Raw genomic sequence first — 461,373 nt, forward strand, 5'->3', positions numbered from 1 at the left:
TTTGCCGCTGACTATTCGCAAATCGAACTGCGCGTGTTGGCCCATATCGCCGAAGATGACAATTTAATTGAAGCGTTTCGCCAAGATTTGGACATTCATACGAAAACGGCTATGGACATTTTTCACGTCAAGGAAGAGGACGTCACCCCCAACATGCGCCGGCAAGCGAAGGCCGTCAACTTTGGCATCGTCTATGGGATCAGCGATTACGGATTGGCGCAAAACTTAAACATTACGCGCAAAGAGGCCGCCGAGTTTATCGAACGCTATTTTGCCAGCTTCCCGGGCGTCAAGCGGTATATGGAAACGATCGTGCAAGAGGCGAAACAGAAAGGATATGTCACCACGCTTTTGCATCGGCGCCGCTATTTGCCGGACATCACGAGCCGCAACTTCAACGTCCGCAGCTTTGCCGAGCGGACGGCGATGAATACGCCGATCCAAGGCAGCGCCGCTGACATCATTAAAAAGGCGATGATCGATTTGAGCGCGCGCCTGAAGGAAGAGCGGCTGCAGGCGCGCCTGTTGCTGCAAGTGCACGACGAGCTCATTTTGGAGGCGCCTAGTGACGAAATAGAGCGGCTGTGCCGAATCGTGCCGGAAGTGATGGAGCAAGCCGTCACGCTCCGCGTGCCACTGAAAGTCGATTATCATTACGGACCGACATGGTATGATGCGAAATAACGCCCGGTCTTAAAGGCGCCGATGCCGGAAGCCGCACGGGCGGATCGACAACAGAGGAAAGGAGGGATTTCCTATGCCTGAACTGCCTGAAGTGGAAACGATCCGGCGCACGCTCTTGCCGCTCGTTTCCGGCAAAACGATCGCGGCGGTGCGCGTGTTTTGGCCGAAGATCATTCGCCATCCGCACGACCCGCAAGCGTTTGCCGACCGGCTGGCTGGCCAGACGGTGCGCGGCATTGAGCGGCGCGGAAAGTTTTTGAAGTTTTTGCTTGATGAGGATGTGCTCATCTCCCATTTGCGCATGGAAGGCCGCTATACGGTCGCTAGCGCCCACGATCCGCTCGCGCCGCACACGCATGTCGTATTTTCCTTCACCGATGGCAGCGAACTCCGTTACCGCGATGTGCGTAAGTTCGGCACGATGCACGTTTACCGCAAAGAAGAAGCCGACCGCCGTCCTCCGCTTGACCAGTTGGGGCCGGAGCCGCTCTCACCGGCATTTTCCCCGGCGGTGTTGGCCCAACAAGCCGCGAAAACGAAGCGGACGGTCAAGGCGCTGCTGCTCGATCAAACGGTTGTGGCCGGATTTGGCAACATTTATGTCGATGAAGCGCTGTTTCGGGCCGGCATTCTTCCGGACCGCCCGGCCGCTTCCTTGACGGACGAAGACATTCGCCGGCTCCATGAGCACATGGTCGCGACCATCGGTGAGGCGGTGATGAGAGGAGGAAGCACGGTGCGCACGTATGTCAACACGCAAGGGAAAGAAGGGACTTTCCAACATCATCTGTCCGTCTATGGGCGCAAAGGGGAGCCGTGCAAACAATGCGGAACGTTGATTGAAAAAACGGTCGTCGCTGGCCGCGGGACGCACTATTGCCCGCGCTGCCAGCGGTAGGCGACCGATGGGAAAGGAGACAAGCGATGGTACTCACGATCGGGCTGACTGGGGGAATCGCCAGCGGCAAAAGCACGGTCAGCGCCATGATGCGCCAACTCGGGCTTCCGGTCATTGACGCGGACGAAGCGGCGCGTGCGGTCGTACGGCCGGAAGAAGACGCCTATCGGCAAATCGTTGCCGCCTTCGGTCCGGGCATTTTGCAAAAAAATGGGGACATTGATCGCGCGAAACTGGGGGCGATCGTCTTCAGCGATGAAGCCGAGCGGACGAAACTCAACGCCATCGTTCATCCCGCCGTGCGCCGCCGTATGCTGGCGGAAAAGGAGGAGCTCGTTCGCGCCGGGGCGAAAACGATCGTGCTTGATATTCCGCTGCTATTTGAAAGCGGATTGACCGATTGGGTAGATAAAGTGCTGGTCGTTTTCGTTGATGAAGAGACGCAGCTTCGCCGGCTGATGGCGCGAAACGGATTTACGAAAGAGGAAGCGCTCGCCCGCATTCGCGCCCAATGGCCGCTGGCGGAAAAAGTAAAGCGAGCCGATGCGGTTCTGGACAATAACGGAACGATCGAGGAGACGCGCCGGCAGCTGCTGGCCGTTTTGGAAACATGGGGCGCCTTGGAAAAATAGGCGTCTTTTTTATTGCTTTTTTGTTATTTTGTTCTCCACGATCTTGAAAAATATGATATACTATTTATAGGAATTTAAACAAATAGTATAACATATATGAGAGGGGAACAAAGCGAATGAAGGCGAAAGTGGCGATTAACGGATTCGGGCGAATCGGACGGATGGTGTTCCGCCGCGCCATCGGCTGTTCAGACCTTGATATCGTGGCGGTGAACGCCAGCTACCCGCCGGAAACGTTAGCCCATTTAGTGAAATACGATTCCAACCATGGCCAATTCCAAGGTGAGGTAGTCGCTTTGGAAGACGGGCTGTTGGTCAATGGCAAAAAAGTAAAGCTGTTGAACTCGCGCGACCCGAAATGGTTGCCATGGAACGAGATGGATATTGATATCGTCATTGAGGCGACCGGCAAATTCAATGATCGTGAAAAAGCTAGCCTTCACCTAGAAGCGGGGGCGAAGCGCGTCATTTTAACAGCGCCTGGGAAAAACGAAGATGTGACAATCGTTGTCGGTGTCAATGAACACGTGCTCGATATTGACCGCCATTTCATCATTTCTAACGCATCGTGCACGACCAACTGCTTGGCGCCGGTCGTCAAAGTGCTTGATGAAGCCTTTGGCATTGAAAACGGGCTGATGACAACCGTTCACGCGTATACGAACGACCAAAAAAACATCGACAATCCGCACAAAGACTTGCGCCGCGCTCGTTCGTGCGCGCAATCGATCATCCCGACGACAACCGGAGCGGCAAAAGCGCTTGGACTGGTGCTGCCGCATTTAAAAGGGAAGCTCCATGGCATGGCGCTCCGCGTTCCGACGCCGAACGTTTCCCTCGTTGACTTAGTGGTCGATGTGAAGCGCGAGGTGACCGCCGATGAGGTGAACGAAGCGTTCATCCGCGCCGCTCGTGGGCCGCTGAAAGGAATTTTGGACTTTACGATGGAGCCGCTTGTCTCGATTGATTTCAATACGAATCCTCATTCGGCGATCATCGATGGCTTATCGACGATGGTGATGGAAGGACGGAAAGTGAAAGTGCTCGCTTGGTATGACAATGAGTGGGGCTATTCCTGCCGCGTTGTCGATCTTGCTCAACTTGTCGCGGCAAAAATGAAGGAGAGTCTCCAAGTCAACGCGTGACACCGTCTTCGCTCGCTGCCAAGAAGGGCGGAAAGCGCCCGTCTGTTTTGCGGCGCGGTATTGACCAGGGCGCCGAACAGGCGCGGGCGCTTTTTCTTTTCGGCAGGCAAAAAAAATAAAAAAGTCTGTTGCAAAACCCCCCTAAACAAAGTATACTATGTCTCGTGAACTTCTTAACGGCAAAGGTAATGTGACTACTTAAAGGGTTAGGACCTCTTAGGACTAACTTTCCCCCGTGGTAGTTATACATGCCATTTTGCAGCTGTTCTTCTATTTTTTTCTTTGAGAAAATTGGTTAAAAGGGGGATTTTTGCATGGACACGATGGGTCGTCACGTTATCTCGGAACTTTGGGGATGCGACTTTGACAAACTGAATGATATGGACTTTATCGAGAAAACGTTCGTTGACGCCGCGTTGAAATCGGGAGCGGAAATTCGCGAAGTAGCGTTCCACAAATTCGCTCCACAAGGGGTAAGTGGAGTCGTCATTATCTCGGAATCGCATTTGACGATTCATACGTTTCCCGAACACGGCTATGCGAGCATTGATGTGTATACATGCGGCCATCTCGATCCGACGATTGCCGCCGACTATATCGCTGAAAAGCTCGGTGCGCAAACGCGGGAGACGATCGAACTTCCGCGCGGCATGCGCCCGATTGAAGTGAAAAAAGCGCAAGCGCTGTAACGGACAGCACGAACGGCAGAAAAGGAGCGTACACAGAACGCTCCTTTTTCTATTTTTCACCGTGCTGCGGCAGCGAAAAACATGGTATGATGAAAGCAAATTAAGGACTAGGGAGCGTGGCAGATAAGCATGTGGAACAAATGGAAATACGCCTTGACGAACCATTGCGAAACGAGGGAGAATCATGAAGACGTCGAGCTAAGAAGCCATTATTACAAAGCGGCGAACCGCGCTGTCATGGCCGCCGTCAAAGAGCTGCTCGCCTCGCTGCCCGGGGCTGAACTTCTTTCCGTTTCCGAAGAGCGCGGCGAAATTTGTGCGCAAACGAAGCGCGGAAAAAAGCTGTTTATCGTCGCGACAGTCATCTCGGTGCGCCCGTTTGAAACGGCGGTCGACTTTTCCGTGACAACAGACACGCGCCTATTGCCGTTTGACTTTGGCCGCAGCCGATCGGTGATTCTTGAGCTATACCGGAAGCTCGATGCGCGCTTGCCGTATATCGGATCGGGATTGAACGGCTAACTATGGCTTGTCTGCTTGCCGCCATTCCGGTATGATAGATAATAAGAAAAGCAACGGAGTGAATGTTATGCGATGTCCGTCATGCCATCATCAAGGTACGCGCGTGCTCGACTCGCGCCCGGCCGAGGAAGGGCGTTCGATCCGGCGCCGGCGCGAATGCGAACAGTGTCATTACCGGTTTACAACGTTTGAACGAATTGAAGAGCCGCCGCTAATTGTCGTCAAAAAAGGCGGAACGCGCGAAGAGTTCAGCCGCGAGAAAATTTTGCGCGGCTTGATCAAAGCGTGCGAAAAGCGGCCGGTGGCGCTCGAGGAGCTGGAAAAGGTGACGCAGGAAATCGAGCGCGAGCTGCGCCAACAAGGAGTGTCGGAAGTCAAAAGCGAAACAATCGGGGAAATGGTGATGGAGCGGCTGTCGCGCATCGATGAGGTCGCCTATGTCCGCTTCGCTTCCGTCTATCGGCAGTTCAAGGATATTAACGTGTTTATCGAAGAACTGAAAGAGCTGATCAAAAAAGAACAGCGGTAAAAAGGGCTTTGGCGTTGGACGGCAAGCCCTTTTTTCAACGCCTTTTCCCTGCCGAAAGGGGGAGGACGGGTTGAAACGAATCACGCAAGATGGAAGGTTGAGATGATGCGGCATCATTGGAAAGAACTGATTGCAGTTGACCGGTATGTCGTGCAAAGCCGCGGAGCGCTGCACGAGCTGGACCGCCAAGTGTTGACGCTGTTGTACCAGCCGCTCATCGGCCATCGCGCGCTAGCTTTGTATATGACGCTTTGGGGGGACTGGGAGCTGCTTGGCGGGCAGGAGGCGACCCATCGCCGCCTCATGGAGCTTATGCAATGCAGCCTTCCGGACATCTACGGCGAACGGTTGAAGCTGGAGGGAATCGGGTTGCTGAATACGTATGTCCGCACTTTCGGTGACGATGAGCCGAAGCTGTTTCTTTACGAGCTGCGCCCGCCGATGACACCGGAACAGTTTTTTCGCGATGAGATGTTGAGCACCTTTTTGCAGCGTCAAGTTGGCCGCCATTTGTTCGCCCAGTTGAGCGACTTTTTCGCCCGGCCGATGGCGGATGTCGCTCGGTTCACCCCGGTAACGCGCTCATTTTCCGACGTGTTTGCCGCCGTTCCTGCCGAGCGGATGGTGTCTCGTTTCAGCGAAGAACAGCGGCCACTGAATGAAGGAAAGGCGCATGTCGGGCGCGAGGAGGCATCGTACGCCCTCGATGACGAGGTGTTTGATTTTGAGTTGTTTTTCGCCGGGTTGTCGAAACAGCTCGTACCGCGCCGCGCGATGACAGCAAAAGTGAAAGAGGCGATTAAAAAGCTGGCGTTTTTGTATGGCATTCCGCCGCTTGAGATGCAAAAGCTTGTTCTTGGCGTCATTGATCCGTCGTATCATATTGACATCGACGCCTTGCGGCAGGCGGCGCGCGAATGGTATGAGCTGGAGCATGGCGGCGTTTCCCCGCGCCTGGTGGAACGGGTGCAGCCGCTTGCTTATCGAACGATGGAAAACGCCAACCCGCGCACGAAAGAAGAACAGCTGATGAAACAGCTCGAAACGATTTCCCCGCGCCAGCTGCTGAAAGAAATCGCCGGCGGCGCCGAGCCGTCGCTGGCCGATTTGCAGCTGATCGAAGACATTATGTTCCAACAGCAGCTGCTTCCCGGCGTCGTCAATGTGCTCATTTATTATGTCATGTTGCGGACGAATATGAAATTGTCAAAAAAATACGTAGAAAAGATCGCCAGCCATTGGGCGCGCAAAAAGGTGAAGACGGTGAAAGAAGCGATGGAGCTGGCGAAAGAGGAAGCGAAAACGTATCAAAGCTGGGCGAATGAAAAAGAAAAAGGGACGAAAACGGTGCGGAAAGTGGTGCGCACCGAAATGGTTCCGGACTGGCTGAAGATGGATTACAGCGAGCCGGAAGACGATGATTTCGATGTCGAACAGGCGCGCAAGGAGATTGAGGAGCGGCTGAAAAAATATCGGGACGGATCGTAGGTGGAAAGGCGATGGAACGAGTCAATCAATTATTGCAGCGGCTGCTTGGCAATCAACGCTTTAAGCAGCGCTACGAACAAATGAAGCGCTATATTTTGTCGCATCCGGACGTGCAGCCGTTTTTGCAGGCGCACGAACCGCAGCTGTCTGCGGAAGCGGTCGACCGCAGCCTCATGAAGCTGTACGAGTTTATCGAGCAGAACGGGCATTGCCGCCAATGCCCGGGGTTGGAGCGATGTCCAAACATGTTGCCAGGGTATCAGCCGAATTTGGTGATCAGCAGCGGCCGAATAGAGATTGAGTATGACCGCTGCCCGAAAAAGGTGCAGCATGATGAACGGAAGCGCCAAGAGTCGCTTATCCAAAGCATGTTTATGCCGCGTGAAATTTTGCGCGCGTCGCTCTCCGATGTCGACCTCAGCGATGACGGCCGGATCAAAGCGATTGGATTTGCCGAGCGGTTTGTGGCCGAATACGAGCCGGGAAAAAAAATGAAAGGTCTGTATTTACATGGGTCGTTCGGCGTCGGCAAAACGTACTTGCTTGCGGCGATCGCCAATGAGCTTGCCAAACGAAACATCGCGTCGCTCATCGTCTATGTGCCGGAGCTGTTTCGCGAGATGAAGCATTCGCTGCAAGACCAGACGATGAACGAAAAGCTCGATTACGTGAAAAAAGTGCCGATTTTGATGCTCGATGACCTTGGCGCTGAGGCGATGTCGAGCTGGGTGCGCGATGACGTGCTCGGGCCGATTTTGCAATACCGGATGTTTGAAAACTTGCCGACCTTTTTTACGTCGAATTTTAATTTGCAGCAGCTGGCCCATCATTTGACTTATTCCCAGCGCGGTGAAGAGGAAAAGGTGAAGGCGGCGCGCATCATGGAACGAATTCGCTACTTGGCGTACCCGATTGAACTGACCGGACCAAACCGTCGCGAGCAAAACGGCTAACGCACGCACCGCATTCTCGCGCCCCTTGCCCGCTCTTTGCCATCGGCTCCTGAAAACAGGACGCCGATGTTTTGTCTGGCCGCGCCTAGAAGGCTGGTGAAAAACCACTGTCAACTCCCGATCGGCGGCATTTTCATTCAGAAGAGAAAGCGGATTCTGCAAGGTTTTTCTAATTGAGAAATGAGTGGAATCCGTCGTTTTTGCACTAAATCACCCGCCCCCTAGGCGAAACGCCGCTACGCTTTGCGTTTTTTTAGTCTAAACGTCCGGTTGTCCCCATATATATAAACCAAGCATTCCTTTAGGCTGAGGGGGGACAGCGGGTGATCGAAATCCATTTTGACGAGGCAAGCGAGGCGGAAAAACTGTTTTGGCTGCTGAACGAACGAAAACCGGCCGATGCTCCGCTGTTTCATGCCGCGTATGACGGAAAGAAAACGGTGGCGGTTTACATACAAGGCGAGGAAGCGCGTGCGCTGGACACGCAAATCATCCCCGCGATGACGGCGTTTGTGCGCGAACATATGGAAGATCGGTTCATGCTAGCGATGATTTCCGATTGGTTTTATTTTCGCGACCCGGAAGAACAGCAGCAAATTTTGGCGCTCGCCCATTCGTTTTTGGACGGCGAGCGGCGCGATTACCGAAGAGGGCCGGCGTTTGCCGCTTCGCGAACGGCGCTTTTGGTTGAAGCGTTCCGCGCCTTTTTGCGCGACGAGCTGTCGTTTTCGTTTTCCTCGTTTGCGATGTTTCGGTTGAAACCGTATATGGAGCGGTTGCAGCATTATGTCGAACTGGCGATCGATGAATATAAGCTTGAACAAGAATACCAAACCTTTGTGCAGACGTTGCGCGATTGCGTCGCTGCAAGGAAACCGGCATGGCCGCGGCTGTATTTGCTGCATGATCCGCCTCGCTTTTTGTTCTATGACAGCGAGCGGCGGGAGCTGTCCGCGGAAGAAGTGAGGCAAATGATCGACCGCCATCTTGTCGTCAGCCAGCCGATGTACATCGATTCATCGGTGCTGGCGCCGCTCGTTTCGCTCGCCCCGTCGAAAATTGAACTGTACACGGATGACCCCGATGACGGCATGGTGCAGACGATCCAAAACGTGTTTGAAGAGCGGCTTCGTCTCCACAGCCGCGCCGACTTTTCCCGGTTGTTTGCCGCCAATGCCGGGCATGGGGGAGAATGTTGATTTTCTCGACCGTTTTCGCTATAATGTCGTCATAGATAAGAGGAAAACAAAGCGATGACGAGGACATGGGCGCATTTTTACGGTTTCCAGAGAGGGAAGGCAGCGGCTGGAACCTTCCTAACACGAAAAGTGCGCTTACCCCCTCAGAGCTGCGGCAGCGAACGCTACGCCCAGTAGTTGCCGCCGGCGGACGGCCGTTATCGGTGTTGAGCCATGGCGTTGGTTTGCCATGGGAAGAAGGGTGGAACCACGACGAAAACTCGTCCCTTTTTGAGGGAGGAGTTTTTTTATTTTGATACCAATGCAAAGGAGTGAACTTCATGCCAGACGTCATTCGCATTACGTTCCCCGACGGAGCGCAAAAGGAGTTTCCAAGCGGAACGTCAACCGAAGACATCGCCGCCTCGATCAGCCCGGGGCTGAAGAAAAAAGCGATCGCCGGAAAATGGAACGGCCGATTCGTCGATTTGCGCACGCCGCTTCACGAAGACGGCGAGCTCGTCATTATTACCCAAGACATGCCGGAGGCGCTTGACATTTTGCGCCATAGCACCGCCCATTTAATGGCGCAGGCCATCAAGCGGCTGTACGACAACGTTAAGCTCGGCGTCGGCCCGGTCATTGAAAACGGCTTTTACTACGATATCGATATGGAGCATAAGTTGACGCCAGATGACCTTCCAAAAATCGAAGCCGAAATGCGCAACATTGTCAAAGAAAATCTCGACATCGTCCGCAAAGAAGTGAGCCGCGATGAGGCCATTCGCCTGTATGAGGAAATCGGCGACGACTTGAAGCTCGAGTTGATCCGCGACATTCCGGAAGGCGAGACGATTTCCATTTACGAGCAAGGCGAGTTTTTCGACCTTTGCCGCGGGGTGCACGTGCCGTCGACCGGCAAAATCAAAGAGTTTAAGCTGCTTAGCATCTCGGGCGCCTATTGGCGCGGCGACAGCAGCAACAAAATGCTGCAGCGCATCTATGGCACGGCCTTTTTCAAAAAAGAAGAGTTGGATCATTATTTGCACTTGCTTGAAGAGGCGAAAGAGCGCGACCATCGCAAACTCGGCAAAGAGCTCGAGCTGTTTACGACATCGCAAAAAGTCGGACAAGGGCTGCCGCTTTGGCTGCCGAAAGGGGCGACGATCCGCCGCATCATTGAACGGTACATCGTCGATAAAGAAGTGGCGCTCGGGTACGACCATGTCTACACGCCGGTGCTTGGCAGCGTCGAGCTGTACAAAACATCAGGCCATTGGGACCATTACAAAGAAAACATGTTCCCGCCGATGGAAATGGATAACGAACAGCTTGTGCTGCGGCCGATGAACTGCCCGCATCACATGATGATTTACAAAAGCAAGCTGCACAGCTATCGCGAGCTGCCGATCCGCATCGCTGAGCTCGGCACGATGCACCGCTACGAAATGTCCGGAGCGCTCACCGGGCTGCAGCGCGTCCGCGGCATGACGCTCAATGACGCCCACATTTTCGTGCGCCCGGATCAAATCAAAGACGAGTTTAAGCGCGTCGTCAACTTGATTTTGGAAGTATACAAAGACTTTGGGCTCGACGAATATTCGCTCCGTTTGTCATACCGCGATCCGCATGACAAGGAAAAATATTACGACGACGATGAAATGTGGGAAAAGGCGCAGCGCATGTTGCGCGAGGCGATGGACGAGCTTGGGCTCGACTACTATGAGGCCGAGGGGGAAGCGGCGTTTTACGGGCCGAAGCTCGATGTGCAAGTGCGCACGGCGCTCGGCAAAGACGAAACGCTCTCAACGGTACAGCTTGACTTCCTCTTGCCGGAGCGCTTTGATTTGACGTACATCGGCGAAGACGGCAAGCCGCATCGCCCGGTCGTCATTCACCGCGGCGTCGTTTCGACGATGGAGCGGTTTGTCGCCTTCTTGATCGAAGAATACAAAGGCGCGTTCCCGACGTGGCTCGCCCCGGTGCAGGTGAAAGTGATTCCGGTGTCGCCGGAAGCCCATCTCGATTATGCATATGAAGTAAAACAAGCGCTGCAGGCGAACGGCTTCCGCGTCGAAGTCGACGAGCGCGACGAAAAAATCGGCTATAAAATCCGCGAAGCGCAAATGCAAAAAATCCCATACATGCTCGTCGTCGGCGACAAAGAAGCGGCCGAGCGGGCGGTTAACGTCCGCCGCTACGGCGAAAAAGAAAGCCGGACGGTCGCGCTAGATGAATTTATCGCTAGCCTAGAAGAAGAAGTGCGGCAAAAACGAGCGAAAGAACGATGAGCCAACAATGGCCCGCAGGCGGCCTGCCCGCTTGTCGGGCCGCGTTTGTTTCATAGAAAAGGTCCATGGACAGCGTGATCTGCCCTCCAACCGGGGGATGAACATCCGCGTCAGGCCGGCATTTTCACGGAAAGACGGCCCCGTTGCATCGAAAACAAGGAAGAAAAGGACAGCAAAACGTTTTTATAAAAAATTATCATTTTTCTCTTGTCAACAAAAAGATGTTCGGTTATAATGAAGGACGTTGTGTTTATCAAGAACCGCTCCTTGACATGCCATCGCCAAGGTGGTATAGTGTATAAAGTGGAATGATTGCTTGTTTGTAACGAAAGCAGAAGCGCCCGCTTCTCACCTGACCGGCGCCTGGGCGGCTGTTGGCAGGTTGTTACGGTTCGCCAATGGTTTCTTCGAACGTCGTGCGCGGGTGCTTTATGCATCCGCGCTTTTTCGTTAGGAGCGGGATTCTGCCGGCAAACAAGCCAGTCGGAAAAAACCTTGGAGGTGGCTCATTATTAGCAAAGATTTTATCATCAACGAACAAATTCGTGCCCGGGAAGTGCGCTTGATCGACCAAAACGGCGAACAGCTCGGCATCAAGTCGAAGCAGGAAGCGCTTGAGATCGCGGCAAGACGCAACTTGGACTTGGTGCTTGTCGCGCCAAACGCCAAACCGCCCGTTTGCCGGATCATGGATTACGGCAAATTCCGCTTCGAGCAGCAAAAGAAAGAAAAAGAAGCGCGCAAAAAGCAAAAAGTCATCAATGTGAAAGAAGTGCGCCTCAGCCCGACGATCGAGGAGCACGATTTCAACACAAAGCTGCGCAACGCGCGCAAGTTTCTCGAAAAAGGCGATAAGGTGAAGGCGACGATCCGCTTCAAAGGGCGGGCCATCACCCATAAAGAAATCGGGCAGCGCGTCCTTGACCGCTTCTCCGAAGCGTGCGCCGACATTGCGGTCGTCGAAACGGCGCCGAAAATGGACGGGCGCAACATGTTTTTAGTGCTGGCACCGAAAAACGACAACAAGTAAGGAGGAACTACGATGCCAAAAATGAAAACTCACCGCGGCTCGGCGAAACGGTTCAAAAAAACGGCGAGCGGCAAATTAAAACGCGGTCATGCGTATACGAGCCACTTGTTTGCCAATAAAACGAAAAAACAAAAACGCCAGCTGCGCAAAGCGACGCTCGTCTCGCCTGGCGACTTCAAGCGCATCCGCCAAATGCTCGACAACTTGAAATAATGACCGACTATAGGAGGGAACGATTATGCCACGCGTAAAAGGTGGACCAGTGACGCGCAGACGTCGCAAAAAAGTATTAAAGCTTGCCAAAGGATATTTCGGCGCGAAACACGCGTTATATCGAGTCGCGAACCAGCAAGTGATGAAATCGCTCATGTATGCGTATCGCGACCGCCGTCAACGGAAGCGCGACTTCCGCAAATTGTGGATCGCCCGCATCAACGCGGCCGCCCGCCAAAACGGCTTGTCTTACAGCCGTCTCATGCACGGCTTGAAACTGGCTGGCGTTGAAGTCAACCGGAAAATGCTCGCCGACTTGGCAGTCAATGACCAAGCGGCGTTTGCCCAGCTCGCTGACTTGGCGAAGGCAAATTTGAATAAGTAACAACGATGGCCATCCTCGACTAGGATGGCCGTTTTTATTGAAAATGGAGTAAAGGAGGGACCATATGATACAATATGCCATAGCCGTCAATCTTCTCGCTTTTTTTTGCCATGGGGCTTGACAAATATAAGGCGAGACGCCATCGGTTCCGCATCGCTGAGCAGACGCTTTGGCTGCTGGCGTGGGTGGGCGGCGCTTTCGGAGCCATGATGGGCATGTATACGTTTCGCCACAAAACGCGCCATCGCCGATTTCGATACGGCTTGCCGCTGTTGGCGGCGGCAGAATTGATAGTGTATTGGCAGTGGATCGAATAGAAAGGGGAGGAGAGAATGAACTGGACCTTGCTTTACGACATGCAGCGGACGTTGGATGAACGGATTGAAGCGGAGCACGGTCTCGTGCAGGAAAACTTGTTCAGCCGAAAGATGCTCGCCTTTCTCGTTGAACTCGGCGAGCTGGCGAACGAGACGCGCTGTTTTAAGTTTTGGAGCGTGAAGCCGCCAGCGCCGATGGAGCGGGTGCTCGAGGAGTATGTGGATGGTTTGCATTTTCTATTATCGCTCGGACTGGAATGCGGATTTTTCTATGAAAAGAGAGAGATCCCGGCGGCTGAGCGGCTGCCTGTCGAACAGTTTCTCACCGTGTTTCGCCACGCTGATCGGTTTGGGGAGACGAAAGCGCCGGAAGATTATGATGTGCTGTTCACGGAATATTGGCGTCTCGGCGTGACGCTCGGTTTTTCGTCCGAGGCGGTGGCCGCCGCGTATCGCCGGAAAAACGAAGTGAATCACCAACGGCAAAATGAACGATATTAATTGATTTTTTCGAAGGGCGAATGATTGAACATTGCCAACCGTTAGAAGTATAATAAAAAAGTGGACAAAACCGGAAAGGGGTGCCAAGATGGCGAAATTGGACGAAACGTTGACGATGTTGAAAGCGCTGACCGATGCCAAAGGCGTGCCCGGCAACGAACGGGAAGCGCGCGAGGTGATGAAAACGTACATAGCTCCTTATGCCGATGACGTGACCACCGATGGGCTCGGCAGCTTGATCGCTAAAAAAGAAGGGAAATCCGGCGGACCGAAAGTGATGATCGCCGGCCATTTGGACGAAGTCGGCTTCATGGTGACGCAAATCGATGACAAAGGGTTCATCCGCTTTCAGACGCTCGGCGGCTGGTGGAGCCAAGTGATGCTCGCCCAACGCGTGACGATTGTGACGAAAAAAGGCGACATCACCGGCGTCATCGGTTCGAAGCCGCCGCACATTTTGCCGCCGGAAGCGCGCAAAAAACCGGTCGACATCAAAGACATGTTCATCGACATCGGCGCGACGAGCCGCGAGGAAGCCATGGAATGGGGCGTCCGCCCGGGCGATATGATCGTGCCGTATTTTGAATTCACGGTATTGAACAATGAAAAAATGCTGCTGGCCAAAGCGTGGGATAACCGGATCGGCTGTGCGGTCGCCATCGATGTGCTCAAACAGCTGAAGGGCGTCGACCATCCGAACACGGTATACGGCGTTGGCACGGTGCAGGAAGAAGTCGGCTTGCGCGGCGCGCGCACGGCGGCCCAATTCATTCAGCCGGACATCGCCTTTGCGGTTGACGTCGGCGTGGCTGGCGACACGCCGGGGGTGTCGGAAAAAGAAGCGATGGGCAAACTCGGCGCCGGTCCGCACATCGTCTTGTACGATGCGACGATGGTGTCGCACCGCGGGTTGCGCGAATTTGTCATCGAGGTGGCCGAAGAGCTCGACATTCCGTATCATTTTGACGCCATGCCGGGCGGCGGCACGGACGCGGGGGCGATCCACTTAACCGGCAGCGGTGTTCCGTCGCTGACGATCGCCATCCCGACGCGCTACATCCATTCACACGCCGCCATTTTGCACCGCGACGACTACGAAAACACGGTCAAGCTGCTTGTCGAAGTGATCAAACGGCTTGATGCCGACAAAGTGAAGCAACTGACGTTTGACTAATGGAAACACCGGCCGCTTGGGCCGGTGTTTTTTGATATTGCGGCGGGGCAGACGGGAGGGCGCTGATGGACGCAGCCGGCCCCAGAAGGCCGGTGAATAAATAGGGTATAGTTCCCTCATGTCGGAAAAACATCATCAATCCCCCGCTTTTTTACCTTGTTCCATCGTAACATATTGACAAAAAACATAAATTTCTATTATGAATATTATGACGATTGAACTTGTTTGTTGTGAAATTATATTTACCCTTTTTACGCGAGATTGAGGTGAAATTCAAGGAGAATTTTTGTTGTATCAAGTCGACTGGGTGGAAAGGATGGTTAGACATGTCTACATGGAGCAGAATCGAATCAGGAATTAAACAAGGATTAAAGGATGTAGCGGCTTTGTATGGAATTAATTGGAGTGGTGCTGCTAATACTGCTAGTAAGGTAGGTCCGGCTACAGTAGGTGCCCGTAATGGTTGGAGAGAAACAGAAGAAGAGGTGAAAACTAAGATATCCAAGGCTGAAACGCGATTAGCAGCTGGGAGAATTGAAAAGGCAGCAACGCAAATGATGATCAAAGGTGCAGCTAAAGGGGCTATCAAAGCGATAGGGATATGGGGATTCATACCTGATATCGTTATCTTTGCCAATGGTTTTAGAAAAGGGTACTCAGTTGCAGGCAACTAGGGGGATTTATAATGGAGGCTTACGAAATAAACGGAATTTTCCTCGTGATCTTAATCTATTGGCAACTATTTTATGCTGTTAAGAAAAAGGATACTAGCCGTATTATTTATGTAGTTGCTCCTATATTACTAATGTTTATCTTTATTTACACAACTCTTTTTGAATTTATTCATCCTTATCTACGTATTGGGATTGTTGTTATTGTATACATGTTGCTTATTTTAGTTGGTTTTAGAAATACAAAGAGGAAAATGAAAGATGAGATCGAAATAAAATTTGGAAAAAATGATACGTAACTTGTCCTGCTAGTCGAACCCTAGCACTCGACTAGCATGATGAGGACTAATAGATTTTTGCGAACAATGCCTCGCGCTGTTCGCGTTTATTATTTTTGGGTAATTTTCTAATAAATTCTTGTGCATATGTTGTCATATATCAGTGAAAGCACAATAGGAGATGATGTATAACATTTTTTGTCAAGCATTTGGCGATGATGTATAAAATTTTGTGTAAAGCATTTTGCTAGCCCAAAAGAAAAAGGTAGGGGATTCTCTGATTGGACCAAAAATCGTAGAGAAAGAAGAACCTTGCCTATGTCTCTTTCCACGCAGAAGACTGAACGTTCAGTCCCCTGTGTGGAGGAAACTCGTTCCCTCCCTATTCATTCCAAATCCATTTCCGAGAACCCCTACTCCATTACATCACACAAAAGGGTTGACGGTATCCATTACTGCTGCCAAGATCAAACTTTCATGCTCACCGCTTTGGATGTATAGCGATGCGAGACCGAAGCATCGCCGTAGAACCAAATGGCCACAAGCGGCGGAAACGTGATGGTCAGCAGCAAAGCAACGAGCAGAACGGTAAAGGAGAGCGGGCTTAGCTTTTTGCCTAGTTCCCCTTTATGCTTTTTCTCAAATTGCTTGATGTCCTCATTTTTGGAAAGGGAAGCGGAATCCAGCAGCTTTTGGCTATCAGCGTCGTAATAGAAAATTTGTTTGGTATCAAAAACGAACAGGTTGTCTCGGATCTCGCTCCCTTGAGCGAGCACGACTTTCACGGTTTTTGTCGTTTTCGTGTCGTTTTCGGTTACTTCCGTTGATGTGGTCATGCTGTCGAGGATTTGGACAGAACCATTTTTGTAGTAAGTCAGCGTGTCTTTAAACTGCTTGTTTACCGCTTCCGTCAGAGCGGATGAACCGGCACCGGATACGCGAAGCGGAACGAAAAGCAAAAGCATGAAAAGAACAATGGTTGTCCACCTTTTCAAAATAATCTCCCCTTTCTGTATTCTTTTGTCTATTTTATCATAACTTCTTGTCGTCATTCCAGTTATTTATTTAGTTGGTAAATAGGGGGAGGAAACGATTTCTGTCATCATTCATGAGGAACTTGATGTGTGAGACGTTCCGACACGAAAAAAGCAGGCGGTTATTGTTTCACCGCCTGCTCGAGTGTCGTGAGCATCATGTCTTTTTGCTGCTCGGTGGCATGCGTCCAAATGGCTTCAAACAGGACACCAAGGCCGGGCAAATATTTTTCCTCACCGCGTTGGATTGCGTCTTCAATCGTGTTTTCAAGCTGGTCTTTCGAATTGTTGGCGACATTGTGCATAATGGCTTTCCGCAAGTTCAAATCCATCTGTCTCACCTCGTTATTCGTATAGTACATCGTTATCGTTTGCCACTGGCGGCGGATTTATGCATCGGCGGTCGAAGTCGTTGCGCTTGCCAGACTATGGTATAATGAAGGCAACGATCTTGGAAACGAGGGAAGAGACGATGGCGGCTCAAACGAGATACGGATTCGAGCGAGCGGTGTTTCGCCAGCTGATTCATCTGTTTCAGCGCTACGCCGATGCCGTTGAAGAAGTGATTTTGTTTGGTTCAAGGGCGAGAGGCGATGATAAGAAAACGTCGGATATTGATATAGCCATCAAATTTAGAAAATCAAACGAGTTGTTGCACCGCTTGCAATCAGATTTGGATGAATTGCCCATCATTTATCGAATCGATCTGATTGATTATGATGAGATCGGCAACGAGCGGTTAAAAACAGCGATTGACAAGGAAGGGAAGACGATTTTCCAAACGAATGAGCGGGGAAAGGTGATGGTTACAATGAGCCGGCTGATGGATCGATATTACGATTTCGAACGGGCGCTCGCCAAACTCCGGCAAAGCGCCGCAAGAGACGCGCAAACGGATGACCTTGTTGTCGATGCGACCATTCAACGGTTTGAATTCACGTACGAACTGGCGTGGAAATGGATGAAACTTTATTTGGAGTACCAAGGATACTCCGAAGTGACGAGCCCAAGAAAAACGATTCGCGAGGCGTTTCGGGAAGGGTTGATTGAAGACGGAGAGACATGGCTTCGCATGCTGGAAGACCGCAACCGGACGTCCCATACGTATGATGAAGAAACGGCGATGGACATTTATGAACGCATTCGCACCGACTATATCCCGCTGTTTGACCGCTTGCTTGCCGAAATGAAACAACGGCTTGACTCGGAGACATGAGCGGCTGGCGTGCGGAACGGAACGCGTCTAGTTTGGTGAAGGAACTTGGCTTTGGGCGTGAAAGATGACAATTGTACACCGTTTGCTATAATCAGAAAGAAGAAACTTGACGCATGAGGTGACGACACAAATGGAAAAAGCGACATTCGCCGGCGGCTGCTTTTGGTGCATGGTGACGCCGTTTGAAGAACTCGACGGCATTTACGGCATCGTCTCCGGCTATACGGGCGGGCATGTCGAAAACCCGACGTATGAGCAAGTGAAAACGGGGACGACCGGCCATTACGAGGCGGTGCAAATCACGTTTGACCCGGACGTGTTCCCATATGAGCGGCTTTTGGAGCTGTATTGGTGCCAAATCGATCCGACCGATGACGGCGGCCAGTTTCACGACCGCGGCCCGCAATACCGGACGGCGATTTTTTACCATAACGAAAGACAGCGCCAGCTCGCTGAGCAGTCGAAGCGGGCGTTGGAAGAAAGCGGGCGGTTCTCGAAGCCGATCGTGACGAAAATTTTGCCGGCCACGACGTTTTATCCGGCGGAAGAGTACCATCAAAACTACCATAAGAAAAATCCGGACCATTACAAGCAAGACCGGGCCGCTTCCGGCCGCGACGAATTTATCGCCAAACATTGGGGGGCGAAGCGGTGAAGCGGATCGAATCGCCAAAAAACGCGCGCGTGAAGCAATGGAAAAAGTTGCTGACGAAAAAAGGGCGCGACGAAACCGGGTGGTTTTTGCTCGAAGGATTCCATCTCATCGAAGAGGCGCTAAAAAGCCAAGCGCCGCTTGTTGAGCTGATTGTGGACGAGCGGGCCGCCATTCCGCCGGGATGGAACGTCAGCGATGTGCCGGTGGTGATCGTAACGGAAGCGGTGATGAAGGCGATCAGCAGCACGGAAACACCGCAAGGGATCATGGCTGTCTGCCGGCAAGCCGCGGCCGAGCTTGGCGATGTGAACACGGCGCTGCTCATTGACGCCGTGCAAGACCCCGGCAATCTCGGCACGATGATTCGCACGGCTGATGCGGCCGGCATTGATGCGGTCATTTTAGGGGAAGGATGCGCCGATTTGTACAACCCGAAAGTCGTCCGTGCGACGCAAGGATCGCTGTTTCACCTTCCGGTTGTCAAAGGCGATCTGGCGCAGTGGATCGCGCGTTTCCAAAAGCAAGGCATTTCGGTATACGGCACCGCCTTGGAGAACGCCGCCGATTACCGCACCGTTCGTCCGTCGTCTTCGTTCGCCTTGCTTGTCGGCAACGAAGGAAGCGGCGTCCGGCGCGAGCTGCTCGAGATGACGACAGAAAACGTCTGCATCCCGCTTTACGGCCAGGCGGAGTCGCTCAACGTCGCGGTGGCGGCCGGAATTTTGCTTTATTCTTTGCGGGCGGTGCGGTAAAATAAAATTTGAAAATCAATCGGAAAAGGGAGCGGAGGCGTATGGATGACGAACTTCGGGCGCTGTTGAACGCGGTGCTTGAGCGCCTTGACGTTCAAGGGGCCTACATCGAACAAATGCGCATCGATATCGTCAAGCTGCAAGGAAGCGTGAAGCAACTTGAAGACAAAGTCGATCGCCTGCAACGTGATGTGGACGCCATGAAAAAAGACATGGACGCCATGAAAAAAGACATGGATGCCATGAAAAAAGACATGGTAGGGGTTAAAAAAGATGTTGCCGCGCTCAAGGAAGGGCAAGTGCGGCAGGAAAAAATTATGGAGCGCCTTGCGATCCGCTCGATTGAACAGGAAGCGGAAATCGATGAGCTGCGCAAAGAAATCTCGGCCTGACCTTGCCTTTGCCTGCCCATTTGCGTATAATGAATAGCGACATTTCCCATACCGATAACAACGATGACGGAGAAAAGTAGCTTGCTGCTCGCCATCCAGGGAGAAAACGCCATAGACTGGGAGCGTTTTTATGGCCGACGCAAGTGAAGTTCACCTCCCGAGTTGACACCGGGACCATCCCAACGCGGGATGTAAAGGTGGTCCGGCTTTTGGCCGTTATGGCAAGGAAGCGAACAGCGCGTCTTCATTGGTGCTGTTAACAAGGGTGGTACCGCGAGCAACAACTCGTCCCTTACTGGGGCGGGTTTTTTTATTTGAAACGAGGAGGGATAGGCGTGAAAGAACGGTTGCATGAACTCGAGCGAGAAGCGCTTGCCAAAATTGACCAAGCTGGCGATTTAAAAGCGCTCAATGAGGTGCGCGTCGCCTACTTAGGCAAAAAAGGGCCGATTACCGAAGTGCTGCGCGGCATGGGGGCGCTGCCGCCGGAGGAACGCCCGAAACTCGGCGCGCTGGCCAACGAAGTGAGAGAGGCGATTCAACAGGCGCTTGAGGCGAAACAAACGAAACTGGAAGAAGAAGAAATCGAACGAAAACTGGCGGCCGAAGCGATCGATGTGACGCTGCCGGGCCGGCCGGTGCGGCTTGGCAATGCGCATCCGCTGACGCGTGTGATCGAGGAAATCGAAGACTTGTTTATCGGCATGGGCTACACGATCGCTGAAGGGCCGGAAGTCGAGACCGACTACTACAACTTTGAAGCCCTCAATTTGCCAAAAGGCCACCCGGCCCGTGACATGCAAGATTCGTTTTACATCACCGAAGAGATTTTGCTTCGCACCCATACATCGCCGATGCAAGCGCGGACGATGGAGAAGCACCGCGGGCGCGGCCCGGTGAAAATCATTTGCCCGGGCAAAGTGTACCGCCGCGACACCGACGATGCGACCCATTCGCACCAGTTTACACAAATTGAAGGTTTGGTGGTGGACCGCCACATCCGGATGAGCGACTTGAAAGGGACGCTGCGCGAATTCGCCCGCAAGCTGTTCGGGGAAGGGCGCGACATCCGCTTCCGGCCGAGCTTTTTCCCGTTTACGGAGCCGTCGGTCGAAGTCGATGTGTCCTGCTTCCGCTGCGAAGGGCACGGCTGCAGCGTCTGCAAAGGCACGGGCTGGATCGAAATTTTAGGCGCCGGCATGGTGCATCCGAACGTGCTTGAGATGGCTGGCTTTGATTCGAAAACGTACACCGGCTTTGCGTTCGGCATGGGGCCGGAGCGGATCGCGATGCTGAAGTATGGCATTGATGACATCCGTCATTTTTATCAAAACGATCTACGTTTCTTGCGGCAATTTTTGCGTGTATAGCAGAAAAAGGAGGGGTTCTAAATGCTCGTGTCTTACCGTTGGCTAAGCGAGTATGTCGATTTGACCGGCATCACTGCCAAAGAGCTCGCGGAGCGCATCACCAAAAGCGGCATCGAAGTCGAGCGGGTCGAAGCGCTTGACCGGGGAATGAAAGGAATCGTCATCGGTCACGTGCTCGAATGTGAGCCGCATCCGAACGCCGACAAACTGCGAAAGTGTCTTGTCGATTTTGGCGAAGGAGAGCCGGTGCAAATCATTTGCGGCGCCCCGAACGTCGCCAAAGGGCAAAACGTCGCTGTCGCCAAAGTCGGGGCGGTGCTGCCGGGCCATTTTAAAATCAAACGGGCGAAGCTGCGCGGCGAAGAGTCAAACGGCATGATTTGTTCGCTCCAAGAGCTCGGTATCGAAACGAAAGTCGTGCCGAAAGCATACGCCGACGGCATTTTCGTCTTCCCGAGCGACGCGCCGGTCGGCGCCGATGCGCTGGAATGGCTCGGCTTGCACGATGAAGTGCTCGAACTCTCGTTAACGCCCAACCGCGCTGACTGCTTAAGCATGATCGGCGTCGCCTATGAAGTGGCCGCCATTCTCGGCCGCGCGGTGAAGCTGCCGGAAGCGGTGGTCAAAGAAAACGATGAAATGATCCGTGACTACATTTCCGTCCGCGTCGAGGCGCCGGAAGACAATCCGCTGTACGCCGGGCGGATCGTGAAAAACGTCCGGATCGGCCCGTCGCCGCTTTGGATGCAGGCGCGCTTGATGGCCGCCGGCATTCGCCCGCACAACAACGTCGTCGACATTACGAACTATATTTTGCTTGAGTACGGCCAGCCGCTGCACGCGTTTGACTACGACCGCCTCGGTTCGAAGGAGATTGTCGTCCGCCGTGCGAACGAAGGCGAAACGATCGTGACGCTTGACGATGTCGAACGGAAGCTGACCGACAATCATCTCGTCATCACGAACGGCCGCGAGCCGGTCGCCTTAGCCGGCGTAATGGGCGGGGCCAATTCGGAAGTGCGTGACGACACGAAAACGGTGTTCATTGAGGCGGCGTATTTTGCGAGCCCGGTCATCCGCCAGGCGGTGAAAGACCACGGGCTGCGTAGCGAGGCGAGCACCCGCTTTGAAAAAGGGATCGATCCGGCGCGGACGAAAGAAGCGCTTGAACGCGCCGCGGCGTTGATGGCCGAATACGCCGGCGGTGAGGTCGTCGGCGGCATCGTCGAAGCCAGCACATGGAAAGAAGAGCCGGTGGTCGTGACGGTCACGCTTGAACGGATCAACGGCGTCCTCGGCACGGCGATGTCGAAAGAGGAAGTGGCCGCGATTTTGGCGAACTTGCAATTTCCGTTCACCGAAGACAACGGAACGTTCACCGTTCATGTCCCATCGCGCCGCCGTGACATTGCCATCGAAGAAGATATCATCGAGGAAGTCGCCCGCTTGTACGGCTACGACCATTTGCCGGCGACGTTGCCGGTGGCCGAGGCGAAACCGGGCGGGCTCACGCCGTACCAGGCGAAGCGCCGCCGCGTCCGTCGCTATTTGGAAGGAGCCGGCTTGTTCCAAGCGATCACGTATTCATTGACGAGCCCGGACAAAGCGGCGCGTTTTGCTTTGGAGACGGCCGAACCAATCCGCTTGGCGCTGCCGATGAGCGAGGAGCGGAGCGTTTTGCGGCAAAGCTTGATTCCGCATCTGCTTGAAGCGGTGAGCTACAACCGCGCCCGCCAAGTCGAGAACGTCGCCTTGTACGAAATCGGCTCTGTCTATTTGTCGCGCGGGGAAAACGTTCAGCCAGCGGAAAACGAGCGGCTCGCCGGCGTCATCACCGGCTTATGGCATGCTCACCTTTGGCAAGGGGAGAAAAAAGCGGCCGATTTCTATGTTACAAAAGGCGTGCTTGACGGCTTGTTCGACCTGCTTGGGCTGTCTGATCGCATCAGCTACCGCCCGGCGAAGCGCGCCGATTTGCATCCGGGGCGGACGGCCGAGATCGCGCTTGACGGAACGGTGATCGGCTTTGTCGGCCAGCTCCATCCGGCGGTGCAAAAAGAGTACGATTTGAAAGAAACGTACGTCTTTGAACTCGCCTTGTCCGAGCTGTTGAACGCGGAAAGCGAAGCGATCCGCTACGAGCTGATTCCGCGCTTCCCGTCGGTTGTGCGCGACATCGCTTTAGTTGTCGATGACAACATCGAAGCCGGCGCCCTCAAACAAGCGATCGAAGAAGCCGGGAAGCCGCTGCTGAAAGACGTCGCCCTCTTTGACGTCTACCAAGGTGACCGTCTGCCGGCCGGGAAAAAATCGCTCGCCTTCTCGCTCCGCTACTATGATCCGGAGCGGACGCTCACCGATGAAGAAGTCACGACCGTTCATGAGCGAGTGCTTGCCGCGGTCGAAGAGCAGTTTGGCGCGGTGTTGCGCGGGTGATAGGAAAAACTGGCCCAAAAAGCGAATTTGCTTTTCGGGCCAGTTTTGTTTTGACGTGTATGCCAGCAAACGTCAGGAAAAGAGAGGGGAGGCTCATCACCTAGCGAATCCAACGCCGCTGTTCATGTTGCCGTTCTTCATCGCATCTGGACATTGGGAAGACGAGCTTTGGATAGTCAAAAAACAGCGTATCGGTCAAAAAAGGGCTAAATCGACGACACGGGGCGGCCGTTCGGTCAGCTGCGCTCGGCGATGATGCGCCCGGTTTGCGACACATCGTATCCGCCAAGCGCCTCGAGTTCGGTGCGGAACGAATCGGAGCGAAGCACGTTCAAGACAGCGGCGATGAGCGGCTCGTTCTCGGCGGTCCGCAGCATGACAACATCATATTGCTCATTCACGAGCGGAATAAACTCAACGCCGCCCATCCGTGCCACTTTTTCCGTGCCGATGCCAACATCCGCCAAGCCCGCCGCCACTGCGGAAGCCACGCTTACGTGGCTCGTTTCTTCCCGTTCATACCCGTGGACAGCGGAAGGAGATAGCCCATGCCGGCGCAGCTGTTCATCTAGAAGCACACGCGCCCCCGCTCCTTTTTCTCGGTTGACGATCGTGACATCGTTCCTTCCCAAGTCGCTCCACGTTTGAATGCCGCGCGGATTTCCTCTTTGCACGTAAAATCCAATGAGCCGGCGCATTACGTTCACCATGATGTACGCATGCCCAGTCAGCAGTTTTTCGACATACGGGCGGTTGTACTCGCCTGTTTCCCCGTCAAATAAATGCACGCTGACGATGTCCCCTTGCCCTTTGTACAGCGCGATTAACCCGTTGAGGCTGCTCGTATAGGTGCGAAGCGATCGATAACGGCCGCTTTTGTCGAGATGAGCCCCAAGCAAATCGAGCGCTACATCTTGGCCGCTGATAATGACAGGGCGAAGAGCGGTTTCGGTCGGACGCAAGACGGCAGGGGGAGTGGCGGCTACCTCCCCTTTTTGCCCGGCGATGTACCGCTCGAGATCGTCCGCGGTGACCCGCATTTGCCGCCCGACACGAAAGGCAGGCAATTTCCCTTTTTTTACTAAGTCGTACACCGTTAGTTTGGACACCTTTAGTAAGGAAGCGATTTCTTCAATCGTGTAGGACCGCGGTTCCGTCATTCGACAATCCCCCTTTCTTTTATTGTAGCGTAAAGAGAGGGAAGTGAAAAAAGTTTTCTTTTATAACTAGTTATCATTAATAATAATTAGATATAATTAGATATAATAGTTCTGGAAGGTTGATGAAAGATGAGGGGGATGAAACCAACAGCCGTTCTAGTAAGGAAAATAAAGTGGATTTTGCAAGGTTTCTCAATTTTGGCGAAAGGCCAGGTTTACGCTGATTTTTTGCTGAAATCACTGATCTTTCTAGAAGGCTGGTAAAAAACGGTTGTTTCTGTTGAGCAATGGGGGATCGTTTGAAAGGCGCTCCTGATGCGACGAGGCTTTTCTATTGGAAGAATGGACCTGACAAGCGGCTTGCTCCCTTAAATCACCAGCCTCCTAGAAGACTGGTGAAAAACGGTTGTTCCATTTGGACGATGGGGGGAGCTTGCGAAAGATGCTCCCGATGCGACAGAGCTTTTCTATTTGAGAAACAAGGCTGATAGGCGGTCTGTTTCCTTCCATCACCAACCTTCTAGGCGAAGATAAGGGGGATGCAAATGCGAAACATGGCATGGCTCATGGCGGTGTTTTTGTTGTTCGGTTTGTATGGCTGCGGCGGCGATCGAAAAGAACGCGCCGAGCGAATGGAATCAGCGGACCAAACAGAGCTGATTGTTTCGGCCGCGGCCAGTCTGCAAGAAGCGCTGGGAGAAGCGAAAACGGCGTTTGAACGAAAGCACCCGAACATCCGCATTCACTATAATTTTGGCGCATCGGGCGCTTTGCAAAAACAAATTTCTGAAGGGGCGCCGGTCGATCTCTTTTTTTCCGCCGCGGTCGAGCCGTTTGTGAAGCTGAAACAAGAAGGGCTGATCGATTCCGAGCACGAAAAAACGGTGCTCGCCAACGAGCTGGTGCTCATCGTTCCAAAACAAGGAGAAGAAGCGATTCGGTCGCTCGGTGACCTGATCCGCGCCAAACGGGTGGCGATTGGCATTCCGGAGTCGGTGCCGGCCGGCATGTACGCGAAACAAACGCTAGAGCAGGCTGGGCTGTGGAAGCAAGTCAAACCGAAGCTCGTCTACGCGAAAGACGTGCGCCAAGTGCTGACCTACGTGGAAACCGGCAACGTCGACGCCGGCTTTGTGTATCGGACGGATGCGCTCGTGTCCGACAACGTCAACATCGCCGCCGCGGTGCCAAGCCGTATGCACGGTCCGATCGTCTACCCGCTCGGTGTGGTCAAAACGAGCAAACATCTCAAGGAGGCACGGGAGTTTTACTCTTATTTGACGAGTGAACAGGCGCTCCACACTTTCGAACAACACGGGTTCCGCCGCGCCCGGTAGAAAGCGCGGGAAAGCCTACTGTTTCCCTCCATCGATCGGGAAGGTGGGAAAAGCAGCACCGACGCTACAAGGGTCTATGTGAGAAATGATGCGGGGAAGCAACATGCTGGCTTTCCTCCTCATCTTTCTAGAAGGTTGGTGAAAAACTGCTGTTTGCCTTAATCGGCGATGGAACGCGTGAGCATAGAGGCTGATGCAGCAAATTTTTTCTACTTGAGAAACGATCCGAAGAAGCGGTTGCGCGAGTAAATCACCAGCCTTCTAGGTCGGTCTTCACAGCGAACCAAGACATATGGTACAATGAAGAAAAACTGAACTTCATAGGCGATGGAGTTCGCCATAACCGCCGGTTTCCGGCTGATGACTCCTGCTGCGAATGGAAGCGGCAGGAGTCTGTTCATTTTTCGGAAGGAGGGGGTCTGATTGGTCTATCTCGCCGTCGGCATCGCCGGCATGATCGGCGCGCTTGTCCGTTATGGGCTCGGTTTGCTTGTTCCCGCCGCCCATGGCTTTCCGTTTGCGACGCTTTTCATCAACTGGACAGGCTCGTTTTTGCTCAGCTGGCTCACGGTCACATTCACCCGCCGCCCGGCGTGGCCACCATGGCTGCAAACGGCGGTGACGAGCGGTTTTGTCGGCTCGTATACGACGTTTTCTACCCTTAGCGTCGAGTGTATCGAATTGCTGGAACAAGGGCGATGGGGCATGGCCGCTGGTTATATCGCCGCCAGTTTGTTCGGCGGTCTAACCGCGGCATGGGCGGGCTCCGCTGCCGCCCAGCCAAAGCGAAAGGGGGAAATGGCCCGATGATGGCACCGCTATGGGTGATGATCGGCGGTTTTTTTGGCGCCATCTGCCGTTACGCCGTCAGCCGCTGGGGCGCCCGGCGCTCGCCGCGCTTCCCGCTCGGCACGCTCATTGTGAACTTGCTTGGCTCGTTTTTGCTCGGCTGGCTGGCTGGAAGCGGCGCCGCCGATGCTGAAAAGCTACTGATCGGCACCGGTTTTATGGGCGCGTTCACGACGTTTTCCACGTTCAAATGGGAAAGCGTGCAAATGATGCAGCAACGCCAATGGGCGAAGGTGATCGGTTATGTGGCGGTCACTTACTCGTGCGGGATCCTGCTGGCATGGGTTGGCTGGCAGCTAGGGCGATAAGGCAGAAACATCAGCTTAAAGCTTTTTTCCATTGCTTACCGTTTGATTGGTAGCAAGGACAATGAGACAGGAACGTCAGCTTGAAGCCTTTTTCCGCCGCGCTTGCCGTTTGGCTGGCACTAGGGCGAATGAGGCAGCCCTGTCGATCGATGAGCCACCAGAGGAAAAGCGGCGCGGTCTTGTTCTTCGGTTCGGGCCGGCGCGGAAGATAGGGGCAAACGCAACGGCGCATGGGTGAAGAAGCGCGGTTGGGTGGATCCAAAAATCTTCCCCGCCCGGTTCACAAGCAAGGAACGAGCGGGGAAACGAGCGAAAGGGAGACGGCGTTATCTTCTAGTTTTCGCAAACAATACTTGTTCGAGAACGTCATGAATACGCGTATTTTCATAAACGCCGACAAACCGTTCCGCTCCCGGCCCCATGGCAGTCAGCGGCACATCGGCGGCGGTGTGGCCGGTGGTCGTCCAGTCCAAGGCGAACGTTTGTGAAGAATGAGCGATGGAAAAGGGACCGTCTTCGCCAGAAATCGTTTTGCCGTCTCCTGACTCATCGGTGCCGCCTGGCGTTTCCACCGTCAAGCCGCCGCATTCATGGTCGGCGAGCACGAGGACGAGCGTATCCCGATGGCGCTTGGCGTACTGTTTCGCCACGGCGACCGCTTCGTCAAGCTGCTGGCCGGCTTTGATCATGAGCGGTCCGTTGTTTTCATGGCTCATTTCATCAATGGCTTCTTCTTCAACAACGAGGAAAAAGCCTTTTTTATTTTGCGACAGCACGTCAAGCGCTTTTTTTGTCATATCGGGCAGCGGCACGGCAGGATTGTACACATCCCCTTCTCCTTCGGGGCGTTGTTGGAACATCTCCTCGTTGGCAAACAGCCCAAGCAGCTTGTGGCCCGCTGCCTGTTTCAGCTCATCGGCGGTGCGGACGTACGTATAGCCGAGCTGCTTGGCGCGCTCCACTAAGTTTCCTTGCGTCCCTTTGCTTTCTTCTTCGGGATCTTCAGCGGGATGGTCGGGATAATAACCGGGCTGTCCGGCCGGATACCAGTAGTCTTCGCCGCCGCCCAATATGACGTCCACTTTCGTTTGTTCGATGTACTGTTTGGCAATATCGCTTTGCGCCGAGCGCTTGGCGGTATGGGCGCCGAACGCCGCTGGGGTGGCGTCTGTCACTTGGGAGGTCGTGACGAGCCCGGTCGCTTTTCCGGCTTTTTTCGCTTGTTCGAGAATCGTTTCCACCGGTTTTCCTTGCAAATCAACCGCGATGGCGCCGTTGTACGTTTTGACGCCCGTCGCTATCGCTGTCGCTGCCGCGGCGGAATCGGTGATGAACGATTTCGGATCGGCGGAGTTCGTATGGATGAGCCCGCTGTACGGCATGTTGTCCATTTCCAATTCTCCTGTGATCCCTTTCGTGGCCAAGCGGATTGCGTCGCGATGGGCGGTGCCCATGCCGTCGCCGACAAAAAGGATGACATTTTTCACTGTCGGTGACCCGGCTGGCTTGTCCAGCTGATCCGGTGCCGCCCATGTTTGTTGTCCGGCGGCATACAGCGTCAGCCCGGCGCTCAGTCCGGCCATAAGCAAAGCCGTGCGGCGTTTCATTCGGAACATCGTTCTCCTCTCCCTTTTCAGATGATTTTGTCAGTTTGATTGTACAAGCGGCATATGAAATGGGGATGAATTCCATGTAACGGTTTTGTAAAGAATGGTTCCCAACGTTCCCCTTCTCTTTGAGGCTGTGGAGTGAATCGTCGATATGGCTTTACCATCTTATTTCTCAAGTAGAAAAACCTTGTTGCATCGGTGCTGTTTTTCACTCATTTTCCCATTAGTGAAGGGAATCAGCGGTTTTTATCGCCCTCTTTCATTGACTTTTTTTCTTTAGCCTGATACATTAATTAATAGTTCAATTGTTGAACCAAATGGACGATCCGAGATGGATACAACGACTGGGGGTGAAGAAGTGGCAAGGCGAAACATCGACGAGTGGATCGACCGTTATTTGTCCGTCTCGTTTCTCGTGATGAAGCGCGGAGCGGCGCTCGTCAAAGACAGCCTTTGCGAAGAGATGACGCACGACCAATATTATTTGCTTCGCTATATTCGCCGGCGGGGGACGTGCACGTCAACCGAGCTGGCGGCGATGTTCGGCGTGAACAAAAGCGCGGTGACGGCGATGACGAACCGCCTCGTCGACAAAGGCTGGCTGCGCCGTGATCGTGATGAAAGCGACCGACGTGTTGTGGCCTTATCGTTGACGCCGCAAGGAGAGGAATGGGTGGCGGAGATGGACCGCGGCGTCTATCGGCTCGTGGAAGAAGTGATCGCCCGCTTCCCGGAAGAAGAAATTGAAACGTTCATCCGCACGTATGAAAAACTGGCCCGCGTGCTGCAGGAGGTGGAAGAAGCGAAATGAGAGCGATCATCAAAGGAAAATGGTTCGTGTTCATCGGCTGGATCATCATCGCGGCGGTGCTCATGATGACCGCGCCGAACATGGGCGAGCTTGTTCGGGAGAAAGGGCAGCTGAGCGTGCCGGACGGCTATTCGTCGTCATTGGCGGCGAAATGGATCAAAGAGGCGAACGAACAGGAAAACAAAGAACATGAGCGCTCCGCCGTGCTCGTCTTTTATCAGAAAGACGGATTGACGGCACAAGACAAACGGGAAATCGAACAGGCGGTTCAAGCGCTGGAAAAGAAAAAAAGCGAGCTGCATATTACCGAAATCGTTTCGCCGCTGGCCAACAAGGAGCTGGAAAAAAAGCTCGTGTCCAAAGACGGGACGACGATGCTCATTTCGATCAGCATCGACCCGGCCGGGCGGACGGCGAAACAGTTAACGGACGCGCTCTATCAGGCTGTGGACGGCGTCAAGGTCGAGCACTATTTCACCGGTGGGTGGATGATCGATGAAGATGTGGTGACCAGCTCGCTTGAAGGCGTGAAGAAGACGGAAGGAATTACCGTTGTCTTTATTTTGATCGTGCTGTTGGCCGTATTCCGTTCGCCGGTCGCGTCGTTGATTCCGTTGTTGACGGTCGGAGCGACGTACGTCGTTTCTCAGTCGATCGTCGCGTTTTTGGTCGATGAGGTCAACTTTCCGCTGTCGACGTTTACGCAAACATTTTTGGTGGCCGTGTTGTTCGGAATCGGAACGGATTACTGCATTTTGCTTTTAAGCCGATTTAAGGAAGAACTAGCGAAACACGGTGACCGCACGGAAGCGGTCATCGCCACGTACCGGACGGCGGGAAAAACAGTGGCGGCGAGCGGATTGGCGGTCATGATCGGTTTTGCCGCGATCGGACTGTCGACATTTCAGTTGTACCAATCGGCAGCCGCCGTCGCCGTCGGGGTGGCGGTGCTGCTTATGGCGCTTATGACGCTCGTGCCGTTTTTCATGGCGGTGCTTGGCGAGAAGCTGTTTTGGCCGGTTCGCGGAAAGCTTGAGCACGGACAAAGCCGGCTTTGGCTGGCGGCTGGACGGTTTGCGTTCGCCCGTCCGCTGCTCGCGCTCGCTATCGTCGCAGCGGTAACGGTGCCGGTGCTCGTGACGTACGATGGCAAACTGTCGTTTGATTCAATGGAAGAGATCGGCGACCATTATCGCTCGGTCAAAGCGTTTGACATTATTGCCGACCACTTTCATCCCGGAGACGCCATGCCGACACAAATTGTGTTGAAAAGCAAAGAGCCGCTTGATTCCGAAGAAGGGATGGCGCTCATCGAAAAAATCAGCCGCGAAGTCGAAACCGTCGACGGCGTGGCGAGCGTCCGCTCGGTGACGCGGCCCACAGGCGAACCGATCAAAGAGCTATTTGTCACCGAGCAGGCGAAACAGCTGAAAAACGGCCTTGGCGCCGGCAAAGACGGCATCGAGAAAATCGGTGCCGGGCTCGAGACGGCAAGCGATCGGCTCTCCGCTTCCGCGCCGCAGCTGAAGCAAGCGTCATCCGGCATCGGCCAGCTCGTCTCGGGAACGGAGCGGCTTGAGAACGGCCTGCGCCAGCTGCAAAGCGGCTTGAGCCAAATTGAACAAGGCGTGCGCCGCGGAGCGATCGGGGCCGGCGAGTTGAAAAACGGCTTGGCGACTTTGCGCGCCAATGCGAAAAAACTGCAAGACGGCGCCACGCAGCTGCTTAGCGGCTACAAACAAGCCGAACAAGGCTTGGCGGCGATCAGCAGCCAATACAAGCAAATTGAAACAGGCTTAAAGGCGGTCGCTGATCAGCTCGCCGCCGTGCAAACGCTGCTTGCGCAAGTCGAGCAGTCGCACCCGGAGCTCGGTGAAGACGCACAATATCAACAAGCGAAAATGACCGTCGCCTCCTTAGTCGGCCAGACGAACGAAATGGCTAAAGGTTTGGCGAAGTTGAACGGGGTTCTTGACCAAACGCGCACCGGCCTAGCGAAAGCGAATGAGTCGTTTGCCCAACTGACGGCCGGGCAAGCCGCGATTAACGGCGGTTTGGATCGAATCATCGCCGGGCTTGGCGAGCTTGAAGCCGGCTTGACGAAAGCGGCCAACGGTCAACAACAAGCCGTTGATCAACTGCCGCGCTTCGCGTCCGGCCTCGAGCAAGTCAACGGCGGCCAGCGGCAGCTGCTTGAGCACTTCTCGGCCCTTGGCGGCCAGCTCGGCCAGCTTGTCAACGGCTTGGACCAAAGCGCGTCCGGTTTGCAGAAGGTGGCTAGCGGTCTGGGAACGGCGGAAACGTATTTGACCGATTTGTCATCGGCGCCGGCGAAGGACATGGCCGGCTGGCATATGCCGAAAGCGGCGCTTGAAAGCAAAGAATTTGCGCAGGCGAAAGACGCGTATATGTCAAAAGATCGGCGCATCGTCACATTTGATGTCATTTTCAAAGAAAATCCGTATTCTATATCGGCGCTCGGCCGCATCGATGACATTCGCGCTGCTGCCGAACGGGCAGTGAAAGAAGCAAAACTGGACGGGGTGCGCATCGCCGTCGGCGGCGTCACAAGCACGTATGCCGATTTGCGGGCGATTTCGAACGCCGACTATCGGCACACAGCGGTGCTCATGCTGGCGGGGATCGCCATCGTGCTGGCTGCCCTGCTCCGGTCGTTGATCATGCCGCTCTACTTAATTTTGTCGCTTGTGTTGACGTATTACACGTCGATGGCCGTCACCGAGCTCATCTTCGTCAACGGCCTTGGCTACGCCGGTTTGAACTGGGCGGTGTCGTTTTTCGCCTTCGTCCTGCTTATGGCGCTCGGCATCGACTACAGCATCTTCCTGATGGACCGGTTCAACGAATACCGCGACCGGCCGGTGAGAGAAGCGATGCTGTCAGCGATGGGCCATATGGGGACGGTCATCATCTCGGCCGCCGTCATTTTGGGCGGGACGTTTGCCGCGATGTATCCGTCCGGCGTTCTGTCGCTCTTGCAAATCGCGACGATTGTATTGACAGGGCTTTTGCTTTACGCTCTTGTCGTCCTCCCGCTGTTTGTCCCGGTCATGGTCCGCACGTTCGGCCGCGCCAACTGGTGGCCGTTTGGACAGCCGATGAGCGAGGCGGATGGGCTTGAACAGCAGAAAATTAGTTAAAATGACCGGCTGCTGCCGCTCCCAAATGATTCGGGGAGCGGCTTTCTTTTTTCGCGGGCGGAACAGCAGCGGTTTTTCCTCGCCGTGAGCGAACGAGCGAAACGACACGGTTTTTCGATTGGACACAGGATGCGGTGAAACGGCATGTTCCTTGCCATCGCTGCGCTCTTAGGCACATGGTTTGCGCCATCATGACGACATTTCTATTTCATAAGCATATTTTTTTCGTTTTCGCTCAATGTAAAGTATGATGAGAAGCAGAGAACATTCCAGACTGGAAAGGGGGAAGGCGGGCATGACGAAACGAGTGCTTATGGTGGTGACGAACCATACGACGATCACGGACGACCACAAAACCGGGCTTTGGCTTGAAGAGTTTGCCGTGCCGTATTTGGTGTTTAAAGAAAAAGGGTATGACGTGAAAGTGGCGAGCATCAAAGGCGGCGACGTGCCGTTGGATCCGCGCAGCATCAATGTGAAAGACTCGTCTTGGGCCGAGGCGGAAGCGGCGCTGAAAAACACGGCACGTTTAAGCAAAGATGACGCGAACGGATTTGACGCCATTTTTCTCCCCGGGGGACACGGGACGATGTTTGATTTCCCGGACAACGAAACGCTGCAATACGTGTTGCAGCAATTCGCCGAAGACGGCCGGATCATCGCCGCTGTCTGCCATGGGCCGTCAGGGTTGGTGAACGCGACATACAAAGACGGGACGCCGATCGTGAAAGGGAAAACGGTCACGTCGTTTACCGATGAGGAAGAACGCGAGGTCGAACTTGATGTGCATATGCCGTTTTTGCTTGAGTCGACCTTGCGCCTGCGCGGGGCGAATTTCGTCCGCGGCGAGAAATGGACCGATTTCTCGGTGCGCGACGGCAACTTGATCACCGGGCAAAACCCGCAATCGAGCCGGAGCACGGCGGAAAAAGTCGTCGCGGCGCTCGAAGAACGAGCATGAGGAAGCGAATGACAGACAGTTGAACGAGCAAGGACGGCCGTCGATTGGAAAGTCGCTGCCTCTCTTTATGTGCCGCATCCGGTCGTTGGTCATCGGTAAAGTAAAAGCTGCCATAAAAACTGTGATGAATCGGTTTTTATGGCAGCTTTTTTTTGTGTGTGAAAATCCATGTGGGGGCAATTAAAAAATTTCATTGACAAACGTTTCAAAATCATGAATCCTTCTAAATAAGAACTTGCTTTACTGTAGATGAGCAAATTCGCTAACATAAATTGACAACTAAAAAAGGGAGACATGAACCCGATTCCTTGGTTAGAATCGCTGTGCTACCAACTGCCCACAAGGAGGTTCATGTCTCATAAATCGATGAGCACATCATCAAGGAATCCACCCATTTTTCATGATGTTGGGGTGGCGCTTTACTTCTTGAAACCGGTCATCAGGCGCACCCTATTTTGTTGTCACGATGAACGACTCATATTAGTGAGTCGAGTTGTCTGCTGAATTGGGAAGGTGAAAAGATGGATCGTTCTTCTCCCTTATCAAAACAAAATATAGTTTTATGGTTGCCCATCCAACCAAACCACCAATGGAATTTAATATAAAATCGTCTACGTCCGCTACTTTGTTTGGAACTCCAGTTAAACAATTAATGAGTAATTGGGTCAATTCAATGCCTAAACTTACGGAAATGACAACAGTCAACGTTCGAAAAAAGCCTGTGCTGCGTTTTTTCAATAGTCCTATTAAAATCGGCAACGGGAGAAGGAGAACAATATTCCCCACCACTTGCAAAAAGTTGCCATGCTTCCACGTAGAGATAATGGTTTGAAACGGGATCAACTGATAATAGTATTTCCAAGGCATGTCCGGATCGCTTGTTTGATCAAAGCTGATCGTGATTGGGAGTAAGGTTAATTTGACAACAGACAAAGAATAAAATATCGTAGCTGCGACAAAAAAGAGTTGTTTCACGGTGATATTCGCTTTCCTTTTTTTCAAAATGAAGCAAGTGATACCACATAATATGACAAAAACGATCATAAATAGCGGGGGATGTAAGTCAACTGAGAATCCAATCGTTTTCATGCATGTCACCAATCCCAGTTTATGAATTTACCAACTGTAATCAATTTTTACTTTTCCCTCAAATAAGCTCCCGGTGAAGTTTCTGAATCTGATATAATATTTACCGGAACCTGAGCCCGATTGATAAAGGGTGACGCTATCCACTTCTGTTGATGAAACCGTGCCGCTATCAATATCAGAATCTCCAAAAAATCCTTCTTTCTTCAGATATAAAGTCATGTTTGTTCCCTTTAATCCTTTTGATGGATATGTTGTCACAACAAACTTTGGTGTCGCACTTGCATCAAACGTGCGGCTGTTAAGCCCTCCGGTCAAACTGTACGTCGATTCGTACGTACCGCTTGCTGCAAAAGCTGTTAATACCGAGGAGAATAAAACAACAGCTAAAAAATGAAAGTTAATATTTTCCTAAACATCTTAAAGCCTACTTTTTAAGAAAAATTTATAATAATAGGGTATAGTAACTTTTTTTTTTTGTCAAGCCGGAAAGGACGGGAAACAGCGGCGTTTCGTTGCTGCGGGTCTGTACGATGGAGCCAACGCTGTCGTTTCCCATGGGAGTGATGGACACCCCTACCGGCGCTTGGCGATGGCAAGCGCCTTTTTTGTGTTGGCGAAATGAAGCTTGGCGCACGTCTCGAGCATCTCTTCTCCTCGCAGGCGGATGATTCGGGCGGCGGCTTCATCAACGATGGCACCGGCCCCTTTCGGAAGCGGGACGCCGATGGTGCGGGATAATCGCGCCATCTCTTCTAAAAACACATAGCGGGCGATGATCGAAGCCGCGGCGACCGCCACGTGGACACTTTCCGCCTTTGGAAGGCAATGCACCCGCTCGCAGACGATGCGCGTTTCATCCGCGAGGTAGCGGAAATACGAGTCGCGTTCTAAAAATTGGTCGATGATGATCGCTTCCGGTTCGATCGGCGCGATGGCGTCAACGAGTTTCGCGAGCGTCCGGTTGTGAAGGAGCGCCTTCATTTTCGTCTGCGGCATGCCCGTTTGCTGCCAGCGGTTGTATGCGGCGTTGTCGAGCACGGTGACGGCATGCGGCGTTGTTTTCATAATGGCGGGGGCGATCCGTTTGATCGCCTCGTCGCTCAGCTGCTTCGAATCTTTGACGCCAAGCGCGGCCATTTGGTCGAGATGAGCGCGGTCGACGTAGGCGGCGGCGACGACGATCGGGCCGAAATAGTCGCCGGTGCCGACTTCATCCGAACCGATGGCCGAAAGCTTCGCGAGCCTATGTTCCGATGGGGGCGAGGTGCTCTCTCTCTCCTGTCGTTTGGCTAGGTGAGCTCCCTGCTCCCCCATCCATTTCGCCGCTTCTTGTTCCGCCGCTTTCCCTTGAAACAGCACTTTCCCCGAGCGGTAGGCGGTGATCGTGACATCTGCGCGCTTGACGGCGAACAACGCTCCGGGTGGAAGCCGGTCGGACAAGGCGTCTTGGTAGTGGGAGCGCAAGGCGGCAAGCAGCTGTTGGTCGGCTTGAATGACATAGTTTGACAACGTTCCCTCTCTCCTTTCTCCTCTTCTGGGTCCCTTTGTGTCGCATCTTTCCATTATACCAGCGTTCGTGATATGATAAACAGTAGGATTTGGCGAAATGGGGGAGAAAGCTTGACAGAACAGCCAAAAACGCGGGTGAGCGTCCGCATTTACGGTCAAAACTACACGATCGTCGGCACGGAAAGTCCGGCCCATATCCGGCTTGTGGCGGCGCTCGTTGACGATAAAATGCAGGAGTTCAGTGAGAAACATCCGATGCTTGATGTGCCGAAACTGGCCGTGTTGACAGCTGTCAACATCGCCAGCGAATATTTGAAGCTGAAGGAAGAGTATCAGCGACTTGTCGAAAAGATGAACATGGAAAAGGGCGGGAAGCCGGATGATTGATGTCATCGTGCTGTTTGTCCTGTTGCTCGGAGCGATGATTGGCTTAAAGCGCGGCTTTATTCTCCAATTCATTCATATGGCCGGGTTTTTCATCGCTTTTTACCTCGCCTACCGCTATTATGAGCGGTTTGTGCCGACCTTGCGCCTTTGGATTCCGTATCCGACGTTTGGCGACCCGGAGACGGTGAAGCTGTTGTTTCAGAGCGCGCATTTGGATGATGCGTATTATCGGGCGATTTCTTTTGCACTTTTATTTTTTGTGGTGAAAATTGTTCTTCAGATCATCGGCTCGATGCTCGATTTCGTCGCTCAGCTGCCGCTGTTGCGCAGCGTCAACCGCTTGGCCGGGGCGGCGCTCGGATTTGCGGAGGTGTATTTGCTTGTCTTTTTGCTTTTGTATATCGGCGCGCTCGTGCCGATTGACAGCGTCCAAGAGCAGCTGCAGCGTTCGCTCATGGCAACCGCGATTGTGAAACATACGCCGGTGTTGTCGGAGATGCTTGACCATTGGTGGATTCATGGCCGCGTCTGACCGAGCGCGGCCGCGGTGTTTTGGGAAAGGGAGGGACGGGGATGAGCGTCCATAAAAAAGAGGTCATCCGCTTGCTTGAGACGATTGCGTTGTATATGGAGATTAAAGGGGAAAACCCGTTTAAGGTGACGGCGTTTCGCAAAGCGGCGAACGCCTTGGAAACGGACGAGCGAAGCCTGACGGAAATCGACGATTTCACCGTCATTCCCGGCATCGGCAAAAGCACGGCGGCGATCATCACCGAGTTTGTCGAAACCGGTTCATCGTCGGTGCTCGAAGAATTGAAGCGCGACATTCCGGAAACGCTGCTCGCCTTGCTTACAATCCCGGGGCTTGGCGGTAAAAAAATCGCCAAGCTGCATCAAGAGCTGGGCATTGTCGATATGGACGGATTGAAGGAAGCGTGCCTCGCGGGAAAAGTGCGGGCGCTTCCTGGTTTCGGCGCGAAAACAGAGGAAAAGCTGCTGATGGCCATCGAAGAGGCGGGCAAGCGCCCCGAGCGGCTGCCGCTGGCCCGGGTGTTGCCGATTTCGGCCGATATCGAGCGCCGGCTTGCCGAAATGGATGGGGTGATCCGTTTTTCACGGGCCGGCAGTTTGCGGCGCTGGAACGAAACGGTGAAAGATTTGGACTATGTCATTGCCACCGCCCGCCCAATGGAGGTGCGCGAGGCGCTGCTTCGGCTGCCGCACATCCGCGAGGTGATCGCCGCTGGGGAGACGAAAGTGTCGCTTCTGTTTCGGTATGAGGATGAGATCGCCGCGGACTTTCGGCTGGTCAGCGAAGCGCAATTTGCGACCGCGCTTCACCATTTCACTGGATCGAAGGACCATAATGTGCGGATGCGCCAGCTCGCCAAAGAACGCGGGGAAAAAATCAGCGAATACGGCGTCGAAGACCAAGCGACAGGCAAGGTGAAAACGTTCCCGAGTGAAGCGGCGTTTTACGCCCATTTCGGGCTGCCGTATATTCCGCCTGAACTGCGTGAAGACGGCACGGAGGTGGAGCGGTTTTTGGCTGATTGGCCGCTTGTGCGCCTGGAAGACATGCAAGGCGATTTGCATATGCATTCGGCATGGAGCGACGGGGCGTGTTCGCTCGAGGAGTTGGCCGAGGCGTGCCGTCGCCGCGGCTACCGGTATATCGCCATTACCGACCATTCGCGCTATTTGAAAGTCGCCAACGGTTTGACGCCGGAGCGGCTGCGGCGCCAGCGCGAGGAAATTGAGCGGCTGAACGCGCGTTATTCGGATTTGACGATTTTGGCCGGCGTCGAAATGGATATTTTGCCGGATGGAACGCTCGATTATGATGATGATGTGCTCGAGGAGCTTGATTTTGTCATCGCCGCCATTCATTCCGGGTTCAAACAGCCGCGCGAGACGATCATGAAGCGGTTGGAAGCGGCGCTTTTCCACCCGTATGTCGATGTCATCGCTCACCCGACCGGCAGGCTGATCGGCCAGCGCGCCGGCTATGATGTCGATATCGAGCGGCTGATCGAGCTGGCGGCGGAGACAAAGACGATCCTTGAGCTGAACGCCAATCCAAACCGGCTTGATTTGTCGGCGGATTACGTGAAAAAAGCGGAGGAAGCAGGGGCGTACATCGCCATCAACACGGACGCCCACCATTTGGACATGCTTGACGATATGGCGGTCGGGGTGGCCGCGGCCCGGAAAGGCTGGATCAAGAAAGACACGGTCGTCAACACATGGCCGCTTGAGAAGCTGCAACAGTTTTTGCGCGGCAAACGAAAGAAATGAATCAGCTGGGGGTTAGATACGTGCAACAAAAAGTGCTTCACACCCTAGAATTCGATAAAGTGAAAGCGCAGTTGGCCGAGCATGCGTCCTCGCCGCTCGGTTTGGAAAAAATCGATGCGCTCATACCGTCATCTGACTGGAAGGAAGTGTCCGCTTGGCTCGAGGAAACGGATGAAGCCGCGGCGGTCTTGCGGCTGGCCGGCTATGCGCCGCTCGACGGGGTGGTCGACGTTCGTCCGCATTTGAAGCGGGCGGCGATCGGCGGCACGCTCAGCCCACAAGAGCTGCTGGAAGTAGCGGCGACAGCGGCCGCAAGCCGGCAAATGAAGCGGCTGATCACCGATCTGCAAGAGGAGCACGGCGGCCTGGAGCGCCTGGCTTCGTATGCCGCTGAGCTTGCCGAGGCGTCGGAACTCGAGCATGACGTTCGCCGCTCGATCGACGACCATGGCGAAGTATTGGATGCGGCGAGCGACCGCCTTCGCTCGCTGCGCGGGCAAATTCGGTCAGCGGAAGCGCGCATCCGCGAGAAACTCGAGAGCATCATCCGCTCGCCAGCGGCGCAAAAGCGGCTGTCGGACGCCATTATTACGATCCGCAACGACCGGTACGTCATCCCGGTGAAACAAGAGTATCGGAGCGCTTACGGCGGCATCGTCCATGACCAGTCGGCGTCCGGGGCGACGCTGTTTATCGAGCCGCAGGCGGTCGTCGAGTTAAACAACGCGCTGCGCGAGGCGCGGATGAAAGAAAAGCAGGAAATCGAGCGCATTTTGCGCGAACTTTCGGCCAAAGTCGCCGCACAGGCCGAGCCGCTTGCGCGGGCGGTCGAAGCGCTCGCGGCGCTTGATTTTGCGTTCGCCAAGGTGAAGTACGCCCGCCGGATTCAGGCGACCAAACCAGCCGTCAACAACCGCGGCTACCTTCGCTTTTTGCAGGCGCGCCATCCGCTGCTTGATCAAGAGAAGGCGGTGCCGAATGACATTGAGCTGGGCGGCGATTATACGACGATCGTCATCACCGGACCGAACACCGGCGGGAAAACGGTGACGTTAAAAACGATCGGCTTGTTGACAGTCATGGCGCAAGCGGGGCTGTTCATCCCGGCGGCCGACGGATCGGAAGCGGCGGTGTTCCGTTCGGTTTTCGCTGATATTGGCGATGAGCAGTCGATTGAACAAAGCTTGAGTACGTTCTCGTCCCATATGGTCAATATTGTCGACATTTTGCGCCATGTCGATGGCGAAAGCCTCGTGTTGTTTGACGAGCTTGGGGCCGGCACCGACCCGCAGGAAGGAGCGGCGCTGGCGATCGCCATTTTGGATGAAGTGCACGGCCGCGGGGCGCGGACGGTGGCGACGACGCATTATCCCGAGCTGAAAGCGTACGGCTACAACCGCGCGGGCGTGGTCAACGCGAGCGTCGAATTTGACACCGAAACGCTCCGCCCGACGTATAAACTGTTGATCGGCATTCCCGGACGCAGCAACGCCTTTGACATTTCACGCCGCTTAGGGTTGGATGAGCGGGTGATCGAGCGGGCGAAAGCGCAAGTGAGCGCGGAAAGCCATAGCGTGGAAAACATGATCGCCTCGCTGGAGAAAAGCAAAAAGCAAGCCGAGGAAGACGAAGCGCGGGCGCTCGCGGCGCTTGAGGAAGCCGAGCGGATGCGCGCTGAGTGGGAGCAAACGCTCGCGGCGCTGGAAGAGGAAAAAGAAGAGCGGCTTGCGGAAGCGGCAAAGCAGGCAACTGACATTATCCGCGCCGCCGAGCGCGAGGCCGAGCGGATCATCCACGAACTGCGCCGTTTGCAAAAAGAAAAGCGGGCGGAAGTAAACGAGCAGGAGCTCGCCGCGGCGAAACAGCGGCTCGCTGCTGCGGTGCCAAAAGCAAAGAAGCGGAACACGGCGAAAAAGGCCGTCTCACGCCATGTGTTCCAGCCGGGCGATGAAGTGAGAGTCACGAGCCTCAACCAAAAAGGGTATTTGATCGAAAAAGTGTCGGACGACGAATGGCAAGTGCAGCTTGGCATTTTGAAAATGAAAATTCATGAGCGCGATTTGGAGTATATCGGCAGCGCGCCGGCGAACGAAGTGACACCGATCGCGACGGTGAAAGGCAAGGACGCCCATGTGAGCCTCGAGCTGGACTTGCGCGGCGAACGGTACGAAGACGCACTCATTCGGCTTGAGAAATACTTGGATGATGCCGTGCTCGCCGGCTACCCGCGCGTGTCGATCATCCACGGCAAAGGGACGGGCGCTCTCCGGCAAGGAGTGCAGCAGTTTTTAAAACAACACCGAGCGGTGAAACGCTTCCGGTTCGGAGAGGCGAATGAAGGCGGCACCGGGGTGACGATCGTGGAACTGAAATGATGGGGGCGATGGCAATGGCGTCGTTTTGGGAGCACGACATGGTGAAAACGGCGGCCAATTTCAGCGTCGCCGTGTTGTGCCTCGTCATCTTTTTAGCGGTGTTTGAATTGGTCACGAAATATAAAAATTGGGAAGAAATCCGCAAAGGCAATGTGGCGGTGGCGATGGCGACGGGCGGAAAAATCTTTGGCATCGCCAACATTTTTCGCTATGCCCTTGAGCGCCATGAATCGCTGTTGTCGATGATCGGCTGGGGAATGTATGGGTTTTTGCTTTTGCTGGCTGCGTATTTTATTTACGAGTTTTTGACGCCAAAGTTTAACATCGATGAGGAGATCGCCAACGACAATCGGGCGGTCGGCCTGATTTCGATGGTCATTTCGATCGGATTGTCGTTTGTGATCGGCGAAGGCATTCAGTAAAGGGGAACGACGCGATGGAGCAAGTCGTGAAAGGATTGTTGATTGCGGTCGGGCTGCTGCTGGTCGCCGGCATTGTGTATATGGCGGTCCGCAACCGCTCGGTCGATGTGTTGGCGAAAATATTGTTTGTCGTTTGCGCTTGTTTTTTGCTGATGGGGTTGGCGTATTGGTTTTGGTGACACCGGATTTGATTCCGGTGTTCTTTTTTTGGCTCTTCACCAAAAGTTGTACTTGATTTTTTTAGCACCTCCCTTGCTGATGCATCCAAGAAAGACGAGGAAACCAATCATGTTTTGCAGACACTTGTGCAGAGAAGTGTATCGTCTGTTAAGTCCAAGTTGTGGTGATGAGTCTCTTTTTTGATGAAAAATTACGAATCGAACGATAAAATAGAAATAAGGGGGGATGAGGATGGAAAAACGATGGCTTGCGCATTACCCACCGGAAATTCCGCACACATTGGAATATCCGGCGAAAACGCTTCCGGATTCTTTGCGCGAGACCGCAGAACAGTTTGGTGATGGGGTGGCGATTGATTTTTTAGGAAAGACGATAACGTTCCGCGAATTATGGAAACGCGTTCAAGCGTTTGCCCGTTCGCTGCAGGCGCTCGGAGTGAAAAAAGGAGACCGCGTCGCCATCATGTTACCGAACTGCCCGCAGGCGGTCATCAGCTACTACGGAGCGCTCTTGGCGGGGGGCATCGTCGTGCAGACGAATCCGCTTTACACTGAACACGAGCTCGAGTACCAGCTGAACGACAGCGGCGCGTCTGTGCTCGTGACGCTCGACTTGCTTTACCCAAAGGCGGAAGCGCTGCGAGGGAAAACGCCGGTGAAACACTGGGTCGTCACGAGAATGCAAGACTATTTGCCGACGGTCAAAAAATGGCTGTATCCGCTCGTGCAACGGAAACAGAAGATGCCGTCCGTTCAGATTGAGGAGAACGATGCGGTTCATTGGTTCCGTTCGCTTGTCGGGCAGAACGAGGGAGCGCCGCTTCCAGTCGCCATCGATCCTCAGGAAGACATCGCTTTGTTGCAATACACCGGGGGAACGACGGGACGTCCGAAAGCGGCGATGCTCACACATCGCAACTTGATTGCCAATACGTTGATGTGCGCCCATTGGGTGTACAAATGTGAAAAAGGAAAAGAGACCGTGCTTGGCGTGCTGCCGTTTTTCCACGTATACGGCATGACGACGATCATGAATTTGTCCGTGATGATGGCAAGCAAAATGGTGCTGCTCCCGCGCTTTGATGTGAAACAAACGCTGAAAACGATCGAGCGCACTCGGCCGACGATGTTTCCAGGTGCGCCGACGATGTATATCGCGCTGCTGAATGATCCGGATTTGCCGAAGTATGACTTGTCTTCCATCAATGTGTGCATCAGCGGCTCGGCCCCATTGCCGGTCGAGGTGCAGGAGCAGTTCGAGCGGGCGACCGGCGGGAAGCTTATTGAAGGCTACGGTCTCACAGAAGCGTCCCCTGTCACTCATGGCAATTTTGTCTGGGACGGGGAGCGGGTGAAAGGAAGTATCGGCGTTCCTTGGCCGGATACCGAAGCGAAAATCATTTCCTTGGAAACGGGCGAGGAAGTGCCGCCGGGAGAGATTGGCGAGCTGGTCGTGCGCGGGCCGCAAGTGATGAAAGGTTATTGGAATCAGCCGGAAGAAACCGCGCAAGTGCTGCGCGATGGATGGCTGTATACGGGCGACATCGGCTATATGGATGAGCGCGGTTATTTTTACATCGTGGACCGGAAAAAAGACATCATCATCGCAAGCGGTTACAACATTTACCCGCGCGAAGTCGAAGAGGCGCTGTATCAACATCCGAAAGTGCAGGAAGCGGCGGTGATCGGCGTGCCTGATCCGTACCGGGGCGAGACAGTGAAAGCGTTTGTCGTCTTCAAAGCCGGGGAGACGTGCAGCGAACAAGAACTTGATGCGTTTATGCGCGCGCGGCTCGCCGCTTACAAAGTGCCGCGTTTGTATGAGTTTCGCAGCGAGCTGCCGAAAACAGCGGTCGGAAAAATTTTGCGCCGGACGCTCGTGGAAGAAGAGAAAAAGAAGCTTGACAAATCGTCAGAACGATCCGTAAAATAAAAACATGAATGATGATTCATTCACTCGATGATTGGCGATCAAGAAAAGGAGAATCTAAGGTTGCGCAGAGAAAAACCGAAATTTAAGCAAATCATTGATGCGGCCGTCGTCGTCATCGCCGAGCACGGCTACCATCAGGCGCAAGTGTCAAAAATCGCCAAGCAGGCCGGTGTCGCCGACGGCACGATCTATTTGTATTTCAAAAACAAAGAAGATATTTTAATCTCGTTATTCGAGGAAAAAATGGGCTCGTTTATTGAGAAAATTGAACAAGAGACAGAAGGAATTTCAAGCTCATTGGAGAAATTGTACGTATTGGTAAAAACCCATTTTTCGGTTTTTGCCGCCGATCCGCACATGGCGGTCGTAACGCAGCTTGAGCTGCGGCAGTCAAACAAAGAGCTGCGCCATCGCATCAACGAGGTGCTGAAAGGCTATTTGCGGCTCATTGATCGAATCATCGTCGAAGGAATGGAAAAAGGGGAATTTCGCCGCGACTTGGACGTCCGTCTCACTCGGCAAATGATTTTCGGCACCCTTGACGAGACGGTGACGACGTGGGTGATGAACGAACAAAAATACGATTTGGCGGCGCTCGCCGACCCGGTATATGAGCTGCTCATCAAAGGGTGCGCTGCCGGGCGCTGACGGAGACGCAGAAAGGGGAGAGGTTTTATGGACTCATTTCGTCTGACGAAAGAGGGGTTCGTTGCGGTCGTGACGTTTTCGCGTCCGCCGGCGAATGCCCTTTCATCCGCTGTCTTGAAAGAGTTTTCATCCTTGCTCGATGAACTTGAGATCGACCAAGAGGTCAGGGTCGTCCTGCTGCACGGCGAGGGGCGGTTTTTCTCGGCTGGCGCCGACATTAAAGAGTTTACGGCGATCGCTTCCGCCGAGCAGGCGTCGGCGTTGTCGCGCGACGGCCAGCTGGTGATGGAGCGGATCGAACGTTTCCCGAAACCGGTGATCGCGGCGATTCATGGGGCGGCGTTAGGCGGGGGACTGGAGCTGGCGATGAGCTGCCATATTCGCCTTGTCGCCGAAAACGCCAAGCTCGGTTTGCCGGAGCTGCAGCTCGGACTCATTCCTGGGTTTGCCGGCACACAGCGGCTCGTGCGCTTCGTTGGCTTCGGCAAGGCGGCGGAAATGATGTGGACGAGCGAGCCGATCACCGGGAGCGAAGCGGTCGAATGGGGGCTGGCCAACAAGGCGGTGCCGGAAGAGCGGCTTCTTGACGAGGCAAAAGCGTTGGCGAAAAAGATCGCCGAAAAAAGCCCGATTTCCGTCCGCGCGGTCATTGAATTGCTCAACGCCGCGAAGGAAAAGCCGTTCGCTGAAGCGGTGCGCGACGAGGCGGAATGGTTTGGCCGCGTGTTTGTATCCGAGGATGCGAAAGAAGGCGTGCAGGCGTTTTTGGAAAAACGTCCGCCCGTCTTTCAAGGTAAATAATCGCCATCGATGTCTGAATGTTGGCAACTGAAACAATGTTGGATCAAACTGAGGAGGGAAAACGACATGAACATTTTTGTCCTCATGAAACGCACCTTTGACACAGAGGAAAAAATCTCGATCGCTAACGGCAAGATCAATGAGGAAGGCGCTGAGTTCATCATCAACCCGTACGATGAGTACGCCATCGAAGAGGCCATTCAAGTGCGCGACCAACACGGCGGAGAAGTAACCGTTGTCACGGTCGGCAATGAAGAGGCGGAAAAAGAGCTGCGCACGGCGCTCGCCATGGGCTGCGATAAAGCGGTGCTCATCAACATTGACGATGATGTGGAGGAACAAGACCAACACACGGTCGCGAAAGTGCTTGCCGAATATTTGAAGGACAAAAACCCCGACCTTATTTTGGCCGGCAACGTCGCCATTGACGGCGGTTCGGGGCAAGTCGGGCCGCGCGTCGCGGAATTGCTCGGCATTCCGTATGTAACGACGATCACAAAGCTGGAGATTGCCGACGGCGGCAAAGTGACCGTTGTGCGTGATGTCGAAGGGGATGAGGAAATCATCGAAACGTCGCTGCCGCTCCTTGTCACGGCGCAACAAGGGCTGAACGAACCGCGCTATCCGTCGCTGCCGGGGATTATGAAGGCAAAGAAAAAACCGCTTGACGAGCTGGAGCTTGACGATTTGGATCTTGACGAAGACGACGTCGAAGCGAAAACGAAGACGATCGAAGTGTTCTTGCCGCCGAAGCGCGAGGCAGGGAAAATTTTGCAAGGTGAGCTAGCCGACCAAGTAAAAGAGCTTGTCCACTTGCTTCGTTCCGAAGCAAAAGTCGTGTAAGAACGGCCGAATGGTTCCTAGCGGCGAAGCGCGAGGCAAGGAACAATTTGGCTAGGCGCAATCGCCGATCAAGGGAAGGAACTCGTTCAGCTGCTCCGTTCTGAAGCGAAAGCGGTATAAGCGAGAACTGCTGCCGGCGTTTGGCTGAAAAACAACGGGGAATCAAAGAATAGGGGGACTGAAAGAATGGCACGCAAAGTGTTGACATTGGCGGAAGTACGCGACGGATCGCTGCGGAACGTTTCGTTTGAAGCGATCGCAGCAGCCAAAACGATCGCTGAAGGTGGGGAAGTCGTCTCGGTGCTCGTCGGCGATCAAGTCGCAGCGCATGCGAACGAACTCATTTACCGCGGTGCGGATCGCGTCGTTGTCGTTGAACATCCGAATTTGACATTTTATACATCCGACGGGTATTCGCAGGCAGTAAAAGCCGTGATTGACAAAGAACAGCCGGAAGGCATCGTCTTCGGCCATACGGCGCTCGGCAAAGACTTATCGCCGAAATTGGCCATCAAGCTCGACGCCGGCCTCGTTTCCGACGTCATTGCGGTCGAAGAAGCGGGCGGCAACATTGTCTTTACGCGCCCGATCTACTCCGGCAAAGCGTTTGAAAAGAAAATCGTCACAAGCGGCATCCTTTTTGCGACGGTGCGCCCGAACAACATCGCGCCGCTCGAGCGCGATGAGTCGCGCACAGGCAGCGTGGAAACGCTCGCCGTGGAGATTAAAGACTTACGCGCGATCATCAAAGAAGTCGTCCGCAAAACGGCCGAAGGCGTCGACTTGACGGAAGCGAAAGTGATCGTCGCCGGCGGCCGCGGGGTGAAAAGCGCCGAAGGCTTCCAGCCGCTCAAAGAGCTGGCCGAAGTGCTGGGCGGCGCGGTTGGCGCATCGCGCGGGGCGTGCGATGCCGGCTATTGCGACTATTCGCTGCAGATCGGGCAAACGGGGAAAGTCGTCACGCCGGATCTGTACATCGCTTGCGGCATTTCCGGAGCCATCCAACACTTGGCGGGCATGTCGAACTCAAAAGTGATCGTGGCGATTAACAAAGACCCGGAAGCGAACATTTTCAAAGTCGCCGATTACGGCATTGTCGGCGATTTGTTCGAAGTCGTTCCGCTTCTCACGGAAGAATTCAAAAAACTGAAAGTGCATTCGTAATCGCTGAAACGGGCGGCGTGCGCCGCCCGTTTTTCTTGGATAAATTCCGGTGCGGAGCGAATATTAGAAACGAAAGCAAAACATTCGCACCGCTGTCGATTTCCATGGTATACTTTGCTTGCAGCATTTTCGAACAGGGAGGGAAATCCGCATGGCCATTGTCAATGCGACAGATCAAACGTTCGCCGCGGAAACGAAAGACGGCGTCACGCTCGTCGACTTCTGGGCGCCATGGTGCGGTCCGTGCCGCATGATCGCCCCGGTGCTTGAGGAACTCGACCAAGAAATGGGCGACAAAGTGAAAATCGTCAAAGTGAATGTCGACGAAAATCAAGAAACGGCCGCAAAATTCGGCGTCATGAGCATTCCGACGCTGCTTGTGTTCAAAAACGGCGAGCTCGTCGATAAAGCGATCGGCTATCAACCGAAAGAGGCATTAGCAGAGCTTGTTGGTAAATATGTATCATGACCGAGAAACAGGAAAATCCAGAGGGGAAGAAACCTCTGGATTTTTTCTTTTTTCAGAAAAAAATGATTGACAGACGGGGATGATTTTTTTATAGTAATAACCAATAAATCCTATTGGATATGTAGGTTTTTATTGGTATTATCCGTAGTTTTCGCATCGATTTAGTTTGTTTAGGAGGTGAGAATCGTTTACGAAATTACGAAATCTAGAAACGAGGGGGAACGATGATGAACAAATGGAAAATGGGGAAATGGCTCGTGCCCATGGCGGTTTTGTTAGGGATGGTCTCGGGATGCGGAGGACATAGCGAATCCGCCAATGCCCAGAAACCATCTCCCACCAAGAAGGAGGAGGGAGAAGTCATCCGCATCGGCTATCAAAAATACGGCACGCTCAATATGTTGAAAGCGCGCGGCGACTTGGAACAACGATTAAAACAGCTCGGTTATACGGTGCAATGGTCATTATTTCCGGGCGGGCCGCAATTGTTGGAGGCGATGAATGCCGGCAGCCTTGATTTCGGCCATACCGGTGAGGCGCCACCCGTGTTCGCCCAAGCGGCTGGGACGCCGTTGCTGTATGTGGCAACGACTCCGCCGAGCCCAAAGGCGGAAGCGATTTTGGTTCGGCGTGATTCCTCGATTCGGACGGTGGCCGATTTGAAAGGGAAAAAAGTGGCGTTAAACAAAGGGTCGAACGTCCATTATCTGCTTGTCCAGGCGCTCAGCAAGGCTGGATTGACGCTTTCTGACATTCGTCCCGTTTATTTGCCGCCCGCCGATGCCCGTGCCGCCTTTGAGCAAGGAAGCGTTGACGCTTGGGTGATTTGGGATCCGTTTTATGCCGCCGCTGAACAAACAGGGAAGGTTCGCGTGCTCGCTGACGGCCAAGGGTTGGTGGCGAACCGTGAGTTTTTCTTCGCTTCGCGTTCGTTTGCGCAAAAGCATGCCGATGTCGTGCATGTCATCTTAGAGGAGCTGAAGAAAGTCGGCCAGTGGGCCAACCGCGATCCGAAAGGAGTGGCAACGTTTTTGGCGCCGGAACTCGGCATTGATGAAGCGGCGCTTGAAATCGCATCCAAACGCCGCACGTATGGCTTGGAACCAATCACAAACGAGGTCATCGCCCAACAGCAAACGATTGCAGATCAATTTTACCAGCTAGGGTTGTTGCCAAAGAAAATCGACGTAAACGAAGCGGTTTGGCGTGAAGCCAAATGAAGCGGAGACGGAATGGGAAGAGAAAACGGGGGTGATTCGTGACAAAAAAGTCATCGGTCAGCTTCGTTGGCAGCGTCATCTGTCAGAACGCAGGGCGGCAGCTCGGATGAGAAACCACACTAGGAAGTCGGGGGGAACGCGATGAAATCGTCGAGATGGACAGAATGGACTTGGGGGAAGGCGGTGCCGTGGGTGTTGCCCGTTGCTCTGCTTGTGGCATGGCAAACGGCTGTAGAAACCGGTTGGTTGTCTTCGCGGGTGCTGCCGGCGCCGACCGCCGTCATGGCGGCCGCTTGGCACCTCGGGTCGAGCGGGGAGCTATGGCAGCATTTATCCATCAGTTTTGGGCGAGCGGTGGCTGGATTCGCGATCGGCGGGTCTATCGGGTTTCTTCTTGGCCTAGTCAACGGGGTGTTTCGCCCGGCGGAGCGTTTGTTGGACACATCGATCCAAATGATTCGCAATATTCCGCATTTGGCGATGATTCCGCTCGTCATTTTATGGTTTGGCATCGGTGAAGAGGCGAAAGTGTTTCTCGTCGCGCTTGGCGTTCTTTTTCCGATTTATGTCAACACGTGGCATGGCATTCGCAATGTGGATGCGGGCTTGCTGGAAATGGGGCGGGTCTATGGATTGGGGCCGTGGGCGTTGTTTTGGCGCATCTGGCTGCCGGGCGCGTTGCCAGCGATTTTGGTTGGCGTGCGTTATGCGCTCGGCATCATGTGGTTGACCTTAATCGTAGCGGAAACGATCGCTGCCGACCGCGGCATCGGGTATTTGGCCATGAATGCGCGCGAGTTTATGCAAACCGATGTCGTCGTCTTCAGTATTTTGCTTTACGCGCTGTTTGGCAAGCTCGCCGACAGCATCGCCCGTTTTTTGGAAAGCCGTTTGCTTCGCTGGAATGTGAACTATCAACATCGGCCGTAGGGTGCAAGTCTGCGAGGAAAGGGGAAGGCAAAAATGGGGGCAGGGCAAGGAGCAGAACTGGTCTTTGTTCAAGTGGCCAAGCGATTTGGGGCTCAATCGGTGTTAAGCGGCATCGATTTGACGGTGAAACGGGGGGAGTTTATCGCCATCATCGGACGAAGCGGCTGCGGTAAAAGCACGTTATTGCGCTTGGCTGCCGGCTTGGAGGAGCCCACATCGGGAATCATTCAACTCGATGGTGAGCCGCTCCAAGGAATCAATACGAAAGCCCGGGTCATGTTTCAAGATGCTCGTCTGTTGCCATGGCGGCGCGTCATCGACAACGTCGGTCTCGGTTTGAAAGGGAATTGGCGGGAACAGGCGGCCAAGGCGCTTGAACAAGTCGGGTTAGCAGAGCGCGCCAACGAGTGGCCGTCGGTGCTGTCCGGCGGCCAACGGCAACGGGTGGCGCTCGCCCGTGCGCTGATCAGTCAGCCGCAAGTATTGTTGCTCGATGAACCGCTTGGTGCGCTCGATGCCTTGACGAGAATTGACATGCAACGGCTGATCGAGCGGCTATGGCAGGAACAACATTTCACCGCTTTGTTGGTCACGCACGATGTCGATGAAGCAGTGATGTTGGCGGACCGCGTGGTGCTGATTGAAAACGGAACGTGCGCGTTTGATTGGCCGGTGCGCCTGCCGCGGCCGCGGCAGCGCGGCGATGCGGCGTTTGCGGATTTGGTGGAGGCGATTTTGCGCCGCATTTTGGGTCCTGAATCCGAACGGGGCGCGATCGCTGCCAGTTCGTTCGGTGAAAAAAGGAGGGCGTTATAGATGAAAAAGCGGCCGATCAATTTTAGAAAGCCGGATTGGTTTCGAAACGAGTCAATGTAAACGAGGCGGTTGTGGTTGTCAAGGAAGAGCGAAGACAAAATGACGCATGCATTCATCGATCCAAGCCGTTTCATGGACCAAAGTTAGGGGCTTGAACGATGAGCGGGAAACGTCCTGCTCAGACAATGAGGAAAAAGAATGGGGGAAGGCCAATGACAACGGTGACCATCCTTTCGGGAAGCCCATCACGTGTTTCCAAAACGAACCGGGTAGCGGAATGGGTGAAAGAGCAGCTGCAACGGCTTGGTCACACCGTGTATCTCGTTCGTTTGCGCGATCTGCCTGCTGAAGATTTGCTGTATGCGAACGACTCAAGTGAGCCGATCGCCCAAACCCATGAGTGGATCCGGCAGTCGAAAGCGATCATTGTGTTAAGCCCTGTGTATAAAGGGAGTTATACTGGCATTTTAAAAGCATATTTGGATTTGCTGCCGGAAAAAGCGTTGAAAGAAAAACTCGTCGTGCCGATTGTCACCGGAGGAACCATTGCTCATTTGTTGGCGCTCGAATATGCGCTTAAACCGATTTTCTCCATTTTGGGAGCGCGAACCATTTTGCATGGCGTCTTTATTTTAGATTGGACGTTGGGTCATGATGATGAAGGTCGGATCGTGCTTTCCGATGACTTGCTATCGCGCATGCAGGAAGTGATTCAGGCGGTTTCTCAATTGAACGAAGATCGAGCCGTTTCATAAAGGAGGCGATTTACGATGGAATTGCTTTGGTTTATTCCTTCTCACGGGGATGGGCGGTATTTAGGGACGACAAAAGGGGGCCGTTCTCCGGAATACAGCTACTTTAAACAAGTGGCTCAAGCGGCTGACCGCTTAGGATATACGGGGGTGCTCATTCCGACCGGCAAATCGTGCGAAGATCCGTGGCTGCTTGCTTCGGCATTGGCGGCCGAAACGGAACGATTGCGCTTTCTTGTCGCTGTTCGTCCCGGACTGATGACGCCGACGTTGGCGGCCCGCATGACGTCGACGTTGGATCGCCTTTCGAACGGGCGGCTCCTCGTCAACGTGGTCGCCGGGGGCGATCCGGTTGAACTGGCGGGCGATGGCTTGTTTTTATCCCATGATGAACGCTACGAGGCAACAGATGAGTTTTTGACTGTTTGGCGTCGATTGCTCGCGGGAGAGGAAGTGACGTTGACGGGAAAGCATGTGTCGGTCCAAGGAGCGAAGCTGTTGTTTCCAGCGGTGCAAAAACCGTATCCGCGCGTCTTTTTTGGCGGATCGTCACAGGCGGGGCAACGGGTGGCGGCCCGCCATGCGGATGTATATTTGACTTGGGGAGAGCCGCCGGAACAAGTGAAAGAGAAAATCGAACAAGTCAAAGCACTTGCCCGCCAAGCGGGAAGAGACATCGAATTTGGCATTCGCCTTCATGTAATCGTGCGCGAAACGGAAACGGAAGCATGGGAAGCGGCGGAGCGATTGATTCGCTACGTGGATGAGCGGACGATTGAAGAAGCGCAGCAGGTCTTTGCCCGCTACGATTCGGTCGGGCAGCAACGGATGCGGCAACTGCACAGCGGCAGAAAAGAAGCGTTGGAGATCAGTCCGAATCTTTGGGCGGGTATTGGACTTGTGCGCGGCGGAGCCGGCACCGCTCTTGTCGGCGATCCGGAAACCGTGGCCGCGCGCCTTCGCGAGTATGAGCAGCTGGGCATCCGCTACTTCATTTTATCCGGCTACCCGCATCTGGAAGAGGCGTATCGGGTGGCGGAGCTGTTATTCCCATTGTTGCCTGTGAATATTCCGTCTTCATCAATTCGCGGTGAGGTCGTGGGCAATGAATTTTTCCCTCATGTGATTAAAGTGTGACCGATCGAGAAAGAGAGGACCTGGGAAGAAGGGGGTCCTCTCTTTTTCAATTTATATTGACATTGAAATTCATTTTCTCTTATAATTTTGCTGCATTGATATTGATTATCATTTTTATAAACGAACGGGGGATACATCATGACATTGAAGGGGAAGTGGATGGCCGTATTCGCCGTAGCAACGTTGGCACTTGGTGCATGCGGTCAAAGTGAACAGACGGCGGGGACAGAAAAAGAAAACAAAACGGCCGCCGAGAAACAAGAAAAGCCGAACACGGAGACGAAAGCAGAGGAGGAAAACGAACAGGCGGAAGTGGATTACGCCGGTGCGTTCAGCGCAGCGTTGGCCGAGCTTGAGAAAGCGAAGCAAGGCGGGGCGGTTGACTTCGGCAAGGTGGAGAGCATCTACAAAGAAACGCTGCAGCCGCTTGTGCAAAAACGCGACGCCGAATTTGAGGATGCGGTTGACGAACATATTACCACCGCCCTAGCCGCCGGCAAGGACGGGTCGCTTGAGCCGTTGGTCGTCAAGCAAATTTTTGACAAGTTGATGCAAAAAGCGTTTTACACGACGATCAAACACGAGTTTACCGAGGCAGAGGAGCATTGGGCTGACAAAGAAGAAGTGAAAGAAGAGATCGAGGAAGCAAAAGCGTTTTATGCGATTTTGCAGCCGACCGTGGAAAAACGCGATGCGGCGTATGGAACGAAGCTCGCTGACGCCATCAACGGCGCGTTTGCGCAAATGGAGCAAGCCGTCCAAAACGATGATGCCCTCTCATTTGCCCTCGGCAAGCAAGTGGTGGACAAAACGTTGATGAAAACATTCTACTTAGCGAGCGGAGCGCTCCCGCACGGCTATGCGGCGAAGGCGGCGGCTGCGGCCAAGGAAAACGCCGAGGAAGCCAAAGTGGAACAGGCGGAAGGCTGGGCGTTTTATCAGTCCGTCTACCCGTATATGAAACGGCATGCGGCCGAGGAAGCCGATTATATTTTGAAACAGTTCGACTTGCAGACGGACGTCAAAACGCTCGACCCGAAAGCGGTAAACCACGCGTTCGTGCGCGGCTGGGCGAAAGTGGCGCTTCACGAATATGAAGAAAGCAAAGAAAATTGGGGGCAGGACAAATCGGTGATTACCGCTTTGGAAGGCGCGCTCTTTATTCACATGATCGAGCAGGATATCAAAACGCTGCTCGGCGACAAGGCGTACGCCGATTTGAACGATCAAGCGACACGCTACTTAGAAGCGGCGAAGGCGAAAAACAAGGCGGAGGCCGACAAATGGCTGCCTCCAATCGAGGCTGCGCTTCAGCAAGTGATCCAGAAAGCGAACTAAACGATCAGCAAGCTTCGGTTTTCTCCTGTTTCCCAAACGCGAACAAACTGATCGGCAAGGGTGTCCGGCGCGGCGCCCCTTTTTTTGCAGGCGTCCATCCCGGGCGAAGGCCGCGCTGGCTAAACTGCTGCTTCACCGCGCCAAAGGCGGAATGGTTTTGAGGATGGTGTCATGGCGAATGGGGAAACGCTCAAGCCAAGGTAGGAAACGGAAACATTTGGTTTTTGTCGGTTCGCCACGACGTTCCCCGGCGGTTTATGGTAAGATGCTAATGGACAATGGAAAAGGATGAGGTGAAGGTAATGAAAGTGGTGGTGACCGGGGGTGCGGGGTTTATTGGCAGCCATTTGGCCGCTCGGCTGCATGAGCAAGGTTATGAAGTGGCGGCGATCGATTGTTTTCATCCGTACTATCCTGCCGAACGGAAGGAGCGGCAGTTTCACGCGCTCACCGGCGGCCGGGTGCCGCTGGCTCGCTTCGACTTGCTTGATGGGGAAGCGACAAAGCGCTGGTTCAGCCAGTTTCGTCCCGATGTCGTCTTTCATTTGGCGGCGCTGCCGGGCGTGCCGTATTCGTTGGCGCATCCGCTCGCTTACATCGATTATGACATTAAGGCGACGGTGAACGTTTTGACGGCGGCTGGAGAGGCGGGGGCGGGCCATGTGTTGTTCGCCTCGTCGTCATCGGTGTACGGCGACCGCGGCAATGTCCCGCTCAAGGAAGAAATGGCGGACGGCCGTGTCGTCTCGCCGTATGCAGCCGCGAAATACGGGGCGGAGTCGTTTTGTCATGCGTACGCGCATTTGTACGGATACCGAATGACGATGTTCCGCTATTTTACGGTGTATGGCCCGTGGGGGCGGCCCGATATGGCGATCGGCACGTTTTTGCGCCGGTTGTTGGCAGGCGAGGAGATTGTCGTATATGGCCAAGGGACGGCGCGCGATTATACGTACATCGATGATATCGTCGCCGGCATGATCGCGGCGCTTCAGCGCGGCGGCGGACGAAGCGAAGTGTTCAACTTGGGGGCGGGGGCGCCCGTTACGATGGAGCAGCTGCTCGCTGAGCTGCGGAAGCACTTTCCCGATCTGAAAATCGTGCAGGCGCCGGAGCGGAAAGGGGATGTGAAAGCGACGTGGGCCGACATTACGAAGGCGAAGCAGGCGTTTGGCTATGAGCCCAACGTGCCGTTTGCCGAAGGGTTGGCGCGGACGGTGGCGTGGGCGCGCGAACATGAACGGTAAGCGGGCGGCCCGTTTGGCGCGCGCCATGGTTGGCGCGGCGCTCATCGCGCTGTTTGCCTGGCTGACGCATCGTTATTTTGATGGGCGCCTTTTGCTTGCTCCTCTCGCTGAACTGGCTCGCCAGCCCGTTCGCTTCGCCGCTGTGCTGCTTGTGTATGGCGCTTCGTTTTGGCTGCGGGCGTGGGCGTGGAAGCAATATGTCGGGAAGCCGCTCGCGCTGTCGGTCTATGGGCGCGCCGTGCTCCTCAGTTTGTTTGTCAATCATGTCGCCCCGGTGAAAATCGGCGATGCCGCCCGTGTCGTCGTGCTCGCCCGCCAGCCCGGCGTTTCGTTCGGCGAGGCGGTGGAATCGGTGGCGGTGATGCGGTTCCTTGATATGGCGATGCTGGGCGGATGGACGGTCATTGGGACGTATGCGTATCGCCATCACATTCCCCAGGTTCCGCTCTTGGCCGCGGCCGTTGCCGCCGCGGTCGTGCTGGCCGCGGTCGTGCTTCGCCGCCCGCTCCGCCTCGAGCGGTTATGGCGGCGCTGGCGGACGGTGTTTCAGGGCCGTCGCGGAGCGGGGATCGTCGCGGCGGTGGCAGCGAGCTGGCTGTGCGAGGCGGCGGTCATTGGCGCGGTCGCTGAGACCGTGGGCCTTTCGCTTTCCTTTTGGCAGGCGGTATGGGTCAACAGCGCGACCGTTTCCGGCCAAATCGTCCAAGTGGCTCCCGGCGGGCTCGGAACGTATGAGGCGGTAATGGCGTTTGCGCTGACGACGTTGGGGGCCTCAGGAGAACGCGCCTATGCGGCGGCCGTTGTTACCCATGCGGTGAAATTTCTATTTTCCTACGCGGCTGGGGCCGTTGTGCTCGCGTTTTGGCGGTCCGACTGGCAGGTGGTGCAGGGCGTGTGGAAAAAGGGAAGGGAGAAGCGATGAAAGAAGCATCACGATTCGAAAAAATTGCGGCGCGCTGCTGGAATTTGTTGAATGAAGGCAAGCCGTTCACGCCGATTTTCGCTGTCGGGGTGATGGTCATCAGTCATGCCGCCGACCTGATTCATGGCCATGCCTCGGCTTGGCTGCTCGGCCTGGCGGCGGCGCTGCCGCTGTTTGTTGTCTACTACGTTTACGATTATCCGCTGTTTTTGCGCAATTATTTATGGATTCCGTATATCGTCTTTCTCATCGTCTGGTCGTTTGCCGATGTGGCCTTATTGCTGCTTTCGGCCGCGCTCTATTTTTTCTTTACCGTCTTTTTTTGGGGGACGCTGTATTACCATTTGCGCATCGGCACGTCATGGTGGAATTTCACCCGCTTTTGGAAACTGGTGTTGAAAAACAGCGATTCGACGAGCGGCAACGCCCAAGAGCAGCTGCCGAAATTGTTCCTTTTGCTGTCGGTGTGGGAATATGCGGCGTCTTTGGCCGAGCGCGGTGCCGATTGGTTGTCGCTGTGCGGGCCGTTTTGGCTGTTTGCCGCTGCGGTGTGGCTGTTTTCATCGATTTTGCACCGTCATTTGTTTGACTGGCAGCCGGAGATCATTCCGACTTACACGAGCAACGTGCCGAGTCCCACCGGGCCGGTCAGTGACAAAGTGTACGTCATCGTGATTGACGGGATGCGCAAAGACCGGTTTGAAGCGGCGAACGCCCCGTTTTTGAAACGGCTGCGCGCGCAAGGAACGGAATTTGCGCAAATGGAAACCGTCTATCCGGCGCGCACCGTCGTCTGCTTCACCTCGATGCTGACGGGGACGTATCCGTTTGAGCACGGCATCCGGTCCAATATGGTATGGAAGCTTGGGGCGAAAGTGGAGACGATTTTCGATTCGCTTCGGAAAATCGGAAAAACCGGCCGCTTGCTCGGCATCGCCCATTTGGTCGATTCGTTCGGCGACGATGTCGAAACGGTGACGGCCGTCATGCCGAACGACCTAGCCGATCGTTATATTATCGAGCGGGCGAAGCGCATCGTTGAGGAACAAAATCCGGACTTGCTCGTCGTGCAATTGATCGCCACCGATCAGACCGGCCATAGCCGCGGTGTCTTGTATGATGAGTATATCGAAAAAATTGAAGAAGCGGACGCCTTGATCGCTGAGTTTGTCAGCTGGCTTGCGGAACGGGGCGAGCTCGAGCGCGCGACATTGATCGTCTGCGCCGACCATGGCCAAGCGGATGGCATCGGCGGCCACGGTCACCTCGATGAAGGGGAGCGGTATGTGCCGTTTTTTCTATACGGTCCGGCGATTGAGCGAGGAAAACGAATCGATGAGAAAAGAAGCCTCGTTTCGCTGGCGCCGACGATCGCTTATTTGCTTGGGGCGCCGTATCCGAGCCATAGCCGCGGCCCGGTGTTAATTGAGGCGATCCGAAAGGAGGAGCGCGATGAAGAAGCAGCGCGTCATCGTCTTTTTGCCGGCGCACAATGAAGAAGAAGCGATTGGCGACGTCATCCGCCGCATTCCGCGTCATTTTCACCCCGATATAGAGGTCAGCGTCTTGGTCATTGATGATGGATCGACGGACCGAACGGCCGAAGTAGCGAAAGAAGCCGGGGCCGATATCATTTGCCGCTTGCCGGAAAACCGCGGCCTCGGTGCGGCGGTGCGGCGGGGGCTTGAAGAGTGTGTCCGCCTCGGCGCCGATATCGGCGTGATGATCGACGCGGACAACGAATATCCGCCGGAACAAATCCCCGACCTGTTGGCGCCGATTGTTGCCGGCGAGGCCGATTATACGATCGGCTCGCGCTTTCTTGGCACGATTCGCGGCATGAAATGGCATCGCCGCCTCGGGAATTATTTGTTCACTTGGCTGCAGTCGCTGCTGCTCAGACAGCGGCTCTATGACGGACAGTCGGGGATGCGCGCCTTTTCGCGCCAAGCGATGGAGGAGGCGGAAATCATCCACGATTACAACTACGCCCAAGTGCTGACGCTCAACTTGGTGCGCAAAGGATTTCGTTTGCAAGAAGTGCCGATCCGCTATCAAGTGCGGACGACCGGCCGCTCGTTCATCAAGTTCACCGCCTATATGACCGCGGTCATCCCGGCCGTATGGAAGGAAATGCGCCGCCCGGTCGCCAAAGTCGCCGGCGACCGCGAGGCGCACGATCGCTCCTCGGAGCGGGCCCGGCATTGTTCGTGAGGCCGCCGTCTCCGGCGGTCGCATTTTTGATGTCCCTGTATTGACAGAAAGGATGATAATGATTATCATTAGTCTTGATGGGAGGAACGAAAAAGTGAAAAGGCCGCGTTTCTTTTTTTACATAGCAATGATAGTTATTTTCAATCTCATCCCGCTCAACGTGTTCGCTTATTCATACGGGGATCCGAACAAAGAGGCGGTCGCTGAAGCTTACAAGCAGATGAAGGAAAAGCTGAATGAGGAGCCGCCGAATTTTGCCGCGGCTAAAGAAATTTTTGAAACGGTAAAAGAAGAGATCGACATGCATATGGGGCCGGAGCCGGCCAAAGCGGTGCTTAAAGCCCTCGAAGCCAAAGACCGCCAAGCGGTGACAGAAAATATGGAAAAAATTTTAGTGCTCAATATCGCCCGCCGCTTAGACAATATTGAGAAAAACTTTGACCAGTATGATACGAGCAAGCGGCTGTTGGCGAAGGCGTTTGCCACGTATGAGGCGCTGTCGCCGATCATTCAAGGAAAAGACGCGGCGCTTGACAAACAGCTGCGCACCGAGTTTGACAACGCATTGCAGTCGCTTGGCAACCCGGGGCTGTTCGGCGTCGGCGAGAAAAAATCCGATATCAACGCTTTTAAGAAAAGCAAAGAGACGATTTTAACAACGCTGCAAAAGCAATTCGGTTTGAAAAGCTTAGAAGTTGGCCATTTTTCGGAAAGCGCCACCGAAAAACCGGATGAAGTGAAAAAAAAGGAATGGACCGATTTGTCAAACTCGAAAAACTGGGTCCCTCTTATCGTTATCGTTGCCATTATCATTGGCGCTGGTTGGATTTACGTACGACGGCGGAAACGGATTTAGTCTACATGTGAAGGGGAGACGGGGGCATGGAAGTTCAAGCGCTGCTCATTACGTTTCGTGAAGCGCTCGAGGCGCTGCTGATCGTCGGAATTATTACGTCGTATTTGAAACGGGTGAACCATCGCGAGTATACGAAATACGTGTGGCTTGGCGCCGCCTTGGCGGTGGCCGCCAGCGTCGGTGTCGCTATGTTGTTTCAGCTTGTCTTTACCGGGTTTGCCGCCATGGGCAGCGAAACGTACTTGAAAATCGGCATCATGATCATTTCGACGCTGCTGTTGACGCAAATGGTGTTTTGGATGGCTGAGCATAGCCGCGACATGAAAAAAAGTGTCGAAGGGAAAATGGATCGGTTCATCACCGCCGGCAATGTCGCCGGCATGGTCATTCACTCGTTTTTAGTCGTCTTGCGCGAAGGCGTGGAAACCGTCTTCTTCTTCGCCGCCATCACGCACGGCAACATCGGTGCGGCGCTGCAAGGCTGGGGAGCGGCGACAGGCATCGCCGTCGCCGCGTTGGTCAGCTACTTCTTCTTTAAGGGAACGATGCGCATCCCGCTCAAGACATTCTTTAAAGTGACCGGCGCTTTTATCGTCTTGATCGCCGCCGGCTTGCTCGTGCAAGCCATTTCCATGATGCAAGACATCGGTCTGATCGGCAGCGTCATGCCGCACGTGTACGATTTGACTTGGCTGCTTCCGGAACACCCGATCGATTATGAGCACTATGTGCGCGACCACGGCGTCGCTCCCATTTTCTCCGGTGAAGTCGGTGTCTTTTTCAAAGCGTTGTTTGGCTACTCGTCGATGCCGTCGCTCGAGGAAGTGATCGCTTATATCGGCTACTTTGTCGTCGTTTTCTTGCTCGTGACGAGCCGCCGCGGTCAAAAGAGCGCTGTGGTCGAGAAACCGGCGATTGCCGCTTTGGAGGAAAAAGCAAAAAACGTCATGTAACGTACAAGGCAGCTGCGCCTTGTATTTTTTCTTTGGAGGGAAGCTCGTGAAACGACTGTTGCCCGACCGGTTTTGGCTTTGTTTTGGCATCGGACTGGTCGCCGTTTTGGCCGGCGCCGCGTTGTATTGGGCCAGCCCGTATGCGGCCACATGGGATGAAGTCGATTTTGCCCTGGCGCTTCAGCGCTATGACTTATTGGCCATGCAGCCGCATTTTCCCGGCTATCCGTATTTCATTTTCGGCGGCATGGTCGTTCACGCGGTCATCGCCAATCCGGCTAAGGCGCTGTCCGTGTTGAATGTTCTCGTTCTCTTGTCCGCCGTTTTTCCGCTTGTGTGGCTGCTGCGCCGGCAGATGGCGCTGCCGGCGGCGCTGCTCGCCGCTTTGGCCGTGCTCTCTTCAAGCTATGGGCTCCTCGCCGCCGCCCGGCCGATGTCCGACGGTGCGGCGCTCGGCGTGCTCTGGTGGTACATGTGGGCGATGGAGCGGGCGCACCGACAGACGACATGGAAGGCGCAGCTGTTGCCGGCCGCCTTGTTCAGCGTGCTGATGGGAGTGCGCCTGTCGTATGCCCCATTCGGCGCCGCGCTGTTGTTCCTTTGGCATGAAGACTGGAACAGGCACCGCCGCTTGGGCCGGGTGGCGGCTTCCGTTTTGGCGGCCGCGTTGTTTCAGCTGATTTGGGTGGCGGCGGTGGCGCGCACGGAAGGCGGCCTTTTCCCGTTTTTCAAGCTCGGCTGGGCGTTTGTCCACGGCCATTTCAGTGAGTGGGGCGGAACGGCGGCGGTGAGCCCGCTTCCGTTTTCCGAGCGGGTGCGCCGTTTTTTGCTCGATAACTTTCTTTGGACCGGCATCGGCTGCCAAAACGCTTGGCTGCTCGCCGCCTATACGGCAATCGGCGCCATCGCTTGGCGCGCCGGTCGGTTTCGGCTGCCGCGCGCGCTCGTCGTTTCCGCCCTGCTGTATGCCGTCTGGGCGTTATTGGCGCAAAACATCGAAAAGCCGCGCCACCTTCTTCCGTTGATCCATTTTACCCTGTTGTATGTGTGGGGCCGCTTGTTGGCCGCGCCGCGGAGGTGGGGATTAGCGTTGGCGGCCGCGGTCGTGCTTTTGCAGGCGGCCGTCGGCATCGGGCAGCTGCGCGAGCAAATGGCGACGCCGCCGGCTGTATACCAGTTGGCGGACGAGTTGCGTGACAAACGGCAATCGTTTGTGGTATATACGTGGGAAGAAACGCGCGTGTTCGACTATTTGCATGTGCCGTTTCCGCATAAAGAGGTGTTCCATTTTTCCTTCTTTTTGCAAGACAAAGAAAACTATCGCCATGCTACAATTTATATGACCAATCATGTTGTTGACGGGTTTCGCGCCCAAGGCGTCGATGTTTCCCGCCATGTGCGCCAAGTGAAAACGTATCGTTCCAGTCCGCTTGCCGATCCGGTGTACGGAACGATTACGCTGTACGAATGGATGGAGCAGTGAGGTGGTGGCCATGAACGAGCGGCTGAAAGAAAAACTGGCGGTGCTGCCGGAGCAGCCGGGCTGCTATTTAATGAAAGACAAATACGGAACGGTCATTTACGTCGGCAAGGCGAAGTCGCTAAAAGCGCGCGTCCGCTCGTATTTTACCGGGACGCACGACGGCAAAACGCAGCGGCTCGTCGAGGACATCGCCGATTTTGAATACATCGTCACTTCGTCAAACGCCGAGGCGCTCATTTTGGAAATGAACTTGATCAAAAAGCATGATCCGAAATACAACGTCATGCTAAAAGATGATAAAAGCTATCCGTTTATTAAAATTACCGCGGAAACACATCCGCGCCTCTTGATCACCCGTAAAGTGAAAAAAGACGGCGGCAAATATTTCGGCCCGTACCCGAACGTGCAGGCGGCGAACGAGACGAAAAAGCTGCTCGACCGTTTGTATCCGCTCCGCAAATGTTCGACGCTGCCGGCGCGCCCGTGTTTGTATTACCATATGGACCAATGTCTCGCCCCGTGTGTCCATCCGGTGTCAGACGAGCAAAACAAGGCGATCGTCGAGCGAATCGTCCGCTTTTTAAACGGCGGCCATGAAGAAGTGAAGCGGGAGCTGAGCCAGAAAATGCACGAGGCGGCGGAGGCGCTCGAGTTTGAGCGGGCGAAAGAATACCGCGACCAAATCGCGGCGATTGAGATGACGATGGAAAAGCAAAAAATGATGCTCAACGATTTTATCGACCGCGATGTGTTCGGCTATGCCTATGACAAAGGCTGGATGTGCGTGCAAGTGTTTTTCCTCCGCCAAGGGAAGCTGATCGAGCGCGATGTGTCGATCTTTCCGCTCTATCAGGATCCGGATGAGGAGATGCTGACGTTTTTAGGTCAGTTTTACGCGAAAGCGCACCATTTGAAGCCAAAGGAAGTCGTCTTGCCGGCCGCCATCGACGGCGAACTCGCCCGCGCGCTGCTTGGCGTCCATGTCGTCCAGCCGAAAAGAGGAAAGAAAAAAGAGCTTGTCGAGCTGGCAAGCAAAAACGCGGCCATTGCGCTGAAAGAAAAATTTTATTTCATCGAGCGGGACGAAGAACGGACGATCAAAGCCATCGAGCGTCTCGGCGAGCGGCTCGGCATTCCGGCGCCGCGCCGCATCGAGGCGTTCGATAACTCAAACATCTACGGGGCCGATCCGGTCTCGGCGCTCGTTGTCTTCTTGGACGGCAAACCGGCGAAAAAAGAGTACCGCAAATATAAGGTGAAAACGGTCGCGGGGCCGAACGACTACGAGTCGATGCGCGAAGTCGTGCGCCGCCGCTATACGCGCGTGCTGAAAGAGGGGCTGCCGCTTCCCGATTTGATCATTATCGACGGCGGCAAAGGCCACTTGTCGGCGGTGCGCGATGTGCTCGAAAACGAGCTCGGCCTCGATGTGGCGCTCGCCGGGCTGGCGAAGGACGACAAACATCGCACATCGGAGCTTTGGGCCGGCGACCCGCCCGCCGTTGTGCCGCTTGACCGGCAAAGCCAAGAGTTTTATTTGCTGCAGCGCATTCAAGATGAAGTGCACCGGTTTGCGATCACCTTCCACCGAAAGACGCGGCAGAAGACGATGTTCCATTCGGTGCTCGATGACATCCCCGGTGTCGGCGCCAAACGGAAAAAAGCGTTATTAAACTATTTTGGCTCGGTGAAAAAGATGAAAGAAGCGTCGATTGAAGAGTTGCAGCAGGCGAACATTCCGCGGGCGGTGGCGGAGAAAATTTACGAGAAGCTGCATGAATAGCCGAAAACGTTTGAAGGGAAGACGAGTGAAGCGGGGAGAAACGGGAATAGACGAAAAGGGCGTTTTGATGAGACGCCCTTTTCGCCTTTATTCGTCTCCCGTCGCTTGCGCTTCTTGTTCATCGATTCGCTGCTTTCGGTCCCATTTGACGAAAATGCGCGCCTTGCCTTCCCGTTTTGGCGGCAATTCGATCGCTTCGGTGACCAATCGCGTTTGCCGCTCGATCTGCTGGGCGAGAAACCCGGCTTCGAGCTGGCACGCGCAGCGCTCATAAACGGAACAGCGGGCGGCGATGATGGCGCCGGACAGCTCGACGGACAGACCGTCGTTTTGTTCTTTGACGATCGATAGTGTTCCCCACCCGGCCCGTTCAAAAAATGTTTTGACCTCATCGAGCGTGTCGAGCGGGTAGCGCCGCGCCAGCTGTTTGCCGGCCCAATACAGCAGCGAGTCGGCGTCTTTGCCAAGCAGGTCGGGAAGAAGCGCATGGCGGAGCAGCTCAGCGCCAAACGCGGAATCGGAAATCGATCCAAATGTTTCATACAGCTTCTCTAATGACGGCAGTTTCATTGCAGCCCCCTCTTTCTATCCATTTCCTCATTATAGCGGAATTGCCGTCGATGTGCATCATCTTTCCGGGAGGGCACAACTATGAGAATGTTTGAACATTTTGTGGCGGTGTTTTCTTGACGCTCGTACGTTGTGGGAGTACAATGAATGTGACAAAGCGAATGAGGGAATGGAAGTTGTTTCCGTTTCCACGCTGCGAGCGAGAAGGGCATATTTTTCATCAACTGAAGGGGGTTTCCATATGGCAGGGAATCGGGAGTTTTACTACCGCCGGCTCCATTCGTTGCTCGGGGTCATTCCCGTTGGCGTCTTTTTAGTGCAGCATTTGGTCGTCAACCATTTTGCAACGCGTGGGCCGGAAGCGTTTAACCGGGCGGCGGCGTTTATGGAAAACTTGCCGTTCCGCTATTTTCTTGAAATTTTCGTCATTTTCCTTCCGCTATTGTTTCATGCGGTATACGGCATTTACATCGCGTTTACGGCCAAGTTCAATACGAGCCAGTACGGCTATTTCCGCAACTGGATGTTCATGCTTCAGCGGATCACCGGCATTATCACATTGATTTTTGTCGTCTGGCATGTGTATGAAACGCGCGTACAAGCCGCGTTTGGTGCCGAAGTGAATTACGAGATGATGGCGAATATTGTAAATAATCCGTTCATGCTTTGGTTTTATATTATCGGAATTTTATCAACCGTGTTTCATTTCGCCAACGGCTTATGGTCGTTCTGCGTCAGTTGGGGCTTGACAGTGACCCCTCGTTCGCAGCAAGTGTTCACGTACATTACGATGCTCATTTTTGTCGCCCTTTCGATTGTCGGCATTCGCGCCATTTTGGCGTTCGCGTAAAAACAGCTTGGCTGGATGGGAAAAGCGGATTTGACGCGGACATTTTCGTTGGGAATCGCTGCGTGGGCTCGTGACGGATCGCGCCCTCGCCGTTCGCCGAACGATCGCTTGGTCGATGGCGGGACGGCAAGGAAAAACGTGCGGCATAAAGCAGAAGCAGCAATCTATTAGGGAGTGAGTAGCTATGAAAAAAGGGAAAATCATCGTTGTCGGCGGCGGCTTGGCCGGTTTGATGGCCACGATTAAAATCGCCGAAGCAGGGGTGCCTGTCGAGTTGTTTTCGCTCGTTCCGGTGAAGCGTTCTCACTCCGTCTGTGCCCAAGGCGGCATTAACGGAGCGGTCAACACAAAAGGGGAAGGCGACTCGCCGTGGGAACATTTTGACGATACCGTCTACGGCGGTGACTTTTTGGCCAACCAACCTCCGGTCAAAGCGATGTGCGAGGCGGCGCCGGGGATCATTTACATGCTCGACCGGATGGGCGTCATGTTCAACCGGACGCCGGAAGGATTGCTTGATTTCCGCCGCTTTGGGGGAACACAGCATCACCGCACCGCTTACGCCGGCGCGACGACCGGCCAGCAAATTTTGTACGCGCTTGATGAGCAAGTGCGCCGTCATGAAGTGGCTGGGCTCGTCACGAAGTACGAGCACTGGGAGTTTTTAGGCGTCGTTTTGGATGAGGAGCAAATTTGCCGCGGCATCGTCGCTCAAGACTTGCGATCGATGGAAATTAAAGCGTTTCCTGCCGATGCCGTCATTTTGGCGACCGGCGGCCCGGGGATCATTTTCGGGAAATCGACGAACTCGGTCATCAACACCGGTTCCGCGGCTTCGATCGCCTATCAGCAAGGCGTTTACTACGCGAACGGCGAGTTTATTCAAATCCATCCGACCGCCATTCCAGGCGATGATAAGCTTCGCCTCATGAGCGAATCGGCGCGCGGGGAAGGCGGCCGCGTCTGGACGTACAAGGACGGCAAACCATGGTATTTTCTTGAAGAAAAATACCCGGCTTACGGAAACTTGGTGCCGCGTGACATCGCTGCCCGGGAAATTTTCCATGTGTGCGTCGACTTGAAGCTCGGCATCAACGGCGAGAACATGGTGTATTTGGATTTGTCGCACAAGGATCCAAAAGAGCTGGATATTAAGCTCGGCGGCATTATCGAAATTTACGAGAAGTTCATGGGCGAAGACCCGCGCAAAGTGCCGATGAAAGTGTTCCCGGCCGTTCACTATTCGATGGGCGGCTTATGGGTCGATTTTGATCAAATGACGAACATCAAAGGGCTGTTTGCCGCCGGCGAGTGCGACTACTCCATTCACGGCGCCAACCGCCTCGGGGCGAACTCGCTCTTATCGGCCATCTACGGCGGAATGGTCGCCGGTCCGAACGCGGTTCGCTACATCCGCGGCCTTGAGAAATCGGCGGATGCCATGCCGTCGACGCTGTATGACAGCTATGTAAAACGGGAGCAAGAAAAGTGGGAAGCCATTTTGGCGATGGACGGCACGGAAAACGCCTACGTGCTGCATAAAGAGCTCGGCGAGTGGATGACGGCGAACGTGACGATCGTCCGCTACAACGACCGGCTGCTGAAGACGGATGAGAAAATTCAAGAGCTGATGGAGCGTTACAAAAACATCAGCGTCACCGACACGTCAAGATGGAGCAACCAAGGGGCGACGTTTATCCGTCAGCTGCACAACATGCTGCAGCTCGCCCGCGTCATTACGCTTGGCGCTTACCACCGGAACGAAAGCCGCGGCGCGCATTACAAACCGGAGTTTCCAGAGCGCAATGACGAAGAGTGGCTGAAAACGACGATGGCTCGCTACACGCCAGACGGTCCGGCGTTCCACTACGAAGATGTCGACGTCTCGTTGATTAAACCGCGCAAGCGCGACTATAGCAAAAAGAAAGAGGAAGTGAAGTAAGATGAGCGAGAACAAAACGGTTCGATTCATCATCACGCGCCAAGATCGTCCGGATTCCGCGCCGTATGAAGAAGAATTCGTCATTCCGTACCGCCCGAACATGAACGTCATTTCCGCGCTCATGGAAATTCGGCGCAACCCGGTCAACGCCAAAGGGGAAAAAACGACGCCGGTCGCCTGGGAAATGAACTGTTTGGAAGAGGTGTGCGGAGCCTGTTCGATGGTGATTAACGGCAAGCCGCGCCAAGCGTGCGCCGCGCTCATTGACAAGCTCGAGCAGCCGATCCGCCTCGAGCCGATGCGCACGTTTCCGGTCATTCGCGATTTGGTCATCGACCGGAGCCGGATGTTTGACGCCTTAAAACGCGTCAAAGCGTGGATACCGATCGACGGAACGTATGACCTTGGCCCGGGGCCGCGCATGCCGGAGCGGAAGCGGCAATGGGCGTACGAGCTGTCGAAATGCATGACGTGCGGCGTCTGCCTCGAAGCGTGCCCGAACGTCAACAGCAAGTCGAACTTTATCGGCCCGGCCCCGCTGTCGCAAGTGCGGCTGTTTAACGCCCATCCGACCGGGGCGATGCATAAGGCGGAGCGATTGCGGGCGATCATGGGCGACGGCGGGCTGGCGAACTGCGGCAACTCGCAAAACTGCGTGCAGTCGTGCCCGAAAGGCATTCCGCTGACCACGTCGATCGCCGCCTTAAACCGGGATACAACGATTCAAATGTTCCGCGACTTCTTTGGCAGCGACGAAGTCTAACTGCACGACCTCCCCTTCTTGTTCGGCAGGAAGGGGAGGTCGTATTTTTTTCCTATTTTTCTATTAGATAAACAAATTTTCGTCACCGCCGTTCTTGTTCTCACATACGATATGGCGAGGAAATACCCATCCGGCAGTTCGGGCCCATTGAGAGCAAGGAGGGTTACCAGCGTTGAAGGACAAATCGTTTCAAGCGAAGCCGCTCTTGACAAAAAGAGAAAAAGAAGTGTTTGAATTGCTCGTGCAAGACAAGACGACCAAGGAAATCGCCCAAGAGCTGTTTATCAGCGAGAAAACGGTTCGCAACCATATTTCGAACGCGATGCAAAAGCTTGGGGTCAAGGGGCGCTCACAAGCGGTCATCGAATTGCTTCGAATGGGCGAACTTGAATTATAAACGATGCCGGCTTTCCATGAAGGACAGCCGGCTGTTATGTTCGATTGCGGCCGGACGAGGCTCGATGCCAAGCCGGCCTTTCTGTGCGGCGATGGCCGCATTTTTCTATTTGCTTCTATGATGCGGTGGTGTAAAATAAAAAACAAAGGAGAGCCGTTGGCGCAAGCCGCCGTTCGGGGCTGGGCCGCGAAAATGATCAAGGGGAGATTGTATGCCGTCAGCGATGAATGAAAAAACGGTTGCCGAGTTGGAGAAATTGCTTCGCTATATCGCCGCCAATTTAAAGCAGCGCGGCCGCGAAATTTTAACGAACTACCCGATCACCCCACCGCAGTTTGTCGCCCTCCAGTGGCTGCTTGAAGAAGGGGACTTGACGGTCGGCGAGTTATCGAACAAAATGTATTTGGCGTGCAGCACGACGACGGATTTGATTGACCGCATGGAGCGAAACGGCCTTGTCGCCCGGGTTCGCGATGAACACGACCGCCGCGTCGTCCGCATTCATCTGTTGGAAAAAGGAGAGCGGATCATCGAAGAGGTGATTGAAAAACGCCAGCGCGATTTGGCGCGAGTGCTAGAACGTTTTTCAGACGACGAAATAACTATGTTTGAACACTGTTTGCGCAAATTGCATCAAGAAATGACGAAAGAATGAGGCGATCACTTGGAACGAGCAATTGGTGTCATCGATTCAGGAGTCGGCGGCTTGACGGTCGCCAAAGAAATTATGCGGCAGCTGCCAAAAGAGCAAATTATCTATCTTGGCGATACCGCCCGTTGTCCGTACGGACCGCGTCCGGTGGAAGACATCCGGCGGTTTACGTGGCAAATGATCGATTACTTGCAGCAATATCCGTTGAAAATGCTGGTTATCGCCTGCAACACGGCGACGGCGGTCGCGCTTGACGAAGTGCGGATGAAGCTTGATATCCCGGTGCTTGGCGTCGTTCATCCCGGAGCCCGCGCCGCTTTGAAGGCGACCAAAAGCGGGCATATCGGCGTGATCGGCACGGTCGCCACCATTCGCAGCCGGGCGTACGAGACGGCGCTCCAGTCGATCAACCCGCGCGTTCACGTCGAGAGTTTGGCCTGTCCAAAGTTTGTTCCGCTTGTCGAAAGCGGCGACTTTGAAGGGGAGGAGGCGATGGCAATCGTCGCTGAATCGCTTGCTCCGCTCCGCCCGCTGCCGATGGATGTGCTCATTTTAGGATGCACTCATTATCCGTTGCTTGCTCCGCTCATTCGCGCGTATATGGGGAAAACGGTAAAGCTCATCTGCTCGGGCGGCGAAACGGCCCGCGAGGTGAGCGCGATTTTGCACCATAGCCATCTCCTCTATACCGGCGAGCGTGAACCGGAGCATTTGTTTTTCACGACGGGGCCGAAAGAGCTGTTCGAAAAAATTTCCGGCAAATGGTTTGGAAAACCGATCGGCACCGTCGGGGCGATCCGGCTTTAGCGAAGAAAAATCCTTCAGCGTGTTGCGCTGGAGGATTTTTTTATTCTATTTTGCCAAACGGCTCGTATACATAGTAGTACAAACTACGAGTAGGAGGGAACGTCAATGAAACGGACGACTCACATATGGGTGGCGCCGATGCTTGCTTCCGTGTTATTGCTCGGCGGCTGCGGGTTGTTCGGCAAGGATGGGGCGGTGAAGGAAATCGATCCGCCGCAACACACAAGCTATGTCAAAGACGGCCAAGCGCTGCAAGAAGCGGGCAAAACCAAAACCAAGTCCAACGAACAAGCGAAAGCAACGGAGACGGTGAAACGAGAGTTGTATCTCATTGACAAAAACGGCTTCGTTGTGCCGCAAACGGTCGAGCTGCCGAAAACGCAGGCTGTCGCCAAGCAAGTGCTTGAATACTTGGTTGAAGACGGTCCGGTCTCGCAAGTGCTGCCAAACGGCTTTCGCGCGGTCATTCCGGCCGGCACCACCGTGCTTGGGACAAAATTAGAGAAAGATGGAACATTGATCGCCGACTTTTCGCCGGAATTCAAAAACTATAAACCGGAAGATGAAAAGCGGATTTTGCAAGCCATTACGTGGACGTTGACGCAATTCGACAACATTAAGCGCGTCAAAATTCGCATCAACGGCTATGACCAAGAAGTGATGCCGGTCAATAAAACGCCGATCCAAGGCGGTGTGAGCCGGGCCGATGGCATCAATATCGAAGCCAACGGCGTGCCGGATATTACAAACACGCATCCCGTCACCGTTTATTTTGTCGCCCAACAAGGGGGCAACACGTACTACGTGCCGGTGACGCGACGCGTATCGAATCGGGAAAAAGACGACATTGCCGCCGCTGTCAACGAGCTCATTCAAGGACCGGACGAAGGGAGCGAACTGGTCGGCGTCTTCCAGCCGGACGCCAAGTTGGTTGACGCCCCAAAGTATGAAGACGGCAAAGTGACGCTTAACTTCAACGAGGCGATTTATGGAAGCAACAAGAAAAACGTCATTTCCGATGTCGTCTTGAATTCGCTCGTGTTATCACTCACCGAGCAAAAAGGGATCGAAAGCGTCGCCATTACGGTCAACGGCAAGGCGAATCTCGTCACCGAAGACGGCAAACCGCTGACCAAGCCGGTGGCTCGGCCGCAAACCGTCAATACGGCTGCCTTTTAGCCGCGCTGGAGCGGCAGGTTGGAAAGGAATGGGCGATTATGGTATAACAAAGAGGGGGAACGGATTCCGCCTCTTTCTTTTTTTGCTGGAAAAACGTTGCGGCTTGGCGCCGCCATGGAACGGAAAAAGGAGGTCGCGCCGATGAGAATCGATGGACGAAGCAGCCGTGAGCTGCGGCCGGTGCATATACATCCACACTATTTGAAACACGCCGAAGGGTCTGTGCTGATCGAAGTAGGCGATACGAAAGTCATTTGTACGGCGACGCTAGAGGAAAAGGTGCCGCCGTTCATGCGCGGCGGCGGAAAAGGATGGATTACGGCCGAATATGGCATGCTGCCGCGGGCGACGGAACAGCGGAACGCGCGGGAAGCGAGCAAAGGGAAAGTGGCGGGGCGGACGATGGAAATTCAGCGCCTGATCGGCCGGGCGCTCCGCTCCGTCGTCGATTTGCAACAGCTCGGCGAGCGAACCGTCTGGATCGATTGCGACGTCATTCAGGCGGACGGCGGAACGCGGACCGCGTCGATTACCGGCGCCTACGTCGCGCTTGTGTTGGCGTTGGCCCGGCTGGTCGAAGACGGGAAGCTTGAATCGCTTCCGGTTCGCGATTTTCTTGCGGCGACGTCCGTGGGCATTGATCCCGAACTTGGGGTCATTCTTGACTTGAATTACAGCGAGGACGCCCGCGCGAAAGTCGATATGAACGTCGTGATGACGGGAGCTGGCCAATTTGTCGAAATTCAAGGCACGGGAGAGGAAGCGGCGTTTTCGCGCGCCGAGCTCGATGAACTGCTGGAAACGGCGCAAGCCGGCATCGAACGGCTGATCGCCGTTCAGCGGCAGGCGTTGGGAGAGTGGGCGGCACGCGTCGGGGAGAAACGAATAACGGAACAGGAGGGGGCGGAATGACCGAAATCGTCATCGCCACGAAAAATGCCGGTAAAGTACGGGAGTTTGCCGCCTTGTTCGAAAAGCGGGGCATCGAAGTGAAATCGCTCCTTGATTTCCCGGATGTTCCCGATGTCGAAGAAACGGGAAGCACGTTTGCTGAGAACGCCAAAATCAAGGCGGAAGCGGCCGCGGATCGCTTGCGGCGGCCGGTGATCGCCGACGATTCGGGACTGGCGGTCGATGCGCTCGGCGGTCGGCCGGGCGTCTATTCGGCCCGCTACGCGGGGGAAGAGAAAAACGATGCTCGCAATATCGCCAAATTGCTCAGTGAACTCGAAGGGGTGCCGATGGAAAAGCGCACCGCCCGCTTTCATTGCGCGCTCGCCGTCGCGATCCCCGGGCGGCCGACCGCTGTTGTTGAGGCGACGTGCGACGGCTATATCACCGAGGCGCCGCGCGGGGAAGGCGGCTTTGGCTACGATCCGGTGTTTTACGTGCCTGAACGGGGGAAAACAATGGCGGAACTCGCGCCGGACGAAAAAAACGTGATTAGCCACCGGGCGAAAGCGCTGGCCAAGCTGGAAGAGCAGTGGGACGACATCATCGGGGAGAAGGGGGAAAGCGAATGAAGGCGATCATTGTCAGCGACAGTCATGGACTGACGGACGAACTGGCGCAAATCGCCGCCCGCCATCGCCACGAAGCGGATTTGTTCATCCATTGCGGCGATTCCGAACTAGCGGCCGAAGCGGAAGAAATCGCCCCGTTTGCCGTCGTGCGCGGCAATTGCGACTGGGCGGCGTTTCCGAATGAGCGCATGGTGGAGGCGGCCGGTATCCGTTTTTTGATCACCCACGGCCATTTATACGGCGTGAAAACATCGTTGTCGCGCTTAAGCGATCGAGCCGAGGAAGCAGGGGCGGACGTCATCTGCTTCGGGCATTCGCATCTCGCCGGGGTGGAGAAGATGGGCGGCCGCCTGTTCATCAATCCCGGCAGCATTGCGCTGCCGCGGGGAAGAACGGAAAAGACATATGCGGTGCTTTCGATCGACGGTGGACGGGCTCACGTGCAGTTTTATGATGTCAGCGGGCGGCCGATCGCGGAAATGGAACGAACCGTTTCGCTTGAACGGACATGACGCGACCGATAGTCGAAAAATGTCGTTTCAAGAAGCTTCGCGAACAGACGTGACGGAGCCGTCTGGTCTGCTTTTCACCGCTATTTTCGCAAGCGGTTAAAGCCGGTCGCCCGCTCCTTGGCCGCTATTTTTCCAAGTGGTTAAAGCCAGCCGCTCCTTGGCCGCTATTTTTCCAAGTGGTTAAAGCCGTCTGGTCTGCTTTTCGCCGCTATTTTTGCAGGCGCTGAAAGCCGTCTGCTTCGTTCATGACCGGCTTTTTCGCGGCGTAAGCAGAGCGGGGTTTTTCGAAACACACGGAGCTTGCAAGATCGCGCGTTTTCATTGAGAGGTTTCGCAACACGGGATGAGGAGCGGCGCTGAACTACGCCGTTCCGCGGGGAAAGAGAGGTTCGAGTGGCGGACCTCTCTTTTTTTGCGCGCCGAGCGCGGTTGAGCAGAGAAGGAGAAAAAATTTTTCAATCGACAAACCCTTGATTCTATCACAATGTAAGCGCATACAAATAGTTCGACCAATCGAAATTTTCAAAAAACGTTATTGACGGCCGCGAGGTTTGGCATTATTATAATTTTCAAACAAGGGAAACGACACCATAGGACGATCGGGCCGTTGCGAGCGAACGGCGGACTGATCAAGGAAGAGGGGAACCGAAGTGGGAGAACAATGGATCTTTTTAAACGGCGAATTTGTCACAAAAGAAAACGCCAAAATTTCGGTCTATGATCATGGGTTTTTGTACGGCGACGGGGTGTTTGAAGGCATCCGCGTCTACAGCGGCAACGTCTTTCGTCTCGAAGAGCATATCGATCGGCTATACCATTCGGCGAAATCGATTTTGCTTGACATCCCTTATACAAAGGACGAAATGATTGGCCACGTGCTCGAAACGATCCGCCGCAACGGCTGTCAAGATGCGTACATTCGCTTAGTCGTCTCGCGCGGGATCGGCGACTTAGGCTTGGATCCGTACAAGTGCAAAATGCCGCAGGTCGTCATTATCGTCGAGCCGCTCGCGCTTTTCCCGGAGCATTTATATGAAACGGGAATCGAAGTGGTGACGGTGGCGACGCGCCGCAACCGCTCCGATGTGCTGAGCCCGAAAGTCAAATCGCTCAACTATTTAAACAACGTGCTAGTCAAAATTGAGGCTCATCTGGCGAATGTGAGCGAAGCGCTCATTTTAAACGATCAAGGCTATGTCGCCGAAGGTTCGGGGGACAACGTATTCATCATCAAAAACGGCGTCATTTACACGCCGCCTGGGTATGTCGGGGCGCTTGAAGGCATCACGCGCCAAGCGATCATCGAAATCGCCGCGGATCTCGGCTATACGGTGAAAGAGGAGCCGTTTACCCGCCATGATGTGTATGTCGCGGATGAAGTGTTTTTGACCGGGACGGCGGCCGAAGTCATTTCCGTCATTAAAGTCGACGGCCGGACGATCGGCGATGGCACACCGGGGCCGCACACCAAGCGGCTGTTGGAAGAATTCCGCCGCCGCGTTGTTGCCGAAGGAATTAAAGCGTATCCGACCAACGCCAACGTCGGCTGAGATGACAATTGCATAGGGAAAAGCGTTGACGAGGACAAGTAATCAGCGGGGTCAACATCCACAGAGAGCCGGGGGGAGCTGGGAACCGGTGATGTTGCCGCTTGATGAACTCACCTCTGAGCGCCAGCCTGAACGCCGGACGGTGAGTAAGGCTGGACGAGTGGAGACGCGCGCTTCACTCGTTACCAAAACGAGCAACCAAGCGGTCTTGGTTGCTCCTGAGGCGGCCATCATGGCCGTGAAGAAGGGTGGTACCGCGGAAAGGAAACCTTTTCGCCCCTTTGGCTGGTTGAAGTCAGCCTTGGCGGGTGAAAAGGTTTTTTCTTATGGAGGACAAACGATGGGGGAGGAACGAGAATGACGAGAATGAACGTCGAGGAACAGGAAAAAGCGAAGACGAAAATGAAGCTGAACGGGTCATTGATGTTGATTGAGGCGCTGAAAGCGGAGGGAGTCGAAGTCATTTTCGGCTATCCGGGCGGGGCGGTGCTCCCGCTCTATGATGAGCTGTATAAGGCCGGCGTGTTTCACGTGTTGACCCGTCATGAACAAGGGGCGATTCATGCGGCGGAAGGATACGCGCGCATTTCGGGGAAACCGGGGGTCGTCATCGCCACTTCCGGACCGGGGGCGACCAACCTCGTCACCGGACTGACCGACGCGATGATGGATTCGTTGCCGCTCGTCGTCTTTACCGGGCAAGTGGCGACGAGCGTCATCGGCTCGGACGCGTTTCAAGAGGCGGACGTCGTCGGCATCACGATGCCAATCACCAAGCACAACTATCAAGTGCGCGACATCAGCGAGCTGCCTAGGATCATTAAAGAGGCGTTTCACATTGCGACGACCGGGCGGCCGGGACCGGTGTTGATCGACATTCCAAAAGACATTACGACGGCCGAAGGGGAGTTTGATTATGATCAAGACGTTCATTTGCCGGGCTACCAGCCGACGACACAGCCGAACCATTGGCAAATTCGCCGGCTCGTCGAGGCGGTCAGCCAATCAAAGCGGCCGGTCATTTTAGCCGGCGCCGGCGTCCTGCACGCCAACGCGGCCGATGAGCTGCGCCAGTATGCGGAACAGCAGCGGATTCCGGTCGTTCATACGCTCCTTGGTCTCGGCGGCTTCCCGGCCGATCATCCGCTTTTCCTCGGCATGGCCGGCATGCATGGGACGTATACGGCGAATATGGCGCTGTACGAATGCGATTTGCTCATCAACATCGGCGCCCGCTTCGATGACCGCGTTACCGGTAATTTAAACGATTTTGCGCCAAAGGCGACAGTCGCCCATATTGATATCGACCCGGCGGAGATCGGCAAAAACGTGCCGACGAAAATTCCGATCGTCAGCGATGCGAAAGCCGCCTTGCAAGAGCTGATCGCCCAGCAAGGCAAGCCGGCGGATACGGCGGCGTGGCTTGTCCAGCTTGATGAATGGAAGCGGCGCTTTCCGCTTTATTACGAACCGGAAGCCGGGACGATCAAACCGCAAAAACTGATCGAGATGATCTATGAAATGACAAACGGCGAGGCGATCGTGACAACGGACGTCGGCCAGCATCAAATGTGGGCGGCGCAATATTACAAGTTCAACCGGCCGCATCGGTGGGTGACGTCCGGGGGGCTCGGCACGATGGGGTTCGGTCTTCCGGCGGCGATCGGCGCCCAGCTCGCCGACCGGAGCGCCACGGTCGTGTCGATCGTCGGCGACGGCGGCTTCCAAATGACGTTCCAAGAGCTGTCGGTCATTCAAGAGTTGCAGCTGCCGATCAAAATCGTCATCGTCAACAATCAAGCGCTCGGCATGGTGCGGCAATGGCAGGAGCTGTTTTATGACCAACGGTACTCCCATTCGCTCATTCCGAACCAGCCGGATTTCGTCAAGCTTGCTGAAGCGTACGGCATGCTGGGGCTGCGGGCGAAGACCGAGGCGGAAGCGGCCGACGTGTTAAAACAGGCGTTTGCCATCAACGGTCCGGTGCTGCTTGACTTCCATGTCCGCGCCGACGAGAACGTCTATCCGATGGTCGCGCCCGGCAAAGGGCTTCATCAAATGGTGGGGGTGAAAGCATGCGAAGAATCATCACAATGACCGTCAACAATCGCCCCGGCGTCTTAAACCGCATCACCGGGCTGTTTACGAAGCGGCATTACAACATCGAGAGCATCACGGTCGGCCATACGGAAATCGAGGGGATTTCGCGGATGACATTTGTCGTCAATGTCGATGACGAACGGACCGCGGAACAAATCATCAAGCAGCTGAACAAGCAGATCGACGTGTTGAAAGTCAATGACATCACCGACCAAGCGATCGTCGCCCGCGAGCTGGCGCTCATTAAAGTGTCGGCTCCGCCTTCGGTCCGCCAGGAAATTTACACGCTCATCGAGCCGTTTCGCGCCTCGATCGTCGACGTCAGCAAAGACAGCCTCGTCATTCAAGTGACCGGCGAGCCGGACAAAGTCGAAGCGCTGATTGAATTGCTCCGCCCCTATGGCATCAAAGAAGTGGCGCGCACGGGAACGACCGCGTTCACCCGCGGGGCGCAAAAAACGGCGGCGCATCAGAAAACGGCGTTCATTATTTAAATCTTGTTCGCCAACGCCAGCGCTTGTTCTTTCAACGCGCAGCCAAAAACGGTGTTCATGATTTAACAGCTATCATAACAAAACCGTGCTGATCGCTTCACGGAACCGCCAAACAAGCGGCGGTCAAGCGTAGGGAGTCAAACTACAAAACAAAGGAGAGGGTAATCATGGCAAAAGTCTACTATAACGGAGATGCAAACGAACAATACCTGCAAGGGAAAACGGTCGCGATCATCGGTTACGGCTCGCAAGGCCACGCGCATGCGCAAAACTTGCGCGACAGCGGCGTCCGCGTCATCGTCGGACTGCGGAAAGGAAAATCATGGGAGCAGGCAGAACAAGACGGATTTGAGGTGTATTCAGTCCGCGAAGCGGCGAAACAGGCGGATCTCGTCATGGTGCTGCTGCCGGATGAGAAGCAGCCGGCCGTGTACAAAGAGGAAATCGAGCCGGTGCTCGAGCCGGGCAACGCGCTTGTCTTCGCGCACGGCTTTAACATCCATTTCAGCCAAATCGTCCCGCCGAATCATGTTGACGTCTTCTTGGTTGCGCCGAAAGGCCCAGGCCATCTCGTGCGGCGCACGTATGCCGAAGGAGCGGGCGTGCCGGCGCTCATCGCCGTCTATCAAGATGTGACCGGACACGCCAAAGAAACGGCGCTCGCCTACGCGAAAGCGATTGGCGCCGCTCGGGCGGGAGTGCTGGAGACGACGTTCAAAGAAGAAACGGAAACGGACTTGTTCGGGGAACAGGCGGTGCTTTGCGGCGGGTTGACCGCGCTCATTAAAGCGGGGTTTGAGACGCTTGTGGAAGCCGGGTATCAACCGGAAGTCGCGTATTTTGAATGTTTGCACGAAATGAAGCTGATCGTTGACCTCTTGTATGAGGGTGGGCTGTCGTGGATGCGGTATTCGATTTCCGATACGGCGCAATGGGGGGATTTCATCACGGGACCGCGCATTATTAATGATGCGGTGAAAGCGGAAATGAAAAAAGTGCTCGATGACATTCAAACCGGCAAATTCGCGAAGAGCTGGATTTTGGAAAACCAAGCGAACCGTCCGGAGTTCAACGCCATCAACCGGCGCGAAAACGAGCATTTGATCGAAATCGTCGGACGCGAACTGCGAAGCATGATGCCGTTTGTGAAAGCAAAACAAGTGGAGGCGGTGGGGTCAGGTGCGAAACATTAAGTTTTTTGACACCACATTGCGTGACGGGGAACAATCGGCTGGCGTGAATTTAAATTTGCAAGAAAAATTGGAAATTGCCCGCCAGCTTGAACGGCTGCGGGTGGACATCATCGAGGCGGGCTTTCCCGCCTCATCGAAAGGCGATTTTGCGGCGGTCAAACAAATCGCGGAAACGGTGAGAACGTGCTCGGTCACCGGGCTGTCGCGCTCGGTCCGAAGCGACATCGATGCAGCGTGGGAGGCGTTAAAAGGCGGCGCCGAACCGCGGCTGCACCTATTCATCGCCACCTCGCCGATCCATATGGTGCATAAATTGCGGATGACGCCGGAACAAGTGATCGAGGCGGCGGTGGAAGCGGTGAAATACGCCAAACGCTTTTTCCCGATCGTCCAATGGTCGGCGGAAGACGCGTGCCGAAGCGAACGGCCGTTTTTAGCGAAAATCGTCGCCGAGGTCATTAAAGCGGGCGCCTCGGTCATCAACATTCCCGATACGGTCGGCTATATTACGCCGAAAGAATACGGGGAGATTTTTCTCTATTTACAAAACAATGTTCCGAATATTGAAAAAGTATCACTCTCCGCTCATTGTCATGATGACTTGGGCATGGCGGTCGTGAATTCGCTGGCGGCCATTGAACACGGGGCGACGCAAGTCGAGTGTACGATCAACGGCATCGGCGAACGGGCCGGCAATGCGGCGCTCGAGGAAATCGCCGTCGCTCTTCACATCCGCAAAGACTACTATCAGGTGGAAACGCGCCTCAATTTGCAGGAAATTAAGCGCACAAGCAATCTTGTCAGCAAGCTGACCGGCGTGGTCGTTCCGCCGAACAAAGCGGTCGTCGGCAAAAACGCGTTTGCGCATGAATCGGGCATCCATCAAGACGGCGTCTTAAAAGAAAAAACGACATACGAAATTATTTCGCCGGAGCTCGTCGGCGTGCCGTCGAACTCGATGGTGCTCGGCAAACATTCCGGCCGCCATGCGCTCCGCAACCGCGTCGAGGAGCTCGGCTACACGTTGTCCGAAGAGGAAATCAATCAGTTGTTTGTCCGCTTTAAAGAGCTCGCTGACAAAAAGAAAGACATTACCGATGACGATTTGGTCGCCCTCATTTTCGAGGAAAAGTTCGACCACTTCAATGAATTTTATCAATTGTCTTCCATTCAAGTGCAATACGGAACGAATCAGATTCCGACAGCGGTCGTTGTGCTGAAAGACGGGAAAGGAAACGAAATCCAAGAGGCGGCGACCGGCGCCGGCAGCGTCGAGGCGCTGTACAACACGTTGGAGCGCTGTTTCCAAACGGTGGTGACGCTGCTAGATTACCGGATCGAATCGGTTGGCGGCGGCCGCGACGCGTTGGCGCAAGTGTTCGTCAAAGTGCGCGTCAACGATGTGGAAACGAGCGGGCGCGGCACCGCGCAAGACGTGCTGGAAGCTTCGGCGAAAGCGTACATTCACGCGATGAACCGCGCGGTGATGATCGAAGCGATGCGAGGAGAAAACGAGAAAGTCGCCACAACGTGAAACAGGAGGGGTTCATAATGGGAAACTATCGGATTGCCGTCTTGCCGGGCGATGGCATCGGCCAAGAAGTGACGGCCGGGGCGGTCGAAGTGTTGAAAGCGGTCGGAGTTCGCTTTGGCCATGAATTTACGTTCGAATATGGATGGATCGGCGGGGCGGCGATCGATGAAGCAGGGACGCCGCTCCCTGAGGAAACGCTTCGCCTTTGCCGGGAAAGCGACGCGGTGCTGCTTGGGGCGGTCGGCGGTCCGAAATGGGATGGCAACCCTCCGCATCTGCGCCCGGAAAAAGGATTGCTCGCCATTCGCAAGCAGCTTGACTTGTATGCCAACTTGCGGCCGGTCGTTTGTTATGATTGCTTGGCTTCCGCTTCGCCGTTAAAACCCGACCTCGTCCAAGGAGTCGATTTCGTCATCGTCCGCGAGCTGACCGGCGGCATCTACTTCGGCCAACCGAGCGGCCGCGTCGTCGAAAACGGCGAAGAAAAAGCGGTTGACACGCTCTTATATAAAAAGGAAGAGATCGAACGGATCGTGCGCATGGCGTTTACCTTAGCGCGCGGCCGGAAGAAAAAAGTGACGTCGGTCGACAAGGCGAACGTCCTGTCCTCAAGCCGGTTATGGCGGGAAGTGGCCGAGGAGGTGGCCGAACAATTCCCGGACGTTGAGCTTGAGCATATGTTGGTCGACAATGCGGCGATGCAGATCATCCGCGCGCCGAAGCAGTTTGATGTGATCGTCACGGAAAACATGTTTGGCGATATTTTAAGCGATGAGGCTTCGATGCTGTCCGGTTCGCTCGGCATGTTGCCGTCCGCCAGCTTATCCGCTTCCGGGCCGAGCTTGTATGAACCGGTGCACGGGTCGGCGCCGGATATCGCTGGCATGAACAAAGCCAATCCGATCGCCGCGATTTTGTCCGCTGCGATGATGCTGCGCTTGTCGTTCGGGCTGGCCACCGAGGCGGAAGCGATCGAACAGGCGGTCCATCAGGCGCTCGCGGCGGGCTTGCGCACCGCCGACTTGGCGCCAAGCGGCGGCCGTGTCGTAGCGACGGACGAAATGGTCGAGGAGATCAAAACAGCGGTACTCGACTATACCGCGATCGCGCAAATTATGACCGTTTACGCCTAAGACGTGCGAGGTGAGAGCCAATGAAGCCGAAAACGATCATTGATAAAATTTGGGAAGCCCACGTCGTCTACCGTGAGGAGGGCAAACCGGATTTATTGTACATTGATTTGCATTTAGTCCATGAAGTGACCTCGCCGCAAGCGTTTGAAGGATTGCGGCAAAAAGGGCGGACGGTGCGGCGTCCGGACTTGACGTTTGCGACGATGGACCATAACGTGCCGACCGTGAATCGATTGGTGATTACCGACGAAGTGGCGCGCAACCAAATTGCCGCCTTGGAGCGCAACTGCCGCGAATTCGGGATTCCGCTCGCCGATTTGCACAGCGACGAGCAAGGGATCGTTCACGTCATCGGCCCCGAGCTCGGCTTGACTCAGCCGGGAAAAACGATCGTCTGCGGCGACAGCCACACTTCGACGCACGGGGCGTTTGGCGCCTTGGCGTTTGGTATCGGCACGAGCGAAGTCGAACACGTGCTGGCGACGCAAACGCTTTGGCAGCATAAGCCGAAAACGCTGCAAATCCGCATCAACGGCCGCCTTGGCAAAGGGGTGACGGCGAAAGACGTCATTTTGGCCATCATCGGCCGCTATGGCGTCGGCGTCGGCACCGGCTATATTATCGAATTCACTGGCGAAGCGATCCGGCGCATGTCGATGGAAGAGCGGATGACGATTTGCAACATGTCGATCGAAGCGGGGGCCCGGGCTGGACTCATCAGCCCGGATGAAACGACGTTTGCCTATTTGCGCGGCCGCAAATATGCGCCAAAAGGCGAGGAGTTTGACAAGGCCGTGGAGCGATGGCGGGCGCTGGCCACCGATGAAGGGGCGGAATACGACCGGACGATTGACATCGATGCCTCGACGATCGCCCCGATGGTGACGTGGGGCACGAATCCGGCGATGAGCACAGCGGTCGACGGTGTTGTGCCGCATCCCGAGCAATTTGAAAGCCAAACAGAGCAAAACGCGGTGCGGCGGGCGCTGGAGTATATGGGGCTCAAACCGGGCACGCCGATTACGGATATTCCGGTGCAGCACGTCTTCATCGGTTCATGTACGAACTCGCGCCTTAGCGATTTGCGCGCGGCGGCGAGCATCGTCAAAGGCAAAAAAGTAGCCCTAGGCGTACGGGCGCTCGTGGTGCCCGGATCGCAGCAAGTAAAAAAACAAGCTGAAGCGGAAGGGTTGGCGCAAATTTTCCTTGACGCCGGTTTTGAATGGCGCGACTCCGGCTGCAGCGCCTGTTTGGGCATGAACCCGGACATCATCCCGGAAGGCGAACATTGCGCGTCCACGTCAAACCGCAACTTTGAAGGGCGGCAAGGAAAAGGAGCGCGCACGCATCTCGTCAGCCCGGCGATGGCCGCTGCCGCCGCCATCTACGGACATTTTGTCGATGTGCGCCAGCTAGAGGCCGAACCGGTCCGCTGACCGTTCGCTGGCGGGGAGCGCACGAGGGACGATGGCCGACGGCTCGGTTGGGGGTGACTTGACAGTTGGTCCGCCGCCCTAGTGTTCGTTCGCCCCTCGCCGCCAAAGAGGCGGCGGTTGAACGCGAACATGAGTGGACAGGGCCCGCTCGTTATTTGCGGATCAATCCCGCGACGGCTCCGTTGAACGCGAACATGAGCGGACAGGACCGATCCCGCTATCTTGCCGGGAAACCGGCGGCGCACCATCCGCTGAAAGCGAACGTCAGCGGACGAGACCGATAGGGACGAACAGGAGGGAAGAAGCGATGAAGCCGTTTACGATCCACCGCGGAAAATTGGCCGGCATCGACCGGGCGAACATCGACACGGACCAAATCATTCCAAAACAATTTTTAAAACGAATTGAGCGCACCGGATTTGGCCAGTTTTTATTTTACGACTGGCGCTATTTGAGCGACGGCACGCCCAATCCAGCGTTTGAGCTCAACCGGCCGGAAAACGCGGGGGCGACGATTCTTGTGGCCGGGGAAAACTTCGGCTGCGGCTCGTCGCGCGAACATGCCCCGTGGGCGCTGCAAGACTACGGATTTCGCGTCATCATTGCCCCATCGTTTGCCGATATTTTTTACAACAATTGCTTGAAAAACGGATTGCTGCCGATCCGCCTCGCCCCGGAAGATGTTCGCTACTTGTTGAAACAAAGCGAGCGCGCTGATTACGAATTGACCGTGTCGCTTGAGGAGCAGCGAGTGGTTGACGACGAAGGGTTTTCGCGCTCGTTTGCCATCGATCCGTACCGAAAACAGCTGCTTCTAAAAGGGTGGGACGAAATTGACTTAACGTTTCTGTATGAGCCGTATATTGCCGCTTACGAAGAAACGCACCATCCGCGGCCATGAGCGCCTAGCGCCCAACTCGGCGGGAACCGCTCCCACCGGGTTGGGCGTTTTTCCCGTTGTTCGTCATGCCGCTCGCTTCGCCATCAGCCTCCGCGGCGGCCGCTGCGCTTGTGCCGCCGCCGGAAACTTGCTACACTGATAGTAAATGTCAGTGAGGAGCGGGCGAAGATGGACAAACCGAAAGGAAAAATCATTTTGTTTCCACAGACGAAAGAACGGCTCGTGGAAAAGGCGTTTGCCGCCCTAGAGGCCAAGCGGTACAACGAGGCGCTCCGTTTTTTGCGCGCTGCCGAAGAGCTTGGCGATGCGAGCGTTCCTGTTCGGCTCGCCTTGGCGGTTTGTTGCTATGAGCTCGGGGAGTACGATGAGGCGCAATGGCGCTTGGCTGCGTTGCTTGATGAACAGCCGGGCAACAGTGAGCTGCTGCAAATGTATGTGGCGGTTTTGTTGCAGACGAACCGATACCGCGAGGCGGAGGACGCGATCCGCACCGCCTTGCACCGCTTTCCGCTTTCCGCACCGGTGCGCGAACAGCTTCACCACCTGCTTCGGTTTAGCGAAAAAATGAACGCTCGTGCGCTTCCGTCCGCAGAATGGAAACGGGTGACACGGCTGCTCGAGTCCGGCGACATTGCCGAACAGCTGCACATCATCAAGCAGCTGGAAAAAGAAGATATCACCCCGGTTCTTCCGCTGCTCAAGCAATATTTGGGCGCGGCCGAGAAAAGCCCGATGGCCAAAACGATGCTCCTTCGCTTGTTGACAGAAAAGCGAATTCATGAACCGGTGACAGTGGAAAAATTAGGCCGCCGCCTGGAGGTCGTTCCCGCCGCATTGGACGAACAGACGGAGACGGCGTTCGCGTCCGCGCTGCTCAGCCGGCTTGAACAACAGCTCGCTCCGGAAAGTCCGAGCTTGTATGAGACAGCGGCGGAAATTTGGCTTCGCTACGCGTACATCCTCTATCCGTTTCCTCCGGAGCCGGAAGACGCCGACTTGTGGCTCGCCGCCCTTCATTTTCTGGCGCGCCGGTTTCAAGGCTTTGATGCCGATGCGGCAGCGTTGGCCGCCCGCTATGGCGTCGAAGCGGAAGAAATGGCGAAGCTTTGCAGACAGCTGCACGAAATAGAGAAACTTTCCTTTCTGTAACGGTCGGTTCAATGTTGAAACATGGCGTTCGTATGTTATAATATAATGGCTGTGCTATGTATCTGTTTTCGCATAACAAGGCTACATACGGTGACAACATAAGAGGATAATGGGCAAACGAATTGCACCATGATCCCAAGCAACGATTTGAGGTGGAGGGAACAGTATGTCTGTCAAATGGGAAAAGCTTGAAGGCCATGAAGGGGTGCTGACCGTCGAGGTCGATGCCGAGCAAGTAAACAAAGGCTTGGACGCCGCGTTTAAAAAAGTGGTGAAAAATATTACGCTTCCGGGCTTCCGCAAAGGAAAAGTGCCGCGCGTTCTGTTCGAAAAGCGGTTTGGCGTCGAGGCGCTTTACCAAGACGCGCTCGACATTTTGCTTCCGGAAGCGTATGCGAAAGCGGTCGAAGAAGCGGGCATTGAACCGGTATCCTTGCCGGAAATCGACATCGAGCAAATGGAAAAAGGCAAAAGTTTGATTTTTAAAGCGAAAGTGACCGTCAAACCGGAAGTGAAGCTCGGTCAATACAAAGGGCTTGAAATCGAAACCATCGATGCAACGGTCACGGATGAAGATGTCGACAATGAGCTGAAACGTCTGCAAGAAAACTATGCCGAACTGGTCGTCAAAGAAGACGGGACGGTGGAAAACGGCGATACGGTTGTGATCGACTTTGAAGGATTTGTCGACGGCGAGCCGTTTGAAGGCGGCAAGGCGGAAAACTATTCCTTAGAAATCGGCTCAGGCACGTTCATTCCTGGATTTGAAGAGCAGCTCATCGGCATGAAAGCAGGCGAGGAAAAAGAAATTCAAGTGACGTTCCCGGAAGAGTATCATGCGGAACAGCTGGCCGGCAAACCGGCAACGTTCAAAGTGAACGTGCACGAAGTGAAAGCGAAACAGCTGCCGGCGTTGGATGATGAGTTCGCCAAAGACGTCGATGACGAAGTGGAAACGCTCGACGAACTGAAGGCGAAAATCCGCGCCCGGCTCGAAGAAGCGAAAAAGAATGAAGCGGAAACCGCGCTGCGCAACGCGGTTGTCGAAAAAGCGGCAGCCAATGCCGAAATCGATGTTCCCGAAGTCATGATCAAAAACGAAACGGACCGAATGCTTCGCGAATTTGATCAGCGCCTGCAAATGCAAGGGCTGAACTTGCAGCTGTATTATCAATTCTCCGGCCAAGACGAGGCGGCGCTGCGGGAACAAATGAAAGAAGACGCTGAAAAACGGGTGCGCGCGGCGCTGACGCTTGAGGCGATCGCCAAGGCGGAAAACATCGACGTGACCGACGAAGAGGTGAACGAAGAGCTCAACAAAATGGCGGAAGCGTACAACTTAAGCGTTGACAAGTTAAAAGAGCTGCTCGGTAGTCTCGATGGCGTCAAAGAAGACTTAAAATGGCGGAAAACGGTCGATTTTCTTGTGGAGCACAGCAAGGTTGCGGCATAATAATAGTGGTAAGCAAAGAACAAGGCGCGAGACGTTCGTGCCTTGTTCTTTATCTCCTGCATAGCGTCTGAACGGCAATTTTCAAACTTTTCTAACGGATTGCAGTTTTTTCATTCGCTTTTTCGCAAACACTTATGGTAAAATAGCGGATACATACGCTTTGAACATCAAAGAGCAGCGGAAATAGATACATACGCAGGCGCGATTTCGTTAGCAAGGGGTGAATGACATGTTTAAATTTAATGATGAAAAAGGGCAGTTAAAATGCTCGTTTTGCGGCAAAACGCAAGACCAAGTGCGCAAGCTGGTCGCCGGTCCGGGCGTTTACATTTGCGACGAGTGCATCGAGCTATGCACGGAAATCGTCGAAGAGGAGCTCGGCAACGAGGAAGAATTTGAGTTTAAAGATGTGCCAAAACCGCTGGAAATCCGGGAAATTTTAGATGAATACGTCATCGGGCAAGACGAAGCGAAAAAATCGCTCGCCGTCGCCGTCTACAACCATTACAAACGCATCAATTCCGGCAGCAAAATCGACGATGTCGAGCTGTCGAAAAGCAACATTTTGATGATCGGGCCGACCGGGAGCGGGAAAACGCTGTTGGCACAAACGTTGGCGCGCATTTTGAACGTGCCGTTTGCCATCGCCGACGCGACGTCGCTCACGGAAGCGGGCTACGTCGGCGAGGACGTCGAAAACATTTTGTTAAAGCTCATCCAAGCGGCTGACTACGACGTCGAACGGGCCGAAAAAGGCATTATTTACATCGATGAAATCGATAAAATCGCCCGCAAATCGGAAAACCCTTCCATCACCCGCGACGTTTCGGGCGAAGGGGTGCAGCAGGCGCTGTTGAAAATTTTAGAAGGCACGATCGCCAGCGTTCCGCCGCAGGGCGGCCGGAAACATCCGCATCAAGAGTTCATCCAAATCGACACGACGAACATTTTGTTCATTTGCGGCGGGGCGTTTGACGGCATCGAGCCGATCATTAAGCGCCGTCTCGGCAAAAAAGTGATCGGGTTTGGCGCGGAAATGAACCAAGCTGACGTCGATGAGAAAAACTTGTTGTCGAAAGTGTTGCCGGAAGACTTGCTCAAGTTTGGGCTCATTCCGGAGTTCATCGGCCGCCTGCCGGTCATTACGACGCTCGAGCCGCTCGATGAACAAGCGCTGATTGACATTTTGACGAAACCGAAAAACGCCATTGTCAAGCAATACCAAAAAATGCTGGAACTTGATGGCGTAGAGCTCGAGTTTGAGGAAGCGGCGCTCCGCGAAATCGCGAAAAAAGCGATTGAGCGGAAAACGGGGGCGCGCGGTCTGCGCTCGATCATCGAAGGGATTATGCTCGATGTGATGTTTGAGTTGCCGTCGCGCGAAGACGTGCAAAAATGCATCATCACCGTTGACACGGTGCGCGGCACGAAACCGCCGACGCTCATCCGCCATGACGGCACCGTCATCGAGCAAGAACGGAAAACATCCGCTTGATGGAGAAACCGCCTTTTTCCGGCGGTTTCTTTTTTTGCCTCCATGCCCTAGGCGCCGGCCGGCGCTTTTTTGTTTATTCCCGTCCGTTCCCGGAGATACTATCATACGACATACCATTAGAGGCAGGAGGATATCGGGGCATGGACTGGACGAACATCGTGCTTCTTATTCAGCTGTTTTTCGGGGTCATCATCGGCCTTTACTTTTGGAATTTGCTCAAAGGACAGCGTGTGCAAAAAGTTTCGATTGACAAAGAGTCGCGCAAAGAGATGGAACAGCTCCGCAAGCTGCGTTCGATTTCGCTCACCGAGCCGCTGGCGGAAAAAGTGCGGCCGAAACGTTTTGATGACATCGTCGGCCAAGAAGATGGCATCAAGGCGTTAAAGGCAGCTTTATGCGGGCCGAATCCGCAGCACGTCATCATTTACGGCCCCCCTGGCGTCGGCAAGACGGCCGCGGCTCGGCTCGTTTTGGAAGAAGCGAAAAAAAATCCGCTCTCCCCGTTTCAGAAAAATGCGGTGTTCGTGGAGCTTGACGCGACGACAGCGCGCTTTGACGAGCGCGGCATCGCCGACCCGCTCATCGGCTCGGTGCACGACCCGATCTATCAAGGAGCCGGGGCGATGGGGCAAGCCGGCATCCCCCAGCCAAAGCAAGGAGCGGTGACGAACGCCCACGGCGGCGTATTGTTCATCGACGAGATCGGCGAACTTCATCCGATTCAAATGAACAAGCTGCTCAAAGTGCTGGAAGACCGGAAAGTGTTTTTTGAGAGCGCCTATTACAGCAAAGAGAATCCGCAAATCCCAAGCCACATTCACGACATTTTTCAAAACGGGCTGCCGGCCGACTTCCGCCTCGTCGGGGCGACGACGCGCACGCCGAACGAAATTCCTCCGGCCATTCGCTCCCGCTGTTTGGAAGTGTTTTTCCGCGAACTCGATCAAGACGAGATCGCTCTGATCGCGAAAAAAGCGGCGGAAAAAATTCGCTTGAACGTGTCAGAAAGCGGCATTCGTCTTTTAGCCGCCTACGCCCGCAACGGCCGGGAAGCCGTCAACATGATGCAAATTGCCGCCGGGCTAGCGATCACCGAGAACCGCGACCACATTGTAGACAAAGACATTGAATGGGTGATCCAAGCGAGCCAAATGGCGCCGCGCTACGAAAAGAAAATTGCGTCCGCTCCGGCCGTCGGTGTGGTGAACGGCTTGGCGGTGTATGGCCCAAACACCGGCGCGCTTCTCGAGATTGAAGTGACCGCCTTGCCGGCAAAAGGAAAAGGATCGGTCAACGTCACCGGCATTGTCGAGGAAGAAAGCATCGGCAGCGCGGAAAAATCGGTGCGCCGCAAAAGTATGGCGCGCGGTTCGGCGGAAAACGTGATCACCGTGCTGCGGGCGATGGGCGTGCCGGCGGATCGTTACGACATTCACGTCAATTTTCCGGGCGGCGTGCCGGTTGACGGCCCTTCGGCTGGATTGGCGATCGCCGTTGGTATATATTCTGCCATTTACCAATTGCCGGTCGACCATACCGTCGCCATGACCGGAGAAATCAGCATTCGCGGCTTTGTGAAGCCGGTGGGCGGCGTCTTTGCCAAAGTGAAAGCGGCGAAACAGGCAGGAGCGAAGAAAGTGATCATTCCTCTAGAAAACCGGCAATCGTTGCTAGCGGAAATCGACGGCATCCACCTCATTGCCGTTCGCCGCTTGGAGGAAGCGCTCGTCCACGTGTTCGGTGAAGAGGCGCTCCGCCGCGGACCGGCGTTGCTGCCGGCGGCGCTCGACCGATCCGAGAAAAAGCTCGTTTGATGTCGCGAGGCGAAGGAAACGGACCGCGGGCGCGAAGGAAAGCGGGCCAGCGGCGGAAGGCCTGCTTCGCTCTTTCCTCCTGCCCGGCTTCGGCGCGAGCGGATCGCGGCCGAAGTCGGCTTTTCTTTGCCGGCAAAACGTTCATCAAATTTTACAAACCCGGTGTATATAGCTGACCTCGAAAACAAACCGAAGGAGCAAAACGTTCATCAAATTTTACAAACCCGGCCGTCGTACTATACAATAAACGAATAGAAGTGAGATGTGGAGGTGTTCGGCGTGAACGGAAAGAAAAAGGAGGCGGCCATTCCGCTTTTGCCGTTGCGGGGGTTGCTTGTGTTTCCGACGATGGTTCTTCATTTGGACGTCGGGCGCGAGAAGTCGGTGAAAGCGCTCGAGCAAGCGATGGTCGAGGACCATATGATTTTGCTGGCGTCGCAAAAAGACGTGGCCGTCGACGAACCGGACATGGATGATTTATATAAAATGGGGACGATCGCCCGCGTCAAGCAGCTGTTGAAACTGCCGAACGGCACGTTCCGCGTGCTCGTGGAAGGCGTCGCCCGGGCGTTGATCACCGAGGTGGTGAGCGAAGAGCCGTACTTTTCCGTCAAAGTCGAAAAGTTTGCCGATCGGGCGGCGAAAGATTTGGAGGATGAGGCGCTCAAACGGACGATGCTCGAATATTTTGAGCAATACATAAACTTGTCCAAGCGGCTGTCGGTCGACATTTACGCCTCGATCGCCGACATCGATGAACCGGGGCGGATGGCCGATATCATCGCTTCGCATTTGCCGCTGAAACTGGAGGAAAAACAGCGCATTTTGGAAACGATCGATGTCAAAGAGCGCCTCAATCGAATCATTCAAATTTTACACAATGAAAAAGAAGTGCTTCAGCTTGAGAAAAAAATCAGCGCCCGCGTCAAACAATCGATGGAGCGGACACAAAAAGAATATTATTTGCGCGAACAAATGAAGGCGATTCAAAAAGAGCTCGGGGAAAAAGAAGGGAAGACAGGCGAGGTCGAGGAGCTGAAAGAAAAAATCGAGGCGGCCGGCATGCCGGAGCATGTGAAAGAAACCGCGCTCAAAGAGCTGGACCGCTACGAAAAAATTCCGGCGACTTCGGCAGAGAGCGCGGTCATTCGCAACTATCTCGACTGGCTCATCGTCTTGCCGTGGTCGAAAGAGACCGAAGACATTCATGACATCAAACGAGCCGAGGCCATCTTGCATGAAGAGCACTACGGGCTCGAGCAAGTGAAAGAGCGGGTGCTCGAATTTTTATCGGTCAAACAGCTCACCCAGTCGCTCAAAGGCCCGATCCTTTGCCTCGCCGGGCCGCCGGGGGTCGGGAAAACGTCGCTCGCCCGTTCGATCGCCAAAGCGCTCGGCCGCCGTTTTGTGCGCGTTTCGCTTGGCGGCGTCCGCGACGAATCGGAAATTCGCGGCCATCGCCGCACCTACGTCGGGGCGATGCCGGGCCGCATCATTCAAGGAATGAAAAAAGCCGGCACGATCAATCCGGTCTTTTTGCTTGATGAAATCGACAAAATGTCAAGCGATTTTCGCGGCGATCCGTCAGCCGCCATGTTGGAAGTGCTCGATCCGGAGCAAAACCATACGTTCAGCGACCATTACATTGAAGAACCGTACGATCTATCGAAAGTCATGTTTATCGCCACCGCCAACCATTTGGCCACCATTCCGCAGCCGCTGTTGGACCGGATGGAAGTCATCCACATTCCTGGTTATACGGAAGTGGAAAAGCTGCACATCGCCAAGCGGCATTTGTTGCCGAAGCAGCTCGCTGCGCACGGCTTGAAAAAGGCGGCGCTCCAAATTCGTGACGAGGCCATGCTGACGATCATTCGTCATTACACGCGCGAAGCCGGCGTGCGGGAGCTGGAGCGGCAGCTGGCCGCCATTTGCCGGAAAGCGGCCCGTCTGATCGTTTCCGGGGCGAAAAAGCGGGTCGTGATCACGGAAACCAATATCGAGGAGTTTTTAGGGAAACGGAAATACCGCTACGGCCAGGCCGAAGCGAAAGACCAAGTCGGCGTGGCGACCGGGCTCGCCTACACGGCGTTTGGTGGCGATACGCTCGCGATTGAAGTGTCCTTGGCCAAAGGAAGCGGCAAGCTCGTGTTAACCGGGAAGCTCGGCGATGTGATGAAAGAGTCGGCGCAGGCGGCGTTCAGTTATGTGCGTTCGCGCGCCGAGGAGCTCGGCATTGATCCGGCGTTTCACGAAACGCACGATATCCATATCCATGTTCCGGAAGGCGCGGTGCCAAAAGACGGCCCGTCCGCCGGCATCACGATCGCGACGGCGCTCATTTCTGCCTTGACCGGCAAACCGGTGAACCGCTTCGTCGGCATGACCGGGGAAATCACGCTGCGCGGCCGCGTGCTTCCGATCGGCGGCCTGAAAGAGAAAACGTTAAGCGCCCATCGCGCCGGGCTGAAAACGGTCATTTTGCCGAAGGACAATGAAAAAGATTTAGCCGATATTCCCGACACCGTGAAGCGCGATCTCCATTTTGTGCTCGTCTCTCATCTTGATGAAGTGCTGCCGCACGCATTGGTGGGATGGAAGCCATGAACGTCACGAAAGCGGAACTCATTATCAGCGCGGTCAGACCGGAGCAATATCCGGACGGCGGGCGGCCGGAAGTGGCGCTCGCCGGCCGCTCGAACGTCGGCAAATCGTCGTTTATCAACAAAATGATCAACCGGAAAAACTTGGCGCGAACGTCCTCTAAGCCGGGAAAAACGCAAACGTTGAACTTTTACTTGATGAATGACTCGTTTTATTTTGTCGATGTCCCTGGCTACGGCTTTGCCCGCGTCTCGAAGCAGGAGCGGCAAAAATGGGGGAAAATGATGGAGACGTACTTTACGAAGCGCAAGGAGCTCCGGGCCGCCGTCCTTCTTGTCGATTTGCGCCATCCGCCGACGAAAGACGACATCATGATGTACGAGTTTTTGAAGCATTACGGGATCCCGGTGATCGTCGTCGCGACGAAAGCGGATAAAGTGCCGCGCGGCAAACAGCAAAAACACGCGAACATCGCGCGCGAGACGTTGCGGATGGCTGACGGCGACCCGCTTCTTTTGTTTTCCGCCGAGACCGGCCAAGGGAAAGAGGAGGTGTGGGCGGCGCTTTTGCCGTTTGTTTCCGGTTAGGCTTCGCCGCCCCGCTATTTTCGCCTTGCCCACAACAAATACACGCCGACGGCGACCAGCCCGAGCGGCCAAAACGATAAGAAGGAAGACAAGCCGGCTTGGACAAGGGAAAACAGCGGCTGGATGCGCCCGGAAAACGTCGCTATGGCGAAAAGAAGCAAAAACAGCGCACCGAAGCCAGCCCCGCTTTTTTGTTTGCGGCCGCTGGCGAAAAAAGCGATGGCCATGATCAAAAAAAAGACGTTGACGCCACGGGGCCACGATGGAAACGCGGCGGGGAGCATTAATTCGAGGCCGAAGCCTAGTAACAGGAAGCCGGGAAAAATAAACTGATGCTCGCGCGCCGAATACGCTTGACCGAGCAACGATGCGCCGCAAATGGCAAGCAATGCTGGCCAGCCTTGAAATAACCGCAACACTGGCGCCTCGAGCTGCCCGGCGAGAAAATACAGCCCGAGGCCGATGAACAAGATGCCGGAAAATGCTGTTTTGTTTTTCATCGCTGCGCCCCCGTTTCTTCTTTTTTTGCACCTGCTGAGAGCAGAAGAACTGTTTACAGTTTAGCATAGCTTGGCCGCCATGTTCACAATTTTTGCGAAAGCGGTTGATTCCATTATGGATCCAATCCGCTAGCTTGGCTACCATGTTCACAATTTTTTCAAACGGAACGATGGACAGTTGTGGTATAATGATGAAAGGAACGCATCTGTAAGGGGAGATGGCATCGTGCAAATTTTGGCTGTTAGCGTCAACTACAAGACCGCCCCTGTAGAAATTCGCGAAACGTTGGCGTTTAGCGAGGCAGAGCTCGGCGAAGCGATGGCGCAGCTCGCCAACCAAAAGAGCGTGCTTGAAAACGTCATCGTTTCGACGTGCAACCGGACGGAAATTTACGCGGTCGTTGATCAACTGCATACCGGCCGCTACTATATAAAATCGTTTTTAGCCGACTGGTTCGACATCGAAGTGGCGGCGATCGCCCCGTATTTGCGCACGTTGGAAGGGGAAGCGGCGATCCGGCATTTATTTCGCGTCGCCGCCGGACTCGATTCGATGGTGCTTGGGGAGACGCAAATTTTAGGACAAGTGAAGACGAGCTATTTGCTGGCTCAAGAGCGGGGCACGACCGGAACGATTTTCAACCACTTGTTTAAGCAGGCGGTGACGTTTGCCAAACGCGCTCATTCGGAAACCGGCATCGGCGCCCATGCTGTGTCGGTTAGCTATGCGGCGGTCGAGCTGGCCAAGAAAATTTTTGGCCGCCTTGCCCATCAGCATGTGCTCATTATCGGCGCTGGCAAAATGGGGACGTTGGCGGCGCAAAACTTGCACGGCAGCGGCGTCGGCAAAGTGACGGTCGTCAACCGAACGTTGGAAAAAGCGAAGCAGCTCGCCGAACAATTGGCCGGCGAGGCGAAGCCGCTCGGCGAACTGTCGTGTGCGCTCCTTGAAGCCGATATTGTCATCAGCTCCACAGGGGCCAAAGGCTATCTGTTGACCAAAGAGATGATGGCGCCGCTCGAGAAAATGCGCAAAGGCCGGCCGCTCTTGATGATCGACATCGCCGTGCCTCGCGATTTGGATCCGGCGTTGGCCGAGCTTGAGACGGTCTTTTTGTACGACATCGACGATTTGCAAGACGTCGTCGCGGCGAACGTGGCGGAGCGGCAGAAAGCGGCCGCCCGCATCGAAACGATGATCGAAGCGGAACTCGCGGCGTTTGGCCAATGGATGCAAACGCTTGGCGTCGTGCCCGTGATCGCCGCTTTGCGCGAGAAAGCGCTCGCCATTCAGGCAGAAACGATGAAAAGTTTAGAGCGGAAGCTGCCGCATTTGTCGGAGCGTGACTGGAAAGTGCTGAACAAGCATACGAAAAGCATCGTCAATCAGTTGTTGCGCGACCCGATTTTGCAGGCGAAGGAGCTCGCCGCCGGACCGAACGCCGACGAAGCGCTCCAGCTGTTTGCAAAAATTTTTAACATCGAGGACATGGTGAACGCCGAGCGCCATCACATGCAGCAGGCGAACGCCGAACGGCGCGATGAGCAGGGCGTTGATGCGGCCCGCGCTGCCCGTCCGTCATGGCAGCTGTAAGGTGGGATTTGTCGTGCCGCTTGTCTATGAATTGTCCATTTCGCTTTATATTGTATCGATTCTTCTATACTTTATCGATTTTTTGCAGCAAAACCGGAAGGCGAACGAAATCGCCTTCTGGTTGCTTTCTGTTGTATGGTTTTTGCAAACCTTGACGTTTGCCTTCCGCATCATCGAGACGAAGCGCTTTCCGATTTTGACGATGTCGGAAGGTCTTTATTTTTACGCTTGGCTGCTCATCACGCTGTCGCTCGTCATCAATCGGCTGCTGCGCGTTGATTTTATCGTGTTCTTTACCAATGTGCTCGCGTTTTTCATTTTGGCCATTCATACGTTTGCGCCGTCCTCGCAGTCGCCCGCGGTGGCGGAGCGGCTCGTTTCCGAACTGTTGATCATTCATATTACGCTCGCTCTTGGAGCTTACGCGGCGTTTACGTTGTCGTTTCTGTTTTCCGTGCTGTATATGCTGCAATACAGCTTGTTGAAAAAGAAAAAGTGGGGGGCGCGGCTTTGGCGGATGGCCGATTTGTCCCGGCTTGATTTTTGGTCGTATGTTTTAAATTTGCTCGGTTTGCCTATGTTGTTATTAGGATTGATCCTTGGCGTCATTTGGGCGTATATCCAAATCGACCATTTTCATTGGTATGACGCGAAGGTGCTCGGCTCGTTTGTCGTTCTGCTCGTTTATGCGATCTATTTTTACAAACGAGTGGTTCGGCAGATGCAAGGCAAGACGATCGCGCTATGGAACATCGGCTCGTTTTTGTTTTTGCTCGTTAACTTTTTCTTGTTTGGCAGTTTGTCAAAATTTCATTTTTGGTACTCATGATTGAGGAGGAACGAGATGCGGAACATTGTCGTTGGCTCGCGGCGCAGCAAGCTGGCGTTGACCCAGACGAATTGGGTCATCAACGAATTGAAGCGGATCGGGGCACCGTTTACGTTCGAGGTGAAAGAAATCGTCACGAAAGGGGACCGCGTGCTCGATGTCACCCTTTCCAAAGTGGGCGGCAAGGGGCTGTTTGTGAAAGAGATCGAGCATGAGTTGCTCGTCGGCGGCATTGATATGGCCGTCCACAGCATGAAAGATATGCCGGCGGTGCTGCCGGATCGGTTGGTCATCGGCGCGGTGCCGCGCCGCGAAGACGCGCGCGATGTGCTCGTCAGCAAAGGAAAGCGGACGTTGGCGGAGCTGCCGGCCGGAGCGGTGATCGGCACGAGCAGTCTGCGCCGTTCCGCTCAGCTGCTCGCCTACCGCCCGGATGTGACGATCAAATGGATTCGCGGCAACATCGATACGAGATTGGCGAAGTTGGAAAACGGCGAGTACGACGCCATCGTGCTGGCGGCCGCCGGTTTGGCGCGCATGGGCTGGAGCGATGAGGTCATCAGCGATTATTTGCCGCTCGATGTATGCGTGCCGGCGGTCGGTCAAGGGGCGCTCGCCGTCGAGTGCCGCGACGATGATCGCGAGCTGCGCGAGTGGTTGAGCCGTCTGAACGATGAAGAGACGGAGCGGGCGGTCAGAGCGGAGCGCGCCTTTTTGCAGCAGATGGAAGGGGGCTGTCAAGTGCCGATTGCCGGCTATGCCGAAACGGATGGCGGCATGGTGCGCCTGACCGCCTTGGTCGCCGCCCCGGACGGCAAAGAAGTGTATAAAGAAATCGTCGCCGGCGCCGATCCGGAAGCGGTCGGCCGGCAGGCGGCTGCCATCTTGAGCGAACAAGGGGCGAAGGAGCTGATCGAACGGGTGAAAAAGGGGCTGGAAGGTTGATGGGCGCGCTTGTCGGCAAGACCGTGCTGGTGACGCGTGCGAAGGACCAGGCGCCGCCGTTTTCCGCGAAGCTGCGGGAAGCCGGCGCCATCCCGGTCGAGATTCCGCTCATTGCCATCCGTGAGGCGGCGAGGCCGGATGCGCTGGCGGCGCTGGCCACGCGGCTTGGGGACTATGACTGGCTTGTGTTTACGAGCGCGAATGCGGTCCGCTGCTTTTTTCCCTATGTTTCGCCGTCGCAGCCGCTGCCGAACGTCGCCGCCGTCGGCCGGAAAACGGCGGCGGCGCTCGCGGAGTACGGGGTGGCGCCGGCGCTCGTGCCGGATGATTTCACCGCCGAGCGGCTCGCCGTGTTGCTCGCTGGACGCCTGTGCCCCGGAGCGCGGGTGCTGTTTGTCAAGGGGGATTTGGCGCGTCCTGTGCTGCCGGCCATGCTGCGGGAAGCCGGCGCGGTCGTCGAGGAGTTGACGGTGTATGAGACGGTGCCAGATGCGAGCGGACGAGAGCAGCTCTTGTCGCTGCTTCGCGCGCGCAAGGTCGATGTCGTGACATTGATGAGTCCATCAGCGGTCACCAGCCTCGTCCGCCTGCTCGGCCGCGAAGCCGCCTTCCTTCTTTCCGGCACGGCTGTCGCCTGCATCGGGCCGGTGACGAAAGACGCGGCAGAGCGGGAAGGAATCGCCGTCCAGATTTGTCCCACTGATTACACGGCCGATGGTATCATCAGAGCGATGGAACAATATTTTTCCATGGAGGGGACGCGCATGACATTACTGTTTGACCGCCATCGCCGTCTGCGGCAAACAGCCGCCATTCGGGCGATGGTGCGGGAGACGCATCTTCATGTTGATGATTTCATCTACCCACTGTTTGTCGTGGAAGGGAGCGGCATTCGCCGCGAAGTGTCGTCGATGCCGGGGGTGTACCATTTATCGCTCGATCGTCTGCCAGAAGAAATCGATGACATCGCCAAGCTTGGCATTCGGGCGGTGATGGTGTTTGGCGTGCCCAATGAAAAAGACGAGGTCGGTTCGCAGGCGTACTGTGAAACGGGAATCGTTCAGCGGGCGATTCGCCAAATCAAAGCGCAGCATCCGGAACTGGTCGTGATCGCCGATACGTGTTTGTGCGAGTATACGAGCCACGGCCATTGCGGCGTCGTGGAAAACGATCAAGTGCTGAACGACCCGTCGCTTGAGCTGCTCGTCAAGACGGCGGTCAGCCAAGCGCAGGCGGGCGCTGACATCATCGCCCCGTCGAACATGATGGACGGATTTGTCGCCGCCATTCGCCGCGGGCTTGACGAAGCCGGGTTTGTGAACGTGCCGATCATGTCGTACGCGATCAAATACGCGTCGGCGTTTTACGGCCCGTTCCGCGAAGCCGCGGACAGCGCGCCGCAATTCGGGGACCGGAAAACGTACCAAATGGATCCGGCCAACCGCCTCGAGGCGTTCCGGGAAGCGGAGTCGGATGTCAAAGAAGGCGCTGATTTCTTGATGGTGAAGCCGGCGCTCGCCTACATGGACATCATCCGCGACATTAAAAACCGGTTCCCGCTGCCGCTTGTCGCCTATAATGTGAGCGGCGAATATTCGATGATCAAAGCGGCGGCGCAAAACGGCTGGATTGACGAAAAGGCGGTCGTGATGGAAATGCTGACTGGAATGAAGCGGGCGGGCGCTGATCTGATCATTACGTATTTTGCGAAAGATGTAGCCCGTTGGCTGGCCGAATAGAAAGGGGGCGGAATCGTGCGCAGCTATGATCGTTCAAAAGCGGCTTATGAAGAAGCGGTGCGGCTGATGCCGGGCGGAGTGAACAGCCCGGTGCGCGCCTTCAAGTCGGTCGGCATGACCCCGATTTTTATGGCGCGCGGCCAAGGCTCGAAAATTTACGACGTTGACGGCAATGAATATATTGATTATGTGCTGTCGTGGGGACCGCTCATTTTAGGACATGCCCATCCGCACGTCGTTGAGGCGTTGAAGCGGGTGGCGGAGCAAGGAACGAGCTTCGGCGCCCCGACGCTGCTTGAAAATGAGCTCGCCAAGCTCGTCATCGAGCGGGTGCCGTCCGTCGAGGTCGTGCGCATGGTCAACTCCGGCACTGAGGCGACGATGAGCGCTTTGCGTTTGGCGCGCGGCTATACGAAACGCAACAAAATCCTTAAATTTGAAGGCAGCTATCATGGCCATGGCGATTCGCTGCTCATTAAAGCCGGCTCCGGCGTGGCGACGCTCGGTTTGCCGGACAGCCCGGGCGTGCCGGAAGCGGTCGCCCAGCATACGATCACGGTGCCGTACAACGATTTGGACAGCGTCCGCTATGCGTTTAGGCGGTTTGGCGAAGACATTGCGGCGGTGATCGTCGAGCCGGTCGCCGGCAACATGGGAGTCGTGCCGCCCGTTCCCGGCTTTTTGGAAGGGCTGCGCGAGGTGACGAAACAATACGGCGCTTTGTTGATTTTCGATGAGGTCATGACCGGATTCCGCGTCGACTACCATTGCGCGCAAGGGTATTACGGCGTGGAGCCGGATTTGACGTGCCTCGGCAAAGTGATCGGCGGCGGCCTGCCGGTTGGGGCGTACGGCGGCAAAGCGGAGATCATGGAGCTTGTCGCCCCGAGCGGGCCGGTCTATCAAGCGGGCACGCTGTCCGGCAATCCGCTCGCCATGACGGCCGGTTACGAAACGCTGCGACAATTGACGCCGGAAGTGTACGAAGAGCTTGGTCGCAAGGCGGCTCGCCTTGCTGACGGTCTTCATCAGGCGGCGGAAAAGTACGGCATTCCGCACACGATCAACCGCGCTGGATCGATGATTGGCTTTTTCTTCACAAACGAGCCGGTCATCAATTACGAGACGGCCAAAACGTCCGATTTGGAGCTGTTTGCCGCCTATTACCGGGAGATGGCGAACGAAGGCGTTTTCTTGCCGCCGTCGCAATTTGAAGGGCTGTTTTTGTCGACGGCGCATAGCGATGAAGACATTGAATATACGATCGCCGCTGCCGAACGGGTGTTTACCCGCCTGCGCGGCTAAACGAAACGAGGGTGTCCCAAAAGCGGGATACCCTCTTTCGTTGCTGCATAGACGTGCTGACTGCTTCTGCCGTGATCGGTGGTGCCGATCGTAAAGGCTCAGCCCGATTTTTTTATCATACTGTCCTTTTTTCGCTCATACAATGGATACTGTCATAGAAACCATTTGGCGAAGGGACGGAAGGAGGAGGCCCGGTTGGAGCAGTCGTATTTGCGTTTTTCGCTCGAAGAATCGGTCTGGTTTCAAAGCGGACAGGAAGTCGCCGAGTTTTTGTCCATTTCTCTCGATCCGGTCATTTCCGTTGAGGAGTATGATCAATATATCACGATTCGCGGCGCGCTTGAGTTAAGCGGGGAGTTCCGCTCAGCGCAGCCGAAACTAGCTGCTGCCGAGGAAGAGGACGCGTTTGACTTGGCGAGCTATCGGTTCATTCAGCACATCGCGGTGCGCGACGACGGCGTCAGCGAACTGTCGCACCGATTCCCTATTGATATCACGATTCCGAAAAACCGGATTCGCTCGCTTGATGACGTGTACGTGACGGTCGAATCGTTTGACTATGAGTTGGGCGACAATGGCCGGTTGGTGGTGACCGCCGATATTTCCATCAGCGGCATCAGCGACGCGCCGCTCGCTTCCGAGTTGCCGGCTGATGAGGAAGAAGAGCCGCTGTTTGCCCCGTTTGAATCAGTGGCCCGCAAAGAGGTGGATGATCCCGAACCGTCTGCATTCGCTTCTCCTTTTCGCTATGAAGCGGATGAATCATCGGCGCTTGCCGCTAGCCGCCATGAAGAAGTAGAAAATGAAACAGAGCCGTTTCTGCCGCTTGAGACGGAAACGAAGGCGGTCAGCGCGCCAGCGGATGACGAGACCGATTCCCTCTTGCCGTCCGCCGAGGCCAAAGTATCGATCGGGGCGGCGAAAAAAGAGAAGGAAGAAGGGACAGAGGAGACGAAAACGAAAAGCGAAAATGCGCTCTATTTGACAAAACTGTTTGCGAAAAGCGAGACGGAAGAGTTTACGAAAGTGAAAATTTGCATCGTCCAGCAAGGGGATTCGTTGGACAAGATTGCGGAACGATATGAGGTGACCGTTTCTCAGCTTTTGCGCGCCAACGATTTGGAAAGCCCGGATGACGTCCACGAAGGGCAGCTGCTCTATATTCCGGCCATGGCGGGAAGCCGTTCGTTCTCATGAACAGGGTGCTTTCCGCTTCTTTTGCCGTCAAGGGGGCATCACGATGGATGGACGGTTTGCCAGCCAGCGCGCTCTGCTTGCCCAATATGGGGTGACGCCGGAGCGCATCGAACAGCGGGGCAAAGTAGCGAAAGTGTACACGACAAACGGCGTTTTCGCTTTAAAGGCGCTCCATGACGAACGGGAGGCGGCAGCGGTTTGGCAGTCGCTTCGCTACTATGGCCGCCGTTGTCCGCCGGTGTACGGGACGCGCCAACAGTCACCGTTTGCGGTCGATGGAGGCCGCCTTTATTATTTGCAGGCTTGGCATGATCAAGGGGTGAAAGCGGACGACGAGGTTGTCCGCTCTTTCTTTCGCGGGTTGGCCGAGCTGCACCGCGCCACCATCCGCACGGTGGCGGTAAAAGAGGAAGAAATCGAAGCGTACCGCCAGCAAAAAAAGAACGAATGGCAACGAGCGCGAGCTTTATGGGAAGAGCGAGTCGAAACGTATGAATCGGCGTGGTACATGTCGCCGTTTCAGCTCCAATGCTGCACCTATTTTCATGAAGTGATGCGCGCGTATTCGTTCGCCGAGGAGCAGTTGGCTGCGTGGGAGGAGGCGCTCAAGGAAACGAAGCAATGGCGGACGGCTTGGGTGCACGGAAAAGCGCGCCTCTCCCACTACGTGGCGCCGTATTGGATCAGCTGGGAGCGGGCGCATTGGAATTCGCCGGTATACGATTTGATCGCCGCGTTTCGCACCCATGTTCAAACGTTTCCGCCGCTTGCGCGGGCGTGGTTTGATGGCATCGATGAATATGAAAAAGCGCTGCCACTATCCGCCGGGGAGCGGGCGTTTTTATACGGCCACTTGGCCGAGCCGCGCGGGTTTGTCCGCTGTTTGGAGCGATATGAAGCCACCCGGCGGACGGAACGGAACGAGCGGGCCTACGTCGCCGCCTTGCAGCGCTGTTATTTTGCCTTTAAAAACATGGAAGCGGTCGTCATGCATCTTGTCCAGCGCGATGCCGCACAGCAACAAAAAGAGATGAGTGACGCCGAAGCGCCGATCGATGAACACGGTCAAGGCTAAATCCATCCTCGAACAGAAATCCGGAAACGCCTATGAGGCCGGTGATTTAGGGAAAAATACTGCTGATCCCATCTGTTTCTCAATTAGAGAAACCTTGCACAATCAACTTTCTTTTCTGAATGAACATGCCGCCGATTCGTGTGTGACAGCGGTTTTTCACCAGCCTTCTATGGCCATGGAAGCCGAAAACGTTGGTGAAAAACCGTTCGTTGCCTTGAGCGATGATAAGTTGAATGTTTGTTTTACATCCCATTTTCTAAATCCATTCCAAACGGAACGCGACAGCCGCCAACACAAGAATGGCCAATAAAAGCACGTCAAACGTTGTCGGCAGCAAAATGGTGCGGATCGCCTGAAAAACGGCGAGCGGAATGATCACTTGGGCGCAGATGGCGCGCACTTGCCGCAGCCACGGCGGCCATGAGTACGGATTGAAACGCCGCATCGGTCGTCCCTCCTTCTCCGGTTTACTATACAATATGAGACGGGCGAACGTTTGTCACCAAATGGCTTTCTGTCGAATAAATCAATAAAAACTTGGCAAAGATGATGGACAATGGTAGTATAATAATCGAACGACGATGACGATAAAAGCGAAGACGGGGAGGAGTACAGCGGCCCGCGCCTGCAGAGAGGGAAATCAGAAGCTGCGAGATTTCCTAGGATGGCGGCTGCTGGAAGGTCGCCCTTGAGCTGCTTCGTTGAAAGGCGCTGCTGCCGAGTAGAGGAAGCCGGTTGATTGCCGTTATGCCAATGAAGCGCTTAAGCCCTAGAGGGCGGTGGTTGAAAAACGCCGTTTCAAGATGCCTTTTTCCCAAGCCGGAGATGCGGCTGTGGTATGGGAACGGCGCTCTGCTTCCATCCTCTAGATCGCTGGTGAGAACGGTTGTTTCTCTTGAGCAGTGGGGAGCGTGCGAAAGGCGGTCCTGATGCGACAGGGCTTTTCGATTTGAGAAACGAGGTTGGGAAGCGTCCGGCTCCCTTCCATCCCCAGCCTTCTAGGCTTAAGAAAAAAGGTGGTACCGCGAAAGCAGCTCCTTTCGTCCTTTTCGGATGAAAGGGGCTTTTTTGCTTGCCGATCGGATGATGCACTCCGTAGGCAACAGCTATTGTCGATCACATGAAGGAGGGAACAAAAGTGGCACAGCATGAAGTGTCAATGCCGCCCAAATACGACCATCGCGCCGTTGAGGCGGGGCGTTATGAATGGTGGCTGAAAGGCAAGTTTTTTGAAGCGACCGGCGATCCGGACAAACAACCGTTTACGATCGTCATTCCGCCGCCGAACGTCACCGGCAAACTGCATTTGGGGCATGCGTGGGATACGACGCTGCAAGACATCATTACCCGCATGAAGCGGATGCAAGGCTATGACGTTCTTTGGCTTCCAGGGATGGATCACGCCGGCATCGCCACCCAGGCGAAAGTGGAAGAGAAGCTGCGCCAGCAAGGATTGTCGCGCTACGATTTAGGCCGGGAAAAATTTTTGGAAGAAACGTGGAAATGGAAAGAAGAATACGCCGGCCATATTCGCAGCCAATGGGCAAAATTAGGGCTTGGCCTCGATTACACGCGCGAGCGGTTTACGCTGGATGAAGGGCTCTCCAAAGCGGTGCGCGAAGTGTTCGTCTCGCTTTACCGGAAAGGGCTCATTTACCGCGGCGAGTACATCATCAACTGGGACCCGGTGACGAAAACGGCGTTGTCGGACATTGAGGTGGTGTATAAAGAAGTAAAAGGCGCGCTCTATCATTTGCGCTATCCGCTCGCCGACGGCTCGGGCTACATTGAAGTGGCGACGACCCGTCCGGAAACGATGCTCGGCGACACGGCTGTGGCGGTTCATCCGGATGATGAGCGGTATAAGCACTTGATCGGCAAAATGGTGAAATTGCCGATCGTCGGCCGCGAAATTCCGATCATTGCCGATGAATATGTCGATATGGAATTCGGCTCCGGGGCGGTCAAAATTACGCCGGCGCACGACCCGAACGATTTTGAAATCGGCAACCGCCACAACTTGCCGCGCATTCTCGTCATGAACGAAGACGGCACGATGAATGAAAACGCCATGCAATACCAAGGGCTTGACCGGTTTGAATGCCGGAAGCAAATCGTCCGCGATTTGCAGGAGCAAGGCGTCCTCTTTAAAATCGAGGAACACGTCCACTCGGTCGGCCATAGCGAGCGGAGCGGCGCGGTCGTTGAACCGTATTTGTCAACGCAATGGTTCGTGAAAATGAAGCCGCTCGCTGAAGCCGCCATCAAGCTCCAGCAAACGGACGGAAAAGTGCAGTTCGTGCCGGAGCGGTTTGAAAAAACGTACTTGCACTGGCTGGAAAACATCCGCGACTGGTGCATTTCGCGCCAGCTTTGGTGGGGGCACCGGATTCCGGCGTGGTACCATAAAGAAACGGGTGACATTTACGTCGACCATGAGCCGCCGAAAGACATTGAAAACTGGGAGCAAGACCCCGACGTGCTTGATACGTGGTTCAGCTCGGCGCTTTGGCCGTTCTCGACAATGGGGTGGCCGGATACCGACTCGCCGGACTACAAGCGCTATTACCCGACCGATGTGCTTGTCACCGGCTATGACATCATTTTCTTCTGGGTATCGCGCATGATTTTCCAAGGGCTTGAGTTCACCGGAAAGCGGCCGTTTAAAGACGTGTTGATCCACGGTCTTGTCCGCGATGCCCAAGGACGAAAAATGAGCAAGTCGCTCGGCAACGGCGTCGATCCGATGGATGTGATCGACCAGTACGGCGCCGATGCGCTCCGCTATTTCTTGGCGACCGGCAGCTCGCCGGGCCAAGATTTGCGCTTCAGCACGGAAAAAGTCGAAGCGACGTGGAATTTTGCTAACAAAATTTGGAACGCCTCGCGCTTTGCCTTGATGAACATGGGCGGCATGACGTACGACGAGCTCGATTTGAGCGGCGAAAAAACGGTCGCCGACCATTGGATTTTAACGCGCTTAAACGAAACGATCGACACGGTGACAAAGCTCGCCGACAAATACGAGTTTGGCGAAGCCGGGCGCACGCTGTACAACTTTATTTGGGACGATTTGTGCGACTGGTACATTGAAATGGCGAAACTGCCGCTGTACGGTGATGATGAGGCGGCGAAAAAGACGACGCGTTCGGTGTTGGCGTATGTGCTTGACAACACGATGCGCCTGCTTCATCCGTTCATGCCGTTCATTACCGAGGAAATTTGGCAAAACTTGCCGCATGACGGCGAATCGATCACCGTTGCTCCGTGGCCGCAAGTGCGTCCCGAACTGTCGAACGAAGAAGCGGCTGAAGAAATGCGGCTGCTTGTGGACATCATCCGCGCGGTCCGAAACATTCGCGCTGAAGTGAACACGCCGCCGAGCAAGCCGATTGCGCTCTACATTAAGACAAAAGACGAGCACGTGCGGGAAGCGCTTTTGAAAAACCGCGCTTATTTGGAACGGTTCTGCAATCCGAGCGAGCTGGTCATCGACACCGATGTCCCGGCGCCGGAAAAAGCGATGACCGCCGTCGTCACCGGGGCGGAGCTTATTTTGCCGCTTGAAGGGCTGATCAATATTGAAGAAGAAATCAAGCGGCTTGAAAAAGAGCTTGACAAGTGGAACAACGAAGTCGAGCGCGTCGAAAAGAAACTGGCCAACGAAGGCTTTTTGGCGAAAGCGCCGGCCCATGTCGTCGAAGAAGAGCGGCGCAAGCGGCAAGATTACATCGAAAAACGCGAAGCGGTGAAAGCGCGCCTCGCTGAGCTGAAACGGTAGACAAACGATCTTGCGGTTGATTATGATGAAGACGAATCCGCCATCAGGCGGGTTCGTCTTTTTCGCTGGCGGAAGCCGTCCGGCCCATCGCCAGCCTTTCGATCTTGATCTTCTCAAGGGAGGAGTCGTGAAGATGATCCGCACATATGAGGAAGCCGTCGCTTGGATTCACGGGCGGCTGCGGCTTGGCATGAAGCCGGGGCTAAAACGGATGGAATGGATGATGGAAAAACTCGGCCACCCGGAGCGCCGCGTCCGCGCCGTCCATATCGGCGGAACGAACGGAAAAGGGTCGACGGTCGCTTATTTGCGCTCGATTTTGCAGGCGGCGGGGTATTCGGTCGGGACGTTCACTTCGCCGTATGTCGAGCAGTTCAACGAACGGATCAGCGTCAACGGCGAACCGATCGGAGATGAAGAAATCGTGGAGCTAGTGCGAGTCGTTCAGCCGCTCGCGGACGAGCTTGAACGGACGGAACTTGGCGGACCGACCGAATTTGAAGTGATTACCGCCATGATGCTCTATTACTTTGGCAAACAACACATTCAAGATATCGTGCTCATTGAAGTCGGACTCGGCGGCCGGCTCGATTCGACGAACGTCATTTATCCGCTCGTTTCCGTCATTACGAACGTCAGCTATGACCATATGAACATCTTAGGCGATACACTTGGGCAAATTGCCGCTGAGAAAGCGGGAATCATCAAATCCGGCGTGCCGCTCGTGACAGCGGTCAACGAGCCAGAGGCGTGGGAGGTGATCGTCAAGACGGCCGCGGAGCGGAAAGCGAAAACATATCGGCTCGGCGTTGATTTTACCGTCTCCGACCAGCAAACGACCGCGGAAGGGGAGCAATTTTCGCTTGTCACGCCGTTTTCTGAATACCGCGATGTGCGCATTCACATGCCCGGCGCCCATCAAGTCGAAAACGCGGCGGTGGCGGTGATGGCGGCCGAACTATTGCGGCTTGGCTATTCATTTTTGATCGACCCGGAGCATATCGCCGCTGGGCTGGCTTCAGCTGCTTGGCCCGGCCGCTTTGAGAAGGTGAGCGACAAACCGCTCGTCATTGTCGACGGCGCCCATAACGAAGCCGGCATCCGCGCGCTCGTGGACACGGTGCGCGCGCATTACCCGGACAAACGCATCCACGTCTTGTTTGCCGCGTTGGCGGACAAGCCGCTTGCGCCAATGATCCGGCTGCTTGACGAGCTGGCTGACACGATCACGTTTACGACGTTCGATTTTCCGCGCGCCGCTCAAGCAGAAGCATTAGCCGCTCTCTCTTCCCACCCGCAGAAGGACGCTGCCAATGATTGGACCGGCTGGATTCGCGCCCAGCAAGAACAGATGGGAGATGACGAGCTGTTAGTTGTCACCGGGTCGCTGTACTTTATTTCAGACGTAAAAAAACAGTTCCGATAAGAAAATTTTTCTATCGATAATGGTTGAACGATGGTATAATAGAAATATAGGAAAATTGTCGCGAAACGGGGAGAGGAGCATGGAGAAAAGGGGGATTTTGCGCGCGCTTTTCGCGCTCGGATGGGTGTTTTGGCTTATGTTTGTCGTAGGCGGGAAGGAGGCACCGGTGCAAGCGGCAACGCTTCCCTCGCTCCAATGGCAGTTCACTTCCTCGCAGCCGGAGTACGCCAAACCGCCTAACGGCGATGCCCAAGGCCGGCTCGATGTGACGCTCATTCCGCAAGGAGCGGTGTCAGGAGTGATTCGCCCGCCGATCGATGTCGTCTTTGTCATGGACGTATCCGGTTCCATGACCTTAACCAAGCTGCAAAGCGCCAAATCCGCTTTGCAAACAGCGGTCAGCTACTTTAAGGAGAATTCCAATGTCAATGACCGCTTCGCGTTCATTCCATTTTCCGATGGCGTGCGTTTTGACAGCCTTGTTCCGTTTGACGCCAATGCGAACGTCATCAACCAGCTTGACGCGATTTTGCAGAAAGGAAACAGCCTGACGGCCAATGGTGGAACGAACTATTCAGCCGCTTTGTCGCTCGCCCGGTCGTATTTTAATGATCCGGCGCGGAAAAAGTACATCATTTTCTTGACCGATGGAATGCCGACGGTGCTGAATACGACGAGCACGATCACCTATAAGGAGATCAAAAAAACGTTTTCCGGCTGGAAGTACGGGGACAAGGTGACCGCTTCGATCCCGGTGACGTACACCTTGTATAGCAACGGAAAAGATGCAAGCATTCAGTTTGTCGATCGTAACGGATATAAGCGGTTGTTTCTTAACAATGGCGCCGATTATGTAAACGGCTGGCTGTTTTCTTGGGACAATGACTATCCGTTTACGTATTCGACGTTGGAAGACAACATTCGCGATGATGCGGTCAATATAGCGAAAGACCTTGGCAAAAACAACATCACTCTCTATTCGATTGGCTTCGGCAGTGATGGCGATGTCGATATGGACTATTTGCGGACGCTTTCGATGATGACCGGAGGGGAAGCGCGGCAAGGGACGCCGCAAAACTTGAACGCTTTGTTCCAGCAGTTTTCCCGGCTGGCCAACACTCCCGCGCTCACTGGCACGGTCCGCATTCCGCTTTCGTCGCTCGGCGGCAACGTTTCGATTGCCGAGAACGGACAAGTGCGGCTCGATGAAAGCAAACAAAACGCCTATATTTCTTTTTCCATTCCGTATTCATCAGGACAAGGGACGCCAAATCCTATCACCGTGTCCATTCCGGTGGCGTTCAAGGCAACAGGGACGTACACGTTTCAAGCGGAATTAACGTATCGGGACGTCTACGGTCAGCTCCAGCCGGTGACAACGAAAACGGTAATGGTCACCGTCAAGGCGGAAGCCCCGCCATGGTTTGATGGAACGGTCAAGCTGCAGGGGCTGACGAAACCGATCGACCAACTCGTTAAGCAAGGGGCAACGGACGGCGATGACAACCGCTTCCGTGTTGCTTATTCATTGGCGTTGAAAGGATATGTCGGCAATGTCTCTGGGACGATCAGCAATGTCCGCATCATTCAAGAGCTTCCGGACGGAATCTCGGTCATCCCCGACGGAAAAGTAGCAACGTTTGTCAATAACGGAAAACGTTACGCGCAGTGGTCGTTCGGCGGGCAAACCTTTGACTACAGCCAGCTGAACAAGCTGACGCTGACCGCGCAATGGGTCATGCAAGCCGACTACGCCATGAGCGGCACCCAATTGCCGCCGGCGCTCGTAACGTTCACCGACAGCCGCTACGGCGAGCGGACTTCGACGCTCACGCCGCCGTCGGAACGAATCGGAATGAAGGTGCGTTTGGATGATTTTCCGAATGTTTATTATGAAGGGGATGAAAGCGGGCTGATCACCAAATGGCAAGGGGTCGACATCGTGGGAAGAACGAAGCATCCTAACTCCTATGGACTGCTGCAGCTGCCGGTCAAAGCGCTGCAATACGATCCGAGCGATGACGGGGTGCTACTTGTCACCTATAGCAACGGCCAGACGGTGCCCGTGTATATTAAGCCGCATCTAGCCGTCACGACGTCCGCCGGCGCTGTGGCAAACGGAGCGACAGCGTACGAAGCGCCGACGGTCAAGTTGACCGGACCCGTGGCCGGCGAAGGGGTGTCGTATCGCTATCAGATCGTTCGAAATGGGGTCCCGGATGCTTGGGTAGCGCTCCCTTCACCGTATGAAATCGCCATTTCGAACGACGGGGCGTATACGGTCACTGTCCAGTCGTCGGGAGGGTTGACGAGGGGAACAGGATTGGCGAGCGCGTCGTTTACGTATACGAAGCGGATCAAGGAACTGAACCTCGGCTATCAACCAACAATGGATGTCGGTGGCGAGCAAAGGATTTCGGTGACGATCGTGCCGAGCGATGCGAGTAACAAAACGTTAGTATGGTCGTCGAGCGATCCGGCGGTGGCTGTTGTGCAAAATGGACTAGTAACGGCGCTCAAGCCGGGAACGGTGGCCATCACGGTGCGCTCTACAGATGGAGGAAATGCATCAGCGACGGCATCGATTCAGGTCGTCGATCCGTATGTCGCCCTCGAAGGGATGGCATTTCAGACGCCCATTTACATGAATCGCGGCGAGCGGCTTGACGTGACGTCACGGCTCCGTTTTATCCCAGAAAATGCCACAGATAAGGCGCTTCGTTCTGTTATTTCGTCGGATCAGCGATTTGTCAAGATCGTTCAGGAAAACGGAAAATGGTATTTGCAAGCCGTTGATGTTGGGTATGCAGAGATCACGGCGACCGCGAAGGTGAAGGCAGCGGATGGACGGGATATTGAAGCGAAGGCCCTCGTTATCGTCCGCCCGCCTACAGGCAATAACGGCGACAACGGCGGCAACAGCGGCGGACGATGGTAACGACAAAAAGCGGCCCAACCAAAGATGAGATCCGCGTTTTAAAAAAAGAAGGCCCTCGAAAAGTCGGTTGAACGACTTTTCGAGCCGGCCTCTTTTTGTTACATAATTTCCGAAAGAAGTCCCGTCCATAGATGGGATTACGTGAGAAGCCCCCACTTCAAGCAGCCCGCAACGATGGGAAGCGAAGGGGAGTTCACCGGACTTCCAAGCGATCGACGACAAGTGATAAACGATTGACAAACGGGAGCCCCGTCCCTTGCTCAACGAGCACTTCCGGGCGATAGCGGACGACTAGCCGCGATAATGCCACATCGGGATTAGGAACGAAACCGGAAGGCTCCCCATTGCTTCCCTCGACCCGGCCACGGAACGCATTGACCACCAATCCATAAATGTCTGTATCGGGGGCGGGGTCGCCGTTTCCACGGGCGAACAGCCCTCCGTCGATATATAAGTACGAGCCGACGGCGTAAATGGTAGCGCTGCTGTCGGTGTAAAAATATCCTTTCAAGTTTGCTTCCCCTCTCGGGTTATCAAATTCATTGATGCGGGCCAAATCGAGCTTTCCTTTCGACAACAGCACGACCCCTTTGTCCGCCCGCTCGATGCGGCTTTGATAAATCTTCGTTTTTCCCGTCACATAAACGCTGGCATCGAGTTTAACGTTACCAGTGATCGTCAAGTCGCCGAAAACGATAAAGTTTCCGTGTATGTTGATAAAATCGTTTTGCGGACCATTGAGATTCAGAGGGCCGTTGACAATTAGCCATTGGTTGACCCCTTTGTCTGTTTGAATGTCCACATCCCCGATCAGGTTGATGCCCCCATTAACGTAAAGCGGTTTGTCTTTCTTTTGCTTGATGATTTCAAGCGGATCGTTTCCGTTCAATTCGTTGAACCTGTCTTTCAGTTTGTTGGCTAATTGGTGCAGCGCTTCGGTTTTGTCCGCGGCTTCTTGAACAGCTTCCACTTCTGCAATATATTCGGGCGATGATGGTGAGAAGCCGGCTGCCTGCAACAGTTTATCGGCGACGGTCAACTCAAAATCGACGTCCACAAAGTCTTCGTTGCTTGGCTGGAAGGACGGGGGCGGTTCCGTTGTTCCTGCCGGCCAGGACGACTCCCATTGATTCGTCATTTGAAAGCGGGCTTGCGTTTCGTCTACTTTCCAGCAGCTCTTCGTTTGCCCGCACGCTTGGAAAGCCCCGTTTAAATACCAAACCGAAGAGTTGGAGAACCGCGGCATTCCGCTGTCATAGGTTTCGATTTTCAGTTCGTTCGTTCGGCTGACGTACGTTGTGGCGTTGCTGGCATACCCGGTTTCGCCGGCGTAAACATCACCTTTTTCGATATAGACACCCCCGTTTAATACGACAGCGCGGTTGGAGCCGAGCGCGTATTTTAAAAAGCTCGGCGTGTTGGTGACAAAAACGCGCCGGACGACGGTCCGGGTTCGGTGTCCGTCATCGAACGATTTCTCTAATCTCAAGACGCGCAGAAACACTTGTTGTTTGTTGATTTGATACTGGTCGCTCTCATCTTTCACCATCACTCCGTAGCGTTCCAGCAAGCGTCCGGTCATCGTGTTTTTCCCGGGATTGGAGCGGTCAAGGCCGAGAAATTGATCCCATTCATTTGGCGAAAAAATGTGATGGCTCGTAAAAAAATTCGGATCGGACAATTCCGCTTTCAAATCGGCGACCGCCTCGTTCACTTCCGTTTTGGCCTTGTGGAGCGATTGCACATCATCAACGCGCACCGTCGCGAATCGGGCGTGTTGAAGGGAGACGGCAATGATCGTCAAGCCGAGCAAAAAAAAGACGGTGACGACCAAAAGGGTCGTAAGTAAACTGTAGCCTTGTTCAGTCCGGCGCATGCTTCGCCCTCCTAAAATCCGAATTCGGTTTTGACGGTGAACGGTTGAACCGGAAAGGCGGCGCTTTCCCCATCCCGCACCGTAAAGGTCATCGTCAGCACCCCGCTTCGGCAAATGTTTTTTTGCCAGCGCGCGCAGCGAAACGAAAAAAACGACGTATCGTCCAGCCGAAAAGCGGGAGAGGTGACCGCCGCGCCATCGATCATCAGCTTGCCGTCTTTGATCGCCACCGACTGATAGGCTGGCTGTTCGGTTTCTGCGCGCGAGACGAGCCCGACTTGGTTGTTTGTTTGGAATTGTTCGTTTTTGATGAACCGCAGTTCGCGCAGCGTTTGGTTTTCTTGGCTTCGCTCGGCTTCAAGGCCGTCGGGCGCGAACGCGTACAGGGCATTCATGAGACGGGCGGCCACATAGTCGGCTTCGCTGCGCAATTCGTTTTCGATGCCGATATGCTGGTAGGCGCGAACGCCGCCAAGAAAGACCGCATACACGGCGCCGACGATAAGCATCGAAATCGTTATTGCCGCCAGCACTTCAACAAGCGTCATCCCCTTTTCACCGTCAGCGAATCGTTTCATCGGCAATGGCTCCTTCCACCCATGTGATGTCACGGTTTCGTTCTCCGAAGCGAACGAGCGTGTACAACTTAGCCATATATTGGCCGGCTTGTGAAGACAGAACGGCGGTTCGTTCGCTTTTCACGTCCGCTTGAAGCTGTTCCGGCAAAGAGCGAAACTCCGGGGAGGCGAGAAACGCGTCCCACCCTTCACGGTCGGCGCGGACGATATATACGGTGACGGCGTACGGGACGTCATTGACGGTCGGAGCGAGCTGCACGGCGCAGGCTTGCTGCGGATCGAGCGTTCCTTGCTGCGAGTTGGCGAAAAACAAAGACCGCAAAGCGTTGTTGCTGCAGCTTGTCTTTTCTAGCTTGAGAATGGGTTGGGTTTGCAAGTAGGTTTGCAGCGAAGCAAAGTTCGTATTTTTTTCGAAATAGTTCGCCGTCCCACGCGCCAGATTGATGGCGACCGTTCGCCGTTCATTGCCGGCTGTATAGGTCATGGCGTTGGTGAAAAACGAAAACAGACCGATCACCACCACCGACAGCAAGGCGATCGACAACAACGTCTCAACGAGGGTGAATCCAGCGGAACATCGGCAAACGAATCGATTCTGATCCACTATGATCGCAACCTTTCTTTCTATAAAACCTTCTTTCAAAATATGTAACTTTATTATACAATAAGTAAGAGTCGAATGTTGCAGATTTTTTCCTAAAAAAAGGCCTTTTGTCATAGAAATGGGGGGGCGCGATGAAAGAGGCGCTGATGTATGCTGGTGCTTTTGTCGTAGCATTGTTGTTGATTTGGCTGCTTCCGCTTGGGTTTAGTCGTTTGGGCGGACTGATGGCGGTCGCTGTCGCGCTGCTCGCCGCCATTATGGCCGATATGGCGAGTTCCGTCATTCCGCTTTGGCAGACGGCCGCGTTGGTTCTCGTACTGTTGGCCGCGGCTTCGCTTTTGCTTGACCGCCGTTTGGGAGCGATTCTCTACCGGCGCAATGACTTTCGGGAAACAAGCTTTCAAGGCGAAAAGGACAAAGAGGCGAACGGGCACGGTGGTTCGCCTGACGGTTCCGTTTTCTCGGCCGCTCCGCTGGCGGCGGCCCACTTGCACCAACCGCGGCTTTCCGCCGAACCGGACGAATTGCCTCCCAAACTAGAGGAGAGGAAAACGGAGGGGGCCCCCTCTTCTCCCATCGATTCGTTTGGGGAGGCGGCCGAGGAAGGGGAGCCGTTCCTTGAGCCGCTTAAGGCCGTTGAGCCATCGAGCGGGGAAGCGGCGCCGGCTTCTCCCGCTGATGAGCCGTTGGAACAAGCGATGATATTGCGCCGGGAAGAGGGCGAAGCCGCCTTCGAACCGCTGCGGCCTGCCGAGGAGACGGCGGCGTCTTCGCGAGCGGATCGGTGGATAGAGGCGGCTGAAGAGGCCGTGCCGCTGTCCGAGTTCGCGGCTTCAGGCGTTGAGTCCGTTGAACCGCTGCGGCCTGCCGAGGAGACGGCGGCGTCTTCGCGAGCGGATCGGTGGATAGAGGCGGCTGAAGAGGCCGTGCCGCTGTCCGAGTTCGCGGCTTCAGGCGTTGAGTCCGTTGAACCGCTGCGGCCTGCCGAGGAGGCGGCGGCGTCTTCGCGAGCGGATCGGTGGATAGAGGCGGCTGAAGAGGCCGTGCCGCTGTCCGAGTTCACGGCTTCAGGCGTTGAGTCCGTCGAACCGCTGCGTCGCGTTGCCGATTGGCTTGACGAATGGCCGGGCGCGGTGACGCCGGAGCTTGAGGCCGCGGTGCTTCGGAAGCAGGAAAATGATCCTCACGAAGCTCTTCTTTTGAAAGTGGATATCGACGGCTGGGGAGACGAGGTCGGCCCGGATTTCGAAGAAGCTCGATCCGATTCGATGGCGTTGCTAGGTGATGTTCGCCATGACGGCGAAGAGCATCGGAAAGCAGGAGCGGCTGGCAGTGATGATGGCGCTACGGATGACCTTCTAGAGATCGGGGAGCAAGACGCGGACTGCGCCGCTGGGGGAGCGAGTGCGCTCGCTGACGGAAGCGCTGCGGTGCCGCTCGCTGCTGAAGCGGCTGCTGTCAGCGAGCATTCAGCCGCTGAGCCGTCTCCGCCAGCGACGATGGCCGGCGACGATCGTTCCGCTGAAGAAGAACGACCGGCTTTGACGGCCCTGCCGCGAATGGTTTCCGAAAAAGCGCAACTGGCGGCGGCTGAGTTGAGGTTGAGCCGCTCCCAGTTGACGAGCGAGGCGTATGAGCGGTGTCTGCACCAATGCCTGCAGGCTCCCCTCACTGACCGCGACTATTACGTATTCGCCCGCTTGCTGTTGGAACATTATGTGCTCGAGCGCCGGGCTGAGCCGCTAGCTGCTTGGCTCGATCAACTCGAGCAGCGCTTTTCGCCTTACCCGGCCATTGCCGCAGAACTAAGGCTCTGGCGGGAAATGGCTGCAACATTAGGAAGATCGTTGAGGTGAAGAAAATGAAAGCGAGTGCGCAAATCATCGGGCTGCCGATCATCAGCATCGCTGATGGGACACAAATCGGCGCCGTGAAAAACTTTGTCATCAATCCGGATAAAGGCTCGGTCGACTTTTTGACGGTCGAGCACGAAGACGTGCAAGTGAGCTTAAAAGCGATCCCGTTCAAAAAAATCGTCGGGATCGGAGAGTTCGCCGTCACGGTGGCCAGCGGCCATGATGTGATCGATTTATCGGAAATTCCGATCGCCAATCAGTTGGTCAACAAACAAATCCGCATCAAACAGACAAAAGCGATTACGCGCAAGGGGCAACTTCTTGGTGAGGTGCAAGAGTTTTTTCTAAACGAGGAAACCGGAGAGATTATCGGCGTGTCCGTTCGTCTGGAAAACGGCGAAGCGGTGCTGCCGTCCGCCCAAGTGCTCACGTACGGAAAAGAGATGCTGATCGTTGCCGATGATGCACAGACAGCGCTCCTTTCTGATGCGGCGCAGCTCATCGAGTTGGATGACAGCGAAAGCGGGATGAAGGAGAGCGACATTTCCGAACAAATGCAGGTCATGACAGAGACGGCCGAAAACGTGGAAGCGTTGGAATCGCTTCGCGAAAAACAAGTGGCGTTTCTTTCGGGAAAACGGCTGACCAAAGACATTTATGACATGAACGGCGAACTTTTATTCCAAGCGGGCACCGTGCTTTGCGAAGAGGACGTGCGCAAAGCGCAGGAAGCCGGCCCTAGCGTCATTGTCGACGTCTCGATGAACATTGAAGCCGAATGAAAAAGGGGGAGCTCGGAGTGAGAGCCGCTTCCATAGGGAAATTGTTTATCGTGATGGCGGTCTGCACAGTCTATTTTCTTTCATTTGTCCGTTTAGGCGTTTTGGCTTATGAATCGTTCGGCCCCGGCCAAGACCGTTATCGCCCGGGGACGTCGGTCGGTCCGATTTCGCTCGCCGGGATGACGCCGGCGGAAGCCCGGCGGGCGGTGGCCGATCGCGTGAACGACTGGCGGGCGACGGCTTCGATTCCGCTCCGCTATCAGGAAAAACAGGCGGAACTGTCGGCCGATCTCTTCACTTTTCGCTTGTCGGAAAGCACGCAAAACATTGTCAACGGGCGCTCTGTCCCGCTGCTTGCATTGGCCGATATGAGCGCTTGCCTCGAGGTCGTCGGCCGCCTTCTGCCGCCGGCGGCGCGAGACGCCTTGGATGTTCAGGAGCTGGAAAAGGATTTGGAAGCGGCGGCTTCCCAGCTGTCAGCGCCCAGCCAGCCGCTTGATTTGACCCGTTATCTCCCGGCTTCTGGAAAAGGGAAAACGGTGGTGAGCGAAGCGGCCGTTCCGATCCATGATGAAAGCCTTTCTCGTTTTCTTGCGTCCGAGCGCCGGCTTGCCGTCCGCGCCAATCAGCTCGTGTCGCTGCGCGCCATGATCGAACAAGCGGGCGGCGGATTGTCCGACCGCGCCGTCGAGGCGTTGGCATCGGCCGTGTATCGCGCCGTCCTTTCCACCAATTTTGTGCTGATGGAAAGATATGCAGGGAGCACGCTTCCGGACGGCATCACCCCGGGATTTGAAGCCAAGGTTGACAGCCAGCGCGATTTGCAATGGTTGAATTCAAATACGGTGGATTATACGCTCATTCTTCGCTATGACGGCCGTCAAGTGAAAGCGCTCATTCATGGCTGGCCGTTCGCCTACCAATATATCGTGCGCACGAGCCAACCGGAAGCGATCGCACCGCGCAAAATCATCCAGTATGATTCGCGGCTGGCTCCGGAGCAGTCCGTAGTCAAACAGACCGGGCGCTCAGGGTTGCTGGTAAAAGTGGAACGCGAGGTGCGTGACGGCGCCAAACTTGTCCGCCGGGAAACGGTGAGCGAAGACTTTTATCCGCCGGCTTACACGATTGAAGTTCGGGGGCTGAAAGTTCCGGAATCATCCGTCTCCGCGCCGGAAGAGGAAGAGCAGACGCCAGCGGAAGATGGTTCTAGAAATCAAAACAAGGATGAAGAAAGCGACCAAAAGCGGCCGCCGTCAGAAAACGGGCAACGGACGGACGGTGGCGACCAAGTGGATGAAGGTCGTTCAACCGATACGAAACAAAGCGGGGAAAGCGGGGGAAGCCGATGAACAAAAAACGCGAGCGAAAACGTCTCGGCGACTTGTTGGTGGAAGCGGGGTTAATTACGGAAGAACAGCTGGCGGAAGCGCTGCGGGAAAAAGCGCCAAAACAAAAGCTCGGCGATGCGCTGCTGCAGCGCGGCTATATCACCGAACAACAGCTCATTGAGGCGCTCGAGTTCCAGCTTGGCATTCCCCACGTCAGCTTGTACCGCTATCCGATTGATCCGAAAGCCACCAACCTAGTGCCGAAAGAGCTGGCCCGCCGCCATCTCATCATGCCCCTCAAAGTGGAAGACGATCGCTTGTTGGTGGCGATGGCCGATCCGCTCGATTTTTTTGCCATAGATGATCTGCGCTTGTCGACCGGCTTTCAAATCGAAACCGCGATCGCATCGAAGGACGACATTTTGCGTGCGATCAACAAATACTATGACATGGACGAGTCGTTTGATGACCTGCTTCCGGCTCCGCCGACCGAGGGGCGCGATGATGGAAAGGCGGCTGAAGACGATTCTCCGATCGTTCGTTTAGTGAACCAAATTTTGCAGCTTGCCGTCGAGCAGCGGGCAAGCGATATTCACATTGACCCGCAGGAGACAAAAGTGCTCATCCGCTATCGGATCGACGGCCTTCTCCGCACCGAGCGGGCGTTGCCGAAGCATATGCAAAGCATGCTGACGGCGAGGATTAAAATTTTGGCCCACATGGATATTACCGAACACCGCGTCCCTCAAGACGGGCGGATCAAAATGAACATCGATTTCCATCCTGTTGATCTGCGGGTATCGACGCTGCCGACCGTGTACGGGGAAAAAATCGTCATGCGCGTTCTTGACTTGGGCGCGGCGCTGAACGATATCGATAAGCTCGGGTTCAACGCCGTCAATTTGGACCGTTTCATCCGCCTCATCGAGCGGCCCAACGGCATCATTTTGATTACGGGCCCGACCGGCTCGGGAAAATCGTCGACGCTGTATGCGGCGCTCAATTATTTAAACAGCGAGCAGGTCAACATTATTACGATTGAAGATCCGGTTGAGTATCAAATTGAAGGCATCAATCAAATTCAAGTCAATCCGAACGTCGGTTTGACGTTCGCCCAAGGGCTTCGTTCAATTTTGCGCCAAGACCCGAACATCATCATGGTTGGCGAGATTCGCGACCGCGAAACCGCCGAAGTGGCGATTCGCGCCTCGCTCACCGGTCATTTGGTGTTAAGCACCCTTCATACGAACGATGCGTTAAGCACGATCACCCGGTTGATCGATATGGGCATTGAGCCGTTTTTAGTCGCGACCTCGCTCGCCGGGGTCGTAGCTCAGCGCTTAGTGCGCCGCGTCTGCCGCGATTGCCAAGAAGTGTATGAGCCGACGAAGCGAGAGCGGGACATTTTCGCCCGCCGCGGCATCGACGTTCAGCAGCTGGTCCGCGGCCGCGGCTGCCCGACGTGCAACATGACCGGCTACCGCGGCCGGCTCGCTGTCCACGAGCTGTTGGTCATTACTGACGAAATGCGCCGCATCATTTTAAACAATGAACCGTTCTCGAGACTGCGGGAGCTCGCCATCCAAAACAAAATGATTTTTCTGCTCGATGACGGGCTGCTGAAAGTGAAGCAAGGATTGACGACGCTTGAGGAAGTGCTCAAAGTGGCGATTTTGCATTGATGGGTGAGAGCAATGAAAGAAAAATTGGATACGTTGTTGCGCGCGGCGTTTGAGTACCGGGCGTCCGACGTGCATTTGACCGTCGGAGCGCCGCCGATTTTTCGCCTGAACGGCGAGCTGAGGCTCTACGGCCAAGAGCGGCTGCGCCCTGAGGAAACGGAAGGAATGGCGCGCGCCGTCATCCCTGAAGCGCTTTGGCAGCAGTTCCAACAAACCGGGGAGCTTGATTTTTCCTATGGGATCGCCGGCGTGTCCCGGTTCCGCTTGAACGTGTTTAAACAGCGGTCCTGTGTTTCCTTGGCCGTTCGCCTCATCCCGATGCGCATCCCGACGTTGGAGGAGCTTGGCATGCCAAGCGTGCTGAAGCGCATCGCGGAAAAGCCGCACGGGCTTGTGCTCGTCACCGGGCCGACCGGCAGTGGCAAGTCGACGACGTTGACCGCTATGATCGATTATATAAACAAAACGATGTCGAAGCATATTATTACGCTGGAGGATCCGATCGAATATTTACATAAACACGGGAAATCGATCATTGATCAACGCGAGGTCGGATTTGACACCGGCAGCTTTGCTTCCGGGCTGCGCGCCGCGCTTCGCCAAGACCCGGACGTCATTTTAGTCGGGGAGATGCGCGACTTGGAGACGATTCAAACTGCCATTACGGCCGCGGAAACGGGGCATTTGGTGTTGGGCACGCTCCATACGGCCAGCGCCCCGGCGGCGATCGAGCGGATGATTGACGTCTTTCCTTCGGCTCAGCAGGCGCAAATCCGCTTGCAGCTCGCTTCAGTGCTTGTCGCCATTATTGCGCAGCGCCTGTTTCCGAACCGAAGCCGAACCGGACGGGCGGCGGCGCTCGAAATTTTACTGAACAATGCCGCGGTCGCCAATCTCATCCGCAACGAGAAGGAACACCAAATCATCAACATTATGCAGACGAGCCGCAGTGTGGGCATGCAGACGATGGAAATGAGCGTCAAGGAACTGGTTGCGGCCGGGCGGATTGATGCGGCGGCAGTTGAAGTGTACTTAGCGGGGGAGCGTGAGAAAGATGGCGCAATTTAAGTACGAAGGGCGGGATAAGCAAGGAAGGAAAAAGTCGGGAGTGATCGCGGCTGCTTCCCGGAGCGAAGCCGCGCTCAAATTGCGGGAGAAAGGGGTTCGCCCGACGGTCATCGCCGAGGTGCCGCCGACGGTATGGAACAAGGAAATTTCCATCGGCCGCCCGGTCAAACTGCAGCATTTCGTCGTGTTTTTGCGCCAATTCGCCACCTTGGTGCGCGCCGGGGTGACGATCGTCGATTCGATTCGCATTTTATCGGAGCAAACGGAAAGCAAGGCGCTGGCGCGCGCGCTGCTCGACATGGAGCAGCATCTCCGGGAGGGAAATCCGCTGTCCGCGGCGGCGGCGAAGCATCCCCGCATTTTTCCGCCGCTGTTTGTCAATATGGCGCGGGCCGGCGAAGCGAGCGGGACGCTTGACGAAACGCTCGACCGGTTGGCCGACCATTTTGAAAAAGTGCATCGGACGAGGCAAAAAATCGTTTCCGCCCTCGCCTATCCGGTGGCCGTCGCCATCATCGCCACGGCGGTTGTCATTTTTTTGCTCGTCTCGGTCGTGCCGACGTTTGTTGACATGTTTGCTGATTTCCATGCCGAACTGCCGGCGATCACGAAGTTTGTGCTGAAAGCGAGCGCTTTTATGCAGCGCTATTGGTGGCTGGTGGCGCTGGGAGGGATCGGCGTTGGCGCGGCGTTCGCCGCTTTGCGTCGGCAAAAACGGACGAAATATTACTTGGATTATGTGGCCATGCGCCTTCCGATTTTTGGGAAGCTCATGCAAAAAGCGGCGCTCGCCCGCATGACGCGCACGCTCAGCTCGCTTGTCTCCAGCTCGGTGCCGATTTTAGAGGCGCTTTCCATCTCTGGACGCGTCGTCGAAAACGAAGTGATCGCCGCCGTGCTTGATGAGGCGCGCGCCGCCCTTGAGCGCGGCCGGTCGCTCGCTGAGCCGCTCCGCCGCCATTGGGCGTTTCCGCCGCTTGTCGCGCAAATGATCGCCATCGGCGAACAAACCGGTTCACTCGATGCCATGCTTGGCAAAGTCGCTGATTTTTACGAAGCGGAAGTCGACGCCGGCACCGACCGCCTGAAATCGCTTATCGAACCGCTGATGATCGTCCTGCTCGCCGGCGTCGTTGGGACGATCGTCACGTCGATCATCGTTCCAATGTACGATATCTTTAATCACATTCAACAATAATTCTTCTAAGAAAGTCTTCCTATTTTTGCAGTGATATTGTAGAATAATAGGGAAATCGTTCTAAATCACTCAATAGAAAGGGAGAGGAAAGGTATGTTCAAACGTCTTCTCAAAAATGAGCGCGGCTTGACGCTCATCGAACTGCTCGCCGTCATCGTCATTTTAGGGATCATCGCGGCGATCGCCATCCCAGCCATTGGCGCTATTATGGACAACTCGAAAAAAGACGCCCATATCGCCAATGCGAAGCAAGTTGCCAGCGCGGCGCGGCTCGCCGTTGCGGCCGACAAAAACACAAAAACGTCATATACATTGCAGGAGTTGTATGACGGCGGGTATTTAGAAAACATTCCGAAATCGCCGGGGAAGAAATCAACAGAAAAGTATAACCCGAGTGAGAGTAAAGTAGAAATTGTAAAGAAAACCGATACTAATAACAAAGTCACAGGTATTGAATATAAGGTAACACTCGTAGATGGCAAGGAAAATTTTACTTACATTAACGGCAGCAAAGATGTAAATGAATTGACGCGTGATGATGTAAAACTCGAGTAATTAAGAAGTTAGCTTGCCATGGAAATCATTCTTTTCATTGGTATCTTTTTTTACTCCCTCCTCCTCGCCTCGTTCTTCAACGTCGTCGGGCTGCGGGTGCCGGTGGGGGAGTCGATCGTCCGGCCGCGGTCGCGTTGTCCGGCGTGCGGGCGGACGCTGTCGGCGAGGGAGCTCATTCCGGTTGTGTCGTACGTTGTGCAGCGCGGGCGCTGCAACGGGTGCGGGGGGCGCATCTCCCCGCTTTACCCGCTGATGGAAGCAGCGACGGCCGCGCTGTTTACGGCCGCCCCGCTGTGGGTCGGCTGGGGCGGGCGGTTGATCGTGGCGTGGACGTTGATTAGCCTGCTTGCTATCATTGTCGTTTCGGATCTTCGCTACATGCTCATTCCCGACCGCGTGCTGGCGGTGTTTGCCGCTTTGTTTGCCGGGGAGCGGCTGTTGATCCCGTTTTTGCCGTGGGTTGATATGCTTCTTGGCGCGGCGGTCGGCTTTTTCCTTTTGTGGCTGATCGCCGTGCTGTCTAACGGCGGAATGGGGGGCGGAGATGTGAAACTGTTTGCGGTGCTAGGGTTGGTGCTCGGGTGGAAAATGGTGGTGCTTGCCTTTTTCTTGGCGACGTGCTACGGCACGGGGATGGGGCTTGTCGGCATGGCGTTCGGCCGGGTGCGGCGCGGCGTGCCGATGCCGTTTGCGCCGGCGATCGCCCTCGGCGCCTTGACGGCGTTTTTCTTTGGCGAGTCGATCGTGCGCGCGTACGTGAGGCTGATCATGTAAAGGACGGTAAGAAAGGAAGCGGACGAACGATGGCGTTATGGCGGAGAACTGCGAAACAGGCAAACATCGTGCTGAAAGATCACGTGATCCGGTATGTGGAAGCGAAACCCGCTCCGTCTCCTGAAGCGAAGCGATGGGGAGAGCGGGCGCTCCCTCCCGGCATCATCCGCGATGGGAAAATTGTCGATGGCGAAGCGTTGGCGATGATTTTGGATGAGTGCGTAGAGGAATGGAAACTGGACGGGCGGCGCATTCGCTTTGTCGTTCCCGATCCGTTCGTTTTGATTCGCACCCTTCCGCTTCCGCCCCGATTGCCCGAAGAGGAGATCCGCAGCTATTTGTTTATGGAGCTCGGGGAATCGATTCCGCTTCCGTTTGCCGATCCGGTGTTTGATTACTTGATCATCGATCGGACCGAAGAAGCGCTGAACGTGTTATTGTTTGCCGCTCCGGAAGAAGCGGTGATGGAATACGCGGCCGTCTTGGAAGACGTCGATTTGCGTCCGGTTGCGGCCGATGTGTCGCCGCTTTGCGCCTATCGCCCGTTTCATCACGTTGGACAAGCGGCCGCCTCTGACCATATTTTGCTTGTCCAGTTCGATGAATCGTCTGTCAATTTCAGCGTCTTTCATCGCCATTTGCCGCTGTTTATGCGCCACTTGCCGCTCGAAGCGTCCCAGGGGGAGTCAGCGCCTGGGCTTGTCGACCCGTTCATTGATGTGTATAAGGAAATGGAACGGATGATGAACTTTTATTCGTTTTCCATTCAGCAAGGCGAGCAGTCGATCACCCGTCTGTTTCTTGCCGGCGACCATCCGCGGCTTGACGATGTGTTCGCCGCGTTGGTGGAGCAGGTCGACGTCCCGGTGGAGCGGCTTCGCCCTTCGCTCGACCCGCTGCCGGACCGTTTTCATCTTGCCTGGGGATTGGCGCTGAAAGAAGGAAGGATCCACGATGATCGCTGAAATCAATTTATTGCCCCAAAGAGAAACGAAACAGCCGGTTCGTCTCGTTTTGCTCATCGGTTTGCTGCTTGTTTTCGCTGTCGCCGCGCTCTTCTATTGGTTCATCGAGCGGGCCGATCAGCGGCAGGCGGCGCTGGAGGCGGAACTGAAGCGGATCAAGGCGGAGCAGGCGGTGCTGGAGGCGAAGCGCCAACAGGAAAGCGAAGCGCAAGAGCGTCAAGAGCTGGCGAAGGCGGTGAAGTGGGCGGAGCGCTATCCGTTGAAATCGGTGCCACTGCTGCGGGCGCTCACGAAGCAGCTTCCGGAGCGGGGATTTGTCATGAACGTGGCGTATGCGGGGCAGACGAGCATGACGATGACGGTGCAGTTTGACACGCCGGAAGAGGCGGCGTATTACTTGAACCGCCTGCAGGCGCTTCCCCTCGTGCAAAGCGCCAAGCTCGCCAGCGTTACTGTCAGCGGCGAACAAGAGGAGCAGCGAGAACAACAAGTCGTCCCGAGATATATAGCCCAGTATGAACTGCAGCTTCGCCAAGCCGGCAAGGAGGGGAAACGATGATCAGCCGTTTGAACCGATGGCCGCTTCTTGCCGCCGGACTCGTTTTGGTGGTGGCGCTGCTGTCAGCAACAGGGTATGTGTGGCTCATCATGCCGCGGCACGCCGAGCTGGAACAATTAGAAATGACAGTGAAAAGTGAAAAACAGGTGCTCGCCGCTCTCGAAAAAGCGGTGGCTCCTTCGCCGGGGCAAACGGCGGAACGGATCGCCGCGCTGCAAAAAAAGGTTCCTGTCCATCCGTTGACTGACCAGCTGCTGCTTTTGTTTCAAAAAGCCGAATATCTCGCGGACAGCCGGCTGGTGAGCGTGCAATTTTCGGCTGAAGACACAGCCGCTTCGCAGCCAAACGGTAGCGGAACGAGCGAAGGAAACGAAGGAAAGCAATCGGTTTCCCCACCGAGCGGCATCCAGTCCATCACCGCCCAGCTGACGGTGCAATCGCCTTCCTATTACCAGCTCGAACGGTTTTTAGAAGTGCTTGAGAATGCCGACCGCATTTTGGCGGTGGAAGGGTTGACGCTGACCGGTCCGCCGGAGCTGACGTCTACGAGCGATCAGATCGAGCCGTTGACGTATTCGGTGACGATTCGTGCGTTTTATGCGCCAAAGCTTGAGAAATGGAAAAAGCTCGCTCCGATTTATGATGTTCCGCCGCCAAGCGGCAAGGACAATCCGCTGGCCGAAGTCGCCCCAGCGACGCGCCCATAGTTCGGCCGATCGTCCATGGAGGGAATGCCGATGCTCATTCGGATGAAGCGGGGGATGACGCTGATCGAATTGTTGGCCGTGCTCGTCATTGTCGGCATTGTGGCGACGATCGTTGCCGTTGCTGTGCTGACGGTGATCGAAAAGGCGCGCGAACGGTCGTTTGTGTCTGATGCATACAGTTTGTACGAGGCGGCGCGGCTGTATGTCGGGGCGGAAAAGGTCGAGTTTTTGCCGGCGCGCTCCTCTGCTGTGCTGTCTTACCGGGAACTGGTGGAACACGATTTGCTGGAACCGATCAAAGATCCGTTCACCGGCCGCATGCTGGCGCCGGAGGCGAACCCGTCATACGTGCTGGTGATAAAGCGCGGCGACGGCGGCATCGATTACGCCGTTTGCTTGAAAGGCGAGACGAAGCAGCTTTGTACGTATGAGGGCCGCGAGCAGCCGATTCCTGTCGAAGCGTTGGCAACGGAAGCGATTCGCGGCCGATGATGTCGGAAAATGAAGAGCAGAAACGGGGACAAGACGACAAATGTCTTGTTCTTTTTTTTTTCGCTTATGGTAAGATAGGCGAAAGAAATCGACGTGCGAAGAGGGACGGTGAAATGATGGACAAGCAGCGCCAAAGTATTACGGTGAGCATTAACGGACAGCCGCAGCCGTTTACCGTCGAACGGCAGGTCGAAGAACCCCCCCCACAGCCGCAGCATCGCCAGTCGGAACAGAGGCCAATGACAGAATCGCTCGAAGCTCGACGCCGCGTTCACGGACCGACTGCCGGTGGACAAGCTAAGGAAGAAAACGATCGATGGGATGGCCCGGTGATCGGTTCTGCTTTCCCTGCCGACAGGCTGGAGGCGGTCGCCCTTGAAGCCGATGAAGCGGTTCGCCCTGTTTCTGAGCGGCTTCCATCCAAAAAGGCGACTCGTCCGAGACGGCGGACGCCGTTATTTCTCAAGCCATTGCTCATCGCGGCGGCGCTTGCCGCTTTCGTTGGGATCGCTTTCGGCATGATGGTGCTGCGCATGATTCCGAAAGACAAACCAGAGCCGTCACCCGCCGCTAGGGCGATGGTGGAGCTGACGGCACCCGAACGAGCAACAGGCGCCACAAGAGGAGACAGTGCGCCGTTTTCCATCGCGGTCATGCAAGCGGGCGTTTATTCAAACGTCGCGGCCGCCAAACGGGCGGCGGAACCGATCCGAGCGGCGGGCGCGCCGGCTGTTGTGGTCGGGCAAAAACCGGCCGCTATTTATATCGCCGTCGGCACCGATAAGGAAACGTTGCGGGCGATCAACAACAACTATCGCGAAGCGGTGTCGAGCACGTACGTCAAAGAGCTGGTGTTTTCTGCGGATGCAAACACGCGCCGTTTAGAGGTTGTCCAAAAGGGGGAGGCTCTGTACAAACAGATGGCGTCCGTCTCCGCCGCTTTGCTTAGCGGCCGGAATGTCAGCGAGGATGATTGGCAGGCGTTGCAAACTGCGTATGATGCGTTCGAAAAAAGCAAAATGGATGACGGCAAAACAGCCACGGACTATATCGAAGCGCTGAAACAGGCGTATGTCGCTCTTGCCGCGTACAAAGAGCAACGCGATGAAGCGCTGTTGGTCAAGGCTCAGCAACAGTTGCTCGAGGCGCTTGCCGCTTATATCGAATGGGTGCCGCTAGGGAGCTAGAGGCCCCGTTTTTTTCTGTGGCTGTACCGAAAAAATACCGTCCGATGCAACTATCGAATTTCTCCTCTCCATGCCCCGTCTTTATCACCTGACAACGCGAAGGCTGGTGAAAAAACGCTGTCACACACCAATCATCGCATTTTCATTCAGAAAAGAAGGCTGTTTCTAAGAGGTTTTTCTAGTTGAGAAATAGGTGGAAGCAGCAGTATTTTGCACGAAATCACCGGCCTCCGAGAGAGAACATTGCCTTTCCCTGCAAAATTTGCTACGATACAAGTGAATCTTCCGAACCGAAACGAAGAAAGGAGAGTGCCCCATGCCTCCTCGGTTCGTACTTGCCTCCCGCTCCCCGCGCCGCAGGCAACTCCTCGAGCTGGCCGGCTGGCCGTTTGACGTCCAAGAAAGCCATGCCGATGAGACGATCCCTCCCGGAACGCCCCCTGACGAAGCCGTTCAACTTCTTGCTCGCCGAAAAGCGGAAGCGGTACGGAAGACTGCTCCTAGGGCGTATGTGCTCGGCGCTGATACGCTCGTTGTGTGTGACGGCCGTTTTTTAGGAAAGCCGCGCACGGCCGAAGAAGCGTTTCATATGCTGCGCCAATTGTCCGGGCGGACGCATGACGTATGGACCGGCGTCGCCATCGCCACCCCGGGCGGGGACATGGTCTCGTTTGCCGAAAAAACGGCGGTGACATTTTGGGAGCTGGAGGACGAGGACATCGCCGCCTACATTGCGACCGGAGAGCCGATGGACAAGGCGGGGGCGTATGGCATCCAAGGCCGCGCCGCCCTGTTTGTCAAACGAATCGAAGGCGATTATTTGACCGTCGTGGGCTTGCCGTTGTCGCGCACGGTCCGGGAACTGCGCCGGCTCGGCTGGCCGCCTCCCGAGGTGTAAACGGCCAGCCGCGCTGCGGTCGGCTGCTCCGGCGGCCCATGGTGGACAACGCGCGTCACAGCAAAGGAGTGGCCGCCTTCGTGGATGCATGACGGACAAAACGCGTCACGAAAAGGGCGCCTTCGTGGGTCGATGGCGGACAAAACGCGTCATGAAAAGGCCGCTTTCGTGGGCCGATGGCGGACAACGCGCGCCACGAAAAGCTTCTCCCCGCTCGTCGGGGAGCTTGACTATCATTAAAAAGGGGAGATACGATGGCATGGATGATCCGCGATGTGCCGAAAGCCAGTCGCCCGCGTGAACGGCTGCTGTCTTTCGGACCGGAAAGCTTATCCGATCATGAACTGTTAGCGATTTTGCTGCGCACAGGGACGAAGGATGAATCGGTCGTGCAGCTCGCCCAGCGCCTCCTGCGCCATTTCGAAGGGTTGCGTTTGCTCAAGGACGCGACAGCTGAAGAAATGACCAACATCAAAGGGATTGGCCCGACGAAAGCGGCGCAAATTTTGGCGGCGTTGGAGCTCGGGCGCCGCATCCATCAGCCAGGATACGCTGAACGTTATGTCATCCGCTGCCCGGAAGATGGAGCGAAGTATGTGATGGAAGACATGCGTTTTTTATCGCAGGAACATTTTGTTGCTATTTACCTCAACACGAAAAACCAAGTCATCTATCGCAAAACGGTGTTCATCGGCAGTTTAAACGCCTCCATCGTCCATCCGCGCGAAGTGTTTAAAGAGGCGATCAAGCGTTCCGCCGCCTCGGTCATTTGCGTGCACAACCACCCTTCCGGCGATCCGACGCCAAGCCGCGAAGACATCGATGTTACGAAACGGCTCGCGGAGTGCGGCCGCATCATCGGCATCGAGCTCCTCGATCATCTCATCATCGGCGATCAAAAATTCATCAGTTTAAAAGAAAAAGGATATGTCTAGCGGTTCTCATTTTTTGTCGAATCAGGTATAATATCAACTATGAGTTTTTCCCGAATCGGTTCGGGCGGTGTTGTACAAGTTATAAATGACTGACATCCGACCTATTTTTTCAATGAATAAGGATGCATTTCGTTTCGGAAAGGAAGATCGATGATATGTTTGGAATTGGAACGAAAGACCTTGGGATTGATTTAGGAACAGCGAACACGCTTGTTTATGTTAAAGGAAAAGGCATTGTTCTGCGCGAGCCGTCGGTTGTCGCCATTCAGCGCGACACGAAGCAAATCGTCGCCGTCGGCAATGAGGCGAAAAACATGATCGGGCGCACGCCGGGCAACATCGTGGCCCTTCGCCCGATGAAAGACGGCGTTATCGCCGATTATGAGACGACGGCGACAATGATGAAATACTATATTCGCAAAGCGATCAAAACGAAAGGACTGTTCGCAAGCAAGCCTTATGTCATGGTATGTGTGCCGTACGGCATCACCGCGGTGGAAGAGCGGGCGGTCATCGATGCGACCCGCCAAGCGGGAGCGCGCGATGCGTATACGATTGAAGAGCCGTTCGCCGCGGCCATCGGCGCCAACTTGCCGGTGTGGGAGCCAACCGGGAGCATGGTGGTCGATATCGGCGGCGGCACGACCGAAGTGGCGGTCATTTCGCTCGGCGGCATCGTGACGAGCCAGTCGATCCGCATCGCCGGCGATGAAATGGATGAGGCGATCATTCAGTACATTCGCAAAACGTACAATTTGATGATCGGTGAGCGGACTGCTGAAGCGATTAAAATGGAAATCGGTTCGGCTGGAAATCCGGAAGGCATTGGCAAAATGGAAATTCGCGGCCGCGACTTATTGACCGGGCTGCCGAAAACGATTGAGATCAGCGCCGAAGAAGTCGCCGAAGCGCTGCGCGACACCGTGTATGCGATCGTTGACTCGGTGAAAAACACGCTCGAAAAAACACCGCCGGAGCTGGCCGCTGACATTATGGATCGCGGCATCGTGCTGACGGGCGGCGGGGCTTTGTTGCGCAATTTGGACAAAGTCATCAGCAAAGAAACGGACATGCCGGTCATTGTGGCCGAAAATCCGCTCGATTGCGTAGCGATCGGCACCGGCAAGGCGCTCGACCACATCGACTTGTTTAAAAACAAGGCGAGAGACCATCGCTGACGGCAAGAAGGTGCTCATCTATGCCACAGTTTTTCGGAAATAAGCGCCTCGTTTTTTTGCTTGTCAGCATCGTCATCCTTGTCATGTTGATCGGCTTTTCGCTGCGCAGCCGTGAGCAGCTCACATGGCCGGAACAATTCGTCAAAGACGCGGTTGGCTTTGTCCAGCTTCTGTTCGGGAAGCCTGCACAGCTTGTGGCGGGCTTCCTTGAAAATGTCAACGATCTTCGCCATACATACGAGGAAAACGAGTTGCTGAAAGCGAGACTGGAGGAATATGCGGCGCTGGAGACGGAAGTCGAGGAGCTGCGTCAGGAAAACGGGCGGCTGCGCGCCTTGCTTGATAAAAAAGAAAGCTTGCGCGACTTTGTTCCGATTCAGGCGACGGTGATCGGACGCAATCCGGATCGGTGGCGAGAGACGATCATCGTGAACAAAGGAGCGCAGCACGGGGTGAAAAAAGATATGGCGGTCATTACCCCGGCCGGACTCGTCGGCAAGGTGCAGCACGCCTCGCAGTTTACCTCAACCGTGCAGCTGTTAAGCGCGCTTGACCAAAACAACCGCATTTCCGCCTATGTCCAAGGCAAGGAAAACGTGTTTGGCTTGATCGAAGGCTATGACGAGAAACGGCGCGAGCTGCTGCTTGGCGAAATTCCGATCGACGCCAAAGTGGAAAAAAAACAAAAAGTGTTGACGTCCGGACTCGGCGGCGTGTTTCCCAAAGGGCTGCCGATCGGCGAAGTAACGGAAATCAAACCAGGCCAGTACGGCTTGACGAAAATCGTCTATGTCAAACCGTTTGCCAATTTGTATGACATTGATGATGTCATCATTGTCAAGCGGACGATCGATGCGGCACTGCAAGAAGAGGAGGAAGCAAAATGAACAAGTGGCAGCTCCCTTTCCTTGCGGTGTTCTGTTTTGTCAGTGAAAGTATCGCCGTTGATGTCTGGCCGAAAGGGGACTGGTACATCCACTATTTTTTTGTTCCTCGGTTTTTTCTTATTTTCCTTGTGCTTACCGCGATGCATTTCGGCGGGACTCGGGCGATGGGATACGGGTTCATCTTCGGGTTTTTGTATGACTGCGTTTATACGGAGCTGCTCGGCGTTTACGCGTTTGCCTATACGCTCCTTGCGTATTTGGCGGGCAAAGCAACGAAATGGCTTCAACCTAACTGGCTCGTGTCGTTTTTGCTGTCGCTGCTCGCCATCGCGCTGCTTGACAGCTATGTGTACGGCATTCAGCTGCTGATCGGGCGGACGGACTGGCCGTTTGCTGTGTTCTGGGAGCGCCGTCTATGGCCGACGCTGCTGTTGAACACCGCCTTTCTGCTCATCGGTTTACCCGTGTTGGAACGGTGGCTGGCCAAAATTCGCCGGCTGGAGCAAGGGGAATAAAAAGAGGAAAAACGGTCCGGCTTGTAGAATTATTCGTTGGGGTGAACGTTGTGGCAAAACAGAAGCAGCAGTACGTGACGATGAAAGGAACGAAAGATGGGCTGACGCTGCATCTGGACGACCGCTGCTCGTACGAGGATTTATTGAAAGAAATCGAGGAGCGGCTCGTCAACCAAGCCGGCGGGATCGCGTCCAACAGCCCGCTTGTCTCCGTTCATCTGAACATGGGGAATCGCTATTTGACGCCTGAGCAGGAGGAGGAGGTGCGCGCGCTCATTCGCCGTTCCAAAAATTTGGTCGTCGAGTCGATCGAAAGCAATGTCGTGTCAAAAGCGGAAGCGAAGGAATGGCTGCGGAAGGCGGAGATTGTGACCGTTTCGCGCATCGTCCGCTCCGGGCAAGTTCTCCACGTTGAGGGGGATTTGCTGCTGATCGGTGACGTGAACCCTGGCGGAATGGTCATCGCCGGGGGCAATATTTTCATTCTCGGCGCCTTGCGCGGCATCGCCCACGCCGGCTATGGCGGAAACAAGGAGGCGGTCATCGCCGCTTCCGTGATGAAGCCGATGCAGCTTGGCATCGGCGATGTCATGAATCGGGCTCCCGATTATAAAACGGACGAAAGAAACGAAATGGAATGCGCTTATATCAATGAACAAAATCAAATTGTTGTCGACCGCCTGCAGCTGCTCATGCATTTGCGGCCGAATTTGACGCGCTTAGAAAGGAGAGTATGACCGTGGGAGAAGCGATCGTCATCACTTCCGGAAAGGGCGGCGTCGGCAAGACGACGACGACCGCGAATCTTGGGACGGCTCTTGCCATTCTCGGCAAGCGAGTGTGTCTGGTGGACACCGATATCGGGCTGCGCAATCTCGATGTCGTGCTTGGGCTTGAGAACCGCATCATTTATGACCTCGTCGACGTCGTCGAAGGACGCTGCACAGTGCAAAAAGCGCTAGTGAAGGACAAGCGGTTCGATAACCACTTGTATTTGCTGCCGGCGGCGCAAACGAGCGACAAATCAGCGGTCACCCCTGAGCAGATGAAGGAGCTCGTTGAACAGCTCAAGCAGGAGTACGACTATGTGCTGATCGACTGCCCGGCCGGCATTGAACAAGGCTACCGCAACGCTGTCGCCGGCGCCGATGAGGCGATCGTCGTTACGACTCCGGAAGTGTCGGCGGTCCGCGATGCCGACCGCATCATCGGGCTGCTCGAAGCTGAGGAGCATGTCAAACCGCCGCGCCTTATCATCAACCGCATTCGCAGCCACATGGTCAAAAACGGCGATATGCTCGATGTCGATGAAATCGTCATGCATCTGTCGATCGAACTGCTCGGCATTATCGCCGACGATGAAAACGTGATCAAGGCGTCCAACCGCGGCGAGCCGATCGTCCTTGACCCGAACAGCAAAGCGTCGATCGCCTACCGCAACATCGCCCGCCGCATTCTCGGCGAGTCGGTGCCGCTGCCGCCGCTGGAGGAAGAAGAAAAAGGACTGTTTTCCAAGATTCGCAAAATATTTAGCCTGAAATAGGGGAAACACCGGGCAATTCCAACGGGAGTTTGCCCTTTTTCTTTTGCCTCGCGGCGGAGCGGGCCGCTTTCGGTCTCGTTCAACCAAAATGCTTGTTCATATTCCAACAGGTTGTCTCATACATTTAGTACAAACGCCGTGAGAAAGGTGGAGGGGGGACGTATGGACCGACGCGTTCGGGAAATGAGAAAGCGGATCGAGAGGCGGCGGAAAGAACGCCAGTATGGGGCGAGGGGGCGAAAGGAGCCGGAATGGGACATAGCCGATGAGGAGCGGTACGGGCTGCCGGTCGTGACGTATGATCGCTACTCGTTTGAATCCGAGGGGCGGCCGATATTTCAGAAAGAGCGGTTTTTGCTGAAAACGCTCATCGCCGCCTCACTCGTGCTCGTGACGGCGATTTTGTTCAAGCATCCGTCCGCTGCGCTGGAGCCGGCGCGCCAGTTTGTCACGCGAACGATGGAGAAGGAGTTTCAGTTTGCCGCTGTTTCGTCGTGGTATGAAAAGACGTTTGGCGAGCCGCTCGCCTTTTTTGCGCCGAAACAGGAAACGAAGACGAAGGCGCCGCCCTCGTACGCCGTTCCGGCGTCCGGCCGCGTGCTGGAGAGCTTCGCGAAAAATGGCCAAGGAGTGATGATCGAAACGGAGCGACAGGCGAAAGTCGAAGCGATGAAAGAGGGGATTGTGACCTTTGCCGGCGTGAAAGAATCGACCGGAAAAACGGTCATTATTCAGCACGCCGATGGCAGTGAGACATGGTATGGGCATTTGGGCGCCATTGCTGTCAAATTGTACGATTTCGTGGAAACGGGACAGAAGGTCGGCACAGCCGGGGCAAGCAAGACCGATGGACAGAAAGGGCTGTTTTACTTTGCCATTAAGCAAGGCGATCAATTTATCGATCCGATCCAGGTGATTTCCTTTGAATAAGTATATCGAGCTGCTTGGCAAGCTGCACGTTCATCCGCTTTTCTGGCTGATCGCCGGCATGGCGGTGTTGACCGCTCATTTTAAGCAGCTTTGTCTTCTATTTTTCATCGTTCTCGTTCATGAGCTCGGCCATGCGGCGGCGGCGGTGTTTTTCTCGTGGCGGGTGAAGCGGATTTTGCTGCTGCCGTTCGGCGGGGTGGCGGAAGTGGAAGAACACGGGAACCGGCCGTTCCGCGAAGAGTGGATCGTCACGCTCGCCGGCCCGGCCCAGCATCTGTGGCTCATAGCGGCGGCGTTTTTTTTATGGAAGGCCGGCTGGATAGCCGATGAAGGATGGGAGTTGTTTTTCCGCTACAATCTGGCCGTGCTTGGCCTGAACTTGCTGCCGATTTGGCCGCTCGATGGCGGAAAGTTGTTGTTTTTGCTGTTGGCTTACTTCCGTCCGTTCAGCGCCGCCCATCGCCACATGGTGGCCGTCTCCGCTGTCTTGTTGGCCGTTTTTGCCGTTCTGCTGTTCGTCGTTGCGCCCCGCCAGCTTGATTTGTGGACCATCGCCGCCTTTTTGGCGCATGCCATCTGGCAGGAGCAAAAGCAGCATCCTTACGTCGTCATGCGTTTTTTGCTGGAGCGGTATTATGGAAAAAAAGGCGACTACGCAAGGCTGCGGACGATCACGGCTCCCGCCGATGAACGCATTTCGCACGTGTTGCACCGCTTTTATCGCGGCCAAAAGCACGCCATCGTCGTCGTCCGCAACGGCCGTGAGCGGACGACGCTGGATGAGAATGAGCTGCTGCACGCGTTTTTCTCCGAAAAACAGACCGATGCCCCGCTTGGCGCTCTCATTTATTCATAGCCGAAGCCGCCTGCTAGCTAGGGTGAAAAAGATCACGGTTGACGGACAGCGGTTTCTGTGCTACCATAAATAACGTTGTAGACATTTTGCCCCATCGTCAACGGGCAAAAGAGGGCGGCTGTCGCAAAAAGACGCACCCGCACTACAACCGCTCAGCGCGGGTCGTGAAGCGTTCCGGCACGGAACCGCCTTGACGCTGGCGAGTCTGAGTCGATGAAGGAGGTGCGAGGCATGTACGCAATCATTGAAACTGGCGGCAAACAATTGAAAGTCGAAGAAGGCCAAGAAGTTTACATCGAAAAATTGGATGCAAATGAAGGCGATACGGTGACGTTTGACAAAGTGCTGTTCATCGGCGGGGAAACGGTGAAAATCGGCAACCCGACGGTCGAAGGCGCAACGGTCACGGCGAAAGTGCAAAAGCACGGCCGACAAAAGAAAATCATCGTCTTCAAATATAAAGCGAAAAAGAACTATCGCCGCAAACAAGGCCACCGTCAGCCGTACACGAAAGTCGTCATCGAGAAAATTAACGCGTAACATGATTCGCGTCACGATTGAACGGGAAGCGGACGGCCGCATTCGCGCGTTCACGATGGACGGGCACGCCGAGTTTGCCGAACGCGGCCAAGATATCGTTTGCGCTGGCGCTTCGGCCGTTTCGTTCGGCACGATCAACGCCATCGAGGCGCTTGTTGGCGTAAGCCCGCACGTTTCCCTCGGCCAAGACGGCGGCTATCTTCGCTGTGAGCTTCCGAAGCTGGAAGAAGCAGCGGCGGCAGAGAAAGTGCAGTTATTGTTGGAAGCGATGGTCGTCTCGCTAAAGACGATCGAACGCGACTACGGGAAGTTCATCCGCGTGACATCTATCTAGCAGGAGGTGACTGCCATGCTGCGACTCGATTTGCAATTTTTTGCCTCGAAAAAAGGGGTCGGTTCGACGAAAAACGGCCGCGACTCGATCGCGAAACGCCTTGGCGCCAAGCGCGCTGACGGCCAATTCGTCACAGGCGGCTCGATTTTGTACCGCCAGCGCGGAACAAAAGTCCATCCGGGCTTGAACGTCGGCCGCGGCGGTGATGATACGCTGTACGCCAAAATCGACGGCATCGTCCGCTTCGAGCGGCTCGGCCGCGACCGCAAACGCGTCAGCGTCTATCCGGTCAGCCAAGAAGCGTAAGCAAGGCGAAAAAACTCTAACCGTTCGGTTAGGGTTTTTTCTTTTTGAAGCGAAAAAGCGCTCCCGCTCGATGTCAAAAAATGTTATAGTAAAAATACTGAGGTTCATCACCACAACGTGTACTTGACAAATGAGACTTCTTTTCGTGTCACCATGTATGAAAATGGTCGGTTTACTGTTTTTTCTTTACAGAAGGAAGTATGGGATGTTTGGAAACAGTCAAGTACAGCTCTTAGTAAAGAGCCAGTACCGATTCCTTTGCGGGGAGTGCTGGAACTTCGCGCCGGCTAAGGAGCGCGGGATAGATAGGGGAGCGTCGGATGGAGAAGCGATGGACTGTCATTGAAGTGTTGCGCCACGCCCGGCATGACTGGCTGAATAAAATTCAGCTCATTCAAGGGCATTTGGCGCTCAATAAGGTAGAGAGGGTCAAAGAAATCATTGAGGGCATTGTCGTTGAGATGCAGCAAGAGGCGCGGCTGACGAATTTGAAGGCCGAGCGCTTCGCGGAGCTGATCATGACGTACAATTGGGAGCCGCGCCCCGTTTCGCTCGAGTATGAGATTACGGGCGGCGAAGCCGATTTGTCGCCGTATGACGAGCGGTTGAGCGAATGGTGCGAGGCGTTTCTGCGCTTGCTTGAAGCCCAAGCTGATGCGGAAACGGAAAACCATGTATGCGTGTCGGTCGACTTGTCTGACGGGCGGACGGCTTTGTTTGTTGACTACCGCGGTACATGGCGGGACGGCGAAGCGATTCGCGCTTGGCTGGAACGTTGCGAGCCGGCGCCGCCGCTGCGGCTTGTGGCGTTTGCCATCGAGCCGGGGGAACTGACCGTGGAGCTGGAACTGATGTCCAGCTGGTGACATTTGAAAAGGGCGCTGCATCGCGCCATGAAAGTGGCTTGGGCGCGGCTATTGACAGCATGAAGCGGACGTTGTATACAATAATACATATTAGGGATACGCAAATGTTTGCGATGATGGAAGCGAAGCGGAGGAACAACGATGTTTGTCGATCAGGTGAAAATTTATGTGAAAGGCGGGGACGGCGGCAACGGCATGGTCGCGTTCCGCCGGGAAAAATACGTCCCGAAAGGCGGGCCGGCCGGCGGGGACGGCGGCAAAGGCGGCGATGTCGTATTGGTCGTTGATGAAGGGCTGCGCACGCTGATGGACTTCCGCTACCAGCGCCATTTTAAAGCGCCGCGCGGTGAGAACGGCATGTCGAAAAATCAGCACGGGAAAAATGCCGAAGACTTGCTCGTCAAAGTGCCGCCCGGCACGGTCGTCATCGACGCCGATACGAACGAAGTGCTTGCCGATTTGACCGAAGCGGGGCAGCGGTTTGTCGTGGCCAAAGGCGGGCGCGGTGGACGCGGCAACACCCGGTTTGCCACCGCCGCCAACCCGGCGCCGGAAATCGCGGAAAACGGCGAACCGGGCGAGGAGCGGAACGTCATTTTGGAATTAAAGCTGCTCGCCGATGTCGGGCTTGTCGGGTTTCCAAGCGTCGGCAAATCGACGCTGCTGTCGGTCGTCTCGGCGGCTCGGCCGAAAATCGCCGAGTATCATTTTACGACGCTCGCCCCGAATTTGGGCGTCGTCGAAACGGAAGACGGCCGCAGCTTTGTCATGGCCGATCTGCCCGGCTTGATCGAAGGCGCTCATCAAGGGGTCGGCTTAGGGCATCAGTTTTTGCGCCATATTGAGCGGACGCGCGTCATCGTTCACGTCATCGACATGGCGGCGGTCGAAGGGCGCGACCCGTACGATGACTACCTCGTCATCAATGAGGAGCTCAGGCAATACAACTTGCGCTTGACCGAGCGGCCGCAAATCGTCGCCGCCAACAAAATGGACATGCCGAACGCTGAAGAAAACTTGCGCCGTTTCAGAGAAAAAGTCGGCGCGGCGGTGCCGGTGTTTCCGATTTCTGCGGCGACAAGGCAAGGGGTGCGCGAGCTGCTGTTTGCCGTCGCCGACTTGCTGGAGGCGACGCCGGAATTTCCGCTGCATGAAACGAACGAGCCGGCCGTGCAGCGGGTCGTGTATAAATATGAAAAGGAAGAGGCGCCGTTTGTCATCACTCGTGACAGCGATGGGGCGTTTCGTTTGTCAGGCGAGAAAATCGAAAAGCTGTTTAAGATGACTGATTTTTCCCGCGAAGAATCGGTGCGCCGCTTCGCCCGTCAACTGCGGGCCATGGGTGTCGATGACGCGCTGCGCGAGCGCGGGGCGAAAGACGGAGACACCGTCCGCTTGCTCGATTACGAGTTCGAGTTCGTCGACGACTGGGATGAACGGTAAAAGCGGGGGAACGTGCGGTGGAGAAAAAGTTTTATTTAGTGCGCGAAGACGTTCTGCCGGAAGCGATGAAAAAAGTCGTGCAAGCCAAACAGCTGCTCGAGCGAAAAAAAGCCGCCTCGGTCGCCGAGGCGGCGCAGCTTGTGAACATCAGCCGCGGCGTCTTTTACAAATACCGCGACGCCATTTTTCCGTTTCAAGCCGTGACGAAAGAAAACATTGTCACCCTGTTCTTTCATTTGGAAGATCGCTCTGGGACGCTTTCCCAATTGCTTGGCGTCGTAGCGGCTGCCGGCTGCAACGTGCTGACGATCCACCAGACAATCCCGTTGCAAGGGCGGGCGAACGTGACGCTCTCCGTCAGCACGAACGAGATGAACGAGGAGATCGATGAACTGCTGGCGAAATTGCGGCAGCTTGAATTTGTCGAAAAAGTGGAAATTGTCGGTTCGGGAGTGTATTAAGGCAAAGGGAGAGGCAAATGGAGATGAAAATTGGCTATTTAGGACCGAAAGCGACATTTACGGAAGCGGCGGCGGCCGCGCTTTTTCCGTCATCGCCGCGGGCGCCGTATGATACGATTCCTGACTGCATCGACGCCGCGGCGGCCGGAGAAATTGAAGCGGCCGTTGTGCCGCTGGAAAACGCGTTGGAAGGGTCGGTCAATTTAACGCTCGACTATTTAATTCATGAACAGCCGTTGCCGATTATCGGCGAGGTCGTCGTGCCGATCGAGCAGCATTTGCTCGTTCACCCGTATTACGCCCCGCATTGGCGCGAAGTGAAAGAAGTGTATTCCCATCCGCACGCCATGGCGCAATGCCGCAAGTTTTTGCATACGGTGCTCAAAGAGGCGAAGCACGTGCACGTCACCTCGACGAGCGCGGCGGCGAGATGGGTGAGCGAGCACCCGCACTTGCCGGCGGCGGCGATCGCCAACCGGCTGGCGGCGGATGAATACGGTCTTGTCATCGCCCAAGAAAACATTCATGATTACGATTCCAATCATACGCGCTTTATCGTTGTCAGCCGGCGCAATGAACCGCTTTCGCTCCGGTCGCCGCTTTACGCCGGCGACAAGACGACCATCGTCGTCATGCTCCCGAAAGACCAGCCCGGCGCTCTTCATCAAGTATTGTCGGCGTTCGCCTGGCGGCGGCTCAATTTGACGAAAATCGAATCGCGCCCGGCGAAAACCGGGCTTGGCAACTATTTTTTTATCATTGACATCGATGCGCCGAAGGATGACGTTCTCATCCCGGGAGCGATGGCGGAAATCGAAGCGCTCGGTTGCACCGTGCAGCTGTTGGGCAGCTATCCGTATTACTTCGTTGGATAAAGGAGCAAAAGGGTGTCCTCGTTCGCGATGGGGACACCCGTTTTGTCGCTTTACGCTTCAATGAGAAAGCCAGCCTGTTTTAAGGCGCGGCAGGCGGCATCAAGCTTTTCGGTCGCATCGGCTTCGATCGTATGCAAATGCGTTCCATCGGTCAGTTGGAGCAAATAGGCCGATTTGGTCGCGTTAATTTTGGCGATGAATTGATCGACCTCGAAGCGGTTGCTGACCATGATGGACGCCGTCAAATCGCCGTACACCGGATGCTCGATTTTGACGTCCTTGACAGTCACTCCGCAATCGACAAGGAGGTATAGCTCTTCTTTCGTCTGTTCTGGCGTATGGAAGCAGGCGATCGTTCGCGTATACGTTTTGGCCGGCGCCGCCGGTTTTAAATACAAATAGCCTTGACTTGTGGCGATAATCGGCTCATTGCGCGCTTTAAGCAAGGAAATGTCTTGAACGATCACCTGACGGCTGACGTTGGTTTTGGCCGCCAATTCCGCCCCGGTGAGCGGCGTTGTGCTCTCTTTGAGCCATTGCAAAATAAGTTGGCGCCGCGCTTCCCCGAAAACTTTCTTCTCCTCTTTCACCCTTGGTTCGCCCCCTTTCCTGCTGAGACTAGCCGTTCCAAGACGGAAACGAAGCGGTCAATGTCCGCTTCCGTTGTGGCGGTGCCGAAGGAAACGCGAATGAACTGCCTTGCTTCTTCCGGTGTTTTTCCGACGGCTATCATCGTCCGCGATGGCGCTTGCAATCCTACTTGGCAGGCGCTGCCGGTCGAAATGGCAATCCCGGCGCGATTGCATTCCAACATGACGAACTGGCCTTCCAAGCCGTTGACCGATAACCCGACGATATGGGCGAGCCGAGCGTCACGATGGCCTTCGACCGCCACCGGCAGCCGTTTGGCGGCGATGGCGTCCAGAAGGCGGCTCCGCAGCTGTTCGAAACGGAGTTGCTCGCTTTCCATCCGCTCATAAAGGCGTTTCGCCGCTGTCAGGAACGCGGCGATGCCCGGCACATTGACCGTTCCCGGACGAAACCCTGATTCGTGCGTCGCCCCTGGGAAGACGGGCTTCCAGTGGCGGCGCGGGTCGATGTAGACAGCGCCGACGCCTTTGGGGCCGTACACTTTATGCGCGGAAATCGAGAGGCTGTCGATCGCCATCGCTTTGACATCTAGCTGTATTTTAGCAAAAGTTTGCACACAGTCGCTATGAAAAAGGACGCCGCGCGCCCGCAGGAGACGGCCGATGTCAGCGAGCGGCTGGATCGTGCCGATTTCCGAGTTGGCGTGCTGGATGGAAGCGAGGATGGTCTCTGGCGTCACGGCCCGCTCCAAATCGGTGAGGCGAATGCGCCCATAGCGGTCCACTGGCAAGTACGTCACCTTGTATCCTTCCGCTTCCAACTGCTTGAATAAATGGTGCAGCGAGGCGTGTTCGATCTCGGTCGTAATCAAATGGGTTCCCTTCCTGCGGTGGGCGGCGATGAGCGAACGGACGGCCAGCACATTCGCTTCCGTCCCGCCGCTAGTAAAGTACACCCCTTCCGCCTCGCCGTTGATCATAAGGGCGAGCTCGCGCCGGCATAACGTGAGCAGCTTCCTTGCGGTAGTGCCGACATCGTGGAGGCTGCTTTCATTGCCAAAATAAACGGTTGCCGCTTCCACATAAGCGGCGACGGCTTCCTTGCACATCGGCGTCGTTGCGGCATAATCCAAATAAATCATCGTTCTCCCGCCTTTTCTTTTTTGAACAAATATCTTGCCATTAGTTTAAATATGTGTAAATATAGATGTCAAGACAGTTAAAAAGAAAGGGGGCTGCAAGGTGAAAGAAGCCGGCATAATCATCGTTGGCAGCGGATTGGCGGCTTTAACCGCAGCCTACGGTTTACAACGGCAAAGAAATGTGACCATTTTCACAAAAAAAGGGCTGACCGACAGCAATTCATGGCGGGCGCAAGGGGGAGTGGCGGCGGCGCTGGCGGAAGCGGATGACTGGCACGCCCATCTCCGCGATACGATGGCGGCTGGCCGCTTTCATAATGATGAACGCATGGTCGAGCTCCTTGTCCGCGAGGGGCCGCAGCGGCTGCAAGCTTGGATCAGCGCCGGGCTGGAGTTTGACCGCGATGAATCTGGCCGGCTTTGTTTCGGTCTAGAGGGTGGGCATAGCCGCCGTCGCATTTTGCACGCCGGCGGCGATCGAACCGGGCGGGCGCTCGTGGAGTTTTTGCGGCGGCAAGTGGACGCGCGGATCGCAGAAGGTGAACAAGTCATTGACTTGGTGATCGAAAACGGCCGCTGCGTCGGCGTGAAAACAAAGCGAAGCGACGGTGTCGTTTCCGCTTGGGCGGCGGAAGCGGTCATTGTGGCGACCGGCGGCTGCGCCGGGTTGTACGCGTTGACGTCGAACGCTCCGACCGCGGTCGGGGACGGCATCGCGATGGCGTATCGGGCCGGCGCCGCGGTCGCGGACATGGAGTTCGTCCAGTTTCATCCGACGATGCTGGCGGTCGATGGAAAAGCGGTCGGGCTCATTTCTGAAGCGGTGCGCGGCGAAGGAGCGGTGCTGGAAACGGAAGATGGGCGCCGGCTGATGGAGGGCGTTCATCCGCTTGGCGATTTAGCCCCGCGCGATGTCGTCGCCCGCGCCATTGCGGCCGAGCTCGATCGGGGCGGCCGCGTGGTGCTGAACATTGCTGCTGTTTCCAATTTCCGCCGCCGCTTTCCGACGATTGCCGCGCTGTGCGATGCTCATGGCGTCCGCCTTGAAGACGGCCGTCTGCCGGTCGTTCCGGGCGCCCATTTTTTGATGGGCGGTATCGTGGTCAATGAGTGGGGACAGACGACGGTGCCGGGCTTGTACGCTGTTGGGGAAGCCGCCTGCACCGGCGTGCATGGCGCCAACCGTCTAGCGAGCAACTCGCTGTTGGAAGCGATCGTCTTTGGCAATCGGGTGGCGCAGGCCATCCGGCGCGGCATTGCTTGGCCTGAAGCGATGCGCCAAGCGGTGCGGCGGCCCGACTGCCGGCGTCCGTTTGCCCCGTCGCTACCGGAGCGGACGCGCCTTTGCGAGCGGCTGTCGACAGAGGTTGGCATCGTTCGCGATGGCGAGCGGCTGCGCGCCGCCGTAGGCTGGTTGGAACAGTTTTCGTTGTCCGATTGGTTAGATGGCGACATCGAACCGTTGACGGCCGAGCAGATTGAAACAGGGTATATGCTGATTGCCGGCTGGCTTGTGGCCTCATCCGCGCTGCGCCGCCGGGAAAGTCGCGGCATCCATTACCGGAGCGATGTGCCGTACGAAGACCGTGCTTGGCAGGGGCGGCGCCTCGTGCGGACCCGTGAGGAATGGGCGTGGCAAGCGGCCGGACGGTAGGCGAAAAAAGACAACGAAGGAAGGATGAACGATGAACCGATTGAAACTCGAACAGCTGCTGCGGCACTTTTTTCTTGAGGATATGGGCGATGGCGATTTGACGAGCGATCTTCTCTTTCCAGCCCATGAACGGGCCGCCGGCGTGTTTACAGCGAAAGCGGCCGGCGTGTTGGCCGGGGTTGACATCATTTCTGCCGGTTATCGGCTGCTCGATCCGCAAATTGACGTATCGGTGATCAAAAGAGACGGTGAACGGGTTTCCGCCGGCGAACCGATCGCCTCAGTTGCTGGACCGGTGCGGTCGCTGTTATCCGGGGAGCGGGTCATTTTAAATCTGCTCCAGCGCCTAAGCGGCATCGCGACGGTGACGCGGCAGGCGGTCGATCGCCTCGGGGATAGCCGCACCCGCATTTGTGACACAAGAAAAACAACGCCGGGGCTGCGCATGCTGGAAAAATACGCGGTCACTTGCGGCGGCGGCTACAACCACCGTTTCGGCTTGTATGACGGCGTGATGATTAAAGACAATCATATCGCGTTTTATGGGTCGATTGCCGCCGCGGTGAAAACGGTGCGGGAGCGGCTTGGCCATATGGTGAAAATCGAAGTGGAAACGGAGACGGAAGCGGAAGTGCTTGAGGCGGTCGCAGCGGGGGCGGATGTGATCATGTTTGACAATCGAACGCCTGAGGAAGTGAAAACGTTTGTTCCGCTCGTGCCAAAGCCGATCGTCACCGAAGCGTCCGGCGGCATTACACTCGCCAACGTCGCGGCGTATGGCGCAACCGGAGTCGATTATATTTCCCTCGGTTTTTTGACCCACTCCGCCGCGGCGCTCGATATTAGTTTTTCTTTGCAATAATGGGGGGAGAATGGATGAACGTACTTGAACAGTTGAAACGTATGGATGAAATGCCAAAAAAATACAAAATGATGGAAAAGGATGAGCTGGAAGCGCGCGCTCGCGCCGTCAAAGAACGTCTTGGTCGGCGCTTGTTCATTCCGGGCCATCATTATCAAAAAGATGAAGTGATTCAATTCGCCGATGCCACCGGTGATTCGCTTCAGCTTGCAAGGCTCGCGGCGAAAAACAGCGAGGCCGATTACATCGTGTTTTGCGGCGTCCATTTCATGGCGGAAACGGCCGATATGTTAACGAGCGCGGCGCAGGCGGTCATTTTGCCGGATTTGCGCGCCGGCTGTTCCATGGCCGACATGGCCGATCTGTTTCAAGTCGAGCGGGCTTGGGCAGCGCTAAACGAGCGCTTGGGCGAAACGATCGTTCCGCTTGTATACGTCAACTCGACGGCGGCCATTAAAGCGTTTGTCGGCCGGCATGGCGGGGCGACCGTCACCTCATCGAACGCCAAACGCATGATGGAGTGGGCGTTTTCCCAAAAAGAGAGGGTTTTCTTTTTGCCTGATCAACATTTGGGAAGAAATACGGCGTATGCGCTCGGAATCGGCCTAGATGAGATGGCGGTCTGGGACCCGCACGAAGAGACGCTGCAATGCACCGGCGCGCTTGAGCGCGTGAAGGTCATTCTTTGGAAAGGACATTGCTCGGTTCATGAAAATTTCACGGTCGAGCAAATCGCGTTCATTCGCCGCACGAAGCCGGACATGAAAATCATCGTTCACCCGGAGTGCCGCTTTGAAGTCGTTCAGCAGGCCGATGATGCCGGCTCCACGAAATACATTATTGACACGATCCGGAACGCTCCACCCGGAAGCCAATGGGCGATCGGCACGGAAATGAACTTGGTCAACCGGTTGAAACAAGAGCATCCGGACAAGGAAATCGTTTCCCTCAACCCCTATATGTGCCCGTGTTTGACGATGAACCGCATCGACTTGCCGCATTTCGTGTGGGCGCTCGAATCGCTCGAACAAGGAACGATCGTCAACCGGATCACCGTTCCTGAACATGTCGCTTTTGAGGCGAAAACAGCGCTGCAGCGGATGCTGGCGCTTGCCTAGGGGGCTGGTGAAAATCACCAGCTTCATTCGACTTGTCGGAAATTACAAGAAATAAAATGATGGTGTTGCAAGTTTTTTCAATTCGATAAACAATGTTGGATAGCAGTATTTCCCCTTAAATCACCGGCCTTCTAGAAGGTCGGTGAAAAACGGTTGTTTCTTTTGAGCAATGGGGGATCGTTTGAAAGGTAATCCTAATGCGACAAGGCTTTTCGATTTGAGAAACGGTCTTGATCAGCGGCTTGCCCCCTTAAATCACCGGTCTCCTAGAAGGCTGGTGATTTCGTGCAAAATATGCTGATTCGATCTCTTTTCAATTAGAGAAATTTTGGGAGATTTTTACAATAAGGCAACAGAAACAGCTGGTACGTTTATAGCAACGGGAGGGGCCCAGTCCGTTTGCGACGACGTACGAGGCATGGGGCGCGAAAATCAGCAAGAAAGAGGTGCCCGTCCGATTGCGACGAAGCATCTTTCGCTTTCCCTAGCTGAACGGGAGCTTTTCCGTTCGGCTAGGGATTTTTTTATCATAAATCGTTCATTCCGCTCATACATTGTGTTGAAAGACACTAGCCGGAAACAAGCAATGGTTCGAGCGAGCACCGACAGTCTCGGTTTAGGAGGGGAACGGAGTGAAAATCCATATTGTTCAGAAGGGAGACACCCTTTGGAAAATCGCTCAAAAATATGGAGTCGATTTTGAACAATTGAAAAAAATAAATGGCCACCTAAGCGATCCGAATCTCATCATGCCTGGCATGAAAATCAAAGTGCCAACGGCCGGCGTTCCGGTCAAAAAAGGGGCGAAGACGACGGCGTCGCCCAAAAAAATCGAGGTGAAAGAACACCCGTACACCGAAGCGAAACCGTTTGTTTCCATTGACCTTGAAGCGGAATTCGGCTCGGCCCCCAACGCCGCTATTGGAGAAGCGCCAGCCGCCAATCAAACGCCGGCCGCAGCGAACCCGACAAACAACATGTCAGTGGCGCCGAAACCGGCTAATGAAATGCCGACTGCACCAAAAGCGGCAAACGAAACGCCAGCTCCGGCGAAAGCGGCGAACAACACGCCGGCCGCGCCAAAAATGGCGAACAACACGCCGGCCGCGCCAAAAATGGTGAACGAACTGCCGACCGCGCCAAAAATGGCGAACGAACTGCCGACTGCCCCGAAAGCGGCGAACAACACGCCGGCCGCCCCGGTTGACAAAGCAAAACAAGCGGCCAACGAAGCGAACGCCGGAGCGAAAACAGGATCCAGCATGCCGATCGGCCAAGCACCGAATGCGAAGGCAAATCAAGCGGCGGCCGCTCCCGTTAATGAGCTCCCCAACGTTCCGGTGAACGAAGCGCCCGCGGCTGTCAACGAAGCGCCGGCGCCGAAGCAAGCGGACAAAGCGGCCAATCCCGCCGCGGCGGAACCGGTCGAGGAGAAAAAAGAAACAGCGAAAGCCGAGGCAAAAGCCTCTACGCCTCCGCTCGTGCACACCATTCCTCCGGTGACGCCGCCGCCTCCTCTTTCGTTTGCCCAGTCTTGGGCTGCGGCGCCCCCACTCCCGCCGAAGCCGAGCAACATTTTGCCGGACGTCATGAAAGAGGAGAACGGCGAGAGCCCGAACGAATGGAAGGCGGAAGAAAGCGATGAGGCGCCGCCGCTGCCCCATCTTCCTAACGCTCCGTTCGTTCCGCCGACGTTTGGAGCGAATCAAGGATACGTGTCGACAGTTCCGGTCTGGCCGGGAGCGGGATATTACACCCCGCCGCTGCCGACAGCGCCGCCTATTCCACATTCATCACCGGCCGCTGCCGACAGCCCGGAAAGCAGTTCGGCGCCGTTTCCTGGAATTCAAGAAAGCAGCGATGAATCGGCAGCTCTGCCGCCGGTCGGGCACGGCGCCCCTCCATTCCCCTCGCCGATCGGCGCCGGTTACGTTCATCCTGCCCCGATGGCGCCCGTTTATGGCGCACCGGCAACGTACGCGCCGCCGTCCGGCTATCCGCCATTGGGCTATATGCCCATTTATGCGCCGGCACCGTATTACGGAGGATACATTCCGTCCGCTCCGCATGGGTATGCGCTGCCGCCAACTGCGCCTGTGCTTCAGTGGCCTGGAGGTGGTTACCCGGCCAACCCGCCTGGATCGGCGCCGCCGTTTTGGCCTGCGGAGGCTGGCCCGCGTTTGTTTGGCGAGCCGCCGGATGAGGAGAGCGAACATGGCGATAACGAATAACGGAATGGAAAGAGACGCTGCCCGCCGTCTCTTTTTTCTTCTTGAGCGCCGCTTCCGTCTTGACATTCAGCAGGCGGTGGCATTGAAACCGCACGTGATCGCCATCGCCGCCCGGCAAGGGACGTGGGTGGCCAAAGCGTATCGTTCGTTTGCGGCCGCTTGGCGGCAAGCATGGCTGCTTTCGGCTTTGCGGCGCGCCGGGTTTTTGGCCGCTCCTGCTCTCGCGCCGATCGGCTGCGGAGGCGTGGTGGAAGCGGGCGGGAGCTATTGGCTGCTGATGGAGTACGTAAAGGACGGGCGCCCGCTTTCGCTCGCCGATGGACGCGCTGCCGCCGCCGGCCTCTCTCTTTTGCGGCGCTACCATGCGGCGACTGCGCTCATTGTTCGGACGGAGCGAGCGGCCGGCGCCCTGCCGCGCCTGCATCTGTATGAAAAATGGCGCCGCCGCTATGATGAGTTTTGCCGCCACTTGCCGCTCATTGAAACCATCATGGAAAAGGAAGACATTTTGTTTGTGCAGCGCTGGGCGCGCGATTGTTTGGCAACGTGCGCCGAGCATGCCGCTGAGTTGGCGGCAGAGCCGGTGGCGATCATTCACGGCGATGTCGCTCCGCATAATTTTTTGTGTTCTGCCGGCCATTTATGGCTCATTGACTATGATGCCGCCGCCATGGCTTCGCCCGGGCTGGATTATTGGCAATATGCCAACCGCTTGTTGCCGCACATCGGCTGGTCGTACTCAGCGCTCGCTCGTTTCGCTCCGCTCCGCCAATGGCTGGAAAAGCGCTGGTTTTTGCATGCCCTCCTTTTCCCGGCTGACATCTTTCGGGAGTGGCGGCCGGCCGTCGAACGCCGTCGCCGCTTGGCGATCGACAGGGAAAAGCGGGAGCGGTTTGTCCGCCGCCTGTGCGCTATGCTAAAATAAAACATGAGAAATGAAATCGATGGAAAAGGGGTCGAAGGTGAATGCAAGAAACGATTGACAAGCTTGTGCAATGGCTGCGGGAACAAGTCGCGGCGGCCGGTCTGAACGGGGCGGTCGTCGGCATCAGCGGCGGCATTGACTCGGCGGTCGTCGCCCATTTGATTCGGCGAGCCTTTCCGGACGATTCGCTCGGCTTGATCATGCCGTGCAAAAGCCATCCAAAAGACATGGAAGATGCGCTGAAAGTGGTGGAAAGCTGCGGAATTCGCCATTTGGTCATCGATTTGACCGAGGCGCATAAGGCGCTGTTCGGCGCCGTGGAAGCCGAACTGAAAGCCCGCGGGGAGTGGAATGAGGAGAAAGCGCGCCTCGGCGATGCGAACACGAGGGCGCGCCTGCGCATGACGACGTTGTACGCGGTCGCCAACAACTACGGTTATCTTGTCGTCGGCACGGACAACGCCGCCGAATGGCATACCGGCTACTTCACGAAATACGGGGATGGCGGGGTCGATTTAGTGCCGCTCATTCATTTCACCAAATGCGAAGTGCGAGAAATGGCTCGCGTGCTCGGCGTTCCCGAAGAAATCATCACAAAAGCACCGAGCGCCGGATTATGGGAAGGACAGACGGACGAAAGCGAGATGGGCACGACATATGAAATGATTGACAAATATTTGAAAGGAGAAGACATCCCAGAGCGGGACCGGAACATTATTGAACAGCTGCACGAACGTTCGCATCATAAACGGCAGCTCGCTATAGCGCCGCCGAAGTTTTAACGTCATTTCCGACAGACGTGTCCCATCTTAAAGAATGGGCAGGGCAAAGCCCAAAGAGTAGATGGGATGAATGGCGGCTGGCGGGAACGGACAGCGATAACGCATAGGCCGCCCATGATGGAAGAAACAGCGCTTTTCACGGAACGGGCCGCCATAACGCCTGCTCAAGATGCCGTTCGTTGATGGTCCGCCAATGTTCCGGTTGGCGGAAACTGACAGCGATAACGCCTCCCCTTTTTCCACAAGCTAAACGTAAGGCTGGTTTGTGGCCAGCCCGGGGCTTAGGAAACCAAGGGGGGTTTTCCATTGAGACAAGCGGTCAAATGGCTCGCTGCGCTGTCAGCGGCCGGCTTGCTCGCTTCATGCGCCAATGATCAGGAAGGAAATGAAGGCGCACAACGCTACAACGACAGCGCAAGGCCAATCGGCTATTACTCGACGGAACGGAGCGATGATTTCCGCTACGGCCGCTATGGCACGAACGCGCTCAACTATGACAACCGGTATCTATGGACGCGGCGCGGGCCGGCGACCGACTATTTGACGGATGGCGGCCGTCTTGGCGGACCGGCGGCGACCCGCTTTGACACGGGCGTGCCGGCTCTTCCGCCCGATGTCGATTTTGGCGATGGCGATTACAATTACCACGGGCATTTGCACTCGCTAAACGTCGACCCGCATCCGTCCTACTATCGAACGTATGACGGCCGCTTGGCCGAACAGCTCTCTCGCCGGGCCGCGGCGGTCAGCGGGGTGAAGGATGCTCGCGCGGTGGTGTACGGCGGCCAAGCATTGATCGCGATCACGACCGCCGACCGCCATCCGGAGCGCGTTGAACAGCGCGTCGCCCAAGCGGTTGCTCCGCATGCCGGCGGCAAGCGGGTGCGCGTCACGTCCAACCCAAGCATGTACCATCGCGTTCGTTCGATCGACAACACGATGCGCCACGGCGGTGCGGTGAACCGAGAGGAAATTGACCGCGACTTGCGCACCATTTTTATCGGCGATACGATTCAAGAACGGCCGGAAAATACGCGATAGTGCGAACGAGACGGGCAAGCTGAACGATCGAGAGGGTGTCCCAAAAGACTGGGACACCCTCTCTCATCGCTATATAGAAGCACTAGCTGCTTCCCTGCCACACGAGTTGGGTCTTTCTTGAGAAGGCCGATGAACAACCGCTGCTTCCCTTCATCAATGGGGAAACGCCTGAAAATTAGGATCCATGCAACAAGGTTTTTCTAGTTGAGAAATGAGATGGCAAAGCCGTATCCACGAGTAAATCACCGGCTTCTGAGGGGAGATCGCCTTTTGGGTCAGCTCCTTTTTGGCGCGGCTGTCCGCCTCCAGCCGGTGCAGCGCCGCTTTCCGCTGTGGGGTGCTAGGCCCGTCTGTCGGGCGCAACCATCCGCTTCAGACCGGTGCAGAGGCTAACGCTGGGGGCCGCGCGGGCGAGGACGGAACTCGGCTGGCGCTAGGGGAAATGGGATGTTGGACTTTTTGATAGTGTTGAGTAAACGATTGGTGGATGACGTTCACAAGGACTGCGAATATTTGTTTGCGACGTTTGCCGAGACCACCAAATGAAGCGCTCGACAACATTGATGGGAGCGATAAGCTCAAGAAATCGTCCATTTGCCAAAAAACGAGGCCTTCGTCACGGGCCGCCCACGCCATTCAAGGGTGTGACTGGCATTTCTCTCACAGCGATCATCAATGGGTCTGGGGGCATTCGCTTGTTTGGCAGATGGTGTATACCCGTCTCTATGATAAGGTGGCGGGAAGAAGCAAAATCGACCTAGCGATCGAGAGGCTTTCCTCGCTCAAGGGGAAGCGGGCTCAGCCGGTGTATGTGCTCATGGATTCATGGTATCCGTCCCAAGCGCTCATCGAAGCCTGCCTGAAACAAGGATTCCATGTCATCGCTATGCTCAAGACGAACCGGATTCTCTATCCGAAAGGCATCGCCCGCCGTCCAAGCAAAGGAGTTCGCCCGCTATATCGAGCCCAACGACACCCGCCTCGTCACGGTGGGGAACGAGCGTGATCGTGTCTACCGCTACGAAGGCGCGCTCAACGGTCTTGATGACGCGGTGGTACTGCTGGCTTGGAAGGCGGATGAACCGATGACGCCAGATCATCTCCATGTCGTCTTCGACACCGACCGGGAGCTAGGCGATGAAGAGATCTTGCGTTACGATGCCGAGCGCTGGACGATCGAATGCGTTTTCCAGCAGGCCAAAGACCAGCTAAAGCTTGATGGGTACCGCGTTCGCCACGTTCGGGCGGTGAAACGGTATGGGGGCGTGGTGCTGTTCGCCTGCGTATACAGCATCGCGGAATCTCAACCAGACCTCTCTTCCGGCCTAGAGCTTCTTCGGTCTCGGAAAGGGCACAGCGTCGTCGAGTTCATCGATGACGCCGCAAAGCAAGAGATTCCCATTGATGTGATCAAAAAACAGCTCCATGTCGCCTAAGGGGTCCCTGTTTGTCTCTTAGGGCATGGAAATGACTGTAGTGAAAAATGCTCATCTACAGTAAGAAAATTTAATATCTGCACTACAAAGGAATACCGCTTCAACAACTTACCCTCTTAATAAAAAATATATTCAAATTTCTCCTTATATTGTTAAACTATTTATTTAAAAAAACCGATAATAATAATGAATACTATTTTAGGAGGGAGGTATGAAATGAATTCATTTTTTAGAAAATCAGGTAAGGTATTGTTGCTGGTTTTCACTCTAATTTTCACTTTGGTGACGATTGGAGTGCAGAAAAGCTATGCGAATGAATTACTTAGAACCAAGCCAAACATGAATTCTATCATTGAACTCCAAAAAAGTCTGGAGTTTACCGAAGAATCATTAGCGGTAGACATTGATAAAGCGAAAATAGAAACAGAAATAAAAATCAACGAAGATGAAGCTATAAAAATCGAAAGCGATAATAAATTCAAACCTCAATCCCAATATGGTGTAGGTGGATTAATCTTAAATACGCAGGATTCCTTAACAGAAGAGGACCCGATGGATTTATTTTTCTTTAGTCCGACTTCCGATAAAATTTTAGTTTCTAGGATATTATCTGGGAACGAAGATTATATATTGCAACTTTATGTTGTAGATTATGAAAATGGACTAGCGTATCCAACGGAATTTACCACTTCACCGGGAAAACTAATGCTAATCAATATACCGGCAGGTGATTATGCTTTAGGTGTGTTATCAAAAGGAACTTTGGGAGCTTCATACACCATTCAAATGAATGCTTCCAATCCTGCTAATTTTGATGAAGCCTTATATATTTCACAAGATCTTACAAAATTCGTTGCAAAATATAGTGATGGTTCTTTGTATTCAAACGGCCAATATGTGTTGAATGTAAATGGAATTAACAACGAACATCTTAATTGGGAAAGAAAATATTATTTTTCATACAATGGGGGATATTCACAAAGAACACATTCCCTATCGGATATAAAAATATCTTCCATTTCAAGCCCGATTTCTTACTCTTCCAATTATGCAAGTTCTGATTTTGCAATTATGGTATATCTAGATGTGGGGACGCTTTTCACATACCATGAATCGCAATATCAATCTGGTCCAACCCTATACTACTACAGTTCATTTGTCGATACTTTAGGTAAAAATACACCACGTAGACTGGAATCTGACGATTTTAACTATGGCGATCACATCTTAATCGTCGATTTAACAACCGGGAAATCAATCGACTTCTTCAGTGTGTTGAATTTTTACTATGCAAGTGGTGTAGAACCATTACCTTCTATTGATTATTTAGAATAGGAGGGGATGACCCCCATGAAAATTGATCTTGGATATATCGGAGCGATGGTCGCTCGAAATGATGCCAGAATGCCATCCATATATGAAATCAAAAATCCATTAGCTGGAAAGCAAGTAGAAGTCATCAGAAATGGAGAGGCTTATAAAATCACCCTTTCGGATGAAATCAAACAGGTTCAAGGTCTGATGAGCATGACGGTAGAAGAGTTTTTTTTAAAAGATATTAACATACAAAACGCAGACCCTTCCGATATTTTTTCTTATCGGCCACAGGATCAATGGCTCGTTTTCAGTCAATATTTACATGAGTCCAAATACTTTGATTCACTAAGCGATGAAGAATTGAAGAAAGTGGAATCCATCTTACAACATATTACGGATGGAATGGATAGTTTAGCTAAATATGTAGGGATTAACCTTTTTGGAATAAAGAAGCAACAGCTTAACTCTTATGAAGCACATCTTGAACTTGCTTCTTCGACAGCTGCGCTTCAACACTTCAGTGATACGTTTTTAAGTGGCGACGTAAAAGCTGGATTTGATCAACTGATTCAAGATTATGTTCGTCACAATACGAAAAAATTGATGGATTATCAATCCGTAGAGGAAAGATTCTATGCAGCACGAGCCAAAATCAAACCGCTGAATGCTCCTCTGACATACGAACAATCACGTCATTTATCTATGACAAACAAACTAGGAAAAACCATTTATACACACGAAGAAATTGAATCGGTAATCAAAAATTATCAAGAAATGTTTAAGGACATTAAAAACGAAGAAGATTTGTCCTCTGTGCTATTAAAAGCGAAAGAACAACTTCTTGCATTTGTAACGAAAGGTATCTCACCAAAGGATGCGGATTACCAATTGGCAAAAGATTTTGTTACACAGCGTTCCGATGACACATTTAAACGAATCGAGAATTACTGGAAAATGATATGGCAAGGAAAACAAGAGTTACATACTGTAGATGAGTAAATTGGCTAACATAAATTTACAACCAAATAAAAAAAGAGATATGAACCCAACTCCTTGAGAAAAATAGATGTGCTCAAACCCATTCACACAAGGAGGTTCATGTCTTAGGAATCGATGAACACATCATCAAGGAATCCCACAAGTTTTTCATGACGCTGGGATTGGCGCTTGATTTCTCGAAGCCGGTCATCAAGCATCTGGTTCATCTTGTCGACGCCTTGTACCAAGGGATGTTCGGGGACATTGACGGATGTCCGGTACTGGAGTTTTCACCCGAATCATCGAACGACACTGAGCCACTTTTTCACGAAAAGCCCTTGGAACGAGGAAAAACGGCTTGAGAAGCTTCAAGAATGGATCCTTCGCCAGATCGAACGCCTGGCCAAACGGACGAATCAACCCCTGTTCCTTTCGATGGATGATCCCATTTGCCAAAAAACGAGGCCTTCGTCACGGGCCGCCCACGCCATTCAAGGGTGTGACTGGCATTTCTCTCACAGCGATCATCAATGGGTCTGGGGGCATTCGCTTGTTTGGCTGATGGTGCATACTTTCTCGCAAGCGTTTCCGTTCGCCTTTCGTCTGTATGACAAGACGGCGGGAAGAAGCAAAATCGACCTAGCGATCGAGATGCTTTCCTCGCTCAAGGGGAAGCGGGCTCAGCCGGTGTATGTGCTCATGGATTCGTGGTATCCGTCCCAAGCGCTCATCGAAGCCTGCCTGAAACAAGGATTCCATGTCATCGCCATGCTCAAGACGAACCGGATTCTCTATCCGAAAGGCATCGCCATTCAAGCGAAGGAGTTTGCCCGCTATATCGAGCCCAACGACACCCGCCTCGTCACGGTGGGGAACGAGCGTTACCGCGTGTATCGCTACGAGGGAGCGATCCATGGCCTCGATGACGCGGTGATGCGGCTGGCTTGGAAGGCGGATGAACCGATGACGCCGGATTATCTCCATGTCGCCTAAGGGGTCCCTGTTTGTCTCTTAGGGCATGGAAATGACTGTAATGAAAAATGCTCATCTACAGTCAAATTCTATAAACTGCGCGCGCAAATTTCATTTTATTTTTAGAGGAGGGCATAAAAAATGAGAAAGAAATTTTTTACTCCTATAGCTAGAGGATGGGGGCCAATGGCTATTGGAGCTGTTTTTTTCGTGCGTGCTTCCAGCTCTTGAATGCGACCTCTGAGTCGTTCATTTTCTTTGCTTAAGTGCTTGTTTTTCTGACGCAACTGTTCGTTTTCTTGGATGACTGATGAATGAACTGGTTTTGTTGTTGGATTTTGCCCATGAGGCTCTCCATTGTCAATACAGCTTGTTGTACCGTCCACATGCGATTCACCTCCGTCTATGAGTATTCACATCATAGACAAGAAATACAAACACTATTCAACTCACTTGATCATGTGCTGAATAGTTATCAAACATAAGTACCTTATTTCACGGTGCTTCTGTTTGCTTTATAAGGGAGAGATGAGCTGCTATGAAAAATGGATATTTTGTCAGCGAGTTAAAAAGGGCGTTTTTTTCACGAAACATGCTCATTAGTCAACTGCTCATATTCGCCTGCATATTTATAGGATCTTTTGAGTTTTTGTTTCATGAGTACCCAGGTGTAAACGCCATTTATTTATTTATGTACTCGTATAGTGAGGGAACGTCAGCTATATTAAGTTTATTGTTTCCCGTGTTAGTTTCTTTACCATTTGCTGCTTCTTATGTAACAGATGTTCGTACGGGGTTCATCCACTATATATCTTATCGAATGAGCCGGAAAAAATATTTGTTGATTCGCCTGCTGGTAAACGGACTAGCAAGTGGCTATGTGATGGCATCGAGTCTGCTTGTCTCATTTGTCATCTTTTTACTGATCAAAAAATTTGATGTGTCGGTTGTAGATACTCTAAATATAACGGTTTTGCGCCGAGTATACGAGCACTCACCGGTTTTATTTGTTTTGATCATGATTTTGAATAGTTTTGTTTGCGGGGTTGTTTTTTCAACCTTAGCCCTTGGTATATCGACATTAATTCGTAATCATTATTTAACCATTGTTTTTCCTTTTGCTTTTTATATCATTTCTGGAACGTTGTTAGCTCAAATCAACAAATTCTTGAATGCCGCTATGTTATTCGATTTGGAGTATGATTCTAATTTGAAGATTTCATACGTCGCACTTTACGATTTGATATTGTTGGGCATAGGAGTCGCATTATTTTTTATAGGAGCTGTCAAACATGCGGAGTCGTTTGAACATTAGCATTAGATGGCTTACTATTCTTTATAGTAGGAAGTTTGTTTATACGATTCTTTTGCTTCTCATGATCAGTAGTCTATTTCGTTTTTATTCTTTTTTGATGTACAAAGAGGAAAAAAATGTTTTTGATTTATTATTATTTTCATTGAATGATTTTTTTCATGTCTTCTTTCTTTTATCACTCATTTATTTAATTGGTATCTTCCCTTTCACCGCTTTTCGTTCGTTTGATCACTATGCAATGATTAAGTTGGGGAGCCGTGCGAAATGGTTTTACACTTCTGTGATCAGTATGGGCATCGCAACGTTATTGTTTGTTTTAGCGTCGGCTTTTATTTGCATTCTTGAATCATTATTGACATTGAAATTTGAAAACAGGTGGAGTGAGTATGGGGAGGCCGTATATCATTTCTTTTTACAATATAACAATATAAAGCCATTGACCTTAGTATTATTTAGTTTGCTCTTCCTTTATCTATTTCTTCTCACGTTGGGAATTACTTTTTTTGTTGCCACCTTGATCGTCCAAAATAATATCATTGGCTTTATCATCGCACTAGGTTTTAATGGGATGAGTATGGTTGTATATTTAAGTAAAATCGCTTTCTTTTACCGGTTTACCTTTGTTTATCATGTTTTATTAGGAAAAATGGATGGCTCAGTTTATAGTCACGTCATCGAGTCGATCATGTATTGGGGAACCATTTTGGCCCTATTACTTTGTATAGGAATGGTAAGGGGAAAACAGATGGATTTTCATCGGAGGCGATCATGAAATATTTACGTCTTTTAAAGTACTTTCTTCGCACTTTGTTGTATAAGAGAAATATGCTCATCATTCTTTTAACTTTTGTAGCTTTTCATTTTGTTTCATTCAATTTTTATAATTTACAAAATGCCAGTGCTGTCTCTATTTTAATCATATTTTACTATGGACCTTCTTATTTTCATTTCGATTTGTTCAGATGGTTGTTGCATCAAACTCCCATCTACATTTTCAGTGGTAATTTTTTGAATAAACAACTAAATGAAAACAATCTTTGGATACTTCCAAGAGTAGGTAATTTTTCTTTATGGCTAAATGGGGTGATTTCGGCTAATTTTCTATTTATCGTTATTTACTATTCAATAGGTTACTTCATTTCAATCCTATTATCATATGTGACAAATGGCGAAAAAAGCATACGTGCTGGTTTAAATGGTAGTTCTTTGTTGAAAACTTACCCTCCCTTAAAACTAATGTTCATTCAATTTGTTTTACTGATTTTGTTGACTTTTTTCGTTGTGTTAATTAGCCATGTCGTGTCAATATTGGCTAACAACGCAATAGTAGGTTTTAGCGTTTCGATTATGTTTATTTTCATATCGGTAGGTTTCCTCCAAAGTTCGCCATATGTAAATAAATGGCTGCCGTTTTCGCAGGGCGTTCTTGTCCGAAGAAACCTAGAGTTTTATTCGTTTGCTTGGTCATTGACGTACTATTTCTTCGCTATTTTTATAGCGATCCTACTCTTTCACTATATATGCTATAAGCGTATTGACAGTCTATTACATAATAAGAATACACTGTAAGGTGGGGATACGATGAAAAGCCACAATGACAGTGCAGTAAAAATTGAACATCTTAATAAAGAGATAAAGGGCCATACGATTTTAAACGATATTCATTTAGAAGTTGGCAGGGGGAAAGTTTGTGGAATCGTAGGGAGGAACGGATCGGGAAAAACGATGTTGTTTAAAGTGATCGCTGGACTCATAAGACCTACCTCAGGCGTTGTTGAAATATTTGGTGAACCGATAACCTCAGGTAAATTTCCTAAAAACATAGGGTTGTTGTTAGATAAAAACGGTTTGCTTCCTCATTATTCAGCTCTTGAGAATTTGAAACTATTGGCTTCCATTAATCAGCTGATTTCGTTGGAAGAAATCAAAAGAACTTTGGAAATGGTAGGATTAGATCCCGAAGATAAAAGACCCACCAAATATTATTCTTTAGGAATGAAGCAGCGACTGGGGATAGCGCAAGCGATTATGGAAAAACCAAATCTTCTTATTTTACTGTAGATGAGCAAATTTGCTAACATAAATTGACAGCTAAACAAAAAAGGAGACATGAACCCAGCTCCTTGAGTAAAATAGATGTGCTCAAACTACCCGCAAGGAGGTTCATGTCTCATGAATAGATTAGCACATCATCAAGGAATCCACAAGTTTTTCATGACGCTGGGATTGGCGCTTTATTTCTCGAAACCGGTCATCAAGCATCTCGTTCATATTGTGGATGCCTTGACTACCAAGGGATTTTCGGGAACATTGACCGATGTCCATCACTGGAGTTTTCATCCCAATCATCGAACCACGCTCAGCCATTTTTTCACGAAAAGCCCTTGGGATGAAGAGACGTTGCTTCGCAAACTCCAGCAATGGATCCTTCATCGCATCCAGCGAATCGCCAAACAGGAGAATCAACCCCTTTTTGTTTCGATTGATGATACGATTTGCCAAAAAACGAAGCCTTCGTCACGGGCTGCCCGCGCCATTCAAGGGTGTGATTGGCACTACTCGCACAAAGATCATCAATCCGTTTGGGGGCATTCGCTCGTTTGGCTGATGGTGCATACTTTCTCGCAAGCGTTCCCGTTCGCCTTTCGTCTGTATGACAAGACGGCGGGAAGAAGCAAGATCGACCTAGCGATCGAGATGCTTTCCTCGCTCAAGGGGAAACGGGCTCAGCCGGTGTATGTGCTCATGGATTCGTGGTATCCGTCCCAAGCGCTCATCGAAGCCTGCCTGAAACAAGGATTCCATGTCATCGCCATGCTCAAGACGAACCGGATTCTCTATCCGAAAGGTATCGCCATCCAAGCGAAGAAGTTCGCCCGCTATATCGAGCCCAACGACACCCGCCTCGTCACGGTGGGGAAGGAGCGTTACCGCGTGTATCGCTACGAGGGAGCGATCCATGGCCTCGATGACGCGGTGGTGCTGCTGGCTTGGAAGGCGGATGAACCGATGACGCCAGATCATCTCCATGTCGTCTTGAGCACCGACCGGGAGCTAGGCGATGAAGAGATCTTGCGTTATTATGCCCAGCGCTGGACGATCGAATGCTTTTTCCGGCAGGCCAAAGACCAGCTGAAGCTCGATGGGTACCGTGTTCGTCACATTCGGGCGGTGAAACGGTATTGGGCCGTGGTGCTGTTCGCCTGCGTATACAGCATCGCCGAATCTCAGCAAGACCTCTCTTCCGGCCTGGAGCTTCTTCGGTCTCGGAAAGGGCACAGCGTCGTCGAGTTCATCTACGATGCCGCGAAGCAAGATATTCCCATTGATGTGATCAAAAAACAGCTCCATGTCGCCTAAGGGGTCCCCTGTTTGTCTCTTAGGGCATGGAAATTATTGTAATGAAAAATGCTCATCTACAGTTATTTTAGATGAGCCGATGAATGGATTAGATGAGGAAGGCGTAGCGGACATAAGAAATTTAATCCAAAATTTAAAAAGGCAAAATGTAACGATTCTCTTATCAAGTCATAACTCTGAAGATATCAATCTTCTTTGCGATGAGGTTTATCAAATGGATAAGGGACGATTGCGCGCTTGGCATCGTTTCAAACAATCGTGAGTCGGGATTCACGCTGTATAAAAGTAGGGGCTGACCTAAAAAGCAATGGGGGGAGCGGGTGAAAGGCGATACGGAGTTTTTCTATTTGAGAAACGAGGTTGGTAAGCGGTCTGCTCCCTTCAATCACCAGTCTCCTAGATATGATATTGCCTTTCCCGTAAAAAAATGAATAAGCGTTCGTTCGCTGATTGCCGTGAAAGCTTCCAAGATGAAGAACTTCTCGCGCTGGGCTCGGCTGACATTTTCCTTGTTTTCTGGTATAGTAAGTATCGGAACATTCCGTTGTGATGAGAGGAGAAGCTATCGATGGCTGGACATTCGAAGTGGAAAAATATCCAACGGCGGAAAAATGCCCAAGATGCCAAGCGGGGCAAACTGTTTATGAAATTGGCCAAAGAAATTTACGTGGCCGCTAAAAACGGTGGGGGCGATCCAGCAGCCAATCCGAGCCTGCGCCTTGTGATCGAAAAGGCGAAGGCCGCCAACATGCCGAGCGAAAACATTGAACGGGCGATTAAAAAAGCGACCGGAAACCAAGAGCATACTCACTATGAAGAAATTCGCTACGAAGGGTATGGGCCGGGCGGCGTTGCCGTCATGGTCGTCTGCCTTACCGATAACAAGAACCGCACCGCCGCCAACGTGCGTGCCGCCTTTTCCAAAAACGGCGGGAACTTGGGGGAAACGGGCTGCGTTTCGTATTTGTTTGAACGCAAAGGCTTGCTCGTGATCGACCGCGGGGAGCACGATGTAGACGAAGACGAGCTGCTGCTGCTGGCGATTGAAGCAGGGGCCGAAGAGATGGAAACGACGGACGAGTCGTTTGAAGTCTATACGGCGCCCGAGTCGTTTGAGGCAGTGAAAGAACAGCTCGAACAGCAAGGATTCACGTTTGCGAGCGCCGAAATCACGATGATCCCGCAAACGTACACCGCCTTATCCGGCGATGAATTGAAAAAAATGCTGAAGCTGATCGATACGCTTGAAGACGATGACGATGTGCAAGACATATACCATAATTTGGATGAATCGGTGCTTGATGAAGCGTAACTCCGTCGGTGAAGAGGCCGGCGGATTTTTTTGTCCGTGTGGCATACACCCAAAAAGGATGAAACATAATAACGGGGAATAAGGAGGTGCTACGCTGGTGGAAGGAAATGTGACTTCGTTAACGAGTGCAGAAATTTCTAATCTTTGGAGCACGTATGTCCATGACAGCATTGTCGCTTGTTTGTTGACGCATTTTGCCGAAACGGTGACCGATGATGAAATTCGTCCGCTCCTTGATGAAATGTTGAACGTTGCCAACGGGCATTTGCGCGCCATTGAGCAGCTGTTTGCCGCCGAAGGCATCGCCAAGCCGGTCGGCTATCCGGTTGAGAAGCATGTTTATTCCGGCGCCCCGAAACTGTTTAGCGACATCTTCTACTTAGAGTACATGTATTATATGACGAAATTTGGCCTCGCTGCGCACAGCGGAGCAATCGCTTTATCGTCACGCCAAGATATCGCCGATTTGTTCCGCGCGTTTTTAAATGAAGCCGTGACGTTCAACGACCGCACCCGTCATGTTCTTTTGGAAAAAGGAGTGTACATTCGCCCGCCGTATATCGTGTATCCGAAACAGGCCGAGTTTATTGAAAAGCAGCGCTTTTTGACGGGCTGGTTCGGCCCGCGCCGCCCGCTGCTTGCCATTGAGGTGGCGCACTTGTTTACGACAGCGCGCAACAACGAACTCGGCAAAGCGACGCTGACCGGATTTGCCCAAGTGGCTGTTGACCCGGAAATCCGCAACTTTTTCCTGCGCGGAGTGCGCGTCTGTTCCGATATTATGAACACCGTTCATGACGTGTTGCGGGAAAGCAACGTGCCGGCGGTTATGTCTCCGGATGTGACGGTCACCGATTCCACGAAGCCGCCGTTTTCCGATCAGCTGATGATGGCGGTGATTAACGCGCTGTCCGCCATTGGCACGGCCGAATACGGAGCGGCGATGGCGGTGAGCTTAAGGCGCGATATTATCGCTTTGTATGCCAGCTTGATCGCCAAAGCGGGCGCGTTCACAGAAGATGGAGCCAACATGATGATCGAGCGCCGCTGGCTCGAATACCCGCCCCACTTTTTGGACCGCCAGCAGCTCGCTTTGCAAAAAAGCTGAGCGCGGCAGGAATAAAATGGATCCTGTCGGCGAAACTAATGATGCAAACGAATCATCATCTGGGAAGAGAGGAACAGGCGATGCGAGTTCTTTCCATCCTGCTGTTGACCGTCGCTCTTGTGCTGCCGGGCCAGCGGGCGTCCTCCGCCCCTGTCAGCATGACGATCGTCTTGCAGCAGCACTATTTGGACGGGGAAATCAGCGAGGAGAAAAAGACGGAGACGGTTGATTCATTGACGAACATCTGGAAAAAGTACCGCGATTGGCAGCTGGTTGATCTCGATGACCGGACGATCGTGTTTCGGAAAACGGTCAACGACATTTCTCCGCTCTTGAAAGCGAACGGCTATTTTGGCATCACTGACGATGGCACGTTATCCATTTTCAATGGCAGGCCGGGGCGGTCCAGCCCGATTATTCAGTCGTTTTTTCAGATTGATGTGAAAAAACTCGAAAGCCGCCAGCAGGAAAGGTTGCGGCAAGGAATTCGCGTCCTCTCCAAAGAACGGTATGAACAAGTGATTGAGCTGTATCGCCATTTTGCGGTTGCCCAATAAAGCGCTTCCCCCTCTCCCATCTTTGGCGCGCCATAGTTTTCCCTCAAGAGGATGGGGTTTGCGCCCGCTTTGTTTTCCCATTGTGCATCGATCCCGCCGTGCGAATAAGCATTGCGGGATTTCCTTTTGTCATCCGGTTGCCGCTGTTCCCTTTTGCGATCCTCTGTCGTATGATACAATGGAAAAGCAAGAGAAGGGGAGGAGCATCGCCTTGATCGAGTTTATCCGCGGGTATATCGATTATGTCTGTCCCGAGTATATCGTCATTGACCATCAGGGCATTGGCTATGAGGTGTTTACGCCGAACCCATTTGCTTTTCAGGAAAGCCGCGACAAGCTGGTGACGGTTTATACATACGAATACGTTCGCGAAGATGTGCGCGCCCTATACGGCTTTCTAACGCGCGAGGAACGCCGGTTGTTCGCCAAGCTTTTGCAAGTGTCGGGCATCGGTCCGAAGGGCGGTCTCGCCATTTTGGCGGCCGGGCGCCCGGACGAGGTGGTGCGGGCGATTGAAGAGGAAAATGAAGCCTTTTTGTGCAAGTTTCCGGGGGTCGGAAAAAAGACGGCCCGACAAATGATTTTGGATCTGAAAGGAAAGCTGGGGACGTTCCCGGCGTCTTCGGCCGCGCGCGCCTCTGCGTTGCGCTCCGAGGCGCTTGCCGAGGCGGTGGCCGCACTGAAGACGCTCGGCTATGCGGAGCGGGAAATTGAAAAGATCGTTCCAGCGCTCGGCCTTGAGCAGCTGTCGACAGAGGAGTACGTGAAACGAGCGTTGGCTATGTTGTTGAAATGAGTGCGGCAGCTGCCTCCAAAGGCGCTCTTGTTTGGGTGGAACGAAGCGCGACAGCGAGGCGGATGATCGAAAGGGAGGGATGACCGGTGGACGAACGGCTCGTATCCGGCGCGGTGTTAGGAGGGGAAGCAGCGTTCGAGCCGAGCCTGCGGCCGCAGTCGTTGCAGGAGTACATCGGCCAAAATCAAGTCAAGGAAAATTTAAAAGTGTTTATTGAGGCGGCCAAGCTGCGTCAGGAGACGCTTGACCATGTGTTGCTGTATGGGCCGCCGGGGCTTGGAAAAACGACGCTCGCTGCCGTGATCGCCAACGAAATGGGGGTTAAGCTGCGGGCGACGTCGGGGCCGGCGCTCGAGCGGCCTGGCGATTTGGCGGCGCTGCTCGCTTCCCTTGAGCCGGGTGATGTGTTGTTTATTGATGAAATTCACCGCTTGCCGCGCCCGGTAGAAGAAGTGCTCTATCCGGCCATGGAAGATTATTGCCTCGATATTACGATCGGCAAAGGGCCGGATGCGCGTTCGCTTCGCCTTGACTTGCCCCCGTTTACGCTCGTCGGGGCGACCACAAGGGCGGGGGCGCTATCGGCTCCGCTGCGCGACCGGTTTGGCGTCATCAGCCGCTTGGAATATTACCGCGTCGATGAGCTCGTGCAAATCGTTGAGCGAACGGCGGCGCTTTTGCATATGGCTGTCGCCCGTGAAGCCGCGTTTGAGCTCGCTCGCCGGGCGCGCGGCACGCCGCGCATCGCCAATCGCTTGCTTCGCCGCGTCCGCGATTTCGCCCAAGTGCGCGGGGAGGCGGAAATTTCGCTTCCGTTGGCCGTTGAAGCGCTTGAGCGGCTGCAAGTCGACCGGCTCGGGCTCGATCACATTGACCATAAGCTGTTGACGGCCATGATTGAAAAATTCGCCGGCGGTCCGGTTGGCCTCGAGACGATCGCCGCGGTGATTGGCGAAGAAGCGCAAACGATCGAAGAAGTGTATGAGCCGTATTTGCTGCAAATCGGCCTCTTGCAGCGGACGCCGCGCGGACGTGTGGTGACGCCGGCCGCCTACGCCCACTTAGGAATGGAGGTTCCGAAGCAGTGAACAGCTTGCCGAAGTTGATTATGACAATTGGCGCCGTGCTGATCATTGTCGGATTTGTTATGCAGTTTATCAAACTCGGCCGTTTGCCGGGGGATATTGTCATTCGCAAAGGGAATATGACGTTTTATTTTCCGATCGTGACGTCCTTATTGCTCAGTGTGGTGCTGTCGTTGCTTTTTTATGTGCTCGGACGATTTCGCTGAAGGAAGGGGAACATCATGAAAGTCGAGCTGTTTGATTTTCATTTGCCGGAAGAATTGATCGCGCAAACGCCGCTTCCAGATCGGGCGGCGTCGAGGCTGATGGTGCTTGATAAACGCACCGGCGCCATCCGTCATGAAACGTTTCGCAACATGATTTCGTACTTGAATCCGGGCGATTGTCTCGTCTTAAATGATACGCGCGTCATGCCGGCGCGTCTTTATGGGGAAAAAGCGGAAACGGGCGGAACGGTTGAAGTGCTGCTCTTAAAGCAGCTTGATGGCGACCGCTGGGAAACGCTCGTCAAGCCGGGCAAACGGGTCAAACCGGGAACGAAGCTCACTTTTGGCGGCGGAAAACTGGAGGCGGTTTGCCTCGATACGCTCGAACACGGAGGACGGGTGCTCGAGTTTTCATATGACGGCTTGTTTTATGAAGTGCTGGCGGAGCTCGGTGAAATGCCGCTGCCGCCCTATATTAAAGAAAAGCTTGACGATCCGGAGCGGTATCAGACGGTTTACGCCCGCGAAATCGGCTCGGCGGCGGCGCCGACCGCCGGCTTGCATTTTACCGAAGAGCTGCTTGATGCCATTCGCGAAAAAGGGGTGCAAATCGTCTTCATTACGCTTCATGTCGGCCTTGGCACGTTCCGGCCGGTGCAAGTGGACGACGTCGAAAAGCACGATATGCACGCCGAGTTTTACCAAATGAGCGAAGAAACAGCGGAGACGTTAAACCGCGTTCGGGAGCAGGGCGGCCGCATCATCGCCGTCGGCACGACGTCGACACGGACGCTCGAGACGATCGCCGGCAGGCACGCCGGCCGGTTTGTCGCGGAAAGCGGCTGGACCGACATTTTCATCTATCCGGGCTACGAGTTCAAAGGTATCGATGGGCTGGTGACGAACTTCCATCTGCCGAAATCGACGCTCATCATGCTCGTGAGCGCGCTCGCTGGGCGCGAACATATTTTGCACGCGTATGAAGTCGCGGTCCAAGAGCGGTACCGCTTTTTCAGCTTCGGCGATGCGATGCTCATCATTTGAGAAAGGAGAGCCACACGTTGACGACACCGATCCGCTTTGAACTGATCAAAACGTGCCGGCAGACGGGTGCACGCCTTGGCATGCTCCACACGCCGCACGGCTCGTTTGAAACGCCGATGTTTATGCCGGTCGGCACGCTGGCGACGGTTAAGACGCTGGCGCCGGAAGAGCTGAAGGAAATGGGAGCCGGCGTCATTTTAAGCAACACGTATCATCTTTGGCTGCGGCCGGGGCATGACATTGTGGCGGAAGCGGGCGGCCTCCACGCCTTTATGAACTGGGACCGCGGCATTTTGACGGACTCCGGCGGGTTCCAAGTGTTTAGTTTGAGTGAATTTCGCCGCATCGAAGAAGAGGGCGTCTATTTCCGCAACCATTTAAACGGCGACAAGCTGTTTTTATCGCCGGAAAAAGCGATGGAAATTCAAAATGCCTTAGGCGCTGACATCATCATGGCGTTTGACGAATGCCCGCCGTATCCGACGACATACGAGTATATGAAACAGTCGGTCGAACGGACGAGCCGTTGGGCGGAACGCTGCCTAAAGGCGCATCGCCGCCCGAACGAGCAAGGGCTGTTTGGCATCGTCCAAGGCGGTGAATATGAGGACTTGCGCCGGCAAAGCGCCCGCGATTTAGTGTCGCTCGATTTCCCTGGTTATGCGGTCGGCGGACTGTCGGTCGGCGAGCCGAAAGAGATCATGAATCGGGTGCTCGAGTTTACGACGCCGCTTCTGCCGGCGGACAAGCCTCGTTATTTAATGGGCGTCGGTTCACCCGATTCGCTCATCGACGGGGCGATCCGCGGCATCGATATGTTTGACTGCGTGCTGCCGACGCGCATCGGCCGCAACGGCACCGTGATGACGAGCGAAGGGCGGGTGGTGATCAAAAACGCCCAGTACGCCCGTGATTTCTCGCCGCTCGATCCGAACTGCGATTGCTACACGTGCCGGAACTATACGCGCGCGTACATCCGCCACCTTATCAAATGTGATGAAACATTTGGGATTCGCCTCACGTCTTACCATAACGTCTATTTTTTGATAAAATTGATGGAGCAGGTGAGACAAGCGATCCGCGAAGATCGGCTCGCCGATTTCCGCGAGGAATTTTTCGAACGCTACGGCTTCAATAAGCCGAATGCAAAAAACTTTTAGCCATCGGAAAGGAGGGAAACGGAATGAACGCAGCGATTGCCAATTTGTTGACGATCGTGCTGTTTCTTGTGATTTTCTACTTTTTGCTCATTCGCCCGCAGCAAAAACGGCAGCGCGCCATCCAGCAAATGCAGGCGAGTTTGAAAAAAGGCGATAAAATCGTTACGATTGGCGGCTTGCACGGCATCATCGACTCGGTCGATGAGGATAAAATCATCGTTCGCGCCGGCGACGGCACGCGGCTCACGTTTGACCGCACCGCGGTTCGGGAAGTCGTGGCGGAAAACAAGGCGTAAAAAAAGCCCCCTCCGTGCCGCCCTGCCATGAACACAGCGGCTGCTTCCACCGAAAGCAGCCGCTGTTTTTCGTTCACGCCCGCTCGCGGCGTGACGGTGACAAGTTGACGCCGACGATGCCGCCGAGAGCGGAGGCGACAAGGAAAGCGAGATGATACAGCCATTGTTCGCCGGTAAACGGTTTGTCGATGCCGAGGAACTGAAACAAAAAGACGATCGACGTAAAGCCTACGCTGGTCAGCCCGCCGGCGAGCCATCCTTTTTCTTGGCTTTTTCCCCCGGCGACGACGCCGCCGAGAAACATCGAGATCATCGAGGCGGCAAAAACGAGCCATGTCAGCGAGGATTCATGAATGTCGGTCCATTTAAGCAGCAGCGAAACGACAAAACTGATCAATGCCGCCAAAACGAAAATCGTGGCGATCCCATATACGAGCGCGCTGCCAAGCCGCGACAACCGCAACCCCTCCTTGGACAAAACGGTTTTACCACAATATATTCGCGGCCGGACATGTTTAGACGTTTATTTTCGTTTTGTTTTTCCCGCCAGCCATCCAAGACCCGGAAGGTAGATGAGCTCTTCGCGCCGGATGAGCTGAAAGGCGATCAGGAAGCCGCTATACAACAAGATGGTCGCGGCCATGGCCAGCAGCGTCCAAAACGACGGCGGCACCGAGGCGGGCGGATGATAGAAGAGCAGCCCGCCGGCAGCGCCGGCAGCGATGATGGCGATGCCGGCCTTTACATAGTCACGGGCGTCCACCACGAACGATGTCGCTTTGGCGACGGCGGCAAAATGAAGAAGGGTGACGAGCACCGTGCTCACCGAGGTGGCGAGCGCCGCTCCCATAATCCCTAAAGACGGCCGCGACGCCAAGACGAAGATGCACGCCAATTTCACCGCCGCCCCGATGAGGCTGTTCGTCATTGCCACATTGGCTAAATCAAGCCCTTGCAGCACCGCTTGGAGCGGGCCTTGGAAATAATAAAACAGGAAAAACGGCGCCATCACTTGAATAAAAATGGCTGCTTCGCCTGTTCCGTACATCCATCGCATGAGCGGCTCGGCAAAAAGGTAAAGAACGACCGCCGACAGTCCGCCGGTGACGAGCGACAGGCGCATCGCTTGGGCGATCCGATATTGGACGAGCAGCGGTTTGTTTTGGGCCACCGCTTCGCTAATAGCCGGAACGAGCGCGGTGGCGAGCGCATAGGTGATGAACGACGGCAAGGTGAGCAACGGCAAGGCATAGCCGACGAGCTGGCCGTATTGCTTGGTGGCGGCGGAGGCGGCGATGCCGGCGAGCGCCAAACTGTTGGCAACGACGATCGGTTCAAAAAACCAAGAAAGCGAGCCGATCAAGCGGCCGCCGGTTGTCGGCAGGGCGATCCGCATCAGGCGGATGAACGTGTCTTTGCCGGCATGAATGGAATGAAAAAACTTCGTCCGCAGGCGGATCGATTTTTTCAGCTGAAACAGGAACAATAAATACAATAAGGCTGCCAGTTCGCCGAGGACAGAAGCCGCCATGGCGCCGGCGGCAGCGTATTCAACGCCGTACGGCAACAGCGGTTTCGTGCATAAGGCGATCAAGCTGATGCGGACGATTTGTTCAATCAGGAGCGAGTAAGCGTACGGCTTCATTTGTTGGCGCCCTTGGAAATAGCCGCGCAGCACCGATGAAATAGCGACGATCGGCACGATCGGGGCGACGGCTAGGAGCGGATAATAGATGCGCGGGTCGGTGAACATCGTCCGCGAAAGCCACGGCGTTGCGGCAAGGAGCGCCGGCAGGAATAGGAGGCTCAGCACTCCGGTCGTCGCGAGCGAGACGACGAGAATTTTTTTGACCCGTTGCCGGTCGCCGGTCGCTTCCGCCTCGGCGATGAGCTTGGAGATGGCTACCGGCAGGCCCATTTGCGTCACCGTAATCGCCAACACAAGCGTCGGCACCGCCATCATGTACAGCCCGACTCCCTCGTCGCCAATCATCCGGGCGACGACGATTCGGTTCATGAAACCGAGCATTTTGGTGATCAAGCCGGCAATGATTAAAATCATAGTTCCTTGTAAAAATTTGGACATGTTTTCCCCCTGCCTTCTCAAATGCCTTTCTCTTTTATACAATATATGCAAGGCCTATGGCCAAGCATGACAAGGCTGATCGGCGACAATCACCGAGGGGGGATGGGAGATGGAGGAAAAACAACGGTGGCGGGAACAGCTCCTGCCGGCGCTCGAGTGCAAATATGAGGAGTTCCGGCTGCTCGGCTACAAGCACGTCACCATCGATGGGCTGTGGGAATGTTTATGGACGCGGAAATGGAAGGGCGAATTGGCAGATCAGAAGCTGCACGAGCTTGTCAGCGATATTTTGTCGCTTTCGCCGGGGGAGTATATGGCGTTTGTAACGAGGCAGTCCTATCAGCAGGCGGCGGGTGGCGATGAGTTGGAGCGCGTTCTGAAAGAGCTGTTATGAGCGGAGGTGGCCGCCTTTTGACCGGCGCTATACCCGGGGCGCCGTCGGTAAGGGCTGAACGTTGACAGCTCCTGCCGGCTGATTCATAATGAAAAGCGGAATCGATGTTGTGTGGATCGTGGCCGCCAGCTTCCGGGCGTGAAGACGAATCGAAGGAGGATGTTGAATGATTAAACGCAGCCGCATCGTCGCCTTTTTTCTGCTCCTGCTTTTGCTTGCTGGGGTGATGGGGCCGACGACGCAAGGAATTTTACATAACATTAAGCTAGGGCTGGATTTGCAAGGCGGTTTCGAAGTGCTCTATGAGGTGAAGCCAGCGAAAAAAGGCGATAAAATCGATCACGAAACATTGCAAAGCACGGTCAGCGCCCTGAACAAACGGATCAACGTCCTTGGCGTCAGCGAGCCGCGCGTGGACATTGAAGGGAATAACCGCATTCGCGTTCAGCTCGCCGGGGTGAAAGACCAAAATGAGGCGCGCGAAATTTTGTCCACGCAAGCGAAATTGACGTTCCGCGACGTCAATGACAACGTGTTGATGGACGGGAGCGACCTCGTCCAAGGCGGGGCGAAGCTGTCGTTTGACGAAAACGGCCGGCCGAGCGTCGCACTGAAATTGAAAGACGCCGACAAATTCCGGCAAGTGACGGAAAAAGTATACAAAATGGGGCCGCCCAACAACATTTTAGTCATTTGGCTTGATTTTAAAGAAGGGGTCGATTCTTACCGGAAAGAAGCGGGCAAAGCCGATCCGAAATTCATTTCCGCCGCGTCGGTCGATCAAGTGTTCAATCAAACCGATGTGTCGATCGTCGGCAATTTCACGGTGAAAGAAGCCCAACAGCTCGCCGACTTGCTTAATGCCGGGGCGCTGCCGGTCGAACTGCATGAAATTTACTCGACCTCCGTCGGCGCTCAGTTCGGAAAAAACGCCCTACAAAAAACGGTCATAGCCGGCATCATCGGCGTCGCGGCGATTTTTTTGTTCATGATTTGGTTTTACCGGCTTCCAGGGCTCATCGCTGTGATCACGCTGTCGGTGTACATTTATTTGATTTTGCTGCTGTTTGACTGGATGAACGGCGTTATGACGCTGCCGGGGATCGCCGCTCTCATTTTAGGGGTCGGGATGGCCGTTGACGCCAACATTATTACGTACGAGCGGATCAAGGAGGAGCTGAAGCTCGGCAAGTCGATGCTGTCAGCGTTTCGCGCCGGCAACCGCGGGTCGTTTGCGACCATTTTTGACGCCAACATTACGACGATCATCGCCGGCGCCGTCCTGTTCATTTACGGGACAAGCTCGGTCAAAGGATTTGCAACGATGCTTATCATCAGCATTGTCGCCAGCTTTGTCACCGCTGTTTACGGCACGCGGCTGCTGCTTGGGCTGTTGGTGTCAAGCCGCTGGCTCGATCGAAAGCCCGAGTGGTTTGGCGTGAAAAAGTCGGACATCTTAAACATCGCCGAGGTCAACGACGAAACGGAAGTGCCGACGAAATTCGACCGGTGGGATTTTGTCAAATATAGCAAAACCTTTTTCATTTTTTCCGGAGCTTTGACGATTGCCGGCGTCATTTCCCTTTTTGCTCTCGGGTTGAATCTCGGCATTGATTTCACAAGCGGTACGCGCATTGAGGTGACGAGCAACCAGCCGCTGGATGCGAAAGAGCTAGGCGACTATTTTGAGCGGCTTGGCCACAAGCCGGAGGATGTCGTGCTGTCCGGGACGGACGGAAAAACGGGCGTCGTCCGTTTAATCGGGGTGCTCGACAAAAAAGAAATTGCGACAATCAAAAACGAGCTCAACAAGACGTACGGCCACGAGCCGAATATCAGCACAGTTTCGCCGGTCGTCGGCAAGCAGTTGGCGCGCAACGCGCTCATTGCCGTGCTCATCTCGTCGATTGGCATCATTCTGTATGTGACGATCCGCTTCGAATGGCGGATGGCCTTAGCCGCCATCATCGCTTTGTTGCACGATGCGTTTTTCATCATCACCGTGTTCAGTTTGACGCGGCTTGAGGTCGATTTGACGTTTATCGCCGCGGTATTGACGATTATCGGCTATTCCATCAATGATACGATCGTCACCTTTGACCGCATCCGTGACTTGATGAAAAAACGGAAAGTAAAAACGGTTGACGATTTGAAACATATCGTTAACCGCGCCCTGCAGCAAACGTTTACCCGCTCGATCAACACGGTTTTGACGGTGTTGCTGACCGTTGTGGCGCTGCTGCTGTTCGGCAGTGAGGCGATTCGCAATTTTAACCTCGCTTTGCTTGTCGGGCTCGTGTGCGGCGTCTACTCTTCGCTTTGCATCGCTTCGCAGCTGTGGCTTGTTTGGAAAGGGAGCGCCCTCAAGAAAGGCAAAGGGGCGAGCAAAGCGGCTCCGGAAGCCGAGCCTCATCTGTAATGACTGCGCCGAAAAAAGCGACCGCGCTTTTTTCGGCGTTTTTTTGTCGCCAGAGGCGGAAAATGGGCAGACTAAAGCAAGAGGATTTCTACAACGTGAATCCAGCGCCCAACCGCGCCGGCGGAACATCGACAGACGAGAGCAAGAGGCGCCGGCCATGATGGTGGAACAGGGGGGACGATGACAACGAAAGGAAAAAGATGGGGGACTGGGTTGCGCAGGGGAGGGATTTTTTGATCCGAATTGATGAAAACAAGAGGCAAAGATGGGAGGTGTGTCCGTGGAACACGAACAGCGATTCAACAAAGCGAAAACGGCAGCGATGGTCGGCATCGTCGGCAATTTGATCCTCGCGGCCGTCAAGGCGGCGGCCGGCTTGTGGAGCCAAAGTCAAGCGCTGATCGCTGATGCTGCTCATTCGGCTTCCGATGTTGCTGGGTCGTTCGCCGTTTGGGTCGGGTTGCGGGCGGCGGCGCGTCCGCCGGATGAGGACCATCCATACGGACACGGAAAGGCCGAATCGATCGCCGCCATTATCGTGGCCGTGCTTCTTTTCCTCGTTGGACTGGAGATCGGGCGCTCTGCCTTCCTGTCGTTTTTCGCCCCCTTGGCGCCGCCGGGGATGGCGGCCGTCTACGTCCTGCTGGTGTCGATCGTCGCCAAAGAGGCGATGTTCCGTTACAAGTATCGGCTTGGGAAAACGTTAAACAGCGAAGCGTTGATCGTCAATGCGTATGAGCACCGCTCCGACGTGTTTTCTTCGCTGGCGGCGCTTTTCGGCGTCGGCGCCGCGATTGCCGGCGGGAGGTGGGGCATTGACTGGCTCGTGTATGCCGATCCATTGGCCGGACTGTTCGTCGCCTTGCTCGTATTGAAAATGGCTTGGGATCTCGGACGTCAATCGATTCATACGGCCATTGATCATGTGCTCCATGAAGAGGAGACCGCCGACTTGCGCGCGGCGGTGTTGTCTGTCCCTGATGTGCGGCAAATCAATGAGCTGTACGCGCGCGAGCATGGCCATGATGTGATCGTTGATTTAAAAATTGCCGTTGATCCGCAGCTGACCGTGGAAGAGGGGCACCGGATCGGAAAAAAAGTGAAAGAAAAACTGCTGACGTTTCCGCGCATCCGCAACGTGCTCGTTCATATCAATCCGTACGACCCGGAAAAAAAGTCGTAATGTCGTTGCCTGCTCTTTTCTCCTTTTTGTATAATAGGGAGAGTTGAGGTGGGGGACATGTTACAAGCGAAAACGCGTTGGGAGGTGGAGCGTCCCGACGAGCAGGCGGTGAGGCGCTTGGCGGAGGAAGCCGGCATCGAACCGCTGCTGGCGCGGCTTCTCGTTCGTCGCGGCGTGCGGACAGCAGCGGAAGCGGAGGCGTTTCTCCGTCCCGTTGGGCAGCCGTTTCACGATCCGTTCTTGCTCCATGGGATGGAGCGTGCCGTTCGCCGCCTAGAAAGAGCAATTCACCATGGTGAACGCGTGCTCGTCTATGGCGACTATGATGCGGACGGTGTTTGCAGCACATCGGTGATGGTGAGCGCTCTTCAAGAGGCAGGAGCAGCGGTGGAATTTTACATTCCCAACCGCTTTACCGAAGGATACGGCCCGAACTTGGCGGCGTTTCGCGCGGCAAAGGAGCGCGGCGTGTCCGTCATTGTGACAGTTGACAACGGAATTGCGGCGCTGAAGGAAGTGGCCGCCGCCCGCGAGTGGGGGCTTGATGTGATCGTGACCGATCACCACGAGCCAGGGCCCTCGCTCCCGGAAGCGTATGCGATCATTCACCCGAAGCATCCCGGAAGTACATATCCGTTCCATAGTTTGGCCGGCGTCGGCGTCGCGTTCAAGGTAGCCCATGCGCTGCTCGGACGGGTGCCGCGCCATTTGCTTGATTTGGTGGCCATCGGCACGATTGCTGATTTAGTGCCGCTTGTCGGGGAGAACCGGCTCTTGGCTGCGCAAGGACTGGCGGTATTGCGCGAGACAACCCGCATCGGTTTGCGCGCGCTGTTTCAGCAATGCCGCATCCAACCATCCCAGATCGATGAACAGACGGTCGGCTTCGCCATCGCGCCGCGTTTGAACGCGGTCGGGCGTCTGGGCGGCGCCGATCCGGCGGTGGCGCTGTTAATGACCGATGATGAAGACGAGGCCATGCAGCTGGCGGCGGAAATGGACGAGCGGAATCGCGAGCGCCAGCAGCTCGTCGCGCAAATCGCCGATGAGGCGGCAGACATCGTGCGCCGCCAATATCCGCCGGAGCAGCATCGCGTTTTGGTCGTGGCTGGCGAAGGCTGGAATCCCGGAGTGGTCGGCATCGTCGCTTCCAAGCTCGTCGAACAGTTTTACCGGCCGGCGGTGGTGCTCTCCATTGACCGCAACAAAGGCATCGCCAAAGGTTCGGCGCGCAGCATCCACGGATTTGACTTGTTTGCCAGTCTCTCCAAATGCCGCGATATGTTGCCGCATTTTGGCGGCCACCCGATGGCGGCGGGGATGACCTTGGCGTTGGACGACGTCGAGCGGTTGCGGCAGCGGCTGAACGCGATCGCGGCGGAGACGTTGGTCGAGGACGATTTTATCCCGCCGACGTTCATCGATGCGGTTTGCTCGGTCGAAGAGCTGACGCTGTCGGCCGCCCGCAGTTTCGAGCGGCTCGCCCCATTCGGTGTCGGCAATCCGCGACCGCTTTTGCTCATTGAAGAAGCCGCGGTGGAAACGATGCGGCGCGTCGGGGCGAACGGCGCCCATATGAAGGCGGTCTTTTCGCAACAGCAGGCGGCGATTGATGTCATCGGTTTCGGCCTCGGTCCCTTGTGCGAGGAGATCGCTCCGGGGACGTGCGTCTCGGCCGTGGGAGAGCTGTTGGTGAACGAGTGGAACGGGATGGCGAAGCCGCAGTTGTCGCTATGCGACGTGTCGGTCAACCGCTGGCAGCTGTTTGATGCCCGCGGCTGCCGGGACGTTCATTCGCTTCTTGAGCGGCTGCCAGAGGAGAAGCGGCTGCTGGTGGCCTTTCGGCGCCAGACGGAAACCCGCCCTGACTTGGCGCCGTTTTGCCGGGAGCTTCATTTCGTCATGACAGAGAAAGAGGCGGAGGCTTTGCCGATTGACGGCCGCTATGTCGTGCTGCTTGATTTGCCGCCGCGGCTTGATTTGTTGGGGGCGCTTTTAGGCGACGGGCAGCCGGCGCGCATTTATGCCGTGTTCGCGCAGCCGGAAGGGCAATTTTTCCGCACGTTTCCGACGCGCGACCATTTCAAGTGGTTTTATGCCTTTTTGCATAAGCATCGTTCGTTCCCGCTCGCCGAACGCGGCGGCGAATTGGCGCGCGCCCGCGGCTGGACGACAGAAACGGTCCATTTTATGGCCGAAGTCTTTTTGGAGCTGGGGTTTGTGCGCGAGCAAAACGGCGTTATCACGCTCGTTCGCCAGCCTGTAAAGCGCGATCTCACCGAATCCTCGGCGTACCGTCGGCGCCGGGACGAGCTGGAGGCGGAACATCAGTTATTATACTCCACTTACGAGCAGCTGAAACGCTGTTTGACGGAAATGATTCGTTCGCAAACGAATGAGGAGGCAAGCGCATCATGGATTTAAAACAATATATTACGATCGTTCCCGATTTTCCGAAACCGGGCATTTTGTTTAAAGACATTACGACGCTGATGGACAATGGGCCGGCGTACAAATACGCGACCGACCAAATCGTCCAATACGCACGTGAAAAGCAAATTGATATCGTCGTTGGGCCGGAAGCGCGCGGTTTTATCATCGGCTGTCCGGTCGCTTATGCGCTTGGCGTCGGATTTGCGCCGGTGCGCAAGGAAGGGAAGCTGCCGCGCGAAGTCATCCGCGTCGAGTATGGTCTCGAGTATGGAACCGATGTGCTGACGATGCATAAAGACGCGATCAAACCGGGACAGCGCGTGTTGATCACCGACGACTTGCTGGCGACAGGCGGGACGATGCGCGCGACGATCGAGCTCGTGGAACAGCTTGGCGGAGTGGTCGCCGGGTTGGCGTTTTTGATTGAGCTGACGGAGCTTGGCGGGCGACAAAAACTAGAAGGCTACGACATTTTGACGCTCATGCAGTTTTAGCGATTGATGGGGCCAGCCGAGCGGTTAGGCGCTCCCATCATCGCGCTTGCGGCGGGACGAAGAACGCGGAAAGTCCGGGGAGCGAAGCGGCGGAAAGCGGGGCGCAAGCAGCGCGAGGCCGCACAGTCGACATCGTTCGCATCTTCGGATATAATAGAGAAAAAAGGGGGGCACTCGCACGAGTGCTCTTTCTTATTAACCGTAACGTGGTGGGGGCAATGGATGTCCAGTGTTGGCAGTCTGAATTTTATTCAAAAGGTGATTCAACCCTATGGCCAATGAACAAGTGTTGACAGCGGAGCAAGTGTTTGAACGAGCGGGCTGTTATTTATCCGAACAAGATGTCGCCTTTTTAAAAAAGGCGTATGTATTTGCGAAGCACGCCCATCGCGACCAATTTCGGAAATCCGGCGAACCGTACATCATCCATCCGATTCAAGTCGCCGGCATTTTGGCGGACTTGAAAATGGACGCGACAACGATCGCCGCCGGGTTTTTGCACGATGTCATTGAAGACACCGAGGCGACGAAAGAAGACCTTGAGCGCGAGTTCGGCGCCGAGGTGGCGATGCTCGTTGACGGCGTGACGAAACTTGGCAAAATCAAATATAAGTCGCAAGAAGAGCAGCAGGCGGAAAACCATCGGAAAATGTTTTTGGCGATGGCCCAAGACATTCGGGTGATTTTGATCAAGCTCGCCGACCGCTTGCACAACATGCGGACGTTGAAGCATTTGCCAGCGGAAAAACAGCGGCGCATCGCCAATGAGACGCTCGAAATTTTCGCCCCGCTAGCGCATCGGCTCGGCATTTCAAAAATCAAATGGGAGCTTGAGGATACCGCGCTTCGCTATTTAAATCCGCAGCAGTATTACCGCATCGTCAATTTGATGAAGAAAAAGCGGGCCGAACGCGAGCAATATTTGGAGGAAGTCATCCAAGAAGTGCGGGAACGGCTGAACGAAGTGCACATTCCGTGCGAAATTTCCGGACGTCCGAAGCATATTTACAGCATCTACCGAAAAATGGTGATGCAAAACAAACAGTTTAACGAAATTTACGATTTGCTGGCTGTGCGCATTATCGTCAACAGCATCAAAGACTGCTATGCGGTCCTTGGCATCATCCATACGTGCTGGAAGCCGATGCCCGGACGCTTCAAAGACTACATCGCCATGCCGAAGCCGAACATGTACCAATCGCTCCATACGACGGTCATCGGTCCGAAAGGCGAGCCGCTTGAAGTGCAAATCCGCACGTTTGAAATGCACCAAATCGCCGAATTCGGGATTGCCGCTCACTGGGCGTACAAAGAAGGGAAGACGATCAAGCCGAATTCGTTTGAGGAGAAGCTTTCTTGGTTCCGGGAAATTTTAGAGTGGCAAAACGACGCCAGCAACGCCGAGGAATTTATGGAATCGCTCAAGATGGATCTGTTTTCCGACATGGTGTTCGTTTTCACGCCAAAGGGCGACGTCATCGAGCTGCCGGCCGGCTCGGTGCCGATCGATTTCGCTTACCGCATCCATTCGGAAATCGGCAACAAAACGATCGGCGCGAAAGTGAACGGCAAAATGGTGCCGCTCGATTACAAGCTGCAGACGGGTGACATCGTTGAAATTTTAACGTCGAAACATTCGTACGGACCGAGCCAAGACTGGCTGAAGCTGGCGAAAACGTCGCAGGCGCGCAACAAAATCCGCCAGTTTTTCAAAAAGCAGCGGCGCGAGGAAAATATTGAAAAAGGCAAAGAGATGGTCGAAAAGGAAGTGCGCGGCCTCGGCTTTGAGCCGAAAGAGGTAATGACGGCCGACAATATGAAGCGCGTCGCCGAGAAGTTCAACTTCTCAAACGAAGACGATATGTACGCGGCGGTCGGCTATCATGGGATCACGGCGGCGCAAATCGCCCACCGGCTGACGGAAAAATGGCGGAAGCAGCGCGATCTCGAGGAACAGCAGCGCAAGTTGGCCGAGGCGTTTTCCGAGGCGAAGCTGCCGGCCGGAAAAAAACGCGACTGCGGCATTCGCGTCCAAGGCGTCGACAATTTGCTCATTCGTCTGTCGCGCTGCTGCAATCCAGTGCCGGGCGATGAAATCATCGGCTTTATCACCCGCGGGCGCGGCATTTCCGTCCACCGCGCCGATTGCCCGAACGTCAAGACGGAAGAAGCGGCCGACCGGCTCATCACCGTCGAATGGGAAAGCGGAGCCGGCGGCGAGCGCGAGTACAACGTCGATATCGAAATCACCGGCTTTGACCGCCGCGGGCTGCTCAATGAAGTGCTGCAGGCGGTGAACGAGACGCGCACCGATATTTCTGCCGTTTCGGGCCGCTCGGATCATCGGCACAAAATCGCGACGATCCATATGACGATCGCCATTCACAACTTGGGCCACTTGCAAAAAGTCGTGGAGCGGATCAAGCAAATTCCCGACATTTATTCCGTCCAGCGCTTGATGAACAACTAGCGGCGGCGAAAAGGAGGAGAAGAAGTGAGAGCGGTCATCCAGCGAGCCAAAGAAGCCAACGTCACCGTCGATGGGCGGGTCGTTGGCGCCATCAAGGCAGGGCTTGTCGTGCTGCTTGGCGTCACGCACGGCGATACCGAGGCCGATGCGGCCTATTTGGCCGAGAAAATCGCCCATTTGCGCATTTTCGAAGACGAGGAAGGAAAAATGAACCGCTCGCTGCTTGATGTCGGCGGCGCCGTGTTGTCCGTGTCGCAGTTCACCCTTTATGGCGACTGTCGAAAAGGACGGCGTCCGAATTTTATGGCGGCGGCCAAGCCCGACCATGCTTTGCCGCTGTATGAAGCGTTCAACGCCTTTCTGCGCGAAAAAGGCGTCCATGTCGAAACAGGGATGTTCGGCGCCATGATGGGCGTGTCGCTCATCAACGACGGGCCGGTCACCTTGATCATCGACAGCGGTGAGAAACCGGGAAACGAATAATCGTTTTCCGGTTTCTTTTTTATTTTTCACAAGAAATGGGAATGATGAAAACAGGTTGATCCGAACGGAAAGGAGGGGGGCGATGCGGCAAACGAAGCGAGGGGAGCAGGCCCACCGAACGAGCGATGTGCTTTCGGCCGATTTTCATGAGTGGGTGCGGCTTGACGACCAGTGTAGTGCGTTTGAGCTGTCGTCCGAGCTTGGCGTCGCAGGCAAAGAGGTGCAAATGCTAAAAAAGCAGCGGTTTCGCCCGTGACAGCAGACGGAGCGGCAAGGCCCGTAAAGAGCTGGCGACGTTCGTTCCGTCTGCCGTAACGGACATTTCCGAATGCATATGTATTGACAAAGTAAGGGTCTCTATATGATAATAAATATCGGTTTAAAATTATTATAAATTAACAGTCACAGGAGGTAGATGAAGCAATGTCTTTAGTTGGGAAAAAAGTACAACCGTTCCGCGCTCAAGCGTATCACAACGGGGAGTTCATCGAGGTGACAGAACAAGACTTCATGGGCAAATGGAGCATCGTCTGCTTTTATCCGGCCGACTTTACGTTCGTTTGCCCGACGGAGCTCGAGGATTTGCAAGACCATTATGCGACATTCAAAGAATTGGGAGTAGAGGTGTACTCGGTGTCGACCGACACGCACTTTACTCACAAAGCATGGCATGACACCTCGCCGGCCATCAGCAAAATCGAATACATCATGATTGGCGATCCTTCGCACCAGCTGTCGCGCATGTTTGATGTGCTTGACGAAGAGCAAGGGTTGGCGCAACGCGGCACGTTCCTCATCGACCCGGACGGCGTCATTCAAGCGGTGGAAATCAACGCCGACGGCATCGGCCGCAAAGCGAGCACGCTGATTGATAAAATTAAAGCCGCCCAATATGTGCGCAACCATCCAGGTGAAGTTTGCCCGGCGAAATGGCAAGAGGGCGGTGAAACGCTGAAACCGAGCCTTGACCTTGTCGGCAAAATTTAAGGAGGCTTTTGACCATGCTCGATGCGGACATCAAGGCACAACTCGCTCAGTATTTGCAATTGCTTGAAAATGACATTGTCTTGACGGTTAGCGCGGGAGACGACAACGTTTCCCGCGATATGCTTGCTTTAGTCGATGAGTTGACGGCCATGTCGCCGAAAATCAAAGTGAAAAAAGCAAAGCTTGAACGCACGCCGAGCTTCAGCGTCAACCGGGTTGGCGAAAACACCGGCATCACGTTCGCCGGCGTCCCGCTCGGTCATGAGTTTACCTCGCTGGTGCTGGCCCTGCTTCAAGCGAGCGGCCGGCCGCCGAAAGTGAGCGAAGACGTCGTGCGCCGCATTCAACAAATCCGGGGCAAGCACCATTTTGAAACGTACGTGAGCTTAACGTGCCATAACTGCCCGGACGTTGTTCAAGCGCTCAACATCATGAGCGTCCTGAATCCCGACATTTCCCATACGATGATCGACGGGGCGGCGTTTAAGGACGAAGTGGAACAAAAAGGCATTATGGCCGTGCCGACCGTCTTTTTAAACGGTGAGATGTTTGCCAGCGGCCGCATGTCGATTGAAGACATTCTCGCCAAACTAGGAAGCGAGGCGGACGCCGCGTCGTTTGCCGATAAAGAGCCGTTTGACGTGCTCGTCGTCGGCGGCGGCCCGGCGGGGGCGACAGCTGCCATTTATGCGGCGCGCAAAGGCATTCGCACCGGCATCGTGGCGGATCGCTTTGGCGGGCAAATTTTGGATACGCTCGGCATCGAAAACTTCATCAGCGTCAAATATACGGAAGGGCCGAAGCTCGCGGCCAGCATCGAAGAGCATGTCAAACAGTACGATGTCGATATCATGATCCAGCGCGCCAAACGGCTTGCGAAAAAAGACTTGATTGAAGTGGAGTTGGAAAACGGCGCCGTTCTGAAAAGCAAAACGGTCATCATTTCCACCGGCGCCCGCTGGCGCAACCTTGGCGTGCCGGGCGAGGAAGAGTTCAAAAACAAAGGCGTCGCCTACTGCCCGCATTGCGACGGCCCGCTGTTTGAAGGCAAGCACGTGGCGGTCATCGGCGGCGGGAACTCCGGCGTGGAAGCGGCCATTGACTTGGCCGGCATCGCCAGCCACGTAACGCTGTTGGAGTTCGCTCCCGAACTGAAAGCGGACGCCGTTTTGCAAGACCGGCTGTACAGCTTGCCAAATGTGACGGTGATCAAAAACGCGCAAACGAAGGAAATCACTGGCACGGATAAGGTGAACGGTTTGACGTACGTCGACCGGGCGACAGGGGAAGAACACCATATCGAACTGCAAGGCGTGTTCGTGCAAATCGGCCTCGTGCCGAATACAGAGTGGCTGGAAGGAACGGTGGAACGGAACCGCTTCGGCGAAATCATCGTCGACAAGCGCGGCGCGACCAACGTCGAAGGCGTCTTTGCCGCAGGCGACTGCACGGACAGCGCCTACAAGCAAATCATTATTTCGATGGGCTCCGGAGCGACGGCGGCGTTAAGCGCGTTCGATTATTTGATTCGCCATTAAGGCGACCACGGCGTCCCGCCAAGGCGGGGCGCCTTCTTTTGCATCAACGGCCGGCCAAGCGGCGGGACGCTTTTTTTCAAGGCGGCTTGACAAACGGTCCGCTTTCTCCGTAATATAAAATTACGATTCAGATGGGCGATAGTGAACAACCGATGATGGAGAGAAGTAGGTAAGACCCACATGGCCAGAGAGGAAACGCCTTGGGCTGGAAGCGTTTCTCCATGATGGCTTAGCGAAAGACACTCCGTAGGTTTCCCTTTGAACGCGCGTGGCGTCAGTAAAAGGGAACGCGCGCCTGGCGTTAGCGGCGACAAGCGGAAGCTGAATGGCTTCAATTAGGGTGGCACCGCGGGAATGACGCTCTCGTCCCTATCAAGGGGATCAGGGCGTTTTTATTTTGAGCAAAAGGAGGATCCGCATGGCGTTTCAAATTCCAAGAGGAACGCAAGATATTTTGCCGGGAGACAGCGAAAAATGGCAGTACGTGGAGCAAGTCGCCCGCGAACTATGTTCCCGGTACGGATATCGGGAAATTCGGACGCCGATTTTCGAACATACTGAACTGTTTTTACGCGGCGTCGGCGATACGACCGATATCGTCCAAAAAGAGATGTATACGTTTGAGGACAAGGGAGGGCGTGCGCTCACGCTCCGCCCGGAAGGCACGGCGCCGGTCGTGCGGGCGTTCGTCGAGCATAAGCTGTACGGCAGCCCGAACCAGCCGCTGAAACTGTATTACAGCGGGCCGATGTTCCGCTACGAGCGGCCGGAAGCCGGGCGGTTCCGCCAATTCGTCCAGTTTGGCGTCGAAGCGCTTGGCAGCGGCGATCCGGCCATGGATGCCGAGGTCATGGCGCTGGCGATGCACATTTACGAAGCGCTTGGCTTAAAACGGATCCGGCTTGTCATCAACAGCTTGGGCGACCTCGACAGCCGCCGGGCACATCGCGAGGCGCTCGTGCGCCATTTTTCGGGGCGCATCGATGAACTGTGCGCCGATTGTCAGGCGCGGCTCGAGACGAATCCGCTCCGCATTCTCGACTGCAAAAAAGACCGCGATCATGAACTGATGGCGACGGCGCCGTCGATTTTGGATTACTTGAATGATGAATCACGCGCGTATTTTGAGAAGGTGAAACATTATTTGGCCATGCTTGGCCTTCCGTTTGTCATCGATGCGCGGTTGGTGCGCGGGCTTGACTATTACAACCATACGACATTTGAAATTATGAGCGAAGCGGAAGGGTTTGGCGCAGCCGCGACGCTGTGTGGCGGAGGGCGCTACAATGGGCTTGTCGAGGAAATCGGCGGGCCGGAAATGCCGGGGATCGGTTTTGCGCTAAGCATCGAACGGCTGCTCGCAGCGCTGGAGGCGGAGGGGGTGGAGCTTCCGACCGGCGAAGGGATCGATTGCTATGTGGCTGCGCTCGGCGAACGGGCGAAAGAGGAAGCGGTCCGCCTCGTCTATCAATTGCGCCGCGCCGGTTTGCGCGTCGATCAAGACTATGTCGGCCGAAAACTGAAGGCGCAGCTGAAAGCAGCCGACCGCCTCAAAGCGGCGTTTGTCGTCATGATTGGCGATGAAGAGCTCGACAAACAAATCGCGACCGTCAAGGAGATGGCGAGCGGCGAACAAACGAACGTGCCGTTCGGCGAACTGGCTTCATTTTTCACAGAACGGACGAGGAGAGAGGGGGAGTAAACGAATGAAACGGACATATTATTGCGGTGAAGTGCCGGAAACGGCGGTCGGTGAGCGCGTCGTGCTCAAAGGCTGGGTGCAAAAGCGCCGCGACTTAGGCGGGCTCATTTTCATCGATTTGCGCGACCGGACCGGCATCGTGCAAATCGTCGCCAGCCCGGATGTGTCGGCTGAAGCGCTGGCGGCCGCTGAGCGCGTGCGGAGCGAATATGTGCTGAGCGTGGAAGGGACGGTCGTCGCCCGCGCGCCGGAGACGGTCAACCCGAACATCGCGACCGGCCGCATCGAAGTGCAGGCGGAGCGCATCGACATTATCAATGAAGCGAAAACGCCGCCGTTTGCGATCACGGATGACACCGACGCGGCGGAAGACGTGCGTTTAAAATATCGCTACTTGGATTTGCGCCGCCCGGTCATGTTTCGAACGCTGGAGCTCCGGCATAAGGTCACGAAAGCGGTGCGCGACTTTTTGGACAGCGAGCGCTTTTTGGAAGTGGAGACGCCGATGTTGACGAAAAGCACGCCGGAAGGGGCGCGCGACTATTTAGTGCCGAGCCGCGTCCATCCAGGCGAATTTTACGCCTTGCCGCAGTCGCCGCAAATTTTTAAGCAGCTGCTGATGGTCGGCGGGTTTGAGCGCTACTATCAAATCGCGCGCTGCTTCCGCGACGAAGACTTGCGCGCCGACCGCCAGCCGGAGTTTACGCAGATTGACATCGAAATGTCGTTTATCGATCAAGAAGACATCATCGATGTCACCGAACGGATGATGGCGGCGGTCGTCAAAGCGGCGAAAGGAACCGACATTCCGCGCCCGTTTCCGCGCATCACGTATGATGAGGCGATGAACCGCTATGGCTCGGACAAGCCGGATATACGCTTTGGCCTCGAGCTCGTCGACGTATCGGACATCGTCCGCGATTCCGCGTTTCAAGTGTTTGCCCGCGCGGTCAAAGAGGGAGGGCAAGTGAAGGCGATCAACGCCAAAGGCGCGGCGCCCCGCTATTCGCGCAAGGAGATCGACGCGTTGGGCGAGTTTGTCGGCCGCTATGGAGCGAAAGGGCTGGCGTGGCTGAAAGCGGAAGGCGATGAGCTGAAAGGGCCGATCGCCAAGTTTTTCACCGAGGGAGAACAGGCTGCGCTTCGCCAAACGCTGGCGGTCGAAGACGGGGATTTGCTGTTGTTTGTCGCCGACCAAAAGGCGGTCGTGGCCGCGGCCCTCGGCGCGCTGCGGCTTCGGCTCGGCAAGGAGCTCGGCTTGATCGACGAAACGAAGCTCGCGTTTTTGTGGGTGACGGACTGGCCGCTGTTGGAATATGACGAAGAGGAAGGCCGCTATTACGCCGCCCACCATCCGTTTACGATGCCGGCACGCGACGACATTCCGCTGCTTGAAACCAACCCGGGCGCGGTTCGGGCGCAGGCGTATGACCTCGTCTTAAATGGCTATGAGCTTGGCGGTGGCTCGCTCCGCATCTTTGAGCGGGACGTGCAAGAAAAAATGTTCCGCGCCTTAGGGTTCAGCGAAGAAGAAGCGCGCCGTCAGTTCGGCTTCTTGCTTGAGGCGTTTGAGTACGGCACCCCGCCGCACGGCGGCATCGCGCTTGGCCTTGACCGGCTTGTGATGTTGCTTGCTGGGCGCACGAATTTGCGCGATACGATCGCCTTCCCGAAAACGGCGAGCGCCGGCTGCCTGCTCACGGAAGCGCCGAGCCCGGTCAGCGAAAAACAGCTGGACGAGCTGCATTTGGCGGTCGTGCTGCCTGACCAAGAATAGCTCGCCGAGAAAACATCAGCCGGCAAGGAAACATGAGCGGCAGGTGTTCACAAACACAAAAAAATATGATAAAATATAAGCAATCAACCACCCGTCCTAATGTGTTCGTCGCATCACCGATCGTTTTGACCGAACAGTCAATATCCGGGAGTCCGGGGTTTCCAAGCGGCGTGCACGCCCCTTCGTCACAGGGGAAGCGCAAACCTTGGAACAGGGCACCCACCTATGGGAGAGCGGGTTCAAAACGAAGGCAGCGACGGCACGATTGGGACTAGTGTACAGAAGAGCGATAAACACGATGGTGGGGCTGACTCAAACGTCCGCTTTTTGGCGGGCTCTCGGGTCAGCCTCGTTTGTTTTGCCAGCAAAAGACCCATTGCCACACAAGCGGGCTTCATGTACGATAAAAAACGGTGTATCACTCAATTTTTGCGCACATGGAGAGGAGAACGATGCTGCATCAATTTTCCCGCAATGAGTTAGCCATTGGCCCTGAGGGGCTGGAAAAATTAAAAAACGCCACCGTCGCCGTCCTTGGCATCGGCGGCGTCGGGTCGTTCGCCGTCGAGGCGCTCGCCCGTTCCGGAATCGGCCGCTTGGTGCTTGTTGATCGCGATAACGTCGATATCACCAACATCAACCGGCAAATCCATGCGTTGCTCTCGACCATTGGCCGTCCGAAAGTCGAGCTGATGAAAGAGCGCATCGCCGACATCAACCCGGCGTGCGAGGTCATCGCGCTGCAAATGTTTTATACGGAAGAGACGTATGAGCAGTTTTTTGCCTATGATCTCGATTTTGTCATCGATGCCTCCGACACGATTGTGTATAAAGTACATTTGATGAAACAATGCCTCAAGCGCGGCATTCCGATCATCTCCAGCATGGGGGCGGCGAACAAAATGGATCCGACCCGCTTTCGCATCGCCGATATTTCCAAGACACACACCGATCCGATCGCGAAAGTCATCCGCGCCAAACTGCGCAAAGAAGGGATTCGCCGCGGCATTCCGGTCGTCTTTTCTGACGAGAAGCCGGTGAAAATCCGCGAAGATATCCGCCAAGTTGTCGGCAATGACGCTTCACCGATCCGCAAGGCGAAAATGCCGCCGTCATCGAACGCTTTTGTGCCGTCCGTTGCCGGGCTCATCATGGCATCATATGTCATTCAGGAATTGTTGAAGGAAATTCCGATTGCCCGCGTCGGTGAGTGACGAGCCGGTCGCTGGACCAAGCGAGCGAGGCTCGCCGGTAGGAAGCCGGTCGCCTGTCGTCAAGCTAGGATGGTGTCGCGGAAGCGGGAAACGAACAAACACGGCGTTTGCTCGCTTTGCCATGTCGATGACCGGTACACCCGTCTATATTGCGACGAAAAAAGAGCTGACCGAAAAGGCGATCTCCCCTCAAGAAAGACAGAGCCTATCGTGTGGCGGGAAAACGGTTAGTGCTTATATAGCGATAAGACAAAAGGTCGTCTGCCTTTAAGATCGGCACAACCGATCGTGCGGCAGAAGCAGTTGGGGCTTATATAGCGATGAAAGAGGGTGTCCCGATCCTTTTGGGACACCCTCTTTGGCTAGTTACGAATGGGCGGCTCGTTCGTTTTGTTCTCTCGCTTCGGCCAAAAGCCATTGCGCGAACGGAAGGCGATCGCCTTCTTCGGCGGCGAGTTGGCGAGCGCGGGCCATAATTTTGACAAGCGCCTCGTAATCTTCTTGAACCGTCGTTTGTCGTGCTTCAAGGCGTTCAATTTTTTGCGCCAGCTGCTCATTGCGCGCCCGCCATTCGGCGTGCTCCCGCTTCAGCCGTTCGTTTTCCTGCTCCGCCGTTTCAAGCTGTTTGGCATCGTGTCGCAGCGCCTGCAAAAAAGAAATGCACTGATCGAGCGTCAGAGGGGCAGCCGGGAGAAAGGGGGATGACCCTTCCGCCTCTTGGCTGCTGCCTGCGGAAGGAAACGGGAACGGATCTTGTTCCTTCTGCCATTTTTTCATCATTTCCAACGCCCGTTTTCGCTCTTTTCGTTGCTTCTTCGCCTGTTCGATGGCCTCGAGATGTCGTTTCCGCACCTCGGCATTCCAGCGGAAGCCGCATGCCGCCGCAGTTCGGTGCAACTTTTTTCCGACGTCTGCAAAGGCCGCGAGTTGTGTTTTTCCCTCCCGTATGTATTGAAGCACCGTTTCGGCCAATAGCACGTCTTCTTCATGCGACCATGCATCTTGTCTCGTTTTCATGCTGTCCACCCCACAAATGTAATGTTGATATGATCCTAGTTTTTCCGTTCTTGTTTCACTTTAAACTTCTCCCTTTGGCACGGGGACAATGGGCGATGCCAAACAAAAGAGAAACTAGCGGTTCCGCCTTTCGACCTCAATCAATCAATCAAGGTCAGCACTCAATCAAAACTTAGTTTGAACCGTAGCGGTCCGCCTTTTGACACCGCACGGTTGTATTCGGGTGGACCGGCGCTGTACAATGAAACGAGGAGGGGAACGACATGCGGAACAGGTCAGAGCCACTCGCGCTGCGGATGCGACCGCGCACGATCGACGACATCGTCGGACAAGCGCATGTGATTGGGCCGGAGACGCCGTTGTACAAAATGGTAAAAAAAGGATATGTTCCTTCGCTATTGTTGTATGGGGAACCCGGGACGGGAAAAACCTCGCTCGCCTACGCCATCGCTCGCACGGCTGGGCGGGAGCTGGTCGCCATCAACGCGACCTCAGCCGGGAAAAAGGAGATTGAAGAGGCGGCCGAAGCGGCGCGCTGGTCCGGCAATGTCGTTTTGTTTATCGATGAAATTCACCGTTTGAACAAGGCGCAGCAGGATGTGCTGCTTCCACACCTTGAATCCGGGCTGATCACGTTAATCGGGGCGACGACCGAAAACCCGTTTCACGAGGTGAATCCGGCGATCCGTAGCCGGTGCGGACAAATTCAGCGATTAAAGCGGCTTGAGCCGGCCGACTTGCTTATCGTTTTAAAGCGGGCGCTTACCGATTCGGTGCGCGGGCTCGGAGCGCAGCCCGTCAAGATCGATGAGGCGCTGTTATGGCGAATTGCGGAAGCCGCGGGCGGCGATGCGCGCGCGGCGCTTTCGCTTCTTGAAGCGGCCGTGGCGGCGGCCGATGAACGCGATGACGGTTTGTATGTGGATGAGGCGATCGTTGCTTCGTGCACGGCCAATCGCGGCTTCACTCATGACAAATACGGCGACCATTACTATTCGCTGTTGTCGGCATTCCAAAAAAGCGTGCGCGGCAGCGATGTGGACGCTGCTCTCCATTATTTAGCGCGCCTGCTCGAAGGCGGGGATTTGGCCGCGGTCTGTCGCCGGCTGCTCGTCATCGCCTATGAAGACATCGGGCTTGCGAACCCGTTGATGGGGGTGAAAGTGCAGGCAGCTGTGGCGGCGGCGGAGCGGATCGGACTGCCGGAGGCGCGCATTCCGCTCGCGACCGTGACGATCGAGCTTTGCCTAAGCCCGAAATCCAACAGCGCCTACAAGGCGTTGGACGCGGCGCTCGCCGACGTGCGCGCCGGAAAGGTTGGCGAGATTCCCGACCATTTAAAAGACGCCCATTATCAAGGGGCAGCCGTGCTCGGACATGGCCAAGGCTATTTATATCCGCATGATTACCCGAACGGTTGGGTGGCGCAATCGTATTTGCCGGCAACGCTTGCCGGCGTCCGCTATTATGAGCCGAAAGAGCACGGCGACGAGAAACATTATGCGAAAGTGTACCGGCGACTGGAGCAATTGAAGCGGGAAAGCGCGATTGGGCCGTGAACGGAGCGCGTCATTTATGGTATAATAACACCGGCGATTGACTGGATAGGGAGGCGCATGTGCGATGGTCCATCCTTCGGTCCCATGGCTGCGATGGAGCATTTATTTTGCCGGTTTGCTCGTCATGTCATTCGGCATTGTGCTGACGATGAAAGCCGATGTTGGCTGTGCGCCATGGGATGTCCTTCATATTGGTTTAGAGCGAACATTTGGCCTGACGGTCGGGACGTGGTCGATCATCGTTGGGATGGTGGTGCTTGCGGCTTCGGCGCTGCTTGTCAAGCGGAGACCGCAGCTTGGCGCCTTCCTCAATATGATCACTGTCGGCGTTTTGATTGACGTGTGGATGATGATCCCACCGCTGAAAACGCCGCCACAACTGCTTGAACAATATGCGATGCTGCTAGTCGGCATCGTCGTGTCCGGCTACGGCATGGGGCTATATATTTCCGCCGACGTCGGCGCCGGTCCGCGCGACAGTTTGATGCTCGCCTTGACCGAGTTGACCGGATGGAACGTGGCATACATTCGCGTGATGATGGAAGCGCTCGTGTTGCTTGTCGGCTGGCTGCTTGGCGGTCCGGTGTCGTTTGGCACGTTTCTTTTTTGCGTCACAATCGGTTCGGTCGCCGGTTTGGCGCTGCCGCAATGCCGGAAAATGGCCGACCGCTTGTTGGGAGCCGCCAACGTTCGGGCGCAAGGGTTAAGTCGTTAGGGGGGATATGATGAAGATTTCAACCAAAGGCCGTTACGGATTGACGATTATGATTGAACTGGCGAAAAAGTACGGCGACCGTCCGATTTCGCTCCGCTCGATCGCCAAGGCGAACAATTTGTCCGAGCACTACTTGGAGCAACTAGTGACGCCGTTGCGCAACGCCGGGCTTGTCAAAAGCATCCGCGGGGCGTACGGCGGTTACGTATTGGCCGAGCATCCGGCCAAAATTACGGCCGGTGATATTTTGCGCGTGCTTGAGGGCCCGCTCACCCCGGTCGAGGAACTCGAAGAGGAGGAGCCGGCGAAGCGCGAGCTGTGGATCCGCATCCGCGATGCGGTCGAGGAAGTGCTCGACAGCACGACGCTTGAAGATTTAGCGGAGTATAGCGATGGGGATGAAGGGGCATACATGTTTTATATTTAACCATTGATCAAGCGGTCGCATGTCATCAACCACGAGCGGATGACATGGACGTGTTTTTACTATTTACACCTTCATGGCCAAGCCTCGCCGTTTGCCGCAGCGGGCGGTTCCCCCAACGGGCGGAATCCGCTCGGGCAAGGGACGGCCGCTGTGGGCGGAAGAGGTTCGGGCGACAAGAAAGGAGAATGACCGTTGGAACGGATTTACTTGGATCATGCCGCGACGTCTCCCATTCATCCAGATGTGGCGGCTGGCATGATTCAGTCGATGACCGAACAGTTCGGCAATCCGTCAAGCATCCATTATTTTGGCCGGCAGAGCCGCCGGGCGTTGGACGAAGCGAGATCAGCCATCGCCCGCAGCCTCGGGGCGAAAGAGACGGAAATCGTGTTTACAAGCGGCGGGACGGAAGCGGATAACTTTGCGCTCATCGGAACGGCGATGGCCAACCGTGAGCGAGGCCGCCATCTCATTACGACCGCTATTGAGCATCACGCTGTTTTGCGCGCTTGCGAACATTTACAAAAGCAAGGATTCGATGTGACGTACTTGCCGGTCGATGAACACGGGCGCGTGTCGGTCGAGGACGTGAAAGCCGCGCTCCGTGATGACACGATTCTCGTTTCGATCATGTTCGCCAACAACGAAGTCGGCACGATTCAGCCGATCCGTGAAATCGGCGCCCTGCTTCGCGACCACCCGGCGTATTTTCATACCGATGCCGTGCAGGCGTACGGGCTGATCCCGATCGATGTGAATGAGTACGGCATCGATTTGTTGTCGCTTTCGAGCCATAAAATCAACGGTCCGAAAGGCAGCGGCGCCTTGTATGTTCGCGGGACGGTCCGCATCACACCGCTTCTTTTCGGCGGCGAGCAGGAGCGGAAACGGCGCGCCGGCACAGAGAACGTCCCGGGCATTATCGGCTTGGCACGGGCGGTGGAAATCGCCGAGCGGACGAGGGAAGAGAAGCGGAAGCAATACGCGGCTTGGCGCGAAGCGATGTTGACGATTTTTCGTTCCTCCGGCCTTGATTTCATCGTCAACGGCAGCGAAGACGGCCTGCCGCATATTTTCAATGTTGCTTTCCCGGGAACGAACGTCGAATCGCTGCTCGTCAATTTGGATTTGGCGGGCATCGCCGCGTCCAGCGGGTCAGCGTGCACGGCGGGGTCGATCGATCCGTCCCACGTGCTTGTTGCCATGTGCGGAAACGAGTCGGAGCGCATCCGCTCGTCCGTGCGTTTTAGCTTCGGACTCGGCAATACAACGGAGCAAATTGAGCGGGCGGCGGAAGAAACGGTGAAAATTGTGAAGCGGCTCACAAAACGCTGAAGAGGGGGTGAAGCGCATGAACAAAGCGCCGCATGAAACGCGCGTTGTCGTCGGCATGTCCGGCGGGGTCGACTCGTCAGTCGCCGCGCTATTATTAAAAGAACAAGGATATGATGTGATCGGCATTTTTATGAAAAACTGGGATGACACCGATGAAAACGGCGTTTGCACGGCGACTGAGGATTACGAAGACGTTGTGCGCGTCTGCAACCAAATCGGCATCCCGTACTATGCAGTCAACTTTGAAAAGCAATATTGGGACAAAGTGTTTACGTATTTTTTGAACGAATACAAAGCGGGGCGCACCCCGAACCCGGATGTGATGTGCAATAAGGAGATTAAATTCAAAGCGTTTTTGGAACACGCCATGTCGATCGGCGCCGATTACGTCGCCACCGGCCATTACGCCCGCGTCGAGTTTCGCGATGGCGAATATAAAATGCTCCGTGGAGCTGACCCGAACAAAGACCAAACGTATTTTTTGAACCAGCTCGGCCAAGCCCAACTGTCAAACGTGATGTTTCCGATCGGCCACTTGCACAAAGCGGACGTGCGCCGGATCGCGAAAGAAGCCGGGCTGGCTACCGCTGGGAAAAAAGACAGCACCGGCATTTGTTTTATCGGCGAACGTGATTTCAAAGAATTTTTGAGCCATTATTTGCCGGCCCAGCCGGGAGTGATGAAAACGCTCGACGGCGAAGTGAAAGGGCGGCATGACGGGGTGATGTATTACACGATCGGCCAGCGCCACGGCCTTGGTATTGGCGGCAGCGGCGAACCGTGGTTTGTCGTCGGCAAAAATGTGCGCGAAAACGTGCTGTATGTCGCCCAAGGATTTGAAAACGACTATTTGTATTCGACCTCGCTAAAAGCGGTCGATGTCAACTGGGTGTCTGACCGCAAGCCGGAAGCGCCGTTCCGCTGCACGGCGAAGTTCCGCTATCGTCAGCCCGATGTCGGCGTGACGGTTCACCCGCTTTCAGACGGCAAGGCGGAAGTCGTGTTTGATGCGCCGGCGCGGGCGGTGACGCCGGGGCAGGCGGTCGTGTTCTACAACGGCGAGGAGTGCCTTGGCGGCGGCACGATCGATGAAGTGTTCCGCAACGGTGAAAAGCTTTGGTATGTCGGCTGACCGCTAAGCTGCCGCACCGGCGGTGAAAGCCCTAACCCGGCTTGGGGTTGGGGTGTTTTTGCAATTGCTCGAAAAAAACGAACGTATGTGCTAAACTATAGTCAGGAGGGATGAGCGGTGGCGGATTGGAATGAACAAGGGCTTGCGCATTTGCGCGCCGGGGAGTACGAAGAAGCGCTCCGCTGCTTTTCCAAAGCGGTGGACGATCGCCCGGACGACCCGACCGGCTACATCAACGTCGGCACCGTGCTGGCCGCCGCCGGCGAAGAGGAGAAAGCGCTCGCTTTCTTCCAGCAGGCGCTTTGTCGCGATGAACGGGCCGCGGCCGCTTACTATGGCATCGGCACGCTCCACTATCAGCGCGGGCGGTTTGCCGAGGCGAAAGACATGTTTGAACGGGCCCTCGGGCTGGGGCTCGATGACGCCGACACGCATTTTATGCTCGGCATGTCGCTATGGCGGCTCGAGATGCCGCGGCTCGCTCTTCCGTATTTGCAGCGGGCCGCCGAATTGAACGAAGGGGATGCCGAAGCGTTCTTTCAGCTCGGCCTTTGTTTGGCGGCGCTCGACTATGTTGACGAGGCGAAGCGTTGCTTTGAAAAAACGTTGGCGCTAAAGCCGCACCATGCCGACGCCTGCTACAATTTAGGGGTCATTTATGCGAACAAGGACGAGCCGGCTGCCGCCCGCGATTGGTTCGCCGCCGCGTTGGAGGCGAAGCCAGACCACGTGCTGGCGGGGTATGGAAAGAAAATGATGGAAAAGCGGCTTTCGCCGTAAAGGCAGGGGATCGCTGTTGCAAGAGCAGCAAACGCTGGCCATTGAGGGGTGCACCTTTATTAAAGGAACGTGCATATCCGTCATTTTCCATAACGAAGAAACGCTTTACACCGTTGTCCGCATTCGCGTTGAGGAAACGAACGAAGCGCCGGTTGAAGAGGAAGTGATCGTCACCGGCCATTTCCCGCGGATCAGCGAGGGAGACGTTTATGTGTTTTATGGTCAATTCCGCCATCATCCGCGCTTTGGCCGCCAGTATGCGGCGAGCCAGTTCCGCAAACAGCTTCCCAACACGAAAGAAGGAATCATTCAGTATTTATCAAGCGGTTTGTTTAAAGGGATCGGCAAAAAAACGGCTGCGGCCATCGCCGAAGCGCTCGGCGAGCAGGCGATTGCCGTGATTTTGCGCGATCCAGCGGCGCTCGAGCGCATTCCGAAACTGTCCAAACAAAAGGCCAAGCAGCTGTATGAAACGCTCCGCGCCCACGAAGGGCTTGAGCAGACGATGATCACCCTCGCTCAGCTCGGCTTCGGCCCCCAGCTGGCCATGAAAATTTACCAAGCGTACGGCGAGGAAGCGATCGAAATCATCCAAGCCAATCCGTACCAGCTCGTCGAAGACATTGAGGGGATCGGGTTCGGTCGCGCCGATGAGCTTGGGCGGCAGCTCGGCATTTCCGGAAGCCACCCGGCTCGGCTGCGCGCCGCTTCCTTGTTTGTCCTCGAGCAAGTTTGCCTGCAGGAAGGGCATGTGTACATGGCCGAGGAAGAGCTGGTCGGCCGCATTGCTGAACTGCTGGATGGCCGGCCGAGCGGGGCGGTCGACGGACAAGCCATTCAACGGACGCTGCTGATGTTGAGTGAAGAAGGAAAACTGGTCGTTGAGCAAGGCCGTTGTTATCTCCCGTCGCTTTACTTTGCCGAAAAAGGCATCGTTTCCAACGTCAAGCGGCTGCTCCGGCAAACGGCGGTGCCGTTTGCGGAATCGGAGTTTTTGCTGGCGCTCGGGGCGCTTGAAGAGCGGCTTGGCATGCAGTACGCGCCCCAGCAAAAAGAGGCGATTCAGCGGGCGCTTTCCTCCCCGTTGTTCATTTTAACCGGCGGTCCGGGCACGGGAAAAACAACGGTCATCAAAGGGATTGTCGAGCTGTTCGCCGCTCTTAACGGCTTATCGTTAGATCCGGCCCGCTACCAGCAAGGTGAGCCGTTCCCGGTCGTGCTCGCCGCTCCGACCGGACGGGCGGCCAAGCGGATGAGCGAGGCGACTGGCCTGCCGGCGGCGACGATTCATCGGCTGCTCGGTTGGAACGGAGTGGAAGGGTTCAGCCGCGATGAACATGAACCGCTTGCCGGCAAGCTGCTTGTCATCGATGAAATGTCGATGGTCGACACATGGCTGGCTAATCAGCTGTTCAAAGCGGTGCCAAACGGCATGCAAGTCGTGCTGGTCGGCGATGAAGACCAGCTGCCATCCGTCGGGCCCGGCCAAGTGCTGAAAGATTTGCTCGAGTCCGGCGTCGTTCCTTCGGTGCGGCTGACAGATGTGTACCGTCAGGCGGAAGGATCGTCGATCATCGAGCTCGCTCATGAGGTAAAGCGCGGCGCCGTGCCGCCCGATTTGACTGCGCCAAAGGCGGATCGCTCGTTCATTCGCTGCCGCGCCGGCCAAGTCGTGGATGTCGTCCGGCAAATCGCGGACAATGCGCGAAAAAAAGGCTTTTCGGTCAAAGATATTCAAGTGCTCGCCCCGATGTACCGAGGCCCGGCCGGCATTGATCGGCTCAACAAAGCGCTTCAAGAGCTCTTCAATCCGCCATCCGCCGGGAAGCGGGAACTGGCGGCCGGCGAGGTGGTGTACCGCGTCGGCGACAAGGTGCTTCAGCTCGTCAATCAGCCGGAAGACAACGTGTTTAACGGCGATATCGGCGAAGTCGTTGCCATTTTTTACGCGAAAGAGAACACCGACAAGCAAGACTTGCTCGTTGTCTCGTTTGACGGCGTGGAAGTGACCTACACCCGGCAAGAGCTGTCGCAAATCACCCATGCGTACTGCTGCTCTGTGCATAAAGCGCAAGGAAGCGAATTCCCTATCGTCATTTTGCCCGTCGTGAAAAGCTACTATCGGATGTTGAAGCGGAACTTGCTGTATACGGCGGTGACGAGAAGCAAACAATTTTTGATTTTATGCGGCGAAGAGGAAGCGTTTCGGGCCGGCGTCGCCAAGCAGAGCGACGGGGCGCGGCGGACGGCGCTGGCGGAAAAACTGACGGCGGCGATGGCGCCGGTTGTCGAGGTCGAACTGCCGCTTGAGGATGCGAACGTCGGAATGGAAAACGTTACGCCGTATGACTTTATGAGCGATGAGTCAAGCTAAAGGTGGCTGGAAAGGTGGGAGAGCGATGCGAACGTTTTCCGACATGAAAGGTCTTCCCATTTACGAACAAGCGACAGGGAAAAACGTCGGAACGATCGCGGATGTTTGGTTTACCAGCCACGGCACGGTGCAAGGGTTTGTTGCCGAACAGCGCGGCTTGTTTGGCCGCCGCCGCTATTTGCCGCTTGCGGCCGTGCGAGCGCTGCAAAACGATCGAATGCTCATCGACGACGCGCGAAGTTTCCAGCCCTTGCCTTCCTCTGACAGCGGCCACTCTCTTTACGGTGAACGAGGCATCGCCGGCAACATGGTTGTCGCCGCCGACGGGACGACGATCGGATTGTTAGATGACGTATATTTCGACGGGCAATGGGGCAGAATTGATGGATACGAGATCAGTGAGGGATTTTTTTCCGATTTGACAGAAGGAAAGAAGCGAATGCCGCTTGCCCCGTTCACGGCGAAAGAAGGGGTTGTGATGGTGGACACAACAAAGTAAGGAGAGTGGCTGTCGGTGCTCATTTGCCCGAACTGCAAACGGAAAAATTTAGGAAAAATCGGCGTCAACCAATATTATTGCTGGGATTGTTTCATCGAGCTTTCCGTCTCGAAAGGAGTCATCCATGTCCATCAAGTGGAGGAGGACGGGACGTTAAGCTCTCTTGATGATTTGTTCGACGATTATGAGCGCACGATTCAACTTTAGGGGGGACAGTCATGAACCGGACGATGACATCGCTGTTGGCTGTCGGGTTGGGTGTCGCCGCGTATCAGTTGGCCCAGCGCAACAACTGGATGAACGGGCGCACGATGCGAAAAATGCGCCGCCGCTTGATGCAGGCGATCCGCTGACGGCGTTGCCGCCCTCGCCTTGCGCGGGGGCGGTGCTTTGTGATTGTCAAATAGTGCCAAAGCGCTAAAGGCATATTCCCGCCCGCATCCCCTACACTAAACGGTAGGAGGTGTGGTGATGGGGGAGCAACAATGGCAGTCGTTCTTCCGCATCGGCAAATGGCTGTTGGTGACGGCGATCGTCTATTTAATCGTCCGGATGAAAAGCGTTTGGTGGCCGGTGATCGATTTTGTCGCCACGGTGTTGACGCCGTTTTTGCTGGCGGCGTTTATCACGTATTTGCTGCACCCGCTCGTTGAATATCTTCATGGCAAAGGGGTGCCGCGGGCGCTTGCCATTTTGCTCATTTATTTGCTGTTTTTTGGCTCGGTCGGCTACGGCTTGTACCGCGGCATTCCGGTTTTGATCGCCCAGCTGCGCGCGTTGGACGAACAGCTGCCCTCGCTGATGAATACATATCGCCAATGGGTGCGCCACATTCACGATGAAACATCGACATGGCCGATGGAAGTGCATACGCGGGTGGAAACGATGCTCGCTGAGCTGGAGCGGGCGGCCGCCTCGGCGGTCGAGATGGCGATTCGCGCCATGAAATCGCTGATCAGCTCGGCGGCGACGTTCGTGCTGATCCCGTTTATTGTGTTTTACATGCTCAAGGACGTTGAGGTGCTGAAAAAAGCCGTTTGGTATTTGACGCCAAAGCGGTGGCGCGAACCGGGGCTGGCGTTTTTACAAGACGTTGACGAGTCGCTCGGCGGTTACATCCGCGGCCAGCTCTTTGTCTGCGCGGCGATCGGTTCGGCCGCGGCGCTCGGATTGTGGCTTGCCGGCATGGACTATCCGCTTTTGCTTGGGCTCATCATCGGGATGACGAATATCATCCCGTATTTCGGGCCGCTGATCGGCGCCATTCCGGCCGCCATTTTAGCGGCGACCGTATCGCTCAAAATGGTCTTGGTGGTGCTGGTCATCATTTTCGCTTTGCAGTTTTTAGAAGGCAACGTGTTGTCGCCGCTGATCGTCGGCAAAAGCGTGCACATGCATCCGCTTGTCATTATGCTCGCGCTGTTTGCCGGCGGTGAGCTCGCCGGCGTGCTCGGCCTCATCCTCGCCGTTCCGACGGCGGCGGTGCTGAAAGTGGCCATCGTCCACTGGAAGGAGCGCTATGCCTTGCATTGACAAACGAGCGGTGCTTGTCTATAATTTTTCAATGTAAAAGCGAATACATAACGCGATGACGGATCGAGTATGTTGCAGTCCATCTTAACGCGCGGGCTCGCGCACAGAGAGGAATTTCCGCGGCTGAAAGAAATTCCAGATGAAGGGCAACAGAAGGCTAATCCGGAGCGCAGGCAAAACCTGACGCAAGGCTGCGTTACGGCCAAAGAGGTGATGGGCGTTTTTCGCCCATAAACAGGGTGGTACCGCGAGCACAACTCTCGTCCCTGCAGGGGATGGGAGTTTTTTTATATAAAAAGGCGAAAGGGGAGGATCATCATGAAAAAGCTGACATCTGCCGAAGTGCGGCGCATGTTTTTGCAGTTTTTCCAAGAAAAAGGCCACGCGGTTGAACCGAGCGCCTCGCTTATTCCGGTCGACGACCCATCGCTGTTATGGATCAACAGCGGCGTCGCGACGCTGAAAAAATACTTTGACGGCCGCATCATCCCGGACAACCCGCGCATTTGCAATGCGCAAAAATCGATCCGCACCAACGACATCGAAAACGTCGGGAAAACGGCGCGCCACCATACGTTTTTTGAAATGCTCGGCAACTTTTCGATCGGTGATTACTTCAAGCGGGAAGCGATCCACTGGGCGTGGGAGTTTTTAACGAGCGAAAAGTGGATTGGCTTTGATCCGGAACGGCTGTCCGTCACCGTCCATCCGGAGGACGAGGAAGCGTACAACATTTGGCATAACGAAATCGGACTGCCGGAAGAACGGATCATCCGTCTCGAAGGAAACTTCTGGGACATCGGCGAAGGCCCGAGCGGTCCGAACACGGAAATTTTTTACGACCGCGGCGAGGCGTTCGGCAACGATCCGAACGATCCGGAGCTGTACCCGGGCGGGGAAAACGACCGCTATTTGGAAGTATGGAACTTAGTGTTTTCCCAGTTCAACCATAACCCGGACGGCACGTACACGCCGCTGCCGAAGAAAAACATCGATACCGGCATGGGGTTGGAGCGGATGTGCTCGATTTTGCAGGACGTGCCGACGAACTTTGAAACCGACTTGTTCTTGCCGATCATCCGCGCTACCGAACGAATCGCCGGCGAGCGGTATGGCGACGATCCGGACAAAGACGTCGCCTTTAAGGTGATCGCCGACCATATTCGCGCCGTGACGTTTGCGATTGGCGACGGGGCGCTGCCGTCGAACGAAGGGCGCGGCTATGTATTGCGCCGCTTGCTCCGCCGCGCGGTGCGCTACGCGAAACAAATCGGCATTGACCGCCCGTTTATGTACGAGCTCGTGCCGGTTGTCGGCGAAATTATGCACGACTACTATCCGGAAGTGAAAGAAAAAGCCGATTTTATCGCTCGCGTCATCCGCACGGAAGAAGAGCGGTTCCACGAAACGCTTCATGAGGGGCTCGCCATCTTGGCGGAAGTGATCGAAAAGGCGAAAGCGCAAGGAAGCACCGTCCTTCCGGGGGAAGAGGCGTTTCGCTTGTATGATACGTACGGCTTCCCGCTCGAGCTGACGGAAGAGTACGCCGCCGAGGCAGGCATGACGGTCGATCACGCCGGTTTTGAGCGCGAGATGGAGCGCCAGCGCGAACGGGCCCGCGCCGCTCGCCAAGACGTCGATTCGATGCAAGTGCAAGGCGGCGTGCTCGGCGATTTGAAAGACGAAAGCCGGTTTGTCGGCTACGATGAGCTTGTTGCCTCGTCGACGGTCCTCGCCATCGTTAAAGACGGACGGCTTGTCGAGAAAGTGAAAGCCGGTGAAGAGGCGCAGATCATCGTCGATGTGACGCCGTTTTACGCCGAAAGCGGCGGTCAAGTCGCCGACCAAGGCGTATTTGAAAGCGAGACCGGGAGAGCGGTCGTCAAAGATGTGCAAAAAGCGCCGAACGGCCAGCACCTTCACTCGATTGTCGTCGAGCGCGGCGCGGTAAAAAAAGGAGCCCGCTATACGGCGCGCGTTGATGAGGCGAAGCGGGCGCGCATCGTGAAAAACCATACGGCGACCCATTTGCTCCATCAGGCGCTCAAAGACGTGCTCGGCCGCCATGTCAACCAAGCGGGGTCGCTCGTCGCTCCGGATCGGCTGCGCTTTGACTTCACCCATTTTGGCCAAGTGAAGCCGGACGAGCTCGAGCGCATCGAGGCGATCGTCAATGAACAAATTTGGAAGAGTACCCCAGTTGACATTTTCTATAAACCGCTTGAGGAAGCGAAAGCGATGGGCGCGATGGCGCTGTTTGGCGAAAAATACGGCGACATTGTCCGCGTCGTCAAGGTCGGCGACTACAGCCTCGAGCTGTGCGGCGGCTGCCATGTGCCGAATACAGCGGCCATCGGGCTGTTTAAAATCGTCTCTGAATCCGGCATCGGCGCCGGCACGCGCCGGATTGAAGCGGTGACCGGAGAGGCGGCGTACCGTTTGATGAACGAACAGCTCGCCATTTTGCAAGAGGCGGCGCAAAAATTGAAAACAAGCCCGAAAGAATTGAATGCCCGTCTTGACGGACTGTTTGCCGAACTGAAAGAGCTCGAGCGCGAAAACGAATCGCTTGCCGCTCGCCTTGCCCGTATGGAAGCGGAGCACCTCGCCCGCCAAGTCAAAGACGTCGGCGGCGTGCCGGTGCTGGCGGCGAAAGTGCAGGCGAACGACATGAACCAATTGCGGGCGATGGCCGACGATTTGAAGCAAAAACTCGGCACGGCAATCATCGTGTTGGCGGCGGTGCAAGGCGGCAAAGTCCAATTGATCGCTGCGGTGACCGATGACTTAGTGAAAAAAGGATATCACGCCGGCAAGCTCGTCAAAGAAGTGGCTTCCCGCTGCGGCGGCGGGGGTGGCGGACGCCCGGATATGGCGCAGGCCGGAGGAAAGGACGCGGACAAAGTCGGGGCAGCGCTTGATTACGTCGAAACGTGGGTCAAATCCATTTCCTAAATGGCGCGGATCGTGTACAATGGATGTAAGATGGAGGAATGGCCCGAATCAAGAGCGAGGTGGAGACGGTGAGCTCGTTTGATCAAACGATGCAGTTTCATTTTCCGGAAGAGCCGGCTGAAACGAACGTTCGCGAAGTGCTGCTGACGGTGTATGAGGCTTTGCAAGAAAAAGGCTACAACCCGATCAACCAAATTGTCGGCTACTTGTTGTCCGGCGATCCGGCTTACATCCCGCGCCATAACGACGCGCGCGCCCTCATCCGCAAAATCGAGCGCGACGAATTAATCGAGGAATTGGTGAAATTCTATTTACAGGGGCAACGAAAGGACTGACCGATGCGAACGTTAGGATTGGATCTCGGCACGAAAACGCTCGGCGTGGCGATCAGCGACGAGCTTGGCTGGACGGCTCAAGCCTTGGAGACGATCGCCATCGACGAAGAGCGCGGCGACTACGGCTTAAAGCGGCTGCGCGCCATCATCGCCGAATATGGCGTCGATGCGATCGTTGTCGGCTGGCCGAAAAACATGAACGGCACGCTCGGACCGCGCGCCGAAGCGAGCGAGCGGTTCGCCGCCAAGCTGCGCGAGGAGTTTTCTTTGCCGGTCGTGCTTTGGGACGAACGGCTGTCGACGATGGCCGCCGAACGGATGCTGATCGCTGCCGATGTGAGCCGGAAAAAACGGCGGAAAGTGATCGACAAAATGGCGGCGGCTGTCATTTTGCAATCGTACTTGGATAGGAAACGATGAAGGGGAGGCCAATCACAATGGAACATGGAGACCGCCATATTACCGTTGTCGACGAACAAGGCAACGAACAGCTCTGTGAAATTTTGTTTACGTTTGAATCCGACGATTTCGGGAAATCGTACGTGTTTTACTATCCGGTCAGCAAGGAAGCGGAAGATGAAAACGGCGAAACGGAAGTGCACGTGTCGGCGTTTATCCCTGCTGACGAAAATCAAGAAGGGGAACTGCTTCCGATTGAAACGGAAGAAGAGTGGGATATGATCGAAGAAGTGTGGAACACGTTTTGTGCTGAACAAGAAGATGAAGAGGAATGATCCGAAGCGGCTGCCTAAAGGCGGCCGCTTTTTTGTCGGAAAAAAGGGCGAGAGATGCAAAAACTTGTAGTATAATATGACCGATGGACGGGAAAGGAGGTGCGCTATGGGGGAAAAGCATTGGACAGGGAACGAGGGGCGGCGTGGGCGAAAACGGATGTTGATCGCAGGCAGCGTTTTGCTGGCGCTGGTTGTGTTGATCAGTGCCGGCAGCTTTCTATATATTCGCTTGGCGCTCAAACCGGTCGATCCTCATGATCACACTCCGGTTCATGTCTCGATTCCTGTCGGTTCATCGGCGACAGAAATCGCAGAGCGGCTCGAACAAAAACGGCTCATTCGAAGCGCTAGCGTGTTTCGGCTTTATGTCCGTTGGAAACGCGAGTCCGGGTTTCAAGCCGGAGAGTACGAACTGACGCGGGCCATGCCGATGACGCGCATCATAGCGCTGCTGCAAACGGGGAAATCGTTGAAAGTCGGCTTGAAATTGACGATCCCCGAAGGGTCGCAGCTTGTACAGATTGCCGATCTCATCGCCGCGCGAACGGGATACAAAAAAGAAGACGTCATGAAGCAGCTGAACGACCGCGCGTACATCGAGCAGTTAATGAAAAAGTATCCGCGTGTCATAACGAAAGACGTATTCCATCCGAACGTTCGTTATCCGCTGGAAGGTTATTTATTTCCAGCCACCTATGTATTCGCTGACAAAAAACCGCCGCTTTCTGAGATCATTGAAACGATGGTCGCCAAAACGGCAGCGGTGCTTGCTTCGTACGAAGAGGAAAGAGGGGAACGGAAGCTGTCGCCGCACCAGCTGCTGACGCTTTCCTCTCTGATCGAAGAGGAGGCGACAGAAAAAGCCGACCGCAAAAAAATCGCCAGCGTCTTTTACAATCGGCTGCGCCTAGGCATGCCGCTGCAAACCGATCCGACGGTTTTATACGCGCTTGGCAAACATAAAGCGCGCGTGTTTTACAACGATTTAAAAGTTGATTCGCCATACAATACGTACCTTCATAAAGGGCTGCCGCCAGGGCCGATCGCCAACGCGGGCGCAATGTCGATTGAAGCGGCGCTTGAGCCGGCGCAAACCGATTATTTGTATTTTTTAGCCACCCCCACAGGCGATGTCATTTTCACGAAAACGCTGGCCGAGCACAACCGGGAAAAGGCGAAGCATATTGGGAAACGATAGCGCAAAACGGAAGTTGCTGGCGGGTTAGGCGAAACGGTTTCGCTTTTCCGCCGAGTTATGGTAAGATAAAGAAAGTTGAACAGGGAGCGATAAGGGTCCGGTAGCGGCTCTTATTTGGAACGGATGGGCGCAGCACCTCGGGCCGCCGCTTGGCCCGGGGCGGGCGCTTTTCCGCTTGTTGATGGCAAGGAGCACAAGCCCGGCGATCGCTGCTTTATTTTCGCGACGGGGCGGGCGCTTTTCCGCTTGTTGATGGCAAGGAGGGTTCCGTTTGCTGACTGATGAGGTCGTTTCGTACTTGCAGCGGCTGCGGCCGGCGTTGGATGCGGATGTGGAACAGATCGAGCGCGAAGCCCGCGAACAGCGGGTGCCGATCATGGATTCGGTGAGCATCGAAACGATGTTGTTCGTGCTCAAGCTCGCGAAGCCGCGCCGCATTTTAGAAATCGGCACGGCGATCGGCTATTCGGCGATCCGGATGGCAAAAGTGCTGCCGGAGGCGCACATTGTAACGATAGAAAAAGACCGGGAGCGGTATGAGCGCGCCCGTTTTTATATGGAAAAGACCGATTGCGCCCAGCGAATTGAAGCGGTGTGGGGCGACGCCTTGGCGGTGACGGAGAAGGTGGCGTCGGCCGCGCCGTTTGACGCGTTGGTGATCGATGCCGCCAAAGGGCAATATGAGCGCTTCTTTACGCTCTATGAGCCGTTTCTCGCTGAAGGCGGCCTCGTCATTACCGACAACGTGCTGTTTAAAGGGCTTGTCGCCGCTGAAACGCCCGGGGGCAATAAGCGGCTTTGGAATCTCGCCCAAAAAATTCGCCGCTATAATGAGTGGTTGATGGCCCGGGGCGATTATGACACCGTCATCATTCCGGTCGGCGATGGGCTCGCGATATCGAAAAAAATGAGGTGAACGAGAAAATGAAAAAACCGGAATTGCTCGTCACGCCGACGAGCGTTTCCCATATTGATGAACTGGCGGAAGCCGGGGCGGACGCCATCATCATCGGTGAGCAGCGCTATGGCTTGCGGCTCGCCGGCGAGTTTTCCCGTTCGGATGTGGCCGCGGCTGTTGAAACGGCCCACCGGCGCGGCATGAACGTGTATGTGGCGATGAACGCCCTTTTTCATAACGACAAAGTGGACGAGCTTGCCGACTACGTGGCGTTTTTAGCTGAAGTCGGCGCCGATGCCATCGTCTTCGGCGATCCCGCGGTGCTTTTGACCGTCCGAGAAACGGCGCCTCACATGAAGCTTCACTGGAGTACGGAGACGACAGCGACGAACTGGTATGCGTGCAACTACTGGGGGCGAAAAGGGGCGAAACGCGCCGTCTTGGCGCGCGAGCTGAACATGGACGCCATTTTGGAAATCAAAGCCCATGCTGAAGTGGAAATTGAAGTGCAAGTGCACGGCATGACGTGCATGTACCAGTCGAAGCGTTCGCTGATTGGCAACTATTTTGCCTATCAAGGAAAAGTGATGGAAATCGAACGGAAAAAGTACGAAAAAGGGATGTTCCTGTACGACAAAGAGCGCGACTATAAATACCCGATTTTTGAAGACGAAAACGGCACGCACATTATGAGCCCGAACGATCTTTGCATCATTGACGAACTGGGCGATATGGTGGAAGCCGGCATCGACAGCTTCAAAATCGACGGCGTTCTGCACACCGCGGACTACATTACGGAAGTGACGAAGCTGTACCGCCGCGCCATCGACTTATGTACGGAAGACCGCGAGCGCTACGAGCGGGAAAAAGAGGAGCTGCTGGCGGCCGTTGAAGCGCTTCAGCCGCCGCACCGCCGCATCGACACCGGATTTTTCTTCAAGGAAACCATTTATTGAGAAAAGGAGGGACACGTCATGCTTGTAAAAAATGACCGCATCTCCGAGATCGTTGACGGCAAGCGCGTCATCGTGAAAAAGCCGGAGCTGCTGGCGCCGGCCGGCAACTTGGAAAAGCTGAAAATCGCCGTCCACTACGGGGCGGACGCCGTCTTTATCGGCGGTCAAGAGTACAGCTTGCGCGCCAACGCCGACAACTTTACGATCGAGGAGATTCGCGAAGGGGTGGAATTTGCCAACCGGTACGGGGCGAAGGTGTACGTCACCGCCAACATTTACGCCCATAATGAAAACATTCCCGGCCTTGACGACTATTTGCGGGCGTTAGAGGAGGCCGGCGTTTCCGGCATCATCGTCGCCGATCCGCTCATTATCGAAACGGCGCGCCGGGTGGCGCCGAGGCTTGAAGTGCATGTAAGCACCCAGCAGTCGCTCACCAACTGGAAAGCGGTCCAATTTTGGAAAGAGGAAGGGCTCGAGCGGGTCGTGCTCGCTCGCGAAGTGAGCGCCGAAGAAATTCGCCAAATCAAAGAGAACGTCGATATTGAAATTGAGGCGTTCATCCATGGAGCGATGTGTTCCGCCTATTCCGGCCGCTGCGTGTTGAGCAACCATATGACGGCGCGCGACTCCAACCGCGGCGGGTGCTGCCAGTCGTGCCGCTGGGATTACGATTTATACCAGCTGTCTGACGGCCGGGAAATCCCGCTGTTTTCCGAAGGCGACGCCCCGTTCGCCATGAGCGCGAAAGATTTGAACTTGATCCGCGCCATTCCGGCGATGATTGAACTTGGCGTCGACAGCTTGAAAATTGAAGGGCGGATGAAGTCGATCCATTACGTGGCGACAGTCGTCAGCGTCTATCGGAAAGTGATCGACGCGTACTGCGCCGATCCCGACCATTTCACGATTCGCGACGAGTGGGTGCGCGAGCTCGACAAATGCGCCAACCGCGAGACGGCGCCGTCGTTTTTTGCCGGCTTTCCCGACCATACGAACCATATGTATGGCACCCACAGCCGAAAACCGACGCACGAGTTCGCCGGCTTAGTGCTTGATTACGACCCGGAGACGGGCATCGCCACCATCCAGCAGCGCAACCATTTCCGGCCCGGCGACGAGGTCGAATTTTTCGGCCCGGAAATCGACAACTTTACCCAAGTGATTGAAACGATTTGGGATGAAGAGGGCAACGAACTCGATGCGGCGCGCCATCCGCTGCAAATCGTCAAGATGAAAGTGAAACGGCCACTCTTCCCGTACAACATGATGAGAAAGGAGAATTAAGATGGGGAAGAAGCCCGTTGTCATCGGCGTCGCCGGCGGTTCCGGCTCCGGGAAGACGAGCGTCGCCAGGGCGATTTATGATCATTTCGGCGACCGTTCGATCCTTGTCTTGGAGCAAGATTTTTATTACAAAGACCAAAGCCATCTCCCATTTGAAGAGCGGCTGAAGACGAACTACGACCATCCGCTGGCGTTTGACAACGACTTGTTGATTGAACATATTCATAAGCTGCTTTGCTACGAGCCGATCGACAAGCCGGTGTATGACTATACGCTTCACACCCGCTCCCGTGAGGTCATCCGCGTGGAGCCGAAAGAGGTCATCATCGTCGAAGGCATTCTTGTGCTAGAAGATGAGCGGCTTCGCGACTTAATGGATATTAAAGTGTACGTCGACACCGATCCGGACATCCGCATCATCCGCCGCCTCCTTCGCGATGTGAAAGAGCGCGGCCGCACGTTTGACTCGGTGATCGAACAATATTTGTCCGTCGTGCGGCCGATGCACAACCAGTTTGTCGAACCGACGAAGCGTTATGCCGATGTCATCATTCCGGAAGGCGGGCACAACACCGTCGCCATCGATTTAATGGTCGCAAAAATTCGCACGGTTCTTGAACAAAAAGCGTTTTTATAATAACATAACAGAGACAAAACAATATAGTATATAACAAGTAAGCGTACGAACAGCGATTTTTCTGTTCGTACGCTTTACATAATGCACAATATATAGAGGAGTGAGATGAATGGCGAACGAAAAGCAGTACCCGATGACGAAAGAGGGAAAAGAGAAACTGGAACAAGAGCTGGAGTATTTAAAAACGGTCAAGCGCAAAGAAGTGGTCGAACGCATTAAGATTGCGCGTGGGTTCGGGGATCTGTCGGAAAATTCAGAGTACGACGCAGCGAAAGACGAGCAGGCGTTTGTTGAGTCGCGCATTCAAATGCTTGAAAACATGATTCGCAACGCCGTCATTATCGAAGAAGATACGGAAAACCCGGATGTGGTCTCGCTTGGCAAATCAGTGACGTTTATCGAACTTCCGGACGGAGAAGAGGAGACGTACACGATCGTTGGTAGCGCGGAAGCGGATCCGTTCGAAGGGAAAATTTCCAACGACTCGCCGATCGCGAAGTCGCTTCTTGGTCGCCGCGTCGGCGATGAAGTGACGGTACAGACGCCGGGCGGGGAAATGATGGTGAAAATCGTCGCCGTCAACTAAGCGCGCTATGTTCGACCCGCAAAGCGGCCGCAGCGCGGAAAAATCGCCGTCCTAGGCACGTTTCAAATGAAAACACCTCGTCGAAACTGTTGATGAGGTGTTTTCTTTATGTGGAAGAAAAGGGCTATTGTCATGCTTGTCTTGATCGAAGCGGCGCTGTTTTTCATCGTGGGGCGGCTCGCGCAAATTCAGTTGATTGACACCGAATCGTTCGCGAATCATAATTTAATCGCCGAAAGCGTCGCCCAGCGCACACAGGAATTGGTCATCGATGACGGGCGCGGTTCATTTGTGGACCGAAACGGCAAGCCGCTGACGAAACGATCCGTACCGTCGCTTGTCTTATTTCCGTTTTTGAAGATGAGGCCATGGCCGATCGAACAAGTCGCCCGCGTGACCGGCGTTTCCGAAGAAGAAATCCGTCGCCAGCTCGAGCGGGCGGACGGCCCGTTCGTCTTAGAGAAAAACGGCGAACCTCTCGCCTTAAGCGCTGAACAAATGAGGCAAATGAACCGCTTGCGCATCCCGGGCGTCTTTGCCGTCCATAAACAATATCCGCTCGAGACGCTGTACGCTCCGCATTTGCTCGGCTTTACGCGGCCGGACCGCGAGCTGTTGCGCCAACGCTATCCGAAACGGCCGCTTCCGCCTGGGACGGAAGTCGGCATTCAAGGGTTGCAGAAGGCGTTTGACGAATTTTTGCTCGCCGACGCCGAGACGAAATTGCTGTATCACGTCGATGCGGAAGGGCGGCCGCTGTTCGGGCTCGATGTCAAGTACAGCGATCCGAGCAATTCGTTTTACCCGGTCACGGTAAAAACGACGCTAGACCGCGACGTGCAGCGCGAGATGGAGCAGATCGTCGACCGATTCGGATTGAAAAAAGGCGGCCTCGTCTTGCTTGACGTTGACACTAACAGCGTAGTGGCCATGGTCAGCCGCCCGAATATGGATCCGCGTGATCCGTACAAAAACGGCGGGGCGGAAAACCAAATGGTGCTGCCGCACATCCCCGGCTCTGTTTTTAAAACCGTCATCGCCGCCGCGGCGCTTGACGAGGGAATCGCTTCGCCGACGACCACGTTTGATTGCCGCAAAACGATTGCTGGCGAGGAAGACCGGGAGCACGACTACGGGACGCTCGATCTGACGGACAGCTTTGCCGTCAGCTGCAACAATGCCTTCGCCACGCTCGGCAAAGAGCTGATCCGGCATGATCCCGGCGCGTTGGAAACGTATGCCGAAAAACTGGGGCTGTATCCGACGGCCGGCTGGGAAGGGCCGGTTTACCATGAAGAACATTTCCGCCAGTTTCCCGAGGAACGGAAAGGAACGATTTGGCACGATGCACGCGACAAGCGGGTGCCGCTGGCGGTTGCGCAAACGGCGATCGGGCAAAAAGATGTGCGCGTTTCGCCGCTTGGGGTTGCCAACATGATGGCGACGATCGCCCGTGGCGGCAAGGCGTGGAAAGTGCGGGCCGTCGATCAAGTGCTGTACAAAAACGGAGCCCCGCTGTTCTCGTTTTCCGCCGAGCCGGCGACCGGGCTGGAACCGATTACCCCGGCAACGGTTCGGCAGCTGCAGCAGCTTTTGCGCGGCGTCGTTACGAATCAGAAAGGCACCGGCCGCCGTTTTCAGACGCTGCCGTATCCAGTTGCCGGCAAATCAGGAACAGCGGAGACAGGAAAAAGGGAAGGGGACGTCGAACTGATCAATAAATGGTTTGCCGGCTATTTTCCCGCCGACCGTCCGAAATACGCCCTCGCCGTTGTCGAACTGGACGTCCCGAGCGGGCGCGCGGCGACCAACGAAGTGTTTGCCGCCGCGGTTGAAGCGCTTTACGCCCATGACCGCGCGCAAAAGGAAAACGAATAACGAATCGATGTAGAGAGCGAATTTGGTTGACATCTACAGCGAGGAAAGGAGAGGGGAACATGGCGCAAACGGAAACGCGCTTTGCCGCCCGTGCCAAACGGCGCAAAATGAACCGTTGGCTCAACGGGGCGATTGCGGTGGTGTTGCTGCTGATTGTGATGGTCGCTTGGAATTTGCTTTTTGGCGGAAAAGCGGATCAGCAAGCGGCCGGCAAAACGAAGCGGACGGAAGTGGAAACGGGCGCGGCGGTTGTCTCGAACGAAGAAAAAAAGCCCGCAGCGGGAAGCGACACCGCTGGTGGGGAAACCGAGGAGACCGCCGAAACGAAGGAAGAGGAATCCACCAAGGTGACGGAAACCCCGGGACCTCCGGGGTCAAATATCGAAAAAGAGATCGTCAATCCGGCTTGGCAGCCCGTCGGCACGACGCAATCCGAGCCTCATAAAACCGTGTTTGACGAAAACTCGGTCGATTGGAAAGAAATGCTTGATGCCGTCAGCTATGCGACCGGCATCGCGCCGGAGGAGATGATCGTTTGGTTCATTGGCAACAATGGGCCGAACAAAGCGGTGGCGACGATCTCGACGAAGGGGCAAACCGCTCACTACAGAGTGTATATCGAATGGGTAACCAATGAAGGCTGGAAACCGACAAAGGTGCAAAAATTAAAGCAAAGGCCGTCATAATGCCGGCGAACGCGCGGCATGGATGGCGGCGGGAGCAAAAAGCAGGTGCCCAACCGCCGTCTGGGCACCTGTTATTTTTTCGCTTTAAAATGGACGACGGCGCTGTAAAACCGTTTTCCGTTCTCCATCACATGCATTTGATGGGCAACGTGATGGACGGAAAGCAGCAGCGCTTTATTATGCTCAATTTGTTCGTTAATCTTTTTCTCGAGCGTCCGCAAATCATCCGCCTCAAAAAATTCAATTTTGTCCTCGATCAGATCAAGGGAAATGTTGACCATCGCGCTCCCTCCTTTCCATTGCCAGTGTAGCAAATTTTCCCGCCGTCATCCACCGGGTGCCGGGGAACAATACGAATGATCAATCGGCATGATCGTTGAACAAAGAAAAAACTTATGCTACATTGAGAACAGGACCGCGCAAAAGACATACTATATTTATAGGAATTATAAACTTTTATGGAGCGTGACCGTATGGGTAGAGAATTTCTTGATTTATTCGAACAATGGGCTGAGTCGTACGACCAATCGGTGGAAGGCCATGATGAACAATATCGCGATGTGTTTGCCGGCTACGGCCGCATTTTGGACGCGGTCGCCGACAAAGCGGGCCAAGTAGTGCTCGAATTTGGCGTCGGCACCGGCAATTTGACGAAAAAGCTGCTCGAACGCGGCAAAACGGTGTACGGCATTGAGCCGTCAGCGCCGATGCGCAAAAAAGCGTTGGAAAAACTCGGCGGTCGGGCCGTCATTATGGACGGCGACTTTTTGCGTTTTCCGCTGCCGTCGGAGCCGATCGACACGGTGGCGAGCACGTATGCTTTTCATCATTTGACCGATGCGGAAAAAGGAGAGGCCATCGCCAAATATAGCCAACTGCTCCGCCCTGGTGGTAAAATAGTGTTTGCCGACACAGCGTTTCGTGATAAAGACGCGTTCCGCCGAGCGGTTGAAGCGGCGCGGGCGCGCGGGTTCCACGATTTGGCCGACGATCTGGAGCGCGAATATTATACGACGCTCGACGTATTGGCCGCGCTGTTTGCCACCCACGGCTTTTCCGCTTCCTTTACCCAGCAAAACGCGTTCGTCTGGCTGATGGAGGCGGTAAAACAAATCGACTGAGAAAGAGGGAGAACGATGAAAGCAGCGATTATTGGAGCAATGGAAGAAGAAGTAGCGATGCTGCGCGCGCGCATGGAAGGACGCGAGGATACAGCCATCGCCGGATGCGAATTTTCCGCTGGGCGCCTTAACGGAGTGGAGGCGGTGTTGTTGAAGTCCGGCATCGGCAAAGTGAATGCCGCCATGGGGACGACGCTGTTGCTTGACCGTTTCCGTCCCGATGTCGTCATCAACACCGGCTCCGCCGGAGGATTTTTGCCGTCATTGCGCGTCGGTGATCTCGTCATTTCGGAAGAGGTCGTGCACCATGACGTGGATGTGACCGCCTTTGGCTATGCGTATGGGCAAGTGCCCGGCTTGCCGGCGCGCTACCGGGCCGATGAGACGCTTGTTGAGGCGGCGAAACAAGCGGCAACCCAGCTTAAAGGCCTCCAAGCGGCCGTTGGCTTGATCGCCACCGGCGATTCGTTTATGAGCGATCCGAAGCGCGTCGAGTTTGTGCGCAGCCAGTTCCCGGAACTGTGCGCCGTTGAGATGGAGGCGGCGGCGATCGCCCAAGTGTGCGTGCAGTTTGGTGTGCCGTTTGTCGTGATCCGGGCGCTTTCCGACATCGCCGGTCAGGAATCGGACGTATCGTTTGAACAGTTTTTGGAGACGGCGGCGAAACACTCGGCTGAGCTTGTTTTATCGATGCTTTCCATTCTCAGCGCGAGAAGTTAAACGAGTGGAAGGAAACGGAGTGACACCGATGCAGGTAGCCAAAAGCATTCATGAATTGATCGGGCGCACACCGCTAGTGGAAATTACGCGCTTTCCGCTGCCGGAAGGCGTCCGCTTGTTTGCCAAGCTCGAGTACTTCAATCCGGGCGGAAGCATCAAAGACCGGCTCGGGCAGGAATTGTTACGCGAAGCGTTCGAATCAGGGAAGCTGAAAGAAGGCGGCACGATCATCGAGCCGACGGCTGGCAACACCGGCATCGGCTTGGCGCTGGCCGCGATCGACAAAAACATCAACGTCATCTTTTGTGTTCCAGAAAAATTTAGCATCGAAAAGCAGCTGCTGATGAAAGCGCTCGGGGCGCAAATTGTCCATACGCCGACCGAGGAAGGAATGGAAGGGGCGATCCGCAAAGCGGAAGAGCTCGCCCGCACGATTCCCGGCGCGTATTGCCCGCAGCAGTTTCGCAATCCGGCCAACCCCCGGACATACTACAAGACGCTCGGGCCGGAGCTGTGGGACGATTTGGACGGCCAGATTGACGTCTTTGTCGCCGGCGCCGGTTCCGGCGGCACGTTTATGGGAACGGCGACGTTTTTAAAAGAAAAAAACCCGGCCATTAAAACGGTGATCGTCGAACCGGAGGGCTCGATTTTAGGCGGCGGCGAACCGGGTCCGCATCGGACGGAGGGGATCGGCATGGAATTTTTGCCGCCGTTTCTGGATCCGGCGTATTTTGACGCCATCTACACGATCGCGGACGATGACGCGTTCCGTCGCGTGAGCGAACTAGCCAGACAGGAAGGGCTTTTGGTCGGCAGCTCGTCCGGCGCCGCCTTTCACGCCGCCTTGCTTGAGGCCGAGAAGGCGAAGCCGGGAACGAACATCGTCGTCATTTTCCCCGATAGCAGCGAGCGGTATTTAAGCAAAAACATTTACGAAGGTGGAGGATCGTGATGAGACGAAAAACGCTGCTCATCCATGGCGGCATTCTAGGTGACCCGCATACCGGAGCGGTGTCGGTGCCGATTTATCAAGTGAGCACGTACAAGCAGGAAGAGATCGGGAAGCATAAAGGATTCGAATATTCGCGCACCGGCAATCCGACGCGCGCGGCGCTTGAGAAACTGATTGCTGAGCTTGAAGGCGGCGTGGCCGGCTTTGCTTTCGCTTCCGGGATGGCGGCGATTACCGCCGTCATGATGTTGTTTGACAGCGGCGACCATATCGTGATCACCGATGACGTTTACGGCGGCACGTATCGGGTGATGGCGAACGTATTCAACCGGTTCGGACTTGATGCGACGTTTGTCGACACGAGCGATGTCGCCAACATCGAGGCGCACATCCGCCCGAATACGAAAGCCATTTACGTGGAAACGCCGACCAATCCGTTGTTAAAAATTACCGACTTGCAAGCGGCGGCCGCCATCGCCCGTGAGCATGGGCTGTTATTGATCGTCGATAACACGTTTTCGACACCGTATTTCCAAACGCCGCTTGAACTGGGCGCCGATATCGTCATTCATAGCGCGACGAAATATTTAGGCGGCCATAGCGATGTCGTCGCCGGCTTGGCGGTCGTCCGCACCGCCGAGCTCGCCGAGCGGCTTCATTACGTGCAAAATTCGACCGGCGGCATCCTTGGACCGCAAGATTCGTGGCTGCTTATGCGCGGGATCAAAACGCTCGGCGTGCGGATGGAAGAGCACGAACAAAACGCGCGGGCGATTGCGGCCTTTTTGGCCGAACATCCGGCGGTGGCGCGCGTGTATTACCCCGGGCTTCCGGAGCATCCGAACCATGAGTTGGCGAAAACACAAATGCGCGGGTTCGGCGGCATGATTTCCTTTGACGTCGGCAGCTTGGAGCGAGCGGAAACCGTCCTGTCGCGCGTTCGCTTCTTTACGCTCGCCGAAAGTTTAGGAGCGGTCGAAAGCTTAATTTCATTGCCGGCGAAAATGACTCACGCCTCGATTCCGAAAGAGCGGCGCGAACAGCTTGGCATTACCGACGGGCTCATCCGCCTGTCGATCGGATTGGAAGACGTCAACGATTTGCTTGACGATTTGGCGCAAGCGCTTGGCTGAAATTGCCGCTCCCCCTTTTTCGCCCGTTATGGTACAGTGAGGGCGAGAGGAGGAATCGGCAGTGACTGAACGACAACGGAACGAGCTGCGTGCGAAAGCGGGCGATTTCACGATGTACAGCTTAGTTTTGTTCGCGCTTGGCGCGTTTCTCTATTTAGGTACGATCATCCCGGGCGCGCTGGCGGCGGCGGACAAACCGTTCGCTTTGCTGGCTGTCGCCGGCTGTTTGGCCGCGGCATTGTATTGCTCGCGCCGCGCCGCCCGCTATCGCCATCAGCTCGAGGAACAAGACAATCCGTTTGAATCGTGAAAGGACTTGTTCAAAAGCCCGTCTACCGGGATCCGCGGCGGAAGCGTAAAGCGCGGAGAGGGGGCGGAAAGTTCCATGGGCAGCGCGATCTGCTCTCCATCTAGGGATGGAAATCCATGCTAGTTCATCATTTTCACAGAAATGTTTTTCCATCCACCCGGGGATGGAAATTCGCGCCAGTCCGGCATTTTCACAAAAAGCCGAACAACTTCGTCATTGAGAGACGAACCGAAAGCAGGGATGTTGTCTTATTTTTCAATAGAATGGTTTACAACGGAACTGATTTTGGATATAATTACCTTCGTAACGTCATTTCCGAAGGGAGGTCGAAGACGATGATCATGACGATGTGGACGACACCGCTCGATGCTTGCCAACTAAAGGCTATTCGACCTTCCGCTGACCGGGAATGACGCACCATGACCAAGAACAACAGCCATCGGGCCGCAGAAGGAGAGTAGTCTCGCTTTCTGCGGTTTTTTGCTTGGCAAGGCCGCAGAGGCGTTTTCCTTCTGCGGCTTTTTGTTTCGAAAGGGGGGAGGAAGATGACGATCCATTTGTTTTTTGTGACGATCACGATCGAGCGGAAGGCCCCGCGGCGGCGCAACATCGAACAAGAGCGGTTGCGGCGTGCCGCCGAAGAGGAGCTGCTTGACCGCAAATGTTCTGTCCATCACCGGCTGTTTTAAAAACGACAGAGGAAAGGGGAGATAATTCATGCTGATGGCACGAGGATGGTTGATGATGTGGCTTGAGCGGACGGGCGATTCGACTTGACTCGGCGAGGAGGGACGCGCATGCTGCGTGTGCTGTTGTTGACGGTCGAATTTCACCAATTGTTCAAACTGTGGCGCAAGCGTTCCTCGTTTCCTTTGGTAAAATAAAAACAAACGAGTCAAGGAGGGAACGGGGATGTTCACCATCGTCATGGCAGTGGTGATTACAGTGTCCATCGCGCTCGTCATCGCTGCGGAAGTGAGCGTCGAGGCGGAGGCTTAAGCGGACGGTTGGTTCGTTCAGCGCCTAGAGCGGTGTTCCACGAGTGCCGGCTTGTTTTAAGAGCCGGCGCTATTTTTTTGTCCAGACACGGACAACGTCGCTCCCGCATATACATCATCATAGACGGTTTCCGTCAATGACAGCAGGCAGGGGTGAGAGCATGTCCGGCATTGTTTCGGTGTTTGCGTTTTTGCTGAAAGAGCTGACGTTTCTTGTTTCGTATATTAAAAACAATGCATTTCCCCAGCCGTTAAGCGCTAAAGAAGAGGAAAACTATTTGGCACTGATGGCGAAAGGCGACGAACAAGCTCGCAACCGGCTCATCGAACATAACTTGCGCCTTGTCGCCCATATTGTGAAAAAGTTTGAAAATACCGGTGAAGAAGTGGATGATTTGATTTCGATTGGCACGATCGGCCTCATTAAAGCCATTGAGAGCTATTCGCCGGGAAAAGGGACGAAACTGGCAACGTACGCTGCCCGCTGCATCGAAAATGAAATCCTTATGCACTTGCGCTCGTTGAAAAAAACGCGCAAAGATGTCTCGCTGCATGAACCGATCGGCCAGGACAAGGAAGGAAACGAAATCAGCCTGCTTGATATTTTAAAGTCCGAAGGCCAAGATATTGCCGACGAAATTCAGCTGAACATGGAGATCGAACAGGTGAAAAAATATATCGAGGTGCTCGATGAGCGCGAAAAAGAAGTGATCATCAGCCGGTTTGGCCTCGGCCGCCAGCGCGAGAAAACGCAGCGGGAAATCGCCAAAGAGCTCGGCATCTCAAGAAGCTACGTTTCGCGCATCGAAAAGCGGGCCTTGATGAAAATGTTTCATGAGTTTTACCGTCAGGAAAAAGAAAAGCGACGGACATAGAGGGCTGGATATGGCTTTACCATTTCCTTTTTCAATTAGAAAAACCTTGTTACATCGTTCCCGATTTTCACACGTTCCCCACTGATAAGGGGAATCATCGGTTTTTCCCCAGCCGGATCGAGGGAAGCGCTGTTTCGTTCGGCAGCGCTTTTTTTATTTTAAGAAAATTATAAAATAACAATGAACCTTGGAGTAAAGCGAATTCATTCAATGATATTGACATTTTTTATTTTTAATAGTAAAATAATTTTGTCGCTTTTTGTCTAATTTTGTCTAAAGGAGGCGAAACAGATCGTGAAAAAAATCGGGTTGGCATGGCAGATTTTTATCGGCCTGATTCTCGGGATTGTCGTAGGGGCTCTGTTTTACGGAAACCCGAAAGTCGCGGTGTATTTGCAGCCAATTGGAGACATTTTTCTCCGTTTAATTAAGATGATCGTCATTCCGATCGTCGTGTCAAGCTTAATCGTCGGCGTCGCCAATGTCGGTGACGTGAAAAAACTCGGGAAGCTCGGTGTCAAAACGATCATTTACTTTGAAATCATCACGACGATCGCTATTGTTGTTGGGCTTTTAGCGGCGAATATTTTCCAGCCGGGCACCGGCGTCAATATGAAGTCGCTCGAGAAAACGGATATTCAGTCGTACATTGATACGACGAACGAAGTGCAGCACCATTCGATGGCGGAAACGTTTGTCAACATTGTGCCGAAAAACGTGTTTGAGGCGCTGTCAACAGGGAATATGCTGCCGATTATTTTCTTCTCCGTGATGTTTGGTTTGGGAGTGGCGGCGATCGGGGAAAAAGGGCAGCCGGTGCTACGCTTTTTCCAAGGCACCGCGGAAGCGATGTTTTATGTGACGAACCAAATCATGAAATTCGCGCCGTTTGGTGTGTTTGCTCTCATTGGGATGACGGTGTCCAAATTTGGTGTCGCGTCGCTGCAGCCGCTCAGCAAGCTTGTCATTCTCGTCTATGCAGTGATGGCGTTTTTCGTCGTTGTCGTGCTCGGCATCACCGCGAAATTGGTAGGAATCAATATTTTCCATATCATAAAAATTTTAAAAGACGAACTCGTGTTGGCGTACAGCACGTCCAGTTCGGAAACGGTATTGCCAAAAATCATGGAAAAAATGGAGAAGTTCGGCTGTCCGAAAGCGGTCACATCGTTTGTCATTCCAACCGGCTATTCCTTTAACCTTGATGGATCAACGCTGTATCAGGCGCTGGCGGCGATTTTTATCGCCCAGCTGTATGGCATCGATATGCCGCTGTCCCAGCAAATTTCGCTAGTGCTCGTGTTGATGGTGACGTCAAAAGGCATCGCTGGCGTTCCGGGCGTTTCGTTCGTCGTCTTATTGGCGACGCTCGGCACGGTCGGCATTCCGGTTGAAGGATTGGCGTTTATCGCTGGCATCGACCGCATTTTGGACATGGCGCGCACGGCCGTCAATGTCGTAGGCAACTCGCTGGCGGCAGTGGTCATGTCGAAATGGGAAGGGCAGTATGACGAAGAGAAAGGGAAACGATACATGGCGGAGCTACAGAAGCAAAGCGCTTAACCGAAAAGCGGCTGACGAGGCAGCCGCTTTTTCTTTTGATCGCTAGCCATGTGTAGTATAATAAAATAGATTGGAAGGCTCGGAAAACCGCATCCACGAGTCAATCACCGGCCCCCTAGATGGGGAAAACAACGCCATATCAAATTATGAGCCAAAAAAATATCGGCGCGCTTCCGGTTGAGATGGGGAAAACAACGCCATATCCCGTCTTTGGACAAATCGGGGTGGTGACACGAAAAGCGGACAATGCCATGTGAAGCAATACAGCCACTTCATAGCAAGGAGGGACAACGGTGCACGAAGCCATTCAATCGCTGTTTTCATTTTTGGTCGGTTTAGGCTATGCCGGTATCGCTCTGGCCTTGATGGTCGAGGTGATTCCTAGCGAGATCGTGCTCGCTTATGCCGGCTATTTGGTGGCTCGGGGCGAGATCACCTTTGCCGGGGCGGTGGCGGCTGGAACCTTCGGCGGCGCGGTGGCGCAGCTGTTTTTATATTGGATGGGGGTTTACGGCGGCAGGCCGTTTTTAGACCGATACGGGAAATATATTGGCATTCAGAAAAAACATTTGGATGTGGCAGAACGTTGGTTTGCGAAATTCGGCCCTGGCGTCATTTTCAGCGCCCGCTTCATACCGGTCGTCCGCCATGCGATTTCCATCCCCGCTGGCATCGCCCGAATGAAGTGGCTGCCGTTTCTCATTTACACGGTGCTGGCCATCGTTCCATGGTCCATCTTGTTTATTTGGCTCGGGGAGCAGCTGGGCCGCCGCTGGCGGCAGATTGATGAAATGGCGGCCCCGTACGTTCAGCCGGCGATCGCAGCGGCAGCGGTGGCAACAGTGATTTACATCGTTTGGAAATGGCGGCGCCGCGCTGCCGAATAAAAACCGAGCGCGTCAAATAGTTGCTCGTTTTGTATGCGGTCCGCTATAGTTATACATGAGCCCATCGCGTGGCTCAAATTTGATAAAAAATGAGGGAAGAACGTGAAACGTTGGCTTTTGATCGTGCTGCTGCTCGCTGTGGGGATATGGCTTGTGCCATACAGCGTACCGCTTCTGTTGGCGCTCGCTACGGCGCTGTTGCTCGAGCCGTCCATCCGCCGCTTGCAACAAACGTATCGGCTGAAGCGCGTTCATGCCGTTACGGCCATTTTTTCGCTGTTTATCGTCATCGTCGGTGTTTTGCTTTATGTCCTCATTGTCATTTTTGTCGAGCAGGTGATGGCGCTCTCGCAAAAGCTGCCTGCCTTCCTCAGCGAAGCGACGAAAGTGTTGGATCGTCTCATTCAAACATGGCAGTCGTATTCGAGCTCGATTCCGCGTGAAATCATTGAATCGTTAGAGCGCGGCGTCAATACGGTGCAACAAATGTTGCTGTCGTTTGCGAGCAGTTTGACGCAGTCGCTCGTTCATTATATTGCCGCAGTACCTGCGTTTTTGATTCATTTTTTGGTGTATATCGTCGCTTTGTTTCTCATTTGCCTCGATTTGCCGCGGCTGAAGCAAGGGGTGCGCCGCCATTTATCGGAGCGCACGGAACAGCGGCTGGGAATGATCGTCACCCAGCTCAGCAAAGCGGCGGTCGGTTTTATCAAAGCGCAGTTTCTGCTCAGCGTCATCACGTTTTTCCTCGCCTTGGCCGGCTTGGTGGTGCTAGGGATTGATTACGCCGCCCTTATGGCGCTCGTCATTGTGATTGTCGATATTTTGCCGATTTTGGGAACCGGGTCGGTATTGGTGCCGTGGGGGATCATCAGCATAGCGAACGGGGATAAAGCGCTCGGCATCGGTCTGATCGTGTTGTTTGTCGTCATTACGGTGGTGCGGCGGATCATCGAGCCAAAAGTGTTTTCGACCAATTTGGGCATTTCCCCGCTTGCGGCGTTAGTCAGCGTTTATCTCGGCTTTCAGCTGCTCGGCTTCATCGGGCTGTTTGTTGGGCCGGTCGTTGTCATTTTGGTCGAGGCGCTTGCCAAAGCTGGGGTTATTCGATGGACGATCAAACTTTGAGGAACGAAAAACGGGGTTGGCAACGGATCGTCTCAGCAACGGGGGCGGGAACGGCCGCCAAAAAAACGAGGGTGTCCAAGAAAGCGGGACACCCTCGTTCCTGTGTCAAGCGCTGTGCGCCTGCGATCTCGGTTTGCGCCACAGCGGGCGATTTGGGGCTGACCTCGAGGCCGGCGAAAAGGACGATGTCATAAAGCGGCCGCCTCTTGTGTGTCGAGAAAAGCAGCATTGGTAAAGGTCGTGAACTGCTCCCACTTAGCTTTGCTTGAAGTGGGAGACTTCTTTTCGGAATGATGTCAAATGGCAAAAGCGAGATGAGCCTTGCCGGTCAGCGAGCGGATGCCGATGACGGAGAAGTGTCAGAGCGCGGCAAAATCAAAATTTCCACGCGCCGGTTTTTCATCCGCCCGGCGGCCGTCGCGTTGGAAGCGATCGGTTTGTATTCGCCGTACCCTTTCGCGCTGAAGCGGCGCGGGTCCAACTGTTTGTTTTCGAGCAGCACTTTCATGAAGTTCACGGCGCGCATCACGCTCAGCTCCCAGTTGGAAGCGAATTGGGCGTTGTGGATCGGCACGTTGTCCGTGTGACCGCTGATAATGATATCGCGCGGCGGGTTCATGACGAGCAGCTTGGAGATTTCTGCCGCCAAACGCCGATCTTTAATGCGCACATCGGCGCTGCCGGAGTCAAACAAAATGTCGTCTAAGATCGTGATGGCGAGTCCTTCATCGTCCAGTGATGTCTGCAGCTTTCCCCCGAGTTCGTTTTGGCGGATGTAGGCATCGATTTTCGCTTTGATTTCCGCCAGTTCTTCTTTTTCCTGTCCGCTGACCGAACGCGAAGGGGAGGATGGTCGCTCTTGCCCTTTTTCATTTTGGTCGGGCGGTGCGATCGGCTGCACAGGGCTCTGAAAGTCGAGCACCCCGGTTCCGCCGGCGAAGGCGGTGTTGAACGAGCGAGCGATTTCCTGAAATTTTTTCTGATCGATTTGGCTGCTGGCGAACAAAACGATGAACAAGGCAAGCAGCAACGTCAACAAATCTGCGTACGGAATAAGCCATGATTCATTGATATGTTCCTCATGGCCGCCCTTTTTTTTCTTGTTAGCCATTGACGGCTTCCCCTTCGTTTTGCGGTTCGATCAAGTGCTCCCGTTCGCTCTCCGACAAATACGAAGCGAGCTTTTGTTCGATCGTCCGCGGGGCTTGTCCTTCCAAAATGGACAACACGCCCTCAATCATGATGTAGCGCACCTTCGCCTCTTCTTTCGATTTTCGCCGCAGCTTATTGGCAAACGGATGCCAAAGAACATAACCGGTAAAAATCCCGAGCATTGTCGCCACGAACGCCGCGCTGATGGCATGGCCCAGCTCGGCGATATTTTCTAAGTTGCCGAGCGCAGCGATCAAACCGATAACGGCGCCAAGCACTCCGAGCGTCGGCGCATACGTGCCCGCTTGGGTGAAAATAGCGGCGTTCGCTTCGTGGCGCTCTTCCATCGCCGCAACTTCTTCTGTCATGACGTCGCGGATGAATTCTTGCGTTTGGCCGTCAATCGCCATGCTGAGCCCGTTGCGCAAAAACGGGTCATCAACATCATCCAATTTGGCCTCAAGCGCCAGCAGCCCTTCGCGGCGGGCGATGTTGGCCCACTCGACAAAAAGCGGGATCAATTGCTCCACCGTCGGCGTGGACGATTCAGTAAAAATAATTTTCAATAGCTTCGGCACTTTTTTAATTTCGCGCGTTGGGAAGGCGATGGTAACGGCAGCGGCCGTTCCGACAAGAATGATGAGAATGGCGGCCGGATTGATTAACACAGCCGGCGACACACCCTTAAAATACATTCCTAATCCAATGCCGATGATCCCAAGAATGAGACCGATGATCGATGTTTTGTCCAACTGGATCCCCCCGTTTTTTCTCCAACGATCTATGCTATGGGCGTTTGATGAAGAAACCATATTTATCATATACTGAATAGAGAAGGTTGAAAAGGGAAAATGGTGTGACTTTGGGCATAAAAAAAGCCGCCCAGTCGATAGGCCATCGGCAAGGGGCAGCCATGACATGGTCAGATTTTTTTCAACTTAAACGTTCCAACCATTAAAAATGATAACATGAGCGCCAAAAACATGAACGACTGCGGCGGAACGTACGGGATGGCCAAATAGCCGAGCGTCATCAGCACACCGGCGGCTGTGATCGGCAGTCCGGAGAAATAGCCGTTGTTTTCCGTGATGTTAAAGCGGGCGAGCCGGAAGGCCCCGCAGGCGACATACAAAATCGTGAACACCGCCCCAGGCGCGCCGAATTCATGGAACAATCCTTGATACATCAATAAGGCTGGCGCGACGCCGAACGAAATGATGTCGCTCATCGAGTCGAGCTGTTTGCCGAGCTCGGATTCGATGTTCAGCCGGCGGGCGACCGCGCCGTCAAAACGGTCGACAAAGGCGGCCAAAAAAATGAGAAGCACGCTCATATGCAACTGACCTTTGAGCGTGGCGAGCACGGAAAAGCCGCCAAGCGATAAGTTCGTCAACGTCAAAATATTGGCCACGTTGGCTTTCAACTTTTTTAGCGTATAATCCAAATAATCCGATAAGAACAATTCTCCCCACTCCTTTTCCAGCCAAAAGCGCCAAAAGAAAATTCTACTACCATTATACTCGTTTTGACGGTAATATGGAAGGTAGTAACGACCTAGCAACGTTGTGTAACTGGAGGGAATCTGTTTGCGAAAATGGCTGTATCGTTTGTTCATTGAATTGACCAATCATTGGCTTTCTTCCAAGCTGCTTGCTTTGTTTGCCAAATCGCGCTTGAGTGCGCTGTTGATTCCATCCTATGCAAAAGTTTATCATATTAACCAAGAAGAGATGGAAAAAAGTTTAAAAAATTATAAGACGCTGCAGCAGCTGTTCATCCGCCGGCTGAAGGCGGGAACGAGGCCCATCGACGCCGATGAGCGGGCCGTGGTCAGCCCCGTGGACGCCGTGATTGAAGCGATGGGAATCATCGAACAACCGTGGGAAATGACCGTGAAAGGAAAACGGTATTCCATCGCGGAAATGCTCGGCGGTGAAGAAGCGGCGCAGCCGTACGTGAACGGGTTCTTTTTTATTCTGTATTTGAGCCCGAGCCATTATCACCGCATTCACAGCCCAATATCTGGCGTGATCGAAAAACAGTGGACGCTTGGCCGCAAGTCGTATCCGGTCAACCGGCTTGGCTTAAAATATGGAAGGCGGCCGCTCGAAAAAAATTACCGTCTTATTACGGAAGTCAAGGCTGATGGCAAGCGCTTGGCGATCGTGAAAATCGGCGCCATGTTTGTCAACAGCATCGAATTGACACATGAGGGCGACCAATTGATCAAAGGCGAAGAAATGGCGTACTTTTCGTTTGGGTCAACGGTCGTTTTGCTGTTTGAGCGCGGCAGCTTTACTCCTGATCCGAACGTTGCGGCGCCGATGCCGATCAAAGTCGGTGAACGGCTCGGCTACTGGTGCCAACAGCCGGATGGAAAGGGAAACGAAGGCTAGCGCGGCCGCCGGAACCTGTCTACCCTTTAGAGGGACGGTGATGGAGTGTAAAATGCTACTGATCCGACCTCACCGGCCTTCTAGGGAAAAACAAAAAAAGCCCGAAGGCCTTCAGTTAGGATGACAACTTGATTTTATGAGTCAACGACCGGCGCTGAATTTCCTTTTCGATGAGCTCGATGAATTCGGGGCTTAAATTGAGTTCTTTCGCCTTGAAGTACGACTCGATGAGCAATTCATCGGACAGATGCTTCATCGGGAAGCCTCCTTTTTTGATGGAATATAACGAGCCATCCATACATATACTGGTAGGTTACTTTCACTGTACCACGATTTGCAAAAGAGAACAACCGTTCTGTTATCCACAGACATCCGTGGATAACGTGTGGAAAAGGTGTTTATAACCTAGCTAGGGCCTTGTCACTAGCATGTGTATAATGTGGGCAACAGTTATCCACAATCTGCAGGGGCGCAAAATTTGTCGAAAATTTTTTCGCTTGGCCAGTTCAACTGATGACTGGCAAACTTTGTTTTGAAACGAAAGGGAAAATCGGCTATGATGGGAAAAGCAGAGCGAAAGGCAGGTGGACGATATGCTTCATTACTTTTTGCCTAGCCAGTTTGTCAAGCGGGTGATCGATATTGCTCCTGATGAGCTGAAGGAAAAAGGGGTGAAAGGGATCATCACCGACTTGGACAATACGCTCGTTGAATGGGATCGGCCGAGCGCCACCCCGGAGCTGGCCGCTTGGTTTGATGCCATGAAGCAAGCGGGCATTAAGGTCGTCATCGTATCCAATAATAATAAACGACGTGTCCAGTCGTTTGCCGAGCCGCTCGGCATTCCGTTCATTTTCGAAGCGCGCAAACCGTTGACGCGCGCGTTTTTACGGGCGCTGCACATGATGGGGCTGAACAAGGAGGAGGTCGTCGTCATCGGCGATCAGCTGTTGACCGATGTGCTCGGTGGTAATCGCCTTGGCTTGAACACGATTTTAGTCGTCCCAGTTTCGGAAACGGACGGTTGGTGGACGCGGTTCAATCGAAAAATGGAACGGAGAATTTTAAACACCATGCGGAAAAAAGGGATGATTTACTGGGAGGAATGATCGTGGAGCCACAACTGCGTTGCATCGGCTGCGGGGCCGCCATTCAGGTGGAAGATCCAAAAAAAGCGGGCTACGCCCCGAAAAGCGTGCTTGAAAAAGAGGCGGAAGAAATCGTTTGCCAACGTTGCTTTCGTCTGAAACATTATAATGAGGTGCAAGACGTGCCGCTTGATGACAGCGACTTTGTCAACATGCTGCACCGCATCGGGGAATCGAAGGCACTTGTCGTGTACATCGTCGACATTTTTGATTTCAACGGCAGCTGGATTCCGGGATTGCCGCGGTTTGCCGCTGACAATCCGATTTTGCTTGTCGGCAATAAGGCCGATTTATTGCCGCGTTCGGTTAACTATTTGAAACTGGTGCAATGGATGCGGCGGATGGCGGAAGAGCTCGGGCTGCGCCCGGTCGATGTCTGCCTCGTCAGCGCGGCGAAAGGGATCGGCATGGGGAAGGTAATGGAGGCGATGGAGCGCTTTCGCAAGGGCGGCGATGTCTATGTGGTCGGCTGCACGAATGTCGGCAAATCGACGTTCATCAACCGGGTGATCGAAGAAGCGACGGGCAAAGGAAATGTCATTACAACATCGTATTTCCCGGGAACGACGCTGGATATGATTGAGATTCCGCTTGAAGGCGGCTCATCGCTGTATGATACACCCGGGATCATCAACCATCATCAGATGGCGCATTTCGTGGATGCGCGCGATTTGAAAATCATCACACCAAAGCGGGAAATCCATCCGCGCGTGTACCAGCTCAATGAAGGGCAGACGCTCTTTTTCGGCGGTTTGGCCCGCCTCGATTACGTCAAAGGTGGGCGCCGCTCGTTCGTCTGCTATATGGCCAACGAGCTGACGATCCACCGGACGAAGCGGGAAAAGGCGGATTCCTTGTACGCCAGCCAGCTCGGCCAGTTGCTATCGCCGCCAAACAAGCGATACGCCGCCGACTTTCCGCCGCTTGTGCCCCGGACGCTGTCGGTGAAAGAGCGGAAGACGGATATTGTCTTTTCCGGGCTCGGCTGGGTGACGTGCAACGACCCCGGCGCTCAACTCGTCGTTTATGCGCCGAAAGGAGTCGACGTGTTGATTCGCCAGTCGCTGATTTGAGAGAAGCGGGAGGGGGAGAACGATGGAACACGTATACGGGCTGCTCGGTTTTCCGGTCGAGCATTCGCTGTCGCCGCTCATGCACAACGATGCGTTTGCCTGTCTGGGCATTCCGGCGCGCTATCATTTGTTTCCCGTCAAACCGGGGCAAGTCGGCGCGGCCATCGCCGGCGTGCGGGCGCTTGGCATCGCCGGGGTGAACGTGACGATTCCGCATAAAATGGCGGTCATGCCGTTTTTGGATGAAATCGATGACCACGCGCGCCGCATCGGGGCGGTCAACACGATCGTCAACCGGGACGGCCGGCTCGTCGGCTACAATACGGACGGGCCTGGTTATGTCCGCGCCTTGGAAGAGGAACTCGACGTTTCGTTTGCCGGAAAGCGGATTTTAGTGATCGGCGCGGGCGGCGGAGCGCGCGGCATTTATTTTTCGCTGCTTTCGACCGCGGCCGCGCGCATTGATATGGCCAACCGGACGCTCGAGAAAGCGGCGCAGCTTGTGGGGGAAGGGAAGGACGACCGCTCCGCTTTTTTCCCGCTCGCCGAGGCTGAAAAACGGCTGGCTGAATATGATATCGTGATCAATACAACGGCGGCCGGCATGCATCCGCAAGAGGAAGAACAGCCGCTTTCGCTCGAGCGGCTGCGGCCGGGAACGATCGTTTCCGACATCATTTACAACCCGTTGGAAACGAAGTGGTTAAAAGAAGCGCAAGCGCGCGGCGCCCGCACGCAAAACGGTGTTGGCATGCTCGTCTATCAAGGGGCGCTGGCGTTTGAAAAATGGACCGGCCAATGGCCGGATGTCAAGCGCATGAAACAGCTTGTCATCGAAGCGTTGAGGAGGTAACATATGTTAACTGGGAAACAAAAACGGTTTTTGCGCGCCCAAGCCCATCATTTGAAACCGATTTTTCAAGTCGGCAAAGGCGGGGTGACGGAAGCGATGACCGAACAAATCGCTGCCGCGCTCGAAGCGCGTGAACTGCTGAAAGTCAGCGTCTTGCAAAACTGTGAGGACGACCGCGACACCGTCGCCGAACAGCTAGCGGCGGGAACGGGGGCAGAAATCGTGCAAGTGATCGGCAACACGATCGTCTTGTATAAAGAGTCAACCGAACATAAGCGCATCGTCTTGCCTGAGTAACCGCCGGCATGGTTGAGGCGGGCGCATCAAGCGGTTGCCACGATGGGTTCACTTGTTTGATGGCAGAGGGCGGGATCGAGGCGGGCGCTTCGTTTCTCGCTAAGCGTTCCGGGCGGGGTGAGCCTGATTGGTCGTCCGCCTTTAGCAAGCAACATCCTAGGACACAGAGCGGCGGGAGGAAGGAAGATGAGGAAAATTGGGATTTTGGGCGGCACGTTCGATCCCCCCCATTGCGGGCATTTACTGATGGCCGATGAAGTGCTGGATGCTTTAGAGCTGTCACAAATTTGGTTTTTGCCCAACCGCATTCCTCCCCATAAGCAGCATGAGCAAGTGACAAGAAGTGAAGACCGGCTGCGCATGCTCGAGCTGGCGATCGCCGGACATCCGCGCTTTCGCATTGAAACGATCGAGCTTGAACGCGAAGGGCCGTCGTATACGTACGATACGCTCCGCCAGCTCACCGCGGCGCACCCAGACGATAAATTTTATTTTATCATCGGCGCCGATATGGTCGAATATTTGCCGAATTGGCACCGCATCGATGAGCTCGTCCAATTGGTGACGTTCGTCGGCGTCAAGCGGCCGGGATTTTCGCTAAAAACGCCGTATCCGGTCATCGAAGTGGAAGCGCCGCAGTTTGCCGTCTCGTCCTCGCTCATCCGCGAGCGAGTGCGGCGCGGGCAGACGATCCGCTACCTCGTGCCGGAAGCAGTAAGACTTTATATTGAGGAGAAGGGACTATATGGAACGGGAACAAGCGTTGCAAATCGTGAAACAGCAGCTGACCGAGACGCGCTACGAGCACACGCTTGGCGTTGTCGCGACCGCCGTTAAGCTCGCTAAACAATACGGCGCTGACGCGAAAAAGGCGGAACTGGCTGCGATTTTCCACGACTATGCGAAATTCCGCCCCGTCGAGGAAATGAAACAAATCATTTTGGCGCAAAATATGCCCAACGATTTGCTTGCGTATAACAGTGAATTATGGCATGCGCCCGTTGGCGCGTATTTGGTGCAGGCAGAAGTCGGCCTTGACGACCCGGAAGTGCTCGATGCCATCCGTTACCACACGTCTGGCCGCGCCGGCATGACGTTGCTGGAAAAAATTATTTATTTGGCCGACTACATTGAACCAGGGCGGCGCTTCCCGGGCGTCGATGACGTGCGGCGCTTGGCGGAAGAAGATCTTAACCGGGCGCTTTGGCAGGCGGTGAAAAACACGATCGCCTTTTTGCTTGAGAAGCGCCAGCTCATCTATCCGGACACGATTCACGCATACAATTCGCTCTTGCGCGAGGTGAAGGGGGAATGAAGCCGGTGAATGAACAAGAAGCATTGCAGCTTGTCGTCCGCGCCGCGGATGACAAAAAAGCGGAAAACATTGTTGTCTTAAATATGAAAGGCATTTCGCTTGTGGCTGATTATTTTGTCATCTGCCATGGCAATTCGGACAAACAAGTGCAGGCGATCGCCCACGAAATTCAAGACCAAGCCGAGGAACACGGTCTGGCGGTCAAACGGATCGAAGGATTTCACGAGGCAAAATGGGTGCTTGTTGATTTGGGGGATATCGTCGCTCACGTGTTTGCGAAAGAGGAGCGTGACTATTACGGCCTTGAGCGGCTTTGGGGGGACGCCCCGACGGAAGACGTCGCGGCCGTGTTGCAGCCATGACGTACGGACGGTTTGCCGATTGGTATGATGTGCTGATGGCTGACGCGCCGTACGGCGAGTGGCAGTCGTTTGTCGAGCGCTCCTTCGACCGCTACGCCCGACGGCCGGGGCGGCGGGTCATCGATATCGGCTGCGGGACAGGAGAGCTGGCCATCCGTCTTGCGAAGGACGGGTGGCAAGTCGCGGGTGTTGATTTGTCCGCGCAGATGCTCTCCATCGCCCAAGAGAAAGCGGAGGCAGCTGGCGTTCATGTGCCGCTGTTTGAACAAAACATGGCCGAACTCGACGGGTTTTCAGACCTTGACGGCGCGCTGGTGTTTTGCGACGCCCTCAATTACCTCATGAATGAGGAGGACGTCCAAACCACCTTCGCCGCCGTTTCCCGCGCCCTTGGCGCCGGCGGCTTGCTTTTGTTTGACGTCCATTCCGTTTATAAAATGGACGTTTTGTTTCGTGACGCCGTGTTTGCTGACCAAGGAGAGGACATCAGCTACATATGGACGTGCCATCCGCTCGATTGGCCGCACAGCGTCGGGCATGAACTGACGTTTTTCGTCCGCCGCGGCGATCGGTACGAACGTTTCGACGAATGGCATGAGCAGCGCACGTTCGAGCAAGCCGTTTACGAACAGTGGCTCGATGCCGCCGGCTTCGAGGTGCTTGAAGTGACCGCCGATTTCACCGATGCCCCGCCGACCGAGACGGCCGAGCGGCTGTTTTTCGTCGCGCGGAAGCGGTGAGGCACATGGTCTGCATGTAGAGAGAACGTGCCGCTCGTTCCCCTGTTATCAGCAAAAAACGGAATCACAAGTTCCCATTCTCCATTGATACCACGCATTGGCGAGATGTTCGCCATCCCTATGGATGGCTAAGATCTCGTCATTTTTTGCTGTTCACCCCCGCACTCGATAGATTGGACGCTGCTGAAACGTCAAAACAACATGTTTTTTCAGACCACCGTCCTCGTTGATATAGCATTTATTCAATTAATATATTTTTGGTATTTAATAAAAAAAATAGAAAATTACCCTTTCTTTCGTTTGGTTGTTGTGATATACTAGTTTCGAATCGGCCGGCCGTCAATTTTACTATTTTGAAAAAATCAGAGAATGACGGCTATGTCCCTAGCGGGGCGGTGATTTCGTACGAAATCGTGCCGTTCCATCTGTTTCTCAGTTAGAGAGCGAAATCAGTCTTCTTTTTTGGAAAAATGCGGTTCATTTGCTCTAGCCGTTTACCGGCCTCTTAGGAATAGGGTTCCCTTTATTGGCTGGTGCTAATATATTGCGGCGACTCAACTAGGTACTTTCGTGTTATGAGAGAAGGTGTCCCATTGATTTTTTCTTCGATCAAAAATCAGATCAAAGCCCATCCTATTACCACTTTTTTTATTGTATTAGGGTTGTCGTTGTCGGTGTTGATGATTTCGGTGGGGATTTCTAGCATGAATTATTCAAAGCTCCTTGAGCAAGAACAAGAACATTATCAGCCGCGGCACGCCGTCAGCGTAGGCATCACCTTTGCCGAAGAGCCGAATTGGCAGCGGGTGTTAGGATTATTTAAAAATATCCATGCCCAAACGGGGGTGATTTTGGAAGAGGTGACATTGTCACATGGCGATGCGATGATGGCGGTTACGCCAGAATATTGGACAAAAAAAGTGGTCGAGCGCTTTCCGCTAGTGGAAGGGCGATATTTTACCATCAACGAAATACAAGAAGGAAAAAAAGTGGCGCTTGTTGGAAAAGATAGAATGAAAGATGTTCGCGTTGAAGGCAGTGATCGATATTTGACAATGGGACATGACCGGTACAAGGTCATCGGAATCATTGGGGTCAAAGGAAAACGAACGAGGGTGATCGATTACCAAGTGGTTATTCCAATGACCTCTCTTCCTGTTGCTGCAATCAATAAACTGACCAGTGCGAAGCAGCTACATTTCACTATTCATAATCCAGTGAAGGATCCGTATGAGGATGAAAAAATGATTCGGCAGAATATGGAACGGTTGTTTCCTGCCGCACAAATGGATGTTTCTCCTTATACGAGTAACATCATGCTTCATGTTGATTTCGGCGAACAGCTCGCGTTGATGATCATGATCTATTTGTTAGCTATTGTCAATGCCGTTAACCTTACTTCATATTGGATTCAAGAAAGAACGTATGAAATTGGGATCAAAAAGGCATTTGGCTATAGCAATTATGATATTGTCTTCATGCTCTTTTGTGAGATGTGTCTCATTTCCGCTGTCTCTGTTTTGATCGGCTTTGCGTTGCAGCTGCTATGTAACCGCATGATTGAACAATGGATCGACTATCCGATTCATCTCTCCATCACTCATCTGTCGACAGCAGTTGTGTTTGTGGTGCTTTCAGCTGCACTCACAATCATTATTCCAGCAATGAAAGCGATTCGAGTACAACCTGTTGATGTGATGAATCGAAGATAAGGCGGTAGAACCATGAGATATGCGACGATAACGTTTTCATCCATCCGAAAGCGAAAACGATCGATGTTGTTGATGGCCCTTCAGCTTGTCGTCTCATTTTGGATGATAAACCATGCGCTCATTACGTTAGACACGCTCCACTATCAAGAAAAACAGCTTTTTTCTGTTTCTAACATGGATGAATATAAAACAGTGAAGTTGACGATGCCCGACGGAGACGATTCACAGTGGTTTGCCGAGCGGTTTCAGCAATTGGAAACATACATAAAAAGGTTGCCAGAGGTTGAAGGATACGGATCGTTCAACACGACAAGCATCGCGCCTGAAGATTTTGCTAGGAAGCAGGCATACGAGCAGCGCAATCGACAATTGTATGCCGGGACAAGAAGAGAAGAGGAGACGGAAAGTTCAAGCATCATTTATTTCGACTATGATATATACCGACTGTTCACCAAATTTCGTGTTAGCAAGGGAAGGACGTTAGAAAAAGCAGATTTTCAAAAAGAAAACAACGATGTGATTCCCGTTTTGGTCGGATACGATTACCGCGATGTTTTTCGCATTGGCGATCGTTTTAAAGCGGAAGCCGGCGCCGGGGAAAGCACCATGAAAGTGACGTATGAAGTGGTCGGGATTTTGGAAAAGGGAAGCCGGTGGCTGTCAGGGAATGATTATTTGATCAACCGTGCGGACAACTTGGATCATTTTTTTGTTGCTCCGTTTTTTCCCGAGCAAAGAGAGGGACGGCCGATCAGCGTGGCAGTACGGTTGCACAATACATTCCTTCAGCTTCGTTCGGAAAAGCAATTGCAAGCTGTAAGCGCAGCCCTCAGAAAGAAAGGAAATGAATTAGGAATTTCTCCTGTGTTGCGAACAGTCAGGCAAGATGTCGATGCTTATCAAGCAAATACCGGCAAAAGCTATGACTATGCTTTAGCCATAGGGGTATTTTTCCTTGTGGTGACCTTGATCGGTGTGATTTCTGTCACCATTTCAGCGATTCGGGCGCGCAAATATGAATTGGGTGTCATGATGGTAACAGGGGCTAGCAAGCGAGATATTTCGGTTATGGTGATCGTGGAACTGTTTTTCTTAGTAGGGATTTCGGCGGTCATCGGTGTGATTGTCAACTATTGGACTGAAGTCAACCATGATTTTTTCGGTGACAACATTCGGTTAGAGGCCTTTACATGGTCGTTGTATGGGAAAGTGGCGATTATCGCCATCGCCATTATTCTGCTCTCCGCCCTGATTCCATTATGGAACATTAAAAACCTAGAATTAAGAGAGTTAGTGGAAGGGAGGGAGTAACAATGGCTCTGATTGAACTGGAAAACATTTATAAAACCTATGGGGAAGACGAGTATACTACCGTCGCGTTAAAAGGCGTCGATTTAACGGTGGACAATGGCGAATTCATTTCGATCATGGGGCCTTCCGGATCAGGCAAATCCACGCTGTTAAATATTATTGGTTGTATGGACGTGCCGACGCAAGGAGTATACCGTCTTGATGGAGTGAACGTAACTACACTGCGCGATAAAGAGCTGAGCCGGATTCGAAACCAAAAAATCAGTTTTGTTTTTCAACACTTTGCGCTCATGCATCATTTCACCGTGTTTGAAAACGTCGCTCTCCCCCTATGGAAGCGGGAGCTAAGCAAAAAGGAGATAAAAGAAAAAGTCGATCATTATTTAGAGAAACTAGGCATTGCCCATTTAAAAAAGAAAAATGTTTCGAAGCTGTCAGGAGGGCAAAAGCAGCGCGTGGCTATTGCGCGAGCAATGGTGGCAGAAACCGATATCGTGCTTGCCGATGAACCAACTGGTGCTTTGGATCAAGAAAATGGCGCAAGATTGATGGAACTTTTTTGCCAAATGAACGAAGAAGGGAAATGCATTATTGTCATTACCCACGATGAAAAAGTGGCTTCGTATACGAAGCGAATCGTTCGAATTGTCGATGGACAAATTCACTCAGACACGAAAGGGGAAAGACAATGAGCAAAAGAGGAATTTGGTCTGTCATCGCGGTGGTTGTCATAGCGATGATCCTTGGTGGAGGATATTATGTTTTTTTCTACAAGCAAAATTTTGAATCATCCGCTGAAGGGACTTTTCTTCCAGAAGAGTACGAAGAACAATATTCGGTCTTTAAAACTACCATCGATGTGAATAAAACGAAATTTGATCAACTGCTGATCGAACAACGCATCGATTTGCGGGGAGGAAGTCTGAAGTACGAATTATACAACCCTAACGGCCAATTGATTGAGAAAGGAGAAGTAAAGGCGGGTGCTCCTTTTGAAAAAACACTGAAGGTGAAACCGATCAAAGGAGAATGGATGGCCAAGTACTACATTAATAAGGAAACCGATGGACATTACGTTTTGAAAATGAAAAGCAGCTAAACTTTCGTGATGGCTAGCGTCCACCGATCGTGCTTATGAAGGGAATGGAGACGGTGCGGTTAACTGTTTGATGTTTGCCCCTGTCAAGCTGATTGGCGGGCGCTTTTTTTATGCATATGGATAAAAAAGAAGAAATACATGGCCGCGTAGCCAATGTCATTGGAACGCCCAGCAATAAAAAATATTGGTTCATCACCACAATGTGTGTACTTGACAGACGGTGCACTTCTCTGAACAGGTGTAGGCAAAAAATGATTGGTTTCCCGTTCTTTCGTGGATGCATAAGTAAGATGTGGGATGAAAAAATCAAGTACAACTTTTGGTGAAGAGCCAAAATATTAGAAGTTTAGAAGGAAAATGACGATATTGGTCGAACTATACAAGCGGATACTTAGAAAATCGACGGAATTAATTGGGGGCTTTTTTATCAATTTTTTCATTAAAAAAATTGTGGAAAATACGGATGTTTTTTCTTATCCATTTTGATACAGTAAGGGTGAGTCGGCCGGCTTACTATGAAAATAAAGGGGAAAGAAGGATGACAAGAGGAAAAAAATTGAACAAATTCTCTTTAATAGTCTCATCTTTAGGTCTATCCTTGTTAATAGGTGCGAGCGTTCTAGCAGCATCTTCTATTGCCAGAATTGACTCTTCACATTTAGATGCTTCTGGCTCAAGTATTTCTGTCGGTGATGGAGTTCTGAATGAGGTTACGTACCAAAATAACAGTCATATTGACTTCTATGCTATAGTGTCGCGTGAAGTTATAGGATTTGATCCAGAAGTGTTTAATCGAAGAGTCTACGATTATGAAGAAGGCTCCGTATATAATTTAAAAGTAACTAATGGAAAGTATTATCCGCGCTCGAAATGGGCTGGCGAAAGCGGAGCGGCTTATGCGAATGGTTTAACATATATCGAAAATCAGTAGATGATAATGGGAAAGTAATATAAAGGTAATGTCAACCTTGTATTGCTTTCCTCATCTGATCGTTAAGAATGAGGTGTACTATATGAAGGTTTTCAATTCTATGAACGTCATGTGGATCCTTTTTCGGAGAAATCCGCTTTTTTGGATTTTGCTAGTTTGTTTTCTTGTGTATGTGTACTGCGGTTTTCATTTTTATTCTACGGGATATAACTTTTCTCCTGGGGAAGCATTAGTAAGGATGAGTTTTGCAGTACAAGGGGGAATGCTTGCTTTTTTATTTTTTGGGGTTTTATTGATTAGACTGGAAGAAAATAATCATTTGCACGATATATTTTCATCGATCCCAAATGCAATTTTTTCTAAGTTTATGGGGAAATTGCTCTTTTTTTTAATCCTTGTGTTATTGGTTTGTTTATTTGTATTTTCCATCTATGTCTTTTTGTTTTTGCCAAAGGGTATATCTTTTCTTTCTTTCTATTATGATGCGTTTCTTTATATTGTCCTATACTGGGGGATTTCCTTCTTTTTATCCGTGCTAATAGGAGCTTTGTTGGCATCTTGGTTTAAGGGAAAAATCATTTACCCTCTTATTCTTTTCGTTTGGGTGTTAATGGGGCCAGCAAATTCTTATTTTTTTGGTACAGCCGTATCCAAAACGATGTTCTCTGCTTTTCTTGCGTGGATCAATCTTGGAGAACCAAACCCTTATGCGTTATTTAACGATTTATATGGATTTGAACTTTCTCTTTACCATTGGATGAAACGATTATTTATGTTGCTATGTATCAGTTTTCTTTTTCTTTTCACCCATTTTTTAAGAAAACGAGGCAATATAGAAAAACGGTTTTCTATGTATGTTGCGGTATGTATAGGAAGTATAGGAGTTTTGATTTATTACTTTACTTTAGACAGACAAATCTATATTAGCAATTCTCTACTGGCAGGAACAAGGGAACATGTCGATGAAACGTACTATCGGGCTTTGTCTCATGAGAATTCTGTACAGCATCAAGTGATTGCGATTTCAAAGTATAATGTCCATATGAAGGTAAAACGGTTAGTAGAGATCGATGCCGCTATTACAATAGTGAACAATCAAAAACATCCGTTAGACTATATATCCTTGTCCTTGTACCATGGATTTAAGGTGATAGACGTTTCGAACAGCCATAAAAAATTGTCATTCCAGCAAAAAAACGATCTTTTAAACATTGAGCTGCCAAGCGAATTGCCACCTAAGCAAAGTTGTCAGCTTTCCATTTCTTATCAAGGATTGAGTTCGCCGTTGTTCTTCGCTAATTCACGCGCAGTATATTTGCCGTATTATTTTCCATGGCTGCCATCGAGCAATGTAGAACCTGCTTTTCAATATACGAAAATGGGGCTGATTAGAAATAATCATCAGTGGAACAATGATGCCGAAATTACATTAACTTATGACGGTCCTACTCCTTTATATACGAATATAAAAAAGGTTGGAAGTAAGAAATGGCATGGAAGATCTTCATTTGGATTATCGGTAGTGGTTGGTAAGATAGCGGAGATGAATAGGAAGAACGATGGCACGCGATTTGTGCAACCGATGACTTGGGAGAAGAATATGTACCAATATCCTGAATTTAAAGAGCGCACTAGTCATGTTATGGAAACCATTTCACGCAACTTTCATATTTCATATGAAGGGTTTCCAAAATTGGTTGTTTTTGTCCCCATTCTTTCGATTAATGATTTCGTTGCTGAGGAGTACATATGGTTTGCCTCCGATCATTTTATTTATGGGACATCATTGCAGTATCAGGCAACGATTCTTCCGCAAGATGAGGCCAGTTATACGTATATGCTCGTTCCTGCTCTTACTTGGAAATACAAAGGGATTCCGATAAAAGATATGGAGTATCTCCATTTATTCGATTCCGTTTATGCTTACGTCTATAATCAACAATACGGTATTCCAGATGACGGCAGTTTTTTGCCTCGTATGGACGCGATAAAATCGGAAAAGGATCAAATTAAAAGCAGTATCGTCCAGTGGATAAAGAGGGAAGAAAACGTGGAAATGAAAAATCGCTTTTGCCAAAAGTGGTTCCAGCTTATTGAAAGTGGAAGCCAGGATTGGAACGAATTAAAGGAGCTTATAGAGCAATATATCGTCATCAAGGAGGATTTATAAGTGTCTGTACTAGAAATTCGAAATGTGAAAAAACGGTATAAAAACAAGGTTGTATTAAATAATATTTCATTGAATATCAAGGGAACTTATGGTTTGCTCGGTCCTAACGGGGCTGGAAAAACAACCTTAATGAAGATCATAGCAACTTTGCTTCCTTTGGAAGAAGGGGCAATTACTTTCGACGATATTTCATGGGAAAACCCTCAAAAAGTGAAACCGTTAATTGGCTATTTGCCGCAGTATTTTTCCGCTTATAAAACGATGAAGGTTTATGAAGTGCTTGATCATTTTGCTGTTTTAAAAGGAATTATTAATAAAGAACGCCGAATATCGGAGCTTGATGCAGTGCTGGAAAATGTGAATCTTTATGAACAAAGAAACGAAAAAATGAAGGATTTGTCAGGTGGAATGATCAGAAGAGTTGGGATTGCCCAAGCTTTATTGGGCAATCCGAAAATTGTGATTGTAGATGAACCTACTGCTGGATTGGACATTCAAGAAAGGGTAAGGTTTCGCAATTTGCTTCGGAAAATCTCCGTCAACCGAACTATTATTATTTCTTCCCATATTGTCGAGGATTTAGAAACAACATGCGATTATGTTGCTATGATGAATAAGGGGACAATTCTGTTGGAAGGATCAAGACAGGAAGTGTTGAAAATAGTAGACGGACTCGTGTGGGAAAAAGACGTTAATTCACGCGACTTAGAGCAAATTCCCGAATCGAAAATTATTTCGGTGAAAGAAGCAGGGGATCGCTATATTATTAGAATGTTATCGCAGGAAAGCATAAAAGAGGCGAGACGTGTTCATCCGACATTGGAAGATGCTTACCTTTATATGATGAAGGGGGATAACCATTGAAAAAGATAAATTTTGTTTTTGAAATAAAATCAATGGGCTGGTCATTTTTTCTCCCTCTTATTGTCTTTCTGTTGTTAATGTACCAATTGGCTACATATCAAGGTTCTTCTTTATATATTTATAATACGATTGAATTTCTTGTTGCTCCTCTTGCGTGCTGGTGGATCATTCACTTATATGATGAATATTTTGAGGGAGGATTACATGAACTTCTTCCCAGCTATCCATTATCGAGGTGGTATCATGGGATATACCGTGTATTGCCGTTTATACTCATGTATTTATTGCTGTTGATAGGAAGTTTATGGATGGTGCATTCTGTAGTGGAAAATCAAGATTATGCCCCATTGCTTGTTTATATTGGAACACTAAGCTTGCTATTTGCGACAGTCGGTTTTTTGTTAGTTGCGATTTTTCGGAATGTCATGGTGTCGATCGTTATGATTGCTACTTATGTAGTAACGGAGTATTTAACGAATGGAGAAGTAATGCCATGGTATCATGCGATGGCTTTTGTCTCAAGCCCTTTTTCCTTTCGTGACGTAATGTCAAAAGCGATAGTCAATGGGGGGCTCGCTGGCTTCTTTTTATTATTGGGCCAGACCGTGCTGTCGATGGTTTTGACTAAACGATGAATGATATACATAAATGGGCGTATTAAGCCAAAAGATTCTTAAGCGTGAAAGTTGTTATAGCGGCGACATGCTATATACATGCTCATTGAAAAATGAACGGCTTCTTCTGCAACGAGCTTTCTCCCCGAGGGCTCAGCTTGTAGGTTGAGTCACAGGATCGTTGGAACAAAAGGATGCAGCGCTTATGGTGTGCAGGATAACGGAGAGGTTAACTCTTTATGTTGTATGTATATATAATAAGTTGAAATTCTGTTTTACATCCCGCTGATTACTCTTATATCGGCTTGTACTTAGATGAAACCCGCAACGAAAAATCGGAAATTTTTTATTGCAACTTATATAGTTGCACCCAGCCAAAAGGCTGGGTGAGGATTGAAACTTTGGTAAAAAGGTGCGTGCAACAGGAAACGGTTCTGTCGCGAACAAATGAACTGACAAATGGCCGCTAGTCTTAAGTGGAAATGTGAGGGGAGATTTTTTGTCGGATTAAAGAAGGAATTGTCTGTTTGTTGTCGAATGCGTTTTTATGACGAGAACTGTTGCCTCACCTTCTCCACGTCTTCTCGAAACTTCTCATGCGTTTTGGCCAGCACTTCTTCAAAAACGCCGTCGAGCCGCCGCTCGAGGACGGCGATGCCTTCCCCGGTGATTCCGCCTTTGACGCATACTTTTTCCTGCAAAGTTTGAAGCGTATACAAGTCCCGCCTCAGCAATTCCCCGAGGCCGATGATCATGTCGGTTGCCAGCATCGTTGCTTGCTCGGTCGAGATGGCGGTCTTCGCTGCTGCGGCTTCGATAAAGCGCCGCAGCAAATAGCTAAAAAACGCCGGGCCGCAGCTTGCGATGTCCGATGCGACGCGGGTGATGGCCTCATCGATGGAAACGGGCGAAGCGATGCGCCGAAAAAGAGCGTCGATCGTTTGCCGACAGGCGGCCGAACAGCGAGACCCGAAGGTGACAAGGATGCTGCCGGAGAGCGCGCGATTGGCGATGCTCGGAATGGCGCGCACCACTTGACAAGGAACGGCCGCTTCTAGCTGCTCGACGCTGATCGGACTGGTGATTGACACAAGGCAATGCTCCCTTGTCCAGTGCGGAGCCAGCTGTTGCAGCAGCGGATGGATGTCAAACGGTTTGACGCATAACATGACGATGCCGCATCGTTGGACGACTTCAGCCGCATCGGCAGCCACTGTGATGCCGGGGTGCGCCCGTTGTATCGCGAACGCTTTCGCAAGCGTACGGTTCGTGATGACGAGTTGATCCGCTTGAACGGCGCCGGAGTCGAGGAACGCTTCGATTAAGATGGTGCCCATATTCCCCGTGCCGATGACGCCGATGTTCATGTGTGGTCCCCCCTCCCGGTTGAGTTGACCGGAACTCTCTTTTCGATATGTATGACACCAGCGCTTCGTTTATGACTTTTTCCAAGGAAAGGATGGCGATGATGTGGGAGAACGTGTGGAAATTTGTGCGGGAGCTTGGGAAAAATCATTGGAAATGGGGAGCAGTTTTGTTGGTGGCTGCGGCTGCAGGGATGTGGGTGGTCCGTCATCCAGCGGATGAGCAGCCAACCGTGTCCTTGCCGGCTGCGGCTGAAACAGATGCCGCTCGTTCCGAAACCCAAACGGACGAAGCGCGCAAAACCGCTGTGGTCGATGTCAAAGGGGCGGTTGTGAAACCCGGGGTGTACGAGGTGGCGGCGGATGCCCGCGTCCGTGATGTCATCGCCTTAGCCGGCGGACTGACGGATGAGGCGGATGAAACGAAAGTCAATCTGGCGGCCAAAGTGCGCGATGAGATGATGATTTACGTGCCGGCCAAAGGCGAAGCGGCACCGAACCCGGTTGAGGCGGCTCCTGAAGCCGAGAGAAAAAACGGTCCGCAAGTGGCGATCAATACGGCGACCGAAGAGGAGCTGATGCAGCTGCCCGGCATCGGGCTGGCAAAGGCGAAAGCGATCATCGCTTATCGCGAAGAACACGGGCCGTTTCAGCGTCCAGAAGATTTGTTGAATGTGGCTGGAATTGGGGAAAAAACGTTGGAGAAATTGAAACCGTATTTGCTTGTCCCGTAAACGGTGCGGCACGTAGGCTAAGCTCACGGTTGCCGCCGGCGCCCGGCAAGGGGAAGGCTGCTTCACTTTCCGCGTTGGCGGGGTGAGGCGGAAACCGCCTGAATGATCGTCGGCATCGAACGGTTTCCCTTTCGGTGTTGGTGGGGTGAGGCGGAAACCGCTCGAATAATTGGCGGCATCGGACGGCTTTACTTTCGGCGTTGGTGGGGTGAGGAGGAAACCGCCTGAATGATCGTCGGCATCGGACGGTTTCCCTTTCGGCGTTGACGGGGTGGGGTTCGGCAAGTAGACTAAAACTATGAATAGGAGCGGAGGGACAACGAATGGAACGGATTACGTGGGATCAATATTTTATGGCGCAAAGCCATCTGCTGGCGCTGCGCAGCACGTGCACGCGGTTGGCGGTGGGGGCGACGATTGTGCGCGACAAGCGCATTATCGCCGGCGGATATAACGGTTCGATCGCCGGCGGCGCGCATTGCATCGATGAAGGGTGCTACGTCATTGACGGCCATTGTGTGCGGACGATTCACGCGGAAATGAATGCGATTTTGCAATGCGCCAAGTTTGGCGTCCCGACCGAGGGGGCGGAGATGTACGTCACCCACTTTCCGTGCCTGCAGTGCTGCAAAGCCATCATTCAAAGCGGCATTCGCGCCGTCTATTACGCCCAAGACTACAAAAACCATCCGTATGCTTTGGAACTGTTTGCCCAAGCTGGCGTCCGGCTCGTGCAAGTGCCGCTGAAGACCGATGTGTTCGCGTTGCTTTCCGGCGGTGAAGGCGAAGCATGAGAGGGCAAACCGTCTATCTCGCCGCGGCGGCGCTCTTGGCCGTGGCGGCCGCCTCACCGTCCCCCACAGCATGGTGTTTCCTCATCGTTTATCTCCTTCTTCTTTTCATCCGCCGGCCGCCTGTTTTTCTTCCCGCTTTTTTGACGGCTCTCTTCTTTTTTGCATATTTCCTGATCGTGGACCATGACAATGAAACGTCTTTGTCCGGCGGGCGCCGCACGTTGAACGTCCGTTTTACTGCGCCGCCCGCTTTTGACGGTGACCGGATGCAAGGATTGGTGGAGATCAACGGCGAGCGCGTGCAGCTTCGTTATGTGATGAGGACGAGGGCGGAAAAGGAAGCGCTGCAGGCCTACTTGACACCCGGCACGGTTTGCCGCATCTTGGGCACGCTTGAGCGGCCGCAGTCGGCGAGCAATCCGTACGCGTTTGACTACCGCCGGTATTTGCGTTTTCAGCGCGTTCATTGGCTGTTTCTTCCTGAGTCTGTCGATCGTTCCGTTTGTGCGCGCGCCCGTCCGACCGTCGCTGAACGGCTTCTTTCCTTGCGCGAGGCGGGCGTCCGCCGCATCGAAGCCCATCTTCCACCGGAAGCCGCCGGCATTGCGGCCGCCCTCATTTATGGCGAGCGCCGCCAGCTCGATGAAGAGGTGCTTGCTGGTTACCAGCAGCTCGGGCTGATTCATTTGCTGGCCATTTCCGGCGGTCATGTCACCTTGCTCGTCAGCGCGGCGTTCGCCCTTGCCATCCGGTTTATGACGCGCGAGGTGGCCGTGCTTGCCCTATTGGTCTTGCTTCCGGTGTACGCCGTGCTCGCCGGCGCCTCGCCGTCCGTGCTGCGCGCTTGTGCGACGGGGATGATCGTGCTCGCCGTCGCCTGGAAAAAAGGAGCGATTCACCCGCTTGATGCGTTAAGCTGGACGGCGCTCGTGCTGTTGGTTTTCGATCCGTACATGGTGTGGGATGTCGGTTTCCAGCTGTCGTTTGTCGTCACGTTCGCCCTTCTTGTTCATTTTCCAGCGCTGTCTGCTGTTCGTTCGCTGGGCGGGCGGCTGCTGCAAACCGCTCTTGTCGCCCAACTGGCGGCGCTGCCGCTCTTGCTTTATCACTTTTACGAAATTTCTGTTTGGAGTGTCGTTCTTAACGTCTTGTTTGTTCCTCTGTATTCATGGATCCTCTTGCCGCTGGCTTTGCTCGTGGCTGCTGTTCCGTTCGCTCCGTTCGTTTGGCTGTTTTGCCGCCTCGTTGTCTTCACCAATGCCATCGTTCGGTTCTTTTCCACCGATCATGGCCTGACGCTTGTGCTCGGCCGCCCGAGTCCATGGGGTTTGGCCTTGTGTGTCGCCGCAGTGGTCGCGGCGTTTCTCCTTTGGGAGCGCGGCCGGCTGCAAAGGGGATTGGCGGCGGTGGCGGCGGCGCTGGCCGTGCAGTTTGCCGCTCCGTATATGAATGCGAACGGGGAAGTGACCGTACTGGACGTCGGGCAGGGGGACTGTACGGTGATTGAACTTCCCGGTCGAAAAGCGGTCTATTTGCTTGACACGGGCGGAACGTTAGACATCGCGCGCGAGCCGTGGCGGAAGCGGGCGCGTCCGTTTTCCGTCGGCCGCGATGTGGTCGTGCCGTTTTTAAAGGCCAAAGGAATTCGAACGATCGACAAGCTGATTCTCACTCATGACGACGCCGACCATATCGGCGCGGCTCCCGATGTGCTGCGGGCCGTGCGGGTCAAAGAAATCGTGACGAGCCCACACGCGTTGCCGACCGTTCGTCAGATGGCGCGTCCGTTTTCGGTGCCGGTTGCGGCTGCCTCACGCGGGCAGCGATGGCAAGAGGGCGGAGCGGCCTTTGCGATTTTGCATCCGGAAGCGGGAAACCGTGAAGACAATAACGGTTCGCTTGTTTTGTTCGCCCGCCTTGGCGGCTTGACGTGGCTGTTTGCCGCTGACATTGAGAAGGAAGCGGAGCAAGATCTCGTCCGCGCTTACCCACACTTGCGCGCCGATGTGTTAAAAGTCGCCCATCACGGCAGCGCCACGTCGACGACCGAGCCGTTTTTGCGGACGGTAAAGCCGCGGGTGGCGCTGATTTCGGTCGGTCGTCACAACCGTTACGGCCATCCAGCTCGGGAGGTGCTTGTCCGGCTCAAGCAACAGGGAGCGATCATCTGGAGGACGGATCAAAACGGGGCCATTCGGTATGTATACAGCGAAAAAAGTGGAACCTTTCAACCGATGAAGCCATAAAATGAAGTGCGCAACGGGAAAGCGAACCGCATCCGGCGGTCGCCGATAGAGAAAAAAAGGATTGCTGGAGAAAGCAATCCCTTTACCGGCCGAAAAATTCGATCAGCGTCGCGATGATGAACATGGTCGCGAAAAAGCCAAACGATACGATGAATCCAACGGCGGAATCGACAGCATCATTCCGCTGGCTTTGCACTTCCTTTTCGAAGACGTTCATCGCTTTTTCCCTCCTCTTTGCAATCATTATTTAGTATAGACGAAAACGCGGAAAAAATCTACCATCGCCCGCCCCGTTTCCTTCCTTGACAACAGTTGTCACAAATACTTTCCAACGCCCGGGAAAACATAAAAATAACCCGCTGGACGATAAGGTCCTAGGACTTATCAGCCGGCGTTTATATAAAGGGGAACCGGTTTTTTCCGACCGCCGGTTCCCTTGTAAAATGGCGAAAAACGGTGTATCTTTCTAGCAGGGAATCCTGCGATAGAATGGAGAAGGGAACATGTTGGAACGCGTATGGGGAAACATTGAAAAACGACGGTTTTCTCCCCTTTATTTATTATATGGCAGCGAGCCGTTTTTATTAACAGAAACGTATGAGCGGATCGTGAAGGCGGCGCTTGATGAAGGGGAGCGAGAGTGGAACTTCGCCGTGTATGACTGCGAGGAAACGCCGGTCGAGATGGCGCTCGAGGAGGCGGAAACGGTGCCGTTTTTCGGCGAGCGTCGCGTGGTCGTCGTGAAGCATCCGTATTTTTTTACGTCGGAAAAAGAGAAGGAGATCGAGCATAATTTGGCGAAGCTGGAGGCGTACGTCAACGCGCCGGCTCCGTTTTCGATCGTTATCTTTTTTGCCCCGTACGACAAGCTCGATGAGCGAAAAAAAATCACCAAGCTTGCCAAAGAGCGCTGCGAAGTCGTCGTTGCTTCCTCGCTGGGCGAGGCGGAACTGCGCGCTTGGGTGCGGCGGCGCATCGAGAGCGAAGGCCCGTCGATCAGCGAAGAGGCCATCGATGTCCTTTTGCGGCGGGCGGGGACGCAGCTTTCCGTGCTGGCGAACGAAACGGAAAAGTTGGCGCTGTTCGCCGGACCGGGCGGGGTGGTGGAAGCTGCCGCGGTGGAGCGGCTCGTCGCCCGCGCGCCGGAGGAGAACGTGTTTGTTCTCGTCGAGCAGGTGGCGAAGCGCGATATTCCCGGCGCCTTGCGGACGCTTGTCGATTTGCTTGGCCATCAAGAGGAGCCGATCAAAATGTTGGCGCTGCTCGCTTCCCATTTCCGCTTGCTGTCGCAAGTGAAATGGCTCGCGCAAACGGGGTATGGGCAGACGCAAATCGCCTCCGCGCTTAACGTTCATCCGTTTCGCGTCAAGCTCGCCCTTGCTCAAGCGGCGCGGTTTTCCGAGCAAGAGCTTGTCGAAGCGATCAATGATCTGGCCGATGTCGATCATCAGGTGAAAAGCGGGGCGATGGATCGCCGGCTGGCGCTCGAGCTTTTGCTGATGCGATGGGGCGCCCGGCCGGAAGAGGAACGCAGCCGGCGATGAGAGCGGGCGAGAGCGTTATAAAAAAACGACCTGGCGCCAGGTCGTTTTTCATTAGGAAGCTTGGATGCTGTTTAATTTTTTCGCTAAGCGCGATTTTTGCCGGCTGGCGGCGTTTTTATGGATAAGGCCTTTGCTTGCGGCTTTGTCTAATTTTTTCGACGCGATAATGAACGCTTCGCGCGCTTTTTCCACGTCTTTCAGTTCGACGAGCGCCTCAAACTTTTTAATGGCGGTGCGCATCGCCGATTTCATCGAAGCGTTGTGTGCGCGGCGTTTTTCGCTCGTTTTTGCCCGTTTGATTGCCGATTTGATGTTAGCCACATCCATTCACCTCCGTTACGATGCGAATTTTTGCTGTGAACAGCAGGAAGAACAAATGTTATTCTATCAAACGCCTGTTGATTATGCAAGAGTGTGCAAGCAAAAATCCTTTACGAAATGTGAATGACGTTGCCTCATTGCGGTGACAATAAAAGAAAACGGCATGAGGAGGAACGCCATGGAACAGCCGCTCGATTTACGTCCGTATTCCGTGCGCACCGATTTGGCCATTGAAGCGCATGAGATTGCTGTGGAGGAGCGCCTGCAGCAAAAAAAAGAAAGCGGGGCCCCGATCGAAGGGGTCATCATCCGCGACCAAGAGATCGATGGCATCAAACTGTCACATGTGCATGTCACCGAGCAAGGAGCGGCTTCAATCGGAAAAAAGCCGGGCCATTATGTGACGATTGAAGCGCAAGGAATCCGCGAGCAAAACAAAGAGCTGCAGCAAAGCGTGCAGCGCGTATTCTCCGAGCAGCTCAGCGCCTTTTTGAAGCGGCTTCGCATTCCGGATGAGGCCAGCTGCCTGATCGTTGGGCTTGGCAACCAAAACGTCACCCCCGATGCGCTCGGGCCGCTGACGGTGGAAAACGTGCTGGTGACCCGCCATTTGTTCCAGTTGCAGCCGGAAAGCGTCGCCGAAGGGTTCCGGCCGGTCAGCGCCCTCGCCCCGGGAGTGATGGGGACAACGGGGATTGAAACGAGCGATATCATCGACGGGGTCGTCCAAAAAACGAAGCCGGATTTTGTCATTGTCATTGACGCCTTGGCCGCCCGTTCGATTGAGCGCGTCAACGCAACGATTCAAATTTCCGACACCGGCATTCATCCTGGTTCCGGAGTCGGCAACAAGCGCAAAGAGCTGAGCCGCGAGACGCTCGGCATCCCGGTCATTTCGATCGGCGTCCCGACCGTTGTCGATGCCGTCTCGATCACAAGCGACACGATTGACTTTATTTTGAAACATTTCGGCCGCGAAATGCGCCAAGGTCAGCGGCCTTCAAGCGCTCTCGCCCCGGCCGGCTGGACGTTCGGGCGCAAAAAGAAGCTGACGGAACAAGATATGCCGTCGCCGCAAGAACGGTCGACGTTTCTCGGCATGGTTGGCACGCTCGGCGATGAGGAAAAGCGGCGCTTGATTTATGAAGTGCTCGCCCCGCTCGGCCATAATTTGATGGTGACGCCAAAGGAAGTCGATTCGTTTATCAGCGATATGGCGAACGTATTGGCCGGCGGTTTGAACAGAGCGCTGCATCGGCAAGTGAATCAAGACAACGTCGGTTCTTACACGCAGTAGGAAAAAGCGGTTCTATCTTTCCCTGCTTGGCCATAGGTTAAAGTGAGGAGACAAGCCGGGAAAGGGTGGAAGTATGAAACGATGGCGCCCGCCACATGTGATGATCGCTGTTCCAGGAGCTAGCTTAAAAAAGTTGTTGATGCTCGTCGTTGTAGGATGCATGATGATGGTGATGCTCATCGGGGCGCTCACGTCGCTGCGGCCGGAATATCGTCCGTCATCCTCGTCCATTAACGATATGGCGGCCCATTTTCCACAAGAGGCGTTCGTCCGCTTGTTTGCGTTGGAAAACGGGTATTTTGCCCAACTGCTGCCGAAAGAGCGGCAGCGGACAAACTATTCGTCGCTGCTGTTTCGCCTAGCGACGAGCATCAATCCTGATGATCCGCGCAGTTTGCTAGGCAGCGAGCTGCCGGGCTTTGCACTGTATGACAGCAAAATTTTAATCGCCGGCGAAGGGACGGATTATACGAACATTCCGTATGAATCGGCGCCTCCGCTTGAGGTGATGCTGGCGGAACGGCAGGCATCGGTCGAAGAGCTTGAACAAGCCGAGCAGACGGAGGATGAAAAGCCGTTGCCGCCGCCAAGGCAGACGACTGAGGGCAGAAAAGTCGTTTACATTTATCACACTCATACGCGCGAGTCGTATTTGCCGGCTTTAAAAGGGGTGACCGACCCGAATTTGGCGTTTCACCGGAGCGTCAATGTCACGAAAGTCGGCGAGAAACTGATGGAAGAGTTGGAGAAGCGGGGCATCGGCGCGCAAGTGAACAAAACCGACATCGAAGCGGAGCTGCTGAAAAAAGGGATGAACTACAGCCAAGCCTATGACATGTCGCGGCAAACGGTCGTCGCGGCGATGAAACAAAACCGCGATTTGCAATATTTGATCGACATTCACCGCGATGCCCACCGGCGCAACTATACGACGACGACGATCAACGGCGCTACGTATGCCCGGGTGGCGTTTATTGTCGGCGGCGAGAACGCCGAATATGAGAAAAATTTGCAGCTGGCTACGGAATTGCACCATTTGATGCAAAAGAAATATCCGGGGCTGAGCCGCGGGGTGATCAAGAAGCAAGGGGCTGGCACCGATGGCAAATTCAATCAAGATTTATCGGGCAACGCGATATTGATTGAAATCGGTGGCGTTGACAATACGTTTGCCGAACTGTTCCGCTCGGCTGCTGCGTTTGCCGATGTGTTTAGCGAGTATTATTGGCAGGCCGAGAAAGTTCAAGCGCCGACCCCGCCCGAGAAAAAGTAAAGGGGTGTTGCTATGGCGAAATGGCTGATTCAATTTGGATTGATGCTGTTTCTATTGTTTTTTGGCGTGCTGTTTGGCATGCAGCAGGCGCACAACGGAATGGAGCGGATGCGCGGCTACGCGGATCCAGCATTTCCGTCCGTCGTTGAAATGAAGCGAAACGACAGCGGAGAGGTGGAGGCGGCGGTGTTTGGTGAGACCGTCACCGCGGCCGATTGGCAAAAAAAGCAGGAAACGATGCGCGAGTTGACATCGTTCAACGTTTTTTCCGAGCTTGGTCGTCGACTCGCTGACGCCGCCACCGCGCTCATGAACACGCTTCTTTCCCTCATCGGCCGGGTATTGGAGTAACTCGGCCGGTTGGTTGTATCATCCGTCAAGGCATTCGCTCAAGCTTGGCGGATTTTTTGTTGCCGTCACGGCGATGAGGCCTCATTTCCGGTGCGCCGCTGATCGGCGTGATGGCCCAAACGGAGAACGAAGCAAAAAAGCAAGGCTAGGGAGAAAGCATCTCAAGCGGTCCGCGCAGTTCACCATTGAATCTTCTTGACGCTGTTGCTATAATCAAAGCTAGTGCAGTTTTGCGAAGAAGCAGGAGTGAGAGACAATGAACCGGGAAGAACGGTTGAAGCGGCAAGAACGGATTCGCAATTTTTCGATTATCGCCCATATCGACCACGGAAAATCGACGCTGGCCGACCGCATTTTAGAGAAAACCGGCGCGCTGTCAGAGCGCGAACTGCGCGAGCAGACGCTCGATATGATGGATCTTGAGCGCGAACGCGGCATCACGATTAAATTGAACGCGGTGCAGTTGACATACAAAGCGAAAAATGGCGAAGAGTATATTTTCCATTTGATCGACACGCCGGGCCACGTCGATTTTACGTACGAAGTATCGCGCAGTTTGGCTGCTTGTGAAGGGGCGATTTTAGTCGTCGATGCGGCGCAAGGCATCGAAGCGCAGACGCTCGCCAACGTGTACTTGGCGATTGACAATAATTTGGAGATTTTGCCTGTGATCAATAAAATCGATTTGCCAAGCGCCGAACCGGAGCGGGTGCGCCAAGAAATTGAGGATGTGATCGGCCTTGACGCCTCTGATGCCGTGCTTGCGTCGGCCAAAGTCGGCATCGGCATCGAGGAGATTTTAGAAAAGATCGTCGCGAAAATTCCGGCTCCTTCGGGCGATCCGGATGCGCCGCTGAAGGCGCTCATCTTTGATTCGCTTTATGACCCGTATCGCGGCGTCGTCGCTTACGTCCGCATCGTTGACGGAACGGTGAAGCCAGGCCAGCGCATCAAAATGATGTCGACCGGCAAAGAATTTGAAGTGACGGAAGTCGGCGTGTTCACCCCGAAGCAAAAAGTTGTCAACGAATTGACGGTCGGTGATGTCGGCTATTTGACCGCCTCCATTAAAAACGTGAAAGACACGCGCGTCGGGGATACGATCACCGATGCCGAACGGCCGGCGGCCGAGCCGCTCCCCGGCTACCGGAAGCTCAACCCGATGGTGTTTTGCGGCATGTACCCGATCGATACGGCGCGCTACAACGATTTGCGCGAGGCGCTTGAGAAGCTGCAGCTCAACGATGCGGCGCTCCAGTTTGAGCCGGAGACGTCGCAGGCGCTTGGGTTTGGCTTCCGCTGCGGATTTCTCGGCTTGCTTCATATGGAAATCATCCAAGAGCGGCTCGAGCGCGAATTTCATATCGATTTGATCACGACCGCGCCGAGCGTCGTTTACAAGGTGCATTTGACCGATGGAACCGAAGTTAACGTCGACAACCCGACGAACATGCCCGATCCGCAAAAAATCGACCGCATTGAAGAGCCGTACGTGAAAGCGACGATCATGGTGCCGAACGACTACGTGGGGCCGGTCATGGAGCTGTGTCAAGGGAAGCGGGGCACGTTTGTCGATATGCAATATTTGGATGAAAAGCGCGTCATGCTCATTTACGATATTCCGCTTTCTGAAATTGTCTACGACTTTTTCGATGCCTTAAAATCGAACACGAAAGGGTACGCGTCGTTCGACTATGAGTTGATCGGCTATCGGCCGTCCAACCTCGTCAAGATGGATATTTTGCTTAACGGCGAAAAAATCGATGCGTTGTCGTTTATCGTCCATCGCGATTCCGCCTATGAGCGCGGCAAAGTGATCGTGGAAAAGCTGAAAGATTTGATTCCGCGCCAGCAGTTTGAAGTGCCGGTGCAAGCGGCGATCGGCAACAAAATCATCGCCCGTTCGACGATCAAGGCGCTGCGCAAAAACGTGCTCGCCAAATGTTACGGGGGCGACGTATCGCGGAAGCGGAAGCTGCTTGAGAAACAAAAAGAAGGAAAGAAGCGGATGAAACAAATCGGATCGGTCGAAGTGCCGCAGGAAGCGTTTATGGCCGTTTTGAAAATCGATGACCAGAAAAAATAAGCGGACAAGGCTGTCTCCTTGGGGGATAGCCTTGTTTCGTTCGCGCTGTTGGAAAGGAGGAGCACGATTGGCCATTTCCGCCTATTTTCACATCCCTTTTTGTGCCCATATTTGTCATTATTGCGACTTTAACAAAGTGTTCGCCGCCGGCCAACCGATCGACGATTACTTGCGGGCGATGGACAAGGAAATGGCGTGGACGGCCGCTGAGTTTGGCCGCCGGCTCCAAACGCTGTTTATCGGCGGCGGCACGCCGACGGTGCTTGAACCGGCGCAGCTCGGCCGCCTGTTTGAAAGCATTCACCGCCATTTTCAGTTTGACCGATCAACAGCCGAGTTCACCGTCGAAGCGAATCCGGACGGATTGACGAGCGAAAAGCTCGCCATTTTGCGCGCTGCCGGCGTCAATCGCCTCAGCATCGGAGTGCAGACGTTTGATCCCGAGCTGCTTTGTGCCATCGGCCGGACGCATCGGCGTGAAGATGTCGTTCGGGCGGTGGAGATGGCACGAGAAGCTGGGTTTGTCAATATTAGCGTCGATTTGATGTACGGATTGCCGGGACAAACGTTGGCGCTGTTTTTGGCCGACCTCGAGGCAGCGCTGTCGCTCGAAGTCGCTCATCTGTCCGTCTATTCTTTGATGGTTGAACCGAAAACGATGTTTTACAACGAGTGGCGGAAGGGGCGCCTTCGCCTTCCCGGCGAAGAAGCGGAAGCGGAAATGTACGAAGCGGCCATGGATCGCCTGCCGGCCGGCGGCTACCGGCAATACGAAATCAGCAACTATGCTTTGCCGGGGCGGGAAAGCCGGCACAACTTGACCTACTGGAACAACGAGGAGTACTACGGCATCGGCGCCGGGGCGCACAGCTATATCGACGGTGTGCGGCGTGAGAACATCGGCCCGGTTCGGCATTACATCGCCGCCATCGAGCGCGGCGAATGGCCGCATCGCGCTGTGCGCCGCCTCACCGTCCGCGAACAGATGGAAGAGGAACTTTTTTTAGGGCTGCGCAAGACGGAAGGGGTATCCAAGGCCCGCTTCCGGCAAAAGTTTGGGTGCGAGATGGACGATGTGTTTGGTGCCGCGATTCGCCGCGAGCTCGCATGCGGACGTCTTGAGGAGACGAACGGTCACCTCCGCCTGACCAAGCGCGGCCGCTTGCTCGGCAATGAGGTGTTCGCCGCGTTCCTCGGCGAGATGTAAACATTGACATTTGCTCGCTGATTTGCTACCCTAATAGTAGATTTAGCACTCAAATTGTTTGAGTGCTAACAGAGGTGAGACACTTGCTAACGGACCGCCAACTGTTGATTTTGCAGGTGATTATCGACGATTTCATTCGTTCAGGGCAGCCTGTCGGTTCGCGGACGTTATCGAAAAAGCATCAGATTGCGTTCAGCTCAGCGACGATCCGCAATGAGATGGCGGATTTGGAAGAGCTTGGTTACATCGAAAAAACGCACGTTTCGTCCGGCCGCGTGCCGTCGGAAAAAGGATACCGATACTATGTCGACCATCTGCTGCCGCCGCAGCGGCTGACGCGGGCGGACTTGCAAAAAATCCGCTCCGTGTTCGCTGAGCGCATCTGCGAGCTAGAGAAATTGATGCAAAAGTCGGCACAGATTTTGTCCGATTTGACGAATTATACATCGATCGCTCTTGGCCCGGCGTTTAAAGAAAGCAAGCTGAAGCGGATGCAAATCGTCCCGCTCAATGAACAGACGGCGGTGGCCATCATCGTGACGGACACCGGCCATGTCGAAAACCGGGTCGTGACGATTCCGTCATCCATGGATGCGGGCGATCTCGAAAAAATGATCAACATTTTCAACGAGCGCTTAAACGGCGTCCCGCTCGTCGATTTGAAAGAGAAAATGGAGACGGAAGTGGCCGACGTCCTGCGCCGGCACATCCGCAACTACGACAGCGTGCTGAACACGCTCGTTGAGACGATCGATGTTCCCGAAGACGAAAAAGTGTTTTTCGCCGGCAAGGCGAACATGCTCAACCAGCCGGAGTTCAGCGACATTCAAAAAGTGCGCCCGCTTCTGAACATCATTGAGCAAGAAAAAGACATTTACCGTCTGCTCCGCAAGCAAAACCAAAAAGGGGTGCGGGTGTCGATCGGACACGAAAACGAGCTGCGCGGCATGGAAAACTGCAGTTTGATTACGGCGACGTACACGGTCGGCGATGAGCCGCTTGGAGCGATTGCGATTTTAGGGCCGACGCGCATGGAATATTCGCGCGTCATCACGGTCTTAAACCGCGTCGCCTCCGATTTGTCGGCCGCGCTGACGAAATGGTATCAAAGCCAATAAGAATGGCCATATTGGATAACGGATGGATCGCGCATCCATCCTTTCCTTGTGGCCATTGATACATAAACAAGGAAGGGCCCGGGGGGACGGCAAACGGTTGATCAAGACGCTAGGAGCGACCATCGAGAGACGGATTCGCTTTTGCCTAACATCCGGCAAGGGGCCCGGGCAGGGAGGTGAAAATCGATGGAACAAGGAGAAAAACAAGCCATGGAACAAGCTACATACGCTGAACCGGAGCGGGAGAGAGCGGGTGAGGAAGAATCCGCCGCGCCGCTTGGCGGAGAATCGAACGCTGCTTTGCATGAGGAAGAAAGCGAACAAGCCGATCGGGAGGAAGCGGCGGAACCGATGGAAACGGCGCCAACAGCCGAAGAGCTGGCAGCGGCCAAGGCGCAGATCGCTGAATTGGAAGCGAAATTGGCCGAGATGGAAAACCGGTATCTCCGCCTGTACGCCGATTTCGAAAACTTCCGCCGTCGGACGCGCCAAGAGATGGAAGCGGCGGAAAAATACCGCGCGCAAAGTTTGGCCAATGATTTGCTTCCGGTTCTCGACAACTTTGAACGCGCCTTGAACATTGAGGCGGACAGCGAACAGGCGAAGTCGATTTTGCAAGGGATGGAAATGGTGTACCGGTCGCTTGTCGATGCCTTGAAGAAAGAAGGGGTTGAGGCGATCGAGGCGGTCGGCAAGCCGTTCGATCCCCATTGGCATCAAGCGGTCATGCAAGCGGAAGCCGAGGGGTATGAGCCGAACACGGTCGTGGAAGAGCTGCAAAAAGGCTACCGGCTGAAAGACCGCGTGCTGCGCCCCGCCATGGTCAAAGTGAGTCAGTAAACGGAAACGGAGGGTGATAGGCGATGAGCAAAATTATCGGTATCGACTTAGGAACGACGAACTCTTGCGTCGCCGTGTTGGAAGGCGGCGAAGCGAAAGTCATTCCGAACCCGGAAGGAAACCGCACGACCCCATCGGTCGTGGCGTTTAAAAACGGCGAGCGCCTCGTCGGCGAAGTCGCCAAACGGCAAGCGATCACGAACCCGAACACGATCATCTCGATCAAGCGCCATATGGGCACCGATTACAAAGTCGAAATTGAAGGAAAGCAATATACACCGCAAGAAATTTCAGCGATCATTTTGCAATACTTGAAATCGTACGCCGAAGACTATTTAGGTGAGCCGGTGACGCGCGCCGTCATCACCGTGCCGGCCTATTTCAACGATGCCCAACGCCAAGCGACGAAAGACGCTGGCCGCATCGCCGGCTTGCAAGTCGAACGCATCATCAACGAGCCGACGGCGGCGGCGCTCGCTTACGGTTTAGATAAAGAAGAAGACCAAACGATTCTCGTCTACGACTTGGGCGGCGGGACGTTTGACGTCTCGATTTTGGAGCTTGGCGACGGCGTGTTTGAAGTGAAGGCGACCGCCGGCGACAACCATTTGGGCGGCGACGACTTTGACCAAGTGATCATCGATTATTTGGTCAATCAGTTCAAGCAAGAGCACGGCATCGATTTGTCCAAAGACAAAATGGCGCTCCAGCGCTTAAAAGATGCGGCGGAAAAAGCGAAAAAAGAGCTGTCCGGCGTGACGCAGACGCAAATTTCGCTGCCGTTTATCAGCGCGAACGAAAACGGCCCGCTCCATCTTGAGACGACGCTCACCCGCGCCAAGTTTGAAGAATTGTCGGCCCACCTCGTCGAGCGGACGATGGGACCGGTCCGCCAAGCGTTGCAAGACGCCGGTTTGACGCCAGCCGACATCGACAAAATCATTTTGGTCGGCGGTTCGACGCGCATTCCGGCCGTGCAAGAAGCGATCAAGCGCGAACTCGGCAAAGAGCCGCACAAAGGCGTCAACCCGGATGAAGTCGTGGCGATCGGCGCGGCGATCCAAGGCGGCGTCATCGCCGGCGAGGTCAAAGATGTCGTCCTGCTTGACGTCACCCCGCTGTCGCTCGGCATTGAAACGATGGGCGGCGTGTTTACGAAATTGATCGAGCGGAATACGACGATTCCGACGAGCAAATCGCAAGTGTTTACAACCGCGGCCGACAACCAGACGACCGTTGACATTCACGTCTTGCAAGGGGAGCGTCCGATGGCGGCCGACAACAAAACGCTGGGCCGCTTCCAGCTGACCGGCATCCCGCCGGCGCCGCGCGGCGTGCCGCAAATTGAAGTCACGTTCGATATCGACGCCAACGGCATCGTTCACGTGCGCGCCAAAGATTTAGGAACGAACAAAGAGCAATCGATTACGATCAAATCGTCGTCCGGTTTGTCGGAAGAGGAAATTCAGCGCATGATTAAAGAAGCGGAAGAAAACGCCGAAGCCGACCGGAAGCGGAAAGAAGCGGCCGAGCTGCGCAACGAGGCCGACCAGCTCCTTTTCATGACTGACAAAACGTTAAAAGAAGTCGAAGGAAAAGTGAGCGCCGATGACATCAAGAAAGCCGAAGCGGCGAAGGAAGCGTTGAAGGCGGCGCTCGAGAAAAACGATCTCGATGACATTCGCAAGAAAAAAGAAGCGCTGCAAGAAGCGGTGCAGCAGCTGTCGATCAAACTGTATGAGCAGGCGGCGAAACAGGCGCAAACGGGCGCGGCCAACCAAGACAACGTCGTGGATGCGGAGTTTAAAGAAGTCAATGACGATAAATAAGGGAAAAAGAAAAAGTCAAAGTCAGGCCTGCCTTGGCTTTGACTTTTTTTCTAGCATTCACATATTGCCATAAAGCAAAGGAAAATGATAAAATAACCTTTATGTGAATGAATCGGGAGTGGATGATCAACGATGGCGAAGCGCGACTATTACGAGATTCTCGGCGTCAGCAAAAACGCGACGAAAGACGAGATCAAAAAAGCGTACCGGAAGCTTTCGAAACAGTATCATCCAGACATTAACAAAGCGCCGGACGCCGCCGAGAAGTTCAAGGAGATCAAAGAGGCGTACGAAGTGCTGAGCGATGATGAAAAGCGGGCCCGCTACGACCAATTCGGGCATGTCGATCCGAACGAAACGTTTGGCGGCGGATTTCAAGGCGGCTTTGATTTCGGCGGTTTTAGCGGCTTTGGCGGCTTTGAAGATATTTTTGAGACGTTTTTCGGCGCCGGTCCGCGCCGGCGGGCGAGCGGGCCGCGCCGGCGGGCGAGCGGGCCGCGCAAAGGAGCCGACCTCGAATATATGATGACGCTCACGTTTGAGGAAGCGGCGTTCGGAAAAGAAACGGAAATCGAAGTTCCCCGAGAAGAGGAGTGCGACACGTGCCGCGGCAGCGGGGCAAAACCGGGCACAAGCCCGCAATCGTGCCCGCACTGCCACGGCAGCGGGCAAGTGACAAGCGAACAAGCAACGCCGTTTGGCCGCATCGTCAACCGCCGGACGTGCCCGGTCTGCGCCGGCACGGGCCGCTACATTCCGGAAAAATGCCCAACGTGCGGGGGCACGGGGCGCGTGAAACGGCGGAAAAAAATTCACGTCAAAATTCCGGCCGGTGTCGACGACGGACAGCAGCTGCGCGTCGCCGGTCAAGGGGAACCGGGGATCAACGGCGGGCCGCCGGGGGATTTGTACATCGTCTTCCATGTCGAACCGCATGAGTTTTTTAAGCGCGACGGCGACGATATTTATTGCGAGGTGCCGCTGTCGTTCGCCCAAGCGGCGCTTGGCGATGAAATGGAAGTGCCGACGCTTCATGGCCCCGTTAAGCTGAAAATCCCAGCCGGCACGCAAACGGGCACGCGCTTTCGCTTGAAGGGAAAAGGGGTGCCGAACGTGCGCGGCTACGGCCAAGGCGACCAGCACGTCATCGTCCGCGTTGTGACGCCGACGCGGTTGACGGAAAAGCAAAAACAGCTGTTGCGCGAGTTTGATCGGCTCGGTGGAGAGACGATGCATGACGGGCCGCATACCCGTTTTTTTGAAAAAGTCAAAAAGGCGTTCAAAGGAGAAGCGTAAGCGCGATGAAATGGTCAGAAATCAGCATCCATACGACGCACGAAGCGGTCGAAGCGATTTCGAACATTTTGCATGAAGCCGGCGCCGGCGGCGTGGTCATTGAGGACTCGTACGACCTTGTCAAAGACCGCGACGATTGGTACGGAGAGATCGTCGAGCTCAATCCCGACGATTATCCGGAAGAAGGGGTCATCATTAAGGCATATTTGCCGGTCAACAGCTTTCTTGGCGAAACGGTGGAACAAATTAAGCAGGCGATTAACAATTTATGGCTATACGATATTGACCTTGGCAAAAATAAAATTACGTTGAGCGAAGTGAATGAGGAAGAATGGGCGACGGCGTGGAAAAAGCATTACCACCCGGTCAAAGTATCGGAAAAGTTTACGGTCGTGCCAACGTGGGAGACGTATGAACCGGCTTCCGACGACGAGCTGATCATCGAAATGGACCCGGGCATGGCGTTTGGCACCGGCACGCACCCGACGACGGTCATGTGCCTGCAGGCGCTTGAAAAATACGTGCGCCCTGGCGACGAGGTCATTGATGTTGGCACCGGCTCCGGCATTTTAAGCATCGCCGCGGCGATGCTCGGCGCCCGGTCGGTGCGGGCGCTCGATTTGGATCCGGTGGCGGTCGACAGCGCGCGGCTGAACGTGAAGCTCAATAAGGTGCAGCATATCGTAACGGTCTCACAAAACAATTTGCTTGACCATATCGAGGAACCGGCTGACGTGATCGTCGCCAACATTTTGGCGGAAATCATTTTGCGCTTTGCCGGCGACGCCTACCGGCTGTTGAAGCCGGGCGGCCGCTTGATCGTCTCGGGCATCATTCAGGCGAAAAAACAAGAGGTCCAAAACGAATTGCTCGCTTTAGGATTTGCGATCGCCGATACGAAGGTGATGGAAGATTGGGTGGCGTTGGTCGCCGCGAAACCGTAAGCAAACAGGAGGCGGCCTTCGACGAAACCGTTTTGTTGCGATCGTTGTTTCACGAAACCGTAAGCAAAGAAGGGATGTCGGTTGCAGCGCTATTTCGTTTCCGAACAGGCACGGCGCGGGGAAATCGTCGCGATCAGCGGCGATGACGCCCATCATATCGCTCGCGTCATGCGCATGAAACCGGGCGCGGCGATTGCCTGCGTGTTTCCGGACGGGCGCACGGCGGTTTGCCAAATTGAACAAATTGCCAATGAGCAAGTGCAAGCCCGTATTGTACAATGGAAAGAGGAGCGGCGTGAACTGCCGGTGCGCATTTATATCGCGCAAGGGCTGCCGAAAGGGGACAAATGGGAGCTTGTCATCCAAAAAGGGACGGAGCTCGGGGCGGCCGGTTTTTTGCCGTTTGCTGCCGCTCGTTCGCTCGTCAAATGGGAGGACAAAAAAGCGGAGAAAAAGGTGGAGCGGTGGAAAAAAATCGCCAAAGAGGCGGCTGAACAGGCCGAGCGAACCGTGGTGCCGGACGTGCGGGCGCCGCTTTCGTTGGCCGAGCTCGTTGCGTTTGGCGAAACGGTTGACGTTCGGCTGTTCGCTTATGAGGAGGAAGCGCGCCGAGGGCGGCACGCTTCGCTCCCGGCCCTTTTGACCGACCTAGCGCCCGGAGGCTCGCTTTTGGCCGTCTTTGGGCCGGAGGGAGGATTCAGCGCGGAAGAAGCGGAACGACTCGAACAGCACGGCTTTTTGCCGTGCAGCCTCGGGCCGCGCATTTTGCGGACGGAGACGGCGCCACTTTATTTGCTTGCCGCTGCTTCCTATGAGTGGGAGCTGCGAAGGTAGCCTGCGGATAAGCGATCCGCGGACGACCGAAATCCCCCCTGCGACCGAGCGGGGGAATAGAGTGAGGTGAATGCGATGCCAACAGTGGCTTTTCATACATTGGGCTGCAAAGTCAATCACTATGAAACGGAAGCGATCTGGCAGCTGTTTAAACAGGCCGGCTACGAACGGAAAGAGTTTGAAAGCCGCGCCGATGTTTATGTGATCAATACGTGCACGGTGACGAACACCGGCGACAAAAAAAGCCGTCAAGTCATCCGCCGCGCGGTGCGCCGCAATCCGGACGCCGTCGTTTGCGTGACCGGCTGCTACGCGCAAACATCGCCGGCTGAGGTGATGGCCATTCCGGGTGTTGATATTGTCATCGGCACGCAAGACCGCCATAAAATGTTAGAGTACATTGAGCAGTTTCAGCGCGAACGGCAGCCGATCAATGCCGTCCATAATATCATGAAAACGCGCGTCTTTGAGGAGATGGATGTGCCGGAATTCACCGACCGGACGCGGGCGTCGCTGAAAATCCAAGAAGGGTGCAACAACTTTTGCACGTTTTGCATCATTCCATGGGCGCGCGGCTTAATGCGCTCGCGCGACCCGCAGGAGATCATCCGTCAGGCGCGCCAGCTCGTCGCCGCCGGCTACAAAGAAATCGTGCTGACCGGCATTCACACCGGCGGTTATGGCACCGATCTGAAAGACTATAATTTTGCCGCCTTGTTGCGCGATTTGGACGAGCAAGTGCCGGGGCTGAAGCGGCTCCGCATTTCATCCATCGAGGCGAGCCAGCTGACCGATGAAGTCATCGAAGTTTTGCGGCGGTCGGACAAAATCGTCCGCCACTTGCACATCCCGCTCCAATCGGGGTCGAATACGGTGCTGAAGCGGATGCGCCGCAAATATACGGTGGAATTTTACGCCGAGCGGCTCACCCGGCTGCGCGACGTGTTTCCGGAACTGGCGGTGACCTCAGATGTCATCGTCGGCTTCCCTGGTGAAACGGAAGAGGAATTTATGGAGACGTACAACTTTATTCGCGAGCAGCGGTTTTCCGAGCTTCACGTTTTCCCGTATTCGAAGCGGACCGGCACGCCGGCGGCGCGCATGCCGGATCAAATTGATGAAGAGACGAAGCACGACCGCGTCCGCCGCTTGATCGCCCTTTCCGACCAGCTGGCGAAAGAATACGCCTCGCAGTTTGAAGGGCAAGTGCTTGAAGTCATCCCGGAAGAGCGCGACAAAGAAGAGCCGCACTTGTACGTTGGTTACACCGATAATTACTTGAAAGTCCGTTTTCCAGCGTCCGACGAGCTGATTGGCGAACTGGTGAAAGTGAAGATCACCAAAGCCGGCTACCCGTATAACGAAGGCGAGTTTGTCCGCGTTGTGCCGGATGAGGCCGTCCGATCGGTAAAATTAAGTTCCTAATCCCAATGGCCGATTTAGGCTAAGCGCGTCCGCCTCATACTTCCCAGCCTTTAGGCTGGGTTTTTGTTTTCGGTGAAAATAGCGAACTGACATGGATTTTCATCCTTGGGTGGAGGGCGGATCGTGCTGCTCATGGAACTTCTCTGCGAAAATCCCGTCAGCAAGCGGTCACTTTCATCCTTGGGTCGCTGTTACATCGCTCCCCATGAAAATGCCGAACTGACGCGGATTTTCATCCCCGGGTGAAGGGCGGATCGCCGTCCATGGATCTTTCCGTAAAAATCCCGTGCCCGCAGGCGGTGATGTTCATCTCTGAGCGGAGGGCGGACCGCTGCCCATGGATCTTTTTCCGTCCATTTCTCTCGAGCAGGCTAACAAGCTCGCCGGAAGATGAAATGGGAGACGATACGGATGGCGGCTAGTTTTTATGGTAACGACATGGTATGATGGTAGACGTCAGACCTTTCATTTTTTGCAGTAGCAGGAGAAAGGAGCGATGTTCCATGACAGAGAATATGGCCAAAATGATCGATCATACGCTGCTCAAGCCAGAGGCGACGGAAGAACAAATCATTCAACTATGCCGCGAAGCGAAACAATACGGCTTCGCCTCCGTCTGTGTCAACCCGGCGTGGGTGAAAGCGGCGGCGCGCGAGCTTTCCGGCACCGATGTCCGCGTTTGCACCGTCATCGGTTTTCCGCTGGGGGCGACAACGCCGGAAACAAAGGCGTTTGAAACGAATAACGCCATCGAAAACGGCGCCGGCGAGGTGGATATGGTGATCAACATCGGCGCGTTAAAAAGCGGCGATGATGAGCTTGTTGAGCGCGACATTCGCGCTGTCGTCGAGGCGGCGGCCGGAAAAGCGCTGGTGAAAGTGATTATCGAAACGGCTTTGCTGACCGATGAAGAAAAAGTGCGCGCCTGCCAATTGGCGGTGAAGGCGGGGGCCGATTACGTGAAAACGTCGACCGGATTCTCCGGCGGCGGCGCGACGGTCGAGGACGTGGCGCTCATGCGGCGGACGGTCGGTGACAAAGCGGGCGTCAAAGCGTCCGGCGGCGTGCGCGATCGGGAAACGGCCGAAGCGATGATCGCAGCCGGGGCGACGCGCATCGGGACGAGCTCCGGGGTGGCGATTGTCCGCGGGCAAACGGGCGGCGCCGGCTATTAAGCTCGACGGCCGCCTAGCGCTTCGTTCGAAGGAAACATCGCCGCCGTCCACCGATGTCTTCCACTAAGCTCAGCGGCTGCCGTGCAAACGGATCATGGCCCGCTCAATGGCGCCGACAAACGGCAACGCGGCGACGGAACAAACAACGTTAAACACGACGCTGACATGGGCGAGCTGCACGTCCGGGGCCGGGCTGAGCAAAGCGGCGAAGCGGGCGAGCGGAGCGGTGAAAAAGGCAAACACGGCGACGCCGGCGACGTTCAGCCACAGATGGGTGTAGGCGGTCAGCCGCGCCTCCTTGCCGGCCCCGATCGACGCCAGCAGGCCGGTGATGCACGTCCCGATGTTCGCGCCAAGCAAAATGGCAATGGCAGCTGGCAGCGTCAACAATTGTTCGTTTACAAACCCCATGGCGATGCCGATCGTCGCTGCACTGGAATGGACGAGCGCGGTCAAGGCGATGCCGACAAGCAAACCGGCGGCCGTCGAGCGGTTCGTCTCCTGAAGCCAGACGTTGACAAACGGATAGGCGGCCAGCGGCCTCGCCAAGCTTGAAAAACCGTCCATGGCAAACAGCAAGACGGCCAGACCGGCGACCGCCATGCCGATGCCGTAAAGGAACCGACGGCGGCCGAGAAAAACGAGCAGCGCGCCCCCCAAAAGAAGCGGAATGGCGCCCTCGCCGAGATCGAGCGTCATCAGCTCCGTCGTGAGCGTCGAACCGATGTTGCTGCCTAAGATGATGCCGATGGACTGCCGGAACGATAAGTAGCCGGTGGCGACCAAGCCGACGGTCATCACCATCACGGCCGAACTACTTTGCACAAGCGCGGTTGTCGCCAAGCCGGTGAGAAACGATTGCCAAGGTTTGGCCGTAAAGCGCATCAGCCATTCGTTCATTCGGTCGCCGGACAACGTGTAAAGCCCCGCCCGCATCATCAACATGCCGAGAAGAAAAATAGCGGTGTAAACGGCCAACAGCACAAAGAGTGAACCCATCGGCGCTCTCTCCCTTCATCCTATATGTATGGGCCTTGTCCGTCGGCAATGACCGCTTTTTCGGAAGACGAACGCCGCGCGCTTTTTGTATTGACCTTTTCGATCGGCATGTATTATAATTGACAAGTACAATATGCAATGGTTGGTGTTCGGAGGGAGGGAAGCAGGATGTCCAAAACGATCGTGCGCAAAAACGAGTCGATCGATGACGCTCTTCGTCGCTTTAAGCGTGCCGTTTCGAAAACAGGCACTTTGCAAGAAGTGAGAAAGCGTGAATTTTACGAAAAGCCAAGCGTCAGACGGAAGAAAAAATCTGAAGCGGCGAGAAAGCGCAAGCACTAAGAGCACGCATTAAAGAGGGTGTATAGTCGGTGAGTCTTCTCGATCGTTTGAATAACGATATGAAGCAGGCGATGAAAAGCAAGGAGAAAGAAAAGCTGTCCGTTCTCCGCATGCTGAAGGCGGCGCTGCAAAACGAAGCGATCAAGCTCGGCAAAAGCGCGCTGTCCGAGGACGAAGAGCTGACGGTTCTTTCCCGTGAACTGAAGCAGCGTAAAGACTCCCTCCACGAATTTGAAAACGCTGGCCGTTCAGATCTAGTCGAAAAGGCAAAAACCGAAATTGAAATCGTTCAGTCGTATATGCCGAAGCCGCTGACGGAAGAGGAGCTCCGCGAACTGATCGCAGAGACGATCAAAGAAGTCGGCGCTTCTTCGAAAGCGGATATGGGAAAAGTGATGAGCGCGATCATGCCGAAGGTGAAAGGGAAAGCAGATGGTTCGCTCGTCAATCAACTCGTGCGACAACAGTTGTCATAATGGGCGATGGGCCTTGCCGGACAGGCGGGCCCATCGTTTTTGAAAAGCGGTGCTAGAACCCCCTTTTGTCTCATACATATGAGATGAAAGGGGGTTCTTTTTTGATGGTGAAAAGGTGGCGCCAGCAGGTGAAGCGGTGGATGGCGGAAACGCTCGAGCTTCCCGCCGACATTATGATGGATTTGCCTCGCATTACGATGATTGGCCAAATCCATATTTACATTGAAAACCACCGCGGGCTGCTCGCCTTCAGCGATAAAGAGCTCCGCTTGTTGCTGCGAAACGGCCAGCTTATTGTCCGCGGCGAACAATTTGTCATTAAAACGATATTGCCGGAGGAAATTTTGTTGGAAGGAAAAATTAACCAAGTAACGTATATCGATAAATAGCGAGGAGGAACGGGGATGAAGAACGAATGGGTCGACACGCTTGCCGGCAGCGTGCGGGTCAAAGTGAGAGGAAAAGGGATCGAACGATTGATCAACGCCTGCGTCCGCCAAGGGATGGCTGTTTGGAACGTGAAAAAGCATAGCGCGGATACCGTGACGTTCTTCATTAGGCTCAGCGATGTAAAACAGCTGCGCCATATCGCCCGGAAAAGCGGATGCAAACTCTCGTTTGTCGGCCGAACCGGCTTGCCGTTTTTTTGGCGCCGGGTTTGGCGAAACAGCGGGTTTTGGCTTGGCCTGCTCGTTTTTCTAGCGGGGGTGTTTTTGCTGTCGAACGTCGTGTGGAACATCGACATCGAGGGGGCGACGCCGGAGACCGAGCATCAAATCATCCGCGAGCTGAAGCGGATGGGAGTGGAGCGCGGCGCATTCCAATTTTTGCTCGACGACCCGGAAACGCTACAAAAAAAGTTGACGGAACGAATTCGCGACATTACGTGGGTCGGGGTGGAATGGAAAGGGACATCGCTTCATTTTCAAGTGGTGGAAAAGGAAATTCCCGAACCGAAACAACCGCTTCCGCCGCGCCATTTGGTCGCGAAAAAAGAGGCGGTGGTGGTGGACTTATTCGTTGAAGAAGGACAACCGCTCGTTTCCGTCAACGATTACGTGCAAAAAGGGCAGCTGCTCGTCTCGGGCATCATCGGCGCCGAAGGGCGAACGAAATTTGTGCCGGCTAACGGGAAGGTGTTTGGCGAAACATGGTACAAGTCTACCGTTGTCCTGCCGCTGGAGACGACGTTTCATGTGTTGACGGGAAAAGCGATGGCGCGCCATTATATCGGGATCGGCCGACTGTCCATCCCGGTCTGGGGATGGGAGAAGCCGCCGTTTTCCCATATGGTTGTTGAAAGAGAAAAGCGGCCGTTTCGCTTTTGGAAATGGGACTTGCCTTTTTATTATGAACGTGTCATCATCCGCGAGGCGGAAGCGGTGAAGCGGAGCTACACGTGGGAAGAAGCGTTCGCGGAAGCAAGGCGCATCGCCCGCCGCGAACTGCGGGCCAAACTGCCGGAGGAGGCGGCCATCCGCGGCGAAAAAGTTTTGCATCAGGAGAAAGAGAATGGTAAAGTAAGGGTAGAATTGCATTATGAAGTCATTGAAAACATTGCTGTACCACAACCCATTGTTCAAGGAGATTGAGAATGTCAGAGCAGTTCGTTACGATCAGCCAACACGTGCGAAATCAACAGGAAGCGGCTGCGCTCTTTGGCGTCCATGATGCCCACTTGAAACGGATGGAAGAAGAGCTTGGCGTCTCCATTGTGACGCGCGGGGAAACGGTCAACGTTTCCGGCCCGCCCCAGCAAGTCCAGCTTGTCGATGAGCTTTTGCGCCATTTGCTCATCGTCATTCGCAAAGGGGTGGCGGTCGGGGAGCGCGATGTGATGTATGCGATCCAGCTGGCGAAAAAGGGGGCGCTTGACGGCCTCGTTCAGCTGTATGACCAAGAGATCGTGAAAAACGCCAAAGGAAAGCCGATCCGCGTCAAAACATTGGGGCAGCGCTATTATGTGGCTGCGATCGAACAGCACGATTTGACGTTCGGCATCGGCCCGGCTGGCACCGGGAAAACGTATTTGGCGGTCGTTATGGCCGTCAAGGCGCTGAAAGCCGGAAGCGTCAAGCGCATCATCCTCACCCGCCCGGCGGTCGAGGCGGGAGAAAGCCTTGGCTTTTTGCCCGGCGATTTGAAAGAGAAAGTCGATCCGTATTTGCGGCCGCTCTATGATGCGTTGCATGATGTGCTCGGCGTTGAGCAGACGCAGCGGCTCATTGAGCGAGGGACGATCGAAATCGCCCCGCTCGCCTACATGCGCGGGAGAACGTTGGACGATGCCTTCGTCATTCTAGATGAGGCGCAAAACACCACGCCGGCGCAAATGAAAATGTTTCTGACCCGGCTTGGCTTCGGATCGAAAATGGTGATTACAGGCGATATTTCCCAAGTCGACTTGCCGCGGGGAGTCGAATCAGGCCTCTCCGTCGCCAAGCGCCTTCTGGCTTCGATCAGCGGCATCGCCTTCGTATTTTTAGAACAGTCGGATGTCGTCCGCCATCCGCTCGTTGCCAAAATCATTGACGCTTATGGCGAGGCCGGCTTATAAAAAACTGCGCAACGGGCGGCCGCGCCTTTTTGAAAAGCGAGGGGAAAACCGGTGGGAAGGCTTCGTTTTTTTCTTGAGCGGACAAAAACGGTCCGTTTCGTCCGCTTCTGTCTGTTTTTGTTTTTGGCCGTTCTGTTGTTTGCTGTTTTGTACTGGCAAGTCAAGCCGCGCCAATATGAACTGCGCCTGTTTGACGTCGCCAAGGAAACGATTCGCTCCCCGGTGACGGTGGAAGATAAAGAGGCGACCGCCCAGCTGAAGGAAGAGGCGGCGGCGAAAGTAGCGGATGTTTACACGTTGAAAAAAGAATACGCTGAAAACCGGGTCGACCTTCTTTCCTCGCTGTTTGCGGCGATTGAGAGCGTGCAAAAGGAGGCCGAATCGGACCGCGCGGCGGGCGGGATGGCGGCCAAACTCGAGGAGCGGTTGCCGCCGGAATGGTTCGCCTATTTGTCGGCAGAGGAATGGCAGCGCCTGCTCAGCGCCGCGCCTTCAGAGCTGAAGACGGCGAAGGAGGCGGCGCTCACCGCCGTTCATGCGGCCATGAGCGAACGCATTTCACAAAACGATTTGGAGGCCGCCCGCGAACAGGCGGCCAACGAGATTGAATACGCCGCTCTGCCGCCGGCGCTTCGCGAACCGGTTGCCAAGCTTTGCCGGCGAGCGGTGATCCCGAACGTCGTCTACGATCGGACGGCGACCGAGGAGAAACGGCGTCAGGCGATGGATGAAGTGAAGCCGGTGAAAATTTTGCAAGGACAAGTGATCGTGGAAGAAGGGCAATTCATTACAAGCGATATTTATCGGCGGCTTGAGCTCGTCGGCTTGCTTGAAAGCGACCGTCCATCCTTTACGGCCGCCGGGTTGGGAATGTTTGTGCTCCTCTTGCTCGCCCCGCTCATGTACTATTTTCGCCACGAGCCGACGAATGAGAAGCTGTCGCTTTATACCGCCGTTTTGACGGGGATGATGGCGGCGATGGTTTTGATTCGCCTGTTGCCTTCCGGAAGCGCCGTCCCGGTCGGCTATTTGGTGCCGGCGGCGTTCGGCCCGATGTTGGTGCGCCTTTTGCTTGGCGAGCGGCTTTCGGTCATGACGGCCATCATCGGGGCGGTGTGCGGGAGCTTGCTGTTCAACGAAGAAATGGGAGCTGCCGGAACGATGTCCGTATCGTTGGCCGTGTATTTGCTCGCCGGCGGTTTGGCCGGAACGTTTGGCCTGCCGAAGGAGCTGGCGAAGGCGAACATTTGGCGGACCGGGGTGCTGGTCGCTTTCGTTCAAACGGTTTCGCTTTTATCGCTCCTGCTTTTGAAAAACGGCCGTTATTCGCTGACGGAAATCGGTTTGATGGCGCTGATGGCCGCGGCCTCAAGCGTGTTTTCCGTCATTTTGACGATCGGCCTTCTGCCGGTGCTGGAGGCGGCGTTCGGCATTTTGTCGCCGCTGCGGCTCATCGAGCTGTCGAACCCGAACCATCCGCTTTTGCGCAAATTGCTTACCGAAGCGCCGGGGACGTATCACCATAGCATCATGGTCGCCAATCTGGCCGAAGCGGCGTGCGAGGCGATCGGCGCCAACGGCCTGCTGGCGCGCGTCGCCTGCTACTACCATGACATCGGCAAGACGAAGCGGCCTCGGTATTTCATCGAAAATCAAATGGGCGGCAATCCACATGATCATTTGTCGCCGCAGCTGAGCAAAAATATTATTATCGCCCACGTCGCCGACGGCGTCGCCTTGCTCCGCAGGCACCGACTGCCAAAGGAAATCATCGACATCGCCGAACAGCATCACGGCACAACGCTGCTGAAATACTTTTACCATAAGGCGTGCGAGCAGAGCGAATGGGTTTCGGAAGCAGAGTTTCGTTATCCCGGACCGAAGCCGCAGACGAAAGAGGCGGCGGTCATCAACATCGCCGACAGCGTCGAAGCCGCGGTCCGTTCGCTCGCCAACCCATCGCCGGAAAAAATCGAGAAGGTGGTGCGCTCGATCATTGCTGACCGTCTGCAAGACAATCAGTTGAACGAATGCGACATCACCCTCAAAGAGTTGGAGCTTGTCGCCCGTTCGCTTTGCGAGACGCTAAACGGTGTGTTCCACTCGCGCATTGAATATCCGGAAGTACAGAAAGAAAAGGTGAAACATGCATGACGATTCACATTGATTTTATTGACGAAACGAATGAAATGACCCGCGAGCAGCTTGAGACGATCGAGCGGCTGCTCGCGGAGGCCGCCGCCGTGGAAAACGTGCCGGACGGGGCCGAAGTGTGCGTTTCATTCGTCGACAACGAGCGCATTCGCGTCATGAACCGCGATTACCGGGGAAAAGATGCGCCAACCGACGTGCTCTCGTTCGCCTTGGAAGAGGAAGGGGAAGGGGAGATTGGCATCACCGGCGCCGATTTGCCGCTGGCGCTTGGCGACATCGTCATTTCAGTGCCGAGGGCAAAGGAGCAGGCGGCCGAATACGGCCATTCGCTCATGCGTGAGCTCGGATTTTTGGCTGTCCACGGCTTTTTGCATCTGCTTGGCTATGATCATGAAACAGAAGAAGAGGAGCGCGTCATGTTTGCCAAGCAAGAAGAGATATTGACGCGGCTTGGATTGACGAGATAGCCATGCGCTTGCGGCGGGAGCGGGATCGTTTCGCGTGGGCGTGGGCGGGAATGAAGGTGGCGGTCAAAGAGGAGGCCCATCTGCGCTTCCACTTAGCGGCCGCCGTTGCCGCCTGTATTGCCGGTTGGGCCGTCGGATTGTCGCGCTGGGAATGGGTCGTGCTCGTGTTGGCGGCGGGCGCGGTCATCACGTTGGAGCTGGTCAATACGGCCATTGAACGCGTTGTTGATTTGGCGACGGACAAGTTCCATCCGCTCGCCAAAGCAGCGAAAGACATCGCCGCGGCCGCGGTGCTAGTCGCGTCCGGGTTCGCTGTCGTCATCGCGGTGCTCTTGTTTTGGCCGCATCTTCGTTGAGCGAAGGAAAGAGAAAATTCTAATTTTTCTGTTACATTTTGATTTCAAATGATGAAATTCAAACGTGTTTTTTGTAAAATAAAAGAAAGCAGCGTGGATTGCCCGCAGGAAAGGAAGAGTCACCCGTGAACATCGAATCGCTTATTGCTGAAGCGAAACAAGCGCGCGAACTCGCTTATGTCCCTTACTCCAAATTCAAAGTCGGCGCCGCGCTCTTGACCGAAAGCGGCGCCGTCTACCGCGGCTGCAATATTGAAAATGCCGCTTACAGCTTGTGCAACTGCGCCGAGCGAACGGCGCTGTTCAAAGCGTATTCGGAAGGGGAACGGGAATTTGTGGCGTTGGCGGTCATTGCCGACGCGCCCCGCCCAGTGCCGCCGTGCGGCGCCTGCCGCCAAGTGATCGCCGAACTTTGCCCGAGTGGGATGAACGTCATTTTAGCGAACTTAAAAGGCGATGTAAAAATTGTAACGGTCAGCGAATTGCTGCCGGAAGCTTTTGCAGCGGAGGATATGCATGAATAAAGAAGGATACAAATCAGGATTCGTCGCGATCATCGGAAGACCAAACGTAGGCAAATCGACGTTTTTAAACCGCGTCATCGGGCAAAAAATCGCCATTATGAGCGATAAGCCGCAGACGACGCGCAACAAAATCCAAGGCATTTACACGGATGATGACGCGCAAATCATCTTTATCGACACTCCTGGGGTGCACAAGCCGAAGCATAAACTCGGCGATTTTATGATGAAAGTGGCGCTCAACGCGCTGCGCGAGGTCGATGTCATCCTGTTCATGGTCAACGCCGAGGAAGGGTTTGGCCGCGGGGAGGCGTTCATTATCGAGCGCCTAAAGGAAGTCGACACCCCGGTGTTTTTAGTCATCAACAAAATCGACCGCGTCCATCCGGATGAATTGCTGCCGCTCATTGAGCAGTACCGCGGGTTGTACCCGTTTGCAGAAATTGTGCCGATTTCCGCGCTCGAAGGAAACAATGTCGAACGCTTGATTGAACAGATTAAACAGCGGCTGCCGGAAGGTCCGCAATATTATCCGCCCGATCAAATTACCGACCACCCCGAACAGTTTATCATCGCTGAGCTCATTCGCGAGAAAGCGCTTCATTTGACGCGCGAGGAGGTTCCGCATTCGATCGCCGTCGTCATCGAACGGATCGAGCGGCGCGAGGAGACGGGCGTGGTCTACATTGGCGCCGTCATCATTGTGGAGCGCGATTCGCAAAAGGGCATTATCATCGGCAAACAAGGCCGCATGCTGAAAGAAATCGGGCAGCGGGCGCGCGCCGACATTGAAGCGCTGCTTGGGTCGAGAGTGTTTTTGGAGCTGTGGGTGAAAGTGCAGAAAGACTGGCGCAACCGGCTGGCGCAGCTGCGTGACTTTGGATTTCGCGAAGAGGAGTATTGACGCTAGAAAAATTTACGCGACATAAACCGTTTTGGCCCGAGCCACCCTATAAACACAAGGCCAATACGCCATGCCTGCAGGCGGAAAGAGGTGTCATTCCATGCTTGAGTTTACGTGGAAGCTGTTTAGCCAAACAGGCAATATCGATACGTACCTTTTGTTTAAAGAACTAGAGCGGGAGCAAAAGCTGTACGGCGAAGAACAACATGCCGAACAGGAAGAAATCGATCAGCCGATCTCATAGCATCGTCATGGATGGAAGCGGTGGTGATGAGATGTACGAAACGTGCGAAGCGATCGTCATGCGGACGGTCGACTACGGGGAAACGAACAAAATTGTGACCTTGTTTACGCGAGAATGGGGAAAGGTGGCTGCCATGGCAAGGGGCGCAAAAAAGCCAAGCAGCCGCCTTTCTGCTGTAACGCAGCCGCTCTGTTACGGGCGCTACGTCGTGCGCCGCAGCCGCGGGGTCGGCGTTCTCCAGCAAGGGGAGCTGATCGATTCGATGCGGATGTTGCGCGAGGATTTGTTTGCCGCGGCATATGCCGCCTACCTTGTCGAGCTCACCGATAAAGGGACGGAAGAGCAAAAGAGCAACCCGCACTTGTTTGCCTTGCTGCTGCAGACGTTGCGCTATATGAGCGAAGGGCGCGATGCCGAGATTTTAACCTTCATTTATGAGATGAAGATGCTCTCCGTGCTTGGCGTGCCGCCGCTGCTCGACCGCTGCGCCCGCTGCGGGGCGACCGTCGGGCGCTTTTCCTTCTCGATCAAGGAGGCGGGCTTTCTTTGCCATCGCTGTGAAGCGGCGGATCCGCACCGGTTGCCGCTGTCTCCCGCTTCAGTCCGGCTGCTGCGCCTCTTTTCCCGCTTTGACCTCAGCCGACTGGGTGCCGTTTCCGTTAAAGCAAGCACAAGAGCGGAGCTGAAAGCGGTCTTGTCTGCCTATTACGAGGAGTATACGGGCCTCACGCTCAAAACGAAGCGTTTTTTGGCGCAGATCGACGAGCTGCGGGACAAGCTTGGCCCGAGCGGCGGGCAGGGGGAGCCATTTTCCTTGTAAACGGTTCGTGTAGTATAATATAAATGAGAATGATAGCGTGTGGGACCTTTGGGCAAGGTGGTGAGCGACGATCGAACTGAATAAACGCCAAGAGCAAATTTTGCAAATTGTCAAAGATTACGGGCCGATCACCGGCGAGAGCATTGCCGAAAAGCTGAATTTAACCCGGGCGACGCTGCGGCCGGATTTGGCCATTTTAACGATGGCCGGCTACTTGGAAGCCCGTCCGCGCGTCGGCTATTTTTACACAGGAAAAACAGGCACACAGCTGTTTGCCGATAAAATCAAAAAGATGAAGGTCGAAGACTATCAGTCGATTCCGGTCGTCGTCAATGAAAACGTCAGCGTCTACGACGCGATCGTCACAATGTTTCTCGAAGATGTCGGCACCTTGTTCGTCGTCGATGACGAGTCGCTTCTTGCCGGGGTGTTGTCGCGAAAAGATTTGTTGCGGGCAAGCCTCGGCAAGCAAGAACTGACGGCCATCCCTGTCAATATTATTATGACGCGGATGCCGAATATCGCCGTCTGTTACAAAGATGACTCGCTCATCGATGTAGCCGAACAGCTGATTGAAAAGCAAATCGATGCCATGCCGGTCGTGCGCAAGACGGAAAAGGGATATGAAGTGATCGGCCGCATTACAAAAACGAACATGACGAAAGCATTTGTCTCATTAGCCAAAGATGATGTGTGACGGAAAAAAGGAGGAGAACCATGAACCAGCGCCTCGTTTACGTCGTATCCGACTCCGGCGGGGAAACGGCCGAGCTTGTCGTCAAAGCGGCGGCGAGCCAGTTTTACGCCTCTTCCATCCAAGTGAAGCGCGTGCCGTATGTCGAGGATAAAACGACGCTCGCGGAAGTTGTCGCCTTGGCGAAAATGAACCGCGCCATTATCGCGTTTACGCTCGTCGTTCCGGAGATGCGCGAATTTTTGCTCGCCGAAGCGGCGCGCGAAGGGGTCGTCGCCTACGATATCATCGGTCCGCTCATTGAAAAGATGAGCGGTTTGTTCGGGTTGACGCCTAGGTACGAGCCGGGCCAGGTGCGCGTGCTTGATGAAGATTACTTCAAAAAAATCGAGGCGATCGAATTTGCGGTCAAATACGATGACGGCCGCGATCCGCGCGGCATTTTGCGCGCCGACATTGTGCTCATCGGCGTGTCGCGCACATCGAAAACGCCGCTGTCGCAATATTTGGCCCACAAGCGGCTGAAAGTGGCGAACGTGCCGATCGTTCCAGAGGTCGAGCCGCCGGAGCAGCTGTTTCAAGTCGGGGCGGACAAATGTTTCGGCTTGAAAATCAGCCCGGACAAACTGCTGTCCATCCGCCGCGAGCGGCTGAAATCGCTCGGTTTGAACGACCAAGCCATTTATGCGAACATGGACCGGATTAAAGAAGAGCTCGCCTATTTTGATGAGGTCGTGAAAAAAATCGGTTGCGATGTCATTGATGTGACGAACAAAGCAGTAGAGGAAACGGCAAGCATCATTCTAAAAACGTTCAAGCGTTAACAGCTCGCCATCCGCACGATTTCCTGTCGGTGATCGTGCGTTTTTTTATGGCATCTTTTCAACGCTTGTATTATAATAAAAAATTGCGAGAAAAAATGGCTCGTCGAGGTTTAGAGCGAGGATGAGACGAGTAAACTATTGATAGCTGTTTGTCAAGGGAAACCGACAAAAGATTTTCGACAAAGTTGTCGATGGTTCGCCAAAAAAAGCAGGATTTTTTGACGGGGGTGTAGAATAGTAGGGGGGAAGCCGACCCTTGTTCGCCTCCGGCTGTCCGGTGTCCCAAAAACGAAAAGAAAAAAGGGCTCTTCACCAAAAGTTGCACTTGGTTTTTCCATTACACATCTTGCTTATGCATCCACGAAAGAACAGGAAACCAATCATGTTTTGCTTACACCTGTTCGAAAAGTGCACCATCTGTCAAGTACACGTTGTGGTGATGAACCGAAAAAAGTGAAATTTTCTTTTTCTTGCTGAAATATAATATATCGAGTACATCGTTGGGCTGCGCCGCTGCCGTCGGCGCGCCCTTGGCAGTCTAGGGCGGTCGGCCGGGCTCATTCACTTGGCGGGCAAGGGGCGAACCTAGGGGGCTGGTGATTTGGTGCAAAATACTACTGATTCCATACATTTCTCAGTTAGAGAAACCTTGCAGAATCAGTTTTCTTTTCGGTGAAAATGCCGAACTGACGCAGGATTTTCATCCCCGGGTGGAGGGCAGATCACGCTATCCATGGACTTTTTCTGAATGAAAATGCTGCTGATCGGTGTGTGACATCGGTTTTTCACCGGCCTTCCAGAGATGTTGAAAAAATTTGTCGAAACAAAAAGGGAAATCGGCTTGCCGCCGAGAATAAATACGATGCGAGGTTGTTCGTATGGGACATCGCATTCCCGAAGAGACGATTGAGGCCATTCGCCGAGGTGTTGATATCGTGGATGTCATCGGCGAGTACGTGCAGTTAAAAAAGCAAGGTCGCAACTATTTTGGCTTATGCCCGTTTCACGGGGAGAAGACGCCGTCGTTTTCCGTTTCCCCGGAAAAACAAATTTTCCACTGCTTCGGTTGCGGGGCAGGCGGAAACGTCTTTACGTTTTTAATGGACATCGAGGGCCTTTCGTTTGTGGAAGCGGCGAAACGGCTTGCCGTCAAGGCTGGTGTTGATTTGTCCTCCTATGATGAGAACGTTGGCGAAGGGGCGGACGGCCCGGCTAGCGAAGCGAAGGCGATGATGGAAGCACACGCGCTGTTGAAGCGCTTTTACCATCATTTGCTTGTCCATACAAAAGAAGGACAAGCCGCGCTCGACGCTTTACAAGCGCGCGGATGGACGATGGACACGATCGAGCGGTTTGAGATCGGCTATGCGCCCGATGTGCCTGACGCAGCCGCCAAGCTGCTCGAAAGCCGCGCTTTTTCGCTCGTATTGATGGAAAAGGCGGGCCTGTTGCTGAAACGAGAAGACGGGCGGTATGTCGACCGTTTCCGGAATCGGGTGATGTTTCCGATTCATGACCATCGGGGCGCAACGGTCGGGTTTTCCGGCCGCTCGCTTGGAGAAGGGCAGCCAAAGTACATCAATAGCCCGGAAACGCCGATTTTCCGCAAAGGGACGCTTTTCTATTTCTTTCACGAGGCGCGTGTGCCGATTCGAAAGCGCCAAGAAGCGCTGCTTGTGGAAGGGTTTGCCGATGTCATTTCCGCCGTGCAGGCGGGCGTTGATTACGTGGTGGCGGCGATGGGAACGTCGCTCACCGAGGAGCAGGCTCGCCTGTTGCGCCGCCATGCGGAGACGGTCACGATTTGCTATGACGGCGACCGCGCTGGAATGGACGCGGCTTGGCGGGCCGCCGAACAGCTGAGCGCGCTCGGCTGCCAAATCAAGGTGGCCTCGCTTCCGGATGGGCTTGATCCGGATGAATATATACGCGTTTACGGCGCGGACCGCTTCGTTGGCGAAATCGCCGCCGCAAGGCCGCTGATGGCGTTTAAACTGGAGCGGCTGCGGCACGGCAAAAACTTGCAGGAAGAAGGCGATCGGCTCCGTTATATCGAGGAGGCGCTCCGGGAAATCAGCAAGCTGTCAAGCCCGGTCGAAAAAGATTATTACGTGCGCCAGCTCGCGGAGGAGTTTTCGTTGTCGCTGTCTGCGCTTTACGAGCAGCTCTCCCACCATAAGCGCGAGCAGCCTAAGCCGCCGGAAGCCGACGCTGGCCGGACGGAGGCGCGGCCGGCGCTGGCGAAAAAACTGCTGCCCGCCTTTCAAAACGCCGAGCGTCTGCTGCTTGCCCATATGATGCGGAGCCGCGACGTGGCGCTCATCGTGCAAGAGCAGGTCGGCGGACGGTTTAATCTCGAGGAGCATCAAGCGCTGGCCGCTTACATTTACGCCTTTTACGAGGAAGGGCACGAGGCCGACCCAAGCGCCATTTTGTCCCGGCTGCCGGGCGAATTGCGGCCGCTCGCAAGCGAACTGTCGCTTTTGCCGGTGGCCGATGAGGTTTCGGAGCGCGAGCTTGCCGATTGCATTCGGCATGTGTTGAATCGCCCGAAATGGTTAATGCTAAAGGAAAAAGAGCAAGAACAAACGGAAGCGGAGCGAAGAAAAGATTTTTTGACAGCCGCCCGCATCGCCAAAGAAATGATTGAAATGAAAAAAATGTTATCTTCTTCATAACATGTGGTATGAGTTTTTAAAGGAGGTAATGAAATGGCTGAAAAACCAGCCCAATCCAAACAGGCTGAAGCTGCCGGCGAATCGCTCGAGCAAGTCAAAGAGCAGCTCGCTGAGCTGGGGAAAAAGCGGGGCATTCTCACCTACGAGGAGATTGCTGAGCGGCTGTCCGGATTCGATTTGGACTCCGACCAGATGGACGAATATTATGAATACCTTGCTGACCAAGGCATTGAAGTCATCAGCGAATCTGGGTTGGAGGCGGACCCGGATCTTGACGAGCTGGAGAAAGAGGAGGAGTTTGATTTAAACGATTTGTCCGTTCCCCCTGGCGTCAAAATCAACGACCCGGTGCGCATGTATTTAAAAGAAATCGGCCGCGTTCCCCTTTTGTCAGCCGAAGAGGAAATCGAGCTGGCCAAGCGGATCGAGCAAGGCGATGAGGAAGCGAAGCGCCGGTTGACAGAAGCCAACCTCCGCCTTGTCGTCAGCATCGCCAAACGGTATGTCGGCCGCGGTATGCTCTTTCTCGATCTGATCCAAGAAGGGAACATGGGCTTAATCAAGGCGGTCGAAAAGTTTGACTACCGAAAAGGCTATAAATTCAGCACGTACGCGACTTGGTGGATCCGGCAAGCCATCACGAGGGCGATCGCCGATCAGGCGCGAACGATCCGCATCCCCGTTCATATGGTGGAAACGATCAATAAATTGATTCGCGTCCAACGGCAGCTGCTGCAAGATCTCGGCCGCGAACCAACGCCGGAAGAAATCGCCGAAGAAATGGATTTGACGCCGGAGAAAGTGCGGGAAATTTTAAAAATCGCCCAAGAGCCCGTGTCGCTGGAAACGCCGATCGGTGAAGAGGACGACTCGCATCTTGGCGACTTCATCGAAGACCAAGACGCCACCTCGCCCTCGGAACACGCCGCTTACGAGCTGTTAAAAGAGCAGCTGGAAGATGTGCTCGACACGTTGACCGACCGCGAGGAAAACGTGCTCCGTCTCCGCTTTGGTCTTGACGACGGAAGGACGCGAACGCTCGAAGAAGTCGGCAAAGTGTTCGGTGTGACGCGCGAGCGTATCCGGCAAATCGAAGCGAAAGCGTTGCGCAAGCTGCGTCATCCAAGCCGCAGCAAACGGTTGAAAGACTTTTTGGAATGACCGGTTTTTTCGATAGTTTACTTCTTCATGAAGTAAACTATTTTTTTCTCTCATGTTTAAGAAAGGTGAGCGACCGATGAATCGGCAACGACGGGAAATCATTATCCGAGAAATTGAATATTGGAAACGCTCGCGGCTTTTGCCGGAACAGTATTGCGATTACTTGCTGGCGCTCTACACCGAAGGCGGCGTTCGCCCGCGCGGTCGCCAATGGCGCAGCTCGCTCGCCGTCGCTCTTTGTCTTCTCCTTCCAGCTGCTGCTCTTGTCATTTATTTTACTGAATTGTCATTCGTTTTGCAAACGCTCCTTTTTGCCCTTTTTTTGGCGATCTGTCTTTTTCTCGGTTGGCGATGGCGGCGCGAGCGTCTGCTGTTCCATGTTCCGCTCATCGCCGGCGCTTGGCTGCTGCTCGTTGCGTCCGTTGCCGGGAGCGAACGGTATTTTCCCGGGCAAGGGGGAATGCTGGCGGCTGTTGTGCTTGGAAACTGCGCGCTCTGGCTGGGGGTCGGGCGGTTGTTTCGCATCCCTTATCTGTCGGTTGCCGCCGCGCTTGGCGCGCTGCTTGTCGTCGTGATCGCTTGGTGGCGCTGAATGTGGGCCGTTTTCCTTTTCAAAACTTAGGGCTTTTCCTTGTCCCGCATTTACAGTAAAATAAAATTGTTTGCAGCGCTTTTCATCATACATATAGGGAGGGAAAAAGATGAACCGCAATCCGCTCATCCCGTTTTTCATCATCATGGCGTTCGGGATTGTGCTGACGTTCGTCTTGTCGTTTAAAGGGCTAGGCGATGCAAAGGAGATGGCGAAAGAGAAAAAAGGCGGCGAAAAAACAGAGCAAACGGCTGAATTCAATCCGGAGCAGTTTTTCAAACAAACGTGCGCCGGCTGTCACGGGCAAAACTATGAAGGTGGTGTAGGGCCGTCCTTAAAAGGAGTCGGCGGCCGGTTGTCGACCGATCAGATTAAAGCGGTTTTGCAAAATGGACGCGGCCAGATGCCGCCAGGACTTGTGCCACCTGAACATATCGATGCCATGGCCAAATGGCTGTCCGGCCTGAAATAATGGCGATTGCATCCCTTTGCTTTTGGCAAAGGGATCTTTGCTTTGTACAATAAAAGCACAAGGAATGGAAGGGAGGGAAACGCAGCCCGCCATCGCGGAAAGATGGTGGAGAGCCGGTTGCATCGAAAGCCATGAATGAATATCGTCTATCCAAACGGCTGGAAACGGTCGCTTCCTTCATTCCAAGGGGGGCGGTGCTTGCCGATATTGGTTCGGATCATGCCTATTTGCCTTGCTACGCTTGTTTGCACGGCTATGCGACCAAGGCCGTTGCCGGCGAGGTGGCGGATGGGCCGCTGCGCTCAGCCCGGCAGCAGGTGGAAACGTGCGGCCTTTCTGACCGGATTTCGGTGCGCAAGGGCGACGGTCTTTCGGTCATTGCTCCCCGCGAAGTCGATTGCATTACGATCGCCGGCATGGGCGGAGCGTTGATCGCTCGCATTTTGTCCGACGGAAAAGAAAAGCTTTCCGGCGTGAAGCGGCTTATTTTGCAGCCGAACGTCGGCGCTGAACGAGTTCGCCGCTGGCTGCTCGAACATGATTGGGAGTTGATCGCCGAGCGCATTTTGGAAGAGGACGGGCACATTTATGAAGTGTTGGTCGCTGAACGCGGCGAGGCCGAGCGGCCATACCGCCATTTGGAAGCCGAACTGCTGCTCGGGCCATTTTTGCTTCGGGAAAACAATGACGTGTTTCGGGAAAAATGGCAACAGGAGCTTCGCCATTGGAAGCAAATCGCCGCTGATTTGGCGGCCAACGGGCAAAGCGAAGCAGCGGCAAGGAAACGGCGCGAACTGGAGCGAAAAATTCGTTTGGTCGAGGAGGTGCTGCCATGAGTCGTGTTCCGTACGGCTACGAAATCGTTCAGCTCATCGAGCAGCTGGCCCCGAAACAGCTGGCGATGAAGGACGATCCGATCGGCTTGCAAATCGGCACGCTCAACAAGCCGGTCAAAAAAGTGATGGTTGCCTTGGATGTGCTCGAAGAAGTCGTGGCTGAAGCCGCGAACGAGCAGGTCGATTTAATCATTGCCCATCATCCGCCGCTTTATCGCCCGCTCAAGCGGCTGCTGACCGATGACGGGCATGGGCGGATGATCGCCGCCTGTCTCAACCATGATATTGCCGTGTACGCTGCCCATACGAATTTGGACGTGGCCGCTGGCGGCGTGAACGATTGGCTCGCCGAGGCGCTCGGTCTCCACCATCCGACCGTGTTGGTGCCGACCTATATCGAGCCGCTCAAAAAACTCGTCGTGTACGTGCCGGTGACGCACGCTGAAGCGGTGCGCAAGGCGATAGGCGATGCCGGCGCCGGCCATATCGGCCGTTACAGCCATTGCACATTCAACAGCCGCGGCATCGGGACGTTTTTGCCGGAGGAAGGGGCTCAGCCGTTTATTGGGGCGCAAGGGCGGCTTGAGGAAGTCGAAGAAGTGCGCATCGAAACGATTGTGCCGGCTGCGTTGGAACGGGAAGTGGTACAGGCGATGCTGGCCGTTCACCCGTACGAGGAAGTCGCGTACGATCTTTACCCGCTTGACAATGAAGGCCGTCGCTTTGGGCTTGGCCGCATCGGCCGCCTGCCGCAGCCGATGACGCTGCGCGCATTGGCTGAGCGGGTAAAGACGGTGTTTTCGGTTCCGGCGGTGCGCGTTGTCGGCCGGCTTGACGATGTCGTGCAAACGGTCGCAGTGCTCGGCGGGGATGGGAATAAGTTTGTTGCCGCCGCCGCATCGGCCGGGGCGGACGTATACGTGACAGGGGACGTATATTACCACACCGCCCATGACGCCCAAGCGCTCGGCCTTCGCCTCATTGATCCCGGACATCATATCGAAAACATCATGAAAGAAGGTGTAGCTCGATACTTGACCGCCGAGCTCGCCAAACGTCAATGGGACGTGGAAGTGTTCGCTTCTCGCGTTCACACCGATCCGTTTCAGTTCGTATGAACGGCCGATAAAAAGGCTGTCTTGGACGCGCGGTTTTCTCGCTTGTCCAAGGCAGCCTTTTCAAACAGCGGTTACTGTTCTTTTTTTGTTTTCACTTTCGGCAAGATTTTTTGCAGCGGCACTTTCCGTTCCCGTTTCCATGTCGATGGGTCGTTCGGGTCAAACTGCTCCAAAAAGTCGATCACTTCTTTCGTAATCGGCGTCGGAGTGGAAGCGCCGGCGGTGACGGCGACTTTTTTCGCCGTTTTAATCCAGTCGATGTCGATCTCGGTCACATCGGCGACGCGATACGCTTTCGTGCCGGCGATTTCTTCCGACACTTGGGCAAGGCGGTTCGAGTTGTTGCTGCGCGGATCGCCGACAACGATCGTCACATCGGCTTCTTTGGCCTGTTCGGCGACCGCTTCTTGCCGGAGTTGGGTCGCGAGACAAATTTCTTTATGCATTTCCACATGAGGATATTTCTCTTTCACTTTCGCCATGATGTCGGCGACGTCCCATTGGCTCATCGTCGTTTGGTTCGTCACCATCAGGCGTTCGTTGGCAAGCGACAGCCGTTCGACATCTTCGACCGTTTCAACGAGATGGATGCGTTTCGGGTTGATGCCGACCGCCCCCTCCGGCTCCGGATGCCCTTTTTTGCCGATATAGATGATATCGTAGCCGTCGGCGAGCTTTTGTTCGATAAGCTGATGGGTTTTCGTCACATCCGGGCAGGTGGCGTCAATCGTGACGAGCCCTTTTTCCAGCGCTCGTTTTTTTACTTCCGGCGACACGCCATGGGCTGTGAAAATGACCGTGCCGTGGTCGATTTTTTCTAAAATTTCCAATCGATTTTCCCCATCTAGCGTGATGATCCCTTCTTCGGCAAACGCGTCTGTGACGTGTTTATTGTGAACGATCATGCCAAGAATATAAATCGGACGCGGCAATGACGCATCCAGCGCCGCGTTGCGGGCGATGACCATGGCGTCGACGACTCCGTAACAATACCCGCGCGGGGTAATTTTAATCACTTCCATTGCATTCCCTCCCTGCCGCCGGTCATGCGGCGGTTGTTCATCTTCATTATATCGGAGGGCGGGAAGGAAGACAAAGAATAACCGCCCCATGGTGCCGACCTTGGGGCGGATCGAGGTTAGATATTCGATTTTGGCATCAAGGTCGGAAGCGGCCTGCTTCTTTGATTTGCCACTTTTCTAGGAGGGCGGTGATTTAGTACAAAATACTGCAATTCCATCTATTTATCAGTTAGAAAAGCCTAGCGAAATCAGCCTTCTTTTTTGGCGATATGTCGCTGATTTGCTCGTGGCAGCCGTTTTTCATCGGCCCTCTAGGAGGACGGCGATTTCGTGTCAACTTCTGCTGATTCCATTCGTTTCTCAATTAGAGAAGCCTAGCGGAATCAACTTTCTTTTCTGAATGAACATGCCGTCGATCGGGGTGTGGCAGCGGTTTTTCACCCCCCTTCTAGGTTCGCTATCCAATGTTGGCGCCGAGGGGGTTCCCCGTTTGCGATGGTTCAGCTGAAAATGGATCAGTTTAGATATACAATTTTGGTGTCGAGGGCCGCGGCGCGGTTGATGGCGGCCGTTTTTGCGGCTCATCGTCCGCCGCCTTGGGGACGGGGCGCTTTTTTTGTTTCGCTGCCGCCGGTTTTGGCGCGCTGTCTTTTGTCGCGCTCTCCGTCTTGGCCTCGCTTTCGTCTTCAGCGGCCGGCTTCAGCTCCCGAAAAATGCGGATCATGGCCGGAAGATTGCGGATGAGCGGACCGTATTGCTGGACCATCGGCATCACGTTTTGGGCGATGCCGAGCATTTTTTGCACGTTGTTCAACATGCCGATCAATCCGCCGCCCGTGTTGGTCGCTGCCGCTGTAGGGGCGGTGCCTGGCAGCGTTGGCAGCCCCCACAAAGACGAAGAAACAGTCGGCGTCTGTGCGCGCGAAAAGAGGCGGGTCAATAGGTTGCCGGGGCCGTTCGGGCGAAGCGGCGCCGCTGGCATCCGGGTGAAAGGGAACGGCGGCCCGCCGGCAAACGGGGACGGCATTACCGGGGGGCGTCCGTATCTCATGGCTGTCATGTCGGTCTCCTCCTTTCAATCTCAATCGTGCGGATGAACAAATGTCCTCGTTCTAACCTATGCGCGCGGGAAAGGAAAGGTTTTTCGTTGACTACCCCTTGAGTTGCGGCCGGCGGCAGACATTCGCTATAATGGTGAAGCGAACAAAGGGCGTACGCAAAGAAGGGAGTGATGTGAAATGGCCGAGACACTATTTTCCCGTTTCCCGTTTCAGCCGTTTCTGATCGAAGCGATCAACGCGCTTCGCTTTTATCAGCCGACGGAAATTCAAGAGCGCGTGATTCCCAAGGTATTGCGCGGCGAAAGCATGGTCGGACAGTCGCAAACCGGAACGGGGAAAACGCACGCCTATTTATTGCCGATCATAGAGAAGATCGACCCGAAGCGCGCCGAGGTGCAAGCGGTGATCACCGCACCGACCCGCGAGCTGGCGACGCAAATTTACCACGAAACGCTGAAAATAACAAAGTTTTGTCCAAAAGATCGCATGATTGTCGTCCGCTGTCTCATCGGGGGGACGGATAAACAAAAAGCGCTCGAAAAGCTTCATGTGCCTCCGCATATCGTCATCGGTACGCCGGGCCGCATCAACGATTTTATTCGCGAACAGGCGCTTGATGTGCACACCGCTCGCATCCTTGTGGTCGACGAGGCGGATTTGATGCTCGATCTCGGGTTTCTCGTCGACGTCGATCAAATTGCCGCGCGGATGCCGAAAGAGCTGCAAATGCTCGTCTTTTCGGCGACGATCCCGGAAAAGCTGCGACCGTTTTTGAAAAAATATATGGAAAATCCAACCTTTGTCCATGTCGCTCCGAAGCAGGTTGCCAACGAGCAGATCGAACACGTGCTCATTCCGCTGCGCGGACGGGACAAGGTAACGCTTCTTTATGACGTATTGGTCAGCTCCAATCCGTATTTGGCCATCGTGTTTGCCAATACGCGAAAGATGGCGGATGACATCGCCGACCGTCTCGCGGAACAAGGGCTGAAAGTAGGCGTCCTCCATGGGGATTTGACGCCGCGCGAACGGAAAAAGATGATGAGCCAAATCCGTGACTTAGCGTTTCAGTACGTCGTCGCCACCGACCTAGCAGCGCGCGGCATTGATATCGAAGGCGTCAGCCACGTCATCAATTATGAGCTGCCGGAGGACTTGTCGTTTTATATCCATCGAGCTGGGCGGACGGCGCGCGCCGGTTATAGCGGGGTGGCGATGACGATTTATGAGCCGTCCGATCAAGACGCCATCGCCCGGTTGGAAAAAATGGGTATCGCCTTTGTCCATCGCGATCTCGTGCGCGGGGAGTGGAAGGAGCTGCCCCCATGGAATCGGCGGAGCAAGCGGGCGGACGAAAAGCGCGATGAGCTGGCGCTGCTTGTTGACAAGATGAAAAAAGCGAAGCGAGTCAAGCCCGGCTATAAGAAAAAGCTGCGCGCCGAGCTAGAGAAGAAAAGGAAGCGGTTGGGGCGCTTCAAACAGTCATAGCCGGCGCGGACAGAAAAGGGAGAGAATGACAAATGGTAAAAATCGGATCACACGTGTCCATGAGCGGAAAAAAAATGTTGCTTGCCGCCAGTGAGGAGGCGGCATCGTATGGCGCGAACACGTTTATGATTTACACCGGAGCGCCGCAAAACACAAGGCGCAAAGCGATTGAAGAGCTCAATATCGAAGCCGGGCGCGCGCACATGAAAGCGCACGGCATTGAGGACATTGTCGTCCATGCTCCGTATATTATCAACATTGGCAATACGGTCAATGCCGATACGTTTGCGCTCGGTGTTGAGTTTTTGCGCGCCGAGATCGAGCGGACGGAAGCCATCGGCGCAAAACAGCTCGTCCTCCATCCGGGCGCCCACGTCGGCGCTGGCGTGGAAGCCGGGCTTCGGCAAATCATCCGCGGGCTGAACGAAGTGTTGACGCGCGAGCAGACGGTGGAGATCGCCCTTGAAACGATGGCCGGCAAAGGGTCGGAATGCGGGCGCACGTTTGAGGAGCTCGCTTATATTATTGACGGCGTCACGCACAATGACAAACTGTCTGTCTGCTTTGACACGTGCCATACGCATGACGCCGGCTACGACATCGTCAACGATTTCGACGGCGTTCTGGCTGAGTTTGATCGGATCATCGGACTGGAGCGGCTCAAAGTGCTGCACATCAATGACAGCAAAAACCCGCGCGGAAGCCAAAAAGACCGCCACGAAAACATCGGTTTTGGCTACATCGGGTTTGCCGCGCTCAACTACATCGTCCATCATCCGCAGCTTTCCTCGATTCCGAAAATTTTAGAGACGCCTTACGTCGGCGAAGATAAAACCAACAAAAAGCCACCGTACAAGCATGAAATCGCCATGCTGCGCACACAGGCATTCGATGCCCAGCTTCTTGAAAAAATCATGGCTGAAGGGCAATAAAAAAGGGCGTTTCGCCCTTTTTTACTTTTTTTTCATAAATTGCAAAAATAGTTCGTTCGCTTTCCTAGCGATCTCGGGTGACGTAATTTTGGCCAACTCGCGCACCCACTTTTTCCGTTCTTGCGGGTCAAAGACGTTAATGTCATTCGTGCGGGCGAGATCGAGAATGGTTTGCGCTTGTTTGATCGTAATCGCCAAACCGTAACGATGGCTGTAGGCAACGAGCTCCTCAGGAGTGATCGTTTTCAGCTTTTGCCTGACAAGTTGGTGATACACATTCATCGCAGCCGCCTCCTTGCTTCTGCTCCCATCATATGACGTGAATGGAAAAGACGTGTATGGTATAATAAAAAAGGTTCTTCTTCAGCGCCGGTGCCTTGAAGGCTGGTGAAAAACCGCTGCTTCGCTTCATCAATGGGAGAGCGAGTGAAAAACAGGACCGATGCAGCAAGATGTTTCGAATTGAGAAATGACATGGTAAAGCCGCATCGACGAGTCCATCACCAGCCTCCTAGCAAACGGGAAGGGAAGCCCGACGTCCTCAAGCGTTTGACGATGCGCACAGCCCGGGTCATTTACACAGAACAGAAAGGATGGGAGAGAAGTTTGGGAGTCAAACAACATAAAAAAGAACCGTTCGGCCACGTGATGTATCGGGTGCTGATGATCGCTATCGGCGCCTCTTTGGCGGCGTTTGCCATTGAGCGGCTGCTCGTTCCGAACAAAATGATTGATGGCGGCATTATCGGTGTCTCGCTGATTTTGGATTATGTCATTCCGGACGAATGGCGGCTGCTGAATTTCGCCACGCTTGTCATCCTCTTGAACGCCCCGTTTATGTATTTCGGCTACAAGCAAATCGGCAAAACGTTCATGTTATCGACCATTTTGGGCGTCTTTGTTCTCGGCGCCACGGAACGGCTGTTTCATCATTTTTCCCCGCTGACGACCGAGCCGATTTTGGCGACCGTGTTCGGCGGTTTGGCGCTCGGGCTTGGCGTCGGGCTCGTCATCCGCCACGGAGGATCACTCGATGGAACGGAAATTTTGGGCATCCTCTTGACGAAAAAGATCCCGTTTTCTGTCGGCGAATTCGTCATGTTTGTCAATGTGTTTATTTTCGGGTGGGCGGCGTTTGTGCTCGGGATTGAATCGGCGATGTATTCGGTGATGACGTATTACATCGCTTCGAAAACGATCGATGCGGTGATCGAAGGGCTTGATGAAACAAGGGCGGCTTTTATTGTCACCGACTATTATGAAGAAATTTCCGACGCCATTTTGCATCGCTTGGGTCGCGGGACGACGAAGCTGATCGGCAAAGGTGGCTATACGGACGAGCAAAAAGAGATTATTTACGCGGTCGTGACTCGGCTCGAGGTAAGCAAGCTAAAGGCGATTGTCAATGAAATCGATCCCAACGCCTTCATCACCATTATGGCGACGCATGAAGTGCGCGGCGCTCGTTTCAAATCGGCGATTCATTGAGTTTACAAACGCGGCGCGATCGTCTATACTGGCCCATAGGGGAAAATCGTAATGATTCTGAATTGCTGAGGGAGACCAGTTATGGAACAACGGCCTGTTGTGCAAGTAGAAGATGTATCGTTTCGCTATGAAAAAGAAGACGTGCTAGAGCACATCGATTTGTCCGTGCAAAAAGGAGCGTTTTTGGGGCTCGTAGGGCCGAACGGTTCGGGGAAATCAACGCTGTTGAAATGTGTGCTCGGTTTGTTAAAGCCGACCAGCGGACGCATTTTCTTGTTCGGCGAGCCGGTCGAGTCGTTTCGGGCGTGGCAGCGGATCGGGTTTGTATCGCAAAAAGCGAACAGCTTTAACCGCGGGTTTCCGGCAACGGTGGAAGAGGTCGTGACGAGCGGATTGGCGGCGAAGCGCGGCTTGTTCCGGGCGTTGCGGCGCGAGGACTACCGGGCGGCCGAAGCGGCGCTTGCAGCGGTTGGCCTAGCGGGCTTGGCGAAGCGCAATATCGGTGAGCTGTCTGGCGGCCAGCAGCAGCGAGTCTTTATTGCCCGGGCGCTGGCGAGCGAACCGGAGTTGCTCATTTTGGATGAGCCGACCGTCGGGGTCGATGCGCGCCATGTGCAAGAGTTTTATGAGCTGCTTGGCGATTTGAACCGCCGCGGCTTAACGCTCATATTAGTGACGCATGACATCGGAACGATCACTGACCGCGTGACCCATATCGCCTGCTTGAACAAGCGCCTTTATTTTCATGGAAATACGGAAGAGTTTGCGCAGCTCGGCGATGAGGCGATTTCCCGGTTTTACGGCCATTCGCTTCGCGTTCTTTGCCACGGGCATTAACGAGAGCGGCGAAACACGGAACAGCGGTCCAGAGCCGTTCGCCCCTTTTGAATAGCAACGCTTCAAAAAACGGAATCGTTTGTTTCCACGCGGGCCCTTGGCAGGAAATGATGACGATGGAGGAATGACGGGTGTGGGAAGCCATTTGGCACTATGAGTTTTTACGCAATGCGTTTTTTGCCGGCGTTTTGCTCGGGTTTGCCGCGCCGCTGCTTGGCGTGTTTATTGTCGTGCGGCGGTTATCACTAATTGCGGATGCGTTGAGCCATGTGACGCTCGCCGGCATCGCCGCGGGGCTGTTGCTTGGAAAAACGGCAACGGCTGCGGCCGGTTGGAATCCTCTTTACATCGGAATGAGCTTTTCGGTGCTCGGCTCGTTGTTTATTGAGAAACTGCGAACCGTCTACCGTCATTATGAAGAGCTCGCCATTCCGATCATTTTATCGGCGGGCATCGGCCTTGGCGTCATATTGATTTCCATCGCCAACGGGTTTACCACCGATTTGTTTTCATATTTATTTGGCAGCGTTAGCGCTGTCAGTCGAACGGACGTGTGGACCGTGCTGGCGGTGGCGCTCGCCGTGGCGTTGGTGATTGCGGTGTTTTATAAGGAGCTGTTTCTTCTTTCGTTTGATGAAGAGTATGCCCGCGTTTCCGGCGTGCGCGTCAAGCTCATCCACTTTTTGTTTATTTTGTTGGTGGCGCTTGTCATCGCGGCGTCCATGCGCATTGTCGGCGTCCTTCTCATTTCTTCGCTGATGACGCTGCCGGTCGCGGCGAGCATCCGCGTGGCGAAAAGTTTCCGCCAAGCCATCGCTTTTTCCGTGCTGTTTGGCGAGCTGGCGGTCATCGCTGGGCTTTGGGCGGCGTATGAGCTCGACTGGGCGCCAGGCGGGACGATTGTCATGACGGCGGTCGTTCTGTTGCTTCTCGTTTTGGGCTGGAAAAGGAGGCGGCGTTGATGAACGTCAACGAAGCGCTGCAATTCATGAAAGAAAAAGGGTTCAAATATACGGAAAAACGGCGACAAATGCTCGAGCTGCTTGCCGAAAGCGACAAATATGTAACGGCGAAAGACGTGCTTGAAGCGCTTCGCCCACTTTATCCGGGCTTGAGCATGGATACGGTCTACCGCAATTTGGCGCTCTTTGCTTGGCTTGGCCTTTTGGAAATGACGGAGCTGTCCGGGGAAAAGCATTTCCGCTTTGCCTGCGACGCTCATCGCCATCATCACCACTTCATTTGCACTCGCTGCGGCAAGACGAAGGAAATTGACGCCTGCCCGATGGATCGGCTGGCTATCGAACTCGATGGGTATGAAATCGCTGATCATAAATTCGAAATTTACGGAACGTGCCCGCAGTGTCAACAACGGGGCTGACCCAAAAGGTTGTCTGCCTTCAAAATAGGCACAAAGTATGGCAGAAGCAGTCAGCACGTAGATAGCAACGAAAGAGGGTATCCCGATCCTTTTGGGACACCCTCTTGTTTTATGGGGAAGGAGAAAGGCGCCGCTCGATTTCGCGCTTCGCTTGGAGCCAGTTGCGGACGCGGATGACGTTTTCCGGAAGCGGTCCTTGGTTGTAAGGGGTGTCAAACAAAATGACCGGGATGCCGCATTGTTCGGCGATGGCGCAAGCGTTGTCGTAGTTGTCTTCGAAAAAGGCGGCGAGCTGGTAACGGCGGACGGCGTCAAGTTTATCGTGCGAGCCGAGCAGTTCAATATGATGGTAATGAACGCCATGCCGCTGGAACCAGCGCTCGGTAAGCTTGTGCAAATGACGGCCGCGCGCGCTGATGTAGTACAGTTCATACCGGTCTTTCCAGCTGTCGATCACTTCGAGGGCGTAGCGAGCGAGCGGAGCCCGCTCATAAATGTCTGCCTCGTTTTCTTCAAGCCAACGGTCCATTTCCTCGTCCGTCACCCCATACAGCGGAGCTAAATGATATTGAGTAATATCGGTGAAGGCCAGCGGCTTGCCAAACGCCTCATTTAAATAAGGAATGAAGGTAGTTGGGCATGTCACAGTGCCGTCGATGTCAAGACCGAGCCGTTGTTTCATCGCTATATCCCCCTTTTAGAAAATATTCACAACGATAAAATGGCGCCGCTTTCCCATACTAAGAATGCTCCTTACTTTAGGAAAGCGAGGGAAGCATATGGCAGATGATCGCGAGCGCACGTATAATGGAAACTACGTGCAATCGATTGGAAAAGAAGAACCTGAACGCCCGTTCATGGAAGAAACCGCTGCTGAAATGGCCGAGCCGATTCGCCGCCGCGATGAGCGGGACGAAGAGCGCGCCGATGGCACCGGGCTTGGATGGCTCGCCTTGGCGTTGTCCATCATCGCTTTGTTTATTTGGCCCATTTTGTTGGGAGCGGCCGGCATCATTGTCGGTTTTATCGCGCGCCGGCGCGGAGCGGAAACGCTCGGAGCGTGGGCGATCGGGATCGGCGTCATCGCGATTCTCGTCCGCCTGTTTATTATGCCGTTTTACTCGTAAAAAAAGCAAGGGTGTCCCCGTCCAAGGGACGCCCTTTTTCGCGTTGGTCTATCGGCCGCGCTTCGGCTACTCTAGGAGGCCGGTGATTTCGTGTAAAATGTTGCTGATTCCACCCATTTCTCAATTAGAGAAACTTTGCAGAATCAGCTTTCTTTTTTGAATGAAAATGCCGTTGATTGGTATGCGACAGCGGTTTTTCACCGGCCTTCTAGGCGGGTGGTGCTGAAAGGGATGGGTTGCTTCACCGCCTTGTTTCTCAAATGGAGAACCTTTGTGGCACGGGCTTCTCGTTTCACGTCATCCGCCGTGGGCTAGGGGCGGTTGCTGTTTTTCACCAGCCTTCTAGGAGGCTGGTGATTTGATCGTGGACACGGCTTTAACCGTGTCATTTCTCAATTCGACACGCCTTGTTGCCACTCATAAGGGGACCGACCTTCTGGGAGTCCGATGATTACTCAGCGATACCGCTTTGCCATCTAGAAAAACCTTGTCGCATCGCTCCTGTTTTTCAATCATAAGGGAAGCGAACGTCGTTCACCGGCCTTCTAGACCGCCGCCTTTCAGCGCAGCTGCTTTTTCCTTTTGTTTTGCAAAATATTCCTCGGCCAGTTTGTCGACTTCTTTTTTCAGCTCTTCGACCATCTGCTCTTCCGGCACTTTGCGGACGATTTTGCCGTGGCGGAACAGCAGCCCTTCGCCGCGGGCGCCAGCGATGCCGATGTCGGCTTCGCGCGCTTCGCCCGGCCCGTTGACGGCGCAGCCGAGCACGGCGACTTTGATCGGCGCCTTGATTTTGGCGATATAATCCTCGATTTCATTGGCGATGCTGATCAAGTCGATCTCGATCCGCCCGCACGTCGGGCAGGAAATGAGCGTCGCGGCATTGGAAGCGAGCCCGAACGTTTTTAAAATTTCGCGCGCCACTTTCACCTCTTCAACCGGGTCGGCGCTTAAGGAAACGCGGATCGTATTGCCGATGCCTTTGCTTAAAATGGCCCCGAGCCCGACCGCGCTTTTAATCGTGCCGGAAAAGAGCGTCCCGGCTTCGGTAATGCCGACGTGAAGTGGATAATCAAACGTGCGCGCCGCTTTTTCATACGCTTCAATGGCGAGACGGACATCGGACGCTTTTAACGAAACGATAATATCGTGAAAATCGAGCTCCTCCAAAATGCGGATATGGTACAAGGCGCTCTCGACCATGCCGTCGGCGGTCGGATAGCCGTATTTCTCTAAAATGCGTTTCTCAAGCGACCCGGCGTTGACACCGATGCGGATCGGCACGCCGCGCTCTTTGGCGGCTTTGACGACCGCTTCCACCTTCTCGCGCCGCCCGATGTTGCCCGGGTTGATGCGAATTTTGTCAACGCCTCCCTCGATCGCCTTTAACGCCAATTTATAGTCAAAGTGGATGTCGGCGACAAGCGGAATGTTGATGCGCTTTTTGATTTCAGGGATCGCCGCGGCCGCCCGCTCATCGGGACAGGCGACGCGGACGACTTGGCAGCCGGCTTCCTCGAGCCGATGGATTTGCGCCACCGTCGCGTCGACATCGTGCGTTTTCGTTGTCGTCATGCTTTGGATGATGACTTCGTTGCTGCCGCCGATCGTCAGCGGACCGACGCGGACCGGCCGCGTTTTTGAACGATGGATGATTTCACCCACGGGAATCGCTCCTTTAACATTCAAGTCGCTTTCTGCCTTATTGTATCAGTGTCGTCGCCCGTTTGACAAGCGATCTGCCGTTCAGCGGTAGATCGGCACTTTATACGTTTTCCCGATCTGTAGCGTTTGGGCGCGCTCGCCGGGATTCAGCCGCTCAAAGTCGCGGATCAGCTGTTCGAGCGGCACGGGAATCGGGCCGTTTCGTTCTTGTTCGACGATGGACAATAGTGTGTCACCGGGGCGAACGGTGACCGTTCGGTACGGAATTTTGACCGGCTTCGGTTGGACGGTTGCCGCCGTTGTTTGAGCCGGGACTGGGAAGGTTCCGATGGAAAGATCCCGGTAAACGATATAACTGGCCAACGACAGGATAAGAACGAGGATGAGTTTTTTCATGGCGCTTCCTCCGCTTGGGCGTATCCGTTGTTATCATTTGTATGCTTGTCCAAAGAAAATATGCTTTTTTGGTGCATCGGTCTGCTGCTGGCACGGGCTCCTTTACACAAACTTAACGATCGCTTTATAAGAGACTAACAATGCCACGCTACAATCAACTTGTACGCGGGACGTACGAAAACAAAACGGGGGGATTTCTGAATGTGGAGTAAACGAGTGAAATTCGGATTGGCTGCCTTGCTGATGACCGGCGCGCTGGCCGGCTGCGGGCAAACGGACAACAACAACAGCAGCAGCGCCGGCAGCAATGAAGGGGGCGCCAAAAAAGAGGAAACGTACTCCGGTACGATCAGCTTAGCGGGATCCACCGCGCTTCAGCCGCTGGCCGAAGAAGCGGCGAACGCGTTTATGGAAAAATATCCGGACGTGTCGATCACCGTTCAAGGCGGCGGCAGCGGCACGGGCGTGAACCAAGTGGCAGCCGGTGCTGTACAAATCGGCAACTCGGATGTGCCGGCGGCGGAAAAACTCGACGACAAATCGAAAGCGTCAGAACTCATTGACCATAAAGTGGCGGGCATCGCCTTTGCCATTGTGGTCAACGACGATGTGAAAATCGATAATTTAACAACGGAACAAATTCAAGGGATTTTCAGTGGCAAGATCAAAAACTGGAAAGAAGTCGGCGGATCGGATGAAGCTATTCACGTGATCAACCGCCCGGCATCATCGGGAACGCGGGCGACGTTTGAGAAAACGGTCATGAAAGACGTAAAAATCAACGATGCGATCGGCACGGTGCAAGATTCTAACGGAGCGGTCGAGCAGGCGATCAGTTCAACGCCGGGCGCTGTCAGCTATGTAGCGATGTCGTATTTAATCGGGGAAAAGAAAAACTTGAAGACGGTCAAGATTAACGGCGCAGAACCGACAGTGGAGAACATTCGCACGGAAAAATATCCGTTTTGGTCGTATGAATACATGATTACCAAAGGGGAAGCGAAGGATGAAGTGCGAGCGTTTATCGATTTTGTCAAGAGTGAGGAATTTGCGTCGACTGTAAAACAGATGGGCTATATTCCGATGACGGAATTGGAGTAAAGAAAGGCGAGGCCGGCTCCTTGGGCCGGCCTTTGCCCATGGAGGGGAGACACTATGCAGCCAACGTATGCAAAACGGCGACATCGCCGGCTTGAAGAATGGATGGGACGAACGTTCGCCGGCATCTGCGGCTGGCTGATCGTTTTGATTACGGTGACGATGATCGTCTTTTTAGCGGCAAAAGGGATTCAGTCCTTTACAGACAGCGGTTTGTCACTTTCTGATATGTTGCTTTCGGCGCACTGGGACCCGAACGGCACGCCGCCAAAATATGGAGCGCTCATTTTTATCGTCGGCTCGATGCTCGTTTCGCTTGGCGCTTTGTTGGTCAGTGCGCCGCTCGCGTTGGCGTTGGCGATTTTTATGAATTTCATCGCGCCGAAATGGCTCGTCTCGCTGCTCAAACCGGTGCTGGAGCTGCTTGTCGGCATTCCGTCGGTGGTGTACGGTTGGCTGGGGGTGACGCTGCTCGTTCCGCTCGTGCGCGAGTGGTTCGGAGGCTCCGGCTTTAGCCTGCTGGCCGGCATCATCGTGCTAGGCATGATGATTTTGCCAACCATTACTAGCATTGCCGCCGACGCCTTGGCCAATGTTCCGAAAGCCTATATGGAGGCGTCGTACGGGCTTGGCTCCACGCGCTGGCAGGCGATTTCCCGCGTCATCGTCCCGGCGGCGAAAACTGGGATTGCCACCGGCGTCGTTCTCGGCTTGGCGCGGGCGTTTGGTGAGGCGCTGGCTGTGCAGATGGTGATCGGCAATACGATGAGGCTGCCTTCAGGGCTTGACAGCCCGACAGCGACGTTAACGAGCATATTGACGATGGATATGGCCAATACGATCAACGGGACACCATGGAACAACGCGCTATGGACATTGGCGTTCCTGTTGCTCTTGATTTCGTTTTTCTTCATTGCTGTGATCCGGTTGGTCGGCCAAAGAAAGGAGCGATAAGATGACAGCGCGCATGATTGATAAAGTATGGACGGGCATTTTCTATGCGGTAGCTGCCGCCGTCATCGGCCTGCTCGTTTTCTTTTTCGCGGTCGTGTTGTCAAAAGGAGCGGGGTTTTGGCAGCCTGAGTTTCTGTTCGGGCGGCCGAGCAATACGCAAGCAGGCGGCGGCATCGGCCCCCAGTTGATCAATTCGTTTTATTTGCTGGGAGTGGCGTTGTTTTTGTCGGTTCCACTGTCGTTAGGAGCGGGAGTGTACTTGGCGGAATACGCCAAACAGGGGCGGATCGTCGGGATGATTCGCCTTTGTTTGGAGGCGATGGCCTCGCTGCCGTCGATTGTTGTCGGGCTGTTCGGACTGTTGGCGTTTGTCACCTTGACGGGCTGGGGCTATACGCTGCTTGGCGGGGCGCTGGCTGTCACGATCATCAATTTGCCTGGATTGACGCGCATTTGCGAAACAGCGATTTTGGATGTGCCGGCCAGCATTCGCGAGGGCAGTCTAGCCCTTGGTGCAACGCGCTGGCAGACGTTGGTTAAGGCCGTGCTTCCCGCTGCCATTCCGCAAATGGTCACCGGCGTGATTTTGGCGGCGGGGCGCATTTTCGGCGAAGCGGCGGTGTTCATCTATACCGCCGGGTTGACGACGCCGATGTTGCGGTGGGATGCCGATTGGAGCAGTTCGGCCCACCCGCTGAACGTGTTTCGGCCGGCCGAGACGCTGACCGTGCATATTTGGAAATTGAATTCGGAAGGCATTGTCCCGGACGCGAAGCTAATCGCGGCCAAATCGGCGGCGGTGTTGATGGTAGCGGTTCTGTTGTTCAATTTGGCCGCCCGGCTCACCTCTTCTTTGCTTGCCCGCCATTTTTCAGGAAGTCGGCGCGCGCGCCGTGGACCCATGAAAAGAAACAAAGCGGCGTAAACATAAAAAGCTGTCCTGCATTTGACAGGCAGCTTTTTTTATCTCTCTCGTTTCGTTGATGGCACTTCTTTGACGGCCAAAAAGAGGACGATAAAGGAAACGAGCCAATGGATTAGCGCTCCGTAGGGGACGGCCGTTTGCAGCGATTCCATGATGGTAAAAAAGACGGTTGACAGCGTAATGGCATAGGCCGACATCACCCAAGTGTGACGGTAGCGGAGCGTTTTGGCAAGCATGCCGGAAAACAGCAAGCCGAACAAGGCGAGCAGGCACACGCTGATGAATTTCCCCGCGCAGGCGAGCACATAAACAATGAGCGCCAAAAGCGGGACGAGAACCGGGAGTAGCGATTGCAAATCGCTAATAAACGCGCGCACGTCTTGATCGGTGATTCGAACATCCGGAAACGCCGCGTAGCTGTAATGCTGAGCCTGATGGCCGACAACGAGCACCGCCTCATGTCGCAACAGCGCGACGGCGTTAGGGAATCGTTCTACCTCATCAGGGATCACGCTGCCAGTGCTGTCAAAGATGATGACAAAGCCGTCTTGGTCAAGCTGAATCGGCTGAGCGGCCGGTGAGGACAGCTCTCCGTTTTCAATCGTGAAAGAGGGAAGGCTTTGATGAAGCAGAGCGCTTGCTGTCCGCACCCCCTCCGTTAACGATAAGACCCCGTAGAAAAGCGTCGGCAGCACCGAGAAAAAAGTGAGCAAAAACAGATAACCGATCGTTTTGCCGATGCCTTGGAAACGGAAACGAGCGATATCTTTTGGCGAATATAAGCTTTTCCATAGCTGGGCAAATACATTCATCATCGACACACCTCTCTTTTCCTCCCTTTCCATTGTAGCGAGGAAAGGGGAGGAATTCAACTTTGGAACGAAACAAGCGGGATATTCCCGCTTTAGTCGGAAGGGAGATAAAACGTGTCAAGCAAGGTGCGCCAATGTGACACGCGATCATTCAGCGCGTCGGCTTCGGAGCGAATGGCTGCCATGGCATGGTGCTGACCGTCCGTAAAATTCGAAATTTGCTCCATGGATGAAGCGATTTGCTGGGCTACGGTAGCAATCTCGGTAATATGTTCCCGCATGTCGCTCATTTGCCGTTCGATGGCGGCGAATGTTTCAGAAATTTGCCGCGTATGCGCCGATGAATGGGAGACCATCGTCGTGATTTCTTGAAAGGCTTGTCGGCTTTCCGTGAACGTTTTTTTCGTTTCATCGAGTTGTTGGGCGCTTTCTTTCATGGATTGCACCGCGGCCTCGATTTGGCTTTGCACATCTTGGACAATCGCCTGAATTTGCGCCAACACGAGGACGAGCAAATCGATTGAAACAATGTGCCAACTTTGGTAAGCTAGTCTCAAACGGACGTCGTCTTGTCCGTCTACATAAACCGTAAAAGGAGGAGATTGTATGCCATTTGAACTGCCAGCATTGCCGTATCCGTACGATGCGCTTGAGCCGCACATTGACAAAGAAACGATGAACATTCACCACACGAAGCACCATAACACGTACGTCACCAACTTGAATGCGGCGTTGGAAGGGCATGCCGATTTGCAAAACAAATCGCTCGAAGAACTGCTCAGCAATTTGGAAGCCCTTCCGGAAAGCATCCGCACCGCGGTGCGCAACAACGGCGGCGGCCATGCGAACCACTCGCTCTTCTGGACGATTTTGTCGCCAAACGGCGGCGGCGAGCCGACGGGTGAGCTGGCTGAAGCCATCAACAAAAAATTCGGCAGCTTTGCCGCGTTTAAAGACGAGTTTTCGAAAGCAGCGGCCGGCCGTTTTGGCTCGGGCTGGGCGTGGCTTGTCGTGAACAACGGCGAGCTGGAAATTACGAGCACGCCGAACCAAGACTCGCCGATCATGGAAGGCAAAACGCCGATTCTCGGCTTGGACGTTTGGGAGCATGCGTACTACTTGAAATACCAAAACCGCCGTCCGGAATACATCGCCGCTTTCTGGAACGTCGTCAACTGGGACGAAGTGGCGAAACGGTACAGCGAAGCAAAAGCGAAGTAATCAACGAAGCGGGGCGAAACAAAACGCCCCGCTTTTTCATGGTTGGCACGACCCTCGGCGGTCGCCGGTTTCGCATGGGCGCGAACGGCCCGGGAACCGGCGGCCGTTTTCTTTGTTGCGGGTGCATAGCGGCAGCGGAAATGGCCACACTACCGGATAGACGAAAAGGGGAGTTTTATGATGTCATTGTTCGAAAAATTGCTGGGTCAAGAACGGGTCGACCGTGATTTGCTGCTGCTTCTTTGCATCGGCGGGTTTTATGCGCTTGCTGTCTCGCTGTCCAATACGTTTGTCAACATTTATTTATGGAAACAGACCGGCGATTTCCGCGACTTGGCGCTGTATAATTTGGCGGTCGTCACGATGCAGCCACTGACGTTTCTATTCGCCGGCCGGCTGGCGAAACAAATCGATCGCATTCTCATCCTGCGGCTTGGGGTGTCGTGTTTGGCCGTTTTTTTTGTCACGGTGTTGTTCGTCGGCCCGAAAGCGCATCAATATTTGCTCGTTCTCGGCGCGCTGTTGGGGGTTGGTTATGGCTTTTATTGGCTGGCGTTTAACGTGTTGACGTTTGAAATTACGGAACCAGAAACGCGCGACTTTTTTAACGGCTTTTTCGGAGTGCTCACCTCGTCAGCTGGCATGATCGGACCGATTGTCGCCGGCTATGTGATTTCATCGCTCACCGGCCAAAAAGGGTATACGCTCGTTTTTTCGCTGTCGCTTGGCTTGTTTCTTGTCGCCGTGCTGCTCAGCTTCTTTCTCAAGCACCGTACAGCGGCGGGAAAATATTTGTTTCTTCGCATTGTAAAGGAACGAACCCAAAATGAGAATTGGCGGTTGATTACAAACGCCCATTTTTTTCAAGGGCTGCGTGAAGGGTCGTTTGTGTTTGTCATCTCCGTGCTGGTGTATGTCACCTCAAACAGTGAATGGGCGCTCGGCAAGTACGGGCTTGTCAATTCCTTTACATCGTTTGTCGCCTACTATGCCGTTTCCCGGCTAATGAAGCAGGAATATCGGATGAAAGCCATTTTATTGGGCGGACTGTTGCTCTATGCGGCCATCTTTCTCATTGTCTTTCAGCCGTCTTACCCTCGTTTGATCATTTACGCCGTGACGATCGCCATCGCTTATCCGATTTTGCTCGTTCCCTACTCGTCGTTAACATTTGATGTGATCGGGAGAAGCTGGAAATCGGCAGAGGCGCGCGTGGAGTATATCGTCGTCCGTGAACTGTTTTTAAACGCCGGACGGGTAGTGTCGATTTTAGCCTTTTTGACGGCGGTGGCTTTGTTTGGCGAAAAGAACGGAATTCGTGCGCTTATGTTCGTATGCGGGGCTGGACATCTCGTGATTTACTGGTTTGTCCGCCGCATTCGTTTCACCGATGGCCAACCGGAGCGGGACCGGCCGGAGCCGCTCTTGTTTCGGACGAAGCTGGCCGATGAGCGCGGCGGCTCATCGGTGTAAAACGTTGTCCATGTTTTTCCCTAGCCACGCCTGCTTTTTTCTTTTACAATAGGGAAGAGGAGAAAGGAGGACCGGGGAATGAAACGGAAGAAGCGGGCGCAAGTGCCGATTCGGTTAAACGTTTTATTTTTCTTTGTCTTTTTATTGTTTTCGGCGCTGATTTTGCGCCTCGGCGTCGTGCAGATTGTGTACGGGGAGGACTACCGCCGCGAAGTGGAACGAACGCAGGATGAAGTGGTCAGCACGCCGGTGCCGCGCGGCAAAATTTACGACCGGTTCGGCCAAGTGATCGTCGACAATACGCCACAAAAGGCGATAACGTACACGCGCTCGAAAACGACCCAGCCGGAAGAAATTTTGGCGGTGGCCAGAAAACTCGCCCGCTATATCGACATTCCGGACGCCGAAAAAAAGGTGACCGAGCGCGACATGAAAGATTATTGGATTTTGACTCATCCCAAAGAAGCGAAACAGAAAGTGAATGAACAAGAACGGAAAAAACTTGCTGACCAAGGATGGACGCAAAAAGAGATCGACAAAAAGGTGTACGAATGGACGCTTGAGCGCATCACCAAGCAGGACTTGGCACAAATCTCTAAATCCGAACTTGAAGTGATCGCCATTATGCATGAGATGCAGAGCGGCTACGCGCTGACGCCGCAGACGGTGAAAAGCAAAGGAGTGACCGATCGCGAATACGCGGTCGTCAGCGAGCATTTAAGCGAGCTGCCCGGCGTCAACACGACGGTGGATTGGGATCGGAAATACGTCTATGATAAAACGTTCCGCTCCGTGCTCGGGAGCGTGACGGAAGAAGACGAAGGTGTCCCGCGCGAGCGGCTTGACTATTTTTTGGCGCGCGATTACAGCCGCAATGACCGCGTCGGCAAAAGCTATTTGGAGATGCAGTATGAAGAAGTGCTGCACGGCAAAAAGGCAAAAGTGAAAAACGTTGTTGACAAATCGGGCAATGTCATCTCGGTTGAGCAAGTGTATCCAGGCGAGCGCGGCAAAGACCTCGTGTTAACCATTGATGCCGAGCTCCAGCAAAAGGTTGAGCAAATCATTCAACAAGAGATTCTGGCGACGAAGCGCAAAGGCCGATCGCCGCTCTTGGACCGGGCGTTTGTCGTCATGATGAACCCGAAGACGGGCGAAGTGTTGGCGATGGCCGGCAAGCTTCTTCAAGACGGCAAATTTGTCGACTTTGCCATCGGCAACATCACGTCCGCCTATGCGATGGGATCGGCGGTGAAAGGGGCGACCGTTCTCACCGGCTTTCAAACCGGGGTGCTTCATCCGAATACGTATACGTATATCAAGGATGAGCCGCTGTATATTAAAGGAACCCCGGTAAAAAAATCATGGAAGACGATGGGGACGATCAACGAGCTGACGGCGCTCAAGCAGTCATCGAACGTCTATATGTTCAAAACAGCGATCGCCATCGGGGGCGGTGTGTATCGTCCGCACGCGCCGCTTCGCATCAATCCAGAGGCATTTACGACGATTCGCCACTATTTCAGCCAATTCGGCCTTGGCGTGAAAACGGGCATCGATTTGCCGAACGAACTTAGCGGCTTCCAAGGACAAAGCACGCGCGGCGGATTTTTGCTTGACTTAGCCATCGGCCAGTACGATATGTATACGCCGATGCAGCTGGCGCAATACGTCTCGACGATCGCCAACGGCGGCTATCGAATGAAGCCGCAGCTTGTCAAAGAAATTCGTGAGCCGTCGGCTGACGGAAAAAAACTTGGCCGAATCATGAAACGGTTTGAACCGGTTGTGCTAAACCGGATTGATATGAAGACGGAATACATCAAGCGGGTGCAAGAAGGATTCCGCCGTGTGATGCAAGAGCCGGGCGGAACGGCGTATTCGTATTTCGCCAACGCCCCGTACAAGCCGGCTGGCAAAACCGGGACGGCCGAAGCGTTTTATGACGGCCCGATCCAAAGCCGGCGCCAAGCTTCGACGTACAATTTGACGCTCGTCGGCTATGCCCCGTATAACAATCCAGAAGTATCGTTTGCGGTTGTCGTCCCGTGGGCGACGCAAGGGAATAGCGACGGCATTAACAACCGCATCGGCCGCCGCATTTTGGATGCTTACTTTGAACTGAAAATGAAACGGACGGCCGCTCAGCCGGACGAGGCGACCGGCACGGTGCAACCGTAAAGCGAACGGGAAGGCGCGGCGTCGTTCGTTTCAAGGAAACCAACACCGGCGGGAAACAAGAGGGACAAGGGACGGGAGAGGGGGCTCCATTGAGCGAGCCCCTTTCTTTCTGCCATCCGGTCGCGCCCGTCTTGACGGTAGAGTCACCTGATCGTCCGCTTTTCGTGTCGAACGTTTACAAAAACTTAACCTACCGTCCATACGCTCTTTATATTGCTCCTGTACACTCATCGATAGGATGGAACAATCGTGTGCGCTAACAACAACGGCGAAGCGAGAGTGTGTGATCAGTCCGTTCGTCGCTGATGGTGCTTTTGCTCGTACGATGAACGATGGGAAGCGGAAGATAGGTCTGCGAGAACGGCGAAAATCGAACAAGGAGTGACCCCCATGAGTGTAGTGACGGTCATCGAACCGCGCAAACAGGCGGTTCGGGCTGCTGACGCGGCGAAAAAAACGGTCGTATATGAAACCGGGCGATTGAACGTATGGTACGGCGCCCATCAGGCCTTGAAACAAATCGATCTTTCATTTTATGAACGGGAGATCACGGCGCTAATCGGTCCGTCTGGATGCGGCAAGTCTACCTATATTAAAACGTTGAACCGCATGATTGAACTTGTGCCCAACGCGAAAATTGAAGGGGACGTCATCTACCGGGGCCGTTCGGTTTTTGATCGCTCGTATCCGGTTGAACAGTTGCGGGCGCAAGTCGGCATGGTCTTTCAGAAGCCGAATCCGTTTCCTAAGTCCATTTATGACAATATTGCCTATGGTCCGCGCATTCACGGCATCCGCGATCGGCGTCGGCTCGATGAAATCGTTGAAAAAAGCTTGCGCCAAGCCGCGCTTTGGGAGGAAGTCAAAGACCGGCTCCATGAAAACGCCCTCGGCTTGTCGGGCGGCCAACAGCAGCGGCTCTGCATCGCCCGCTGTTTGGCGGTCGAACCGGACGTCATTTTAATGGATGAGCCGACGTCGGCGCTCGATCCGGTCTCGACTGCGAAAATTGAGGAATTGATGAACGAACTGAAAACCAACTACAGCATTATTATTGTGACCCATAATATGCAGCAGGCGGCTCGCATTTCCGATCGCACGGCATTTTTCCTCAACGGCGAAGTCATTGAGTGCGGCGAGACAGCGACCTTGTTTTCCCGCCCTGCCGATCCGCGGACAGCGGATTATATTGCCGGCCGCTTCGGCTGAAAAAAACGTCTATCGGCCAAAACAGGCGAAACGATGTGGCGCATGTGGTCATCGCCGTGATCGGGAAGGCCGGAGTCGGTGTGGCGCCGGTTTTTCCTTGCAGTCACCGCTCTGGTAAGGGAGGGCGTGATCGCGCCGCCGCAAACGAAAGAGGCTGGTTCCGAAACGCGCTCAAGTTTCGGACCAGCCCTTTGTTGTCTTCGTGACGGTGCTGATGAAAGACGCCGATTTTTACGGTCCGGCAATCAAGCGGCTGATCGCCGCATAATCCATATCGCTGCGCACGGTGTAGGTGCCGGGGCGGATCGAGCGCGCCAGCCCCCGTTGTTGCAAATAGTCGTTAAACGAGCGGGCGCTATCAATGACGCCCGCCGCTTCAAGTTTTTTGGCAAAAGATTCTGGGGTGTCGCCTTTCTCAATGACGAGGCGGTACACATAAACGGTTTGCCCTGATGGCTTCGGCGTTGGAGTGGCCGCCACTTTTCGCCCGGTGCGCCGCAGCTGGTCATACTCGTCTTTGGCGATGGCGATCAGCCCATGCTGCTTGAGAAACGCCTTGACTTCCTGCTCTGTGGGCGGCGTTGGGGGCGACAAATAGTAGGCGGCGCCGATGAGCGATGCCGAGGCGAGCAAGCCAAGGGCAAACGAGCGCATCGTTCGCTTTCTCATCGCTGCAGCCTCCTTACCGCCCGCTCTACCTCAGAAACGGTTAAGCCGGTTTGCGCGGCGATGTCTTCGAGCGGAAACCCTTGTTTATGCAAAAGCAAAATACGGCGATCGGTCGGCGACAGCGCTCCGCCGCGGCGGGGCGAAGCCGGACGCCGGCGCTCGGGGATGAGCAGCTCTTCCTCGATGATTTGCAGCCGCTTTTTGATTTGGTACGTTTCTTGGGCGAGTGAAACGGTCAGCTGGTCGATTTGTTCTTCGAGCGGTTTTAATTCGTCTTTGGCAAAAACCGAAATGATGAGCAAAACCATGGATAAGGCCGCCAAAGCGACGATTGCGTATTCTACCATCGTCCATCCCTCCCTTTTCACTATATCATATCGCTCCTTGTTTGTGGCTGGTCTTGTTGAAAAAGATGAAATTTAGAGGTGGAAATCGTCGCGGAAAAATGCTATCATAGAAAGGTCTGATTATATAAAGCACGTTTGGAGGGAAAAAAGATGCGCGTGAACATTACATTGGCATGCACCGAATGCGGCGAACGCAATTACATTTCGTCCAAAAATAAACGCAATAATCCGGAGCGTCTGGAACTGAAAAAATATTGCCCGCGGGATCGCAAAGTAACGTTGCACCGTGAAACGAAGTAAGCAGTGGGAAGGTCATTCCTGCTGCTTTTTCTGTTAGGAGGGAAAGCGATGATCGATAAGCAGCACTTGCGCCGCTTGATGCTCGGCCGGCTTCGGCAGCTTCCGCTCGAGGAAAAACGGGCTTATGACCGGCGGATTGCCGCCTATTTGTACGAGTGGCCGCCATGGCAGCGGGCGCGGACGTTGGCTTTGACCGTAGCTAGAGGAACGGAAGTGGCCACGGCGCCGATCATCGAGCGGGCATGGCAGGAAGGGAAAACGGTTGCCGTACCAAAATGCGACCCGCTGACAAAAACGATGACGTTTCGGCGCCTTGCGTCGTTTGCCCAGCTCGAGAAGGCGTATGCTGGATTGCTCGAGCCGATCGAGGAACAAACCACGGCGATCGACCGCGATGAGCTTGACCTCATCCTCGTTCCGGGGGTATGTTTCACGAAAACCGGCTACCGGATCGGTTATGGGGGCGGGTATTACGACCGGTATTTGCCGGGGGTGGCGGCGGTGACCGCGGCGTTGGCTTATTCGTTTCAAATTTTGGACCGTATTCCGGTTGAAGCGCATGATGTGCCGGTGACGGCGATCATTACTGAACAAGGAGTTATGTCGTGTGAGCAATGAAGGCCGGTGGTATGCGTTAGTGGCGGCTGTAGCCGCCGGCGCTGGCTGGACAATGATGCGGTCAATGCCTTGTCGGTCGCCGGCGCGGTGCTCGCCGCCACGTTTGTGCTCGTGCGCTGCTAGGGTTGTTTCATAATTCGAGAGAAAAAGGGAAAAAGAATAACGAACAGCTCATATGATGAAGGGGGAACAACAATGCACAAATGGTCGTACTCGCTGCTGGCCGTTGCCGCTGGGTGGCTTGCTTACCGTTACCGCTACCGGATGGTCAATTGGGCGCTCGGCATTCCGCCACTGCGAAAGCAGGTGGTTCGTTGGGCGCTTCAGATTCCAACGGTGCGTAGGGCGGTTGTGTCGCAAATGATGCGCCCGTGAGGCAGCGATGAAACGGAAGCGATTTTTCATTATGGTAGAAATCAGCGGCCATCCGAGCAGCGGGTACATGTCCGCGACTCGTGGAAGCTGGATGTAGAGGGCGGGCTTGGCGCCGGCTGGGAGGTTGTGTATTTTTGGTCCCGGCAACCGGCTCCCGCCGGCTCGTCTGTCCCGTTCACGGTCGGCGAGCTGGCTGCCTGCTGCTCAATGGGCTTGGCCTCGTCGGAGAAAGGGAGAGGGGAACGTGATCGGAACGATGGATGTATTGTTTTGGCAGCTCGTTCATCTTTTGCTTCGTGATGGCTACCGCATCGCGCACCTGTCTGAACGCGGCGATGAAATATGGCTCGAATCAGGGCATTGGCGGCGGCCGACGCTTGTCCGCCTCGTGCGTGCCGATTTCGACTGGAGCCGGTCGCTGCGGCTCGATATCGAATACACATGGCAATTGATCCGGCAAATGAACGGGCGGAAAATCGGCAAAGGGGGCCGCGTCGTCAATGTATATGTGATGGCGTATCCGCCGGTGGATGATTGGGAATTTCTTGTTTCCAAGCCGTTGCCGCTTCCCGGCGCTGCCGATGGTGGGTTTGAAACGCTTTTGATTCATAGCGGCAACGCGGATGAGATGCTGCTGCGCCTTGGCGATCTCATCGGCGTTTCGCTTCGCCCGCAACCGCTTGCTGAAGAAGCTGATCCGTTTGCCGTCGCCGAACGTCTCAAACATGAGGTGCTGACGGAATGGCGCCGCCAGCGGGAGGAAGAGCGGCGCCTCTTTGACTATGGCAAGCCGGTGTTCACGAAGCTGCTGATCATCGTGCAAGTCGCCATGTTTCTCGTTCTCGAATGGAGCGGGGGCAGCACGAATCCGGATGTATTGATTCACTACGGCGCCAAGTTCAACCCGCTCATTGAGGCGGGAGAATGGTGGCGATTTTTGACGCCGATGGTTTTGCATATTGGATTGCTGCATTTGTTGACCAATACGTTCGCCTTGTACTATTTAGGGATGACGGTCGAACGGTTGTATGGCTCGCTTCGCTTTTTGGTCATTTATATCACAGCCGGCTTTTTTGGCACGCTGGCCAGTTTTTTGTTTACGCCGTCGTTGTCCGCTGGGGCGTCTGGCGCCATTTTTGGGCTGTTTGGAGCGCTTCTTTATTTTGGCACGGTGTATCGGCATTTGTTTTTCCGGACGATGGGAATGAACGTCGTCAGCTTAATTGTCATCAACTTGCTCTTTGGCTTGCTTGTCCCCGGCATCGACAACGCCGGCCATATCGGTGGGCTCATCGGCGGTTTTTTGGCGGCTGGCGCTGTCCATTTGCCGAAACACGCCGCTTGGGGGCGGCAGTTTCGAGCGTTGGCTGCCGCCGTGCTGTTGGCCGCGGCTGGCTTATGGGTCGGGTTTCGTTAAGCCGCTTGGATGAGCATAATTTTATCGCCGTTTTGCGCCTCGAACAGGACGAGAATTTGCCGGTAATCTTTGCGGATCAAAATGAGCGGCATCGTGCTGCCGAGCGGTGAGAGGATGGAACCATCCTCTTTTTTTATGCCGAGAATGTACGATTTGTACAGCCCTTCCCATAGCCGGCCGATCATCGCCTCCGTTTTTGCAGGCGGCAGGCCGGGAAGCGGCTGCTCCGTGTAGGCGACCAGTTCCGGCAAATAAAGGGCGTAATAGTCGTCCTTCGCCAAGGAAAAATGGGCGAGCAACTCGTCCGCTTTGTGACGCAAAAACTCGTTCACTGCCTTGTTTAAGACGCGTTGCCACTCGCGTTCAGCCGCTGTTTTCGGCCGCCGGAACGAGGTGAGCGGGCGGTACGGTGAATCGATGACATACAAGTAGGCGCTTGACATGGCTTGGCTGCTTGTGATGTCGCTGTTTTTATGGAGCTCGGCGTGGTGGAATGAGACGGCTTGGAACAGCCGGCTGTCCTGCGTCCGCACCGTTTTTTCCATGTCGAGCGCCGCGGTATCCGTTTGCCACTTTGACAATACATCCGCTAGGCGGCCGTCGACAAACAACAAGGAAACGTCCTGCCGCAAATAGGCCGGGCGGTTGAGAATGGACATTGTTGCCCAGCGCAGCGCATAGCGGCCGCTCTGTTTTTTTTCGTTGAGCGTCAAAGAGGTTTTCGCTTCAGTGAACACGGCTTCACGGTCGAGCGGGAAAAATTTGATCGTCTCCGCCGTGCGGCTTCTCTCCCAAACGGAAGAGAGGAAAGCGGCGGCCCCGATCAAGATCACAAGCGCCATGGCGATCGTCGTCCGTCTGTTCATGGCCTCCTCCTAGAATCGGACAAGATTTCCACCAATATATGCATGAATCAGCACATTTATGTATGAAATTCCTTTGCAGCACGCCGAGGAATACCGGAACAAACCGATCGTCGGCGCGTATTTGCGGCTTGTCCGCTTTTTGGCTGTCTGGGCATCGGTGTTTTTGCTGCCGCGTTGGTATTTGTTCATGACGGGGCTGCTGCCGGAGCCGCTGCCGTTTTTAGGCAAGGCGAAATTAGGCGACATCCCGGTTTTTGCCCAGCTTCTTATGATTGAGATCGGGATCGATATGCTGCTCGCCGATGCCGCTGAAAAACCGGCGGCCGGCCATTCTTCACCCGCGCGATCCCGACCGGTGACGCAGGCGTTTTGAACAGCGCCTGCGTCCTTTTTTGTCTTGACGGCGGCCGATGTTTGCCGCTACATTAAAAGGGGAAAAAGGAGTCGAACGAGCGATGAAAACGGTATATGACGTACAACAGCTCCTGAAACAGTTTGGCACGATCATTTATGTCGGCGATCGACTCGCCGATTTAGAGTTGATGGAAGAGGAAGTGAAAGAGCTGTACGAATCGCAGCTGATCGATGTCAAACAACTGCAGGCCGCGCTGTTCGTTTTGCGGCATGAAGCGCAGCTCGAGCGGGAAAAACGAATGAAAAAAGGATGAGGCAACAATGGAACAATGGTTGGCAGGCATTGACCTTGGCGGCACGACCATCAAAATGGCGTTCGTCACGCTGGACGGCGACATTGTGCACAAGTGGGAAATTCCGACGAACAAGGCGGAGCGCGGCGCCCACATCGTCGCCGATATCGTCCGTTCGCTTCGCGAGAGACAGGATCAAGCCGGCGGTGGGAACGGACGGCTTTTGGCCATCGGCATCGGCGCGCCCGGACCGGTGGAAGAGAAAAGCGGAATGCTGTATGAAACGGTTAACTTAGGATGGACGAATTATCCGTTAAAACAAGAGCTCGAAGCGGCGACTGGCTTGCCGGTGGCGGTCGATAACGACGCCAACATCGCTGCGCTTGGGGAAATGTGGAAAGGAGCCGGCGGCGGCGCCCGCCATTTGTTATTTGTGACACTGGGAACCGGTGTCGGCGGCGGCGTCATCGCCAACGGGGCTATCGTGCGCGGGACGAACGGCGCCGGTGGAGAGATCGGCCACATGACGATGATTCCGGAGGGCGGCGCGCCTTGCAATTGCGGCAAAACCGGCTGTCTGGAAACGATCGCATCGGCGACGGGCATCGTGCGAATCGCCAGCGAAAAATTGGCCGTTGCCGAGCGGCCAAGCGTCCTGCACGGCGGAGATATCTCGGCCAAGGCGGTGTTTGATGCCGCCAAAGCGGGTGATCCGCTCGCCGTTGAGGTCGTTGACGAAGTGATGCGCTACCTTGGCTTGGCGTTGGCGAACGCGGCTGACGTCGTCAACCCGCAGAAAATCGTGATCGGCGGCGGCGTTTCGCGGGCGGGTGACATTCTCGTTGAGCGCGTGGCCCACCACTTTCGCCGATTTGCTTTCCCGCGCGTCGCCGCCGGAGCGGAGGTCGTTTTGGCGACGCTCGGCAATGACGCCGGCGTCATTGGTGGCGCTTGGCTGGCGAAAACGCTGATCGAGGGATAAACATGGCAACAGCTGGCTCACGGCCGGCTGTTGTTTTCATTTTTTGGCTCCCACCGACATATGCTGGAAATAAAGGAGTCGGAAGGGGAGACGGGGCATGCGCCTAGAAGCATGGTATGGCGACACATTTGAGCAATACGGCCGCTGGTTTTCGGTGCCGACTGAGCTGATCGTTGACGCCAATCCGCACATCAAGAAGCAGGGACTTCAGCCAGGGCAGACGATCGAAATCCCGGGCTATCGGACAATGGAGAAGTGGGACGCGCTCGCCCGCTGCTTGTCGCTGCCTGTTGAGGCGCTGCAACGGCTGCCGGGAGCGATGGCGGTCATCAATGGGGCAGCGCCGCTGCCGGAGCGAATATCGACCCGGGTCGTCCAGTGCATCCGTCCCTACGATTTTGCCGCCTTGACCGAAGATATCGACGCGCTCGTTGGCCATTATCCGTTTGTGCGCCGGCGAACGATCGGCCATAGTGTATTGGGGTTGCCGTTGGTGGAGCTGCAGATCGGCCGCGGTCCGGTGCGCGTGCATGTAAACGGATCATTTCACGCCAATGAATGGATTACATCCGCGGTGGTGATGGCGCTTATCGATGAGTACGTGCGGGCGCTTGTTCACGATGGTGAGCTTGCCGGCCGCCGCGCGCTTGACTATTATCATAAGATCACGCTTTCAGTCGTGCCGATGGTCAACCCGGACGGGGTCAACCTCGTCTTGAACGGTCCGCCGGCCGAGGAACCGCATCGGAGTGAGACCGTCCGCATCAACGGGGGGACGTTGGATTTTTCGCAATGGAAAGCGAATATCCGCGGCGTCGACTTAAATAACCAATTTCCCGCCAACTGGGAAATTGAGCAGGCGCGCAAACTGCCAAAAGCGCCGGCGCCTCGCGATTTTCCCGGGTTTGCCCCGCTGACTGAGCCGGAAGCGAAAGCGATGGCGGCGCTGACGGAAGCAGAAGATTTTTGGATGGTGGTGGCGTTTCATACCCAAGGGAAGGAGATTTACTGGGGATATGAAGGGCTCGAGCCGCCGGAAGCGGAAGCGACCGTGAAGGAGATGGCGGCCGCGAGCGGCTATCAAGCGGTTCGCTACATTGACAGCCATGCCGGTTATCGCGATTGGTTCATTCAAACGCGGCGGCGGCGCGGCTATACGGTGGAACTCGGCGAGGGAACCAACCCGCTGCCGCTGTCGCAATTTGACGAGATTTACCGCGACAGCCTCGGACTGTTTAGCGCGCTGCTTCAAATGGCATAAAAAACGCAAGAGGCGATCCGGGCCTCTTGCGTTTCAGTGCATCCCTGTCGGAATTCCGTGATGGACGATCGTTTTGTACGTAAACCAACCGAATACAGCGATAGTCGCAAGGCTAAACAACAATCCAAGTACATTTTTTTCGCGCAATGTGCGGAATAATCCATAAATAGCCAAAAGCGTTACAAGCGCGAAAATAATGACCGTACCCATCTGTTTCCCCCCTTATGGCACAGTATGTACAAACGCTTTTCTTCTCCATTATTGTAGCCTTTTTTCCTTCGTTTGTCGAGGTCCATTCCCCTTTATTTTTTCCTTTGCTTGGGCGGAAAAAACGAGTAAAATAAAGCTAAAACATGCATACCATCGCTCCAATCAAGCCCGATGGATCAACAAGGTGAACCATTATTGAAATTGGACATTCATTCATGCGAAACGAGGAGGGGACGACGATGAAGTGGACGCGCATTCCTGTCGGCCCGATTCAGGCGAATGCGTATCTTTTGACGGCGGAAGACGGTTCGTGCGTCATTGTGGATCCGGGAGCGGAAGGGGCGGCGCTCGTTCGGCACATCGAAGCAAGACAGCTCACTCCGCTGGCGGTTTTGCTGACGCATGCCCATTTTGACCATATCGGCGGCATCCCGGACGTGCTCGCTCGTTGGGAGATTCCCGTCTATGTGCACAAAAATGAAACGGAATGGCTGCCCGATCCAGCGTTGAACGGCTCCCTTTATTTCGGGAGCTCGATCGCGGTCCGCTGCGCGCCGATCAGCTTGCAAGGGCCGCTGCCGCTAACGATCGGTCCGTTTGCCTTTGACGTCCGCGAAACGCCCGGCCATTCGCCAGGCAGTGTTTCGTACTATTGCCCGGCGGCGCAAATCGTTTTTTCCGGCGATGCGCTGTTTGCCGGGAGCATTGGTCGCACCGATTTGCCGGGCGGCGATCATCATCAGCTGCTCAAAAGCATCCATAATCAATTGCTGACGCTGCCGGAGGAGACGGTCGTTTTGTCGGGGCACGGGCCTGAGACGACGATTGGCGCGGAAATGGATACGAATCCGTTTTTGCACGGTTTTTCATGACCGCATCCAGCGATTCTCCCGGCTCGCGGAAAAGCGGGAGCGTGTTCGTCGGCGCGTTGCCGCCGGCTGCCGGCGTGCTTCCCTCCCCTCATTCGTTCGGGGCTGGCGGTGGAAAGAGGCGACCGTCGGTGGAAACTAGCGGCCGCCTTGCTCCTCAAGACAAAAAACCCTTCCCGGCTGCGCCAAGAAGGGTTTTGGGGGATGTTCTACCCACAATTATGGGAGGGGATATCAATAAGCTGCTACTATAAACGATATACCATTGTTTTTACGATGTCAATAGGGAAAACAGCAACCGAAAAGGAAGGAAAAGGAAATGAATGAGCTGTATAAGGAAATTGCCGCGGCGCCTCATGGGCGCGTTTCGTATGCGGATTATATGGAGTTGGCTCTTTATGACGAACGGTTTGGCTACTACATGCGCGAGCGGACGAAAATCGGCAGGGAGGGCGATTTTTTGACGAACAGCTCGTTTGCGTCCGTGTTCGGGGAGGCGATCGCTTCGTTTTTGCTGCGGCTTGTCGAGAAAGGGGGACTGCCGCCAGCCGTTTGTGAATGGGGGGGAGGCGATGGGCGGTTGGCCTTGGCCATTTTGCAAGCATGGAAACGAAAAAGTCCAGCTACATACAAAGACCTTTCGTACACGATCATCGACCGAAGCCCGTTCCATCGCCGGCGACAGCAGGAAACGTTGCAGCCGCTTTCGGACCGCGTGCGGCAATACCGCGATATGGCCGGCTGGCTCGACGCGTGTGGGCCGTTTTCCGGCATCGTGTTTTGCAATGAGTTTTTCGATGCGTTTCCTGTCCGGGTCATTGAAAAGCGGAACGGGGTTTTGTACGAGTGTTTCGTCGCCGCCCGTGACGGTCGACTTGTCGAGGAAACGGTGCCGCTCGACGATGCGGCGATCATCGAGGACTTGCAGGAGCGCGGCTTCTCCTTGGCTGAAGGCCAGCGCTTTGAAGTGCCGCTCGCGTTGAAACAGTTTTGGGCGGAAGTCGGCCCGCGCTTTCGCCGCGCGGCCATGGTGGCCATCGATTACGGATGGACGGATGAACAGCTTCGCGCTCCGGCCCGGCGGGGAGGGAGCTTGCGCGGTTATGTTCGGCACCGGTTGGTCCCCGATCCGCTCCGCCATCCCGGGGAGATGGATTTGACGTCCCACGTGCATTGGGATGCGCTCCGCTTATACGCTCGGAAGGCCGGTTGGGAAGAAGTGGCATTCGTCCGCCAAGATCGGTTTTTAGTAGCGGTCGGGTTGTTGGACGAATGGGGCCGTTCGGAAGGGGCCGGGTTGTTTTCGTCGTCGACTCGGCGGCATCGGGTGATGCGCTCGCTGATCGCCGATGACGGAATCAGCCGCTTTTTCGATGTGCTCATGATGCAGAAAGGCATCAAGCTGCCCAGCTCAGAACTTTGGGCGGCTCCGGAGTTTCTCGCTTGACAAGAGCATGGGGAGGCGGATCGGCAGAACGGGGGCTGGATCGATCGCTATCAAACGAAAAATCGGAACTTCTTTATTGCAACTTCTATAGAAGCCGGTTCTTGCCTAACTCATTCTTCTCCAAAGGCGCCTTTGTAAAGGCGCTTTTATGTCCTCAGCCATTTCAGCGGTTTTTTCATCATCGTTTTCCTCGTTTCCGGAAAGCACAGCGGTATTTTTTTCAGTAAAAAATCCCCGTGGTAGCGGACCGATTCAGTTCTGTCCGCTAGCAGGGGGATTCCGCTCACATCGCCTGTCGCGTTTTTATTCGCCCATGCCGGGCACCATCATAAAGGTCGTCCAATACGTAAACGCGGCGAAGAAAATCGTCAAATACGCGCCGAAAATGTAAATGTACATTCTCTCGGTCAGTTTTAAAAAGCCGAGGAACAAGAAAAATATCGTTTGGCCAAAAAACAGGAGCGATGTCGTATGCATGTGGCCAAGGTAAAACATGACGGCGAAAATGCCGGTCCAAAAGGCAAGCACGCGGAACATGCGGTCCATTCGGTCTCCCTCCTTTGCTAGACAATCCCACCTTACTTATTATAATGTACAATGATTCGGAATGTAAATAACGCGTTCCGGCGCCGGCGCAAAAATTGCTGTTCGCCGCCCGGCGCGGGTGGAACGAAGCAGGCTGCTACGGGCGGATGGTGAGACGATAACAGCAGCAGCGGCTACCTTTCATCATGTTTTCCGTTTCAATGAGGCGGGCATTGGCAAACAGCGCCTCAGCCATTCCCTCAAGAAAGGCGTGGTGCATGCCGCAAACCGTCTCTGGCTGTTTTTCGGCGATTTCTTTGAACGGGCAGTTGCAAAACTCGAAAGACATGGCTGTGTCCTTGACTTCACGGCGGGCTCGAGGGAGAAATCCGGCCGCTTCTGTCAGAAGGCGAATCTTTTCTTCCGAACGGAGCGCCGCGATAGTGTCGCTATGCGCTACGCGGTTGGCGATGTACTCGCGTCCGAACTCTTTTCCTGCTTCCCGCAGAACTTTCTGTCCGCTTGGCCCAAGCCCCACCAGCGTTTGAACGGCGATGTGGGCGAGGAGCTGGTAATCGCGGAACGGAAAACATAAGCTGATCACTTCATCCGACAGCCGATACCATCGGCTGGGCCGTCCTCCTTTTCCCGTTTTTTGCGTGTTTGAGACGACGAGGTTCACATCTTCCAGTTTTGTTAAGTGAAGACGAGCGACGTTCGGATGAATGCGAAATTGATCGGCGATTTCTTGCACCGAGACGTCGCGCCGGATGGTGGCCATATATTCGTAAATATGAAACCTCGTCGGGTCAGAGAGCACGCTTGTAATTTTCAGCGTTGATTCCAACGGCGATCCCTCCTAAATAAAGCATTGATACAGTTATGATAATGAAATGGTCCAAGGCGCAAAATGATTTTTGTCACGGTTTGGAGCCGGCCAAGGAAATGTCAAAAAACGTTCACAAAAAATTTTTCATTCTTAGCAGGAAAACGGTTGATTCTTGTCGAAATAAACGACATCCGAATCGAAAGGAGGAATGGTGCACTGGAGCCGATTGAACAGATCGCTAGCCGTCTCCTTGCTGAGGCCGTGCGGCGCCGCGCTTCAGACCTCCATCTTGTCCCGCGCCGCTACGATGTCGTCGTTCGCCTCCGCCTTGACGGTAGGCTGACGGAGATTGGCACGCTGACAAAGGAGACAGCGGAACGGATCATCGTTCACTTTAAGTTTTTGGCCGGTATGGATATCGGGGAGCGACGCCGGCCGCAAAGCGGCGCCATGGAAGTGAATGAACAGGGGGAAACGGTGTATTTGCGCTTATCCACGCTCCCGACCCTCTACGATGAAAGCCTCGTCATCCGCCTGCTGCCGCAGCGTTTTTCGCTGCCGCTTCGCGAACTTTCCTTATTTTCGCATTCCACCGCGCGATTGATTTCTTTGATGCAGCAACCGCAAGGACTCGTCTTGCTGACCGGGCCGACCGGCTCCGGAAAAACGACGACGCTGTACACTCTCCTTGATTGGTGCCAAGCCAACAGACAACGCAATGTGATTACCCTTGAAGATCCTGTCGAAAAACGAAACGACCGGTTTTTGCAAGTGCAAATCAATGAAAAAGCGGGCATGACGTACGCGTCAGGGTTGAAAGCGGCGCTGCGCCACGATCCTGACGTGTTGATGGTCGGCGAGATCCGCGATCAAGATACGGCGGTGATCGCCGTCCGTTCCGCCCTGAGCGGCCATTTCGTCGTGTCCACGATGCACGCCGCCGATGCGGTCGGCGCCGTTTATCGGCTGCGCGAGTTTGGCGTTTCGCCTCGGGATTTGGCTGAGACGCTGCTTGCCGTTTCTGCCCAGCGCCTCGTTGAGCTCCGCTGTCCGTTGTGCGGCGACGCCTGCCACCTGTCATGCCGCCGCCTTGGGCGCCGGCGGCGAACCGCGATCCATGAACTGCTCTACGGCGCCGCATTGGGTGAGGTGATCGATTCGCTCACTAGCGAAAGCCGAAAACGCCGCCCCGCTTACCTCACGCTGGCCCGCCTTGTCCGTAAAGGGATGGCTCTCGGCTACTTGCCGTCACATACGCTGGAACTTGTCGGAGGGGATGAACGATGAGAAAAACAGCATGGCCGCCGGCCGAGCAGGCGTTGTTTTTCACTCGGCTTGGCCGGCTGCTCGAGCGGGGGTATCCGCTCGCACGAGCGCTTGAGTTTTTGGCCATTCAGTCTTCAGCGCCGCGCCGTTTGGAGCTGGAGCGTTGTTTGCAGCGGCTGCGCGATGGCTTGCCGCTGTCCGCCGCCATGGAGGCGCTGTCCGTTGATCGCCTCGCCGTCAGCCTGCTCACGTTCGCCGAGCGGAATGGCGATTTGCCGCGCGGCCTGATGGAAGCGGGGGAAATGCTGGCCCAGAAGGCGCGCTTCCAAGAGCAGCTGCGCCGCCTCACCCGCTATCCGCTTTTCCTCTTTCTCCTGCTGCTGGTCATGCTTGCGATCGTTGAATGGTGGTTGCTGCCGCAGTTCGAGCAGGCGGCCGCCTCGTTTTCCGCTCAACGCGGGCATACCGCTCAGCTGCTGGACGTGATCGCCCACTTCCCCGCCGCACTAGCCGCTATCGCCTTGTTGGCAGCGCTCGCCGCTCTCATTTCCGCCGTTTACCTTCGCCGCTGGCCATTATCTCGTCAACTCCACTGGATGCTGCGCATACCATGGTTCGCCTCCTTTCTGAAAATGTTCCTGACCCAACTTGTGGCGCGTCAACTCGGGCGTTTGCTGCAAGCGGGGTTGTCTGTTTACGATGCGCTTGATGCGTTCAGCGAGCCGTCGTCCCCCTCGTTTTTGCAGATGGAAGGGCAGCGCATGCGCGACGGGCTGAGGCAAGGGCGGCCGCTTGATGAGCTGATCGGCGCCGCCCGCTGCTATGAGCCTGAGCTGGCGCTGGTCATCCGCCACGGCCAATCGAGCGGCGAGTTGGGGAAAGAGCTCGAGCATTACAGCGAATTTTTGCTGCAGATGATGGAACGGCGAATGGAATCGGCGTTGAAACGGGTGCAGCCTTTGCTGTTGGCGGTCGTCGGCTCAATGATTATCGGCTTGTATTTGGCGATTTTGCTGCCGATGTTTTCGATGTTGAGTGAATGGTGACGAGGTGCGCGATGAAGCGACACGATGTTCCCGCGTCTGGCGGCTGCTGGGCACGGGCGCCGCCATCCCCCTCTTTCTCCTAAAAAAACGGGTTTTGTTCCGTCTCCTGTCCGTTCTTCTCAAAAGAATCCGTCCGTTGCTATATTCCAAATGAGGCGAGGAGGAGGAATCATGAAAGAAAAGGGATTCACCTTAATTGAAATGCTAATTGTCATGGCGGTGATTTCTGTCCTGCTCTTGATTGCCATTCCGAACATGACCAAACATAATAGCATGATCCAGTCGAAAGGATGTGAGGCGTTTTTGAACACCGTGCAAGCGCAAGTGAAGGCGTATGAAATGGAGTATCACCGCGTTCCGACCGTGCAGGAGCTGGTCGCTGCCCGTTATATTAAGTCCGACCGTTGTCCAAACGGACATGCCGTGCAAATCAGTGCGGATGGTGCTGTGAGTGAGAGCGGCTCGTAACGGCGGCTTCACGCTGCTGGAAATGTTGATTGTGCTGACGGTCGTTTTGCTGCTGACGGGGTTGGCTGTTCCCGCGCTTGGCGGCGTCGTGCGCGAGCAAAACGAGATCCATATGCTCGCCGTGCTGCGCACCGATTTGTATAGCGCGCAGCAATACGCCTTAGCCCATCGGATGAAGGTCGCGGTCTTTTTTACGGAACGCGGCGCGGAGTACAAGGTGATCGAGGCAGCCAGCGGGCGGCAGGTCGCCGCCCGTTCTCTCCCGTCTCCATGGCGGTTTCAGCTAGTGACGCTGCGCAATCCGCTTGTCTTTACCGGCAACGGCAACATTGAAAGAGGAGGGACGGTTTGGGTGCAAGGAGTGAAGCAGAGCTATAAGCTGACGTTTTTGCTCGGGAAAGGACGATTTTATGTGCAAAAAATGTAGCAAAGGCTTTTTGCTCGTGGAATCGCTGCTGGCGTTGTCGCTGCTTGGGCTGACCGCCGCCGGGTTTCTGCCGCTTCTTTTGCAGATCGCCGCCGAACGGCGCAATCTAGTTCTCGAAGAGCAGGCGGATCAGCTATTGACGGTCGCGATGTATGAACAGCCGCTTGTCGGGGAAGCGGTCGTGGTGGACGGACGAACGACGTTTCGGTTGCAAGGACGGGAGGAAGGAGAGAGAACGTGGCGCGTATGCGTGCGCTGGAACGATTACGTCGGCCGCGAGCGGGAGCGCTGCGGCTACAGCAAACGGTAGGAACGAGCGGGTTTACGTTGATCGAAGCGCTGGTTTCACTGCTGGTGGCGATCATGATCACCGCCGCTGTTCCGCTGCTTTTGTCCGCCCGCGTGCTAGGAACGGCGGCGATTGACGGGTTTTCGCCGCTTGAGTGGCGCTTGTTTTTGCAGCAGCTGCGGATCGAGATGAATGAAACAGAGCGCTGGTCGGCCGATGGGGACGTCTTCTATTTGCAAAAGTGGAGCGGTGAGACAGTCCGTTTTTTGCTCATGACGCGGCGGGCGGAATTGATTCGCCAGGTGGACGGTGCCGGCTATGAAACGGCGCTTCGCCATGTGCGCGCCGTCTCTTATCGCGCCGGTGCCCGCGGCTTGTTCGTGACGGTGGTCGCTGACGATGGAACGGTTTGGGAGGCGTTTGTCGCCCGCGCGTTTTAGCGAGAAAGGCGACATTGGTCGTGAAAAAAACGTAGCGGCAAAAGAGGGGAGAAGATGGAACGGCAGGCAGGTGTCATTTTTCCGTTCATCGCCGTGGTGGCGATGCTGTTTTCGTGTGCTGTGGCGAACGCCTTGCTTCTGTATGAAGCGGAGCGGCAGGCGGCTGAGGCGGCCCGGCAGGCGGCAGAAGCGGAGGAATTGGTGCAGATGGCGGTCGTTGATGTCAAAGTGCAGATCGCGGCAGCGTCGTTGTCGACGGCCGGTCAAGAAGGGGAATGGGCTTATCCGCGCGGCGTCGTTGCCTATCGCTGGGAAAGGAAAGACAAAACGAGCGTTCGGGTCGTGTTATCGATCCGCTCAACATCCGGGCTTCAGCGCGCGGTGACGTTCACCGTCGTGCTGCCGGCGCTCGATATTACGGAGTGGAGGGAGGGGAACGGTTAAAAAAGGAAGAAGGAGGGAAAACTGAAGTGGGAGGGATTCGATGGCTGTGAACGATTACGTCAAGTTTGTCACCCAACAGTTTGTCGCTTACATGGATATGCCGAAAGAGGAGCGAAGGAAGCGACGGCAATCGCGGAAACAAGAGCGCCCCCCGCTCTCGTACCATTTGTTTGGCATGGTTCCGTTTTCGCTCCGTCTCTTATTTCGCCGCCGTGCGCGGTGAAAGTCCGCCGGCTGACTGCCGGCGGACTGATTTTGGTTGGGCGAGTCGTGCCGTTTCGCTCCGCTCGGGGCGGGAAGCGTCTTTCCATGTTGCGGAGCCGCAGGAGAGCGTTGTCGGTTCGGTCGTTCGCGAGATGGAGGGGCCTTTCCGCGTTGCGGAGCCGCGCCGTTTTTTACGGTTGGCGGGGCAGCAAGTAAAACAAGCCGCCGTTGACGATGGAAACGATGATGCGCGGCTTGTATTGTTTTTCGAGCGCCTCTTTTTCAATATAGTAGCATTCCGGTTTTTCCTCACAGTCTTTGTAAAATTCATCGAGCAACGCCAAATCGTCAGCCCAGCGCCGGCGCGCTTCCTCCGCCCATGTGTGGTCGTCCGCACCGATGCGGCTCTCGATATATTGTTCAAGGCGACCGATGCCGCTTCGAGGTTTAATGAGCGGAGAAATCGTGAAACAATAATCGGGAATTTTCGCCGTCAGCCGCCGCTCACGCAGCCGTTCGTGAAACGACTCGACGATCGTTCCGCTGATGAGATGGATGCCAAGCGAAACGATCTCATCTTTTTTTCGGTCGCATTCATACGAAATCACCACGTTCATGCCAAGCCATGGATGAAGGGCGGCGTTTCCGTTTAAGGGCGCGTTTGGCTCCTCATACAGGCGGATGAAGCTGCCGCGTTTTTGCGCCGAGCGAAACAGCTGATGCAAGCGGGGCGCGCCGAAATGGAGGCGTTCTCCTTTCAGTTTGTCTGTTCGTTCATTGGCGCGGGTGATGAGCGTGAGCTGCATCGGCTGCGGGACGCCGCCCGTCCGTTCGATGTAATGCCAATAAAACGGTCGATTCATCAGCTCCTTGTCCATTTCCGTCGTCAGTTGAACGGTGAGGTAATCATCATTGGCTTCTAGGAGCGCGCAGCCATTGGCTGTAAAGTAACGTTCCACAAAGCGGCGGATTTCATGTTGCTGCATGGCGTTGTCCTCCTTCTCTTCGCAGCTGTTCTGCCAGTTCGATCATCGCTATAATGTTTTCCATTTTAATTTTCATTTCCCCTTCGCTCCGTGAGTGGACGATCGCGTCTTCCAAGTAATGTTCAAGGTTAGTGAGGTTCATCTTCGCCAAAATGTCGTCCAGCTCGCCGACGACCCGCTCAAATAAGCGGATTTTTTCATACAGAAGCGTTAAAATATGCTCTTCGACCGTCTGTTTGACGGCAAAATTGTAAATGTAAACGTCATCCGTCTGACCGAGGCGGTGGACGCGGCCGATTCGCTGCTCAAGGCGCATCGGGTTCCACGGCAAGTCGTAGTTGATGACATGGCGGCAAAATTGCAAGTTGATGCCCTCGCCGCCCGCCTCGGTGGCGATGAACACTTGGGCGTGGTGTTTAAACAGTTCCTGCATCCAGTCTTTTTTGCCGCGCCGGAAGCCGCCGCGAAACGGGACGGACGAGATGCCGTGCTGCTTTAAAAACCATTGCAAATACAGCTGTGTCGCCCGGTATTCGGTGAAAATAATGACTTTGTCATTGATCGAGCGGATGAGCTCAAGCGCTTTTTCCGCTTTGGAGTTCGTCGTGACGGCGTTGATTTTTTCCAAAACGCGCTCAAGCGGTTCTGGAACTGCTTCGCCGCATTTGTCGATCATGTTTTTGATCGTGAGAAACAACGCCTCGCGGCTGCTGCACGCCTCGCGAAGCAGCGTGATGAGCGAAAACGATCCGGCGAACGACGCATGACGGAGCGCTTTTACCGCCTCATACAGCTCGCGCTCTTCATCGGTAAACTCGATCAGCACCGGCTCGACGTGGCGCTTTGACCATTCGATCGGCGTGTCGGCGCGGCGGTTGCGGATCATCACTTTGTTGACGAGCGCTTTTAAATGGTCGTTCGCTTGCACCGCCCGCGTTTTGCCGTATGTGTTCGCAAACTGTTCGGCGCTGCCTAAATGGCCGGGCTTCAGGAGCGAGACAAGGTTGAAAATTTCTTCGATCCGGTTTTGGATCGGTGTGGCCGTCAGCAGCAAGCAAAACTTCTTTTTTAAATTTTGCACAAACTCGTAGTTTTTCGTTTTGTTGTTTTTCAGTTTGTGCGCCTCGTCAATGATGATCATATCGTATGGCTGCTCATAGATGATGTCGCGGTGCGGCGGCTTTTTCGCCGTATCGATCGAGGATACGACGATGTCGCACTGCTCCCAGACGTAGCTTTTTTTCTGCTGGACGGCTGGAATGAAAAACTTTTCGTTCAGCTCTCTTACCCATTGCGAAACAAGGGAGGCGGGAACGAGAATGAGCGCTTTTTTGACAAGACCGCGAATCATATACTCTTTCAAGATGAGCCCGGCTTCGATCGTTTTGCCGAGCCCGACTTCATCGGCCAAAATCGCCTTGCCGTTCATTTCCTCGACGACGCGGCGCGCCACTTCAAGCTGGTGCGGCAGAATCGTTACATGCGGCAAATGTTTCGGCGCCTGCAAGCCGTCAAATTCCGGAACGATCAAATGATGGGCAGCTTCCAGCGCCAGTTCGTACATTTCCCAGCTCGCCCACGGTCCGTCCTTTTCCACGCGCTCGAGAAATTCCTCCTTCCATGTCTGATCCATTTCCAAATCGATATTCATGGCGATTCCCTTCCCTCATGACGAATGTTTATCAGTCAAAGAGATAGTATGTTAAATAAAAAAGAGAACATTTTGGACTTCAATTCCTAATAAAGTTCGATCATTTCCTATTGCCCTCGGGCTGTCGTTAATGGTAGTATAAATTTAGAACATTCACATGACTTGTTGCTGAGGGCGTTTGTTAGTATGCCCGTTTTGGAAAAAAATATCGCGTAGCGGATGACGGCAAGGGGAGAGACTACGGAATGTAGCGCCGAAGGAGCAAGCGGAAACGCGAATCTCTCAGGCAAAAAGACTCTTGCTTGACGCAGCTCTGGAGAGCGCCTGCGTTCGCGCAGGCCACCCAAGAGGAAACCGATCGGCCCCGCGGACCGGAAACGGACGCGCCAGCCGGCCGGCGGGAAACTTTCAGGTGCCAGGACAGAGCCCCCTTTGATCGAAAGGGTGGAGTCTGTCTTTTTTTTCTGCGATCGACGACAAGGAGGGAATGAGATGCTGAAGCGCACGCCGCTTTTTCCGGCGTATGCCCGCTATGGCGCCAAAACGATTGAATTCGGCGGCTGGGAAATGCCGGTGCAGTTTTCCAGCATTAAAGAAGAGCATGAAGCCGTACGGACGCGCGCTGGGCTGTTTGACGTGTCGCATATGGGGGAAATCGCCGTCCGCGGCCGCGGAAGCCTCGCGTTTTTGCAAAAGCTGATGACGAACGACGTCGCCAAACTGCGGCCCGGCCGGGTGCAATATGCGCTTATGTGCTACGAGGACGGCGGCACGGTCGATGATTTGCTCATCTATCAAAAAGGGGAAGACGACTATTTATTGGTTGTCAACGCCGCCAATACCGAAAACGACTTTGCTTGGCTAAGCGAGCATGCCGAGGGGGACGTCGAGCTTGAGGATGTATCGGCGGAGACGGCCCAGCTGGCTTTGCAAGGGCCGGCGGCCGAACGCGTGCTGCAAACGTTGACCGATTTCGACTTGACGGCGCTGCGGCCGTTTTCATTCGCTGACGGCGTCGAAGTTGCGGGCGTGAAGGCGCTCGTTTCGCGCACCGGCTATACCGGCGAGGACGGGTTTGAACTGTACTGCCGCGCCGAAGACGCCGCCGCGCTATGGGAGGCGATCCTCGACGCTGGAGCTCGTGACGGCGTTCTTCCATGCGGATTGGGCGCGCGCGATACGCTCCGGTTTGAAGCGTGTTTGCCGCTTTACGGTCAAGAGCTGTCCGCCGCGATTTCACCAATTGAAGCCGGGCTCGGCTTTGCCGTCAAGACGGAAAAAGAGCCGCCGTTTATCGGCCAAGCGGTATTGAAACGGCAAAAAGAGGAAGGGCCGCCGCGCCGGCTCGTCGGCATTGAAATGATCGACAGAGGCATTCCGCGCCACGGATACGTTGTCTTTGCCGACGGCGAAGAGGTCGGGTTCGTCACGACCGGCACGCAGTCACCAACCTTGAAGAAAAACATCGGCTTGGCCTTGGTGAAAGCGGAGGTGGCCGCCATCGGCCAGGAGGTGGAGGTGGACATCCGCGGCAAGCGGCTGAAAGCGAACATCGTGCCGATTCCGTTTTACAGGCGGGCTAAGTGACGATTCCAAAGCGACAAGGAAAGGGGAAAACGCAGTGCTCCATCGTTATTTGCCGATGACGGAAGAAGACAAACAGGAGATGCTGAAGACGATCGGCGTTGCCTCGATTGATGAGTTGTTTGCTGATATTCCGGAACAAGTTCGCTTCCGCGGCAAGCTGAAGGTGAAACCGGCCAAATCGGAGCCGGAGCTGTGGAAAGAGCTTGCAGCCTTGGCGGAAAAAAACGCCAACATCAAACAATATGTTTCCTTTTTAGGAGCCGGGGTGTACGACCATTCCATTCCGGCTGTCGTCGACCATGTCCTGTCGCGCTCTGAATTTTATACGGCGTATACGCCGTATCAACCGGAAATTTCCCAAGGCGAGCTGCAGGCGATTTTTGAGTTTCAGACGATGGTGTGCGAGCTGACGGGCATGGATGTTGCCAACTCGTCGATGTATGACGGCGGCACGGCGCTTGCCGAAGCGGTGCTGCTAGGCGCCGCGCATACGAAGCGCAAAAAAGTGCTCATCTCCACCGCCGTTCATCCGCAGTATCGAGAAGTTGTGCGCACGTATGCGAAAGGTCAGAAGCTTGAGGTGAAAGAAATTCCGTATGACGGCGGCATCACCGACCTTAAGGCGCTTGAAGCGGAAATGGGGGATGATGTGGCGTGCGTTGTCGTCCAATATCCGAACTTTTTTGGTCAAATCGAGCCGCTGAAAGCGATCGAGCCGCTCGTTCATGAAAAGAAAAGTGTATTCGTTGTCGCCAGCAACCCATTGGCGCTTGGCGTGCTGACGCCGCCAGGAGCGTTTGGCGCCGACATCGTCGTCGGGGACATGCAGCCGTTTGGCATTCCGACGCAGTTTGGCGGTCCGCATTGCGGCTATTTCGCCGTCAAAGCGCCGCTCATGCGAAAAATTCCAGGGCGGCTCGTCGGGCAGACGACCGATGAGGACGGGCGCCGCGGGTTTGTCTTGACGCTTCAAGCGCGCGAGCAGCACATCCGCCGCGATAAGGCGACATCGAACATTTGCTCCAACCAAGCGTTAAACGCCTTGGCCGCTTCCGTAGCGCTCTCGGCGTTCGGCAAGCGGGGCGTGAAAGAAATGGCGGTGATGAATATGCAAAAGGCGCATTACGCGAAACGCGAGCTTGAAAAACGCGGGTTGTCGTCGCCGTTTGCCGGCCCGTTTTTCAACGAGTTCGTCGTCCGGCTCGGTCAGCCGGTTTCTGATGTGAACGATCGCCTGCTCGAAAAAGGGATCATCGGCGGCTATGACCTCGGCCGCGACTATCCAGAACTTTCCGGCCATATGCTGATTGCGGTGACGGAAGTGCGGACAAAAGAAGAAATCGATCGGTTTGTCAATGAATTGGGGGATGGCCATGCGTAATGATCAACCGCTCATTTTCGAACGAAGCAAGCCGGGGCGCATCGCCTACAGCCTACCGGCGCTTGACGTGCCGGCTGTCGATGTCAGCGAGCTCGTGCCGGCCGACTACTTGCGCACCGAAGAGCCAGAGCTGCCGGAAGTGTCGGAGCTTGACTTAATGCGCCACTACACGGCGCTGTCGAGACGAAACCACGGCGTTGATTCCGGCTTTTACCCGCTCGGGTCGTGCACGATGAAATACAATCCGAAAATCAACGAAAACGTCGCCCGCCTCGCCGGGTTTGCCCACATTCATCCGCTTCAGCCGGAAAAGACGGTGCAAGGGGCGCTTGAGTTGATGTATGATTTACAAGAGCATTTAAAAGAAATCACCGGCATGGATGCCGTCACCTTGCAGCCGGCGGCCGGCGCCCACGGCGAGTGGACCGGGCTGATGATGATCCGTGCTTACCATGAAGCAAACGGCGACTTCAACCGGACGAAAGTGATTGTCCCGGATTCAGCGCACGGCACGAACCCGGCGTCAGCGACGGTCGCCGGTTTTGAGACGGTGACGGTCCAATCGACGGCCGACGGACTTGTCGATTTAGAAGACTTAAAGCGCGTCGTCGGTCCGGATACAGCGGCGCTTATGCTCACGAATCCGAATACGCTCGGGCTGTTTGAAGAGCAGATCGTCGAAATGGCTGAAATCGTCCACGCAGCCGGCGGCAAGCTGTATTATGACGGCGCGAATTTAAACGCGATTCTTGGCAAGGCGCGCCCGGGGGACATGGGCTTTGACGTCGTTCATTTGAACTTGCATAAAACGTTCACCGGCCCGCATGGCGGCGGAGGCCCAGGCTCCGGCCCGGTCGGGGTGAAAGCGGACCTCATTCCGTTTTTGCCGAAGCCGGTCATCGAAAAAGGAGAAAACGGCTATGATCTCGATGACGACCGCCCGCAGTCGATCGGCCGCGTCAAGCCGTTTTACGGCAATTTCGGCATCAACGTCCGGGCGTACACGTACATCCGCTCGATGGGGCCGGACGGCTTAACGGCGGTGAGCGAGTACGCTGTGTTAAACGCCAACTATATGATGCGGAGGCTTGCCGACTATTACGATTTGCCGTATGACCGCCATTGCAAGCACGAGTTCGTCCTGTCGGGACGCCGGCAAAAGAAACTCGGCGTCAGAACGCTCGATATTGCCAAGCGGCTGCTTGATTTCGGCTTCCATCCGCCGACGATTTACTTCCCGCTCATCGTCGAAGAGTGCATGATGATTGAGCCGACGGAGACAGAGTCAAAAGAGACGCTCGACGCGTTTATTGACGCCATGATCCAAATTGCCAAAGAGGCGGAGGAAAATCCGGAAATCGTTCAAGAAGCCCCGCATACGACTGTGGTCAAGCGATTGGATGAAACGACCGCGGCCCGCAAGCCGATTTTGCGCTATCAAAAACCAAAACATAGCGACAACTGACGTTTGATTATTGATGAGTGCTCGCTCCCCAACGGAGCGGGCCGTTTTGTTCGCTGGCGTTGACAGAACAAGAGAGTTAGTTTAATATATAAACTAATGGTTAGAAATGAACAAAGGGGGAGAGGAACATGCGGTATCGGCAGTTGGGGAACACTGATCTGCGGGTCAGTGAGCTCAGCTTTGGCACATGGGCGCTCGACGGCTTGAATGAAAAAGCGGATGGCCAAGAAGCCCACACGGCAGGAATCGACGGATGCAGCACAGCCATAGTGAAGCGCCTCTGCCCTTTCGCAAGACATATCCGATCAATCCAATGAAAAGGGTGACAGAGACGTGAGGACAGGAAACATTACGCTCGTCAAAAAAATGAATAAACAGCTCGTTTTGAAATTGATTCGCGAAAAGCATCCGATTTCGCGCGCCGACATTGCGAAAACGACCGGTTTAAACAAAGCGACCGTTTCCGCGCTTGTGGATGAACTGATCGCCGAGCATTTCGTTCATGAAAGCGGCATCGGCGAGTCAACGGGCGGGCGCCGGCCGCTCATGCTTCGCTTTAACGCCGATGCCGGTTCGCTAGTTGGCATTGAGCTTGGCGTCAACTATTTGTACGCCGTGCTGACGAACTTAAACGCGGAAATCATTTGGGAGCAGCGCCGTTCGTTTCGTCCGACGGAGGGGCAGGAAGCGATCGTCGGTGAGATGGCCGAGCTCATTGAAGCGGCGATCCGCCGGGCGCCCGCGACGCCGTATGGGGTGATGGGCATCGGCATCGGCGTGCCGGGCGTGGTTCACACCGAAAGCGGGACGGTCGTTTTTGCGCCCAACTTGCGCTGGGGAGATGTCGCCCTCGCTTCGGCGTTGCAAAAACGGTGGCCGCACCATCCGATTATCGTCGAAAACGAGGCGAAGCTGGCGGCGCTTGGAGAAAAATGGTTTGGCGCTGGCAAAGAGTTTGCCCATTTTGTTTACATCAGCGCCGGCATCGGCATCGGCGCCGGCGTCGTTTTGCAGCACCAACTGTATCGCGGGGTAAACGGGCTGGCTGGCGAAATTGGCCATCATACGATCGATTTAAACGGAATCCGCTGCAGCTGCGGCAACATCGGCTGCTGGGAGATGTACGCTTCTGAAAAATATATTGAGCGGCGGCTAGCCGAGCAAGGGCGTTCCGAATGGCTCGGCGACCGTTTTTCTGTCGCGGCGATGGCGCTGGCCGCCGAGAGCGACGAGCAGCTGGCGCGCATTTTGGAGGAAGCGGGCCGCTATCTTGGCATCGGATTGCTGCAGACGGTGTATGCCTACAACCCGGAAGCGGTCATCATCGGCGGTTCGCTCGCCCAAGCCGGGGAGCACGTGCTTGACCCGGCGCGCCAAGAAGTGAAGCGGCGCATTCTTGTGAAAAAAGAAAGCGAGCCGTATATCATTCCGTCGGAGTTGAAGGAAAAAAGCTGCGCGATTGGCGCTGCCGCTTCCGTATTAGAGGCGGTCGTCCTGCCGCCGGAATTTGAGCCGGCGCTTCCGGCACCGCAGGCAAAGCAAGGCTGATTCCCCCGCTTTTTCCGCACCGAAAGCGAGGGGCGGCCTTGAAGGCCGGCGGAAAGGGAAACGAACGAAAAGGGGCTCGTCGCTTTCGAGCCCCTTTGGTTGTCGACGGGCGGCTACGCCTTTTTCTTTACTTTCCCCGTCCATGTTTTGAATCCGCCCTTTAAATGATACAAATGGCGGTATCCTTTTCGATACAGCATTTGCGCGGCCCGCCCGCTGCGCAGCCCGTTTTGGCAGTACAAATAAATCGGCTGATCTTTGCGCAGTTCTTTCATGCGCATGCGCAGCTGCGTGAGCGGAATGTTGCGCGCTCCTAAAATATGTCCAGCCGCAAATTCGTCCGGCTCGCGGACATCGACGAGTTGCGCTTTTCGGTAGCCGGCGCGGAATTCTTCTTCGGTCAACGCTTTGACGATTCTCCGCTGCCATAAATAGGTGATGAGCGAATATACGATGATCGCCCCGAGAATGATGAGCAGCGCTTTCACGCCTCACGCCTCCTTTCCCTTCGTCCACTATTCCTATTATATAGAGTCGCCCGTAGAAAGCAAAGTCTTTTCGTGATGCCATTTTTCTTTCCTTGACTGACGTTGTTTGCTAAACTAGTAGGGGCGGCCCAACGCCTCTTTCTCAAGAACGCAAGGGGCCGGAAGCAAGGAATGACAGAGAAGGTGGAACGATGGCAAAAGAAGTATGGCGCTTTATTGATTCAGGCGATTGTCCTCCGGCGTTTAATATGGCGCTGGATGAAGCGCTTTTGGATTGGCACAGCCAAGGAAAAATTCCGCCGACGGTTCGTTTTTACGGCTGGAATCCGCCAACCTTGTCGATCGGCTATTTTCAAAAAGTCGAAAAAGAGATCGACTTAGAGGCGGTGAAACGGCACGGCCTCGGTTTTGTCCGCCGTCCGACCGGCGGGCGCGGCGTTTTGCATGACAAGGAACTGACCTACAGCGTCATCGTCTCGGAATCGCATCCGGCGATGCCGCCGACTGTGACGGAGGCGTATCGCGTCATTTCCCAAGGCATTTTGGAAGGGTTTCGTTTCCTTGGGCTCGATGCGTATTTTGCCGTGCCGAAAACGGAAGAAGAAAAAGCGGATTTGCGCAGCCCGCGTTCCGCTGTTTGCTTTGACGCGCCGTCATGGTACGAGCTGGTCGTCGAGGGGCGAAAAATCGCCGGCAGCGCGCAAACGCGGCAAAAGGGCGTCATTTTGCAGCACGGATCGATCTTGCTTGATCTCGACGAAGAACTGCTGTTCAGTTTGTTTAAATACCCGAACGAGCGGGTGAAAGAGCGGCTGCAGCGCGATTTTAAAAAGAAGGCGGTTGCCATCAACGAACTGACGAGCCGGACGGTGACGATGGAAGAAGCGAAGGCAGCGTTTTACAAAGGATTTGAAAAAGGATTGAATATCGTGCTAGAGCCGTATACGCTGACGGCCGAAGAGCGCGAATATGTGGAAACGTTGGCGCGAACGAAATATGAAAGCGATGAATGGAACTTCAAGCGCTGAGCAGCGGTGTGGTCAATCGTTCGTTTTCCGGCAAAAATGGCGGCACTCCCCTGTTTTTCGCCGTGGTTAGCTTTTTTTGCTTGACAAAAACGACATGATTTGTTCTCTTCACAATATATAGTATGATTTTCGTAAAAAATCATACTATATATTGTTTTTTTCTGTTCGATATGGTAAGGTAGAGAAGACAGGGCAACGTTGGCAAAAACATGAGAAACTATAGAAAAGAGGAGAGATAGGAGAATGACGGTGGCGTCATCCGAAAAAATGAAGATCGATATCGACAAACTGAACGAGGACATCCGCCTATTTCCGCAAGTGCATCCGATTACGCCCGATATGCACATCACCCATAAAGGCGTATCCCGTTTGGTGATGCTTGACCGGTATTCGTTCAAGGACACGGAGAAATTGACGCTCGCGCCGGGCGATTTTGTCGTGTTGACGATCAAGGAAGATCCGAAGTTTCCTGCCCGCGGCCTCGGGTTTATCGTTGACGTTGATTGGGAGACGAAAAAAGCGCGCGTGCTGATTGAGGACGAATACCGGCACGTGCTCGAAGGCGAAGAAGCGGAGACCGGCATTGTCGTTCGGTCGCTCGACATTATCGACAAGCCGCTCGAGATTTTCTATGAGCAAATCGCCAAGCGGAACGCAACCGGGCTCGCGGCTGTGGAGAAAACGGAAGAAAAGCGCCACGAGTGGTTCGAAAAGTTTTATCAAGAGCTCTCGAGCATGAACTTTGTGCCGGCCGGCCGCGTGTTGTACGGCGCAGGGTCGGGCAAGGAAGTGACGTATTTCAACTGCTATGTGATGCCGTTTGTCAAAGACTCGCGCGAAGGCATTTCCGAGCATCGGAAGCAGGTGATGGAAATCATGAGCCGCGGCGGCGGCGTCGGGACGAACGGCTCGACATTGCGGCCGCGCCATACGCTCGCGCGCGGGGTAAACGGCAAATCGTCCGGGTCGGTCTCGTGGTTGGATGACATTGCCAAACTGACCCACCTTGTCGAGCAAGGTGGCTCCCGCCGCGGCGCCCAAATGATCATGCTTGCCGACTGGCACCCGGACATTATCGAATTCATCGTCTCAAAAATGCAAAACCCGCGCATTTTGCGCTACCTGCTTGAAAATATGGAAGACGAAGGCATCAAAAAAGCGGCGCGCGACAAGCTGAAATTCACGCCGCTCACCGACCGGGAGCGGGCGATGTACGAAGCGATCGTCCGCTATAAGAACGCACCGGACTACGGAGGCTTCACGGAGGAAATCATTAAAGACGCGGAAGAAAAACTGCGCACCGGCGGTACATATACAGTGCACAACCCTGACTTTTTGACCGGTGCGAACATTTCCGTCTGCTTGACGAAAGAGTTCATGGAGGCGGTCGAAAACGACGAAGAATATGCGCTTCGCTTCCCGGATGTGGAAACTTATTCCGAAGAGGAAATGCGCATTTATAACGAAAAATGGCATGAAGTCGGCGATGTGCGCGAATGGGAGAAAATGGGCTACCGCGTTCGCGTCTACCGAAAAATCCGCGCCCGCGAACTGTGGAAGCTGATCAACATTTGCGCGACGTATTCGGCCGAGCCGGGCATTTTCTTCATCGACAACGCCAATGAAATGACGAACGCCCGCGCGTACGGGCAAAAAGTCGTGGCGACCAACCCGTGCGGGGAACAACCTCTCGCACCATATTCTGTCTGCAACTTGGCCGCGATCAACTTAGCGAACATGGTGGACAAAGAACGAAAGGTCGTTGACTACGAAAAACTGAAACGCACGGTTGAAATCGGAGTGCGGATGCAAGACAACGTCATCGACGCGACGCCGTACTTCCTTGAGGAAAACAAAAAGCAAGCGCTCGGCGAGCGCCGCATCGGCCTTGGCGTCATGGGGCTGGCTGACTTGCTCATTTACTGCGAAAAAGCGTACGGTTCTGAGGAAGGAAATCAACTGGTGGACGAGCTGTTCCGCACGATCGCCACGACCGCGTACCGGGCGTCGATCGAGCTGGCGAAAGAAAAAGGCAGCTTCCCGTTTTTGGTCGGCGAAACGGAGGAAGAGACGCGCAAGCTGCGCGAAGCGTTCATCAACACCGGCTACATGAAACGGATGCCGGAAGACATTCGCCAAGATATTTTGAAATACGGCATTCGCAACTCGCATTTGCTGACGGTGGCGCCGACAGGATCGACGGGAACGATGGTCGGCGTCTCGACCGGCCTGGAGCCGTACTTCTCGTTCTCGTACTACCGGAGCGGACGCTTGGGCAAATTTATCGAAGTGAAAGCGGACATCGTCCAAGAATATTTGGACAAACATCCAGAAGCCGACCCGACCCACTTGCCGCCTTGGTTTGTAACGGCGATGGACTTGCCGCCGGAAGCGCACGCCGACGTGCAGTGCATCATCCAACGTTGGGTCGACTCGAGCTTGTCAAAAACAGTCAACGCGCCAAAAGGCTACACCGTTGAGCAAGTGCAAAAAGTGTACGAGCGTCTATGGCGCGGCGGTGCGAAAGGCGGCACCGTCTATGTCGACGGCAGCCGCGATACGCAAGTGTTGACGTTAAAGGCAGAGGAAAATCAGATCGAAGAGCAGCTTGAACTGCTCCCCGAAGAGGGGGAAGAACACGAAGCGAAACGCCCTGTCGTGCTCGTTGATACGATTCAAGACGTGCGCGCCACCGATGTGACGATCGGCTCGGAAATCGGCAACATTTGCCCGATTTGCCGCGAAGGGACGGTCGAAGAGATCGGCGGTTGCAACACGTGCACGAACTGCGGCGCTCAGCTGAAGTGCGGGTTGTAATGGGAAAGGATGGGATGAACGAAAGAGGGTGTCCCAAAAGTGTTCGCATAGCGTTCGCTTTTCGGACACCCTCCTTTTTTTCGCAAAAAAAAATAAGAAAACCGTTCCTCTTTTGGTATAATAAAGTCACCATAACCCTACCAAGAAAGGACGGTTTTCTTATGTACATTTATTATAACCGAGATCAACTCATTTTGCCAATGGATCTTGAAATTTTCATTCCGGAACATCATCTTTGCCGGATCGTGGATCTGGCAGTGGAAAAAATGGATCCGGCTCTGCTCGTTTCCCTCTATCCTGGTGGAGGCCGCCCAGCCTATCATCCGAAAATGATGTTGAAAGTCATCCTGTATGCCTACGCCAATCGGATCTACTCCTCTCGCCAAATCGCCAAGCAGTTGAAAGAAAACATTTACTTTATGTGGCTCTCCGGCCATCAAACACCGGATTTCCGCACGATCAACCGATTTCGCTCGGAACGGATGAAGGACGTCATTTACGAAACGTTTTTCTCCATTGTTGATCTTCTGCGTCAAGAAGGGCTCGTCAAACTAGAGGATTACTTTCTGGATGGAACGAAAATCGAGGCCAATGCCAACAAATACACGTTCGTTTGGCGCAAATCAACGGAAAAGTACGATCAGAAGCTGGAGGAGAAATTCCGGCAAATCGTTGCCTCGATCGAACAGGTGGCGAAAGAAGATGAAGAGGCGGAACAAGAAGGGGATTTTCAAGAAAAACTGGAAGCTTCACCGATTACGTCCGAAAAGATCGAAGCCGTCATCGAACAAGTGGAAGAACGCCTAAAGAAAGAGCCGAAGAATCGCACGTTAAAGAAAGCAAAACGGCAATTGGAGCAAGATCTTCTCCCCCGTAAGAAGAAGTATGAAGAATACAAAGAAGTGTTGGGCGAACGGAACAGCTTTTCGAAAACGGATCCGGATGCGACATTCATGCGAATGAAAGACGACCATATGAAAAACGGCCAGCTCAAACCGGGATATAATGTGCAGATTGGGACAGAGAACCAATTCATCACTGGATTTAGCGTGCATCAACGGGCGGGGGATGCCGGATGTTTCATTCCGCATTTGGAGCAATTGGCCGCCTATGGACGCCCAATGCCCAAACGGGCCATTGCGGATTCCGCCTATGGGAGTGAGGAGAACTACACGTACTGCGAGAAAAAGAAGATCGTCGCCCTGATCAAGTACAACACGCTGGACCGGGAACAAACGAAAGCGTGGGCGAAAGAGACCGGCCGAATCGAGAACATGACGTATGATGAGGAGCTGGATGAGTGGATTTGCGCCAAAGGGGAACGGTTGGTGTTTGTGTATGAACGGAAGGAAACGACCGACAATGGGTACGTTACCGTCAAACGGACGTATCGTTGTACGGCATGTGCCGGATGCCCGTTTCAAACGGCATGCGCCAAAGGCAAAGACACGAAAACCATCCGCGTTTCTTTGAAGAATCAACAACAACGGCAGGAGATTCGGGAACGGCTGTCCACGGAAGAAGGGGCGGCGACATATCGAAGACGGCAAATCGAAAACGAGCCGGTGTTTGGGCAAATCAAGCATAACCAGCAATTCCAGCGCTTTTTGTTAAGGGGGCTCCCAAAAATTACCGTGGAATGGGGGCTTATTTGTGCTGCCCACAATTTGAGAAAGTGGGCGGCCACTGTCCACCCAATAAAAAGAAAAAGGGAGAACATACGGGGATAAGAAGAAGCAGATCCTTTGAGAAAGTAAAAAATAGACAAATAATGTAAAAACAAAAGCAGGAGGCTGTCCTCAAAAGGTCGTTTTACCGACCTTTTGGGACAGCCTCTTTTTTTACATAAAGGGGAAAAACGAAAATATAGTGATAAAAGGGAAACGAAAAGGGGGAGCGCTATGATTGTTCATGTCGTCCAACGCGGGGAATCGCTTTGGCAGTTGGCTCAGCGTTACCGCGTTCCGCTTGAGCGGATTGTCGCCGCCAACGAACTGAGCGACCCGAACCGGCTCGCCATCGGGCAGGCGGTGGTCATTCCGGTGCCGTATCGCTATCATACCGTCCGTGCCGGGGAAACGGTATGGCAGATCGCCCGCGCCTATGGAGTGACGGTCGAAGCCATCGGGCAGACGAACCGGCTCGCCAACCCGGCGTTTATTTATCCGGGCACGCCGTTGGTGATTCCGGCTCGCATTCATACGGTGCGCGCTGGAGAAACGTTAGGGCAAATGGCCGCCGCCTATCAAGTCAGCGTCCAGCAAATCATCGAGTTCAACCCCATCGCCGATCCGAATGCCATCGCTCCCGGACAGCGGCTCATCATCCCGCCGGCGAAACCGCTCATCGAGGTGAACGCATTTACGGTGGATCAAGGGGAGAAAGGGGCGGAGCAAGTGCGCGAAGTCGGCCGCCATTTGACGTATGCTGCCCCGTTCGCCTATACGATCCGCGCCGACGGCGGCCTGAATGCCGTCAACGATGTGGCGATCATTCAGGCGGCTTATGCCGCCCGTGTCGTGCCGATGATGACGGTCACCAACTTTACGTATCAGGATCCAGGTTCAAAATTGGCGCAGACGATCTTGACCGATGCCACGCTGCAAACAAGATTGCTTGAGAACGTCATTCAAGTGATGCGGGCGAAAGGATACCGGGCGCTGAACGTCGATTTTGAAAATGTCTACCCGTCCGACCGCGAGCGGTATAACGCGTTTTTGCGGCGGGCGGCGGCTCGGCTTCACGCGGAAGGATATTGGTTATCGACATCGCTCGCTCCCAAAATCAGCGCGGAACAAAAAGGGTTGCTGTATGAAGCGCACGACTATCCGGCCCACGGGCGCATTGCCGATTTCGTCGTGCTCATGACCTATGAATGGGGCTATCGGTTCGGGCCGCCGCAAGCCATTTCGCCGGTGAACCAAATTCGGCGCGTGCTCGATTATGCGGTGACCGTGATTCCGCGGGAGAAAATCATGATGGGGTTTCAAATTTACGCCCGCGACTGGGTGCTGCCGCACGTGCCAGGGCAAGAGGCGGAAACGTTCAGTCCGAAAGAGGCGCTCGAGCGCGCCATTCGCTACGGAGCGTCGATCCAATACGATGTGGCGGCGGCTTCGCCGTTTTACCGCTACACGGACGAACAAGGCCGCCAGCACGAAGTATGGTTTGAAGACGCCCGCAGCGCGTTGGCGAAATTTGACTTGGTGAAAGAATACGGATTGCGCGGGATCAGTTACTGGGTGCTCGGGTATCCGTATCCGGAAAACTGGGTGCTGTTGGAAGACCACTTCCGCATTCGGAAACGGGGATAAGCTGGACGGCTGGAGCGTATGCGCCGATCATCGGGCATGCGCGTTTATTTTGGTTGTTGGCGTTCGAGCTGCTTTTTTAGTTGATCGATTTCGAAATCGTGCTGACGGATTTTATGCTTCAAATAGTCAATCGCCATGACGCATGTCGCCAACCAAATCTCAGATGAGAAAAAGCAAGTGTTGCTTGAGCAGATTCACGAAATCGGCCGTCAGCGGGATTGGTTCCATGTGTATAACAACATGTGGGATCGGAAATTGCATCTGGATGGCATGATTGGCAGCCGAGAATACCAGCAAATCGTGGCGGAAACCGATGGGCATGGTCGTTGGTTTCGGTGGGAGATGAACAGCTCAAATTAGGGGCAATGAGCCTTCCATGAAAAATGATGCCAAGCAAAAGAAGTACGCGATTTCCCTCCATCCTTGAACCATACTAACATCGAATATGAAAACTTGGAGGGAAACGAATGAAACCGTTTGTGCCCAAACTTGTGTATTTCGAGCCGGAGGCGTTGTCGTATCCGCTCGGGAAGGAACTGTATGAGAAATTTACGCACATGGGCATCGAAATTCGCGAGACGACGTCGCATAACCAAGTGCGCGGCATTCCGGGGGAGACGGAGCTGGCGCGGTATCGAAACGCGAAAGCGACGCTCGTTGTCGGCGTGCGGCGGACGCTGAAATTCGACTCCTCAAAGCCGTCGGCGGAGTACGCGCTGCCGCTGGCGACCGGGTGCATGGGCCATTGTCATTATTGCTATTTGCAGACGACATTAGGAAGCAAGCCATACATCCGCGTGTATGTCAACTTGGACGACATTTTCGCCCAGGCGCAAACGTATATTGACGAGCGCGCGCCCGAGATTACGCGCTTTGAGGCGGCGTGCACGTCGGACATCGTCGGCATCGACCATTTGACCCATTCGCTCAAAAAAGCGATTGAGTTTATCGGCGCGACCGACTACGGGCGGCTCCGGTTTGTGACGAAGTACGAGCATGTCGACCATTTGCTTGATGCGAAGCATAACGGCAAGACGCGGTTTCGCTTCAGCGTCAACTCCCGCTATGTCATCCGCCATTTTGAGCCGGGAACGTCGTCGTTTGACGCGCGGCTTGCGGCGGCGCGCAAAGTGGCCGGCGCCGGCTATAAGCTCGGCTTTGTCGTCGCGCCGATTTACCGGCATGACGGTTGGCAGGAAGGGTATTACGAATTGTTTCAGGAGCTCGCCCGGCAATTGGAAGGGGTCGACTTGTCGGATTTGACGTTTGAGCTCATCCAGCATCGGTTTACCAAGCCGGCCAAGCGGGTCATCGAGCAGCGTTACCCAAACACCAAGCTCGATTTGGACGAATCGAAGCGCAAGTATAAATGGGGGCGGCACGGCATCGGCAAATATGTGTACGTTGACGAGGAAGCGCAGGAGCTGGAGGAAACGATTCGCTCGTATATCGCTCGCTTTTTTCCGGCCGCTCAAGTGCAGTATTTTACGTAATGTCCTCTTCATGGTATAATGGGATTGATTGCTATTTTTTGACCTGCCGGGAACGCTAGCGGTGTGTATGGGCTGGGGAAGGATGGCAGGCGAATGTGGCAGGAGGGGACATGCGTTGCCGACACCAAGCATGGAAGACTATATCGAACAAATTTATTTATTGATCGAAGAGAAGGGCTATGCCCGCGTTTCTGACATCGCTGAGGCGTTGTCCGTTCATCCCTCCTCAGTGACGAAAATGGTGCAAAAGCTCGATAAAGACGAGTATTTGGTGTATGAAAAATACCGTGGGTTGGTATTGACGCCAAAGGGCAGAAAAATCGGGCAGCGGCTCGTTTATCGCCATGAGCTGCTTGAGCAGTTTCTCCGTTTGATCGGCGTCAACGAAGAGAACATTTATCGCGATGTGGAAGGGATTGAACATCATTTAAGCTGGAACGCCATTGACCGGATCGGCGATTTGGTGCAGTATTTTCAAGAAGACGAACGCCGCATTCAAGCGCTTCGCGATGTCCAAGCGCGCAATGAACAAGGAGAGTAAGCGGAAGGCTTGCTCTTTTTTGTTCGCCGTACTAAGCGCCCTTGTTTGGTCTTACATATGTATAAACGGCCAAAAAAAGGGGGCGCGGCGATGGACATTGATCTCGTTTTTTCCGGCGGCGGAGTCAAAGGATTTGCGCTGCTTGGAGCGTATGAAGCGATTGAGGAAAAAGGACTGCGCTGGAAGCGGCTCGCCGGCACGAGTGCGGGGGCGTTGCTTTCGGCGCTGCTGGCAGCGGGCTACAGCGCCCGAGACATCGCTCGACTGCTTGAGGAGCTGGAGCTGGAGCAGTTTTTGGATGCGCGTCCGCAGTGGATTCCGTTCCCGCTTTGGAAATGGGTGCGCCTTTACTGGCGTCTCGGCTTGTATCAAGGAAAGGCGTTTGAGCAGTGGCTGGAGGCTGCGCTTGCCGCCCGCGGCGTGCGGACGTTTCAAGATGTGTCGGCCGGCAGCTTGTCGATTGTCGCGTCCGATGTCACCAATGGACGCATCGTCGTCATGCCGGACGATTTGCATCGATACGGCATTGATGCCAAAACGTTTTCCATCGCCAAAGCGGTGCGGATGAGCATCAGCATTCCGTATTTCTTCGAGCCGGTCCGGTTAAACGGGCGGGACGGTCTGGCGCTCATCGTTGACGGCGGGGTGCTAAGCAATTTTCCGCTCTTTTTGTTCGATGAGGAAAAGAAAATGAAAAAACGCCCAGTGCTGGGCGTTCAGTTGAGCCCCAAGCCCGGGGAGCGGCCAAAGCGGACGATCAGCAACGCCCTCGATTTATATGAGGCGCTGTTTGCGGCGATGAAAGAGGCGCACGATGCGCGCTACATCTCGCGCCGCCACGAAAAAAATATCGTCTTTTTGCCGGTGGACAACGTCATGGCCACCGAATTTTCGATTGACCCAACAGCGCGCCGCCGTTTGATCGATTACGGACGCGAGCGGACGCGGCAGTTTTTGCGCCAATGGGCGTATTAAATCGGAGTGCGGTCACCACCGTTTGTCGCTGGCGCGAATCGAATGGGCGAAGAGACAAAAAAAGAATCAAGCTAAAATGAAGCTCGATTCTTTTTTTTGCCTTTTTTGCCCTCAATGACGGTCAGATGCGGAATGGCCGTCCGCTTTTTGAGCGGCCGCTTCAGCTTTGCCGGCTTTGTCTGTTTGCGCCCGGGGCGGGGATGGAGCTTTTTCGATTGCCGCACCGCCTTTCCGTACGACCATCGATCGCTGTCGGTGCGGCGTTGATAGACGAATCGATAGAAGAGGAAAATGGCGGCCACAAACAGGGCGACAAACAGCAGCTGGCGGAACAGCACCGTCGGATGGGCAAAAAGTGTATAGAGAATGCCAACCGTCCCAAGCATGATGGTAACCCCAACAAGCGGATGAATGGTTCGGCGCCGCAATGAGTCCACCCCCTTTTGAACGATTACTGCACCGCTTGTTTCTTTTCCGTTTCGGCTTCCAGATCGAGAAGACGCTGAAATGAGGCGATGGCCACTTCCACCTGGTCATCGTCCGGTTCTTTGGTCGTCAGCCGCTGCAGCCACAAGCCGGGGTAGCCAAGCCAGCGCAGCAGCGGAATGTCTCTCAATTTATTTGTAAACTGCAGCACTTCAAACGAAACGCCAAGCACGACCGGAATTAAGGCGAGGCGGTTGAGAACCCGCAGCCAAAGCGGCTCGGTCGGCACAAATAAGTAGAGGAACAAGCCGACGACAACCGTAAATAAAATGAAGCTGCTGCCGCATCGGTAGTGAAGGCGGGAAGCGCGCTGGACGTGTTCCACCGTCAGCGGCCATCCCGCTTCAAACGCGTTGATGACCTTATGTTCGGCGCCGTGGTATTGGAACACGCGGCGAACAAGCGGTGTGAGCGAAAGAAAGAAAATATAGCCAAGCAATAAGGCGAGTTTAAAAATCCCTTCAAGCAAAATTTGGCCCGTCTTGCCCGGAACGAGCGGCTGTAAGAAGGCGGCGGCAAGCGCCGGAACGAGCGTAAACACCGTTTTGGCGAACAAAAAGGAGAGCACCCCGATGACGGCGGCGCCAACGATGAGCGTCAGTCTGGAGCTGTTTTCGCCTTCTGTCCGCCCCTCCTCCGAACCGGCTTCATACCGTTCGCTGGCGAACTGCAAATGTTTCGCCCCGTTCGCGCTCGCTTCCACGATGGCGACGATGCCGCGGACGAACGGAATTTTTTTAAGCAAAGCCAATGTCGGATGGACGCGCCGCGGCAAAGTGAAATAGTCAATCGTTCCATCCGGACGGCGAACGGCGGTGACCGAATGGGTTCGGCCGGCAAACATGACTCCTTCCACTACCGCCTGCCCGCCGTACAGCGGTTTCTCCACTCGTTTCATTTGATCAACACCAACCTATTTTTATGTTTATTATTTTATTCTACAAGAAACGTCCGGAAACCTCTAGGTTGATGTTACTGTTATGATTTCCAAAAAAACCATCATTTACACAAGCATGATCATTTTTTCGTTTCATTCATGGGGGAGAAGGCGGCCGGTCATACTAACACGTAAGGAGGTGCAGTATGATGGCGCAACAAAACGGAACACTCGAGCAGGAGAAAACGGAACGGCCGATGACGCTCGTACAGAAAACGATCATCATTGGGTTTGTCGGCGGAGTATTTTGGAGCTTGATCGGTTATTTGGCGTACTTTTTCAATTTTAGCGACATTAGTCCGAACATGATTCTCATCCCGTGGGTCGCTGGCGACTGGAAGTATGGAAAAGCCGGAAACTACGCGGCGGTCGTGTTGATCGGCATCCTTTCGATCGGGGCGGCGCTTTTGTATTATGCGCTGCTTCGCAACGTGCGCGGCATGTGGGCGGGGATGGTCTACGGCGCCGGGTTATGGGCGGTGGTGTTTTATTTGTTTCATCCGCTCTTTTTCCATGTTCAGCCCGTTGCTAAGCTCGACGCCAATACGGTGATCACGACGCTCTGTTTATACATTTTATACGGGGTGTTCGTCGGCTACTCGATTTCTTTTGAAGCGCAAGAAATGAACCAGCCGTCGGCAAGCGAGGGAAAAGAGGCGGCAAAAGAAGGGAGTTGATTTTCTTGCCCGCGCAACGGATAGATGACGGGATCGTCCTCAGTATGGTAAAATAAAGAAGGTTTTTATTGTTTTGGCATCGTTCCCGTTCGGGACGCCCTCGGCCTCTTCGGCAGGCACGGGGAAGCCAAATACGCGGGAAGAGGGGAATGCGGGATGGAAAAGCTAGAAAAGCTGCGAAAACTTCTACAAGAGCACGGGATCGATGGGCTGTTGGTCACAAACGGCTACAACCGCCGCTATTTGACCGGGTTCACCGGCACGGCCGGCGTCGCGCTCGTCAGCTGTGACGGGGCGGTGTTGATTACCGATTTTCGTTACGTCGAACAAGCGACAAAACAGGCTGATGGCTTTGAAGTTGTCGAACATAGCGGGCCGATCGTGAAGGAAATCGTCCATCAAGTCAAGCGGCTCGGCATCAACCGGCTCGGTTTTGAGCAGGAAGACGTCACGTACGCGGCGCATCAGACGTATCAGGAGGCGATTGGCGCCGAGCTCGTTCCGACATCTTCGCTGGTGGAAAAATTGCGCTTGATTAAGTCGGAGGCAGAGATTAAGATAGTAAAGGAAGCAGCCGCCATCGCCGATGCGGCGTTTGCTCATATTTTGTCATTCATCCGTCCGGGCGTTACGGAAATCGAAGTGGCGAATGAGCTGGAGTTTTTTATGCGCAAGCAAGGGGCGTCTTCGTCCTCTTTTGATACGATCGTCGCCTCCGGCTATCGCTCAGCGTTGCCGCACGGGGTGGCGTCAGAGAAGACGATTGAGCGCGGTGAGCTCGTGACGCTTGATTTCGGGGCTTATTACAAAGGGTATTGTTCCGATCTCACGCGGACGGTGGCCGTCGGCGACATCAGCGCCGAGCTCCGGACGATTTATGAAGTCGTCCTTGAGGCGCAGCGGCGCGGCATGGCTGGCCTGAAAGCCGGCATAACCGGCAAGGAGGCCGATGCTTTGACGCGCGACTATATTCGTGAAAAAGGGTATGGCGATTATTTCGGCCATTCGACCGGCCATGGCATCGGCCTTGAAATTCACGAAGGGCCGACGCTTTCCTTCCGTTCCGACGCTGTGCTTGAGCCGGGCATGATCGTCACCGTCGAGCCGGGCATTTATATTCCGGGGCTTGGCGGGGTGCGGATCGAAGACGATACCGTCATCACCGCCGACGGGAACGAAGCGCTCACCCATTCGCCGAAAGAGCTCATCATTTTATAACGGATTGTGTGAGGAGGATTTGGGCCAATGATTTCAGTCAACGATTTTCGCACAGGGCTGACGATTGAAGTGGACGGCGAAATTTGGCGCGTTCTTGAGTTCCAGCATGTCAAGCCGGGCAAGGGAGCGGCGTTCGTCCGTTCGAAGCTGCGCAATTTGCGGACCGGCGCCATTCAAGAGCGGACGTTCCGCGCCGGCGAAAAAGTGAACCGGGCGCAGATTGACACGCGCAAAATGCAATATTTGTACGCCAACGGCGACCAGCACGTCTTTATGGATATGGAAACGTACGAACAAATCGAGCTGCCGGCGAAACAAATCGAACATGAGCTGAAGTTTTTGAAAGAAAATATGGAAGTGTTCATCATGATGTATCAAGGTGAAACGATCGGCGTCGAGCTGCCGAACACCGTTGAGCTGAAAGTGGTGGAAACGGAGCCTGGCATCAAAGGCGACACCGCTTCGGGCGGTTCGAAACCGGCGAAGCTCGAGACCGGCCTCGTCGTTCAAGTTCCGTTTTTTGTGAATGAAGGCGACACGCTCATCATCAACACGGCTGACGGTACCTACGTGTCGCGGGCGTAAGCGGCGGGCGGCGCAGGGGCTGCTCGAAAAGGCGATCTCCCCTCAAGAAAGACACAGCATATCGTGTGGCAGGGAAGCGGTTAGTGCCTAGATAGCGATGAGAGAGGGGGTCCCAGTCCTTTTCGGCCCCCCCTTCAAGATAGCAATATTCGATGTGACAGAAGCAGTCAGCACGTATAGACAGCAACGTAAAGAAGGGGTTCCGATCGCCCCCTTCAACATAGCGGCATTCCATGCGACAAAAGCAGTCAGCACGTATAGTCGGCAACGAAAGAGGGGGTCCCGATCCGTTTCGGGTCCCTTCTTTCATTTTGGGAGCGGTAAACGACCGCTTTTTTCACCGGCCTTTTGGGGCCGCTTTTTTTATGCGCTGGTCGAGCGACAAAATCTTCTTCTGAACCGGCTTGTTTTTGCATACGTTTGTACTAACCGATTCCATTAGGAGGGAAACATGAAACAATGGCTGCGGTCGATCGACCCGTCCGTGCTGTCGATGGCTGGCATCCGGATGGTGTCGGCGCTGATTGAGCTGAGTGCAGCGCTGTTGATGCTCGTTTTCAACGACGTCAAAAAGGCGTTGGCTGTGAACGCCGCCCTCGCTGTTGTCGGTCCGACGATGATGATTGTCACGATGGCGATCGGGCTGCTTTCGCTAGCGGACGAGCTTTCGTTTTCCCGGCTCGGATTCGTTGCCCTCGGAGTGGCGCTCATTTTGTTTGCGATTTACAAGTAAGGCATCAATAAGTTCGTGAGCGGCAAGCGGCGATGCGCCGATTCGTTTACGATTGACAAGTAAGGCATAAATGCCCCGCTCTGCCCATACATATGAACTAGTCCACATGAAAAGGGGGAGGGCTATGGAAGCGGTATGGGGAATGTTGCCGAAACCGATCGCTGCGCTGCTGCAAGAATCGCTTGTCGGGCCTCATGAGGTGGAAGAAATCCGCATCCGCATCTCCCGACCGCTTGAGGTGATTGCGCGCGGCAAAGCCCGTTTGCTGCCGTATGAGGTGACGAAAGAGGACGGGGTGCATTTGCTCAACAAATTGAGCCATTATTCCATGTATGCGGTTGAAGAAGAGCTCAAGCGTGGATTTATCACGATTGAGGGGGGGCACCGCGTCGGCCTGGCTGGCAAAGTGATCACCGAAGGCGGAAAAGTGAAAGCCATTCGCGATGTCTCCTCTTTTAACATTCGCATCGCTAAAGAACAAGTCGGCATTGCCGAACCGCTTCTTCCCTATGTGTATGACGGCCGCCGCTTTCGGCACACGATGATCATCGGTTCGCCGCAAACCGGGAAAACAACGCTCTTGCGCGATGCGGCCCGCTTGATCAGCAGCGGAACGAACCGGATGGCGGCGCAAAAGGTGGCGATTGTCGATGAACGATCGGAAATTGCCGGCTGTGTCAAAGGCGTTCCGCAATTTTCGTTCGGTCCGCGCCTCGATGTGTTGGACGCTTGTCCGAAGGCGGAAGGAATGATGATGATGATCCGCTCGATGAGCCCGGATGTCATCATTGTTGATGAAATCGGGCGCGAAGAGGACAGCGAGGCGGTGCTGGAGGCGGCGAACGCCGGCGTTTCGGTATGGACGACGGTGCACGGCCGCAGCCTCAAAGATGTCTGGCAGCGCCCCACCCTGCGGGCAGTGATGGAACAAAAGGTGTTTGAACGGTTTGTGGAGCTGACGAGCGTCCCTCGCCCCGGTTCCATCCGGCGCATTCTCGATGCCGACGGGTCGATATTGTATGAACGGGCGGTGGCGAGCCGATGAAATGGGTTGGGGCTTTATTGATCCTCGCCGCCTCGACATGGTTGGGGACGGCCGCTTCCCGTCTGCTGCATGAGCGGCCGCGCCAACTTCGCCAATTGAAGGCGGCGCTGCGGGTGTTGGAAGCCGAGGTGATGTACGGCCATACCCCATTGGCTGACGCGGCCGGCCGCCTCGCCCGGCAGACGGCCGCCCCTTTTTCCGAACTGTTTGCACGGTTTGCCGCTTCATTGAACGCCGGGGAAACAAGCGCGGCCATGGCGTGGGAAAAAAGTTTGCGCGCCGTATGGGAAAAAACTGCGCTGACGCAGGGGGAGTTTGAAGTCATGCTGCAATTTGGGGCTACGCTTGGCCAGTACGATCGCCTCACCCAGCAAAAGCAAATCGCGTTGGCGCTTGCCCATCTTGAACGCGAGGAAGCGGAAGCGGTCGATCATGAGGCGCGCTACGCCAAGATGGCGAAAAGTTTAGGCGTGCTAGCCGGGCTGCTGCTCGTCATTTTACTCATGTAGACAGGAGGCGGAAACAATGGGCATCGACGTCGATCTCATTTTAAAAATCGCTGGCGTCGGCATCGTCATCGCGTTTTTGCACACGGTGCTCGATCAGATGGGGCGGAAAGAATACGCCCAATGGGTGACGCTGCTCGGCTTCATTTACATCTTGTTTATGGTCGCCTCGATTGTGAGCGATTTATTCCAAAAAATTAAAGATGTCTTTTTGTTCCGCGGGTAGGGGGGATCGGCCATTGACATTTTGCAAATTGTCGGTTTCGGGTTGATCGCCACGTTTTTAGCGGTGCTGTTGCAGGAGCAAAAATCGAATCTCGCGTTTTTGCTGACGGTGTTTGTCGGTTGCACCATTTTTTTGCTGCTTGTGGACCAAATCAGCCGCATTTTGACGATGCTGCGGGAAATGGCCGAGGGCGCCCACATTCAAATGGTGTACTTAGAGACGATGTTGAAAATCATCGGCATCGCCTACATCGCTGAGTTTGCCGCCCAAATTTCCAAAGACGCCGGTCAAGGGGCGATCGCCGCCAAAATTGAGCTTGGCGGAAAAATCGTCATTTTGGCGCTCGCCGTGCCGATTTTGACCGCCATTATCGAAGCGGTCATCAGCCTGATTCCGGCGGCGCGATAAGGGGGGGGCGGGGTGAAACGAATCACGGTTCTGATTGACAGGTGTTTCCCACGACGGCGTGGCACCGTCAATGACAGGGTGAAACGAATCACGGTTCTGATGGCTGTGCTAGTGGGGTTCTTTTTTTCCCCGTTGATCGTACAAGCCGCAAGCGGCGAGTCGTCCATCAGCGAACAGCTCGCCCGCCTGGATGTGAGCGAGATCCGCCGCTATTGGGAAACGATCGTTCACGAGTACGGTGGTTTTTTGCCGGAAAGCGAAAAAGGCCCGCTCGCCGATTTTATAAGCGGCGAGCGGCAATGGTCGCCCGCTGAGTGGCTGAAGGCGCTTGCTAGCTACTTGTTTTACGAGCTCCAAGTCAACGGCAAGCTGCTTGGCACGCTCATTTTGCTCACGGTGTTCAGCACGGTGCTCCAATCGCTGCAAAACGCGTTCGCCCAACAGGAAGTGAGCAAAATCGCCCAAGCGGTCATCTATATGGTGCTGCTGCTGATCGCTTTAAACAGCTTCCGGCTCGCAGCGGACTATGCGCTCGAAGCGGTGCGCACGATGAGCCATTTCATCATCGCTTTGGTGCCGCTGCTGCTCGCCCTGCTCGCTTCTTCGGGCGGCGTGGTATCGGCGGCGTTTTTTCACCCGCTCATTTTATTTTTGATGACGACGACGGGGACGGTCGTCGAATATGTCACCTTGCCATTGTTGCTGCTGGCGGCGCTTTTAGGGGTTGTCAGCACGCTCAGCGACCGGTACAAGGCGACCCAGCTCGCCAATTTGCTGAACAAGGTGGCGATCGGGCTGCTCGGCGTCATTTTGACCGTGTTTCTTGGCGTCATGTCCGTGCGCGGCGCGACGGCTGCGGTGGCGGATGGCGTCGCGTTAAGGGCGGCGAAATTCGTCACTGGCAACTTCATTCCGGTCGTCGGCAAATTGTTCACAGACGCCGCCGATACGGTCGTCGCCGCCTCGATGCTGTTGAAAAACGCTGTCGGATTGGTCGGAGTGGCGATTTTATTGATGATCGCCGTGTTTCCCGCCGTGAAAATTTTCGCCATCGTCGTCGTTTATCAGCTGTCGGCGGCGCTTTTACAGCCGCTTGGCGGCGGGCCGGTCTTGTCGTGCCTAAACATCATCGGCAAAAGCATCGCCTACGTGCTGGCGGCGCTGCTCATCGTATCGCTCATGTTTTTCCTCAGTCTCACGGTCATGATCATGGCTGGGAACATTACGATGATGGTCCGCTAGGAGGAGCCGTATGCCATTTGTCATTGAGTGGGTCACCAACATTATTTTGTTTTTGCTGTTTGCGGTGGTCATCGATTTTTTGCTGCCGTCCGGAACGATGCAAAAATATGTCAAAATGGCCATCGGGCTGCTGTTGTTGCTAGTGATGCTTACTCCGGTGTTGCGGCTGGCCTCGGTTGCGCCGGAACAGCTTGTCGCTTCGGCGCTGGCCCGCTTTTCCGGCGAGCAAACGGGGGAAGATGCCATAAAAAATGAAATCGAGCGGCAGAAAAAAGAAATACAAGCCTCGCAACGCGCATATATTTTAGAACAAATGGCTGTCCAGCTCGAAAACGACGTAAACGAGGAGTTGATGAAAAAGTATGGGTTGAAAGCCGACGTCAACGTTTCCGCTGAGCCAACAAGCGAAACTTGGCGCATGCCGGATGACATCCGGACGATTTCTGTCGTCCTTTCAAAGCAGCGGCCGGCCGGGACGGTGGAACCGGTCACGATCGACACGACAAAGCCGCCGGATTGGTCGGCGGGCGACGCCGCGCTGGCTGAGGAGGTGCGCTCGTTTCTCGCCGGACGCTGGGAAGTGGATGAACATAAAATTGATGTGCAATTCAGGGGGAGGGAATAGGGGGGATGCTGCCGTTTTTAAAGCGCCTCATTTCTTCACCGGCGAAGGACGAAGACGGGGGAGGGGGGCCGAAAAAGTCACCGTTTTCTTACATGGTCTTGCTGTTGCTGGCTGGCATCGTTTTTATGGCGGCGAGCCACTGGACGAACAGAGGGGGGGACGAGGCGACCCGCCCTTCCGCCATCAAGCCGTCTTCCTCGGCGGAGCCGGCGTTTCTAGCGAGCAAAGAGACGAAAGAAAAAGTGATTGCTGCCTATGAGGAACAGTACGAGAAAGAGTTAAAAGCGGCGCTTGAGTCGATCGAAGGGGTCGATGACGTCACTGTCGTCGTCAACATCGATTCGACGGACCTCAAGCTGTTTGAGAAAAAGCGTTCCACAGAGCGGCAGACGACTGAGGAAAGCGATAAGGAAGGCGGAAAGCGGACGATTGAAAATCAGTCGACCAATGAAGAAGTGATCATCATTCGCAATGGCGAGGAGGAAACCCCGCTCGTTGTCGCCACAAAAAAGCCGGACATCCGCGGCGTGCTCGTTGTCGCCAAAGGAGCGGACAATTTGCAAATTAAAAAATGGATCGTCGAGGCGGTGACGCGCGTCTTAAACGTTCCGAGCTACCGCGTCGCTGTCTTGCCGAAAAAATGATGGGTAAGGGGAGGAGACCGGAATGTTGAAAAAGCAAACCGTTTGGCTGCTGACAATGTTGAGCTTGGTCGTTGTGCTGTCGGTCTATTATGTGACCGCGCCGAAAAACATGAACAACAGCCCGGCGTTCACTGCTGGCGAAAAAACAAAGAACACCGACGAGCCGAGCGTGGCGGTTGAGGAGACACAAAAGCCATCGGCCGCGAAAGAGACGGGCGATGACTTATTTACGGCGCTGCGCATGAAAATCGAGGATGAGCGGAGCCGCTTGCGCGATGAGTTGAACGCCATCGTCGCCTCAGCGAACGCCACAGCCGAGCAAAAGAACGAAGCGCTTAATAAAATTGAAAAGCTGCAGGCGCTCTCCGAAAAAGAAGCGACATTGGAAACGCTCATCAAATCGAAAGGCGGCTATGAAGACGTGCTCGTGCGCGCCGATGACAGCCAAGTGCGCGTGACGATCAAAGCGAAACAAAGCTCAGCGAAATCAGCGAACGAAATCATCCATATGGTGAAAAAGGAAATGCCCGATGCCGAATACGTGACGGTCGAGTTCCAGCCGGCCGGGTGAACGCGCTGCTCTTTCTGGGCGGCTTCTTTTTTTTTGTAAAAGTCTTTCGTTTTCCTGACGGTTGTGTATATAATCGTTATGAATATGTTTGAATGCCTTTGCGGGGCAGGCTTCTTGACACTTGAAGAAAGGTGTGAGGAACGATGAAAATCCAAGAGATCCGCGAATTGATCCGCTTAATTGACCAATCTTCGATCGATGAATTTGTATACGAACAAGGTGAAACGAAAGTACATATGAAAAAAGCGGCGGCCGCGGTCGCCGTCACGCCGGCGGTTGTCTCGGCGCCCGCCGCCCAGCCCGCTCCCGCTGTGACGGTGTCGGCTCCCGCTGCCCCAGCGCCCGCCGCTATGCCTGTTCAGGCGGCTGCTGAAGCGCCGGCAACCGAGGCCGATCAGCCGGCCGTTTCGGCGGCGAAGCAGGCGAAAGAAGGAGCTTTTCATCAAATCACTTCGCCGATGGTCGGCACGTTCTACGCCGCCCCAGCGCCGGACAAGCCGCCGTATGTCAAGCCGGGCGACAAAGTGAAAAAAGATACGGTGGTGTGCATTATCGAAGCGATGAAGCTGTTTAACGAAATTGAGGCGGAAGTCGAAGGCGAGATTGTCGAGGTGCTCGTGCAAAACGGCCAGCTTGTCGAATACGGCCAGCCGCTGTTTTTAGTCAAGCCTGAGTAAGGAGAGAGAGCGATGATCAAAAAAGTATTAGTGGCGAATCGCGGGGAAATCGCTGTTCGCATCATTCGCGCTTGCCGCGAGCTCGGCATTGAGACGGTCGCCGTCTTCTCGCAAGCCGACCGCGACGCTTTGCACGTGCAGCTCGCCGATGAAGCCTACTGCATCGGACCGACCGCGTCGAAAGACAGCTATTTGAATTTCACCAACATCATGAGCGTTGCCACGCTCACGGGTTGCGACGCCATTCATCCGGGCTACGGATTTTTGGCGGAAAACGAAGCGTTCGCCGAGCTGTGCCGCGAGTGCCACGTGACGTTCATCGGCCCGAGCCCGGAAGCCATCGCCAAAATGGGCATAAAAGATATTGCCCGCGAAACGATGCGCGAAGCCGGCGTGCCGATTGTGCCCGGATCGCGCGGAGTCATTGAAACTCTCGATGAGGCGCAGGCGATCGCCCAAGAGATCGGCTATCCGGTCATCATCAAAGCGACGGCCGGCGGCGGCGGGAAAGGGATTCGCGTCGCCCGCAACGAAGAGGAACTCATCAAAGGCATCAACATCACCCAGCAGGAAGCGGCGACGGCGTTCGGCAACCCCGGCGTCTATATTGAGAAATATATCGAAGATTTCCGCCATGTGGAAATTCAAGTGCTCGCCGATTCGTACGGGAACACGATCCACCTCGGTGAGCGCGACTGCTCGATTCAGCGCCGGCTGCAAAAACTCGTCGAAGAAGCGCCGTCGCCAGCGCTTGATGACGAGATGCGCCAAAAAATGGGCGAGGCGGCCGTCAAGGCGGCGAAAGCGGTCAACTACACCGGCGCCGGCACGGTCGAGTTCATTTACGACCATCGCCACCGACAATTTTACTTCATGGAGATGAATACGCGCATTCAAGTCGAGCATCCGGTCACCGAACTGATCACCGGCGTCGATTTGGTGAAGGAACAAATTCGCATCGCCGCGGGCGAAAAGCTGTCGATCACCCAAGATGACGTTACGTTCAACGGCTGGGCGATCGAATGCCGCATCAATGCGGAAAATCCAGCGAAAAACTTTATGCCATCGCCGGGGAAAATCGCCATGTACTTGCCGCCCGGCGGACCGGGCGTGCGCGTCGATTCCGCCGCTTATCCCGGTTATGCGATCCCGCCGTATTACGATTCGATGATCGCCAAGCTGATCGTCCACGCGCCGACGCGCGCGGAAGCGATCGCCCGCATGAGACGCGCGCTTTCGGAGTTTGTCATCGAAGGCATTCATACGACGATTCCGTTCCACATAAAATTAATGGAACATGAAAAGTTTCAAAGCGGCGAGTTTAATACGAAGTTTTTGGAGTTATATGATATTATGAAGGCAGAATAGGAGGTGCCTTATGTCGGAGCATATTTTTGAGACAGAACAAACGTATCCGGCGCTCGGCAAGGTGGAAATCGCCCCGGAAGTGATCGAGGTGATTGCCGGCATTGCCGCGTCGGAAGTGGAGGGCATCGCGCAAATGCGCGGCAATTTTGCCGCCGGCGTCGCCGAGCGGTTTGGAAAGAAACATCACGGCAAAGGAGTCAAAGTCGACCTGCGCGATGACGGCGTCATCATCGATCTGTATTGCCTCGTCCAGTTCGGTGCCTCCATTCCGAACGTGGCGAAAAAGGTGCAGGAAAACGTGCGCCAAGCGCTTTGGAACATGACGGGCCTCGAGGCGAACGAGGTGAACGTTCATATCGTCGGCATCCAGTTTGAAGCCGGCAAGCAGGAACCGGATGCGGTCGAACAATGAGAGCCAGGCGGCTGCCGAAAGAAGCAGCCGCCTTTTGTTTTTTTCGTCAAAGTTTGTTATTGTAATGAACGAGGCTGTGGCGCGGCCGGCGGACAGGCGAACGACCGATCGAAAAAAGGTGGTTTTTCCCGAAAAATATGATATCATTTCAATATAAATGTTCGTGTTTGTAAGGAGGGATGGCTATGAAGCGGCACGAAGCGCGCGAGAAGGCGCTGCAGGCGCTGTTCCAAATCGATGTCGGCCGCATTGCCCCGGAAGAGGCGCTGGCCAACGTCATTGGCGAAGAAGAAGTCGACCCGTTTTTGCGCCGGCTGGTCATGGGCGTTGTCGAGCATCGAGAAGAGATCGACGAGCTGCTGCGCGCCAATTTGGAAAAGTGGACGCTTGAGCGGGTGGCGAACGTGGATCGCGCCATTTTGCGCATGGCGACGTACGAAATGAAATACGTCGATGAAGTGCCGGTGAGCGTCAGCTTGGACGAAGCGGTGGAGCTGGCGAAAAAATTCGGCGACGGAAAATCGGGAAGTTTTGTCAACGGTGTGCTTTCCAAAGTGAAAGCAGCGCTGCAAACATGATAGCGGCCGCTTGGGCGGAAGAAGACGGAATGATGGACGAGGAGAGGAGAAGGGAGACCATGACAGCACAAATCATTAGCGGAACGGAAATGGCGAAGACGATTCGCGCCGCGCTGGCGGAGGAGGTGGCGCAGCTGAAAGCGGCCGGCGTCGAGCCGGGGTTGGCGGTCGTTTTGGTCGGCGATGATCCGGCGTCACATTCCTATGTGAAAGGAAAACAAAAAGCGTGTGCCGAAGTCGGTATTCGTTCTTTTCTTTATTCGTTTCCGAAAACGGTCGATGAAGAGACGCTGTTGGCGCAAATTCGCGCCTTGAACGCCGATTCGGCGGTGCACGGCATTTTGGTGCAGCTGCCGCTCCCGGAGCATATTCGCGAATGGTCGGTCATTGAAACGATCGCCCCGGAAAAAGATGTCGACGGGTTTCACCCGATCAACGTCGGAAAAATGATGATCGGCCAGCGCGCGTTTCTTCCTTGCACGCCGCATGGCGTTGTCGCGATGGTGAAGTCCGCTGGCATTGACATCGTTGGCAAACATGTCGTCGTCATCGGCCGAAGCAACATCGTCGGCAAACCGGTTGGCCAGCTGTTTTTGCGCGAACACGCCACGGTGACGTACACTCATTCCAAAACAAACGATCTAGCGGCCATCACCCGCCAAGCTGATATTTTAATCGTCGCCGCCGGCAAGGCCCGCCTCATCGGCCCAGAGCACGTCAAGCCCGGGGCGGTCGTCATTGATGTCGGCGTCAACCGGCTTGAAAATGGCAAACTGTGCGGCGACGTTGATTTTGAGGCGGTGAAAGAAGTGGCCGGCTATATTACGCCGGTGCCGGGCGGAGTAGGACCGATGACGATCACGATGCTTTTGCACAATACGATCGAAGCGGCCCGAGAGCTGGCTGCAAAGTGAGGGCAAGGATCCGTGGAAGTCAAATATGTCACGGTCGGGGCATTGACGAAGTACATCAAACGCAAGTTCGATGTCGATCCGCATTTGCGCGACTTATGGGTAAAAGGCGAGATTTCCAACTTTAAGCAGCATTCGCGCGGCCATATGTATTTTACGTTGAAAGACAGCCAAGGGCGCATTGCCGCCGTCATGTTTGCCGGCTACAACCAGCATTTACCGTTTCGTCCTGAAGACGGGATGAACGTGCTCGCGCGCGGGGAAATTTCTGTCTACGAACCGAACGGCAACTATCAGCTGTATGTCAAAGAAATGCAGCCGGAAGGCGTTGGCAGCTTGTATTTGGCCTATGAACAGCTGAAGCAGCGGCTCGAGGCGGAAGGGCTGTTTGCGTCGGCCCATAAAAAGCCGCTTCCCGCCTTTCCGCGCTGCATCGGCGTTGTCACGTCGCCGACCGGAGCGGCGGTGCGCGATATCATGACCACCATCCGCCGGCGCTATCCGTTGGCGAAAGTGATTTTATTTCCGGCGCTCGTCCAGGGGGAAGGGGCCGCCTCCTCGATTGCCCGCGCCATTGAGCGGGCCAACGAGCTCGGCGCGGTCGACGTCTTGATCGTCGGCCGCGGCGGCGGATCGATTGAAGAGTTATGGGCGTTCAATGAAGAAATGGTCGCGCGCGCCATTTTCGCTTCCCGGGTGCCGATCATTTCAGCGGTCGGCCATGAGACCGATTTTACGATCGCTGATTTTGTCGCCGATTTGCGCGCGCCGACGCCGACTGCCGCCGCCGAACTGGCGGTGCCGCACGTCGGTGAGTTGGCGGAGCGGCTCGCGGAGCGGAAATGGCGGCTCATCCGCGCCATGAAGGAACGGCTCGCCGCCGGCCGAGAACGGCTTGATCGTCTGCAAGCGTCGTACGCGTTTCGCTACCCGAAACGGTTGTACGAGCAAAAGGAGCAGCAGTTCGATGCCTTGCTTGAGCGGCTTCACCGTCAGCGCCGATCGTATGTCGACGAGAAGCATCGACAGCTGCGCGAGCTTGGCTTGCGGTTATGGCGCCATCATCCGGCGGCGGAGCTTGAACGGGTAAAAGAGCGGCAAATCGCGGCCGCCACCGCGTTGAAAAAAGCGATGCGGTCGGCGTTAGAGCGCCATGCGTTCCGCTTTCGCTCCCATCTCGCCCGGCTCGAGGCGCTCAGCCCGCTTCGCGTCATGGAACGCGGCTATAGTTTGGTGTACAATGAGCGAGGGGAGCTTGTCAAACGGCTCAGCCAGCTTGCCGTCGGCGAACGTCTGTCAGTTCGAGTTCAAGATGGACGGGTGAACTGCCAAGTCATGGGAGTGGAGGAGAAACGCGATGAGTGAAGAAAAAGAGCTGACGTTTGAAGAAGCGATGAAACAGCTTGAAGCGATCGTGGAAAAACTCGAAGAAGGAAATGTGCCGCTAGAGGAGGCCATCGCCTTTTTTCAAGAAGGAATGAAACTGTCGAAACTATGCCACGACAAACTGCAGCAGGTGGAAAACAAGCTCGAGTATTTGCTGCGCGAAGACGGCGAGCTCGTGCCTTTTTCGCCGGAGGAGGAGTAACGGGTGGAGCAGCGAGAGATTGAACAGTTTTTAAACGGGCAAAAACGGGCGGTTGAGGAGACGCTTTCCCGCTATATGGCGCGCCTCCGCGGGCCGGAGACGCTCAGGCGGGCGATGGCGTACTCGCTCGAGGCCGGAGGCAAACGCATTCGTCCGCTTTTATTGTTGGCGACCGTGCAGGCGCTTGGCAAAGATCCCGCCCTTGGTCTGCCGGTTGCCGCGGCGGTGGAAATGATTCATACGTATTCGCTCATTCACGACGACTTGCCAAGCATGGACAATGATGATTTGCGGCGCGGCAAACCGACGAATCATAAAGTGTTTGGCGAGGCGATGGCGATTTTGGCTGGCGATGCGCTGCTGACGTACGCCTTTCAGCTGATCGCCGAAATCGATGACGATCGCATTTCCCCTCCCGTCCGCCTCCAGCTCATCGAACAGCTCGCGCAAGCGGCGGGCCCGGAAGGCATGGTGGCCGGACAGGTCGCCGATATGGAAGGAGAAGGAAAAACGCTTTCGCTTGCAGAACTGGAGTATATCCACCGGCATAAAACCGGGAAAATGCTGCAATACAGCGTGCGTGCCGGAGCGCTCATCGGCGGCGCCAGCACCGAGCAGCAGCGCGAGCTTGAGGCTTTTGCCGACCACTTAGGCCTCGCGTTTCAAATTCGCGATGATATTCTCGACATTGAAGGGGCCGAGGAAAAAATTGGAAAACGAGTCGGCAGCGACCGCGACAACAACAAGGCGACGTATCCGGCTCTTCTCACGCTCGCCGGCGCGAAACAAACGCTGCGGGTTCACATCGAAGAAGCGCAGCGCCATTTGCGACAAGCGAAGGTGAATGGCGCCGCGCTCGCCTACATTTGCGAGCTTGTCGCAGCGCGCGACCATTGACATAGGGCGGCGGCCTTTCCTGTTCGATCAGGGCGAGGCGGCCGCTTTGTTTGTTGTTGGCGATGATAACAGCATAGCTTGACGGAAACGGCGGCGTTTGGCGGCCAAAGTCGATTTTTCGCGCCTGATTATGTATAATAATACTACCTGTATCATAGAAGAACCGGGCCGAAAAACGACGAAACGAAAGCGAGTGATCTTGGTTGGACGTAACAAAAATTGACCATCCGCGCGTCGTGAAAACGATGTCCATCTCCGAACTGAAACAATTGAGCGCCGACATCCGGCGGTTTTTAATTGAAAAGCTGTCGAAAACCGGCGGGCATATCGGTCCGAATTTAGGCGTCGTGGAGTTGACGATCGCCCTCCATCGGGAGTTTGACAGCCCGAAGGACAAGCTCATTTGGGATGTCGGCCATCAGTCATACGTGCATAAAATTTTGACCGGGCGCGCTGCCGAGTTTGATACGCTCCGGCAATACAAAGGGCTGTCCGGGTTTCCGAAGCGAAGTGAAAGCGAGCACGACGTCTGGGAAACAGGCCATAGCTCGACATCGCTGTCAGCGGCGATGGGAATGGCCATCGCCCGCGACTTAAAAGGAACCAATGAATACATCGTCCCGATTATCGGCGACGGGGCGCTCACCGGCGGCATGGCGCTGGAGGCGCTCAACCATATCGGCCATGAAAAAACGGATATGATCGTCATTTTAAACGATAATGAAATGTCGATCGCCCCGAACGTCGGGGCGCTGCATAACGTTCTTGGCCGGCTGCGCACCGCCGGCAAATACCAATGGGTGAAAGATGAGCTCGAGCTGCTGCTCAAGCGCATCCCGGCGGTGGGCGGCAAGCTGGCAGCGACGGCCGAACGGCTGAAAGACAGCTTGAAATATTTGCTCGTTTCCGGTGTTTTTTTTGAAGAGCTCGGGTTCACGTATTTGGGGCCGGTCGACGGTCACGATTTTGAAGACTTGCTCGAGAATTTGCGCTATGCAAAAAAAATGAAGGGCCCGGTGCTCGTGCATGTGATCACAAAGAAAGGGAAAGGCTACAGCCCGGCGGAAAATGACAAAATCGGAACGTGGCACGGAACGGGGCCATACAAAATCGAAACCGGCACGTTTGTCAAAACGAAGGAAGCCGGCCCGTCTTGGAGCGCGTTGGTCAGCGAAACGGTGCGCCGGCTCGCTCGCACTGATCCGCGCATTGTCGCCATTACCCCGGCCATGCCGGTCGGCTCGAAGTTGGAAGGGTTTGCAAGCGAGTTTCCGGAGCGGATGTTTGATGTCGGCATTGCCGAACAGCACGCGACGACGCTGGCGGCCGGGCTGGCGACGCAAGGGATGAAGCCGTTTTTGGCCATTTATTCAACGTTTTTGCAGCGCGCGTACGACCAAGTCGTTCACGACGTCTGTCGGCAAAACGTAAACGTCTTTTTCGCCATCGACCGGGCCGGATTGGTCGGCGCTGACGGCGAAACGCACCAAGGGGTATTTGATATCGCGTTTTTGCGCCATGTGCCGAACTTAGTGTTGATGATGCCAAAAGACGAAAACGAAGGTCAGCACATGGTGTATACGGCTATCCGCTATGACGGCGGGCCGATCGCCATGCGGTTCCCGCGCGGCAACGGACTTGGCGTGCCGCTTGACGAGGAGCTGAAAGAAATTCCGATCGGGACGTGGGAAGTGTTGCGCGACGGTCATGACGCGGCGATTTTGACGTTTGGCACGACGGTTTCAATGGCGCTCGAGGCCGCCGAGGAGCTGGCGAAAGACGGAATGTCTGTCAAGGTGGTGAACGCTCGTTTTATCAAACCGATGGATGAGACGATGCTTCACGATCTGCTTGAGCGTCGCCTGCCGATTTTAACGGTCGAAGAGGCGGTGCTGCAAGGCGGGTTTGGCAGTGCGGTCTTGGAGTTTGCCCATGATCATGGCTATCACGGAGCGGTCATCGAGCGGATGGGGATTCCCGACCGCTTTATCGAGCACGGCAGCGTTGGCGAGCTGCTCCGGGAAATCGGGCTGACGGCGGCTCATATCGTCGACCGGATCAAAACGATGGCGCCAAGAAAACAGAAAAGGGCTTGAAGACGATGAAGGAAAGAAAAGAACGAATCGATGTGCTGCTCGTGGAACGAGGATTGGCGGAAACGCGGGAAAAAGCGAAGCGGGCGGTCATGGCCGGGCTCGTCTATGCGAACGGCGTCCGGCTCGAAAAACCGGGGGAAAAAGTGCCGGCCGACATCCCGCTCGAGGTGAAGGGCAATCCGCTCCCGTATGTCAGCCGCGGCGGTTTGAAACTGGAAAAGGCGCTGCGCGACTTTCAAATCGATATCGAAAACAAAATCGTTCTCGATATCGGGGCGTCAACGGGAGGGTTTACCGACTGCGCCTTGCAGCATGGGGCGAGGCTGTCGTATGCCGTGGACGTCGGCTACAACCAGCTCGCTTGGAAGCTGCGCCAAGACGAGCGCGTTGTCGTGATGGAGCGGACCAACTTTCGTTACGTGACGCCCGACTTGTTTACAAAGGGGCTGCCGGAAGTGGCCGTCATTGATGTATCATTTATTTCGCTTCGCCTCATTTTGCCGGTTGTCAAAACGGTACTCGTGCCCGGCGGCGATGTCGTCGCCCTTGTCAAACCCCAGTTTGAAGCCGGCAAGGAGCACGTCGGCAAAAAAGGCATCGTCCGCGACCCCCGCATTCATCAAGACGTGTTGGAATCGCTCGTTCGCTTTGCTTGCCAGCAAGGATTTGCCGTCGTTCATCTGTCGTATTCGCCGATCACCGGTGGTGACGGCAACATTGAGTTTTTGCTACACGCCGTCTATCCCGGTGAAGACCGAGAGGGAGAAAACCGCCTGGCAGCGCCGATCGCGGATGTGGTGAGCGAGGCGCACGCCTGTTTGCGCGCTGGAGAGGTGCAGGGAAGCGGCCAGTAGACGGGCTACAAAACCGGTTTCATCGCGGAAAGAGCAGGAGGTGGCCGAATGTGAACAAAGGACAAAGGCATATTAAAATTCGCGAAATCATTATGAACAACGACATCGAGACGCAGGACGAACTCGTTGACCGGCTGAGGGAAGCCGGCTTTCGCGTGACGCAAGCAACCGTCTCGCGCGATATTAAAGAGATGCAGCTTGTCAAGGTGCCGATGGCCAACGGACGCTACAAATACAGCCTGCCGTCTGACCAGCGCTTCAATCCGCTGCAAAAGCTGAAGCGGGCGCTTGTCGATGTGTTTGTCAAGCTCGATGGGGCGGGCAATTTGCTCGTTTTGCGAACGCTGCCGGGCAACGCCCATGCCATCGGCGTCCTGCTCGATCATTTGGATTGGAACGAAATCGTCGGAACGATTTGCGGTGACGATACGTGCCTCATTATTTGCCGGACGTCGAAAGACGCGAACAAAGTATCCCGCCAGCTGCTTTCCATGCTCTAAAAGGTTGGTGAAAAACCGCTGTTTGCCTTGGTCGATGATGGAACGCGTGAACATAGAAGCTGATGCAGCCAGTTTTTCTACTGGAGAAACGATTCCAAGAAGCGGTTGCGTGAGTCAATCACCGGCCCCCTAAAAAGCCGTTGATGAGACGAATGTTCGAAGCGATCGGTTCACCGATTCGAACATATGTGCTATAATGGGTAGGGAGAACGGATCGGACAGGCAAGGAGTGATGGAATGCTCGCGGAACTGTCGATTAAAAATTTTGCCATTATCGAGTCGCTCTCGCTGTCGTTCGACAAAGGACTGACCGTGTTGACCGGGGAAACCGGAGCGGGCAAATCGATCATCATCGATGCGATTCATCTGCTGATCGGCGGCCGCGGTTCCGCCGAATTCGTCCGCTTCGGCGCGGAAAAGGCAGAGATCGAAGGGCTGTTTTTGCTTGACGATGACCGCCATCCGTGCTGCCAAACATGCGCCGATGCCGGCATTGATGTGAGCGACGGAATGGTGGTGCTGCGTCGCGACATCTTAGCCAATGGAAAAAGCGTCTGCCGCATCAACGGCAAACTGGTGACGACGGCGACCTTGCGCGAAATCGGGGCGACGTTGGTGGACATCCACGGTCAGCACGAACATCAAGAGCTGATGGACCCGGCGCGCCATCTGCCGCTGCTCGACGAATTTGGCGGCGCTGAAACGGCGGCGGCGCTCGCCGCTTACCGCGCTGTATATGAGCGGTACGAAACATTGGTGAAAAAAATCAAAAAACTGAGTGAAAACGAACAGCAGATGGCGCATCGTCTCGATTTGCTGACGTTTCAGCTGCGCGAAATCGAGCAGGCGGCGCTCGAACCGGGCGAAGACGAACGGCTGATGGAAGAGAAAGTGCGCATCGCCAACTTCCAAAAAATTTACACGGCGATCCAGCGAAGCTATGAAGCGCTAGCCGGCGAGGGGCGCGGTCTCGATTCGATCGGGGAAGCGATGCGCCAGCTCGCCGATGTCGCCGCCATGGACGCCGCCCTCAAAGAGGCGCACGATGCGACCGCGAACAGCTACTATTTGCTCGAAGAGGTCCTGTACAAGCTGCGCGATCAGCTCGAGGAGCTCGAGTATGACCCGCTGCGGCTCGATGCCATTGAAAGCCGCCTCGCCGACATTCAACAACTGAAGCGGAAATACGGGGCGACGATCGCCGACATTTTGCAATATGCCGAGACGATCGCCGAAGAAATCGAAGCGATCGAAAACCGCGAAACGCATGTGCACGAGCTCGAGCGGCAGCTGGCTGTGATAACCGATGAATTGCTCGCCGAGGCGAAGCGGCTGACCAACGTGCGGCAGGCGCACGCCCGGCAGTTATGCGAGCGCATTCACCAAGAGCTGAAAGACTTGTATATGGACAAAACGAAGTTTGACATCGTTTTTGCGAAGCGGGAAGGCCCGCTTGACGCCCCGCTGGTCGACGGCGTGCCGGTCAAGTTTCACGAAGACGGCGTCGACGTTGTCGAGTTTTACCTTTCCACGAACGTCGGCGAACCGCTGAAACCGCTCGCGAAAGTGGCTTCCGGCGGCGAGCTGTCGCGCATCATGCTCGCCCTAAAAACGATTTTTTCCAAGCATCAAGGCGTCACATCGATCATTTTCGATGAAGTCGATACCGGGGTGAGCGGCCGCGTCGCCCAAGCGATGGCAGAAAAAATTTACCGCATCGCCAACCAGTCGCAAGTGCTGTGCATTTCGCACTTGCCTCAAGTCGCGGCGATGGCCGACACCCATTTGCTGATCGCCAAGGAAACGGACGGGGAGCGGACGAAAACGGTCGTGAGAAAGCTGGATGAAGAAGAAAAAGTGAAAGAGATCGGCCGCATGATTTCCGGCGTGGAGATGACGGAATTGACGAAACGGCACGCCAAAGAGCTGCTCGAATTGGCGGCGAAAATGAAACAATAAGCCGCCCGGCGAGGAGGGGAATTCACGTTGAAATGCCCGGTCAAGGGCGAAAAACAAAGAAAGGCCCGGCTTTTGGTTGTTTGATGCGGGCCGGCTTTGGACGTGCGAGCTGCCCGGATGCACCATCCATTCCGGGCAGCTTTTTTATGTCGGCGGCGATTATATTTTCCCCCGTTCAGGCAAAATTAAAACTGTAACCGTTTTTGCATGGTGTAGGCGGGAGCGAGGAGAGTGAACGACATTGAAGAAAGAGATGGCGCGAACAATCGCAGGAGTGCTGCTCCTTGGCATCATAACGGCCATCGGGTTGTCCAAGCCGATGAAGGAATATGGGCAAATCCCGAAACAGCTTGTTCTGTTTGAAGGTGATGCGGTCAAATGGAACACCGCCTCCCTTCCAGCGCAAGCGGCCGTGAATGTACAAAACGCTCCCGAAACGCTCGAAGTCGAGCAGAAAAACGGTTCATTGGCAGTCAAGGCGAAACGGCGCGGACAAGGAACAATGGTGCTTGAAGTCGCCGGGATGCCGATTAAGCAAGTGGATGTCAAGGTGCTGCCGACGCTCAAAGTCATTCCCGGCGGGCAATCGATCGGCGTCAAGCTCAATACGGTCGGCGTCCTTGTCGTCGGCTACCATCTTGTTGAAACCGACCATGGAAAACAATCGCCGGGCGAAGCGGCCGGCATCCAAGTCGGCGACATCATTACCGGCATCAATGGCCAAAAAATTGAAAACATGAGCGACCTCTCCCCTTTCATTGAGGAAGCCGGAAAAACAGGAAAACCGCTTCATCTGCAAATCCTGCGCGATCAGCACGCCATGACGGCGAAGCTCGTTCCGCTGAAAGACAAACACGATGGTGTCTACCGCATCGGCCTCTATATCCGCGATTCAGCCGCCGGCATCGGAACGATGACGTTTTATGATCCGAAGTCGAAAACGTACGGGGCGCTTGGCCACGTCATTTCCGATATGGACACGAAAAAGCCGATCGTTGTCCAAAATGGGCAAATCATGCGCTCGACCGTCACCTCGATTGAAAAAGGAACGAGCGGGAATCCCGGTGAAAAATTGGCCCGCTTTGCCGACGGGGAGAAAGTGATCGGCACCATCACCGTCAACAGCCCATTCGGCATTTTCGGCAAACTGACGAAACCGCTGCCGGATGGCCCGATCACCAAGCCGATTCCTGTCGCTTTGGCCAGTCAAGTGAAGGAAGGGCCAGCGAAAATGCTGACGGTGGTCGAAAACGACAAAGTCGAACAGTTTGACGTGGAAATTGTCAGCACCATTCCGCAGAAATTTCCGGCGACCAAAGGCCTCGTGATTCGCGTCACTGACCCGCGTTTGTTGAAGAAAACAGGGGGAATCGTCCAAGGGATGAGCGGCAGCCCGATCATCCAAGACGGCAAACTTGTCGGCGCCGTCACGCACGTGTTCGTCAATGACCCGACATCCGGCTACGGCGTCCATATCGAATGGATGCTTCAGCAGGCGGGAATCGATCTATATGGCAACCAAAAGAAAGCGAGCTGACGATCGTCGGCTCGCTTTTTGTCGCGGCTTGCCCAACCGCCCGGCTGTGCGAAGGACAAGCGAAAAAAAGAAAAAACGAGCAAAAATATGGCCATTTTTGCATAGATATTTGGTGAAACATCCGTTAGAATGGAGGTGGGATCACGATTTTTCGACAAACGTCTTTTTTCGAAAAACGAACATTGTCTAATCGACCCGTTTTTTGTTATAATTTTATTTTCAAAAAAATAAAAGGATTTTCCGCTGTTGTTGTCGAATGTACGTTAACGGAATGCTACATAGCAACAAAATGCGGGGGAGGACGATTCATTTGAGCATTAAAGTGTGCATTGCCGACGATAACCGGGAACTGGTGACATTGCTTGATGAATATATTTCCAGTCAACCGGACATGGAAGTGATTGGAACGGCATACAACGGCCAAGAATGCTTGCGCATGCTGGAGGAAAAACGGCCTGACATGTTGCTTCTCGACATCATTATGCCGCATTTGGACGGGTTGGCGGTGCTCGAGAAAATTCGCACCCATTTCGAACATCAGCCGAACGTGATTATGCTGACGGCGTTCGGGCAAGAGGACGTCACGAAAAAGGCGGTGGAACTTGGCGCCTCCTATTTCATTTTAAAGCCATTTGATATGGAAAACTTAGTCCATCATATCCGGCAAATTCACGGCAAAACGACGCCGATCGTCAAAAAGCCGCTGTCAGCGTACCAAACGCGCGACAATAAGCCGAAAAACTTGGACGCGAGCATTACGAGCATCATTCATGAAATCGGCGTTCCGGCCCATATTAAAGGCTATTTGTATTTGCGTGAAGCGATCGCGATGGTGTATCACGATATCGAACTGCTCGGCTCCATTACGAAAGTGTTGTATCCGGACATCGCCAAAAAATACAATACGACCGCCAGCCGCGTTGAACGCGCCATCCGTCACGCGATTGAAGTCGCTTGGAGCCGCGGCAACCTCGAATCGATTTCCTCGCTCTTTGGCTATACGGTGAGCGTTTCGAAAGCCAAGCCGACCAACTCGGAATTCATCGCCATGGTGGCCGATAAGCTGCGGCTTGAGCATAAGGCGTCGTGAGCAGCAGAAATCAGCTGAGGTTGGATTGACGGGCGGACAAAAGCGCTATTGTCAGCTTCTCGCGGCACCTGTTGAGCGCTGGCGCCGTGAGGCAACGTTTGTTGACGGATAAACTGATCGCTATCAACGAACGAGAGAGGCTGTCCCAAAAGGTCGGTAAAACGACCTTTTGAGGACAGCCTCCTGCTTTTGTTTTTACATTATTTGTCTATTTTTTACTTTCTCAAAGGATCTGCTTCTTCTTATCCCCGTATGTTCTCCCTTTTTCTTTTTATTGGGTGGACGGTGGCCGCCCACTTTCTCAAATTGTGGGCAGCACAAATAAGCCCCCATTCCACGGTAATTTTTGGGAGCCCCCTTAACAAAAAGCGCTGGAATTGCTGGTTATGCTTGATTTGCCCAAACACCGGCTCGTTTTCGATTTGCCGTCTTCGATATGTCGCCGCCCCTTCTTCCGTGGACAGCCGTTCCCGAATCTCCTGCCGTTGTTGTTGATTCTTCAAAGAAACGCGGATGGTTTTCGTGTCTTTGCCTTTGGCGCATGCCGTTTGAAACGGGCATCCGGCACATGCCGTACAACGATACGTCCGTTTGACGGTAACGTACCCATTGTCGGTCGTTTCCTTCCGTTCATACACAAACACCAACCGTTCCCCTTTGGCGCAAATCCACTCATCCAGCTCCTCATCATACGTCATGTTCTCGATTCGGCCGGTCTCTTTCGCCCACGCTTTCGTTTGTTCCCGGTCCAGCGTGTTGTACTTGATCAGGGCGACGATCTTCTTTTTCTCGCAGTACGTGTAGTTCTCCTCACTCCCATAGGCGGAATCCGCAATGGCCCGTTTGGGCATTGGGCGTCCATAGGCGGCCAATTGCTCCAAATGCGGAATGAAACATCCGGCATCCCCCGCCCGTTGATGCACGCTAAATCCAGTGATGAATTGGTTCTCTGTCCCAATCTGCACATTATATCCCGGTTTGAGCTGGCCGTTTTTCATATGGTCGTCTTTCATTCGCATGAATGTCGCATCCGGATCCGTTTTCGAAAAGCTGTTCCGTTCGCCCAACACTTCTTTGTATTCTTCATACTTCTTCTTACGGGGGAGAAGATCTTGCTCCAATTGCCGTTTTGCTTTCTTTAACGTGCGATTCTTCGGCTCTTTCTTTAGGCGTTCTTCCACTTGTTCGATGACGGCTTCGATCTTTTCGGACGTAATCGGTGAAGCTTCCAGTTTTTCTTGAAAATCCCCTTCTTGTTCCGCCTCTTCATCTTCTTTCGCCACCTGTTCGATCGAGGCAACGATTTGCCGGAATTTCTCCTCCAGCTTCTGATCGTACTTTTCCGTTGATTTGCGCCAAACGAACGTGTATTTGTTGGCATTGGCCTCGATTTTCGTTCCATCCAGAAAGTAATCCTCTAGTTTGACGAGCCCTTCTTGACGCAGAAGATCAACAATGGAGAAAAACGTTTCGTAAATGACGTCCTTCATCCGTTCCGAGCGAAATCGGTTGATCGTGCGGAAATCCGGTGTTTGATGGCCGGAGAGCCACATAAAGTAAATGTTTTCTTTCAACTGCTTGGCGATTTGGCGAGAGGAGTAGATCCGATTGGCGTAGGCATACAGGATGACTTTCAACATCATTTTCGGATGATAGGCTGGGCGGCCTCCACCAGGATAGAGGGAAACGAGCAGAGCCGGATCCATTTTTTCCACTGCCAGATCCACGATCCGGCAAAGATGATGTTCCGGAATGAAAATTTCAAGATCCATTGGCAAAATGAGTTGATCTCGGTTATAATAAATGTACATAAGAAAACCGTCCTTTCTTGGTAGGGTTATGGTGACTTTATTATACCAAAAGAGGAACGGTTTTCTTATTTTTTTTTGCGAAAAAAAGGAGGGTGTCCGAAAAGCGAACGCTATGCGAACACTTTTGGGACACCCTCTTCATTCGGTTTATTTGCCATTTAAGGGCCGGTCCAACTGTCTACGTTTTTGGTTCTTCAAGACTTGAACGATAAATACAGCAACTGCATCTTTAAGCAACAAGGTGAAGGATTGGTGAAAAACAACGGCCGACGAGTAGGAAATCACAACAAATCAAAAGACGGCATGACCAAGATTTTCTATTTAAGAAACGAGATTGGGAAGCGACCTGTCCCCCTACATCACCAGCCTCCCAGAACCCGGGCCGTTTGTCTGCTTGATGAGGACGACGCTATTCGTTTCAGGTAATTTTATCGAGATGATTTAGCGGAATGGAATTTCTAAGGACAAATCTTCTCCAACTGGTTGTAGCTGTTCATCAAAAGCAGCATGGATATAGCATTTCACCATTCTCACTCGTTCCAAGTCTCCGTGAACAGGCAGGGCGATTTTTCCTTTCTTGACCGTATGACCTAAAAAATCACCGCTGACATTTTGTGAATACAACAACGCGTCCTCGATCTGCTCTCCGGTATTCAAAGCGAAAATTCCTTGAGCAGGATGCCAGCTGATTTTTGCCGATGATGTATTTTCAACAACCACATCGAGCACAACCGCTTTAATGGGCGGTAAATATGGATCGTATTTGTATGCTGGATCGACTGTGACCTTATTGATCGTGATTTTCATTGGACCAGACGCGCCCATGACGTTCACGGTATATGACTTCGCTTGACTAGGGTGAGGATTGAAATCTTTTGAAGTCACTTGATAACGGTTTGTTTTTTTCTCATACGTGACTTTTCCACCAAAAAGACCAACGATGCTATACAGTGGGACGTAAGGTTGGTTGTTGATGATCCGAACATCGATTTTTTGCTGTTTGTTGTTGAACAATAGCGTAAGCTTAGGTGCGGCAATGGCGCCTAGGCCAAAAGAAAAAAGAATAGCAAAAATAATGTAACTATTCAGCCGTTACATAGAAAAAGTTTACGAACTCTGGTTGATTCTCGCTCCCCTTGTCTATACTAGTACCATCCAAGACAAGGGAGGTGAACATGATGGCAAACGTTGTTTTTGATTTCCAACAAGCGGTCTTTACACTCGAAAGCATGGTCGCAAAAATCGAGTATCAAGCACAAATGATGAAAAAACTCATTCGAGAAAACGAGCAACTACGTCAAGAAAACCAACAATTGAAAGCACGTATCGCAGAGTTAGAAGCCCGTACAAAAAAAAACAGTACCAACAGCCATTTACCGCCGTCCTCTGACCGGTTTGTGGCGAAATCTCCTTCTCGCCAAACGTCGGGGAAACAGCCGGGCGGGCAGCCGGGACACCAAGGAACGACGCTCCGCCAAGTACCGAATCCTGACCATCGAGTCATTCACCGCGTGACCCAATGCGAAGGATGTGGTCACTCTTTAGAACATGTCGCTCCGCTTCAAGTAGACATTCGCCAAGTGTTCGACCTCCCAATGGTTCGAATGGAAGTGACTCAACACGAACGGGAAGTAAAGGGTTGTCCGGAATGTCATCTTGTCCAGCAGGCAGAGTTTCCTTTTTATGTCACGAATCATGTCCAGTACGGGCCCGTCCTCACTTCCCTTGTTTTATACTGGAACCATGCACAGTTGATCCCGTGCGAGCGTGTCACCGAGATGGTCAAAGCGTTAGTGAACCATTCGATGAGTGCAGGCACGGTCGTGAACATGACGAGACGATGGCTCCCTGTGTTAGAAGCAGTGACCGAAGAGATCGAAACGGCGTTGCTCGCGTCCAAGACGTTACACGTCGATGAAACAAGTCTGCGTGTGAACGGGAAGAACCAATGGGTGCACGTGGCTTCCACTGCCAAGGCCACCCGATACGGACTGCATCGTTCTCGTGGCAAGCAAGCGACGGACGACATCGGGATCTTGCCGAGGTACAAAGGAACGATGGTGCATGATGCGTATTCGGTGTACCCGATGTACAGAGAGGCGAGCCATGCGCTTTGCCATGCCCATCATCTCCGGGAGCTTCGGGCATATACCGAACTGTACGGCCATTCATGGTCGAAAGAGATGGCCGAAGCGTTGTTGGAGATGAAACAGGCGGTGGAGAACGCGGGCGGGGCTCTACCGGAAGAGGAAGTCCGGTATTGGGAAGCCGTGTACGACGAGCGTCTAGCGAATGGTCGCCGAGAACTCGATGAACGTTGCCAACAAGGCAAGCATGACGGCGTCCGCAACGCGCAACATTTCATCCAGCGCCTAGAAAAGCGCAAACAAGAAGCGCTTCTCTTCCTGCGAAAGAAAGAAGTGCCGTTTGACAACAACCAAGCTGAGCGCGATTTGCGGATGGTGAAAGTCAAACAAAAAATTTCCGGAACGTTTCGTCAGGAAGACGATGCCAAGGCTTTCTGTATCATTCGTAGCGTCATTTCTACCCTGCAAAAACACGGAAAGCCGGTGTGGGAATCGTTGCAAAAACTTCTAAGTGGGGAGTCTCTTCAAACGCTTCTCCATTCCTCCTAGGGCGTTTTCGATACCGGAAATGCCCTATTGGTGCTGGATTCTGAAAATCTCGCTAGTATTGGGCTGAATGGATACAAAATAATAAGCGCGGACAGTCCCATCTTCTTTTTCATCAAGGCAACATCCTCCTTTTCCTTTGTTTATAAAAGCATTCGCTGGTGGTCTGCAAATTTCCTGCATAAAACGATTTTTTTTTACACAATTTATTTGGTCTAAAAAGAATGAAACGGATACGTAGAAAAAGATGCTTGTTCTAAGCTGTATGTGCATGATACGCTAATGATGATCGTCAAAATTGCTTTTGTATCGCTTGTTTTTGTTCACGAGTCGAGCGGTCAACATGGAGGAAAGGGAGACGGAGATGACTATGATTTTTGCCCATCGGGGAGCGGCAGGCACACACCCGGAAAATACGATGGTGGCGTTTATCGAGGCGGCAAACGTGGGAGCGGACGGCATTGAACTCGATGTGCAGCTCACCAAGGACGGCGAAGTGGTCGTCATTCACGATGAAACGGTCGACCGAACGACGGACGGAAGCGGCTGGGTGAAAGACATGACGTACCGCGAACTGCGGGCGCTGAACGCGGCGGCGACATGGCGGGGGCGGTATGGTCATTGCCCCATTCCTCATTTGGAAGAAGTGTTGGCGTGGTTGGCGCCCACTCCGCTGGCCGTCAACATCGAGTTGAAAAACAGCTTGATCGCTTACGAAAAGCTCGAGCAAAAAACGATTGCCCTCGTGCGCCGCTACGGGCTTGAGAAGCGGACGATTTTGTCATCGTTCAACCATAACAGCATGCGCCTTTGTCGAGAGCTGGCTCCCGACATGGAGACGGCGCTTTTGTCGATCGACCCGCTCCATGATCCATGGACGTATGTGCGAGTCATGAAAGCGGATGGCTTGCATCCTCATTATCGAACCGTCACGGCGAAATGGGCGGCGGAAGCGCGGCAGCGTGGGGTGGCGGTGCGCCCGTTTACGGTGAATAAGCGAAACGCGATGAAAACGATGTTTTCCTATGGCGTTGACGCCATCTTCACCGACTACCCGCAACAGGCGAAGCAATGGAAAGAGGAAACGCCTTGACTCGATGCGCGCGGCCATCCGGGCGGCCATTTGCAAAGCAGCAAGCAAAGCGACGGAGGGAGGAAACGCCTTGACCGAAGAGGTAAGGCGTTTTTTTTGCCTCTCTCAACGAGTGTTGCGGCGGCGCTGGAAACGCGTCTGCACTTTGTTCCGCTTTCGGTCATGATGCAATACAAATCCGCCGATAAACGCCAGTCCGGCGGCAAACAGCAAAAATCCTGCGAAAAATTGCAGACATAAAAGCGCGAACGGCGGATCGCTGATGCCGAACAACGCATCGCGCATCCATTTAATGCCAAGCGCCGCGCCAAGGCCAGGAATGACTAAAATCAACAGCGCCATGATTCGCTCCATCGCGATCGCATTCCTTTCCGACAAAATGGACTTTATCGATTATCATAACGGTTATCCCCGATTTGTCAAGGAAAGAGGAAATCAAGTATGATAAAAGTGTCTGCAAAAATTGACATATAGCGAAGTGTGGTGGAGCGAATGAAGAACGTTGTGATCGTCGGGGCCGATGCGCGCGGAACATCGCTGCTGAAGCTGCTTCATGAAGCGTCGGGGTTTGAGGTGAAGGCGGTCGTCGATGTCGATGAAAACGCTCCGGGGCTGCAGCTGGCGAAAAAGTGGGGCATCGCCGCGGCCAGCGACTGGCGGCCGTGGTTGAGAGAGCCGCTCGATTTGATTATTGAAACAACGGGCAGAGCCGAGGTGCTTGAGGAGATTCGTGACTTGGCGCCAAACGGGGTGAACATCGTCCCAAGCGCCGTTGCCCGCATGATGGCGGAGTTGGTCGAAGAGAAAGAAGCGTTGATCGCCAAGCTGAAAAGCGAAGCAGCCCGGCGCGCCCTCATCTTTCATTCGTCCCATGACGGCATGATCGTTGTCGATGAATATGGGTACGTCACCGATATGAACGAAAGCGCCGCGGAGTTGCTCGCGCTTGACAAACAGGAAGCGATTGGCAAGCACATCCTCACCGTTTTGCCGTCGAGCGGGCTGCCGCGTGTTCTGAAAACCCGGCAAACGGAGTTTCACCAAGAAGTCGAGCTTCCCAATGGCAAAAAATTAATCACGACCCGCATGCCGATCATCGATGACAGCGGCCAACTGTTTGGGGCGCTCGCCGTATTGAAAGACGTCACTGAACTTGTCGCCTTAGCTGAGGAAATTACCGATTTAAAGGAAGTTCGGATGATGCTTGAAGCGATCATTCATTCATCGGAAGAAGCGATTTCCGTGGTCGATGAGAACGGAAACGGCATTTTGATCAATCCGGCCTACACGAGGCTTACCGGTTTGAAGGAAGAAGACGTGATCGGCAAGCCGGCGACCGCCGATATTGCCGAGGGCGAAAGCATGCATATGCAAGTATTGAAAACGCGCCGCCCGGTGCGCGGAGCGCGCATGAAAGTCGGCCCCAAAAATCGGGACGTCATCGTCAATGTCGCGCCGATTATCGTCGATGGCGTCTTGAAAGGAAGCGTTGGCGTCATCCATGATGTCTCGGAAATTCAGCGGCTGACGGCGGAGCTCAACCGGGCGCGGCAAATTATCCGCAATCTTGAGGCGAAATATTCGTTTGCCGATATTATCGGCGAGTCGGAAGAAATGAAAGTGGCGATTGAGCAAGCCAAGCTGGCGGCGAAAACGCCGGCAACGATTTTATTGCGCGGGGAATCGGGGACCGGCAAAGAGCTGTTCGCCCACGCCATTCATAACGCCAGCGATCGAAAGTATAACAAGTTTATCCGTGTGAATTGCGCCGCCATTCCGGAAACATTATTAGAAAGCGAATTGTTTGGCTACGAGGAAGGAGCGTTTTCCGGGGCGCGGCGCGGCGGCAAGCGCGGGCTGTTTGAAGAAGCGAACAACGGCAGCATTTTTCTTGACGAAATTGGTGAATTATCAGCGAGCACGCAAGCGAAGCTGCTTCGCGTTTTGCAGGAGCGAGAAATCGTTCGCGTCGGCGGGACGAAGCCGATTCCGATCAACGTCCGCGTCATCGCCGCGACCAACGTCAATCTGGAAAAAGCGATCGCTGCTGGCGCGTTTCGCGAAGATTTATACTATCGGCTCAACCGGATGCCGATTTCCATTCCGCCGCTGCGTGCCCGCAAGGAAGATATTCCGGCGCTTTGCCGACATTTGATCCAGAAACTGAACCAAGATTACGGGCGCAATGTCGAAGGGGTGACGGACGAAGCGATGGCGCAGCTGTTGGCCTATGATTGGCCGGGCAATGTCCGGGAGCTCGAAAATGTGCTTGGCCGGGCGATGATTTTCATGAAATTTCATGAGGTGATGATTGACGTCCTTCATTTGCCGCCGTTGACAACGCCGTCCTCCTCTCCTTCATTCGGCGGCGAAAGCGAAGAAGAATTGCGTCCGCTCGATGAAATGGTGGCGTGCTATGAAGCGCGGCTGCTCGAACAGGCGCTCCGCCGCCATGGCGGCAACAAAACGGCGACTGCCCGAGCGCTTGGCATTTCGGTGCGCAATTTATACTATAAGTTGGAAAAATACGGACTTGACAAAAAAAGCATGCAATAATTTTCATGGTAAGAAAAAAGTTGCACATACCAATGAAGGAAAAATGGTTTGTTTAAAGCGCTTTCATCGTTTTGGTGTTGGCATAGTTTTTGCATAGATTATCGTGCAGCACGATAGGCAAAAAAGGTTGGTGTAGACGATGAAGCTCGAATCGTTAATCGAAGAGGCAAGCCGGCGCCAGAGCCAAACGGTGGCGGTGGCGGCGGCGGAAGATGAAGAAGTGATCGAGGCGGTGGCGATGGCGCTACAACATCGCCTTGGCCGGTTTGTGCTTTACGGAGATCGCGACCGGATTGCCCGATTGTTGAGGGAAAAGGGGTGCGCCCGCTTTCCCGATGTGGAGATCGTTCATGCGAATTCGGTCGGGCAAGCGGCGGAGCTGGCCGTGCGCGCCGTCCATTTGAACGAGGCCGATGCGTTGATGAAAGGGCATGTGCCGACAGCGACACTGCTGAAAGCCGTCTTGAACAAAGAGTACGGGCTGCGCACCGGAAAGGTGTTGTCCCATGTCGCGGTGTTTGACGTGCCGACGTTTGACCGGCTTGTCATCGTCACCGATGCGGCGATGAACATCGCCCCCGATTTGGAACAAAAGGTGCAAATTGTGAACAACGCCGTCATCATCGCGCGTTCCATCGGCATCGAGCGCCCGAAAGTCGCGGCGCTGGCAGCGGTGGAGACGGTCAATCCCGCCATGCCGGCAACGCTTGATGCCGCCGCGCTCGCGATCATGCAAAAGCGGGGGCAAATCGGCGATTGTTTGCTTGACGGGCCGCTTGCGTTAGACAACGCGGTGTCGATGGCGGCAGCGAAACATAAGCGGATTGAAAGCGATGTGGCCGGACAGGCGGACATTTTGCTTGTGCCGGACATTGAATCCGGCAACATGCTGTACAAGTCGCTCGTCTATTTTGCCAAAGCCAACGTCGGCGCCGTCATCGCCGGGGCGAAGGCGCCGATCGTCTTGACATCGCGCGCCGACTCGGCCGAAAGCAAATTGTATTCGCTCGCCCTTGCCATCTGTTCAGCAGCGAAATAAAAAAGAGGGAGGCCATCTGAGATGGAATTGTTCAAATATATGGAAACATACGATTATGAGCAAGTGCTGTTTTGCCAAGATAAAGAGTCAGGGCTGAAAGCGATCATCGCCATTCATGACACGACGCTCGGCCCGGCGCTCGGCGGGACGCGGATGTGGATGTACAATTCGGAAGAAGAAGCGCTTGAAGACGCCTTGCGCCTCGCGCGCGGCATGACGTACAAAAACGCGGCCGCCGGGTTGAACCTTGGCGGCGGCAAGACGGTCATCATCGGCGACCCGCGCAAAGATAAAAACGAGGCGATGTTCCGTGCGTTCGGCCGCTTCATTCAAGGGTTGAACGGCCGCTACATCACGGCGGAAGACGTCGGCACGACCGTCGCCGATATGGACATCATCTATCAAGAAACCGACTATGTCACCGGCATTTCGCCGGAATTCGGCTCATCCGGCAACCCGTCGCCGGCCACCGCTTACGGTGTGTATCGCGGGATGAAAGCGGCGGCGAAAGAAGCGTTCGGCAGCGATTCGCTCGAAGGAAAAGTCGTCGCCGTCCAAGGCGTCGGCAATGTCGCTTACCATCTGTGCCGCCATTTGCATGAAGAAGGAGCGAAACTCATCGTTACCGACATCAACAAGGAAGCGGTGGCGCGCGCGGTCGAGGAATTTGGGGCGAAAGCGGTCGACCCGAACGACATTTACGGTGTGGAGTGCGACATTTTCGCTCCGTGCGCGCTCGGCGGCATTATCAACGACCAAACGATTCCGCAGCTGAAAGCGAAGGTGATCGCTGGCTCGGCGAACAACCAGCTGAAAGAGCCACGTCACGGCGACATCATTCATGAGATGGGGATCGTGTACGCTCCGGATTATGTGATCAACGCCGGCGGTGTCATCAATGTCGCCGATGAGCTGTACGGCTACAACCGCGAGCGGGCGATGAAAAAAATCGAGCAAATTTACGACAACATCGAAAAAGTGTTCGCGATCGCCAAACGCGACAACATTCCAACGTACGTGGCGGCTGACCGGATGGCCGAAGAGCGGATTGAAACGATGCGCAAAGCGCGCAGCCAGTTTTTGCAAAACGGCCATCATATTTTAAGCCGCCGCCGCGCTCGCTGAAGGCGGGAAAGGGGCGGGCTTCCGCCCCGCGGCGGTCAACGGAGGGACAGCAACGATGCAAGAGCAGAAGTTTCGCATTTTAACGATCAATCCAGGTTCGACTTCAACGAAGATCGGCGTTTTTGAAAACGAACGGCCATTGCTGGAAAAAACGATCCGCCATGAGGCGGACGTGCTTCGGCGATATCAAACGATCGCCGACCAGTATGAGTTCCGCAAGCAAACGATTTTGCAAGCGCTCGATGAAGAAGGGATCAATTTATCGAAGTTGAGCGCCGTCTGCGGCCGCGGCGGGCTCCTCCGCCCGATTGAAGGCGGAACGTACCGCGTCAATGAGGCGATGCTTGACGATTTGCGGCGCGGGTATTCCGGCCAGCACGCCTCCAACCTCGGTGGCATTTTGGCGCATGAAATCGCCTCAGCGCTCAACATTCCGGCGTTTATCGTCGACCCGGTCGTCGTCGACGAACTCGAGCCGCTCGCCCGGATCAGCGGGTTTCCGCTCATTGAGCGGCGCAGCATTTTCCACGCGCTCAACCAAAAAGCGGTCGCGCGCCGCGTCGCCCGCCAGCTTGGCAAACGGTATGACGAACTCAACTTGATCGTCGCTCATATGGGCGGTGGGATTACGGTTGGCGCCCACAAGCAAGGAAGGGTAGTGGATGTCAACAACGGCCTTGACGGCGAAGGCCCGTTCAGCCCAGAGCGCGCCGGGACGGTGCCGGCCGGCGATTTGGTCGCTTTATGCTTCTCGGGTGAATACTACCGTGAGGAAGTGATGCGCATGCTCGTCGGCCAAGGCGGGCTTGTCGGCTACCTCGGCACGAACGATGCCGTCAAAGTGGAAGCGATGATCGAAGCAGGAGACGAACGGGCGAAGCTCGTCTATGAGGCGATGGCGTACCAAGTGGCGAAAGAAATCGGGGCGGCAAGCGCCGTGCTTGCCGGCAAAGTCGACGCCATCATTTTGACCGGGGGACTGGCGTACGGCAAATCGTTTGTCGAACAGATCACCCGCCGCGTCCAATGGATCGCCGATGTCATCGTCCATCCGGGCGAAAACGAGCTGCAGGCGTTAGCGGAAGGGGCGCTTCGCGTCTTGCGCGGCGAGGAAAAAGAAAAAACGTATCTCGGTGAAGCGGCTGCGCCGGCTTCGGCCCGGCGCTGAGGCAGCAACGGACAGAAAGGGGAACACGAAATGGCAAACGAATACGATGTCGTCATTCTCGGCGGGGGTACGGGCGGCTATGTAGCGGCGATTCGCGCCTCGCAGCTCGGGTTGAAAACGGCCGTTGTGGAAAAAGGGAAGCTTGGCGGCACATGCCTGCATGCCGGCTGCATTCCGTCCAAAGCGTTGCTTCGCAGTGCGGAAGTGTACGCGCAAACGAAAAACGGTGAGGCGTTTGGCGTCATCGCCGGCGACGTGCGCCTCGATTTCGCCAAAGTGCAGGCGCGCAAGGCAGCGATTGTTGAGCAGCTCCACAAAGGCGTGCAACATTTGATGAAAAAAGGGAAAATCGATGTATACGCCGGCACTGGACGTTTGCTCGGCCCATCCATTTTCTCGCCGCTCGCTGGGACGGTGTCGGTCGAAATGAACGATGGCAGCGAAAACGAAATGCTCGTTCCGAAGTTTGTCGTCATCGCCACCGGTTCGCGTCCGCGCACGCTGCCGGGGCTGGAGCCGGACGGCGAATTCGTGATGACGTCCGATGAAGCGCTGCAAATGGCGACGCTCCCGTCATCCATCTTGATCGTCGGCGGCGGCGTGATCGGCATGGAATGGGCATCGATGCTCAACGATTTCGGCGTGGATGTCACCGTGCTTGAGTATGCCGACCGCATTTTGCCGACCGAAGATGAAGACGTGTCAAAAGAAATGGAAAAACTGCTCCGCCGCCGCGGCGTCCACATCGTTACCGGAGCGAAAGTGCTGCCGGAAACGCTCAAGAAAGGAAACGGCGTCACGATCGAAGCGGAGCATCAAGGCGAGCGGAAAACGTTCGCGGCCGACAAAATGCTCGTTTCCGTCGGGCGGCAGGCGAACATTGAAGGAATCGGCCTCGAAAACACCGAGATTGTCGTCGAGAAGGGGTATATTCAAACGAACGAATTCGGCCAAACGAAAGAATCGCACATTTACGCGATCGGCGATGTCATCGGCGGCTTGCAGCTCGCCCATGTCGCCGCCCATGAAGGGATCGTCGCCATTGAACATTTAGCCGGGCGCAACCCAGCGCCGATTGATTACACGATGGTGCCGCGCTGCATTTACACCCGTCCGGAAGCGGCGGCGGTCGGTTTAACCGAGCAAGAGGCGAAAGCGAAAGGCTATGACGTCAAAGTCGGCAAATTTCCGTTTCAAGCCATTGGCAAGGCGCTAGTGTTCGGTGAGGCGGAAGGGTTTGTCAAATTCGTCGCCGACCGGAACACCGACGACTTGCTTGGCGTCCATATGGTCGGGCCGCACGTGACCGATTTGATTTCCGAAGCCGGGCTCGCCCGCGTGCTCGATGCGGCTCCGTGGGAAGTGGCCCATGCGATCCATCCGCACCCGACGCTGTCAGAGGCCTTGGCGGAAGCGGCGCTGGCCGTCGATGGCCGGGCGATTCACTTTTAACTGTCATTTTTGCGAAGGCTGCGCCGTTGCAAGGATACCGGCTGCGCCCGTTTGCGCTGCACTTTAACTGTCATTTGCGAAGGCGCGTTTTTGCTGGACAGCGGTCAGCGAACCAAGCCAGCGCACGTGAGAGGGGAAAGAAGCAAAAGCACCGCCGCTCACTGCTCGTTCGGCGGACGGGCATCCGTTGCGGAAAAGCTCCCCTCTCCCGTTTGGGTGGGCTGAAAAAGCAAGATTCGCAAGCTCATCGGCGGAACTGGCAAACGATTTTCATTAAGGGAGGTTGTTCCGATGGCGCAAAACCGTCATCAAGCACTCGGATTAAGCGATGACACGGTGTTGGAAATGTATGAAACGATGCTTCTCGCCCGCAAGCTCGATGAACGGATGTGGCTGTTAAACCGCGCCGGGAAAATTCCGTTCGTCATCTCGTGCCAAGGGCAGGAAGCGGCCCAAGTCGGCGCGGCGTTCGCTCTTGACCGGACGAAAGATTACGTCCTGCCGTACTATCGCGATATGGGCGTCGTGTTGACGTTCGGCATGACGCCGACGGAATTGATGCTGGCCGCGTTTGCCAAAGCGGAAGACCCGAACTCCGGCGGCCGGCAAATGCCGGGCCATTTCGGGCAAAAGAAAAACCGGATCGTCACCGGCTCCTCGCCTGTCACAACGCAAGTACCGCACGCCGTTGGCTTTGCCTTGGCGGCGAAAATGGAAAAGAAAGATTTTGTCGCCTTCGTCACGTTCGGCGAAGGATCGTCGAACCAAGGCGATTTCCATGAAGGGGCGAACTTTGCCGGCGTTCACAAGCTTCCGGTCATCTTCATGTGCGAAAACAACAAGTACGCCATTTCCGTGCCGATTTCCAAACAATTGGCGTGCGAAAACGTATCGGACCGCGCCGTTGGCTACGGCATGCCGGGCTATACGGTTGACGGCACCGATCCGCTCGAAGTGTACCGCGTCGTCAAGGAAGCGGCCGACCGCGCCCGCCGCGGCGAAGGGCCGACGCTCATCGAAGCGGTGACATACCGTCTGACGTCGCACTCATCGGACGACGACCACCGCGTCTACCGGACGGAAGAAGAGCTCGCCGAAGCGCGCGCCAAAGACCCGATCGTCTCGTTTGCCAACTATTTAAAAGAAACGGGGGTCTTAACGGATGCGTTGGAAGAAGACATTCAAGCGCGCGTCATGAAACAAGTAAACGAAGCGACCGACTACGCAGAAAAAGCGCCGTACGCCGAGCCGGAACATGCGCTTCGCTACGTGTATGCCGAGGAGTAAGGGGGAATGGACGATGCCTGTGATTTCCTATATTGATGCCGTGACGATGGCGATTCGTGAAGAAATGGAACGCGACCCGCGCGTGTTTGTATTAGGGGAAGACGTCGGCCGGAAAGGCGGGGTGTTCAAAGCGACGCAAGGATTGTACGAGCAGTTCGGCGAAGAGCGCGTCATCGACACGCCGCTCGCCGAATCGGCGATCGTCGGCGTCGGCATCGGCGCGGCGATGTACGGCCTGCGTCCGATTGCTGAAATTCAGTTTGCCGATTTCATCATGCCGGCAGTCAACCAAATTATTTCTGAAGCGGCGCGCATCCGCTACCGCTCGAACAACGACTGGAACTGCCCGATCGTCATCCGCGCTCCGTACGGCGGTGGGGTGCATGGCGCCCTGTACCACTCGCAGTCGGTGGAAGCGATTTTTGCCAATCAGCCGGGGCTGAAAATCGTCATGCCGTCGACGCCGTACGATGTGAAAGGTCTGCTCAAAGCGGCCATTCGCGACGAAGATCCGGTGCTCTTTTTCGAGCATAAACGCGCCTACCGCCTCATTAAAGGGGAAGTGCCGGAGGATGATTATGTACTGCCGATCGGCAAGGCGGACGTCAAGCGTGAAGGCGAGGACATCACCGTCATCACGTACGGGCTGTGCGTCCATTTTGCCTTGCAGGCGGCCGAACGCGTCGCCCAAGACGGCATTTCCGTTCATCTGCTCGATTTGCGCACCGTCTACCCGCTCGATAAAGAAGCGATCATCGAAGCGGCAAGCAAAACCGGAAAAGTGCTGCTCATTACCGAAGACAACAAAGAAGGCAGCGTCATGAGCGAAGTCGCCGCCATTATTGCGGAACATTGCCTGTTTGACCTCGATGCGCCGATTATGCGCCTCGCCGGTCCGGACGTTCCAGCGATGCCGTACGCGCCGACGATGGAAAAGTTCTTTATGGTCAACCCGGAAAAAGTGGAAAAAGCGATGCGTGAACTGGCGGCGTTTTAACAGACGAACGAAAGGCGTCTCCGGCCTTTCGGCAGCGGGAAAGCGCGGGATGTCGGCCAAAGTGCATCCCGCCAAAATGGCCCGAAGCCAACCGTAGGCGGCTGGGGACGTCACGGCAAAGACATTGCAACAGAGATAGGAGGGTATCGATGTGGCCATCGAACAATTGACGATGCCTCAGCTCGGGGAGAGCGTCACCGAAGGCACGATCAGCAAATGGCTCGTTTCCCCGGGCGACAAAGTGAACAAATACGATCCGGTCGCCGAAGTGATCACCGATAAAGTGAGCGCGGAAATTCCGTCGTCGTTTGCCGGCGTCATTCGCGAATTGATCGCCAACGAAGGAGAAACGCTTCCGGTCGGCGCGCCGATTTGCACGATCGAAGTCGAAGGCGAAGTCGCCGCGCCAAGCTCGGAAGCGAAGCCGGCGGACGAAGCGCCGAAAGAAACGTCGAAAGCGGAAGACAACGCGAAGCCACCGGCGCCGAAAAAGGCCGGCCGGGCCAACAACGGCCGTTACTCCCCGGCCGTGCTCCGCTTGGCGCAAGAACACGGCATTGACCTCGAACAAGTCGAAGGCACCGGCCTTGGCGGGCGCGTGACGCGCAAAGATTTGCTGAAGCTGATTGAGTCTGGCCAAATTCCGAAAGCGGGATCGGCACCGGCGGCGGAACAAGCGGCGCCAAAAGCCGAGCCGCGAGCGGAACAGCCGACTCCGGCCGCCGCAACCGTTCAAACGGCTGGAGCGGCCGCACAAACCGCGCCGCCGAAGCCAGCGCCGCCAACGATCGAAGCGGGAGCGGGCGACATCGAAATTCCGGTCACCCCGGTGCGCAAAGCGATCGCCGCCAACATGCTCCGCAGCAAACACGAAGCGCCGCACGCGTGGACGATGGTCGAAGTCGATGTCACCGACCTTGTCGCCTACCGCGATGCGATCAAAGACGAGTTCAAGCGGCGTGAAGGCTTCAATTTGACGTATTTCGCCTTCTTCGTCAAAGCGGTCGCCCAAGCGCTGAAAGAATTCCCGCAGCTGAACTCCGTTTGGGCCGGCGATAAAATCATTCAGCGCAAAGACATCAACATCTCGATCGCCGTCGCGACCGACGATGCGTTGTTCGTTCCCGTCATCAAGCACGCCGACGAAAAAACGATCAAAGGCATCGCCCGCGAAATCGCCGAACTAGCGGCGAAAACGCGCGCCGGCCAACTTCGTCCGGAAGACATGCAAGGCGGCACGTTCACCGTCAACAACACCGGCGCGTTCGGCTCCGTGCAGTCGATGGGCATTATCAACTACCCGCAAGCGGCCATTTTGCAAGTCGAAACGATCGTCAAACGCCCGGTCGTCAAAAACGGCATGATCGCCATCCGCGACATGGTCAACTTATGCTTGTCGCTTGACCACCGCGTCTTGGACGGCCTCATTTGCGGCCGCTTCCTCGCCCGCGTCAAAGCAATTTTGGAAAACATGAACAAAGACAACACACCGATTTATTGACGTTTCCCCCATCGCCATCGGTTGGCGGTGGGGGTTTTGGCATGGCGCGATTTTTATCCTCTCCTGAAGGGAAATTGATCGTTGATGAAAAACAAAATAAAGTTAAGCGCCACCATGAGAAAGGAGAAAAGGATAATTTAGACATATCACTATCCGACATGGAGAAACAGCTAACCGAACAATAATCAATAAAAAAACGAAGGAATAAAGCATCGTTTTGCTTTATTTCTTCGTTTTTACTGTAGATGAGCATTTTTCATTACAGTAATTTCCATTCCCTAAGAGACAAACAGGGGACCCCTTAGGCGACATGGAGCTGTTTTTTGATCACATCAATGGGAATCTCTTGCTTCGCGGCATCGTAGATGAACTCGACGACGCTGTGCCCTTTCCGAGAACGAAGAAGCTCTAGGCCGGAAGAGAGGTCTTGTTGAGATTCCGCGATGCTGTATACACAGGCTAAGAGCACCACTGCCCAATACCGTTTCACCGCTCGAATGTGACGAACACGGTATCCATCGAGCTTCAGCTGGTCTTTGGCCTGCCGGAAAAAGCATTCGATCGTCCAGCGCTGGGCATAGTAACGCAAGATCTCTTCATCGCCTAGCTCCCGGTCGGTGCTCAAGACAACATGGAGATGATCTGGCGTCATCGGTTCATCCGCCTTCCAAGCCAGCAGCACCACCGCATCCTCGAGGCCATGGATCGCTCCCTCGTAGCGATACACGCGGTAACGCTCCTTCCCCACCGTGACGAGGCGGGTGTCGTTGGGCTCGATATAGCGGGCGAACTTCTTCGCTTGAATGGCGATGCCTTTCGGATAGAGAATCCGGTTCGTCTTGAGCATGGCGATGACATGGAATCCTTGTTTCAGGCAGGCTTCGATGAGCGCTTGGGACGGATACCACGAATCCATGAGCACATACACCGGCTGAGCCCGTTTCCCCTTGAGCGAGGAAAGCATCTCGATCGCTAGGTCGATCTTGCTTCTTCCCGCCGTCTTGTCATACAGACGAAAGGCGAACGGAAACGCTTGGGTGAAGGTATGCACCATCAGCCAAACGAGCGAATGCCCCCAAACGGATTGATGATCTTTGTGCGAGTAGTGCCAATCACACCCTTGAATGGCGCGGGCAGCCCGTGACGAAGGCTTCGTTTTTTGGCAAATCGTATCATCAATCGAAACAAAAAGGGGTTGATTCTCCCGTTTGGCTAGGCGTTCGATCTGGCGAAGAATCCATTCTTGAAGCTTCTCAAGCAGTTTTTCCTCGTTCCAAGGGCTTTTCGTGAAAAAATGGCTGAGCGTGGTTCGATGATTGGGATGAAAACTCCAGTACCGGACATCCGTCAATGTCCCCGAAAATCCCTTGGTAGTCAAGGCGTCGACAAGGTAAACGAGATGCTTGATGACCGGTTTCGAGAAATCAAGCGCCAACCCCAACGTCATGAAAAACTTGTGGATTCCTTGATGATGTGCTCATCGATTCATGAGACATGAACCTCCTTGTGGGTAGTTTGAGCACATCTATTTTACTCAAGGGGCTGGGTTCATGTCTCCTTTTTTGTTTAGTTTATGTTAGCGAATTTACTCATCTACAGTAATCGATTCAAATGATTGCTTTTGCGACGAGAATATTTGTTTGTCGAAAAATCAGGGGTATCATTTTTTGGAAGAATGTATATACTATGTATATACATTTTGGGTTGGGGGTGATATAATGAACTCAAAGGAACATTTAGAAAGCAAAATAAACCAAAGTAAAGGAGGGGACTACATGTCTACAGTTGTTGCTCAAAAATGGGGAAACAGTTTGGGCATTCGTATCCCAAAAGATGTTGCTGATAAAATAGGGATTAAACAAGGTTCCGAAATAGAATTAAATGTGATTGGAAATGAAGGTATCATCACATTAAAGCCAAAAAGAACACGGAAGAAATACACACTGGAAGAACTAATATCACAGATTACACCTGAAAATCGACACGAGGAAATTGATTTCGGGATAGAAGGGCGTGAATTGATTTAATGCCAGCAGACGTACCAGAGAGAGGCGATTTCGTTGTTTTAAACTTCAATCCACAAGCTGGTCATGAGCAGGCTGGGAGAAGGAATGCTATTGTTTTATCGCCTAAAGAATTCAATCAAGCAACAGGATTTATAGCTGTTTGTCCGATTACCAATCAAAAGAAGGGTTATCCTTTCGAAGTGGATTTACCAAAAGAAGGAATATCCCTTGATGGCGATGGCTATCCAATAACAGGGGTAGTTTTAACTGATCAAATTAAATCATTGGATTGGAAAGCTCGTAATCTAAAAATTTTAAAGAAGTATAATCCAGAAGATGCACAAATTGAAGAAATAGATAAAATCATTGATGAATGCCTAGCGAAAATAGAAACATATCTGACTTGACATAATCCTTTCTCTTTCAGAAAGGGTTATTTTTTGTACTTTAAAGTTTCTTGATAATTTTTGAGAAGCTAATTTTAGTTGGACAGGTGTCGAAAAACCGAAATTAGTAAGTTGGTCGTTTTTATTTTAATTACGGAAGTTGTGAGTCAAATTGGCATTTTACTTGCTTACTTTTGTCATTAAATCCACAAGAAAAATGAGTCCAGTAAACTGTTCAACATAGCAAAAAACTAGGCCTATCAAGGATTTGATTCTAATCATAAGTATTTATATACATGCTCATTGAAAAATTAACATTTGACTTCTCCTGCAACGAACTTCCTCCCCCATGGCTCAGCCTGCAGGTTGAGCCTACAAGATCTTTGGAGGAAATGATGCAGCGCTTAGGGTGTACAGTACAGGATAACGGAGAGGTTAACTCTTCATGTTGCATGTATATAGAAGCAAATCTTGAAGATACTACGCCTGACTTTAAGGTTCTTGTTGATGGAGTCGAGAAAACTGTTTCAGGTCTAACATATGATGCAACTACAAAATCTCTTAATATTACATTTACAACACCTGTAACTGACCTAAGCAAACCTATCTCACTTGAGGTTCTTTCGGGAAATAACGTTGTAGATACAACTACACCTGCAGTGTGAGTAAAATATTTGTGGGTGACGTTCAGGAAGGATCCCCGACGAGGGTTGCGAACTTTTGTTCGCGACGCTCGTCGGGGCCACCAAGCGAAGCGCGGTAGGAAAAAGCGGATCTCATGCAAAAAGGACTCTCTCCCTGCTATGATAGTGATTGTCCACATCAACCGAAAACAGGAGGGAGAGAGTCCATGAAACATCTTACCACAGAATGGCCTTTATGAAAAGAGCTGGAGGAACCATTGTTGAGAACCCTTCAAAACGTGTTTGCCACCTTGTTGGCGTCCCTTTTGGAGGAAATCGATCAACAACTGGCGGAAGCAAGGGACAAGCGCCGCGATCAGCTGAAAGACAAACGGCCGACCACCCTCCAAACGCTGTTTGGAGAAGTGACGTTTCGACGGAACTACTACTATGATCGGCAGGCAGGGGTGTATACCTTCTTGTTGGATGCCGAACTGGGCTTTGATGGAGCCCAATCGATCCGTCCTTGCCTCGAGGAAACGGCAGTCGAGTTGGCTGTAGAGTGCTCTTCCTACCGCAAAGCAGCCCGCACGTTGGAGGCGATCGTGGGGTATGCGGTCCTCAGCCATGAGGCGATTCGTCAGCTGGTGTTGGCGGCCCCCATCTCGCTGCACCACCCTGTTTCCCAACGGCATGGCCGGGTGCTATTGGTGGAAGCGGATGGACTGTTCATCTCCCGCCAAGGGAAAGGGAAACGGGCGAAAGAGCAGAAAATCTTGGCGGTTCACGAGGGATGGAGACGGAACGGCTCGCAACTGGAGCTCGTGAACCGGCGCCACTACCTCCATGAAGGGGCGGGGGACGTGTGGGAAGGGTTCGAAGCGTGGCTGATGAAGGAATATGCCTATGACCCGTGCCGGGACCTGTTGGTCGTCAACGGCGACGCGGCATCTTGGATTACCGCCTGCCGGGAGTATTTCGGAAAGCGGGCGTGCTTTCAGTTGGATCGGTTCCATGTGGCGCGGGAGCTTCGTCAGTGTCTGTCCGGCCACCCGCGTTGGCGGGAGGTGCGGAAGAAGCTGGCGAAGCAAGACGAGGAAGGACTTTTGGTGGAACTGAACAGCGCCGTCGGTACGTTGGGGGACGAAGCCAAAGAACAGCAGTTGGCCGAAATGATTGGCCGAAATGATCCGCCGGATCGAGTCGATGCCGGGATGCATCCGGGGCGACCGGGAGTGGCTGTCGGCGTAAGGGGTGGAGACGGCCGGCATGCGTCCGATGGGCCACGCCGAGAGTGTGATGAGCCGGTTCGCGTACCGGGTGAAATCCCGCCGCAGCTGGAAGGACCAAGGACTTGGGGCGTTTCTGAAGGCGATGGTGGCCCAAATTGACGGAATCGGGTGGAGAACAGGGCAGTTGGAGGAGGAAGAGCCCCAGAGGGCAGCCTCGGCCCCGCCGAAGCAGGAGCGGATCAAACAGGCCAAACGGAAGGCAGGGCGGTTGTTGGCGGAGGTGATGCGCCAGAACATCCCGTATCTTCAACAGTCATCGGGGACGCCGATCTACCAAGCATTGTCGGCGCTTCGGGATGGTGGGTGGATGTAAAAAAATGGATCGAGTAAAAATCAGCTCAAGAAGAGGGATGAGAGTCCGAAAGCGCTTACGATATCAATTCCTAAAAATGGTCTACCAACGGGTGATTGACAACGCCCGTAGTAGACCGAAAAAATGTTCTCCACAAAGTCTTGACTGACTCTTCAGTTTTTTAGGGGTTGTCGGAATATATAAAAAATGATATAATTATACCAGATATAAGAAAAAACTATATTTTTAAGGAGGTTTGATAAAATGGGTGGAATTAATTGTGATGCCTCTAATGGTAGGATTAGACCAACTAATGGATTTGCAGATTTAATCGCTAAATACACATCAAAACTATTTGCATCTCAGAGGGAATTTAATTTAGCAAATGAATTAATTGAGTTGTCAGTTATTATGGAGACCAAAGACAAAAAGGTCGCTAAAGAACAACCAAATCTTTTTAGAAACCATTTAAGAAAGAGCATTGAAGAAATAGAAAATACCAAAGAAGTTTTACAAGAACTTATAGAGGTTACAAGTGAATTTTACAGTGATCCTATTTTAAAAGCTGGATGGGTAGAGCCGTTTCAGGAACTTGACTATAACGAATGCAAGCAGATCTGGTCAAAAAACAATCTTATCCCCATTGAAGATTCTATTTGGAATGAAGTTGTTGAGCACATGTATAGCGAAGGGCAATTAGGATTTTGGAAGTTACAGATTAACTATTTAGATAAAATTAAAAAATTGTTGCAACAGTTAATTGATTCCTATCGCGATGCAGAAATACTTATCGATAAAGGAACTTTTCAATATGCCATGCGTGATTTGGAAATAAATTCAACTCCATATACTGTTTCCTTAGTTAATTTGTGGTCGAAGTCTATAATTGCACATTCATATATGTGCTTATTATCTTATACTGCATATCCTAGTGTAACGGGTGTTAAATTAGAACCCTCTGACTTCGTAGTAAATGGTATTCCTGTTATAAATAATATGAGTAAATTAGCATAAAAGAAAGAACGAAGGAGGATCTATACCTTAAAATATCACCATGATTATGCAGTCAGATAACTAGGTATAAGATCCTTCCTATTTCATATTCATTTAATCCGGAGGTTGATAGTGACTTGAACTATATGACTTTTTTAAGGTGTGAACAGAGGATAGAATTTCAAGGTTTTTTTACATATAGAATGTTAATCGACGGCAATAAAGTAGGTTTCAGGCCAGCTGCCACTCATATTAATAAACAAAAAGCAAAAGAATCAGTATTAAACGAAGCGTTAGAGATTAAATACAGCAGGGGTGATTGTATAACAAATTTTCAAATCCATTTTGGTGATGCTACTCCATTTCTTAATCGTAATTTGTGGAGTCCCTTATATTGGGAATCTCCTTCAGCTAATGATTTGGAATGGTATTATTCTAAATGTCCCGCAGGATATATAAAAGGAGAGAATCTCAGGAACAGACAAGAAATATATGTTCCAATGCAAATTTCATACTATCCACCAAAAAGAATAAAGAGAGAAAATAAATTAAATTGGGCTACCACGAATGGCCTTTCTTTTGATAAAAATAGTCTAGAATTAGCTTATTTAAAGGGAACAATGGAAATTTGCGAAAGAGACTCTATTATGTGCTGGTGGTATAAAGAGATTGAAGCTGTGGAACTTACAGATTTAAAAATGAATATGAGCTTGAAAGAAATTATTCAAACAATTGAATTCAATAACTATGATATTCATGTCTACCGAATTAACAACGATTTACCGTGCCATAATGTTATGGTGTTAATTTATAGCGAACAATACTTTCCAAAATATGCGTTAGGATCAGCTTCATCTAATAATATATATAAGGCAATTGAGCATGCTATTTACGAAAGTGTTAATACAGCTGTTGGACTCAGGTGGTATAATTTCTATGAACCAGGTAGTTATATAGTTAATAATTCTAATAAAGTTTTTGACAAATTCAAAAGAATAGAAAAGAAGCAATCTGTTAAAAGATTTGAAGAAGAAACTTTTAAAACATTAGATGACTTTATGAATCAAACAAACTACAATTTTTATGGTGTTATTTTAAGTGATAAAGAAGGATATACAACGAGAGTATTATCACCTGAATTACAAAATCTAATTGTTAATTCTTATAGTCCCATTAGTGAAAGACTATTAAAATGTAATAGAAATAGATTAGAAACTACTAAACATCCCTTTCTTTGACTTATATGACTGTAGATGAGTAATTTTTTTAACATAAATTTACAACTAAGTTTGGGCAGTGAAACGGGATGGGGCAGTGGTGCTGTTCGCCTGTGTATCCAGCATGACGCCACAAAGCAAGAGATTCCTATTGATGTGATCAAAACGAGAGCGACCTCATTATAAAAATTTTTTTGAGGTTGTAAATTCATATAATAATTTTCTTGTATTCGCGCCTTTTGGTAATATTCTTTCATTTTTTGTATTTCCTTCTCAGTTAATTTCGAGTTATTATGATAATTAATAAAATTATACATCCTGTGATCTCTCCTAAGGAGGAATTATAATTGATCAAAAAAGTGAAGTTCTCATCAACATTAAATAGTAATGCAATTAATTTAATTTGTGGAGAAACAACATCACAGTTTGGTAAGATGATATTTTCTATTTTTTCAATGTGGACTGCCTATGCAATAACACAAAATCAGTGGTATGTTGGGATAATTGGGACATTACAGTTAATTTCAACGCTAATCAATCCATTGGGTGGTATCTTGGCAGATCGATTCAATAAAAGAGTTCTATTACTATCCATTGATCTATTCAGGTGTATTATTTTACTTTTGTGTTCACTCCTTTTTTATCTAGGATACAATAATTTTTTCATCTTAGCTATAACTGTGTGTCTATTATCGTTAGGTAGCGGCATCTTCGCACCAACATTTGATGCCATCGTTCCTGAATATATCGGTCGAGATCAATTGCTAAAAGTTAACGGGATGATGACAACCTTTTTTCAAGCAGCAACAATAGTTGGTGCATCCGCAGGTGGTGCAATTGTATGGGTTTCTGATTTATATTGGGCGCCTTTACTAAATGCAATAACATTTTTTATCTCTGTTATTTTTATTTTAAGGTTACCTAGAATTGGAAATCAACAGCAATTTTTTACTAAAACGAAAGATCAAAACAACTTTCTGAAGTTGTTTTTGGAAGGTCTCTCTTATATTAGACATAATCAATTTATAATTAATGTTATTCCCGTTGCATTAGTTGTTAATCTTTCATTTTGGACCATCTGGGCATTACTTCCAAAGTGGACTAGTGTTTTTTTTAACAACAATTCTTTCTATTATAGTGCGCTAGAAATCTGTTTATCAATTGGAGCAATTTTGGGAGGAGCTTTACTAGGTATTTTAAATAAAAAGTTTAATAAACTCGGACTTGTTTTTATTATAGGTACAATCTTTCAAGGGATAACGTTAATTATTTTTTCTTTAAGTCATATCTCTATATTATCAATTAGTTTATGGTTTCTTTATGGCTTGTTTAATACGATAGGCTCTAGTGTTTATTTCACAGCATTACAAATGATGGTTCCTCAGAAATTGCTGGGAAGAGTCATGGGAACTATTACGACAATCTTTTCAATCACAAGTCCGTTAGGTGCGATGTTAAGTGGTGTTTTAAACAGTATGATAAGAATTGAATATCTTGTATTTGCCTGTGCTCTATTAATGACATTATCATCGATAGGACTATTGTTGATTAAAGATGTCGTCAGGCTAACAGCAAATGGATTAAAAGATCCGATAACATAATAATTTATTAAAAGACAAATAATGAGAACATTGATAAGCATTGAATGAATCCAAATCCCATCCTAAAACCAATACCAATAAATAAGCACGAATTATATTTGATAAATAAAGTTCATCACTTACTTTTCCTAACGGATAAGGGTCATTCAAAGGAGTGTTGATATGATTTTATTAGAAATCAATCATATAAAACATTATGTAAGAGACCGCTTGTTATTTGATGTGAATAATTTACAAATCCATGATCATGATAAAATCGGATTAATTGGTCCAAATGGATGTGGAAAAACGACTTTATTGAACATAATAGCTGGAAAGATCAATCCAAATAATGGGGAAGTGACTCGGTACGCAAAAATTGAACTGATACCACAGATAAAACAACAAGCGGGTACTACAAAGAGCGGTGGTGAAGTGACAAAGGAATATCTTCAACAAGTTTTATATAGACATCCTTCTTTATTGCTTGCTGATGAACCAACCACAAACCTTGATACAGATCACATTGAATGGTTGGAAAAAATATTAAGCGAATGGAAGGGGGCATTTGTTATTGTTTCTCATGATCGTGATTTTTTAGACTCTCTTTGCACAACCATATGGGAAATAGATGATTGTAAGGTAATCGAGTACATTGGCAATTATACCAATTATAAAGAACAAAAAGAAAAAAAGAAGCTCCATAATCAATTGGAATATAAAAAATATATGGAGAAAAAGAAGCAGTTGGAAAGGGCGATCATCGATCTGAGGCATAGAGCTCAAAGAGCGACAAAGAAGCCAAAAAATATTTCTAATTCAGAAGCGAGAGTCCCCGGTGTAAAAACACACTACGCCAGCATTCAAAAAAAGTTAATGTTAAATATTAAATCGATTCAAAAACGGATTGAACGATTGGAAGCAGTGGAAAAAGAAAAAGAACTTCCTCCCATTAAAATGGAGTTAAAAAGCGCAGAACTTCCTCGCAACAAACCAATTTTACGTGTTGAAGACTTATCTGGTATTGTAGGAGAACGTATTTTATGGAATAAAATAAGCTTTCAAATACGTGTGGGAGATAAGTTGGCGATTATTGGACCAAATGGAAGCGGAAAAACAACTCTAATAAAAAAAATTATAAATAAAGATCCGAACGTCAAATTTTCACCTTCTATAAAAATTGGTTATTTTAGTCAAGATTTAAATATTCTAGATGATAAAAAAACAATACTACAGAACGTTTGGTCCACTTCGAGTCATAACGAGACTTTTATTCGAACTGTCCTTGCTAGAATGCATTTTTTTGGTGAGGATATTTATAAACCCGTTGAAATTCTCAGCGGGGGAGAACGAGTAAAAGCAGCATTGGCGAAGATTATTTTAAGTGATGTTAATATGTTAGTTTTAGATGAACCAACGAATTTCCTTGATGCACAAGCTATTGAAGCTTTGGAAACGCTTCTAACGAATTATGAAGGCAGCGTAATCTTTGCTTCTCATGATCGTAGATTTATTAATAAAGTAGCTACACGAATTTTATCGATACGTAATGGAAAGATTGAATTGTTTAATGGTAATTACAAGGAATATAAAGAACACCAACAAAGAAAAATAACAGAAATAAAGGATCAAGAAAGAAACGAAAGGTTGCTTTTATTAGAAACAAAAATAGCCGAAGTTATTAGCCGTTTAAGTTTAAATCCATCTGAAGAGTTAGAGATGCAATTGGAAAATTTACTCTCTGAAAAAGAAAAACTAATTCAAAAAAACTTTGATTAAACAGTTCTTCAGCAAAAGATGTACTTCAAAGAGAATCATGAAATGAAAAAAATACCAAAATCCTCTTTCTTTGTCAAGTGTAATTTGAAAATCCTTTTGATTTTTTTATTTACAATAAACACCATTTTAAAGCGATTTAAAAGGAGTGTTTTGAATGCAATATATATACTTGCTTATTTTACCGATCTGTAGATGAGCATTTTTCATTACAGTAATTTCCATTCCCTAAGAGACAAACAGGGGACCCCTTAGGCGACATGGAGCTGTTTTTTGATCACATCAATGGGAATATCTTGTTTTGCGGCGTCATCGATGAACTCAACGACGCTGTGTCCTTTCCGAGAACGAAGAAGCTCCAGGCCGGAAGAGAGGTCTTGTTGAGATTCCGCGATGCTGTATACGCAGGCGAACAGCACCACTGCCCAATACCGTTTCACCGCCCGAATGTGACGAACACGGTATCCATCGAGCTTCAGCTGGTCTTTGGCCTGCCGGAAAAAGCATTCGATCGTCCAGCGCTGGGCATAGTAACGCAAGATCTCTTCATCGCCTAGCTCCCGGTCGGTGCTCAAGACAACATGGAGATGATCTGGCGTCATCGGTTCATCCGCCTTCCAAGCCAGCAGCACCACCGCATCCTCGAGGCCATGGATCGCTCCCTCGTAGCGATACACGCGGTAACGCTCCTTCCCCACCGTGACGAGGCGGGTGTCGTTGGGCTCGATATAGCGGGCGAACTTCTTCGCTTGAATGGCGATGCCTTTCGGATAGAGAATCCGGTTCGTCTTGAGCATGGCGATGACATGGAATCCTTGTTTCAGGCAGGCTTCGATGAGCGCTTGGGACGGATACCACGAATCCATGAGCACATACACCGGCTGAGCCCGTTTCCCCTTGAGCGAGGAAAGCATCTCGATCGCTAGGTCGATCTTGCTTCTTCCCGCCGTCTTGTCATACAGACGAAAGGCGAACGGGAACGCTTGCGAGAAAGTATGCACCATCAGCCAAACGAGCGAATGCCCCCAAACGGATTGATGATCTTTGTGCGAGTAGTGCCAATCACACCCTTGAATGGCGCGGGCAGCCCGTGACGAAGGCTTCGTTTTTTGGCAAATCGTATCATCAATCGAAACAAAAAGGGGTTGATTCTCCCGTTTGGCTAGGCGTTCGATCTGGCGAAGAATCCATTCTTGAAGCTTCTCAAGCAGTTTTTCCTCGTTCCAAGGGCTTTTCGTGAAAAAATGGCTGAGCGTGGTTCGATGGTTGGGATGAAAACTCCAGTACCGGACATCCGTCAATGTCCCCGAAAATCCCTTGGTAGTCAAGGCGTCGACAAGGTAAACGAGATGCTTGATGACCGGCTTCGAGAAATAAAGCGCCAATCCCAACGTCATGAAAAACTTGTGGATTCCTTGATGATGTGCTAATCTATTCATGAGACATGAACCTCCTTGTGTGAATGGGTTTGAGCACATCTATTTTACTCAAGGAGTTGGGTTCATGTCTCCTTTTTTGTTTAGTTGTCAATTTATGTTAGCGAATTTGCTCATCTACAGTCTTTTACAAAACTACTTGTTCATCCGATAATTTGTTTCTGTACTTTCTTATATCGGAATTTATCATCCAAAAATTTGAAAATATTAAGAGTATCCCTGCTAAAATCAAGACAGCTCTCAACCCTAATATATCACTCACTAAGCCTCCAACCATTGAACCAAGGGGTATCATTCCCCATGTTATCATCATCATTGCACCACTTATTTCTCCCCTTATATGAGAAGGGAGTATAATTTGTTGAACTGTCATTCTCGCAATACTACCTATACTCCTCGCAGCATAACAGAAAATTATACCTGTTATAAAAACAAATATTCCTGCTTTTCCATAAGAAAATCCCATAAAAAGCAGACCAAAACTCGGTATGATAGGACCAAAAATCATAACTGACAGCACATCAAATTTTTTTATCAATCTTGGGGTAATAAAAGACCCTAATAACGCTCCGATTCCTCCTAAGGACAAAATTATACCAGTTAAAGATTCACTAAGCTTCAAATCCTTAATTAAAAAAATGATAGCAATTGCTCCGGACATTGACATTGAAAAATTAATAGTACTGGTAGTAAGAACTATGGTCTTTAAGATATTGTTTTTTAAGATATATTTTATATTCTTTATTATGTTTAATTTTCTTGTGCGTTCTATTGTTACCTTATTTGGATTTTTAATACCTAACATTAGAATCGAGCTTATTAATAATGCGCATGAAATAAATAACATTGTCAACTCTTCTCCAAAAATCCCTATAATTACTCCACCTAATGCTGGACCTAATAAATTCGCACTCGATCTAGAAAATTGGAGTAAGCTGTTAATTCCTGCCAATTCCTCCTTACTATAAATATCGGGAATCCATGCTGTTAAAGTAGTTTCTATAATTACTATGACTAACCCTACTAAAAAAATTATTAAAAAATAATTTAACTCAGTTAAATTTGAAGATAATGCTAAATATGCAAACATACCAAATAGAAGAGATTTAATAAATAGAAAAGTTACCATCATATATTTTCTATTCCACGAATCGGCTATTAAACCTGCTATATAACCAAATATCAAAAATCCAATTGATGATAAAGAAATAGCAAAACCAATAGATGAGTTATTTAAATTTAATATATTGATACCTAAAATAGGGATTAAAATCATTAATATTTCTGTAGATAGAAGTCTTAATATTTCTGCGATTCCTATTTGAAAATTTTTTGATAAATTTTTCATTGTTAAAAACCTCGTTAAAAAACATCAATTAAGCTATTTTCTACAACTCTGTCCGGATGTATCTTATTGAAGAAATCTTCTATATCTTTCAATATCATTTTTTCATCCACATCATACTCATTTAAAACAGTTTTTGCTATCTCTTCTTTAGAATATCCTTTAAATGCTAAATTAAAGAATAATAGCCCCACATCATCTTCTAAAATATGATATACATCGTTTTCACAATTATGGATCATTCTTATTTCTTCCCAAATTCTATAGTGTCTTGCGATCCAAGTAGGAGAATTTTCTTTTGCCTCTTCCAGTATTTTATATGGTTGTTTCGCTTCTTCTAAATATAATTTTATAGATTCCCTATTAAGCAATGAATCTAAATAGTTGTTGACTTCGTTACTTGTAACCTTTATATTCCATCCTCGAATTTGTTGAGCAATTGGCGCAAACATTGCATCAGCTAAAGAGAAGTCTCCAAATAAAAATTCCCCTGTCCAACCTTTTGCTTTTTTTCGGAATAAAGTATTTTCTAATAATTTTAAAGTCTCTTTTAACTGTTCTAAAGCGTCATTAGGTATTTCTTTTTGATTATTTTTTCTAAATGAGTTAGCATAAGACATTCCACTCATTAATGGTAATAAATCAGCATGAATATGGCTACTAAAAACTCGAATATCACTTCTCTTTACGATATCATCACTCAAAAGGCTAGGATAATCTTTGAAATTTTCTTCCAAATACTCAGATATAGCTAAAACATCACAAATTACAGCACCTGTTTCGGAATCTATCAAAATAGGTACTCTTGGTAAATGCTCTACAATACTATTCTTTATTAACTGTGTATCATCAATGTGCAATAGTTGAGTTATTTGACATCCACAACCAGATGCAGGTTCTTTAGGCAAGTCATAATGGTCCTTATCTTTGATTGGAATTATTCCATTTTCAGTAAATTTAATAGGCCAATCGAGTTCAGCAATAACTTCCCTATAAGGTATTTTTCTCTCTCTTAGAATAATAGATGCTCTCATAGACCAAGAGGAAAATTGTTTATCCCCTATAATTAACGTCAACATAAAATTCAACCTCCCTAAATCATTAAACTGAACATTGCTGCTTTGCAGGTGAAGAAGGTTCAAAAAAGTAAGGTAAATGACATCCACCTCTACAACTATATAACTCACTACACCCCATACATGTATTACGCGGTGTAAGTACCTCGGAAACTTTATTTGTCATTTTATTCCATATGTTTTTTATTCCGTCTGTCGTTACATCACCAAAATATACATTGCTATGAGGACAATGCCTTAACTTACCATTAAAAGATATACTTCCCCAAACCAAACCAGCTTCACAGTGCCCTGATAATTGTCGTTTTCTTAAAGGTAAGGTCGGATCATCAGCACTTAGAGGAGAATCCTCTATTGAAGTGCACATTTTTTGACCACATGGCCAAGCAACTACTAAATCATCATATTGTTTTTGTAATTCATCAATCTGTTTCATTAGTGGTAGCATATTTTCAATGGGCACGCCATATTTATCATCATTTTTCCCGGTTGGTACATACCTCATAACACTAAAATACCTAGCTCCTCTATCATACGCATCTTTCATTACATCAATTGCACTGTTAAAATTCTCTTTTACTAAAGTCAGCTCTACAACAACTTCAATTCCTGTCTTTACAAGAGTTTCAATCGCACTGACTGCTTTCTGATAAGCCATCTTATGTCCAGTCAACAAATTATGTAATATCTTATCGCCATGTAAAGAAATTAAAACAGTGCCCACATTGTATTTTTTAAAACGTTCTGCACGTTCAGGTGTTATAAAATGGCCATTTGTAAACACTACTTGATAAAGCCCTAAACTCCCCCCATATTCAAGAATTTCCTCTATATCAGGATGCAATAAAGTTTCTCCTCCACTATATCGCACTATGAAACAACCGTTTTCATTACATTCATCTAGAATCTTAAAGACTGTTTCTTTTGGAAGATGCTTTTGTGGTAACATTTTTATTTTCTTTTGAATATCCTCATCACTAAGATCAGGATCAATTTTCCATACATTGTAGCAGAATCCGCAATTCCAATTGCATAACGAAGTTACCTCAATTTCAATACGAAGAGGGAATTCTAGTAATTTATTATGTTTTTTTTCAATGTCCCATTCCCATACTTTTTCTTTATATTCACCAATATTTGATATAAATACAAATATATCCTCTATTAACTCCTCTTCTTGAACATCATACTCTTGTAAAATGTAATTTTTGATATAGTTAATATCATGATTTTGACTAATTAAGGATAATATTAACACACCTATGTCTCTATCTACTCTGTGAATGATACCAGTATTACTTTCAAACAACAGTCCTAGATCTTCCCTAAACTTCATTTTTTTTATCTTTTCTATATATGGTATTAAACTTTCTAAGTTTTGGCTCATAATATCCTCCTTTACTATTGCAAATTAAGGGGAGGACAACTAAGTTGACCTCCCCCTATTAAATTAGTTGCACTGTAAAGATGGTCCTTTTGCTGATTTAACAGTTGGACGTTTGTATTCTTTTTTTGCTTTTGCCATTATTCTCCCCTCCTTTAGATTGTATGTATATAAATAAGCGCTTAGCGCTTATTTATATCCTTCTTTACCCCTTGAGTTTTTGTGTATTTAAAAAAGTTATAATATTTTGATTAGATTATAATATATAAATTTATTTAATTCAAGTATATTTTTGGTTCATTATCAAAAGTCGGGAGTGACAAATTTCCCTCCCCGTTTCTAGGAGTCCGGTGATTTATTCGTGGATACGGCTTTGCCATCTCATTTCTTAACTATATAAATTGAAATAAAGGTTTTCTCCCGTTCCACAGCGAATAAAATAAAAGAGAAAATAGGAGAACGGAGAGAAAATACGATGCCAAATCACAAAGACGAGATCGAAAAGTTGTCCACTGCCATGAAAGAAGCGAAAAGTAAACGAGCATATGAACGCTACCAAGCCATTTATCTTCATTTGAAGGGATACAAAAAAGGAGAAATCGCAACGATTATTGGTCGATCCAAGAAAACGATTTATAACTATATCCATGCCTACGCCCAGCGCGGTCTTGATGGCTTGGAGATGAAATACTCACCTGGCTCCCCACGTCGATTGAGTCCTGATGAGGAAAAAGAGCTGGCTTGGATTATTGAACATCAGCTCCCCGTAGATGTGGGATTCGAAGCAAAATATAACTGGACGCTTGCGATCATCGCTGAACTCATTCAACAAAAGTGGGGACCAGCATACACGCCTCGTGGAACAAGCAACATTCTGCATCGGTTAGGGCTAAGCTATACGAAACCCACCTATACACTAGCCAATGCCGATGAAGAGAAACAAAAAGAATTCGTCGAAATCACCTTCCCTGAAGTAAAAAAAACTGTTAGATGGGAACATCGCCCATGTCCTCTTTCAAGATGAATCGATGATTCGTGATGACCAAGCGATTCAAAAAACATGGTTTGTCAAAGGAAAACAACGAATCATTCCGACGTTTGGAAAACATCAAGGGCTGAAGCTGATTGGCACGTTGAACTACGAAACAGGGGATGTATTTTGCATCGAAGAAGAACGCTATGACGCAGAAACATTTCTTCGGTTTCTTCAACTTGTGTTAGAACGCTATCCGACAGGCAAAATGGTAATGATTTTAGATCACGCTCGAATTCACCATGCCAAACTCATTCAGCCTTTTTTAAAAGAACACGAAGATCGGTTAGAGCTCGTCTTTTTGCCACCATACAGTCCGCAATTGAATTTGATTGAAGGGTTATGGAAATGGCTGAAATCAGACGTGATTTACAACGTGTTCTATTCGACTGTGCAAGAAACTAGAAAGAATGTCCAAGCCTTTATTCAGAGAATCAACCAGAAACCAGAACAAACGGTCGATCGTTTGTGTGTTCAGTTGTAAATCTTTAATTCAACTTATATAGAAAAACCTTGTTGCATTGGTCCTGCTTTTCACGCGCTCCCCCATCGATGAAGGGAATTAGCGGTTTTTCACCGGACTTCTAGAAGACTGGTGATTTAATCCTAGATACGGCTTTGCAATGTCACTTCTCAACTAGAAAAACCTTGGTGTATCGACTCTGCTTTTCACATGTTCTCCCATTGATGAAGGGACTCAGCCGTTTTTCACCAGCCTTCTAGGAGACCGGTGATTTAGTGCAAAATACCGCTGAGTTCCACACATTTCTCAAGTAGAGAAACTTTGCAGAATCAGCTTTCTTTTCTGAATGAACATGCCGCTGATTGGTGTGTGCCAGCGGTTTTTGGGGCTGACCCAAAACGGGAATGCGTTTTGGGATCAGCCCCCACTTTTTTGCCTCAAATATAGAAGAATCGCCCTTTTTTCTGGTAGAATAGAGTCACCAAAACCACTACCACCGAAAGAAGGGCGATTCTTTTATGAAACATGATCATGTTTCCTTTAAAGAGTATACCATGGACAGCCTCTCTTTGCCAAGCAACATCGCCGATCTCATTCCGCGGGATAACATGGCCCACGTGGTTCATGAGATGGTTGAACGCATCCCGATGGAGACGTTTCTTCCTTACTACAAAGGAAGGGGGCACCTCCATAGCCATCAAGTGAAGCCTTGGAGCGAGTAGCTCCAAGGCTTCACTCTATATCTTTGGAGGCTGTGACCGTGGGAATATGGAAAGATAGGCATGCCAAATACACCATAGCCATCAAGTTAAGAAAACAGGAATAAATCTATGCCTCATTTGACCATCCTTTTGAAGACTTCATCATGTCTTAGAAAGGGTGGTTTTTTTTGAAGACGTCCTTATCTCTCCAAGAGGAATGGCATTGTTTTTTAGAGGGATTACGAAGCGTGTTATCGTGCGAAGAGCTGGAACAGATGGCCCGAGATCATCGATTTATTCAACGAAAGGGGAAGTTGCGCGCCCATGACTTCGTGGCACTTTGCACATTTCTCCAGGAAGAAGGTGGTCAAAAATCATTGGTGCAGCTCTGCAGTGCTCTAGCTCTTAAGCAAAACACCTCTCTGAGTGCGGAAGGGCTCAATCAACGGTTTAACGAAAAAGCAGTGAGTTTCCTCAAAGCGGTGTTCGAAAAACTGCTGATTCATCAGACGCAGGAGGCCCGTCACGTGTGTCAAAGACATTCGCTGTTTCGCCGGATTCGCATTCTCGATTCCACGTCGTTTCAACTGCCTCCTGAGATCCAAGGGATTTACGAGGGATGTGCGGGGGCTGGGGTGAAAATTCAGTTAGAATATGAATGGCTAGAAGGGAAGTTTCTCCATGTGGACGTTGGGGATGCTCGTCATCATGACGCCGCCTACGGAGCGTCCCTTCGATCGACCATTCAAGAAGGAGACCTTTGTTTGAAAGACTTGGGCTATTTTTCTCTTGAGGGATTGCAAGCGATTCATGATGCCGGAGCCTTTTACATTTCGCGGCTCAAACACAATGTAGGGATTTACCAAAAAGAAGGGGATCCATTTCGAAAATGGGAACCAGAGGATTTCCTTGCGATGCTGCAACCCGGAGAAACCATAGAACTGGAAGATGTGTATGTCAGTGGAAAGAACGTTCATCAACCGCGACTCATTGTGTATCGACTGACCGAAAAACAGGAACAACAGAAGGAAGGACAATGGAAACAGAAGGCCAAACAAAAAGGGGCCGCGTACGTGACGCGACGTCCCCACCCAATATATGTATATATCACCAATATTCCAGCGATTGATACCTCCTTGCATGACATTCATACGCTGTATTCTCTTCGCTGGCAAATTGAGGTGATAGTTAAAACATGGAAATCCCTGTTTCACATTCATCGATTCAAACGGATGAAAGGGACTGGCTTTCAGTGCCACTTGTATGGAACGTTGATTGCCTTATTGATCATCTCTACGGTCATGTTTGCCATGCGGGAATGGCTCTATCGAAAACAGAAAAAGGAATTGAGCGAATAGAAGGCGATGAGTATGATCAAGGAGTGGGGGATGGATTGATTTCAAGCCTTATGGTGTTCTGAGGCGCTAGCTGCCCAGCTCCTTTCTAAACTCTGTAACATAATCGCTCAACACGGAAAAAAATCAAGGCGTTATACAAAAAAGAGCGCTTTAGACATGATCGAGAGTTTGGTCATCATGCCGTTGCCGTAAGAAATTCCCATCTTATACCATAAAAAAACCTTCTATAGGGAAGGGGTATTTGGCCATACCCGTCAAGTTTAGCGGTATAAAATTTTTAAGACGATACTCGTGTTCATCCCCCCAGTGAATGATGGGGATCACATCCATTATTGGGCATGCCAAATAACCCTCGAGAAGAGGGGTGTTTGGAATTTATATCCATATCTAGCTCTACCATATCCCTAATTTCGTTAAGATATCCGATGCCGTTTCTTTCCCTTTCCTTCGATCTTTCTTGGCATGTTTTCGCAACAGGGAAAGGAGAGAGGAAAGGTTGATTTCCGCCATAGGCGAACGTAAAAGCAACCGGTGCCAATACGATTGGAGAAGATCGAGTGCTTTCCGTTCACTGATTTGAATGTCTTCCTTTTGATGCCAATACATCCGAGCGTGAAACAGAAACGTCTGGGTGACCAAAATGGCAATCAACGTCCCGTATAAATGGCATTCGAAACGTTCTTTCTTCATCTTCTTGACTTTCTCCAAATCAAATACAGATTTCCAGGCTTTAAACAACCATTCAATTTGCCAGCGCAGGGAATAGAGCTCATAAACCTGTTGACCATCAAACGACTCTTGTGGTAAATTCGTCAGTAAGATGTGGTATTTCTTTTGTTCGAGGGTTTGGCGTGTCAGCGCCTTCCCTTTTCTTTTTTCCTTTTTTTGCACATACGCCATCCGTTTTTGCCATTCTTCCGCCGTCAGACGGCGGAAAATCAACCGTGGAACATACAAGCGCTCATGGCCGATGTATACGTGTTCCACTTCGATCGCCTCTCCTTCTCCTAATGGATGGCCCATAGACTCCCAATCCCATTCCTTCCACTGGCCATTCTCCTTGATATACACTTTCATATCGGAACGGAGCCGAGTAATAGAATACGCTCCGCGGGCGTCGATCTCGGCCAGGGCGGCAACGGAGAAAAAGCCCAAATCCCGAATACATAGGTCATTCGGTAAAATCGTGTGCTGGACGTGATAGGCAAAACGGGCGTCCGAGTCATTAGCCGATTGAACGCCTAGATGAAGGCAGGTGCCGGATAACAAGTCATATTCAAACTGAATTTTCGCTCCCGGCGAAACGGAACCTTGATCCTCCTCCCCGTAGTCGGCGGGAACCAAAAAACTGGTCGAGTCCAAGATCCGCAAGCGAGTAAAACACGTCCGGTAGGTTTGGATCGTGAACCAAAGCAACGGACGTTGATGCAAGAGAAGAAGGAAAAACACTTCTCGCAAAAACGCCACGGCCCGATCGGTAAAACGCTGATTCAAGCCTTCGCTTGAAAGGGAACAGCCATGCCAGAGCGTCAAGGCCGCACACAACCGCTGAAGCGACTGTTTGGCCAGTGAGCCATCTCCCCATGCACAGAGAGTCAGAAAGGCTTCCGCCGTTAACGAACGCTGCCGCCGGATCAATCCTGTTTTCCGTGCGAGACGGGTTAATTCTTCGGGAGAAAAGAGTTGACGAATGGTTTGAATCCATGCTTGCATTTGTTTTTCCGTGAAAATCCCCACCACTGGGTGAGTGCTGTATACGCTCCTGATCCGTGCGGGTATACTGAAAATGGCCAAAGAAGGCAATAGGAAAGCAGAGGTGCCCGATTTTCGGACATCTCGTATGATCTGGCTGCCTGTTGGCTATACTAGATAAGTTGTGGTTGGCGGAACGACTCTTTGCGGGAGATCATGCAAAAGATGATCACCAACATTCGTCGAGCCGTGGCGATGAGGGCTTTTTTCTTCCCGCATCGGGCCGCCAACGACCAAAATTTTCGGGACAAGGGATGTGTCTTGGATCGAGCTGCTGACCATGCCGCCTCGCATAACGCTGATCGAAGATGGGGATTGCCTTTAGTCGTACGCGTGCTCTTTCGCTTTCCGGCGCTTTCATGGTTGCCGGGGGACAACCCCGTCCATGAAGCCACCCGTTCCGGCGTTTCAAAGACGCTCATGTCGGTTCCCATCTCGGCGATGATGACGGCGGCGGTTTGTTTTTTGATTCCAGGCATGGTCATCAGTAAGTCCACTTCCTCCCGATACGGCTCGAGCAGGCGGTCGATGTGCTGGTCGACTTCTTCGATTAACTGCTCCAATTCCTCCACGTGTTTCCACAAGAGGCGAAGGAGACGGAGCTCGTGTTCGGTCAAGGTGCCCAGCAGCGAATCATACACCGCCTGCTTTTTCGTTTTGAGCCTGCCGCGCAGGCATTGATCCAGCTCGTCCTTGTCCACGTATCCCTTCTCGAGCAGCCGGGCAAGGATGTTTCGTCCGGAAACGCCGAAGAGATCCGAGAGGACGGAGCCCAGTTTGACATTGGAAGACTCCAGCACTTTTTGAATCCGGTTTTTCTCTGAACTCAACTGTCCGACCCACTTTTTGCGGAGGCGGGTAAAATCCCGCAATTCGCGAATATCCGCTGGGGGGACGAAACTTTTTTCAATGAGTCCATGGCGGAGCAGCTTGGCGATCCACTCGGCGTCAGAGACATCGGTTTTTCTTCCCGGGACATTTTTGATCCGCTGCGGATTGGCCAGTGTCAAGTCGACATAGCCCTCGAGGAAGGCAAAGACCGGTTTCCAATACACGCCGGTGGATTCCATGGCGACATGGGTAACGCCATGTTCTTCGAGCCACTCAAGCAGGTCGCCAAGTCCTTTCGAGAACGTGGAGAAGGTTTGAATGTCCTTTTGAATGTGTCCATCTTCTTCCCATAGCGCGCAGGCGACGATGGTTTCGGCATGAACATCCAATCCTGCGCAGCGAGGATAGATGACATCCATGATGAAAATCCTCCTTTTCGATGATCGAGTGCGCAAACAGCGAATCCACGGGAGAAATGCGGCAGTTTTCCGTTCGTCGTCACCTTTCCTCTATCACAGGAAAGGGCGGACAATGGGTGGTGCACCCAGTGGATTCAAACACTTTTCCGTACAGGGTCTAAGCCACCATTAAGCATAACGTCCTGTTGAACTGTTTGCGCCTATTCTTCATTATGGGAAGAAAAGGGGGATTTTCATCCCTGGGTGGAGGGCAAAACGTTGCCCATGGATCTTTTCCGTGAAAATGCCGCACTGGCGCGGATTTTCATCCCCGGGTGGAGGGCAAACCATTGCCCATGGATCTTTTCCATGAAAAAAATCCTTTCTAACGTAGAGTGTTCGTTAGAAAGGATACCATGTTTTTGACGATGCACAAAGACCAAAATTCTTAACTTGATGGGTATGGTCTATGCCCCATTAATTCACCGGCCTTTTAAAGAGTAAAAGTATAACTTTAAAACTCACATTTCGCACCCTCTCGACAAAAATCGGAAGGATTTTTTTATCTTCCTGTCGAATAAAACCTTGAAACACAAGGAAAGCAAAGGAGTTTGCCCATCATGGACGTTCGAATTCAGGCCATTTATGAAAGTTCTTATTTGAATAGAATAAGCACCCTGTTCAAAGATCTTGACCTTCCTCAGCTGATTGATCATCTCGTTCCCGTGGATCCGCAATGCCAAACTCGAGCCAGCGATATCGTCAAGCTAATCGTTCTGGATATCTTGAGCGGCCGGCAAGCGCTCGTTCATTGGGAACAATGGGCGCATGACATCGATTGGCCGAAGCGGATTCGGCCAGGGCTGGAGCCGTCTTGGTTCAACGACGATGCCATCGCGCGTCATTGGGATCGCCTGTATGAGGCGAATATCCATCAAGTCCTTTCGTCTTGCCTCGTGCAGATCGACAAGAAAGAAGGCCTCTCTCTTCGCGTCTTCCACGCCGATACGACGGACAAGACCGTTTACGGCGCGTATGAATCGGTCTCGTCAGAGGCCCTGCAGATCACACATGGCTACAACCGGCACCATCGTTGGCAAAAACCAATCGGTTTCGGGCTGATCGGCAACGAAGACGGCATCCCGTTTTACGGCGATGTGCACGACGGCAACGTGCCGGACAAAACGTGGAATCCTGAGGTGCTCTCCCGTGTCCATGAACAGCTGAAGCAAGCCAAGATCGGAGACGAATGGATTTACGTGGCGGATTCCGCTGCGATGACGAAAGAGACCTTGGCGCAAACGAAGGCCGCCAACGCCTTTTTGATCACGCGGGGTCCTCCGTCGCTTCGGATCGTCAAACAGGCATTGTCGGAGGCCGATTCGCCTCCTATCCCGTGGAACGACCCCTTTACGCTGGCGGAGAAAAACGGTGCCACGTATCGGGTATGGGAAACGGCCTCCACTTATGAAGGCCATCCCGTTCGGCTGATCGTCGTCGAATCGAGCGCGCTCGACCAGCGAAAAGGAAAGACGCTCGACAAAGAGCGGACCAAAGAAGCGGAGCTTCTTCGCGAGGAACAAGCCCGCTGGGAACGCCACCCCTTCTCTTGCCGGGCAGACGCCGAACAAGCCTTGGCCTCCCTCAAGGCGTCCCTTCGTCCCCAGTTTCATCGGGTGGAAGCCGCAATCGAAGAGATCGTACGCCCGAAAAAACGGCGCGGACGACCGAAAAAAGGGGCGGAACCCGAGATGGAGACGCTGTATTTCGTGCGTCTTGGCGCCGAATTCGACCCCAACGCTTGGGAACAGGCGAGACGGAAAGCGTCCCGGTTTGTCCTCATTACGACCGTTCCGAAGGAATGGAAGGGTCAACCGATGGAGGCAAAAGAAATCTTGAAGTTGTATAAAGGCCAAATCTACGTGGAGATGAACTTCTCTTTCTTGAAAGACCCGTTCTTTACGGATGAGATTTACGTCAAAAAACCAGAACGGGTCGCAGTATTGGGTTATTTGTTTCTGTTGGCCTTGGCCATTTACCGCGTCTTCCAGTGCCGGGTGCGTCAGCTCATTACCCCGGAACGCCCATGAAAGGGCGCGGGAGGCCGGAAACTGACCCGACCCACCGGACAGGCAATTTTTCAGTTGTTCCGGTATGTGAACGTCGTCCTACTGGAGCTGCCGGATGGGCACATCCAACGCGCGTTAGGGAAACCGCTCACCCTTGATCAGCGAAGGATCCTGCAGGGATTGGGCATGGATGAGAACATTTACGTGTAACGTCATACGGAACGACTAGAGATGGTAAAAAAAGGATTGCCATTGCTCGTTGTGTTGGTCGAAATGGTATTCTAAAAAACGAAATAAAAAATCCTTTCTTTCTACCCTGTTAGGGTGCGAAATGTGAGTTAAAAAATAAAAAAACCTAAATAAATATTAGGAGGGGAATATATTGGTAAAAAAAAATCTATATTAATGCATTTGAAATGAATTGTGTAGGTCATATCGCTCATGGGCTTTGGAGGCATCCTGAAAATCAGAGGCACCGTTATACAGATTTAAATTATTGGGTAGAACTTGCACAATTATTAGAAAATGGGAAATTCGATGCTTTATTTTTAGCTGATGTAGTTGGGATTTATGATGTCTATAAACAAAGTAGGGATACTGCGGTTCGTGAAGCTGTTCAAATTCCTGTAAATGATCCCTTTATGCTTGTTTCAGCGATGGCCTATGTAACAAAACATCTAGCATTCGCTGTTACATTCTCAACAACCTATGAGCATCCATATGGCCACGCAAGACGTATGTCAACACTGGATCACTTGACAAAAGGTAGAATTGCTTGGAATGTTGTAACTTCGCATCTCCCGAGTGCTGATAAGAACTTTGGTATTAAAAAAATACTTGAACATGATGAGCGTTACGATATGGCAGATGAATATCTAGAAGTGTGTTATAAACTATGGGAAGGGAGTTGGGAGGATAATGCAGTAATTCGAGATATAGACAATAATATATATACTGTTCCGAGCAAAGTACACAAAATAAATCACTCAGGAAAATATTTCGAAGTTCCCGGTCCCCATTTATGCGAACCCTCTCCTCAGCGTACGCCAGTCATTTATCAAGCAGGTATGTCCGAACGGGGACGCGAATTTGCGGCAAAACATGCAGAATGTGTATTCTTAGGTGGAAAAGATGTAGAGACTCTAAAATTTTTTGTCGACGACATAAGAAAAAGAGCCAAAAAGTATGGACGTAATCCAGATCATATTAAAATGTTTGCTGGAATATGTGTAATTGTTGGAAAAACACATGAAGAAGCAATGGAAAAATTAAATTCTTTCCAAAAATATTGGAGCCTAGAAGGGCATTTAGCACATTATGGAGGTGGAACAGGATACGATTTATCTAAATATAGTTCTAATGATTATATAGGTAGCTTATCTGTTGGAGAAATTATTAATAATATGAGTAAACTCGATGGTAAATGGTTTAAATTATCTGTAGGTACTCCAAAAAAAGTTGCTGACGAAATGCAATATTTAGTTGAGGAAGCAGGTATTGATGGATTTAATCTAGTACAATATATATCACCAGGTACTTTTGTTGACTTTATTGAACTAGTAGTTCCTGAATTACAGAAACGAGGTCTATACCGAGTAGATTATGACGAAGGAACCTATAGAGAAAAATTGTTCGGTAAAGGAAATTATCGATTACCGGATGATCATATTGCTGCACGATATCGAAATATTTCTTCAAATGTATAAAAGCTACCCGTGGTGCTAGTTGAGCGCTAGCGCTCAACTAGCACCACGGGTATATATTTACTTATTTTACCGATAATAGGTGTTTTATGGTTTTTAAATTTGGTGAGCTTTTTAAAGAATTTGTACAGAAATGAAAGCACACATAATCAAACAATGATCGGGGCTTTATTAACCTTTCTCTTTGTCTTTCTATATATGTACGGGTTTTTAGGGACACATTAATATTCAATCATCCTCCTGTACTAAAAAGATGGGACCGCCTCCACTTATTGGCTAATGCCGGTGGAAGTGGGGGATTCTTATTTCCTTTGCAAACAAAATACTGTCGATGATCCCTTCTTTCATGCCTTTGTCCTTTGGATCCCGCCTGGCGTTCAAACAATCCGTCTTGTACTCATTGAGCCAACTCTTCCATTCCGTTTCATCCCTTTTGAAGGAACGAAACCATATTTCCCTGTTTTTCTTCTTTTTAACGCTTCCCCCATCGCCATCGGTTGGCGGTGGGGGTTTTTGCATGGCGCGATTTCAAACTTCTTTCACAAATGTGAGGTATAATGAGGGCAGAAACGAACGTGCGGAGGAGAAAAACGAGATGAAACGAGCGAGCGTGTGGATGCTGTTAGGTTGCTTCTTTCTGCTAAGCGGCTGTGCCCATCCGTCGTTTCCCCCGGTGGCTGATTCGCTTTCCGTCGTCATCAGCCTCGATGTCAAAGGGGAAACGGTCACCTTTTTGAACGCGAAACATGGCGGCAAGGTCGCCCGTTGGAACATCAACGAACCGTTTCAAGGCGGGGCGTTGAGCGCGGACGGCCGGACGCTGCTTTTGTACGGGCGGGATCTTGACGGCGTTTACCGGTACGACCTTGCGACTGGGAAGCCGCTCGCCCAGTGGAAAACGGGGAGCGGCATTGTGAGTGCTGCTCCATCCCCGGATGGCCGCACGTGGTTTTTTGGCGACAGCGAACATCACGCGGTGCGCGTTGTGAGCCGGGACGGGGAAGAGATCGCCCGCCTTTCGGTCGGACGCTCTCCGATGACGTTGCTTGTCAATCGCGCTGGAACGAGGTTGTATGTGATCGATTTTCAAGACGAACGGGCGAGGGTCATCGATGTGGACCGCCGCCGCGTCATCCGTTCGTTTGCCGTGCCGAAGTTCGCTTTAGGCGGAGTGGTGCGCGAGAAGCAAGGGGAGCTGTGGGTCGGCGGGCACGGCAGCGGAAGCCGTGTGGAAACGAATATTCATGTTTACTCGCTGCAAGACGGCCGCTTGCTTCGGACGATCGCCGCGCCGGTCATGCCGGTCGATTTTGTTGAAACGGATCGCGGCGTGTTTGTGCTATGCCATGGCTCGAACACGGTTTATCGGGTTTTGCCAAGTGGGAAGCGGCTTGACTCTGTCTCGGTCGGCGCCAACCCGTTTGCCATGGAAGCGGCAGGAGGTCGTTTGTATATCGCGAGCTATGACAGCGATGAAATGATCGTGGTCGATGAAGCGACGCTGCGGCCGCTTGCCCGCTGGAAGACGGGCGACGGCCCGCTGCAGCTGCTCATTCGGGAGGGACGAACATGAGCGAACGAACCGTTTTGATCGTCGATGATGAAGAAGAAATGCGTCTATTGGTCAGCATGTATTTAGAAAACGCCGGCTTTCGCTGCTTGGAAGCGGAAGACGGGGAGGAGGCGCTGGCGCTGCTTTCCCAACATTCGGTCGATGCCGTACTATTGGACATTATGATGCCCAAACAGGACGGATTCGCCGTCTGCGCCCGCATCCGCGAGCAGTCGGACGTGCCGATTTTGTTTTTGACTGCGCTCGGCGAAGAATGGGATAAAGTGAAAGGGTTCAAGCTAGGCGGCGATGATTACATCGTCAAACCGTTCAGCCCGGGAGAGCTCATCGCCCGTCTCGAGGCGGTGCTGCGCCGGGTGCGGCGCGGGCGCGAGAACGATGGGCGGTTGCAGTTTGGCGACCTCGTTATTGACGAAAAAGGACGAACCGTGACCGTTGGCAGCGAACCGGTGAAATTGACGTTGAAAGAGTTTGAGCTGTTGCTGTTTTTGGCGAAACACCGCGGGCAAGCGTTCAGCCGCGATGACTTGCTCGTCCATGTGTGGGGGTATGATTACACCGGAAACGCCCGCACCGTTGACACTCATGTGAAAACATTGCGCATGAAGATGAAAGACGCCGGCCGCCACATCCAAACCGTCTGGGGCATCGGCTACAAATTTGAGGGATGAGAAATGAAACGGCTCCGCTTAGGGCAAAAAGTATGGCTGGCGATCGGCGCCGCGGTCGTGGTGACGCTGGCGTTTTCCTTTGGCCTTTTGAATTATTTTTACCGGACGGTGTACATGAAAGAAGTCGAGCGGACGTTGATCGCGGAAGGGACGAGCCTCGCCCGCGACTATCGGGGCGGGGCGATCGCTCGGGAATACCGCCGGCAAATCGAATGGTATGATGAAAAATCGACGGCCACCATCCTATTGATCGACAACCCGCGCGAACTGAGCGCCTGTTTTCCGTTTCCGGTCCACTATGACGCGTTAGTCAGCGGCCGCGACCGGGAAACGCTGCTAGCCGGGAAGCCGGTTGTCAAAACCGGCTACGAAAAGCGGTTTGGCCGCCGCGTGATGGCGGTCGCCGTTCCGCTTCTTGATGACAAGCGGCTTATGGGAGCGATTTATTTGTATATGCCGCTCGCCGACGTCCAAGCAGCAACGAAACAGGCAGCCGCCGCGTTTTGGCCGTTGGCCGCCGTATTCGCCGCCGCGCTTTTGGTTGTCGGCCGACGGATGGTGCGGCAACTGGTCGAGCCGTTGCAGGCGATGGAACGGGCTGCTGAGCGCATGGCGGAAGGGCGCTACGAAGCGGGCATCCCCGTGCGGAGTGATGATGAAATCGGCCGCTTGGCGAAGGCGTTCAACCAAATGGCCGACGCCATTGCCAAAGAAGACGAGCAAAAGCGCGAGTTTTTAGCGAACGTCTCGCATGAATTGCGCACGCCGCTCAGCTATATGAAAGGGTACAGCGAAGCGCTTCTCGCTGGTTTTGCGAAGACGAAGGAAGAAGAAAAGGCGTATCTTCGCCTCATCCACCGCGAAACGGAACGGATGGAGCGGCTTGTTGGCGATTTGCTCGATTTGGCGCGCCTTGAAGGGCAAAGCGTGCCGCTCGAGCGCGCGCCCGTGGCGTTCGCTCAAGTGATCGAAGATGTCATCGCCATGTACGAACCGATCGCCGCGCAAAAGCGGATCAAACTGTCATGCGATTTGGACTATGACGTCATCGTCAACGGCGACGCCGATCGGCTCGAACAAGTCGTGCGCAACTTGCTTGACAACGCCATCCGCTATACTCCGGAAGGCGGCGCGGTGACGGTGCGGCTTTCCCGCCTGTCGGAAGCAGAAGGAGAACTCGTGATCGAAGACACGGGAAAAGGCATCCCGAAAGACCAGCTCCCGCTTCTTGGCCAGCGCTTTTTCCGCGTCGACCGCGCCCGCACCCGCAAAGAAGGCGGCACCGGCTTAGGGCTGGCCATCGTCAAGCAAATCGTCGCCCTTCATGGCGGCGCCATTCAGTTCGACAGCGACCTCGGCCGCGGAACGACGGTATCTGTCCGCCTGCCGCTCGTTAGGGAAGGGGAAGAAACATACGTTCAAGACAAAGGAACGGATGGTGTATCATCAATATAAAAATTCGGAGGCAGGTGGAGGAAATGGGTTCAAGGGAAAAGGAACAGGCCCCGATGACCTACAAAGAGTATGCGACATGGCCGGAAGGAAAACGGTGCGAGGTGTTGGACGGGAATATCATCAGCATGGCGCCGTCGCCCACACCGGAACACCAATCGATTTCGCTCCAGCTTTCGATCGAATTCGGAATGTATTTCAGAGGGAAGGATTGTCGCGTGTTGGCCGCCCCGATCGATGTGTACCTTTTTGAAGATCATCGCAAGGGATGGATGGATGAAAACGTCCGAAATTGGGTATGTCCCGATCTTGTGGTCATCTGTGACAAAAACAAAATTCAAAAAAACCGCATTGTCGGTGCTCCAGATTTGGTCATCGAGATCTTGTCTCCCGCTACGGCCAAAATCGACCGGATGGACAAACGGATCGCGTACGAGCGGGCTGGGGTGAAGGAATATTGGATCGTTGACCCGGCGAATCAAGTCGTGGAAGTGTATTTGCGTGAGAAAACAGGGAAGTTCGAACTTCGCGGAGTGTACAGCCGCGATGACACCATTCCCGTTCATGGATGGGAGGATTTGTTCATCGATTTGCGAAACATTTTCGAATGAACAAATGGCCATTGACATCTTCGCTAGGCAGTATGTTGTCTAGAAGGCTAGTGAAAAACCGCTGTCGCACACCAATCGGCGGCATTTTCATTCAAAAAAGAAAGCTGGTTCTGCAAAGTTTCTCTAATTGAGAAATGGATGGAATCAGTAGCATTTTGCACGAAATCACCAGCCTCCTAGAAGGCTGGTGATTTACTCGTGGATACGGATTTACAATGTTATTTCTCAATTAGAAAAACCTTGTTCCATCGGTCCTGCTTTTCGCTCATTCCCCCATTGATGAAGGGAATCCGCCGTTTTTCCCCAGCCTTCTAGAAGCCCGGTGATTTAAAGAAGTATGCCGCTTACCAGCCTCGTTGCTCAAAGTAGAAAAGCCCTGTAGCATCGGTATCGCTTTTCACACGTTCCCTCCCATCGCTCAAGGGAATCAGCCGTTTTTCCCCAGTCCAGCCGATGTCGCATTCATTGGACGGCCCAGCGCAACGAACGCGGCATCGGCGGTTGATGGGGAACGTTCAGGGAACGGCTCTTCGGTTGAGTCATGTGGTCGGAAACAAAAGCGCACCTTCGCGGTTTGGTGCGTAGCTCTCCTTTACCAACAGCCAGGAACAAGGTGTTTTGTTCATTGCCCAAACGCGGCCGATGTACTACAATAAACATAGAACCCGTTTTTTCCCACCAAAGCGCGGCTTCATTCGGTTGGCGTGAGGCGCCATCGGGTGCGGCTCGTTTTCAGGCGAAAAAACGAAAGCGGTTTCTTTTTTGGCAGAAGACGCAAAGGGGGATGGGAAATGAGCGATGTCGCGAAGATGAAGGAAGCGGCGTTTCCGGCTCCGCCGATGGAGGAGTGGGAGCAAGAAGCGGAACGGTCGCTGAAAGGCAGGCCGCTCGAGCGGTTGGTGACGATGACGTACGAAAACATAGCGGTGAAGCCGCTTTATACGCGCCGCGATGTAGAGGCGCTCGGCCCGCTGGAGCAGTATCCGGGTTTTGGTCAGTACGTGCGCGGGGCGCGGCCGGAAGGGTATCGGGGCGAGCCGTGGAAGGTGAGCCAAGAGATTTCGGCGGCAAGCCCGTCCGACTGGAACGAGGCGGTGAAGCATGACTTAGCGCGGGGACAGACAGAAATCCATTTCGCTCTCGGGCGGCTGCCGTTTGCCGTCGAGTCGGTGGAGGATGTGGCCGCAATGTTGGATGGCGTGCCGCTTGACCGCTATTCGCTCCGTGTGGACGCCGGGGCGCGGTCGCTTCTGTTTTTGGCGCTTTTGGCCGCTTATTTCAAGGAACGAGGCGTCTTGCTCTCGAGCGTGCGCGGCGCGATTGGCATGGATCCGCTCGGCGCTTGGGCGGAACAGGGGACGCTCCCGTGTTCGCTTGAGCGGCTGGATGATGAAATGGCGGAAGTGACGAAGTGGGCGATGGAACAAATGCCGGCCGTTCGCACGATTTTCGTGCGCGGCGAGCCGTACCATAACGGCGGGGCGAACGCCGTGCAGGAGCTCGCGTTTTCGTTGGCGGCGGCCGTCGAGTACATCCGCGCTGGGCTGGACCGGGGGTTGACGATTGATGACATCGCGACAAGGATGCAAGTGTCGCTCGCCGTCGGAGCCGACTTTTTCATGGAAATCGCCAAGCTGCGGGCGGCGCGGCGGCTGTTTGCGCAAGTGATCGAAGCGTTTGGCGGCAGCGAATCATCACGGCGCATCGAACTGCATGCGCGCACGTCTCCCTTTACAAAAACGGTGTACGATCCGTATGTGAATATGCTTCGCGCCGGAGCGGAAGCGTTTGCGGCCGTTGTCGGCGGCGCCGATGGCGTGCATGTGTCGCCGTTTGACGAAGCGATCGGGCTCGCTGATGCGTTTTCGCGGCGCATCGCCCGCAACACGCAGCTCATTTTGCTTGAAGAGGCGCATCTCGCCCAAGTCATCGATCCAGCGGGCGGCTCGTATTATGTGGAGACGTTGACGGCAAACCTTGCCGAAGCAGCGTGGAAGCTGTTCCAGCAAGTCGAGGAAAAAGGCGGCATGAAACAAGCGCTTCAAGACGGCTTCGTGCAGTCGGAAGTGGAGGCGATTGCCAAGCGGCGGCTTGAGCGCGTCAAACAGCGGAAAGAAAAAATCGTCGGTGCGAACGTGTACGCCAATTTGGAGGAAACGCCGATCGAAAAGCCGAAGCAAGCCGCAGTGAACATGGTGCTGCCGTTGGATGAACAGCGGGTGGCCGACATTCGCCGCACGCTTGTCGGCGGAAAGTGGATGGAAACGATGATTCGTGCGGCCCGCCGTCGAGCAACCGCTCGGGAAATGGCCGCGGCGCTCGCCGATGGGAACGAGGCGGTGGCCATCGCGCCGATTCGCGCATGGCGTTTGGCTGAGCCGTTTGAGCAGCTGCGGAAGGCGGCCGAGGAGCATGCGGAGCGCACGGGAAGCCGGCTTTCTGTTCACTTGATCAATCTCGGGCCGCTTGTCCGCCATCAGGCGCGCGCCGATTTCATCGCCGGGCTGTTTGCGGCCGGCGGGGTGGCGGCTGAGCGAAGCGACGGCTTTGCCTCGGTCGAGGAAGCGGTCGAATGGGTGCGGAACACGAACGGGACGCATTATATCGTGTGCGGCGCGGATGACGACTACCCGGGGTTCGTTCCGGCGTTGGCCGCGGCGTTCAAGCAAGCCAAGCCGAACGCGAAGCTGTATGTCGCCGGAAAACCGCCGGAAGAGCTCGAGAACACGTACGCGGATGCGGGCGTGGACGGGGCGATCCATCTCGGTTCGAACGCGTACGATGTGATCGTGGCGTTTTTCACGGAAAGAGGGGTGGCGTTGGATGGCGAAGGACGTTGATTTTACCAAGATGACGCTTTCCGCGGCAGCGGCCGATGTGGAAGAAAAACAGTGGAGAGACGCGGTGGAGCGGCGCGTGCAAGCGTCGATCGATGAACTGTTGTTTCAGACGAACGAACACATTGCCGTGAAGCCGCTTTATACAAAAAATGACATCGATGGGCTCGATTTTCTTGATTACTTGCCCGGGCTGCCGCCGTACTTGCGCGGACCGTACCCGACGATGTATGTCGTGCGGCCGTGGACGATCCGCCAATACGCCGGTTTTTCGACGGCGGAGGAAAGCAACGCGTTTTACCGGCGCAACTTGGCGATGGGGCAAAAAGGGCTGTCGGTCGCCTTTGACTTGGCGACGCACCGCGGCTATGACTCCGACCATCCGCGCGTCGTCGGCGACGTCGGCAAAGCAGGGGTCGCCATCGATTCGGTGCTCGATATGAAAATTTTGTTTGACGGCATCCCGCTCGACCAAATGTCGGTGTCGATGACGATGAACGGGGCGGTGCTCCCGATCATGGCGTTTTACATCGTCACCGCCGAAGAGCAAGGAGTGACGCAAGACAAACTGTCGGGCACGATCCAAAACGATATTTTGAAAGAATATATGGTGCGCAACACGTACATTTACCCACCGGAGATGTCGATGCGCATCATCGCCGACATTTTCGCTTATACGGCCAAATACATGCCGAAGTTCAACAGCATCAGCATTTCCGGCTACCATATGCAAGAAGCCGGGGCGCCGGCTGATTTGGAGCTGGCGTATACGCTCGCGGACGGTCTTGAGTACGTGCGCACCGGCTTGAAGGCGGGCATTGACATCGACTCGTTCGCTCCGAGGCTGTCGTTTTTCTGGGCGATCGGCATGAACTACTTTATGGAAGTGGCGAAACTGCGCGCGGCGCGCCTCATGTGGGCGAAAATGATGAAAACGTTCAACCCGAAAAATCCGAAATCGCTCGCGTTACGGACGCATTCACAAACGTCAGGCTGGAGCTTGACCGAGCAAGATCCGTTCAACAACGTCGTGCGCACGCTCATCGAAGCGCACGCGGCGGCGATGGGGCATACGCAGTCGCTCCATACGAACGCGCTCGATGAGGCGATTGCCTTGCCGACCGATTTCTCGGCGCGCATCGCCCGCAATACGCAGCTGTACTTGCAGGAGGAGACGGGCATTTGCCGGACGATCGACCCGTGGGCTGGTTCGTATTACGTCGAGACGTTGACGAGCGAACTGATGAAGCGGGCGTGGGCGCATATTGAAGAAATCGAAAGCTTAGGCGGGATGGCAAAAGCGATCGAAACCGGCATCCCGAAAATGCGCATCGAAGAAGCGGCAGCCCGCCGCCAAGCGCGCATCGATTCAGGGGCGGAAACGATCATTGGCGTGAACAAATACCGTCCGGAAAAAGAAGAGCCGATCGACATTTTGGAAGTGGACAACACCGCCGTGCGAAAGCGGCAAATTGAGCGGCTGAACGAGCTGAAGGCGACGCGCGACAACGAGCAGGTCGAAGCGGCGCTAGAGGCGATTACGAAAGCGGCGGAAACGGGCGAAGGGAACTTGCTTGAGCTCGCCGTTCAAGCCGCGCGCGTCCGCGCCACCCTCGGGGAAATTTCGTATGCGATTGAAAAAGTGGCGAAGCGTCATCGCGCTACCATTCATTCAATTAGTGGTGTATATAGTTCAGAATATAAGGATGAAGATCAACTCGTACGGGTGAAAGCAAAAGTCGAGCAGTTTGCAAAGCGGGAAGGGCGGCGTCCGCGTCTACTGATTGCAAAGATGGGACAGGATGGACATGATCGCGGAGCGAAGGTAGTTGCGACGGCATTTGCTGATTTAGGATTTGACGTCGATATCGGGCCGCTCTTCCAGACGCCGGAAGAAACGGCGCGCCAAGCGGTCGAAAACGATGTGCACGCCGTTGGCATCAGCTCGCTCGCCGGCGGCCATAAAACACTTGTTCCACAGCTCGTTGCAGAACTAAAAAAATATGGTCGCGATGATATAGTCATTGTTGTCGGCGGTGTCATTCCGCCGCAAGACTATGCTTTTTTGTACGAACACGGCGCCGCCGCCATCTTCGGACCAGGAACAGTTATCCCAGTATCGGCGGAAACCGTGCTTGATGAAATTAACGCCCGACTTGGCTATGAGGACGTGAGCGAATGAACGGCGAAGAAAAACGACGGGAACAGACAAGCGCCCAGAGCGCGGCTTCGGATGGGTCGCCGCGCCGCCCGGAATGGGCGGACGGCGAGAGCGCGTCATCCTACGTGCACGCCGAACGCCCGCCGGCGCCAAAGCGGATCGTGAAGCGGAAAGAGCGGTCGGTGGACGAGTACGTCCAAGGGGTGCTCGCCGGCGACCGCACGATGTTGGCGCAGGCGATTACGTTGGTCGAAAGCAATGCGGCTCGTCATATTGATCTTGCCCAGCATGTGCTTCATGCCCTCCTTCCGCACGTCGGCCGCTCGATCCGCATCGGCATCACCGGGGTGCCGGGGGCGGGGAAAAGCACGTTCATTGAAGCGTTCGGGACGTTTTTGTGCGAACAAGGGCACCGGGTCGCCGTCTTGGCCGTCGACCCGACGAGCTCGTTGACCGGCGGCAGCATCCTCGGCGACAAAACGCGGATGGAGACGCTCGCCCGACATCCGCTTGCGTTCATCCGTCCGTCGCCCTCCGGCGGAGCGCTTGGCGGCGTGCACCGGAAAACGCGCGAGACGATGATGCTGTGCGAAGCGGCCGGCTATGACATTATCCTCGTTGAGACGGTCGGCGTCGGCCAAAGCGAGTTTGTCGTCCGCGGGATGGTCGACTTTTTCCTCCTGTTGGCGTTAACCGGCGCCGGCGATGAGCTGCAAGGGATGAAGCGCGGCATCATGGAACTCGTGGACGCCATCGTCATCAACAAGGCCGACGGCGATAATAAAGAAAAAGCGAAAGCGGCGCAAACAGAATACAATCAGTTTCTCCATTACCTGCGCCCGGCCACGCCCGGCTGGGAGACGAAAGCGTACACGTGCTCGGCGCTGCTGGGCGAAGGAATCGCCGACATGTGGCGCGTCATCGAAACGTTCGTCGCGACGACGAAGCGATCCGGCGTCTTTTTCGACCGCCGCCGCCAGCAGCAAAAAGACTGGATGCACGCCATGATTAAAGAATATATCGAAACGCGCTTTTTCGCCGACCCGATCGTGAAAGAAAAGCTCCCAATGCTCGAAAACAGTGTCATTTCCGGCGCCAAGCCGGTCACCGCCGCCGTCAAAGAGCTGATCGAGGCGTATGAGCGGAAGCGGAGCGGCGAACTATGATATGATAAAGGGAAAGCGAAGGAGGTGTCACGATTGTTCCAATTTCAATTTCCGCTCTATAATGACATCGTCGAACAAGCGCGGCGCGAAGCGGTCGAAGCCGGATTTGCAGAGCTGCGCACGCCGGAAGACGTCGATGCCGCGTTTCGCCGTCCGGGCACAACGCTCGTTCTCATCAACTCCGTGTGCGGCTGCGCCGGCGGCATCGCCCGTCCGGCAGCGGCCCACGCCGTCCACTACGACAAGCGTCCCGATCATTTAGTGACCGTCTTTGCCGGCCAAGACAAAGAAGCAACGGCCCGCGCGCGCGAGTATTTTGTCGGCGAGCCGCCGTCCTCGCCGTCGTTCGCTCTGCTAAAAGACGGGAAATTGTGCGCCATGCTCCACCGCCACGACATCGAAGGGCACGAACCGGTGGCGGTCGTGCAAAAGCTGCAGGCGCTGTTTGACGAATATTGTGAGGAAGTGTGAAAGGAAAACCCGAAGCTGGAGAGGGGCTTCGGGTTTTTGCATGACCATTATTGTTTGTGATAATATGTGTTTTAAGGAGATTGGATAAAGGCAAACAGGCAGCGCATATGGTATAATCATTCAGTAAGTTTCTCTTGTGATCAACTTTTTTTCATGGTTCTATCAAAAACTCAAAAAAGGATAATCATTATGGGTTTACATGATGTTAGCCATTGGAAAAAAGATGAGGAACGACAAGCCTCTGGGACAAGAGAGAAGTTCTGGTTGATTAATCCAGATAATAAACGTCGGTATTTATTTAAAATTCCTAAGAGACTGGTGATTTAAGGGGGCAAGCCGCTTATCAAGCCCGTTTTTCAAATAGAAAAGCCTCCTTGCATCAGGATCACCTTTCAAATGCTTCCCCATTGCTCAAAAGAAACAACCGTTTTTCACCAGTCCTCTAAGGAAAATACCGGAGAGGCGTGGGCAGAAGTTGTCGCATCAAAAATCGGTCAACAGATAGGATTAAATATGATGGAGGTCGATTTAGCCGTTTACGATGGAATAGTAGGTGTTTTGTCTGAAAATTTTGTTTTTGATGATGAAGAATTTTATGAAGGCGGCGATTTATTCTTTACAATTGCGGAAGACTTTGATCGCTACAATCTAAAACATTATCATTTTCTTAATATAATAAAGGTGTTGTCTGAATTTCACCTTGAAAAAGAGTTTGTCCAAATTCCTATATTTGACGCATTAATGCAAATCAAGATCGTCACTGTGATAACTGGGGGGGTATTGTTCACCACAATGGTTACAAGCTTGCACCTATATATGATAATGGAACGTCACTAGGGTATCAATTGCAGGAAGAACGTATTCTAAAAATGTTTCAGGACCCGAGAATGTTTGAGGCTTTTACAAATCGAAGTTTTTCTTTAATCGGACTTCCCCATAAAAAGAAGCCTAAATATAAAGAATTGCTAAGTTTTATTTAATAATTATATCCAAAAGAGGCAAAGAAAGTAATTGATCATATCAGTCAGATGAATAAGCAACAAATCATAACCATTTTAGATGGTATTTCGGAAAATGTCATGAGTAAAGTTTACAAAGAATGGGTATTAAAATTATTACAGTATCGAAAAGAATGGCTCGTAAATTGGTATATGGAGATGAAATAAATGGTCCGCCCGTTTGTGCTGTGGTTAATTTGGCAAAATGAATGTACCCGGCAGCGATATCATATTGGAAATTTACTGCATGATGGAGATAAGTACGTATTTTATTACGAACAAAGCAGGAAAAGAAGAGGATTATTCGAAGCATTAGAAAACGGTTATTAGCCTCATTTAGCATTTCGGGATATGGGAAGAAAATATGTTTCTAACAGATTGTTCGGGCCTTTCGAGCGACGTTTGCCTGACCGGCGCCGTCCGGATTTTTTAGAAATTTTGCGGACATACGGTTTGCCGCGTGATTGTACAGATATGGATTTGTTACGGGCTACCGGTGGTAAACTTGCGACAGATTCTTATGAATTTGTAGCGCCTATTTATGTATCGGGAAATCATTTCGATTTTGATTTTTATGTCGCGGGTTGGAGATATTACGAGGGAGATCGAGTGATTCAATATCTTAAAGTGGGGGATGAGGTACATTTTCGATTAGAGCCGGAGAATAGGCAAGATTCTAAAGCAGTAGAAGTGTTAACAAATAAAGGATGCAAGCTAGGATATATTCCTGCTTTCTATAGCGAGTTTATGTTTAACCTTATTCAAAACAACGGGCGTTATATGGCGAGAATTGAATCGATTCATTTTGAGGCTTTTCCTCAGCGCAAAGTAAATATAAGTGTCTACGGCGAGTTCCTTCCGTCTTATCAGACGCAAGATCTCGATATGTTGCATCAAATATCGTTAGAAGTGATTTAGTCTGTTCACTGTTTTCTGAAGTGAGCATGTTTGATTTCAGATGAATGAATATGTCCACGAAATCGAAGCGCTGCTGCAAAACATCAAAGAAGAAGTGATCGATCGTGAGCTACGGAATTAGCCCGACCGTGTTTGCGCGGCTGATGGCGTATTTCACCGGCGAGGAAGATATTCAAAAAGTCATCTTGTTCGGCTCCCGGCACGGCCTGCTACAATTCCGACATTGACTTGTGCATCGATTACATCGGCAAGCAAAAGTGGAAAATCGAAGATGACATTGACGAGATTGTCGGCATTTATTTGTGTGATGTGCTCTTTTTCGACGCGCTGAACGAAGCCATCAAGCGCCAAATCGAGCGCGACGGGAAAACGATTTATGAGAAATCTCCGTCGTGAGCCTAGGCGGCTTGCCCTGCATGAGCGAGCGGCCGTTTTTTTTTGTGTCCGGCGGCCTTAGGGCAAGCGCGCTGTCCGTTTTTCAGTTGCATCGAAAGCGCCGTCATCGGTACAATGAAGTCGGCAACCATTGGCAAAGGAGACGGGCGATGAAAATCGGCTATCGGACGTTGAAAACGGCGGTCGGTACGGCGCTGGCGATCGCCATCGCTCAGTTGATCGGCCTTCACAACTTCGCTTCTGCCGGCATTATCGTCATTTTGTGCGTTCAAGTGACGAAAAAGCGGTCGTTGGAGACCGCGCGGGCCCGTTTGGCGGCGTGCGTTGTCGCGATCGGGTTTGCGGCGTTGTTTTTTGCCGTCTTCGGCTACCATCCGTGGACGATCGGGCTGCTGCTGTTAGTGTTTATTCCGGTGACGGTTCGGCTGAAAGTCAACGAAGGCATTGCGACCAGTTCGGTGATCATTTTGCATTTGTATGCGGCCAAGGAGATCACATGGGAATGGGTCGTCAATGAGCTGCTGCTAGTCGCTGTCGGCATCGGGGTGGCGCTCATCGTCAACATGTACATGCCGAGCGCTGAGAAGCAGCTCAAAGAGTACCAGCGCATTGTCGAAGATTTGTTTCGCATCATTTTAAAAGAAATCGTGCGCTATTTGCGCACGAATGAGCTCGATTGGGACGGGAAGGAGTTGCCGCTTGCCGCGGAGATGCTTGAGCGGGCGAAAACGCTCGCGATGCGCCACGCCGACAACCAGCTATGGCGGAACGAAGACGAGTACGTCCGCTACTTCCGGATGCGCGAGCGGCAGCTGGAAATCATCGAGCATATGCTTCCGCTGGTGACGTCGCTGACGTACACGGTTGAGCAACGGATGATGATCGCTGATTTTATCGATGAACTAAGCGATGCCATTCACCCGGGAAATACAGCTGATCGGTTTTTGCGGCGTCTTTCGGCGATGCGCGAGGAATTTAAGGAAATGCCGCTGCCAACGACGCGCGAACAGTTTGAGGAGCGGGCGGCGCTGTTTCATTTGGTGCGCGAATTGGAGCGATATTTGCTGATTAAAAGTGAGTTCCGTCCGAAAAATGAACCGGAAAAACGGCGGTGGCCGTCGCTTGGTTGACCGAAAGGCGGCGCATACCCCCGCCTTTGTTGGCACACACTAAAGCCAAACGCCGCAAAGGGTGACTGATATGCGTAGATCGTTGCTGGTAGGTTTGTTGCTTGCTGTGCTGGTGGGGACGCCGTTTCGGACGGGGGCGGAGACGAAGCCGCTTGTGATCGTGAACAAAGCGATCAACAAACTTGCGCTCGTCCGCCACGGCCGGATTGAGGCCGTTTATCCGGTGGCGACGGGGGTGAATGCTGAACTGACGCCGGAAGGGCTGTTTACCGTCACGGTGAAGGCGGAAAACCCGTATTATCGGAAAAAAGGCATCCCGGGCGGAGCGCCGAACAATCCGCTTGGCACGAGATGGATCGGCTTTAACGCGCGCGGGACGGACGGGCGCATTTACGGCGTTCATGGAACAAACAACCCGGCCACGATCGGCGGCTACGTTTCGCAAGGGTGCGTGCGCATGCACAATCGCGATGTCGAGCATTTGTACGAACGAGTGCCGATCGGCGCCCGCGTGCTCATTCTCCGCAGCCATGAGCCGTTTTCCGCCATTGCGAAACGATACGGCGCGGTTCGATGAACACCGCAAGCTCCCTTGGTTTGGAGCTTGCGGTGTTTGGCGTCTAAGCGCAAAGAGTGCTCCCACCCTCGGGGAAAAGGCTGGGGCGTTTCCGTTTCTTTTCGTTCCGAAGGCGACTTTCGTCGGCGCCACGAAACACCTGCGCCCTAGCTGTTTCAACAGGTAGTGATGAAGCTAAAACCACATGCTGATGCCGGCAAGGAGCGTCGTCAGCAGCATGCAAGCGAGCATCAAATAGACAATAAATTTTTGCGTTTTGCGCGACAACGGTCCGTCCTCCTTCCGTCCGCTGTTCTACGTTTATTGTAACGGCAAACGGCAGGGCGGACAAGAAAAAACAAAAAGCAGGATTTTTCGCCGAAACGGCGAATAGTAAGACGTTGGCCTGATCATTTTGCCGCAAAGGGGATGACGACCATGCGTGTGAAAAAAGTCGACCATATCGGCATCGCTGTCCGTTCGATTGAGAAAGCGCTTCCGTTTTATACGGAGGTGCTCGGCCTGCCGTTTCTCGGCATCGAGGAAGTCGAGTCGGAGCAGGTGAAAGTGGCGTTTTTGCAGGCTGGAGAGGCGAAACTGGAGCTGCTTGAGCCGCTGTCGCCAGAGAGCGCGGTGGCGACATTTATCGAAAAGCGCGGTGAAGGGATCCACCATGTGGCGCTTGGCGTCGAGGACATCACCGAGCGCATCCGCGAGTTGAAGGAGCACGGCATCCGCATGATTCAAGATGCGCCGAAACGCGGCGCCGGCGGGGCGCTCGTCGCCTTCATGCATCCGAAATCGACCGGCGGCGTGTTGTATGAACTTTGCGAGCGAACGAACCAAACGGAGGGACACCGATGAGCGACATGTACGACAAAATCAACGAACTGTATGACCGCCGCCGCGAGATTGAACTGGGCGGCGGCGACGCGAAAATCGAACAGCAGCACGCGAAAGGGAAGCTGACTGCCCGCGAGCGGATTGACTTGCTTTTGGACGAAGGAACGTTTGCCGAACTCAATCCGTTCATCGAGCACCGTTGCACCGATTTTGGCCTTGGGGAAAAAAAGGGGCCGGGCGATGGGGTCGTCACCGGCTACGGGAAAATCAACGGCCGCACGGTGTTTGTCTTTTCGCAAGATTTCACCGTTTTCGGCGGGGCGCTTGGGGAAATGCACGCGAAAAAAATTGCCAACATCATGGATTTGGCGGCAAAAACCGGGGCGCCGGTCATCGGTTTGAACGATTCGGGCGGCGCCCGCATTCAAGAAGGGGTCTTGTCGCTGGACGGGTACGGGCACATTTTTTACCGCAACGCCATTTACTCCGGGGTCATCCCGCAAATTTCCGTCATCATGGGGCCGTGCGCCGGTGGAGCCGTCTATTCGCCGGCCATCACCGATTTTGTGTTCATGGTCGAAAAAACGAGCCAAATGTTCATCACTGGCCCGAAAGTGATTGAAGCGGTGACCGGGGAGAAAATCAGCGCCGAAGATTTAGGCGGCGCCCGCGTGCACAACACGATCAGCGGCAACGCCCACTTTGCGGCGGCGAATGAAGAGGAGGCGCTCGCCGAAGTGCGGCGGCTGCTTGGCTATTTGCCGTCAAACAATCACGAAAAGCCGCCGTTTGGCCCGATTCCGGACGGGGACGATTACCGGCCCGACTTGGCCGATGTCGTGCCGATTGACGCCGTCCGCCCGTACGATGTGCGCCACGTGATCGCCCATGTCGTTGATGACGGATCGTTTATGGAAGTGCAAAAAGGTTTTGCGAAAAACATCGTGATCGGCTTTGCCCGCATTAAAGGCGAAGTGGTGGGGCTTGTGTGCAACCAGCCGAAATTTATGGCTGGCGGCCTTGACATCGATTCGTCCGACAAGGCGGCGCGCTTCATCCGTTTTTGCGATTCGTTCAACATCCCGATCATTACGTTTGAGGACGTCACCGGCTTTTTCCCGGGCGTCAAGCAGGAGCACGGCGGCATCATCCGCCATGGGGCGAAAATTTTGTACGCCTACTCGGAAGCGACGGTGCCGAAAATCACCGTTATTTTGCGGAAAGCGTACGGCGGCGCCTACGTCGCTTTAAACAGCAAATCGATCGGCGCCGATGTCGTCTATGCGTGGCCGAACGCCGAAGTGGCCGTCATGGGGCCGCAAGGGGCGGCGAACATCATTTTCGCGAGCGAGATTGAAAACAGCCCGAATCCGGAAGAAACGCGGGCGCAAAAAATTGCCGAATACCGCGAGAAATTCGCCAACCCGTACGTCGCCGCCAAATACGGGATGATCGATGACGTCATCGACCCGCGCGACACGAGAATCAAGCTCATCCAAGCGCTCGAGATGCTTCGCCATAAGCATGAAGAGCGGCCGAAGAAAAAGCATGGCAACATTCCGCTGTAAAAACGGGGTCAAACGGCCCCGTTTTGTCGGTTGGTCTCTATTTTGGCAAACCGATTCGCGTCCATCAAGCTCTTTCCGTTGCCTGTCTGTCAGCCATTGAAACGTGCGCTAAAACTTTTCCAACGCGTCTGTCAGCACCTTGTCTGCCGATCGTTCCGCTGTCCGGTTGGCGTTGAGTGGAAACTTTCGGTATACTTGAGGTGGAATACATAAACAGGAGGAAGAAAGTTTATGGTCAATGAACAGCGTCTTGTCGACGAGTTTTTGGGGCTCGTGCAAATCGATTCAGAAACGAAGCATGAAGGTGAGATCGCCAAGGTGCTGAAACAAAAGTTTGCAGCGCTCGGCCTCGAGGTGATCGAAGACGATGCGGCCGCGAAAACAGGGCATGGCGCCGGCAACTTGATTTGCACGCTCGCGGCGACGAAAGACGGGGTCGACCCGATTTACTTCACCTCCCATATGGATACGGTCGTGCCGGGCAAAGGGGTAAAACCGTCGATTCGCGATGGCTATGTCGTCACCGACGGGACGACGATTTTAGGCGCCGATGACAAAGCCGGCTTGGCGGCGATGTTGGAGGCGATTCGGGTGTTGAAAGAGCAGCACATCCCCCACGGCTTGATTCAATTCGTCATCACGGTCGGGGAAGAGTCAGGGCTCGTCGGGGCGAAGGCGCTCGATCCATCGCTGCTCAAAGCGAAATACGGCTATGCGTTGGACAGCGACGGCAAAGTCGGCAACATCGTCGTCGCCGCGCCGACGCAGGCGAAGCTGAAAGTCGTCGTGCACGGCAAAACCGCCCATGCCGGTGTGGCTCCCGAGCGCGGGGTGTCCGCCATTACGATCGCGGCCAAAGCGATCGCGAAAATGCCGCTCGGCCGCATCGATGAGGAGACGACGGCGAACATCGGCCGCTTTGAGGGCGGCACGCAAACGAACATCGTCTGCGATCGCGTCGATATTTTAGCGGAAGCCCGCTCGCTCGTTCCGGAAAAAATGGAAGCCCAAGTGGCGAAGATGAAAGCGGCGTTTGAAACGGTTGCTGCGGAAATGGGCGGCCGCGCCGAGGTCGAGGTCGACGTGATGTACCCGGGCTTCAAATTCAGCGACGGCGATCATGTCGTCGAGGTCGCCAAACGGGCGGCGGCGAACATCGGCCGGCCGTGCGAGCTGCAGCGAAGCGGCGGCGGCAGCGACGCCAACGTCATTGCCGGCTTCGGCATTCCAACGGTCAACCTCGCTGTCGGCTATGAAGAAATCCATACGACGAACGAGCGGATGCCGATTGAGGAGTTGGTCAAACTGACGGAAATGGTCGTCGCCATCATTAAAGAAGTCGCCAATGCCGAGTGAGCATCCCGAAGACGGATGCCCTTTTTTCTTCGGGCGCCGAAATCCGCTGAACATTCAGCGAGAATCGGCCGATAAAAAAAGCAGACACGATGTCAATCATTGAGAGAGGTGGCGGGGGAATGGACAAATATGTGGTCTTTCGTGTCGAGCGGGAACAATACGCCGTTTCGATCGCGTATGTCGTCTCCATTGAAAAAATGACGGCGCCGACCGCGGTGCCGCATATGCCGGACTATATGGCGGGCGTCGTGCGCATCCGCGGCGAGCTCGTGCCGGTGCTTGATATGCGCAAGCTCCTGTACGGGCGGGCCATCGAAGAAACGGACCAGACGCGCCTTGTCGTCGCCGCGGTTGATGGTTTGTCAGTGGCGCTGATCGTCGATGAGGCGAAGGAAATCGCTGATATTGAGCCTGAGGCGATTCAGCCGCTTCAATTGATGTCCGCGGAACGGACGCCGTATCTTGTCGGGATGGCGACGCTTCCGGATCGATTGTTGACGGTGCTCGATCCGCGCGTGTTGTTCAACCATTTGGAAGAAGCGGAAGAGATCCGAGAACAAATCGCTGCTGTTCAATCGGATGAAGTGGTATAGAAGGTTGGTGAAAAACCGCTAATTCCCTTCATCAATGAGGGCAGGACCGCTGCAACAAAGTTTTTCTCGTTGAAAAATGAGATGGCAACGCCGCATCTACGAGTCAATCACCGGTCTCATAGGTGTTTGCCTATACCGTTTTGTTTTCCGCGCATATCCTAACCATGGAAACGAACTTCACCCGATGAAGAGGAGGCGCATTCCATGGTTCGACCGTTCGGCCCGTATATGGACGGCTTTTATCCGCCGTACTATGGCGGCTACGGCCACTATCCGTATGGCTACCACCATCATCATTGGCACGGGGGATATGACGGCTACCCCCATTTCCCATACGGGATGCCTTATGGCCATTACCCGTTTTCGCCGTATGGGTTCCCGCATTACGGGGGGTATTGAGCACGAGGGGCATTCAGCCCCTCCCTCGATGAGAGGGAAGGGGGTAGCCCGGATTAGCGAGCAAACAAACGTCCATGGCCGGCCAGTTCATCCGTTGATGTTGGGCGGTCTTTTTGAGATTCCATAGGACGGTGTAGAGCCGTTCTGCCAATGTCCGCGGGCGGCGTTTCCCAAACAGCCCCGATTGCATGCGGGGCAAGGCTGCTCTTTCTGATTGGCTGGGTGCAATGCGATTGGATTTTTAGCAACTTCCGCGCTTTCGCCCCCATTCTCACGGCTGATCAGCCTTTTTGCGCGCGCATCCATAAATCGATTTAGAAAACTTGCAGCCGATCCGTAAACTATGATATGTTCTTTGATGAACAATCAAAACAGAAAGGGACGTTGAAAGATGGCAAAACAGCAAATCGGCGTCATCGGACTGGCGGTCATGGGGAAAAACTTGGCGCTCAACATCGAAAGCAAAGGCTATTCGGTGGCGGTCTACAACCGTTCGCGCGAAAAAACGGATGAGTTTTTGCAAGAAGCGAAAGGAACAAACATTGTCGGTACATACAGCATCGAAGAATTCGTCAATGCCTTGGAAAAACCGCGGAAAATTTTGCTGATGGTGAAAGCGGGAGCGCCGACGGACACGACGATCGAACAGCTGAAGCCGCATCTGGAAAAAGGCGATATTTTAATCGACGGCGGCAACACGTATTTTAAGGATACGCAGCGCCGCAACAAAGAGCTCGCTGAACTCGGCATTCACTTTATCGGCACGGGTGTGTCCGGCGGTGAGGAAGGGGCGCTGAAAGGCCCGTCGATCATGCCAGGGGGACAAAAAGAAGCGCATGAGCTCGTGCGCCCGATTTTTGAAGCCATCGCCGCCAAAGTTGACGGCGAGCCGTGCACGACGTACATCGGCCCGGACGGCGCCGGCCATTACGTGAAAATGGTGCATAACGGCATCGAATACGGCGACATGCAGCTGATCGCCGAAGCGTACTTCCTGCTCAAACATGTGCTCGGCATGGACGCCGCTGAGCTGCACGAAGTGTTCGCTGACTGGAACAAAGGCGAATTGAACAGCTACTTAATCGAAATCACCGCTGACATTTTCACAAAAATCGATGAGGAGACGGGCAAGCCGTTGGTTGATGTCATTTTGGACAAAGCCGGGCAAAAAGGAACGGGCAAATGGACGAGCCAAAACGCGCTCGATTTAGGCGTGCCGCTGCCGATCATCACCGAGTCGGTATTTTCCCGCTTCATCTCGGCGATGAAAGACGAGCGCGTCAAAGCAAGCAAAGTGCTGGCAGGCCCGGCGGTGAAGCCGTTTGAAGGCGACCGCGCCCACTTCATCGAAGCGGTGCGCCGCGCGCTTTATATGAGCAAAATTTGCTCGTACGCCCAAGGGTTTGCGCAAATGAAGGCGGCGTCTGAGGAATACAACTGGAACTTGCGCTACGGCGACATCGCCATGATTTTCCGCGGCGGCTGCATCATCCGCGCGCAATTTTTGCAAAAAATTAAAGAGGCGTACGACCGCGATCCGGCGCTGCCGAACTTGCTCTTGGATCCGTACTTCAAAAATATCGTCGAAAGCTATCAAGACGCGCTCCGCGAAATCGTCGCCACCGCGGCGATGCGCGGCATTCCGGCGCCAGGATTCGCCAGCGCCCTCGCCTACTATGACAGCTACCGCACGGCGGTGCTCCCGGCCAATTTAATTCAAGCGCAGCGCGACTACTTCGGCGCCCACACGTACGAACGCGTTGATAAGGAAGGCGTTTTCCATACAGAATGGCTGAAGTAAGCAAAAAACCCTTAGAGCCGCATGAGGTTCTAAGGGTTTTTTGCGCTTGGTGAAACTTCGTCAACCGTTGCCATCGCATGGAAGTCGCCCGACATGATCGCCCGACGGACCTTTCTGTTCACGCTGGGCATCTGATTACGCGCGGCGATAAATGGCATCGCCGACAATAATCGTGATTAAAGAGATCAGCATCGTCAATTTGACCGCTTTGTAGTCTAAAAAGCGCAGCACTTGTTCTTCAAACATGTAGATGAAAAAGAATATGACCATCAGCACGGCGAGAAATAAGATAAATCGTTTTTTTCGATTCATGAACATAGATTCTCCTTCTATCAGAATGTATCCAATACATTGCCTGTCGTTTTGATCATATCATCAGAAATGTATACTCGCTTCAGATTTGTTCGCTTACTGTCGCTATAAACAAAATGATACGCATCGTATATATACTGATCATAATATTCACTGTAATAGCGTATGATTTTCACTGTTGTCCAGTATGGTTTTAGATTAATATATTCCCCTGCTAATGTACAAATCGAAGCAATAGTTGTTGCTGCTCCAGGGCCAAAGGTATACCCAGCTGCTGTAGCGATAGCAGTTAATCCTGTCTTTAATACACTGCTTACAAATTTAGCTGTATCGTTGTCAAAAGCATAATATCTAGTTCCAATCACAGTTCCATCGCCTGGATTAGGGATCACTTGGGGTATCACTTGGTTGTTATTTGAGGCGAAAAATGGTGAAGAATGTAGTAACTCTGAATCAATCATTTGCTCTGCGATCCTTATTTTCTCTGATGTACCCATGTTGTTTACGGAATCAATAATTATTTCAACTCCATTATATGTAATTTGATATGCATTGCTTTTTCTGGTCAAGCTATCCCTATTCTCTCGTGTTTCTGCCTCTGCTATCGAAAAACCAAATGACATAATGAGGAAACTGATAACAAGAACAGAAGATAATAGTTTCTTCATAATAAAAACCTCCTTCACGAATGATCTATCAATTGACCTTCTTATTCCTTTCAGTCAACAAAAGAAGATTCTTCTTACAAAAAAGGTTGTTGGACAAATTCCCAATTATATACATGCTCATTGAAAAATGAACATTTGGCTTCTCCTGCAACAAGCTTCCTCTCCCATGGCTCAGCTTGCAGGTTGAGCCACAGGATCTTTGGAGGAAATGTGCAGCGCTTAGGGTGTGCAGGATAACAGAGAGGTGAACTCTTCATGTTGCATGTATATAGTTTAACGATATTACATGTCAATTACAGGTTATGGTGATGAACTAATATCATCAAACAAATACCTCCTTATCCTAATGAATATATTTATAGGCTCTTCACCAAAAGTTATACTTGATTTTTCCATCACACATCTTACTTATGCATTCACGAAAGAACAGAAAACAAATTATTTTTTTTTGCATACACCTATTCAGAGAAGTGCACCGTCTGTCAAGTACACGTTGTGGTGAAGAACCATTTATAACTAATTTTACCGAAAATTTTTCAAAAGAACAAGAGCCTTTATTCCCATTTTTCAACCTGTAGATAGGCAAATTCGATACATTGGCAACCAAAAAAAGAGACATGAACCGGACTTCACGGGTGGAATTGATGTCCACCGCCTGTCGACAAGGTCCATGACTCATGGATCGATGAGCCGATGATCAAGGAAAAGGACAGCGTGATCCTTTCCTCCCCGGCCTTCTAGAAGGCCGGGGAATGAATGGGGCATAGACTCCCCTCATGTCGAATTTTGGAGACCATTCTCCCCGCCATTTGGCGCCAAAGGACGGGAGGACGAGCAGGACTTCCTGCTCCAAATTCCATTTTTGCGCACGCCAAAGAGCCGGTCTCCCCTCGGTTTTTTCGAAACCGGCACAATCGCTTCAGATTTTGCACGACGGCGGTCAACAGCGCCTGTTCTTCCATGGCGTAAAGGCCTCGGCTTCGGGCCCGGTCCAGCCCATGACATTCCTTCCCTTCGGCAAACACATGCTCACAACGCGTGCGAAGGGCTTGAATGGATCGATCACCGCCCTGTTGCTGAATGAGCCTCGCTTGATTGCGAATCTGAACTTCCCGGACGTTCGCCTGGCGTTGTGCTTCCTGAGCGGGATCCTTCGCCCGGCGCTTCCAGGTTGGAATTTCTTCCATCTCCTTGCGGCGCAGCGATACGAGCGGCGTGATGCCTTGGACGAAGAGCTCTTTCAAATCCTCCGTGGTGCCATACGCTTTGTCTGCGGACAAGGTTCGAATCGTGATCGACGGGTGGCGAAACCGAATGGAAGCCAGCTGCTCCAAACTCGTCTCTCGTTCCGCCGTTCCGGTGGCGAGGCTGGCCCGTCGGGACAAAATCACGCGCGACTGGACGTCGATGACGTCGTGCACCAGATACCGAGGATACGCTTCCTGTCCTTTGCCTTTCTTGTACAACCGGGCATCCGGATCCGTCACGCTTCGATGGGTTTGGTTGGAAAACGTAGTTCCACGGAAGTTTCCTCGTTCTTCGGCATGGACGCGTTCCCCTGATGGGGGAGACGGAGAGGGCGGATCGTCATCGGGATCCCGATCCGCCTCTGGGGACTCGGCCTATTCATCTTCCCGGGCGGTGCGGGCGAGGTAGTCCTCCAACGGTTCCACCGGAGCGAGCTTGACTTCCCGCAAGCGGTGGATCGAAGCATTCGCCCGCACTTGAGTGCCATCGGCCGCCGCATGTACATCCGGCGAGACCAGTCCCGCTGCGATGCACGGATCCACCACGTAGGTCATCAGCCGATCAAAGATTCCGTGTTGGCGCCAGCGCTTCCGTGTTTTGACGAGCGTCGTTCGATCCGGCAGTGTGGGGTGATGAGGATCTGGATGGAGTACGGATTCAACGTCGAGACCGCAAAACCACAAGTATCCGGCATGCACGGGGAGGATCTCATACAACTCCCGCTCGGAGTGGTCGAACAAATACGATAGCAGCATCAGGCGAAGCAGCCGTTCCGGATCCGCCGCCGGGCGACCCGTTTTTTCCGTATACAGGGGAGCCACCCAATCGTGAATGACGGAAACGTCAACTGCTTCGTTGATTTGGCGCAGGATATGATGAGGGGGAACCCGTTCCTCCATGTCGATGACTTGAAACAGACGAGGCTGAGTCGAAGGATGTTTGGGGGCTTTCATGATCTGCTCACGCTCCATTCAAAGCTTCTTCTTCCTTTTTTCGACATAAGCCCCCTACATCCCTGCCTTGGCGTGTACTTTTTCACCGGCCCTCTAGGAGACCGGGGATTTACTAGCGCAACCGCTTCCCAGAATCGTTTCTGAAGTAGAAAAACTGCTTGTATCAGCTTCTATGTTATCGATCAAGGCAAACATCGATTTTCCCCAGCCTTCGAGGAGGCTGGGGATGAAACCGTGCATACCGCTTCCTAGCATTATTTCTCAAATAGAAAAACCTTGCAACACTGCACACATTGATTCATCGATCAACGGAAACCGCTGTTTTTCCCAGCATTCTAGGTGCTACATTCTGCCCGAGACCCGTTCTAAGCTCATAGCGCCTCACGAAGCAGCTGTTTGTCATAACGTACAGCCAACATGCCAAACAGCGAATAGCAGACTGTGTAAATCGCCATCACCGTCAACATCGGTGTCCACAGTTCGGTGCCGAAAAAGAACCAGCCGGAACGGACGGCAAAGTAGCTGTGAGACAATCCAAGAAGCAACGGAACCCCAAAGTAGAACAGCTGTTTCTGTCGGATGCCCGTGAAAAAGTCGTTTTCGGTGAATCCGAGTTTGCGCAAAATGGTGTAATTCGGCCGCTCTTCTTCGCCGGCGCCCATTTGCTTAAAGTAAAGAATACAGCCGGAGGTGACCAAAAAGGCGAGCCCTAAAAAGGTGACAACAAACATGATCAATCCGAATGTCTGTTTTTGATAGCGGCTCATGATCAGGCGCGAATCGGCGATGGAGGAAAACTTCATGCGTTGAAACAGCTGATCAGCCCGCTCGATATTTGTTTCGTCAGTCAGGTGAATTCCGATATGCACCTTTTTCATTTGTGGATCGGTTTCTTTTTGCAAACGAGCAAACATTGTTTGATCGACAACGACGGTGGGCATGCCGTGCGTAAAATGGTAGTTGACGTAATAGTCTTTTTTCATCCCAAGGTAATGAAGCGGGACCATGCGGCCGTTTGCTTTTAAGCGAATCGTTCCCGTTTCTTTAAACGGCAAGAATTGACGGAGGATGTCCTGATATCCCGTCAGCACTGCTTCCCCGGGCTTGACATCGATGCGGCCTGTACTTGTGTCGCTGATCACCGATAGCGCTGCGGCGGACGGCTGAAACTGGAGCCGGCTTTGATCAGCGATGTCTAAAATCATTGAAATATCAGTCGGTGCTTCAATGACATCGATCATCGTTTCTCGATAGCGAATATCATGAGATCGCAGCGCCGCCGTAAAACGGGCGGCATCTTTTTTGTCTGTGAACGCAAAGTCGGCGGCAACGTAGTTTTGCGCGGCCTGTTCGGCGGAATAGTAGGAAATATAGCTTAACGAAATCAACCCGATCGCGATGGCCGACACGGTCGTGATGATGGTGAGCAGCAAGGCATTCGATTTGATGCGAAACATAAGCGATGACATGGAAAGCACGTCGTCGATCGACAAATAACCGCCTTTCCGCTTCCGCCATAGGTGGAAGAGAAAGCTGATCGTTCCTTTAAAAAACAAGTAGGTGCCGATGATGACCGCGCCTAAAATGAACGCCATGGCCATGAATAAGCCTTGAACGCTTTTCCAGTCGCTGCTAAACAATTTCATCGATACCCCATAGCCGCTGCCGATGAGGACGATCCCCGCCATTCCCACGACCATGTTCCATACGGATACATGTTTTGCTTCGGTTGTCGATGTCGTTCGGAACAAGGAGACAATCGTCTGTTTTTTGAGAAACAAGCGGTTCATCCCCATCATGAACACATTGATCACACTAAACACAATCAACGTTTGCACCAATGCTCGGCCCGAAAAAGAAAGAGACGCCTTGACTGGAATATCGATGATTTTAAACAAAATCATCATCAACAGCTTGGAAGCGGCAAATCCCATCGATATGCCGATGATTAGCGTGCCGTAATAAAGGATGGCGTTTTCGGCTGCCAGCATCAAAAAGATGTTTCGTTTCGTCATGCCGATCAACTGCAAAAGAGCGATCTCATGGCCGCGCCGTTGGATAAACAAGGTATTGGCGTACAAAAGAAAGATGGCGACAATCACAATAAGAAGCACCGCGCCCGTGCGGACGGCCGCCGCCCCTTTCACTCCCCCTTTGATGGCATCAAGGGATGGGTCGTACTGCAATGTCACGAACGCGAAATACAAGGCGGAAGCAAACATCAAAGCAAATACGTACAAATAATAATGTTGAATGTTTTGTTTCAAATTGCGGAAAACGAGTTGCTTCATGCTCATGACCGAACACCACCTAGCACGCCTTGTGTTTGCATAATGGCTTGGAAAAACTGCTGCTGCGTTTCGGTTCCTTTATACAGTTGCGTATACAATTGTCCGTCTTTGATAAAAATGACACGGCTTGAGAAACTGGCCGCGACCGGATCATGGGTGACCATGATGATCGTCGTCTTCCGTTGTTGATTCAGTTTTCGCAGCTTGTGCAATAAATCGGAAGCCGATTTCGAATCGAGTGCGCCGGTCGGCTCATCGGCAAAAATGATGCTCGGCTCATGAATGAACGCCCGCGCCGCGGCCGCGCGCTGTTTTTGCCCCCCAGAAATTTCGCTTGGATAGTGGTTTTGGATGTCAATAATGCCAAGTTCAGACGCCAATTCGGCAAATTTCTTTTCCGCTTCTCGCTTGGGCGTTTTCGTAATCGATAAAGGCAAAAGGACATTTTCCTTCACCGTCAGCGTGTCAAGCAAATGATACTCTTGAAAAATGAATCCGACATGGCGCTTGCGAAATTCCGCCAGCTCCCGGTCTTTCATGGCGACGATGTTGTTTCCTTCGATGAAAATCGCGCCCTCGCTCACCCGATCGATGGAGGAAAGGACGTTGAGCAGTGTCGTCTTCCCTGATCCCGACGGGCCCATGATCGCGAGAAACTCTCCTTTCTCCACGCGCAAATCAATGCCTTTGAGCACTTCTTGTTGATTTTTCTTTGTTCCGTAAATTTTGCGGATGTTGGTTGCTTCGAGTATCATCATTTCTGTTTTCCTCCTTCGTTTCTATCATAAACAAAACGGTTCTTTTTCTCCTTTGTTTGCTCGAACAAAACAAGACAGCATGTGACAGTTTTGTCACATGCCGTGCATTCGGATCAGGTCGTTTTCTTGGGGAAATACGATCGTAAAGACCGTCCCGCGCCCCGGTGAAGATTCGACGTGAAAGTCAAGCTGAAGCGGTTGGGCGGCTTTTTTCGCCAAATACAGCCCCATCCCCGTCGCCGTTTCGTTTTGGTGTTCAGCGGTGGAGGTGAAGCCCTTGTCAAAAATGCGCGGCAAGTCCTTCGGATCAATGCCGCGGCCGAAATCTTGAATCTGCAAGTGGATATAGCCGTTTTCTAGAAAACTTTTCACGATAATGTCGCAAGACTCGCTATATTTCACCGCGTTCGTCACGATTTGCCGGATGATAAACGAAAGCCATTTGGCATCGCTGAGCACCGAGCGGACGTTCAATTGCAGATCAAAGCCGATGCCTTTTTGCATGCACCATGGCTGCAACGGTTTGATTTCATTGATGAGAAGCGGCTTGAGTTCGACGTGTTCGATGTATAAATCGTTTTCCATGTGAGGGAGCCGCCGCTGATGGAGCTGCTGATCGAGCAGCAAATGAATGCGCAGCCATTCGTATAGGAGCGATGATTTGGCGTTTTCCTCCTCGACTCGTTCGATCATGAGCCGCATGGCCGTCAGCGGCGTTTTCATTTCGTGAATCCATGTCAGCAGTTCATCTCTCTCTTGTTCCAACGCTGTTCGGCAGACGGTCAGTTTCTGTTTCCATTCGTCCATTTGGCTGGCCATGGCGCGCTCAACGATGCGTTCAAACGGACTGGCCGCCTGCAGGCTGGAAGCGGGGTCTAAGGCAAGATGGCACGTTTGCAGCCGCTGATAAAATGCCGTTTCCTTTTTCCACCGGATGATGACAAAGACGGCAAAGAGGATGGATGTTAAAAAGACGATATAAAGAGCGGAGGAAAAGGGAATCGTCGGATCAAGATAAGCGACAAACAGAATGAACAGCTCGAGGAACAAAAAGAAGGCAAGCCAGCTTTTTCGTTCCATCAAGTAGTCTTTGATCATGAGCCGATCCCCTCTTCCTTTGCCATATACCCTTGTCCCACTTTCGTTTCGATGAAACGGCCCAAGCCCAGTTCGACAAGCTTTTTCCGCAGCCGGTTGACATTGACGGTCAGCGTGTTGTCGCTGATAAACCGTTCGTCCTCCCACAGCTGTTCGATCAGTTCTGTCCGCGTTACAATCGTGTTTTTCTTGTTCAACAGATGTTTTAAAATCAACAGTTCGTTTTTCGTCAGCTCCACCGTTCCTTGTTCATTGGTGACCGTGCTTTTGGCATAGTCGATGGTGGCGCCGCACCACGTTTGCAGGTGGATGGGGCCTGTATTGTAATCGTACACGCGCCGGAGCAGCGCCTGGATTTTCGCGATCAGCACGTCAAAATGAAACGGCTTTTGGATGTAATCATCTGCCCCAAGCTGCATGGACATGACCATGTCGGTCGGATGGTCGCGCGACGATAAAAACAAGATCGGGACGTTCGAATGCGCGCGGATTTGGCGGCACCAGTGAAATCCATCAAATTTCGGCAGCTGGATGTCAATGATGACAAGGTGTGGCTGGCAGTGCGAAAATTCTTCCATCACCCGGCTGAAATCACGGATGCCGCAAACGTTGTATGACCATTGTTCGAGACGTTGTTTGATTTCTTGAAACAACGTGGCGTCGTCTTCAATGAGTAAAATGTTCAACCTCGTGTCCCCCTACTCTTTTCCGCTCGATATGGCGTGTTGTTCTGTTTTCCATTATATCTGTTTTTTGGTTGTTTAGGGAGAAGGGGGACGATGAGATGGAAGAGATGGGTGGGAATCAAAATTGAAAGGATGTAGGAAAAAGGCATATTATAGAGAGAATGTGATAAAATATTAGGTACAAATAAGTTGCAAAGGAAAGGGGGCAACTACCATGAATAGTAGGACGGGAGAGGAACCCACAGTGCCTTTTTCGGAATTTCTCGAAGAGCTACGTCGAGAGTTACGTTTTCAGCAAAATGGGGGAACTAGTTATCGAAAACAAACGGCACAATTATCATTACAAGTTGCCCAGAAAGCAGGATGTATAGATCCGTTTTTTAATAGAGAAAGTGCCAAGCGGACAGTTTCTCAATTGCTTCCTGACCTCGATCTTTTTCGTATCGAAGACATTGCTAAGATGTTGAATGTCATTGCAAGGGAACTCTATATGAATGCTACCCTTTCCGATGAAGTTAGAGATTATATACACCAAAAACGTCAACATCGCAAGCCTCTCTTAAAAGAACGGCATTTTCTTGGTTTTAAATCTAAGTTGCAATAAAGAATTTACTGGCTCATCACCACAACATGTACTTGACAGACGGTACACTTCTCTGAACAAGTGTTTGCAAAAATAATTTGTTTCCCGTTCTTTCTTGGTTGCATAAGTAAGGTACGTGATGAAAAAATCAAGTACAACTTTTGGTGAAGAGCCAATTTACTTCCCAATCCCCTTTTTATGTATTTAAAACCATTATATACAATATGCGACTGAGAAGTGTAAAACACAATTTCAAATAGTTATAGGAGTACTACTTATTTTGCTGGGCAGGCAAGGGGATGTCCTAAAGGGGAGCATCCCTATTTTATCACCTGCCATGTTTTGGCCGATCTTGCCCCTTTTCCTGTCTTGTTCTGACAAAAGGTCATTATGTCATCATGGCGCCTGAGCATAAGGCGCACGATTATTGTTTGTTTACACGTGGAGGGATTTGTCATGCCATCACAACGAAAATCGATCATCCCCGACGGCTTTTTATGGGGCGGGGCGGTGACGTCGTTCCAGACGGAAGGGGCGTGGAACGAAGGCGGCAAAGGGCTGTCGATCGTCGATGCGCGCCCGATTCCGGAAGGCCATTCCGATTGGAAAGTGGCGGTTGACTTTTACCATCGCTACAAAGAAGACATCGCTTTGTTCAAGGAGCTCGGCTTTACTGCCTACCGGACGAGCATCGCTTGGACGCGCATTTTTCCGGATGGGGAAGGGGAGCCGAATGAAGCGGGCTTGGCGTTTTATGATGCCGTGTTTGATGAATTGAGGGCGAACGGCATCGAACCGGTCATTACGCTGTACCATTTTGATTTGCCGCTGGCGTTGGCGAAGAAATACAACGGCTTTGCCTCGCGGAAGGTCGTCGATTTGTTTGAGCGGTACGCGCGCACCGTGTTTGCGCGCTACCGTGGGAAAGTGAACTATTGGCTGACGTTCAACGAACAAAACTTAGTGCTCGAACAACCGCATTTATGGGGGGCGATCTGCCCGGATGATGAAGACCCGGAAGCGTTTGCCTACCGCGTCTGCCATCACGTCTTTCTCGCCCACGCCAAGGCGGTGAAGGCGCTGCGCGAGATCGCTCCGGAGGCGAAGATCGGCGGGATGGCGACGTATTTGACAACGTATCCGGCGACATGCCGGCCGGAAGACGCTTTGGCGAACGTGCAGACGAAAGAGCTGTTCATTGATTTCTTCTTTGACGTGTTCGCCCGCGGCGTTTATCCGCGCTATGTGACGAATCGGCTGGAGAAAAAGGGGATCCGCTTGCCGCTTGAGGCAGGCGATGAGGAATTGCTGCGCACGCAGACGGTCGATTTTTTGTCATTTAGCTACTATCAAAGCCAAATCGTCCGCCATCAGGAACACGATGAGCGGATCATCAAAGGGCTTGCGCCGAATCCCCACTTGCCGAAGACGAAATGGGGCTGGGCGATCGATCCGATCGGCTTGCGCCTTGCGTTAAAAGACGTGTACGCCCGCTACCAGATGCCCATTTTCATCACCGAAAACGGCATCGGGCTTGAGGAGGAGCTGAACGAAAACGGCACGGTCGACGATGACGAGCGGATCGACTATATGCGCCGCCATATTGAACAAATGAAACTGGCGATCGAAGAAGGGGTCGAGGTGATCGGCTATTTGATGTGGGGAGCGACCGACTTGTTAAGCTCGCAAGGCGAGATGCGCAAGCGCTACGGCGTCATTTTCGTCAACCGCGATGATCAAAACTTGCGCGATTTGAAACGTTATAAGAAAAAAAGCTTCTACTGGTTCCAGCGCGTCATTCGCACGAATGGGGAGGAACTGTAAAACAGGAACGAGTTTCGGAAAAGGGCGGGGAAGCCCCCGCCTTTTTACCAGTCCTTAGGGCGACCCTGGCGAATGTTCAATCGTTTAAAATGTTTGTCCCAAGTAACGACATCTTCTGGGGGATTCGCTTTTGCATGAGCGGCGATATACGCGTCAATGAAATCGACCTTTTTCTCGCCGTAATCTCGAAGCGCCTGTTGCACAACATCTTTTTCCTCTGTTTCGATCCCGATCCCGTTGGTAAACTTTAATAAGGCGGCGGAAATGTCGGACGGCGATGCTTGATAGACGGAGGCCAGCACCCAGCAACATTCTGCGACGACGAGCGGATTAAGGCGCAAAATCAATTCTCCTGCTTCTACTTTCTGCAACATGTCCTCAACTTCTTCCGCAAGCTCTTGGGGATGGCCGGTCATGATTCGAATCACGACATTTGTGTCGATCCACAGCTTGCGAGCCACTTAGTTTTCCTCCTCGTCTTTCAATTCTTTTGCTCCTATCGTACGATATACTTCATCTCGGATTTCCTCAACGGGGCGGAACGGCTGATTGGTTTTGAGAATGCCGATTAATTGTGACAAGCGATATTTCTTCGTGACTTCCACTTTTATTTCTCCATCTTGGTTGACGATAAACGTCAGATCATCGCCTTCGGTGAGGCCTAATGTTTTCCGGATTTCAGCAGGAATGACCACTTGCCCTCGGCTGGACAGCTTGCTTGTCGCTTTCATGACGACCGGCGATGGTTGATCCGAAACATTCATTTTCTCCATTGGTGCGTTTCGCTCCTTCTTTTCAATACTTACTTTTATTATATGTCTTATTTGCATGTTTGATCAATCATTGAAAATCATATTATTTTCGGTGTAGTAAGAAGTTGTGTGAGGGACAACAACAATGATAAGAATGTATGTTCATGCGTGGAAGAGGGGGGCTTCTCGGTTTGGAATGATAAAAAAGCCGGTCCCATCAAGGGACCAGCTGTTTTTACAGCTCACGGTCAAACAGCAAGACGCGCGCCGGGGCGGCGTCGGTGCCGACGAGTTTGAGCGGGGCGGCGACCATGAAATAGCGGCCTTCGGGGACTTCTTTTAGCCGCAGCCCTTCGATGACGATGACGCCGGCCGAAAACAATGTTTTATGGGTCGGATGGCCTTCTTGCGCCCGCTCGATGCCGAGCGCGTCGATGCCGACACCGCGGATTGATTTGGCGGCCAAATAGCGGGCCGCGTCTTCGGCGACGAAAATAAACTCGAAATTGAACGCATCCTCAAACGAATTTTTCGTTTTAAACAGAACGAAGTCGCCTTCCTGAATGTCGAGATGAGCGATGTCGTCTTTCGTAATCCGGTCGTTGACATGCGTCAAATCAAACAGTTTGCACGGGCCGACGAGGCGGTCAAGCGGAATCGTTTCAAATGTCGCGCCGCCTTCGACCATATGAAGGGGTGCGTCAATGTGCGTGCCGGTGTGCACGTCCATGTCAATGCGTGATTCAGTCACATAGCCGTTCGTCACCGTCGTGCGCTTCGGCTGTTTTTCCGGTTTGTTTTTGTAAACCGGCATGCCTTCGTAAATCGGGGCGGTGACATCATACATCTTCATCGTTCCTTCACTCCTTTGCTTCAACGACGGCGGGCCAGCGGTCGAAAACCAGCATGCCTGTCAGGGACTGGCGTTGTTGGGCGACGGCTGAGCCCGCTCTTTGTTTTGCCCGTGATCGTCCAGACGAACGGTGATGAAAACGGATCGCCTGACAACGTCTCGCCGAAGGGAAACGGCTGTGGATCGCCGGCCTTCTAGAAAGCCGGCGGTCACCGGTGCGTGCCGCTTCATTTCGTTGTTTCCCATTTTTGCGGCTCGGTTTGCGCGCCAGAAGGTGTGAGCGGAGGGGCGAGCGCTAGTTTGCCCCCGCCTTTTCGGAACGCGGGTGGCTGATCGGCCACCAATGGAAGCCGTCTTTTTGCAGTAGTTCATCGGCCGCTTTCGGCCCCATCGAACCGGCTTCATAGTTCGGGAAATCGGCCGCTTTTGTGTTGGCCCACACGTCAGAAATCGGGTCGATAAATTGCCATGACGCCGCCACTTCATCCCAGTGGGTGAAGTTCGTCGCATCGCCGCGCATGCAGTCGTACAGCAGCTTTTCGTACGCTTCCGGCGTGTTGATGCCGTCGATGCAGTTGTTGCAGTAATCGAGTTGAAACGGGGCGGTCGTCGTCGTTGACTCCCCGGTTTTTTTGCCGTTTAAGTGAAGGGTGATTCCTTCATCCGGCTGGATGTGAATAACGAGCAAGTTCGGGGCGATCGTTTCGTTTGTCCGGTAGTATAAGTTCATCGGTACATCTTTGAATTGGACGACGATTTTCGTTGACTTTTCCGCCATTCGCTTGCCGGTGCGGATGTAAAACGGCACCCCGGCCCAGCGGAAGTTGTCGATCAGGAGCTTCCCGGCGACAAACGTTTCCGTGTTTGAGTCCGGATCGACGTTCGGCTCTTCGCGGTACGCCGGCACGGCCTTGCCGTGGATCATCCCCCGCTCGTATTGGCCGCGCACGAAATAGCGGTCGACGTCATCGTGGGAAATCGGGCGCAAGGCGCGCAACACTTTCACTTTTTCGTGGCGGATGTCATCGGTCGTTAATTTGATCGGCGGCTCCATCGCCAAAAGCGCGACCATTTGCAGCATATGGTTTTGCACCATGTCGCGCAGCGCCCCGGAATGGTCGTAGTAGCGGCCGCGATCTTCCACGCCGAGCGTTTCGCTCGATGTAATTTGAATGTTGGCGATGAACCGGTTGTTCCAGAGCGGCTCGAAAATGGCGTTCGAGAAGCGGATGACCTCGATGTTTTGCACCATTTCTTTGCCGAGGTAATGGTCGATCCGGTAAATTTCCCGTTCGGAAAAGACGCGGCGAATCTCATCATTCAGCTTTTCGGCGCTCGCCAAGTCATGCCCGAACGGTTTTTCGATGACGAGCCGTTTAAAGCCGCGCGTTTCCGTCAATCCTTCCGACTGCAAGCGGGAAGTGACGGTGCCGAAAAATTCCGGCGCCATCGCCAAGTAAAAAATGCGGTTGCCTTCGGTCGCATATGTGTCATCGAGCTGTTCGAGGAGCGACTTTAAGCGTTGGTACGACTCGGCTTCCGTCACATCGAACGGGTGGTAATAGAAATGGGAGATGAATCGCTCGTCCGCGAGCGGTTGCTGAAACGCTGTTTCAACCGAGTCGCGCACATCGTTTCGGAACTCGTCGACCGACAACGGGCGGCGCGCGACGCCAACGACAGCGAATCGCTCGTTCAAATGCCCTTTTTCATACAGGCGGTAAAGAGACGGAAACAGCTTCCGTTTCGCCAAATCTCCCGTCGCTCCGAAAATGACGATGATCGATTTCGGGTTCATATTGTCCACCGTATGTACCTCGCTTTTGCCAAATTGACGTCTTCAATGAAACCATTGTAGAGGTTTGCCGGACAGAACGCAAATACTTTGTTGCGTTCCGAGGGCAGAGACCTTTGCCGGATAGGGCGCAAGGATTTGATTGCGTTCCGACGGCAGAGACGTTGGCCGGACGAAACGCTAAGGTTTGGTTGTGTTCCGGCGACAGAGACTTTTGCCGGATAGGGCGCAAGGATTTAATTGCGCTCCGGCGGGCGGAGACGTTGGCCGGACGAAACGCTAAGGTTTGGTTGTGTTCCGGCGACAGAGACTTTTGCCGGATAGGGCGCAAGGATTTGATTGCGTTCCGACGGCAGAGATGTTGGCCGGACGAAACGCTAAAATTTGAGCTAGGCACGCCCATTCATAAAGCCGGGCGGTGCTGAGCCGGCGGTGGTAGAGCGCAAAAGGAAGTTGAAAAGCCGTTCCGACATTGGTACGCTAACAACAGGCAACGTTGAGCGAGAACAAGGAGGGACGCCTGTTGGAACTGTTGTTTTTAGGCACCGGTGCCGGCGTGCCGGCGAAAGAGCGCAACGTCTCATCCGTCGCCTTGCAGCTGCTCGACGAACGGGGGGCGACATGGCTGTTTGATTGTGGCGAGGCGACGCAGCATCAAATTTTGCATACCGCCATTCGTCCGCGCCGCATCGAGCATATTTTGATTACGCACTTGCATGGCGACCATCTATTCGGCTTGCCGGGGCTGCTTGGCAGCCGTTCGTTCCAAAGCGGTGAGACGCCGCTCACTGTGTTTGGTCCGCGCGGTCTGCGCGCGTTTGTCGAAACGGCGCTCGCTGTCAGCGGAACGAAGCTTCGTTATGAACTGAACATTGCCGAGATCGAGGAAGGCGTTATTTTTGATGATGAAACGTTTCAAGTGATCGCCAAACGGCTCGATCACGGCATGCCGTCTTATGGCTTCCGCGTTGTCGAAAAAGACTTGCCCGGCCCGCTCTTGGTTGACCGGCTGCGAGCGCTCGGCGTCCGCCCCGGCCCGATTTATCAACAGATTAAGCAAGGAAAAACGGTCGTGCTCGAGGACGGTACCGTGCTTGACGGGCGCGAGTTTGTCGGCCCGCCGCAAAAAGGGCGAATCGTCACCGTGCTAGGCGACACCCGCTTTTGCGAAGCGGCGATTGAGCTCGCCCGCGATGCCGATGTCGTCGTCCATGAGGCGACGTTTGCCGCGGCGGAGCAGCAGCTAGCCCATGACTATTTTCATTCTACGACCATCGATGCGGCCGAGGTGGCGAGGCGGGCGCGGGCGAAACGGCTCATTTTAACCCATATCAGCTCCCGCTACCAAGGTGCGGCGGCGCAGCAGCTCGTCGCCGAGGCGCGCCGCGTATTTCCGAACACGGAGCTTGCGGCTGATTTCGCTTCGTTTTCGATCCCGCGCGGTTAAAACCGCCAGCCGCGCTCGTATTGCACCGGCGCTTCGATGCTCACTCCGAGCTCCCTCGCCGCGGCGTACGGCCAATACGGGTTGCGCAGCAGCTCGCGCCCTAAAAAGACGAGATCGGCGCGGCCGTTGCGCAGCACTTCTTCCGCCTGCCAGCCGGAGGTGATCAAGCCGACGGCGCCGGTCGGGATGTTTGCTTCGCGGCGGATCAGTTCGGCAAACGGCACTTGGTAGCCGGGATAAACGTCGATGCGCGCCGGCACGACGGCGCCGGAGCTGACATCGATGAGGTCGACGCCTTGTTCTTTCATGCGTTTGGCGTACGGAACGTAGTCGCTGGCTGTCAGCCCGTCCGGATGGTAGTCGGACGCTGAGATGCGCACAAACAGCGGGCCGTCCCACACTTCGCGGACCGCCTCGATCACTTCGCCCAAGAAACGGTAGCGGTTTTCCGGCGAACCGCCGTATTCGTCTTGGCGGCGATTGGCGAGCGGCGATAAAAATTCGTTGATCAAGTAGCCATGAGCGGCATGGATTTCGATAACGTCAAAGCCAGCTTCCTTCGCCCGCCGCGCGCCGTTTTGGAACGCTTGCACCGTCTCTTCGATGTCCGTTTTGGTCATTTCTTTCGGTGTGCGCGACGATTCTTGGAACGGAATGGCGGACGGGGCGATGATCTCTCCCGGCACTTCCGCTTTTCGGCCGGCGTGGGCAAGCTGGATGCCGATGGCGGCTCCCTGCTCTTTCACAAGCCCGACGAGTTCGCGAAGTCCGGCGATATGGTCATCGCTCCAAATGCCTAAGTCGCGTTCAGAAATGCGGCCTTGCGGCGTCACGCTGGTCGCTTCGACGATGATGAGGCCGACTTGGCCGACGGCGCGCGCCGGGTAATGGATTTTATGCCATGTGCGCACCGTGCCGTCTTTTGTCTCGCATGAATACATGCACATCGGCGACATGACGATTCGGTTTTTCAGTGTCAGCCCGCCGATCGTATACGGCGAAAACAGCATCGTGTTCATGACAAGCAGCTCCTTTCTATGCCACTGAATGGTTCATGACTGATGATAGCATGCCGCTTGTCAAAAACAAAATGAAACGGATTGATGCCCTGTTCGAATTAAGTGGAAAAGAGCGGTGCCCTGGGGCTATCGTGTTTACGCTTCGGCGATGGCGGCGAGCAGAGCGCTGCCGAGCTCCTCGGAGCGGGCCGTCGCCCGGCGGATGCAAGCGATGACCGCCTCCTGAAATCGGTACTGCTCAAGCACGCCAATGCCGGCTTCAGTCGTGCCGCCCGGGCTCGTCACTTCGCGGCGCAGGACGGACGGATGTTTGTCGGACGCTTTGAGCATTTCAGCCGCGCCGATGATCGTTTGCAAAATGAGCGGTTTCGCCACTTCAGGCTCAAGGCCGATGTCGGCCGCCGCTCTTTCCATCGCTTCGACCAAGTAGTACACATACGCCGGACCGCTTCCGGACAGGCCGGTGACCGCGTGCAAGTCGCGTTCCGGCACTACAGCGACGATGCCGACCGTTTCAAACAGTTGTTTGGCCACCTCAAGATGTTCTTTCGCGGCGAAGCGGCCGCCGGCGATCGCGGTCGCCGATAAGCCGACGGCGGCCGATGTGTTCGGCATCGCGCGCACGACAGGGATGTCGCGTCCGGCGAGCCGTTCGATCGTTTCGGTCGTGACGCCGGCCAGCAGCGAAAGGATGAGCGGGGTGGCGCCAAGGGCGGGGGTGATGGTGTGCATCGCTTCGACGACGTCTTTTGGTTTCATTGCTAAAACGATGATGTCCGCCTGTTCGGCAGCTTCACGGGCGTTTGGGGCCACCCGCACTCCGTAGCGGCGCGCCAGTTCCTCGAGACGGGCGCGGTTTTGCCGATTGGCAACGATGACGTCAGTTGGGCGGCAAAAAGCTTTCGTCATGCCGGCGATGAGCGCTTCTGCCATCGAACCGGCGCCGATCAGCGCAATCGTCTGTCCGTTGTTCATCTTTTCACTCCTCCTTCGCTTGCGGGTGTCGGGGCAAAAGAAAAAGGTTTTCCGTCCTTGCAAAAGGACGGAAAACCTTCGTTTCCGCGGTACCACCTTTTTTGGCCTAGCTTGGTCCAAACGCCAAACAGGCCCGACTCTGTCCCGATAACGCTGGGAATGCGTTTAGGTTGGCCTAACAGCTCCTAGGGTAGGTTCAACCGCAAAGAGGGCAGCAAAGCCTTCCAGCCGCGGGCTTCGCTCTCTGGTGCCGTTTGCGGTTTACTGGCCCTGTTCATCGCCAGTTTGGCCGTATCGGTGATGTTATTTGTCATTATGCCGCGGGACAAGGCTGGTTGTCAAGAGAGAAGCGTGAATTTTTTGGCCATTTTCGATGCGCGGCAGAAAAAGGAATGACAAACGTATGAAATCGTTGTAAACTGTAAAATAACAAGATTTGTGAATCATCATTCAGTCTGGTTCAATGTCTGAACGGATCGCTACCGAACTGAAGGGAAAGAAGGGAATGCGATGAACGAGGAACGAGTGCATCGGATCACGGTGCCGACGCCGTTTCCGGTCGGCGATGTGCATATGTACGTGATCGCTGGCGATCGGCTGACGTTAGTGGATGCCGGAGTGAAAACGGAAGAAGCGTGGCAGCGATTTGTCCATCGTCTCGCTGAGATCGGCTACCGACCGGAAGAGATCGAGCAAATCGTGATCACCCATCACCATCCAGACCATGTCGGGCTGCTGGATTACTTTCCGCACGCCCCGATCATCGGCCATCCGAAAGCCGACCCGTTTTTGCGCCGGGAGCGGGCGTTTATGGAGCGGTACGTCCGCTTTTTTGAAGGCTTTTTCACCGAATGCGGCGTCGATCGTCGCTTGTTTAGCCGGCTGTCCAAAGAAGGCGGATCGCTTCGCTACGCGAGCCGGCGGGCTGTTGATATCGCCGTGACCGACGGGGATGCGGTTCCCGGTTTGCCGCGGTGGCGCGTGATCGAAACGCCGGGCCATGCGCAAAGCCATATCGTTCTCTATCGCGAGGAGGATGGTTTGTTGATCGGCGGCGACCATTTGCTCGTCCATATTTCCCCGAATCCGATGATGGAGCCGCCGGCGGAAGGGGAGACGGAGCGGCCGAAGCCGTTGCTGCAATACAACGAGTCGCTTGAGAAAATGCTGAATTACGACATCGTTCGTTCGTTAAACGGCCATGGCGATGATGCGACCGACATCCGAAGCCTTGTTCGCGAGCGGTTGACGAAGCAGCGCCAGCGCGCCGAGCGAGTGCTCGACATGGTGAAGGAACGCCCGCAAACGGTGTTTGACGTGTGCCAAAAGCTGTTCCCATCGGTTTACGAACGGCAGTTGATGCTGACGATGTCGGAGACGATCGGCCAGCTTGATTATCTCGAGGCGAACGGATACGTGACGAAAAAACAGGAAGCCGGCCGTTACGTCTATGAAGCGGCGGGGGTGTCGGTATGCGGTTGAAGGGTCGTCATGTCGTCATTACTGGAGCGTCGGGAGGAATCGGCGAGCACATTGCTGATGAAGCGGCGCGCCAAGGGGCGCTTCCGGTGCTGTTGGCGCGCAGTGAAGGAAAGCTGAAAGAAATCAGCGCGCGGATTGAGGCACAGACCGGCATTCGTCCGCGCTATGCGCGGCTGGATGTCGGCGACCGGGAAATGGTTGAGGCCGTTTTTTCCCGGTTGATGGCGGAGTTGGAAACGGTTGATGTGTTGGTCAATAACGCGGGGTTTGGCGTCTTTCGCTATGTCGAGGACATCGACTTGGCGGAAATGGAGCGAATGTTTGCCGTCAACGTCTTCGGCCTCATCGCCTGCACGAAGGCGGTGTATCCGCACATGAAAGAGCGCAAGAGCGGCCATATTATCAACATCGCCTCGCAGGCGGGAAAAATCGCCACGCCCAAATCAAGCGTCTACTCTGCGACGAAACACGCGGTTCTCGGTTTTACGGACAGCCTCCGCCTCGAGGCGGCGCGCTTCGGCATTTTTGTCACCGCCGTCAACCCCGGGCCGGTGGAGACGAACTTTTTTTCCGCGGCCGATGAATCGGGAGAGTATGTGCGCAACGTCTCGCGTTGGATGTTACGGCCGGAGGCGGTGGCGAAGCGCGTCGTTGCCGCGATGATGACGCCGACGCGCGAGGTGAATATGCCGCGTTGGATGGACTTCGGCAGCCGGTTGTACCGGCTCGCTCCGGGGCTTGTCGAAACGGTAGCGAAGCGGGCGTTTTTCCAAAAGTAAACGGCTGGCCTCGTGTGGGCCAGCCGTTTCATTTCTGTGACTTTGCTTTGCCCTTTTGCCATTGGATTTTCCTCCTTTTCGTTTTGACAGTCTTGCATGCCAACGGGTAGAATAGTAAAGAAACAAACGGAAAAAGGAGCAACGATGAGCGTGAACATCACGTTTACTGATGCAGCAAAACAAACGCTTACCCCTATTGTAGCCAAATCGGGGCGGCAGTTAAAGCTCAACTATGACACCGACGGCTGCGGCTGTTTGGTCGATGGCGTGCCGGCGCTATGGCTCGTTGACAAGGCGGATGAAGACGATGTCGTCGTCGAGACGAATTTCGTGCCGGTGCTCGTGGAACGGCCGCGCCTCATCTTTTTTGATGAGGAGATGACGATTGACATCAAGCCAGGGACGACCGTTTTTCAGCTCAAAAGCCCAAGGCAAATCTTGAACGGCCATATGCCGCTTGTCGAGGTGACAGCCGGCCATGAACGGTAAGCTCGAGCAGCTCGCAAAGGTGGCGAAGCAAAAAACATGGGTGTCGTTCACCCATGAAAACGACCCGTACAGCCTGCTTCATTGGTCGGTCGCCGGTCCGTACCAAGACAAAAAGGACGTGTGGCTTTTGCAAAATGAGATGACGTTTGAAACGAGAGAGTTTGCGACGCTTGATGACGCGATCGCTTGGCTCGGCGAGCATATGCCGCACATTACCGAGGTGTTGTAAAAACCGTAACCGGGCCGGTTACGGTTTTTCTATGATCTTTCTTATTGCGGGCTGTTTTGCCGCTTTGTTGGGTGGATCGCTTTTTCCAGCTCTTCTTTGCCGATGACCGGTTTGACCGTATCGGCGGACGGTTTTCCTTTTTGAGCGCGGTTTTTCGTCATTGGTCATCTCTCCTTTTCCATGTCGTTTCGTTGTATTGTTTGACAAACAAGCGGCTGTTATGCAAGGGGGTGAGCATCGTGAAAACAGAGGCGGGGCGGAGAAAAGAGCGAGAGCAGTCGACGATGACGCTCGCTGACCGGCTTGGCGCCGACATCGAAGCGAAGCTGCTTGCGAAAAAGAGGGCGCTTGCTGAGGAACAACAGCGGCAGCGGGCGGCGGAAGAAGCGCGGCGCCGCGAGGAAGCGCGCCGGCGCGACGAGCGAAAGTCGTTTGCTGAGCTGCTTGAAGAAAGCGAGCTTGACTGGCGCAAGTTTAAATAATAAGGAGGGCACGATGGATGCTGTTTACGTTGCGGACGCGCCGTCCGCTGGAAGCCGCCCAGCTCTCGGCTATGGCCCAATCGGTCGGCTACTTGCTGTCGGCGGCCGGCCCGCTGCTGTTTGGGGCGCTGTATGATGCAGCCGGTCATTTTCTCCCACCCCTCGTTTTATTGCTAGCCGTTTGCGCGGTCATGATCGTGTTTGGCTTGGGGGCGGCAAGGGACAAGTATGTAGATGATGAGGTGGCCTGATGAACAGGGAAACAGGATGAAAAAAGAGCCCGCAAGCGGCCATGTTGGCGCTGTGGGCTCCTTTTTTCATCGGTGCATGTCATAGATCGAGCGCTTCGTTACTTGTTTTAACCATTCGTATTCGTCAGCGTCAAGCGGCGGGGCGGAAGCGGCGGCGATGTTTTCCTCAAGCTGCTCGAGCCGGCTCGCCCCCGGAATGGCGGCGGCAACGACCGAGTCATGCAGGCAAAATTGCAGCGCGGTCACGGTCAAGGAACGGCGGCCGGCCGTTTTTTCTTTCAGCTTCGGGATGAGCGCCTGCAAGTCTTCGTATGAATAATCGAGGTAGCCGTGTTCTTTCACGGCGCGGCTCGCTTGCTCGAGCCGGCGGTTGGTGAGCAAGCCTTTAGCGACCGGGCCGCGGGCGATAACGCTGATGTTATGTTCGCGCAAGAGCGGAAACCACTCTTCCGGACGGCGGTCGAGCAAGCTGTATTGCATCATAACGCTGACGATGTTCGAGCGCTTCACGTATTCGCGGATGACGTTCGGGCGGATCGAGGAGATGCCGTACCAGCGGATGACGCCTTCTCGCTTCAGCTCTTCGAACGCTTCGATCGTTTCGTCGATCGGGTCGTCGATCGTGCCGCCATGGAGCTGGTATAAATCAATGTAGTCCGTTTGCAGGCGGCGCAGGCTGTCTTTGACCGCTTGTTTGATATAGGCTTTTGACGGATCCCAATCCCAACCGCTTCCGTCCGCGCGCCAACGGTTGCCGACCTTGGTGGCGATGATCACTTGGTCGCGTTTTCCTTTCACCGCTTTGCCGACCAATTCCTCGTTTAAGCCGCGGTCGTATAAATCGGCTGTATCCAAGTAGTTGATGCCGCGCTCTAATGCTTCATGAATGAGATAGATGGCATGGTGTTCATCCGTGCCGAGCGACATGCAGCCGAGCCCAATTTCACTGACGTATAAGTCGGATGTGCCGATGCGGCGCTTTTTCACTTTGCCAGCCTCCTTTGTACATGGATGATACGTTCATTGTACAACGGAGGCGAAAAAATGGCCAACTTTGTAGTACAATGGAAAAGAGTCCACCAATCGATAGGGGAGAATGAAGAGATGGAAAAGTTGTATGAAAAAACGGTCCGCAAAGAGAAACTGTTCAGCGGCCGCATCATTGACTTGTATATCGAGGAAGTCGAGCTGCCAAACGGGAAAATGAGCCGGCGCGAGGTGATCAAACACCCGGGGGCGGTGGCGGTGCTGCCGCTGTTGCCGAACGGGAACATCGTTCTTGTCCGCCAGTACCGAAAAGCGCTCGAGCGCGCATTGGTCGAGATTCCGGCGGGCAAGCTAGAACATGGGGAAGAGCCGCTCGCTTCCGCACGCCGCGAGCTTGAAGAAGAAACCGGCTACCGGGCCCGTTCGCTGCGCCATCTCATTTCGTTTTATACGTCGCCCGGTTTTGCCGATGAGCTCATCCATTTGTACGTTGCGGAAGGGCTCGAAAAAGTCGAAGATGGCGCCGGATTGGATGAAGATGAGTTCGTCGAACTGCTGGAAGTGACATTGGAGGAGGCGCTTGCGATGCTTGAACGACGCGACATTTACGATGCGAAAACGGCGTACGCCTTGCAATATTTGCAGCTGCGCCGCGCGCTAGGGGAGCAAAATGGCGAATAACAAAAACGAGGGCGGCCTCGGCCGTTATTACGCCGATTTACATATCCACATCGGCCGCACCGCCTCCGGCCGCCCGGTGAAAATTACGGGGGCGCGGACGTTGACGTTGGCCAACATCTTGCGTGAGGCGGCTGAGGTGAAAGGGATCGACATCATCGGCGTCATTGACAGCCATGTGCCCGACGTGCTGGGCGAGCTGGAGCAGGCGATGGAGAAGCACGGGTGGCGCGAACATGAGGAAGGCGGCGTCAGCGCCGGAAAGGTGACGCTTTTGTTGGGCAGCGAAATCGAAGTATATGACGGACATTGCCATGGACCGATCCACGTCCTCGTTTTTTTGCCGACCGTTCAGGCGATGCGCGCGTTTTCCCGCTGGCTTGGCCAACGGGTGAAGAACATATCGCTCAGTTCGCAGCGCATTTACGCCTCCGGCCGCGAGCTGCAAGCTGCCGCGAAAGAGCACGGCGGCTGGTTCATTCCTGCGCACGCGTTCACCCCGTTTAAAAGCTTGTACGGAAAAGGGGTCCAACACAGCTTGACAGAAGTGTTTGACCCGGATCGGATCGATGCCATTGAGCTTGGGTTAAGCGCCGATACGGCGATGGCGGACCAAATCGCCGAATTGCACCGTTATCCGTATTTGACGAACTCTGATGCCCATTCGTTGCGAAAAATCGCCCGCGAATATGAGCAAGTGCGGCTTGCCGCCCCGACGTTTGCGGAGTTGGAAAAAGCGCTCCGCGGTGAAGACGGGCGTACGATCATCGCCAATTACGGCTTGAATCCAAAGCTTGGCAAATATCACCGAACGGTGTGCGAACGCTGCCTTGCGCCGGTCTCGCCTGAGGCTGAGCGCTGTCCGGCGTGCGGCCACCACCGCTTTGTTAAGGGGGTATTCGACCGGCTGGCGGAGTTGAAAACGGCGGAGCACGGACCGAAGCGGCCGCCGTATATTTATCAAGTGCCGCTTGAATTTATCCCCGGTCTTGGCCCGAAGGCGTATGAAAAGCTGCTCGCCCGCTTTGGCACCGAAATGAGCGTGCTGCATGAGGCGGCGGAAGAAGCGCTGGCCGAGACGGTCGGGGAAAAGCTCGCTCGGCTGATCGTGCTCGCCCGCAGCGGGGCGCTCGCCATCGAAGCCGGTGGCGGCGGAAAATATGGAAAAGTGCAGGAGAGCTGAGCGCGAAGAAAGCGTTGGCGGCGAAAGGTAGGCAAACATGCGGCCGTTTGCCGAGCGCAGGCGGAACGATGGGGATGGAAAGCGGGATGTCCGGCGCGGCGGCGGTCCCGCTTTTTCGAAAAACAGTCATATCCAAGGCGGATGGACATACAATCTACTAAGAGACAAAGTAGGAGGACGAAGCACGATGAGAACCCATCCGCTGAAATCGGCTGCCGCTGTTCATTTGCGCGAACACGCTTCGCTGTACGTATTTGTGATCGTCCTATTTTTAATGGGCGTCATTTTTGGCGCCATTGTCGTCAACAGCCTCAGTTTCAGCCAAAAACAAGACTTGTACTATTATTTGACGCAATTTTTTGGACAAGTATCGAAAGACAATTTGGCGAGCGCTCACGACATGTTCCGCCAAAGCTATATGCATAACGTCAAATACATCGCCTTGATGTGGGTGCTCGGCATTTCCGTCATTGGCTTGCCTATTATTTTCGTCCTGCTGTTTTTAAAAGGAGTCGTCGTTGGCTTTACCGTCGGGTTTTTAGTGAGCCAAATGAGCTGGAAAGGCTTTTTGTTGTCGTTTGTTTCCATCATGCCGCAAAATGTTGTCGTCATTCCGCTGATGATCGTCATGGGGGTAGTTTCGATCTCCTTTTCTTTGCAAATGGTGCGTCATCAGTTTATGAAACGTCCGCATGGACCGGTCTTTCCGCTTGTGATGCGCTACGCGGCGGCGATGGCGCTGACCGCTGTCGGGCTGCTCGTTTCTTCGGCGATCGAGGCGTATGTTTCGCCTTCGCTGATGAAGCAGACGGTCAAATGGGTGGTAAATATAATATTAATTATTATATAATAATCGTTATTATTCTCTTGTAATAGTGATTTTACTTTGCCCCTTTCCTCGCATCTCTGCTATAATGGAGGGTGAATGGCGAGGGAGGAATGAAATGATGGAAGAACGCGTGGAACGAATTAAAAAGCAGCTGCATTCGGCTGGCTATAAGCTGACACCGCAGCGGGAAGCGACGGTAAGAGTCCTGCTCGAACATGAAGAAGACCATTTAAGCGCTGAAGACGTCTACCTCCTCGTAAAAGAAAAATCCCCGGAAATCGGACTGGCGACGGTTTATCGGACACTGGAGCTGTTGAACGAGCTGAGAATTGTCGACAAAATCAACTTCGGGGATGGGGTATCGCGCTACGACCTCCGCAAAGAAGGAGCGGCCCATTTCCATCACCATCTCATTTGCCTTGAGTGCGGGTCGGTGGCGGAAATTCAGGAAGATTTGCTTGAGGACGTCGAAGCCATCGTCGAGAGGGAGTGGAAGTTCAAAATTAAAGATCACCGCTTGACGTTTCATGGCATTTGCCACCGCTGCCAACAAAAACATCAGGAAGAAGAAAAATAAAAAACCTTTTCCGATGGGAAAGGTTTTTTGCGTATAAATAAGGAAGTCAATGGCATATCCTCATACTAGCAAATGGCCAAGCTGCCAGTAAGGAGGATGCCATGAAAACCGTTTGGCAAATGGTGAAAGTGTTTCTTTTGTTTACGGGATGCACCATTTTATTTTATTATAGTCTTGTATGGTTTCACCGTGAATATGAATACTATCACCGGTACGATGAGCCCGAGGGGGCGGCGGTCAAGGTGTCGGCGGTCGAACAGGCGCCCCCGACTTGGCTTGACCGGCTGTTATTTTTTTACCGCGATGGGGAGTAGAGAGCGTTGGAACACGAACTGAGCGATTTTTTGCACTATTTGATGGTGGAGCGGAATTTGGCGCACAATACGATCGTTTCATACGAGAGGGATTTGAAAAAATACGCGCGTTATTTGCGGCAGGTGGAGCAGCTTCAGGCGTGGGGCGAAGTCGAGCGCCTTCATATTCTCCATTTTTTAAAGTTTTTAAGCGAACAAGGGCAATCGGCAAGGACGATCGCCCGCCATCTGGCGTCGATCCGTTCGTTCCATCAGTTTTTGCTAAGGGAGAAAATCGCGGCGCAAGACCCGACCGTCCATATTGAAACGCCGCAGTTTGAACGGACGCTGCCGAAAGTGCTGTCGGTCGAGGAAGTGGAAGCCCTGCTGGCCGCGCCGCAAACCGATACGCCGTTTGGGCTGCGCGACAAGGCGATGCTCGAGCTGTTGTATGCGACCGGCATGCGCGTCAGCGAGTTGGTGCAGCTCAACCTCGGCGACGTCCATTTGACGATGGGGTTTGTCCGCTGTTATGGAAAAGGGCGGAAAGAGCGGATCGTTCCGATCGGGCGCATGGCGATTGAAGCGCTTACCCACTATTTGGAGCGAGGGCGCCCGCAGTTGGTCAATCCGCGCCGACGGGCAACGGAGGCGCTGTTTTTGAATCATTACGGTCAACGCTTGACACGGCAAGGGTTTTGGAAAATTTTAAAGCGCCTCGCGAAAGAAGCCGGCATTGAAAAAGAATTGACGCCGCATACGCTTCGCCATTCGTTTGCGACGCATCTGCTTGAAAACGGGGCCGATTTGCGCGCTGTCCAAGAGCTGCTCGGCCATGCTGATATTTCGACAACGCAAATGTATACGCACGTGACGAAAACGCGTTTGAAAGACGTATACAAGCAGTATCACCCGCGCGCCTAGAAGGTTGGGAAAGACGGCTGATTCCCTTCATCGATGAAAGAATAAGCGAATGGAAGGATCGGTGCACGAAGGTTTTTCGAGTTGAGAATTGACATGGCAAATTCGTATTCAAGATTTGATCATCGGCTCCCTAGGAGACTGTTGATTCAATCGTTCATACCGCTTCCTGCCATCGTTTCTCAGATAGAAAAACTTTGCAACACTGCACACTTTTCCTCATCGACCAAAGGGAAACACTGTTTTTCACCGCTCTTCTAGGCCGTGATCAAATCTGTTGGAGCTTGATGGTTGTCCTTGTTGTCAGACTTCTGACCAATAGTAAGGCTGACTTGTTTTTGGGATGTGGTGGGTACAATAGAACAAAGAGAATCACCATTTTCGACTGGAGACGGGAGGAATGAGTATGATTACAATGTACCGGCGCGTCTTTTTGATTGTCATGGATTCGGTCGGCATCGGCGAGGCGCCGGATGCCGAAAAATACAACGACAAAGGGGCGGACACGCTCGGCCATATCGCCGAGCATCGCGGCGGTCTTCATTTGCCCAATATGGCGAAGCTCGGCTTAAGCCATATTCGTGAGATCAAAGGGGTGCCGAAAGTCGATCAGCCGCTGGCCTACTATACGAAAATGAAAGAAGCGTCGGCCGGCAAAGATACGATGACCGGCCATTGGGAGCTGATGGGGCTTCGCATCGACAAGCCGTTTCGCGTGTTTCCGAACGGATTTCCGGATGAATTGATCGCCGAGCTTGAGCGGCGCACCGGTCGGAAAGTGATCGGCAACAAGCCGGCGAGCGGAACAGCGATCATCGAAGAACTCGGTGAGGAGCATATGAAAACTGGGGCCATCATCGTCTATACGTCCGCCGACTCCGTTTTGCAAATCGCCGCCCACGAACAAGTCGTGCCGCTTGAAGAATTGTACCGCGTTTGTGAAATCGCGCGCGAGCTGACACGCGATGAGCCGTACATGGTCGGGCGCGTCATCGCCCGGCCGTTCATCGGTGTACCCGGCCGTTTTGAGCGAACGGCCAATCGACACGACTATGCGCTCAAACCGTTCGGCCGCACGGTGATGAATGAGCTGAAAGACGCGGGGTATGATGTCATTGCCATTGGGAAGATCGCCGATATTTACGACAATGAAGGAGTGACGCAGTCGTTGCGGACCGCGTCGAATATGGACGGCATGGATAAGCTTGTGGACACGCTCGGCAGCGATTTTACCGGGTTGAGTTTCGTCAATCTCGTCGATTTTGACGCCAAGTACGGCCATCGCCGCGATCCACAAGGATACGGCGATGCGCTCGAAGAGTTCGACGCCCGGCTTAACGATGTGCTGCCGCGTTTGAAAGAAGACGACTTGCTGATCATCACGGCCGATCATGGCAACGACCCGGTGCATCACGGAACGGACCATACGCGCGAATACGTGCCGCTGTTGGTGTACAGCCCGCGCTTTCAAGGCGGAAAGCCGCTCCCGATCCGCGAGACGTTCGCCGATGTCGGGGCGACGATCGCCGCTAACTTCCACGTCGCTATGCCGCCTTATGGAACAAGCTTTTTGTCGGAACTTTCGCCAGCGTAGCCGGCCATGTTCCGGATTAGAATAGAAGGCAAGGGGGAAAGACAGATGGATCGACAAGCGATTGAAAAAGCAGCGGATGTGTTGCGGCAGCGCATGCCGGCATCGCCGGCGATCGGTTTGATTCTCGGTTCGGGGCTCGGCGTGCTCGCCGATGAAATCGAAGAGGCGGTTCGCATTCCGTATGAGGAGATTCCCGGCTTTCCGGTATCGACGGTTGAGGGGCACGCCGGCCGGCTCGTGTACGGCCGGCTTGAAGGGGCGACCGTTGTCGCCATGCAGGGACGGTTTCATTATTATGAAGGATACTCGCTTCGCGAAGTGACGTTCCCCGTCCGGGTGATGAAGGCGCTCGGCGTCCGCGAATTGATCGTGACAAACGCCGCCGGCGGCGTCAATGAACGATTCCAACCCGGCGATTTGATGGTGATCTCCGACCATATCAATTTGCTTGGCACGAATCCGCTCATCGGCCCGAACGACCCGGAGCTTGGTCCGCGCTTTCCAGACATGACCGAAGCATACAGCCGGCGCCTGCGCCAGCTCGCCAAAGACGCGGCGGCAAGGCTCGGCATTCGCCTGCACGAAGGGGTGTATGTCGCCAACACCGGTCCATCATACGAAACGCCGGCGGAAATTCGCATGATCCGGGCGCTTGGCGGTGATGCGGTCGGCATGTCAACCGTTCCGGAAGTGATCGTCGCCCGCCATGCCGGCATGGAGGTGCTCGGCATTTCATGTATTTCCAACTTAGCGGCTGGCATGACTGATGCTCCTCTCCATCATGACGAAGTCGTCGAAACAGCCGAGCGGGTGAAAGCCGACTTTTTGCGGCTCGTGAAAGCGATTGTCGCCGAACTGGCGAAATAACGAGAGGTGATCGGGATGAGAATGGTCGATTTGATTGCCAAAAAGCGCGATGGAAAGGCGCTGATGACGGAAGAGCTGGAGTGGATCATCCGCGGTTATACGAACGGAGACATTCCCGATTATCAAATGAGCGCGTTGGCGATGGCCATTTATTTTCGCGGCATGACCGCCGAAGAGACAGCGGCGTTGACGATGGCGATCGTGCACTCCGGCGAGGTCATCGATCTGTCAGGCATTCGCGGCGTGAAAGTCGATAAGCATTCCACAGGCGGCGTTGGCGATACGACAACGCTCGTGTTAGGCCCGCTTGTCGCGTCCGTCGGCGTGCCGGTGGCGAAAATGTCCGGGCGCGGTCTCGGCCATACGGGCGGCACGATCGACAAGCTCGAGTCCGTGCCCGGATTTCATGTCGAAATCAGCAAAGACGAATTTCTCCGGCTCGTCAATGAGAATCAGATCGCCATTATCGGCCAAACGGGCGACTTGACGCCGGCGGATAAAAAATTGTACGCACTCCGCGACGTGACCGCCACCGTCAACAGCATTCCGCTGATCGCTTCCTCGATCATGAGCAAAAAAATCGCCGCCGGGGCTGACGCGATCGTCTTAGACGTCAAAACGGGGGCCGGAGCGTTTATGAAGGATCTCGATGGCGCCCGCCAGCTTGCTCGGGCGATGGTCGAGATCGGCAAGCGCGTCGGCCGCCGGACGATGGCGGTCATTTCCGATATGAGCCAGCCGCTCGGTTACGCGGTCGGTAACGCCTTGGAAGTGAAAGAGGCGATCGCTACTTTGCAAGGAAACGGGCCGCGCGATTTAACGGAACTTTGTTTGACGCTTGGCAGCCATATGGTGTACTTGGCCGAAAAAGCGCCGTCGCTTGCCGAAGCGCGCCGCCTGCTGGAGGAAGCGCTTTGCAGCGGAAAGGCAGCCGCAAAAATGAAAACGTTTTTGGCGGCCCAAGGCGGCGATCCGTCGGTTGTTGACGACCCGGACAAATTGCCGCGCGCCGCGCATACGATCCCCGTTGCCGCTGGCGAGGACGGTTATGTGGCCGAGATCGTTGCCGATGAAGTCGGCACGGCCGCCATGTGGCTTGGCGCCGGGCGGGCGACAAAGGAAGACGCCATCGATTTGGCGGTCGGCATCGTGCTTCATAAGAAAATTGGCGACCGTGTGCAAAAAGGGGAAACGCTCGCCACGATTCACAGCAACCGCGCCGATGTGCGCGACGTGGAAGAAAAACTGGCCGCGGCCATTCGGATTTCGCCGCAGCCGGCCGCTCCGCCGCCGCTCATTTACGAGACGATCGGCTGAGGCGAAGCTGTTAGAAAACGCTCGAAACAGTGGGTTTCGGGCGTTTTTTTATTTTGGGTTCGTTTGTATAAAAATATCTCTGTTGGAAAAAATGGCATGTATAAAGAATGGAGGTTTGGGAGATGAAAACGACAGTCATTCGTCTGCTTTTCTTGCCGCTTCTTCTGTTCCTTCCCCTTTCCGTGCACGCCGAGGAAAAAGAGGCGAAGGGAGCGAAGGCCGAACTAGCCGCTGAGGCGAAATCAGCGATTTTGATCGAACGCGACACAGGAAAAGTGTTGTACGAGAAAAATGCTCATGAAAAACTGCCGCCGGCGAGCATGACGAAAATTATGACGATGTTGCTGATCATGGAGGCGATCGATGAAGGAAAGCTCTCCTACGATGAGAAAGTACGGGCGAGCGAATACGCCGCTTCCATGGGCGGCTCGCAAATTTTCCTTGAACCGGGTGAGGAAATGACGGTTGACGAGCTGCTGCGCGGCATCGCCATCGGTTCGGCGAACGATGCTTCGGTCGCCCTGGCCGAACGGATTGCCGGGTCAGAAGAGGCGTTTGTCGAAATGATGAACGAAAAGGCAAAGCGGCTAGGCTTAAACGACACTCATTTTGTCAACGCGACCGGTTTGCCGGCGGAACATCACTACAGCAGCGCTTATGATATGGCCATGATGGCGCGCGAATTGTTGAAGTATGAAGATATTACGAAATATACGAGCAAATACGAAGACTATTTGCGCGAACAGACGGACAAAAAGTTTTGGCTTGTGAATACCAACCGGCTTGTCAAGTTTTATCCCGGTGTTGACGGGCTGAAAACCGGCTTTACGAGCGAGGCGGGTTATTGTTTGACCGCGACAGCGAAAAAGAATGGCATGCGCGTCATTGCCGTCATTTTTGGGGCGCCGACGCCGAAAGCGCGCAATGCGCAAATGACGAAAATGCTCGACTATGCGTTTCAACAATATCAGACCCACCCGGTATACGAACGGAATCAAACGATCGCTCGCGTGGAAGTGAGCAAAGGCAAGCAAACATCGGTGGCAGCGGTGACATCGGAACCGGTATCGGTGCTGACGAAAAAGGGGCAGTCGGTCGAGCAGATTGAGAAAATCGTCAAGGTGAAAGAACGGGTACAAGCCCCAATTCGCAAAGGTGATGAGCTTGGCGTTTTGATTTTGAAAGAGGATGGAAAAGAGATCGTGCGCAGCCCGCTTGTCGCCAAGCAAACGGTCGAAGAAGCGAGCTTTTGGGACTTGTTTAAGCGGGTGTTTAGTCGTTTCGTGCAGGCGGGATGATGTCAAGTTTTGCCGCCTTTTCACTCTCTTTGGCGAACGGGTACTAGTTTTGTCGGGCGGCAGGATTTCCGAGCGCGGGCAGCGAAACTTCTCCGTATCCTGAAATGGACAAGGAGGAAGACGCTGTGAGTCTCGCGATTGACTTAGAAGTGAAACAAGACGTGCTGATCGTTCGCCTGTCCGGGGAGCTCGACCATCATACGGCCGAAGCGTTGCGCGAACAAGTGACGGATGTGCTCGAAAACCAGGGCATCCGCCATATCGTGCTCAATTTAGGTCAGTTGACATTTATGGACAGCTCAGGTCTTGGCGTCATTTTAGGACGCTACAAACAGATCAAAAACATGGGCGGTCAGATGGTCGTCTGCGCGGTGTCGCCGGCCGTCAAGCGCCTGTTTGATATGTCAGGACTATTTAAAATTATTCGCTTGGAAGCGGATGAGCAATTTGCTTTGCAGGCATTGGGGGTGGCGTAAATGCGCAACGAAATGCACCTCCAATTTTCCGCGCGCAGCGAAAACGAATCGTTTGCCCGGGTGACGGTGGCGGCGTTCGTCGCCCAGCTCGATCCAACGATGGACGAGTTGACGGAAATCAAAACGGTCGTCTCAGAGGCGGTCACCAACGCCATTATCCATGGCTATAACAACGACCCGAACGGCATTGTCTCTATTTCCGTCATCATTGAAGACGGCATCGTCTATTTGACCGTGAGGGACGAAGGGGTCGGCATCGCCAATATTGATGAGGCGCGCCAGCCGCTGTTTACGACCAAACCGGAACTAGAGCGTTCGGGAATGGGATTTACCATTATGGAGAACTTCATGGACGAAGTCATCATTGAATCGGAAGTGAACAAAGGGACGACCGTGTATTTGAAAAAGCATATTGCCAAAAGCCAAGCGCTATGTAACTGAGGGAGACATGCCTATGGATGTCGATGTCAAGCAAGATCAGTCGCCAATCAAAGACCAGGAGATGAAGGAGCTGATCCGCCGCAGCCAAGCAGGCGATCAAGAAGCGCGCGATGAAATTATTGAAAAAAACATGCGCCTCGTCTGGTCGGTCGTCCAACGTTTTTTAAATCGCGGCTATGAGGCCGACGACTTGTTCCAAATCGGCTGCATCGGCTTGTTAAAATCGGTCGACAAATTTGATTTGTCGTATGACGTCAAGTTTTCGACGTACGCCGTGCCGATGATCATCGGGGAGATTCAGCGTTTTCTTCGCGATGACGGCACTGTCAAAGTGAGCCGCTCGCTGAAAGAGATGGGCAATAAAATCCGCAAGGCCAAAGACGAGCTGTCAAAAGCGCGCGGACGGGCGCCGACGGTCACCGAAATCGCCGATCATTTGGGCATTGCCAAAGAAGAGGTTGTCCTCGCTCAAGAGGCCGTCCGCACGCCGACGTCGATTCACGAAACGGTGTACGAAAACGACGGCGATCCGATCACGCTGCTCGATCAAATCGCCGACGATGACGAGGCGTCATGGTTTGACAAAATCGCTTTGAAAAAAGCGATCGAAGAGCTTGATGAGCGCGAGCGGCTCATTGTCTATTTGCGCTACTACAAAGATCAAACCCAGTCCGAAGTGGCAGCAAGACTCGGCATCTCTCAAGTGCAAGTATCCCGGCTGGAGAAAAAAATCTTACAGCACATCAAAGAGAAAATGGATGGCTAGAAGCCTGCTTGATGAAAGAATGGGCCTTCGCTGCCCATTCTTTTCTATTTTTATGAAATCGATGGTGAATGCGGCCGAACCGCATGATCGGCTTGACTGTCCACCAAACTAATGAAAAAAAGACAAAGGTGTGAAGCAAATGGCCAACACCGTATTCATTAAGCCGCGCCATCGCGTGCAAGTCGAGCCGGGGGCGGCGGTCACGCTCGGACAAGCGGCGCAAATCGCTGCGGCGGATGGCGAACTCGTCGAGCGGCTGCGGGCGGTCCCGCTCTACCGGGTGCAGCCAAGCGATAAAACGATCGTCATTATCGACATGATGCAAATGGTCAAGGCCGTGCTCGATGTCGATGAATCGCTCGATGTGCAGATGGTTGGCCCATCGCAGACGATCGTTGAAGTCGTGTATGAAAAGCGAAAAGTTCCGTTCGTCGTGTTCCTGCTCGTTTGGCTTCTTCTGTTCGTCGGTTCGGCGATGGCGATTATGAATTTCCACGAAGATGTGAGCATGCAACGGGTGCATCGCCATTTGTATGAAATGATCACCGGTCAGACGGTGGATAAGCCGCTTCTTTTGCAAATTCCATATTCGCTTGGGCTCGGGATCGGGATGATTTTGTTTTTTAACCATTGGTTCCGCAAACGCATCAACGAGGAGCCCAGCCCTCTGGAAGTCGAAATGTTCAACTACCAGCAGGCCATTGACCAGTATGTCATTTTGCATGAAAACAAGGAAAGCATGAGGCACCTTGACGACGCTTGAGATTTTGCTGGTAGTGTTCGTCGGCTTCGCTGGAGGGTTGGCGGTCGGAACCGGCTTTGTCGCCTTTTTGGTCGTGCTTGGCGTCATCCCGCGCCTGACGCAGCTGACGAAAACGATGAAGCGCATTCACGCTTATGAATGGGGCGCGGTGTTTGGCGCTCTCGTCGGCGGTTGGGTGAGCCTTCGCCATTCGGTTTTCCATTTGTCCAACTATTGGCTGGCGCCGATTGGGCTTCTGCACGGCATATTTGTCGGAATGCTCGCCGCCGCGCTCACCGAAGTGCTGAACGTTTGGCCGATTTTAGCGAAACGAATCGGGGTCGATGAGAGAATCGTCGCTTTATTGATGGCCATCGCCTTTGGCAAGGTGGCGGGCTCTTTGTTTCACTGGCTATATTTTGTCGATCATTTTCGCTGACAAAGGGGGACGAAAACGTGGGATTGAGAACCGATTATCTCCGTGAAGTCAAAGCGTTCCAACCTTCTCCCCCGTACGCGGCCAATGCGGGAAAAGCGTTTCTTGTCGGCGGGGCGCTTTGCGCGCTGGCGCAATGGCTGGCTAATTGGTATGGCGGTACGTTTGCCACTTCAGCGCTCGAGGCCCATTTATGGGCGTCGATCGTCATGGCTGGATTGGCGATCGGACTGACCGCTGTCGGAAAATATGATGACATTAGCCAATTCGCCGGCGCGGGGGCGACGATGCTTCTTACCGGGCTCGCCAATGCGCTCGCTAGCGCCGCCATCGAGCACCGGAGCGAAGGGTGGATGGCCGGGGTGGGCGGGCAGATGTTGAAAGCCGGCGGCGCGGCGATCATTTACGGAGTGATTGCCGCCTATGTGCTCGGTCTGTTCTGGCCGTAGGAAAGAGGGGGGCGCCATGAAGCGCGTCGGAAAACAGACGTGGTTGTTTGATGAAGGAGTCTACATTCAAGCGGCCGCGGCGGCGGTCGGGCCGTTGGAAGCGGATGGGCCGCTCGGAAAGTATTTTGATATTTGTTATCGCGACCTATATTGCGGGGAAAAGACGTGGGAGCTGGCCGAGCGGCGGCTGATGCGGGAGGCGGTCGGCCGCTGCTTGCAAAAGGCGGGCGTTTCCGCTGAAGAGGTCGATCTGTTTTTGGCCGGCGATTTGTTAAACCAACAGGCTACATCCAACTATGTCGCTCGCGAGCTGCCGATTCCGTTTTTATGTTTGTTTGGCGCCTGCTCCACTTCGATGCAGACGTTGGCCGCCGCCGCCGCGTTGGTTGCCGGCGGATTGGCCGATCGGGCGCTCACGGCGACAAGCAGTCATAACGCCACGGCTGAACGGCAGTTTCGCTATCCGACCGAACTCGGAGTGCAAAAGCCGAAAACGGCGACGTTTACGGTCACCGGCGCCGGCGCAGCGCTCATCGGGCGCACCCCGGGGCGCTGGCGCATCCGGGCGGCGACGATCGGCAAAGTGATCGATGCCGGGCTGACCAATCCGCTCGATATGGGAGCGGCGATGGCTCCGGCTGCGGCCGATACGATCGAGCAGCATTTCCGCGACTTAGGCGCATCGCCAAGCGATTACGACTTGATTGTCACCGGCGACTTGTCGCGCGTCGGCAGCGTCATCGTTCGGGAGCTGCTTGCCGAAGCGGGCTATGACGTCAGCGAGATGTACAACGATTGCGGGCTGATGATCTACCGGCCGGATCAAAAGGTGTTCGCCGGCGGCAGCGGCTGTGCGTGCTCGGCCGTTGTCACGTACGGCTATTTGCTTCATGAACTTGCCCGCGGTGCGTTTCGCCGTCTGTTTGTCGTCGCGACCGGGGCGCTGTTGAGCCAAACGATGGTGCAGCAAAAACAGTCGATCCCGGCTATCGCTCACGGTGTCGTCATCGAAGCGGCCGGGCAAGAGCCGGATGGGCCACGATCGGGGGGAATGTGAGATGGAATATGTCCGCGCGTTTTTGGCCGGCGGGCTTGTATGCGTCATCGCCCAGCTCCTGATCGACCGCGGCCGATGGACGCCGGCCGGGGTGGCCAGCCTGTTGGTCGTCCTCGGCGTCATCCTCGGGTTTGGCGGCGTATACGATCGATGGGTCGCTTCGGTCGGTGCGGGGGCGATGTTGCCGTTAAGCGGGTTGGGCTACGTTTTCGCGAAAGGCGTCATGGTCGGGCCGCAACCAACCGGACTTGTCGCGACCGGGGGAGCCGTCTTCCGCTTCGCTGGCGCGTTGCTCGCTTTTATGGTGGCGGGTTCGTTTGCCGCGGCGCTTATTTGCAAACCGAAAGGGTAGAGACGATGGAAAAACGACGGGTCATTTTAGTGACGGACGGAGACGAATTCGCCTGCCGAGCGATCGAACGGGTCGCCGCCGACGTCGGCGGCCGCTGCATCTCCTGCTCGCGAGGCAATCCGACCAAGTTGAGCGGCGAGGAGCTCGTCAAACTGATTTTGCAGACGCCGCACGATCCGGTGTTTGTGATGTTTGACGACTGTGGCGCCATCGGTGAGGGAGCGGGCGAAGAGGCGCTTCGCTATGTGGCGACGCACGAGCAAATCGAGGTGCTTGGCGCGCTGGCGGTTGCATCCAACACGCATCAGCACGAATGGACAAAGGTGCATGTGAGCATCGACCGCGACGGCGTGATGACCGAATACGGGGTCGATAAAGAAGGGATCCGCGATTTGGATGTGGGCCGCATCAACGGCGATACCGTCTACTGTCTTGACCAGCTGAACATCCCGCTGATTGTCGGCATCGGCGACATCGGAAAAATGGGGCGCCGCGACCGTGCCGAACATGGGGCACCCATTACGCGCAAAGCGGTTGAGTTGATTCTTGAAAGGAGTGGTGGCCATGGCGGAAAAAGAAAAAAAGAAGACGCCGATAGCGGGCAATCTCATTGACAATGCCAAGTTTTTGCAGGCGCGAATCGGCGTCGGCACAAGCTTTGATTTAGGCGTGCGAAAAATTCGTGTCTTAAACCGGGAAGTACATATTTATTACTGCAACGGTTTATGTGACACGCAATACATCATCGAATTATTGAAGCAAATCGTGCGCGTCAACGATGATGAACGGCAAGAATCGCAAGCGTGGAAAATCATTGAAAATCGGCTTGTCCATCAGCAAGTGAGCCCGGTGATGAGCCTCGATGAGGCCGTCGATAAGCTGCTTTCCGGGCTGATCATCGTCCTTGTCGAAGGGGAATCGACCGGGTTTGCGGTCGACGTCCGCAGCTATCCGGGCCGGCAGCCGCAGGAGCCGGACACAGAAAAAGTGGTGCGCGGCGCCCGCGACGGCTATGTCGAGAACATTATCGTCAATACGGCGCTCACCCGCCGACGCATCCGCGACGAGCGGCTGCGCTTTGAAATGTTGCAAGTCGGTGAGCGATCGAAAACAGACGTATGCATCGCCTATATTCAAGATATCGCCGACCCCGGGCTGGTTGAGCTGATCAAAAAAGAGCTTCAACAAATCCATGTTGATGGCTTGACCATGGGCGACAAAACGGTTGAAGAGTTTTTAGTCAAGCAAGGCTACAACCCCTATCCGCTCGTCCGGTACACGGAGCGGCCTGATGTGGCGGCGACGCATTTGCTTGAAGGGCATGTGCTCATTATGGTCGATACATCGCCAAGCGTCATCATTACGCCGACGACGTTTTTCCACCATGTCCAGCACGCCGAAGAGTATCGGCAGTCGCCGGGGGTCGGAACGTTTGTCCGCTGGGTGCGGTTTTTAGGCATTTTGTCGTCGCTGTTTCTGCTGCCGCTGTGGGTGCTGTTCGTTTTAGATCCGTCGCTGTTGCCGAAATCGTGGGCGTTTATCGGCCCGAACAAACAAACGAACATCCCGATTGTCGTGCAAATTTTGTTGGCCGATTTTGGGATCGAATTTCTGCGCATGGCCGCCATCCACACGCCGACGCCGCTCTCAACGGCTATGGGCTTAATCGCCGCCGTCCTCATCGGGCAAATCGCTATCGATGTCGGCTTGTTTGTGCCCGAAGTCATTTTGTACGTCGCGGTGGCCGCGATCGGCTCTTTTGCGACGCCGAGCTACGAATTGAGTGTCGCCAATAAAATTTCCCGGCTTGTTCTCGTTATTTTTGTCGCGCTGTTTCACGTGCCGGGGCTCGTCATCGGCACGACCGTTTATTTGCTTTGGCTCGTCAGCATTCGCTCGCTCAATACCCCGTATTTATGGCCGTTCATTCCGTTCGATCCGGCAGCGTTTATGCAAATTATCGTCCGCCGTTCCGCCGCCGGGGCGAAAGTGCGTCCGAGCATCGTCCATCCGCAGGACCGGCAAAAACAACCGACGTGATCCCGCGCCCCTTTACCCGGCGGCCGCTCCCGATGGCATGGATGGGCGGCCGCTTTTTCGCTGTTGGCGCTATTGCAACTTTTTTGTCATTATGATAACGTAATATTTGATATTTACCGCCTTTTCCGAGCGGTGAAGCGGACGTTCGTTTTGGTGCGAACGCGCCAACGGGCATGTCCGAATCGCAGCCTAGTGCGCGGCAGAGCCGGTTGCTCTGCGGTTTTGTTTTTTCAGGGTCGCTGTCGGCGGCCAACGGCTTTTGGCTTTTCGTGCGCCATTTTGATGAGGAATGAGGGATGGTCGTGTTTTTGCATGGAACAAGCCGCGTCAATGAAAAAGGACATTTGGAAATCGGCGGCGTCGATGTCGTCGAACTGGCTGAGACGTACGGCACGCCGCTTTACATTTATGATGTTGCCTTGATCCGCGCCCGGGCGCGCGCGTTTCAGGAAGCGTTCCGCCGCCATGGCGTGCGGGCGCAGGTCGCTTACGCCAGCAAGGCGTTTTCTTCCATCGCCATGGTGCAGCTCGCCGCCGAGGAAGGGATGTCGCTTGACGTCGTGTCGGGCGGGGAATTGCATACAGCGCTTGTCGCCGGATTTCCGCCGGAGCGCATCCATTTTCACGGCAATAACAAAAGCCGGGAGGAGCTGGCGATGGCGCTCGAATCCGGCATCGGCTGCATCGTCGTCGACAATTTTTACGAGTTGGAGTTGATCGAAGAGCTGGCAGAGGCCTCCGGTCGAACGGTGCCGATTTTGCTGCGCGTCACGCCGGGAGTTGAAGCGCATACCCATGACTATATTTTAACAGGACAAGAGGACTCGAAGTTTGGTTTTGATTTGCACAATGGACAAGCTGATCAGGCGTTTCGGCGCGTGATGTCGGCGAAGGCGTTTCGGCTGTTGGGCGTCCATTGCCATATCGGCTCGCAAATTTTTGAAACCGCCGGATTTGTGCTCGCGACGCAAAAAGTGTTTGCCAAGCTGGCCGAGTGGAATCGCGAGCACCGTTTCGTCCCCGAAGTGGTCAACCTTGGCGGGGGATTTGGCATTCGCTATACCGAAGAGGATGATCCGATTCCCGTGGCGATGTACGTCGATTGCATCGTTGAGGAAGCGAAAAAACAAGCCCGCGAATATGAGCTGCCGCTTCCGGAAATTTGGATTGAGCCGGGGCGCTCGCTTGTCGGCGATGCCGGCACGACGATTTATACGATCGGTTCGCGCAAAGACGTGCCGAACGTCCGAACGTACGTGGCCGTTGATGGTGGCATGAGCGACAACATTCGCCCGGCGCTGTATGGGGCGAAATACGAAGCGATGCTCGCCAACCGGATGTGGGGAGAGCGGACGGAAGTCGTATCCATTGCCGGAAAGTGCTGCGAGTCAGGCGATATGCTCATTTGGGATTTGGCGCTCCCGGAAGCGAAACCGGGCGATTATTTAGCCGTTTTTTGCACGGGAGCGTACGGCTATTCGATGGCGAACAACTACAATCGCCTGCCGCGCCCGGCTGTCGTCTTTGTTGAAAACGGCGATGCCCAGCTCGTTGTGAAGCGGGAGACGTATGACGATTTGATTCAGTATGATTTGCCTTGGAAAAC

450 protein-coding genes, 1 other RNA gene, 12 pseudogenes, 2 riboswitches and 7 other annotated features (2 of these 472 cut by a window edge) are annotated in these 461,373 nt (G+C 53.8%); of the genes and pseudogenes, 391 read left to right on the plus strand and 72 right to left on the minus strand.

Going from position 1 to position 461,373, the window contains the following annotated elements; genetic code table 11:
• The 19 genes and pseudogenes from polA to NST29_RS04640 form a co-directional block, all read left to right on the plus strand.
• Positions 1-684 carry the 3' portion of a DNA polymerase I gene (gene polA / locus NST29_RS04550; RefSeq protein WP_033019470.1) on the plus strand. 1,953 nt of this gene lie to the left of the window's left edge, so 684 of the gene's 2,637 nt are visible here — the last part of the coding sequence; its start codon lies beyond the left edge, outside the window; the stop codon is at positions 682-684.
• Between the two features lie 73 nt (positions 685-757).
• Entirely contained in the window at positions 758-1,582 is an 825-nt protein-coding gene (mutM, locus tag NST29_RS04555; protein WP_033019468.1) for a DNA-formamidopyrimidine glycosylase, read from the plus strand.
• A gap of 26 nt (positions 1,583-1,608) precedes the next feature.
• A complete protein-coding gene (gene coaE / locus NST29_RS04560; RefSeq protein ID WP_033019465.1) occupies positions 1,609-2,214 on the plus strand; it encodes a dephospho-CoA kinase in 606 nt (201 codons plus the stop codon).
• Positions 2,215-2,330: 116 nt separating this feature from the next.
• Positions 2,331-3,359 (plus strand): glyceraldehyde-3-phosphate dehydrogenase, encoded by a 1,029-nt coding sequence (locus NST29_RS04565; RefSeq protein ID WP_033019462.1) that lies wholly within the window; start codon positions 2,331-2,333, stop codon positions 3,357-3,359.
• 314 nt (positions 3,360-3,673) lie between these two features.
• Positions 3,674-4,048, plus strand: coding sequence for an adenosylmethionine decarboxylase (gene speD / locus NST29_RS04570; RefSeq protein WP_033019460.1), 375 nt, complete (start codon positions 3,674-3,676; stop codon positions 4,046-4,048).
• A gap of 123 nt (positions 4,049-4,171) precedes the next feature.
• On the plus strand, positions 4,172-4,570 hold the full coding sequence (locus NST29_RS04575) for a hypothetical protein (RefSeq protein ID WP_033019456.1): 399 nt from the start codon (positions 4,172-4,174) through the stop codon (positions 4,568-4,570).
• A gap of 67 nt (positions 4,571-4,637) precedes the next feature.
• Positions 4,638-5,099 carry a transcriptional regulator NrdR gene (gene nrdR / locus NST29_RS04580; RefSeq protein ID WP_033019455.1) on the plus strand — a complete coding sequence of 154 codons (462 nt, stop codon included), beginning with the start codon at positions 4,638-4,640 and terminating at the stop codon, positions 5,097-5,099.
• Between the two features lie 105 nt (positions 5,100-5,204).
• The gene (locus NST29_RS04585) at positions 5,205-6,587 is read left to right on the plus strand and encodes a DnaD domain protein (protein ID WP_033019530.1); all 1,383 of its coding nucleotides are present in this window, start codon (positions 5,205-5,207) and stop codon (positions 6,585-6,587) included.
• 11 nt (positions 6,588-6,598) lie between these two features.
• Entirely contained in the window at positions 6,599-7,540 is a 942-nt protein-coding gene (gene dnaI / locus NST29_RS04590; protein ID WP_033019454.1) for a primosomal protein DnaI, read from the plus strand.
• A 323-nt stretch (positions 7,541-7,863) separates the two neighbouring features.
• Positions 7,864-8,739 (plus strand): putative sporulation protein YtxC, encoded by an 876-nt coding sequence (gene ytxC / locus NST29_RS04595; RefSeq protein WP_033019452.1) that lies wholly within the window; start codon positions 7,864-7,866, stop codon positions 8,737-8,739.
• 320 nt (positions 8,740-9,059) lie between these two features.
• Positions 9,060-11,009, plus strand: a complete 1,950-nt coding sequence (gene thrS / locus NST29_RS04600) for a threonine--tRNA ligase (RefSeq protein WP_033019450.1) — start codon at positions 9,060-9,062, stop codon at positions 11,007-11,009.
• Between the two features lie 323 nt (positions 11,010-11,332).
• Positions 11,333-11,464 (plus strand) — a sequence feature (ribosomal protein L20 leader region).
• Positions 11,465-11,517: 53 nt separating this feature from the next.
• A complete protein-coding gene (gene infC, locus NST29_RS04605) occupies positions 11,518-12,039 on the plus strand; it encodes a translation initiation factor IF-3 (protein ID WP_074044349.1) in 522 nt (173 codons plus the stop codon).
• A gap of 12 nt (positions 12,040-12,051) precedes the next feature.
• Positions 12,052-12,252 (plus strand): 50S ribosomal protein L35, encoded by a 201-nt coding sequence (gene rpmI, locus NST29_RS04610; RefSeq protein ID WP_025949458.1) that lies wholly within the window; start codon positions 12,052-12,054, stop codon positions 12,250-12,252.
• A gap of 25 nt (positions 12,253-12,277) precedes the next feature.
• The gene (gene rplT, locus NST29_RS04615; protein ID WP_011887944.1) at positions 12,278-12,637 is read left to right on the plus strand and encodes a 50S ribosomal protein L20; all 360 of its coding nucleotides are present in this window, start codon (positions 12,278-12,280) and stop codon (positions 12,635-12,637) included.
• A 64-nt stretch (positions 12,638-12,701) separates the two neighbouring features.
• A pseudogene (locus tag NST29_RS04620) lies at positions 12,702-12,954 on the plus strand (DUF1294 domain-containing protein).
• A 15-nt stretch (positions 12,955-12,969) separates the two neighbouring features.
• Complete coding sequence (locus NST29_RS04625) at positions 12,970-13,455, plus strand: dUTP diphosphatase (RefSeq protein WP_033019449.1); 486 nt, start codon at positions 12,970-12,972, stop codon at positions 13,453-13,455.
• Positions 13,456-13,543: 88 nt separating this feature from the next.
• Positions 13,544-14,629: a M42 family metallopeptidase gene (locus NST29_RS04630; RefSeq protein ID WP_033019448.1), complete on the plus strand. Its 1,086-nt coding sequence runs from the start codon at positions 13,544-13,546 to the stop codon at positions 14,627-14,629.
• Positions 14,630-14,955: 326 nt separating this feature from the next.
• Positions 14,956-15,303 carry a hypothetical protein gene (locus tag NST29_RS04635; RefSeq protein WP_033019446.1) on the plus strand — a complete coding sequence of 116 codons (348 nt, stop codon included), beginning with the start codon at positions 14,956-14,958 and terminating at the stop codon, positions 15,301-15,303.
• An 11-nt stretch (positions 15,304-15,314) separates the two neighbouring features.
• Positions 15,315-15,599, plus strand: a complete 285-nt coding sequence (locus tag NST29_RS04640) for a hypothetical protein (RefSeq protein WP_033019443.1) — start codon at positions 15,315-15,317, stop codon at positions 15,597-15,599.
• A 446-nt stretch (positions 15,600-16,045) separates the two neighbouring features.
• Here the strand turns inward: NST29_RS04640 and NST29_RS04645 are convergent, their stop codons facing one another.
• Entirely contained in the window at positions 16,046-16,573 is a 528-nt protein-coding gene (locus tag NST29_RS04645; protein WP_339232763.1) for a hypothetical protein, read from the minus strand.
• 161 nt (positions 16,574-16,734) lie between these two features.
• Positions 16,735-16,944 (minus strand): small acid-soluble spore protein SspI, encoded by a 210-nt coding sequence (gene sspI, locus NST29_RS04650; RefSeq protein WP_033019442.1) that lies wholly within the window; start codon positions 16,942-16,944, stop codon positions 16,735-16,737.
• A gap of 140 nt (positions 16,945-17,084) precedes the next feature.
• Here sspI and NST29_RS04655 point away from each other — a divergent pair, with 140 nt between their 5' ends.
• From NST29_RS04655 to pheT, 6 genes are all read left to right on the plus strand, one after another.
• The gene (locus NST29_RS04655) at positions 17,085-17,828 is read left to right on the plus strand and encodes an HI0074 family nucleotidyltransferase substrate-binding subunit (protein ID WP_033844284.1); all 744 of its coding nucleotides are present in this window, start codon (positions 17,085-17,087) and stop codon (positions 17,826-17,828) included.
• Positions 17,829-17,958: 130 nt separating this feature from the next.
• Entirely contained in the window at positions 17,959-18,483 is a 525-nt protein-coding gene (gene msrA / locus NST29_RS04660; RefSeq protein WP_033019525.1) for a peptide-methionine (S)-S-oxide reductase MsrA, read from the plus strand.
• Positions 18,480-19,235, plus strand: a complete 756-nt coding sequence (locus NST29_RS04665; protein ID WP_033019438.1) for an RNA methyltransferase — start codon at positions 18,480-18,482, stop codon at positions 19,233-19,235. The genes msrA and NST29_RS04665 overlap by 4 nt, the downstream gene beginning before the upstream one ends.
• A 41-nt stretch (positions 19,236-19,276) precedes the next feature.
• Positions 19,277-19,627: a hypothetical protein gene (locus NST29_RS04670; protein WP_339232766.1), complete on the plus strand. Its 351-nt coding sequence runs from the start codon at positions 19,277-19,279 to the stop codon at positions 19,625-19,627.
• Between the two features lie 54 nt (positions 19,628-19,681).
• Positions 19,682-19,923: a binding site (T-box leader), on the plus strand.
• A gap of 39 nt (positions 19,924-19,962) precedes the next feature.
• Entirely contained in the window at positions 19,963-20,997 is a 1,035-nt protein-coding gene (pheS, locus tag NST29_RS04675; RefSeq protein WP_033019434.1) for a phenylalanine--tRNA ligase subunit alpha, read from the plus strand.
• 21 nt (positions 20,998-21,018) lie between these two features.
• The gene (gene pheT, locus NST29_RS04680; protein WP_033019424.1) at positions 21,019-23,433 is read left to right on the plus strand and encodes a phenylalanine--tRNA ligase subunit beta; all 2,415 of its coding nucleotides are present in this window, start codon (positions 21,019-21,021) and stop codon (positions 23,431-23,433) included.
• A gap of 236 nt (positions 23,434-23,669) precedes the next feature.
• Here the strand turns inward: pheT and NST29_RS04685 are convergent, their stop codons facing one another.
• Positions 23,670-24,593: a helix-turn-helix transcriptional regulator gene (locus tag NST29_RS04685; protein WP_339232767.1), complete on the minus strand. Its 924-nt coding sequence runs from the start codon at positions 24,591-24,593 to the stop codon at positions 23,670-23,672.
• Between the two features lie 545 nt (positions 24,594-25,138).
• Between NST29_RS04685 and modA the strand changes: the two genes are divergently transcribed.
• From modA to NST29_RS04705, 4 genes are all read left to right on the plus strand, one after another.
• Positions 25,139-25,930, plus strand: a complete 792-nt coding sequence (modA, locus tag NST29_RS04690; RefSeq protein ID WP_033019422.1) for a molybdate ABC transporter substrate-binding protein — start codon at positions 25,139-25,141, stop codon at positions 25,928-25,930.
• Between the two features lie 314 nt (positions 25,931-26,244).
• Positions 26,245-26,307, plus strand: a riboswitch (Fluoride riboswitch).
• A gap of 46 nt (positions 26,308-26,353) precedes the next feature.
• On the plus strand, positions 26,354-26,740 hold the full coding sequence (locus NST29_RS04695) for a CrcB family protein (RefSeq protein WP_033019420.1): 387 nt from the start codon (positions 26,354-26,356) through the stop codon (positions 26,738-26,740).
• A complete protein-coding gene (crcB, locus tag NST29_RS04700) occupies positions 26,737-27,087 on the plus strand; it encodes a fluoride efflux transporter CrcB (RefSeq protein WP_033019418.1) in 351 nt (116 codons plus the stop codon). Before NST29_RS04695 ends, crcB begins: the two co-directional genes overlap by 4 nt.
• 61 nt (positions 27,088-27,148) lie before the next feature.
• Positions 27,149-27,325 carry a hypothetical protein gene (locus NST29_RS04705; RefSeq protein WP_165570921.1) on the plus strand — a complete coding sequence of 59 codons (177 nt, stop codon included), beginning with the start codon at positions 27,149-27,151 and terminating at the stop codon, positions 27,323-27,325.
• An 88-nt stretch (positions 27,326-27,413) separates the two neighbouring features.
• On the opposite strand, the gene NST29_RS04710 is transcribed toward NST29_RS04705, so the two are convergent.
• A complete protein-coding gene (locus NST29_RS04710) occupies positions 27,414-28,703 on the minus strand; it encodes an alkaline phosphatase (RefSeq protein WP_339232768.1) in 1,290 nt (429 codons plus the stop codon).
• 352 nt (positions 28,704-29,055) lie between these two features.
• Here NST29_RS04710 and NST29_RS04715 point away from each other — a divergent pair, with 352 nt between their 5' ends.
• The 3 genes from NST29_RS04715 to NST29_RS04725 all read left to right on the plus strand — a co-directional run bounded on the left by NST29_RS04715 (position 29,056) and on the right by NST29_RS04725 (position 33,630).
• Positions 29,056-29,508, plus strand: coding sequence for a MarR family transcriptional regulator (locus NST29_RS04715; protein ID WP_033019522.1), 453 nt, complete (start codon positions 29,056-29,058; stop codon positions 29,506-29,508).
• Positions 29,505-32,669 carry an MMPL family transporter gene (locus NST29_RS04720; protein WP_033019413.1) on the plus strand — a complete coding sequence of 1,055 codons (3,165 nt, stop codon included), beginning with the start codon at positions 29,505-29,507 and terminating at the stop codon, positions 32,667-32,669. Before NST29_RS04715 ends, NST29_RS04720 begins: the two co-directional genes overlap by 4 nt.
• A gap of 295 nt (positions 32,670-32,964) precedes the next feature.
• The gene (locus NST29_RS04725; RefSeq protein WP_033019411.1) at positions 32,965-33,630 is read left to right on the plus strand and encodes a type 1 glutamine amidotransferase domain-containing protein; all 666 of its coding nucleotides are present in this window, start codon (positions 32,965-32,967) and stop codon (positions 33,628-33,630) included.
• 480 nt (positions 33,631-34,110) lie between these two features.
• Here the strand turns inward: NST29_RS04725 and NST29_RS04730 are convergent, their stop codons facing one another.
• From NST29_RS04730 to rnhC, 3 genes are all read right to left on the minus strand, one after another.
• Positions 34,111-34,719 (minus strand): VanZ family protein, encoded by a 609-nt coding sequence (locus NST29_RS04730; RefSeq protein ID WP_081917021.1) that lies wholly within the window; start codon positions 34,717-34,719, stop codon positions 34,111-34,113.
• Between the two features lie 27 nt (positions 34,720-34,746).
• The gene (locus tag NST29_RS04735; protein ID WP_339232769.1) at positions 34,747-35,034 is read right to left on the minus strand and encodes a hypothetical protein; all 288 of its coding nucleotides are present in this window, start codon (positions 35,032-35,034) and stop codon (positions 34,747-34,749) included.
• A gap of 258 nt (positions 35,035-35,292) precedes the next feature.
• The gene (gene rnhC / locus NST29_RS04740) at positions 35,293-36,228 is read right to left on the minus strand and encodes a ribonuclease HIII (RefSeq protein WP_033020361.1); all 936 of its coding nucleotides are present in this window, start codon (positions 36,226-36,228) and stop codon (positions 35,293-35,295) included.
• Between the two features lie 111 nt (positions 36,229-36,339).
• Here rnhC and zapA point away from each other — a divergent pair, with 111 nt between their 5' ends.
• The 26 genes from zapA to uvrC all read left to right on the plus strand — a co-directional run bounded on the left by zapA (position 36,340) and on the right by uvrC (position 63,398).
• A complete protein-coding gene (gene zapA, locus NST29_RS04745) occupies positions 36,340-36,615 on the plus strand; it encodes a cell division protein ZapA (RefSeq protein WP_033020359.1) in 276 nt (91 codons plus the stop codon).
• Positions 36,608-37,147, plus strand: a complete 540-nt coding sequence (locus tag NST29_RS04750; protein ID WP_033020357.1) for a CvpA family protein — start codon at positions 36,608-36,610, stop codon at positions 37,145-37,147. The genes zapA and NST29_RS04750 overlap by 8 nt, the downstream gene beginning before the upstream one ends.
• Positions 37,148-37,188: 41 nt before the next feature.
• Positions 37,189-38,913 (plus strand): DNA polymerase/3'-5' exonuclease PolX, encoded by a 1,725-nt coding sequence (gene polX, locus NST29_RS04755; RefSeq protein ID WP_033020356.1) that lies wholly within the window; start codon positions 37,189-37,191, stop codon positions 38,911-38,913.
• Between the two features lie 20 nt (positions 38,914-38,933).
• Complete coding sequence (locus NST29_RS04760; protein WP_324698026.1) at positions 38,934-41,288, plus strand: endonuclease MutS2; 2,355 nt, start codon at positions 38,934-38,936, stop codon at positions 41,286-41,288.
• Between the two features lie 14 nt (positions 41,289-41,302).
• Positions 41,303-41,710, plus strand: coding sequence for a DUF350 domain-containing protein (locus tag NST29_RS04765; RefSeq protein ID WP_033020369.1), 408 nt, complete (start codon positions 41,303-41,305; stop codon positions 41,708-41,710).
• A 14-nt stretch (positions 41,711-41,724) separates the two neighbouring features.
• Complete coding sequence (locus NST29_RS04770) at positions 41,725-41,889, plus strand: hypothetical protein (protein ID WP_165570931.1); 165 nt, start codon at positions 41,725-41,727, stop codon at positions 41,887-41,889.
• A 232-nt stretch (positions 41,890-42,121) separates the two neighbouring features.
• Positions 42,122-43,822 (plus strand): long-chain-fatty-acid--CoA ligase, encoded by a 1,701-nt coding sequence (locus NST29_RS04775; protein WP_033020350.1) that lies wholly within the window; start codon positions 42,122-42,124, stop codon positions 43,820-43,822.
• 60 nt (positions 43,823-43,882) lie between these two features.
• Positions 43,883-44,470 carry a TetR/AcrR family transcriptional regulator gene (locus NST29_RS04780; RefSeq protein WP_033020348.1) on the plus strand — a complete coding sequence of 196 codons (588 nt, stop codon included), beginning with the start codon at positions 43,883-43,885 and terminating at the stop codon, positions 44,468-44,470.
• A 27-nt stretch (positions 44,471-44,497) separates the two neighbouring features.
• Positions 44,498-45,271: an enoyl-CoA hydratase gene (locus NST29_RS04785; protein WP_033020347.1), complete on the plus strand. Its 774-nt coding sequence runs from the start codon at positions 44,498-44,500 to the stop codon at positions 45,269-45,271.
• A 66-nt stretch (positions 45,272-45,337) separates the two neighbouring features.
• A complete protein-coding gene (locus tag NST29_RS04790; protein ID WP_033020346.1) occupies positions 45,338-46,114 on the plus strand; it encodes an electron transfer flavoprotein subunit beta/FixA family protein in 777 nt (258 codons plus the stop codon).
• A 186-nt stretch (positions 46,115-46,300) separates the two neighbouring features.
• Complete coding sequence (locus NST29_RS04795; RefSeq protein ID WP_033020344.1) at positions 46,301-47,278, plus strand: electron transfer flavoprotein subunit alpha/FixB family protein; 978 nt, start codon at positions 46,301-46,303, stop codon at positions 47,276-47,278.
• Between the two features lie 151 nt (positions 47,279-47,429).
• Positions 47,430-47,747 carry a thioredoxin gene (gene trxA / locus NST29_RS04800; RefSeq protein ID WP_033020343.1) on the plus strand — a complete coding sequence of 106 codons (318 nt, stop codon included), beginning with the start codon at positions 47,430-47,432 and terminating at the stop codon, positions 47,745-47,747.
• Positions 47,748-47,971: 224 nt separating this feature from the next.
• On the plus strand, positions 47,972-48,967 hold the full coding sequence (locus NST29_RS04805) for a sulfonate ABC transporter substrate-binding protein (RefSeq protein WP_033844267.1): 996 nt from the start codon (positions 47,972-47,974) through the stop codon (positions 48,965-48,967).
• A gap of 141 nt (positions 48,968-49,108) precedes the next feature.
• Positions 49,109-49,897, plus strand: a complete 789-nt coding sequence (ssuC, locus tag NST29_RS04810) for an aliphatic sulfonate ABC transporter permease SsuC (RefSeq protein ID WP_033020341.1) — start codon at positions 49,109-49,111, stop codon at positions 49,895-49,897.
• Between the two features lie 33 nt (positions 49,898-49,930).
• Positions 49,931-50,713, plus strand: coding sequence for an ATP-binding cassette domain-containing protein (locus tag NST29_RS04815; protein ID WP_033020340.1), 783 nt, complete (start codon positions 49,931-49,933; stop codon positions 50,711-50,713).
• A gap of 212 nt (positions 50,714-50,925) precedes the next feature.
• Positions 50,926-51,468, plus strand: coding sequence for an NADPH-dependent FMN reductase (ssuE, locus tag NST29_RS04820; RefSeq protein ID WP_033020338.1), 543 nt, complete (start codon positions 50,926-50,928; stop codon positions 51,466-51,468).
• Positions 51,469-51,483: 15 nt separating this feature from the next.
• Complete coding sequence (gene ssuD, locus NST29_RS04825; RefSeq protein WP_033020336.1) at positions 51,484-52,602, plus strand: FMNH2-dependent alkanesulfonate monooxygenase; 1,119 nt, start codon at positions 51,484-51,486, stop codon at positions 52,600-52,602.
• A gap of 138 nt (positions 52,603-52,740) precedes the next feature.
• A complete protein-coding gene (locus NST29_RS04830) occupies positions 52,741-53,940 on the plus strand; it encodes a hypothetical protein (RefSeq protein WP_033020335.1) in 1,200 nt (399 codons plus the stop codon).
• Positions 53,941-54,242: 302 nt separating this feature from the next.
• Entirely contained in the window at positions 54,243-55,187 is a 945-nt protein-coding gene (locus tag NST29_RS04835) for an NAD-dependent epimerase/dehydratase family protein (RefSeq protein WP_033020334.1), read from the plus strand.
• On the plus strand, positions 55,177-56,109 hold the full coding sequence (locus NST29_RS04840) for a lysylphosphatidylglycerol synthase transmembrane domain-containing protein (protein ID WP_033020333.1): 933 nt from the start codon (positions 55,177-55,179) through the stop codon (positions 56,107-56,109). The genes NST29_RS04835 and NST29_RS04840 overlap by 11 nt, the downstream gene beginning before the upstream one ends.
• Positions 56,106-57,605, plus strand: coding sequence for an ectonucleotide pyrophosphatase/phosphodiesterase (locus NST29_RS04845; RefSeq protein ID WP_033020332.1), 1,500 nt, complete (start codon positions 56,106-56,108; stop codon positions 57,603-57,605). The genes NST29_RS04840 and NST29_RS04845 overlap by 4 nt, the downstream gene beginning before the upstream one ends.
• Positions 57,562-58,323 (plus strand): glycosyltransferase family 2 protein, encoded by a 762-nt coding sequence (locus tag NST29_RS04850; protein WP_033020331.1) that lies wholly within the window; start codon positions 57,562-57,564, stop codon positions 58,321-58,323. Before NST29_RS04845 ends, NST29_RS04850 begins: the two co-directional genes overlap by 44 nt.
• 94 nt (positions 58,324-58,417) lie before the next feature.
• On the plus strand, positions 58,418-59,179 hold the full coding sequence (locus NST29_RS04855; RefSeq protein WP_033020330.1) for a hypothetical protein: 762 nt from the start codon (positions 58,418-58,420) through the stop codon (positions 59,177-59,179).
• Positions 59,180-59,205: 26 nt separating this feature from the next.
• Positions 59,206-60,132, plus strand: coding sequence for an FTR1 family protein (locus tag NST29_RS04860; protein WP_033020329.1), 927 nt, complete (start codon positions 59,206-59,208; stop codon positions 60,130-60,132).
• Between the two features lie 46 nt (positions 60,133-60,178).
• Positions 60,179-61,615: a hypothetical protein gene (locus NST29_RS04865; RefSeq protein WP_033020368.1), complete on the plus strand. Its 1,437-nt coding sequence runs from the start codon at positions 60,179-60,181 to the stop codon at positions 61,613-61,615.
• A gap of 10 nt (positions 61,616-61,625) precedes the next feature.
• Positions 61,626-63,398, plus strand: a complete 1,773-nt coding sequence (uvrC, locus tag NST29_RS04870; RefSeq protein WP_033020366.1) for an excinuclease ABC subunit UvrC — start codon at positions 61,626-61,628, stop codon at positions 63,396-63,398.
• 87 nt (positions 63,399-63,485) lie between these two features.
• Here the strand turns inward: uvrC and NST29_RS04875 are convergent, their stop codons facing one another.
• Entirely contained in the window at positions 63,486-63,968 is a 483-nt protein-coding gene (locus tag NST29_RS04875; RefSeq protein WP_033020328.1) for a YslB family protein, read from the minus strand.
• 241 nt (positions 63,969-64,209) lie between these two features.
• On the opposite strand from NST29_RS04875, the gene NST29_RS04880 reads away from it, so the two are divergent.
• The 25 genes from NST29_RS04880 to yihA all read left to right on the plus strand — a co-directional run bounded on the left by NST29_RS04880 (position 64,210) and on the right by yihA (position 92,036).
• Positions 64,210-64,818 carry a succinate dehydrogenase cytochrome b558 subunit gene (locus NST29_RS04880; protein ID WP_033020324.1) on the plus strand — a complete coding sequence of 203 codons (609 nt, stop codon included), beginning with the start codon at positions 64,210-64,212 and terminating at the stop codon, positions 64,816-64,818.
• A gap of 184 nt (positions 64,819-65,002) precedes the next feature.
• The gene (sdhA, locus tag NST29_RS04885) at positions 65,003-66,760 is read left to right on the plus strand and encodes a succinate dehydrogenase flavoprotein subunit (RefSeq protein WP_033020320.1); all 1,758 of its coding nucleotides are present in this window, start codon (positions 65,003-65,005) and stop codon (positions 66,758-66,760) included.
• 1 nt (position 66,761) lies between these two features.
• Positions 66,762-67,523, plus strand: coding sequence for a succinate dehydrogenase iron-sulfur subunit (gene sdhB, locus NST29_RS04890; RefSeq protein WP_033020319.1), 762 nt, complete (start codon positions 66,762-66,764; stop codon positions 67,521-67,523).
• Between the two features lie 172 nt (positions 67,524-67,695).
• Complete coding sequence (locus tag NST29_RS04895) at positions 67,696-67,920, plus strand: response regulator transcription factor (protein ID WP_033020318.1); 225 nt, start codon at positions 67,696-67,698, stop codon at positions 67,918-67,920.
• A 211-nt stretch (positions 67,921-68,131) separates the two neighbouring features.
• Positions 68,132-68,575 (plus strand): MarR family transcriptional regulator, encoded by a 444-nt coding sequence (locus tag NST29_RS04900; protein ID WP_033020316.1) that lies wholly within the window; start codon positions 68,132-68,134, stop codon positions 68,573-68,575.
• 9 nt (positions 68,576-68,584) lie between these two features.
• Positions 68,585-69,379, plus strand: coding sequence for a glutamate racemase (gene racE, locus NST29_RS04905; RefSeq protein ID WP_033020315.1), 795 nt, complete (start codon positions 68,585-68,587; stop codon positions 69,377-69,379).
• A gap of 105 nt (positions 69,380-69,484) precedes the next feature.
• On the plus strand, positions 69,485-70,558 hold the full coding sequence (locus NST29_RS04910; RefSeq protein WP_033020313.1) for a GerMN domain-containing protein: 1,074 nt from the start codon (positions 69,485-69,487) through the stop codon (positions 70,556-70,558).
• Positions 70,559-70,699: 141 nt separating this feature from the next.
• Positions 70,700-71,470, plus strand: a complete 771-nt coding sequence (gene rph, locus NST29_RS04915; protein ID WP_033020364.1) for a ribonuclease PH — start codon at positions 70,700-70,702, stop codon at positions 71,468-71,470.
• Entirely contained in the window at positions 71,467-72,081 is a 615-nt protein-coding gene (locus tag NST29_RS04920) for an XTP/dITP diphosphatase (protein ID WP_033020311.1), read from the plus strand. Before rph ends, NST29_RS04920 begins: the two co-directional genes overlap by 4 nt.
• The gene (locus tag NST29_RS04925; protein WP_033020309.1) at positions 72,078-72,593 is read left to right on the plus strand and encodes a metallophosphoesterase; all 516 of its coding nucleotides are present in this window, start codon (positions 72,078-72,080) and stop codon (positions 72,591-72,593) included. The genes NST29_RS04920 and NST29_RS04925 overlap by 4 nt, the downstream gene beginning before the upstream one ends.
• A 650-nt stretch (positions 72,594-73,243) precedes the next feature.
• Positions 73,244-74,143: a branched-chain-amino-acid transaminase gene (gene ilvE / locus NST29_RS04930; RefSeq protein ID WP_033020308.1), complete on the plus strand. Its 900-nt coding sequence runs from the start codon at positions 73,244-73,246 to the stop codon at positions 74,141-74,143.
• A gap of 16 nt (positions 74,144-74,159) precedes the next feature.
• Positions 74,160-74,427: a binding site (T-box leader), on the plus strand.
• Between the two features lie 73 nt (positions 74,428-74,500).
• Positions 74,501-76,240 (plus strand): acetolactate synthase large subunit, encoded by a 1,740-nt coding sequence (gene ilvB / locus NST29_RS04935; RefSeq protein ID WP_033020306.1) that lies wholly within the window; start codon positions 74,501-74,503, stop codon positions 76,238-76,240.
• The gene (ilvN, locus tag NST29_RS04940) at positions 76,219-76,737 is read left to right on the plus strand and encodes an acetolactate synthase small subunit (RefSeq protein ID WP_033020304.1); all 519 of its coding nucleotides are present in this window, start codon (positions 76,219-76,221) and stop codon (positions 76,735-76,737) included. The genes ilvB and ilvN overlap by 22 nt, the downstream gene beginning before the upstream one ends.
• 167 nt (positions 76,738-76,904) lie before the next feature.
• A complete protein-coding gene (ilvC, locus tag NST29_RS04945; protein ID WP_061912441.1) occupies positions 76,905-77,930 on the plus strand; it encodes a ketol-acid reductoisomerase in 1,026 nt (341 codons plus the stop codon).
• Positions 77,917-79,464 (plus strand): 2-isopropylmalate synthase, encoded by a 1,548-nt coding sequence (locus NST29_RS04950; protein ID WP_339232778.1) that lies wholly within the window; start codon positions 77,917-77,919, stop codon positions 79,462-79,464. The genes ilvC and NST29_RS04950 overlap by 14 nt, the downstream gene beginning before the upstream one ends.
• A 17-nt stretch (positions 79,465-79,481) precedes the next feature.
• Positions 79,482-80,597: a 3-isopropylmalate dehydrogenase gene (gene leuB / locus NST29_RS04955; RefSeq protein ID WP_033844253.1), complete on the plus strand. Its 1,116-nt coding sequence runs from the start codon at positions 79,482-79,484 to the stop codon at positions 80,595-80,597.
• A 20-nt stretch (positions 80,598-80,617) separates the two neighbouring features.
• A complete protein-coding gene (gene leuC / locus NST29_RS04960) occupies positions 80,618-82,033 on the plus strand; it encodes a 3-isopropylmalate dehydratase large subunit (protein ID WP_339232781.1) in 1,416 nt (471 codons plus the stop codon).
• A 65-nt stretch (positions 82,034-82,098) separates the two neighbouring features.
• A complete protein-coding gene (locus tag NST29_RS04965) occupies positions 82,099-82,317 on the plus strand; it encodes a hypothetical protein (protein ID WP_033844251.1) in 219 nt (72 codons plus the stop codon).
• A gap of 23 nt (positions 82,318-82,340) precedes the next feature.
• Entirely contained in the window at positions 82,341-82,934 is a 594-nt protein-coding gene (gene leuD, locus NST29_RS04970) for a 3-isopropylmalate dehydratase small subunit (protein WP_033844250.1), read from the plus strand.
• Between the two features lie 168 nt (positions 82,935-83,102).
• Positions 83,103-84,083 (plus strand): tetratricopeptide repeat protein, encoded by a 981-nt coding sequence (locus NST29_RS04975; protein ID WP_061912445.1) that lies wholly within the window; start codon positions 83,103-83,105, stop codon positions 84,081-84,083.
• Positions 84,084-84,249: 166 nt separating this feature from the next.
• Entirely contained in the window at positions 84,250-85,536 is a 1,287-nt protein-coding gene (tig, locus tag NST29_RS04980; protein ID WP_033844248.1) for a trigger factor, read from the plus strand.
• A gap of 229 nt (positions 85,537-85,765) precedes the next feature.
• Complete coding sequence (gene clpX, locus NST29_RS04985) at positions 85,766-87,031, plus strand: ATP-dependent protease ATP-binding subunit ClpX (protein WP_033844247.1); 1,266 nt, start codon at positions 85,766-85,768, stop codon at positions 87,029-87,031.
• Positions 87,032-87,171: 140 nt separating this feature from the next.
• Entirely contained in the window at positions 87,172-88,845 is a 1,674-nt protein-coding gene (gene lonB / locus NST29_RS04990; protein WP_033844246.1) for an ATP-dependent protease LonB, read from the plus strand.
• 279 nt (positions 88,846-89,124) lie between these two features.
• Positions 89,125-91,452 (plus strand): endopeptidase La, encoded by a 2,328-nt coding sequence (gene lon / locus NST29_RS04995; protein WP_061912463.1) that lies wholly within the window; start codon positions 89,125-89,127, stop codon positions 91,450-91,452.
• On the plus strand, positions 91,449-92,036 hold the full coding sequence (gene yihA, locus NST29_RS05000) for a ribosome biogenesis GTP-binding protein YihA/YsxC (RefSeq protein WP_033844245.1): 588 nt from the start codon (positions 91,449-91,451) through the stop codon (positions 92,034-92,036). The genes lon and yihA overlap by 4 nt, the downstream gene beginning before the upstream one ends.
• Positions 92,037-92,050: 14 nt before the next feature.
• Here yihA and NST29_RS05005 read toward each other — a convergent pair whose 3' ends face one another.
• Positions 92,051-92,536, minus strand: coding sequence for a DUF5668 domain-containing protein (locus NST29_RS05005; protein WP_061912446.1), 486 nt, complete (start codon positions 92,534-92,536; stop codon positions 92,051-92,053).
• Between the two features lie 226 nt (positions 92,537-92,762).
• On the opposite strand from NST29_RS05005, the gene hemA reads away from it, so the two are divergent.
• The 8 genes and pseudogenes from hemA (at position 92,763) to ysxE (ending at position 101,220) form a co-directional block, all read left to right on the plus strand.
• Positions 92,763-94,130: a glutamyl-tRNA reductase gene (gene hemA, locus NST29_RS05010; RefSeq protein ID WP_061912447.1), complete on the plus strand. Its 1,368-nt coding sequence runs from the start codon at positions 92,763-92,765 to the stop codon at positions 94,128-94,130.
• Positions 94,093-94,959 (plus strand): cytochrome c biogenesis protein CcsA, encoded by an 867-nt coding sequence (gene ccsA / locus NST29_RS05015; protein ID WP_061912448.1) that lies wholly within the window; start codon positions 94,093-94,095, stop codon positions 94,957-94,959. Before hemA ends, ccsA begins: the two co-directional genes overlap by 38 nt.
• Positions 94,960-94,974: 15 nt before the next feature.
• Entirely contained in the window at positions 94,975-95,904 is a 930-nt protein-coding gene (gene hemC, locus NST29_RS05020; protein WP_033844242.1) for a hydroxymethylbilane synthase, read from the plus strand.
• A pseudogene (locus NST29_RS05025) lies at positions 95,904-96,617 on the plus strand (uroporphyrinogen-III synthase); the annotation flags it as partial. The gene hemC and the pseudogene NST29_RS05025, both read left to right, overlap by 1 nt.
• A gap of 51 nt (positions 96,618-96,668) precedes the next feature.
• Positions 96,669-97,643: a porphobilinogen synthase gene (gene hemB, locus NST29_RS05030; protein WP_339232979.1), complete on the plus strand. Its 975-nt coding sequence runs from the start codon at positions 96,669-96,671 to the stop codon at positions 97,641-97,643.
• Positions 97,644-97,658: 15 nt separating this feature from the next.
• Positions 97,659-98,948, plus strand: a complete 1,290-nt coding sequence (gene hemL, locus NST29_RS05035; protein ID WP_033844241.1) for a glutamate-1-semialdehyde 2,1-aminomutase — start codon at positions 97,659-97,661, stop codon at positions 98,946-98,948.
• A gap of 195 nt (positions 98,949-99,143) precedes the next feature.
• Positions 99,144-100,145, plus strand: coding sequence for a stage VI sporulation protein D (gene spoVID / locus NST29_RS05040; RefSeq protein ID WP_061912451.1), 1,002 nt, complete (start codon positions 99,144-99,146; stop codon positions 100,143-100,145).
• A 43-nt stretch (positions 100,146-100,188) separates the two neighbouring features.
• Positions 100,189-101,220 carry a spore coat protein YsxE gene (gene ysxE / locus NST29_RS05045; RefSeq protein WP_061912452.1) on the plus strand — a complete coding sequence of 344 codons (1,032 nt, stop codon included), beginning with the start codon at positions 100,189-100,191 and terminating at the stop codon, positions 101,218-101,220.
• A 256-nt stretch (positions 101,221-101,476) separates the two neighbouring features.
• Here the strand turns inward: ysxE and NST29_RS05050 are convergent, their stop codons facing one another.
• Positions 101,477-101,665, minus strand: a complete 189-nt coding sequence (locus tag NST29_RS05050; RefSeq protein WP_033844238.1) for a hypothetical protein — start codon at positions 101,663-101,665, stop codon at positions 101,477-101,479.
• 142 nt (positions 101,666-101,807) lie between these two features.
• Positions 101,808-102,271, plus strand: a binding site (T-box leader).
• 87 nt (positions 102,272-102,358) lie between these two features.
• On the opposite strand from NST29_RS05050, the gene NST29_RS05055 reads away from it, so the two are divergent.
• From NST29_RS05055 to NST29_RS05065, 3 genes are all read left to right on the plus strand, one after another.
• Complete coding sequence (locus tag NST29_RS05055; RefSeq protein WP_061912453.1) at positions 102,359-105,001, plus strand: valine--tRNA ligase; 2,643 nt, start codon at positions 102,359-102,361, stop codon at positions 104,999-105,001.
• Positions 105,002-105,134: 133 nt separating this feature from the next.
• Entirely contained in the window at positions 105,135-106,427 is a 1,293-nt protein-coding gene (locus NST29_RS05060; protein ID WP_061912454.1) for a folylpolyglutamate synthase/dihydrofolate synthase family protein, read from the plus strand.
• 79 nt (positions 106,428-106,506) lie between these two features.
• Positions 106,507-109,365 (plus strand): VWA domain-containing protein, encoded by a 2,859-nt coding sequence (locus NST29_RS05065; protein WP_339232789.1) that lies wholly within the window; start codon positions 106,507-106,509, stop codon positions 109,363-109,365.
• A gap of 193 nt (positions 109,366-109,558) precedes the next feature.
• On the opposite strand, the gene NST29_RS05070 is transcribed toward NST29_RS05065, so the two are convergent.
• From NST29_RS05070 to NST29_RS05080, 3 genes are read right to left on the minus strand one after another with little or no spacing between them, the layout of a single operon-like run.
• Positions 109,559-111,241, minus strand: coding sequence for a hypothetical protein (locus tag NST29_RS05070; protein ID WP_339232791.1), 1,683 nt, complete (start codon positions 111,239-111,241; stop codon positions 109,559-109,561).
• 11 nt (positions 111,242-111,252) lie between these two features.
• Positions 111,253-111,819, minus strand: a complete 567-nt coding sequence (locus tag NST29_RS05075; protein WP_339232793.1) for a prepilin-type N-terminal cleavage/methylation domain-containing protein — start codon at positions 111,817-111,819, stop codon at positions 111,253-111,255.
• Positions 111,803-112,423: a prepilin-type N-terminal cleavage/methylation domain-containing protein gene (locus NST29_RS05080; RefSeq protein ID WP_235597988.1), complete on the minus strand. Its 621-nt coding sequence runs from the start codon at positions 112,421-112,423 to the stop codon at positions 111,803-111,805. The genes NST29_RS05075 and NST29_RS05080 overlap by 17 nt, the downstream gene beginning before the upstream one ends.
• A 131-nt stretch (positions 112,424-112,554) precedes the next feature.
• On the opposite strand from NST29_RS05080, the gene NST29_RS05085 reads away from it, so the two are divergent.
• The 29 genes from NST29_RS05085 (at position 112,555) to pheA (ending at position 138,146) form a co-directional block, all read left to right on the plus strand.
• A complete protein-coding gene (locus NST29_RS05085; protein WP_339232794.1) occupies positions 112,555-114,279 on the plus strand; it encodes a hypothetical protein in 1,725 nt (574 codons plus the stop codon).
• A 5-nt stretch (positions 114,280-114,284) separates the two neighbouring features.
• Positions 114,285-115,061 carry a PRC-barrel domain-containing protein gene (locus NST29_RS05090; protein WP_061912467.1) on the plus strand — a complete coding sequence of 259 codons (777 nt, stop codon included), beginning with the start codon at positions 114,285-114,287 and terminating at the stop codon, positions 115,059-115,061.
• Positions 115,062-115,078: 17 nt separating this feature from the next.
• A complete protein-coding gene (locus tag NST29_RS05095; RefSeq protein WP_033844231.1) occupies positions 115,079-116,413 on the plus strand; it encodes a G5 domain-containing protein in 1,335 nt (444 codons plus the stop codon).
• Positions 116,410-118,074 carry an ATPase, T2SS/T4P/T4SS family gene (locus NST29_RS05100; RefSeq protein ID WP_033844230.1) on the plus strand — a complete coding sequence of 555 codons (1,665 nt, stop codon included), beginning with the start codon at positions 116,410-116,412 and terminating at the stop codon, positions 118,072-118,074. The genes NST29_RS05095 and NST29_RS05100 overlap by 4 nt, the downstream gene beginning before the upstream one ends.
• Positions 118,075-118,086: 12 nt before the next feature.
• Positions 118,087-119,142, plus strand: a complete 1,056-nt coding sequence (locus NST29_RS05105) for a type IV pilus twitching motility protein PilT (protein WP_339232795.1) — start codon at positions 118,087-118,089, stop codon at positions 119,140-119,142.
• Positions 119,129-120,340, plus strand: coding sequence for a type II secretion system F family protein (locus tag NST29_RS05110; RefSeq protein WP_033844228.1), 1,212 nt, complete (start codon positions 119,129-119,131; stop codon positions 120,338-120,340). Before NST29_RS05105 ends, NST29_RS05110 begins: the two co-directional genes overlap by 14 nt.
• A gap of 93 nt (positions 120,341-120,433) precedes the next feature.
• Positions 120,434-120,895 carry a prepilin-type N-terminal cleavage/methylation domain-containing protein gene (locus tag NST29_RS05115; RefSeq protein ID WP_033844227.1) on the plus strand — a complete coding sequence of 154 codons (462 nt, stop codon included), beginning with the start codon at positions 120,434-120,436 and terminating at the stop codon, positions 120,893-120,895.
• Positions 120,896-120,913: 18 nt separating this feature from the next.
• The gene (locus NST29_RS05120) at positions 120,914-121,669 is read left to right on the plus strand and encodes an A24 family peptidase (RefSeq protein WP_033844226.1); all 756 of its coding nucleotides are present in this window, start codon (positions 120,914-120,916) and stop codon (positions 121,667-121,669) included.
• Between the two features lie 29 nt (positions 121,670-121,698).
• Positions 121,699-122,634 (plus strand): pilus assembly protein PilM, encoded by a 936-nt coding sequence (gene pilM / locus NST29_RS05125; protein WP_033844225.1) that lies wholly within the window; start codon positions 121,699-121,701, stop codon positions 122,632-122,634.
• Positions 122,624-123,193 (plus strand): anti sigma-E factor RseA C-terminal domain-containing protein, encoded by a 570-nt coding sequence (locus NST29_RS05130; RefSeq protein ID WP_033844224.1) that lies wholly within the window; start codon positions 122,624-122,626, stop codon positions 123,191-123,193. The genes pilM and NST29_RS05130 overlap by 11 nt, the downstream gene beginning before the upstream one ends.
• Positions 123,190-123,900, plus strand: coding sequence for a hypothetical protein (locus NST29_RS05135; RefSeq protein WP_061912357.1), 711 nt, complete (start codon positions 123,190-123,192; stop codon positions 123,898-123,900). The genes NST29_RS05130 and NST29_RS05135 overlap by 4 nt, the downstream gene beginning before the upstream one ends.
• Positions 123,901-123,930: 30 nt before the next feature.
• A complete protein-coding gene (locus NST29_RS05140) occupies positions 123,931-124,392 on the plus strand; it encodes a type II secretion system protein (RefSeq protein ID WP_061912356.1) in 462 nt (153 codons plus the stop codon).
• 113 nt (positions 124,393-124,505) lie between these two features.
• Positions 124,506-125,579, plus strand: a complete 1,074-nt coding sequence (locus NST29_RS05145) for a stage II sporulation protein D (protein WP_235597968.1) — start codon at positions 124,506-124,508, stop codon at positions 125,577-125,579.
• Positions 125,580-125,895: 316 nt separating this feature from the next.
• Positions 125,896-126,477: a Maf family protein gene (locus NST29_RS05150; protein WP_061912354.1), complete on the plus strand. Its 582-nt coding sequence runs from the start codon at positions 125,896-125,898 to the stop codon at positions 126,475-126,477.
• A 254-nt stretch (positions 126,478-126,731) separates the two neighbouring features.
• Positions 126,732-127,412, plus strand: a complete 681-nt coding sequence (gene radC, locus NST29_RS05155) for a DNA repair protein RadC (protein ID WP_033020260.1) — start codon at positions 126,732-126,734, stop codon at positions 127,410-127,412.
• Positions 127,413-127,567: 155 nt separating this feature from the next.
• Positions 127,568-128,590 carry a rod shape-determining protein gene (locus tag NST29_RS05160; protein WP_033020258.1) on the plus strand — a complete coding sequence of 341 codons (1,023 nt, stop codon included), beginning with the start codon at positions 127,568-127,570 and terminating at the stop codon, positions 128,588-128,590.
• A 20-nt stretch (positions 128,591-128,610) separates the two neighbouring features.
• On the plus strand, positions 128,611-129,477 hold the full coding sequence (gene mreC, locus NST29_RS05165) for a rod shape-determining protein MreC (RefSeq protein WP_033020256.1): 867 nt from the start codon (positions 128,611-128,613) through the stop codon (positions 129,475-129,477).
• On the plus strand, positions 129,474-129,992 hold the full coding sequence (mreD, locus tag NST29_RS05170) for a rod shape-determining protein MreD (protein WP_033020254.1): 519 nt from the start codon (positions 129,474-129,476) through the stop codon (positions 129,990-129,992). Before mreC ends, mreD begins: the two co-directional genes overlap by 4 nt.
• Positions 129,993-130,072: 80 nt before the next feature.
• Complete coding sequence (gene minC / locus NST29_RS05175; RefSeq protein WP_269320056.1) at positions 130,073-130,729, plus strand: septum site-determining protein MinC; 657 nt, start codon at positions 130,073-130,075, stop codon at positions 130,727-130,729.
• A gap of 2 nt (positions 130,730-130,731) precedes the next feature.
• Positions 130,732-131,535: a septum site-determining protein MinD gene (minD, locus tag NST29_RS05180; RefSeq protein ID WP_033020252.1), complete on the plus strand. Its 804-nt coding sequence runs from the start codon at positions 130,732-130,734 to the stop codon at positions 131,533-131,535.
• A gap of 162 nt (positions 131,536-131,697) precedes the next feature.
• Entirely contained in the window at positions 131,698-132,465 is a 768-nt protein-coding gene (locus NST29_RS05185) for a M23 family metallopeptidase (RefSeq protein WP_033020251.1), read from the plus strand.
• On the plus strand, positions 132,458-133,321 hold the full coding sequence (locus NST29_RS05190; protein ID WP_033020250.1) for a M50 family metallopeptidase: 864 nt from the start codon (positions 132,458-132,460) through the stop codon (positions 133,319-133,321). Before NST29_RS05185 ends, NST29_RS05190 begins: the two co-directional genes overlap by 8 nt.
• A gap of 136 nt (positions 133,322-133,457) precedes the next feature.
• Positions 133,458-133,538: a sequence feature (ribosomal protein L21 leader region), on the plus strand.
• A gap of 14 nt (positions 133,539-133,552) precedes the next feature.
• On the plus strand, positions 133,553-133,861 hold the full coding sequence (rplU, locus tag NST29_RS05195) for a 50S ribosomal protein L21 (RefSeq protein ID WP_033020249.1): 309 nt from the start codon (positions 133,553-133,555) through the stop codon (positions 133,859-133,861).
• Position 133,862: 1 nt separating this feature from the next.
• Positions 133,863-134,195: a ribosomal-processing cysteine protease Prp gene (locus NST29_RS05200; RefSeq protein ID WP_033020248.1), complete on the plus strand. Its 333-nt coding sequence runs from the start codon at positions 133,863-133,865 to the stop codon at positions 134,193-134,195.
• Between the two features lie 15 nt (positions 134,196-134,210).
• Entirely contained in the window at positions 134,211-134,501 is a 291-nt protein-coding gene (gene rpmA, locus NST29_RS05205; RefSeq protein WP_008881065.1) for a 50S ribosomal protein L27, read from the plus strand.
• A 320-nt stretch (positions 134,502-134,821) separates the two neighbouring features.
• Complete coding sequence (locus NST29_RS05210) at positions 134,822-135,367, plus strand: sporulation initiation phosphotransferase B (protein ID WP_033020246.1); 546 nt, start codon at positions 134,822-134,824, stop codon at positions 135,365-135,367.
• 141 nt (positions 135,368-135,508) lie between these two features.
• On the plus strand, positions 135,509-136,810 hold the full coding sequence (gene obgE, locus NST29_RS05215; protein WP_033020244.1) for a GTPase ObgE: 1,302 nt from the start codon (positions 135,509-135,511) through the stop codon (positions 136,808-136,810).
• Positions 136,811-136,827: 17 nt separating this feature from the next.
• Positions 136,828-137,271 carry an ACT domain-containing protein gene (locus tag NST29_RS05220; RefSeq protein WP_033020242.1) on the plus strand — a complete coding sequence of 148 codons (444 nt, stop codon included), beginning with the start codon at positions 136,828-136,830 and terminating at the stop codon, positions 137,269-137,271.
• 23 nt (positions 137,272-137,294) lie between these two features.
• Complete coding sequence (gene pheA / locus NST29_RS05225) at positions 137,295-138,146, plus strand: prephenate dehydratase (protein WP_033020362.1); 852 nt, start codon at positions 137,295-137,297, stop codon at positions 138,144-138,146.
• 50 nt (positions 138,147-138,196) lie between these two features.
• On the opposite strand, the gene NST29_RS05230 is transcribed toward pheA, so the two are convergent.
• Both NST29_RS05230 and NST29_RS05235 read right to left on the minus strand, forming a co-directional pair.
• Positions 138,197-138,736: a transcription repressor NadR gene (locus NST29_RS05230; protein ID WP_033020240.1), complete on the minus strand. Its 540-nt coding sequence runs from the start codon at positions 138,734-138,736 to the stop codon at positions 138,197-138,199.
• The gene (locus tag NST29_RS05235) at positions 138,733-139,878 is read right to left on the minus strand and encodes an IscS subfamily cysteine desulfurase (protein ID WP_339232801.1); all 1,146 of its coding nucleotides are present in this window, start codon (positions 139,876-139,878) and stop codon (positions 138,733-138,735) included. Before NST29_RS05235 ends, NST29_RS05230 begins: the two co-directional genes overlap by 4 nt.
• Positions 139,879-139,978: 100 nt before the next feature.
• Between NST29_RS05235 and nadB the strand changes: the two genes are divergently transcribed.
• The 11 genes and pseudogenes from nadB to NST29_RS05290 all read left to right on the plus strand — a co-directional run.
• A complete protein-coding gene (gene nadB, locus NST29_RS05240; protein ID WP_172418457.1) occupies positions 139,979-141,532 on the plus strand; it encodes an L-aspartate oxidase in 1,554 nt (517 codons plus the stop codon).
• Between the two features lie 31 nt (positions 141,533-141,563).
• The gene (gene nadC / locus NST29_RS05245; protein ID WP_172418458.1) at positions 141,564-142,394 is read left to right on the plus strand and encodes a carboxylating nicotinate-nucleotide diphosphorylase; all 831 of its coding nucleotides are present in this window, start codon (positions 141,564-141,566) and stop codon (positions 142,392-142,394) included.
• A 14-nt stretch (positions 142,395-142,408) separates the two neighbouring features.
• Positions 142,409-143,512 carry a quinolinate synthase NadA gene (nadA, locus tag NST29_RS05250; protein ID WP_172418459.1) on the plus strand — a complete coding sequence of 368 codons (1,104 nt, stop codon included), beginning with the start codon at positions 142,409-142,411 and terminating at the stop codon, positions 143,510-143,512.
• Between the two features lie 632 nt (positions 143,513-144,144).
• The gene (gene safA / locus NST29_RS05255; RefSeq protein ID WP_339232804.1) at positions 144,145-145,743 is read left to right on the plus strand and encodes a SafA/ExsA family spore coat assembly protein; all 1,599 of its coding nucleotides are present in this window, start codon (positions 144,145-144,147) and stop codon (positions 145,741-145,743) included.
• Positions 145,727-146,668, plus strand: coding sequence for an aminoglycoside phosphotransferase (locus NST29_RS05260; protein ID WP_339232805.1), 942 nt, complete (start codon positions 145,727-145,729; stop codon positions 146,666-146,668). The genes safA and NST29_RS05260 overlap by 17 nt, the downstream gene beginning before the upstream one ends.
• Before the next feature lie 41 nt (positions 146,669-146,709).
• Positions 146,710-147,450 (plus strand): NAD(+) synthase, encoded by a 741-nt coding sequence (nadE, locus tag NST29_RS05265; RefSeq protein WP_033020226.1) that lies wholly within the window; start codon positions 146,710-146,712, stop codon positions 147,448-147,450.
• A gap of 306 nt (positions 147,451-147,756) precedes the next feature.
• Positions 147,757-148,491, plus strand: a complete 735-nt coding sequence (locus tag NST29_RS05270; RefSeq protein WP_033020224.1) for a YhcN/YlaJ family sporulation lipoprotein — start codon at positions 147,757-147,759, stop codon at positions 148,489-148,491.
• A gap of 589 nt (positions 148,492-149,080) precedes the next feature.
• Positions 149,081-149,927 (plus strand): annotated as a pseudogene (locus NST29_RS05275) (transposase); the annotation flags it as partial.
• Between the two features lie 216 nt (positions 149,928-150,143).
• A complete protein-coding gene (locus NST29_RS05280; RefSeq protein WP_033021755.1) occupies positions 150,144-151,262 on the plus strand; it encodes a hypothetical protein in 1,119 nt (372 codons plus the stop codon).
• A gap of 15 nt (positions 151,263-151,277) precedes the next feature.
• A complete protein-coding gene (locus tag NST29_RS05285) occupies positions 151,278-152,243 on the plus strand; it encodes a hypothetical protein (protein ID WP_033021749.1) in 966 nt (321 codons plus the stop codon).
• Between the two features lie 133 nt (positions 152,244-152,376).
• A pseudogene (locus NST29_RS05290) lies at positions 152,377-153,206 on the plus strand (transposase); the annotation flags it as partial.
• A gap of 159 nt (positions 153,207-153,365) precedes the next feature.
• Here the strand turns inward: NST29_RS05290 and NST29_RS05295 are convergent.
• Positions 153,366-153,582, minus strand: a pseudogene (locus NST29_RS05295) (IS66 family transposase); the annotation flags it as partial.
• A 150-nt stretch (positions 153,583-153,732) separates the two neighbouring features.
• Here NST29_RS05295 and NST29_RS05300 point away from each other — a divergent pair.
• The 13 genes from NST29_RS05300 to yajC all read left to right on the plus strand — a co-directional run bounded on the left by NST29_RS05300 (position 153,733) and on the right by yajC (position 165,433).
• Positions 153,733-154,509 carry a hypothetical protein gene (locus tag NST29_RS05300; protein ID WP_339232806.1) on the plus strand — a complete coding sequence of 259 codons (777 nt, stop codon included), beginning with the start codon at positions 153,733-153,735 and terminating at the stop codon, positions 154,507-154,509.
• Positions 154,487-155,281: a hypothetical protein gene (locus NST29_RS05305; protein ID WP_172418465.1), complete on the plus strand. Its 795-nt coding sequence runs from the start codon at positions 154,487-154,489 to the stop codon at positions 155,279-155,281. The genes NST29_RS05300 and NST29_RS05305 overlap by 23 nt, the downstream gene beginning before the upstream one ends.
• 809 nt (positions 155,282-156,090) lie before the next feature.
• Positions 156,091-156,570, plus strand: coding sequence for an ATP-binding cassette domain-containing protein (locus tag NST29_RS05310; protein ID WP_339232807.1), 480 nt, complete (start codon positions 156,091-156,093; stop codon positions 156,568-156,570).
• A 111-nt stretch (positions 156,571-156,681) separates the two neighbouring features.
• The gene (locus NST29_RS05315; protein ID WP_339232809.1) at positions 156,682-157,869 is read left to right on the plus strand and encodes an IS701 family transposase; all 1,188 of its coding nucleotides are present in this window, start codon (positions 156,682-156,684) and stop codon (positions 157,867-157,869) included.
• 568 nt (positions 157,870-158,437) lie between these two features.
• Entirely contained in the window at positions 158,438-159,181 is a 744-nt protein-coding gene (locus NST29_RS05320; protein WP_061912347.1) for a YebC/PmpR family DNA-binding transcriptional regulator, read from the plus strand.
• A 97-nt stretch (positions 159,182-159,278) separates the two neighbouring features.
• On the plus strand, positions 159,279-160,289 hold the full coding sequence (locus NST29_RS05325) for a DUF3231 family protein (protein ID WP_244319353.1): 1,011 nt from the start codon (positions 159,279-159,281) through the stop codon (positions 160,287-160,289).
• A gap of 80 nt (positions 160,290-160,369) precedes the next feature.
• Positions 160,370-160,846 (plus strand): intercompartmental signaling factor BofC, encoded by a 477-nt coding sequence (locus NST29_RS05330; protein WP_033018087.1) that lies wholly within the window; start codon positions 160,370-160,372, stop codon positions 160,844-160,846.
• A gap of 211 nt (positions 160,847-161,057) precedes the next feature.
• Positions 161,058-161,642 carry a Holliday junction branch migration protein RuvA gene (gene ruvA, locus NST29_RS05335; RefSeq protein ID WP_033018086.1) on the plus strand — a complete coding sequence of 195 codons (585 nt, stop codon included), beginning with the start codon at positions 161,058-161,060 and terminating at the stop codon, positions 161,640-161,642.
• A gap of 86 nt (positions 161,643-161,728) precedes the next feature.
• Positions 161,729-162,730: a Holliday junction branch migration DNA helicase RuvB gene (gene ruvB, locus NST29_RS05340; RefSeq protein ID WP_033018085.1), complete on the plus strand. Its 1,002-nt coding sequence runs from the start codon at positions 161,729-161,731 to the stop codon at positions 162,728-162,730.
• Positions 162,727-162,933: a DUF2905 domain-containing protein gene (locus NST29_RS05345; protein WP_081916988.1), complete on the plus strand. Its 207-nt coding sequence runs from the start codon at positions 162,727-162,729 to the stop codon at positions 162,931-162,933. Before ruvB ends, NST29_RS05345 begins: the two co-directional genes overlap by 4 nt.
• Before the next feature lie 15 nt (positions 162,934-162,948).
• Positions 162,949-163,977 carry a tRNA preQ1(34) S-adenosylmethionine ribosyltransferase-isomerase QueA gene (gene queA / locus NST29_RS05350; RefSeq protein WP_033018084.1) on the plus strand — a complete coding sequence of 343 codons (1,029 nt, stop codon included), beginning with the start codon at positions 162,949-162,951 and terminating at the stop codon, positions 163,975-163,977.
• A 17-nt stretch (positions 163,978-163,994) separates the two neighbouring features.
• Positions 163,995-165,137, plus strand: a complete 1,143-nt coding sequence (gene tgt / locus NST29_RS05355; RefSeq protein ID WP_082799301.1) for a tRNA guanosine(34) transglycosylase Tgt — start codon at positions 163,995-163,997, stop codon at positions 165,135-165,137.
• A 23-nt stretch (positions 165,138-165,160) separates the two neighbouring features.
• Complete coding sequence (gene yajC, locus NST29_RS05360) at positions 165,161-165,433, plus strand: preprotein translocase subunit YajC (protein WP_061912345.1); 273 nt, start codon at positions 165,161-165,163, stop codon at positions 165,431-165,433.
• 73 nt (positions 165,434-165,506) lie between these two features.
• Here yajC and NST29_RS05365 read toward each other — a convergent pair whose 3' ends face one another.
• Entirely contained in the window at positions 165,507-165,890 is a 384-nt protein-coding gene (locus tag NST29_RS05365) for a TIGR04086 family membrane protein (protein ID WP_061912344.1), read from the minus strand.
• 66 nt (positions 165,891-165,956) lie between these two features.
• Positions 165,957-167,519, minus strand: coding sequence for a stage V sporulation protein B (gene spoVB / locus NST29_RS05370; RefSeq protein WP_061912343.1), 1,563 nt, complete (start codon positions 167,517-167,519; stop codon positions 165,957-165,959).
• A 109-nt stretch (positions 167,520-167,628) separates the two neighbouring features.
• Here spoVB and NST29_RS05375 point away from each other — a divergent pair, with 109 nt between their 5' ends.
• The 14 genes from NST29_RS05375 to NST29_RS05440 all read left to right on the plus strand — a co-directional run bounded on the left by NST29_RS05375 (position 167,629) and on the right by NST29_RS05440 (position 184,613).
• Positions 167,629-167,913: a post-transcriptional regulator gene (locus NST29_RS05375; RefSeq protein WP_033018077.1), complete on the plus strand. Its 285-nt coding sequence runs from the start codon at positions 167,629-167,631 to the stop codon at positions 167,911-167,913.
• Between the two features lie 166 nt (positions 167,914-168,079).
• A complete protein-coding gene (gene secDF / locus NST29_RS05380) occupies positions 168,080-170,332 on the plus strand; it encodes a protein translocase subunit SecDF (RefSeq protein WP_061912342.1) in 2,253 nt (750 codons plus the stop codon).
• Between the two features lie 280 nt (positions 170,333-170,612).
• The gene (locus tag NST29_RS05385) at positions 170,613-171,515 is read left to right on the plus strand and encodes a cation diffusion facilitator family transporter (protein WP_061912341.1); all 903 of its coding nucleotides are present in this window, start codon (positions 170,613-170,615) and stop codon (positions 171,513-171,515) included.
• Between the two features lie 57 nt (positions 171,516-171,572).
• Entirely contained in the window at positions 171,573-173,939 is a 2,367-nt protein-coding gene (recJ, locus tag NST29_RS05390; RefSeq protein WP_339232980.1) for a single-stranded-DNA-specific exonuclease RecJ, read from the plus strand.
• The gene (locus NST29_RS05395; RefSeq protein ID WP_033018074.1) at positions 173,930-174,442 is read left to right on the plus strand and encodes an adenine phosphoribosyltransferase; all 513 of its coding nucleotides are present in this window, start codon (positions 173,930-173,932) and stop codon (positions 174,440-174,442) included. Before recJ ends, NST29_RS05395 begins: the two co-directional genes overlap by 10 nt.
• 271 nt (positions 174,443-174,713) lie before the next feature.
• Positions 174,714-176,912 (plus strand): bifunctional (p)ppGpp synthetase/guanosine-3',5'-bis(diphosphate) 3'-pyrophosphohydrolase, encoded by a 2,199-nt coding sequence (locus tag NST29_RS05400; RefSeq protein ID WP_033018073.1) that lies wholly within the window; start codon positions 174,714-174,716, stop codon positions 176,910-176,912.
• Between the two features lie 24 nt (positions 176,913-176,936).
• Positions 176,937-177,395: a D-aminoacyl-tRNA deacylase gene (dtd, locus tag NST29_RS05405; protein ID WP_061912338.1), complete on the plus strand. Its 459-nt coding sequence runs from the start codon at positions 176,937-176,939 to the stop codon at positions 177,393-177,395.
• Between the two features lie 82 nt (positions 177,396-177,477).
• Positions 177,478-177,651 (plus strand): hypothetical protein, encoded by a 174-nt coding sequence (locus tag NST29_RS05410; protein WP_172418467.1) that lies wholly within the window; start codon positions 177,478-177,480, stop codon positions 177,649-177,651.
• Between the two features lie 167 nt (positions 177,652-177,818).
• Complete coding sequence (gene ahpC, locus NST29_RS05415) at positions 177,819-178,382, plus strand: alkyl hydroperoxide reductase subunit C (RefSeq protein WP_033018069.1); 564 nt, start codon at positions 177,819-177,821, stop codon at positions 178,380-178,382.
• Positions 178,383-178,396: 14 nt separating this feature from the next.
• Positions 178,397-179,920: an alkyl hydroperoxide reductase subunit F gene (gene ahpF / locus NST29_RS05420; protein WP_033018068.1), complete on the plus strand. Its 1,524-nt coding sequence runs from the start codon at positions 178,397-178,399 to the stop codon at positions 179,918-179,920.
• A 143-nt stretch (positions 179,921-180,063) separates the two neighbouring features.
• Positions 180,064-180,294 (plus strand) — a binding site (T-box leader).
• 44 nt (positions 180,295-180,338) lie between these two features.
• Positions 180,339-181,622, plus strand: a complete 1,284-nt coding sequence (hisS, locus tag NST29_RS05425; protein WP_033018067.1) for a histidine--tRNA ligase — start codon at positions 180,339-180,341, stop codon at positions 181,620-181,622.
• Positions 181,623-181,626: 4 nt separating this feature from the next.
• A complete protein-coding gene (gene aspS / locus NST29_RS05430; protein WP_033018066.1) occupies positions 181,627-183,399 on the plus strand; it encodes an aspartate--tRNA ligase in 1,773 nt (590 codons plus the stop codon).
• Positions 183,400-183,489: 90 nt separating this feature from the next.
• A non-coding RNA gene (ssrS, locus tag NST29_RS05435) (6S RNA) lies at positions 183,490-183,675 on the plus strand.
• Positions 183,676-183,851: 176 nt separating this feature from the next.
• Complete coding sequence (locus NST29_RS05440; RefSeq protein ID WP_033018064.1) at positions 183,852-184,613, plus strand: tRNA threonylcarbamoyladenosine dehydratase; 762 nt, start codon at positions 183,852-183,854, stop codon at positions 184,611-184,613.
• 366 nt (positions 184,614-184,979) lie between these two features.
• Here NST29_RS05440 and NST29_RS05445 read toward each other — a convergent pair whose 3' ends face one another.
• Positions 184,980-185,630, minus strand: coding sequence for an RsfA family transcriptional regulator (locus NST29_RS05445; protein ID WP_033018063.1), 651 nt, complete (start codon positions 185,628-185,630; stop codon positions 184,980-184,982).
• 263 nt (positions 185,631-185,893) lie between these two features.
• Here NST29_RS05445 and NST29_RS05450 point away from each other — a divergent pair, with 263 nt between their 5' ends.
• The 23 genes from NST29_RS05450 (at position 185,894) to NST29_RS05560 (ending at position 208,134) form a co-directional block, all read left to right on the plus strand.
• On the plus strand, positions 185,894-187,189 hold the full coding sequence (locus NST29_RS05450; RefSeq protein WP_033018061.1) for a replication-associated recombination protein A: 1,296 nt from the start codon (positions 185,894-185,896) through the stop codon (positions 187,187-187,189).
• 64 nt (positions 187,190-187,253) lie between these two features.
• Positions 187,254-187,904 carry a YitT family protein gene (locus tag NST29_RS05455; protein ID WP_033018059.1) on the plus strand — a complete coding sequence of 217 codons (651 nt, stop codon included), beginning with the start codon at positions 187,254-187,256 and terminating at the stop codon, positions 187,902-187,904.
• A 10-nt stretch (positions 187,905-187,914) separates the two neighbouring features.
• Positions 187,915-188,331: an Rrf2 family transcriptional regulator gene (locus tag NST29_RS05460; RefSeq protein ID WP_033018058.1), complete on the plus strand. Its 417-nt coding sequence runs from the start codon at positions 187,915-187,917 to the stop codon at positions 188,329-188,331.
• A 192-nt stretch (positions 188,332-188,523) separates the two neighbouring features.
• Positions 188,524-189,666 carry a cysteine desulfurase family protein gene (locus NST29_RS05465; protein WP_033018055.1) on the plus strand — a complete coding sequence of 381 codons (1,143 nt, stop codon included), beginning with the start codon at positions 188,524-188,526 and terminating at the stop codon, positions 189,664-189,666.
• Positions 189,667-189,682: 16 nt separating this feature from the next.
• Positions 189,683-190,798 (plus strand): tRNA 2-thiouridine(34) synthase MnmA, encoded by a 1,116-nt coding sequence (gene mnmA / locus NST29_RS05470; RefSeq protein WP_033018054.1) that lies wholly within the window; start codon positions 189,683-189,685, stop codon positions 190,796-190,798.
• A gap of 117 nt (positions 190,799-190,915) precedes the next feature.
• Positions 190,916-191,578 (plus strand): tetratricopeptide repeat protein, encoded by a 663-nt coding sequence (locus tag NST29_RS05475; RefSeq protein ID WP_033018053.1) that lies wholly within the window; start codon positions 190,916-190,918, stop codon positions 191,576-191,578.
• A 16-nt stretch (positions 191,579-191,594) separates the two neighbouring features.
• Entirely contained in the window at positions 191,595-193,952 is a 2,358-nt protein-coding gene (locus NST29_RS05480) for an ATP-dependent RecD-like DNA helicase (protein WP_033018052.1), read from the plus strand.
• A gap of 25 nt (positions 193,953-193,977) precedes the next feature.
• Positions 193,978-194,451, plus strand: a complete 474-nt coding sequence (locus tag NST29_RS05485) for a PRC-barrel domain-containing protein (protein ID WP_033018051.1) — start codon at positions 193,978-193,980, stop codon at positions 194,449-194,451.
• A 15-nt stretch (positions 194,452-194,466) separates the two neighbouring features.
• Positions 194,467-194,658 (plus strand): hypothetical protein, encoded by a 192-nt coding sequence (locus NST29_RS05490; RefSeq protein WP_033018049.1) that lies wholly within the window; start codon positions 194,467-194,469, stop codon positions 194,656-194,658.
• Positions 194,659-194,669: 11 nt separating this feature from the next.
• Positions 194,670-194,804, plus strand: coding sequence for a YrzQ family protein (locus NST29_RS05495; protein WP_081897240.1), 135 nt, complete (start codon positions 194,670-194,672; stop codon positions 194,802-194,804).
• 118 nt (positions 194,805-194,922) lie between these two features.
• The gene (locus tag NST29_RS05500; RefSeq protein ID WP_033018048.1) at positions 194,923-195,984 is read left to right on the plus strand and encodes an AI-2E family transporter; all 1,062 of its coding nucleotides are present in this window, start codon (positions 194,923-194,925) and stop codon (positions 195,982-195,984) included.
• A 46-nt stretch (positions 195,985-196,030) separates the two neighbouring features.
• Positions 196,031-196,255 (plus strand) — a binding site (T-box leader).
• Positions 196,256-196,302: 47 nt separating this feature from the next.
• Entirely contained in the window at positions 196,303-198,939 is a 2,637-nt protein-coding gene (gene alaS / locus NST29_RS05505) for an alanine--tRNA ligase (protein WP_033018046.1), read from the plus strand.
• A 68-nt stretch (positions 198,940-199,007) separates the two neighbouring features.
• The gene (locus tag NST29_RS05510) at positions 199,008-199,274 is read left to right on the plus strand and encodes an IreB family regulatory phosphoprotein (protein WP_033018096.1); all 267 of its coding nucleotides are present in this window, start codon (positions 199,008-199,010) and stop codon (positions 199,272-199,274) included.
• A gap of 3 nt (positions 199,275-199,277) precedes the next feature.
• The gene (gene ruvX, locus NST29_RS05515) at positions 199,278-199,694 is read left to right on the plus strand and encodes a Holliday junction resolvase RuvX (RefSeq protein WP_033018045.1); all 417 of its coding nucleotides are present in this window, start codon (positions 199,278-199,280) and stop codon (positions 199,692-199,694) included.
• A gap of 17 nt (positions 199,695-199,711) precedes the next feature.
• Positions 199,712-200,008 (plus strand): DUF1292 domain-containing protein, encoded by a 297-nt coding sequence (locus NST29_RS05520; RefSeq protein ID WP_033018044.1) that lies wholly within the window; start codon positions 199,712-199,714, stop codon positions 200,006-200,008.
• A 106-nt stretch (positions 200,009-200,114) separates the two neighbouring features.
• A complete protein-coding gene (mltG, locus tag NST29_RS05525; RefSeq protein WP_033018042.1) occupies positions 200,115-201,206 on the plus strand; it encodes an endolytic transglycosylase MltG in 1,092 nt (363 codons plus the stop codon).
• 271 nt (positions 201,207-201,477) lie between these two features.
• Positions 201,478-202,122 (plus strand): O-methyltransferase, encoded by a 645-nt coding sequence (locus NST29_RS05530; RefSeq protein WP_033018041.1) that lies wholly within the window; start codon positions 201,478-201,480, stop codon positions 202,120-202,122.
• A gap of 8 nt (positions 202,123-202,130) precedes the next feature.
• A complete protein-coding gene (locus tag NST29_RS05535) occupies positions 202,131-203,060 on the plus strand; it encodes a peptidase U32 family protein (protein WP_033018038.1) in 930 nt (309 codons plus the stop codon).
• Positions 203,061-203,078: 18 nt separating this feature from the next.
• Positions 203,079-204,347 carry a U32 family peptidase gene (locus tag NST29_RS05540; RefSeq protein WP_033018037.1) on the plus strand — a complete coding sequence of 423 codons (1,269 nt, stop codon included), beginning with the start codon at positions 203,079-203,081 and terminating at the stop codon, positions 204,345-204,347.
• Between the two features lies 1 nt (position 204,348).
• On the plus strand, positions 204,349-204,984 hold the full coding sequence (gene udk, locus NST29_RS05545) for a uridine kinase (RefSeq protein ID WP_033018036.1): 636 nt from the start codon (positions 204,349-204,351) through the stop codon (positions 204,982-204,984).
• A gap of 109 nt (positions 204,985-205,093) precedes the next feature.
• Positions 205,094-205,570: a transcription elongation factor GreA gene (gene greA / locus NST29_RS05550; RefSeq protein WP_033018034.1), complete on the plus strand. Its 477-nt coding sequence runs from the start codon at positions 205,094-205,096 to the stop codon at positions 205,568-205,570.
• A 108-nt stretch (positions 205,571-205,678) separates the two neighbouring features.
• Complete coding sequence (locus NST29_RS05555) at positions 205,679-207,448, plus strand: penicillin-binding protein 2 (protein ID WP_033018032.1); 1,770 nt, start codon at positions 205,679-205,681, stop codon at positions 207,446-207,448.
• 59 nt (positions 207,449-207,507) lie between these two features.
• Positions 207,508-208,134: a YrrS family protein gene (locus NST29_RS05560; protein ID WP_033018031.1), complete on the plus strand. Its 627-nt coding sequence runs from the start codon at positions 207,508-207,510 to the stop codon at positions 208,132-208,134.
• A gap of 71 nt (positions 208,135-208,205) precedes the next feature.
• On the opposite strand, the gene NST29_RS05565 is transcribed toward NST29_RS05560, so the two are convergent.
• Positions 208,206-208,415, minus strand: coding sequence for a YrzA family protein (locus NST29_RS05565; RefSeq protein ID WP_033018030.1), 210 nt, complete (start codon positions 208,413-208,415; stop codon positions 208,206-208,208).
• A gap of 192 nt (positions 208,416-208,607) precedes the next feature.
• Here NST29_RS05565 and NST29_RS05570 point away from each other — a divergent pair, with 192 nt between their 5' ends.
• The 10 genes from NST29_RS05570 to ytvI all read left to right on the plus strand — a co-directional run bounded on the left by NST29_RS05570 (position 208,608) and on the right by ytvI (position 217,824).
• Positions 208,608-209,255, plus strand: a complete 648-nt coding sequence (locus tag NST29_RS05570; protein ID WP_033018028.1) for a class I SAM-dependent methyltransferase — start codon at positions 208,608-208,610, stop codon at positions 209,253-209,255.
• Between the two features lie 15 nt (positions 209,256-209,270).
• Positions 209,271-209,975, plus strand: coding sequence for a 5'-methylthioadenosine/S-adenosylhomocysteine nucleosidase (gene mtnN, locus NST29_RS05575; RefSeq protein ID WP_033018027.1), 705 nt, complete (start codon positions 209,271-209,273; stop codon positions 209,973-209,975).
• Between the two features lie 28 nt (positions 209,976-210,003).
• Positions 210,004-210,930, plus strand: a complete 927-nt coding sequence (locus NST29_RS05580) for a cysteine synthase family protein (protein ID WP_033018026.1) — start codon at positions 210,004-210,006, stop codon at positions 210,928-210,930.
• Positions 210,930-212,063, plus strand: coding sequence for a bifunctional cystathionine gamma-lyase/homocysteine desulfhydrase (locus NST29_RS05585; protein ID WP_033018025.1), 1,134 nt, complete (start codon positions 210,930-210,932; stop codon positions 212,061-212,063). Before NST29_RS05580 ends, NST29_RS05585 begins: the two co-directional genes overlap by 1 nt.
• 61 nt (positions 212,064-212,124) lie before the next feature.
• Entirely contained in the window at positions 212,125-212,373 is a 249-nt protein-coding gene (locus tag NST29_RS05590) for a YrhC family protein (RefSeq protein ID WP_033018024.1), read from the plus strand.
• Positions 212,374-212,918: 545 nt separating this feature from the next.
• Entirely contained in the window at positions 212,919-213,062 is a 144-nt protein-coding gene (locus NST29_RS05595) for a YrzI family small protein (RefSeq protein WP_081897239.1), read from the plus strand.
• Between the two features lie 470 nt (positions 213,063-213,532).
• Complete coding sequence (sigK, locus tag NST29_RS05600; protein ID WP_033018020.1) at positions 213,533-214,246, plus strand: RNA polymerase sporulation sigma factor SigK; 714 nt, start codon at positions 213,533-213,535, stop codon at positions 214,244-214,246.
• A 294-nt stretch (positions 214,247-214,540) separates the two neighbouring features.
• On the plus strand, positions 214,541-215,809 hold the full coding sequence (gene gltP, locus NST29_RS05605) for a glutamate/aspartate:proton symporter GltP (RefSeq protein WP_061912319.1): 1,269 nt from the start codon (positions 214,541-214,543) through the stop codon (positions 215,807-215,809).
• Between the two features lie 293 nt (positions 215,810-216,102).
• Entirely contained in the window at positions 216,103-216,696 is a 594-nt protein-coding gene (locus NST29_RS05610) for a DedA family protein (RefSeq protein WP_033019286.1), read from the plus strand.
• Between the two features lie 102 nt (positions 216,697-216,798).
• Positions 216,799-217,824 (plus strand): sporulation integral membrane protein YtvI, encoded by a 1,026-nt coding sequence (gene ytvI, locus NST29_RS05615; RefSeq protein ID WP_033844204.1) that lies wholly within the window; start codon positions 216,799-216,801, stop codon positions 217,822-217,824.
• Between the two features lie 328 nt (positions 217,825-218,152).
• On the opposite strand, the gene motB is transcribed toward ytvI, so the two are convergent.
• From motB to pssA, 3 genes are all read right to left on the minus strand, one after another.
• Positions 218,153-218,935 carry a flagellar motor protein MotB gene (gene motB / locus NST29_RS05620; RefSeq protein ID WP_033844202.1) on the minus strand — a complete coding sequence of 261 codons (783 nt, stop codon included), beginning with the start codon at positions 218,933-218,935 and terminating at the stop codon, positions 218,153-218,155.
• Complete coding sequence (motA, locus tag NST29_RS05625; protein WP_033019279.1) at positions 218,928-219,728, minus strand: flagellar motor stator protein MotA; 801 nt, start codon at positions 219,726-219,728, stop codon at positions 218,928-218,930. The genes motB and motA overlap by 8 nt, the downstream gene beginning before the upstream one ends.
• Positions 219,729-219,898: 170 nt before the next feature.
• A complete protein-coding gene (gene pssA, locus NST29_RS05630; RefSeq protein WP_033019277.1) occupies positions 219,899-220,438 on the minus strand; it encodes a CDP-diacylglycerol--serine O-phosphatidyltransferase in 540 nt (179 codons plus the stop codon).
• Between the two features lie 124 nt (positions 220,439-220,562).
• Here pssA and NST29_RS05635 point away from each other — a divergent pair, with 124 nt between their 5' ends.
• Positions 220,563-221,372, plus strand: a complete 810-nt coding sequence (locus NST29_RS05635) for a phosphatidylserine decarboxylase (RefSeq protein WP_033019275.1) — start codon at positions 220,563-220,565, stop codon at positions 221,370-221,372.
• Between the two features lie 115 nt (positions 221,373-221,487).
• On the opposite strand, the gene NST29_RS05640 is transcribed toward NST29_RS05635, so the two are convergent.
• Positions 221,488-221,628 (minus strand): sporulation histidine kinase inhibitor Sda, encoded by a 141-nt coding sequence (locus tag NST29_RS05640; RefSeq protein WP_008879941.1) that lies wholly within the window; start codon positions 221,626-221,628, stop codon positions 221,488-221,490.
• A gap of 337 nt (positions 221,629-221,965) precedes the next feature.
• Between NST29_RS05640 and NST29_RS05645 the strand changes: the two genes are divergently transcribed.
• The 16 genes from NST29_RS05645 to NST29_RS05720 all read left to right on the plus strand — a co-directional run bounded on the left by NST29_RS05645 (position 221,966) and on the right by NST29_RS05720 (position 235,882).
• Positions 221,966-222,481, plus strand: a complete 516-nt coding sequence (locus NST29_RS05645) for a YqeG family HAD IIIA-type phosphatase (protein ID WP_033019273.1) — start codon at positions 221,966-221,968, stop codon at positions 222,479-222,481.
• Between the two features lie 2 nt (positions 222,482-222,483).
• Entirely contained in the window at positions 222,484-223,593 is a 1,110-nt protein-coding gene (yqeH, locus tag NST29_RS05650; protein ID WP_033019293.1) for a ribosome biogenesis GTPase YqeH, read from the plus strand.
• A 22-nt stretch (positions 223,594-223,615) separates the two neighbouring features.
• Complete coding sequence (gene aroE / locus NST29_RS05655) at positions 223,616-224,446, plus strand: shikimate dehydrogenase (protein WP_033019271.1); 831 nt, start codon at positions 223,616-223,618, stop codon at positions 224,444-224,446.
• A 3-nt stretch (positions 224,447-224,449) separates the two neighbouring features.
• On the plus strand, positions 224,450-224,743 hold the full coding sequence (yhbY, locus tag NST29_RS05660; protein WP_033019268.1) for a ribosome assembly RNA-binding protein YhbY: 294 nt from the start codon (positions 224,450-224,452) through the stop codon (positions 224,741-224,743).
• A 186-nt stretch (positions 224,744-224,929) separates the two neighbouring features.
• Positions 224,930-225,580 (plus strand): nicotinate-nucleotide adenylyltransferase, encoded by a 651-nt coding sequence (locus NST29_RS05665; protein ID WP_033019265.1) that lies wholly within the window; start codon positions 224,930-224,932, stop codon positions 225,578-225,580.
• On the plus strand, positions 225,489-226,058 hold the full coding sequence (gene yqeK / locus NST29_RS05670) for a bis(5'-nucleosyl)-tetraphosphatase (symmetrical) YqeK (RefSeq protein WP_033844197.1): 570 nt from the start codon (positions 225,489-225,491) through the stop codon (positions 226,056-226,058). The genes NST29_RS05665 and yqeK overlap by 92 nt, the downstream gene beginning before the upstream one ends.
• 5 nt (positions 226,059-226,063) lie before the next feature.
• Positions 226,064-226,420 (plus strand): ribosome silencing factor, encoded by a 357-nt coding sequence (gene rsfS / locus NST29_RS05675; protein ID WP_033844967.1) that lies wholly within the window; start codon positions 226,064-226,066, stop codon positions 226,418-226,420.
• Complete coding sequence (locus tag NST29_RS05680; RefSeq protein WP_033844196.1) at positions 226,417-227,160, plus strand: class I SAM-dependent methyltransferase; 744 nt, start codon at positions 226,417-226,419, stop codon at positions 227,158-227,160. The genes rsfS and NST29_RS05680 overlap by 4 nt, the downstream gene beginning before the upstream one ends.
• Before the next feature lie 575 nt (positions 227,161-227,735).
• Positions 227,736-228,872, plus strand: a complete 1,137-nt coding sequence (locus tag NST29_RS05685) for an FtsX-like permease family protein (RefSeq protein ID WP_339232818.1) — start codon at positions 227,736-227,738, stop codon at positions 228,870-228,872.
• A gap of 174 nt (positions 228,873-229,046) precedes the next feature.
• Positions 229,047-230,183, plus strand: a complete 1,137-nt coding sequence (locus NST29_RS05690) for an ABC transporter permease (RefSeq protein WP_235597966.1) — start codon at positions 229,047-229,049, stop codon at positions 230,181-230,183.
• Positions 230,184-230,185: 2 nt separating this feature from the next.
• Entirely contained in the window at positions 230,186-230,875 is a 690-nt protein-coding gene (locus NST29_RS05695; RefSeq protein WP_033844193.1) for an ABC transporter ATP-binding protein, read from the plus strand.
• Positions 230,872-231,282, plus strand: a complete 411-nt coding sequence (locus NST29_RS05700) for a hypothetical protein (protein WP_033844192.1) — start codon at positions 230,872-230,874, stop codon at positions 231,280-231,282. Before NST29_RS05695 ends, NST29_RS05700 begins: the two co-directional genes overlap by 4 nt.
• A gap of 538 nt (positions 231,283-231,820) precedes the next feature.
• On the plus strand, positions 231,821-232,213 hold the full coding sequence (locus NST29_RS05705) for a hypothetical protein (RefSeq protein WP_033018349.1): 393 nt from the start codon (positions 231,821-231,823) through the stop codon (positions 232,211-232,213).
• Between the two features lie 100 nt (positions 232,214-232,313).
• Entirely contained in the window at positions 232,314-234,383 is a 2,070-nt protein-coding gene (locus tag NST29_RS05710) for a hypothetical protein (RefSeq protein ID WP_131385642.1), read from the plus strand.
• A complete protein-coding gene (locus tag NST29_RS05715) occupies positions 234,384-235,247 on the plus strand; it encodes an ABC transporter ATP-binding protein (protein WP_033018351.1) in 864 nt (287 codons plus the stop codon). It begins immediately after the preceding gene.
• On the plus strand, positions 235,244-235,882 hold the full coding sequence (locus tag NST29_RS05720; RefSeq protein ID WP_033018352.1) for a hypothetical protein: 639 nt from the start codon (positions 235,244-235,246) through the stop codon (positions 235,880-235,882). Before NST29_RS05715 ends, NST29_RS05720 begins: the two co-directional genes overlap by 4 nt.
• A gap of 524 nt (positions 235,883-236,406) precedes the next feature.
• On the opposite strand, the gene comER is transcribed toward NST29_RS05720, so the two are convergent.
• Complete coding sequence (gene comER, locus NST29_RS05725; protein WP_033018904.1) at positions 236,407-237,228, minus strand: late competence protein ComER; 822 nt, start codon at positions 237,226-237,228, stop codon at positions 236,407-236,409.
• Between the two features lie 113 nt (positions 237,229-237,341).
• Between comER and NST29_RS05730 the strand changes: the two genes are divergently transcribed.
• The 3 genes from NST29_RS05730 to NST29_RS05740 all read left to right on the plus strand — a co-directional run bounded on the left by NST29_RS05730 (position 237,342) and on the right by NST29_RS05740 (position 240,999).
• Complete coding sequence (locus NST29_RS05730) at positions 237,342-237,959, plus strand: helix-hairpin-helix domain-containing protein (RefSeq protein ID WP_200878273.1); 618 nt, start codon at positions 237,342-237,344, stop codon at positions 237,957-237,959.
• A 323-nt stretch (positions 237,960-238,282) separates the two neighbouring features.
• On the plus strand, positions 238,283-238,753 hold the full coding sequence (locus NST29_RS05735) for a ComE operon protein 2 (RefSeq protein ID WP_033018905.1): 471 nt from the start codon (positions 238,283-238,285) through the stop codon (positions 238,751-238,753).
• Positions 238,750-240,999, plus strand: coding sequence for a DNA internalization-related competence protein ComEC/Rec2 (locus tag NST29_RS05740; RefSeq protein ID WP_033018906.1), 2,250 nt, complete (start codon positions 238,750-238,752; stop codon positions 240,997-240,999). The genes NST29_RS05735 and NST29_RS05740 overlap by 4 nt, the downstream gene beginning before the upstream one ends.
• Positions 241,000-241,081: 82 nt before the next feature.
• On the opposite strand, the gene NST29_RS05745 is transcribed toward NST29_RS05740, so the two are convergent.
• Positions 241,082-241,216: a YqzM family protein gene (locus NST29_RS05745; protein ID WP_011231993.1), complete on the minus strand. Its 135-nt coding sequence runs from the start codon at positions 241,214-241,216 to the stop codon at positions 241,082-241,084.
• A 286-nt stretch (positions 241,217-241,502) separates the two neighbouring features.
• On the opposite strand from NST29_RS05745, the gene holA reads away from it, so the two are divergent.
• Complete coding sequence (holA, locus tag NST29_RS05750) at positions 241,503-242,543, plus strand: DNA polymerase III subunit delta (RefSeq protein ID WP_033018907.1); 1,041 nt, start codon at positions 241,503-241,505, stop codon at positions 242,541-242,543.
• A gap of 51 nt (positions 242,544-242,594) precedes the next feature.
• Here the strand turns inward: holA and rpsT are convergent, their stop codons facing one another.
• Complete coding sequence (rpsT, locus tag NST29_RS05755; RefSeq protein ID WP_011231991.1) at positions 242,595-242,864, minus strand: 30S ribosomal protein S20; 270 nt, start codon at positions 242,862-242,864, stop codon at positions 242,595-242,597.
• 178 nt (positions 242,865-243,042) lie between these two features.
• Between rpsT and gpr the strand changes: the two genes are divergently transcribed.
• The 13 genes from gpr (at position 243,043) to deoC (ending at position 258,539) form a co-directional block, all read left to right on the plus strand.
• Positions 243,043-244,161, plus strand: a complete 1,119-nt coding sequence (gene gpr / locus NST29_RS05760) for a GPR endopeptidase (protein WP_033018908.1) — start codon at positions 243,043-243,045, stop codon at positions 244,159-244,161.
• 73 nt (positions 244,162-244,234) lie between these two features.
• Positions 244,235-245,434, plus strand: a complete 1,200-nt coding sequence (locus tag NST29_RS05765; protein ID WP_033018910.1) for a stage II sporulation protein P — start codon at positions 244,235-244,237, stop codon at positions 245,432-245,434.
• A gap of 12 nt (positions 245,435-245,446) precedes the next feature.
• On the plus strand, positions 245,447-245,785 hold the full coding sequence (locus NST29_RS05770) for a DUF3679 domain-containing protein (protein ID WP_033018911.1): 339 nt from the start codon (positions 245,447-245,449) through the stop codon (positions 245,783-245,785).
• A 256-nt stretch (positions 245,786-246,041) separates the two neighbouring features.
• A complete protein-coding gene (gene lepA, locus NST29_RS05775) occupies positions 246,042-247,871 on the plus strand; it encodes a translation elongation factor 4 (RefSeq protein WP_033018913.1) in 1,830 nt (609 codons plus the stop codon).
• A 67-nt stretch (positions 247,872-247,938) separates the two neighbouring features.
• Positions 247,939-249,078: a radical SAM family heme chaperone HemW gene (hemW, locus tag NST29_RS05780; protein ID WP_033018914.1), complete on the plus strand. Its 1,140-nt coding sequence runs from the start codon at positions 247,939-247,941 to the stop codon at positions 249,076-249,078.
• Positions 249,079-249,161: 83 nt separating this feature from the next.
• Positions 249,162-250,196, plus strand: coding sequence for a heat-inducible transcriptional repressor HrcA (gene hrcA / locus NST29_RS05785; protein ID WP_033018915.1), 1,035 nt, complete (start codon positions 249,162-249,164; stop codon positions 250,194-250,196).
• A gap of 186 nt (positions 250,197-250,382) precedes the next feature.
• Positions 250,383-251,036, plus strand: a complete 654-nt coding sequence (gene grpE / locus NST29_RS05790) for a nucleotide exchange factor GrpE (RefSeq protein WP_033018916.1) — start codon at positions 250,383-250,385, stop codon at positions 251,034-251,036.
• Positions 251,037-251,059: 23 nt separating this feature from the next.
• Positions 251,060-252,865, plus strand: coding sequence for a molecular chaperone DnaK (gene dnaK, locus NST29_RS05795; protein ID WP_033018917.1), 1,806 nt, complete (start codon positions 251,060-251,062; stop codon positions 252,863-252,865).
• A 132-nt stretch (positions 252,866-252,997) separates the two neighbouring features.
• Entirely contained in the window at positions 252,998-254,161 is a 1,164-nt protein-coding gene (gene dnaJ / locus NST29_RS05800) for a molecular chaperone DnaJ (RefSeq protein WP_033018918.1), read from the plus strand.
• A gap of 5 nt (positions 254,162-254,166) precedes the next feature.
• Positions 254,167-255,105 (plus strand): 50S ribosomal protein L11 methyltransferase, encoded by a 939-nt coding sequence (prmA, locus tag NST29_RS05805; protein WP_033018919.1) that lies wholly within the window; start codon positions 254,167-254,169, stop codon positions 255,103-255,105.
• Positions 255,106-255,186: 81 nt separating this feature from the next.
• Complete coding sequence (locus NST29_RS05810; RefSeq protein WP_033018920.1) at positions 255,187-255,939, plus strand: 16S rRNA (uracil(1498)-N(3))-methyltransferase; 753 nt, start codon at positions 255,187-255,189, stop codon at positions 255,937-255,939.
• Positions 255,940-256,014: 75 nt separating this feature from the next.
• Complete coding sequence (gene mtaB, locus NST29_RS05815) at positions 256,015-257,364, plus strand: tRNA (N(6)-L-threonylcarbamoyladenosine(37)-C(2))-methylthiotransferase MtaB (protein WP_033018921.1); 1,350 nt, start codon at positions 256,015-256,017, stop codon at positions 257,362-257,364.
• Between the two features lie 503 nt (positions 257,365-257,867).
• Entirely contained in the window at positions 257,868-258,539 is a 672-nt protein-coding gene (gene deoC, locus NST29_RS05820; protein ID WP_033018922.1) for a deoxyribose-phosphate aldolase, read from the plus strand.
• A 69-nt stretch (positions 258,540-258,608) separates the two neighbouring features.
• Here deoC and NST29_RS05825 read toward each other — a convergent pair whose 3' ends face one another.
• Complete coding sequence (locus NST29_RS05825) at positions 258,609-259,538, minus strand: Na/Pi symporter (protein ID WP_033018924.1); 930 nt, start codon at positions 259,536-259,538, stop codon at positions 258,609-258,611.
• 168 nt (positions 259,539-259,706) lie between these two features.
• On the opposite strand from NST29_RS05825, the gene rpsU reads away from it, so the two are divergent.
• The 20 genes from rpsU to NST29_RS05925 all read left to right on the plus strand — a co-directional run bounded on the left by rpsU (position 259,707) and on the right by NST29_RS05925 (position 276,754).
• Entirely contained in the window at positions 259,707-259,880 is a 174-nt protein-coding gene (rpsU, locus tag NST29_RS05830; RefSeq protein WP_008879912.1) for a 30S ribosomal protein S21, read from the plus strand.
• 29 nt (positions 259,881-259,909) lie between these two features.
• The gene (locus NST29_RS05835; protein ID WP_033018926.1) at positions 259,910-260,356 is read left to right on the plus strand and encodes a GatB/YqeY domain-containing protein; all 447 of its coding nucleotides are present in this window, start codon (positions 259,910-259,912) and stop codon (positions 260,354-260,356) included.
• A gap of 104 nt (positions 260,357-260,460) precedes the next feature.
• Complete coding sequence (gene yqfC, locus NST29_RS05840; RefSeq protein WP_033018927.1) at positions 260,461-260,745, plus strand: sporulation protein YqfC; 285 nt, start codon at positions 260,461-260,463, stop codon at positions 260,743-260,745.
• Between the two features lie 15 nt (positions 260,746-260,760).
• Complete coding sequence (gene yqfD / locus NST29_RS05845) at positions 260,761-261,948, plus strand: sporulation protein YqfD (protein WP_033018929.1); 1,188 nt, start codon at positions 260,761-260,763, stop codon at positions 261,946-261,948.
• A 2-nt stretch (positions 261,949-261,950) separates the two neighbouring features.
• Complete coding sequence (locus NST29_RS05850) at positions 261,951-262,913, plus strand: PhoH family protein (protein ID WP_033018930.1); 963 nt, start codon at positions 261,951-261,953, stop codon at positions 262,911-262,913.
• Positions 262,914-262,964: 51 nt separating this feature from the next.
• Positions 262,965-265,067: an HD family phosphohydrolase gene (locus tag NST29_RS05855; RefSeq protein ID WP_033018931.1), complete on the plus strand. Its 2,103-nt coding sequence runs from the start codon at positions 262,965-262,967 to the stop codon at positions 265,065-265,067.
• Positions 265,064-265,534 carry an rRNA maturation RNase YbeY gene (ybeY, locus tag NST29_RS05860; protein WP_033018932.1) on the plus strand — a complete coding sequence of 157 codons (471 nt, stop codon included), beginning with the start codon at positions 265,064-265,066 and terminating at the stop codon, positions 265,532-265,534. The genes NST29_RS05855 and ybeY overlap by 4 nt, the downstream gene beginning before the upstream one ends.
• A 2-nt stretch (positions 265,535-265,536) precedes the next feature.
• Positions 265,537-265,890 (plus strand): diacylglycerol kinase family protein, encoded by a 354-nt coding sequence (locus NST29_RS05865; RefSeq protein ID WP_033018934.1) that lies wholly within the window; start codon positions 265,537-265,539, stop codon positions 265,888-265,890.
• 125 nt (positions 265,891-266,015) lie between these two features.
• The gene (locus NST29_RS05870) at positions 266,016-266,414 is read left to right on the plus strand and encodes a cytidine deaminase (RefSeq protein ID WP_033018936.1); all 399 of its coding nucleotides are present in this window, start codon (positions 266,016-266,018) and stop codon (positions 266,412-266,414) included.
• Entirely contained in the window at positions 266,407-267,315 is a 909-nt protein-coding gene (era, locus tag NST29_RS05875; RefSeq protein WP_033018938.1) for a GTPase Era, read from the plus strand. The genes NST29_RS05870 and era overlap by 8 nt, the downstream gene beginning before the upstream one ends.
• A gap of 100 nt (positions 267,316-267,415) precedes the next feature.
• Complete coding sequence (locus NST29_RS05880; RefSeq protein ID WP_081897238.1) at positions 267,416-267,559, plus strand: YqzL family protein; 144 nt, start codon at positions 267,416-267,418, stop codon at positions 267,557-267,559.
• Positions 267,560-267,590: 31 nt separating this feature from the next.
• Positions 267,591-268,379, plus strand: a complete 789-nt coding sequence (gene recO / locus NST29_RS05885; RefSeq protein ID WP_033844186.1) for a DNA repair protein RecO — start codon at positions 267,591-267,593, stop codon at positions 268,377-268,379.
• A 70-nt stretch (positions 268,380-268,449) separates the two neighbouring features.
• Positions 268,450-269,076, plus strand: a complete 627-nt coding sequence (locus tag NST29_RS05890) for a helix-turn-helix transcriptional regulator (RefSeq protein WP_255358701.1) — start codon at positions 268,450-268,452, stop codon at positions 269,074-269,076.
• A 20-nt stretch (positions 269,077-269,096) separates the two neighbouring features.
• Positions 269,097-269,897 (plus strand): pyruvate, water dikinase regulatory protein, encoded by an 801-nt coding sequence (locus NST29_RS05895; protein ID WP_033018943.1) that lies wholly within the window; start codon positions 269,097-269,099, stop codon positions 269,895-269,897.
• Positions 269,898-270,775: 878 nt separating this feature from the next.
• Positions 270,776-272,575, plus strand: coding sequence for a DNA primase (gene dnaG, locus NST29_RS05900; RefSeq protein ID WP_033018945.1), 1,800 nt, complete (start codon positions 270,776-270,778; stop codon positions 272,573-272,575).
• Positions 272,576-272,608: 33 nt separating this feature from the next.
• The gene (gene rpoD, locus NST29_RS05905; RefSeq protein ID WP_033018947.1) at positions 272,609-273,736 is read left to right on the plus strand and encodes an RNA polymerase sigma factor RpoD; all 1,128 of its coding nucleotides are present in this window, start codon (positions 272,609-272,611) and stop codon (positions 273,734-273,736) included.
• Positions 273,737-273,812: 76 nt separating this feature from the next.
• Positions 273,813-274,328 carry a hypothetical protein gene (locus NST29_RS05910; protein ID WP_033018948.1) on the plus strand — a complete coding sequence of 172 codons (516 nt, stop codon included), beginning with the start codon at positions 273,813-273,815 and terminating at the stop codon, positions 274,326-274,328.
• A 109-nt stretch (positions 274,329-274,437) separates the two neighbouring features.
• Positions 274,438-274,800 carry a cytochrome c550 gene (gene cccA, locus NST29_RS05915; RefSeq protein WP_033018950.1) on the plus strand — a complete coding sequence of 121 codons (363 nt, stop codon included), beginning with the start codon at positions 274,438-274,440 and terminating at the stop codon, positions 274,798-274,800.
• Positions 274,801-274,931: 131 nt separating this feature from the next.
• Positions 274,932-275,636 carry a tRNA (adenine(22)-N(1))-methyltransferase TrmK gene (locus NST29_RS05920; protein WP_033018951.1) on the plus strand — a complete coding sequence of 235 codons (705 nt, stop codon included), beginning with the start codon at positions 274,932-274,934 and terminating at the stop codon, positions 275,634-275,636.
• On the plus strand, positions 275,633-276,754 hold the full coding sequence (locus NST29_RS05925; protein ID WP_033018952.1) for a Nif3-like dinuclear metal center hexameric protein: 1,122 nt from the start codon (positions 275,633-275,635) through the stop codon (positions 276,752-276,754). Before NST29_RS05920 ends, NST29_RS05925 begins: the two co-directional genes overlap by 4 nt.
• A gap of 71 nt (positions 276,755-276,825) precedes the next feature.
• On the opposite strand, the gene NST29_RS05930 is transcribed toward NST29_RS05925, so the two are convergent.
• Complete coding sequence (locus tag NST29_RS05930; protein WP_033018953.1) at positions 276,826-277,776, minus strand: 4-hydroxy-3-methylbut-2-enyl diphosphate reductase; 951 nt, start codon at positions 277,774-277,776, stop codon at positions 276,826-276,828.
• A 520-nt stretch (positions 277,777-278,296) separates the two neighbouring features.
• Positions 278,297-278,827: a VrrA/YqfQ family protein gene (gene vrrA, locus NST29_RS05935; protein ID WP_033019009.1), complete on the minus strand. Its 531-nt coding sequence runs from the start codon at positions 278,825-278,827 to the stop codon at positions 278,297-278,299.
• Positions 278,828-279,014: 187 nt separating this feature from the next.
• Between vrrA and NST29_RS05940 the strand changes: the two genes are divergently transcribed.
• A complete protein-coding gene (locus NST29_RS05940; RefSeq protein WP_339232822.1) occupies positions 279,015-280,325 on the plus strand; it encodes a DEAD/DEAH box helicase in 1,311 nt (436 codons plus the stop codon).
• A 32-nt stretch (positions 280,326-280,357) separates the two neighbouring features.
• Complete coding sequence (locus NST29_RS05945) at positions 280,358-281,257, plus strand: deoxyribonuclease IV (RefSeq protein ID WP_033018955.1); 900 nt, start codon at positions 280,358-280,360, stop codon at positions 281,255-281,257.
• 21 nt (positions 281,258-281,278) lie between these two features.
• Here the strand turns inward: NST29_RS05945 and NST29_RS05950 are convergent, their stop codons facing one another.
• The gene (locus NST29_RS05950; RefSeq protein WP_033018956.1) at positions 281,279-281,539 is read right to left on the minus strand and encodes a DUF2624 domain-containing protein; all 261 of its coding nucleotides are present in this window, start codon (positions 281,537-281,539) and stop codon (positions 281,279-281,281) included.
• A 324-nt stretch (positions 281,540-281,863) separates the two neighbouring features.
• Here NST29_RS05950 and NST29_RS05955 point away from each other — a divergent pair, with 324 nt between their 5' ends.
• From NST29_RS05955 to NST29_RS05970, 4 genes are all read left to right on the plus strand, one after another.
• Positions 281,864-282,745, plus strand: coding sequence for a YitT family protein (locus NST29_RS05955; RefSeq protein WP_033019010.1), 882 nt, complete (start codon positions 281,864-281,866; stop codon positions 282,743-282,745).
• 81 nt (positions 282,746-282,826) lie between these two features.
• On the plus strand, positions 282,827-283,582 hold the full coding sequence (locus NST29_RS05960; RefSeq protein WP_033018957.1) for a metal ABC transporter ATP-binding protein: 756 nt from the start codon (positions 282,827-282,829) through the stop codon (positions 283,580-283,582).
• Between the two features lie 131 nt (positions 283,583-283,713).
• Positions 283,714-284,544 (plus strand): metal ABC transporter permease, encoded by an 831-nt coding sequence (locus tag NST29_RS05965; protein ID WP_033018958.1) that lies wholly within the window; start codon positions 283,714-283,716, stop codon positions 284,542-284,544.
• Entirely contained in the window at positions 284,544-284,963 is a 420-nt protein-coding gene (locus tag NST29_RS05970; RefSeq protein ID WP_033018959.1) for a Fur family transcriptional regulator, read from the plus strand. The genes NST29_RS05965 and NST29_RS05970 overlap by 1 nt, the downstream gene beginning before the upstream one ends.
• A gap of 109 nt (positions 284,964-285,072) precedes the next feature.
• Here the strand turns inward: NST29_RS05970 and NST29_RS05975 are convergent, their stop codons facing one another.
• Positions 285,073-285,645 (minus strand): nucleotidase, encoded by a 573-nt coding sequence (locus NST29_RS05975; protein WP_033018960.1) that lies wholly within the window; start codon positions 285,643-285,645, stop codon positions 285,073-285,075.
• A 97-nt stretch (positions 285,646-285,742) separates the two neighbouring features.
• On the opposite strand from NST29_RS05975, the gene NST29_RS05980 reads away from it, so the two are divergent.
• Positions 285,743-286,090: a hypothetical protein gene (locus NST29_RS05980; protein ID WP_033018961.1), complete on the plus strand. Its 348-nt coding sequence runs from the start codon at positions 285,743-285,745 to the stop codon at positions 286,088-286,090.
• 534 nt (positions 286,091-286,624) lie between these two features.
• Here NST29_RS05980 and ispG read toward each other — a convergent pair.
• Both ispG and NST29_RS05990 read right to left on the minus strand, forming a co-directional pair.
• Positions 286,625-287,755, minus strand: coding sequence for a flavodoxin-dependent (E)-4-hydroxy-3-methylbut-2-enyl-diphosphate synthase (gene ispG, locus NST29_RS05985; protein WP_033018962.1), 1,131 nt, complete (start codon positions 287,753-287,755; stop codon positions 286,625-286,627).
• An 81-nt stretch (positions 287,756-287,836) separates the two neighbouring features.
• Positions 287,837-288,151, minus strand: coding sequence for a hypothetical protein (locus NST29_RS05990; protein ID WP_033018963.1), 315 nt, complete (start codon positions 288,149-288,151; stop codon positions 287,837-287,839).
• Between the two features lie 201 nt (positions 288,152-288,352).
• On the opposite strand from NST29_RS05990, the gene NST29_RS05995 reads away from it, so the two are divergent.
• Genes NST29_RS05995 through pstA form a run of 3 tightly spaced genes read left to right on the plus strand, consistent with a single transcriptional unit; the run spans position 288,353 to position 291,128 of the window.
• Positions 288,353-289,252, plus strand: coding sequence for a phosphate ABC transporter substrate-binding protein PstS family protein (locus NST29_RS05995; RefSeq protein WP_033018964.1), 900 nt, complete (start codon positions 288,353-288,355; stop codon positions 289,250-289,252).
• Positions 289,253-289,306: 54 nt separating this feature from the next.
• Entirely contained in the window at positions 289,307-290,203 is an 897-nt protein-coding gene (gene pstC, locus NST29_RS06000; protein ID WP_033018965.1) for a phosphate ABC transporter permease subunit PstC, read from the plus strand.
• A 1-nt stretch (position 290,204) separates the two neighbouring features.
• A complete protein-coding gene (gene pstA, locus NST29_RS06005) occupies positions 290,205-291,128 on the plus strand; it encodes a phosphate ABC transporter permease PstA (protein ID WP_033018966.1) in 924 nt (307 codons plus the stop codon).
• A gap of 38 nt (positions 291,129-291,166) precedes the next feature.
• Here the strand turns inward: pstA and NST29_RS06010 are convergent, their stop codons facing one another.
• Together NST29_RS06010 and NST29_RS06015 are read right to left on the minus strand one after the other, a co-directional pair.
• Positions 291,167-291,940 carry a DUF1189 domain-containing protein gene (locus NST29_RS06010; RefSeq protein ID WP_033019012.1) on the minus strand — a complete coding sequence of 258 codons (774 nt, stop codon included), beginning with the start codon at positions 291,938-291,940 and terminating at the stop codon, positions 291,167-291,169.
• A 92-nt stretch (positions 291,941-292,032) separates the two neighbouring features.
• Positions 292,033-292,497: a methyl-accepting chemotaxis protein gene (locus NST29_RS06015; protein WP_033844185.1), complete on the minus strand. Its 465-nt coding sequence runs from the start codon at positions 292,495-292,497 to the stop codon at positions 292,033-292,035.
• Between the two features lie 49 nt (positions 292,498-292,546).
• On the opposite strand from NST29_RS06015, the gene sodA reads away from it, so the two are divergent.
• The 4 genes from sodA (at position 292,547) to pstB (ending at position 298,024) form a co-directional block, all read left to right on the plus strand.
• Positions 292,547-293,161, plus strand: a complete 615-nt coding sequence (gene sodA / locus NST29_RS06020) for a superoxide dismutase SodA (protein ID WP_033018968.1) — start codon at positions 292,547-292,549, stop codon at positions 293,159-293,161.
• Positions 293,162-293,341: 180 nt separating this feature from the next.
• A complete protein-coding gene (locus tag NST29_RS06025) occupies positions 293,342-294,634 on the plus strand; it encodes an MFS transporter (RefSeq protein WP_033018969.1) in 1,293 nt (430 codons plus the stop codon).
• Positions 294,635-294,712: 78 nt separating this feature from the next.
• Entirely contained in the window at positions 294,713-296,815 is a 2,103-nt protein-coding gene (locus tag NST29_RS06030) for a penicillin-binding protein 2 (protein ID WP_339232825.1), read from the plus strand.
• A 390-nt stretch (positions 296,816-297,205) separates the two neighbouring features.
• Positions 297,206-298,024, plus strand: coding sequence for a phosphate ABC transporter ATP-binding protein PstB (gene pstB / locus NST29_RS06035; RefSeq protein ID WP_033018971.1), 819 nt, complete (start codon positions 297,206-297,208; stop codon positions 298,022-298,024).
• A gap of 231 nt (positions 298,025-298,255) precedes the next feature.
• On the opposite strand, the gene NST29_RS06040 is transcribed toward pstB, so the two are convergent.
• Entirely contained in the window at positions 298,256-298,693 is a 438-nt protein-coding gene (locus NST29_RS06040; protein ID WP_033018972.1) for an endolytic transglycosylase MltG, read from the minus strand.
• Entirely contained in the window at positions 298,690-299,040 is a 351-nt protein-coding gene (locus NST29_RS06045) for a sigma factor-like helix-turn-helix DNA-binding protein (protein WP_033018973.1), read from the minus strand. The genes NST29_RS06040 and NST29_RS06045 overlap by 4 nt, the downstream gene beginning before the upstream one ends.
• Before the next feature lie 150 nt (positions 299,041-299,190).
• Here NST29_RS06045 and rpmG point away from each other — a divergent pair, with 150 nt between their 5' ends.
• The 4 genes from rpmG to NST29_RS06065 all read left to right on the plus strand — a co-directional run bounded on the left by rpmG (position 299,191) and on the right by NST29_RS06065 (position 301,750).
• Positions 299,191-299,340 (plus strand): 50S ribosomal protein L33, encoded by a 150-nt coding sequence (rpmG, locus tag NST29_RS06050; RefSeq protein WP_008879868.1) that lies wholly within the window; start codon positions 299,191-299,193, stop codon positions 299,338-299,340.
• 48 nt (positions 299,341-299,388) lie between these two features.
• Positions 299,389-299,958 carry a 5-formyltetrahydrofolate cyclo-ligase gene (locus tag NST29_RS06055; protein ID WP_033018974.1) on the plus strand — a complete coding sequence of 190 codons (570 nt, stop codon included), beginning with the start codon at positions 299,389-299,391 and terminating at the stop codon, positions 299,956-299,958.
• Between the two features lie 195 nt (positions 299,959-300,153).
• Positions 300,154-300,333 (plus strand): hypothetical protein, encoded by a 180-nt coding sequence (locus tag NST29_RS06060; protein WP_033018975.1) that lies wholly within the window; start codon positions 300,154-300,156, stop codon positions 300,331-300,333.
• A 256-nt stretch (positions 300,334-300,589) separates the two neighbouring features.
• Entirely contained in the window at positions 300,590-301,750 is a 1,161-nt protein-coding gene (locus NST29_RS06065; RefSeq protein ID WP_033019015.1) for a rhomboid family intramembrane serine protease, read from the plus strand.
• Here NST29_RS06065 and NST29_RS06070 read toward each other — a convergent pair.
• A complete protein-coding gene (locus NST29_RS06070; RefSeq protein WP_033018977.1) occupies positions 301,747-302,616 on the minus strand; it encodes a hypothetical protein in 870 nt (289 codons plus the stop codon). The genes NST29_RS06065 and NST29_RS06070 overlap by 4 nt on opposite strands.
• 49 nt (positions 302,617-302,665) lie before the next feature.
• Here NST29_RS06070 and NST29_RS06075 point away from each other — a divergent pair.
• The 4 genes and pseudogenes from NST29_RS06075 to NST29_RS06090 form a co-directional block, all read left to right on the plus strand.
• Positions 302,666-302,911 (plus strand): annotated as a pseudogene (locus tag NST29_RS06075) (spore germination protein); the annotation flags it as partial.
• 160 nt (positions 302,912-303,071) lie between these two features.
• Entirely contained in the window at positions 303,072-303,284 is a 213-nt protein-coding gene (locus NST29_RS06080) for a YqgQ family protein (RefSeq protein ID WP_033018979.1), read from the plus strand.
• Positions 303,285-303,291: 7 nt separating this feature from the next.
• Positions 303,292-304,245, plus strand: a complete 954-nt coding sequence (locus tag NST29_RS06085; protein ID WP_033018980.1) for an ROK family glucokinase — start codon at positions 303,292-303,294, stop codon at positions 304,243-304,245.
• 97 nt (positions 304,246-304,342) lie between these two features.
• A complete protein-coding gene (locus NST29_RS06090; protein WP_033018981.1) occupies positions 304,343-305,506 on the plus strand; it encodes a M14 family metallocarboxypeptidase in 1,164 nt (387 codons plus the stop codon).
• Positions 305,507-305,539: 33 nt separating this feature from the next.
• Here NST29_RS06090 and NST29_RS06095 read toward each other — a convergent pair whose 3' ends face one another.
• Complete coding sequence (locus tag NST29_RS06095) at positions 305,540-305,716, minus strand: DUF2759 domain-containing protein (protein WP_033018983.1); 177 nt, start codon at positions 305,714-305,716, stop codon at positions 305,540-305,542.
• A 239-nt stretch (positions 305,717-305,955) separates the two neighbouring features.
• On the opposite strand from NST29_RS06095, the gene NST29_RS06100 reads away from it, so the two are divergent.
• Both NST29_RS06100 and NST29_RS06105 read left to right on the plus strand, forming a co-directional pair.
• Positions 305,956-306,588: an MBL fold metallo-hydrolase gene (locus NST29_RS06100; RefSeq protein WP_033018984.1), complete on the plus strand. Its 633-nt coding sequence runs from the start codon at positions 305,956-305,958 to the stop codon at positions 306,586-306,588.
• A 316-nt stretch (positions 306,589-306,904) separates the two neighbouring features.
• Complete coding sequence (locus tag NST29_RS06105) at positions 306,905-308,032, plus strand: SAM-dependent methyltransferase (RefSeq protein WP_033018985.1); 1,128 nt, start codon at positions 306,905-306,907, stop codon at positions 308,030-308,032.
• Positions 308,033-308,335: 303 nt separating this feature from the next.
• Here NST29_RS06105 and NST29_RS06110 read toward each other — a convergent pair whose 3' ends face one another.
• Complete coding sequence (locus NST29_RS06110; RefSeq protein ID WP_033018986.1) at positions 308,336-308,578, minus strand: DUF2626 family protein; 243 nt, start codon at positions 308,576-308,578, stop codon at positions 308,336-308,338.
• Between the two features lie 136 nt (positions 308,579-308,714).
• Positions 308,715-309,404 carry a helix-turn-helix domain-containing protein gene (locus NST29_RS06115; RefSeq protein WP_033018987.1) on the minus strand — a complete coding sequence of 230 codons (690 nt, stop codon included), beginning with the start codon at positions 309,402-309,404 and terminating at the stop codon, positions 308,715-308,717.
• A 198-nt stretch (positions 309,405-309,602) separates the two neighbouring features.
• On the opposite strand from NST29_RS06115, the gene comGA reads away from it, so the two are divergent.
• The 8 genes from comGA (at position 309,603) to NST29_RS06155 (ending at position 313,989) form a co-directional block, all read left to right on the plus strand.
• The gene (gene comGA / locus NST29_RS06120; protein WP_033019016.1) at positions 309,603-310,673 is read left to right on the plus strand and encodes a competence type IV pilus ATPase ComGA; all 1,071 of its coding nucleotides are present in this window, start codon (positions 309,603-309,605) and stop codon (positions 310,671-310,673) included.
• Entirely contained in the window at positions 310,670-311,698 is a 1,029-nt protein-coding gene (gene comGB / locus NST29_RS06125; protein ID WP_033018988.1) for a competence type IV pilus assembly protein ComGB, read from the plus strand. The genes comGA and comGB overlap by 4 nt, the downstream gene beginning before the upstream one ends.
• Positions 311,699-311,869: 171 nt before the next feature.
• A complete protein-coding gene (comGC, locus tag NST29_RS06130) occupies positions 311,870-312,166 on the plus strand; it encodes a competence type IV pilus major pilin ComGC (protein ID WP_033018995.1) in 297 nt (98 codons plus the stop codon).
• Complete coding sequence (gene comGD, locus NST29_RS06135) at positions 312,150-312,593, plus strand: competence type IV pilus minor pilin ComGD (protein ID WP_033018996.1); 444 nt, start codon at positions 312,150-312,152, stop codon at positions 312,591-312,593. The genes comGC and comGD overlap by 17 nt, the downstream gene beginning before the upstream one ends.
• On the plus strand, positions 312,577-312,903 hold the full coding sequence (locus tag NST29_RS06140) for a competence protein ComG (protein ID WP_339232827.1): 327 nt from the start codon (positions 312,577-312,579) through the stop codon (positions 312,901-312,903). The genes comGD and NST29_RS06140 overlap by 17 nt, the downstream gene beginning before the upstream one ends.
• A complete protein-coding gene (gene comGF, locus NST29_RS06145; protein WP_339232982.1) occupies positions 312,840-313,322 on the plus strand; it encodes a competence type IV pilus minor pilin ComGF in 483 nt (160 codons plus the stop codon). The genes NST29_RS06140 and comGF overlap by 64 nt, the downstream gene beginning before the upstream one ends.
• Before the next feature lie 54 nt (positions 313,323-313,376).
• Positions 313,377-313,766, plus strand: coding sequence for a competence type IV pilus minor pilin ComGG (gene comGG / locus NST29_RS06150; protein ID WP_339232828.1), 390 nt, complete (start codon positions 313,377-313,379; stop codon positions 313,764-313,766).
• Positions 313,767-313,806: 40 nt separating this feature from the next.
• Entirely contained in the window at positions 313,807-313,989 is a 183-nt protein-coding gene (locus NST29_RS06155; RefSeq protein WP_144975404.1) for a YqzE family protein, read from the plus strand.
• A gap of 172 nt (positions 313,990-314,161) precedes the next feature.
• On the opposite strand, the gene NST29_RS06160 is transcribed toward NST29_RS06155, so the two are convergent.
• Positions 314,162-314,956: a YqhG family protein gene (locus NST29_RS06160; protein ID WP_339232829.1), complete on the minus strand. Its 795-nt coding sequence runs from the start codon at positions 314,954-314,956 to the stop codon at positions 314,162-314,164.
• Positions 314,943-316,607 (minus strand): SNF2-related protein, encoded by a 1,665-nt coding sequence (locus NST29_RS06165; RefSeq protein WP_033844173.1) that lies wholly within the window; start codon positions 316,605-316,607, stop codon positions 314,943-314,945. The genes NST29_RS06160 and NST29_RS06165 overlap by 14 nt, the downstream gene beginning before the upstream one ends.
• 219 nt (positions 316,608-316,826) lie before the next feature.
• Positions 316,827-316,915: riboswitch (glycine riboswitch) on the plus strand.
• A gap of 184 nt (positions 316,916-317,099) precedes the next feature.
• On the opposite strand from NST29_RS06165, the gene gcvT reads away from it, so the two are divergent.
• From gcvT to NST29_RS06185, 4 genes are all read left to right on the plus strand, one after another.
• A complete protein-coding gene (gene gcvT / locus NST29_RS06170; protein ID WP_033844172.1) occupies positions 317,100-318,194 on the plus strand; it encodes a glycine cleavage system aminomethyltransferase GcvT in 1,095 nt (364 codons plus the stop codon).
• A gap of 34 nt (positions 318,195-318,228) precedes the next feature.
• On the plus strand, positions 318,229-319,575 hold the full coding sequence (gene gcvPA, locus NST29_RS06175; protein WP_033019003.1) for an aminomethyl-transferring glycine dehydrogenase subunit GcvPA: 1,347 nt from the start codon (positions 318,229-318,231) through the stop codon (positions 319,573-319,575).
• Positions 319,568-321,040 carry an aminomethyl-transferring glycine dehydrogenase subunit GcvPB gene (gene gcvPB / locus NST29_RS06180; protein WP_033019019.1) on the plus strand — a complete coding sequence of 491 codons (1,473 nt, stop codon included), beginning with the start codon at positions 319,568-319,570 and terminating at the stop codon, positions 321,038-321,040. Before gcvPA ends, gcvPB begins: the two co-directional genes overlap by 8 nt.
• Positions 321,041-321,373: 333 nt before the next feature.
• A complete protein-coding gene (locus tag NST29_RS06185) occupies positions 321,374-322,588 on the plus strand; it encodes an ROK family transcriptional regulator (RefSeq protein ID WP_033019005.1) in 1,215 nt (404 codons plus the stop codon).
• Positions 322,589-322,701: 113 nt separating this feature from the next.
• Here NST29_RS06185 and NST29_RS06190 read toward each other — a convergent pair whose 3' ends face one another.
• Complete coding sequence (locus tag NST29_RS06190) at positions 322,702-323,076, minus strand: rhodanese-like domain-containing protein (protein WP_033019006.1); 375 nt, start codon at positions 323,074-323,076, stop codon at positions 322,702-322,704.
• A gap of 191 nt (positions 323,077-323,267) precedes the next feature.
• Here NST29_RS06190 and NST29_RS06195 point away from each other — a divergent pair, with 191 nt between their 5' ends.
• From NST29_RS06195 to NST29_RS06230, 8 genes are all read left to right on the plus strand, one after another.
• Positions 323,268-324,104, plus strand: a complete 837-nt coding sequence (locus tag NST29_RS06195; RefSeq protein ID WP_033019007.1) for a biotin/lipoate A/B protein ligase family protein — start codon at positions 323,268-323,270, stop codon at positions 324,102-324,104.
• 243 nt (positions 324,105-324,347) lie between these two features.
• Positions 324,348-326,921, plus strand: coding sequence for a vitamin B12-dependent ribonucleotide reductase (locus tag NST29_RS06200; protein ID WP_033019322.1), 2,574 nt, complete (start codon positions 324,348-324,350; stop codon positions 326,919-326,921).
• A 161-nt stretch (positions 326,922-327,082) separates the two neighbouring features.
• Positions 327,083-328,651: an IS1182 family transposase gene (locus NST29_RS06205; RefSeq protein WP_033018017.1), complete on the plus strand. Its 1,569-nt coding sequence runs from the start codon at positions 327,083-327,085 to the stop codon at positions 328,649-328,651.
• A 171-nt stretch (positions 328,652-328,822) separates the two neighbouring features.
• Positions 328,823-330,235, plus strand: coding sequence for a LysM peptidoglycan-binding domain-containing protein (locus NST29_RS06210; RefSeq protein ID WP_033019324.1), 1,413 nt, complete (start codon positions 328,823-328,825; stop codon positions 330,233-330,235).
• 135 nt (positions 330,236-330,370) lie between these two features.
• Positions 330,371-330,595, plus strand: a complete 225-nt coding sequence (locus tag NST29_RS06215) for a DUF2332 family protein (protein WP_051962716.1) — start codon at positions 330,371-330,373, stop codon at positions 330,593-330,595.
• A 107-nt stretch (positions 330,596-330,702) separates the two neighbouring features.
• Complete coding sequence (splB, locus tag NST29_RS06220) at positions 330,703-331,728, plus strand: spore photoproduct lyase (RefSeq protein WP_033019325.1); 1,026 nt, start codon at positions 330,703-330,705, stop codon at positions 331,726-331,728.
• A 115-nt stretch (positions 331,729-331,843) separates the two neighbouring features.
• Positions 331,844-332,269: a transcriptional regulator MntR gene (mntR, locus tag NST29_RS06225; RefSeq protein WP_033019326.1), complete on the plus strand. Its 426-nt coding sequence runs from the start codon at positions 331,844-331,846 to the stop codon at positions 332,267-332,269.
• A 90-nt stretch (positions 332,270-332,359) separates the two neighbouring features.
• Positions 332,360-333,244 (plus strand): patatin-like phospholipase family protein, encoded by an 885-nt coding sequence (locus NST29_RS06230; protein ID WP_033019327.1) that lies wholly within the window; start codon positions 332,360-332,362, stop codon positions 333,242-333,244.
• A gap of 71 nt (positions 333,245-333,315) precedes the next feature.
• Here NST29_RS06230 and NST29_RS06235 read toward each other — a convergent pair whose 3' ends face one another.
• On the minus strand, positions 333,316-333,672 hold the full coding sequence (locus NST29_RS06235) for an SA1362 family protein (RefSeq protein ID WP_033019328.1): 357 nt from the start codon (positions 333,670-333,672) through the stop codon (positions 333,316-333,318).
• 23 nt (positions 333,673-333,695) lie between these two features.
• A complete protein-coding gene (locus NST29_RS06240) occupies positions 333,696-334,628 on the minus strand; it encodes a DUF1385 domain-containing protein (protein WP_033844170.1) in 933 nt (310 codons plus the stop codon).
• A gap of 185 nt (positions 334,629-334,813) precedes the next feature.
• On the opposite strand from NST29_RS06240, the gene NST29_RS06245 reads away from it, so the two are divergent.
• The 26 genes from NST29_RS06245 (at position 334,814) to spo0A (ending at position 357,614) form a co-directional block, all read left to right on the plus strand.
• Positions 334,814-335,344, plus strand: coding sequence for a YqhR family membrane protein (locus NST29_RS06245; RefSeq protein WP_033844169.1), 531 nt, complete (start codon positions 334,814-334,816; stop codon positions 335,342-335,344).
• 156 nt (positions 335,345-335,500) lie between these two features.
• Entirely contained in the window at positions 335,501-336,562 is a 1,062-nt protein-coding gene (locus NST29_RS06250) for a Xaa-Pro peptidase family protein (RefSeq protein WP_033844168.1), read from the plus strand.
• Positions 336,563-336,589: 27 nt separating this feature from the next.
• Positions 336,590-337,147, plus strand: coding sequence for an elongation factor P (efp, locus tag NST29_RS06255; protein WP_011231892.1), 558 nt, complete (start codon positions 336,590-336,592; stop codon positions 337,145-337,147).
• A gap of 451 nt (positions 337,148-337,598) precedes the next feature.
• Positions 337,599-337,880: a YqhV family protein gene (locus tag NST29_RS06260; protein ID WP_033019332.1), complete on the plus strand. Its 282-nt coding sequence runs from the start codon at positions 337,599-337,601 to the stop codon at positions 337,878-337,880.
• A 124-nt stretch (positions 337,881-338,004) separates the two neighbouring features.
• On the plus strand, positions 338,005-338,925 hold the full coding sequence (gene spoIIIAA / locus NST29_RS06265) for a stage III sporulation protein AA (RefSeq protein WP_033844167.1): 921 nt from the start codon (positions 338,005-338,007) through the stop codon (positions 338,923-338,925).
• Complete coding sequence (spoIIIAB, locus tag NST29_RS06270) at positions 338,922-339,434, plus strand: stage III sporulation protein SpoIIIAB (protein ID WP_033844166.1); 513 nt, start codon at positions 338,922-338,924, stop codon at positions 339,432-339,434. The genes spoIIIAA and spoIIIAB overlap by 4 nt, the downstream gene beginning before the upstream one ends.
• Positions 339,435-339,450: 16 nt before the next feature.
• On the plus strand, positions 339,451-339,657 hold the full coding sequence (gene spoIIIAC, locus NST29_RS06275) for a stage III sporulation protein AC (RefSeq protein ID WP_011231888.1): 207 nt from the start codon (positions 339,451-339,453) through the stop codon (positions 339,655-339,657).
• Between the two features lie 21 nt (positions 339,658-339,678).
• Positions 339,679-340,065 carry a stage III sporulation protein AD gene (gene spoIIIAD / locus NST29_RS06280; RefSeq protein WP_033019335.1) on the plus strand — a complete coding sequence of 129 codons (387 nt, stop codon included), beginning with the start codon at positions 339,679-339,681 and terminating at the stop codon, positions 340,063-340,065.
• 78 nt (positions 340,066-340,143) lie between these two features.
• The gene (spoIIIAE, locus tag NST29_RS06285) at positions 340,144-341,307 is read left to right on the plus strand and encodes a stage III sporulation protein AE (RefSeq protein WP_033844960.1); all 1,164 of its coding nucleotides are present in this window, start codon (positions 340,144-340,146) and stop codon (positions 341,305-341,307) included.
• A 10-nt stretch (positions 341,308-341,317) separates the two neighbouring features.
• Positions 341,318-341,932 carry a stage III sporulation protein AF gene (spoIIIAF, locus tag NST29_RS06290; protein WP_033019337.1) on the plus strand — a complete coding sequence of 205 codons (615 nt, stop codon included), beginning with the start codon at positions 341,318-341,320 and terminating at the stop codon, positions 341,930-341,932.
• A 5-nt stretch (positions 341,933-341,937) separates the two neighbouring features.
• The gene (spoIIIAG, locus tag NST29_RS06295) at positions 341,938-342,576 is read left to right on the plus strand and encodes a stage III sporulation protein AG (protein ID WP_033019338.1); all 639 of its coding nucleotides are present in this window, start codon (positions 341,938-341,940) and stop codon (positions 342,574-342,576) included.
• A gap of 22 nt (positions 342,577-342,598) precedes the next feature.
• Positions 342,599-343,147 (plus strand): SpoIIIAH-like family protein, encoded by a 549-nt coding sequence (locus NST29_RS06300; RefSeq protein WP_033019340.1) that lies wholly within the window; start codon positions 342,599-342,601, stop codon positions 343,145-343,147.
• 143 nt (positions 343,148-343,290) lie between these two features.
• Complete coding sequence (gene accB, locus NST29_RS06305; RefSeq protein WP_033019342.1) at positions 343,291-343,824, plus strand: acetyl-CoA carboxylase biotin carboxyl carrier protein; 534 nt, start codon at positions 343,291-343,293, stop codon at positions 343,822-343,824.
• A gap of 12 nt (positions 343,825-343,836) precedes the next feature.
• The gene (gene accC / locus NST29_RS06310; RefSeq protein ID WP_033019344.1) at positions 343,837-345,192 is read left to right on the plus strand and encodes an acetyl-CoA carboxylase biotin carboxylase subunit; all 1,356 of its coding nucleotides are present in this window, start codon (positions 343,837-343,839) and stop codon (positions 345,190-345,192) included.
• 10 nt (positions 345,193-345,202) lie between these two features.
• Positions 345,203-345,604, plus strand: a complete 402-nt coding sequence (locus NST29_RS06315) for an Asp23/Gls24 family envelope stress response protein (protein WP_033844160.1) — start codon at positions 345,203-345,205, stop codon at positions 345,602-345,604.
• A gap of 185 nt (positions 345,605-345,789) precedes the next feature.
• Positions 345,790-346,182 carry a transcription antitermination factor NusB gene (nusB, locus tag NST29_RS06320; protein WP_033019347.1) on the plus strand — a complete coding sequence of 131 codons (393 nt, stop codon included), beginning with the start codon at positions 345,790-345,792 and terminating at the stop codon, positions 346,180-346,182.
• 59 nt (positions 346,183-346,241) lie between these two features.
• Positions 346,242-347,096 (plus strand): bifunctional methylenetetrahydrofolate dehydrogenase/methenyltetrahydrofolate cyclohydrolase FolD, encoded by an 855-nt coding sequence (folD, locus tag NST29_RS06325; RefSeq protein WP_033844159.1) that lies wholly within the window; start codon positions 346,242-346,244, stop codon positions 347,094-347,096.
• Between the two features lie 12 nt (positions 347,097-347,108).
• Positions 347,109-348,458: an exodeoxyribonuclease VII large subunit gene (gene xseA / locus NST29_RS06330; protein ID WP_033019353.1), complete on the plus strand. Its 1,350-nt coding sequence runs from the start codon at positions 347,109-347,111 to the stop codon at positions 348,456-348,458.
• Positions 348,451-348,681: an exodeoxyribonuclease VII small subunit gene (locus tag NST29_RS06335; RefSeq protein WP_033019355.1), complete on the plus strand. Its 231-nt coding sequence runs from the start codon at positions 348,451-348,453 to the stop codon at positions 348,679-348,681. The genes xseA and NST29_RS06335 overlap by 8 nt, the downstream gene beginning before the upstream one ends.
• A gap of 3 nt (positions 348,682-348,684) precedes the next feature.
• On the plus strand, positions 348,685-349,578 hold the full coding sequence (locus tag NST29_RS06340; protein WP_033019356.1) for a polyprenyl synthetase family protein: 894 nt from the start codon (positions 348,685-348,687) through the stop codon (positions 349,576-349,578).
• A gap of 203 nt (positions 349,579-349,781) precedes the next feature.
• Positions 349,782-351,674, plus strand: coding sequence for a 1-deoxy-D-xylulose-5-phosphate synthase (gene dxs, locus NST29_RS06345; RefSeq protein WP_033019358.1), 1,893 nt, complete (start codon positions 349,782-349,784; stop codon positions 351,672-351,674).
• A 5-nt stretch (positions 351,675-351,679) separates the two neighbouring features.
• Positions 351,680-352,528 carry a TlyA family RNA methyltransferase gene (locus NST29_RS06350; protein WP_172418490.1) on the plus strand — a complete coding sequence of 283 codons (849 nt, stop codon included), beginning with the start codon at positions 351,680-351,682 and terminating at the stop codon, positions 352,526-352,528.
• A gap of 50 nt (positions 352,529-352,578) precedes the next feature.
• Positions 352,579-353,028: a transcriptional regulator ArgR gene (gene argR / locus NST29_RS06355; RefSeq protein WP_033019362.1), complete on the plus strand. Its 450-nt coding sequence runs from the start codon at positions 352,579-352,581 to the stop codon at positions 353,026-353,028.
• A 237-nt stretch (positions 353,029-353,265) separates the two neighbouring features.
• Positions 353,266-354,987: a DNA repair protein RecN gene (gene recN, locus NST29_RS06360; RefSeq protein ID WP_172418491.1), complete on the plus strand. Its 1,722-nt coding sequence runs from the start codon at positions 353,266-353,268 to the stop codon at positions 354,985-354,987.
• Positions 354,988-355,228: 241 nt separating this feature from the next.
• Positions 355,229-356,524 (plus strand): SpoIVB peptidase, encoded by a 1,296-nt coding sequence (gene spoIVB / locus NST29_RS06365; protein WP_081897236.1) that lies wholly within the window; start codon positions 355,229-355,231, stop codon positions 356,522-356,524.
• Positions 356,525-356,795: 271 nt separating this feature from the next.
• The gene (gene spo0A, locus NST29_RS06370; protein ID WP_172418799.1) at positions 356,796-357,614 is read left to right on the plus strand and encodes a sporulation transcription factor Spo0A; all 819 of its coding nucleotides are present in this window, start codon (positions 356,796-356,798) and stop codon (positions 357,612-357,614) included.
• 242 nt (positions 357,615-357,856) lie between these two features.
• Here spo0A and NST29_RS06375 read toward each other — a convergent pair whose 3' ends face one another.
• Positions 357,857-359,425 (minus strand): IS1182 family transposase, encoded by a 1,569-nt coding sequence (locus NST29_RS06375; RefSeq protein WP_033018017.1) that lies wholly within the window; start codon positions 359,423-359,425, stop codon positions 357,857-357,859.
• A 441-nt stretch (positions 359,426-359,866) separates the two neighbouring features.
• The gene (locus NST29_RS06380; RefSeq protein WP_339232833.1) at positions 359,867-360,439 is read right to left on the minus strand and encodes a hypothetical protein; all 573 of its coding nucleotides are present in this window, start codon (positions 360,437-360,439) and stop codon (positions 359,867-359,869) included.
• 164 nt (positions 360,440-360,603) lie between these two features.
• On the opposite strand from NST29_RS06380, the gene NST29_RS06385 reads away from it, so the two are divergent.
• Positions 360,604-362,061: an IS66 family transposase gene (locus NST29_RS06385; RefSeq protein ID WP_033022449.1), complete on the plus strand. Its 1,458-nt coding sequence runs from the start codon at positions 360,604-360,606 to the stop codon at positions 362,059-362,061.
• A 361-nt stretch (positions 362,062-362,422) separates the two neighbouring features.
• Positions 362,423-363,151: a glycerophosphodiester phosphodiesterase gene (locus tag NST29_RS06390; RefSeq protein WP_033019167.1), complete on the plus strand. Its 729-nt coding sequence runs from the start codon at positions 362,423-362,425 to the stop codon at positions 363,149-363,151.
• A 105-nt stretch (positions 363,152-363,256) separates the two neighbouring features.
• Here the strand turns inward: NST29_RS06390 and NST29_RS06395 are convergent, their stop codons facing one another.
• Positions 363,257-363,505, minus strand: a complete 249-nt coding sequence (locus NST29_RS06395; RefSeq protein ID WP_033019165.1) for a DUF2627 domain-containing protein — start codon at positions 363,503-363,505, stop codon at positions 363,257-363,259.
• Positions 363,506-363,643: 138 nt separating this feature from the next.
• Here NST29_RS06395 and NST29_RS06400 point away from each other — a divergent pair, with 138 nt between their 5' ends.
• From NST29_RS06400 to NST29_RS06440, 9 genes are all read left to right on the plus strand, one after another.
• Positions 363,644-365,707, plus strand: coding sequence for a sigma-54-dependent Fis family transcriptional regulator (locus NST29_RS06400; protein ID WP_033019163.1), 2,064 nt, complete (start codon positions 363,644-363,646; stop codon positions 365,705-365,707).
• 139 nt (positions 365,708-365,846) lie between these two features.
• The gene (yqiS, locus tag NST29_RS06405; protein ID WP_033019162.1) at positions 365,847-366,746 is read left to right on the plus strand and encodes a phosphate butyryltransferase; all 900 of its coding nucleotides are present in this window, start codon (positions 365,847-365,849) and stop codon (positions 366,744-366,746) included.
• A gap of 21 nt (positions 366,747-366,767) precedes the next feature.
• A complete protein-coding gene (locus NST29_RS06410) occupies positions 366,768-367,871 on the plus strand; it encodes a leucine dehydrogenase (RefSeq protein WP_033009431.1) in 1,104 nt (367 codons plus the stop codon).
• A gap of 55 nt (positions 367,872-367,926) precedes the next feature.
• Positions 367,927-369,039 carry a butyrate kinase gene (buk, locus tag NST29_RS06415; protein ID WP_033019160.1) on the plus strand — a complete coding sequence of 371 codons (1,113 nt, stop codon included), beginning with the start codon at positions 367,927-367,929 and terminating at the stop codon, positions 369,037-369,039.
• 30 nt (positions 369,040-369,069) lie between these two features.
• Positions 369,070-370,491 carry a dihydrolipoyl dehydrogenase gene (gene lpdA, locus NST29_RS06420; protein ID WP_033019159.1) on the plus strand — a complete coding sequence of 474 codons (1,422 nt, stop codon included), beginning with the start codon at positions 369,070-369,072 and terminating at the stop codon, positions 370,489-370,491.
• Positions 370,492-370,782: 291 nt separating this feature from the next.
• On the plus strand, positions 370,783-371,778 hold the full coding sequence (locus NST29_RS06425; protein ID WP_033019157.1) for a thiamine pyrophosphate-dependent dehydrogenase E1 component subunit alpha: 996 nt from the start codon (positions 370,783-370,785) through the stop codon (positions 371,776-371,778).
• A gap of 13 nt (positions 371,779-371,791) precedes the next feature.
• Entirely contained in the window at positions 371,792-372,775 is a 984-nt protein-coding gene (locus NST29_RS06430; RefSeq protein ID WP_021322378.1) for an alpha-ketoacid dehydrogenase subunit beta, read from the plus strand.
• Positions 372,776-372,926: 151 nt separating this feature from the next.
• Positions 372,927-374,276: a dihydrolipoamide acetyltransferase family protein gene (locus NST29_RS06435; protein WP_033019156.1), complete on the plus strand. Its 1,350-nt coding sequence runs from the start codon at positions 372,927-372,929 to the stop codon at positions 374,274-374,276.
• 41 nt (positions 374,277-374,317) lie between these two features.
• Complete coding sequence (locus NST29_RS06440) at positions 374,318-374,461, plus strand: hypothetical protein (protein ID WP_156102733.1); 144 nt, start codon at positions 374,318-374,320, stop codon at positions 374,459-374,461.
• 116 nt (positions 374,462-374,577) lie between these two features.
• Here NST29_RS06440 and NST29_RS06445 read toward each other — a convergent pair whose 3' ends face one another.
• A complete protein-coding gene (locus tag NST29_RS06445) occupies positions 374,578-375,723 on the minus strand; it encodes an IS701 family transposase (RefSeq protein ID WP_339232836.1) in 1,146 nt (381 codons plus the stop codon).
• A gap of 271 nt (positions 375,724-375,994) precedes the next feature.
• On the opposite strand from NST29_RS06445, the gene NST29_RS06450 reads away from it, so the two are divergent.
• The 8 genes and pseudogenes from NST29_RS06450 (at position 375,995) to abc-f (ending at position 384,444) form a co-directional block, all read left to right on the plus strand.
• Positions 375,995-376,303, plus strand: a complete 309-nt coding sequence (locus NST29_RS06450) for an AbrB/MazE/SpoVT family DNA-binding domain-containing protein (RefSeq protein WP_033020681.1) — start codon at positions 375,995-375,997, stop codon at positions 376,301-376,303.
• On the plus strand, positions 376,303-376,689 hold the full coding sequence (locus NST29_RS06455) for a type II toxin-antitoxin system PemK/MazF family toxin (protein ID WP_033020639.1): 387 nt from the start codon (positions 376,303-376,305) through the stop codon (positions 376,687-376,689). Before NST29_RS06450 ends, NST29_RS06455 begins: the two co-directional genes overlap by 1 nt.
• 275 nt (positions 376,690-376,964) lie before the next feature.
• Positions 376,965-377,333 carry a hypothetical protein gene (locus NST29_RS06460; RefSeq protein WP_131385726.1) on the plus strand — a complete coding sequence of 123 codons (369 nt, stop codon included), beginning with the start codon at positions 376,965-376,967 and terminating at the stop codon, positions 377,331-377,333.
• A gap of 224 nt (positions 377,334-377,557) precedes the next feature.
• A pseudogene (locus NST29_RS06465) lies at positions 377,558-378,896 on the plus strand (ISLre2 family transposase).
• Positions 378,897-379,139: 243 nt separating this feature from the next.
• Positions 379,140-379,889 (plus strand): hypothetical protein, encoded by a 750-nt coding sequence (locus tag NST29_RS06470; RefSeq protein ID WP_033844153.1) that lies wholly within the window; start codon positions 379,140-379,142, stop codon positions 379,887-379,889.
• A gap of 125 nt (positions 379,890-380,014) precedes the next feature.
• Positions 380,015-381,106 carry a YcaO-like family protein gene (locus tag NST29_RS06475; RefSeq protein WP_231559901.1) on the plus strand — a complete coding sequence of 364 codons (1,092 nt, stop codon included), beginning with the start codon at positions 380,015-380,017 and terminating at the stop codon, positions 381,104-381,106.
• 326 nt (positions 381,107-381,432) lie between these two features.
• Entirely contained in the window at positions 381,433-382,686 is a 1,254-nt protein-coding gene (locus NST29_RS06480) for an MFS transporter (protein ID WP_033844150.1), read from the plus strand.
• 162 nt (positions 382,687-382,848) lie between these two features.
• The gene (gene abc-f, locus NST29_RS06485; protein ID WP_033844149.1) at positions 382,849-384,444 is read left to right on the plus strand and encodes an ABC-F type ribosomal protection protein; all 1,596 of its coding nucleotides are present in this window, start codon (positions 382,849-382,851) and stop codon (positions 384,442-384,444) included.
• A 248-nt stretch (positions 384,445-384,692) separates the two neighbouring features.
• On the opposite strand, the gene NST29_RS06490 is transcribed toward abc-f, so the two are convergent.
• The 4 genes from NST29_RS06490 to NST29_RS06505 form a co-directional block, all read right to left on the minus strand.
• Entirely contained in the window at positions 384,693-385,880 is a 1,188-nt protein-coding gene (locus tag NST29_RS06490) for an IS701 family transposase (protein WP_339232838.1), read from the minus strand.
• Positions 385,881-386,004: 124 nt separating this feature from the next.
• Complete coding sequence (locus NST29_RS06495) at positions 386,005-387,225, minus strand: MFS transporter (protein ID WP_033844147.1); 1,221 nt, start codon at positions 387,223-387,225, stop codon at positions 386,005-386,007.
• A 14-nt stretch (positions 387,226-387,239) separates the two neighbouring features.
• On the minus strand, positions 387,240-388,301 hold the full coding sequence (locus NST29_RS06500) for a hypothetical protein (protein ID WP_033844146.1): 1,062 nt from the start codon (positions 388,299-388,301) through the stop codon (positions 387,240-387,242).
• 22 nt (positions 388,302-388,323) lie between these two features.
• Positions 388,324-389,685: a radical SAM/SPASM domain-containing protein gene (locus tag NST29_RS06505; RefSeq protein WP_033844145.1), complete on the minus strand. Its 1,362-nt coding sequence runs from the start codon at positions 389,683-389,685 to the stop codon at positions 388,324-388,326.
• A 472-nt stretch (positions 389,686-390,157) separates the two neighbouring features.
• On the opposite strand from NST29_RS06505, the gene NST29_RS06510 reads away from it, so the two are divergent.
• The 3 genes and pseudogenes from NST29_RS06510 to NST29_RS06520 all read left to right on the plus strand — a co-directional run bounded on the left by NST29_RS06510 (position 390,158) and on the right by NST29_RS06520 (position 393,429).
• Positions 390,158-391,199, plus strand: a protein-coding gene (locus tag NST29_RS06510; protein ID WP_269320053.1) for an IS630 family transposase whose coding sequence is annotated in 2 segments (ribosomal slippage) — positions 390,158-390,658 and positions 390,660-391,199 — 1,041 coding nt in all. Because the reading frame shifts where the segments join, the coding sequence is not laid out codon by codon here.
• A gap of 497 nt (positions 391,200-391,696) precedes the next feature.
• Entirely contained in the window at positions 391,697-391,900 is a 204-nt protein-coding gene (locus NST29_RS06515; protein WP_081897232.1) for a hypothetical protein, read from the plus strand.
• Positions 391,901-392,067: 167 nt separating this feature from the next.
• Positions 392,068-393,429, plus strand: a pseudogene (locus tag NST29_RS06520) (IS4 family transposase).
• Positions 393,430-393,630: 201 nt separating this feature from the next.
• On the opposite strand, the gene NST29_RS06525 reads toward NST29_RS06520, so the two are convergent.
• On the minus strand, positions 393,631-394,950 hold the full coding sequence (locus NST29_RS06525; RefSeq protein ID WP_339232840.1) for an IS4 family transposase: 1,320 nt from the start codon (positions 394,948-394,950) through the stop codon (positions 393,631-393,633).
• A 152-nt stretch (positions 394,951-395,102) separates the two neighbouring features.
• Positions 395,103-396,239, minus strand: coding sequence for an IS110 family transposase (locus NST29_RS06530; RefSeq protein ID WP_033842531.1), 1,137 nt, complete (start codon positions 396,237-396,239; stop codon positions 395,103-395,105).
• A gap of 599 nt (positions 396,240-396,838) precedes the next feature.
• On the opposite strand from NST29_RS06530, the pseudogene NST29_RS06535 reads away from it, so the two are divergent.
• From NST29_RS06535 to NST29_RS06605, 15 genes and pseudogenes are all read left to right on the plus strand, one after another.
• A pseudogene (locus NST29_RS06535) lies at positions 396,839-398,497 on the plus strand (IS1634 family transposase).
• Positions 398,498-398,703: 206 nt separating this feature from the next.
• Positions 398,704-399,993, plus strand: coding sequence for an LLM class flavin-dependent oxidoreductase (locus NST29_RS06540; RefSeq protein ID WP_339232841.1), 1,290 nt, complete (start codon positions 398,704-398,706; stop codon positions 399,991-399,993).
• Positions 399,994-400,585: 592 nt separating this feature from the next.
• Positions 400,586-401,563, plus strand: coding sequence for a YncE family protein (locus NST29_RS06545; protein WP_033023607.1), 978 nt, complete (start codon positions 400,586-400,588; stop codon positions 401,561-401,563).
• Positions 401,560-402,234: a response regulator transcription factor gene (locus NST29_RS06550; RefSeq protein ID WP_033023606.1), complete on the plus strand. Its 675-nt coding sequence runs from the start codon at positions 401,560-401,562 to the stop codon at positions 402,232-402,234. The genes NST29_RS06545 and NST29_RS06550 overlap by 4 nt, the downstream gene beginning before the upstream one ends.
• A gap of 3 nt (positions 402,235-402,237) precedes the next feature.
• Entirely contained in the window at positions 402,238-403,689 is a 1,452-nt protein-coding gene (locus tag NST29_RS06555) for a HAMP domain-containing sensor histidine kinase (RefSeq protein WP_051962712.1), read from the plus strand.
• 23 nt (positions 403,690-403,712) lie between these two features.
• Positions 403,713-404,297 carry a Uma2 family endonuclease gene (locus NST29_RS06560; RefSeq protein ID WP_033023604.1) on the plus strand — a complete coding sequence of 195 codons (585 nt, stop codon included), beginning with the start codon at positions 403,713-403,715 and terminating at the stop codon, positions 404,295-404,297.
• Positions 404,298-405,088: 791 nt separating this feature from the next.
• Positions 405,089-407,137 (plus strand): methylmalonyl-CoA mutase family protein, encoded by a 2,049-nt coding sequence (locus NST29_RS06565; RefSeq protein ID WP_339232843.1) that lies wholly within the window; start codon positions 405,089-405,091, stop codon positions 407,135-407,137.
• The gene (gene scpA / locus NST29_RS06570; protein WP_172418504.1) at positions 407,121-409,316 is read left to right on the plus strand and encodes a methylmalonyl-CoA mutase; all 2,196 of its coding nucleotides are present in this window, start codon (positions 407,121-407,123) and stop codon (positions 409,314-409,316) included. Before NST29_RS06565 ends, scpA begins: the two co-directional genes overlap by 17 nt.
• Positions 409,313-410,461: a methylmalonyl Co-A mutase-associated GTPase MeaB gene (gene meaB / locus NST29_RS06575; protein ID WP_033844143.1), complete on the plus strand. Its 1,149-nt coding sequence runs from the start codon at positions 409,313-409,315 to the stop codon at positions 410,459-410,461. Before scpA ends, meaB begins: the two co-directional genes overlap by 4 nt.
• Before the next feature lie 33 nt (positions 410,462-410,494).
• Positions 410,495-410,932, plus strand: coding sequence for a BrxA/BrxB family bacilliredoxin (locus tag NST29_RS06580; protein ID WP_033844142.1), 438 nt, complete (start codon positions 410,495-410,497; stop codon positions 410,930-410,932).
• A 396-nt stretch (positions 410,933-411,328) separates the two neighbouring features.
• Complete coding sequence (locus tag NST29_RS06585; protein ID WP_231559845.1) at positions 411,329-411,769, plus strand: hypothetical protein; 441 nt, start codon at positions 411,329-411,331, stop codon at positions 411,767-411,769.
• A gap of 329 nt (positions 411,770-412,098) precedes the next feature.
• Positions 412,099-412,848: pseudogene (locus NST29_RS06590) on the plus strand (HIRAN domain-containing protein).
• Positions 412,849-412,991: 143 nt separating this feature from the next.
• Positions 412,992-413,244 (plus strand): annotated as a pseudogene (locus NST29_RS06595) (nucleotidyltransferase domain-containing protein).
• Positions 413,245-413,393: 149 nt separating this feature from the next.
• On the plus strand, positions 413,394-414,374 hold the full coding sequence (locus NST29_RS06600; protein ID WP_033844139.1) for an aromatic acid exporter family protein: 981 nt from the start codon (positions 413,394-413,396) through the stop codon (positions 414,372-414,374).
• A 70-nt stretch (positions 414,375-414,444) separates the two neighbouring features.
• Entirely contained in the window at positions 414,445-414,951 is a 507-nt protein-coding gene (locus NST29_RS06605; protein ID WP_033844137.1) for a L,D-transpeptidase, read from the plus strand.
• 174 nt (positions 414,952-415,125) lie between these two features.
• On the opposite strand, the gene prli42 is transcribed toward NST29_RS06605, so the two are convergent.
• Entirely contained in the window at positions 415,126-415,218 is a 93-nt protein-coding gene (prli42, locus tag NST29_RS06610; RefSeq protein WP_153017164.1) for a stressosome-associated protein Prli42, read from the minus strand.
• 150 nt (positions 415,219-415,368) lie between these two features.
• On the opposite strand from prli42, the gene mce reads away from it, so the two are divergent.
• The 6 genes from mce to gndA all read left to right on the plus strand — a co-directional run bounded on the left by mce (position 415,369) and on the right by gndA (position 421,490).
• Positions 415,369-415,794 (plus strand): methylmalonyl-CoA epimerase, encoded by a 426-nt coding sequence (gene mce, locus NST29_RS06615; RefSeq protein ID WP_033844136.1) that lies wholly within the window; start codon positions 415,369-415,371, stop codon positions 415,792-415,794.
• A complete protein-coding gene (locus tag NST29_RS06620; RefSeq protein ID WP_033844135.1) occupies positions 415,791-417,341 on the plus strand; it encodes an acyl-CoA carboxylase subunit beta in 1,551 nt (516 codons plus the stop codon). Before mce ends, NST29_RS06620 begins: the two co-directional genes overlap by 4 nt.
• A 231-nt stretch (positions 417,342-417,572) precedes the next feature.
• Positions 417,573-418,697 carry a tripeptidase T gene (locus NST29_RS06625; protein WP_033844134.1) on the plus strand — a complete coding sequence of 375 codons (1,125 nt, stop codon included), beginning with the start codon at positions 417,573-417,575 and terminating at the stop codon, positions 418,695-418,697.
• Positions 418,698-418,816: 119 nt separating this feature from the next.
• The gene (locus tag NST29_RS06630; RefSeq protein WP_033023571.1) at positions 418,817-419,290 is read left to right on the plus strand and encodes a chemotaxis protein CheW; all 474 of its coding nucleotides are present in this window, start codon (positions 418,817-418,819) and stop codon (positions 419,288-419,290) included.
• A gap of 204 nt (positions 419,291-419,494) precedes the next feature.
• Positions 419,495-419,689, plus strand: coding sequence for a hypothetical protein (locus NST29_RS06635; protein WP_033023570.1), 195 nt, complete (start codon positions 419,495-419,497; stop codon positions 419,687-419,689).
• Between the two features lie 391 nt (positions 419,690-420,080).
• Positions 420,081-421,490, plus strand: a complete 1,410-nt coding sequence (gndA, locus tag NST29_RS06640; RefSeq protein ID WP_033023567.1) for an NADP-dependent phosphogluconate dehydrogenase — start codon at positions 420,081-420,083, stop codon at positions 421,488-421,490.
• A gap of 135 nt (positions 421,491-421,625) precedes the next feature.
• On the opposite strand, the gene NST29_RS06645 is transcribed toward gndA, so the two are convergent.
• The 7 genes and pseudogenes from NST29_RS06645 to NST29_RS06675 all read right to left on the minus strand — a co-directional run bounded on the left by NST29_RS06645 (position 421,626) and on the right by NST29_RS06675 (position 429,504).
• Positions 421,626-421,802, minus strand: a complete 177-nt coding sequence (locus NST29_RS06645) for a hypothetical protein (RefSeq protein ID WP_165570960.1) — start codon at positions 421,800-421,802, stop codon at positions 421,626-421,628.
• A gap of 20 nt (positions 421,803-421,822) precedes the next feature.
• Positions 421,823-422,470 carry a hypothetical protein gene (locus NST29_RS06650; RefSeq protein WP_235207664.1) on the minus strand — a complete coding sequence of 216 codons (648 nt, stop codon included), beginning with the start codon at positions 422,468-422,470 and terminating at the stop codon, positions 421,823-421,825.
• 737 nt (positions 422,471-423,207) lie between these two features.
• Positions 423,208-424,689 (minus strand): annotated as a pseudogene (locus tag NST29_RS06655) (transposase).
• Between the two features lie 353 nt (positions 424,690-425,042).
• Positions 425,043-426,968: an FtsX-like permease family protein gene (locus NST29_RS06660; protein ID WP_033023563.1), complete on the minus strand. Its 1,926-nt coding sequence runs from the start codon at positions 426,966-426,968 to the stop codon at positions 425,043-425,045.
• The gene (locus tag NST29_RS06665; RefSeq protein WP_033023562.1) at positions 426,965-427,720 is read right to left on the minus strand and encodes an ABC transporter ATP-binding protein; all 756 of its coding nucleotides are present in this window, start codon (positions 427,718-427,720) and stop codon (positions 426,965-426,967) included. Before NST29_RS06665 ends, NST29_RS06660 begins: the two co-directional genes overlap by 4 nt.
• A 93-nt stretch (positions 427,721-427,813) precedes the next feature.
• Entirely contained in the window at positions 427,814-428,818 is a 1,005-nt protein-coding gene (locus NST29_RS06670) for a sensor histidine kinase (protein ID WP_033023561.1), read from the minus strand.
• Positions 428,815-429,504: a response regulator transcription factor gene (locus tag NST29_RS06675; protein WP_033023560.1), complete on the minus strand. Its 690-nt coding sequence runs from the start codon at positions 429,502-429,504 to the stop codon at positions 428,815-428,817. Before NST29_RS06675 ends, NST29_RS06670 begins: the two co-directional genes overlap by 4 nt.
• Before the next feature lie 214 nt (positions 429,505-429,718).
• On the opposite strand from NST29_RS06675, the gene NST29_RS06680 reads away from it, so the two are divergent.
• Positions 429,719-430,108, plus strand: a complete 390-nt coding sequence (locus NST29_RS06680; protein ID WP_033023559.1) for a hypothetical protein — start codon at positions 429,719-429,721, stop codon at positions 430,106-430,108.
• Between the two features lie 435 nt (positions 430,109-430,543).
• Complete coding sequence (locus NST29_RS06685; RefSeq protein ID WP_033023558.1) at positions 430,544-431,911, plus strand: glycoside hydrolase family 1 protein; 1,368 nt, start codon at positions 430,544-430,546, stop codon at positions 431,909-431,911.
• Positions 431,912-431,955: 44 nt separating this feature from the next.
• On the opposite strand, the gene NST29_RS06690 is transcribed toward NST29_RS06685, so the two are convergent.
• From NST29_RS06690 to zwf, 4 genes are all read right to left on the minus strand, one after another.
• The gene (locus tag NST29_RS06690) at positions 431,956-432,372 is read right to left on the minus strand and encodes a PIN domain-containing protein (RefSeq protein ID WP_033023556.1); all 417 of its coding nucleotides are present in this window, start codon (positions 432,370-432,372) and stop codon (positions 431,956-431,958) included.
• Positions 432,373-432,684 (minus strand): AbrB/MazE/SpoVT family DNA-binding domain-containing protein, encoded by a 312-nt coding sequence (locus NST29_RS06695; RefSeq protein ID WP_051985136.1) that lies wholly within the window; start codon positions 432,682-432,684, stop codon positions 432,373-432,375.
• Between the two features lie 214 nt (positions 432,685-432,898).
• Entirely contained in the window at positions 432,899-433,516 is a 618-nt protein-coding gene (locus NST29_RS06700) for a cyclase family protein (protein WP_033023555.1), read from the minus strand.
• Positions 433,517-433,811: 295 nt separating this feature from the next.
• A complete protein-coding gene (gene zwf / locus NST29_RS06705) occupies positions 433,812-435,323 on the minus strand; it encodes a glucose-6-phosphate dehydrogenase (RefSeq protein ID WP_033023554.1) in 1,512 nt (503 codons plus the stop codon).
• A 511-nt stretch (positions 435,324-435,834) separates the two neighbouring features.
• Between zwf and rnz the strand changes: the two genes are divergently transcribed.
• A complete protein-coding gene (gene rnz / locus NST29_RS06710) occupies positions 435,835-436,758 on the plus strand; it encodes a ribonuclease Z (protein WP_033023553.1) in 924 nt (307 codons plus the stop codon).
• On the opposite strand, the gene namA is transcribed toward rnz, so the two are convergent.
• Positions 436,755-437,777, minus strand: coding sequence for an NADPH dehydrogenase NamA (gene namA / locus NST29_RS06715; protein ID WP_033023552.1), 1,023 nt, complete (start codon positions 437,775-437,777; stop codon positions 436,755-436,757). The genes rnz and namA overlap by 4 nt on opposite strands.
• A gap of 135 nt (positions 437,778-437,912) precedes the next feature.
• Positions 437,913-438,752, minus strand: coding sequence for a pyrroline-5-carboxylate reductase ProI (proI, locus tag NST29_RS06720; RefSeq protein ID WP_033023551.1), 840 nt, complete (start codon positions 438,750-438,752; stop codon positions 437,913-437,915).
• Between the two features lie 510 nt (positions 438,753-439,262).
• Here proI and NST29_RS06725 point away from each other — a divergent pair.
• The 6 genes from NST29_RS06725 to NST29_RS06750 all read left to right on the plus strand — a co-directional run bounded on the left by NST29_RS06725 (position 439,263) and on the right by NST29_RS06750 (position 442,464).
• Positions 439,263-440,234: an MBL fold metallo-hydrolase gene (locus NST29_RS06725; RefSeq protein WP_033023549.1), complete on the plus strand. Its 972-nt coding sequence runs from the start codon at positions 439,263-439,265 to the stop codon at positions 440,232-440,234.
• Positions 440,225-441,013, plus strand: coding sequence for an SDR family oxidoreductase (locus NST29_RS06730; RefSeq protein ID WP_033023548.1), 789 nt, complete (start codon positions 440,225-440,227; stop codon positions 441,011-441,013). The genes NST29_RS06725 and NST29_RS06730 overlap by 10 nt, the downstream gene beginning before the upstream one ends.
• 144 nt (positions 441,014-441,157) lie before the next feature.
• On the plus strand, positions 441,158-441,502 hold the full coding sequence (locus NST29_RS06735) for an iron-sulfur cluster biosynthesis family protein (protein WP_033023547.1): 345 nt from the start codon (positions 441,158-441,160) through the stop codon (positions 441,500-441,502).
• Entirely contained in the window at positions 441,492-441,731 is a 240-nt protein-coding gene (locus NST29_RS06740; RefSeq protein ID WP_033023546.1) for a YqkC family protein, read from the plus strand. Before NST29_RS06735 ends, NST29_RS06740 begins: the two co-directional genes overlap by 11 nt.
• A gap of 239 nt (positions 441,732-441,970) precedes the next feature.
• Positions 441,971-442,213, plus strand: coding sequence for a YqkE family protein (locus tag NST29_RS06745; RefSeq protein WP_235207663.1), 243 nt, complete (start codon positions 441,971-441,973; stop codon positions 442,211-442,213).
• 17 nt (positions 442,214-442,230) lie between these two features.
• The gene (locus NST29_RS06750; RefSeq protein WP_033023544.1) at positions 442,231-442,464 is read left to right on the plus strand and encodes a hypothetical protein; all 234 of its coding nucleotides are present in this window, start codon (positions 442,231-442,233) and stop codon (positions 442,462-442,464) included.
• A 66-nt stretch (positions 442,465-442,530) separates the two neighbouring features.
• Here NST29_RS06750 and NST29_RS06755 read toward each other — a convergent pair whose 3' ends face one another.
• Positions 442,531-443,451: an aldo/keto reductase gene (locus NST29_RS06755; RefSeq protein WP_033023543.1), complete on the minus strand. Its 921-nt coding sequence runs from the start codon at positions 443,449-443,451 to the stop codon at positions 442,531-442,533.
• Positions 443,452-443,568: 117 nt separating this feature from the next.
• On the opposite strand from NST29_RS06755, the gene NST29_RS06760 reads away from it, so the two are divergent.
• From NST29_RS06760 to lysA, 21 genes are all read left to right on the plus strand, one after another.
• Positions 443,569-444,132: an NUDIX hydrolase gene (locus NST29_RS06760; RefSeq protein ID WP_033023542.1), complete on the plus strand. Its 564-nt coding sequence runs from the start codon at positions 443,569-443,571 to the stop codon at positions 444,130-444,132.
• Positions 444,122-445,312, plus strand: a complete 1,191-nt coding sequence (locus tag NST29_RS06765) for an endonuclease Q family protein (RefSeq protein ID WP_033023541.1) — start codon at positions 444,122-444,124, stop codon at positions 445,310-445,312. Before NST29_RS06760 ends, NST29_RS06765 begins: the two co-directional genes overlap by 11 nt.
• Before the next feature lie 187 nt (positions 445,313-445,499).
• Entirely contained in the window at positions 445,500-446,162 is a 663-nt protein-coding gene (spoIIM, locus tag NST29_RS06770) for a stage II sporulation protein M (RefSeq protein WP_033023611.1), read from the plus strand.
• Positions 446,163-446,259: 97 nt separating this feature from the next.
• Positions 446,260-446,718: a Fur family transcriptional regulator gene (locus tag NST29_RS06775; RefSeq protein WP_033023540.1), complete on the plus strand. Its 459-nt coding sequence runs from the start codon at positions 446,260-446,262 to the stop codon at positions 446,716-446,718.
• Positions 446,719-446,819: 101 nt separating this feature from the next.
• Positions 446,820-447,032, plus strand: coding sequence for a YqzK family protein (locus NST29_RS06780; protein ID WP_033023538.1), 213 nt, complete (start codon positions 446,820-446,822; stop codon positions 447,030-447,032).
• 6 nt (positions 447,033-447,038) lie between these two features.
• The gene (gene xerD, locus NST29_RS06785) at positions 447,039-447,935 is read left to right on the plus strand and encodes a site-specific tyrosine recombinase XerD (protein ID WP_033023535.1); all 897 of its coding nucleotides are present in this window, start codon (positions 447,039-447,041) and stop codon (positions 447,933-447,935) included.
• Positions 447,936-448,338: 403 nt separating this feature from the next.
• Entirely contained in the window at positions 448,339-449,526 is a 1,188-nt protein-coding gene (gene deoB / locus NST29_RS06790) for a phosphopentomutase (RefSeq protein ID WP_339232984.1), read from the plus strand.
• Positions 449,527-449,571: 45 nt separating this feature from the next.
• On the plus strand, positions 449,572-450,393 hold the full coding sequence (locus tag NST29_RS06795; RefSeq protein ID WP_033023531.1) for a purine-nucleoside phosphorylase: 822 nt from the start codon (positions 449,572-449,574) through the stop codon (positions 450,391-450,393).
• 15 nt (positions 450,394-450,408) lie between these two features.
• Positions 450,409-451,710, plus strand: coding sequence for a pyrimidine-nucleoside phosphorylase (locus tag NST29_RS06800; protein ID WP_033023529.1), 1,302 nt, complete (start codon positions 450,409-450,411; stop codon positions 451,708-451,710).
• Between the two features lie 122 nt (positions 451,711-451,832).
• Complete coding sequence (locus tag NST29_RS06805; RefSeq protein ID WP_033023527.1) at positions 451,833-453,008, plus strand: D-alanyl-D-alanine carboxypeptidase family protein; 1,176 nt, start codon at positions 451,833-451,835, stop codon at positions 453,006-453,008.
• Positions 453,009-453,133: 125 nt separating this feature from the next.
• Positions 453,134-453,484: an anti-sigma F factor antagonist gene (gene spoIIAA, locus NST29_RS06810; RefSeq protein ID WP_033023525.1), complete on the plus strand. Its 351-nt coding sequence runs from the start codon at positions 453,134-453,136 to the stop codon at positions 453,482-453,484.
• Positions 453,485-453,925 carry an anti-sigma F factor gene (gene spoIIAB / locus NST29_RS06815; protein ID WP_033844112.1) on the plus strand — a complete coding sequence of 147 codons (441 nt, stop codon included), beginning with the start codon at positions 453,485-453,487 and terminating at the stop codon, positions 453,923-453,925.
• A gap of 13 nt (positions 453,926-453,938) precedes the next feature.
• Positions 453,939-454,691 carry an RNA polymerase sporulation sigma factor SigF gene (gene sigF, locus NST29_RS06820; RefSeq protein ID WP_033023522.1) on the plus strand — a complete coding sequence of 251 codons (753 nt, stop codon included), beginning with the start codon at positions 453,939-453,941 and terminating at the stop codon, positions 454,689-454,691.
• Positions 454,692-454,830: 139 nt separating this feature from the next.
• Positions 454,831-455,454 carry a stage V sporulation protein AA gene (locus NST29_RS06825; protein WP_033023520.1) on the plus strand — a complete coding sequence of 208 codons (624 nt, stop codon included), beginning with the start codon at positions 454,831-454,833 and terminating at the stop codon, positions 455,452-455,454.
• On the plus strand, positions 455,441-455,872 hold the full coding sequence (locus tag NST29_RS06830; RefSeq protein ID WP_033023519.1) for a stage V sporulation protein AB: 432 nt from the start codon (positions 455,441-455,443) through the stop codon (positions 455,870-455,872). The genes NST29_RS06825 and NST29_RS06830 overlap by 14 nt, the downstream gene beginning before the upstream one ends.
• Positions 455,873-455,889: 17 nt before the next feature.
• Positions 455,890-456,318 carry a SpoVA/SpoVAEb family sporulation membrane protein gene (locus NST29_RS06835; RefSeq protein WP_033023516.1) on the plus strand — a complete coding sequence of 143 codons (429 nt, stop codon included), beginning with the start codon at positions 455,890-455,892 and terminating at the stop codon, positions 456,316-456,318.
• A 16-nt stretch (positions 456,319-456,334) separates the two neighbouring features.
• Entirely contained in the window at positions 456,335-457,375 is a 1,041-nt protein-coding gene (gene spoVAD, locus NST29_RS06840) for a stage V sporulation protein AD (protein ID WP_033023514.1), read from the plus strand.
• A 1-nt stretch (position 457,376) separates the two neighbouring features.
• The gene (locus NST29_RS06845; RefSeq protein ID WP_033844110.1) at positions 457,377-457,727 is read left to right on the plus strand and encodes a SpoVA/SpoVAEb family sporulation membrane protein; all 351 of its coding nucleotides are present in this window, start codon (positions 457,377-457,379) and stop codon (positions 457,725-457,727) included.
• 5 nt (positions 457,728-457,732) lie between these two features.
• Positions 457,733-458,341: a stage V sporulation protein AE gene (locus NST29_RS06850; protein WP_033023511.1), complete on the plus strand. Its 609-nt coding sequence runs from the start codon at positions 457,733-457,735 to the stop codon at positions 458,339-458,341.
• Positions 458,292-459,767 (plus strand): spore germination protein, encoded by a 1,476-nt coding sequence (locus tag NST29_RS06855; RefSeq protein ID WP_033023510.1) that lies wholly within the window; start codon positions 458,292-458,294, stop codon positions 459,765-459,767. The genes NST29_RS06850 and NST29_RS06855 overlap by 50 nt, the downstream gene beginning before the upstream one ends.
• 302 nt (positions 459,768-460,069) lie before the next feature.
• A protein-coding gene (gene lysA / locus NST29_RS06860; RefSeq protein ID WP_033844954.1) for a diaminopimelate decarboxylase crosses the window boundary here: on the plus strand, positions 460,070-461,373 show its 5' portion. 16 nt of this gene lie beyond the right edge of the window; the window shows 1,304 of its 1,320 coding nt (coding positions 1-1,304); it begins with the start codon at positions 460,070-460,072; its stop codon lies beyond the right edge, outside the window.

Origin of the sequence: Geobacillus sp. FSL W8-0026 (assembly GCF_037966255.1) — a bacterium.
Classification (GTDB): Bacteria; Bacillota; Bacilli; order Bacillales; family Anoxybacillaceae; genus Geobacillus; species Geobacillus icigianus.

Bases quoted from the DNA above. Each gene is read 5' to 3' on its own strand.
- NST29_RS04850 (WP_033020331.1), top strand. From the start codon at position 57,562: ATGAAGAAGCAGCGCGTCATCGTCTTTTTGCCGGCGCACAATGAAGAA.
- NST29_RS06660 (WP_033023563.1), bottom strand. From the start codon at position 426,968: ATGAGCATGAAGCAACTCGTTTTCCGCAATTTGAAACAAAACATTCAA.
- NST29_RS05540 (WP_033018037.1), top strand. From the start codon at position 203,079: ATGCTTGTAAAAAATGACCGCATCTCCGAGATCGTTGACGGCAAGCGC.
- NST29_RS06525 (WP_339232840.1), bottom strand. From the start codon at position 394,950: ATGCAAGCATGGATTCAAACCATTCGTCAACTCTTTTCTCCCGAAGAA.
- NST29_RS05945 (WP_033018955.1), top strand. From the start codon at position 280,358: ATGGTAAAAATCGGATCACACGTGTCCATGAGCGGAAAAAAAATGTTG.
- NST29_RS06375 (WP_033018017.1), bottom strand. From the start codon at position 359,425: ATGTACATTTATTATAACCGAGATCAACTCATTTTGCCAATGGATCTT.
- NST29_RS06030 (WP_339232825.1), top strand. From the start codon at position 294,713: ATGAAACGGAAGAAGCGGGCGCAAGTGCCGATTCGGTTAAACGTTTTA.
- NST29_RS06825 (WP_033023520.1), top strand. From the start codon at position 454,831: ATGGCCAACACCGTATTCATTAAGCCGCGCCATCGCGTGCAAGTCGAG.
- alaS (WP_033018046.1), top strand. From the start codon at position 196,303: ATGAAAAAGCTGACATCTGCCGAAGTGCGGCGCATGTTTTTGCAGTTT.
- NST29_RS04920 (WP_033020311.1), top strand. From the start codon at position 71,467: ATGACCGAAATCGTCATCGCCACGAAAAATGCCGGTAAAGTACGGGAG.
- NST29_RS05735 (WP_033018905.1), top strand. From the start codon at position 238,283: ATGGAACGGATTACGTGGGATCAATATTTTATGGCGCAAAGCCATCTG.
- yqeK (WP_033844197.1), top strand. From the start codon at position 225,489: ATGGAACGGGAACAAGCGTTGCAAATCGTGAAACAGCAGCTGACCGAG.
- NST29_RS05185 (WP_033020251.1), top strand. From the start codon at position 131,698: ATGGACCGACGCGTTCGGGAAATGAGAAAGCGGATCGAGAGGCGGCGG.
- NST29_RS06440 (WP_156102733.1), top strand. From the start codon at position 374,318: ATGGCGCGATTTTTATCCTCTCCTGAAGGGAAATTGATCGTTGATGAA.
- NST29_RS06515 (WP_081897232.1), top strand. From the start codon at position 391,697: ATGAAACATGATCATGTTTCCTTTAAAGAGTATACCATGGACAGCCTC.
- NST29_RS05065 (WP_339232789.1), top strand. From the start codon at position 106,507: ATGGAGAAAAGGGGGATTTTGCGCGCGCTTTTCGCGCTCGGATGGGTG.
- NST29_RS05120 (WP_033844226.1), top strand. From the start codon at position 120,914: ATGGAAATCATTCTTTTCATTGGTATCTTTTTTTACTCCCTCCTCCTC.
- NST29_RS04585 (WP_033019530.1), top strand. From the start codon at position 5,205: ATGCGGCATCATTGGAAAGAACTGATTGCAGTTGACCGGTATGTCGTG.
- NST29_RS05305 (WP_172418465.1), top strand. From the start codon at position 154,487: ATGCGGAGTCGTTTGAACATTAGCATTAGATGGCTTACTATTCTTTAT.
- NST29_RS04670 (WP_339232766.1), top strand. From the start codon at position 19,277: ATGGATGACGAACTTCGGGCGCTGTTGAACGCGGTGCTTGAGCGCCTT.
- NST29_RS05950 (WP_033018956.1), bottom strand. From the start codon at position 281,539: ATGAATGTGTATCACCAACTTGTCAGGCAAAAGCTGAAAACGATCACT.
- NST29_RS06230 (WP_033019327.1), top strand. From the start codon at position 332,360: ATGGACATTGATCTCGTTTTTTCCGGCGGCGGAGTCAAAGGATTTGCG.
- recJ (WP_339232980.1), top strand. From the start codon at position 171,573: ATGTTACAAGCGAAAACGCGTTGGGAGGTGGAGCGTCCCGACGAGCAG.
- polX (WP_033020356.1), top strand. From the start codon at position 37,189: ATGAGCGTCCATAAAAAAGAGGTCATCCGCTTGCTTGAGACGATTGCG.
- proI (WP_033023551.1), bottom strand. From the start codon at position 438,752: ATGAACAACGGACAGACGATTGCGCTGATCGGCGCCGGTTCGATGGCA.
- NST29_RS06795 (WP_033023531.1), top strand. From the start codon at position 449,572: ATGGATCGACAAGCGATTGAAAAAGCAGCGGATGTGTTGCGGCAGCGC.
- pstB (WP_033018971.1), top strand. From the start codon at position 297,206: ATGAGTGTAGTGACGGTCATCGAACCGCGCAAACAGGCGGTTCGGGCT.
- NST29_RS05520 (WP_033018044.1), top strand. From the start codon at position 199,712: ATGGAACATGGAGACCGCCATATTACCGTTGTCGACGAACAAGGCAAC.
- leuC (WP_339232781.1), top strand. From the start codon at position 80,618: ATGAAGCCGAAAACGATCATTGATAAAATTTGGGAAGCCCACGTCGTC.
- ahpC (WP_033018069.1), top strand. From the start codon at position 177,819: ATGTCTTTAGTTGGGAAAAAAGTACAACCGTTCCGCGCTCAAGCGTAT.
- NST29_RS05145 (WP_235597968.1), top strand. From the start codon at position 124,506: ATGATGGACAAGCAGCGCCAAAGTATTACGGTGAGCATTAACGGACAG.
- buk (WP_033019160.1), top strand. From the start codon at position 367,927: ATGCAAGAGCAGAAGTTTCGCATTTTAACGATCAATCCAGGTTCGACT.
- NST29_RS04910 (WP_033020313.1), top strand. From the start codon at position 69,485: ATGAAACGGACGACTCACATATGGGTGGCGCCGATGCTTGCTTCCGTG.
- NST29_RS06090 (WP_033018981.1), top strand. From the start codon at position 304,343: ATGCGCCTAGAAGCATGGTATGGCGACACATTTGAGCAATACGGCCGC.
- NST29_RS06260 (WP_033019332.1), top strand. From the start codon at position 337,599: ATGAAACAATGGCTGCGGTCGATCGACCCGTCCGTGCTGTCGATGGCT.
- scpA (WP_172418504.1), top strand. From the start codon at position 407,121: ATGGCGAAGGACGTTGATTTTACCAAGATGACGCTTTCCGCGGCAGCG.
- ruvX (WP_033018045.1), top strand. From the start codon at position 199,278: ATGCGAACGTTAGGATTGGATCTCGGCACGAAAACGCTCGGCGTGGCG.
- NST29_RS04765 (WP_033020369.1), top strand. From the start codon at position 41,303: ATGGCGTCGTTTTGGGAGCACGACATGGTGAAAACGGCGGCCAATTTC.
- NST29_RS06245 (WP_033844169.1), top strand. From the start codon at position 334,814: ATGATGGCGCAACAAAACGGAACACTCGAGCAGGAGAAAACGGAACGG.
- NST29_RS04880 (WP_033020324.1), top strand. From the start codon at position 64,210: ATGGCAGGGAATCGGGAGTTTTACTACCGCCGGCTCCATTCGTTGCTC.
- NST29_RS06425 (WP_033019157.1), top strand. From the start codon at position 370,783: ATGGCGCAAAACCGTCATCAAGCACTCGGATTAAGCGATGACACGGTG.
- tig (WP_033844248.1), top strand. From the start codon at position 84,250: ATGTCTGTCAAATGGGAAAAGCTTGAAGGCCATGAAGGGGTGCTGACC.
- NST29_RS04815 (WP_033020340.1), top strand. From the start codon at position 49,931: ATGGGGGCAGGGCAAGGAGCAGAACTGGTCTTTGTTCAAGTGGCCAAG.
- rpmI (WP_025949458.1), top strand. From the start codon at position 12,052: ATGCCAAAAATGAAAACTCACCGCGGCTCGGCGAAACGGTTCAAAAAA.
- sspI (WP_033019442.1), bottom strand. From the start codon at position 16,944: ATGGATTTGAACTTGCGGAAAGCCATTATGCACAATGTCGCCAACAAT.
- NST29_RS05310 (WP_339232807.1), top strand. From the start codon at position 156,091: ATGAAAAGCCACAATGACAGTGCAGTAAAAATTGAACATCTTAATAAA.
- NST29_RS05210 (WP_033020246.1), top strand. From the start codon at position 134,822: ATGGAGAAGCGATGGACTGTCATTGAAGTGTTGCGCCACGCCCGGCAT.
- sdhA (WP_033020320.1), top strand. From the start codon at position 65,003: ATGAAAAAAGGGAAAATCATCGTTGTCGGCGGCGGCTTGGCCGGTTTG.
- mutM (WP_033019468.1), top strand. From the start codon at position 758: ATGCCTGAACTGCCTGAAGTGGAAACGATCCGGCGCACGCTCTTGCCG.
- nrdR (WP_033019455.1), top strand. From the start codon at position 4,638: ATGCGATGTCCGTCATGCCATCATCAAGGTACGCGCGTGCTCGACTCG.
- NST29_RS06105 (WP_033018985.1), top strand. From the start codon at position 306,905: ATGAATGAGCTGTATAAGGAAATTGCCGCGGCGCCTCATGGGCGCGTT.
- NST29_RS06765 (WP_033023541.1), top strand. From the start codon at position 444,122: ATGGCGAATAACAAAAACGAGGGCGGCCTCGGCCGTTATTACGCCGAT.
- NST29_RS06215 (WP_051962716.1), top strand. From the start codon at position 330,371: ATGACGCATGTCGCCAACCAAATCTCAGATGAGAAAAAGCAAGTGTTG.
- NST29_RS05995 (WP_033018964.1), top strand. From the start codon at position 288,353: ATGTGGAGTAAACGAGTGAAATTCGGATTGGCTGCCTTGCTGATGACC.
- pheT (WP_033019424.1), top strand. From the start codon at position 21,019: ATGCTCGTGTCTTACCGTTGGCTAAGCGAGTATGTCGATTTGACCGGC.
- accB (WP_033019342.1), top strand. From the start codon at position 343,291: ATGAAAATCCAAGAGATCCGCGAATTGATCCGCTTAATTGACCAATCT.
- NST29_RS06540 (WP_339232841.1), top strand. From the start codon at position 398,704: ATGAATTGTGTAGGTCATATCGCTCATGGGCTTTGGAGGCATCCTGAA.
- mltG (WP_033018042.1), top strand. From the start codon at position 200,115: ATGGGGGAAAAGCATTGGACAGGGAACGAGGGGCGGCGTGGGCGAAAA.
- spoIIIAF (WP_033019337.1), top strand. From the start codon at position 341,318: ATGCCATTTGTCATTGAGTGGGTCACCAACATTATTTTGTTTTTGCTG.
- NST29_RS06010 (WP_033019012.1), bottom strand. From the start codon at position 291,940: ATGAATGTATTTGCCCAGCTATGGAAAAGCTTATATTCGCCAAAAGAT.
- NST29_RS05850 (WP_033018930.1), top strand. From the start codon at position 261,951: ATGTCAGAGCAGTTCGTTACGATCAGCCAACACGTGCGAAATCAACAG.
- NST29_RS06350 (WP_172418490.1), top strand. From the start codon at position 351,680: ATGAAGGAAAGAAAAGAACGAATCGATGTGCTGCTCGTGGAACGAGGA.
- NST29_RS05745 (WP_011231993.1), bottom strand. From the start codon at position 241,216: ATGAACGTCTTCGAAAAGGAAGTGCAAAGCCAGCGGAATGATGCTGTC.
- NST29_RS05695 (WP_033844193.1), top strand. From the start codon at position 230,186: ATGGCTCTGATTGAACTGGAAAACATTTATAAAACCTATGGGGAAGAC.
- sdhB (WP_033020319.1), top strand. From the start codon at position 66,762: ATGAGCGAGAACAAAACGGTTCGATTCATCATCACGCGCCAAGATCGT.
- NST29_RS05880 (WP_081897238.1), top strand. From the start codon at position 267,416: ATGCTTGAGTTTACGTGGAAGCTGTTTAGCCAAACAGGCAATATCGAT.
- NST29_RS06410 (WP_033009431.1), top strand. From the start codon at position 366,768: ATGGAATTGTTCAAATATATGGAAACATACGATTATGAGCAAGTGCTG.
- comER (WP_033018904.1), bottom strand. From the start codon at position 237,228: ATGAACATCGGCGTCATCGGCACGGGGAATATGGGCACCATCTTAATC.
- NST29_RS04840 (WP_033020333.1), top strand. From the start codon at position 55,177: ATGAACGGTAAGCGGGCGGCCCGTTTGGCGCGCGCCATGGTTGGCGCG.
- NST29_RS05825 (WP_033018924.1), bottom strand. From the start codon at position 259,538: ATGGGTTCACTCTTTGTGCTGTTGGCCGTTTACACCGCTATTTTTCTT.
- NST29_RS04795 (WP_033020344.1), top strand. From the start codon at position 46,301: ATGGCACGCAAAGTGTTGACATTGGCGGAAGTACGCGACGGATCGCTG.
- gcvT (WP_033844172.1), top strand. From the start codon at position 317,100: ATGCTGAAGCGCACGCCGCTTTTTCCGGCGTATGCCCGCTATGGCGCC.
- NST29_RS04725 (WP_033019411.1), top strand. From the start codon at position 32,965: ATGACGAAACGAGTGCTTATGGTGGTGACGAACCATACGACGATCACG.
- NST29_RS06460 (WP_131385726.1), top strand. From the start codon at position 376,965: ATGCTCATTGAAAAATTAACATTTGACTTCTCCTGCAACGAACTTCCT.
- NST29_RS06760 (WP_033023542.1), top strand. From the start codon at position 443,569: ATGGAAAAGTTGTATGAAAAAACGGTCCGCAAAGAGAAACTGTTCAGC.
- NST29_RS04925 (WP_033020309.1), top strand. From the start codon at position 72,078: ATGAAGGCGATCATTGTCAGCGACAGTCATGGACTGACGGACGAACTG.
- NST29_RS06845 (WP_033844110.1), top strand. From the start codon at position 457,377: ATGGAATATGTCCGCGCGTTTTTGGCCGGCGGGCTTGTATGCGTCATC.
- NST29_RS06650 (WP_235207664.1), bottom strand. From the start codon at position 422,470: ATGAAGAAACTATTATCTTCTGTTCTTGTTATCAGTTTCCTCATTATG.
- dnaI (WP_033019454.1), top strand. From the start codon at position 6,599: ATGGAACGAGTCAATCAATTATTGCAGCGGCTGCTTGGCAATCAACGC.
- trxA (WP_033020343.1), top strand. From the start codon at position 47,430: ATGGCCATTGTCAATGCGACAGATCAAACGTTCGCCGCGGAAACGAAA.
- NST29_RS05100 (WP_033844230.1), top strand. From the start codon at position 116,410: ATGAACAAAAAACGCGAGCGAAAACGTCTCGGCGACTTGTTGGTGGAA.
- NST29_RS06625 (WP_033844134.1), top strand. From the start codon at position 417,573: ATGGTCAATGAACAGCGTCTTGTCGACGAGTTTTTGGGGCTCGTGCAA.
- NST29_RS06850 (WP_033023511.1), top strand. From the start codon at position 457,733: ATGGAAAAACGACGGGTCATTTTAGTGACGGACGGAGACGAATTCGCC.
- NST29_RS05485 (WP_033018051.1), top strand. From the start codon at position 193,978: ATGCGAACGTTTTCCGACATGAAAGGTCTTCCCATTTACGAACAAGCG.
- NST29_RS05585 (WP_033018025.1), top strand. From the start codon at position 210,930: ATGAGACGAAAAACGCTGCTCATCCATGGCGGCATTCTAGGTGACCCG.
- spoIIAB (WP_033844112.1), top strand. From the start codon at position 453,485: ATGCGCAACGAAATGCACCTCCAATTTTCCGCGCGCAGCGAAAACGAA.
- NST29_RS05495 (WP_081897240.1), top strand. From the start codon at position 194,670: ATGAACCGGACGATGACATCGCTGTTGGCTGTCGGGTTGGGTGTCGCC.
- NST29_RS06470 (WP_033844153.1), top strand. From the start codon at position 379,140: ATGGGTGGAATTAATTGTGATGCCTCTAATGGTAGGATTAGACCAACT.
- spoIIIAB (WP_033844166.1), top strand. From the start codon at position 338,922: ATGAAATGGGTTGGGGCTTTATTGATCCTCGCCGCCTCGACATGGTTG.
- NST29_RS05285 (WP_033021749.1), top strand. From the start codon at position 151,278: ATGAAAATTGATCTTGGATATATCGGAGCGATGGTCGCTCGAAATGAT.
- NST29_RS04845 (WP_033020332.1), top strand. From the start codon at position 56,106: ATGAAAGAAGCATCACGATTCGAAAAAATTGCGGCGCGCTGCTGGAAT.
- NST29_RS06055 (WP_033018974.1), top strand. From the start codon at position 299,389: ATGATCGATAAGCAGCACTTGCGCCGCTTGATGCTCGGCCGGCTTCGG.
- NST29_RS06070 (WP_033018977.1), bottom strand. From the start codon at position 302,616: ATGAACAGACGGACGACGATCGCCATGGCGCTTGTGATCTTGATCGGG.
- NST29_RS05940 (WP_339232822.1), top strand. From the start codon at position 279,015: ATGGCCGAGACACTATTTTCCCGTTTCCCGTTTCAGCCGTTTCTGATC.
- pheA (WP_033020362.1), top strand. From the start codon at position 137,295: ATGAAAATTGGCTATTTAGGACCGAAAGCGACATTTACGGAAGCGGCG.
- NST29_RS06695 (WP_051985136.1), bottom strand. From the start codon at position 432,684: ATGGAGAAAATGAATGTTTCGGATCAACCATCGCCGGTCGTCATGAAA.
- sodA (WP_033018968.1), top strand. From the start codon at position 292,547: ATGCCATTTGAACTGCCAGCATTGCCGTATCCGTACGATGCGCTTGAG.
- NST29_RS06395 (WP_033019165.1), bottom strand. From the start codon at position 363,505: ATGGAGCGAATCATGGCGCTGTTGATTTTAGTCATTCCTGGCCTTGGC.
- NST29_RS06335 (WP_033019355.1), top strand. From the start codon at position 348,451: ATGAGTGAAGAAAAAGAGCTGACGTTTGAAGAAGCGATGAAACAGCTT.
- pilM (WP_033844225.1), top strand. From the start codon at position 121,699: ATGGCGTTATGGCGGAGAACTGCGAAACAGGCAAACATCGTGCTGAAA.
- comGF (WP_339232982.1), top strand. From the start codon at position 312,840: ATGCGTGCGCTGGAACGATTACGTCGGCCGCGAGCGGGAGCGCTGCGG.
- recN (WP_172418491.1), top strand. From the start codon at position 353,266: ATGCTCGCGGAACTGTCGATTAAAAATTTTGCCATTATCGAGTCGCTC.
- lonB (WP_033844246.1), top strand. From the start codon at position 87,172: ATGGACTGGACGAACATCGTGCTTCTTATTCAGCTGTTTTTCGGGGTC.
- NST29_RS05500 (WP_033018048.1), top strand. From the start codon at position 194,923: ATGGGGGAGCAACAATGGCAGTCGTTCTTCCGCATCGGCAAATGGCTG.
- NST29_RS06735 (WP_033023547.1), top strand. From the start codon at position 441,158: ATGAGCGTGAACATCACGTTTACTGATGCAGCAAAACAAACGCTTACC.
- NST29_RS05050 (WP_033844238.1), bottom strand. From the start codon at position 101,665: ATGCGGCGTTTCAATCCGTACTCATGGCCGCCGTGGCTGCGGCAAGTG.
- NST29_RS05455 (WP_033018059.1), top strand. From the start codon at position 187,254: ATGGTCCATCCTTCGGTCCCATGGCTGCGATGGAGCATTTATTTTGCC.
- NST29_RS06475 (WP_231559901.1), top strand. From the start codon at position 380,015: ATGACTTTTTTAAGGTGTGAACAGAGGATAGAATTTCAAGGTTTTTTT.
- NST29_RS05565 (WP_033018030.1), bottom strand. From the start codon at position 208,415: ATGGTCAACATTTCCCTTGATCTGATCGAGGACAAAATTGAATTTTTT.
- NST29_RS06665 (WP_033023562.1), bottom strand. From the start codon at position 427,720: ATGATGATACTCGAAGCAACCAACATCCGCAAAATTTACGGAACAAAG.
- NST29_RS06065 (WP_033019015.1), top strand. From the start codon at position 300,590: ATGGATGTATTGTTTTGGCAGCTCGTTCATCTTTTGCTTCGTGATGGC.
- NST29_RS04635 (WP_033019446.1), top strand. From the start codon at position 14,956: ATGTCTACATGGAGCAGAATCGAATCAGGAATTAAACAAGGATTAAAG.
- NST29_RS04705 (WP_165570921.1), top strand. From the start codon at position 27,149: ATGAGACAGGAACGTCAGCTTGAAGCCTTTTTCCGCCGCGCTTGCCGT.
- NST29_RS05460 (WP_033018058.1), top strand. From the start codon at position 187,915: ATGAAGATTTCAACCAAAGGCCGTTACGGATTGACGATTATGATTGAA.
- mnmA (WP_033018054.1), top strand. From the start codon at position 189,683: ATGAACAAAGCGCCGCATGAAACGCGCGTTGTCGTCGGCATGTCCGGC.
- dnaG (WP_033018945.1), top strand. From the start codon at position 270,776: ATGGGACATCGCATTCCCGAAGAGACGATTGAGGCCATTCGCCGAGGT.
- mce (WP_033844136.1), top strand. From the start codon at position 415,369: ATGCGTGTGAAAAAAGTCGACCATATCGGCATCGCTGTCCGTTCGATT.
- NST29_RS04830 (WP_033020335.1), top strand. From the start codon at position 52,741: ATGACATTGAAGGGGAAGTGGATGGCCGTATTCGCCGTAGCAACGTTG.
- NST29_RS06775 (WP_033023540.1), top strand. From the start codon at position 446,260: ATGGAAGAACGCGTGGAACGAATTAAAAAGCAGCTGCATTCGGCTGGC.
- NST29_RS05260 (WP_339232805.1), top strand. From the start codon at position 145,727: ATGGCGATAACGAATAACGGAATGGAAAGAGACGCTGCCCGCCGTCTC.
- NST29_RS04710 (WP_339232768.1), bottom strand. From the start codon at position 28,703: ATGTTCCGAATGAAACGCCGCACGGCTTTGCTTATGGCCGGACTGAGC.
- mreD (WP_033020254.1), top strand. From the start codon at position 129,474: ATGAACAAGTGGCAGCTCCCTTTCCTTGCGGTGTTCTGTTTTGTCAGT.
- NST29_RS05710 (WP_131385642.1), top strand. From the start codon at position 232,314: ATGAACGTCATGTGGATCCTTTTTCGGAGAAATCCGCTTTTTTGGATT.
- uvrC (WP_033020366.1), top strand. From the start codon at position 61,626: ATGAACGAGCGGCTGAAAGAAAAACTGGCGGTGCTGCCGGAGCAGCCG.
- NST29_RS05960 (WP_033018957.1), top strand. From the start codon at position 282,827: ATGGAACAACGGCCTGTTGTGCAAGTAGAAGATGTATCGTTTCGCTAT.
- NST29_RS06300 (WP_033019340.1), top strand. From the start codon at position 342,599: ATGTTGAAAAAGCAAACCGTTTGGCTGCTGACAATGTTGAGCTTGGTC.
- spoIIIAG (WP_033019338.1), top strand. From the start codon at position 341,938: ATGCTGCCGTTTTTAAAGCGCCTCATTTCTTCACCGGCGAAGGACGAA.
- NST29_RS05925 (WP_033018952.1), top strand. From the start codon at position 275,633: ATGAGTCGTGTTCCGTACGGCTACGAAATCGTTCAGCTCATCGAGCAG.
- NST29_RS05560 (WP_033018031.1), top strand. From the start codon at position 207,508: ATGGCGCAAACGGAAACGCGCTTTGCCGCCCGTGCCAAACGGCGCAAA.
- cccA (WP_033018950.1), top strand. From the start codon at position 274,438: ATGAACCGCAATCCGCTCATCCCGTTTTTCATCATCATGGCGTTCGGG.
- rph (WP_033020364.1), top strand. From the start codon at position 70,700: ATGAGAATCGATGGACGAAGCAGCCGTGAGCTGCGGCCGGTGCATATA.
- minC (WP_269320056.1), top strand. From the start codon at position 130,073: ATGAAAGGAACGAAAGATGGGCTGACGCTGCATCTGGACGACCGCTGC.
- NST29_RS05075 (WP_339232793.1), bottom strand. From the start codon at position 111,819: ATGAAACGATTCGCTGACGGTGAAAAGGGGATGACGCTTGTTGAAGTG.
- NST29_RS05060 (WP_061912454.1), top strand. From the start codon at position 105,135: ATGATCCGCACATATGAGGAAGCCGTCGCTTGGATTCACGGGCGGCTG.
- NST29_RS05110 (WP_033844228.1), top strand. From the start codon at position 119,129: ATGGCGCAATTTAAGTACGAAGGGCGGGATAAGCAAGGAAGGAAAAAG.
- NST29_RS04625 (WP_033019449.1), top strand. From the start codon at position 12,970: ATGAACTGGACCTTGCTTTACGACATGCAGCGGACGTTGGATGAACGG.
- hemC (WP_033844242.1), top strand. From the start codon at position 94,975: ATGCGGAACATTGTCGTTGGCTCGCGGCGCAGCAAGCTGGCGTTGACC.
- greA (WP_033018034.1), top strand. From the start codon at position 205,094: ATGGCGAACGAAAAGCAGTACCCGATGACGAAAGAGGGAAAAGAGAAA.
- NST29_RS05410 (WP_172418467.1), top strand. From the start codon at position 177,478: ATGCGGCAAACGAAGCGAGGGGAGCAGGCCCACCGAACGAGCGATGTG.
- abc-f (WP_033844149.1), top strand. From the start codon at position 382,849: ATGATTTTATTAGAAATCAATCATATAAAACATTATGTAAGAGACCGC.
- NST29_RS05740 (WP_033018906.1), top strand. From the start codon at position 238,750: ATGAGAGGGCAAACCGTCTATCTCGCCGCGGCGGCGCTCTTGGCCGTG.
- deoB (WP_339232984.1), top strand. From the start codon at position 448,339: ATGATTACAATGTACCGGCGCGTCTTTTTGATTGTCATGGATTCGGTC.
- namA (WP_033023552.1), bottom strand. From the start codon at position 437,777: ATGAACACGATGCTGTTTTCGCCGTATACGATCGGCGGGCTGACACTG.
- NST29_RS05690 (WP_235597966.1), top strand. From the start codon at position 229,047: ATGGATGAATATAAAACAGTGAAGTTGACGATGCCCGACGGAGACGAT.
- NST29_RS05910 (WP_033018948.1), top strand. From the start codon at position 273,813: ATGAATCGGCAACGACGGGAAATCATTATCCGAGAAATTGAATATTGG.
- NST29_RS06045 (WP_033018973.1), bottom strand. From the start codon at position 299,040: ATGGTAGAATACGCAATCGTCGCTTTGGCGGCCTTATCCATGGTTTTG.
- NST29_RS06155 (WP_144975404.1), top strand. From the start codon at position 313,807: ATGGCTGTGAACGATTACGTCAAGTTTGTCACCCAACAGTTTGTCGCT.
- meaB (WP_033844143.1), top strand. From the start codon at position 409,313: ATGAACGGCGAAGAAAAACGACGGGAACAGACAAGCGCCCAGAGCGCG.
- coaE (WP_033019465.1), top strand. From the start codon at position 1,609: ATGGTACTCACGATCGGGCTGACTGGGGGAATCGCCAGCGGCAAAAGC.
- NST29_RS05135 (WP_061912357.1), top strand. From the start codon at position 123,190: ATGATCAGCCGTTTGAACCGATGGCCGCTTCTTGCCGCCGGACTCGTT.
- NST29_RS05395 (WP_033018074.1), top strand. From the start codon at position 173,930: ATGGATTTAAAACAATATATTACGATCGTTCCCGATTTTCCGAAACCG.
- NST29_RS06780 (WP_033023538.1), top strand. From the start codon at position 446,820: ATGAAAACCGTTTGGCAAATGGTGAAAGTGTTTCTTTTGTTTACGGGA.
- NST29_RS05315 (WP_339232809.1), top strand. From the start codon at position 156,682: ATGAATAGATTAGCACATCATCAAGGAATCCACAAGTTTTTCATGACG.
- NST29_RS06855 (WP_033023510.1), top strand. From the start codon at position 458,292: ATGGCGGAAAAAGAAAAAAAGAAGACGCCGATAGCGGGCAATCTCATT.
- NST29_RS05765 (WP_033018910.1), top strand. From the start codon at position 244,235: ATGAAACGATGGCGCCCGCCACATGTGATGATCGCTGTTCCAGGAGCT.
- ahpF (WP_033018068.1), top strand. From the start codon at position 178,397: ATGCTCGATGCGGACATCAAGGCACAACTCGCTCAGTATTTGCAATTG.
- yhbY (WP_033019268.1), top strand. From the start codon at position 224,450: ATGTTAACTGGGAAACAAAAACGGTTTTTGCGCGCCCAAGCCCATCAT.
- NST29_RS04730 (WP_081917021.1), bottom strand. From the start codon at position 34,719: ATGAAAACGATTGGATTCTCAGTTGACTTACATCCCCCGCTATTTATG.
- spoIIM (WP_033023611.1), top strand. From the start codon at position 445,500: ATGAGAACCCATCCGCTGAAATCGGCTGCCGCTGTTCATTTGCGCGAA.
- NST29_RS06110 (WP_033018986.1), bottom strand. From the start codon at position 308,578: ATGGACCGCATGTTCCGCGTGCTTGCCTTTTGGACCGGCATTTTCGCC.
- NST29_RS04720 (WP_033019413.1), top strand. From the start codon at position 29,505: ATGAGAGCGATCATCAAAGGAAAATGGTTCGTGTTCATCGGCTGGATC.
- NST29_RS06205 (WP_033018017.1), top strand. From the start codon at position 327,083: ATGTACATTTATTATAACCGAGATCAACTCATTTTGCCAATGGATCTT.
- NST29_RS05375 (WP_033018077.1), top strand. From the start codon at position 167,629: ATGGAGGAAAAACAACGGTGGCGGGAACAGCTCCTGCCGGCGCTCGAG.
- grpE (WP_033018916.1), top strand. From the start codon at position 250,383: ATGGAACAAGGAGAAAAACAAGCCATGGAACAAGCTACATACGCTGAA.
- NST29_RS04685 (WP_339232767.1), bottom strand. From the start codon at position 24,593: ATGACGGAACCGCGGTCCTACACGATTGAAGAAATCGCTTCCTTACTA.
- queA (WP_033018084.1), top strand. From the start codon at position 162,949: ATGAAAGTCGAGCTGTTTGATTTTCATTTGCCGGAAGAATTGATCGCG.
- NST29_RS06165 (WP_033844173.1), bottom strand. From the start codon at position 316,607: ATGAATATCGATTTGGAAATGGATCAGACATGGAAGGAGGAATTTCTC.
- NST29_RS06680 (WP_033023559.1), top strand. From the start codon at position 429,719: ATGAATAGTAGGACGGGAGAGGAACCCACAGTGCCTTTTTCGGAATTT.
- NST29_RS05280 (WP_033021755.1), top strand. From the start codon at position 150,144: ATGAATTCATTTTTTAGAAAATCAGGTAAGGTATTGTTGCTGGTTTTC.
- gcvPB (WP_033019019.1), top strand. From the start codon at position 319,568: ATGCGTAATGATCAACCGCTCATTTTCGAACGAAGCAAGCCGGGGCGC.
- NST29_RS06605 (WP_033844137.1), top strand. From the start codon at position 414,445: ATGCGTAGATCGTTGCTGGTAGGTTTGTTGCTTGCTGTGCTGGTGGGG.
- NST29_RS06240 (WP_033844170.1), bottom strand. From the start codon at position 334,628: ATGAAACGAGTGGAGAAACCGCTGTACGGCGGGCAGGCGGTAGTGGAA.
- NST29_RS06140 (WP_339232827.1), top strand. From the start codon at position 312,577: ATGTGCAAAAAATGTAGCAAAGGCTTTTTGCTCGTGGAATCGCTGCTG.
- ssuE (WP_033020338.1), top strand. From the start codon at position 50,926: ATGACAACGGTGACCATCCTTTCGGGAAGCCCATCACGTGTTTCCAAA.
- NST29_RS06450 (WP_033020681.1), top strand. From the start codon at position 375,995: ATGAACTCAAAGGAACATTTAGAAAGCAAAATAAACCAAAGTAAAGGA.
- modA (WP_033019422.1), top strand. From the start codon at position 25,139: ATGCGAAACATGGCATGGCTCATGGCGGTGTTTTTGTTGTTCGGTTTG.
- NST29_RS06750 (WP_033023544.1), top strand. From the start codon at position 442,231: ATGCTGTTTACGTTGCGGACGCGCCGTCCGCTGGAAGCCGCCCAGCTC.
- NST29_RS06700 (WP_033023555.1), bottom strand. From the start codon at position 433,516: ATGAAGATGTATGATGTCACCGCCCCGATTTACGAAGGCATGCCGGTT.
- rpoD (WP_033018947.1), top strand. From the start codon at position 272,609: ATGGCTGAAAAACCAGCCCAATCCAAACAGGCTGAAGCTGCCGGCGAA.
- mreC (WP_033020256.1), top strand. From the start codon at position 128,611: ATGCCACAGTTTTTCGGAAATAAGCGCCTCGTTTTTTTGCTTGTCAGC.
- NST29_RS06555 (WP_051962712.1), top strand. From the start codon at position 402,238: ATGAAACGGCTCCGCTTAGGGCAAAAAGTATGGCTGGCGATCGGCGCC.
- NST29_RS06210 (WP_033019324.1), top strand. From the start codon at position 328,823: ATGATTGTTCATGTCGTCCAACGCGGGGAATCGCTTTGGCAGTTGGCT.
- NST29_RS05535 (WP_033018038.1), top strand. From the start codon at position 202,131: ATGAAAAAACCGGAATTGCTCGTCACGCCGACGAGCGTTTCCCATATT.
- NST29_RS06390 (WP_033019167.1), top strand. From the start codon at position 362,423: ATGACTATGATTTTTGCCCATCGGGGAGCGGCAGGCACACACCCGGAA.
- NST29_RS06200 (WP_033019322.1), top strand. From the start codon at position 324,348: ATGACGGTGGCGTCATCCGAAAAAATGAAGATCGATATCGACAAACTG.
- NST29_RS04655 (WP_033844284.1), top strand. From the start codon at position 17,085: ATGGCGGCTCAAACGAGATACGGATTCGAGCGAGCGGTGTTTCGCCAG.
- rplU (WP_033020249.1), top strand. From the start codon at position 133,553: ATGTACGCAATCATTGAAACTGGCGGCAAACAATTGAAAGTCGAAGAA.
- NST29_RS05115 (WP_033844227.1), top strand. From the start codon at position 120,434: ATGTTCAAACGTCTTCTCAAAAATGAGCGCGGCTTGACGCTCATCGAA.
- holA (WP_033018907.1), top strand. From the start codon at position 241,503: ATGTTGGAACGCGTATGGGGAAACATTGAAAAACGACGGTTTTCTCCC.
- pstA (WP_033018966.1), top strand. From the start codon at position 290,205: ATGACAGCGCGCATGATTGATAAAGTATGGACGGGCATTTTCTATGCG.
- NST29_RS04835 (WP_033020334.1), top strand. From the start codon at position 54,243: ATGAAAGTGGTGGTGACCGGGGGTGCGGGGTTTATTGGCAGCCATTTG.
- NST29_RS04860 (WP_033020329.1), top strand. From the start codon at position 59,206: ATGGAAGTTCAAGCGCTGCTCATTACGTTTCGTGAAGCGCTCGAGGCG.
- dnaJ (WP_033018918.1), top strand. From the start codon at position 252,998: ATGGCGAAGCGCGACTATTACGAGATTCTCGGCGTCAGCAAAAACGCG.
- thrS (WP_033019450.1), top strand. From the start codon at position 9,060: ATGCCAGACGTCATTCGCATTACGTTCCCCGACGGAGCGCAAAAGGAG.
- NST29_RS05150 (WP_061912354.1), top strand. From the start codon at position 125,896: ATGCCTCCTCGGTTCGTACTTGCCTCCCGCTCCCCGCGCCGCAGGCAA.
- NST29_RS06040 (WP_033018972.1), bottom strand. From the start codon at position 298,693: ATGAGAAAGCGAACGATGCGCTCGTTTGCCCTTGGCTTGCTCGCCTCG.
- radC (WP_033020260.1), top strand. From the start codon at position 126,732: ATGGCATGGATGATCCGCGATGTGCCGAAAGCCAGTCGCCCGCGTGAA.
- spoVAD (WP_033023514.1), top strand. From the start codon at position 456,335: ATGAAGCGCGTCGGAAAACAGACGTGGTTGTTTGATGAAGGAGTCTAC.
- NST29_RS05665 (WP_033019265.1), top strand. From the start codon at position 224,930: ATGAGGAAAATTGGGATTTTGGGCGGCACGTTCGATCCCCCCCATTGC.
- NST29_RS06080 (WP_033018979.1), top strand. From the start codon at position 303,072: ATGAAAACGGTATATGACGTACAACAGCTCCTGAAACAGTTTGGCACG.
- spo0A (WP_172418799.1), top strand. From the start codon at position 356,796: ATGCTACATAGCAACAAAATGCGGGGGAGGACGATTCATTTGAGCATT.
- NST29_RS06635 (WP_033023570.1), top strand. From the start codon at position 419,495: ATGGTTCGACCGTTCGGCCCGTATATGGACGGCTTTTATCCGCCGTAC.
- NST29_RS05320 (WP_061912347.1), top strand. From the start codon at position 158,438: ATGGCTGGACATTCGAAGTGGAAAAATATCCAACGGCGGAAAAATGCC.
- NST29_RS05300 (WP_339232806.1), top strand. From the start codon at position 153,733: ATGAAAAATGGATATTTTGTCAGCGAGTTAAAAAGGGCGTTTTTTTCA.
- mtaB (WP_033018921.1), top strand. From the start codon at position 256,015: ATGCCAACAGTGGCTTTTCATACATTGGGCTGCAAAGTCAATCACTAT.
- NST29_RS05580 (WP_033018026.1), top strand. From the start codon at position 210,004: ATGCAGGTAGCCAAAAGCATTCATGAATTGATCGGGCGCACACCGCTA.
- ilvC (WP_061912441.1), top strand. From the start codon at position 76,905: ATGGCAAAAGTCTACTATAACGGAGATGCAAACGAACAATACCTGCAA.
- nusB (WP_033019347.1), top strand. From the start codon at position 345,790: ATGAAGCGGCACGAAGCGCGCGAGAAGGCGCTGCAGGCGCTGTTCCAA.
- msrA (WP_033019525.1), top strand. From the start codon at position 17,959: ATGGAAAAAGCGACATTCGCCGGCGGCTGCTTTTGGTGCATGGTGACG.
- NST29_RS05005 (WP_061912446.1), bottom strand. From the start codon at position 92,536: ATGAAAAACAAAACAGCATTTTCCGGCATCTTGTTCATCGGCCTCGGG.
- NST29_RS04875 (WP_033020328.1), bottom strand. From the start codon at position 63,968: ATGAAACTGCCGTCATTAGAGAAGCTGTATGAAACATTTGGATCGATT.
- NST29_RS06505 (WP_033844145.1), bottom strand. From the start codon at position 389,685: ATGAGCCAAAACTTAGAAAGTTTAATACCATATATAGAAAAGATAAAA.
- NST29_RS04640 (WP_033019443.1), top strand. From the start codon at position 15,315: ATGGAGGCTTACGAAATAAACGGAATTTTCCTCGTGATCTTAATCTAT.
- spoIIIAC (WP_011231888.1), top strand. From the start codon at position 339,451: ATGGGCATCGACGTCGATCTCATTTTAAAAATCGCTGGCGTCGGCATC.
- NST29_RS06160 (WP_339232829.1), bottom strand. From the start codon at position 314,956: ATGCAGCAACATGAAATCCGCCGCTTTGTGGAACGTTACTTTACAGCC.
- NST29_RS05975 (WP_033018960.1), bottom strand. From the start codon at position 285,645: ATGAAACAACGGCTCGGTCTTGACATCGACGGCACTGTGACATGCCCA.
- NST29_RS05200 (WP_033020248.1), top strand. From the start codon at position 133,863: ATGATTCGCGTCACGATTGAACGGGAAGCGGACGGCCGCATTCGCGCG.
- NST29_RS06550 (WP_033023606.1), top strand. From the start codon at position 401,560: ATGAGCGAACGAACCGTTTTGATCGTCGATGATGAAGAAGAAATGCGT.
- NST29_RS05980 (WP_033018961.1), top strand. From the start codon at position 285,743: ATGGCAGATGATCGCGAGCGCACGTATAATGGAAACTACGTGCAATCG.
- NST29_RS04805 (WP_033844267.1), top strand. From the start codon at position 47,972: ATGATGAACAAATGGAAAATGGGGAAATGGCTCGTGCCCATGGCGGTT.
- NST29_RS05445 (WP_033018063.1), bottom strand. From the start codon at position 185,630: ATGAAAACGAGACAAGATGCATGGTCGCATGAAGAAGACGTGCTATTG.
- rpsU (WP_008879912.1), top strand. From the start codon at position 259,707: ATGTCCAAAACGATCGTGCGCAAAAACGAGTCGATCGATGACGCTCTT.
- nadA (WP_172418459.1), top strand. From the start codon at position 142,409: ATGAACGTACTTGAACAGTTGAAACGTATGGATGAAATGCCAAAAAAA.
- NST29_RS06315 (WP_033844160.1), top strand. From the start codon at position 345,203: ATGTCGGAGCATATTTTTGAGACAGAACAAACGTATCCGGCGCTCGGC.
- NST29_RS06400 (WP_033019163.1), top strand. From the start codon at position 363,644: ATGAAGAACGTTGTGATCGTCGGGGCCGATGCGCGCGGAACATCGCTG.
- aspS (WP_033018066.1), top strand. From the start codon at position 181,627: ATGAAACGGACATATTATTGCGGTGAAGTGCCGGAAACGGCGGTCGGT.
- NST29_RS06560 (WP_033023604.1), top strand. From the start codon at position 403,713: ATGGGTTCAAGGGAAAAGGAACAGGCCCCGATGACCTACAAAGAGTAT.
- NST29_RS06730 (WP_033023548.1), top strand. From the start codon at position 440,225: ATGCGGTTGAAGGGTCGTCATGTCGTCATTACTGGAGCGTCGGGAGGA.
- NST29_RS05130 (WP_033844224.1), top strand. From the start codon at position 122,624: ATGATCGCTGAAATCAATTTATTGCCCCAAAGAGAAACGAAACAGCCG.
- clpX (WP_033844247.1), top strand. From the start codon at position 85,766: ATGTTTAAATTTAATGATGAAAAAGGGCAGTTAAAATGCTCGTTTTGC.
- NST29_RS06630 (WP_033023571.1), top strand. From the start codon at position 418,817: ATGGACAAATATGTGGTCTTTCGTGTCGAGCGGGAACAATACGCCGTT.
- NST29_RS04790 (WP_033020346.1), top strand. From the start codon at position 45,338: ATGAACATTTTTGTCCTCATGAAACGCACCTTTGACACAGAGGAAAAA.
- NST29_RS05140 (WP_061912356.1), top strand. From the start codon at position 123,931: ATGCTCATTCGGATGAAGCGGGGGATGACGCTGATCGAATTGTTGGCC.
- ilvN (WP_033020304.1), top strand. From the start codon at position 76,219: ATGCGAAGAATCATCACAATGACCGTCAACAATCGCCCCGGCGTCTTA.
- NST29_RS04565 (WP_033019462.1), top strand. From the start codon at position 2,331: ATGAAGGCGAAAGTGGCGATTAACGGATTCGGGCGAATCGGACGGATG.
- ccsA (WP_061912448.1), top strand. From the start codon at position 94,093: ATGCGGCCCGCGCTGCCCGTCCGTCATGGCAGCTGTAAGGTGGGATTT.
- NST29_RS06545 (WP_033023607.1), top strand. From the start codon at position 400,586: ATGAAACGAGCGAGCGTGTGGATGCTGTTAGGTTGCTTCTTTCTGCTA.
- NST29_RS06670 (WP_033023561.1), bottom strand. From the start codon at position 428,818: ATGATCAAAGACTACTTGATGGAACGAAAAAGCTGGCTTGCCTTCTTT.
- NST29_RS06430 (WP_021322378.1), top strand. From the start codon at position 371,792: ATGCCTGTGATTTCCTATATTGATGCCGTGACGATGGCGATTCGTGAA.
- NST29_RS06565 (WP_339232843.1), top strand. From the start codon at position 405,089: ATGAGCGATGTCGCGAAGATGAAGGAAGCGGCGTTTCCGGCTCCGCCG.
- NST29_RS05930 (WP_033018953.1), bottom strand. From the start codon at position 277,776: ATGGAAGTGATTAAAATTACCCCGCGCGGGTATTGTTACGGAGTCGTC.
- splB (WP_033019325.1), top strand. From the start codon at position 330,703: ATGAAACCGTTTGTGCCCAAACTTGTGTATTTCGAGCCGGAGGCGTTG.
- NST29_RS04770 (WP_165570931.1), top strand. From the start codon at position 41,725: ATGGAGCAAGTCGTGAAAGGATTGTTGATTGCGGTCGGGCTGCTGCTG.
- dnaK (WP_033018917.1), top strand. From the start codon at position 251,060: ATGAGCAAAATTATCGGTATCGACTTAGGAACGACGAACTCTTGCGTC.
- gndA (WP_033023567.1), top strand. From the start codon at position 420,081: ATGGCAAAACAGCAAATCGGCGTCATCGGACTGGCGGTCATGGGGAAA.
- NST29_RS06100 (WP_033018984.1), top strand. From the start codon at position 305,956: ATGAAGTGGACGCGCATTCCTGTCGGCCCGATTCAGGCGAATGCGTAT.
- NST29_RS06500 (WP_033844146.1), bottom strand. From the start codon at position 388,301: ATGTTGACGTTAATTATAGGGGATAAACAATTTTCCTCTTGGTCTATG.
- accC (WP_033019344.1), top strand. From the start codon at position 343,837: ATGATCAAAAAAGTATTAGTGGCGAATCGCGGGGAAATCGCTGTTCGC.
- NST29_RS05920 (WP_033018951.1), top strand. From the start codon at position 274,932: ATGAATGAATATCGTCTATCCAAACGGCTGGAAACGGTCGCTTCCTTC.
- yajC (WP_061912345.1), top strand. From the start codon at position 165,161: ATGAACGCAGCGATTGCCAATTTGTTGACGATCGTGCTGTTTCTTGTG.
- NST29_RS06490 (WP_339232838.1), bottom strand. From the start codon at position 385,880: ATGAATAGATTAGCACATCATCAAGGAATCCACAAGTTTTTCATGACG.
- rplT (WP_011887944.1), top strand. From the start codon at position 12,278: ATGCCACGCGTAAAAGGTGGACCAGTGACGCGCAGACGTCGCAAAAAA.
- NST29_RS05105 (WP_339232795.1), top strand. From the start codon at position 118,087: ATGAAAGAAAAATTGGATACGTTGTTGCGCGCGGCGTTTGAGTACCGG.
- nadE (WP_033020226.1), top strand. From the start codon at position 146,710: ATGCAAGAAACGATTGACAAGCTTGTGCAATGGCTGCGGGAACAAGTC.
- sigF (WP_033023522.1), top strand. From the start codon at position 453,939: ATGGATGTCGATGTCAAGCAAGATCAGTCGCCAATCAAAGACCAGGAG.
- NST29_RS06195 (WP_033019007.1), top strand. From the start codon at position 323,268: ATGGCAAAAGAAGTATGGCGCTTTATTGATTCAGGCGATTGTCCTCCG.
- vrrA (WP_033019009.1), bottom strand. From the start codon at position 278,827: ATGAGATACGGACGCCCCCCGGTAATGCCGTCCCCGTTTGCCGGCGGG.
- speD (WP_033019460.1), top strand. From the start codon at position 3,674: ATGGACACGATGGGTCGTCACGTTATCTCGGAACTTTGGGGATGCGAC.
- recO (WP_033844186.1), top strand. From the start codon at position 267,591: ATGTACGAAACGTGCGAAGCGATCGTCATGCGGACGGTCGACTACGGG.
- leuB (WP_033844253.1), top strand. From the start codon at position 79,482: ATGGGAAACTATCGGATTGCCGTCTTGCCGGGCGATGGCATCGGCCAA.
- comGB (WP_033018988.1), top strand. From the start codon at position 310,670: ATGAGAAAAACAGCATGGCCGCCGGCCGAGCAGGCGTTGTTTTTCACT.
- sigK (WP_033018020.1), top strand. From the start codon at position 213,533: ATGTCCGGCATTGTTTCGGTGTTTGCGTTTTTGCTGAAAGAGCTGACG.
- NST29_RS06800 (WP_033023529.1), top strand. From the start codon at position 450,409: ATGAGAATGGTCGATTTGATTGCCAAAAAGCGCGATGGAAAGGCGCTG.
- NST29_RS05440 (WP_033018064.1), top strand. From the start codon at position 183,852: ATGCTGCATCAATTTTCCCGCAATGAGTTAGCCATTGGCCCTGAGGGG.
- NST29_RS05700 (WP_033844192.1), top strand. From the start codon at position 230,872: ATGAGCAAAAGAGGAATTTGGTCTGTCATCGCGGTGGTTGTCATAGCG.
- NST29_RS04900 (WP_033020316.1), top strand. From the start codon at position 68,132: ATGCCGTCAGCGATGAATGAAAAAACGGTTGCCGAGTTGGAGAAATTG.
- efp (WP_011231892.1), top strand. From the start codon at position 336,590: ATGATTTCAGTCAACGATTTTCGCACAGGGCTGACGATTGAAGTGGAC.
- spoIIIAA (WP_033844167.1), top strand. From the start codon at position 338,005: ATGGAAGCGGTATGGGGAATGTTGCCGAAACCGATCGCTGCGCTGCTG.
- NST29_RS06600 (WP_033844139.1), top strand. From the start codon at position 413,394: ATGAAAATCGGCTATCGGACGTTGAAAACGGCGGTCGGTACGGCGCTG.
- lepA (WP_033018913.1), top strand. From the start codon at position 246,042: ATGAACCGGGAAGAACGGTTGAAGCGGCAAGAACGGATTCGCAATTTT.
- NST29_RS04975 (WP_061912445.1), top strand. From the start codon at position 83,103: ATGGACAAACCGAAAGGAAAAATCATTTTGTTTCCACAGACGAAAGAA.
- NST29_RS06025 (WP_033018969.1), top strand. From the start codon at position 293,342: ATGTCATTGTTCGAAAAATTGCTGGGTCAAGAACGGGTCGACCGTGAT.
- ssuD (WP_033020336.1), top strand. From the start codon at position 51,484: ATGGAATTGCTTTGGTTTATTCCTTCTCACGGGGATGGGCGGTATTTA.
- NST29_RS06645 (WP_165570960.1), bottom strand. From the start codon at position 421,802: ATGAATCGAAAAAAACGATTTATCTTATTTCTCGCCGTGCTGATGGTC.
- ssuC (WP_033020341.1), top strand. From the start codon at position 49,109: ATGAAATCGTCGAGATGGACAGAATGGACTTGGGGGAAGGCGGTGCCG.
- NST29_RS05680 (WP_033844196.1), top strand. From the start codon at position 226,417: ATGACGTACGGACGGTTTGCCGATTGGTATGATGTGCTGATGGCTGAC.
- rpmG (WP_008879868.1), top strand. From the start codon at position 299,191: ATGCGCGTGAACATTACATTGGCATGCACCGAATGCGGCGAACGCAAT.
- NST29_RS04630 (WP_033019448.1), top strand. From the start codon at position 13,544: ATGGCGAAATTGGACGAAACGTTGACGATGTTGAAAGCGCTGACCGAT.
- NST29_RS06445 (WP_339232836.1), bottom strand. From the start codon at position 375,723: ATGACGTTGGGGTTGGCGCTTGATTTCTCGAAACCGGTCATCAAGCAT.
- NST29_RS05685 (WP_339232818.1), top strand. From the start codon at position 227,736: ATGAGAGAAGGTGTCCCATTGATTTTTTCTTCGATCAAAAATCAGATC.
- motB (WP_033844202.1), bottom strand. From the start codon at position 218,935: ATGGCTAACAAGAAAAAAAAGGGCGGCCATGAGGAACATATCAATGAA.
- NST29_RS05990 (WP_033018963.1), bottom strand. From the start codon at position 288,151: ATGAAAAAACTCATCCTCGTTCTTATCCTGTCGTTGGCCAGTTATATC.
- NST29_RS05570 (WP_033018028.1), top strand. From the start codon at position 208,608: ATGGGTAGAGAATTTCTTGATTTATTCGAACAATGGGCTGAGTCGTAC.
- NST29_RS06495 (WP_033844147.1), bottom strand. From the start codon at position 387,225: ATGAAAAATTTATCAAAAAATTTTCAAATAGGAATCGCAGAAATATTA.
- prmA (WP_033018919.1), top strand. From the start codon at position 254,167: ATGAAATGGTCAGAAATCAGCATCCATACGACGCACGAAGCGGTCGAA.
- spoVB (WP_061912343.1), bottom strand. From the start codon at position 167,519: ATGTCCAAATTTTTACAAGGAACTATGATTTTAATCATTGCCGGCTTG.
- yqiS (WP_033019162.1), top strand. From the start codon at position 365,847: ATGAAGCTCGAATCGTTAATCGAAGAGGCAAGCCGGCGCCAGAGCCAA.
- NST29_RS05085 (WP_339232794.1), top strand. From the start codon at position 112,555: ATGAAAGAGGCGCTGATGTATGCTGGTGCTTTTGTCGTAGCATTGTTG.
- NST29_RS05640 (WP_008879941.1), bottom strand. From the start codon at position 221,628: ATGAAGCATCTGTCCGATGAATTGCTCATCGAGTCGTACTTCAAGGCG.
- NST29_RS04750 (WP_033020357.1), top strand. From the start codon at position 36,608: ATGATTGATGTCATCGTGCTGTTTGTCCTGTTGCTCGGAGCGATGATT.
- NST29_RS06740 (WP_033023546.1), top strand. From the start codon at position 441,492: ATGAACGGTAAGCTCGAGCAGCTCGCAAAGGTGGCGAAGCAAAAAACA.
- hemB (WP_339232979.1), top strand. From the start codon at position 96,669: ATGACATTACTGTTTGACCGCCATCGCCGTCTGCGGCAAACAGCCGCC.
- NST29_RS06085 (WP_033018980.1), top strand. From the start codon at position 303,292: ATGGAACAATGGTTGGCAGGCATTGACCTTGGCGGCACGACCATCAAA.
- NST29_RS06095 (WP_033018983.1), bottom strand. From the start codon at position 305,716: ATGGGTACGGTCATTATTTTCGCGCTTGTAACGCTTTTGGCTATTTAT.
- lpdA (WP_033019159.1), top strand. From the start codon at position 369,070: ATGGCAAACGAATACGATGTCGTCATTCTCGGCGGGGGTACGGGCGGC.
- folD (WP_033844159.1), top strand. From the start codon at position 346,242: ATGACAGCACAAATCATTAGCGGAACGGAAATGGCGAAGACGATTCGC.
- hisS (WP_033018067.1), top strand. From the start codon at position 180,339: ATGGCGTTTCAAATTCCAAGAGGAACGCAAGATATTTTGCCGGGAGAC.
- NST29_RS04775 (WP_033020350.1), top strand. From the start codon at position 42,122: ATGGAAAAACGATGGCTTGCGCATTACCCACCGGAAATTCCGCACACA.
- NST29_RS05160 (WP_033020258.1), top strand. From the start codon at position 127,568: ATGTTTGGAATTGGAACGAAAGACCTTGGGATTGATTTAGGAACAGCG.
- NST29_RS05595 (WP_081897239.1), top strand. From the start codon at position 212,919: ATGACGATCCATTTGTTTTTTGTGACGATCACGATCGAGCGGAAGGCC.
- NST29_RS05070 (WP_339232791.1), bottom strand. From the start codon at position 111,241: ATGCGCCGGACTGAACAAGGCTACAGTTTACTTACGACCCTTTTGGTC.
- NST29_RS06805 (WP_033023527.1), top strand. From the start codon at position 451,833: ATGAAAACGACAGTCATTCGTCTGCTTTTCTTGCCGCTTCTTCTGTTC.
- yqfC (WP_033018927.1), top strand. From the start codon at position 260,461: ATGGTGAAAAGGTGGCGCCAGCAGGTGAAGCGGTGGATGGCGGAAACG.
- crcB (WP_033019418.1), top strand. From the start codon at position 26,737: ATGATGGCACCGCTATGGGTGATGATCGGCGGTTTTTTTGGCGCCATC.
- NST29_RS05090 (WP_061912467.1), top strand. From the start codon at position 114,285: ATGAAAGCGAGTGCGCAAATCATCGGGCTGCCGATCATCAGCATCGCT.
- NST29_RS05970 (WP_033018959.1), top strand. From the start codon at position 284,544: ATGAACGTCAACGAAGCGCTGCAATTCATGAAAGAAAAAGGGTTCAAA.
- NST29_RS06455 (WP_033020639.1), top strand. From the start codon at position 376,303: ATGCCAGCAGACGTACCAGAGAGAGGCGATTTCGTTGTTTTAAACTTC.
- yqfD (WP_033018929.1), top strand. From the start codon at position 260,761: ATGAAGAACGAATGGGTCGACACGCTTGCCGGCAGCGTGCGGGTCAAA.
- NST29_RS05400 (WP_033018073.1), top strand. From the start codon at position 174,714: ATGGCCAATGAACAAGTGTTGACAGCGGAGCAAGTGTTTGAACGAGCG.
- secDF (WP_061912342.1), top strand. From the start codon at position 168,080: ATGATTAAACGCAGCCGCATCGTCGCCTTTTTTCTGCTCCTGCTTTTG.
- NST29_RS06385 (WP_033022449.1), top strand. From the start codon at position 360,604: ATGGCAAACGTTGTTTTTGATTTCCAACAAGCGGTCTTTACACTCGAA.
- NST29_RS06250 (WP_033844168.1), top strand. From the start codon at position 335,501: ATGGAAAAGCTAGAAAAGCTGCGAAAACTTCTACAAGAGCACGGGATC.
- ilvB (WP_033020306.1), top strand. From the start codon at position 74,501: ATGACGAGAATGAACGTCGAGGAACAGGAAAAAGCGAAGACGAAAATG.
- NST29_RS06620 (WP_033844135.1), top strand. From the start codon at position 415,791: ATGAGCGACATGTACGACAAAATCAACGAACTGTATGACCGCCGCCGC.
- NST29_RS05450 (WP_033018061.1), top strand. From the start codon at position 185,894: ATGCGGAACAGGTCAGAGCCACTCGCGCTGCGGATGCGACCGCGCACG.
- ybeY (WP_033018932.1), top strand. From the start codon at position 265,064: ATGACGATTCACATTGATTTTATTGACGAAACGAATGAAATGACCCGC.
- NST29_RS06685 (WP_033023558.1), top strand. From the start codon at position 430,544: ATGCCATCACAACGAAAATCGATCATCCCCGACGGCTTTTTATGGGGC.
- NST29_RS05895 (WP_033018943.1), top strand. From the start codon at position 269,097: ATGAACCAGCGCCTCGTTTACGTCGTATCCGACTCCGGCGGGGAAACG.
- NST29_RS06060 (WP_033018975.1), top strand. From the start codon at position 300,154: ATGCACAAATGGTCGTACTCGCTGCTGGCCGTTGCCGCTGGGTGGCTT.
- rpmA (WP_008881065.1), top strand. From the start codon at position 134,211: ATGCTGCGACTCGATTTGCAATTTTTTGCCTCGAAAAAAGGGGTCGGT.
- leuD (WP_033844250.1), top strand. From the start codon at position 82,341: ATGAAGCCGTTTACGATCCACCGCGGAAAATTGGCCGGCATCGACCGG.
- gpr (WP_033018908.1), top strand. From the start codon at position 243,043: ATGGAACAGCCGCTCGATTTACGTCCGTATTCCGTGCGCACCGATTTG.
- comGG (WP_339232828.1), top strand. From the start codon at position 313,377: ATGGAACGGCAGGCAGGTGTCATTTTTCCGTTCATCGCCGTGGTGGCG.
- NST29_RS05645 (WP_033019273.1), top strand. From the start codon at position 221,966: ATGCTTCATTACTTTTTGCCTAGCCAGTTTGTCAAGCGGGTGATCGAT.
- NST29_RS05330 (WP_033018087.1), top strand. From the start codon at position 160,370: ATGCGAGTTCTTTCCATCCTGCTGTTGACCGTCGCTCTTGTGCTGCCG.
- mtnN (WP_033018027.1), top strand. From the start codon at position 209,271: ATGAAAGCAGCGATTATTGGAGCAATGGAAGAAGAAGTAGCGATGCTG.
- aroE (WP_033019271.1), top strand. From the start codon at position 223,616: ATGGAACACGTATACGGGCTGCTCGGTTTTCCGGTCGAGCATTCGCTG.
- nadC (WP_172418458.1), top strand. From the start codon at position 141,564: ATGAACCGATTGAAACTCGAACAGCTGCTGCGGCACTTTTTTCTTGAG.
- deoC (WP_033018922.1), top strand. From the start codon at position 257,868: ATGACAGAGAATATGGCCAAAATGATCGATCATACGCTGCTCAAGCCA.
- obgE (WP_033020244.1), top strand. From the start codon at position 135,509: ATGTTTGTCGATCAGGTGAAAATTTATGTGAAAGGCGGGGACGGCGGC.
- pstC (WP_033018965.1), top strand. From the start codon at position 289,307: ATGCAGCCAACGTATGCAAAACGGCGACATCGCCGGCTTGAAGAATGG.
- NST29_RS05555 (WP_033018032.1), top strand. From the start codon at position 205,679: ATGTGGAAGAAAAGGGCTATTGTCATGCTTGTCTTGATCGAAGCGGCG.
- NST29_RS04785 (WP_033020347.1), top strand. From the start codon at position 44,498: ATGGACTCATTTCGTCTGACGAAAGAGGGGTTCGTTGCGGTCGTGACG.
- NST29_RS05770 (WP_033018911.1), top strand. From the start codon at position 245,447: ATGGCGAAATGGCTGATTCAATTTGGATTGATGCTGTTTCTATTGTTT.
- NST29_RS05705 (WP_033018349.1), top strand. From the start codon at position 231,821: ATGACAAGAGGAAAAAAATTGAACAAATTCTCTTTAATAGTCTCATCT.
- NST29_RS06530 (WP_033842531.1), bottom strand. From the start codon at position 396,239: ATGGATGTCATCTATCCTCGCTGCGCAGGATTGGATGTTCATGCCGAA.
- yihA (WP_033844245.1), top strand. From the start codon at position 91,449: ATGAACGTCACGAAAGCGGAACTCATTATCAGCGCGGTCAGACCGGAG.
- udk (WP_033018036.1), top strand. From the start codon at position 204,349: ATGGGGAAGAAGCCCGTTGTCATCGGCGTCGCCGGCGGTTCCGGCTCC.
- NST29_RS06585 (WP_231559845.1), top strand. From the start codon at position 411,329: ATGCTTCCCCATTGCTCAAAAGAAACAACCGTTTTTCACCAGTCCTCT.
- NST29_RS05865 (WP_033018934.1), top strand. From the start codon at position 265,537: ATGCGCTTGCGGCGGGAGCGGGATCGTTTCGCGTGGGCGTGGGCGGGA.
- NST29_RS06725 (WP_033023549.1), top strand. From the start codon at position 439,263: ATGAACGAGGAACGAGTGCATCGGATCACGGTGCCGACGCCGTTTCCG.
- era (WP_033018938.1), top strand. From the start codon at position 266,407: ATGAATAAAGAAGGATACAAATCAGGATTCGTCGCGATCATCGGAAGA.
- NST29_RS05235 (WP_339232801.1), bottom strand. From the start codon at position 139,878: ATGATTTATTTGGATTATGCCGCAACGACGCCGATGTGCAAGGAAGCC.
- ysxE (WP_061912452.1), top strand. From the start codon at position 100,189: ATGGATGGACGGTTTGCCAGCCAGCGCGCTCTGCTTGCCCAATATGGG.
- comGC (WP_033018995.1), top strand. From the start codon at position 311,870: ATGAAAGAAAAGGGATTCACCTTAATTGAAATGCTAATTGTCATGGCG.